Below are 461,373 nucleotides of genomic sequence, written 5' to 3'. Positions count from 1 at the left end.
ATAGACATGCGGCAGACCGGCGGCGTGTGCGCGCTGGATATGATCGAGGATCATGTAGGTTCCAAGCGACCGGTCATGCATATGCGGTGAGAAGAACGAATAAACCATTGACAGGCCGTCGGCCATCACGTCGGTGAGCGCTACGGCGATCAGCTCGCCGTCGCCTTTGGCGCTGATGAAGCTTTCCGGGCCGCGCTTGCGATATTCGATGATCTGCGTGTTTACATGCGTATCCTCGATCATCATCGCATAGTCGAGGACAGTCATGTCCGACATGCCGCCGGAACGATGGCGCGCGTCGAGATAATCGCGAAAAAGTGCATATTGTTCGGTGCTGGGCTGGGCTTTGTGCACGCGCCCGATCAGGTCATTATTCTGCGTCCAGACGCGGCGCATGTTGCGCGTCATCTTGAACTCTCCGGCAAGGATGCGAACGGATATGCAGGCCCTGCACAGTTCGCAAGCCGGACGATAGGCAATGTTCTGGGAACGGCGGAAACCGCCTTGGGTCAGAAGATCGTTGATCTCGTTCGCTTTGTCGCCGACCAGATGCGTAAAGACTTTTCGCTCCATCTGACCCTCAAGATAGGGACAAGGCGACGGAGCTGTCAGAAAGAACTGCGGAGACTGTTGCGGTTGATGGGTCATTCAATATCCACGAAATGGCTTAACTTATTCGCTTTGACGCATTTTCCTACACAAAACCGCTTCGCACTTTTGTTGGAAATGCTCTGGCAAAACCATCACGATACTATCTCTAAAGATTGAGCCGACGGCACAAAACGTCAATAGGCATTTTGCGCAGCCGGCTCTGATTTTTTTTGATCTGAAGCATCGACCCGAAAATCCGAATAGACTTTGGGGTCGATGCGTTGATTCAACTCTATGCGTTTATCGATCTGAACGGATCACAGCCGTGCCAAGCAGAAGATCGTGCACCGTGCGCTTGCGGTCGAGAACCAGCGAAGCGAGCAGGATCAGCGGTGTCAGCACCACGTTGAGACCCCAGAACAGAACCGTGTGCACGATTGCGAGCATCGGATCGACCGTACCGCCTTCGAGCCGGACGAGCTTGATGTTCATCATCTGCATGCCTTTGGTGGCTTGCTGCGGTCCACCCAGAGTGCGTGCAATGTAAAACAACGCCACCATTGGAAACATGATGCCATAGAGCATCCAGCCAAGGCTGAGCGTAATGATGCCGAGGATTGCAATGACGATTGCTGCCGGGATGCAGAGCAGAAAGACAATCAGGTAGTCGATAAGAAAAGCCATAATACGGCGCGTGCGCACGCCTTCAAAGAATGCGCGGCTTTCATAACGCGGGCCCATGACTTCGCCGTGCAGAATATGGTCGGACATTTTTCCTTCCAGTCGTTTCCAAGGAAGCGTCCGGGGGAGTGTGACAACCGGCGCTGTCCCGCTACCTCAGCGGAACAGTCATCAACATGGTAACCAAAACCGGCGGTTTCAAGGAAATTTGAAGATTTCCTGCCGAAAGGACTTGCCGTTTAGCCCTGTTGCTTAAGCTTTTCAGCCACTTCGATTGCGAAGTAAGTAAGAATTCCGTCACAACCGGCGCGCTTGAACGCCATAAGGCTCTCCATCATCACCTTTTCTTCGTCGATCCAGCCATTGATCCCGGCGGCCTTGATCATCGCGTATTCGCCCGACACCTGATAGGCATAGGTGGGAAGGCGGAATTCGCTTTTCAGGCGATGGATGATGTCGAGATAGGGCAAGCCCGGCTTGACCATCAGCATATCTGCGCCTTCGGCAATATCCTGCTCGGCTTCGCGCACGGCTTCTTCCGGATTGGCCGGGTCGAGATAATAGGTCTTCTTGTCGCCCTTCAGCAGCCCCTGCGTGCCGATGGCATCGCGATAAGGACCATAAAAGGCGGAAGCGAATTTGGTGGCATAAGACATGATCGGCAGATGGCAGAACCCATGTTCGTCCAGCGCCTGACGCACGGCGCCGACGCGACCGTCCATCATATCGGACGGGGCAATGATATCCGCACCGGCTTCAGCTTGCGAAAGCGCACCACGAACCACCATGGCGACCGATTCGTCGTTGACGATCTCGCCGTTCCGCAAAATGCCGTCATGGCCGTGCGTGGTGAAGGGATCGAGCGCCGCGTCGGTGATGATGCCGATTTCAGGCACTTCCTTCTTGATTGCGCGCACGGCGCGATTGATCAGATTGTCCGGGCTTGCGACGAAAGCGCCGTCCTCAGTCTTCACTTCCAGCTTTTCGCGCGGGAAGGGGGCAATGGCGGGAATGCCGAGCCTGGCGGCTTTTTCCGCCATGCGAACAGCCATGTCGACCGAATAGCGTTCGACACCGGGCATTGCTTCCACAGGTTCTGCCACACCGGTTCCATAGGTCAGGAAGAACGGCAGGATGAGATCATCGACCGTCAGCCGGGTTTCCTGCACCAGCCTGCGCGACCAGTCGGCCTTGCGCATACGGCGCAGACGTCTGCTGCCGGTAACGTCATCGACATGCTGGCTGATATTGGTGGGCAGATATTTGGATTGGCGGTCGGTCATTTGAATAATCCCGAGAAGTGAAGCCTTAATTCCCAAATTTTGGAGGCTGATATCGGATGCGCACCGTTTATCATGGGAAAAGTGATGAAACCAAGAACATTGACCTGTGCAGGATTGACGCGGGGCGTCTCACTTTCTACCCATTTGATGGAACGGGAGACACGATATGCAGATTGACTTCGGCGGCGGCAGCGAAATCAGCTTTGAACGCAAGGGAAAAGCGGGGCTTGTGAAGCTTACGCGGACCGAGGCCCTCAATGCGCTCACGCATAAAATGATTCTGGCGCTGGATCGCGCATTGCAGGCCTGGGAAGACGATCCTGAAGTGGCCTGTGTGATTCTCGAAGGCGAAGGGCGCGCATTCTGCGCGGGCGGTGATGTGGTTGCCGCCTACAAGGCCGGTCAGGCCGGAACACCTGCTTACGAATTCTTCCGCGACGAATATCGGCTCAATGCGCGCATTGGCCGTTTTCCAAAACCCTATATCTCGCTGATCAACGGGATCGTCATGGGCGGTGGTGCGGGCATTTCCGTTCACGGTTCGCACCGCATCGTGACGGAAAACACCATGTTCGCCATGCCGGAAACCGGCATCGGCTTCTTCCCGGATGTGGGTGGCAGCGCTTTTCTGCCGCATCTGCACGACAATTTCGGATATTATCTTGCGCTGACCGGCAACCGTATTCGCTGGGGCGACTGCCTGCAAAGCGGAATTGCAACACACGCCGTCGCTGCAAGCGATCTGCATGATTTGCGGGACGACATCATTGCAACCGCCGACATTGATGCGGCTCTGACGCGCAGCCAGTATCCCGATTTTGAAACCGCTGTTGAAACGCGCCAGATCATTGCGGAATGCTTTTCCGGCGCGACGCTTGCCGACTGCATGGCTTCGCTGGAAAAGGAAGCCGAAGCGGGCAGCAAGGCCGCAATGGACATCGTGAAGGTGATCGCCACGCGTTCACCAACCAGTGTCGCGGTTACTTTCCGCCAGATTGCCGATGGTCGTCCGCTCGATCTCGATGATTGCATGCGCATGGAATACCGCATTGCCAACCGGATGCTGGAAGCGCACGATTTCTATGAAGGCGTTCGCGCATTGCTCATAGACAAGGACGGTGCGCCGAACTGGAAACCCGCAACGCTCGACGAAGTGAAGCCCGAACAGGTCAATGTCTATTTTGCAAATCTGGGTGACAAGGAACTGACCTTGTGGTGAGGATCGGCTGATGCATATGAACGAGCTGCGCCAGCATACCCAGCCGAGCGGAACCGAATGGGCCTTCACATGGTTCGTTCGGATACTCGCCCTTGTGGCGCTGGCAAGTGGTGTTTTCTACTGGATCAGGCTGATCGGTATTCAACCGGGACTTCTATGGCGTTTCGATCTGATGCCGTGGCCCTGGCAGACTGCGGTTGTGGCTCTGGCCGTTCTGATGCCCGTTGCTGCGACAGGTCTGTGGATGCGCGCACCGTGGGGGCCTGTGCTTTGGTTCGTAGCAGCGCTCGGCGAAATCGCTATCTATTCCGTTTTTTCCCGGCATTTCGAATACAAGCCGTTGACAGTTGGGTTCAACGCGGCCTGCATCGTCATTTTTATTGCTTTTCGTATTCTGCTCTTCTTCGAAAAGAGACGGCAGGCCCGTGCGAGCCTGCCGATCTAGCTTCTAGAGCGCTTGCGTACCCTCATAGCGGGCAAAGGGCTTCGTCATCTGGCCTTTGAAAAGCAGAACATCATAGGTATCGGCTTTGCTGCCCGGCATTTCCATGCCCGGCGATCCCATCGGCATGCCGGGTGCAGTCAGCCCCGTTGCCTGCGGACGTTCTGCCAGCAGCCGCTTGACTGCACCGGCGGGAACATGTCCCTCGATGACATATCCATCGACGACTGCCGTGTGGCATGAGGCGAGATTGGCACCAACGCCATACTTTGCTTTTACGGTGTCCATCGCTTCCTCGACTTTAACCGTCACATTGAAGCCAGCAGCTTTCATATGTTCAGCCCAGCCCTCGCAGCAGCCGCAATAGGGATCTTTATACATGGTCATTTGCGGAGCTGCGGTAACCGGTTCAGCATGAGCGAAACTCACAAAGCCGGTAAAGCTTAACAGCCCGCCGACCACGAAATAATGTGCAAGACGAAGCGCCATGGTCCCTCCAATGGATTGTAGATGGCTCGTATTTAGCCGCTATCCAAACACTTCTCAAATGACGAAAGTTTAATGTAGCAGGCCTTTCTAACGCCCGGAAAACCGGCATTCTTGCGCTGTAGCAATGTATCCGGGCGCGGTCCCGCAAATGGCGCGGAGTAAGCAAACATTAAGCCTGAATGGTCAATCTGTCCGGTAAGTTACTGTTAAGGCTGACTTTTAAGTCGAATTTTATGCATCTCCCCTAAATTCCTCTCAAGACACGGTGAGAAACAATACACCGCATAAAACAAGACAGAGAGCTGCATCATGGTTTCATGGAATGCGGCTCCGACAGAGAGGCAAAAGAAATGATCAACGCACAGCGCAAGACGGACATATCCGCTCCGCTCACGACACCGGAAACCGCACTTCGTTCGCTTTATCTGGAAGCGCTCCAGCTGGTCGAGCGCTTGCATCGCCGCCTGCTCGACGTCGTCAAGGACGAGTTCGACCGCAATGGCCAGAGCGACATCAATGCGACGCAGGCGCTTCTGCTCTTTAACATCGGCAATTCGGAACTGACCGCCGGTGAACTGCGCTCGCGCGGTTACTATCTCGGCTCGAACGTTTCGTACAACCTGAAGAAGCTGGTCGAAATGGGCTTCATTCATCATCAGCGCTCGCGCGTTGACCGTCGTTCGGTGCGCGTCAGCTTGACGGATAAGGGCAATGCTATTGCCGATCAGGTGGCTTCGCTCTACGAACGCCATATCTCCTCGATCGAACAGGTTGGCGGTATTCAGGTCGAAGAATTCACGGCGATGAACAAGTCGCTGCAGCGTCTCGACCGTTTCTGGAACGACAGCATCGCTTACCGGCTCTAAAGAAAGCGGGTCGGTGTTATCTGACTGACTGCTTTGTTGCAGAACTGTCACAACAGGCTGCCATTGAGAAGAATAAAGCGCTGTGAAGCTCCCAATCGTAAGGCGCATGGCTTGAAATTCGGGCCATGCGACATGATTAAGCCATAAAAAACGACATAAGCGTTTTAGAGCGGCACGGGCAATATTGTGCCACCTTCAGTCAGGAATGGGCTCGAAATCGAATTTCGGATGAGCGAGCAGCTTTGCATCGCCTGCAGTCCGGATATCGCCTTGTTGACCTATTGCTGATATTCTCTGGGAAGATTCCGCGCGAGCGGTTAGCCTTTTGGGACTAAGCAAAATGACCAAGACCGACAGACCAGCCGATACTTTAAGAGTAGACCGCCGCAGTTTCCTGCGCGGCGCGGCAACCGCCGGCCTTTCCGTGGCAGCCTCCGCCATGGTTTCCTCGGCTTACGCTCAACAAGCTCTGACCGATGTTATCTCATCGTCGCGTCGCGGCAACTGGGCTGACCAGTTCGATGCCCGCGCGACGGGTGGCCAGCGGGTCGCAACCAACCAGCCGGTTTTGAGCCCGCAGACGGTTGGCAATCTCCAGACCGCTATCGCTCAATATACCGACATTGCCGGTCGCGGTGGCTGGCCGAGCGTTCCGGGTAATACAAAACTCCAGATCGGCGTCACGGATCCGTCCGTTCAGGCACTGCGCAAGCGCCTCATGATTTCTGGCGATCTGCCACAGGAAGCCGGGCTTTCCAGTTCTTTCGACACCTATGTCGATGCTGCCGTGAAGCGCTTCCAGTCCCGTCATGGTCTGCCGGCCGACGGCGTCATGGGACAGTTCACCTATGCGGCCATGAATGTGGACGCGAATACGCGCCTCGGCCAGCTCCAGACCAATCTGCAGCGTCTCTCGCCTCTCGCCAATCAGGGCCTGCAGGAACAGCGTTTCGTGATGGTCAACATCCCGGCTGCGCGTATCGAGGCCGTTGAAGGCGGCAGCGTCATGCAGCGCCATACGGCAGTTGTCGGTAAGATCGACCGCCAGACGCCGATCCTCAATTCGAAGATTCACGAAGTCATTCTCAATCCTTACTGGACTGCGCCGAAGTCGATCATCCAGAAGGATATCATTCCGCTGATGCGGAAGGACCCGCAATATCTGGCGAAGAACAAGATCCGCCTTTACGACCAGTCCGGTCAGGAAGTGGCGCCGGAAAGCATCGACTGGAATACGGACGATGCGGTAAAGCTGATGTTCCGTCAGGATCCGGGCAAGATCAACGCCATGTCCTCGACCAAGATCAACTTCCACAACCAGTACGCCGTTTACATGCACGACACGCCGCAGAAGAGCTATTTCAACAAGCTCATGCGTTTCGACTCGTCGGGCTGCGTCCGCGTCCAGAACGTGCGCGACCTCGATGTGTGGCTGCTGAAGAACACCGCAGGCTGGGATCGTCAGAACATCGAAAGCACGATCAAGTCGGGCACGAACACGCCGATCCAGCTCGCCGATCCGGTTCCGCTGCATTTTGTTTACATTACTGCATGGTCTACCGGCGACGGCGTGGTGCAGTTCCGCGACGACATCTACAAGATGGACGGCGCAACCGAACTCGCTCTTGGCACCGACACCTGATTCTCATCTTGAGTTTGATTTTCCAAAGCCGTCCGGACCCGTTCCGGGCGGCTTTTTAGTTGCAAGGCATTTATCAAATCGGTTTGCCGCATTTTGGAATAAGCTTTTCGCTTTGCGACCATTGGCCTTGTGCATTCAAGTGTGATAATGCGCCTCATCCATATAGCTTTTACCGGCTAACCCGGAGGGTGTGAAACATGTCTCAAGCCAACGCCGCCGCCAAGAACGCGTCGTCCGACGTTTTCTTCAATGCAAGCCTCGAGGACATCGATTCCGAGATTTTCGGAGCAATCCGCAACGAACTCGGTCGTCAGCGCCATGAAATCGAGCTGATTGCCTCGGAAAACATCGTTTCGCGCGCTGTTCTCGAAGCGCAGGGTTCCATCCTCACCAACAAATATGCCGAAGGCTATCCGGGCAAGCGCTATTATGGCGGCTGCCAGTATGTCGACGTCGTGGAAGAACTGGCCATCGAACGCGCCAAGAAGCTCTTTGGGTGCGAATTTGCCAACGTTCAGCCGAACTCCGGCAGCCAGATGAACCAGGCCGTGTTCCTCGCGCTTCTTCAGCCGGGCGACACGTTCATGGGCCTCGACCTCAATTCGGGTGGTCACCTGACCCACGGCTCGCCGGTCAACATGTCCGGCAAGTGGTTCAATGTCGTGTCCTATGGCGTTCGCAAGGACGACCATCTGCTCGATATGGATGAAGTTGCCCGCCTCGCACGCGAGAACAAGCCGAAGCTCATCCTCGCAGGCGGTACTGCTTACTCGCGCGTCTGGGACTGGAAGCGTTTCCGCGAGATCGCCGATGAAGTCGGTGCCTATCTCATGGTCGATATGGCGCATATTGCCGGTCTCGTTGCCGGTGGCGTCCATCCTTCGCCGGTTCCGCATGCGCATGTCTGCACCACGACGACGCACAAGTCGCTTCGCGGTCCACGCGGTGGCATGATCCTCACCAACGACGCCGACATCGCCAAGAAGATCAATTCGGCTGTGTTCCCGGGTCTTCAGGGCGGTCCGCTGATGCACGTTATCGCCGGTAAGGCTGTTGCTTTTGCCGAAGCGCTGAAGCCGGAGTTCAAGCTTTATGCCAAGAACGTCGTCGACAATGCGCGCGCGCTGGCCGAAGAACTGAAGTCCAATGGCCTCGACATCGTTTCGGGCGGCACCGACAATCACCTGATGCTGGTCGATCTGCGTCCCAAGAACGCAACCGGCAAGCGTGCAGAAGCTGCTCTTGGCCGCGCCAACATCACCTGCAACAAGAATGGCATTCCGTTCGACCCTGAAAAGCCGTTCGTCACCTCCGGCGTTCGCCTTGGCACGCCCGCTGGCACCACGCGCGGTTTCGGCGTAACCGAGTTCAAGGAAATTGGTTCGCTGATCGCCGAAGTGCTGGACGGTCTGAAGGTTGCCAATTCTGACGAAGGCAATGCCGCTGTCGAACAGGCCGTGAAGGAAAAGGTCATGGCCTTGACCGACCGTTTCCCGATGTATGGCTATCAGGGCTAAGTCTGCTTCCATGATTGAGATGAAGCCCCGTTCAACTCTGTTGAGCGGGGCTTTTTCATTGACGCATCTGGTAGGTAGCTTACCGCTTATGGGCTATGATCGCCGGGAATCGGTTGACGATGGCAAAGCTCTTGAGTTTTTGGCGGGCGTGTCCCCACATATGAGCTGTTCGTCGCCAGTGCTAAAGCTGCCGATATTGAAATTGCCGATAATGAAATCGAAAGTGTTCCATGCGTTGTCCCTATTGCCAGTCTGAAGATACGCAAGTGAAGGATTCCCGTCCGGCGGAAGACGGTGCGGTCATTCGCAGGCGTCGTGTCTGTTCGGTGTGTGGAGGCCGTTTCACGACCTTTGAGCGCGTACAGTTGCGTGACCTGATGGTCGTGAAGAAAAGCGGGCGCCGAGTTCCTTTCGATCGCGACAAGCTTACGCGGTCTATCGAAGTGGCGTTGCGCAAGCGCGACGTCGATAATGACCGGGTGGAACGCGCCATTTCCGGCATTGTCCGCCAGCTTGAAAGTTCGGGTGAGGCGGAGGTGACGTCCGACGAAATCGGGCGGCTGGCCATGGATGCGCTGAAAGGCATCGATGATATCGCCTATATCCGCTTTGCTTCGGTCTATCGCAATTTCAGCAAGGCCGTCGATTTCCACAATGTCATTGATGAACTGACAGTTGCTGAAACTGAGGACGATCTGGACGCTTAGGCATGAGTGGCAGCAAGTTTCCGCCTTCGAATGCAACTGCGGATGACGTCCGCTTCATGGAAGCGACGATCCGTTATGCACGGCGTCACAAGGGGCTGACGGGAACCAATCCGTCCGTTGGCACGATCATCGTCAAGGATGGTGTCATCGTCGGACGTGGCGTGACTGCAATTGGCGGCAGGCCCCATGCCGAGCCGCAGGCGCTTGCAGACGCGGGAGAAGTGGCGCGTGGCGCGACGGCTTATGTGACGCTGGAACCTTGTGCGCATCACGGACGCACACCCCCTTGCGCGGAAGCGCTGGTGCGGGCAGGGGTGGCGCGTGTCGTGGTTGCCGCGACCGATCCGGACGAACGGGTCAGCGGAAGAGGCTTTGCCATTCTGCGCGAGGCAGGGATTGAGGTTGTGCCAGGCATTCTTGCCGAACAGGCTGCCGATGATCTTGCGGGCTATCTGAATCGATCTGCGAAGAAGCGCCCGGAAGTGATTCTGAAACTTGCACTTTCCGCCGATGGCATGATCGGCCGTCGGGGCGAGGGACAGCTTGCAATAACGGGGCCGGTTGCGCGCGCCCAGTCGCATATCCTGCGGGCCCAGACCGATATTATCCTGATTGGCATCGAAACCGCACTGGCCGACGATCCGGTGTTGAACTGCCGCCTGCCGGGGCTGGAACAGCGTTCGCCTGTTCGGGTGGTGCTCGATAGCGGATTGCGTTTGCCGCTTTCCTCGAAACTTGTACAGACCGCTGATGCCCAGCCCTTGTGGATTGCCTGTGGTGAAGAAGCGTTGCCGGAGCGGCGCTACGAGTTGCAGGCGGCCGGTTGCCGGATTCTCGCGACCGAAGCTTATGATTGCCGCATCGCTCTGCCCGAACTGATGGACGATCTCGCTGCGCAAGGCATTTCCTCGGTTCTCGTTGAAGGCGGAGCAGGTGTTGCGAAGAGCTTTCTGGACGAGGGGCTGGTGGACCGGCTTGCCATCTTCCGTTCGCCGGTTGAAATCGGCTCAGAACTTGGGGTTGCCGTGGACGGGCTTGAAACCCATATCGCAGACAAGTTCAAAATCTTAAGGCAGGCTCGCTATGGCGACGATGCCTATACGGAATATGTAAGGAAGACTTGATGTTTACAGGCATTATCACCGATATCGGCAAGGTTGACCGGATCAAGCCGCTGAATGAAGGCGTTCTTCTGCGTATTGAAACTGCCTATGATCCCGAGACGATCGAGCTTGGCGCATCGATTGCCTGTTCAGGCGTCTGCCTCACGGTGGTGGCGCTGCCCGAAAAGGGCACGAATGCCCGCTGGTTCGAGGTTGAGGCATGGGAAGAAGCGCTGCGCCTGACCACAATCTCCAAATGGCAGAGCGGACGGAACATCAATCTGGAACGTTCTCTGAAACTTGGCGACGAAATGGGCGGCCACCTCGTTTCCGGCCATGTCGATGGGCAGGCTGAAATCGTCGAACGCAAGGAAGAAGGCGATGCAGTGCGCTTCACCCTGCGTGCGCCGGAAGAACTGGCCCCATTTATCGCCCAGAAGGGTTCGGTCGCCCTCGATGGAACCTCGCTGACGGTTAATGGCGTCAATGGCAACGAGTTTGATGTGCTTCTGATCCGCCACTCGCTTGAAGTCACGACCTGGGGCGAGCGGAAAGCAGGCGACAAGGTGAATATCGAGATCGACCAGCTGGCACGTTACGCAGCAAGGCTTGCGCAATATCAGAAATAGGCTTACAGCCTAAATTCCCAGGCTGTAAAAGCATATCCCGATTTTAAGCGTTGACCGCAATCGTTGCGGTCCGCAAAATTTGTCATGGAGTCTCTCATGTCCAAGCACGAGGCGCATGCGCCGCATTTGCTTATTGTTGAAGCGCGTTTCTACGATGATCTCGCCGACGCGCTTCTGGATGGCGCAAAGGCAGCCTTGGATGAGGCAGGGGCAACCTACGACGTGGTGACGGTACCTGGCGCGCTGGAAGTTCCGGCGGTCATTTCTTTCGCACTCGATGGTGAAGACAATGGCGGCAAGGAATATGATGGCTTTGTTGCGCTTGGCACGGTTATCCGTGGCGAAACCTATCATTTTGATATCGTGTCCAATGAATCCTGCCGCGCACTCACCGATCTTTCGGTCGAGGAAAGCATCGCCATCGGCAACGGCATTCTGACGGTCGAAAACGAAGAGCAGGCATGGGTACGCGCCCGCCGTGAAGACAAGGACAAGGGCGGTTTTGCCGCCCGCGCTGCGCTGACCATGATCGACCTGCGCAAGAAGTTCGGAGTCTGATCATTATGAATTCTTCTACCGAAGGCCGCCCAACCCCCAATCTCCCACGCACGGCGAACAAGCGCGGTGTTGCCCGTCTTGCTGCAGTCCAGGCGCTTTATCAGATGGATGTTGCCGGAACAGGTGTTCTGGAAGTGGTGGCTGAGTACGAAGCTTTCCGTCTCGGCAAGGAAGTGGATGGCACGCAGTATCTTGATGCCGATCCGCAATGGTTCCGTGCAATCGTGGCCGGTGTCGTCGATGAACAGCTGAAGCTCGATCCGATGATCCATCAGGCGCTGACGGAAGACTGGCCGCTGTCGCGTCTCGATTCGACCCTGCGCGCCATTCTCCGTGCTGGCGCCTGGGAATTGCAGACACGCAAAGACGTACCGACGGCTGTCATCGTGTCGGAATATGTTGATATCGCCAAGGCTTTCTACACGGAAGACGAGCCGAAACTGGTCAATGCCGTGCTTGATCGCCTCGCATTTGTCATTCGTGGTGAGAGCCGCGGTGTGAAACCGCGCTGATCCGGCTTCCCTGACAATAATCATGAAAGAAGGGCTGTGAGAAATCGCAGCCCTTCTTTCATTGTACGCTGGCAAAGAACGACTTGACGTTTGTTAAACCGTTTCGCATGTTGGGTACGCGGCATTGAGAATGCTGAAATGCAAGGAATCGCGCCAACAGGTTGATTTCTCAGGCATGTCGCGCAAAACCGCGTAGCAGTTTTGCGAGAACGACAGGCCTGAAATCAGAGACATAAAGCGCTGAGAGCGAATCTGAAAGATCGCGATCCGCTTTAGGCGTAAGTTCCAGACGTGAATATACCGAAGAAGCCCGGTATCTTGCATTGGCTTCAGGCACTTCCATGCCGCTCAATCGGGTCCGGGGAGGGGTTTTCGGGCCTAACCTGCGCATGTGCCTGCCGACAATCGCGGCTCGCGGTCTGACGGTAGCCAGCGCGAGCTCAATGGGAGTTGGCCTTTATGCAAATGGGAGTGGCAGTCTTAGTTCTCGTCATTGCCTGCGGCGTGGTTTCCGTTCTTTTCGCCATATGGGCGATCCGTTCGGTTCTTGCAGCCGATCAGGGGACGCAGCGCATGCAGGAAATTGCTGAAGCCATCCGCGAGGGTGCCTCAGCCTATCTCACAAGACAATATTCGACGATTGCCATTGTCGGCGTCGTGGTCTTTCTGGCAGCTTGGTATTTGTTGTCGATCAGTGCCGCAATCGGTTTCCTGATTGGCGCGGTTCTGTCGGGCGTCACCGGCTTTATCGGAATGCACGTTTCGGTTCGCGCCAATGTGCGCACTGCGCAGGCAGCTTCGCTCAGCCTCGCCGGAGGGTTAGAACTGGCCTTCAAGTCCGGGGCCATCACTGGCCTTCTGGTAGCAGGGCTCGCGCTGCTCGGCGTGTCCGTCTATTATTTCATTCTCACTGTCTGGCTTGGTTACTCGCCGTCCGACCGCACGGTTATCGATGCGCTGGTGTCGCTCGGTTTCGGTGCTTCGCTGATCTCGATCTTCGCGCGTCTTGGCGGTGGTATCTTCACCAAGGGCGCTGACGTCGGCGGCGATCTTGTCGGCAAGGTCGAGGCCGGTATTCCAGAGGATGATCCGCGCAACCCAGCGACCATTGCGGATAATGTCGGCGACAATGTCGGCGACTGCGCAGGCATGGCTGCCGACCTTTTCGAAACCTACGCGGTGACAGTCGTCGCAACCATGGTTCTAGGCGCAATCTTCTTCAACGGATCGGACATTCTTTCGAGCGTCATGCTCTATCCGCTGATGATCTGCGGCGCCTGTGTCATCACGTCAATCGTGGGCACATTTTTCGTCAAGCTCGGCGTCAATGGCTCCATCATGGGTGCCCTCTATAAGGGGCTGATAGCGACGGGCCTGCTTTCCATCGTTGGTCTTGCTATTGCCAATACGCTGACCGTTGGCTGGGGTGAAATCGGAACTGTGGCCGGGAAAAGCATTACCGGCACCAATCTCTTCCTTTGCGGACTGATCGGTCTGATCGTTACCGGTCTGATCGTTGTGATCACGGAATACTATACCGGCACCAACAAACGTCCGGTCAATTCCATCGCGCAGGCCTCGGTAACAGGGCACGGCACGAATGTCATTCAGGGGCTGGCGGTTTCGCTTGAATCCACGGCTCTGCCAGCAATCGTGATTGTCGGCGGTATTATTTCGACCTACCAGCTGGCTGGTCTGTTCGGTACGGCAATCGCCGTCACTGCCATGCTTGGTATTGCCGGGATGATCGTTGCGCTCGATGCCTTCGGTCCGGTCACGGATAATGCGGGTGGCATTGCGGAAATGGCCGGTCTCGACCCGGAAGTCCGCAAGGCCACCGATGCGCTCGATGCCGTTGGCAACACTACCAAGGCCGTCACGAAGGGCTATGCTATCGGTTCGGCAGGGCTTGGCGCACTGGTGCTGTTCGCGGCCTATTCCAACGATCTGGCCTACTTTGCCGCCAACGGACAGACCTATCCTTATTTCGCCGATATGGGGCCGGTTTCCTTCGATCTCTCCAACCCTTATGTGGTTGCGGGGCTGATCTTTGGCGGCCTGATCCCTTATCTGTTCGGTGGCATGGCGATGACCGCCGTGGGCCGGGCCGGAGGCGCGGTCGTGCAGGAAGTGCGCCGCCAGTTCCGCGAAAAGCCAGGCATCATGACCGGCAAGGAGCGCCCGGACTATGCCCGTGCGGTCGATCTTCTGACCAGGGCGGCCATTCGCGAGATGATCATCCCGTCGCTCCTGCCTGTGCTGGCGCCGATTGTGGTCTATTTCGGCGTGCTGCTTATCTCAGGCTCGAAGGCTGCAGCCTTTGCAGCGCTCGGCGCATCGCTTCTGGGCGTTATTGTCAACGGCCTCTTCGTCGCGATTTCCATGACGTCCGGAGGTGGCGCATGGGACAATGCCAAGAAGAGCTTCGAGGACGGATTTACCGATGCCGACGGCGTGAAGCACCTGAAAGGGTCGGAAGCGCATAAAGCATCAGTGACCGGCGATACGGTTGGTGATCCCTATAAGGATACAGCCGGTCCGGCTGTCAATCCGGCGATCAAGATCACCAACATCGTGGCCCTTCTTCTGTTGGCTGTGTTGGCACATATGTCCTGACGGACATGCATTGTGAAAAAAGAAAACCCGCCGTAAAGGCGGGTTTTCTTTTTGTCAGGATATGACCGGATCAGTTGCTGGCACCGCCTGCGGCTCCCGGCAACGAGGTTGGGGCCTTGGAAACGCCCTGAATGATCTGACCGAGGAAGGTCTGGTCCTTGCCGCCTGTCGGCGTGGTGCGCGACACGAAGTCGAACAGCTTGCCGTCCTTCAGGCCGTAATTGGCGATATGCTCGACCTTGCCGTCCTTGTTGAAATAGATGGCGAGGATCTGCCGCTCGATGATCTTCGGCTTCATGAACTGCGCGGCGCGATAACGCTTCTGCGAAATGTAGTAGAACACTTCATTGTCGAAGGTCGCGGTGGTGGACGGCGTACCGAGCGCCAGAAGCACCTGCTCGCGGCTGGAGCCGACAGGAACCGAATCAAGCGCACCCTGATCGAGTACGTAACCCTCTGTCAGCGTTTCGGACGGATTGAGCGTGGATGCAGTGTTACATCCGGCAAGAGCTACTGCGACGAGAATTGCCGTGCCTGCGAGAAGGGCACCCTGCTTGCGTACGCCAGAGGATGCACTTGGAAAAATTCGCTGCAACAAAGACCTCTCCATACATTCTAAATCAGCGCGGCACTTTCGCCGTCGGGAGAACTTCGGTAAACCACCTTGCTTATTTATGCAACTGGAACGGTCGTACGGACATGATTCTCCAACTATTCCGCCGCAAATCGAAAGCAAACGAGGCAATTATGCTTCGCGTTTACGAGGTGATCGTGGCGGCGGCGCGGCAAAAACGGTTTTATGCACAATTTCAGGTGCCTGATACGCCGCTTGGCCGCTATGAAATGCTTTCGCTGCATATTTTCCTTGCCCTGCATCGGATGAGGGGAGAAAACAAGGCGCTTGCCGATCTGGCACAGGAAATCGCCGACGAGTTTTTCAAGGATGTCGATCATTCGCTGCGCGAACTCGGTATCGGCGACCAGGGCGTCCCGAAGCGCATGAAGAAGCTTGCCCGCATGTTCTACGGTCGGGTCGCGGCTTATGGGGAGGCGTTGGATGCAAATGATGCGGACGCGCTGGCTGCCGCGCTGACGCGAAATATCCGCCCCGACCTCGAATTCTGGCCGCATGCCCACCATTTAAGTGAATATGTTCTGGGATGCCGTGACCGGCTGCAAAAAATTGCGGACGATGCTTTGGCGGCAGGCGACATTTCCTATATGGATGCGGATCAAATGGACTTTGCGCCAAAAAACAATGCTGAAAAGGCCAATGAGAATGACTGACAAACCGGCGCTCACCTATCCTGTTCCGGTTCTTCACCTGCCGCAAAAGGGCGTGACGGTGAAAATAGGCACGGATGAGAAAGAGCGCGCAGCACTCGCGGCAGCCCATGGGCTTGAGGGTGTAAATGCCTTTGCTGTGGAATTTCTGATTACGCCCTGGAAAAAGGATGGCATCCGGGTGCGGGGTCGTATCGATGCGGAAATCGTTCAGTCCTGCATCGTGACGCTCGAGCCGCTGACCAACAGCATCGCCGAAGACGTCGACACGATTTTCGTGCCGGAAAATTCGAGGCTTGCACGGATTGAGCTTGATGAAAGCGGCGAAATGCTGCTCGATGCCGAAGGCGCGGACATTCCGGAAGTTTTTGTCGGCGACAGGATTGATGTCGGCGCAATTGCCGAGGAATTCTTCGATCTCGCCATCGATCCTTATCCTCGCAAGCCGGGTTTGCCGGACGAGAGTGAGCCTAAGGTTTTCGGGGACGACGACGGTGAAGAGAAGCCCGTTTCGCCGTTTGCGAAGCTTTCAGAATGGCAAAAGAAGCCGTAATTCAGAGTGGTTTGACAGAATTTGGTTGTGCGGAAACGCAAAAACACTATTTTCGCCGAAAACCTGTCTGCTGCAAAAAGCAGAGCAGGGGCAGGGATCGCACAGGAACAATCAAGAGTGATCAAAATTTCGATTGACGCGATGGGCGGTGATTTTGGCCCTGAAGTGGTCATCCCCGGCGCAGCGAAGGCGCTTGAGCGCCATCCTGACATCCGCTTCATATTCTTCGGTCTCCCCGCACAGGTGGAGCCCGTGCTGGCACGTTATCCGAAGCTGAAAGCCGCATCCGAGTTCCGCGCGAGCCAGGTTGCCATCAGCATGGATGACAAGCCGAGCCAGGCGCTGCGGGCCGGTCGCGGTAAATCTTCCATGTGGCAGGCCATCGAAGCAGTGAAGACCGGCGACGCCCAGGCGTGTATTTCCGCCGGTAATACCGGTGCATTGATGGCCATGTCCAAATTTTGCCTGCGTATGATGTCGGATGTCGAGCGCCCGGCGATTGCCGGCATCTGGCCAACACTGCGCGGTGAAAGCATCGTGCTTGACGTTGGAGCCACTATTGGCGCCGATGCGCGCCAGCTCGTCGATTACGCAGTTATGGGGGCTGGTATGGCGCGGGCCCTGTTCGAGGTGCGCAAGCCGACCGTCGGGCTCCTGAATGTCGGCACGGAAGAGGTAAAGGGTCTCGACGAGATCAAGGAAGCAGGTCAGATTCTGCGCGACACACCGCTCGACGGACTTGCCTATTCCGGTTTTGTTGAAGGCAATGATATCGGCAAGGGCACGGTGGACGTGGTCGTGACCGAAGGCTTTACCGGCAATATCGCGCTCAAGGCTGCGGAAGGTACGGCCCGCCAGATGGGTGAACTGCTGCGTCAGGCCATGCGCCGGACGCTGCTTGCCAAAATCGGTTATGTTTTCGCCAAGGGCGCGTTTGATCGCCTGCGCGAAAAGATGGATCCGAACAAGGTCAATGGTGGCGTCTTCCTCGGTCTCAGTGGAATCGTCATCAAAAGCCATGGCAGCGCCAATGCAGAAGGCTTCTGCTCGGCAGTGGAAGTCGGCTATGACATGGTGAGAAATCGTCTTCTGGAAAAGATCGAGGCTGATCTGGCGCATTTCCACCACAGTCATCCGCATGTATCGAATGATGGTGGCGAGGCTGCAAAGGCATAATTCCGGCAATGCCATCCGGAAGACGGAATTGGACAAGATTTGCGGTTGCCGATTATTTTTCGGCGCCGAAGCGGTGAAGTAACTTTTACCGAGTATGTGTAGGGCCAGAATTTTCGACTGCGCGCGTGAATGTTCGTCGCGCCGGTCGCATGTAAGGACAGGAAATAAGAGATGATAAGATCTGTCGTGCGGGGTATCGGTTCGGCTTTGCCGAAGCGGGTCATGAAGAATACCGATTTCGAAGGTATTATCGAAACCTCCGACGAGTGGATCGTGCAGCGCACGGGTATCCGTGAGCGCCACATTGCAGGCGATGACGAAACCACGGTTTCGCTTGGCACGGCTGCGGCCCGCGCAGCAATCGAGAATGCCGGCTTGCAGCCGACTGATATCGATCTTGTTCTGCTGGCAACCTCGACGCCTAACCATACCTTTCCGGCAAGTGCCGTGGAAATCCAGCGCGAACTGGGAATCACCAAGGGTTTTGCCTTCGATATGCAGGCCGTGTGCAGCGGCTTCATCTATGCCATCACGACGGCTGATCTCTATATTCGCGGCGGCATGGCGAAGCGCGTTCTGGTCATCGGCGCGGAAACCTTCTCGCGCATCCTCGACTGGAATGACCGCACGACCTGCGTTCTGTTTGGCGATGGTGCCGGCGCATTGGTTCTCGAAGCTGCCGAAGGTAACGGGCTGACCTCGGATCGTGGCGTTCTCGCCGCCAATCTGCGCTCGGACGGCAACCACAAGGAAAAACTTTTTGTGGATGGCGGCCCGTCAACGACCCAGACTGTTGGTCACCTCCGCATGGAAGGCCGCGAAGTCTTCAAACATGCAGTCGGCATGATTACGGACGTTATCGAGGCATCTTTCGAGGAAACCGGCCTTACAGCCGAGGATATCGACTGGTTCGTCCCGCATCAGGCCAACAAGCGCATTATCGATGCTTCCGCCAAGAAGCTGAATATCGCTGAAGGCAAGGTTGTCATCACAGTGGATCGCCACGGCAACACGTCTGCGGCGTCGGTTCCACTGGCGCTCGCGACCGCCGTTGCGGACGGCCGCATCAAGAAGGGCGACCTCGTTCTTCTGGAGGCAATGGGTGGCGGATTCACGTGGGGCGCGGTTCTGTTGCGCTGGTAAGCGACAAATTTGATCTGCCGTGAGGAAACTCGCGGCTTGACCGTTGCGCTTTTATTTGTGTAACGTCCTGTCACGTAAGGATATTATCTGTTCAAACGCTAACCAGGCAGGTTCGGTCATGGGAGGTAAGACGGTCACGCGAGCTGATCTGGCAGAGGCTGTTTACCGGAAGGTAGGCCTTTCCAGAACGGAGTCGGCGGCTCTTGTCGAGATGATTCTCGATGAAGTCTGTGACGCTATCGTCAACGGTGAAACCGTGAAGTTGTCGTCTTTTGCGACATTTCAGGTTCGCGACAAGAACGAGCGCATTGGCCGTAATCCGAAAACAGGCGAGGAGGTTCCAATTCTTCCCCGTCGTGTGATGACTTTCAAAGCTTCCAACGTTCTCAAGCAGCGTATTCTGCAGGAACATCAGAAGCGTGAAACCAAAAGCCAGAAGTAATTGCTAGTGGATTGAGTTTGACGTTTGATACCCGTCCGATATAGATCACGTTTCAAACGTCAAACTCGAAAAATCTACTAGATTCATAAAGTTACCAGTGGTCTTTTTGATCTCGACATTTGCTCAGCGCTCATATCCGAGGGATGCAAATGTCGGAATCAGACCACTAGCATGCTGCCCATCGGGCAGCATTTTGTTTTGGCACCATCCTTGTAAAACTGGCATCCCTTTTGCGCCTGACTTATGGTCGCGTGCAGGACGGCTGTTTTTTGTGTTGGTTGCAACCGTCATAATAGTCCTTTGCCACGAACTGGCCATGCTGCTTTCGGCTTCGCATGAAGGGATGCTTATAAAGCTCTGATATTATATAATGGATTCAGTGGAGCGAATCGCTTCGCTGATATTGAAATCTGGAAAGCGGCTGGCTTTTCAGAGAGAGTTCGTGTTGCACACCGTCCGGTTTTGAATGACGTTTGCGCCGTGTCTTTCCGCACGCTGGAGTTTGTTAACTCCCGTCTTCTAAAATCCGATGGTAACAAGCGCCTTTCGTGTTACAGACGCGTTCGCGTTGGCAGCGAGTTGAACTATCTGGATCGGCGAGGTTGCGCCGCAACGGCGAAACCTGAACCACTGGAAAGGGCAAGTGGATGGACAAGAGCCCTGATGCATTCAGGACGATCAGTGAAGTAGCGGATGATCTTGATCTTCCGCAGCATGTGCTGCGTTTCTGGGAAACGCGCTTTACCCAGATCAAGCCTATGAAGCGGGGCGGCGGTCGCCGATATTACCGGCCGCTCGATGTCGAATTGCTCAAGGGCATTCGCCATCTGCTCTATGATCAGGGCTATACGATCAAGGGTGTGCAGCGTCTTCTTCGCGAAAACAATGCACAGTTTATCATCGCGCTTGGCAATGGCGACGTTCAGGCGATTGAGGCGATTACGCGCCAGAAGCAGGCTGCCGCTGATAAGCGGGCTGCCGAAGAGGCGGCTGACAATGAAATGGCTCTGCCGAGCGGCATCAAGGCGCCGCAACCGGCGCGCAAGCTCTTCGGTCTCTTGAAGGGCGAGGAGGATGGCCCCATCGGAGCTGATGGAAAGCGGCCTTCAAAGGACAACCGCTCGCTTCTGCAGGAGGCGTTGTTCGATCTTCTCGAATGCAAGCGTCTTCTCGATCAGGTGCGCTGATCGATTTCTGACCGCATGAAAAAGGGAGGCTTTCGCCTCCCTTTGCTTTTGTACGCGGATTGAATCAGCTGGACGAGAGTTTCAATCCGATGATGCCGGCGAGGATCAGTGTCACGCTTGCAACGCGGAAGAAGGTTGCAGCCTCACCGAGAATGAAAATGCCCACCAGAAACGCACCCACCGCACCGATGCCGGTCCAGATCGCATAGGCTGTTCCTAGCGGCAGGCTGCGCATGGCGATGGAAAGCAGAATGAAGCTGCCGATCATCGTCACGATGGTGATGGCGCTCGGTGTCAGAAGGGAAAAGCCTTCCGACTTTTTCATGAAATAGGCCCAGATGACCTCAAGAATTCCGGCCAGTCCCAGATAAATCCATGCCATTCTAATGCTCCCTCACAAGGGTTCTGAACGGGCCGTCCCGTTCGTTGAAGAAGCGGGAAGGCCGTCCTTCCCGTGAAGTCACTGCGCACGGCACTCTAATCAGTGCGACGGATGCAGTGCATCGTTGAGATACATGCAGGTCAGCATAGTAAATACGTAAGCCTGAATAACTGCCATCAGCAATTCGAGTGCGGTCAGCGCAACGGTCATTGCAAGTGGCAGCACAGCGGTTAGCATGCCGAGCGTTCCTAGACTGCCCAGCCCGATGACAAACCCCGCAAAGACTTTCAGCGTAATGTGCCCTGCAAGCATGACGGCGAACAGACGAACCGAATGACTGACCGGACGCGAGATATAGGACATGATCTCGATCGGCACGATGATCGGCGCCAGCACAACCGGTACGCCCGCAGGCATGAACAGTCGGAAGAACCTGAACCCGTGTCGAACGAGACCGTAGATCGTGACCGTCAGGAAGACCAGCATCGCAAGCGCGAACGTTACGATGATGTGGCTTGTCACGGTGAAGGCATAGGGGAACATGCCGATCAGATTGGCAAACAGGATGAACAGAAACAACGAGAAGACGAGGGGGAAGAAAGCCATACCCTTTTCCCCGGCGTTCTCGCGCAATGTCTTCGACACGAATTCGTAGAGGATCTCGGCTGAGGACTGCCAGCGCCCTGGCACAACGGTGCCCCTGCGGGACGACAGAAACATGAACGCAGCCGCGCCCAGCACCGTCAGCACCATGAAGAGTGCCGAATTGGTGAAAGCAACCGGCTGGCCGCCGATTTCGCCAAGTTCAACGATGGGCTTGATTGCGAACTGTTCGATCGGCCCTGCCATAGGACACCCTCCTATGGGGCCGTCCCCGATGCGAACACTGGCGCGGGTCGTCCCGCGCGGCCCTGTAAATAGTGATTCTTGAGCGGAGAGGCAAGAGGGCGTCGTCCATATCGCGCCAACAGAAACTTGATCGCGTATCCCATGGATCAGGGAGCTTTTTCGGGTATCCTGTCGTTCTTATCCATAGATTATGCCGGGAGATCGATTGATGACCATCTCAAGACGTAATTTCATTGTTACAGCATCTGCTGCCGGGGCCGGATTGGCTTTAACGCCTTTGGAGCTCAACAAGGCGGCAGCCGAAACAGGCAGTCCTAAAGTGCTAACCCCTTCACAGGTAGAAAATCCGGGCTTCCATCGCTTTCAGTTTGGTGATTTTGAGATCACCACGCTTTCCGATGGGCGCCGAGTCGGCGAAGCGCCCGAAAAGACATATGCGGTCGATCAGGACCCGAAAGTGGTTGCCGCACTTCTTGAGGAAAATCTTCTGCCCGCCGACCGCTTCGTCAACAGCTTCACGCCAGTGCTCATCAATACAGGCAAGGAGCTTGTTCTGTTTGACACCGGCATGGGAGCAGGTGCCCGCGGAGCGGGATTGGGCAAGCTGGCCAGTGCGCTTGAAGCTTCGGGCTACAAGACGGACGATGTGTCTCTGGTCGTATTGAGCCATTTCCACCCTGATCATATTGGTGGACTGATGGAAGACGGCAAGCCAGCCTTCGCCAATGCGCGCTACGCCACCGGACAGAAGGAATTCGACTTCTGGACCGATCCCGCGCGGCTCGACAGCCCCGCCAAGACCGTTGCTGAAATGGTGGCCAAAAACGTCAAGCCTCTCGCGGAGAAGATGACGTTCCTGGGCGATGATAGCGAAGTCATTTCCGGTATTCATTCGGTGGCAGCTTATGGCCACACGCCGGGTCATCTGGCTTTCAGGGTCGAAACGGGCGGCAAATCGTTGATGTTGGTCTCGGATACGGCGAACCATTTCGTCATTACGTTGCAGCGGCCCGAATGGCACGTTTCCTTCGATATCGATAAGGATGCTGCCGTCCAGACCCGCAAGCGCATGTTTGACATGATCGCCACCGACAGGCTTCCTTTCATCGGTTATCATATGCCGTTTCCGGCACTGGCCTATCTCAAGCGGGAAGGCGAGGGCTATCGCTACGTTGCGGAAACCTATCAGCTGCGTGAGAAATAGATTGAGGCGGTTTAGTACTAACGCCCACCGGCAACGTCGATGAATGTTCCGGTTACATAGGCGGGGGCGTCGTTGAGCAGCCAGAAAATGGCTTCCGCGACTTCCTCTGCCTTGCCGGCGCGTCCAATAGGGGTACCGGCGCCCAACCTCGCCGCGCGATCCGGATTGCCGCCACTGGCATGGATGTCGGTATCGATCAGGCCTGGACGCACGGCATTGACGCGAATGCCTTTCGGCGCCAGCTCTTTCGACAGGCCAGTGGTCAGCGTATCAAGTGCGCCTTTCGCTCCGGCATAATCTACATATTCAAACGGCGATCCAAGTCGCGATGCCATCGATGACACGATGACTATGGCACTGTCTGGCTGCAAGCGCCGGGCTGCTTCGCGGGCGCATAGATAGGTGCCGTAAACATTCACGTCGAACATCATTTTCAGACGATCAGCACTCATATCCGCAAGCGGCATGGTCTGAGCAACGATACCGGCATTCAGGACGACGCCTTTCAGCGGACCAAGATCGGCCTCCGCCTTGTCGAACATGGCGATCACGTCTTGTTCTCTGGATATGTCGCCCTGGATCGCAAGCGCCTTCGCACCAAGCTTCGCTGCCTCAGTCACCGTTTGCTGCGCAGCCTGTTCGTTCCCCGCATAGTTCAGAGCCACAGACCAGCCTTGCGCTGCGCTGCGCAGAACGGTAGCGCGACCAATGCCGCGACTGCCACCAGTGATCAGGGCGTTCTTCATGCTCTCCTCCATGCAATCATGGCAGAGCTAATCCGATTTGCACGTTGTGTGCAAAGGAAAGATCGTATGAAAATAAAGGTTTGGGGAAGAAAAATGGTCGGAGCGGCGGGATTCGAACCCACGACCCCTTGACCCCCAGTCAAGTGCGCTACCGGGCTGCGCTACGCTCCGAGCCGGGGAAAGCCGTAGATTATAACGACTTGGCACGCAAGGGATAATTTCTCGAAACTGGCAAATTGCACATAACATTCATGCATGGTTCTGAGCATCAGGATCGCGGTGCGAAAAGTATGATGCATGTGCCTGCAAAAGCCGTGCATGCGCCGACCACATCCCAGCGATCGGGGCGCGCTCCTTCGGCAAACCAGATCCACAAAATCGACGCGATGATATAGATGCCACCATAGGCTGCATAAGCGCGACCGGCCACGTTGCTTTCAATCAGGGTGAGCAGATAGGCGAACAATGCGAGGCATACCATGCCGGGTGCCAGCCAAAGCGGTGACTTGTCGAGCTTCAGCCATGCCCAGAAGGCGAAGCATCCGGCGATTTCAAAGAGGGCTGCTGCGGCGTATATCGCGAATTGCAAGTTTCTGCTCTCCTGAGCGTTCTCTGAGCTTCAGCGAAAGCTGATACTTGTATTCCAGCCCTGCGCAACCCCAGATGATCCCGAAGAGCAGATAAAAGTGGCGCCAGTGATCGGTGTCGATGACATTGCCGATCAGGACATGCCCGAGATAGGTTGCGTAAGCAACCAGAAGATAAGGCTGCCAGGGGCGATTGCGAAACAGAAGCTTGAAACCGATCCCGAGTGTCAGGAATGTCAGCGCCAGAAAGGCGATGAAGCCGATCCAGCCATAGTCAAGGACGGCCTTGAGCCAGACATTGTGTGTATCCTCACCGAACATCGGCCCGAACTCGAGCGGTCCGATGCCAAGCGGATGCTGTGTCGCAAGGATCATTCCAAGCCAGTGCCGCGCAAAACGCCCAAGCCTTGCACTGTCATAGCTCTGTTCGAGACGCGCGCGCTCACGGAAGAAATCGCCGACGCCGGGGATTTGCAGGATAATCAGGATCGCGAGAGTAATTGTTACAACTGCAAGCAGACCAATCACTATCAGGCGTAACCGAAAACGATTGCTGTTGCTTTGCAGGAAGAGCACGCCAAACAGAACGGCAAAGGAGAGGGGAACCATCGCCCAGGCCGCGCGCGAAAAGGATACCAGAACGCCGAGCGTCAGCAGGCAGCAGAAAGGCAGATAGACGGCCATATCGCGAAAGCCCCCGCGCATGATGCGGTAAAGCGTCCAGGTCAGCGGCAATATAAGGAAAGGTCCGTAGACATTGGGGTCCTGAAATGCGCCCTGCGCACGTCCGTAGCGCGTGAAGATTTCTGCGCCTGGAAAGAGGCTCAGATAACCGGCAATGCCAAGGACGGAAGAAAGCACGCCGACAAGAAGATAGGCGTTGAAGATGGTCTTCAGACGCCGTTGGTCACCTTCGATGACAGCGGCGAAGAATACCGATGTGAAAGCCAGAAACAGCGAGACGGCGATATAAAGCGGTGCTTTCTTGACGTCAGCCATCTGCATGACCGAAATCATGCCGCCGAAATTGAAGACAGCAAGCAGGGCGAGCAGCACAAGGCTTGTGCGGGTCAACCGCAGTCCGAACAATAGTGCCAGCGCAATCAGGCCGACCATATAGAGTTCATAAGGCGCAGGCTCGCTCATCACGAAGCCGAGCAGAAAAACGCCGAAGCCGATTGCGATATTGGCGATGAGGCGGTTGAGCGCGCGTTTGCGCGCCACATCTGCCGGCAGCATCAGGGCTGGACGCGAACTGCCGTCAAACCGTTGCGCCACGCTGGTCAATAGGCGTTTTCCGTATTGAGAAGTCGCATCGGTGTCAGGAACAGGATTTTCAGATCGAGCCAGAGCGACCAGTTTTCGATATAGTAAAGGTCGAACTCTGTGCGCATGCGGATCTTGTTCTCATTGTCGATTTCGCCGCGCCAGCCGTTGATCTGCGCCCAGCCGGTAACGCCCGGCTTCACGCGGTGACGCGCGAAATAGCCATCCACCACCTCATTATAGAGCACATTGTGCGAATGGGCGGCGACTGCATGCGGGCGCGGGCCGACGAGCGACAGGGAACCGGCGAGAACATTGAAGAACTGCGGCAGCTCATCGATCGAGGCTTTGCGAATGAAGCGTCCGACGCGGGTGACGCGAGGGTCGTTTTTGGTAACTGCCTGCTTGGCGGTAGGGTCACACATCTCTGTGTACATGGACCGGAACTTCCAGACATTGATAACTTCATTATTGAAGCCATGCCGCTTCTGTTTGAAGATCACAGGGCCCTTGCTGTCCAGCTTGATGGCAATCGCCGTGCCGATCATGATCGGCGACAGAAGAACGATGCCAACAATGCTGAAGGCAACGTCGAAGATGCGCTTGGCAACAGAATCCCAATCGTTGATGGGCTTGTCGAAAATATCCAGCATCGGCACCGCGCCGACATAGGAATAGGAGCGCGGGCGGAAGCGCAGGTGGTTGTTGAGCGCTGACAGCCGGATATCGACCGGGAGAACCCATAGCTTCTTGAGTAGTGCCAGCACGCGGGCTTCGGCGCTGATCGGCAGCGATACGATCAGCATGTCGATGTGGGCGATACGGGCAAATTCGATCAGTTCGTTGATATTGCCGAGCTTGGGATAGCCAGCAACGATGGGGGGAGAGCGCTTGTCGTCGCGGTCATCGAAGATGCCGCAGATACGGATATCGTTGTCAGGCTGCTGTTCGAGCGAGCGGATAAGCGCTTCTGCATTGGGGCCGCCGCCGACGATGACAGCGCGGCGCTCCATTGTGCCATTGCGTGCCCAGCGCTTGATTTTCCAGGCGACGAAGATACGGGCAATTAAAAGCAGGACGCAGGCGCTGAGCGCCCAATAAAGGAACCAGCCGCGCGAGAAATCGGACGAAGCTTTCAGCAGAAAACCGGCAATGGCAAGGGTGCCAAGCACGGCTGCCCAACTAATGAAAAGCCGCCGCAGATAGCGACCAGGACTACGCAATATATTGATCTGGTAACCGTCGTTGATTTCCATCAGCAGGACAAAAAGCGCACCGCCCACAACCATGATAAGGGGATAGTAGAAAACCAGATGTGTGCGGATGCCGACATAAAGCAGAAAACTCAGAATGCCGGAGCAAAACACAAGCCCGAACTCTACCATGCGCATGACGCCGCTCAGCATCAGCGGCGAAAACGTATCGTGCTGATATTGTTCAGCCATCTGGCGCGCCAGTGGGCTAAGCTTCACCGGGCCTTTCGGCTTGGAATCTTGTCCGGTCTCCTGCTTGCTGCTGGCTTCTATGGCTTTGCGGCCAAAAGGAGAAAGCGCATCATTATCTCGCACAACATTGCCCCTGATCGTAAAATGACAGCGTAGTAATTAGACCGAGAATCCTAAGCAGAATATAAATGTCGCGTGACAAGCTTTTGACTTAGGTAAACACTCAATTAAATACTCGGTTGAAAGCTGTTACTGTTAGTAACGGCTAAAATAGCATGATCTCCGTCCGTATTGATACAGCATTGGCCGCAGGAACCGATACGCCCAGTTGTCGCAAGCCAAGCCAGTACAAGGCTTGCCTTATCTCATTATATTGCCTAGGACGGTGATATGAAACCGTTGGAAGATAAAGCTGCGGGCGGCATTTTGCCGTCAAACTGTTCGGCACATGTTGCCGCCAACAGACCAGCTTTGTTTCCGCTCCTGATCGGCACCAGATCAGACGATGTCATGGGGTTGCTGCGCGCCTGACCGCACAGCGACCCAAAAAATCCTGATGACAGCAATTCACGCTGCGATCTTTCAAGGTCGCATTAACTGTTTGTTTTAAGGCGCTTTATCTAAACCGTTCTAGTGTTTTGGAGGGCGCTCTAGGGTTGATCATGACTATCTGGGCCGAACTGGCTAGAGCGGGCAATCATGCCGGCGATGAAATTTTGTTGCGAAAACGCGATCACATCTATGAAATCCGCTATAACGGCCTGGAATTGATGTCCAACGTCAATTTCCAGTCCGAGACCGTGCTGGCTGAAAGGTCGCTTCGCCTGCACGGACGGAAAGTGTCGCATATGCTTATTGGCGGACTTGGCATGGGCTTCACACTTCGGGCAGCACTCGATCTGCTTGGACCCGATGCCAGAGCCACGGTATGCGAGCTCGTCCCCGAGATCGTGGAGTGGAACCGGACCCATATCGGTCATCTGGCCAACCATCCATTGAACGATCCGCGTGTCGATGTTCGGGTCGCCGACGTGATGGATGTTCTTCGCGCAGAGCCTGGTCGATATGATGCCATATTGATGGACACGGATAATGGACCGGATTTTACCGTCCGCGATGCCAATGGCGCAATCTATGAAGATGACGGTCTGAGGCTGGTGAAAAGGGCACTGAAGCCTAATGGCATTGCTGCTTTCTGGTCGGCAACCATATCAGACCCATTCGAAGACAAGCTCGACATGCTGTCCTGGGAATGGCAACGCGAGGATATTTCGCTCATCGGCGGGCGTGCCGACGCATTCCACTATATCTATTTTGCGGCGCGTGGTGGGTTTCGGTCACAGTTCGAGCGGTCGGTATCTGCGTCCGAACCCTTTGCTGCGATGGTGGGCTGACGGAAGTATCCGTCAGTCTTCCGGGATGGCTCGATCCGGATGCGCCTCGTAATAGATTGTCTCGATCGAGTGCGCCATGGATTGCTGGCTGAAGCGCTCGTGCAGCCGGGTCACATCCGGCATTGCGGCTCGAAACGTTGTGAGATCATCTGCAGCGTCCAGCATCCTGTTCGCAAGTGCCTCCTCCTCAGGCTCCACCAGCGCCGAGGAACGAGGTCCGAACACCTCGGGAATGCCGCCGACATTGCTGGCGATGACAGGCTTTCCGGCGGCGAGCGCTTCCAGCACGATATAGGGAAATGCTTCGGCACGCGATGGAACCACCATTATTCGCCCCAAAGCAAAAGCTTCTCGCGCAGCCATTCCGGGCAGAAAGCGAATTTGTCCGGAAATTCCTTGTTCGTCGGTCAGGTTGATGAAATCGGGCTTTTCCGCACCATCTCCCACCATCGTTGCAGTGAAAATGCGCTGGTGCTGGTCGCGCAGGCGCGCAAGGGCACGGATCAGGAGGTCTGGTCCCTTCAGTTCACGCATCGTGCCGACAAAGAGAAAATCGCTGGCATCGGGCGTATCGGCAACCGGGATGAACTCGTCCTCGGCCAGGCCGTTATAAACGACGGCGTGGAGGCCATAGGGCCGCCCTACCTTTTCTTCGTAGATACGCTTTTCGAAGTTGGAAACGAACATCACTGCATCGGTCATGGGAGCCAGCATTCTCTCAACCAGAAAGACAGCGCCGCCGCGGCGCGTCTTCCGGTCGAAATGCAGGCTACCGCCATGCGGTGAATAGATACGGGCTACGCGAGACCTAAAAACCCGTAAGACTGAGCCGAACAAACGTGCATAGACGCCACCTTTGGCGCCATGTCCGTGCAATATGTCCGGCTGCAATTTCTTGATGATGCGATATGCTTTGTACGCTGCGGCTGCGTCGCCCAGTCCGATATGGCGCTGCATGGCAATGCGATGAAGGCCGAGCGTGAGCTTTGGCCGTAATTCTTCCAGAAGCGCGTCTTCGCGCGGGCCGCCTGTCGTTGCATCGCAGACGATGCCGACCGCGTGGCCTTTTTCCGCCTGCAGGCCCACGAGATCGCGAACATGGCGGAAAAGCCCGCCGGTCGGTTCGCGGAAACAGTGGATGATACGCAGTGGGGAGGCATTGGTGTCATCAGCCATCAATCGCCATCAAAACAGACGTTCGCGCACATAGATCGTGTCGCCCGGCAGGATTGGATCGGAAATCAGCACGCGACCAGTCAGAACCTTGCCGTTGAACTGGCGCGTGATGTCGACATTCTCCTGATTGGCACGTGGGCTGAAACCACCCGCAGCGGCGATTGCCTTCTGCGCGGTCATGCCCGGAACATAGGAATACTGGCCAGCGGCGCCGACTTCACCCATCACAAAGATCGGGCGATAGCGGTCGATTTCCGCGCTGACGTCGGGGTCGCGCAGATAACCGCCACGCAACTTCGATGCGATGATGCCTTCAAGCTGCTTGGACGTTTTGCCGCGTGCCGGAATGCTGCCGACGAGCGGGAAGGCGATATAGCCAGCCTGATCGACGCTATAGGTATTCGTGAGGCTCGGCTGCTCGAACACCGTAATACGTACGCGATCACCAGCATCCAGCATGTAAGGCTGGTTCAGCGCCTCGTGGAACGCAGGCGGGGCAGGGCGATAGCTGGAGCATGCGGAAAGCGTCATGGCGGCAAGGCCTAGCGCCACGAGCAGAGCGTGGCCTTTGCGCTTGTTATGAATTGTCTTCGCCGTCATCTTCCGCCTCGGTTCTTCCGAAAAGCAATATTTCTTACGAACGCAATCGACGCGGTACTGACAGCGCGATTACGAATATCGGTTGCAAGCGTTATCGATTGATTAGGGTTAATGGCTGGTAAAGAAGACAGGGCTCTGCGCAAAAACTTTGTGTCTGGCAAAAGCTGGAAGCCTCTTCTGTTTAACCCTCTGGTTACCTTGTTCCTTTACCTTCCGGCCAGATTCGGGGGTGCATTACCCCACGCGGGCGAGAGCGATCACGCGCGCAAGCGCACTCGCGAAGTCCATGGAGAATGGGGAATGGCAGAAGTCGATCCGTTATCAAGGGACGCAGATATTGATATCGGCGCGCTGTTCTCCAGCTTGCGCCGTCACTGGCTGTTCATTGTCGTTGGTGCGCTTCTCATGGCAGCAGCAGCATGGGCCATCTGCCTTCTTCTGACGCCGGACTATCGCGCTGAAGCGCGCATCATGATCGAGGCCCGCGAATCCATCTATACCCGCCCCAATGGCGAAACAGCAGCCGAGCGGCCTGTCTTCGACGCCGAAGGTGTGAAGAGCCAGGTCGAGGTATTTTCCTCCGGCGATCTTCTCAAGAAAGTCTCCGACGAACTCAAGCTGACCAGCAACGAAGCCTTCACGACGACGGAAGTGAAGCCGTGGACCCGCGTTCTCATCATGCTCGGCATGCGCACCGATCCCGCCCGGCTGACACCGGAAGAGCGCGTTCTACTGAAACTTCGCAAGAACATGCAGGTTTTTGCCGTGACGGCCTCGCGCGTCATCGTGGTGCAATATAATTCGGCAAGTCCTGAGACGGCGAAGACCATCGCCAATGCGCTTGCCAATCAATACATCCTGTTTCAGCAGGCCGCGAAGCTGGAGTCGAATGACGATGCCACCGGCTGGCTCGCACCCGAGATTGACGACCTGCGCAACCGCGTCCGCGATGCGGAAAAGAAGGTTGCGGATTATCGTGCTTCGCGCGGGCTTTTGACCGGGCAGAGCAACAGTACGATTGCGACACAACAGCTCTCGGAAGTCTCAACCGAACTGACACGCGTCCGCACCAGCCGCGCTTCGGCAGAAGCAAAGGCGGAAAGCATTCGTAAATCGCTGGCCTCCGGTGCTCCCATCGATACGCTGCCGGATGTGGTTGCTTCCGGCATGATGCAGCGCCTTGCGGAAAGACGCATTCAGCTCAACGCCCAGATCGCCGACCTTTCGACGACACTTCTGGAGGGGCATCCCCGCATCAAGGCACTACGCTCGCAGCTTGCCGATCTCGATCAGCAGATCAGGATTGAAGGCCGCAAGCTCGTTGCTAGTCTTGATAATGAAGTCTCAACGGCAAAGCTGCGCGAAGAAGAACTCAATCGTGAACTCAACCGCGTGAAGGCACAAGCGGCGCAAGCGGGCGATCAGGAAGTTGAGTTGCGCGCATTGGAGCGCGAGGCGACGGCACAGCGCCAGCTTCTGGAAACCTATCTGACGCGCTATCGCGAAGCTGCGTCGCGCACCGACCGCAATTATGTGCCGGTTGATGCTCGGGTTTTCTCTTCCGCCGAAGCACCAGCAGTTCCCTATTATCCAATGATATTGCCGATTGTCGGTTCAACCTTTGCGGCTGGCCTGCTTTTGCTGTCGATTTTCGTTCTCTTGCGTGAATTGTTCAGCGGACGTGCGTTCATGACGACGGATGGTCAAAGGGTTGCGGCCGTCGAGGAAATCGAAATGCCGGTTATTGCTGCTGCCGCTGAAGCGGCTGCCGTGCCGCCGTCCAGAGCTGAACGCCGTGATGGCGTTTCCGAGGAAACAATTCTGGCGCGACGCCGTTCATGGACTATGCCGTTTGCGGCGAAGCCGCCGGTTTCCGAAACGAGGAAATCCGTGGAGGAGTTTCCCATGATAAAGCAAGGTGAGACCAAACAGCGCGAGACGAGACCACGTAATCCCAATGGTGTGGAGGCCGTTGCCGATCTGCTGTCCGGCGGAAAGCTGAAACGTATCGTGGTGGTTTCTCCCGAGGGTGATAAAGCGTCGGCGGGAGCGGTGCGTCTGCTGCGTGAATTCGCCGACCGCGGAAAACGTGCAATTTTGGTGGATATGACCGCGCAGGGAACTGTCGGGCTTGCCATGCTGGACGGTACGCATCTGCCCGGCATTACCGAGCTTCTGTCCGGCGAGCGCCGCTTCAACGAGGTCATCCACAGTGACCGGTTCTCGCAGGCGCATGTCGTTCCGCTGGGTGAGGCCGATCCTGAAACCGCCATGCGTTCCGCCGACCGGTTACCGCTCATTTTGGATGCGCTGGAAACGGTCTATGATTTTGTTGTGGTGGAATGCGGTCCGTCATCTTCGGAACAAATCCGACGCATTGCCGATGGACCTGCTGCAGTGGTGATGAGTATCGTCGATCCGGATGACAAGGGCGTTGCGCTGGCTGCTCTCGATCTCGATCAGGGTGGTTATGAAGACGTCGTCATTCTGATGGACGAAACCGTCTGATTGCCAAATACGATTCTGGAACAGCGTCTTAGACCTTGTTCCTGAATCAGATTGCTAAGCACCTCTACCTTCTTGCGAACCTGCTGCGCAGCTTCTTGGCAAGGCCCCAAAGACGCGGATTGCGCTTGAGACATCCGGCAATGGCATTGCGGACTGATTGCAGCGCCGTGAAAAGCTTTCCTTTGGCGGAAAGCGGTACCAGCGTGTCATAGATCGTGAGCTCGATGTCGCACCATTCGCGCTTGTACGGCTCATCACCGATACCGAAACTGTAGATCGAACGGCCTTCGTCGCAACTGCGGCTGATATCCTCGAAGAAGAGAAATTCACCCGGACTGGCGGAAGTCAGTTCGTCTTCTGCGATCGCGGCGAACTCGACGGTAGGGCCTGTATCGCCAAGCAGCTTTCCGATGATCGAACGCACGGTTCCTCCAACTTCAAGAAAGCGCAGCTCATGCAGATTCCGCCCCTTCGCAAATCCTTCGCCGAAGAAAGCTTTGAAGAAATTGCGCACATTCTCGTCCGCGAAAGGGTCATTGATCCCCATCTGCCGGAAACGCTGGGCCTTCATCGCAAAATAGAGGTCGAGAACCGTGTCGGATTCCGCGCGAGTTTGCGGCCGGGCTACTCTCCAGCCACCGCTTTCTTCATAACGGCGACTGTGCTGACGATGCTTTTTCAGTTTTCTCTTGCGGTTGGCGCGATCAAGCACTGCATCGAAGCCACCACCGAGCGATGCGGCGAGCACCGGATTTGGATTTGGCGCCTTTCCGAGAGTGAGCAGAGGATTGGCCGCGCCTTGCAGTTCAGAAAGCTGGCGTGTCAGTGACAGCGCATCGATGTCGGGCCGTGCTTTGCGGATTACCTCGATCAAGTGCTGGACCGCCTCGCGTCCGAGAACACCGTGTTCCTCCCGCAGCCACGGGAAATTACAATTGGCGTGGCTCCCGCCGGGATAGCGCGCAATTTTCGCGCCGCTCTGGCTTACGACTTCCAGCGGCACGAGCAGGATTGGACCATCGCCGTCAAAGAGCCCGATGACGAAACTGTCGGCATTGACGATTGCGCGCCAACTATCGATCCATGCGAACGATTGTGGCGCACCGTGAATAGCCGCGGGATCGCTCCAGAGCCGGCTAATATCGCTGAAATCTGTAAGAATGTACGCTGCAACTTCACCCGCCATCGTCTGCAGCATCCTCAAATGGGATTAATGTTGCTTCTTGCGTGGCGGTTGCGCCATCCACCAGATGATGCCCATGGCTGGCAGAACCCAGAGAATACCGGTCACGAAGAAATAGAGGAGATGCACCCAGGCGCTCGATTCAGCGAGATGCGCCACGGCGATGATGGTCGCGAACACCGCATAGATGATGACCAGCGAAACCAGCAAAAAAGTGCCGATCAGTTTCTTCAGCCGAACGGGCATGGTGCAGTTCTCCTTTTCCCGGCACATCACTAGCGCGTGAGAAGGGGTAGTGAAAGGGCAAAAACGCGGCGGCATGTCGCGTGGTGGCAACTTGTAACAGCTTCGCCTATGCGGCATGTATCCTTCGTGTCTGTTCCAAAAGTCGCCATGCCGGTCTGCAAATGGCTATTTTCTGCGTTCCGGTGCTCACGTACTTTAAGTACGCTCCGCTCCGGTACTTGAAAATCACCATTTTCGCCACAGCCTGACGCTTTTTGATCCAGACACCTCGGCTCAATATCGAAGGGTGAATGGCATGACGGCAGCAACGGCGCAGCGTATAGGGCAGGGTTCCAGGTCATCGAAAGAGGACCGCGACCGTCGCCTTGTGCGTTATTGGCTTTATGCGGTTTTCGTCGTGCTGATTGCCATCGTGATGGTCGGCGGTGCCACCCGCATGACGGGTTCAGGCCTCTCCATCACAGAATGGAAGCCCATTCATGGTGTCATCCCGCCGCTGAACCATGCCGAATGGCTGGAGGAGTTCGACAAGTACCGCCAGATTCCGCAGTACCAGCAGATCAACAAGGGAATGTCCCTTGAAGCCTTTCAGTCGATCTTCTGGTGGGAGTGGGCGCACCGTATGCTGGCGCGCTTTGTCGGCTTTCTGGTTGCTGTTCCGCTGGCTTTCTTCTGGGTGACAGGGCGTCTCAAGGGCGGCCTCAAATACCGCATGCTGGGCCTGCTTGCACTCGGCGGCCTGCAAGGCGCTATCGGCTGGTGGATGGTCGCTTCCGGTCTCAGTGAGCTGACAAGCGTCAGCCAGTACCGTCTGGCGATCCATCTGACGACAGCCTGTATCATCATCACAGCGGTGTTCTATATTGCGCGCGGGCTTGTCACCTACAGTGAGCGACCGGCAGAAAGGTCGATCCAGCGCTTTGCCGGATGGATCGTGTTCGCCGTACTAGTGCAGATTTATCTGGGCGGTCTCGTGGCGGGGCTTCATGCCGGTCTGACCTACAATACCTGGCCGCTGATGGATGGCGCCGTCATCCCGTCCGACCTGTTCATCCAGTCGCCATGGTGGCGCAACCTGTTCGAAAACCCGAAGACGGTGCAGTTCGTGCACCGCATGTTCGCCTATACGGTTCTGGTTCTGACGGTCCTGCATTCCTTGCAGGTTTGGAAGCAGGTTCCGGGTACGACCCATGCGCGCCGCACTATCGTTCTCGTCGGACTGGTTCTCATACAGGCTGTCATCGGCATTGCCACGCTTCTGATGAGCGTTCCACTGCATCTGGGCCTGACGCACCAGTTCTTTGCGCTGATTGTACTGGCCTTCGCGGTTGCACACTGGCGCGCAACCAAGGGTGCTTACGAGGGATAACTTCTCTGGCGCAAATGCCTGAGCGCGGAAGCGATCTTCAGTTCCCGCGCTTCGTCCGCGTCGTTGCCGTCTTCACGATGCCACGCGGCTGAGAGACAGCCATAGGCAAAGGCATAATCCAGAATGTAAGCCGGTTCGCGCCCGATGATCGGTGCGAAATGCTCTGCCATGTGCCGGGCGCGCTCAAGGTCGAGGCAGAGATCATCCCGGTCGAGCGGATTGTAGAAGATATTGGCCGCATCGAACGCAGCATCGCCGACAAGCCCGTGTGGATCGATGGCAAGCCAGCCGCGCGGTCCTCTGATAATATTCTCATGGTGAATATCGCCATGTAGCGGAATGGCCTCGTGCGGCGTTGCCAGCAGGTGCTTCGCGACCGCTGTGCCTTCCGCATAGATCGGACTTTCATTCGTCACGGCGAAGAGACCGGAAAAATGCCTGTCCAATGGTTGTAAGTCAGCCGGTATCGGGGCGGGAGAGGGCGTATGCAGCGCGTTCAGAACCTCGCCGAATATCTGCAGACATTCGGCATCCTTGCCGCGTTTCAGGTGCTCATCAAGATGATAGTCGCCCGCATGTTCGAGCAACATCGATGTACCATTGAGGTCGTATAATCGCGCCGCACCATGGCCGTCCTGCCAGTCGAGATAATGCGCGCCGCGCAGCTCTTCCATTCCGGCCGGTTTCAATTGCTTGACGACAAAAATCTCGCCAGGATGATCGGTGCGTTTGACCTTCCAGACGAGGCTTGAATGCGTATCCGCCAGAGGCTCGAATGAGCCGATATTCCATTCGATGGGAAATACCGGCTTCTTCGTCATCAGACTTTGCCGAGCATGAGATTCATGTTCTGAACGGCAGCGCCCGATGCGCCCTTGCCGAGATTGTCGAGCAGTGCCACCAGATTGACCTCTCCATCGCCTTCAGTGCCGAAGACGAAAAGCTTCATACCGTCCTTGCCGGCAAGCTCTTCTGCATCGACACGCGCAAGTTTGGCGCTTTCTTCAAGCGGCGCGACTTCGACGATGTCCTGACCGGCATAATGATCGGTCAGCACGGAATGAACCTTTGCAAGCGACGGCGTTCCCTCTAGTCCGGTCAGGAACAGAGGAACCTGCACGATCATGCCCTGCGGGAAGCGTCCGACGCTGGGGCTGAAGATCGGGCGGCGATCCAGACGACCGTGCAATTGCAGTTCCGGCACGTGCTTGTGTTTGAGCGGCAGGCCGTAGAGGAAATTGTTTGCAGCAAGATGCTCCGGATGGCTCTTGTCTTCCATCTGCGCGATCATCTGTTTGCCGCCACCCGTATAGCCGGAAACGGCGTTGACGCTGACCGGATAGTCGGCAGGCAGCAGGCCCGCATCGCGCAGCGGGCGGACAAGCGCAATTGCACCGGTAGGATAGCAGCCCGGATTGGCGACGAGGCGCGCCTCGGCAATGCGTTCACGTTGACCTTTGGCCAGTTCAGCAAAACCGTAAGCCCAGTCCGGATGGACGCGATGAGCGGTCGATGTATCGATGATGCGGGTCGAGTTGTGGCCTTCGAGCAGGGAAACCGCTTCCTTGGAAGCATCATCCGGCAGGCACAGGATCGCAATATCGGCTGCGCGCAGATAGTCGGCGCGCAAGTCCTTGTTGCGCCGCTCGGCTTCCGGAATGGAGATCACTTCAAGATCGTCGCGTTCGGCCAGACGGGTGCGGATCTGCAAGCCAGTGGTGCCGTGTTCGCCATCGATGAAGATTTTCGGTTTCATGCATTTTGCCTTTGAATTCAGAAAGTTACGACAATATTCGGAATCAGTTTTCGAGCTGCTTGAATCAATCTATGAACAAGCGGCTCATCGTCGTTCTTTCTTCTCAGCCAGAAGGCCCAGATAATACATTGCGATCGTCGCTCCCGCGATTGCTGTTATATCGGCATGGTCATAGGCCGGTGCAACCTCGACCACATCTGCGCCCACAAAGTCAAGAGCCGTCAGCTTGCGCAGGACGGACAGCATCTTTGCAGACGACGGTCCGCCTGCGACCGGTGTACCGGTTCCCGGCGCAAAGGCCGGATCAAGGCAGTCGATGTCGAAGGTCAGATATGTCTTCCTGCCATCGGTGCGTTTCAGGATTTCATCGGCAATCGCCACCGCCGAGATGTCTTCGACCTCATGGCCATAAATGATCTTGATGCCGCAATCTTCCGGCGCGTGCGTACGGATACCGATCTGGATCGAGTGATCTGGATCGATAATGCCGTCGCGCACCGCACGGGCTACGAAGGAGCCATGATCGATGCGCTTGCCATCGTCGAACCACGTATCCTGATGCGCGTCGAACTGAACGAGTGCCAGTGGACCATATTTCGCGGCATGGGCCTTGAGCAGCGGCCATGTGATGAAATGATCGCCGCCAAGCGTTAGCAGAAACGCATCCGATTTCAGGATTTTTGTCGCTTCGCGTTCAATAGTGGCAGGGGTCTTGGTGTGATTGCCATAGTCGAGCAGGCAGTCGCCATAGTCGATGACGGCTAGATTCTCGAAAAGGTCGCGCTCGAACGGGTATTGCGGATCATTGTCGAAGATCGCCGACGCCCGCCGGATCGCCTGCGGACCGAAACGTGCGCCGGGCCTATTAGATACGGCTGCATCGAACGGAATACCCCAGACAACGGCGTCTGCGCCCTTCAACGACTTCGTGTACATACGCCGCATGAACGACAATACACCGGCGTGGGTCGGGTCCGTTGCTGCGCTTGTCAGGCTGCGGGCAGTAATCGCGTGGTCGATAGTCTTTGAAGGCATGGCTGTTACCTGGATAAGGTTAGATTTCTATAGCGGTTTCATTCGCTTTTGGCATCAAATCCATAAGCACGCTCTACGCGACCGATACGCACGCGATAGGTTTCATACCACTTCTGGCGCCCGAGCTTCTGCGCCACCAGATGGTCCACTTCGCGCTTCCATGCATGGATGCTGGCTTCGTCTGCCCAAAAAGAATTGGTGATGCCGAAACCTTCCGCATCGCGTGCGCTTTCAATGCCGAGATAGCCCGGCTGCTTCGCTGCAAGTTCTCCCATCTGAACCGCCATCTCGCCATAGCCATCATCCTCGCCGATGATACGCTGCGAAGCGAAGGTGACGATCAGATAAGGAGGCTCCGGTGTGACCGCAAAGCGGCTTGGTGCTGCAGACGAGGACATGGGCTTATCCGTTCGTGAAAGTGGTCGAAGAGGCTTCAGCTTTTCTATACTCATGACGACTATCGAACCGGCTTGCAACTGTGATGAAGCCGCACTGCCGCCCACAATGTTGAGGGCACATATCGGCGATTGAGGCGCGGGAATTCATCGGCGCTAATAGCCCTCTTTCAAAGAGGGACATTATGCGAAGAACTTTACTTACTATTTCGGTCATTGTTGCTTGTTCTGCTTCCCTTGCGGGTTGTGCAACGGATCAGCGTAAGGCCAGATTTCAGCTGGAGCAGCAGAATGTAAGCGCAATCAACTGGATGCAGCAGTCAGGCGAGTATGATGCGCTGGCCTATCAGACGTTCAACGGTGCGCGTCAGGCTTTCGATGCAGCAAAACCGACAAAGGGAAGGCGGAAGGCTGTGATCGTCGATCTCGATGAGACCATGATCGATAATACCGCCTATGCGGGATGGCGCGTCAAGCAAAGCGCGCCATATACCGAGAAGACTTGGGGGCGCTGGATGGCAGCAAAGCAAGCACGTCCCATTGCCGGTGCCGTAGAGTTTGCCAGACATGTCAACGCAAATGGCGGCACGATGTTCTATGTCACGAACCGCGATGCGAAGTCATTTGAGCCAACGGCAGCAAACATAAGAAAACTGGGGTTCCCCGGCGTATCTGCGAAAACACTTTTGTTGAATGGCGGTCAGTCCAACAAGCAGAGCCGTTTCGATGCCGTCAAGGCAGATGGCTTTGATGTTGTCGTTTACGTCGGTGATAATCTCAACGACTTTGGAGCTGCGACCTATCACAAGAACAATCAGCAGCGACGCACATTCGTAGAAGCCAATCGCGAAGCCTTCGGGACGAAGTTCTTCATGCTACCCAATCCGAGCTATGGCGACTGGGTTTCCGGGATGGCACCCGATTATTACAAACAATCGCCTGAAAAACAGCTCGAGATCAACCGCAAGTCCATCCGCAGTTGGGGCGGTTGAAATCCGGTATTGAATGAAACAAAAAAGCGGACCCGAAGGTCCGCTTTTCCGTAAGCTCTGAAGCGATAGATACTAGCGCTTGGAGAACTGGCCCTAAGCGCTTTAGCGCTTGGAGAACTGGAACGAACGGCGAGCCTTGGCCTTACCGTACTTCTTACGTTCAACAACGCGGCTATCGCGAGTCAGGAAGCCACCCTTCTTGAGAACCGTGCGCAGGCCTGGTTCGTAGTAGGTGAGGGCCTTGGAGATGCCGTGACGAACAGCACCGGCCTGACCGGAGAGACCGCCACCGGCAACGGTGGCAACAATGTCGAACTGACCAGCGCGATTCGAAGCAACGATCGGCTGCTGCAGGATCATCTGCAGGACCGGACGTGCGAAATACTTTTCGAATTCCTTGTCGTTGACGGTGATCTTGCCGGTGCCCGGCTTGACCCATACGCGTGCAACGGCGTCCTTACGCTTGCCGGTGGCATAAGCGCGGCCCTGTGCGTCCAGCTTCTGGACATGAACCGGAGCGGCAGCTTCGGTCTTGGCAACAGTGCCGAGTTCTTCGAGCGAGTTGAGCTGCTCAGCCATGATTATGCATTCCCTTTGTTCTTGCGGTTCAGCGCGGCGACGTCGAGGACTTCCGGCTGCTGAGCTTCCTGCTGATGGTTCGGGCCTGCATAGACGCGCAGGTTCTTCATCTGGCGACGGCCGAGCGGACCGCGCGGGATCATACGCTCAATGGCCTTTTCGACGACGCGTTCCGGGAAACGGCCTTCGAGAATCTGGCGAGCAGTGCGCTCCTTGATGCCGCCCGGATGACCGGTGTGCCAGTAATAGACCTTGTCGGTGTACTTCTTGCCGGTCAGAACAACCTTGTCGGCATTGATGATTACGACATTGTCGCCATCGTCAACGTGCGGGGTGAAGGTTGCTTTGTGCTTGCCGCGCAGGCGATTGGCGACGATGGTGGCGAGACGGCCGAGCACGAGGCCTTCGGCGTCGATCAGCACCCACTTCTTCACCACTTCAGCCGGCTTCTGAGAGAAAGTTGCCATTGAAGTCTTCCTTGACTTAATCCCCGATCTTGAAAATCAGGGCTTTTTTTGTTGCTTGTGTTGGATCGTGTCCAACCCGAACGAGCGGGCAAAAGATAACTTCTGCTCAACTCACTGGCGGGTCGATACACAATGTCCGAGTGGGCGTCAAGTCCTATATTCAGAGCTTTGTTTTAAAAATACAGTAAAATCAATGTGTTAAATGTTTGGTATTATAATACCTTATCTTTTTTGGATGCTTTATCGCGGCGGGATCGAGTAAGTTGCCGTTGCATGGGCCACCAGCTCGCCGCTTGTACCATCGGTCAGGCTGATATCGAGTACAGCAAGGCGTTTGCCGAGTTTCAGGAGGTGTGCGACGGCCTCGACCGTGCCGGGAGAGGGTTTACGCAGAAAGTTGATGTTCAGGTTCGTTGTCACGGCCAGTGCCACCGGGCCAATATGGGCCAGTATGGCAGCATAGGCTGTCACATCGGCGAGTGCAAAAAGCGAAGGGCCGGAAACAGTACCGCCGGGGCGTAGATGTTGTTCATCAGCATTAAGCTGCATGGTTGCGGAACCGTCACCAATTGCCGTGATCTCGAAAGCGTTGCCAAGTTGCGGAAACTCGCGCTTCATGAATGCGCGCAGCTCTTCAATGTTCATGACAGGGCTCAACGACCGGCTTGCCACCATGGCGGCATTCCGCTCCTGCGCGGTATTGATATTCATGCGCTCCTCCCAAATTTATTTATCAATAAAGGGAGCGCCACCCTTCATGCAAGCGCTCGCTCCAGCGACCGAAGAGGATAAAATGCAAAACCCTTCCGACGATCAGATCCGCGAGATCCTCCGTTCCGTCAAAACGATTGCGCTTCTTGGCGCGTCACCGAAGCCGGAGCGCCCGAGCAATGGCGTGATGGAATTCCTGCTTTCCAAGGGGTACCGCGTGATTCCGGTCAATCCGGGGCAGGTGGGAAAACACATTCATGGTCAGCGTGTCGTGGCGCGTCTGGCTGATATCGAAGAGCCAGTCGATATGGTGGATGTCTTCCGTGAGCCTTATTCGCTACCGGGTATAGTGGACGAAGTTCTTGCAATGAAGCACCGCCCGAAGATCTTTTGGACGCAGCTGGGTGTCGTGCACCAAGAGGCTGGAAATCGTGCCAGTGAAGCAGGTTTGACCGTCGTCATGGATCGCTGTCCGGCAATCGAATATCCCCGCCTGATCGGTTGATGAGAGCTTTCGGATTTAATTTCTGCGAATCCAGTATTTGGCGGAAAATCCTCCTTTGCTTTCCTCGCTGTAGAGCCTAGGTTCCAGACCTGTTTGGGGTTTGGGACATAGGAGGATATGATGTCGAAACGCTCTCCCGGAATTGAAACGCTTGCCGTTCACGCAGGGGCAAAGCCCGATCCGACGACAGGTGCCCGCGCAACGCCGATCTATCAGACGACTTCATTCGTGTTCGACGATGCGGACCACGCCGCTTCGCTGTTTGGCCTACAGGCATTCGGGAATATCTACACGCGCATCACAAATCCGACGACCGCTGTTCTGGAAGAGCGCATTGCCGCACTCGAAGGCGGTACGGCGGCTGTAGCGACTGCATCCGGTCACGCAGCGCAGTTGCTCGTGTTCCATACGCTGCTTCAACCGGGCGACAATTTCGTTGCCGCGCGCCAGCTTTACGGCGGATCGATCAATCAGTTTGGTCAGTCGTTCAAGTCCTTCGGCTGGCAGGTCCGCTGGGCCGATGCCACCAACCCGACCGATTTCGCAAAGCAGATCGACAGCAAGACACGTGCCATCTTTATCGAAAGCTTCGCCAATCCGGGCGGCATCGTGGTGGACATCGAGGCTATCGCCGAAATTGCGCACAGAAACGGCCTGCCGCTGATCGTGGACAACACGCTTGCATCGCCTTATCTGGTGCGCCCGATCGAACATGGTGCGGATATCGTCGTTCACTCGCTGACCAAGTTTATCGGTGGTCACGGCAATTCCATGGGTGGTATTCTGGTCGATGGCGGTACATTCGACTGGGCGAAGTCCGGTAATTATCCGCTTCTGACCGAACCGCGCCCGGATTATGCGGGTCTGGAACTGCACAAGACCTTTGGCAATATTTCCTTTGCAATCGCTGCCCGCGTTCTGGGTCTGCGTGATTTCGGCCCGGCCATTTCGCCGTTCAACGCCTTCCAGATTCTGACCGGCGCGGAAACCCTGCCGCTGCGCATGCAGCGTCACAGCGACAATGCTCTGAAGGTCGCATCCTGGTTGCATGGCCACGAGAAAGTGTCTTGGGTGAACTATGCCGGGCTGCCGCATGACAAATTTCATGCGCTCCAGCAGAAATATGCACCAAAGGGTGCCGGTTCGGTGTTTACCTTCGGTCTCAAGGGCGGTTACGACGCGGGCGTAAAGTTCGTCGACAGCCTCGACCTGTTCTCGCTGCTGGCCAATATTGGCGACACGCGCTCGCTGGTCATCCACCCGGCATCCACCACCCACCGTCAGCTGAGTGATGAGCAGAAGGTGGCGGCTGGCGCTGGCCCGGACGTGGTGCGCCTGTCTATCGGTATCGAGGATGCGGACGATATTATTGCCGATATCGAGCAGGCGCTGGCAAAGGTCTGATCCATGAGCCGGTTTCTCGATTTCGACCTGACCGGCATCGAACCGGAGGAAGGCGCGCCGCTACCGGAGCGCGTTCTTTCCGGTGCCCCGAAATTCCGCACATGGAATTTGGAGGAGAATACCGAGAGCACGCTCTTTGCTGGCATATGGGAGAGCACGCCAGGAAAGTGGCGCATCGAATATGATGAATGGGAGTTCTGTCACATCCTGTCCGGCCGGTCGGTCATCTGCGAAGAGGGTGGCGAAAGCCGCGAAGTCGTTGCAGGCGACAGTTTTGTCATCCGACCGGGGTTCAAGGGAAGCTGGGAAGTCATCGAGACCACCCGCAAGGAATATGTCATCAAGCTCTGACATTGGTTCCTTCTATGCAAAACACCCGCCGGATTTCGGCGGGTGTTTTTGTTTTAGTTATGCGGACCACGCCTGATCGGCTGGATAACTGGCAGATTGCCCGGATTCGGACGACCTGCACCATCGTTGCCTGATGGCGGACGGTCCGGCCGCGGTGGACGCGGGCGATCTGGTCTGTTGGTGTCAGGACGACGTGGACGGTCCCGGTCGCGATAGCGGTAGTAATCACGGTCACGATAGTAGCGTGAATCTCTATAGTAGCGCGGATAACGTGGGTAGTTCCGATAATAGCCGCCACTATTGTAAACGACCCCCGTGCCGACATATCCGCCGCGAACATAGTACGGATCATTATAACCTGAGCCGTAATAGCCCTCGGAAACACAACCGCTGAGCGTCAGACTGGCGGCGCCGATGCCGAGCGCCAGTAAAATGGATTTCAATGACATGTTCGCTACTCCCGAAAAGCCGGGGCCAGCGCTGGAATACGCAATAACCACGCGGCGAACCACTATTTAGAGGGATTATGCGCGTTTCTATCTGAAGCCCATAATCAATAAAGATTGCAGAGCGTTAGCTTGGTTAGTTGTGATCAAACCTCCGCATAAGGCCGTGAAATATGTTCCACACATACTTAGTAAACGCGTGGGGATTTCAAAAGTTGCTGTTGAGAAGGCAGAACGTCTCCGCAAAAAAGCAAAACCGCCCCGAAGGGCGGTGGCATTATTGTCGCGTTTGCAGAGCCTATTAGTTGCCGCCAGCACCACCAATAGCGGTCGCAATGGCAGTGAACTGGGTGCGGATGGTGGTGCCGAGAGACGTCGTTGCGCCGATGATGACGACAGCAATCAAAGCCGCGATGAGGCCGTATTCGATGGCGGTAGCGCCGGATTCGCTTTTACGAAAGCGTGCAATAAGCTTGGTCATGTGTTGCTCCTGAGATCATTCTTGCTTGTTTAGTGGTCTCTGTGACCTGAGAGCAAACTACCCGGCAAATATGTGCACCCTCTTAAGTTGCATGGTAAACGGAAGGTGAGTATCGCATATGATTAATAAAGTGCTGAATTAAAAACGAAAACTGCAATAGCGCCGTACGTTGTATTTAAGCGATGTCGAATATAAATCTTCAGGCAAGGAAAAGCCCCGCTTGCGCGAGGCTCTCTTTTTCTTGGAGGCTGTGATCTGCCTTACTGCGGCAGCTGGGCGCCAGCTTGCTTAACGGCATCAGCCATGGTCTGGCAGAGCTTCTCCTCGGAGACATTCTGTGCTTTTGCGCTGGTGGCAATATCCTGTTCCATACCCATCGCAGAGACCTTACCCTGCTTACCGGTTGCTTCGGCAGCGTCGGCCTTGGTGGTGTCGGATGGGGCGGGGATCAGCGCAATCATTTTTGTCTGGATTTCGATGGCGCCGCCATCGGTATAACCCTTTTCCTGGCAGTACTGGAGTACGCCAAGCTGGTTGCGAGCTGCGTTATAGGCCATCTCCATCTGTTCAGGCGTTGCCTGTGCAAAAGCCATTGTAAGATTTGCACCGAGGAAAAGACCGGTCAAAGAAACACGTACCAGATTGCGCATGATAATTCATCTCCATGAGTCAAATACACGCTGAGATAGAGCGAATTTTCCGGCGAAGGGAACTCAAGAAAAATTAATTAGTGAAATGAAATATAACGAAAATAGTTTCTGTCTAGAGCGACATAAACGTCATAGATATTTCAACATTACGACATGCGCGAAATTATCTCACAGGTTGTACCAGATTGGCGATGAGTCGGAATGCACCGGGCACAAGCTTGTCGAGCTGATGATGCAGGACGAGGCTCGTATGCGTATGGCGGCCCTTGCCGATCTTTGCTGAAACAAGCGAACCGAAGAGCGGCTGTTCTCCCTCATCATGCATGGAAAGAAGCGGTTGGTAGACCTCATCCCATGCGGAAGCGAAATAAAGCCCGCGTTCCTTGTGCCATCCATTCCAGTCACGTTCGCTGATAATATTGGGGCCGACGAGCAAGGGATGCTCTGGATCGAGAACTGTAACTGCGGCATGGGGATTCGTAACGCGCCAGCGCAATGACGGGGAACCGATGGCTAATCTTCGCGGTGGTGTCCGATCCGGATGCCAGCCATCGGATGGCCGGTGATAGAGGGTCACCAGATGTCCGCCATCCTCGACGAATCGATGCAGATTGTCCGTTGCTGCGGCGAGATCAGCGTGCAGGCCGAAGGCGAATATACCGACCACGATGGTGGTGAATTGCGAAAGATCGCCGGAAAGATGGCGTGCTTCGACATCGGTGACATCAAATCCCATGCGTTTCAGCCAAAGACCAACATTGTCTGCCCCAGCGCCGATATAGCCGATACGCGCATCGGGCAATTTCACGTCGAGGGCCAATACAGGCAGCACGGCAGGTTCACGCCAGACGGTTTTACCGATATGCGGATAGCTGGCGACGTGTGTCTGCCATGCAACACGTCCGTTGATCGTGGCCTGTAGCGCAGTCAAACCGGGCTCTGGATCGGAAGACCCACGTAGAACGGCATCCTGTCCGATTACACCGGCGCTCCAACCGTTTTGCGCTGTGAATGTGACTTGGCCGGTCTCGCCATCGACCACAAGCCGGATCGGCGAGGGATCCTGCTTGCCCGATATGATGACTGCTGGCGGATCAATCCTTAACGAGGCAGATGGAACAATGGCAAGTGCTTCTTCGAGATCGAAGCTGCACTCTGCCAGGTGATCGTCAAACTGCGCCTTTAACCGGATATAGGCCTGTCCGTTGCCGCCGAGTGACCGCCAAGCCGGTTCAAAAAGCGGGGAAAGTGCTGCCTCCTTTGCCAGTGACACAGCCAGAATTTCCCTCTCGGGCGTCACGTACTCGCAAGCGGTCGAACAGCTTTCTGGCAATATGGGGTCGGCTGTTATTGCGACTGCCGTCGCTCCGGGGCCGTATTCGACAACAAGGCGGGTTTCTCCACCTGTAGGCAATATGGCTTCTTCCAGATAAGCCCGCTCGAACAAAGACGCTGCTTCGATCAAGATGGCGTCGATTTCCCACTGCTTGCGTTCCAGCCTGTGCCCGTGCTGCACGAGGAAACCTTGCGGTGCGCTGGTCAGTACAGTTTTCAGGCTTTTCGCAGCACCGATAAGATTTTTGACAATGGTTTCGCGCTCAGGAAAAGCCGCAATAGTCCGCTCGACAGACAAATGAGCGTCAAGAAGCTGCTTCCGGGTTTCAAGTGTCAGTCCATCGACCTCAGCCAGTGTTGCGAGAGATTCCGGAATACCTTCAAGAATTGTTGTTTCAGCACAGCTTTCCGGCAGTTTCAGATGCAGCGGCCATTCGCTCTTGGGCGTTTCCGGCCAGCGCCCCATGCCTTGCGTGGCGTGACAGGCACGCGACCATTCACCGATACGGTCGTAATCGGCACCGGTCGCAGCGTCGCGACCCGCCGCGTGAACGGTCAATGTCGTATCGGGCGGAGGAAGCTCGTCATCATAGGTGTCGCCGCCGCCTGACCAGGCAGGGAGATAGAATTTTGCCACCTGCCACGGCATCAATCCCTCGGCAAAATGTTCGGGAAAGGCATCGGGATCGGCGGCGAGCCGTATGGCCGTTTCCGCCGCCCGCGTCATGGCGCGGTGGTGGCCATGCTGGCCGGGAACATCAAGAAAGGTCGGCAGCACGATATCCGGACGCTCGGTGCGATAGGCGCGTACGAGCCGCTCGACGGTTTTCTTCTCACCCCAGTGGGCAAAGGTACCGTCACCATCCTTGGAGAAACCGAAGTCGTGGACGGAATCGTCTGGACCATGGCCGAGCCAATGCACGTCACAATCGAGAATGCGTGCAGCTTCTTCCATCTCACGGCTGCGGATCACGCCGAGCGCACCACCACGTTCCGGGCCAAGCGCATTTTGCCCGCCTTCGCCGCGTGTCGAACAGGCGATCACCACCCGCATACCAAGTCCGAACCGCAAATAGGCCATCAGGCCGCTCTGCTCATCGTCAGGGTGCGCACCCGTATGCATCAGCGTGACAGTCGAGCGCAGCCTGCTTAGAGCGCGATGCAGACGGACGAGGGCAGGAGACGACTTCTGGCGCTCGATGCGCTGAAGGGCGGTGAGCATGGTCAGATTTCCGAATTGGTATCAAGCTTCGGCGTCATGGCCTCGAACATCGGCAGTGATGCAGCACCCAGGGCGGCGGTGAACTGTCCCGTCTGCCCTCGGATGACCCGTGGCAACGCACGGGCGCGGCGGCTAGCAACCGAAATCGGCAAGCCACCCATATGCCAGATCAGGTCGTCGATGATCGCATCGGGCAACATGCCGCCCAGAATGATCGTCTCGGGATCGAGAATGTTTTCGATCATGGCAATCATCGGAGCCAGATGGTCGGCGGCCTCCTGTACCCAGCCCATCAGAACTGGGTTGCGGTTTCCATGCAGCTTTTCCAGCGCGTCGAAATCGGTGTCCTCAATCCCTGCTGCGTGAAGTTTTTCCCGCAAGGTATGAAGGGAGGCATAGGTTTCGAGGCAGCCCTTCTGGCCGCAGGCGCAGCTGCGCCCATTAGGCGTGATGACGATATGACCGATTTCACCGGCATTGCCGAAAGCGCCGCGAAACGGTGCGCCGTCCTGAATCATGCCAAGCCCGATACCGGCACCGAAATAGATCATGGCGAAATTGGAAATCGCGTGTCCCGCGCCGAACAGGCGTTCGCCGACGGCGGCGGCATTCGCGTCGTTTTCGACCAGAACGGATTCGCCGCAGGCTTCGCTCAGAACCGCCGCTGCATCGATCCCGGACCAGCCGGGCAGGGTGGTCGGACCGACAGAACTCATGCCTTCGATGTCGAACGGACCTGGCATCACGACACCTATTCCAAGCAGGCGCGCGGGAAACGAAGTCTTCACCGCATCGACTTCTTTTCGCAATTGTGTGGAGAGCCTCTCGGGGCTGACATCCTGAATGGGGCGCACATGCTGCGTGCGCGGCTTGCCGGAAAGATCAAGCACCGTCGTCACCATATGCGTCGAACCCATTTCCACACCGATGGTCATCGCGCCTTCGGGATTGACGGCAAACTGGATCGGCGGCTGGCCGCGCCCCTTTTTCAGTCGCCCCAGCTGCATGAGCAGATTCTCTGAAACCAGCTCATCGACGATATTGGCGATGGCCTGTGCGGTCAGATGCGTAAGGCGGGCGATATGCATCCGGCCGAGAGGACCGTGGCGGCGCACGACATCAAGCACTACACGTCGGTTATGGTCACGAATTCGCTCGGGATTCTTGCCGAGAGTGACCGCAAGCGACCCGCCCTGTACGGTGGCAGGCGTATTGGCCCGCTCGTCTTCGGATTGCCCATCTGATTTCGATGTCATGGTCCCTCCTGTCTCCCGTCAAAAGAGATAACGCGAGCCGCTTTTAACAGCAATATATTAATTCAACTAAATTATCTTATTGACAAAAGGCTCGCAACATTGAACCGTAAAGGCAGGGTGGTGAAGACCGCCTTGGCTCGTGTCGGGGAAGTGGGTTCCCGCATGAGGAAAAATGGGCGCTGCGCATCATCTGCGCGGCATGTGGTGGAATATGCGGATTGTGCGAAGCACTGCCGCAGCCGTGCCTGGCGACCGCATTCGAACCGGTGGGCGGGGCATTAGGGAGGTTTAAATGCGTAAGCTGTTATTGGCAGGTTTGGTTGCGGGGCTCAGCACCTTTGCGATCAATGCCGCTCAGGCTGTCGAAATCGAATATTGGCAGTATGTCTTCGAGACACGCGTCAAGGCGATGGACAAGCTGATCGAGAATTTCGAGAAGGCCAATCCGGACATCAAGGTCAAGCAGGTCACGTTCCCTTACGACGACTATCAGACGCGCGTAATCGCAGCGAAGATGGCGGGCAAGAGCCCGGACGTGATGCAGCTTTTCTACGGCTGGCTGGACAAGTTCGTGGCCGGCGGCATTCTGCAGCCGCTGCCGCAGGACACGTTCCCGCATGACAAGATTGAGAGCGAATTCTTCCCGATTGTTTCGGCGATGAAGCGCGGCGATGAGTATTACGGTCTGCCGACTGCTGTACGCTCGCTGGCCCTGTTCTATAACAAGAAGCTCTTCACCGACGCTGGACTCGACCCGAACAATCCGCCCAAGACGCTGGATGAAATGGTCGAAGCTGCCAAGAAGACGACGAAGCGCGACGCTTCCGGCAATCTTCTGGCCGAAGGCATCACGCTCGATATGCCGGGACAGGACCAGCATTGGTGGCGTGAGGTTCTGGTGCGCCAGTTCGGCGGCCAGCCATATACCGACAATGACCGCAAGGTCGCCTATAATGACGCCGCAGGCGAAAAGGCACTTGCCTTCTATACTGGCCTCCAGACCGAACATAAGGTCGGCGAAGTCAAGTTCATGGATGAAGGGCAGGCTGCTTTCCGCGCTGGCATGGCGGCCATGACCATCGACGGCACCTTCCGTCTCGGTTCGTTCCGCACCATCAAGGACTTCGAATGGGGCGTGACCGAGCTTCCGGCCAATGCCGAAGGCGTGCGTTCCAACTATGCGAGCTACTTCGCCAACGGCATTAGCGCCAAGGCAAGCGGCGAGAAACTTGAAGCTGCCAAGAAGTTCCTGAACTACATCTCCTCGCCGGAAGCCATGGAAATCTGGCTGAAGGATGTGGGCGAACTGCCTGCGCGCCGTTCGGCAGCCTTGACGGAAACGAACCTTGCCGATCCGATCTACGGCCCGTTCCTGAAGGGTCTGGAATATGCGCACACGACCATGTTCGTGGACGAGCTGAAGCAGCGCCAGATCGCTGTCGATATGGCCAATCGCGTTATTCTCGAAAAGCAGCCGGTCAAGGAATCTCTCGATCAGGCAGCCAAGGCCGAGCAGGATGTGCTCGACGCCGCCAAGTAACAGGCTTGAAATGCGGCGGGGCAGGGCCTCGCCGCTCTTCTCGCGGCACGGCTAATCCGTAGCCGAAGGATCTTGAAACATGACAATGTCTGTAGCCGGGACGGCTGAAACAGGCGGCACGGGGAAGGGGCCTTCGGGCAACCGCCTGACGGATCGCCTTTCCATGCGCACGAGACGGTTGATCTGGGTGTGGAGCTTTCTGGCTCTCCCGATCCTGTTCTATTCGGTCATCCGCTTTTACCCGACGCTGGAGGCTTTCTGGCTCTCTCTCACCGACTGGGACCTGATGAACCCACCGAAGTTCATCGGCTTCGCCAATTACCAGAAGCTCTTCGCTGATCCGGAATTCTGGAAAGTGTTCAAGAACACTTTCACCTATCTGCTGGTCGGCACACCGATAAGCCTCGTGGTGGCGTTTACAATCGCCTATTTTCTGGATCGCGTGCGCATCATGCACGGCTTCATTCGGGCGCTCTATTTCCTGCCTTATCTCACCACGGCAGCGGCCATGGCATGGGTCTGGCGCTGGTTCTATCAGCCCGCGCCCATCGGCTTCATCAACAATATTCTGAGTGCAGTGGGGCTCCCGCAGCAGGGGTTCCTGCGCTCGGTCGATCAGGGTCTCTATGCCATCATGGCGACGTCCATCTGGGCCGGTCTTGGCTTCCAGATCATTATCTTCATGGCTGGCCTGCGCGCTGTTCCCAACACCTTCTATGAAGCCGCACGCATTGACGGCCTCGGCGAATGGGCGATCCTGCGCAAGATCACGATCCCGCTTCTGAAGCCCACCACAGTGTTCCTCGTCGTCTTCTCGTCTATCGGTTTCCTGCGCATCTTCGATCAGGTCTACAACATGACCACGAACGATCCCGGCGGACCGCTCGGCTCCACCAAGCCGCTGGTGCTGATGATCTATCAGACGGCCTTCTCCTCCTATGCGATGGGTTATGCGGCCGCGCAAACCGTCGTTCTGTTCACCATCCTGCTTTGCGTCTCGCTGTTGCAGCTCTGGATCCTGAGGGAAAAGAAATGACAGCGTCCGCTCAAAACAAACCGCTCCCTTTCCAGAACCTGCGACCCGGTCGTATCCTGACATGGACGCTGCTGCTTATCGGCGGCCTCATCATGGTCACGCCACTGGCCTTCATGTTCTCCACCTCGCTCAAGACGGCAGGTCAGGTCTACGACCTGCGCCTGATCCCGGCAGAGCCGACATTGCAGAACTATGTCACTATCCTTGCCGATGGGCGCTTCCTGCGCTGGTTCCTGAATTCCATGATCGTTGCGGTCGTGGTCACGCTGTCGAATGTCTTCTTCGACAGTCTCGTCGGCTATACGCTGGCGAAATTCCAGTTCCGCGGTCGCTATTTCATCTTCCTCGCCATTCTGTCCACGCTGATGATCCCCACCGAAATGCTGGTGATCCCATGGTATCTGATGTCGAGCAAGCTTGGCTGGCTGGACAGCTATTGGGGCATCATGTTCCCCGGCATGATGACGGCCTTCGGCACGTTCCTCATGAAGCAATTCTTCGAAGGCGTTCCCAATGATTTTCTGGAAGCTGCCCGCGTCGACGGCCTCAACGAATTCCAGATATGGTGGAAAGTCGCCATGCCGCTGGTGACGCCAGCACTCTCGGCGCTCGCGATCTTCACCTTCCTCGGCAACTGGACCGCATTCTTCTGGCCGCTGATCGTTGCGACCAGCCCGGAGCTTTACACGCTGCCGGTCGGGCTTTCGAGCTTCGCCGTCGAGCAATCCATCCAGTGGGAAATGATCATGACCGGCGCGGCAATCGCCACGCTTCCCACGCTCGTCGTCTTTCTTCTTCTCCAGCGTTACATCGTGCGCGGTGTCATGCTTGCTGGCCTCAAGGGTTGAACCATGTCCGATCTCGATCCACAGCTGTCCGATAAAAGCGTCTTCCCCGATCCGGTTTACAAGGAAACCGTGCTTCGCCCGCTTTTTGACGGCGCCAAGACCCATCATGTCGGCGGCTTCCGCCGCATCGACCGCGCCCATCTCGTCATGCTGACCGAAACCGGCATACTCGATCGCGCACAGGCCGCAGCCATTGCGGGGGCGCTGGAAGCTATCGACAACGAAATCGATCCTTCGAAGCTCACCTATACGGGTGAGGTGGAAGATTTCTTTTTCCTCATCGAGAAGGAGCTGAAGGCGCGTATCGGGGCCGACACCGCCGGTCGCCTTCACACGGCGCGCTCACGCAACGATATTGACCACACGCTGTTCAAGCTTGGTCTGAAGGCTCGTATCGATACGCTGATGACGCAGGCCCGCAATCTGCTTGATGCGATGATTGCTGCTGCCGAGCGTGAAAAGGAGACACTGATCGTCGCCTATACGCATGGTCAGCCTGCGCAGCCATCGACCTTCGGTCACTATCTTTCGGCGGCAGTCGAGGTTCTCATCCGGGATATGGAACGGATGGAAGCCACGCGCGCCATCGTCAACCTGTCACCCATGGGGGCGGCGGCCATCACCACCTCAGGCTTCCCGATCGATCGCGCACGAGTGGCGAGCCTGTTGGGCTTTGCTGCCCCCTTGCCGAATTCCTATAGCTGCATTGCAGCGGTGGATTACATCACCTCGACCTATTCGGCGTTGGAGCTGATGTTCGTGCATCTGGGACGCCTCATCCAGGACTTCCAGTTCTGGACCAGTTTCGAGGTCGGCCAGATTTACGTGCCGAATGCCTTCGTGCAGATTTCATCAATCATGCCGCAAAAGCGCAATCCGGTTCCGATCGAACATATGCGCCATCTGGCGAGCCAGACCATGGGTCGCGCCCGCACTGTTCTGGACGTGATGCACAATACGCCGTTCACCGACATGAATGACAGTGAGGGCGAAACTCAAGCGATGGGCTACGAGGCATTCGCCTCCGCTGGTCGCGTGCTTGATCTTCTGGCCGCATTCATCGGCGCGATCCGTATCGATCCGGCCCGTGTGGCAGAAAATATCCGTCGCTCCTGCATCACGATCACCGAACTGGCGGATTCGCTGGTGCGCATCGAAGGTCTTTCGTTCCGGCAGGCGCATGAAATCGCAGCCAGGGTTGCGCGCGCTGTCGTCGCCATGGGCGGCGGTCTGGAGAAGGATGGGTTTGAACCTTTCCTTGACGCTTTCCGCGAGTCCGCCGGGCGCGAGCCATCCTTCGGGCGCGAAAAGTTTGAGGAACTGGTCTCCCCGCAACATTTCGTGGCTGTGCGTGATCGTCTCGGCGGTCCGGCACCGACAGCGATGAATGCAGCACTTGCGCGGCATAAGGCGGAAGCTGATCGCTTCAAGGCAGTCGCTTTCGACCATGCAGCCGCCGAAGCAAAGGCTGCCCGCGAACTCAATGAAAAATTCAGTGCACTTGTGGAGGCACGCTGATGGCAACCATCGAACTTGAAAAGCTGGTCAAGCGTTACGGCAAGGTCGAGGCGGTCCGGGCAATCGATCTCCAGATCAAGGACGGCGAGTTCGTCGTTTTTGTCGGCCCCTCCGGCTGTGGCAAGTCCACGACTTTGCGCATGATCGCAGGGCTTGAGGACATTTCCGGCGGTCATCTGAAGATCGGCGGAGAGGTCGTCAACGAACGTGATCCGAAGCAGCGCAACATCGCCATGGTGTTCCAGAACTATGCGATTTATCCGCATATGACCGTGCGCCAGAATATCGGCTTTGGGCTTTACACGTCGAAACTATCGAAGGCCGAGAAGGACAAGCGTATCGAGGAAACCGGCAAGGCGCTCGGGCTGGAACCTTATCTCGACCGTCGCCCGGCAGCATTGTCCGGTGGCCAGCGCCAGCGCGTCGCCATCGGTCGCGCCATGGTGCGCAATCCGTCGGCCTTCCTTTTCGATGAACCGCTGTCGAACCTCGATGCCCAACTTCGCGCGCAGATGCGTATTGAAATCAAGCGCTTGCATCAGCGTCTCAAGACGACGACCGTTTACGTGACACATGACCAGGTTGAAGCCATGACCATGGCCGACCGTATCGTTGTCATGCGTGACGGTCGCATTCTCCAGACCGGTACGCCGACCGAGCTTTATGAAAATCCGACCGATGTGTTTACGGCGCGCTTCATCGGTAGCCCGTCGATGAACCTGATTGCGGGTCGCCGCAATGGATCAGGCGTGGAACTTGCACCTGATGGCGACATTCTGGTCGGCGTCCGCCCGCATGATCTGAAAGTTGAGGAAGGCAGTAAGCGGGGCAAATTTGGTGGCCAAGACCCTGTTTCTGATTCCAAGTCAGAAAAATTAAACACTGTGCATATCGTGAGTTCCGCATCGATATTTCATGGCTATGGGATTCCTGATTTTGGCAAATCATGATTCTCTTTTGCGATGCCGAAGAGAATGCTTCCCTCGCCCAAGCATGCTGACACGCTTTCACTGAACGCGTTGCGCAGTCTGGTCACGGGTTTGGTTGAGAAAACCGAACGTGCAGAGGCTCGGCTTGAAAAACTGGAAGCTGAGAATACAGCACTCCGTAAGGAGAATGCCGAGCTCCGTCTGGAAAACACCCGGCTTAAAGTTGAGAACCAACTCCTTCGCGATGAAATTGCGCGACTGAAAAACCTGCCGCCACGGCCGCCGTTCAAACCGTCGGGCATGGATAAGGCAACGGACGCGAAAGCTCAGGACAAGCAGGCGGGCAAGAAGAAGCCGCGTGGACCGAAACTGGATGTCGAGCGCGTTGATCGGGATGTGGTTCTTCATGCCCGTGTTCCGGACGGTTCACGCTTCAAGGGCTACAAGAGCTATTACGTGCGCGATATAGTTTTGCGCGCTGAGGTTATTCACTACCGGCGCGAATGCTGGGTTGCTCCGAACGGTAAGACTATTCTTGCGCCGTTACCTGCCGGAATCGTCGGTGGTTATGGCCCAAACCTCAGGCGGCTCTGCCTGATGCTGCATGCGCAAGGTCAGGTCACAGCGCAACGGTTGTCGACCCTGCTTAATGACATCGGCATGGACATCTCCAAACGCCAGGTTGTGCGTTTGCTCACCAAGGGGCTGGATGGCTTTGTTGCTGAGGATGCTGCCGTTCTGCATGCTGGCCTGGTGTCGGAAGCCTATGTAACGGTCGATGACACCGGGGCCCGTCATGCGCGTGATAACTTCTATACCACCCATATTGGCGGCGAGCATTTTACCGTCTTTCGCACCACGAAAACAAAATCCCGCCTGAACTTCCTGTCGCTCTTGCGCGGCAATTATCAGGATTATGTGCTTAACGATGCTACTTCTGATTATCTGAAGACGCGACATGGCGTGGATCCGACAGTCATCGCCAGGCTGCAAACACGCACGCCTCAACGCTTTAGCAACCAGGTCCCCTTTCTGGAACACCTGGCGCAAAAAGGTGTCGACATCTTCGATAAGGACATGGTTCGGGTCGTCGCGGAAGCGGGCATCTGGGGTTCTGTTCGCCACCACGGCCTGCTGGGCAATGCCGTCATTATCTCCGACGATGCCGGCCAGTTCCGGGTTGGCAATCATGCGCTGTGCTGGGTGCATGCGGAGCGGCTGCTGCAAAAGCTGATGCCGGCGACGCCACAGCACGTCCGGTGGGTGGAAAATATACGCGATCTCATTTGGAGCTTCTACAAGGCGCTCAAGGCATTCAGGCAGAAGAGCCCCTCACCAGGATCAATCAGCGCTTTCCGGCAACGGTTTGACCGCATCTTCTCTATCCGGACGGGTTGTATGGAGCTGGACAAGCTGTTGGCACGCCTGCTACGCCGCAAGGAAGAACTGCTCAAGGTTCTCGAACGCCCGGAAATTCCGTTGCACACCAACGCCTCCGAGAACGATCTGCGCAGTTGCGTCACCAAACGCAAAATCTCGGGTGGCACCATGAGCAACGATGGACGCATTGCCCGCGATACCATGCTGGGCCTTATGAAGACCTGCAAAAAGCTTCGGCTTTCCTTCTGGCATTATCTCGGCGACCGGCTTGGTATATCCAGTCAACAAACAGCCATTCCGGAGCTTGCAGGCCTCATTATCGCCAAAGCCTGATCCCACTTACTTCCGACTGTCAGGCTTTGAGAATGGCACCACCCGACCTGCTCTTGTTGGTGCTTCATCCATAATATGACCACCCGTCAAGCTCAGTAATGACGGTGAAACATTCCACTGTTTGTCGTCATCCGTGTGCACCGTCACCGTCTTGCGATTGCGACGAATAACAAAGCCTCGAACCATCGTACCATCTGGCCCTTCAAACATCACGCCACTGCCGATCTTAATCTCCTGCAGCACAGCGGCTGTCTTTTGTTGATGGAGAAACTGCAATCGCTCAACGATGTGCCGGTTCAATTCCATCAGCGTGGCTTCATCAAGACTATCAATATCGAGCTCGGTAATCGGAGTCTTCTTCATCGTGCAATCTATACGACCTTCTTGGGCAAAAGGAATTATGGTAGATTGCAACTCACCGTGCAACTGCACAACAAAATGGCACCGCCAACGGATATGCCCCGCTTACAGGAAGGCACACCCGATGGCCTTTCGCTCACGGGCACTGTGACGGCCGTTGAGCCGCTCGGCGCCGAAACGCTGGTTCATTTGGACGTTAACGGCGTCTCGGTGATTGCAACTGCTCCGGGCAAGATCATTCCCGCAACGGGCGGTACGCTTTCCGTGTCGGCGCCTGCCGGAAGCCTGTATCTCTTCAATGCCAAGACCGAGAAAAGTCTGGGCCGCCTATGATGCCGCAACAATTCAAACGGCATTTCAAGTCTCCGGCTGTCCTCAGTATCGGGCGGATTTACTGCGACCTTATCTTCACTGGGCTGCAATCACTGCCGCAGCCCGGACGAGAGGTTTTTGCCGAAAACATGAAGATGGCGGCAGGCGGAGGGGCCTTCATTTCGGCTGCCCATCTTGCCCACGCGGGTAGGGCGGTGGCGCTGGTCGCACGTCTCGGCTTTGACGGCCTGTCACGCGGGCTTGAACCGGACCTGAAGATCGACGGTGTCGATCTGCGCTTTCTGGAACGGGCTGACGATGCCGGGCCGCAGGTGACGGTGGCAAGCGTGATCGACAACGACCGCGCATTCCTCTCGCGCCGTGCCGGTTCGGCGTTGCCTTCGACGCTCGAAGCCGCGTTGCAATGGAAGGATGCGGGGCATCTGCACATTGCTGAATTCGCAACGCTGCACGAAATCCCTGAGCTCGTGCAGCAGGCAAAGGCGGCAGGCCTTTCAGTCTCGCTCGACCCCAGCTGGGATGAAACGCTGATCTACGATTCTGGTCTGCTCGCCGTCTGTGAGGGCGTCGATATATTCCTTCCCAACCGCGAGGAAGCGCAGGCCATCACCGGTCATGACGATCCGGCAAAGGCGCTCGATGCGCTTGCGAAGCACTTTCCAATCGTGGCTCTCAAGGGCGGTGGAGAAGGGGCGTGGCTGCGCACTGCCGATGCGGACCTTCATATGGCGGCAAAGGACGTGCCGGTTATCGATACGACCGGGGCAGGCGATGCTTTTAATGCCGGCTTCATCGATGCATGGCTAGAAGGTCATGATGCATATCGGGCGCTTGCAGCCGGTATCGAATATGGAAGCCTCGCCGTGCAGGCAGCAGGCGGTGCATCCATTCTGCGTTCGCCCGAACGACTGGCTGGATAATATCCAAGGCGGCGGCTGAATGTTCGCCGCTCCCACAACTTGCTTCTCCGGCAAATGTCGGCGTCAGACTTGTACGCTTCGCCGATATTGTAGCGCCTTTCGGGTGGTCGAGCTTCACTTTGGCTTCTCTATCGAGGGAAGCATGGAAGGGACTATAGAAAAACACAAGAAAGACGTCGAAGGCTGATTTTTGCACTTGCGCTTGTCGCGCGAATTGCCTAAACGGCTCTCACAGCGACTGGCCAGACACTTGGCGAAACAGTCGGGCGATTAGCTCAGTTGGTAGAGCGCTTCGTTTACACCGAAGATGTCGGGAGTTCGAGTCTCTCATCGCCCACCACTTATCTCCTTGAAATTGCAAGAAAATTTAGACCGAATAAAATGAGCGGTCGTTTGCATTTTTAGCCTAGCAACAACCTAGCAACTGTATTGCTGTAGCTACGGCAAACCTCTTGCGCAACGGTGCGAGCATTCTTCCTCAAAACTCTCTAAAGTTCCTGCGGCATCATTCAATCAAATTTGGAATGATATCGGATATACGCTCGAATTTTGACACATGACGTCCTGGAAAATCCCGGTTCGCCCTTAGTTGCCAAGATTCAATGGATGAAGCGTCTTGGAGAACCGACTCTACGTTCGGGTCAGGATCTGGATGAGAAACGCCAAGCTGGTTTTCGAGCGCTGAAGGGCCTGAGACCGTCGATTGATAAACGGCACAGTGAATAGTTCGTGATTTTTACGGGAAGCGAAGCGGAGGGGCGGAGAGGGGATAATGAATAGACAGCTTTTGTTTTTCACAAACCAAATGTCGACGTCGATCTGTACACTCGTCAACAATTCGGCCGCCAATTGGACGCCGCCAGCATATTGGCGCTAGTTTGATACACGTCCAAACATTGAAAACAGACATATGGAAAAATGTGATTATTATCATATGTGCCATTTGAAACGACCGCACAGGGACCGGAAGCAGACTCCGGTCCAGCCAAGAATGTAGTGAAGTGGGCATCATTAGCTGTCGGCACAACCACCTGATTGCCAGTCAAGATTCTTCGTGGCTACCCGTCCTATGCTCTTACGACCCGAACGGAACCGTGAACGTGCGGTTGGATTTAATTGGACACGTTCAAGGGCGGTCGTTAGCGCCGTCAACCTGTTCTGGCTTCACATTTCCAGACCTGCCTTACGGCTTTCCAGTGTTGAGATAAGATTGAACCCAATTGACCGGAAGGGCTCAGGTGCAATCCAACTTGCCGTACCCATTACACCAGACATTGCTGTATGCTCGCCCTTGCCCAGCATAAGTTCGGCAAGGTGTCGCCCAAGCATTGTACCTTTCGCGATACCACTGCCATTGCAGCCACCCGATGCATAGAGGCCGTCCTCAACGCGACCCCACCACGGCGCCCCATTCATCGTGAACGCAGTCGTACCAGCCCACAAATATTCGAACTGCACATCTTTGAGATTAGGCCATCGGCGTTCAAAACGATCTCTGAGCTTGCTTACAGCTTCGCGCTCACCGAGTTCGGCCTCATGCGCATAAAGACTGCGCACCATAATCCGGTTAGGACCAATGCGACGCAACGTCGTGCCAAGCCGATGCGAGGGCAACAATCCCCATGCCTCGGACTCGCCTAGTTCATCAACCCGGCTATCGGCAATTTCTTCAGTCACCGCAGCATAAGTATAAATGGTCGCCATACGTGATTTCAGATAGCCGAACTTTCGGATGAATGCGTTGGTCGCCAGCGCCACGTTCTTACATTTTACAACGCCACCTGGCGTCTCCAAAACCCAGCCGTCGCGCTTGGTCAACGTTGTAACCGGTGTGTTTTCATAGATCGCAATGTCGTTTGGTAGTGCATCGGCAAGACCACGGATCAGGGCCGCGGGTTGTAGCAACCAAGTATCCTGCATGTGGATGCCGAAGCGATAATACGCGCTCCCGATACGACGATTAATGTCCTCGCGCGACAGGAGAGTATGAGCAATATTATTGGCGCGAGCTACTTCGGCGACTTTGCGTAAAGAGGCTTCGCCGAGTTCTGTTGCTGCACCGCGGATCGATCCCACCTGCCGCATGTCACAATCAATATTATTTTCACGGATGATCCGCATCAACCATTCAAAAGCTTCGGTGAAGAAGCTCGACTGAAGACGTGCCTTTTCAGCCATTTCTATCGAGGCATTGCGCGGCAGCACGTCGGACCCTGTGAAACCTGAGTTTCGGGCGGAAGAACCTTCCCCCACCGTCGTCGCTTCAATTACTGCGATACTGGCGTCAGGGTCCAATTCACGCAATCGACGTGCGATAGCGAAACCGGTAAACCCGGCTCCGACGATTGCGTAATCGACCGCAATGTCTTGATTAAGTGCAGCGCGCTGCTGGCGCGGCGGGAGCATGGCATTCCAACCGCACAGATTGGAATAACGAGGATAGGTTAGCTTTGTCATATTGGTGCCTGAAAGATTTCGGGATAGTGCATCGCACCATCCCGATTGCTCTTATCATTCCTTGAAGTGAGCTTGTTCAGTGAGTAGCGGGCCCAGCGACATCGAACCCTTGAGCTCGAAGCCCCAGTCAAGCTTCTCGTTTCTGATCCAGACCTGGGCCGTTTCTGTCACCGGCACAGCACAAACATCAGCGACGATCAGCTTTTGTGCTTCCTGCCAGAGTTCCATCTGCTTTTTGGGATCAATCTCGGTGCGAGCGGCCTCGATCTGCTTGTCGGCGACTGAGCAATGGCTGAAGTTCGTTACTTGCCCCGGAGCCCCAATCGCGCTGCTGGAATGATAGAACTGCGTCAGAAACGTATCCGCAACGGGGAAGCGTGCCGCGCCGTAATCAACAAGCGGGCTTAAATCCTTGCGGATCATCTGATGCCAGGTCGCGTGCTCAACCGGTTCAAGCTCAAGCTTGATGCCAGCCTTGGCGAGTTGCGCCTGCAAAAGCTGGTCCGTCGTCGCATAGCTAGGCATCTGGCTTGAAATCATCTTGACGGTGAGACCGTTGGGATACCCCGCTTCTGCTAGCAGTGCTTTGGCCTTCTCCACATCTGGCTGGATGAGGCCCGGATCGGGATTGAGCCCGAGATTGTTTGAAGGAATGACTGACTTTGCAACACGCGTGAATTCAGGCCCACGAAACTGTGCGATCTGTTCAGGATTGATCGCGTAAGCAACGGCCTGCCGTACCTTGATATCGTCAAAAGGTTTCTGGTTGCGGTTGATATGCACCACTGTCAGTTCGGCAGGATCGAAGATGTCGACCTTGGCGCCGGGCGTTTCCTTCATCCGCTGCAACCAGCGCCGATCGGCATTGCCGGCGGATACATCGATTTCACCTGCGGTAAAGGCAAGATCACGGCCTGCCGCTGCATTAAGGAAACGATATGTCACCTTTTCGATCTTCGGCTTGCCACGGAAGTATTTTTCATGAGCGGTAAAATGGACCGCAACGCCGGGTTCGATTGATTCAAACTGGAAAGGCCCAAAGCCGACAGGATTGCGGGTAAAACCCTCTCCACGCTCTTCGTACGCCTTCTTGCTGATGATAAAGCCACCCGAATAGTTGGTCACCAGACCGAGCAAGCTCGGGACTTGATTTGCAAGCGTTATGCGCACAGTGTGCGGGTCTACAGCCTCGACGCTCTTGACGGCCTTATAGTCCGTTGCGAATGCAGAGCGCTTCGGATCGGCCGCCTTTTGCAGACTGAAAACGACGTCGTCGGCCGTCACTTCACCATAGCCATGTTGCCATTGCACGCCGGGCCGCAGCTTGAAGGTCCAGACCAGATTATTGTCTGTTGCTTCCCAACTCTCCGCAAGATCTCCTTCAATCGTCGCCGGATCAGTAGAGCCGGGCGCAAATCTGACCAGCCCTCCGAATATCCATGCGACAAGGGTACGGTCAGAGGTACTGGCGGCAAAATGCGGATCGAGATTGCCAATATCAGCAGCTGCCGCACCGAGCCGTAATTCGGTCTGTGTTGCGGAAGCTGAGAGCGTACCAAGTGCCGTAAAGGCCATAAGAGCGGCAAGTGCCGGTGGTCCCATGATGCTTTTCAGTTTCATGCCTGTTCCCTTCTTATTGCAGATTATTGTCTTGAGATTTGCTGAGCGCACTGAGCAGTGGGGTGAAGCCTGCTTCGTTCAGTTGGCTGATCGCGGAAATAATGCTGTCCTGACTTTGGGTACTCAGACTGACACGCCCGATATTCTTGAACTTGTGAGCGACCTGATCCCAGCTCATCGGGTTCGCCACATCGCCAAGCGGGTGGTCGATAACCAGCTCTTTTTCACCGTCACCTTGATCGATCAGAACACGCGCTGGCGTGCGAACTGGAAACGCTGTGGCGAAATCGATCGACGTTTCAAGTTCGATCCGGTTCGCAAGGCCGAGGACCTCTATGTCTTTTAGACTGTCGGGATCGACGGGCTGAAGCGCCTCCTGCCCACGCAGCGCCGCAAGCGCGCAGCTGAAATAGAAGCTATACTGGCCGCCCTCCAACGTGCTTGGGGTGCGCTCATTGGCGAGACGAAGCCCCTGCGGGAAGGTTTCGATGCGGAGCCTGTGAATGTGACGCCCATCCTGACGCATTTTCAGGATAGCATCGATGGCAGCATGCATATAACGACAGCATGCATAAGGCTTGAGATAACACTTCTGCAGCTCCCACACCTCGCCAAGCTGCCCCAGCAAGATTTTAGGATCATAGCGATCTTCATCGTTGAGCAAATCTACCGGTCCGGTTGCTCCCGCTCTTGCGCGATAAGCCCCAGTGATACCGGCAACGACAGCAGGTGGGATTCCTTCTTTTACCGTGCTGCCCTGAAACTTGGAGGAGCCTGTCGGGAAAACGATTGGGCCTTCAGAGCCTGCAATCGCCAGCGCATGTGCCATTTCTTCAGCGTCAAGCCCGAGCAAGCGTCCGGCAGCTGCAGCCGCACCATAGCTGACCCACCTGCCACTGGCATAAGTCTCGATGGTGTTGGTCGGGCGTGATGTGGCAACACGCAGAGCGACGTCATAGCCCAGTGCAATGGCATCCAGCATCTCCGCATCCGAGGCATTGATGGATTGGCCGACAGCAAGTGCTGCAGGAATGACGCCAGCCCCCGCATGGCCTGCCGCTCCACGATGGCCATCATCAATATCGAGCGCACTGGCCGCCGCACTATTGGCCATGGCAGCGCCCACAACGCTCAGCTTCAAATCCGTGAGCCAGACCTGAGCTACGCCTGAACCGTAGACATCGGATGCTGCTTGCCTCGCCGAAGCAGCCAGGCGTGAATGAAGGCCTGCTGCGGTTGCGCCCATCAAGTCGAGCAGCAGCAGCGAGATGGCTTCGCGCGTTTCCGATGGCAACGCGCCTTTGGGGTGGCCAGACACAAATTCAGCAAGTTGAGTTAGGGCATGCATTTCCGAAGGACTCCAATCTAGCTCGCCATACGAATGAAATGACCGTCCGCAGCCATGCTCCAGCGTGCCGCTGGTGCGCTGTAACCGAGGGGTTTGAGCGGACTTCTGGGTGGACCGGCATCGGCAGCTCGCCGCCTTGTTCCCCGTTGGTCGGGATGTGTTATCGGGATCGCCGAAAGTAACCGTTGCGTATATTCGTGCCCCGGTCGTCCGATCACGTCGTCACGTGGTCCGATTTCCACGATTTCACCGAAATACATCACCGCAACGCGGTTGCAGATGCGCTCGACTGCGGACATATCGTGGCTGATGAACAGATACGAAATGTCAAATTCCTTCTGAAGATCAATCATCAGATCAATAATTTGACCCTTGATGGCGACATCAAGCGCCGACACCGCTTCATCTGCGATGATCAGCCGTGGAGCCATTGCGAGAGCACGCGCAATACAGATACGCTGGCGCTGTCCGCCAGAAAATTCATGCGGCAGACTGGATGCGCGATTGGGATCCAACCCAACACGCTCCATCAACCATTCCATCTTCTGTTGTGCGACTACACCAGTCTCCAAACCATGAACCTTCATTGGTTCCATGATTGCCGAGCCAATGGTCTGACGTGCATCAAGAGAACCAAAGGGGTCTTGGAAGATCATCTGTACTTGCCGTTTCAATGACGACAGGCTTTTGCGATCCAGATAGTCGATCGTCTCCCCACCAACGGTGATCTTGCCGTTGTGCACGGGTGCGAGATTGATAATCGCCTTACCAATGGTGGATTTTCCTGAACCGGACTCGCCAACCAATCCAAGTGTCTCACCTTTGCCAATGCTGAACGACACATCTTCGACCGCATGCACTGCGCCCCTGGCACGGCCAAATAGGCCACCGTGGACCGGAAATCTTACCGAAAGGTCGCTCACTTCGAGAACCGGCGTTGCAGCATTCGCCATCAAGGGACTGTCGACAGGTCTGGCCGGAATCGTTTTGGCCTGCAACTTACCGACCAAACTCGGGGCCGCTTCGATAAGGCTGCGCGTATAGGCATCTTTAGGATTGCTGAAAATTTCCATCACCGAGCCGTGCTCAATGACGCGCCCATGACGCATGACCAGAACGTCATCAGCAACTTCGGCAACAACGCCCATGTCATGCGTTATAAATAGAACTGCCGTTCCAGTTTCCTGCTGCAACTCCTTCAACAGTTGAAGCGTCTGAGCCTGCACAGTCACATCAAGCGCGGTTGTAGGCTCATCAGCAATGATGAGATCAGGATCGCATGCCAGTGCCATCGCAATCATCACACGCTGTCGCATTCCACCTGAAAACGTATGTGGATACTGATTGACGCGCTGCTCCGGATCGGGAATGCGCACCTTGTGCAAAAGCTCCAGAACCGCTTCCTGCAGTTTTTTCCCCTTGAGCTTCTTGTGAATTCTCAGAACTTCGGCAAGCTGTGCTCCAACAGTCTGTACCGGGTTAAGAGAGGTCATCGGTTCCTGAAAGATCATGCTGACCTTGCCGCCGCGCACGCCGCGCATGTCCGCTTCAGGCAGTTTTAGCAAGTCTTGTTGGCCAAGCATTACAGCGCCCTCAGCCTTGGCGATGCGATCAGGCAGAAGACGCATGATCGCCAGAGACGTAACGCTCTTGCCGGAGCCGGACTCTCCCACCAGAGCCAGTGTCTTGCCAGGCTCGATCTGGAAACTGATCCCATGGACAACCGGCTTTCTGGCGAATGAAATCTTGAGATCACGAACAATGATCGCAGGCTGGACAGTCATTAGCTGGCATCCTTCAGTCGTGGATCGATTGCGTCACGCAGACCGTCGCCGATCAGGTTGAGAGCGAGAACGAGCACCAGAATTGCAAGGCTCGGATAAAGAGCCAGATGGAAGGAGCTCAGAATATTGTCGAAGCCTTCGCGAACCATGCCACCCCAAGTCGGCGTCGGTGGGGCCAGCCCTAACCCAATGAATGCGAGCGACGCCTCGGTGCGAACTGCAGTGGCCATCCAAAGTGATGCCATGACCAGGATCTCCGGCAGAATGGCAGGCAGAATATGGCCGAACAGAATGCGCGTGTGGGAAAAGCCCATCGCGTGACAGGCCTGAACATATTCGCGGTCGCGCTGTGTCAGAACACCTGCGCGGGCAATTCGCGCAAAGGCCGGTATAGCGGTGAATGCGATAGCAATGACAATATTCGTCAGCGTGGCCCCCATAAGGGCGACGAGTGCCAAACCAAGAATCAATGATGGAAATGCCAGTACGACATCCATGATCTGCATCACAATGATGTCGGTCTTGCGCCCCACATAACCAGCAATCATGCCCAGAAACGAGCCAATTATCAGCGCGACCAGAATGGCCAGAAATCCGATGGTTAGCGAATAACGGGCTCCATAGAGTAATCGCGAAAGAACATCACGACCGAACTGGTCCGTGCCCAGCAGATTTTCTGCACTTGGCGGCGACAGGTAAACGATGATGTTCTGTTCATTCGGATCATATGGCGCCAAGATCGGAGCAAAGGCTGCGCACAGAATGAGCGTCAGAACAATCGCTACACCCAGCCAGGTAGAGAAATTCAATCGACGTAGAAATTCCCATCGAGACTGCACGCGCGGCACGGCAGATGAATTGGTGGTGATGGATGTCATTTGTACTGAACCCTCGGATCGAGGAAACCATAGGTCAGGTCGGTCAGCATGTTCACCGCAACAACCATAAGCGTATAAATGACGATCATCCCCTGCAGCAGGGTATAGTCACGCTGGGTCAAGGCGTTGAGAATTAGCTTACCCAGACCTGGGCGAGAGAAGACGATTTCGGTCAGAACGGAATTACCGATCAGAATACCGAGATAGAGCCCCACAACCGTCGTAATTGGGATCGTGCAGTTACCAAGCGCATGACGCCAAACAACTGCGTGATGTGAAGCGCCTTTGGCCTTCGCCGTGCGCACGAAGTCCTGGTTCAAAACTTCGAGCATGGCCGAGCGGGTGACACGTGTAATATACGCCATCATGATCAGTGCCAGCGAAATGGTTGGCAGTGCCATTTGCCTCAAGCGGTCCAGCAATCCATCGCCGCCACCTGAACTAATCACAGGAAACCAGCGCAACTGGATTGCAAAAATCATGAGCAAAATGATCGCTGCAACAAACGCTGGAAGCGAAAGACCCAACAGGGAAACAAGACGCAGCAACAGATCAGCCGGCTTATTTCGTTTCACTGCTGCCCAAACACCTGCGGGAACACCCAACAGCACCCCCAGTATGAGCGATGCGATTGTCAACTCCATCGTATAGGGCAGGACGTTCATGATCTCGGCCGTAATCGAGCGACCGGTTATCATGGATGTCCCAAGATTGCCCTGGAGTACACCCAGCATGAAGCTCCCGTACTGGACAATGATCGGCTGATCCAGGCCAAGCTTGTGATGCAGTGCAGCGATACTTGCGGGGCTGGCTTGATCGCCAAGGATCACAAGAGCCGGATCGCCCGGCAGAACACGAACGATTACGAAGACCAACGTCAACACGCTGAACAGCGTGAAGAGCGCGAAGCCCATTCGTTTGATCAGGAACGACACCATGCTGTTGTCCTCGCCTCAAACAGATGATGGGGGAGCATGACAGGGACGTGCGTCAGCAACCTGAAATCAGGTGTAAAGACAGCAATCTTTGAACGCTCCTCCCTCGGTTCAAAGACTTAACGCCGTGGTTGAATGACAGCGAAAAATGTGACAGAAGTCAACCTATTCCTTTTATTGGAATGAATTTTATGAATTATTCTAATAATTAGAATATTGGAGTTAGACGTGACTACGAACGCATCAAGCAATGCAGTACGCGCACTTGATATTCTAATAGTTCTGGGGGAAGCAGGCGCTGATGGCTTGGCTCTAGCCGATATTGCCGAACGCATTGGCGAAGCTAAACCTGCCGTGCATCGTAGCCTCGCGTCGCTTCTTCAAAAGGGCTTCGCCGAACCGGCTGGCAAGCACGGCTTTTACCGGCTTGGACCTGCTATCCCAATGCTTGCGAGGGGGCAGGCCCGTCTCGAACCCCTGATTTCGAAATTCCGACCTGGAATGACCGAGTTTGCGCGGCGAAGCGGGCATACCGTTTACATGATGGTGCAGGCGGGCATTGATGCTGTCTGCGCCGAGATGGTTTCGCGATTTCCGGACCGCCAGTTTACTATGGGGGTTGGCGGACGCGTGCCTATGGGTGTCGCAGCCGGAAGCATCGCACTCATGTCCATAATGCCTGAAGCCGACTGCCTCGCACTGCTTGAAACAAATGCACCGCGTTATCTTAGTCACCCATCAGTTCAGTACGTCGATAAGTGTGTCGTAATTTCCCAGATTGAAGATGCTAGACGGCGGGGTTTTGCTGTCAATATGGCGTACTACCTGCCGGGAGAAGGCGGACTCGGCTTACCGGTGCGCGCTACAAATCCTTATGAACTGAATGCCGCGATTTCGTTCACCGCACCGCTCGAGATGATGACGGAAGATTGGCTTCCCAAGATCATCGATGAACTGCGCGATTGCCTTGGCCACGCAATATAGTTTTCGCCTGCTTCATAAAGGCTTGAAGTGAAATAGTTTAACATCTTGAACCCTGAAGGAAACCAGATGCAGATTGAAAGACTTGACATAAATCACCGCCGCAGTCGTCTCGTAAAATACAATGGCATGTGTTTCTTATCGGGCCAATTTTCCGATTCTGCAGGGGACATTACCCAGCAAACGATAGAAACACTCGCCAAGATTGACGATCTTTTGGCACGGGCCGGCACCGACAAATCTCGCCTACTTACCGCACAGATTTGGCTGAAAGACATGTCGGATTTCGCGGCGATGAATCAGGTTTGGGACAGTTGGATAGATACAGCCAACCCGCCGACGCGATGCTGCGGGCAAGTATTCATGGCCGACCCCGATATGCGTATCGAGATTGTGGTCTCTGCTGCGATTTAGAGTGCATGCGTATCTTCTAAATTTAATCATCGCAAAAGACGGCGGCGTTGGCGCTATTAAATAGAGCAGAATTAGAAATTTTGGCGGATCAGGTGGAGTTCAAACCTTTACACCGAAACAATCGACTGGCGCTCTACCACTCCATAGACAATACCAGCTTTCGCGACGTTGCAGGTGCCAGTCGAACGACCGCAAGAAGGCGCAAAGCTGATATCCGGTAGTCCATGCTATCAACATATGGAAAAAGGGGAATTTTGCCATATGTCTCGTGTCAAACAGTTATTTGTATTGACGGGAATGGGGCCGTGAACGGAATGTCCGTTGTTGGAGCGACGAATGGCGATAGCGGACATCTAGGCAGCCGTCGATGTGGTCCGAGTTTGGCCCGAAGCAGATATTCTTAAACCAGTCCCCTGAAGTCTGTGATGGGGTGGGGAGCGGAAGCGTGGATGGTCATTATGTATGGACCGCTTTCGTCAGTAGCCGTCGTTAAGCACAAGCGCCCAACAGTGTCTGGCCTTTGCTCGCTAGCGTTATGACACAGTTCCGACCTCAGCGGTCGCATTAGCTAAGAGTTTGACTGACTATTCTAACTCGCTCGTCCAAGGGGGTATCAGCTGGAATGGCAGAGTAAGCGACGCCGCTTCCACTATAGACTACTATCACCGCACCAGTGACATCCGGTACTTGCAAAAAATGTAGAACTTGTCCCAAGGCAGCATCTTTAGCATTTCGAACGCTTCGGCTCTGTGCGCGCTTGAGCTCAAGAACAACGCGCTCAGCACCTCTTGTTACTACAATGTCCGCTTCGAGCCTCCTCGTTCCCGTGCCGGTGGTGACCATGACCCCGGTCTGGACAACTACACCCTCGTCTGCCGATAGCTCGGCTGCTAAGAATCCACCCAGCGCACCCTCAAATTCAAATGCACGCCGCATCGGTGACCGGTTATCATCGTTCGATGCTGCAGCCGGTTCTTCGTGACTATTCACGAACGACAGGGCGCGGTCTTCCACGAGCTCTAGTAGCGGTCGCCGTTGGTCCTCAGCCGAGATAAGAGCAGGTTGCGCGGCAGCTAGAGCAAAGACAAGTTCTGCAGCAATCTGGTCGCACAACACAATAGCGAACGCAGCTACCGAGACTATCGCAAGGAGCGCCTCATCCTCGTCGAAATCTAGGCGGCGTGGACGAATTTGAGCCAGTATCTTGCGGTAGCAATATGAACCATGCTGATGAAGCTCTCGGCGAGTTGGTCGTATCGAGTAGCAATGGCGCGGTTGATTTTCAGTCTGCCAAACATCCGTTCGATTAGGTTGCGCTGTTTATACAGCGTGCGATCATATTCAATCTTCACGCGGCGGTTTGCTCTGCCAGGAATGACGGGCTTGATATTGCGGCTGGCAAGATCATCACGAATGGCATCCGCATCATATCCCTTGTCAGCAAGAAGCGCCTGTGGCGCTTGCTCGGGTAAGCTGATCAGAGTGTCGTAAGCCTTGCAATCTGCGGCTTCGCCAACCGTCAGATGGAAGGCAAGCGGTCTTCCTCTGGCATCAGCCAGACAGTGAAGTTTACTGGTGAACCCGCCCCGCGAGCGGCCAAGAGCGCGTCGATGAATCCCCCCTTTCCGCCCGCTGCCGAAATATGGGCCCGAACTGTGGTGCTATCGATGCTGTAGTGGCCGCTGTCAGCCATGATCTCAGCGAGCGTGATCGAAACAGCCTCCCAGACCCCGGCTTCGCTCCAACGCCGAAACCGCCGATAGATCGTATTCCAATTGCCGTATTTGGGTGGGACATCCCGCCAAGGCGTCCCGCAGCGAAGTCTCCAAAGTATGCCGTTGATGATCGCACGATTTTGCTCCGGACGACGACCGCGTCCCCGTTTGACTGCTTCAATCGGCAATAAATCCTTCAGAACACGCCATTCGGATTCGCTCAGATCGCCTCGGCTCATGACTGCCTCCAAAAAGCAGTCTTGAATCAAGCTGCGATCAATTCGTCAACCAATTCGTCCACGCCGCCTAGCCTGAATAGCCCCGAGTTTCGTAGACACCCTCGGGCTAGATTTTCTGCTGTTTCTCGAACTCGACGGGGGACAGCATCCCGTTCCTGACGTGTTTGCGTTTCGGGTTGTAGAACATTTCAATGTAGTCGAACACGTCCTGGCGAGCTTCATCGCGAGAACGGTATACCCTGCGCCGTATCCTCTCTCGTTTTAGAAGATTGAAGAAGCTCTCTGCCACCGCATTGTCATGGCAATTGCCGCGTCGGCTCATCGAATGAACCAGATTGTGGTGTCTGAGGAACAAAGCCCAGTCCATGCTGGTGAACTGGGAGCCCTGATCCGAGTGGATCAGCACCTTGTCTTTCGGTTTGCGTCGCCACACCGCCATAAGCAGGGCCTGCAGTACGACGTCCGTGGTTTGGCGGCTCTGCATCGCCCAGCCGATGACACGACGGGAGTAGAGATCGATGACGACCGCGAGATAGGCGAAGCCCTCACAGGTTCGGATATAGGTGATGTCCGTGACCCACGCCGTGTCTGGAGCCTCGACGTCGAACTGCCGGTCGAGCGCATTATCTACGACGATGGAAGGCCTGCCGCCGTAGATGCCGGGACAGCGTTTGTAGCCAATCTGCGCCTTTATCCCGGCAATGCGTGTCAGACGCGCAACCCGGTTGGGGCAGCACATCTCTCCCTGATCGAGAAGATCGTCGTGCAGCTTGCGATAGCCGTAGACCTTGCCGCTCTCTTCCCATGCCTTCAAAAGCAGATCGGTTTGCCGCTTGTCCTCGCTGGCTTGCCTGCTCAGCGGGCTCTTCAGCCAGGTGTAAAATCCACTGGGATGAACCCGCAGAAGACGGCACATCGTCCGCACCGAAAACTGCAAGCGATGCAATGCAATAAACGCGTACTTCACTTTGCATCCCAGGCGAAATACGCGGCCGCGTTCCGCCGGGCAAACGATTCACTGGATCGATTGCTTGTCCGGCTTCAACTTAGGATATCTCGCTCCTCGGTGACGCGAGCCAGTTCCTTCTTCAGCCGCCTGATCTCCTCGGCCTCGTCGTTGTCTTTGGCGTTCAACGCAGAAAACTTCTTCTTCCATTCGTAAAGCGAATGCTGGCTCACGCCGAGACGCTGCGAAACCTCCGCAACCGGATAGCCTCGCTCCGTGATCTGGCGCACCGCGTCACGCTTAAACTCTTCGCTGAAATTCGATTTGCTCATGATGCTATTCTTGCCTCAAAATTAGGAAAGAAGGCGTCTACAAATCTAGGGGCTATTCAAAGTACGCAACGCTCTATTTCAACGAAAGCAGCCAGATTCCGCGGGCATCTGTGGAAACCGCAATGTCCCGTTTGGCTCAGAAGTGCGAGCTCGCGGCACAAATAGCAAAGGCCACCGGGCGTCTGTATCTCGCGCTAAAGGCCTATTTCGACTGTAACCTGCCGTCAAAGCTGCATTGGAGCTTTCAGTTATTCCGGGCGAAGATGAAGCCCGGCACGAAGGAGGCGCTTCCTAATCCCGACGACTACGTCGAGATGAAGGTAAATCCGTCCGATAACGCCGATAATCTGCCGGCGGAATATTTCGACGTTCTGGCATTGATGTCAGCTGCAAAGTGGCTACGTTTTGAAGCGGGTGAATGGGCAAGCGAAGTCAACGGCGCATTGTGGGCGCTGGATGATCGAACGGCCCCCGATGGCAAGATAATGCCGGGTATGCGAGCCGCCGATAGTGCCAACGACGTCCCCAAGCTGCTTTATGAATAGCCAGAGCATCGGCTTTGCTCACCTCTCTTGGATTGTTGACCAGCAGCCTTATTTGCTTCATGGCGTCGCGGGCTATTGCACGCAGATGAGCTTCCTCTTTCCTTGGTAGTCACGCCAGAATTCCCGATCTGCGTGTCAGGTGCGAATGTTGAAAACAGCCTTCAAGCGCCGGTTATCGCTTGTAATCCCAAAGCGACTTATTGCTTGACGAAACGGCAATGGCACCCTGCTTCATTGCCGTAGCAACATCGGCCTCATTGCAGATAAAGCCAGAAGCCACGACGGGTGGCAGGCGGCGCTTGTCTTCTGCAGACAGATATCCAAGCATCGGCGATGGCATGATCTGCACCAGATTGGGTGCGCTTTGCGAGATTGCCTTGAGGCTGCGGGGCCAGGTGGAGCGGTCGGTCACAAATACCTTCTGCATGGTCAGAAGGCCGCATTGCGCAGCCTTCTGAATTGTTGGAACGCGCGTCGACAGCAGCACCGAAATGCCAATCTCGGCAAGAAACTCGATGGCCCCCTTGTCCTGCGACAGGCCTTCGCAACTGTCGATGTTCAGAACGATCAGCTTGTTGCTTTTCTTGAGCGCGTTCAGCACTTCGGCCACATGGCGCAAGGCGATATTGGCAACGATGCCCACTTCCGCCTTGCTGTCCAGAAACGCCTGAAGATTGTCCACGCCGTAGAGCGTTGCCATGACTGGCGCCCGTAAAAGCCGCTCACCGATCGTTCTGTCCAAAGTCATTCCGTCATTTTCCGTCTCTTGGCATGTCGAGCGAAAGTCCGAGCTTGCCGGGGTTAAGCAGGTTGTCGGGGTCGAGCGCCTTCTTCACCGTTTCCAGCAGCGGAAATGCCGATCCGAGAGCGTCTTTCATGTAAGGCGCACGGAGCAATCCAACGCCGTGGTGATGGCTCAATGCTGCACCATACTTGATTAGAACCGCATTGGCAGCATCCCATGCAGCACGATACCATTCAGCGCGCTTTTCCACTTCCACGTCGCCACGCAGCGAGAAATAAAGGCAGGCGCCATCGACATAGGCATGTGACTGGTGCGCCGAACCGGCCAGCGTACCCGGCACTGCATTGATGGCAGCGACCACCTCATCATAGATCGCAGGCAGATCGCGCCAGCAGCCGGTCATTTCCAGCGTATCCGCAACAAAGCCTGGGCTGCGCTTGAAGCCCTCGGCGCTCTTGCCGGTCAGATAACGTGTGTCGAGCCACTTTTCGAAGATCGTATCGCCATCGAGCTTGTCACCGAGTTCGGCGCAAACCTTTTCGCTGATCGCCATCACGGCATCGACCATTTCCTTCGCGCCTTCATCGGCGATCAGCAGCACGTTGCTTTCCGGCAGACCGAACTGCACGCCGCTTTCCAGTTCGTCGTAGAGACGCAGCGCTGCCGGATTGGCACCGCCCTGCATGATGCGGCGGCAGGCTTCCAGACCGATGGCAAAGCTTTTGAACCCATAAGCGATTGCGCGCGCATAGTCTGGAAGGCGATGCAGTTTCAGGCGTGCCTTTACGATAATGCCGAGCGTGCCTTCCGAGCCGATAAAGATCTGCTGCAAATCGGGCCCGATTGCTGCGCGGGCATAGTTTCCAACCGTCACCAGCGAACCATCGGCCAGCACGACTTCCATGCCGTAGACCATGTCCTCAATCTTGCCGTAGCGCGTCGAAAGCTGGCCCGCGCCGCGGCAGGCTATCCAGCCGCCCACAGTGCTAATACCGAACGAGGACGGCCAATGCCCCATGGTCATGCCAAAGTCACGCTGGATCATTTCCTCGAAAATATCGCCGAACATACCAGCTTCAACTTCAACGATCTGGCTGTCGGCATCGAAGCTGACAAAACGGTTGAGATTGCAGACATCGAGCACGATGCCGCCGCGCAGCGGCAGCGCTGCGCCCGTAACGTTGGAGCGACCTGCAGAAACAGTGACCGGAACCTTGGCTTCGTGTGCAAGGCGCATGACAGCCTGAACCTGCTCCACCGTCGAAACGCGAACGAACACGCCATCAACCGTTGCGGGCTTTCCGCCCGTTTCCGCGACCATCGTGCGCGCCCACCAGTCGCGGGTATTCACAACGAGATCTTCGCGCGCGGTCAGAACTTCGTCAGCAACGCCCTGCAGCTTCGCGACAAGGGCGGCGTCCACTGAAACGGCGTCCTGAGCCAGATCGGCCTTGGTTCCGATTTCGTTGATGCTGCCGGCATAATGCGGCTGGGTCGGGGCACCAACGACATAATTTCCGCGATTGTAACCGCGCTTGATGGCTTCCTTGCTGATCATGTTCAGTTCGCTCCTGTGAGAATGGATTTTTCTTTTTCGGTCGCGGCCACATAGGCGGCGACCTGACGGTCGATTTCGGCCTGGGGAAGACCAAGCTCTTCACCCAGCAAGGCGCCAACCTTTGCGGCGGCACGGGCGGAGGCATCGCGCGCCATCAGGCGGGCACGCATACGACGCGACAGCACGTCATCGATGGTCCGGGCAAGTTCATGCCGGGCAGCGTAGACGACTTCTCCGCCAGTATAGGGCAGGCCCTCCACCACCGGTTCGGCAAGCTTAGGACGAGCAGCCATCAGATCGCTGACGAAGCGCGATTCCGTGCCGTAGCGTTCGCCCAGATGCGCCTCCATGCCACCGGAAGCCACGATTGCCTGTGCGTCATAACCGGCTGCACCCAGCAGAAACGCCTTCTTCGTGGTGCAGCGGCGACGATCACCCAAAACTTTTGCAGCAGCATCCACCGTCTGTTCGGCCATATGACGCGAAGTCGTCAGCTTGCCCCCCACAATTGTGACGAGGCCGTCTGGTGCAACATGCACGGAATGATCGCGTTTGACGTCCATGGTGCTACCACCAGACGAAGCGGCTACCAGCGGACGGCACCCGGCAATGCTGCCGACGACATCATCCGGCGTCAGGTCGATATTGAGCGCGCTGCACGCGCCCTCGATCAGAAAATCGAGCTCGCGACGCGTGCAATGCACATCATCGAGATCGCCCTGATAGTCCTCATCGGTCGTGCCAAGATAGGAGACGTTGCCCCAGCGCGTGATGGTCGCGCGACGGCTGCGGCCAGGCACGGGCACCGTCACGGTGCAGTCGTTGCGAATTTTCAACCAGGGGATCGCGACGTGAACACCTTTGGCCGGACGCACATGCAACGGCTTTTCGCCGTCCTTGCCGAGTCCCATCCAGTCGCGCAGCCACACGCCTGTCGCCATGATGACGGTCTTGGCGCGCACCTGGATTTCCTTACCCTCGACAGTCTGAACAATAGCGCCGTCGACCCGACCCGAGCTACGGGTAATCTCTGCTACCTTCGAATGGTTGAGGACCGTGGCCCCATAAAAGCCGGCGGAACGGGCAAGCGCCAGTGTCAGGCGCGCATCATCGACGCGGGCATCAAAATACATGAGGCCGCCACGCAGATATTCGTCCTTGAAGGTCGGGCAATGCGCCAGCACTTCCGCCGCAGTCAGCTTCTGATGCAGGATGCCCTCGCGCCAGCCGCCGGCCAGATCATATGTCCAGAGCAGGCCTTCGAATGCCTTGGCGAAGCGGGAATCGAACACGCCATCCCGTTCCAGAATGGGGAACAGGAAAGGCAGGCGCTGCACCAGATGGCTGGCATTGCGGCGCAGGCGCTGACGCTCCAGCAGCGAGTGACGCACCAGACCGAGATTGCCCTGCTCGATATAGCGCAGGCCACCATGCACCATCTTGGAGGATTTGGACGACGTACCGGATGCAAAATCATCCTTCTCGACCAGCGCAACACGAAAGCCGCGCAGACTTGCGTCAAAGGCGCAGTAAGCACCGGTCACCCCACCGCCAACGATCAGAATGTCGTAAGTTTCAGTGGCAAGACGGTCTTCCTGTTCCGACCGGTTCAACCTCAGCGGCTCGGTGCGGATCATCCGGGCGCGATCCTTGTCCGCGCGCCGGGAGCGCAGATTCAGCATTTCAACTCCTGTTTAATGATAGTGACCCGACTGAACGCGTGCGACTTCCTCATCCGTGAGGGAGTGCCATCGCGCTCTACGGTCTTGTCTTTCCGCTTCGCTGGTCTTGGGGATGAAGAGATTGCCTTCGGGCAGCGTGGCGCGCGCTTCCGCAAGGTCACTCCAGAGCAATCCGTCGCTGCCTGCCAGAAACGCGGTGCCCCGCAGGCTCGCGCGATCCTGATCCGCCATGCGCCGCACAGGAGCACCGCTGAGATCAGCCTGCAGCTGAAGCAGCGTATCGCTGGACGAAAGCCCCCCGCCTGCCACCACTTCCCGCACCGGAACGCCAGCCACTTCAGAGCTTGCCTCTGCGCAGGAAACAACCGAATGGGCAATGCCCTCCAGAATGGCATGAGCAAGATGCGCCCGGCTGTGGGCCATCGAAAGCCCGGTCAGCGATGCCCGGCCATCCGGTACGATGTTCGGCTGGCGCAAACCCGTCAGGGTCGGCATGAAGAAAAGGCCGTTGGAAGACGGTACTGTCGCAGCCAGTTCGCTGATTTCCCTGGCATTCTCGAACCAGCGCATTTCATTGCAGAGCCAGTTGAGCGCTGAGCCGGTTGTGGCGGCATAGGTCTCGACCGCGAAATGCGAGAGGTTCTCGCTCCGCCAGGCCGTCATGGTGAAAGTTGCCTCGTAGAGGCCGGGATTTTTCGGCGTCTGCTTTCCAATCACCAGATCGACGAAGCTTCCCGTGCCATGCACGCACATGGCCTGACCCGCATCGTGACAGCCAAGGCCGACCAGGCCGCCGAGCTGATCACCGCAGGACGCCTTGATCGGCACGCGGATACCCAGAATGTCCTGCCGCGTAAAACCGAAATCATCGGCGTCCTGTTTCAGCTCGGGCAACAGTTCCAGCGGAAAATCCTGCGCTTCCACCCAATCGGTGAAATAGCGATGTTCACCAAGAATATAGGCACCGGCAGAGGTCGCATTGGTCGGCGTCGTGACGGCTTTGCGTTCTTCGGACAGGTTCCACAGCAGCCAGCTGTCGACCGTGCCAAAGGCAAGTCTTTTCGCTTTCCACGCCTCGCGCACAGCAGGTGTTTCCTGCATATGGCGCGCCGCCCACAGATAGATCGCCCGTCCGCCAACCGGACGCCCGGCAAGCGACACGAGTTTCGCGTCCCATATGGCGCCGAGCGGCTTCAGCTCTTCGGCATAGCGCGAATCCTGCCACACCATGGCCGGAACCAGCGCGCGGCCGGTTTCCGTATCCCACAGAACACCGGTTGCGCGTTGCGTGGCAATTGCCATTGCGGCGATCTCTACGCCCACATCCCGCGCTGCGGCAATCGTCTTGCCGCATACTTCGATGGTCTTTTGCAAAAGAACATCGGCGTCCTGTTCCACCACGTTATGACGCGGCGAAGATACGGTAAGCGTCGTGTAATTGACGGCGGAGACCGAACCGTCGGCCGCGACAAGCGCGGCCCTGGTTCCGGACGTTCCTTCATCGATTGCCAGAATGGCCTGTCTGCGTCCGTTCACATTATCCTCCGTTATTACCGGTCACCTTCGAACTGCGGCGCATTCGGCTCGTCATCCGGGCTGATCTTGGTGCGTGTCGGATCCCACTGAATGATCGAGCAGATGATGCAGGCAATCAGTGGAACGACCGACAGGATCAGGAATGTCGTGCCGAGACCGTAGGTCTCTCGGAAGATCGGAAAGACCAGCAGGCCAAGAGCCGCACCCATGGCGCCGAGCGCACCGATGACACCGTTGGCGCCAGCACGCAGTTCGCTGCGGAACGAGAGTGACGACAGGCTCTTGCCGTTCGCACCGGGACCGCCGGAATGGAACAGGATGAACAGCGACGGCACGATCACCGCAAGCCAGGTCGGCATGGTGTCATGGAACAGGCCCATGATCAGCAGCATGACAAAGACTGCACCGAAGCCGATGGCGGAAGCCTTGCGCAAGCCGAGTACGCGTCCGATGACTGGCGAAGAGAAGCCACCGATGATGCCAAACACGTTGAACACCAGCGTGCCCATCATGGCGTAGAGGAAGTCCTTGCCGAACAGCGCCGCACTGATAAGCGGCAGATACCAGCCCACGGCAAAATACTGGATCGACTGTCCGATCTGGACGGTTGCAGCAAGAATCGTGCGCGGCAGATAGATGCCACGGAAAATCAGGGCAACATTGGCGATGCCGCGACGGGCCTGGTTGAGAACCGGCAAACGGTCTTCAGGCAGGGCGGCAACAAAATCGCGGTGATAGATGCGGGTCATCGCACGGGCAGCGTCCTCCAGCCGCTCTTTGCGGGCGAGCCAGATCGGGCTTTCAACCATGAATACCGCCTGAAGAATCATGATGGCGAAGGCGAACACACCCGTTGCGGCAACAGAATAGCGCCAGATCGAGTCACCCACATCCCAGCTGTAGAACAGCATGGCCAGAAGCACGTTTGTACAAACGGCGGTGTACCAGATGCCCTGCCACGTATTGAGGCGGCTGCGCAGGCGCGCAGGCGTAAACTCGGCAAGTACGGCCATGGCGATAGCAAAATCGATACCGTAGGCAGCGCCCACGAAGAAACGCCCCATGAGGATGACTTCATAGGAGTGGGCCGTCATCACCAGCACTGCACCGATGAGCGCAATGAGCTTTGCGAAGATCAGCGGGCGCATACGGCCCCAGCGGTCGGCGATCCAGCCGCCGATTGGATTGAATGCGATCGATACCCACGAGGCGAAAGACGTCATAAGCGCAACCTGCGCCGCATCCAGCCCCAGATCCCGTGTCATAGGCCCAAGCCCTGCGCTCAGCGCCGAATTGGCGAAGGCATCAAGAAACAGGCCGCCGAGGGCAAGCCACCAGATGATACCGGCGCGACCTCGAATACCGTCATTCGCATCAATGTAGGAAATAATATCCGGTACGCCCCTCAGGGCTATCTTGCTTCCGTGCATTACGGCGTCCTCCCAACGTCGTTAAGACATCTGCAAGAGGACTTATCCGGATTCCAGACGCAATAAGACCATCCTTGCAGATGGTCTTAAATCTTCAGTCTGCATTTATGGTTATAGCCAGTTTTTAAGAGGAGTCAATGCGCTGCTTTTATCGCTGACCACCATGGCTCAATAGAATTATTCGACAATTTTCTCGACTTTGCATTGTGTCGAAACGCGCGGGACGCAACTAGTTTAGTTCACAGAATGAATGGCTTCCACCTCGCACTGCCATCCTCATTATATAATTGCCAATCGGCAATCTTCGGCCTTTAACGACTGGAATGGGTAGATGGCCGGCCCCTCCTTGCCCCTCAGTAGACGCTTCTTCGACTGTGATGGACTGTTACAAAAACTAAAAACTGTACTTGCTTACAAAACGAAATCGTAAGCGGACCGCCACCTTTCAGGACTTCGTGAAGTTCAATCCAATGACCGATATGAGGGCGCAAAGCGGTTCGGCAGCTTTGAGGTTACCGAAGCTGCGTTCAGGGGAAGAATATAGACCTTCGACGAGATTACCTGCCTCGGGTATCCTCCGGCAAAATTAGGCTGAAATAGGTTGTTTCAAGCGCCAATGACAGTTCGTATATCGTTATGATTGTTGGGTTGTACTGTCCCCGTTCAAGGCTACTCAAATACTGCTGGCTGAAGCCCGAACCCTCCGCCACTTGTTCCTGTGTCAGGCCTTTTTCTATTCGTATCCAGGTAAGATTATCGCCAACAATTTTCCGCACAGAAGTGGCTCGGTTTGTCTGAACAGTTTCGGGCGTTTCGATAAGTGGATTTCCGCCCCGATTATGCCGCCACCATCATTGGTGTCAGTGCATTGAAGTAAGCCTGATCCGGCGTCTGCCGGTCAGGCGATGAATGTGGGCATCGGCTATTGTAAAAGTTCAGATACCGGCCGATGTCAGCGCGAGCCTCGCACACGGTCTTGTAAGCATGCAGATATCCGCGCTCAAGTCAGACTTGATGGTGCTTCTCCGACCTCCGAAGCTGAACTAGCCGTCATATCCGAAAGCATCGAAATCAAAGTACTTATCGTTGATTTCCTTATATTTTCCGTTGATCCGGATTTCCTTGATCGCTTCGTTGAACTTTGAAACCAGTTCCGGGCGTCCTTTTTTGATAGCAGCTCCAACACCGGCGCCATGATATTGTGCCACCGGCGGATAGGTGCCGATCATCTTGCAGCATGCGCCCTCGGGTGTTTTGAGCCACTCTGCCAGCGACACGCTGTCATCATTAATGGCATCAAGACGACCGTTCACCAGGTCTAGCTTGAATTCCTGAGAGGTCGGATAGGCTTTTACTGTGCTGTCTGTAAAGTAAGCCTCTGCATAGTTCGCATGGGTCGTTGAGCCTTGCACACCGACAGTCTTGCCAGCAAGGTCGTCCTTGGTGACGCCCTTGATGTCAGAATCCTTCAATGCCACCATTCCCGGAGGAGGGTTGAAGTACTTATTGGAGAAATCAACCTGCTTCTTGCGTTCCTCGGTTATCGACATGGAAGCGATAAACGCATCAAACTTTCCGGATTGGATAGCAGGGATAGCACCATCCCAATCCTGAGCGACAATTTCACATTGCGCCTTCATCTGATCGCAGAGCGCCTTGGCGATTTCAACCTCGAAACCGGCAAGCGTTCCATCTGCCAATTGATAATTCATCGGTGGATTGGCACCTTCGGTGCCAATGATGAGCTTCAAGGGCTCTTCGCCATGGGCAATGCCTGCTCCTAACGAGAGCGCCATCGCGATTATTGATGGTGTGAGCGCTGCTGTTTTCAAATATTTCATGGTTTCCTCCCATTTTGTTTGAAATTGAAATAGGTCTTCGAAAGAATACTATTTGTTGTTTTTTAAATTGCCCGGTTGAAAGTATTCGATAGAATATTGTGCATACAGGGCTGCGCCCCTGAAAAGAACATCTTCATCGATATTGAATTTCGGATGGTGGTGGGGATAGACAGCGTCGATCTCTTCGTTTCGTACGCCGATGAATGCAAAGACACCGGGATAGACTTTAAGGAAATCGGCAAAGTTTTCTGAGGCCATTACCGTGTTGAAACTCGTGCAGTCTTTTTCCAGACCGAGAGACTGAATGGCGCGACGGGCAATGTTGCTGCATGCTGGATCATTAGTGACTGCTGAAACACCGCCGCTGAATCTGATTTCTGCTCGGGTGCGATAGGCATCGGCCGTACTTGTTACTGTCCGCTTCAGCGCTTCTTCGAGATAATTCATTGTCTCAGAGCGCGTCGCCCGCATCGTGCCAGAGACGCTGACCCTATCCGGAATGACGTTATCTGCATTGCCGCCGCTGATACTTCCAAAAGTCAGCGCGACGGGCTCCGTAGGATCGAATTCACGGCTGACGAGTGCAGCGCAATTCATAATGATCGCTGCAGTTGCGATGATGGGGTCGATACCTCTGTTGGGGTAAGCGCCGTGCGTGCCCACACCATGGATCGTGAGATCGATTGATTGTCCGGCAGCCATTCGAGGGCCTGATTCAATGGAGATTTTGCCGGTCTCCAGCTCCGACCAGAGATGAATGCCCAATACGCTTTCAACGGGGTGCCTTGCGAGTTCTTTCAGAATGTCTTCTGTTCCCTCGCCAACTTCTTCGGCTTGTTGAAAGCATAGCTTGACTGTTCCATGGAGCTGGTCGCGAGATTTCACGAGAATACGCGCCGCGCCCAGCAGCATGGCGACATGTCCATCATGGCCGCAGGCATGCATGACGCGAGCCGTGCCGGACCTGTACTCCAGGTGAGGATTGTCTTCTTCGATTGGCAAAGCATCCATGTCGGCGCGCAAGGCGATAACCCGTTCGCTTTGCGATCCGGCAATTGTTGCCACAATCCCAAATTCGCCGACTAAAATATAGGGGACGCCTATTGCATCAAGTTCTGCCCTGATACGTGCAGAAGTGCGTCGCTCATTCAGGGAAAGCTCAGGGTATTTATGAAATTCCCTGCGCAATTCGCGCATATAGTTTTGCTCACTTCGAGCCAGTTCCAACGTTTTCAGTTCCGCCCCCGCATTACTTGTCGTCCCGTCACCTTTCGATGATCCTGCCTACGAACAGCCAGTACAGGTCCAGAACCTCCGTGAGGGATCAGGTGCAATCAGTCGAACATCCGATTGCGACTTGCCCACTTTCTTTTCCGTCCTGCGTCTTGCTCTGTTCCCGCTTGACCGTCGAGGCTGTCATATCTCCCGCCGCACTTCATCCGGTAAAATGCCGTCTTGGCAGGCACCATGCCTAAATCTGCCGTCATATTGTCGGCGGCGGCTATCCATGAATGAGCCGACGGTTTTGTGTGGGTCAGGTCTGTTGATAATGGCTAATATTGATCGATTGACAAAACTGCTGGCGCCACAGCAATCTGGTGTGGGGAATCGCTCGGGGGACACGTGACTATGCTCAATAACGGGTCTGTATCAGTCGGGCGGCTGCATTCATCATGACGCTCGATCCAGTATTTCACCTGCGCCCAAAGAATACTGACGCTGCACCTCTTTGTGTCGTGGAGCGAAATTCCTGTTTCCAGGGCGCTGTACATATTTCCGGATTTGTTATCGCGGCAAACAGCAAAGTGCTTGGTTTGAATCTCAAACTGCCGGACGGGCGTGAACTGGTAATCTCACAGCACAGCCTGCCAAGCCCGGACCTGAGCCGTGTCTATGGGCGCTTGGCGGCAGCATGTCGTTTCAATGAGCGCATCTTTACCGGCCTCGAAACAGCTCAAATGCTGGATGCAACGATAGAAGTTTGCTTGGCTGATGGGTCCAGATTGGAACAGCCGCTTTCCGCAGCGGATCCGCATGACCCTGTTCTGGTGCTGGTCAACCGTTTCTTCGATGAGGTTCATCAGTGCTCAAACGGGCATATGCTCGAAATTGGCTCTCGCAATCGAACTGGCGCCATGTGGCGTGAACGTCTGCCTGCCGCCTGGCAATATACCGGTTTTGATATTCTGGAAGGCGAGAATGTCGACGTCGTCGGCGATGCTCACGAAGCGAGCAGTTTTCTGCCCAGAAATCAATTCGACGCCGTCATGTCATTTGCGGTGTTTGAACACCTGCTGATGCCGTGGAAAGCAGTCATCGAAATGAACCGGGTGATGAAGCCGGGAGCGATTGGCATCATACTCGCACCACAGACCTGGCCGCTGCATGAGGAGCCTTGCGATTACTTCCGCTTCTCGCGCCATTCATGGAAAGCGCTGCTCAATCGCGCAACGGGCTTTGAAATAATCAAAGCCGTTGATGGTTGTGACGCCTATATCGTAGCGAAAGTCCACAATCTGGCGACAAGCTTCGGCGAGTTCTATACCGGGGCCTTGATGTCAGCGGTCTTTTTCAGGAAGACAGGCGAAACGAACCTTGACTGGCCTGTTTCACTTTCCTCTCTCGGCGATGATCTTTACCCGATGTGATGCGATTTTCAGACAAAGATGCGTGTTAAAAAAAGTGTTAGAGCGCCGATCTGATCCAGTCAGATCGGCGCTCTAATGCAATGTTTTTTAGAGCTCAGTCTAAGCAGACGCTTTGGAGCGCGAAGCCAGGATGGACAGAGATGGTCCATGTTCGGCATCGGGCTTATCGTGCGCGGTAATAATCTCGTCAAAGCCGAGCTGGGCCAGAAGCCAGAGCAAATCTTCCCGGTTGATCCAGCGTGGTTCCGCCTCCATGCCGCCGCAAAAGGTCTTTTCCTTTTGTTCCAGATAGGGCCGCTTGTGGAGCTTGATCAGTCGTCCATTCCAGTCGCGCAATTCCGGATCGCCGAGGGCATCCAGGCGCGGATCACCGGGACGCATGGCATCCGGATCGACAACATGCGTCCAGAGATATAGCCGATCAGTACGGCTGGAAAGAAGCTCGAGCGTACGGATCGGGTCCGACATGTGATACAGCACGCCGCTGGCGACGATCAGCGGCCATTGCGTTTCCTCTCTTTCCAGATAGGGGAGGAAATTACCCAGCTGGAAAGATGCGCCGTGCAGTTGCAGAACTTCTTTCGTTACCAGACAGCGAAGATAAGAATCCCGTTTTGCCTCAATAGCCGTAACGGATGCAGCACCTTCTGAAAGCAAGGTTGCAGTATGGGCACCTTCCAGGGGCCCCAGTTCGAGGACGTCTTTTCCTTTGAACCAATCCTTCAACTGTGCGGTGAGCCAGAGAATTCTCGGGTCCGCAAACAGGGCATTGGTGCCCGCCTGCAGGCCTGTCTCTGAAGGAAAGGCCGATACCCAGCCACCCTTGAATATGTCCATGGCATTCTGTGCCGACGGTGCTGCGCTTTCATAGCCCGGCGCAATGCCAATTTGCGGGGGAGTTGCCGCTGCCGACGAAGGTTCCTCCGGGCCTGCTTCCTTGATCGCATTCAGTGCAAGGGTAAGTCTGTCCGGCTGCGTCGTTACAGATGGATTGCGGCTCATCACCACATAGAATTCGCAGCCGAAACTTGGGTGAAACAGCTCTTCCTTGAGACCCAGAACGCCAGCATTGTACAAATCCTGCATGGCGAGACGGAAACTTGAGGGTGTGAAAACCCAGGCGTGGCAGTCGACGTATTCGTCATTCTTGCTCGTCGCGCTCGCGTAGCCGGACGATGGTGTGCCGGCAAAAGCGAAATCGCCCTTATGCCCTTCCATCCAGACCTGTATGCCGCCGCGGGTTGCATTGGAGGCATGGTGATCGAAGAGGACAGCTGTTCCATGTCTCTTTTGTTCCGCGAGGTAGGCAGCCAGCATATGACCTGCTGTGGTGCTCGGACGCAGATAATCAAAAGTATAACGTCGGTCCGGCACGAGAAGATAAACCTTGCCGCCGGGCTTGAGCGCACGCTCACAACGCTGAAGGAAATGAATGGGGTCTGTCAGATGCTCGAAAACATGGCTGGCAACGATGAAGTCAAACCCATCCCCGGTCAGATCCAGCTCGCTGAACTCGCCGCCATCGTCAATTGCATCGACGGTTTCCAGCCTGGAAGTGTCGACACCCATACTATTATACTTGAGACGCAAGGATTGCGTGTCGGTATGGTCTATGACGAGCGTCCTGAAGCCGTCTCTCTTTGGTAAAATCGGAGCATAAGATGCACCTATTTCTATGCCGCGAGAGTTTTTTCCCACTTCATTTCTGATCAGCTCCCGGAAATCCATGAATAGCCTGCCCCCTTTATTATATCTTCTCTGAATATCGCATCCGAGCCATTTATTTTAGCGAGGCCCAGTGTTATTCACAAAGAAATTGAGCCGGGGGGGCAGGAATGCGCATTGGAAAAGCAATGAACTGGTTGGCTGTGCGCGCTTATATACGTAGCGCCAAGCTTGTTCAGGCGCCGCATATTTTCATGGAAAGAACGCCGCGATTTCTATCGGATGAAACAACACGCCAGCCGAACGGCGATCTCTATGCAATCGTCGTCAAGTATAACAAGTTTGGTGTTACGCCCGATTTTCTGCATCTCCTGAATGAACTGCGTCATCAGAACATCAATCCCATTGTTGTTTGCAATGGCAGACTGTCGCAACCGGAGCATGACGCAATCAAAGCCGTGGCCCAACGCGTTCTCGTCCGCCAGAATATCGGCCGCGATTTTGGCGCCTATCGCGCAGCTACATTGCTTCTTGGTGCTGAAGGGCTGCAACTCCGGCGACTGCTCTATTTCAACGACAGCATCATGTATGTTCCCGGTGCTGGTCTTCGAAACATGATCGCATCGCTTGCCGATAGTGCGTATGATGTCGTCGGCACGAACGAAAATCACGAATTCATCCACCACGTTGGCAGCTATGCCTTCAGCGTTTCCGGTAAAGTATTCAACGATGCTGCAGTACGGCGTTTCTGGTCGCGATATCGCCCATACGATATCAGACCTCATGCCATCAGAAAGGGTGAGGTGGCTCTGTCAGAATGCTTCGTGCGCTGCGGTTACAACATCGATGTGCTGTACTCCACTGACAAGCTGGCCCTCAAACTCGACAAAATGGCGATGCCGGATATCGTATCCAATCTTCGCTATCTGCCAAATGGTGCTTTTCGCAGCTATGAACTTGAGCCGCTTCTGGCTGGCGCGATCTATACCGGTAAAATGCTTTCCAAACGTTCCGGTAAGCGGAACGCGAAGCCTGCGGCTATCGATGAGATGAACCTGACGCCAACCATCAGCCAATATTCAAAGACGATGAAGGGGCGCGCTCAGACATCGCCCGCTGACGACCGAGGCTGGCTTGTCGGCGAACAGGTGAGGCGAGAGGTCCTGGTCAATCACATGATGGGGATCGTCATGAATGGCAGTCAGGTTCACTATGGTTTTGGGCTGTTTCACAGAACGATGGATAGTCCGCTGATCAAGCGTGATCTGCTTCTTCGCGGCCTTCTTTTCGAACATGATTGCGCGCGCATTCTGGACTATATGCCTGCTCAGCAGCGCGAGCCCATCATGCGCGAGTTGCTTAATCGGGGCCGTAGCGTCAATGTCGGTGGTTTCCGGCGCTTTAAGTTGCGCAACGGGTTGGTCTGAGCCTGATGTGGCAGGTGCCCAAAATTGGGGTGTTACCTGTCCGGTACTTGCGATTTTGAAATTTCATGGGGAATATGTTTTGTGTCTTCCCGTGATACAGCTAATCATCGACAGCAGTTTATTTGATACGGAAGAAGAAATTCAATCATTGCTATGAGGAGGTGAAAATCCATGACCTCGATAAAGCAGTATATGATTCAGTTTGCGTTGATGCTGGGCCTTTTCTCTCTGGGCTCTATTGATGTTTCCCGTGCACAATTTCTCGATGCTTTCAGAGCCCGAAATACAATAACAGCTGATGCCATTACCCGGACGCCGGTCGGAACCCGTGTGGTGCTCACCGGTTCGATCAAAAGCAATGTCAGGAGGGCTCAGTATGTTTTTCAGGATCGCACTGGACCAACGAGAGTTCGGATCGAAAGAGAAGTCTGGCGCGGAAGAGAAATAAACACCAAGAACAAAATTGAAATTCGGGGTCGTGTCGAAAACGACGTCAGGGGAAGGTTCATCGACGTATATTACTTCAAGATAGTCGAATAGTTGGTTTGAATAACTGATTCAATCGGGAGTTGCCATGTTTAGACTGGGTGGAAAATATCAGCATTTCATTCACGGTGACAGCTGCGGTTGTTCCAACCCCATGTTGCAACAGGTTTCCCGGCGTCTGGATCGCTTGTCGCGAAGACATTTTCTTGCAGGAGCGGCGGCGACAGCAGCGGCAACGATGATCGCGGATCGCTCTTTCGCACAGTCTCCAAAAATTCTCCTGACGCGGGCGCGGCTTTTCGACGGCAAGGCGGACACTCTGAAATCCGGTGTGCAGGTTCTGGTCGAGGGCAATCGCATCGCGGCTGTCGATACGACAAACAGTGCTCCGCCCGAAGGGGCAACGGTTATCGACTGCGGCGACCGCGTGCTGATGCCGGGTCTGATCGACGCGCACTGGCACGCCGTTTATGCGGCGGTGCCGCTGCCGGTGCTTCTGGAGGGAGATCTGGGTATAATTTTCGCAGCGTCTACGGCAGAAGCAGAACGCACGCTTCTGCGCGGCTTTACGACGGTGCGCGATATGGGCGGGCCGACTTTCTCGTTCAAGCGCGCGATTGATACGGGGATCATCTCCGGCCCGCGCATCTTTCCCGCAGGTGCGATGATAACGACGACCGGCGGTCATGGTGATCTGAGGCTGCCAACGGAAATTCCGCGCGACGGAGGCAAACTCAGCACTGGTGAATTGATGGGGGCTTCAGCAATCGTCGATGATGCAGGCAGCTTGAAGCTTCGTGTGCGCGAGCAGCTGTTGCAGGGCGCGTCCCAGATCAAGATCGTCGCAGGCGGCGGTGTGTCATCGCCGCGCAGTCCGCTCGACATGTCGACATTCAGTGAGGACGAAATTCGCGCGGCGGTCGATGTGGCAAAGGACTGGAACACCTATGTCACGGTCCATGCCTATGCGTCGAATACGGTCCAGCGGTCTATCAGAGCTGGTGTTGCATGTGTTGAACATGCGCATCTGATGGATGAGGAAACCGCGCGCATGTTTGCGGAAAAGAATGTCTGGTTGAGCATGCAGCCTTTCCTGACGATGGAGGATGCGGCGTCACAGACAGGGCCAGGCACCGAACGGATTCAGCAGCTTTTTGCAGGCACGCCAAGGATTTACGAATTCGCGCGCAAATACGGGATAAAGACTGCCTGGGGTTCAGACGTTCTGTTTTCACCCGCATTGACCCCGCGCCAGAATTTCATGCTGACCCATTTGAGCCAGTGGTATTCAAATGCGGAAGTGCTTCGTGCGGCTACATCGGTCAATGCGGAATTGCTCGCCCTTTCCAATCTGCGCAATCCATATCCCGGCAAGCTCGGCCTCGTAGAACCGGGCGCTTTCGCCGATCTTCTGGTTCTGAACGAAAATCCGCTCGATGATATTCACGTGCTTGAAAAGCCGGAACAGACGCTGGCGGTCGTCATGAAAGACGGTCAAATTCACAAGAATACCCTGAAATCATGAGTTGATTTCTTGGCTGGGGATGGGGAGGTTTTATGCTGAAGGCTGGCAATGCAACCCTGATCCTGATTGCAGGATGCGTCCTGATTGCATTGCTCCATTACGGCGGCGCGGTATTTGCACCGGTCGTTTTTGCATTGTTTATCATTATGCTCGTCTGGCCGGTCCAGCGCGGACTTTCATCGCTCATGTCGCGCTATCTTGCGTTGGTGATCACTTTTCTTCTGGTGGTTTTCCTTCTGCTCGGTTTTGGCTGGCTGCTCGCGTGGACAGTCGGGCAGGTCGGTCGCCGCATATTGATCGATGCAGTTCGGTATCAGCTCCTCTATGAGCAGCTTAAAATCTGGCTCGAGGGGCATGGTATTGCGGCTTCAGTACTGTGGTCGGAGAATTTCAGCGTAAGCTGGACTTTGCGGATGCTTCAATCGATAGGAAGCCGCCTCAACAATACATTCAGTTTCTGGCTCGTGGCTCTGGTCTATGTCTTGTTGGGGCTTGCCGAAACCGATGAGTTTCGCGCGCGGATCAAGCAGCTGAAAAATCAGGAGGCTGCAAATTCATTCCTGCGTGCCAGCCAGTCAGCCGCTACAAAAATCCGGTTTTATATGCTGCTTAGGGCTTTGATGAGCCTTGCGACTGGTTCGTTTGTCTGGCTTTTGACCCGTTTGATCGGTTTGCCATTTGCCGAAACCTGGGGATTTGTCGCGTTCATTCTGAACTTCATCCCTTTCCTCGGACCGCTGGTCGCCACGCTTTTTATTACAGCGTTTGCCTTCACACACTTTGCCAGCTGGCAATGGGTGCTCGCGGTCTTTGTCGGTTTGAACATCATACAATCTGTCATCGGAAGCGTGATCGAGCCTCGATTGACGGGAAAGACAATTTCCCTGTCACCGTTTGCAACGCTCTTTTCCGTATTCGCCTGGGGCTCGCTCTGGGGTGTCTTCGGAGCCTTTATCGGCGTGCCGATCACAATCGTCGCCCTGACTTTCTGCGCGCAATATTCCGCTACCAGCTGGTTTGCCGAAATATTCGGCTTTTCCCGCGAATAACGTTGAAAGCTTTACGATGGAAGAACCAGTAATCGGGTCTCAAGCGGGTGCCTTGACCTTTCAAGATGCAGCCTATGTAATATCTGGGAATGGGCATAATCAAAATGGGAAGGATATTTCTATGAGAATGATCCTGTACAGTGTCTTGACGATGGCCGTAATTGGCGCCACTGCGAGCGGGTGCACAACCGACGAAAGAAGAACAGCCGGCTATGGTGTTGGCGGTGCCGCGATTGGCGGGCTTGCCGGAGCTGCCATTGGAGGTGACACGCGTGGCGCGCTCACCGGCGCAGCCATCGGTGCAGCCGCAGGTACGCTCGTAGGCGTCGCACAGACCCGTAATGGCGTTCAGTACTGCCGCTATCGCGATCAGCACGGCCGTATTTACGAAGCACGTTGCCGCTAGAGCATGTCTCCCGCAAGCGGGAGCCGGTTTTGGAATAGAGACTTGCGGTCCTGATACGGCTGTGCCGCATCTATGCATTGGATATCTGGAGCGTCTCTCGATCTGATTGTATCAGATAGGCGCTCCAAAAGTTTGTTTTCATGACATTTTCCCGAACCTGTTCATCCGCTTCGGGACTTTTTATGCCTGTCGCCAATCATGAAACCGGCGAACAGGTTCGGCTTGTGAGTTGTGGTTCTTTGTTACTTTGGAGGGGACATGAAGCTGCATTCGATCGGGGCTATTCTTGCATTCACTGCCATTTTTACGATTGGAACCGTTGCCGAGACGGTTCCGGCTTTCAGCCAGAGCTATTCGGTTACCGTGGGCGTGCGGATCAACAACGGACACAGGATACGGTGTTCCGAAGGTGTCCGATTGTTGAGAATGCGCGGTTTCCGCAATGTTCGCGCACTCGATTGCCGCGGGAGTCATTTTGTGTATCGGGCTGATCGGTCTCGTAGAACTTACGATGTAACGGTTCGGGCCAGAGACGGCAGAATTACCAATGTCCGCACGGTGAGATGGCGTCGCTGATCCATGAGATGTCTTCATTTCAGGCTTGTCGAGGAAAAGGAGCACGGTTGTGTCAGAACTGGTTGTTATTGGATTTGATACGGTAGGAGAGGCGGATGCTGTTCTTTTGAAGCTCAATCAGCTTCAGAAGGAATATCTCGTCGATCTTGAGGACGCCGTGATTGTCGTCAGGGATGAACAGGGCAAGGTTCATCTCAAGCAGAAATATAATCTGCCCGCCATGGGCGCTGGATCGGGGCTGCTTTCCGGAGCGATCTGGGGCGGACTGGTAGGGCTTATTTTCCTCAATCCGCTTGCCGGCATGGCGCTTGGTGGCGCTGTAGGGGCAGGCGCCGGAGCTTTGTCGGGCTCGCTCGCCGATTACGGCATCGATGACAAGTTCATCGTGTCTCTTGGCGAAACCATCCCGGAGAACTCGTCCGCCTTGTTCGTTCTCCTGCGCAAAATCCAGTGGGATAGGGTCATGGCCGATTTCCCTGACCTGCGCGGCAGGGTCCTGAAAACGTCCTTGTCTCTAGAACAGGAAAAGCGCCTCAAGGAAGCACTCGAGGGAGCGTTGCCGACAACCTCATAAATGCGGTGTTGCCCAGAAACCGGCGATGCGACACCATCGCGACAACGTGGCCGTTTTGCCTCGATTATCGAGCGAGGGCATGATTTGAAGCAGATTTTCATCCTCGCATTTGTTCTGCTTGTCGCAGTGGGATGCGCCGGAAACAGGGCTGTCACTGGTCTGGGAATGGATGTGTCTGACCAGACCCTTTCCAAAGTGGTGGTTCCGTTTACGGTTGCGACCGTACGCGAGCGAATAGACGATCCCAGTATCGCCTATTCGCGCGACAGGTCTCAAGTACTGAACTTCTCGACGATTGACGTGCATATTCCCGAAATGCACCGTCCCGGAAATGTCGAGACCGCATCGGGCAAACCTGATCCCCGAAGGAATTTCATAGCCTCAAACTATGCATCGTTGCCTGATCGACAAGCCATGATCCGGGAGTTGAACCGGCGTCTTGCAAGCCGACCGGCGGCACAGCGTGAGATATTCGTTTTCGTCCACGGCTATAACAACAACTTTGCCGAGGGACTTTTCCGCAATGCGCAGATTGTCCACGACTATGATGTCTCTTCGGTGCCTGTTCATTTTTCATGGGCGTCCGCTGCGGCGTTTACGCGATATCTCTATGATCGCGACAGTGCGATCATCGCGCGTAGGGGACTGGCTGAAACACTCGAAATTGCAGCACAGACAAAAGCCAACGGCATCGTCATTGTTGGTCATTCGATGGGCGCTGTCGTCGTTATGGAAGCCTTGCGCACACTGTCTGTAGATAAACGCCTTAACGTATTGAAACGCATCAAGGGTGTGCTGCTTGCGGCTCCCGATCTCGATCCCGATCTTTTCCGCAGCCAGATTGATGATATCGACTATTTGCCTCAGCCTTTCACGATTGTCGTATCCCGGCGTGATCGGGCTCTCGATATCTCGCGCAGACTGGCAGGTGGGGCGCCGCGGGTCGGTAGCGGCTTTGATATAGCTTTCCTGCAGAACAAGAATATTCAGGTTCTTGATATTTCTCAGGTTGATAGCGGTGGTCATAGTCTGTTTGCCAGCTCGAACACGCTGATCAAGTTTCTGGGTTCGGGCTATCTGCTGCGCCGACTTATTACAGATGAGTATGCAGGCATGGATGATACTTTCATCGCCGCCGGGCAGGGTACATTCGAACAGGCCTCGCTGGCCCTTCATCTGCCTGCACGTGTGATCGATCGCCTGGGTGCGCGTTAGGGCCACCACACTGTGACAGTGGACCCTCAATGATAAACTAGGTTAAGCTTCTTGTGCGGCTCATGACTGAACAAGTTGATGGTGCGTCACTCAAGTCTATAATTGAACTTGTCTATAGTGATCCAGCGAGTTAATCTGCCTGAATATTTCATCCTGCCTTGGTTTTATTGTTCGGTATCGATAACGCATCGTAGTTCCCTGAGAACATAGAGGTGGCAATCGTCGATGAGCACGGGTTGGCATGCCGAGCTTGAACTGCGGTTCGAGCATAATCGCGAAGTGACGCGGCTCATGCGGCGACGCCATGTGGGGCCACTTGCGGTGCAACAACCATTCTATCCTGAAAAGGATGGCAGTGCGCACGTCTATCTTCTTCATCCACCGGGTGGCGTGGCTGGTGACGATGTCCTTGATATTTCTTGTTTTTTAGGACGTGGCGCCAGAGCCGTTCTAACGACGCCCGGCGCTACCAAATTCTATCGCAGCGAGAGGGGCCAGAGTACCCAGACGACCAGGATCGATGTGGGTGAGGGCGGCATATGCGAATATCTCCCGCAGGAAACAATCGTTTTTGATGGCGCAAAGGCTTCCATAGGCACGAAAGTATTCCTGAGTGGAGATGCGGTCTATCTGGGGTGGGACATTATCAGTCTTGGACGGCCGGCCTGTCAGGAAAGTTTTGACACTGGCGAAGTCCGTCAAAGGATCGAAATATTCAGGGATGGCAAGCCGATCTGGTTCGAACAGTTTCGCCTTCATGGCGCCGACCCGGCGCTGAATGCCGCTTTTGCCTTCTGCGCAAAACCGATTGTCGCGACGATGGTTTATGCCGGTCCGGCAGATGAAAGCGCGCTTCACGCTATTCGCGAAGCCGTCGGCGATGCAGCCAGAAATCTGTTCTCGGTGTCGCGGCTCGAGCGGGTGATCGTCTGTCGCTATCTCGGCGGGCGCATGTCGGAAGCCAAGACACTGTTTCGAAAAGCCTGGGAAGTTCTGCGCGAAACCGGACTGGGGAAACCGGCAGCTGCGCCACGCATCTGGGCAACATAACTCACTTTGGAGAGGGCCTACAAATGGAACTATTGCCACGTGAAAAGGACAAACTTCTGATCTTCACCGCAGCATTGGTTGCGGAGCGACGGAGAGCCCGAGGGGTGAAACTTAACTACCCGGAAGTCGTGGCTTACATCTCCGCCGAAATTCTGGAGGGGGCCCGTGACGGCAAGACAGTTGCGGAACTCATGTCCTACGGTGCCACGCTTCTCACCCGCGATGAGGTGATGGAGGGTGTGCCTGAAATGATCCACGACATTCAGGTGGAAGCCACCTTTCCTGACGGTACCAAGCTTGTAACCGTTCACAACCCAATTCCGTAGAGCATTTCATAACTATTTGGAAACGCTCTGGTTTTTGTTTTTACGCGCATCTTGTCCGAAACGTTTCACGTCTTTCGGGATGCGTCTCAGGAGACGATCATGATACCGGGTGAATATTTCATCGAAGACGGGTCGATCGACCTCAACAATGGTCGCGAAACGCGCACCATCGCCGTGGAGAACACGGGCGACAGGCCGATACAGGTTGGATCGCATTATCATTTCTATGAAACGAACGAGGCGCTTGCCTTCGACCGGGAGCGGACGAGAGGTTTCCGGCTCAATATTCCGGCCGGAACTGCGGTGCGGTTCGAGCCGGGACAGGACCGTGAGGTCGAACTGGTTGCGCTGGATGGCAACCGGGAAGTCTATGGCTTCAACGCAAAAATCGACGGAAAACTCTAGGAGGGACAGATGGGAAGGATCTCAAGACAGGCCTATGCCGAACTGTATGGCCCGACCAAGGGTGACCGTTTGCGTCTGGCCGATACAGAACTCATCATCGAGGTCGAGGAAGATCGCTGCATCTACGGCGAAGAAGTAACCTTCGGCGGCGGCAAGGTCATTCGCGACGGTATGGGGCAGGGGCAACGACCCTCGTCCGAAACCGCCGATCTGGTAATCACCAATGTCATCATTCTCGACTATTGGGGCATCATCAAAGCCGATGTCGGCATCAAGGAAGGTCGTATCTCAGGGATCGGCAAGGCCGGTAATCCCGATATTCAGCCCGGCGTCGACATTATCGTCGGGCCTGCGACCGACGTCATTGCAGGCGAAGGCAAGATTCTCACCGCTGGCGGTATCGACACCCATATTCACTTCATTGCGCCGCAACAGGCCGAAGAAGCTCTGGCTAGCGGTACAACGACTTTGGTTGGCGGCGGAACGGGGCCGACGGTCGGCACGCTAGCAACCACGGTTACACCGGGGCCATGGGCTATCCATCGCATGCTTGAGGCTGTCGAAGCGCTTCCGATCAATGTGGGACTGCTCGGCAAAGGCAATGCAAGCAAGCCGGAACCGCTTCGCGAGCAGATCAGAGCCGGTGCTGTCGGCCTGAAGCTGCATGAGGACTGGGGAACCACGCCAGCCGCCATCGATAATTGCCTGAACGTTGCCGATGAGGAAGACATTCAGGTCGCTATCCATACGGATACGCTGAACGAGAGCGGGTTCGTCAAGGATACCTTTGCTGCCATGAAAGGCCGAACCATCCACAGTTTCCATACGGAAGGTGCCGGTGGCGGCCATGCGCCGGATATCATCACAGCGGCGGGCGAAGAAAATATCCTGCCGTCCTCAACCAATCCGACCCGCCCCTACACCATCAACACGGTCGATGAACATCTCGATATGCTGATGGTCTGTCACCATCTCAGTCCGAAAATCCCCGAGGATGTGGCATTCGCGGAATCCCGCATCCGGCGCGAAACCATCGCCGCCGAAGACATTCTCCATGATCTGGGCGTGTTTTCGATGATGTCGTCGGATTCTCAAGCCATGGGCCGTATCGGTGAAACGACGCTGCGTTGCTGGCAAACTGCCCACAAGATGAAGGTGCAGCGAGGCCCGCTGAGCCAGGACAGCAGCCGGAATGACAATTTCCGCGCCAAACGTTATGTCGCCAAATATACGATCAATCCCGCAATCACACACGGGTTTGCCCATGAGATCGGCTCAATCGAAGTCGGAAAACGGGCCGATCTGGTGTTGTGGAAGCCGGAATTCTTCGGCGTGAAACCGAGCCTCGTCATGATCGGCGGCATGATTGCGATTGCACCGATGGGCGACCCAAACGCATCGATCTCGACGCCCCAGCCGGTTCATTATCGGCCAATGTATGGGGTATTGGGCCGGGCGCTTGGTTCCACCGGCGTCACCTTCGTCTCGAAAGCGGCGCTGGATGACGGCATCGGCGAGAAACTGAAACTCAGCAAGCAACTGGTTGCGGTGAAGGGCATCCGGACGATCCGCAAGAAGGACATGATCCATAACGGGCTTACACCCAAACTGGAGGTTGATCCGCAGAGCTATCAGGTGCGGGTGGACGGTGAACTGATCACGTGCGAACCGGCTGATGTCCTGCCGATGACGCAGCGTTATTTTCTGTTTTAGTCAGAGGTAACTAAACGGCGAAGAAGGGGTAAAGTTCATGCAGCTCAATGCCTTGCAGGATCATCCTTCTCTGGGGTTTGTTGATTGGACGCTGCGCGGTATCGGGCAGGTGGTGTTCCAGAACAATCCTCTGTCGGGGCTGGTCATTTTGTTCGCCATTCTGGTCAATTCCTGGATTTATGCCCTTGTCTGCGTGCTCGGCGTTGTCGCCAGCACGCTGACGGCAATCATACTCAAGGCTGACAAGGGGCTGATCCGGGATGGCCTGTTCGGGTTCAACGGCGCTCTGGTCGCCCTTGCGCTGATTGCGTTTACCAGTGCGGATTTCCGCAGCGGTGCATTGCCGTCGCCTGCCATGACGATCTATCTCATCTGTGGCGCTGCTTTCTCCACCATGGCTTTCGCCAGCATCGCCACGTTGTTGGGGCCGCACAAGGTGGCACCCCTGACAATGCCATTCGTACTCGTCGGCTGGCTCTTTCTGTTCGCAATTCTCAAGTTCGACGCCATAGATGCCGGTCCGATGGCAAAGCCGGTGTCGCCGGAACAGTTTTCCTACGCCGTCCCCTATGTGCTTCCGACCTGGTACATGGGCATCGGCACTGCCATCGGGCAGATATTCTTTCAGGATAACTGGATCACCGGTTACATCATCCTTGCCGGTATCGCGATCCATTCGCGAATAAGCGCATTGATGGGGCTTCTGGGAGCCGTAACCGGAGCAGTGGTTGCCGCCGCATTCGGTGGTCCGGAAGGCGCCATTCGCGATGGGCTTTTCGGTTATAATGCGGCGTTGACGGCGATTGCGCTTGGCGGTTTCTTCCTTGTTTTTAGCTGGAGCAGTTTTCTTTACGCCATCTTCGGCGCCATCGTCGCGACATGGCTTTGGGCTTCGGTCGCCATATTCCTGAAGCCGATCGGAATGCCGGTGCTGACCTCGACATTCGTGCTCGTCACCTGGGTCATGCTGATCGGTCAGTATGCTTTCAAGGCGCTGGTGCCCGTCGCACCGGCTGATGCGACTTCGGCGGAGGATAATCTCAGGCGATACCGTGAAACGCTGCACTCACGACCGGAATAGGCGGCTATATTGTGTCTCGTGCCAGGCGCTGGCCATGGCCAGCGCGGGAGCCGTATTACCGATTTCGTCGTCATTCAGCGTGCGCGCCTTTTCGACGGCTCTTTCAATCTTGGCTGCTCCCGCGATAAGTATCCTCTGGCCCGCCGTATGGCCAAGTGGGACGAGACGGATTGCAGCCATGATCTGGCTTTCAACCACGCTCCACATGAGACCGCGCAGTGCATCGACAGGCTCGATATTCCAGTGACATGCTGCAATGGAGAATGCTGCGGGATAGGTGGCTCGCTGTTCCGAAGCGAAACTACGGGCCCGTTCGACACCAAGTTCCGACAGTAGAGTGCGCAGGGATTCGCCCATGCGGCGATCTTCAAGCTCAAGTTCGCTGCTTTCGCGACTTGCTCCAAGCCAGTCATTCAGGCGGCAGAATTCGGCGTCATCGTTTCGCATCAATGCTGAAATCATGCGCCAGAAAATCGCGCCATCAAGCACAGCGTAACTGTGTTCCAGAAGGCCGAACACCCACCCGGCACAACTTTCCTCGTTCGTCACTGTTCCCGCATGCACGGCCCATTCGAGGCCGCGCGAATAGGAAAACGCGCCAACTGGCTGGCTGGGACTGACAAGCCGCATGAGATGCAGCATAGGCAGCGCCGGAGAATGCATAGGCATTTCCGGCACTGACCCATCATGTTCAATATCAGCTTCAGCGTGTCTCTTCGAATGATCCAGCAAGACGATGCTCACATCACCCGGCCATAAGGTAGAGTCCGCTCAGGGCAGCAAAGCCGCCAGCTATTCGCATCACTATCTGTCCCGTGCGCCCCTGCAGCAGGCGACCTGCTGCTAGACCGACACCGATGCCTGCCGCGTGGAGCAATGCCGTCGCAAGAGCAAACCCGGCGCCGTAGGAAAGAAACGCAGCGCTGCCGATTTCTCCGCCATGAGCATAGCCATGGAAGAATGCAAAGAAGCCGACGATAAGTGCCGCCGTCAGGGTCGATGCGCGGAATGCCATGGCGACAAGGAGGCCAAGCACTATCACTGACGCAAGGATGACCGGTTCGACATAGGGGAGTGATACTCCGCCAAGCGCTGCCACGAATCCCAGAAGCATGACACCGACAAAGCTCAAGGGAACGACGACGAGTGCGCGTCCACCAAGCATTGAAGCCCAAAGGCCAACGGCAACCATCGCAAGTATGTGGTCGGCACCGGAGAGGGGATGTGTAAACCCTGCGGCGAACGAACCGTGCTCTGCGGGATTGAGATGCGCGAATGCAGGGCTCGCCATCAAGGAGAGCAGGACGGCAATCAGGAGAGAAGTCCTTTTCATTTCAACTTCCTTTCAACAACAATGGCCATGCTCAGAAGGAGCCAAACATTGATCCCAGTACAAAAACCGCAACGAGCGATATGATCACGCCGACAATCACGGTCATGACCATGTCGAAATAGCTCGATGCATGGGTCTGCTTACTGATCTGCAGGAGAAGAAGCACCGTGCCGTTATGCGGCAGCGCATCCAGCGTACCGGCGCTGATGACGGTCAGGCGGTGCATGAGTTCGGGATTGATCCCGTACTGGATCGCGAGCCGCATATACTCTTCACCCAGCGCATTGAGCGCGATGGCCATGCCGCCGGATGCCGTTCCGGTGAGGGCTGCGAGCGCGTTCATGGCGACGACCAGTGAAACAAGCGGGCCGCCCGGCACTTCAAGCACGGCATCGCGAACCACCGCAAAAGCAGGCATTGCCGCCACGACTGCGCCAAAGCCGACGAGGCTTGCAATGGTGAGGATCGGCAGAACTGAGGAGTTGGCGCCTGCGTCGAGGCTTTCCCGGATTGCCCGAAGCCGCCCGAAATTGACTGCTATCAGGGTCAGGATAGCCGCTGCCAGTGCGATCAGAACTGCCCACAGGCCGATTGAGGAGCCAACATCGATCCCCCATGGTTCCTGTTCCAGAAACGAGAAATCGATACGGGGCAGGATGATGAGCGCCATCAGGAAATTGACGACGATGACCACAAGCAGGGGCAGAACCGCAAGGAAAAACGGCGGCTGATTGTCGGGACGTGCGCCGTGTTCGAATTCGGCCGGATCGAAATCGCCCGACAATGTTGATTGTTCTCTGACTTTCTCTGTGATTTCGAGATCGCCAGTGTCGTCGACATAGTTTTCGCCTGCGGCCCGCGCCTTGGCTTCGGCGCGCTGCAGCCACCACATGCCGAAGGCCAGTGTAATGATGGATGCGATGATCCCAAGCCCCGGTGCCGCAAAGGTCGTGGTTTCGAAATAGGGCATCGGAATAGCGTTGTTCGTGGAGGGCGTGCCCGGCATTGCCGACATGGTGAAAGTGAAAGCGCCAAGCCCGATGGCGGCTGGCATCAGCCGCGCAGGAATATTGGCTGCCTTGAACATTTCACGTGCCATGGGAACCAGCACGAAAAAGGCGACAAACACGCTGACACCACCATAGGTGACGACGGCAGATGCAAGCACGACGGAAAGCATGGTGCGTTTTACGCCCAGTTTCTCGGTCAGATACTTCGCGATGGACGTGATGGAGCCGCTATCGTCCATCAACTTTCCAAAAATGCCACCGAGCAGAAAGAGTGGAAACCATCGGCCGACGAAGCTGGCCGTCCCGCCCATGAAGGTCGATGTCCAGTTCGCCAGAAGAGGTTCACCGGAAATAAGCGCGGCGAGCAGTGCTGCTACAGGAGAAAGCAGAAGCACACTCCAGCCGCGATAGGCAAACCACATGAGTAGAGCTAGTCCGAGCAGTATTCCAAGCAAACCCATGCTATCTGACCCCTCAGTCGATGTAGGAAAGAATGCGTACGGAATTTGCTGATGAAACTACTTTAGATGAAATAATTCAAGTACTATAATAAAATATGATGAGGCTGATGTGAGAAGACTTCCTAACCTCCCCAAATAATGTCTATACTGCCATCTGTTTACTACAATGGCTTTGGTTGCGTCACTCAAGTGTAACGCCAATTAAAATATCGTGATCGCTTTCAGCTTTGTGGCTTCCGCGCGATTTCTTGCCTGGTCGTCCAAGGCATAAAGAGGACTGCATGCCGGAAGTCGTCGCAATCCCATCCATCATGGTCAATCTCGGTCTGGCGCTCCTGCTCGGTTCCGCAATCGGGCTGGAACGTCAGATCAAACAACGTCATTCCGGTCTCGCCACACATGGCCTCGTGGCATTGGGTGCGGCAGCCTACGCTTCTCTACCCTACGCTCTTGGACTTGAAGGCGATCTCAGAATGGGCTCGCAAGTCGTTACGGGGATTGGCTTTCTCGGTGCCGGGCTGATTATCAAGGATGGCGCAAGCATCAAGGGGCTGAGTACTGCAGCTACGATCTGGAGCACGGGGGCAGTTGGCGTTCTCACCGGTTATGGACTGTGGCTTCTTGCCGTGGAGACGGCATTTTTCATTGTCTGCCTCAATGTCTCGCTGCCAAAAATTGCGGTTCTCGTGAACCGCTATTCCTTTGTCGAGCCGGAAATCGAACAATTCTATCTTGTGAAGTTCCGATGTCCTGCGGAAAGCGAGATTTCTGTGAGAGCGTTGCTAATCCAGACACTAGATCTGAAGAAGCTCCGGTTCCACGCGATCCGAAGCCACCACATAGAAGGCAGCGATGAAGTCGAGGTCGAGGCGACGCTATTCGCCGGCAAGGAAGACGATCGTCTGGTCGAAGGGCTGGTAGCGCAACTCTGCTTGCGTTCCAGCATCACGTCTACAAGCTGGTTGAAACTGGAAGATGGCGATTGGTCGGTAGCCCACTAAATTTGTTGCCTTCGGGCTGTACTATTATATCGAAACATGCACATACTTTCGCATTCGCAGTAACGCGTCCCTTTTAACATAGAGGGGTCTATAATGGACGTTCAGCAACTGCAGGTATTGGAACGCAAAACTGTCGAACAGAGAAAATGGAAAGGTTTTCTCGGGATCGGCGCTTTGCTTATGGCGGGCGGAATACTTTGCCTGTTCTTGCCTGTGTTCTCTGAATTCGCAGCCAGCACAATGTTTGGCCTCGTCCTTGTGGCTATCGGCGTCGTCAAGATAATCCAGTCGCTCTGGGTCAAAAGCTGGGCGGGCTTTGTCTGGCAGGAACTGTCCGGAGCAGTGGAGCTTGTCGGCGGGATCATGATCTATCTGAACCCGCTCAAGGGTGCCCTTGCCATCACTCTGTTGATTGCCATCGTGGTGTTTGTGCATGGTTTCCTTCAGCTGGCGCTATCCTGGAAAATCAAACCGGCAAGCGGCTGGTGGTGGTTTACGCTTTCCGGCCTGATCGCCTGGACTGCCAGCGCGGCACTGGTGGTAAAATGGCCCTGGACGCGTGACCTGCCATCAGGATCGATTGCGGGAATTGCACTGCTGATCGCTGGTGTCGCCTATATCGGAATAGCCTTGAGTACCCGAAATGCGTGAGTGATCGGTCGATTTCCGACCGGAGGGAGGACACGCAATTGAAGAAGACTCTCGTTCGTCGTTCTGTGAACGCTGCCTTTGTAGCCGTGTTGTCGCCTTTGCTTCTGCAGCCAAGTCTGGCTCAGCAAGCTCCAACTGGCGCGGCGCCTCCCGTGATCGTGCGCCAGGTGGAACTGGCACCTGCGACTGCACCGCTTCGTTTCAACGGGCAGATCGAGGCGATTGAAGCTGTTGATATTCAGGCGCGGATCACCGGTTTCCTGAAGGAAAAGGCGTTCGAGCAGGGCGCTGCGGTCAAGGCAGGCGATCTCCTCTTTGAAATTGAGCCAGACCAGATGCAGGCGGCAGTTATGTCTGCTGAGGCACAGGTTGCACGTGCCGAAGCTGCCCAGAATGCCGCACGACAATCATTGTCGCGAACGCGGACGCTCGCCAACCGCAACACCGCTTCGCAAGCTTCCCTCGACGATGCACAGGCAGCGTTTGATATCGCGACTGCGGATGTGCGGAACGCAGAAGCCGCGCTCAACAATGCGCGGCTCAATCTCTCCTATACGCAGGTCAGATCACCAATCAACGGGACAATAGGGCGCTCGCTCTTTACCGTCGGCAACCTCGTTGGCCCGGGCATGGGACCGCTCGCGCGCATTGTGCAGCTTGATCCCGTGCGTGTTGTGTTTTCGATCACGGACCGCGCTCTGATTGCTATTCGCCAGAAGGAAGCAGGAGGCGGGACAGTCAATCCCGAAAGCTTCAAGCTGACTTTGATGCTGGCCAACGGAACGCAATATGGCGAGCGGGGAAACATCCAGTTCATCGACAATGAAGTGAGCGCGCAGACCGGCACAGTGGCGGTGCGCGCCCTGTTCGCCAATCCCAACCATATTCTGGTTCCGGGGCAGGTGGTTGCCGTCAATCTGCTGGATGAGACGGTTGGTGAGTTGCCGATTGTTCCCATGTCTTCCGTGTTGCAGGACCGGCAGGGCAAATATGTCTATGTTCTCAACGAGGGTAATACGGTTTCCCGGCGTGCGATCGTGACCGGTACGCGTATCGACAATGGCTGGTCGGTTACAGATGGCCTCAAGGCTGGTGAAACGATTGTCGTTGAGGGCTTGCAACGCATCGCCGATGGGCAGGCCGTATCCCCGCGTGACCCGATCTCCGGTACTGCAGGGGTGGGGCAATGATTTCTGAAGTCTTCATACGACGAACCCGCCTCGCAATCGTCATCTCGATCATCATTTCCATCGCCGGTGCGATTGCGATCTTTTCATTGCCCATCCAGCAATATCCGCAGATTACGCCGCCGACAGTGAACGTATCGGCAGTCTATCCCGGTGCGAGTGCGGAGGTGATTGCCGACGTTGTCGGTGGCCCGCTGGAAACGGCAATCAATGGCGTGGATGGCATGATGTATATGTCATCGACCAGCTCCAACGCCGGGCAGTATTCGCTGTCGGTCACTTTTGAAGTCGGGACTGATCCCGAACTGGCGCAGATCAATGTTCAAAACCGGGCGCAACTGGCGATTTCCCGACTGCCCGCGGCAGTGGCACAGCAAGGCGTGTCGGTCCGTTCCCGTTCGCCCGATTTCGTGCTGGGCATTGCATTCTATTCGCCGGACGATAGCCTCAACGCGCTTGAGATTACCAATTTCACCACGACTACAATTGTCGATGCAATCTCGCGCGTGCCCGGCGTCGGCGAAGCGAGTGTTGTGGGCGCATCCGAATATTCGATGCGCGTCTGGCTCAACCCGCAAAGAATGGATGCGCTGGGCATAACCGTCGATGAAGTGTCGGCGGCGATCCAGCGTCAGAATATTCAGGCAACGCTGGGGCAGGCGGGCGCGCCGCCGATGCGGGTGGGCACCGAACTACAATATACGCTGGTGGCACAAGGGCGGCTTCGCGATACGGATGAATTTGGAGGCATTGTCATCCGCACCGGGGCGGACGGAGCAAAAGTGTTTCTGCGCGACATTGCACGTCTTGAACTTGGCGCACGTAACTATGCGTCGCGCGCAAGTTTTGCCGGTCATGAGTCGGCCATGCTGCAGATCAACCAGTCGCCCGATGCCAATGCGATCCAGACCGCGACTGCCGTGCAGGCAGAGCTTGAACGTCTGTCGTCCAGATTTCCTTCGGGACTGCAATATCATGTCGTCTACGATGCGACCCGGTTTGTCGAGGCCAGCCTGCAACTGACTGCGCGAACATTGTTCGAAGCTTTCGTGATCGTGCTCGTGGTGACATTCATCTTTCTGCAGGACTGGCGGGCGACGCTCATTTCAGCGCTTGCCATTCCGGCCTCGATGTTGGGTGCGGTCGCGGTGCTGCTCGCCGTTGGCTATTCGCTGAATATGATTTCCCTGCTGGCGCTTGTCCTCGCCATCGGGCTTGTGGTGGACGACGCAATTCTGGTCGTGGAAAACGTCAAGCACGTGCTGGATGATACGCCCGATATCTCGGTCATTGAGGCCACGCGCAAGGCGATGCACCAGATCACCGGGCCGATTATTTCCACAACGCTGGTTCTGCTGGCTGTGGTCACGCCCACGGCGTTTCTGGAAGGCATTGGCGGGCAGCTCTACCGGCAATTCGCAGTCACGATCTCGTCGGCGCTGATCCTTTCGTCGTTCGTAGCCCTGACGCTCAGTCCGGCGCTTGCAGCGCTTTTGCTCAAGCGCGGACAGGGAGGCTACAAGCGCGGTCCTCTGGCGTGGTTTTCAAGCTTCATGGAGAAAACCCGCGAAGGTTACGGCAAGATCGTCGGCTTTATGGTGAAATATTGGATAGTGCCGGTTGCCGGCATCGTCGCCTGTTTCGCGTTGGCCTATTTCGTTTTCGTCAATCTTCCGGCGACGTTCCTGCCCGATGAGGATCAGGGCGCGCTCTTTGTCGATATACAACTGCCAAGTGCCGCCTCGCTCGACCGGACAAACCTGATTGTCGAGAATGTGCGCAAGGTTCTGAGCGAGACCGAAGGCGTGCAGGATGTCATAACGGTTGCCGGGTTCAGCATCCTGCAATCAACCAGCACACCAAACGGTGCCATGGCGGTTGCGGCCCTTACACCATGGGAAGACCGCGAGACAGAGGCGCTGCAGCTCAACAATATCATCAACACCCTGCGCGCGCAGTTCTCGCAGGTGCCGGGCGCAAATATCTCGGTATTTGCACCGCCTGCAATTGCGGGCATCGGTGCTGTTGGCGGTCTTGATTTCCGTCTGCAGGCCTTGCAGGGCCAGCCTCCGCAGGAAATAGCGCAGGTGACCAGCGCTTTGCTCGGTTACTTCAACCGGCGGACGGAAATCGGTGGTGCGGCGACCACATTCAACGCGAATGTGCCACAGATCTATGTCGATGTGGATCGTGCCCGCGCGGAAGCCCTTGGCCTTAGTGTGTCGGATATTTACGCCTCTATCGGTGCGAACTTCGGCTCGCGTTACGTCAATGATTTCACGCTGAATGGCCGTGTGTTTCAGGTCAATCTTCAGGCCGATTCCGATTTCCGCGCGCACAGCGAGGATATTCTGAAACTTCATGTCAGAAGTCGCAACGGAACCATGGTGCCCTTGCGAAGCGTGGTGTCACTGACCACGGTATTGGCGCCTTTCGTCATCACCCGCTACAACCTCTCGGTTTCGGCGCAGGTGAATGCTGTCCCGGCTCCCGGTTCCAGTAGCGGGCAGGCCATGGCGGCCATGGAGCAGGTCGCTTCGGAAGCTCTCCCGGATGGCTATGGTTACGAGTGGTCGGGACTGTCTTTCCAGGAAAGCAGAAGCAGCGGTCAGGAGGTAATCGTCTTCGCGCTTGCCTTCCTCTTCGCCTATCTCTTTCTGGTTGCCCAATATGAAAGCTGGGCATTGCCAGCGGTGGTTATCCTCTCGCTGGGTGCTGCGCTGCTGGGGGCTGTTGCCGCTCTTACATTCTTCGGGCTGCAGAACAGCCTCTATGTCCAGATCGCGATGGTGTTGCTGATCGGGCTGGCGGCAAAGAATGCGATCCTGATCGTGGAGTTCGCCAAGGAAAAACGCGAGGCCGGCCTGACAGCCGCAGAAGCGGCTCGTACAGGAGCGGAGCAGCGTTTCCGCGCCGTCATGATGACGGCCGTATCGTTCATCCTTGGTATTCTTCCCCTTATCCTGTCTTCGGGCGCGGGCGCTGGTGCACGTCAGGCTGTCGGTGTGACGATCTTCGGCGGAATGCTTGCCGCGACTACGATTGGGTTGATTCTCACCCCCGGTCTCTACTTTGTCATCCAGCGTCTGAGCGAGCGTCTCGGACGGCAAACGGATGAGAAAAAGGATACCGCCTCTGAAACAGTACATGAGTGAAGCCTCACGGAGCCTTCGACCTATTGTCCGATACTGGGGAACTGAATGACCGAGACAAAATCACAGAGCATCGACCGGCGCGATTTCATGCTCGCATCCATTGCGGCAGCAGGGTCCGTTGCGCTCGCATCCGGGCAGGCACAGGCCCAGACGGGTGATGCAAAACCGGATACCGACGGCAAGGGTTCAGGCACGGTCTATACCGGTGATGTCATAGACGGTAAGCGCGTGATTTCCTTTCTCGATATTTCCGATCTGGAAGCGGGCAAGCGGCACGATTTCTATTTCCAGGGCGTGCAGATGCCGACGGGCCAGCATTGGCATGTTTCGGTCACGGTGATGAAGGGCAAGTCGCCCGGCAAGCGGATCGGATTGATCAGTGGCGTGCACGGCGACGAAATGAGCCCAGTGCACACATTGCACACCATCGTGAATCAGCTCGACCCGCAAAAAATGTCCGGCTCTGTTGTCGCTGTCTTCGATCTGTCTCGCCCGGCGCTTGAAGCAATGGCAAGGCGATGGCCGAGTTCAGGACGCGGGATTGATCTTGTCGACATCAACCGGCTGTTTCCGGGTAACGAGAACGCACCGGAAGCGGCGGCACGCCACGCCTGGCTGGTGTTCAATCGCCTGCTGCGACCGAATCTCGACTACGGGATCGATTTTCATACCGCAGCCACCGGTATGGATATGGCCTCATTTCATCTGGCTCGAATGGACCTGCCGGAGGTTCGGGCGATGGCTGAGCTTTATCCGATAGAGCAGATTTTCGACAATTTCGGCGCCCACGGCCTTCTCGCAAATGCACTGATCGATGAGGGTATTCCAGCCTTCACGCCAGAAATAGGCCGACCGCGTATCTTCGATCATGCGATGATTGCCCTTTTTGTCGAAGGCACCATGAATGTTCTCAAACACCATAAGGTCATTGAAGGCAATATAGGTAAAACCAGCAAGGATTCCGGTCTCTTCGCTGCGGATGGAATGGCGCCGGTTCTGACGACACATGGCGGGTTTATCGAACATCACGTTGAACTCAATGAGCAGGTGCAAGCGGGACAAAAAGTGGCTAGTCAGAGAAATTCATTCGGGGAAGTCGTGGCTGAATATTCCGCGCCCGTGGCGGGCAAAGTCGGTGCCAGGCGTACCGATGCCTCATGCGAGCCTGGCACGCCGATCGTCTTCCTCTTATTTGATAGCGCAACCGCCACCGGAACCGGTGGTTTGGCTGAATAAGCGCAATAAAACCTGCAACAGATGAGAGCATGAACATGAAGGTCAGACATTTCTTACTGACAGCGCTGGTCGCCGTCAGCTTCGGCGTTCCAAATGGCGCGAGCGCTCAGGACAAGACCGAATCTGAACGGAATCTCGAAGCTTTCCCGGCAGCACCGTCGGGCTCTTACCGTTATGTCATCCATCTTCCGCCACTGGAGAAAGAACAGGATGCCAAGGTTGAAATTATCGCGGGCCGCAACGCAACCGTGGACTGCAATATCAGCTGGTTTGGTGGAAGTTTAACGCCGAGCACCGTCGAGGGCTGGGGCTTTGACTATTTCACTCTGGCGGCAAGCGACCGCATGTCAGGCACGCTCATGGCTTGTCCGGAGGACAGCAAGCGAACCGATTTCGTGCCGGTTCGGGGTGAGAACTTCATGCTCCGCTACAACAGCCGGCTTCCGATCGTCATCTATGCGAAAGATGGCTTTGAAATCCGCTATAGAATCTGGAAGCCATCCGACGAAACGCTCAACGCGAAACGAGGATAGCAGACCCTCGATAAGTTCAGGTGGAGTGATGAAACAATGCCCGGATGCTCAGCATCCGGGCATTGTTTGTATCCGACTTACTGGCTGAAATTCCGTCCATCGGCACGTTTTGAAAAACGCAACACGATGAACCCGGCGAGACCGGCAACGAGCGAGCCAATCAAGATGCCGATTTTCGCCTCGTTCTGCAGCAACACGTCATCGAAAGCGAGAAGCGAGATGAAGAGGCTCATCGTGAAGCCGATACCGCACAGAAGCGTCGTTCCCAGCATTTGCGGCCAGCTTGCCCCGGCGGGCAGGCCGACGATTCCGGTTTTCACCAGCAGCAACACCGCGCCAAATATGCCGACAAGCTTGCCGATGGCCAGACCGGCGGCAACACCCATCGTCACCGGCGCGAAGAAGGCTTCCATGCCGAGACCGGAGAAGCTGACGCCTGCATTGGCGAAACCGAATATGGGCACGATGATGAACGAAACCGGCTTGATGAGGCTATGCTCGAGCAGATGCAGCGGGCTTTCGGAGACGGTCGCTTCAGGCTTCGCGGGGGTGCGCTTGATCGGAATGGTCAGCGCAAGCAAAACGCCTGCAATGGTCGCGTGGACGCCCGAGCGATAGGTGAAGAACCACAGCACGAGGCCCAGCAGAAGATAAGGTGTCAGACGCTTCACGCCGCTCAGGTTCAAGGCTACCAGGGCAGCGACGCCTGCTGCAGCCAAACCAAGGTCCATCAGTGAAACGCCGGTTGTATAAAACAATCCGATGACAATCACTGCGCCGAGGTCGTCAATGATGGCAAGAGCTGCAAGAAACACCTTCAGCGATGTCGGAACTCTTGGCCCCAGCAAGGAAATAACACCGAGCGCGAACGCGATATCGGTCGCAGCCGGGATCGCCCAACCATGGGCAGCACCGTTATTGAGATTGAAGGCAAGGTAGACGAGCGCCGGCACTGCCATGCCTGCCGCTGCTGCGGCACCGGGCAGAATGCGGCGTGGCCATGACGAAAGGTGGCCATCGACCATCTCGCGCTTGATCTCCAGCCCGACCATCAGGAAGAACACGGCCATCAGCGCATCGTTGACCCAGTGCTGGACAGAAAGCGGTCCGAGATAGGCATGAAGGGCGCCGAAATAGGCTTCTGAAAGCTGCGAGTTCGCCACCAGCAATGCCGCTGCCGCAGAAGCTATAAGCAGCAGGCCGCCTGACGACTCACTATCAAGAAAATTGCGTATAGTATTTTGAATGCGACCAGCCATGGCAGCTCCCTGACAGAAACGGTTAAAAACAGTCTCCGTATTCAGGGTAATCCCTGGGCGCACGCAGCACACGCCATGAAGCCAAGATAGCGACAAATTCTGCGCTTTCAAGTCGTTTATGGAGTTGGAATTCGATTTCTGACGGTATTTATGTGGTGTTACAAGTAAATATGTATAGTTTTTGATTTTTATTTAAATTACTCGATGATTTATCATATTGCAGTTTTATAAATCTCGTTATTTCTTGTTTATCGAGGTTTTAATTTTGATAGAATACCGCTTCGAGCTTTGAGGTTATATCAAAATTCAGCAGGTCTGGCCAATGGCGGACTGGACGCTTGACAAGCCGCGCCCAGCTTTCCATGCTCGGCGACACAATTTGAACAAAATTATTCTGGGAACGGAGAGCAGATATGACAATGGGAAAGTTCACCCGGCGCGGTGTGGTTGCTGCATTTGCAGGAATTGTGGCTGTCGGAGCCAGCATTGCTCTTGCACAGGCTCCCGCCTTCTTTCGCATCGGCACCGGAGGAACAGCGGGCACCTATTATCCGATCGGTGGCTTGATCGCCAACGCGATTTCCGGGGCAGGGGATAAAGGCGTTCCCGGTCTGGTGGCGACGGCGGTTTCATCGAACGGTTCGGTCGCCAATATCAACGCTATTCAGTCCGGATCGCTGGAATCCGGCTTCACCCAGTCGGACGTGGCTTACTGGGCGCATACCGGCACCGGTCTTTATGACGGCAAGGGCAAGGTCGAAGATCTGCGCCTGATTGCTACGCTCTACCCCGAAACCATTCATCTGGTCGCCCGCAAGGATGCGGGAATCAAATCCGTTGCCGATCTCAAGGGAAAACGCGTTTCCATCGATGAACCGGGATCGGGTACGATTGTTGATGCCCGCATCGTGTTGGAAGCGTATGGATTGAGCGAAAGCGACATCAAGGCTGAACATCTGAAGCCGGGACCTGCAGGAGAGCGTCTGAAGGACGGCGCGCTCGATGCCTATTTCTTCGTTGGCGGCTATCCGACCGGCGCAATCTCGGAGCTTGCCACATCGAACGGTATATCGCTGGTTCCGATTTCCGGTCCGGAAGCGCAGAAGATTCTTGAGAAATACTCGTTCTTCTCGAAGGATGCTGTTCCTGCCGATACCTACAAGGATGTCGGTCAGACCGAGACTCTGGCAGTCGCGGCGCAATGGGTGACGAGCGCCAAGCAACCGGATGAACTCGTCTACAACATCACCAAAACCCTGTTTAACGACGACAGCCGAAAAGCACTGGATGCCGGGCACGCAAAGGGCAAGCTCATCAAGCTTGATACGGCAACGACCAGCCTTGGCATTCCGCTACATCCCGGCGCAGAACGCTTCTACAAGGAAGCAGGCGTTCTGAAATAAGCCGACCATTCCGGTTCGGATGAACAAGTTGCACGGAGTTTCACCGGAACTCCGTGCATTTGCTTCCAGTCCGGTACAAAGCATCTTTCAGGTATATAAGCATTTTAAAACAAGCGATTAGAGTGTTTTTTGATTCAAGTGGATCAGCTGCGCTCTGGATGGAGAGGCCAGTATGGTGAGCGAGCAAGAGGCGAAACTGTCGCCCATGGAACTGGATGAAGCCAAGGCGCGCGAGCTTGAAGAGAAATTCGACTCCGAGATTCGTTTTCGCCCGCTGGGGCCGCTCGCAGCCCGCATCGTTGGCGCGCTGCTGATCGCACTTTCCATCTTCCACTATTACACTGCGGGTTTCGGCCTTCTGTCGGAAATGGTGCATCGCGGTATTCACCTTTCCTTCGTGCTCGGCCTCGTCTTTCTTGTTTTCCCGTTTTCCCGCAAGGGATACGACAAGCCCACCACATCGTCGTGGCTGAGACCGCTTGGCATTTCCATTATCGATTGGGCGCTGGCAATCATCGCGGTCGTGTCCGTCGCCCACGTTCCAATGATACCGCTCGACGATCTGGCTTTCCGCGTCGGCAATCCGACGACCACGGATGTCGTTCTCGGCGGCCTTCTCATTCTGGTCCTTCTGGAAGCGACGCGGCGCTCCGTCGGCTGGCCACTGCCAATCATATCGGTCCTGTTCATGCTCTATGCGCTCTATGGGCAGCATATGCCGGGCATTCTCGTGCATCCCGGTGCAACGGTCAGCCAGCTTGTCGATCATCTTTATCTGACGACACAAGGTATCTACGGTATCGCGCTCGGTGTGGTCGCGACCTATGTTTTCCATTTCGTGCTGTTTGGGGTTTTTGCAACCCGCATCGGTCTCGGTCAGCTGTTTCTGGACTGCGCGGCCTGGGTAGCAGGCCGTTTCGCAGGCGGTCCGGCAAAGGTCTCCATTTTTGGCTCCGCCTTGTTCGGCATGATTTCGGGCTCGTCGGTCGCCAATACGGTGACAGTCGGTTCGCTGACGATCCCGGCGATGATCCGGCTCGGTTATAAACGCCACTTTGCCGCTGCCGTGGAATCAGCATCATCGACAGGCGGGCAGATCACGCCGCCGATCATGGGCGCTGCGGCGTTCCTGATGATCGAATTTCTGAACCTGCCTTACACGACGATCATTCTGGCAGCCATCGTGCCAGCCTTCATGCATTTCTTCGGCGTTCTGATGCAGGTTCATTTCGAAGCCAAGCGCAACGGCTTGCGCGGCATGACGAAGGAAGAACTGCCTGACCTGAAGGAAGCATTCAAGCGCGACTGGCCGACCGTTATTCCGCTGATCGTGCTGATCGGTGTTCTGCTGTCGGGTTATACGCCTTATCTGGCTGCGTTCTGGGGCATTACGCTCTGTATTGCGGTGGGATTGCTTAATCCGCGCAAGCGCATGTCGATAGGCGAGATTTTTGACGGACTGCGCGACGGCGCCAAATATGCGCTCGCCGTTGGCGCTGCGGCGGCGACCGTCGGCATTATTGTCGGCGTGGTGACGCTTACCGGCGTTGGCTTCAAGATTTCCTATATCGTGACGTCGACTGCAGGCCAGCTTGCCACCTATTTCGGTACCATTCTGCCTGCCGCCTGGTTCGGTCCGCAGACACTGACGCTGCTTTTCACGCTCGTCATGACGGGGATTGTCTGCATTCTGATGGGCTGTGGAATTCCGACGACAGCCAATTACATCATCATGGCGACAATTGCCGCGCCCGCGCTGGGGCTGCTGGGTGTTGAGCCCATTGTGGCTCACTTCTTCGTCTTTTATTACGGGGTGCTGGCGGATATCACGCCGCCTGTTGCGCTTGCCGCCTATGCGGCGGCAGGTATGGCGGGCGCCGATCCGTTCAAGACAGGCAATACGGCGTTTCGGCTCGGTCTCGGCAAGGTGCTCGTGCCGTTTGTCTTCGTCTTCTCTCCGTCACTCCTGCTGGTTACATCGGACTTCAACTGGCCGGATTTCCTGGTGGCGTTCCTTGGTTGCGCCATAGGCATCACCGCTCTGGGTGCCGCATTGTCAGGTTTCTTCCTGGTGCGGACCAAGGCCTGGGAAAATGTCCTGATGATTTTTGCAGCCATTCTTCTGGTCGCGCCGGAGATTTACTCGTCGATCGTGGGGCTGCTGCTGCTGGTGCCGGTTGTGGTTCGCCATCTCTCTTCGGTGAGGCAGCCACAGGCTGTGTAGGGATTATCGGATCGATGACGCACGGTCGGCAACAAGCCATGCGTCATCGCCGAAACAGCGTTACTGGTTGATTTCAGGCTCGACGAGCTTCTTCAGCTTGTCCAGACATTCCTGCCAGCCGAGATAACAGGCTTCAGCCGGAATTATATCGGGGACGCCCTGCTGTTCGATGTTGATTTCCGTTCCGACCGAAACGGCTTTCAAGGTTATCGTGACCTTCATTTCGCCGGGCAGGTTCGGATCGTCGAAACTGTCCGTATAGACCAGCCGTTCTCCCGGAACGAGTTCCACATATGTGCCGCCAAAGGAATGGCTGTGGCCGGTTGTGAAATTCCGGAACGACATTCTGTGTTTGCCGCCGACCTTTGCGTCCAGTTCATAGACGGTGCAAGTGAAGCCATATGGCGGCAACCAGCTGGCCACCGCATCCGGCTCGACGAATGCGCGATAAACCTTCTCCGGCTTGGTGGCAAATACACGGTGCAGGCGAATAGTGCTGGGCATGGTTTCCTCCCTTTGTCGGTTTTCTGTTCAATGGGTATTGGCGGGGTGTTTGAAGAGCAGGCTTATATACCGCTTGAGATGGTCGACACTTTCCACCGCACGCAGCGGATCGCCGCTTGCCTTGGCGATGATGAAAGCGCCTTGAATGACCGCCTGCGTATGCAGAGCCAGGCTTTCAGCGGTGAACTCACCTGCAACCGGATAGCGTTCCATCGCGGCTGCGATATCCGGAACAAGCGTGTCTGCATGGCTTGAAATGCTGTCCCAGCAGGCATCGCGGATCACGGAATTGGTCTCGTAGACCTCCTGTGTCATGGTGCCGACGAGACAGGTGAAATCAGGCAACTCGCCTTGAATCAGCTGCTTACGCAACTCGACATAGGCCAGCACGCGCTCAAGCGGGTCTTCGGGAGCATGATAGGTGGCTTCCGCAAAGAACGCGCCGGTCATTTCCGACCAGTAATTCGCGGCAGCAACGGCCAGATCTTCCTTGCTGGAAAAATGATGAAAGAAAGCACCTTTGGATAAGGACGCTTTGTTGCAGATGTCATCGACCGTCGTTGCGGCATAACCCTTGGTGCGAATAACGCTTAATGCTGCATCAAGCAGGTTGGACCGGGTCATTGGATTTTGTTTGCGTGCCATAATCGTGCTCCTTAATATACAATACCAACTGGTTGGTATGAAATCAAGTGACCAACTGACGTATCACTATTTGCTGCGGGGAGGGCTGTTGGTGAGTGCGATGCGGATGATTCTGAAAGTTGGTTTGGATTCGAGTACAGGGCCGGGTTTGTGGATAAGTTTGATGTCATTGAAAAAGCCCGGAAATCGGGTGTTCTGCAGCAAAATCGAAAATTCTTATTCTTTCTTCGTGACCCTTGCTTGACACTTGTTCGAGAACCCCTTAAACGACCGCTCACACCGGACGGAAACGCCGGTGCGACGCAACCGAAAGGTTGCCGAGAAATGCGCGGGTGTAGCTCAGTTGGTTAGAGTGCCGGCCTGTCACGCCGGAGGTCGCGGGTTCGAGCCCCGTCACTCGCGCCACTTTCCTCTCAACAAATCGATAGATTGAACGTTGACACGAAAGTGGCGCCTACCGCCGTTTTTGCTTCTTTCAAGCCAGAATTGCTGATCGTGAACGGGCATTGAAATGCCCTGTGAATGATTTTTGTAATATCGCAATTCTTCTCCAAACACGCGCTTGACACTTGTTCGAGAACCCCTTAAACGACCGCTCACACCGGACGGAAACGCCGGTGCGACGCAGCCGCAAGGTTGCCGAGAAATGCGCGGGTGTAGCTCAGTTGGTTAGAGTGCCGGCCTGTCACGCCGGAGGTCGCGGGTTCGAGCCCCGTCACTCGCGCCACTTTCCTCTCAACAAATCGATAGATTGAACGTTGACACGAAAGTGGCGCCCACCGCCTTGTCTCTCGGGTCGCCGCATCTTCAAAGAATCTTGATGGAATTGCCGGAGCGTAGCTGTTTCGCCGAACCGTACGCCTGCTATTTGGAAAACTGCTTCCAGGATAGATAGGCGACTGACAGGATGATCGCGGCAATGGCGAGAAGATCGCCGCTGGCGAGCAGATAATGGCTCATGCGTGACCTCCTTGCGATACTTTGGCCGACAATGTGCTTCATGATAGCCGGGGCGAACGCGATCTGAAGGCATGGCTTCGCAAAGCTTGCTGCATTTGGAACGCTTCCATTCCAACTTTCTCGATAAACGCGAACGGAATTTCTCAATGTCCGCGCCGCAGGCGCTTCGCGACAATTTGAATTGGGGAGAAGCGGCCCATTTGGTCCATGCATTGCCATGGAACGAATTTCCTGTTTTCAATCGCGTGAAATCGGATGACAGGAACGGATCGCTGCGACGATGACCCGACGCGCTTATCTTGGTGTGCTTGCAACGTTTTTGATTCTTGCCGGGTGTGGCACACCCCGCGCTGTGCTGTGGCATGGACCGAATTCAAGCCCGCAATCGGTGGCCGCAGCGCAAGCCGCTATCGTCAAGCCTTCAAAACCGGCGGCGGTGGTTCCTATTTATGTTGCGACGAGCCGCCAGCGCTCGGATAATTTCTCGCAGCCTTACAATTCAAAGCGCTCGGAAACGCTGAATTTTGCGCAGGTTGATGTCGGGATTCCGGCAGCTCACGTCAAAGGACAGGTTGAGTCTACCGGCTACAAGCCTGATCCCGCCAAAAATTTCGCCGCCACGGCATTCCAGCCTTACGACAATGCCGAGCAGTTTCTCGCGCAATTGAATGCCGTCCTGGCGAAGCAGGGGCCGAAGGACAAGGAAATCCTGATCTTCGTGCATGGCTACAACAATAATTTTGCCGACAGCACATTCCGCACTGCGCAATTTGTCCATGATTACAAAATGAAGTCGGTGGCGGTCGAATATGCCTGGCCGTCGGGCGGCGATCTTGGGCTTTATGTCTATGATCGCGACAGCGCGGACTTCGCACGTGACGGTCTGGCGCGATTGCTGGAACTCGTCGCCCGCAGCAAGGCGGAGCGTATTGTTCTCGTCGGGCACTCCATGAGCAGCTTCGTGACTATGGAGGCTCTGAGAACCCTGTCTCTGCGTGGCGAAAAGAATGTGTTGCGTCGCATCAATGCGCTGTTGCTCGCCGCACCGGACATCGATCTCGACGTCTTCGAAAAGCAGATCAAGGATATCGATCCCATGCCGCGCCCAACGGCGGTGATGACGTCGCGCAGCGATCGCGCGCTCGGGGTCTCATCGTTTATTACGGGCGGCCATGCGCGAGTAGGGGACGGCACCAGTATTCCGACGCTCCAGAAATATGGAATCGCGGTGATCGACGCTACCGATTTGGATGGAGGCGAACATAATGTCTTTGCATCGTCGCCATCGCTCATGGCTCTGGTCAGTGATGGCAGCCTTTCGCTGGACGCTCTGAACGGGCGGGAGAAGCAGACAACGGGGCAGGCGGTGCTGGCAGACGGTGCCTCTGCAATCAAGGGAGCTGCATCGCTTGTGCTTTATCTGCCCGGTAGGCTGGTCGGGGCAACGACTTCTGCTGCTCCATGAGTTCATTTTAAAGCGAGAGCTGAAACCCCCAACTTTCATTCCCAAGTTGCAGGCAATTGATTCTCCTGGCGATTGCTAAGCCGACCAGTCCGTGCGACTTTTCCTCACGAAATTATGATCTTTTCATGTTATACGGGTTTTCAGTGGGATATGCGGGCTTGATGCCATGGCTTGTTAAGCATCTTGGCTCGTCTTTGCCCAATAGATCATGCCGGAGGGGTTGCGCTTGCGAACGCGCTGCGATAACCGTCCCGGCGAAAAGCGCTTAGTTCGCACGGCATGCCTTTTGAAGCTGCTTGGGCGACGAGGTTGCAACAGATGCAATGTGTCGCATGGTCGTCAGCTCCAAAAAGCTTATGACAGGCGGCGCAGCCTCGTATTCAAGCCGGATAAAGGACCATGAACGAGCTTTTAAGTTCCTACCTGCCGATCGTCATCTTTCTCGGCATTGCGATGGTAATTGGTGTAGCCCTCCTGGTTGCGCCGTTTCTTGTCGCCTATAGACAGCCCGACCCCGAAAAGCTTTCTGCTTACGAGTGCGGCTTCAATGCCTTCGATGACGCCCGTATGAAGTTCGACATCCGTTTCTATCTGGTGTCGATTCTTTTCATCATCTTCGATCTGGAAGTCGCCTTCCTTTTCCCATGGGCTGTGTCCTTTGGCGAAATTGGCTGGTTCGGCTTTGCATCGATGATGGTGTTCCTTGGCGTTCTGACCATCGGTTTCATTTATGAATGGAAGAAGGGAGCGCTGGAATGGGATTGACCACAGCCAACACAACGCTCGTGGCTCCGCAGCCGAAGGGCATTCTTGACCCGCGCACGGGCAAGCCTGTCGGTTCCGACGATGCATTCTTCAACGATCTGAACAGCGAACTGTCCGACAAGGGGTTCATTGTCACATCCGCTGACGCTCTGATTACCTGGGCGCGTACCGGTTCGCTGATGTGGATGACCTTCGGTCTGGCATGCTGCGCCGTGGAAATGATGCACATTTCCATGCCTCGCTACGATGCCGAACGCTTCGGTATCGCTCCGCGCGCATCACCGCGTCAGTCCGACGTGATGATCGTTGCCGGCACGCTGACCAACAAGATGGCACCCGCTCTCCGCAAGGTCTACGACCAGATGCCGGAGCCGCGTTACGTTATCTCGATGGGTTCCTGCGCCAATGGTGGCGGCTACTACCACTATTCCTATTCGGTGGTGCGTGGCTGCGATCGCGTGGTTCCGGTCGATATTTATGTTCCGGGCTGCCCTCCGACCGCTGAAGCACTGCTCTACGGCATTCTGATGCTTCAGAAAAAGATCCGTCGCACGGGTACGATTGAGCGCTGAGCCGGTTATCGACCGGTTGGCGCAAGACAAGTTTTGTTAGGGTTCGACTGCCTGCCATCCCCTGAAAAGGGCCTCCCAAAAGGCAAGTGCGGTGTGAGTTCTAAAGAAGGAAGTTAGGAAAATGAGCGAAGAAGCTCTCGGTGAACTTTCCGGCTATATCAAGGAACGCCTCGGCGACGCGATCGAAGAGGCGAAACTTGCCTATGGCGAGTTGACGCTTTCGGTTCCGGCCGCGAGCATCATCAGCGTTCTGACCTTCCTGCGTGACGACGTGCAGTGCCAGTTCGTCAACCTGACGGATATTTCAGGCGTCGACTATCCGCAGCGCGCCAAGCGCTTCGATGTCGTTTATCAGCTGATGTCTCCGCGCCAGAACCAGCGCATCCGCGTCAAGGTTCAGGCTGACGAAGATACGCTGGTGCCTTCCGCAGTGCCGGTCTTCGTTGGTGCCGAATGGTTCGAGCGCGAAACCTACGACATGTACGGCGTTCTGTTCTCCGGCCATCCGGATTTGCGCCGCATCCTGACCGACTATGGTTTTGAAGGCCATCCGCTGCGCAAGGACTTCCCGCTCACCGGCTTCGTTGAAGTTCGTTATAACGACGAGCTGAAGCGTGTCGTGTACGAGCCTGTCCAGCTGCGTCAGGAATTCCGCAACTTCGACTTCCTCTCGCCTTGGGAAGGAACGGATTACGTTCTGCCGGGCGACGAGAAAGCCAAGGCGAACTGAGGGCATACTCATGGGCGCAGGCGAAAGATTGAACGGTCAATGTCTTTGCGGAGAGGTGAAATTCACTGCTTCTCCGGTGAAGATGGAAATGGATGTCTGCCATTGCAGCATGTGCCGGCGTTGGTCGGGTGGTGCTTTCATGGCCGTCAATTGCGGCACTTCGGTCGAAATCGAAAACGAAGCTGCCTTGGCGACTTATTCTTCTTCGGAATGGGGCGAACGCCGCTTCTGCTCGAAGTGCGGTTCGTCGCTGTTCTGGCGCGGTATCCATGATGGAATGACGGTTGTTTCGATGCAGGCCTTTGCCGAGCCGGAACGTTTTCATTTCGCCGAAGAAATCTTCATCGATAACAAGCCTGCGAATTACGATTTTGCCAATGACACCCACCGGATGACCGGCGAGGAGTTCTTGGCGGCTCTTGCAGCCAAACAGGAAGCTGAACATGGCTGAGACTCAGGTCCGCAATTTCAATATCAACTTCGGTCCGCAGCACCCTGCCGCGCACGGCGTGCTGCGTCTGGTGCTTGAACTCGACGGTGAAGTCGTCGAGCGCGTCGATCCGCATATCGGTCTGCTGCATCGCGGCACCGAAAAGCTGATGGAAGCCAAGACCTATCTTCAGGCTCTGCCTTATCTCGACCGCCTCGATTACGTGGCGCCGATGAACCAGGAGCACGCCTATGCACTCGCCGTCGAACGCCTTCTGGGCATCGATGTGCCGAAGCGTGGCCAGCTGATCCGCGTTCTCTATTCGGAAATCGGCCGTATCCTGAACCATCTTCTGAACGTGACCACGCAGGCCATGGACGTCGGTGCGTTGACGCCGCCGCTCTGGGGCTTCGAAGAGCGCGAAAAGCTGATGGTGTTCTACGAACGCGCTTGTGGCGCACGTATGCACGCAGCCTATTTCCGTCCGGGTGGCGTCCATCAGGACCTGCCGGATCAGCTCGTTGAAGACATCGGCAAATGGATCGATCCGTTCTTCAATACGCTCAACAATCTTGATGATCTCATCACGCCGAACCGTATTTTCAAGCAGCGTAACGTCGATATCGGCGTCGTGAAGCTGGAGGATGCATGGGCATGGGGCTTCTCGGGCGTCATGGTGCGTGGTTCGGGCGCGGCATGGGATCTGCGCAAGTCGCAGCCTTACGAGTGCTACAACGAGATGGAATTCGACATTCCGATCGGCAAGAACGGCGACTGCTATGATCGCTACCTGATCCGTATGGAAGAAATGCGCCAGTCGGCACGCATCATGCGCCAGTGCGTTGATCTTCTGCTCGGCAAGGAGCGGGTCGGTCCGGTTTCCAATGCCGACAACAAGATCGTGCCGCCGAAGCGCGGCGAGATGAAGCGCTCGATGGAGGCGCTTATCCATCACTTCAAGCTTTACACGGAAGGCTATCACGTGCCTGCCGGTGAAGTTTACGCAGCAGTTGAAGCACCGAAGGGTGAATTTGGCGTCTTCCTCGTGTCGGACGGCTCCAACAAGCCTTATCGCTGCAAGCTGCGCGCTCCGGGCTTTGCCCATCTTCAAGCCATGGATTTCCTGTGCCGCGGCCATATGCTGGCTGACGTGTCGGCAATTCTTGGCTCGCTCGATATCGTGTTTGGTGAGGTTGACCGCTGATGTCCGTTCGCCGTCTCGCAGATGATGCCGTCCAGCCAGCCGCTTTCGCGTTCAACGCGGAAAATCAGGCGTGGGCGCACAAGACGATCGCAAAATTCCCCGAAGGCCGTCAGCAGTCGGCTGTCATTCCGTTGCTCATGCGTGCGCAGGAGCAGGACGGCTGGGTCACGAAAGCTGCTATCGAACATGTCGCAGGCATGCTCGAAATGCCGCTGATCCGCGTTCTGGAAGTCGCGACTTTCTATACGCAGTTCCAGCTGAAGCCGGTTGGCACACGCGCTCACATTCAGGTTTGCGGCACCACGCCATGCATGCTGCGTGGTTCGGAAGCGCTGATGGATGTCTGCCGTCACAAGATCAACCACGACCCGTTCGAGCTCAATGCCGACGGAACGCTGTCGTGGGAAGAAGTGGAATGCCAGGGCGCCTGCGCCAACGCACCGATGGTCATGATCTTCAAGGACGCCTATGAAGATCTGACGCCTGAGCGTCTTGCCGAAATCATCGATGCTTTTGAAGCTGGCAAGGGCGACACCGTGAAGCCGGGCCCGCAGGATGGACGTGTGACGTCCGAGCCGATCAATGGCCTGACTGCTCTCACCGAAGATCTCGACTACAAGAAGGTCGGTCTTGAGACCCGCAAGGCATCTGATGCCGCCGCTGCCAAGGCGAAGGCCGAAGCTGAAGAGAAGGCCAAGGCGGAAGCCGCTGCAAAAGCTGCCGACGAAGCGAAAAACGTCGCTCCGTCGAATGCTGCAAAGCCGGTAACCAATGCACCTGAAACCGATCCGGCGCTCAAGACGCCTTCGGATGTCAAGGTGTCGAAGGCTGCTGAAAAGGCCGCTTCGGTCGACAGCAAGCAGGCATTCAAGCTTGATGACAAGAACCGTCCGGTTGCCATGGAGCGTCCGGAAGCTGTTGACGATCTGAAGCTGATTTCCGGCGTTGGCCCGAAGATTGAGGAAACCCTGCATGAGCTGGGTATCTTCACCTTCAAGCAGGTCGCTTCCTGGAAGAAGGCCGAGCGCGAGTGGGTCGACGGCTATCTCAGCTTCCACGGGCGCATCGAGCGTGAAGACTGGGTAAAGCAGGCCAAGGCTTTGGCCAAGGGCGGCGTCGAGGAATACATCAAGGTATTCGGAAAGAAGCCGGTATGATGACTTCGATATTGGCAAACACGAACGGAAACAGGTGAGACATGCTGGCTGATAAAGATCGCATCTTCACCAATATTTACGGCTTCAAGGATCAGTCCCTGAAGGGTGCCATGGCGCGCGGCCATTGGGACAACACCAAGGGCCTGATCGAAAAGGGCCGTGACTGGATCATCGACGAGATGAAAGCGTCGGGCCTGCGTGGCCGCGGCGGCGCTGGCTTCCCGACGGGTCTCAAATGGTCGTTCATGCCCAAGCAGAGCGACGGTCGCCCGCATTATCTGGTCGTCAATGCCGACGAATCCGAACCGGGCACCTGCAAGGACCGCGAAATTCTGCGCCACGATCCGCATACGCTGATCGAAGGCTGCGTAATCGCCGGTTGCGCCATGGGCGCACACACTGCCTATATCTATATTCGCGGCGAGTTCATGCGTGAGCGTGAAGCGCTGCAGGCCGCTATCGACGAGTGCTACGAAGCCGGTCTGCTCGGCAAGGGCAACAAGTGCGGCTGGGATATGGATGTTCTCGTATCCCACGGCGCCGGTGCTTACATCTGTGGCGAAGAAACGGCTCTGCTCGAAAGCCTCGAAGGCAAGAAGGGCCAGCCGCGTCTGAAGCCTCCATTCCCGGCAAATATGGGCCTTTATGGCTGCCCGACGACCGTGAACAACGTGGAATCGATTGCCGTTGCGCCGACGATCCTGCGTCGTGGCGCGGCCTGGTTCTCGTCCATCGGACGCCCGAACAACGTCGGCACCAAGCTGTTCCAGATTTCGGGCCATGTGAACACGCCTTGCGTCATCGAAGAAGGCCTCGGCATTCCGTTCCGCGATCTGATTGAAAAGCACGGCGGCGGCATTCGTGGCGGCTGGGACAATCTGCTGGCGGTTATTCCCGGCGGTGCATCGTGCCCGGTCATCAAGGGCGAAGACATGATGGATGCCATCATGGACTTTGACGGAATGCGCGACAAGAAATCGTCGTTCGGCACCGGCGGCCTGATCGTCATGGACAAGTCCACCGACATCATCAAGGCGATTGCCCGTCTGGCAGCGTTCTTCAAGCACGAGAGCTGTGGCCAGTGCACGCCTTGCCGCGAAGGCACCGGCTGGATGTGGCGCGTGATGGAACGCATGGTCAAGGGTAACGCGCAGAAGCGTGAAATCGACATGCTGTTCGATGTGACCAAGCAGATTGAAGGTCACACGATCTGCGCTCTCGGTGATGCTGCTGCATGGCCTATTCAGGGCCTGATCCGCAATTTCCGTCCGGAAATTGAAAAGCGCATTGACGATTATACCCGCAACGCCGTTCAGAGCCGCAATATCCGTCTGGAAGCAGCGGAATAAGGCTTAACGAGTTGCATGCGGTTTGAAGAAGACCGCTCGAAAGTTTGAGATCTGGAAGATGCGGCATAAGCCGCAGGTTTGGATAAGCGATGGCAAATATTAAGGTTGACGGCACAGAGATCGAAGTACCCGATCACTATACGCTCCTTCAGGCTGCCGAAGCCGCGGGGGCTGAAGTCCCGCGTTTTTGTTTCCACGAACGGCTTTCCATCGCCGGAAACTGCCGCATGTGCCTTGTTGAAGTAAAGGGCGGACCGCCGAAGCCGGCGGCATCCTGCGCCATGGGCGTGCGCGATCTGCGTCCCGGCCCGAATGGCGAAGCGCCTGAAATCTTCACCAATACGCCGATGGTCAAGAAGGCCCGCGAAGGCGTGATGGAATTCCTGCTCATCAACCACCCGCTGGATTGCCCGATCTGCGATCAGGGCGGTGAGTGCGATCTGCAGGATCAGGCAATGGCTTTCGGCACCGACGGTTCGCGCTATCGCGAGAACAAGCGTGCCGTTGAAAACAAGTATATCGGTCCGCTCGTCAAGACTGTGATGACGCGCTGCATTCACTGCACGCGCTGCGTCCGCTTCACGACGGAAGTTGCAGGCATTTCGGAACTCGGCCTCATCGGTCGTGGCGAAGACGCCGAGATCACCACCTATCTCGAACGCGCCATGACGTCGGAACTGCAGGGCAACGTTATCGATCTTTGCCCGGTTGGCGCTCTGACCTCGCGTCCTTACGCGTTCCAGGCCCGTCCGTGGGAACTGAACAAGACCGAAACCATCGATGTGATGGATGCGGTCGGTTCGAACATCCGCGTCGACACCCGTGGCCGCGAAGTGATGCGCGTCATGCCGCGTGTCAATGAAGCGGTGAACGAAGAGTGGATTTCCGACAAGACCCGCTTCATCTGGGATGGCCTGCGCACCCAGCGCCTCGACCGTCCTTATGTTCGCAAGGATGGCCGTCTGGTCGCCGCAAGCTGGCCGGAAGCTTTTGCCGCTATTGCTGCCAAGGTCTCCTCAACCTCCGCCGACAAGATTGGCGCAGTCGCTGGCGATCTGGCCTCGGTTGAAGAAATTTATGCGCTGAAGGGCCTGATGGCTTCGCTCGGCTCCGCCAATATCGATAGCCGCCAGGATGGCGCTGCTCTCGATCCGGCTCTGGGTCGTGCAAGCTATCTCTTTAACGCAACGATCGAAGGCATTGAAAACGCTGATGCTTTGCTCATCATCGGTTCCAATCCGCGCGTGGAGGCCGCAGTCCTGAACGCACGTATTCGCAAGCGTCAGCGCATGGGCCATTTCCCGGTCGCCCTGATCGGCGAACAGGCTGAACTGCGTTACGATTACGAATATCTGGGTGCTGGCGCTGAAACGCTAGCAGCAGTCGCTTCCGGCAAGAACGCATTCCGCGACGTGCTGGCCAAGGCTGAGTGTCCGCTGATCATCATCGGTCAGGGCGCGCTCACCGGCGAAAACGGTTCTGCAGTTCTGTCGACCGCAGCCAAGCTTGCTCAGGACGTCGGCGCCATCAAGGACGAGTGGAACGGCTTCTCCGTTCTGCACACTGCCGCTTCGCGCGTTGGTGCTCTGGATCTCGGCTTTGTGCCGGGTGAGGGCGGCAAGGTGGCTGGCGACATGCTGGGTAATCTTGATGTCGTGTTCCTGCTCGGTGCAGACGAACTCGACATGACCAGAAAGGGTTCGAGCTTCGTCGTTTACATCGGCACGCACGGCGATGCCGGCGCACACGCTGCCGACGTTATCCTGCCGGGTGCAGCCTACACGGAAAAGTCGGGCACCTGGCTCAACACCGAAGGTCGCGTGCAGCTCGGCAGCCGCGCCGGTTTCGCACCGGGCGAGGCAAAGGAAGACTGGGCAATCCTGCGCGCTCTTTCCGACAGCCTTGGCAAGCGCCTGCCGTTCGATTCGATGCAGCAGCTTCGCGCCAAGCTCTATGCGGACTATCCGCATATGCTGGCCATCGACACCATCACGCCTGCCTCGTCCGACGATCTCGTCGCGCTGGCAGCGAAAGCATCCAATCCGGGCGGCGGCGCTGCGTTCGTTTCCCCGGTCAAGGACTTCTACCTGACGAACCCAATTGCGCGCGCTTCCGCCGTCATGGCCGAATGCTCGGCGCTCGCGGCTGGCGGCTTCCAGCAGGCTGCCGAGTAAGCGAGAGAGAGACGGAACAATGGAAGGTATTTTTGCAGCTTACGTCTTGCCCGCGCTTATCATAGCGCTGAAGTCGGTCGTTCTGCTCGTCGTATTGCTGATCGTCGTCGCTTACCTGCTTTACGCAGATCGCAAGATCTGGGCAGCGGTACAGCTTCGCCGCGGCCCGAACGTTGTCGGTCCCTGGGGTCTGTTCCAGGCTTTCGCCGACTTGTTGAAGTTCGTCTTCAAGGAACCAATCATTCCGTCTGGCGCAAACAAGGGTGTCTTCCTCCTTGCGCCTTTCGTTTCTGCCGTTCTTGCAATGGCAACCTGGGCGGTCATTCCGGTCAATGAAGGCTGGGCCATCGCCAATATCAATGTCGGCATTCTCTATATCTTCGCCATTTCTTCGCTCGAAGTTTACGGCGTGATCATGGGTGGCTGGGCATCGAACTCGAAGTATCCGTTCCTCGGTGCGCTTCGTTCGGCTGCACAGATGGTTTCCTACGAAGTCTCCATCGGCTTCGTGATTGTCACGGTTCTGCTGACGGTTGGCTCGCTCAACCTGACCGACATCGTGCTTTCGCAGAATACGGGCCTTGGCACCATGCTCGGTCTTCCGGCTTCGTTCCTCGACTGGAACTGGCTGGCTCTGTTCCCGATGTTCGTGATCTTCTTCATTTCGGCACTTGCCGAAACGAACCGTCCGCCATTCGACCTTGTCGAAGCTGAATCCGAACTCGTGGCCGGTCACATGATCGAATATTCGTCCACGCCGTTCCTTCTGTTCTTCCTTGGCGAGTATGTGGCGATCACGCTGATGTGCGCCCTGATGACGACGCTCTTCCTTGGCGGCTGGCTGCCTCCGGTTGACGTTTGGTTCCTCAACTGGGTTCCGGGCATCATCTGGTTCATGCTGAAGCTCTGCTTCTGCTTCTTCCTCTTCGCAATGGTGAAGGCTTTCGTTCCGCGTTACCGCTACGACCAGCTGATGCGCCTTGGCTGGAAAGTGTTCCTGCCGATCTCGCTCTTCATGGTTGTCGCAACCGCGACCTTCCTCAAAGTCTTCGGTCTGGCGTAAGGAGTAATAACTATGGCTTCATTCGCTCAAGCAGCCAAATCGCTCCTGCTCAAGGAATTCGTCGGCGCGTTCTTTCTTTCCATGCGCCAGTTCTTCGCGCCCAAGGCGACGTTGAACTACCCGCATGAAAAGGGCCCGGTCTCTCCGCGATTCCGTGGAGAGCACGCGCTGCGCCGTTATCCGAACGGTGAAGAACGCTGCATCGCCTGCAAGCTTTGCGAAGCGATCTGCCCGGCGCAGGCCATCACCATCGAGGCCGGTCCGCGCCGCAACGACGGCACCCGCCGCACGGTGCGTTACGACATCGATATGGTGAAGTGCATCTATTGCGGTTTCTGCCAGGAAGCATGCCCGGTGGATGCCATCGTGGAAGGTCCGAATTTCGAATTCGCGACCGAAACCCGCGAAGAACTCTACTATGACAAGGACAAGCTCCTTGCCAATGGCGACCGTTGGGAACGCGAAATCGCGCGGAATATCGCGATGGATGCGCCATATCGCTGATTGGTTTTGCTGAAACCTCGTTTCGGCATCCGGTTTGAAAGCGGCAACAGGAAGGGGCGGCCCATCTTGTTGCTGGAATTTAAGTTTCGCGAATATTCGCGGCAAACAAAGACTAAAGCGAGCGAGGCAATAAGGCTTTGCTCACGGAAAGGTGTTGGGGGATCCCCATGCTGACAGGTATTGCGGCAGCGTTTTTCTATCTGTTCGCTTTCATCATGATCGCCAGTGCGTTCATGGTGATTGCGGCACGCAACCCCGTGCATTCGGTGCTGTTTCTGATCCTCACGTTCTTCAATGCGGCAGCTCTGTTCCTGCTGACCGGGGCCGAGTTCCTCGCCATGATCCTGCTCGTCGTTTACGTCGGTGCAGTGGCGGTTCTCTTCCTCTTCGTCGTCATGATGCTGGATGTGGACTTCTCCGAACTGAAGCGCGGCGCATTGCAATATGCACCGGTCGGCGCTCTGGTCGGTCTGATCTTGCTCGGCGAACTGATCTTCGTGTTCGCAAGCAACATGTTTGCGCCGAAGCTGGGGCAGGGTGCCGTGCCGATCCCGAATATCGCCGAGCGGAGCAATACCGCTGCTCTAGGTGACATTCTCTACACCGACTTCGTCTTCTACTTCCAGGTTGCTGGTCTCGTCCTTCTGGTCGCGATGATCGGCGCCATTGTTCTGACGCTGCGGCACAAGCCGAATGTCAAGCGCCAGTCCATCCCGACCCAGGTAGCTCGCACGCCCGAAACGGCGATCGAGATCAAGAAGGTCGAAACGGGCAAAGGCATCTGAGGATAAGCATATGGAAATCGGTATCGCCCACTATCTCACCGTTTCGGCCATCCTGTTTACGCTTGGCGTCTTCGGCATCTTCCTGAACCGCAAGAACGTCATCGTCATCCTGATGTCGATCGAATTGATCCTTTTGTCGGTCAATCTCAATTTCGTGGCGTTCTCCAGCCAGCTCGGCGACATGGTCGGGCAGGTCTTCGCCCTTTTCGTTCTGACTGTTGCGGCTGCTGAAGCGGCCATCGGTCTGGCAATTCTCGTTGTTTTCTTCCGTAATCGCGGTTCCATCGCGGTGGAAGACGTCAATGTTATGAAAGGTTGACGGGCAAATGCTCTACTACGCGATCGTCTTCCTTCCGCTTCTCGGCTTCCTGATTGCCGGTCTTTTCGGCAATCAGATCGGAGCCAAGGCGAGCGAATACATCACTTCCGGTTTCATGGTCATCGTCGCGATCCTGTCGTGGGTCGTCTTCTTCCAGATTCCGCTTGGCCACGATGCAGAAACCGTCCGCATCCCGGTTCTTCACTGGGTGACGTCGGGCGCGCTTTCCTTTGACTGGTCGCTGCGCGTCGATACGCTCACCGGCGTCATGCTGGTCGTGGTGAACTCGGTGTCGGCTCTCGTGCATATCTATTCCATTGGATATATGCACCACGATCCGCATCGTCCGCGCTTCTTCGCCTATCTGTCGCTCTTCACTTTCGCCATGCTCATGCTGGTCACGTCGGACAATCTGGTCCAGATGTTCTTCGGCTGGGAAGGCGTGGGTCTGGCTTCGTACCTCCTGATCGGTTTCTGGTTCCAGAAGCCTTCGGCCAATGCAGCCGCCATGAAGGCGTTCGTCGTCAACCGCGTCGGCGACTTCGGCTTCCTGCTCGGCATCTTCGGCGTCTTCGCGCTGTTCCAGTCGGTCGACTACAACACGATCTTCGCTGCCGCAGCCAATTATCTGCCGGCTGAAGGCGCTGCCGATGCCAATCAGGTCGTTCTGAACTTCCTCGGCTATCAGCTCGACAAGCAGGGCGCGATCACGATCACCTGTCTGCTGCTCTTCATGGGGGCGATGGGCAAGTCGGCGCAGTTCCTGCTGCACACCTGGCTTCCGGACGCCATGGAAGGCCCGACCCCGGTTTCGGCTCTCATTCACGCCGCTACCATGGTTACCGCGGGCGTGTTCATGGTCGCCCGCATGTCGCCGATCTTTGAACTGTCGCAGACCGCTCTTCTGGTCGTGACCATCATCGGCGCCACCACTGCTTTCTTTGCGGCAACGGTCGCTCTCGTACAGAACGACATCAAGCGCGTGATCGCCTATTCGACCTGTTCGCAGCTCGGCTATATGTTCGCAGCGCTCGGTGTAGGTGCCTATGGCGCCGCCGTGTTCCACCTGTTCACGCACGCTTTCTTCAAGGCGCTTTTGTTCCTTTGCGCCGGTTCGGTTATCCATGCCGTTTCGGAAGAGCAGGACATGCGTCGCATGGGCGGCCTGCGCAAGCTGATCCCCATCACCTACTGGATGATGGTCATCGGTACGGTTGCCATTACGGGCCTCGGTATTCCGGGCACGATCATCGGCACTGCCGGTTTCTTCTCCAAGGATGCGATCATCGAATCCGTCTTCGCTTCGCACAGTGCTGCCAGCGGCTACGCTTCGACGCTTCTCATTGTTGCAGCGCTCTTCACGAGCTTCTATTCATGGCGTCTGATTTTCATGACCTTCCACGGCAAGCCGCGCGCTTCGGCGGAAGTCATGCATCATGTCCATGAATCGCCAGCCGTCATGTTCGTTCCGCTGCTGATCCTCGGCGTCGGTGCACTCTTTGCCGGTGTCGTGTTCAAGGAACTCTTCTTCGGCCACGAATATGCCGAATTCTGGAAGGGCGCGCTGTTCACTTCGGCTGCCAACCAGATCCTTGAGGAATACCACCATGTTCCTCTGTGGGTTAAGCTGTCGCCGTTCATTTCGATGGTTCTCGGCTTCATCGTCGCCTGGATCTTCTACATCCGCTCGCCGGAAACGCCGAAGGCGCTGGCTGCCCGTCATCGTGGCCTCTACCAGTTCCTTCTCAACAAGTGGTACTTCGACGAACTGTACGATTTCCTCTTCGTACGTCCGGCTCGCTGGCTTGGCCGCTTGTTCTGGAAGGGTGGCGACGGCTGGCTTATTGACGGCTTCGGCCCGGATGGCATCTCGGCTCGCGTGCTCGATGTCACCAACCGCGTCGTCAAGATGCAGTCCGGATACCTTTATCACTACGCATTCGCGATGCTGATCGGCGTCGCCGCGCTCGTCACTTGGATGATGCTCGGGAGCTCTTTCTGATGACCGACTGGCCAATTCTCTCAACGGTCACGTTTCTGCCGCTTGTCGGCGCGTTACTGATCCTTCTGATCAAGGACGACAGCGAGGCTTCGCGTCGCAATATCCGCAATGTCGCGCTGCTGACGACGATATTCGTCTTCATCCTGTCGCTCGTCATCTGGGCAGGGTTCGATAATTCGAACCCCGGCTTCCAGATGGTCGAACAGATCGACTGGATGGGTGGCGGCATCAGCTACCACATGGGCGTGGACGGTATCTCCGTCCTGTTCGTGGTGTTGTCGGCTTTCCTCATGCCCTTCTGCATTCTCGCAAGCTGGATATCGGTGGAAAAGCGCGTCAAGGAATACATGATCGCGTTCCTCATTCTGGAAACGCTGATGATCGGCGTGTTCTGCGCGCTCGACCTGTTCCTGTTCTACGTGTTCTTCGAAGCAAGCCTTATCCCGATGTTCATCATCATCGGCGTGTGGGGCGGCAAGCGTCGCGTCTATGCGAGCTTGAAGTTCTTCCTCTACACGCTTCTGGGCTCGGTTCTGATGCTCATCGCCATCATGGCCATGTACTGGCAGGCTGGCACGATGAACATCGTGGAACTGCAGAAGTACAGCTTCCCTGCCGGGATGCAGACATGGTTATGGCTCGCCTTCTTCGCGTCCTTTGCCGTGAAGATGCCGATGTGGCCGGTCCATACCTGGTTGCCGGATGCGCACGTTGAAGCGCCGACGGCAGGCTCGGTCATTCTGGCCGGTATCCTGCTGAAGCTCGGCGGTTACGGCTTCCTGCGCTTCTCGCTGCCGATGTTCCCGCTGGCGTCCGCCGATTTCGCTCCGCTGATCTTCACGCTGTCGGTCATAGCCATCATCTACACGTCTCTGGTCGCTCTGGTTCAGGAAGACATCAAGAAGCTGATCGCGTATTCGTCGGTTGCCCACATGGCCTATGTGACCATGGGTATTTTTGCCGCGAACGAGCAGGGCATTCAGGGCGCCATCTTCCAGATGCTGTCGCACGGTATCGTGTCGGGCGCGCTCTTCCTCTGCGTCGGCGTGATCTATGACCGCATGCATACCCGTGAAATTGCGGCGTTCGGCGGTCTGGTGAACAACATGCCGAAATATGCGGTGGCCTTCCTCATCTTCACGATGGCGAATGTGGGCCTGCCGGGTACTTCGGGCTTCCTCGGTGAATTCCTGACGCTGTTCGGTGTGTTCCGGGTCAATACCTGGGTGGCACTGTTCGCAACCACGGGTGTCATCCTCTCGGCGGCTTATGCGCTCTGGCTCTACCGTCAGGTAGTCTTCGGTGCATTGACGAAGGAAAGCCTGAAGGCGCTCCTCGACTTGAGCCCGCGTGAGAAGATCATTCTCTACCCGCTTGTGGCGCTCACCATCTTCTTCGGTGTGTATCCGACCCCGGTCTTCGACGTGACCGCCGGTGCCGTGAACGCCCTGGTCCAACATTACGACGCAGCACTCGCGGGCACCGCGAGCGCCGTGCTGGCACAGTAAGAAATAAAGGCGTAGGTCATGCAGACTGATCTGATAGCTCATCTGACCCTTGCAGCACCGGAGGTTCTCCTTGCTGTAGGCGCCTTGGCACTGCTCATGATTGGCGTGTTCTCCGGCGAACGGGCGACCACGCTCGTCAACGGATTATCCGTCGCGGTGCTTATTGCAGCGCTGGCTCTGGTGGTCCTTTTCCCAACGAACGGCGCTGCATTCGGCGGTGCCATCGTCAATGACAGCTTCAGCCGCTTCATGAAGGTGCTGACGCTGATCGGCTCCATCGTGACGCTGATCATGTCGGTCGGCTTCGCCAAGGCGGAGAAGTTCGACAAGTTCGAGTTCCCGGTCCTGATCGTGATTTCCACGCTCGGCATGCTGCTGATGGTTTCAGCATCCAACATGCTGTCGCTCTATCTCGGTCTCGAACTGCAATCGCTGGCGCTCTACGTTCTGGCAGCGTTCAACCGCGATAGCGTCCGTTCGACGGAAGCTGGTCTGAAATACTTCGTTCTCGGTTCGCTTTCCTCGGGCATGCTGCTTTACGGCATTTCGCTCGTCTACGGTTACACCGGCCACATCGGCTTTACCGAAATCGCCCAGGCCGTCTCCGGCGGTCAGCGTGAACTCGGTCTGGTTTTCGGTCTCGTCTTCATTCTGGCCGGTCTGGCATTCAAGATTTCTGCCGTTCCGTTCCACATGTGGACGCCGGATGTCTATGAAGGCGCGCCGACCCCGGTAACGGCGTTCTTTGCCGCCGCCCCGAAGATGGCTGCCATGGCGCTCATCATCCGCGTCGTCTCGGAAGCCTTTGCTCCGGTCACCCATGACTGGCAGCAAGTCGTGATTTTCATCGCGCTTGCCTCGATGGTCCTCGGTGCGTTTGCCGCCATCGGCCAGCGTAACATCAAGCGCCTGATGGCTTATTCCTCGATCAGCCATATGGGCTATGCGCTCGTTGGTCTGGCCGCCGGAACGGTGATCGGCGTGAAGGGCGTGATGATCTACATGGCAATCTACCTCGCCATGACGCTCGGCACCTTCGCGTTCATTCTTGCAATGCGCACCAAGGACGGCAATGTGGAGAGCATTGAGGATCTGGCCGGTCTGTCCCGCACCAATCCGGTGCTGGCAACGATCATGACCATCTTCCTGTTCTCGCTCGCTGGCATCCCGCCGCTCGCCGGTTTCTTCGGAAAGTGGTACACCTTCCTTGCCGCCGTTGAAGCAGGCCTCTATCCGCTTGCCATCATCGGTATCGTGGCTTCGGTCGTGGGCGCGTTCTATTACCTGCGCATGATCAAAATCATGTGGTTCGATGAGCCGACGGGTGGTTTCGTTCCGGTCGCAGGCGAGCTTCGTCTCGTTCTCGGCGTAACGGGTGCCTTCGTGCTCTTCTACGTCTTCCTTGCTGGTCCGATCGGCGGATTTGCCGAAGCCGCAGCCAAGACGTTTTTCTGATTAATGCAAAAGGCGGAAGCATAAATGAGTTTTGCGCTTTCGCCTGTTGCGGCAAATGAGGACTACCGTCTCGAAACTTTCGAGACGGTAGGTTCCACCAATGCGGTTGCTCTGGAACGGGCAGCCAGCGGTGATCCGGGCAAGCTCTGGCTTGTTACGAAGAAACAGGAAAGCGGTCGCGGAAGACGGGGCCGTGCCTGGTCTACACCGGAAGGCAATCTTGCCTCCACGCTGCTTCTTGTTGAATCCTATGAAATGAAGACGGCTGCGACGCTTGGTTTTGTTGCCGGCTTGTCGCTTGCCGATGCACTTGATGCGGTATTCGCTGCGACGGGGCCTGCCGTGCCGCTGACAATCGGCCTGAAATGGCCGAATGACGTGCTGGTCAATGGCGCGAAACTCACCGGCATCCTGCTAGAATCGTCCATTCTGGCGAAGAATTTGTTCGCCGTTGCCATCGGTATCGGGACCAATGTGGTCGCCTTTCCCGATGACCTGCCTTATGCAGCAACGTCGTTGCAGGCTCTCGGCAGCAAATGCGATGCCGAGACTTTGTTCGCAGCCTTGTCGGATGCCTGGTCGGTCAACTATCGCGTCTGGAATGAAGGGCGCGGTCTCGACGATATTCGCAAGCGCTGGCTGCAGCGCGCGCATGGCCTTGGCCAGAATGTAACCATGCAGGTTGAAGGCCGTATCATCGAAGGTCGTTTTGAGACAATCGATGAGGCATGCCGTTTTGTTATTCGCGAGGACGAAGGTTCGCGAGTTGCGGTAACGGCTGGCGATGTCTATTTCGGAACTGCTGCTACAATACGCAAATAATTGTTTTGTTTTGTCTTGCTAGGGTTGCAACAGGACAACTTTAGGTCCAGTTGATGCCGCAAGGCGGGATTAATCACAGAGGAAATTTCATGGCCCGATCCAATACTACTGAACTCGTCTTTCTGCCGCTTGGCGGCGTAGGCGAAATCGGCATGAATTTGGCCATGTATGGCTTCGGTCCTGCGGATAACCGTGAATGGCTGGTCGTGGATATGGGGGTGAGCTTTGCGGGGCCTGAACAGCCGGGCGCTGATCTCATCCTGCCGGATATCCGCTATCTCGAGGCTGAAAAGCACAATCTGCGCGGCATCGTTATCACCCATGCGCATGAAGACCATTTCGGTGCTTTGCTCGATCTGTGGCCGCGCCTGAAGGTTCCGGTTTATGCGACGCCATTCACCGCCGGTCTGCTTGAAGCCAAGCGACAGTCGGAACACGGCGCGCCCGAGATTCCGATCACGATCTACAAGGCAGGCGAGAAATTCGAAGTCGGCCCGTTCAAGGTCGAGGCTGTCGCGGTAACGCACTCTATTCCCGAGCCGGTTTCTCTGGCTATCACGACGCCGCTCGGCACGGTCGTGCATACGGGTGACTGGAAGATGGACCCGGAACCATCGCTCGGACCGGTTATCGACGAGGCGCGTTTCCGCGCTATCGGTGATGCAGGCGTTCTGGCGCTGATCTGCGATTCGACCAATGCTTTGCGCGAGGGCGAGTCTCCTTCGGAACGTCAGGTGGGCGAGAGCCTGCGCGAGTTGATTGAAAATGCGCGCGGTCGTGTGGCCATCACCACTTTCTCTTCCAATGTTGGTCGTATCCGGTCGATTACCGAAGCAGCACGCGATGCGGGCCGTCAGGTGCTGGTGGTTGGGCGTTCGATGAAGCGCGCCATCTCCGTCGCCACAGAACTTGGCTATATGGAAGGCTTGCCGGAATATCTCAGCGAAGAGGATTACGGCTATATTCCACGCGAAAACGTGGTGATGATCCTTACCGGCAGTCAGGGCGAACCGCGCGCGGCACTCGCCAAACTGGCGCGTGACGAAATGCGCAGCCTCGCGCTGACGGCGGGCGATACGGTCATCTATTCATCGCGCGCCATTCCGGGCAATGAAAAATCCATTCTCGACATCAAGAACCGCCTGATTGATCGCGGTATTAAGATCATCGGTGATGAGGATGCATTGGTCCATGTGTCGGGCCATCCACGGCGCAGCGAATTGCGTCGCATGTATTCCTGGGTTCGTCCGCAAATTCTGGTGCCGGTGCATGGCGAAGCCGCTCATCTGGTCGCGCAAGGTTCTCTTGGCGCGATGGAGGGCATCGAGCAGGTCGCGCAGGTGCGTGACGGCGACATGCTGCGTCTGGCACCCGGCAAGGCCGAAATTATCGATGAAGCGCCGGTTGGCCGGATTTACAAGGACGGCAAGCTGATCGGTGACGAGGAAGAAATCGGCATGGTCGAGCGTCGCAAGCTCGCTTATGTCGGTCATGTCGCCGTTTCGGTGCTGCTGGACCGTGAACACAAGATCATCGATGAGCCCGACCTTGTGACTTTCGGGGTGCCGGAGGAAAACGCACAGGGCGATCTGTTGGAAGACATCCTGCTGGATGCAGCCATCGAGGCCATCGACAGCATTCCGCGCGTTCGCCGCAAGGATATCGAGCTTGTCCGGGAGTCCGTGCGCCGTGCCGTTCGCGCTGCGGCAAATGAAGCATGGGGCAAAAAGCCGGTAGTGACCGTATTCGTGAATAGGATACGGTAGTCATACGGATTGCAAAATGACCGGCATGGGAGGTGCTGATGCTCGAACGCTTGAACCACGTGGCGATTGCCGTTCCGGATATCGATGCCGCGGCAGCGCTTTATCGCGGCAAGCTCGGTGCGAAAGTCACCGAGCCGCAGGCACTGCCTGAACATGGCGTAACCGTGGTTTTCATCGACGTCGGCAACACCAAGATCGAATTGCTGGAACCGTTGGGTGAGGGGTCGCCGATTGCGGCGTTTCTGGAAAAGAATCCTTCCGGTGGGATGCACCATCTGTGCTATGAGGTTGCGGACATAATTGCCGCTCGCGACCGCCTCAAGGCGGAGGGTGCGCGTATCCTTGGAGATGGCGAACCGAAGACCGGCGCCCATGGCAAGCCAGTTCTGTTCCTGCATCCCAAGGATTTCAACGGCACACTGATCGAACTGGAAGAGGTGTAATCATGTCTCTGGTTTCAGGAATCGCGATTTACTTCATCATCTGGTGGACGACGCTGTTCGCGCTGCTGCCGGTTGGCTTGCGCACGCAGGCTGAAGAAAACGAAGTGACTTTGGGTACGGTGGCCAGCGCTCCGGCAAAACCACGCATCGGTCGTGCCTTTCTGCGGACGACCATCGTCGCAACACTCATCTTCCTGCTCTATTATTATGTGACGCAGATCAGCGGTTTCGGCCTCGACGATATCCCGCATTTCTTCCCGGATCTGACCTGAGCATTCGTTCACGTTCCGACATGAATTTTTGAGGCTGCCTAAATTATAGGCAGCCTTTCTTTTGTATAAAGAAAAGTGGACGCGCCTACCATGGGTTGCGTCAGATATCGAGCTTGTTGGCGTAACGTATTGAATTTACGACACAGCACAACCCGGCGTCATTTGTGACAGCGATAGCGCTCCCTGAGCAATGTTCTTCATATAAATCGATTTATACTTAAGTGAAATTTAATACTTGATTGCGCGGAGGGCGCTGCGATAAATCCCACAAAATCAATGTGTTATTGCAAGCTATAAAATAGGGAAACTGCGGAAAGCGTGGAGGTGCTGCAAGTTCAAAAAAAAAGCAAGGCTTTCGCCTTGCTAATCAAATACGCGTTCGATCCGTTTCCATTTGACTGGCGGCTGCGAAAGTCGCGCCTGGATCCATCCTCCCAAGACTTTGACCGCGTGAAACCAACGGTTTTATTCCGTTGTTGCTCTTATGCTGAAAAAAATAGCGAACTGCACAGCTTTTGTCACGAAAAATCTTCTATGGCGTCATATTTCTTTCGCAAATTTTCCCGAATGAGAGTGATATATCTGTAATATATTGAATTTGAATGTGAATCCGGAGGCCGCATTTCGCGTCTCTGGTTCTTTCGACAGGCGATCATGGTTGTGGATGGGGAAATCCGCTATCGCGAAAGCTTTTTCAGGCGGGTTTCCAACCGGTGTATAACCCGGTAAGAAACCGACAAATATGCTTAATTTTTGCCTGATTCTTGAAGCACTCAGGCAGTCCCTCTTGATTGGTGGTTACGATGCGTCTGTCGCGGTATTTTTTGCCTATTCTGAAGGAAAACCCCAAGGAGGCGGAAATCGTCTCCCACAGGCTGATGCTGCGCTCGGGCATGATCCGTCAACAGTCGGCCGGCATCTATTCCTGGCTGCCGATCGGTCTGAAGGTTCTCAACAAGGTCTGCGATATCATTCGTGAAGAGCAGAACCGCGCAGGCGCCAATGAAATCCTGATGCCAACCATCCAGTCCGCAGACCTGTGGCGCGAAAGCGGTCGCTACGATGCCTATGGCAAGGAAATGCTGCGCATTCAGGACCGTCAGGAGCGCGACATGCTCTTCGGTCCGACCAATGAGGAAATGGTCACCGACATTTTCCGCTCCTATGTGCGCTCCTACAAGGATCTGCCGCTCAATCTCTACCACATCCAGTGGAAGTTCCGCGACGAAGTGCGCCCGCGTTTCGGCGTCATGCGTTCGCGCGAATTTCTGATGAAGGACGCCTATTCGTTCGACCTCGATTATGAGGGCGCGAAAATGGCTTACTACCGTATGTTCGTGTCCTATCTGCGCACTTTTGCACGTGTTGGCCTGCAGGCCATCCCGATGCGCGCCGATACGGGGCCGATTGGCGGCGACCTCAGCCACGAATTCATTATTCTGGCCGAAACCGGCGAAAGCCAGGTTTTCTGCGACAAGGCCTATCTCGATCTGGCCGTGCCGGGCGCGGACACCGATTTCCGCAACGATGCGCAGCTGACCGATATCGTCAATCGCTGGACGACGCCTTATGCGGCAACCGACGAAATGCACGACGAGGCCGACTGGTCCAAGGTGAAGCCGGAAGATCAGGTCTCTGCACGTGGCATCGAAGTGGGGCACATCTTCCATTTCGGCACGAAATATTCTGAACCGATGGGCGCGAAAGTGCAGGGCCCGGATGGCAAGGAACATCTGGTTTCCATGGGTTCCTACGGCATCGGTCCGTCGCGCCTCGTCGCGGCTGCCATTGAAGCCTTCCACGACGATGCGGGCATCATCTGGCCGAAAGCCATCGCGCCGTTCGGTGCCGGTATCGTCAACATGAAGCCGGGCGACGAAGGCTGCGACGCTGTAAGCGAGAAGATCTACGAAGCGCTGACCAATGCAGGCGTCGATCCTCTGCTGGACGACACGGATGACCGTCCGGGTGCAAAGTTCGCCACGATGGACCTGATCGGCCTGCCGACGCAGGTGATCGTTGGCCCGCGTGGCGTTGCCGCCGGTGAAGTCGAGATCAAGGATCGCAAGACCGGTGAACGCCAGAGCCTGAGCGTTGAAGCTGCGATCAATCTGTTGACGGCAGAAGCATGAGCAGCGCGGCGGCAGCAAAATCCGGGGATCAGGCAAAGGCAGCTCAAAAGGCTCCAAAGTCAGGTCCATTCTCGGCTTTCGAACGGATGATCGCTTGGCGATATCTGCGCGCGCGCCGCCGCGAGACTTTTATCTCGGTCATTGCCGGTTTTTCGTTCACCGGCATCATGCTGGGCGTGGCGACCCTCATCATCGTCATGGCGGTGATGAACGGTTTCCGTGCCGAGCTTCTTTCGCGAATTCTCGGCATCAATGGCCATCTCATCATGCAGCCAATTGATCGTCCGCTGGATGATTATGCCGATCTCATCAAGCGGATCGACGGTATTTCCGGCATCAGGTTCGCCATTCCCGTGGTGGAAGGGCAGGCGCTCGTCCAGGGGAATATCGGCGCAGGAACGGGTGCACTGGTGCGCGGTCTTCGCGAAGAGGATCTCGACAAGCTCAAGCTCGTCTCCGGCAATATTCGCCAGGGCACGCTTCAGGGCTTCGATCAGGGCGGCGGCGTCGCCATCGGAACCCGCATGGCCGAAAATCTCGGCCTTTCAATCGGCGATACGCTACGGGTGATTTCGCCGGATGGCGATGTGACCCCGTTCGGCGTCAATCCGCGCGTGAAGGCCTATCCGATTGTCGCGATCTTCGAGATCGGCATGTCGGAATACGACTCGTCGATTGTCATGATGCCGCTGTCCGAGGCGCAGCTTTTCTTCAATCAGGAAGGCAAGGTGCAATCGCTGGAAATCTTTGTCGATAATCCCGACAAGGTGGATGCGATGCGCGCGCCCGTAGAAGAGGCAGCGGGACGTCAGCTCTCGCTCGTCGACTGGCGCCAGCGCAACCAGACTTTCTTCTCGGCGCTGGAAGTCGAGCGCAATGTCATGTTCATGATCCTGACGCTGATCGTGCTCGTGGCGGCGCTGAACATCATTTCCGGCCTCATCATGCTGGTGAAGGACAAGGGGCACGATATCGCGATCCTGCGAACCATGGGCGCAACCCGTGGCGCGGTGATGCGCATATTCCTGATGACGGGCGCCGCCATCGGCGTCACCGGCACGATAGCCGGTGTCGTTCTGGGCGTTGTCGTCTGCCTCAATGTCGAGCGCCTGCGGGAGTTCTTCTCGTGGCTCTCGGGAACCACGCTCTTCAACCCGGAACTTTACTTCCTGAGCCAGTTGCCTGCGAAGATGGACCCCGGCGAAACGATTTCCGTTATCGTCATGGCTCTGGTGCTTTCATTCATTGCCACCATTTTCCCGGCCTGGCGCGCTGCCAAGCTCGATCCGGTCGAAGCATTGAGGTACGAATAAATGGCGGCTGAAATCATCATGCGGCTGGAGCGTGTCGGCCGCGCCTATAAGGAAGCCGACCGCGAACTGGTCATTCTGAAGGATGCCGATTTCACACTTCGTCGTGGGGAAATGGTTGCGCTTGTCGCGCCATCGGGAGCGGGCAAGTCGACATTGCTGCACACGGCAGGCCTGCTGGAGCGTCCCGACAACGGAGACGTTTTCTTGGATGGGCGTTCCTGCAGCAAATTGTCCGATGATGAGCGCACAGCTGTGCGCCGCAACGACGTCGGTTTCGTTTATCAGTTCCACCATCTTCTGCCGGAATTTTCCGCGCTGGAGAATGTGATGATGCCGCAGATGATCCGTGGCCTGTCCAAGAAAGCCGCAGCAGAGCGTGCGCAGCAGCTTCTTGAATATATGAAGATCGGCAAGCGCGCTTCGCATCGCCCGTCGGAACTTTCCGGCGGTGAACAACAGCGCGTCGCTATTGCCCGCGCCGTTGCCAACGCGCCGCTCGTTCTTCTGGCGGATGAACCGACCGGCAACCTCGATCCAACGACATCGTCTTACGTCTTCGGAGCTCTTGAGGCCCTCGTGCGTCAGTCGGGGCTTGCGGCTCTGATCGCGACCCATAATCACGAACTTGCCCGCCGCATGGACCGGCGCGTCACGCTGAAGGACGGCAAGGTCGTCGATCTGTAAGCCTTTCAGGTCACAGCAGTAGCACCTCATCCTCAACGAGCCGCCACAGGTGGCGTCTCGAAGGGCGATGTGCGTCTCCGCCTGAATATGGGCGCTTTCGTTCCCCGCTCACGCAGCCAGCGTCTGCGGTTGTATATTCACTATTCGTAAACCCTAAAATGAATGGCGGGCCAGAACGGGTGTTGACTTTGGAACAAAAATAGAACAAAAAATAAACATACGTGAACACAGAGGAGTTTCCAACATGACCGATCTCGTCCACGACGTTCTGTCTTTCATTTCGGTAAGCCTGTTCATTGCAACTTTCGCCATCTGGGTGAGTGCGATCTGAAGGAAATAGAGCATGTCTCCCAAAAGTGGGAACCGGTTTTGGGATATAGACATGCGTGAAAACGATAGGGCATTTCCGATGACCCCGAAAAAATTGGAGATGCTCTGGCTGGTTCTTGTGAACCCGCTGCAAGGTGGCGATAGTCTTACTGGACATCGCCATATCATTCCCCGAAACTGATGCTATCAGGCGACAGAGTCGCCAGCCGCGATGGGCCATGCGTGTGGCCCATCTTGCAAGCAATGTGCTATCAGGCGGCTACTGCATCGGCACGAAAATCGGAATCGGTTTTCGGAAAGTGCGATGCATGGATTTAGAGCGCCGGATGTATGTCCATCCGGGCGGCTCGGCAGATGATCGGGGTCGATGGAATGAGTGATGCAGCAGCAGGCAATGCAGCAAAAGACGGTGCTTTGACGCCACGTTTTGTGCACCTGCGGGTACACTCGGCCTATTCCTTGCTGGAAGGCGCATTGCCGCTCGGCAAGATCATCAAACAGGCGATTGCCGACGAGGCGCCGGCTATCGCAGTCACCGACACCAACAATCTGTTCGGTGCGCTTGAATTTGCGCAGAAGGCATCGAAAGATGGTCTGCAACCCATCATCGGTTGTCAGGTCGATATAGCCTTCGGCGATCACAATGATAATGGCCGCAGCGTCAATCGCCGTGTCGCGCTGGACCTCGCTCCAGTTGTGCTGCTGGCGGCAACGGAAGAGGGCTATGCGAATATCGTGCGGCTCGTCAGTCGCGCGTTTCTGGAAACACCGGCAGGTGATCCGGTGCATGTCGAAGCAAGCTGGCTGCCACCATTGTCGAAAGACGTCATTGTTCTTTCCGGCGGTGCATTGGGACCAATCGGTCGCGCTTTTGCCGCCGACCGTCCCGACAGGGCAGAGGCGCGGCTTGGTTTCCTGCGTGAAGCATTTGGCGATCGGCTTTATGTCGAATTGCAGCGTCAGGCAGGTTACAACCGTGCGCTGGAAGCAAAGACCGTCGCGCTTGCCTATGAGATGGATCTGCCTCTGGTAGCCACCAATGAGGCATTCTTTCTCAAGGCAGAAGACTTCGAGGCCCACGATGCGCTTCTTGCCATCGCGGAAGGCCAGATTCTTTCAAACGATGACCGCCGCCGTCTGACGCCGGACCATCACATGAAAAGCCGTGCGGAAATGGCTGCACTTTTTGCCGATCTGCCGGAAGCACTCGACAACACCGTCGAAATTGCAGAGCGTTGCAGCTGGTACACGCAGACCCGTGCACCGATCCTGCCGCGGTTTACCGGCGAATCCGATGACGCGGAGGCCGCCGTTCAGGAGGAAGCCGACGAGCTGGCGCGGCAGGCCCGCGAAGGCCTGAAGATGCGCCTGGAGACCGTCGGTCTCGCAGAAGGCTATACGACAGAGCAATATGCCGAACGTCTCGAATACGAGATCGGCATCATCACCCGCATGAAGTTCCCGGGCTACTTCCTGATCGTTGCGGACTTTATCAAATGGGCGAAAGCCCATGGCATTCCGGTCGGGCCGGGCCGTGGCTCGGGTGCCGGTTCGCTCGTCGCCTATGCGCTGACGATTACCGACGTCGATCCTTTGCGGTTCTCGCTGCTTTTCGAACGCTTCCTCAACCCGGATCGCGTTTCGATGCCCGACTTCGATATCGACTTCTGTCAGGACCGCCGTGAAGAGGTGATCCGCTATGTGCAGGGAAAGTACGGGCGCGATCAGGTAGCCCAGATTATCACATTCGGAACCCTGCAGGCACGCGCTGTGCTGCGCGATGTCGGTCGCGTTCTGGAAATGCCTTACGGGCAGGTCGATCGTCTCTGCAAGCTGGTGCCGCAAAACCCGGCCAATCCAGTGTCACTGGCACAAGCCATCGACACAGAACCGAAGATCAATGAGGAGCGGGAGAAAGAGCCGGTGGTCGGACGGCTGCTGGATATGGCGCTCAAGCTTGAAGGGCTTTACCGCCACGCCTCGACCCACGCCGCCGGTATCGTGATCGGTGACCGTCCGCTGTCGGAACTGGTCCCCATGTATCGCGATCCGCGTTCCGACATGCCCGTCACCCAGTTCAACATGAAATGGGTCGAGCAGGCGGGACTGGTCAAGTTCGACTTTCTTGGTCTCAAGACGCTGACCGTCCTTGAAACGGCGGTCAAACTGGTGGCGCGCAAGGGCGTTGAGATTGACCTATCCCATGTGCCGCTCGACGACGAACTGACCTATGAGATGTTGTCGCGCGGCGAAACCGTCGGCGTGTTCCAGGTGGAAAGTGCGGGTATGCGCAAGGCGCTGCTCGGTATGCGCCCGGACCGGATCGAAGATATCATCGCGCTTGTGGCGCTTTATCGTCCTGGTCCGATGGAGAACATCCCGACTTATAATGCGCGCAAGAACGGTGAGGAGGAGATTGCCTCCATTCACCCGAAGATCGATCACCTGATCAAGGAAACGCAGGGCGTTATCGTCTATCAGGAACAGGTGATGCAGATCGCACAGGTGCTTTCCGGCTATTCGCTCGGGGAAGCTGACCTTTTGCGTCGCGCCATGGGCAAGAAAATCCGCGAGGAAATGGACAAGCAGCGCGTCCGTTTCGTGGATGGCGCGATTGAGGGCGGTGTCGACAAGGCGCAGGCCAACATGATCTTCGATCTGCTGGCCAAGTTCGCTGACTACGGCTTCAACAAGTCGCACGCCGCCGCTTATGCCATCGTGTCCTACCAGACGGCCTATATGAAGGCCCACTATCCAGTCGAGTTCATCGCGGCGTCGATGACCTACGATATGTCGAACACCGACAAGCTCAACGATTTCCGCCGCGAGGCGAACCGTTTGGGCATTGAGGTCGTGCCGCCTTCGGTGATGACGTCCTTTCGTCCGTTTGAAGTCGGCGAAAAGCAGATTTTTTATTCGCTTGCCGCCATCAAGGGCGTCGGCGAGGCCGCCGTAGATCATATTGTCGATGTGCGCGCAGAGAAACCTTTTGAAAGCCTTGAGGATTTCTGCGAGCGGGTCGATCCGCGCATCGTCAACCGGCGCGTGCTGGAAAGCCTCATCAATGCCGGTGCGATGGATTGTTTCGGTCGTGAGCGCCCGGCCATGAGTGCGGGCATGGACCGCATCATGGGCTTTGCCCAGCGCACGCAGGAAAATGCCGCAAGCGGTCAGTCCGATATTTTTGGTCTGTCAGGCGCTCCGAAGGAAACGCTTATCCTGCCGCAGGCGGCTCCCTGGCTGCCATCGGAAATGCTGCATCGGGAGTTCCAGGCGGTCGGCTTCTATCTGTCAGCCCATCCGCTTGATGAATATCGCGATGTGCTGAACCGCATGCGTGTTCAAAGCTGGGCAGATTTTTCAGCAGCCGTGAAACGCGGCGCCAATGCCGGTCGTCTCGCGGGCACCGTGACTGCTCGGCAGGAGCGCAAGACCCGCACCGGCAACAAGATGGGCATTGTGCAATTGTCCGATGCCAGCGGCCAGTTCGAAGCGGTGCTGTTTTCAGAAGGGCTGGCGCAATATCGCGACCTTCTGGAGAGCGGCAAGTCGGTGGTGATCACGGTTCAGGCGGAAAACCGTCCTGAAGGTATAGGCTTGCGTATCCAGACGGTCCAGTCGCTTGAAGATGAGGCCTGCCGTATGCAGAAGGCGTTGCGGCTTTACCTGCGCTCGGCCGATGCGGTTCGTCATATCGCACCGCATTTCAACACGCGCGGCGACGGGCAGGTGAGCCTCATCGTCATCAAGGATAACGGTCAGCGTGAAGTCGAGATCGAGCTGCCGCATCGCTATCGCGTCAGTCCGCAGATCGCCAGCGCCATGAAAGCCATTCAGGGCGTCGTGGATGTGGAACTGGTGTGAGTGAGAGCGCATCCCGAAAAGTGTGAAACGGTTTTTCGGAAAAGATGCGCGCTCCAATTAAGGCAAAGCAACGGTAGAACCGTTCTGCGGTCTTTTTGCGCGAAAAACCGGTGGTGTTGTGCGTATTTCACCACCGATTTTGCGGCGAACGCCTGTCGAAAACATGGCGTTTTTGTGATTGGCATCAGTAGGCGGCTGTGAAACGCTTGCGAATGTGCTGGCTCTTTTCAGCCTCATCCAGAATGGCGACGGCCAGATCAGCAACTGAAATCTTGCTTTCACCCTTGTCATCGAACACCGGTTCGTCGCCGCCGAGACGATATTTTCCGGTGCGTTCGCCCGGCTGAAGAATGATCGCCGGTGACACGAATGACCATTCCAGTTCTTTCTCACCACGCAGGTCTTCGAGCGCCTGACGGGCACCGAGCGCGCCTTCCTTCCATTCGGCAGGGAATTCCGGCGAGTCGACCAACTGGTTACCATTGATTGAAAGGCTGCCTGCGCCGCCGACTGCTATAAGACGCTTGATGCCTGCTTTTTTGGTGGCTTCCGTGATGGAACGGCTGCCGTTGATGTGCTTTTCGCGGATGTCCTTGTCGCCCCAGCCCGGATTGTAGGCGGAAATCACGATGTCATGCCCTGCAAGCTGCTTTGCAAGCGCGTCGGTATCGAACACGTCAGCCTTTACCGCTGTTACATTGGGCAGTTTTTCGACTTTCTCCGGATGACGAACGAGTGCGGTAATCTCGCCGCCGCGTGCAGCAGCTTCCTTGAGGATTGCAGCGCCTACGAAACCCGTTGCGCCGATCAGTGCGATCTTGGTCATGGCATTCTCCTTTTTTCGACCTTCTCGTATCAAACGAATTAAGGTATGTTTCATAATCAGGTTATTTCTGATAACTACATATGTGATGCCATCATGCTTGTGAAGAACGCACTTTTACATGAGCAGGATACATGGAAGTAACCGCCACAAAGGCAAGCGTTCAGAGATGCTCCGGTCGAAACGGAACGATGAAGCTGCTATAACTAATTGTTTTTACGCATGTTATGACGCGTGGCTGACGCGTATTTCAGCGAAAACTCTCTAACTTAACCGATGGAGAAAACGCCGGTCTGCCAACCGGTTTTTGTGGAGAAAAAGATGACAATACCGACACGCCCTGACGGGAAAACACCTTTGCTTTCGTCGACACCTGCCTTCGAAAACGATGGTGACGGTTCTTGCCCGATCCGTGAAGTGCTGGATCGGGTTGGCGACACGTGGAGCATTCTCGTCATTTTCAATCTTCAGGAAGGCTCGATGCGTTTCAATGCGTTGCGACGGACCATTGAGGGTATTTCACAGCGCATGCTGACCGTTACGCTACGATCGCTGGAGCGGGATGGCCTCGTGTCTCGACATGTGCGCCCGACTTCTCCGCCCGAAGTGGAGTATTCGCTGACTGAACTTGGACATTCTCTTGCTCTGCCTATCGACGTGCTGGGGCAATGGGCCGTCAGGAACCGGGATCTTCTTCGCGACGCCCGCTCACGTTTTGATGGAAGCATTGAATAAAAAGGAACCGGCCTTGGTCCGTTTGCGTTTGTCTTTCAAACAGGAGAAGTCTGATGCCCGCGAAATCCCAGGCCCAACAGAAAGCCGCTGGCGCTGCGCTTGCTGCCAAACGCGGTGAAATCAAGAAAAGCGAACTCTTCGGTGCGTCGAAGGAAATGTATGAATCGATGACCGAGAAGGAACTGGAGGAATTTGCCGAAATAAAGCGCAAAGGCTTGCCGGAACACGTAGATGACAAGAAAAAACACTGAATAGAATTGGCGAGCGCCGTCGGGCACTCGCCGCATTGACCAGATGGCTACTTGCCAGATTTGTTCGGAGCCAGCTCGATTGCTTTCAGCTTGCCATCGGTAATGCCGCAGCGCAGCGTGACGCTATCCCATTTTGTTGATGCGCCTTTGGTGCGTGCTTCACCGGGAACCGAGATGACAGCCGAAACCTTGCGTGGGTCGCTGGTGCTAAATTTCGCAGACTTATCATTGGTTTCTGCCGAAGAGATGTCATCTTTGGTGAAGCCGAGACGATCATATTTTTTACTTTTCTTGACGTAATCATAAGCGCTGGCAACGCAATCCGCGACCTGTGGAGCCGCTTGCTGATCCTTCACGAGGGTCTGATAGTTGCCCGTAAAATCCTTCGATCTTTTCGGGACGGAATCTGCATTCGCGGCGGTGGTGAAGCCCAGTGCTAAAATTGCAGAAATTATAAATTTGGTCGATTTCATGCCCATGTCCTTCTGGAAACCCGTCGCTCGGTGGCGGGCGGCGGAATTGAATCGATAATGAAATAGAGATTACAGACGCGATTCTGATTTTTTTATGAATTTCCAACGGTTACGACGATATCTTATTGGCAGATGCGCGCAAGACAGGATTTGCCGTGGCAGCCTTGGTCGAGATGCATGTTGGTGCGATGTGCGGCATCACCGTCCGGGCCGATTACCGTCATGAAAAGCTTGCAGCTCGCGCTATGCACGGCGCGCCAGAAAGCCTTCTCCTTGTCGGTGCCGTTCCAGCCGCTTTCCAGTTCCGTCTTGCTGCCATCCGAAAACTTGAACGACATGATGTCGAGCGCGTTGGCAAAGGCGTGTTCGGAAACGCGTCCTACGGATGCGCCGTTGACCTTCCGGCACTGGTAATCCGAGCCGGTGCCGATTTCAGCGATTTTCGAATCCGGTCCATAAACATCTTTGGCTGCCTTGGTCACCTCGCTGCTCCACTGCGCCAGCGTGACTGCCATTGCGCAATTTGTGGTGACGGCATTGGCAAATTTTAAAGGGGCGTCCTTGCCAATGGCGGTCAGTGACAACGGAGAGTGAGCGCCGCATTGCTCGCCATCCTTGATCGGAGGCAGCAGCTTGCCCTCTACATCGCCGGATATCAGCGCCGGGCAGGATACCTGATAGACGCGCTCGTCCTTTTCCGGCTTTGGCTGTTGATCGGGGGCGGGTTTCGTTTCTTGCAGTTTTTCGTCCATCGGCTTCGGATTATCAGCCGGTTTTGGCGGGGCTGCCTGGGTCGGGGTTGTAGGAGCAGGCTTGGCCAGCGGTTGATTTTGGGGTTCTGCCTCCGGCTTTTCCGTTGGAATGGGTGGAGTTTCCGGTTCTGCCCCCTTGGTTGCTGTATTTTCCGGGCGAGGGGCAGGCGTCGGAACGGGTATCATGGGAGCAGGTTTGGTTTCGGCTTTTGCCGGAGCGCTTTCAGATTGCGTTGCTGTTTGCTGTTTCGAAGCCGGTTTCTTTTGGCTGCGCTTTACCGCCGGGCGTTTGCGATGCTGTTTTGCCTTTTGGGCGTCCTGTTTCAGGATGCGTTCGATGAAAGTTTGCGCTTGTGCTTGATCGGAATCGATGCCGGAAAAACACGGCATCGCAACAAGGCCCAAGGCAACCAGAGCGGTGAATGCACCCTTGCCGGGCAGGAAAAAAGACAAAGCCATTGATGCCTCATGAATTGCGGATCCGTCATGACTAATGATGAAACAGGTGATGGCGTTCCTTCACGCTTGATGGCAGGTCGTAGCAAATGGTAGGAAACACCCTCAGCGGTCCGGTTTTTCAGGCTTTTTCGACTGCTTGAGCTTGACAAGATAACAGCTGCATGACTAAAAGCCGCCCATCGCTGGCGCGTTCTCGCACCGGCGTTTCATTTGACGTGTCCCGTGGATGAAGATTGCGCTCGCGCGCTTCATCCTGTCAGTCCTCTCAAACGGAGGGCAGAGGAGGGCGCGTTTCCTCCAGCGCCTCCGGGCGCTATAACCTTTTGAAGGAAATGCGATGAGCAAGCGCGAATCCGCTAAGTACAAAATTGATCGCCGTCTTGGCGAAAACATCTGGGGCCGTCCGAAGTCCCCTGTAAACCGCCGTGAATATGGCCCGGGCCAGCACGGCCAGCGCCGCAAGGGCAAGCTGTCGGACTTCGGTGTTCAGCTCCGCGCAAAGCAGAAGCTCAAGGGCTTCTATGGCGATATCTCCGAAAAGCAGTTCCGCAAGACCTACGAAGAAGCCGCTCGCCGCAAGGGCGACACCGGTGAAAACCTGATCGGTCTGCTGGAATCGCGTCTTGACGCAGTTGTGTATCGCGCCAAGTTCGTTCCGACGATCTTTGCTGCCCGCCAGTTCATCAATCACGGCCACGTGAATGTGAATGGTCGCCGCGTCAACGTTCAGTCCTACCGCCTGAAGACCGGTGACGTTGTTGAAGTTCGCGAAAAGTCGAAGCAGCTGGTTATCGTTCTCGAAGCTGTTCAGCTCGCAGAACGTGATGTTCCGGATTACATCGAAGTAGACCACAACAAGCTGGTTGCGACGTACTCCCGCGTTCCGACCCTGACGGATGTGCCTTACGCTGTCCAGATGGAACCGAACCTGGTCGTCGAATTCTATTCGCGTTAATTCCAGGCGCGCTCTGGCGCGCTGGATATATGCCGAAATCGAAAAGCCGCGCTGTACTGCAGCGCGGCTTTTTCTTTGCTTTTATCCCGGCACTTTGGCGATGGGGCCGGGAGGGCCGAGCGTATCGTCAATCTGCCGGTCGGAATGATATGTGGCGCAGGCCGACAACAATGCTCCAATGAATAACAGTAAGGACAGTTTTCGGAGCGCGATGATGCGCGGCTTTCGCCGAAGAACACTTATAGAACCAACATACTGAGCCATAGATATCTCATCCGTGAATGCCTGCATGAGTTCTAGAGCAAAAGGCAGCTGCAAACACTCATACATTTTTGCTGGCAAACGGTGGTCGACGTGTGCTGATGCACGCAATCATAAAGAAATCTTGTTTGACGGTTTTCCCGACAGCCAGTTTTCGCTATTAAGCCTTCAACATCTTCAATCGTTTTTCCGGGAAGCACCATGAACGCTTTCGATCCAGATATTGCAGAAGACGCGGGCAGCGATGGCTGTCACCCGCTATTCCGCGATGTGCCGACCACGGTCGAGTTCAACAAGCTGCGTAAACGTCTTTTGCGTCTGACGCGGCAGGCTATCGAGGATTTCTCGATGGTGAAGCCCGGCGAGCGCTGGATGGTCTGCCTTTCGGGTGGCAAGGATTCCTATGGCCTGCTTGCGCTGCTGCTCGATCTTAAATGGCGCGGCCTGCTGCCGGTTGAGCTGCTGGCGGTCAATCTGGATCAGGGGCAGCCGAACTTTCCCAAGCACATCCTGCCGGATTTCCTCAATCGTTATGAAATCGAACACCGTATCGAATATCAGGATACCTATTCGATTGTGACCGACAAGCTGCCTGAAACCAGCACCTATTGCTCGCTCTGCTCGCGTTTGCGCCGGGGGAATCTCTATCGCATTGCGCGTGAAGAGGGCTGTTCGGCGATCGTTCTTGGCCATCACCGGGAAGATATTCTCGAAACCTTCTTCATGAACCTGTTCCACGGCGGGCGTCTGGCTGCGATGCCGCCGAAGCTGTTGAACGACGAAGGAGACCTGATGGTGTTCCGCCCGCTGGCTTATGCTGCGGAGGACGATCTGGAAAAATTTGCGACCGCAATGCAGTTTCCGATCATTCCATGCGACCTGTGCGGCAGTCAGGAAGGGCTGCAGCGCAATGCGATGAAAGCCATGCTGACCGACATCGAAAAGCGTATGCCGGGGCGCAAGGACACGATGATCCGCGCCATGACGAATGTGCGTCCGAGCCATTTGCTGGATCGCAAACTGTTCGATTTTGCAGGACTGATGCTGAATGGCGAGGGAGAGGGTGACCATGCGGTTTGACGAAGGACAGATGGACTGGCTGGCCGATTTGCTGGCAGATGCGGCGCGTCAGGAAATCATGCCCCGGTTTCGCAGGCTGGACGTCGGTGATATCCGGCAGAAGACGTCACCCGCCGATCTGGTGACGGAAGCGGACGTGAATGCTGAACGGTTCATCACTGCCAAGCTCAAGGAACGCTTTGCCGATGCGGTGATCGTCGGTGAGGAAGCCTGCTCAGACAATCCGGCTTTGCTGACCGGCCTCGATGATGCGGAGCTTGCCTTCACAATCGATCCGGTCGATGGCACTTTCAACTTTGCATCTGGTGTTCCGCTCTTTGGTGTCATGCTTGCGGTGGTGTCGAAAGGCGAAACCGTTGCCGGTATCATTCACGACCCCGTCGGTAATGACTGGATCATGGCTTCAAAAGGCGGCGGAAGCTACATCCGTCACGCCAATGGAGATGTGAGCAAGGTCAGTGTTGCCGAACCGACCTCGATCAGCCAGATGACCGGTGCGATTTCGTGGCAGTACACGGCTGAGCCGACACGGTCGCGTCTGGCACGTAATCATACGAAATTTCTGTCCCAGATCGGCTATCGCTGTGCAGCGCACGAATATCGCATCCTCGCCACCGGCAGCGCGCATTTCGTGGTCTACAACAAGCTGATGCCGTGGGATCATCTGCCCGGTGCGCTGATCCATCAGGAAGCTGGCGGTTATCTCGCCCGATGGGATGGAAGCGATTATCTGCCGTCACATACCGGCGGCGGCATTCTGGCCGCGCCCAGCAAGGACAGCTGGCAGTCCATTCAGGCGGCGCTCTGGGAAGAATAAAACCGTTAGAGTATTATCCAATACGAAAGGCCCGCTACATCGGCGGGCCTTTATTGTTTTGGCATCGCGAAATCGATCAGATCACATGTTCGACAGGCGGGTTCTGCACCCTGAACAACCGTCCGCGTTCGGCTATCAAAACGCAGCCGAGGGCGACAAATCCGAGCACGCAATAGCCGGTTGCAACCGGCGTTGTCGTACCATCAAAGGCCTGACCGATAATCGCGCCCAATGCCGCACCGATCACCGTTTGAGCAAAGCCCAGAACGGAGGAGGCCGTTCCGGCAACTTCGCCGAGCGGCTCCATCGCCAGTGCGTTGAAATTGGCGGTCACGAGGCTGAACGAGAACATGATGGTCATGTAGATCGCCATCAGGATCGGGAAGGGAACAGGGCCTTCCATCGTGACCGAAAGTACCATCCACAAAAGGCTGAAGCTGGTGAAGACCAGCAACATGGTCTGGGAAATTCGCCGCATACCGTAACGACCGACCAGGCGCGAGTTCATGAACGAGGCGAGCGCCAGCGTCATGGCGACGGCAGCGAAAGCCAATGGGAACAAGGCACCGAGCTTGTAAATGTCGACGAAAATCTGCTGAGCCGAGTTGATATAGCCGAACAGCGCGCCGAGAATGAACGAGGTGCCGAGCATATAAAACAGGGCGACGCGGTTCGAAAGAACGATGCCGAATCCGCCAATCACGCTCTTGACCGTCAGCGGGCGCCGGTTGGTAGCAGGCAGGGTTTCGGGCAGACGAAGAAACGCCCAGATACCGATGACAAATGCCATGAAGGCCATCGACAGAAAGATCAGGTGCCATTCGCCGAAAAGCATGATGAGCTGGCCGGTTGCGGGCGCAACAACGGGCAGGATCATGAAAACCATCATGACGAGTGACATGACCTCGGCCATCTGACGCCCGGCGAACTTGTCGCGAACGACGGATACGGCGATCACGCGCGTGGCAGCAGCGCCAAGCCCCTGCAAGACACGCAGGATGATAAGCGTCGTGAAATCGGTGACGATGGCCGCTCCCAGAGCTGCCAGAATGTAAATGACGAGCCCGGCGAACAGCGGCAGCCTGCGGCCGAAGCGGTCGCTCAAGGGGCCGTAGAAGAGCTGAGAAACGCCAAACCCGAGCAGATAGGCAGTGATGACAAACTGGACGTGGTTTTCCGACTGAACGCCGAGGCTTGCACCGATCTGCGGCAGGCCGGGCAGCATTATGTCGACCGCCAGCGCATTGATGGCCATGATCGCCGCGATGAGCGCGATGAATTCGCCGCGTCCACGCATGGAAGTCTTCTGGTCCGACGAACCGTTCTTGATGTCGAGCGGCATGACTGGCATTCCTTGGCAAAGTGGCGCATCGCGTCGCGAGACACGATACGAAAGACAAAATTTAGAAAGCAGAAGCAGACAGATGAAAATCTGTCGTTGCAGCATCTAGAGCATTTCCAGCAAAAGTGCGAAGCGGTTTTGCGTAGGATAATGCGACGGAAAAATACTTAGAGCGGTTCCAGCGACTCCGTTTTAACTGGAACCGCTCTAGCAAATGCAAAAGGCGCCGTAGAACGGCGCCTTTGGAAAAAGGTGAGGCTGAAGCCGTATAACCGGCAATTAATCCTCAAGCTGCCTTTGTGGCAATACCCTTATCGGTAAAAAGTGCCTGCAACTCGCTCGATTGGAACATTTCGCGTATGATATCGCAGCCGCCGACGAATTCGCCCTTTACATAAAGCTGCGGAATGGTTGGCCAGCTCGAATATTCCTTGATGCCCTGACGCAGTTCATCCGAAGACAGAACGTTGACGCCCTTATACTCCACACCGAGATAGTCGAGGATCTGAACGACCTGACCGGAGAAACCGCACTGCGGGAAACCCGGCGTGCCCTTCATGAAAAGCACGACGTCGTTGGTCTTCACTTCATTCGCGATGAAATCGTTGATGCCGGTCATTTGCGGTCCTTTCCAAGCATAACCCCGAAAAGTCGCCTGACTTTTCGGACAGGATTATGCGCTAAACAAATACGTCGAGGCAAATTTCGACGCAAACAGGGAGGTCTTTCCCAATATAGTCATTTGAATGCTGGTAACCACCCCGTTGGGGCGAATGCAAGTCAAATGCTCAAGAAATCCGTATCAAGGGGAGCGCATCTTGCCGCAGCAGGATTTGCTCCTCGAAATGGGGCTCCCCCAGAACGGCCTTCCGTTATTCCGGTACGCTGGTCTGCAGGGCGAGTGCGTGCAGCACGCCGCCCATATTACCCTTCAGCGCATCATAGACCATCTGGTGCTGCTGCACGCGGGACTTGCCGCGGAAACTTTCCGCGACAACCTCGGCGGCATAATGGTCTCCGTCTCCGGCAAGGTCGCGGATCGTCACCTTTGCGTCGGGAATCCCCTCGCGTATCAGTTTTTCGATCTCATGTGCGTCCATAGCCATGCAAAATCTCCCGCCGTTTCCGGCTTCTTCTTCTCATTTTATCGAATCGTAACGCACCATCGTGGAACGTCAACTAACATCTGTCTAACGCTTAAACAGCCGACAAGCAAACCGCCCGGACAGGCTTTCCATCCGGGCGGTAAAAGAAATCAACGATGTGAAACCAGGTCAGTTATCGCTGACCGGTTCGCCACTCATGAAGCCCGGGAACCAGCCTTCAAAGGCGTCAGTCAGATCGGCAACACTGACATCGACGACGTTGCCAATCTTCAGGCTGTCGCCGCCAACCGTGCCGAGCACGCGGAACGGAACGCCTGCGCCTTCAGCATTGAGGGCAATGAGCTTTGCCATTTCCGCCGTAGCCGCGACGACATAGCGCGCCTGATCTTCACCGAAAAGAACTGCGTGCGGCAGACCATCACCGGCATCGAGCTCTGCACCCTTGCCGGACTTGATCGCCATTTCCGCGACGGCAATCGCCAGGCCGCCATCGGAGAGGTCATGACATGCCGTGACCTGACCGTTGCGGATGGCCGAGCGGACGAACTCGCCGTTACGCTTTTCAAGCGCAAGATCGACGGTCGGGGCAGGACCATCGGCACGATCAAACAGATCGCGCAGGTAAATGGACTGGCCGAGATGTGTGCCATCGCCACCAAGCAGAACCAGCGTGTCACCATCCTGCATGCCGCCGATCTTGGCGGTTTGTGTCCAGTCAGGGATGAGGCCTACGCCGGCAATGGTCGGCGTCGGCAGAATGGCCTGACCGTTGGTTTCGTTATAGAGCGAGACATTGCCCGAAACGATCGGGAAATCCAGCGCACGGCAGGCTTCACCGATGCCTTCGATGGCCTTGACGAGCTGGCCCATGATTTCCGGCTTTTCAGGATTGCCGAAGTTCAGGTTGTCGGTCGATGCCAGCGGCTCAGCGCCAGTCGCTGTGATGTTGCGCCAGCATTCGGCCACGGCCTGCTTGCCACCCTCGAATGGATCGGCTTCGCAATAGCGCGGGGTCACGTCGGATGAGAAGGCGAGAGCCTTGGTGTCATGGCCCTCAACGCGGATCACACCGGCATCGCCGCCCGGAACCTGCAACGAGTTGCCCTGAATGAGTGTATCGTACTGTTCATAGACCCAGCGACGGGATGAAAGATCAGGCGAGCCAATCAGCTTGAGAAGGGCAGTGGAGTAATCTTCCACTTGCGGCACATTGCTCGCGGGAAGCGGCGCGTGCTTGCCTGGCTCCATCCACGGACGATCATATTCCGGCGCTTCGTCGCCCAGATCCTTGATCGGCAGGTTGGCGACTTCTTCGCCCTGATGAATGACGCGGAAACGAAGATCGTCAGTCGTCTTGCCAACGATGGCGAAGTCGAGACCCCATTTGCGGAAGATCGCCTGCGCTTCCGCTTCCTTTTCCGGCTTCAGAACCATGAGCATGCGCTCCTGGCTTTCCGACAGCATCATTTCATAGGCGGTCATGTTCTCTTCGCGCACCGGAACATGATCGAGAATGAGTTCGATACCGAGGTCACCCTTGGCGCCCATTTCGACAGCCGAACAGGTGAGGCCAGCCGCACCCATATCCTGAATGGCGATAACCGCGCCGGAGGCCATCAGCTCAAGGCAGGCTTCGAGCAGGCACTTTTCGGTAAATGGATCGCCGACCTGAACGGTAGGGCGCTTTTCTTCAATCGACTCGTCGAATTCAGCCGATGCCATGGTCGCGCCGCCGACACCGTCGCGGCCCGTCTTTGCGCCGAGATAGACGACCGGCAGGCCGACGCCCTTGGCTTCCGACAGGAAGATGCCGTCATGCTTGGCAAGACCGGCAGCAAATGCGTTGACGAGGATATTGCCGTTGTAGCGCTTGTCGAAGTTCACTTCGCCGCCAACGGTCGGCACGCCGAAGGCATTGCCATAGCCGCCGACGCCCGACACGACGCCAGATACCAGATGGCGGGTCTTCGGATGATCGGGTTCGCCAAAGCGGAGCGCATTCATTGCCGCAACGGGACGCGCGCCCATGGTGAACACGTCGCGCAAAATGCCGCCAACGCCGGTCGCTGCACCCTGATAGGGCTCGATGTAGGACGGATGGTTGTGGCTTTCCATCTTGAAGACGACGCAATCGCCATCGCCGATGTCCACCACGCCTGCGTTTTCGCCAGGGCCCTGAATAACGCGCGGTCCGGTTGTCGGAAGCGTGCGAAGCCATTTCTTGGAGGACTTGTAGGAGCAATGCTCGTTCCACATCGCCGAGAAAATCCCGAGCTCTGTGAAGGTGGGCTCACGTCCGATCAGATCAAGAATGCGCTGATACTCGTCCGGCTTAAGACCATGCGCTTCGATCAATTCCGGCGTGATGTCTCGCGTATTGGAAATAGTCATGGAAATGGGGAACCCCGTCGCAGGCTGCGGCGTCCGACGCCCTGTGCCTAAGGGACGGTCGCCTAAGGTTTCAAGGCGCCTCTTTAACCTATGTTTTCACGAAGTGCGACAGGAAAATACCGCTTTTCCAGCCCTTCATCGAATATCCATAATAATCGCACGCAAGCGCACGCGGTCAGACACTCCCTTCATATCCCGCCTGTTCGTTTTCGAGCAGGCGACGGAGTGTCAGAAAACTGTTTTCGACGACACTGCGATCAGCCGGAGACGAGAAGGCAACGCGGACCCGGTGATAGATCTGATCGACACGTCCGGCCTTGAACTCATCTTCGTCGTCGATCAGGATTCCGCTTTCATAGGCGGCGGCCTTGAACGTGCCCGAAAGCCACGGTTCGGGCAGCCCCATCCACAGAAATGGAACTGTCGGACGGGATACGAAATCGAAACCGTCGAAGATTTCTCGCGCCATCTTTTCGCGAATGCCCGTTTCTTCGCGGCATTTGCTGTGAATGGCGTCTGCCTCGCCGGACAACACCAGCTGAGCGCCGGTTTCAGCGAGCAGGAATGCTGCGCCGCCTGTGACCATCTTGTGCGTTACCTTCACGCGTTGGGCGCAATGCGCAGGGCAGGCGACCCATCCGCTGCGTATGCCTGCGGCAACGGCCTTTGACAGACCGGAGACGACGAATGTTCGTTCAGGCGCAAAGCTTGCCAAGGGTGGAATCTGGCTGTCGCACATGATGCCATAGATATCGTCTTCGATAAGCCAGACATTGTAACGCCTTGCGATGTCGGCGATTGCACGACGGCGTTCTTCCGGCATGACGGACAGGGTAGGATTGTGCAGCGTCGGCATCAAAAAGGCGAGGGTCGGATGCTGCTGGCGGCAGGCTCGTTCGAATTCTTCCGGGATCAGACCGTATTCATCCAGACCGGCCTGAATGGTACGGCGCCCGAGAAGGCGCACGGAGCGGCTGATCTGCGCATAGGTCAGATTTTCGAACAGGATGCGATCGCCCGGATTCGTGAAGGCCGTGATAATGGCGATGCTCGCAGCCTGCGCCCCATTGGTAACGACAATGCTGTCAAGATCTGGTCGCCAGTCGGCTCGCGAAAGCCATTTTTGTCCGGCTTCCAGCCAGTGCTGCGGAAAATAGCGCGAATAGCTCGCAATATCCTGCGGAAAATCCCGATGAATGTCGGCATTGATTTTGGCCAGAACTTCATGCTGGCCGACATCCGGCGCCGCAGTCGTGTCGAAACGTATTTTCCCGGAAGGGACATCGGCAGGCTTTGTACCGGCAATGCCAGAGGCGGTCAGCGCGTTGTCTGCCGGTTCTTCGCCCAGAACGTAAGTTCCTCGACCGACTTCGCCCGTCACGAGACCGCGTTCATGGGCCAGCGCATAGGCACGACCGATTGTGCCGATTGTCACCTTCAAGTCGAATGCGAGATTGCGCTGTGGCGGAAGTTTGATACCCGCTGGCAATCCACCATTCCCGATGGCTTCTTCGATGGCATCGGCAAGCTGCAGGTAAAATGGACCGGATTTACCGGCAAGGTCTGGAATCCAATTTGTCATGGTGACAACTTATAAATTGTACCTATTGCCAAGTCAATTGTAGAGTCAATTCGTCGCTACTTGGTGACAATGCAGACATCGAGCTAAACACAAGGTTTGTCTCGACTGCTTCCCAGCTCCCAACTGGCCCAACTGGCAATGAAATGGACCGAGCCAATGTTTTACTTTAGACCGCAGACCGAGACAATAGATACAATTCTTCCTGTGCCCGTGGCTGATGGCATTACGGATTTGCCAAAAGCTTTGCAGGTCAATCTGATGGCGGCGTCCCAACCGCAGATCGGATATGTACGGCGCGTTGTCTCTTTTTGTTCTTACGCATTGTCCGACGCATCGAAGCTGGAAAAGAAATCAGTCCAGCGGACTGATTTCCCTGCGCAGACGCTTCGCACTTTTGCTGGAAGGGCTCTGAATTGGATGTCTTATCGAATGATGCTGCGGCGCAGTCGGATCGCCCTCGGCGAACTGACCGACGATCAGTTGCGCGATATCGGACTACAGCGCGACGAAGCAGAGCGCGAAGCGCGTAAGGTGCGTTTTCACTTGCGTTGAAGTATGTCGCGGAAAGCAGCTTTCCGCGACAGCTTGATTACTGGCAACCGCTCTGGCCTGAAGCCCAGCGGTTGACGTCGGCGGCGATCCTGCCGCCATGGCTTTCCTGCATCATGGGACCGAAAGCCTCGACGCGTGCAGGATTGCCTTGCGCCTGCACGACGAGCAGCGGACGTAATGCCGGATTACGGGCGGGCACGACCAGAATGCGCGGACGTCCGGTGAAGGAATTCAGTTCCGGCGCGAGTGAGTAACCGCGGAAATCCTTGTCCTTGGATTTGAACCAGCAGCTATTTGCTGCCAGCGCGATGCGCTCCATGGTTGGCAGTGCCGCCTTGCTGGCGTCGACGGCGATGGGCCCCGTGGGCTTGCTGGAAGTGCAGGCTGCAAGCAATGCAATGGCCGGGAGGGCCAGAAGAGCGAAAGTCTTGGTCTTCAAGGAGGGGCTCCGATAGTGCGTGCCTTCAAAAAGGCACGCATGAGAGGTGGGGGTAAACAGTGTCAGGCTAGTGGTCTGATTCCGACATTTGCGTCCCTCTGATACAGGCGCCGAGCAAATGTCGGAATCGCAAAGACCACTAGCAACTTTATGTATCTAGTGGATTTTTCGAATTTGACGTTTGAAACAGCATCTCATTCAGTCGGCATTCAAACGTCAAATTCAATCCACTAGTTGCGGCATGAAAGCTTTCAGTCCGTCATCCATCTCGTTCCAGATGCGCTCAAAAACCGGATGCTGTTTTGCCTTGGCGGCATATGCATCAAACTTCGGGAACTCGTCCAGCAAATCCGCTCTGCCCGAGAGTTTCTTCAATGGTTCCATCAGAAAACGCACCGGCAACAGCCAGCAATCTGCAAGGGTCGGTTCGTCTCCGGTGGCATAGGCTTTGTCCGAGAGACGGCTTTCGACCACTTTCAGGCCGGTATGCATCTTTTCGAACAGGCGTTCGATGCTTGCATTGTCGCGCTCGGGCTTGCTCAAAAGGATGAAAAGCTTCATCGCGGGTCCAAGCACGTCCAGTTCCGTCACGCGGGCAAGGAGGCGAATAAGTGCGCGCTCGCGCGGCGTTCCGGGCAGCACGGATATTTCGGGAAAATGATCTTCGAGATATTCGGCGATCACCGTCCCTTCGTACAGCGTTTCTCCGGAGCTGGTAATCAGCACGGGAACGCGGCGGAGCGGTGTGATATTGCCGAAATCGGCCGGGAACGGGTAGGGCATGTTCATCGGCTTGAACGACAGGTCCTTCAGATAAAGAACCCCGCGGACAAAGGCCGAGTAAGGGGAAAGAGGTCTGGAATAAAGCTGCATGAATGAAGTTCCCCTGATTCGTTATCGCTAAAATGTGCGAGGCATTTCCAGCAAAAGTGTGAACGCTCTTGCCTGGATAGCGCATGAAACAAATATGGGGCGATCCCGACGATTCCTCCGGATCAGGACCCTCCCGAAGTCAAGCTGCCACGAAAATAGACGCTTTGCCAGTGCAGTTTTGCAGCTGAGGCGTCAGAGCAGGCGCAATAAAAAAGGCGGCTTCAATCGAGCCGCCTTTTCCGTTTATCTGTGTGCCAGCTTATGCAGCGAGGCCCAGCGCGCCAGCGAAGAGCGCCCGACCGTCATCACCGCCATGCGCGGATTCGATCAGGTTTTCCGGATGCGGCATCATGCCGAGCACATTGCCGCGTACGTTGACGATACCGGCAATGTCGTTGACCGATCCGTTCGGATTGGTGCCTTCGGCATAGCGGAACACAACCTGGCCTTCGCCTTCGAGACGCTTCAGCGTTTCGGCATCGGCGAAATAATTGCCGTCATGATGCGCGACCGGGCAGCGGATGATCTGGCCCGGCTTGTAGCCGCGCGTGAACGACGTGTTGGCGTTGGTTACTTCGAGTTTCACTTCGCGGCAGACGAACTTCAGCGAAGCATTGCGCATCAATGCGCCCGGCAGAAGCCCGGCTTCGACGAGGATCTGGAAACCGTTGCAGACACCCATGACCATGACGCCCTTATCGGCCTTCTCGCGAACGGCCTGCATCACCGGCATACGGGCTGCAATCGCACCGCAGCGCAGATAGTCACCGTAGGAAAAGCCGCCCGGAATCAGGATCAGGTCCACATCGTCGGGAATGCTCGTATCGGTCTGCCAGACGGTCACCGGTGCCTGTCCGGTGATCTTGGTGAGTGCTGCGATCATGTCGCGATCGCGATTGAGACCGGGAAGGAGAATGACTGCGGATTTCATGAGCGTCTCTGTCCTTTGCCTGGTCAGCCGATGGCGATGGAATAGTCTTCGATCACCGTGTTGGCGAGCAGCTTTTCGCACATGGCCTTCAGGTCGGCTTCGGCCTTGCTCTTGTCGGAGCCATTCAGTTCGAGGTCGAAAACCTTGCCCTGACGGGCCGAGTTGACGCCGTCAAAACCGAGGCTGCCGAGCGCGCCGACGATTGCCTTGCCCTGCGGGTCGAGAACGCCGTTTTTCAGTGTAACGGTGACGCGTGCCTTGATCACTCTGTAGTTCCTGCAATTTTAGAACGAATGAAACAGCCCGGAAGGCTTAATCTGGCATGATCCCGAAAACCGTGTCGACTTTCCGGGATCGTGCCCTTCCGGGCTGGGCGGATCATTTTACTTCACAAGCGTAGGGCCAGCCGGGCGCGGCGTGTCGTTCTCGTTCATGATGCCGAGACGGCGAGCCACTTCCTGATAGGCCTCAACCAGTCCGCCCATGTCGCGGCGGAAACGGTCCTTGTCGAGCTTGTCATTGGTGGTGATATCCCAAAGACGCGCAGAGTCCGGAGAAATTTCGTCGGCGACGACGATGCGCATCATGTCGCCTTCCCACAAGCGACCGCATTCCATCTTGAAATCGACAAGCTGGATGCCGATGCCGAGGAACAGGCCGGTCAGGAAGTCGTTGACGCGAATGGCGAGCGCCATGATGTCGTCGATTTCCGGCGGGCTTGCCCAGCCGAAAGCCGTGATATGCTCTTCGGTGACCATCGGGTCGTCGAGTGCGTCAGCCTTGTAATAGAACTCGATGATCGAGCGCGGCAGCACGGTGCCTTCTTCAAGGCCAAGGCGCTTTGCCAGAGAACCGGCGGCGACATTGCGCACAACCACTTCAAGCGGAATGATTTCCACTTCCTTGATCAGCTGCTCACGCATGTTGAGGCGGCGGATGAAGTGCGTTGGAATGCCAATGCGGTTAAGCTGGGTGAAAATATGCTCGGAAATGCGGTTGTTCAGCACGCCTTTTCCGTCGATGACTTCATGCTTCTTTGCATTGAAAGCGGTTGCATCATCTTTGAAAAATTGGACGAGCGTACCGGGTTCAGGGCCTTCATAAAGAATCTTGGCCTTGCCCTCGTAAATACGGCGGCGACGGTTCATGGCTTTTCTCGGATTTCCATATTTATGGTGATCGGCTCTAAGCCGCTATTCTCGCGGGCTACCTATAGCAATTGTGGGCTTTTAACAATCCTGCTTTGTGCCCGTTCCCCCGTTTTCGCTGTTTCTGATGCAAGTTTATGCATGAGTCGCAAGAAAGTAGTCTTTAGCTCTTGTATAATCTTGCTCCCCTTGCCAGCTTTAGGCAAGAGAACGGATGACGATCTCTTCTAACTTGTAAGTCTGGGAGCTTTATGAATGACCACTGGCATGGATGATCGCCGCGACGCTTTTGAAAAGAAATTCGCGCTTGATGCGGAACTGCGCTTCAAGGCGGAGGCACGCCGCAACAAGCTTCTGGGACTCTGGGCCGCAGACCAGCTTGGCAAGAAGGATGCGGATGCCGAAGCCTATGCCAAGGAAGTCGTTGCCGCCGACTTTGAAGAATCTGGTGATGAGGATGTTTTCCGCAAGGTGCGCGCCGACTTCGATGCCGCAAGTGTAAGCGTTGCAGACGAAGTTATTCGTGAGAAGATGTTTGCTTTCCTTGAAGAGGCAATCCGCCAGGTAAAGCAGGATTGATGGATGGTTCGGGGCGGAAGGGTAGATAGCGCTTCCGCCCTGATCCTTTTGAAATGAAGGAAATTCGAATGTCGTTGTCTTCGCGCCTCCGCGCCGGGGAAACAGTGCTTTCTGCATGGTCCTCCCTTCCCGAACCCCTGACGGTCGAAATTCTCGCCCATAGCGCCTTCGATGCCGTAACGCTGGACATGCAGCATGGCGGCCACGACGAGGCGAGTGTTCTTCGCTCTCTCGGCCTTATCCTGAACGCTGGCAAGCCGCCGGTCGTGCGCGTTCCTGTCGGACGCTTCGACATGGCAAGCCGTGCGCTGGATTTTGGTGCGCAGGCGGTCATCGCTCCGATGATCAATTCCGTCGAGGATGCCCGCAGGTTTGCAGCCGCCATGAAATATCCCCCGGTGGGCGAACGCTCATGGGGCGTGTTCCGGGCCAATGCGGATTACGGCGCACCGGGTTCCAACGATTATCTGACTACCGCAAATCACGATACGCTTGCCTTCGCGATGATAGAAACGCGCGATGCCTACGATGCGCTGGATGCCATTCTGGATGTTCGCGGCATCGACGGCGTTTTCGTCGGCCCTGCGGATTTCTCCATTGCGTGGAGCAACGGGCGTGAGGCAAATCCGAATTCGGATGCGATTGTGGAACCTATCGGCAATATTGCCCGCAAGGCCGCTGCGGCAGGAAAGATTGCCGGTATTTATTCACCGTCACCGGAGTTTGCGCGTCGCTACATTCCGCTTGGTTTCCGCTTCCTGACACTCAGCAATGATGGCGGTTATATCCGGCTCGCAGCAGAAACGCTGACCAAAGCGGTTCGCGACTAATTCCATTGCAAGATATTCAACAAGAAAAGGCGGGCTAATGACCCGCCTTTTTCATGCTGTATGAATAAACATCAGTGATGCTTGGGCGCCTGTAGTTGCGTCATGAACTCGGCGAACACCATCGAGCCTTCCGGCCACGGTCCATGACCGGATTCCGAGTTGATATGCCCGGATTCGCCAGCATCGATCAGCATTGCACCCCAGTCCTTCACGACATCTTCGGCAGCTTCAAAGCTGGAGAAGGGATCGTTGCGGCTGACCACGGTGATCGTGGGGAATGGCAGACGTTCACGCGGGTAGGGGCCAAACGTCATCAGATGCTTGGGGCGGATCTTGTCGTTGGAAACATCCGGAGGCGCCACGAAAAAGGCTCCAGCCACCTTGTGCTGAAAATGCGGCAAGGCATGAACCGCAGTTGCCACGCCGAGCGAATGCGCGACGAGAACGATCGGCCTGGTCGCCGCATTGGCGGCCTTTACCACTTCACCAATCCAGTCTTCGCGAACAGGTTTGGTCCACTCGGCCTGCTCGACGCGCCGCGCCGTCGAGAGTTTGCTCTCCCAACGGGTCTGCCAGTGGTCGGGGCCGGAATTGGTATAGCCGGGGATGATGAGGATATCTGCGTCTTTGACTTTCATGGCTTCCCATTTAGAGAGGCTTTGTAACTTCTTCAAGCCGTGCTTGTTGTATCCTTGGTATAGAAGGCATGCGAATGATGAACAGCCTGTTCGCTGATCGTGATCTTGTGAAACATGTCCCAAATGGTGATGTTTAGGCAAGATTTGAAACACGACGGAGAGACTGGCATGACAATCAGCAGACGTAATATCCTCGGCGCTGCCGGGACTGCTGTCATGGCCAACATTCTTCCTGTTCGCGCAGAAATGCCGTCGAAGGAGGGCGACATGACACAGCATTTGAGAGCAACCGCAGTCGAAACCGAACGTACGGTTGCTCCGCTTCCATTCGCAATGACCACGCCAATGCGTGTGGCTCGCGTTGGCCTGAAGGCGCGCGATGCCGAAACATTGGCTGAATATTATCGCGATGTCGTCGGCTTGCGTGAGATGACGCGTCGCGGCGCGTCGATTGTACTCGGCGCCGGCGACCGCGAACTGATGGAAATTGAACAGTTTTCGGCGGCCAGGCCGGACGACCCGCGCAGCGCCGGTCTGTATCACACCGCATTCCTGCTGCCGACACGTGGCGACCTTGCGCGCTGGTCGCGCCGCGCCATCGACAAGCAATTGCCGGTCAGCGGTGCATCGGATCACAAGGTAAGCGAAGCCATCTATCTGACCGATCCCGAGGGCAACGGTATCGAAATCTATTCAGATCGTCCGAATAATGAGTGGCAGTGGAATGGCGACCGTGTTGCCATGAGCACCGATCCGCTCGATGTCAGCAATCTGCTCGATGTCATCAAGCGCGAGGGCGGAGAATGGGACGGCGCACCGCAAAACACCGTGGTTGGTCACGTTCATCTGCGCGTCGGCAATGCCCATGAAGCCGAAACCTTCTGGCACAATGAACTCGGCCTCGAAACCGTTCAAACCTATGGTGACCGGGCTGTGTTCATGTCCACCGGGCGCTACCATCACCATATCGCTGCCAATGCCTGGCAGAGTGCCGGTGCGGGCAAGCGTGACGAAGATCGGACCGGCCTCGGCTGGGTTGAGCTGGAAGACACGCGTGGCGGTAACAACAGCACCTTCGTGGATCCATGGGGCAACGTGGTCAATACGATCAAGACCAAGGCGTAACCAGCCCATCTCCTGAATGTAAAAAAGCCCCATGTTTTCATGAACATGGGGCTTATTCCTGTCTCCGTGCTTCCTCCCTCATCCTGAGGTGCGGAGCGAAGCAAAGCCTCGAAGGATGAGGGCAGGCGGAGTGTTTCCCTCAGCCCTTCGAGACGCCGTTTTCAACGGCTCCTCAGGGTGAGGGAGGGGTGGGCAGCGCCACTTCAACCGAAGACGCGCTTGAAAATCGTATCTACATGCTTGGTGTGGTAGCCGAGATCGAACTTTTCGCGGATCTGTTCTTCGGAAAGAGCCGCGCGTACTTCCGTGTCGGCCAGCAGTTCCTCAAGGAAGTCGGCACCCTGTTCCCAGACCTTCATGGCGTTGCGCTGCACGAGACGATAGGCGTCTTCGCGTGATACGCCAGCCTGTGTCAGCGCCAGCAGCACGCGCTGCGAATGCACCAGACCGCGGAACTTGTTCATGTTTTTCAGCATGTTGTCGGGGTAGATGACCAGCTTTTCGATCACGCCAGCCAGACGGTTGAGCGCGAAGTCGAGCGTGATGGTGGTGTCCGGGCCAATCGCACGTTCGACGCTCGAATGCGAAATATCGCGTTCGTGCCAGAGAGCCACGTTTTCCATCGCAGGCGTTACCGACATGCGAACCAGACGGGCGAGGCCGGTCAGGTTTTCGGTCAGAACCGGGTTGCGCTTGTGCGGCATGGCCGACGAACCCTTCTGGCCCGGTGAGAAGAATTCTTCCGCTTCCAGAACTTCCGTGCGCTGCATATGGCGGATTTCGATGGCGATGTTTTCCATCGAAGAGGCGATGACGCCGAGCGTTGCAAAGAACATTGCATGGCGGTCACGCGGGATCACCTGCGTCGAAACCGGCTCTGCTTCGAGGCCGAGCTTGGCGCAGACATATTCTTCCACACGCGGGTCGATATTGGCGAATGTGCCGACGGCACCGGAAATAGCGCCGGTCGCGATTTCCTCGCGCGCCGCAACGAGGCGGGCGCGGCCACGTGCCATCTCGGCATAGAAGCGCGCAAAGGTGAGGCCCATGGTCGTCGGTTCGGCATGGATGCCGTGGCTGCGGCCGATGCGGACCGTGTCCTTGTGTTCAAAAGCACGCTTCTTCAGAGCTTCCAGAACGCGGTCCATGTCGGCAAGCAGCAGATCGGCAGCGCGTACGAGCTGGACGTTGAGCGTGGTGTCGAGCACGTCCGAAGAGGTCATGCCCTGATGCACAAAGCGGCTGTCCGGACCGATGAATTCGGCCAGATGGGTCAGGAATGCAATGACGTCATGCTTCGTGACGGCCTCGATTTCATCGATACGGGCGACGTCAAATTTCGCCACGCTACCCTTTTCCCAGATGGTCTTTGCCGCTTCCTTCGGGATGACGCCGAGTTGCGCCAGCGCTTCACAGGCATAGGCTTCGATCTCGAACCAGATGCGGAACTTCGTTTCGGGCGACCAGATGGCGACCATTTCAGGCCGGGAATAGCGCGGGATCATGGGTGCATCCTATAGAATGGAATAGACGGACGGAGTTTAGTGATTACGTGCGGCCTGGGCAGCGGTGCGGATCGCCTGGATATTGGCGCGGTAGCTCTCGACGGAGTTGCCCTTGTAAACGGCAGAACCGGCCACGAGAATGTTGGCGCCTGCTGCAACGACCGAGCCTGCGGTTTCCGGTGTAATACCGCCGTCAACTTCGATATCGATAGGGCGGTCGCCAACCATTTCGCGGACGCGCTTGATCTTGTCGAGCATCGGCGTGATGAACTTCTGGCCGCCAAAACCGGGATTGACGGTCATGACGAGGACGAGATCGACATCATCGATGACGTTCGTCAGCGCTTCGGCGGGCGTTGCCGGGTTAAGCGCCAGACCGGCTTTCTTGCCCAGAGCGCGGATCGACTGCAGCGAACGGTGCGTGTGCGGACCGGCTTCGGCGTGAATTGTGATGAGATCGCAACCGGCATCGGCAAAGGGTGCCAGATAGGGATCGCAAGGCGCAATCATCAGATGCGCATCGAAGAATGCCTTGGTGCGCGGGCGGATCGCCTTCACCACCTGCGGGCCGAAAGTAATGTTCGGCACAAAATGGCCATCCATGACGTCGATATGCACCCAGTCGGCACCGGCTTCCAGCACGGCATCGACTTCTTCGCCAAGACGGGCGAAATCGGCGGAAAGAATGGACGGGGCGATGGCGATGGGGCGCATATGTGATCTCCGTAACTTTGGCCAGCCCCTAGCACATGAGGGGCAAGAATCCTATCCCCAGCGCTTGTGGAACCACATCCACTGGCCGGGATATTCGCGCACCCATGTTTCGACGGTATCGTTCAACAGCTGTGCGGTTGCGGCAACATCGATCTCGCCCTTGTCGTCGCGCGGCAATTCCATGCGCTCATAGAGTTCGAGACGATAGCGCCCGCCGGGAAGGCGGATACAGCGTGCCGGATAGACGTCGCAATCATATTGCCGCGCAAGCTTGGCCAACAGTGGATTGGTCTTCACCGGGCGATTGAAGAAGGTGGAAGGCACACCGCGGCGGAATTTCTGGTCCACCAGCATACCGACATTGCCGCCTTCATCGAGGATATGCGCAAGCGACCACGCGGCCCCAGCTTTCGACGGCACCAGATGGCCCATATTGGTGCGACGGGCCTTCAGAACCTTGTTGGCGATATAGGGATTGTTTGGCGGGCGGAAGAGCGCCGTAACGTTCAGGCCGAAGGTGGCGGCGCAGATCGGCAGAAGCTCGAAATTACCGGTATGAGCGGTGAAGAAGATATGCGGCTTCTTCTCGTCGCGGAGGCGTTCGAAAATCGGAATGCCTTCCACTTCGACCAGGCCCGGCGTTGTGGCGTTGGGGTCGAAGTCGAAAACGGCGTCGAGGAAGATATATTCCGCGAAAAGGCGCGCCATCGAATCCCACATTTCGCGGGCGATTTCCTCGATTTCCGCGTCGCTTTTCTCAGGATAAGCCTGACGCAGATTATCGGTGGCAACCTTGTGGCGCGGCGTCAGCGGCCCGACCAGACGGGCCACCTTGGCTGAAAAGCTGATTGCAGCCTTCGCCGGAAAAAGGCGCAGCAAGCCAAGCAGCAGAAAGACGGCCTGCGCCCAGAGCCAGTAGTTGAACTGCTTCAGCTTGCGGGTCCAGCGGAAGAGCAGAAGTTTCAGCTTGAACATCATGGACGTGGGCGACTCAGTCGATCTCGAGAATGATCTTGCCGAAGACGTCGCGGCCTTCCATGCGCTTCAGCGCCGTGTCGATATCGTTGAAGCCGACCACGGTGTCGATGACCGGATGCACGATGCCGCGCGCCATTTTCTGCATGGCGTCGGCCATGTTTTCCATACGGCAGCCAAACGAACCCAGAATCTTGAGCTGCTGCTGGAAGAGCTGCATCAGGTTCATATTGGTCGAGACGCCGGAGGTCGAGCCGCAGGTGACGAGACGCGCGCCGCGCTTCATGCAAAGCATCGAACCGGCCCAGGTATCCGCGCCGACATGCTCGAACACCACATCCACACCCTTCTTCTTGGTGAGCTTGCGCACCACGCCCTCGAAGCGGTCTTCCCGGTAGTTGATGACGTGATCGGCGCCGAGTGCCTTGGCCTTCTCGATCTTGTCGTCGGAACCGACTGTCGTGATGACCGTGCAGCCCACCTTCTTGGCAAGCTGGATCGCGGCTGAACCGATGCCGGAACCGCCAGCCTGAACGAGAACGGTTTCGCCGGGCTCAAGCTTGGCATTGTCGAACAGCATGTGCTCGACCGTACCGAAGGTTACAGGGGCGACGGCGGCGCCGATGGCATCCACACCGGGAGGTGCCGGAACGAGAAGACGGGCAGGCAGGTTCACTGCCTCGCAGGCAAAGCCGTCGAGATGGAAACCATGTACGCCGCCGACATGTTCGCACAGATTGTCACGGCCTTCGCGGCAGGCGCGGCAAAGACCACAGGTGCGCGCACCATAGATCGAGACGAGCTGACCGGGCAGGAGATTGGAAACGCCGGAGCCGACAGCATCCACAACGCCTGAAGCTTCCGCACCGATAACCAGCGGCATCTTGCGCTTGGCAAACGCCATGCCGCGCCAGCCCCACACGTCGATGTGGTTGAGCGCAACGGCCTTGATCTTCACGGTTACCTCGCCAATGCCGGGGGCAGGCGGCGGTGCGATATCGGTGATTTCAAGGCGGCGATCGTCGAGAAGCTGCAAGGCGCGCATGAAGTAATCCTTTTCAAGACATAATCCCGGAAACGGCGAACCGTCCGGGATCATGGGAAAATTCGTATTTGTCGGACCGATTAATTCGGATTTGCCGCCAAAACAAGGCTCGTATTCTGTCCGCCGAAACCGAACGAGTTGGAAAGCACGGCAGAAACTTCTGCCTGACGCTTCACATTCGGCACGACATCAAGCGGAATAGCCGGGTCCGGATTGTCATAATTGATGGTCGGGGGCAGGGTGCCCGTCTGGATCGTCAGCAGCGAGAAGACTGCCTCGATAGCACCTGCAGCGGTCAGCGTGTGGCCGATCATCGACTTGTTGGAGGAAACCGGGATGGAGGCAAGCTTGTCGCCGAATACGGTCGAAAGCGCCAGATATTCCATCTTGTCGTTTTCCGGCGTCGAGGTGCCGTGGGCGTTGATGTAAGAAATCTGCTCTTCGGTCAGACCGGCATCGGCCAATGCGGCGCGCACCGTGCCAATGGCAGGTGAAGCGTCCGGCTTGGAACGGGTGCGGTGGAAATCATCGGCCTTTTCGCCGCAACCGGCCAGAATGCCCAGAACCTTGGCGCCGCGTGCAACAGCGCTTTCGAGTGATTCCATCACCAGCGCGCCGGAACCTTCCGACATGGCAAAGCCGTCGCGGTCCTTGGAGAAGGGCTTGGAAGCCTTTTCCGGCTTGTCGTTCTGGGTGGAAAGGGCCGAAAGCAGCGAAAAGCGGATCAGGGCTTCGGCAGAGACGGAGCCGTCAGTTCCGATGGAAAGAACCCGATCACTTTCGCCACGACGGATGGCTTCGACACCAAGCTGGATCGCAGTCGCACCCGAGGCACATGCGGTCGAAAGCGTGATCGGCAGGCCGCGCGTGCCAAAAGCTTCCGACAGGCGTTCAGCGATATAGCCGAACTGGGTCGTATTGAAGAGGTCATTCTGACGGGCGCGGCGGCATGCTTCCAGCAGGAGCTGATAGCTTGCCGGACCTTCATTCTTCACGGTCGCATCAAGTGCGAACCGGCTTTTCCAGTCCAGTTCGACCGGAGGAGCCGCCAGAAAAAGCGGACCGCCGAAATCGGTAGACGAAAGACCGGACTGGGCAAGGGCTTCCTCACCTGCGAGCCGGGCCAGCGCTTCGGAGAGCGCCGATGCGCCCACATCGCTTTCGGCCAGGAAATCGACAGTTCCGGAGAAGCGTGTATTGAGGTTGTCGGTTGGAAAGCGGGTGATGGCATGGATACCCGATTTTCCGCCGGTCAATGCAGCCCAATTGTCTTCCTTGCCCTGACCGAGCGAGGAAACCACACCTGCGCCGGTGATGGCGACAATGGGACGGCCGAGATGGTCTGTATATTTCGTCATCTTATACTCTCACCAGCTTTGCTGCGCCTTCGGCACGAGTCGCTCCGACTGCGGTGACAATTGCTTCGCTGATTGGGCCACTGGCATCCTTTTCGGATGCATCCAGCGGTGCAAAAGCCTCGCCTTTCCAGACGGATATGGCCGCAAGTGCCAGCGCCAGCGGGAACTGCGCTTCGCGCAAATGACCGGTCAGGCCGGATATGCCGCGATAAGTGGCTGACAGAGCGTCCAATGCGGTTTTCTCCGCGCCGGTCGCTTCATGGGCGCCGGAAGCAGCGGAAACAACATAGGAGGGGTCCTTGCCGTCATTGGCTGCGAGGATGAGTTCACGGATGGTGTTCGTAAGATCGGCATTGTCGCGCCGGATCTGTGCACTTTCGATGCCGGCAACTTCCGCATAGGCGCGTGCGCCGCGCTTGGCTGCGTGGTCAGCGCTTTCCAGAACAAGGAACACGCCGCCGGAACCGGAAATCATGCCGCCGCCAGCCGAACCGTCACGCTGCCAGAGCGGCGCCCAACCATCATGCTTGAGCAGTCCGCCAAGCTCGTGACCGAGAATCATGTCGAAATGTTCGGCATTGTAGGAACCGCCAACCAGCGCATGAGTGCTCTGACCCGTGCGAATGCGCGCCGCTGCGGTTTCGATAGCCGAAAGGCCGGAACCTTCTTCGCCCATGAAGGTACGCGAAGAACCGGTCACCTTGTGGACGATCGAAATATTGCCTGCGAGCAGGTTGGAAAGCTGCGCCAGAAACAGGGTCGGGCGAAGTTCAGTCGAGAGTTTCTCATTCAGCATGACGCCGCGATCGTTGCGGGTGCGGCCTTCATCCAGAATCTGCATATCGACGGTGATGTCGCGTTCGCCACCACCGGCACCCACGACCATATCCATGGTCGCGCAAAGCGCCTCGTCGTCCTTCATGCCAGCATCCTGCAGAGCAAGCCCTGCGGCATAGGTGCCAAGGCGCTGCCAGGTTTCCATCTGGCGCTGATCGCCACGCTTTGGAATCTGCAGGCTCCAGTCCACTTCACCCAATGGATGAACAGTGTAAGGCGCAAAGGCTTCCTTTTCGAGGCGCGGCTCAGTGCCAGCCTTCGAGAAAGCGTTCCAATGCACATCGACCCCTTCGCCGAGCGAGGAGATGATGCCGATACCTGTGATGACGACTTTATTGTTCTGCATGGGTCCCGTTTGTCCGTCGATGCTGAGACTGCTCTGACACGCGAAAAATTCGCGCTACCAGAAACGGAATCAGGGCGAACATTTCTGTTCACCCCTCAATACCGCCATATTATGTGCCGGATCAGCCTTTTTTGGCTGCAACCAGCTCATCGATTTTTGCGCAGAGGTTCTTGAGAACAAAATATTCTTCGGTCGGAACCTTGCCTTCGTTCACTTCCTGGGTCCACTGCTCAAGCGGAATCTTGATGCCGAAAGCCTTGTCGATGGCGAAGACGATGTCGAGGAAGTCGAGGCTGTCGATGCCCAGATCGTCGATGGTGTGGCTATCTGGCGTGATGGTGTCACGGTCGATTTCACTGGTTTCGGCGATGATGTCGGCGACTTTGTCAAAAGTAGAGGACAAGTTTCGATTCCTTTATTCATGGCGGTGCCACAGTTGGCACGCATCTGACTGTTTGCGCGTGTCTAGCGTTTTTCCGGTGACAGGGAAAGTCATATTACTTTCATAGTCACCGAGCTTTCAAAACCGCATATAAGGCGCGCAACATACGAAGCGCAACATAAAGACAAACTCTAATTTTGGAAATATTCTCAAAACTGAGTTATTACAACTGGGCTAGGGTTCGTTTCTGACGCGCCGCACAAAATACCAAAGACCAACCGCAGCACAGGCGATCATCACAATTGCCAGTGCGTATTGCACCGGGCCATTCCCCGATGCAATTGCCACGAGGCCTGATGCCACGCTCCCCATTGTCCCCAAAGCTTCCGGGTGCTTCAAAACAGATGTGACGGCCATATCGCCCTGACGGGCCTTGGGTGAGATATCATTCGTCGGTCCTGCGGCATGGATGATGGGCGCGTTGGCAGCGAGCGCCAGCGCGCGAGAACGTACCCGTTCGACACGGGCGAGCCAGCCTTTGCCGAAGGTTGAGGCTGTAGACAATCCTTCCAGCCAGGATGCGCGTGCATCGCACAAAGCATTGATGACCTCGTCGGTAGATCGCATATTGGCGGCCGCAACCGTCTGGGCTCCAATTATTCCATCTTCGGGCAAGCCCAGAATACCTTGCAGCATCCTTGCCGCGCGTGCGGGACCTGAATTGACCGAAAAGTCGAACAGGGCGTAGTCGAGACCCGAAGGCAGGTTGTCTCCGTCGATCTTGTTCCAGAATTGCACCTGATAGATTTGCGTGGCAGTTGCTGGCATCATTTCCTTTACGTCTTCGGGCGATGCCTGATGTCCGTCCCATGCGGACAGGGTTGCGATGGTGATACCCATATTGGTTGCGCCGCCGGGATCAGCGGGATTGTCTGCATATCCGCCTTCTTCACTAAAAATATAAGGCATGACTTTCTGGAAATTCGATTTCATTGAAAAAGCCTCTAATTTAGTATTTATCGATAAAAAACAGTAATTTATAGCTCAGGATATCATTGGTTCTTCAGAAGAAAATAGTGTGAAAACTACTTGTTCATGCATTCAATCAAGATTGGTTCAAAATCATTATTTGATCACGATGTGTCTTGCGTACTGCACGATGATGCGGCTTCATGAGCATCTCATCGCTGCATCATTGACAGGCGGGCAAAAGTGAATTCGGAAATCTTTGGATATGCACCGGACGGGCAGGCGGTTCACCGGCTCACGATCTCCAATGGCCCGCTGACGGCCAGGATCATCAATTGGGGCGCAGCCATTCAGGATCTGCGCATGGAGGGCCATGCGGCTCCGCTGGTGATCGGCTATCGCGACTTTGCCGATTATCCGGCCCATTCACCGCATCTGGGTGCGATTGCGGGTCGTTCGGCCAATCGTATCCGCAATGCCCGGTTTGATCTGGACGGAACGACTTGCGAGGTAGAGCCGAATTTTCAGGGCCGCCACAACCTGCACGGCGGCAGCAAGGGGCTCGGCAATCGCGTCTGGAAGATAACCGGAAACGGTCCGGATTTCGTGACGCTTGCGACGGTGGCAACCGATGGCGAGATGGGGTTTCCCGGCAACCTGAATGTCAGCTGCACCTATATGCTCACCGGGGATGGGACGCTCATCGTGCGGCTGGAAGCGGTGACCGACAAGCCGACCGTCTGCAACCTGCTGCATCACAGCTACTTCAATCTCGATGATGGCGGCGAGGGCGATATCCTCGATCATCAGCTCAAGATCGACGCCGACGCCTATATGCCGGTCGATGATGCTCTCATTCCGGACGGACGCGTTCTGCCGGTCAAAGGAACGCCTTTCGATTTCCGGGAGTTCCGTCCGATTCGCTTTGAGGAGAATGGCAGTCAGGTCCAGTACGACAGCAATTTCTGCCTGACCGCAGCGCGGGGACCATTGCGCCCATGCGCGTCGGTCAAGGGCGCTCGTTCCGGTATTCGTCTCGATATCTCAACGACAGAACCGGGCGTTCAGTTCTATGCAGGCAACACCATGGCCAATGATTGCATCGGCCTGATGGGCAAGCCTTACGGAAAACACGCGGGTTTCTGTCTTGAGCCGCAGATATGGCCGGGATCGCTGGAATATCCGTATTTCCCGCAGGCAATATTGCGTCCGGGCGAGATTTACGCCCAGACCAGCCATTTCAGCTTTTCACGCGAAAAATAATCAATCAGCAAAAGCGGCGCGTGCGGTTTCCATCGGAGCGAGCGCGCCGCGTATCTCGACGACACGCGCTGCAACCAGATGCGCCTTGCGGGCTGCATCCACCGGAGCAAGCCCGTTCAATCGCGCAGCAAGATAGGCACCGTTGAAGCTGTCGCCAGCGCCGGTGGTGTCCACGGCTTGCGCCACAACGGACGGAACTGACACACTTTCATCGCCGGAGACGACCAGAGCCGGTTCGGTGCCGTCCTTGACGACGATCTCTTTCACGCCGAGTGCGGCAAGGCGATCTGCACAGGCGGCGGCATCCTTGTCGCCAAAGAGCGCTTGTTCATCGGGGAATGTGGGTAGGGCAATATCCGCAATGCGCATCGCTTCGCTGATGATCTCCTGCGCAACTTTCCGGTCAGGCCAGAGCTGGTGGCGGAAATTCGGATCGAATGCGATTCGTGAGCCGGCGGCGCGGCACTTCCGCAAGACATCGAAAAACGTGTCGCGATGCTCGGGCAGGATGATGGCGATTGAAATGCCCGAAAAATAGATGATGTCACGGCCGGTCAGGCTTTTTTCCAGGGCTTCGCGGTCGCTGGCGAGACGCCTTGCGGCGGCGTCGCTCCGCCAGTAGGTGAAGGAACGCTCGGCGCCGTTGAGCGTGATTGCGTAAAGACCGGGATGAAGCCCGTCAATAATGGGGCTATGGGCGATTCCGATTCCATTTGATGTCAGGAATACGCGCTGCTTCTGGGAGAAGCTGTCTTCGCCGAAAGCGGTCACATATTCGACAGGGTAGGATTTCTCCATCAGTGCCCGCATGTACCAGGCGGTGTTCAGCGTATCACCCGCAAAACCCATGCGCCATTGATCGCCTTCATTGCCTGAAAGCTCGATCATGCATTCGCCGATAGACGCAAATCCGCCCATGTCAGTCTCCTCACTTCCAATGGGGCTAACGCCTATACTAATTTGCCGCTATGTAAAATTGGTTTGTCGGTAGTCATCCAGCCTTTATCGACTTGCCACATTCATTGTGTAAGCATCCCCCGACTGCATCGCCCTCAAAATCGGGATAGCTTTTCAAAAGCACGATGCATTACCTGATATTTTGGAGTTCCGCTGACGTCGTGTAGCGAACCTCGCCTAAGGATTTGACATGCGTTATGCGATTTATTTCACGCCGCCATCCAATGATGCGCTTTTGAAGGTTGCCGCAAACTGGCTCGGGCGCAATGCGTTCAGCGGGGAGCCGGTCAAAATGCCTGCGATTCGCTCACTCGCGACCGCTGAAATCGCCCAGCTGACCGAAGAGCCGCGCCGTTATGGTTTTCATGCGACCATGAAAGCGCCGTTCCGTCTGGATGAAGAGCATACTGAAAATGACCTGCTTTCCGCATTGATGCATTTCGCATCGTCGGCGTCACCGGTCGTCATTCCCCGTTTGAAGCTGCATGCAATTGGCCCGTTCTTCGCGCTCGTGCCGGAAGAGCCGGTTGCTGAGCTGAACCAGCTCGCCAATGATGTTGTCGTTGCCTTCGACCGGTTTCGCGCACCGCTCACTGAGGCGGAAATTGCAAAGCGGCGGCCGGAGCGTCTCAGCGAGACACAGCGGCACAACATCGAACGCTGGGGCTATCCTTATGTGTTCGAGGAGTTCCGCTTTCACATGACCCTGACCGGCCCGGTTGAGGAGAAAGACCGCGCCCGCGTGGAGCGGACGCTGGACGAATTCTTTACGCCGCTGCTGGACGACGCCGTAGAGGTTGCGAATCTCGCTCTGTTCGTGGAACCTGAGAAAGGGGCTCCTTTCGAGATTCATTCGCTGCATCCTCTGACCGGTGGTAAGGTTGCGTCTGCTCGGGCCTCACGAGCGGTTGGGAGGCCGTAAGCAATGGGAAATGAAACGGTTCTGCGCAACGCCCGTATCGTGCTCTCCGACGATGTCGTTCTCGGTTCGCTGAAGCTCGTCGACGGCAAGATCGCCGATATCTCTACCGGCACCTCCAGTGTCGGCGACGATATGGAAGGCGACTTCCTGACGCCGGGACTGGTGGAACTGCACACAGATCATCTCGAAGGACACTATGCTCCGCGCCCAAAGGTGCGCTGGAACCCTATTGCCGCCGTACAGGCGCATGATGCCCAGATTGCCGCCTCAGGGATTACCACCGTTTTCGACGCATTGCGCATTGGCTTTGATGACGACGCCGAAACGGGTATCGACGATATGCGCAAGCTATCGTCGGCAATTGCCGAAGGCCGCGATGCGGGCCGTTTGCGCGCCGACCATTTCCTGCATTTGCGTTGCGAGGTTTCCGCACCCGACTGCCTTCCTGCCTTCGAACAGTTTGGCAATCAGGCGCTGGTCAGGCTGGTGTCGCTGATGGATCACGCGCCGGGGCAGCGTCAGTTCACGGATATCGAAACCTACAAGACATATTTTATTCGCAAGCTGAAATTCTCGGAAGAAGAATTCCGGCTCTATTGCGAGCGGCGTATCGGGCAGTCCCAGCAATATTCCGCGCCGACACGCAAGGCGATTGCCGAATTGTGCCACCAGCGCGGGGTTATTCTGGCGAGCCACGATGACGCGACGACAGAGCATGTCGCGGAAGCACAGGCACAGGGAATACGCGTCGCGGAATTTCCCACGACACATACAGCTGCGAAAGCGTCAAAAGATTCCGGAATGTCGGTGCTTATGGGAGCGCCGAATGTCGTACGCGGCGGTTCGCATTCGGGAAATGTGTCTGCGCGCGAGCTGGTCGAAGCCGGGCATCTCGATATCATATCGTCGGATTATATCCCGGCCAGCATGATGCAGTCGGCTTTTTTTCTAGCTGATGTCGTCGAGAATATCTCGCTGCCGCAAGCCATTCGTCTGGTTTCCGCCAACCCCGCCAAAGCGGTAGGGCTGGATGATCGCGGCGAGATTGTTGCCGGCAAACGGGCTGATCTGGTTCGTGTGCAGATTGCCGATCACGTTCCGATCATCCGCACCGTCTGGCGAGAGGGACGGCGGGTTATTTAGAGCATCGATCTGATTGGATCAGACCGACGCTCTAAATATTTCTATTTCAAGCATAATCTTATCGATCCTCGTTTCACTCCGGTCGGATTATGCTCTAACCCACCGAGATGGGCGTGGTCGGTTCGAGCACCAGTCTGCCATCATCCAGAATATCGAGCCGCAGAGAGCGATAGCTTTCAATGCTCAGATGGGATGTCTTTGGGGAGTGCGGATGCGTTGCGGTGACCACGACAACGCTCGCACCGGCAGTTTCTCCGGCAACGATACCGGCTGGCGCATCCTCGAACACAAGGCAATTGTGCGGATCGAAACCAAGTCGTTTCGCGCCAAGCTGGAAACATTCGGGGCTCGGCTTGCCACGCTCTACATCTTCGGCGGAAACGATGGTCTTTGGCATCGGCAGTCCTGCCGCGGCGACGCGGCGGGTAGCAAGTTCAAGTGGCGCCGAGGTCACGATTGCCCAACGGTCTTGCGGCAATGAACTGAGAAAGTCATACGCGCCGTCGATAGGTGCAATGCCGTCCAGATCGGCCATCTCGGCCTGAAACAATATCTCTGCCTCGCGGATCGGGTCCACGCCCGGCAGAGCAAGGCGGCGGACGGTTTCGACTGCCCGGACACCATGGATCGTCGGCAGGAATGTGACTGGATCAATGCCATGACGTATCGCCCATTCGCTCCACACACGTTCGGTCGCTTCAATGGAACTCAATATCGTACCGTCCATGTCGAAAAGAAACGCATCGAATGATTTGCCGAAAGGGGAAAAGGAGGTCACGCTGAATGTCCTTTAACTACGCAGATGAGAATCGGGAGAATGCTTCCGTGATTGATCATAATGTTTATTGGGTGAGAAGACAGTCTTTGGAGCAGCCAGAGTCCCCACATCGGGTATGAAAATTCGCTTCGGCTCACTATATTGAGGAGCGACTGCAATATTGGCGAAACTTGATCATTTCGATCAATTGTGGCTTTTGGCACCCTTCCGAATTCAAATAAATGCCGAAAGCGCCGATTGCGACTGAATCGCATTCTCAGGATTGTTGTATAAATGACTGAAATAAAATCAAAAACACGCAACTATCCGGATGTGCGCTTTGCTGTTGCGCCCATGATTGACTGGTCGGACAGACATTGCCGCTACTTTCACCGGCTCTTTTCGAAGCAGGCATTGCTCTATACTGAAATGGTCGTGGCGGATGCCATCATTCACGGCCCACGCGACCGGTTGCTGGGTTTCGACACTGCTGAACATCCTGTGGCGCTGCAGTTAGGCGGTTCCGATCCGGTGAAGCTGAAAGAAGCTGCGAAGATCGGCGCCGATTACGGCTATGATGAAATCAATCTCAATGTCGGTTGCCCGTCGGATCGCGTGCAGTCAGGTACATTCGGAGCCTGCCTCATGCAGACCCCGGATGTGGTGGCGCGTTGCGTCTCTGCAATGAAAGAGGCCGTTTCCGTGCCCGTTACCGTCAAATGCCGTATTGGCGTTGACGATCAGGATGTGGAAGTTGCACTCGATACTTTGGCCGATCTGACACTTGATGCTGGTGCTGATGCGCTTTGGGTCCATGCCCGCAAGGCCTGGCTGAAAGGACTGTCGCCGAAGGAAAACCGCGAGATTCCACCGCTCGACTATGATCGCGTCTATCGCCTCAAGGCGCGGCTTGGTGATGTTTTCGTCGGCATCAACGGGGGGATCAATACACTGGACGAAGCAGAGCAGCACTTGCAGACGGTCGATGCGGTGATGCTCGGTCGCGCCGCTTACCATAACCCCGAGATTTTGGCGGAGGTGGATGCGCGCCTTTATGGCGGCGATCAGGCAGATACCTCGATCGCTGATATCATCGATGACATGTGCGCTTACACTGATCGCCATATCGCGACAGGCGGCAGGCTTTCGCATGTGAGCCGCCATATGGTCGGGCTTTTTACCGGACAGCCGGGCGCGCGGCGCTGGCGGCAAATCCTTTCGACAGACGCCACCAAGCCGGGCGCAAACAGCGACGTGCTGCGTCAGGCCTATGCCGTCGTGACTGAAGCGGCAGCAGAAGCTGCTTAGAATACGTTTCGATCTGATTGGATCAGATCGGCGCTCTCAGTATTTGTTTTGACGCGCATCTTATCCGAAAACCGTTTCACACTTTTCGGGATGCGCTCTAATCAATCAGAATAAGCTGGTCGCCGCGGACAGTGAACCCGCCGAGGGTTTGCAGGAAGTTCATGCCGAGCAGGCTGCCTGTCATCAGGCCTTCCTTCGTCACCATGGCGCGCACATTCTGGCGTTCGATATCGCCAATCTGCAATGTAGCAATATTGATGACTGCTGCACTTGCCGTGCCATTGGCCGTCATGATCGGAACGGAATAGTTGAGCGAGGCCGTGTCTATGCCCGCGCGCTCTGCATCTTGTTGGGACAGGACGACCGAAGATGCGCCGGTATCGACCAGAAAGTGAACGCGTTCGCCGTTTACGCGCCCGTTGACCTCGAAATGACCGTTTGCAGCCTTTGCAAGCGTGACAGTCAGGGCACCATCGGCATTGCGGCCTGAAATAGGACTGCCGGGGATTAGCCCGGCCGTGACCCGGCTCGCGACATCCTGCAGCTCATAACGATACTGGTAGCCAGCGACGAGACCGAGGATAATTACGGCCCACATGGCCATATTGCGCGCGAAGTCGGTCAGCTTGATGCCGGAGCCGAGCAAGCCAGCGGCAAGCACGACGCCCCAAATGCCCAGATAGGCTGCGCGGGCAAACACGTCATTGTCCATGCCAAGCGTTGAGCCGCTGTCATTGTTGGACATCAGCAGCAGGACAACAATCGCGACTGCCGCAATAATGAGCCAGAAAAAGCGCCCCATCAGCCAATTCTCTTTTCTACAATAATCTCATGCCTGTCGGCGAGAAGCGCCCAGACGGCCATTCGCTCTTCTGCACTCATGCTGGACCAGCGTGCGATTTCATCCAGCGTCCGGGCACAGCCGAGACAGAAGCCGGTTTCCGTATCTATCGTGCAAACCAATATGCACGGGGATTCGATGGTTGTCGTGTCCATGAATGCAATGTGGTTGCATCAAAGGGCCATGACAAGCCCGGCGAGGACGGCAACCGAACCGATCTGCTGCGCCGCGCCTAGCGTGTCACCCGTCTGCCCGCCGATTTTTGCGATGCAAAGTCTGGCAAAGCCGAAAAGCAGACCCGTCGCCAGCACAAGCGCATTGATGAGCGAGAGAAATCCGCCCGCTGGAATGAGCGTGAAGACAAGAAAGGCCAACCCAATCCCGAAACCGCAAACTACGGTCTCCCATTGTGGCTGGCCAACACTGTCAGACAGTCCACCGGGACGCGCGGAAGGAAGGGCGTGCCAGAATGCCAGCATGCCTGATCGGCTTGCCGCCTCGCAGCCGACCAGCGCAAGTGCTGCGTATCCCGCGCCTGCGCGGTCGATGATTGTCATCAGTAGAGCCGCTTTCAAACCGACGAAGACAATCAGCGTCAGCGCCGCGAAAGTCCCGATGCGGGAATCTTTCATGATATCCAGCCGACGATCAGGCGAAGAAGCACCGAAGAAACCGTCAGCAGTATCGCCCAGACCGTCTTCATGGAGCGCGCCGGTCATCGCCGCCAGAGCGCCAATTGCGAGCATCGCGCAGGCAAGGGGTGGCAGGTTCACTTTATAGGCCATGAAAAGCACCGCGCCTGCCAGCAGGCCCAGAACCGCTCCCGCGAGCGGAAAGGCACGGGCATTGCGCGGCAACGAATCATCGCCATCCTCGAACCATCTCTGCGGAAGCGGCAGGCGGCTTAGAAAGCCCAGACTCCGGATCGTGTCGCCAATGAGACTATTTCGCTGCAAGTGACTGTTCCACTTTGTTTCCCGAAATGGATTTCCGCGATAATTCGCCTCAATGTTGCTTCAACTCAAAGAGGTGATTTGAAAATTCGCGTCAGTGCTTATAGGACGAGCCCAACGAATTTACACCTCCCATCATTGATTGGACTGAACTTATGAGCGCCAGCGGCCTACCTTTTGACGATTTCCGAGAATTGATCCGAAATCTACCGGGGCCTGATCTCGGAGCGGAAAGGGCCGTTCGCGAGCGTGAGGCTACACTAACCAAGCCCGCCGGTTCGCTCGGACGCATGGAAGACATCGTGGCATGGCTTGCCGCATGGACTGGCAAGCGCACACCGCAGATCAATCGCCCGCTGGTCGCGGTGTTTGCTGGCAATCACGGGGTTACGGCCAAGAACATCACGCCATTTCCGCCAAGTGTCACGGCACAGATGGTCGAGAATTTCGCCGCCGGTGGCGCAGCCATCAACCAGATCTGCATTGCCAACGATCTTGGGCTAAAGGTTTTCGATCTGGCGCTGGAGCATCCAACCGGTGACATTACCGAAGAACCGGCCATGGATGAGCGCACCTGCGCCGCGACTATGGCTTTCGGCATGGAAGCGATTGCCGGTGGAACCGATCTCCTATGCATCGGCGAAATGGGTATCGGTAATACCACGATTGCCGCAGCGATCGCGCTGGCGCTCTTCGGTGGTACGGCGGAAGACTGGGTAGGGCCGGGCACGGGCTCAACGGGTGAACTGCTGCAGCGCAAGCTCGCCGCCGTTCGTCAGGCCGTAGCCCTCCATCAGGCACACCTGCAGGACCCGCTGGAAGTGCTGAGCCGTCTCGGCGGTCGTGAAATCGCAGCCATGGCCGGTGCAATTCTGGCGGCGCGCATGGAGAAAATTCCGGTCATCGTCGACGGTTTTGTGGCAAGCGCTGCCGCAGCTGTTCTCTATGCCGCCAATCCGGAAGCCATCGACCATTGCCTGTTTGGCCATGTTTCTGCCGAGCCGGGCCATCGCAAGCTTCTGGAGAAGATGGGCAAGCAGCCGCTTCTTGATATGGGAATGCGCCTTGGTGAAGGAACCGGTGCGGCGCTCGCAGCCAGTATCGTCAAGGCGGCAGCGCTGTGCCACAGCGGCATGGCCACGTTCGAACAGGCTGGAATATCCGGTTCGAAATAACGGTCACCGCATCGTCAAAAAGCCCGCCATTTGGCGGGCTTTTCTTTTAAATCAATAGCTTAAAAACATCAGTTGTTGTCTTTGTCGAGCACCATGTAGTCGAGCGGCAATTCGGTGGTGTACTTGATCTGCTCCATGGCGAAGGACGAAGACACGTCGCGAATTTCGATCTTGCTGATGAGGCGCTTGTAGAAAGCGTCATAAGCGCCGATGTCCGGCACGGCTACACGAAGCAGATAATCCACATCACCGCTCATGCGGTAGAATTCGATGACTTCAGGGAATTCCTGAACCACTTCAGAAAAGCGCTTCAGCCATTCATGGCTGTGGGAGCTTGTGCGCACCGATACGAACACCGTCACCCGCGCATTGACGCGGATCGGATCGAGAATGGCGACACGGCGCTTGATGACGCCATCTTCTTCAAGTTTCTGGATGCGGCGCCAGCATGGCGTCGTGGAAAGGCCAACTTTCTTGGCAACGTCTGCCACCGCAAGTGTCGCGTCTTCCTGCAATAAGCGCAGTATCTTCCTGTCGAGCCTGTCCATGCGTTTCCGTTCCCGGTTTTAGAAATCGTTTCCCGAACTGTGCGAATAGGTGAAACGTCATACCTTATGGTTCGCAATGATCCGAAGTTACAGGAAAAATATTCTGATGAAAACGAATGGAGTAAAAATTATTTATCGTCTTGGATGAGGTCTCGCACTTTTGCCTGAAGAATGGGCACAACTTCAGCATCGAACCATGGATTTCGCTTGAGCCAGCCGCTGTTGCGCCAGGATGGGTGCGGCAAGGGCAGGGCGATTCGACCCGCCGGATTGGGTGTCTCCAAGAAATACCGCCAGTTCCTGACGGTTTCAGTCAGATTGCGGCCCCGATAATCGGGCAGGTGATAGGCAAGAGCGTATTGTCCTACGACCAGAATGAATTCCAGCTGCGGCATTGCCGCGAAAACACGGTCATGCCAGGTCTGGCGGCATTCGCGGCGCGGCGGGAGATCACCGCCATGCTTGTCATAGCCGGGAAAGCAGAAGCCCATCGGGACGATGGCAAAGCGTGACGGATCATAAAACTCCTCTCGTGAGACGCCGAGCCATTGCCGCAGGCGATCGCCGGACGGGTCGTTGAACGGCAGGGAGGTGTTATGCACGCGAATGCCGGGAGCCTGACCGCAAATGGCAATTCTCGCTGTATCCGAGACGATGCAGACGGGATTGGGCTCGTGCGGTAGGGGCGGCGGAAACTGCGGTGTGTCGCGACAGATACGGCAAGCCCGGATCGAGTGACTGAGTTCGTCCAGTTTTTCCATGAATACTATCAGTTTCGGGGCAGGATCATTTCGATGAAGGTTCGAATATGTTCCCTAATATAGGTAAAGCCATCGCCGATTACAGCCAGCAACGGTTCGCGGCCGGACGGCTGTTCAATTTCAAGATCGCGATGGTCCTTGCGCCATAGGGACGGTTGCTCAAACTGACCGGCCCAGATACCGCGCCGGTTGCGGCGGGCGTCGCGTTCCTCGCGCTGATAATCGCCGTAGGAGACGGCCCAGCCCTGTTCAACCATCCAGCGATTGAGGTCGGTTTCCCCAAGATAACAGCGCGCCAGGTCGCGATTATACTGATCTCGTCCCTCTTTCTCGCACCGAATCGAGGACTTCCCGATTCTGGCCCGCAAGATGTTGCGGGCTTCCTTGCCGCAATCGTAAGGGGTTTCTGCCCGAACACACTGCTGTTGCATCTCCGGTGCGTCGATACCCTTGAGACGTATATGTTTCTTGCTGAGAACGACAGTATCGCCATCAATCACATAGACCGGCCCGTTCAATGCCTCTTTAGGCGCTGATTGGATTGGCAGATAGGTGATAAGCACGGCTAAAAAAGAAAATAGTAATATAGTCAATAAGATACTGCGAAAGCTTATGCTGTTGCTTTTGCGAGCCGGACGATAGGGACGTCTGTAAGGGCGACGGTATTTGCTCATAGATAGCTTCGCGACTCCCCGGCATCCTTCATTTTGCGCAGACTGCGAGCTCCGGTCGCTGACGTCAACAAGAGCAGATTGTTGATCGGAACAACAGTCAGTTTGTTGTCAATTAGCAACAGTCTTTACCGTTGCTTTAGGTTAGAAAGAGCTCAGGCACATTTTGCCCATTTCCCGCCACAAACTGGCGTCACCGATCATGGAAAGGCAGAAGCCACCAAAGTATTGAGAGCTGTCAGGCTCCAGCAGGATAGGCAGGAATGACGAAGGGCGCGTTGTTGCACAGCAAACGGATTAGGAACAGGATCACCCCTGTTCGCGCACCCTTTATTCTTTCCAATGATGGTAAGGCTTTTTTCGGCCAAGATCGGGTCTCAGTCTTGACGAAAACAGCGTGCATTCTGTCCTCTATGAATGTTTCCTCTGAATGTGAAAGACCAGCGTTGTGATGCGTATCCGCAGTTTTTCATATAGCGCCCTTGCTATGGCTCTCGGCTTGGCCATTGCCTGTAACAGCGCCTTTGCTTTCGACCTTAATGACGATTCCGAAAAGTCGAGAAGCCCGTTTGAACTCTTCAAGTTCGGCTTTTCCGCATACAAGAATGGTCACAAGGACGAAGCGATCAAGGCACTGCGTTATGCTGCGGATCGCGGCCATCAGGGTGCGAAGTGGAAACTGGCCCGCATGTATGCCGATGGCGACGGCGTGCCGGAAAATGACTATGAAGCCTATAAGATTTTCGAAAAGATCGTTCGCGAAGGTTCTGAACCGGGTTCGGAAAACGACTCTTATGTGGCTGACGCTCTCGTGGCGCTTGCAGGCTATGTGAAGCGCGGTATTCCGGGCTCGCCGGTCAATGCCAATCCGGGTATGGCACGCAATCTCTATGTGCAGGCCGCCTCGAATTTCGGTGATTCCGCTGCCCAGTTCGAGCTTGGCAAAATGCTGCTCGACGGCGACGGCGGAGAACGCAATTCCATTCAGGCCGCACGTTGGTTCCAGCTTGCCGCCAAGAAGGGTAATGCCGGTGCGCAAGCCATGCTCGGCAACATGCTGTTTCAGGCAGGCAAGACCGTTCGTGGCCTCGCTATGATGACCGCAGCTTTCGAACGCTGCCCGACCGAAGATTGCCCATGGATACGCGATATGCAGGAGCAGGCATTCTCGATTGCCGGCGAAGCGGATCGCCGTAATGCGATTGCACTCTCCAGTGACTACGTCACCAAAGGCGACTTCTGATTTAACTGGAAACGCTATGGTCTTGATTTAGCGTCAGTTCTCAGACCGAAAGCGTTATCGTCACCGGCACATGGTCGGATGGCTTTTCCCACGCACGGACGTGCTTTTCCACATCACTCGATATGAAACGATTGGCCGCCTCCGGCGACAGCATGAGATGGTCGATACGGATGCCGTTGTTCTTCTGCCAGGCACCAGCCTGATAATCCCAGAACGAGTAAATCCCGCTATCGTCGGTTGACGCACGGATTGCATCGGTAAAGCCCAGATTTTCAAGCCTGCGGAATGCCTGGCGCGATTGTGGCTTGAAGAGCGCGTCGCCCACCCACTGCTCGGGATTCTTGGCATCGTCCGGCTCGGGAATGACGTTATAGTCACCGGCAAGCACTAAAGGTTCTTCAAGAGCAAGGCGATCTTTCGCCCAGAGCTCAAGCCGCTGCATCCACGAAAGCTTGTATGGAAATTTCTCCGTATCCACGGGATTGCCGTTCGGCAGGTAAAGTGAAACGACGCGGACAACGCCCTTGTCCGTCGAGTAGACACCTTCGATAAAGCGCGCCTGCTCATCGCCATCGTCGCCGGGAAGACCGCGATTGACCTCATCCGGTGATTTCTTGGACAGAAGTGCGACACCGTTGAAGCCCTTCTGGCCGTGTGTTTCCACATGATAGCCAAGCGCTTCAATCTCCAGACGCGGAAACTGGTCATCGACCGACTTGATTTCCTGCAGGCAGGCAATATCGGGCGAGGACTCCTTCAGCCAGTGTTGGAGGTTCTCGATACGGGCTTTGACGCCGTTGATGTTCCAGGTCGCGATTTTCATATCGCTATGATTATGCGCTTGGGGAGGTGAGGGCAAGCAGGGCGCAATCGCGCGTCACAGCTTTTCATCGGCCACAATTTCGGTATCCGGGGAAAAATCGGCTCAAGACTATTTGTATTGGCGGTTTTGCATTCCTATTTGCTCTGGACAGGAGCCAAACAGGAGATATTCGAATGTTCGACGCCAAGAAACTTCTCGAGCAGTTTCTGGGATCACAAGTACCCGGTACATCGGGAAGTGTCCGCGACAAGGCCGGGCAGGTGACAGACCTGGCAAAGAAGAACCCGCTTGCAACGGGAGCCATTGCCGCCGCCATTCTTGGCACGAAGACCGGGCGCAAGCTCGCAGGCAATGTGGCGACCGTCGGCGGCATCGCTGCCATCGCCGGATTGGGATATCTTGCCTACAAAAATTACAAGTCCGGTCAGGCACCGCAGACGGCTGAACAGCCGGTTGCGAAGGAGCCCGAGCTTCTTCCTCCGCCCCCAGCCGATTCTCCGTTTCACCCGCAATCTCCCGCTATGAGCAACAGTTTTGCGCTGACACTCGTGCAGGCGATGATTGCCGCCGCGAAAGCCGACGGTCATATTGATGATGCCGAGCGGGCTCGCATCATGGAGAAGGTGAAGATTTCCGGTCTTGATGACGAGGCGGAAGCCTTCCTTGAGAAGGAGCTTGCCGATCCCGTTGATCTCAATGTTCTGGTTTCAGCCGCGCAGACTGAGGAGCAGAAGGTCGAGCTTTATACGGCTTCGCGTCTTGCAATAGACCCCGATAACAGGGCTGAACGTGGATATCTGGATATGCTGGCTGGTCGTCTCGGCCTGCCGGATGCCTTGGTGGATCACATCGAAGCGACGGTCGCTTCGGTAAAGGTATGAGGCCGGTTGTTTTCCGGCAGCCATGAAAAAACCGGCCGCCACATGGCAGCCGGTTTTAAATCTTCTATTCGCGTATTCGCGCGCCCGTCAGATGGCGAAACTGGTTCCGCAGCCGCAGGCCGAAGTGGCGTTCGGATTGCGAATCTGGAACGACTGTCCCATCAGATCATCGACGAAATCGATTTCTGAACCATCCATATAGGGAACCGAAATGGAATCGATCAGCACCTTGGCGCCGAGCTTCTCGATGACGATGTCGTCGTCGGTCTGCTCATCAACCAGATCGTATTTATAGGAGAAGCCGGAACACCCGCCGCCCTCGACAGAAACGCGAAGGGCAGTCTTTCCCGGTTCCGATCCGAGAATCTTGGCGATCCGCTTTGCTGCGGAATCTGAAACGGTAATGCCTGTCATCTGCCTTGTTCCGTTTGCAATTGCGAATATCGAACCGGGTGATTTCTCCAGATTTCCGATAGCCGCATACTTGCCTTCATGATTAGCTGATAGCTATGAACGCGAACTGCGGAAGTCAATATTCGCACCAGTTTTGTGTAATCATATTACAGTGAAGGATGCATCGCAATGTCGCTGGAAGGAATAGGCTTCGGTTATCGCGAACGCGCGCCCTATGCCTGTGATCCTGCACGGAGCCGTGGTCGTCTGGTGCCAGAGCCGGAAAGCCCGACCCGCACGCCATTCCAGCGCGATCGCGACCGTATCATCCATTCCACAGCATTTCGTCGTCTGAAACATAAAACGCAGGTTTTCATCGCTCATGAAGGCGATCATTACCGCACGCGGCTTACGCATACGATAGAGGTCGCCCAGATTGCGCGTGCGTTGGCGCGCGCATTGCGGCTCGATGAAGATCTGGCCGAGGCGGTAGCGCTTGTCCACGATTTTGGCCACACACCCTTTGGCCATACGGGCGAGGAAGCGCTCAACGATCGCATGAAGGCGTTCGGCGGGTTCGACCATAATGCACAGTCGCTCCGGATCGTGACCAAGCTCGAACATCGATATGCCGATTTCGACGGGCTTAATCTCTCGTGGGAAACGCTGGAAGGGCTGGTCAAGCACAACGGGCCGCTGTTGGGCGCTCATGCAGCACATCCGGATGCCGCTGTTCCGTTGCCGATCCTCGACTTCAATGAACGCTATGATCTGGAGCTCACGCGGTTCGCCAGTCTCGAAGCGCAATGCGCGGCGATTGCCGACGATATTGCCTATAACGCTCATGACATCGATGACGGCTTGCGAGCAGGGCTTTTGAGCCTTGATGCGCTTGACGAAGTACCGTTGACAAAGCGGTTGCTCGATCTCGTGCGGACGCGTTATCCCGACCTTGATCCCGTGCGAACCGGACATGAGCTGGTGCGCAGGCAGATCACCATCATGGTGGAAGATGTGATCGAAGAGGCCCAGCGCCGTCTGGCAGCGGCAAAGCCGCAGAGCGTGGAAGATGTGCACGGCCAGTCGCATGCACTGGTGGCGTTTTCCGATACCATGCGCACCGACGAAAAAGTGCTGAAGCGATTTCTGTTCAAGAACCTCTATTTCCACGACAGCGTCGTGGTGCGCAGACATGCCGCCGACAAGATATTGCAGGACCTTTTTGATACCTGTTTCGCCAATCCGTCGATCATGCCGTCAGAGTGGCAATCGGGCTGCGAGACGCTGGATGAGGCGGCGCGGGCGCGGCGGGTCGCTGACTATCTTGCCGGGATGACTGACAATTATGCCGTGCGAGAACACCGACGATTGTTTGACCACACACCCGATTTAGCTTAATCGGGGGCCAAACGAAGCGGCATCTATCGGCAGTTTGACCGGATTCCGTACAGGATTAGAGCATTTCCAGCAAAAGTGCGAAGCGGTTTTGCGTAGGACAATGCGACAAAACAAAGCCCGGCGTAAGCCTGACAGGACAGACCATGAATATCTTTGCAGATTTCGACGCACGTATCAAAAAGACGTTGCAAGATATTGATCTGAAACCGAAAGACGGTGGCGATTTAGACCTTTCGCGCATCGGTGTCGAGCCACCGCGAGATTCTTCCCATGGTGATATCGCAACCAATGCTGCGATGGTGCTCTCCAAGGCTGTCGGTCAGAACCCGCGTGAACTTGCCGGTCGCATCGCCGAGGCTCTTGCCTCGGATGCCGACGTCGAAACGGTTGATGTCGCCGGTCCGGGCTTCATCAATCTGCGTCTGAAGGCCACTTACTGGCAACGCGAACTCTCGGCGATGCTGAATGAAGGTAAGGATTTCGGTCGCTCCAAACTTGGCGCAGGATCGAAGGTCAATGTCGAATATGTTTCGGCAAACCCGACGGGCCCGATGCATGTGGGCCATTGCCGCGGCGCAGTTGTGGGCGATGTTCTGGCCAATCTGCTGAAATTTGCAGGCTATGATGTGGTCAAGGAATACTACATCAACGATGCCGGTGCGCAGATCGATGTGTTGGCGCGGTCCGTCATGCTGCGCTACCGTGAAGCGCTCGGTGAAAATATCGGTGAAATTCCGTCTGGTCTTTATCCCGGCGACTATCTCGTTCCGGTCGGGCAGGAGCTTGCCAAGGAATTTGGTTCGAAGCTTCTGGAAATGCCGGAAGCCGAAGCGCTTGCTCTCGTAAAGGATCGCACGATCGATGCCATGATGGCGATGATCCGCGCCGATCTTGATGCGCTCAACGTGCACCATGACGTGTTCTTCTCCGAGCGCAAGCTGCATGTTGATCACGCACGGGCGATTCGCAATGCAATCAACGATCTGACGCTCAAGGGCCATGTCTACAAGGGCAAGCTGCCGCCCCCGAAGGGTCAGCTTCCGGAAGACTGGGAAGATCGCGAGCAGACATTGTTCCGTTCGACGGAAGTGGGTGACGATATCGACCGTCCTCTGATGAAGTCCGATGGCGCTTTTACCTACTTTGCAGGCGACGTGGCCTATTTCAAGGACAAGTACGACCGCGGCTTCAACGAGATGATCTATGTGCTGGGTGCCGATCATGGCGGCTACGTCAAGCGTCTGGAAGCGGTCGCAAGGGCTGTTTCCGACGGCAAGGCGAAGCTGACGGTGCTGCTCTGCCAGCTGGTCAAGCTGTTCCGCGATGGCGAGCCTGTGCGCATGTCGAAGCGGTCAGGCGAATTCATCACGCTGCGCGATGTGGTGGATGAAGTCGGCCGCGATCCGGTTCGTTTCATGATGCTTTACCGGAAGAACGATGCGCCGCTGGATTTCGATTTTGCCAAGGTGACGGAGCAGTCGAAGGATAATCCGGTCTTCTACGTGCAATATGCTTCCGCGCGTTGCCATTCGGTTTTCCGTCAGGCTGCCGATCAGCTTGGTCTCGCCGATCTCGACCGGGTCGGTATGGCTGCGCATTTCGACAAGCTGACCGATGAGAGCGAAATTGCACTCGTTCGCAAGCTCGCCGAATATCCGCGTCTGATCGAGGCTGCGGCCATTCATCAGGAGCCGCATCGGCTTGCTTTTTACCTCTATGATCTCGCCAGCGCGTTCCATTCGCAGTGGAATAGAGGCACAGAGAACCCGGACTTACGTTTTATTAAGGTTAACGATCCAGACTTGTCATTAGCCAGGCTAGGGCTGGTACAGGTTGTTTCCGATGTGCTGACTTCCGGATTGACGATAATCGGTGCGGATGCTCCAACGGAAATGCGCTAGAGTATAGTTCGAAGGTGAAAGCCTTTTGAGATGGATTATACTCGAAGAATGGTCTCCGCAGCTCACGGGCCGCACTATGTGGTTCGAGATGACTTCGGAGGTCAGGCGACTGTCACGAAGCTTTTCAGGTCGAAAGACTGATTGAAGGCAAAAGTTGGCAAGTCGAACAGGTGGAAGGCCATAATGAACGCAAGTCATTGGTCTTCCTTCTGGCGCAGGAAACTTCCGTCAACTTTTGCCCACATTGCCTCGCTACAAAGCAATGTATGGAGACGTCTTGCGACGTCCAGGGTTTGAGTTAGGAACACGCTATGACGGACAGCAGTGCAAATCCCCGTAATTACGGCGAGCGTCCGTTGCACGAAGACGATCCACTGATGGAACTGTCGCGGATCATGGACTTCGGCACGCCTGCTGATGACAACGTCGCTTGGAATGAGCGCCGACCTAGTTACTTTGAAGATAACCGGACAGAGCCGGGCTTCGATCCATCGCTGGATCTGGAGCGCGAATTGCTCGGTGACTTCAATGATTATTCTCAGCCTACGGACCCGTCACAGTTCGCAGCGACCCCTGCACAAGATGATTCTCATCTGTTGGATGAGCCTCTGATTCATGAGGAAGAACTTGCTTCGGCTCTGGAAGACGAGCTTGATCTTCAAATGGATGAAGATGAGCAGGCGCCCGAATTAGAAACGCCCTCATTCGAAGCACTTGAGTTCGAAGAAGCTGACCGCACTGAACCTGTGCCGCAATTCGACTACAGTGATTATTCGACTGCACGCGATTCGAACGAAGAGACCTATGCCGCATCGTCGTCGGTCTACGCTCGCCGGGAAACTGTCGAGCCGCTTCATGTCGATCAGACCGATTACGATCCGACCATCTATCAGCCAGCCATAGAGCCGCATCAAGAGGCTTATCAGCCTGCGCGCGATCATGACTGGAACGTTCAGGCTGTTGAGCCTGCCGAACAGTCCTATGCCACCGCTGCGCCGGTTTCGCTTGAGGACGAGCTGGAAAATCTCCTTTTCGGCGATGAGCCGCAGCCAGTGTCTCACGACGAGACCCGGTTTTCCCATGTCGCGTCCCATGTCGCGTCCCATGTCGCGCCTGCAGAGGAGCCCTACGTCCACCACGACGTGGTGCCGGTGCAGAATGTTGGATATCAAGACGAGACCGAGCTTGCAGATTTGCATTTCGATGATCTGCAGCTCGATGAGCCGGCTTACGATGCTGCACCACAGACGGCTGCACCCGTTGAAACCTATGCGCCTCAGCCTCAGGTCGTGCCTGCAGGATATCCGTACTATACGCGGAGCAATTTCTCCTCGGGCATCGCAGGGCAGGACGCAGTGGCGACAGCCCCGCAGGCCGACTATGCGCCGGTTACAGAAACTGCGCCTTCTCTTGGCGACGACGACGATTTCTCTTTCGACGACGATTTTTCGTTCAATGTTGAGGAAACAGCCGCTGCAATCGCTGCTGAAGGAACCGAAGACGACCTTTCGGAGCTGGATGAAATCAGCCTTTCGGAAGATGATTTCGGTTTCGAAATGTCCGGCGATGTTTCCAGCATTCAGGATGAGAACGCTTTCAGCGAAGATGATTTCTTCACGGAAGATGATCTCGATCTGAGCTCGGAACCTGAAGAAGAAGCCACCGCCTACGCACATGCGGTGCGTCCGGACGACGATTACCGTTCTTCATCGACTTCGTTCCAGCAGTTCGGCGGTGCTCATACGGCTGCGGTCAGCGCCCCGGCGCCCGAAGTCGAAACCTTGAGCGTGGCCGAAGAAAAGGTTGAGCAGACGCATTCCCTCGATTTGCCGGAAATCAACTACGGCGAAGAAGAAACCAACGCCGGTTTGACTGATCTCGAAGCCGAATTCGCCGAGGTCTTCAACACGGTTGGTGTGGATGAATCGGCAAAAACAGACGCACAGAGCGAAGCTGACAGGGCTTTTGAGGACATATTCCGCGAAAGCGCTTCGAGCTATCTGCCAAACTCCGGTGCCAGCCTTGGTGCTGCTGTCGGTGCTGCAGCAGTGGGTGTCGGCGCTGCCGCAGCTGCGGGAGCGTATGGCCGCTCACAGGCAACAGCCCAGGCGCCAGCACAGCCAAAAGCCTCCAATCCGTTGGGCAATGAAGACGACTTCTATAACCATTGGGCAGCCCAGGGTGCACAGACCCTTGAAGGAGGCGACTTTGGCGAACGCGCTGCGATGCAGGCGGACGATGATCTTGGCAGCGCTGCCGAAGCTTATCGTAATCGCCCGGTTCGTGGCCGTCGTGGTCTTATTCTGGCCAGCGTGGCCGGTGCGGCGGTGCTTCTTGGCGGGATCGGCTATCACTTCCTCGGAGGTAGCGGTTCCGGTGAGCCGGTCGTGATTCGTGCCGACAATCAGCCGATCAAAATGCAGCCGGAAAATCCGGGCGGTGCCACGGTACCGAACCAGGACAAGGCGGTTTATGACCGCGTTGCCGGTACGCTGCCGAACAATCCGGAACAAAAGTCTCTGATTACTTCCGGTGAAGAGCCAGTGGACATTTCCGGCACGGATGACAGCGAGAACATGGCGGACAATACGCCTGACGAGCCGCCAGTGACGAATAATGCTTCGGCCGAGAATCAGAACACGAACCACAATGCGCCATTGGTCCAGCCGCGCGAAGTGGAAACCATGATCGTTCGTCCAGACGGCTCTATTGTCCAGCCTTCTCCGGCTCCGCAGGAAACAGCCTCGCAGCTGCCACCAGCAAACACTGCTCAGCCGGCGGCTCCCGCCGGTGGTGATGAAATTGCTGCGCTGGCCGCTGGCAACGTACCGGCAGAACCGGCTGCGCAAACACCTGCACCGGCTCCTGTGACACAACAGCCTGAGCCGGCTGCGGAAGCGCCGCGTCTTCCTGTCCGTGCTCCGGTGGTGCCATCACGGCCTGCTGAACAACCGGTCAACATCGTCGGCAATGTTCCGCAGCGCACGCAGGCTCCGGCTGCAACCAATCCTGCTCCGGCAGCGTCGCAGGTTGCATCGGCAGCAGGTGCAGGCGGTTATTTCATCCAGATTGCTTCGCAGCCATCTGCCGAGCTGGCACAGAAGTCCTATGCCAATATGGCCCAGAAGTATGGCAGCGTAATCGGTGGCCGCAGCGTCGACATCAAGCGTGCCGACATTCCGGGCAAGGGCACCTACTATCGTGTCCGCGTTCAGGGTGGTTCCAAGGAAGATGCATCCGCACTTTGCGGACGCCTTAAGTCCGCTGGCGGCAGCTGCTTCGTAACGCAGTGATTTGTCGGACATTGAATATGGAAAGGGCGGCCTCGGTCGCCCTTTTTCATGGGTGCGCCGAGCATGGCGCGTGGTGCGCAAGCATCGCTCGACCGGGATGGTATCCGTTCGATGACTTGGAGGTGAAAGTCCTCTACGGGCCCTGGTGATGGGAACCGTTAGCCGAACAGCAAGGGCGTTGTCGTAAGGCGGGGTCTGAAGGAAGCTGTAAGCAAAGTGCCGGCCTGACGAACAGGAAGCGCATAAGAGGCAGTCGCATCAGGGCAAGGGGGCCCATTTACCCAAAGCCCGATATCACCCGGATGATGCGGCTGTAGATGCGACAGGTATATGGCATGAAGGTCACGCGTCTTACCTCGGGAGATCTGTCGCCTCGCCACCGGCAACGGTGTGCTACCGCCGCTGAGAAGCGACGGAATAGGGCGGCAGAAGTCAGCAGATGCCGTAGTAGCCGTACCGGACGGCGAAGGGCTGAACATGAAGTGTCGGATGGAGAACGATCTTTCGATGACGACAGCAGATGCAGATAATGGAGCTGAAACGCCCCATGCCCATGCGGAAGGTAGTGGCCGGAAGCTGCGAGAGGATGCCTTGGGCGCATCAAACGTCACGGCAGGATCGTCCAACTCACAACCGAAGGACGCGATGCAACTGATGGAAATGATCGTCAGTCGCGATAACATGATAGCGGCCTTACACCGCGTGGTGTCGAACAAGGGAGCGGCGGGCATCGACAAGATGAGCGTTGGCGACCTGAAGCAGCATCTCGTATCGCATTGGCCGCGCATCAGGGAAGACCTGCTGGCGGGTCGGTATGAGCCAGCGCCGGTGCGCGGGGTGGAAATCCCCAAGCCCGGCGGCGGGAAACGCCTTCTTGGCATTCCCACGGTTCTCGACCGCCTCATCCAGCAGGCGATACATCAGGTGCTGATGCCGATCTTCGACCCAGGCTTCTCCAATTCCTCTTTCGGCTTTAGGCCGGAGCGGAGTGCCCATGATGCGATCCTTGCCGCACGGTCCTATGTGGCCGACGGTTACCGCGTTGTGGTTGATCTTGATCTGGAGAAGTTCTTCGACCGGGTAAACCACGATGTGCTGATGGCACGAGTGGCACGCAAGGTCTACGACAAACGGGTGCTGCGGTTGATCCGCCGTTATCTGCAAGCCGGGTTGATGATGGGCGGGATGACGACAATGCGAAGCGAGGGAACGCCGCAGGGCGGTCCCCTGTCTCCGCTATTATCGAACGTCCTGCTCGACGATCTGGACAAGGAACTGGAACAGCGCGGACATCGCTTCTGCCGCTACGCCGACGACTGTAATATCTATGTGCGGTCAATACGTGCCGGTCAACGGGTGATGGCTTCGCTCACCGCCTTCCTTGGAAGGAGACTGAAGCTGAAGGTCAACGCCACCAAAAGTGCTGTTGACCATCCATGGAACCGGGTCTTTTTGGGTTATACGATGACGTTCCACCGTATGCCCCGCCTCAAGGTGGCGGTACAAAGTGTGAAGCGTCTTCGTGGCAAACTGAAAGCCCAGTTCCGGGCTGGGCGTGGCCGGGCCATTGACGCCACCATCAAGGACCTAGCGCCGATCCTGCGCGGCTGGACAGCTTACTTTAAGCTGGCTGACGTGAAGGGGACGTTCGAGGAAATGGATGGATGGGTTCACCGCAAGCTGCGGGCTACCCTGTGGCGGCAATGGACGAAACCAGCCGCGCGCGCAAGAAACCTGATGCAACGAGGCATAAAGAAGGAGCGTGCATGGATAAGTGCCAGCAATGGCCGGGGACCATGGTGGAATGCCAGAACCTCACACATGCACGAAGCCCTACCGAATGCCTACTTCACCAAAATCGGGCTGATCTCGTTCCTGAAGGAACACCGACGCCTATACTACGCTTCATGAACCGCCGTATACGGAACCGTACGTACGGTGGTGTGGGAGGAGGGCCTAAAATGCCCTCCTACCCGATTCCACTACCAAGCCTTGTTCTTTTCGGTTAAACCGGGGCAGGGTTGTTTGAGTACAGCATTTCCAGACAATTTTGGGGAAGAGCGCATGAAAGAGTGCAAGGCATGGATTGCCGGTGTGTCGGGAACGAAACTGACTGAGGACGAAATCGCGTTTTTCCGCGATGAAAGACCTTGGGGCTTTATTCTTTTTGCACGCAATGTCGAAAGTCTGGAACAGGTTTCCGAGCTGACGGCGCACATGCGCGACCTGACGGGGCGGCACCAGACGCCGGTTTTCATTGATCAGGAAGGTGGACGCGTGCAGCGCCTTCGCCCGCCGCTCGTTCCAAACTATCCTTCGGCCTCGGAAGTCGGTGCGATCTATGCGCGTGATCGCGAAGCAGGTCTGCGAGCTGCGTGGCTTCATGCCCGCCTGCATGCATTCGATTTGCTGAAGGTTGGCGTCAATGTGGACTGCCTGCCGGTTCTGGACGTACCCGTCGAAGGCGCACATGATGTTATCGGCGCGCGAGCCTATTCCAAGAACCCGCAGGCGGTTGCAGAAATGGGGCGAGCTGCTGCTGAAGGCTTGCTTGCCGGTGGTCTGCTGCCTGTGGTCAAGCATATGCCGGGGCACGGCCGTGCGTTTGCCGACACCCACAAGGAGCTGGCGCGTGTCACGGTTCCCCTGAATGAGCTGGTTGCGCATGATTTCGTGCCGTTCAAGGCGCTCAATGACCTGCCAATGGCAATGACGGCGCATGTCGTATTCGATTGCATCGATCCGCAGCGCCCTTCGACATTGTCACCGACTGTCATCAACACGATCATTCGCGATGTCATCCAGTTCGATGGTCTTGTCATGAGCGACGACATTTCCATGAAGGCGCTTTCGGGCGAACTCGGTGACATTGCGGACGGCATCATCGGTGCCGGTTGTGATATGGTTCTCTATTGCGCAGGTGTGATGGAAGAACTGAAGCAGGTTGCAGCGCGTGTGCCGGTTCTTGAAGGCAAGGCGAAGCGTCGTGCCGATCTGGCCGAAGTTTATGCAGGCGATCCCGATCTTTCCGATGAGGACGAACTGCGTGCAGAATTCAACGCCATGTTCGAACTGATAGCGTAATCGTCAAAACTTGGTAAACTGACTTCACCGGCGGACTGATCCGCCGGTGGACCTTATCAGCAGGGAAACGGGTTTGGCGGCATCGGGAGCAGACACAGACGGCAAAGACGGCACGCTCGTGCCGATGGACGCGCTGTGGCAGGGCGATTCCGAGCGTAGCGAAAGTGAACCGTCGCTTCTCATCGATGTGCAGGGGTTTGAAGGCCCGCTTGATTTGCTGCTCCACCTTGCGCGGAGCCAGCGCGTCGATCTCGCCCGTATTTCCGTTCTTGCACTTGCAGAGCAGTATCTGGTGTTCGTGGAACAGGCACGCGCCTTGCGCCTCGAACTTGCAGCTGACTATCTCGTCATGGCTGCATGGCTTGCCTATCTCAAATCGAAGCTGCTGATCCCGAAGCAACAGGGCGATGATGGAGCGACCGGCGAAGAACTGGCTGCTTCGTTGCATTACCGTTTGAAGAGACTTGAAGCCATGCGCGATGCGGCGGCGAAACTCGTCAACCGCAACCGGCTGGGGCGGGATGTTTTTGCGCGCGGTATGCCGGAAATGGTCATGGTGGACAGGACCAGCCAGTTTTCTGGAACGCTGTACGATCTTCTTACCGCCTATGCTTCGCAGCGCCAGCGACAGGCCGTGTCGCAGGTGCAGATTGCCAAGCGCGCAGTCTGGTCATTGAAGGAAGCTCGTGTGGCGCTCGTGCGTTTGATGGGATCGGTGGGCGACTGGATTTCTCTCGATCGCTTCCTGATCGATTATACGCTTTCGCCCCGAGAAAGAGCTTCGGCGCTCGCGAGTTCCTTCGCCGCCAGTCTTGAGCTTGTGCGTGAAGGCAAACTGGAAGTCAGGCAAAACGCTCCTTTCGAGCCGATCTATATCCGGGCGACAGGAGATATCAGCGAATTGGATGAGGACGAGGATGTCTGAGGCGGAACGTCGAAATCTGGCTGAAATCGATAGTGACGACGATCAGATCGAAACGGAAGTTTCTGTCTTGACGCAGGGGCTTGCTGATCTTGCGCGCATTGTCGAGGCCATTGTTTTTGCGTCCTCTGAACCGGTTTCCGAACGCGCATTGGCCGAACGTCTGCCTGCCAATGTTGACGTCGCGCCAGTGTTGAAACATTTGCAGAAAATATATGAAACGCGCGGCGTGCACCTTGTTCAGGTTGGCAGTGCGTGGGCGTTCCGTACGGCACCCGATCTCGCCTTTCTTATGAGCCGCGAAGCTGTGCAGCAGCGCAAGCTGTCCCGCGCCGCGATGGAAGTGCTTGCCATCATCGCCTATCACCAGCCGGTCACGCGCGCCGAGCTGGAAGATATCCGCGGTGTGGAGACCTCAAAGGGCACACTGGATGTCCTCATGGAGACCGGCTGGATCAAATTGCGCGGACGCCGTCGTACGCCCGGTCGTCCGGTCACCTATGGCACGACCGACTCGTTTCTCGACCATTTCGGCCTTCCGGAAATCCGCGATTTGCCGGGACTGGAAGAGCTGCGCGGGGCAGGGCTGCTCTCGGCACGTATGCCATCGAGCTTTGCCGTTCCGGTGCCGAATATCGACCCGGATGAGCTGACAGAAGACGAAGAGCCGCTCGAAGATATCGATCTGGAAAGCCTTGGCTTGCTCGCCCCACGCGGTGAATAGTCTCAGTATGGCCTTTGGAGCCAATTTTATTTGTCGCAAAGCCGTTCACCGTCACACTTCTGTTTGAAAGATTTGTTGAAAGCGCTTAAATCGTAACTGGCATTGCAGGAACATGCCGCGCGTTCGCGGCAATGAGAGGAATAAAATGGGTAGCTTTTCCATCTGGCACTGGCTGATCGTCCTGGCGGTTGTCCTTCTTCTGTTTGGCCGCGGCAAGATTCCCGAGCTGATGGGTGATGTTGCCAAGGGCATCAAGAACTTCAAGCAGGGCATGTCCGACGAAGACGCCAAGGATGACGCGCGGGATTCGGGTCGTACGATCGACGCCAAGGCTGACGAAACCGTCAACGACGTCAAGAAAACCACCAAGTCCTGATCTAACGGATAAAGCATGCTGTGCACGTGCAAGCGCGCGCAGCATATTTTGCCATTTACAAGTGCGGTTTTCCGCCGAAAGACGGGACGCGCGCGCGAATTGCGCGGGGTATCAAGAATATGTTCGACATCGGTTGGTCTGAACTTCTGATTATTGCGATCGTGATGATCGTGGTGGTCGGTCCCAAGGATTTGCCGAAAATGCTGCGTGCATTCGGCAAGGCGACAGCGCGCATGCGTGCCACCGCCAATGAGTTCAAGCAGCAGTTCGACGAAGCCTTGAAAGAGGCTGAGCTTGACGACGTCAAGAACATCATCGACGAGACCCGCAAGCTAGACCCGCGCTCGAAGATCACGCAGGTATTCGATCCGATTCGAAGTGCGGGCGAGGATCTGCGCTCGGGCCTTCAGTCCACGTCTTCCATGTCTCCGGCGACACCTGAAAAAGTCGCTGAAGTGACGACGCCGGTTGATGCCGGTGGCGCACCGGTTCCGCCTGCTGTGGAAAAAGCCGCAGCGCCCAAGAAGGCGACCCGAAAGACTGCACCGAAGGCCGAAACCAAAGTGACCGAAGTCACTGTAGCCAAAACGAAGGCTGCGCCGAAGGCGGCTTCCGTTGCAAAGCCGGCTCCCCGAAAGCCCGCGGCGGCAAAAGCGGAAACGGCAAAGGCTGGAACGGTCAAGGCTGCTGCCGCCACAACTGCCAAGAAGACCACGAAGAAGACAGGAACCAAAGCGTGACACGCGACGAGGACGAAATCGAACAGAGCGCAGCGCCTCTGCTTGAGCACCTGATCGAGCTGCGCCGCCGCCTGATCTGGGCAATTCTGGCATTTTTCGTGGCATTTATTTTCTGTTTCGCTTTTGCCAAACAGCTCTTCAACCTGCTTGTCGTGCCTTATCAATGGGCGCTCGACTGGGCGGGCATGGATCGCTCGAAAGCGGAACTGATCTATACCGCGCCGCAGGAATTCTTCTTCACACAGGTGAAGGTGGCCATGTTCGGCGGCATCGTGCTGGCATTTCCGATCATTGCAGCACAGATTTACAAGTTTGTGGCGCCCGGCCTCTACAAGCATGAGCGCATGGCGTTTCTGCCGTTCCTGATTGCATCGCCGATCCTGTTTTTGACAGGCGGCGCGCTCGTCTACTTCTTCTTCACGCCGATGGTGATGTGGTTCTTCCTCGCAATGCAGCAGACTGGCGGCGCCGGTGAAGTGCAGATTTCTCTCCTGCCGAAGGTATCGGAATATCTGAGCCTTATCATGACGCTCATCTTTGCGTTCGGTCTGGTCTTCCAGCTGCCGGTGGTAACGAGCCTGATGGCCCGTGTCGGACTGGTGACGTCGGCTGGCCTGAAGGACAAGCGCAAATATGCAATTGTCATTGCTTTCGTCGTTGCAGCGGTCTTGACCCCGCCCGATCCGGCGAGCCAGATCGGCCTTGCCTTGCCAACAATCCTTCTCTACGAGATTTCAATCATCGTGGCTCGCATGATCGAGAAGAAGCGGGATGAGGCGCAGGAAGCTTCCGACGCTGAAAACAACGCTTCATCGTCCTGATTTGTCACGATAATACTGTGAGGTTGCAGGTTGTGCGGCCTCGCTTCTGTTCAATTTCACGAAACGGCTTTTCCCATGCTCGACATCAAATGGATTCGCGAAAACCCTGAAACCCTCGACAAGGCGCTTGCCAAGCGTGGGGCTCAGTCGCTGTCGTCCGAATTGATGGCGCTGGACGAAAAACGCCGCGAATATGTCGGCAAGGTTCAGGCTGCGCAGGAGCGCCGCAATGCCGCTTCGAAGGAAATCGGCAAGGCCATGGCTGCGAAGGACGCAGCAACGGCTGACAAGCTGAAGGCCGAAGTCGCCGAGTTGAAGGATTTTCTTGCGCAGGCTGAGGACGAAGAGCGTCGCCTGACCAAGGAACTGAACGACGCTCTGTCGACCATTCCCAATATTCCGCTCGAAGACGTGCCACTTGGCAAGGACGAAAGCGACAATGTCGAAGTTCGTCGCGTCGGCAACCAGCGAAACTTTGCCTTTCAGCCGAAAGAACATTTCGAGTTGGGCGAGGCGCTCGGTTACATGGATTTTGAACGCGCTGCAAAGCTCGCAGGTTCGCGCTTTACCGTGTTGAAGGGGTCGCTTGCACGCCTCGAACGTGCGCTTGGCCAGTTCATGCTCGACCTGCACACCATGGAACATGGCTATACCGAAACGATGCCGCCGCTGATGGTGCGCGATGAAGCTGTCTATGGCACCGGCCAGCTGCCGAAATTTTCGGAAGATCTGTTCCGCACGACGGATGGTCGCTGGCTGATTCCAACCGCCGAAGTTCCGCTGACCAATCTGGTTGCAGATGAAATCGTCGATACCAAGTCGCTCCCCCAGCGCTACACGGCGCTGACCCCATGCTTCCGTTCGGAAGCGGGTTCTGCCGGTCGCGACACACGCGGCATGCTGCGCCAGCACCAGTTCCTGAAAGTGGAAATGGTGTCGATCACCGATGCCGACAGCTCGATCGCAGAGCATGAGCGCATGACCGCTTGTGCGGAAGAGGTGCTGAAGCGCCTTGGCCTGCCGTTCCGTACCGTCGTGCTCTGCACCGGCGACATGGGCTTCGGCGCACAGAAGACCTACGATATTGAAGTATGGCTGCCCGGCCAGAACACTTATCGCGAAATCTCGAGCTGCTCGGTCTGCGGTGATTTCCAGGGGCGTCGCATGAATGCCCGCTATCGTCCGGAAGGCGAGAAATCGACCCGTTTCGTGCATACGTTGAACGGTTCGGGTGTCGCCGTCGGACGCGCGCTGATTGCCGTCATGGAAAATTATCAGGAAGAAGATGGCAGCATTCATATTCCTGAAGCATTGCAGCCATACATGGGCGGCCTCACGCGGATAGAGAAAACTGCGTGAATCACATTTATTGATAAATGAAGGAGTGACGACGTGCGAATTCTGCTGACGAACGATGATGGTATCCACGCTGAAGGCCTCGCAGTTCTGGAGCGGATCGCACGCAAGCTCTCCGACGATGTCTGGGTTGTCGCTCCGGAAACCGACCAGAGCGGCCTCGCGCATTCGCTGACGTTGTCGGAACCGCTTCGCCTTCGCCAGATCGATGATCGTCATTTCGCATTGCGCGGCACGCCGACCGATTGCGTCATCATGGGTGTGCGCCACGTTCTGCCGGGTGCGCCTGATCTCATTCTTTCGGGCGTGAACTCCGGCGCGAATATTGCCGACGATGTCACCTATTCGGGTACGGTTGCCGGCGCCATGGAGGGCACGTTGCTCGGTGTGCGGTCTATCGCGCTGTCGCAGGAATATGAATATGAAGGCGATCGCCGCATCGTGCCGTGGGAAACGGCGGAAACGCACGCGCCTGACCTTATAAAAAAGTTGATGGAGGCAGGATGGCCGGAAGGCGTCCTGTTGAATCTCAACTTCCCGAATTGCGGTGCGGATGAAGTTAAGGGAACGCGCGTCACAGCTCAAGGCAAGCTCAGCCATGATGCCCGCCTCGATGAACGTCGCGACGGGCGTGGCTTCCCGTATTTCTGGTTGCATTTTGGTCGGGGCAAGGCGCCGGTCGCCGACGACAGCGACATTGCAGCCATTCGTTCTGATTGCATTTCTGTAACCCCGTTGCACCTCGATCTGACCGCGCATAAGGTTCGGGCAGAATTGAGCGCAGCACTTGGGGTTGTAGAACTTGGGGGTTGAAGCATGAGGCAGGCAGCGTCTGAGCGCCCACGGCTTTCGGACAGAGAAGGATTCGCATCCTTCGTTATGCGAATGCGCGGATACGGGATTGACGATCCGCGCCTTTTTGCAGCCATCGAGTCCACACCACGCCAGAGCTTTCTCGCGTCGTCATGGTCTCATCTTTCCTACAGCTCCCGTACTGCGCCGCTTGACTGCGGCGAGTACATGGAGGGCATTGATGATCAGGCTCGCGCCATCGCCGCGCTCAAGCTGGAACCCGGCCATCGTGTGCTGGAGATCGGAACCGGCTCCGGTTTCACGGCTGCTGTTATGTCTTCGCTCGCCGGTCGTGTCACAACGGTCGAACGTTATCGCAAGCTCTGCGACCACGCCTTGCAGCAATTCGTGTCGCTTAAGCGCGAAAACATCATGGTCAAACATGCCGATGGTCGCCATGGAATGCCGGGTGGCCCCTTTGACCGCATCCTGATCTGGCTTGCCTTCGACGAAGTGCCGCGTCATTTCGTTGATCTTCTGGCAACGCATGGCGTGCTGATCGCTCCGATCGGTCCGGGAGATGGCCGACAGATCATGACACGTATCGCCAAGGTCGGCAGCCGATTCGAGCAGGAGGACCTGATGGTGGTCCGCTATCAGCCTTTCATCGAGGGCGTTTCGTCCGTTCTGTGAACGGAGCGCGTATCGATTCGTCAAAATGATGGCTATCAGGCTCTCTTTGGCAGCGCCAGGGAGGGCTTTCGGTCGCTTTGTGCGCTTATGGTATTTAATTGGTGAATCTTTTTTCGAAGATTTGCCGTTCTTAACCAGAGAGTAACATTAACGCGTTTTAATCACCTTACTGAGTTTCGAGTATGGGCGAGTTGAACATGCGTTTACAAGTTTTGCAGCACACGTCTGAACGTCTCCTGCGGAATGTCGCGATCGTTCTGATTGCCGGTTTTGGTGCCGGGTGCAGTGCCGATACGATGCGCTTCACTGATGGTATCAGTACGGGCTCTACGTCCAGTCAGCGTGTCGCACAGCAGCCGGCTGGCGATCTTTATGCATCTGCGGCTCCCGTGGCTCCCGCATCGAGCGGTTCCGTTCAGCGCAATTCATTGCCTCCGGTGTCTTCGGCGCCGATGGCAGCACCGGTCGCGGCGGCACGGCAGTCGGTTCAGGCTCCGGTCGCAGCGGCATCCAATAACATTCAGAATCAGGTCGGGCAGGCGCAGGACATGGCCGCAAACCGTGTGAACAACACGGTCAATGCAGCAGAAACCAAAGTCGCCAGCGCGGCAACGTCTACGCGCAACACCGTAAATGGTGCGCAGGAAAAGGTTCTCGGGCAGCTTCCGGCGAACCCAGCCATGCCCCGGCCAACGGATAATAATATCGCGGTTGTCCCGCAGGCACCTGCCGTCAACGGCAAGAAGCCTTCGGCGAACGATATGGCTTCGGCAGGTGCAAATGCTACGACGCCGCCGGCGCCGAACGGTACTTACACGGTTAAGAGCGGCGATTCGCTCTTCTCCATCGCGCAGAAGCACAATGTTCCTGTCGAACAGTTGAAGAAGGCAAACGGTCTGTCGAACGGCGCTATCCGCGTCGGCCAGGCGCTCGTCATTCCTTCTGCTGCAGCGGGCAATGCAACGCAGGTCGCAGCGGTTTCACAGCCTCCGGAAAACCCGGCCAAGGCTGCCGCACCAGCCGCCAACGCCGATGTGAAGCCTTACACGCCGCCGCAGGCGAGCAACAAGGTGATCGAAGATGCCGAAAAGGATCAGGCGGCAGCGCCTTCTTCCACCGGTATTTCACAGATGCGCTGGCCGGTACGCGGCCGTATTCTCGCAAGCTTCGGCCAGCGTGACGGTACATCGGTAAGCGACGGTATCGACATCATGGTTCCGGAAGGCACATCGGTGAAAGCTGCTGAGAACGGCGTCGTCATCTATGCCGGTGACGGTCTCAAGGAGTTCGGACAGACCGTTCTGATCCGCCACGACAATGGCCTCGTCACCGTTTACGGTCACAACAGCCAGATACTGGTTCAGCGCGGACAGAAGGTTCGCCGCGGTGAAGAAGTTGCAAAATCGGGCATGAGCGGCAACGCGAAATCCCCGAAGCTGCATTTCGAAGTGCGCAAAAATTCGGCCCCGGTCAATCCTTCCAAGTATCTGGAATCGTGATCAAAATCTAACAACGAAAGAAGGCGGGCCAGAAGCCCGCCTTTCTTTTTTGGTTGGTTCCGTCTTCTTTACATTGCAATCCCGAGGCGACCTGCCAGATCCTGGATATATTGCCAGGCAACGCGCCCCGAACGGTTTCCGCGCGTGGTGGACCATTCCAGCGCTTCGGTATGCATCTTGGCCGGATCGTAAGCCAGCTTAAAATAGGCCGCATAGCCATCGACCATCGCGAGATAATCGTCCTGGCTGCATTTGTGGAAGCCGAGCCAGAGGCCGAAACGGTCCGACAGCGATACCTTTTCCTCAATCGCTTCCGAAGGATTGATCGCCGTCGAGCGCTCGTTGTCGATCATGTCGCGCGGCATCAGATGGCGCCGGTTCGAGGTTGCATAAAAGATCACATTGCCGGGGCGACCTTCTACGCCGCCTTCAAGCGCGGCCTTGAGCGATTTATAGGACGTATCGTCATGATCGAAGGAAAGGTCGTCGCAAAACAGGATGAAGCGATAGTCCGTATCCTTGATGAGGTTCATCAATGTCGGAAGACTATCGATATCCTCGCGATGAATTTCGATCAGCTTGAGCGGAGCGCGATCCGCCATTTCAGCGTTCACACTTGCCTGTGCAGCCTTGACGAGCGAGGATTTGCCCATGCCGCGCGCACCCCAGAGCAGAACATTGTTTGCCGGAAATCCTTTTGCGAAGCGCCGGGTATTGTCCACGAGCTGATCACGTACCAAATCTACGCCACGGATCAGTGCGATATCCACTCGGTTGACGCGCTTGATCGGATCCAGGGTCAGTCGTTCGGGAGCCCAGACAAAGCAGTCTGCGGCATCAAGATCGGGTGTTTTGGCTTCCGGCGGCGCAATGCGTTCCAGAGCGGCGATCAAACGGTCCAGTTTCTGGCTGAGTATGTCTTCGGTCGTCATTTCATGCCCCTGATGATAGGGCTAACGGCTTAACATGTCACAGCGGAGGCGAAAAGTGTGCGACCTTGGCGCAGGCGGGATCATCGCCGGTTGCATTTGGCGCGCTAACCATTGTAATGCCGATAATAATTTGTCTTCGAGACTTCAGAGGAGTTCCTAATGTTCGTAACACCGGCTTTCGCTCAGGCATCCGGCGGCGCTGTTGGACCAGATATGCTCATGAGCATTCTGCCGTTCATCCTGATCTTCGTGATCATGTACTTCCTTATCATCCGCCCGCAGCGGACCCAGATGAAGAAGCGTCAGGAAATGCTGACCCAGGTTCGTCGTGGCGATACCGTCGTGACCGGCGGCGGCATTGTCGGCAAGGTTCAGAAGGTTGTTGACGACAACGAACTTGAAGTCGAAATCGCTGAAGGCGTGCGCATCCGCGTTATGCGCAGCACGCTGATGGATGTTCGCGTCAAGGGCGAGCCCGTCGCCGACAACAAGAACAAGTAATTCTTTTTACGACACGCAGGCCGCGGTAAGGTTTCCATAACCGGGGCCTGCGCATTATTCGGTGCGCGCTAATATACGATGCGCGTGCCACGACGCCGGAGAGCGGTTCGCAACAGGTGAACTCCGGCATGCTCTATCCAAGCTGATACGGAATTGCTGCTCTATGCTCTATTTTTCACGCTGGAAATCTGCCCTGATCTGGCTCGCGGTTCTCGTGAGTTTCATCATCGCATCCCCTAACTTTTTCTCGCGTGAAACGCTGGCAAAACTGCCAAACTTCCTGCCGAAGCAGCAGATCGCCCTTGGGCTCGATCTCTCCGGCGGCTCACGTCTGGTCCTGCAGGTGCAGAATCCCGGACGAGGGGAGCTCGAGCGCACCGCAAATATCATGCGGCAGCGTCTGGAGGAGCTTGGTTATGGCAAACCTCTCGTCGAAGAGGAAAACCGCAATCAGATTCGGGTTGAAGTTCCCGGTGTCTATGACGCGCAGCTTCTGAAAGACATTCTCAGCGTTCGCGGCAATTTCTCTTTCCGTGCCGTCGACAGCACCATGTCACCGGATGATGCCATTCGCGGTACGCCGCCCGCTGACAGTGAAATCATCTATTCCTATGACGATCCGCCTGTCGGCTATCTCGTCAAGAAGCAACCGATCCTGACTGGCGCCAATGTGACGGATGCCAAGGCGACGCTGTCGGATGACGATAGTGAGCCTGTCATCACGCTGACATTGGACGATGCAGGCCGCAAAAATCTTGCCGAAGCAACATCGCATCTGGTTGGTGGTAGCTTTGCTATCGTCGTCGACAATCAGATCGTTTCCGCGCCTGCCGTCGATGAGAAGCTCGATACGAATGAGCTGCAGATTTCAGGTGCTTTCGATCTTCAGGCGGCCAACAATATGGCCGTTGTGCTGCGTTCCGGCGCGCTGCCGCAAGATGTAACGGTTCTGGAAGAACGCACGATTGCGTCGGCTCTGGGCGAGGACTATGCCAGCGCGGCCGCACTGGCAGCATTGCTTGCGGCACTGCTCGTCGGCCTGTTCATGGTCTTGTCCTACGGTATCCTCGGTGTGATCGCCATGGTCGCACTGGCCGTCAACATCATCATTCTGACAGCCATACTCTCGCTGATCGGCGCTTCGATCAGTCTCGCCAGCATTGCCGGTCTGGTACTGACCATAGGTTTGGCTGTTGACGCCCACATCCTGATTTACGAACGTGTGCGCGAAGATCGCCGCAAGGGCTATTCCGTTGTCCAGGCGATGGAATCCGGATTCTATCGCGCACTCTCGACCATCATCGACGCAAACCTCACCACACTTATTGCAGCGCTCGTTCTGTTTCTGCTCGGGTCGGGGACGGTTCATGGCTTCGCGCTGACGGTCGCGGTCGGCATCGGCACCACGCTCTTCACGACGCTCACCTTCACCCGCTTGCTGATCGCGCAGTGGGTGCGCACAGCCAAACCGAAGGAAGTGCCGAAGCGTCGTCTGAAACTGGTTCCGACTGTAACGCACATTCCGTTCATGCGTCTGCAATTCGTGACGCTCGGCATCTCGGTGCTGGCCTGCGCTATCGTGGTCGCGCTGTTCGTCAATATCGGCTTCAACTACGGCATTGATTTCCGTGGCGGTTCGATGGTTGAACTGCAGGCCCGCAGCGGTGACGCCAATATTGAAGACATCACCGAACGTCTTACCGAACTCAATATCGACAGCGCCCGCGTTCTGCCGGCAAAGTCTCCGCGCTCTGCCCTTGTCATTATCGGCAGTCAGGAAGTCGGCGACGATGCCGAACAAACCGTCGCGGTGAAACTGCGCGGAGAGTTCGAGCCGGACTACTCATTCCAGCGCGTTGAAGTCGTCGGGCCGACCGTTTCGGAACAGCTTTCGCGCGCCGGAGTTCTGGCGGTCATTCTGTCGCTGATCGGTATCTTCATTTACGTATGGGTCCGGTTCCGCTGGCAGCTCGCGCTTGGTGCGGTGCTTTCAACCTTGCACGACGTCATCATTCTCGCGGGCATGTTCATTGTCTTCCGCATGGAGTTCAATCTTTGGAGCGTTGCAGCAATTCTGACGATCATCGGCTATTCGCTGAACGATACGGTGGTGATCTACGACCGCGTGCGTGAGAACCTGCGCGTCTATAAAAGCGCACCACTGCCTGCCATCATCGATGCCTCGATCAACCAGACGCTGTCGCGTACCTTGCTGACGTCCTTTGTGACCTTTCTAGCGCATATTCCACTCTATGCCTTCGGTGGCGCGGATATTCGCAGCTTTGCACTGGCACTGAGCGTCGGTATCATTGTTGCAAGCTATTCATCGATCTTCATCGCCGCTCCATTGTTGGTTCAGTTCGGCCTCAAGCCGCGTGGGCCGGATGAATCCAGCGATCAAATGGATGATGAACTGGCGCAATCGCTGAATTTGGAAAGCTGAAAATGGCCAAAGGGATAGAGATACGCGAGGCCCATTTTCCGGGCCGTGCTCCCATTGACGCCTATGGCGACGGTGGATTCCGCTTTGCCGAAATGTCGCATCGCGGTTCCATTCTTTGCCTGCCTTCGGGCATTCATGGCTGGGAACCTGCGACGCCGCCGACACTGGCCAAAGCCGATCTCAAGATGATCCTTGAGCAGGCATCCGATATTGAAATTCTGCTGGTAGGCACGGGCATGGATCTGCGCCGTATTCCAGAAGACGTGCGCGCTATCCTGCGCGAACACCGCATTTCTTCCGATCCGATGAGTACAGGTGCCGCCGTTCGCACCTATAATGTGCTTCTGGCCGAAGATCGTGCGGTCGCAGCGGCGTTGATTGCTGTAGACTGACATCATGAACGAGAATGAGGCACATTGCCTGGCATTGCTTCGCCAAGCTGACCGGGACCGCTATCTGTCAGTGCTTTATGCGCCGGAGGATCATCGTGGCGGTCTGGCTGCATTATACGCATTCAACGCCGAAGTCGCGCGTATCCGTGATTTGGTTCACGAACCGCTGCCGGGCGAAGTCCGGCTGCAATGGTGGCGCGATCTCATCAACGGCGAGGCGAGGGGTAGTGCGGAAGCACATCCCGTTGCCGCAGCGCTGATCAACACCATTGAAAAATATGAGCTGCCTCGAACTGCTTTCGACAATTATTGCGAAGCGCGCATCTTCGATCTTTATGACGATCCGATGCCCAGCCGCAATGATCTGGAAGGTTATTGCGGGGAAACCGCATCGGCGATCATCCAGTTAGCCGGCTTTATACTGAACAGAGATGCCGCGCAGGCACAGACGGAAATAACCGGCCATGCTGGCGTGGCACAGGCCGTAACCGGCTTGCTTCGCCTTATGCCTATTCACCGGCGGCGTGGGCAACTCTATGTGCCTGCCGATATGTTGCAGGCAGTAGGTGTGACCCGCGAGACTTTCATTGCTGGCGAAGACAAGGCTGCTGTCGAGCGAGTGATCAGCATCATGCTGGCTTTCGCGCGTGAACATCTGGCGATTTTCGAGAAGAACAAGTCACAGCTGCCGAAGAGTCTTGTTCCGGCGTTTCTGCCTTTGGCGCTTGTTCCGGCCTATCTGCGAGCAATCGAACGCCTGGGCGCACAGGCTGCGGAAAAGGTGGCGGACATTTCAGCCATCCGGAAGCAATGGCTCATGTTCAGAGCCAACTTCTGAGTAGCCAGAACCGATGGGCTTCAGTTCAATCGAACCGAAGCCCATCGCAATATCACTCAGCCGGTTCTAGCCCCGAGCCCAGCCCCAACAAGCCCAGCCATTGACGGCAGTCAGCCAGAGCACGTGCGGAAAGCGCGCGTTTCTTGGCAACAGTCTTTTCCTTGCCGCGCAGACGCTTGCCTTCCGGCTTCGGAACATCGACGGGCGGGAAAAGCCCGAAATTCACATTCATCGGCTGGAACGAACGCTTGCCCGGTTCGTCGTCGGCAACGATGTGCCCACCCGTTATATGACCGAGCAGGGCACCGAACGCGGTTGTTCCGGGAGGTGGCGTCAACGTCTGCCCCAGCTTTTCTGCTGCAGTGAAACGACCTGCCAGCAATCCAATGGCTGACGATTCGACATAGCCTTCACAACCCGTCACCTGACCGGCAAAGCGCAGTGTTTCGCGTGATTTCAGGCGAAGCGTACCGTCGAGCAGCACGGGAGAATTCAGATAGGTGTTGCGGTGAAGGCCGCCGAGGCGGGCGAATTCCGCATTTTCGAGACCCGGAATCATCTTGAAGATGCCGGTCTGCGAGCCGTATTTCAGCTTCGTCTGGAAACCGACCATGTTGTAGAGCGTGCCGAGCGCATTGTCCTGACGGAGCTGCACGACGGCATAAGCCTTCACAGTCGGATTATGGGCGTTGGTAAGGCCCATCGGCTTCATCGGCCCATGACGCAAGGTTTCCGGCCCGCGTTCGGCCATCACCTCGATCGGCAGGCAACCGTCGAAATAGGGCGTGCCTTCCCATTCCTTGAAGTCGGTCTTGTCGCCTTCGACCAATGCGGCCACAAAAGCTTCATACTGCTCCTTGTCCATGGGGCAGTTGATATAGTCTTTTCCGGTGCCGCCGGGGCCAACCTTGTCATAGCGCGACTGGAACCAGCAGACATCCATATTGATCGAATCAAAATGGATAATCGGAGCAATGGCATCAAAGAAGGCCAAAGCATCCGCTCCTGTTTGCGCCTGAATGGCCTCAGCCAGTGAAGGCGCGGTCAGGGGCCCGGTGGCAACAATGGTCGTTCCCCATTCCTCAGGCGGCAGGCCGGTGACTTCTTCCCGAACGATTGTAATCAGCGGATGGGCTTCAAGCTTGGCAGTGACGGCCTGCGAAAAGCCTTCGCGGTCGACGGCCAGCGCACCACCTGCGGGAACTTGATGTGCATCGGCGCACGCCATGATGAGCGATCCCGCAAGGCGCATTTCGGCATGAAGAACGCCGACGGCATTGGTTTCGGCATCATCCGAGCGGAAAGAGTTGGAACAGACAAGCTCGGCCAGTTGCTCGGTCTTGTGGGCGTCGGTGCCGCGTACGGGGCGCATTTCGTGCAGTATGACGGGCACGCCCGCCTGCGCGAGCTGCCATGCAGCTTCAGAACCGGCAAGACCGCCGCCGACGACGTGAACGGGAGAAAGATCGGATGTGTTTGACATGGGCCATTCCCTTATCGCCTTTGCTGAACGCCTTCAATGGAGAAGGCTCGCTAAGGATGGGAATCGAGCCGCAAAAAGAAATGGCATCCGTCGCGGGAGGAGGAGCGACGGATGCCATTATGGTAAGACCGGCATTGGGAGGAGGAGAACCGGTCTTGTTATCGCAAAACCTGGGAGGAGGATGGTTCTGCGATGAACCAAGTCTGGTGGGAGGAGGATCCAGACTTGGAGAACCCCCTATCGGGAGAAACTGTGAGGCTCGTTAATTAACGGGCCTTGGTCTGGCGAGCCACGAACGGAATGTCCGCGCGGGAGATGCCAAGATCGTTCAGCTCACGGGTGGAGAGCTGGCTGAGTTCATTGACGGTGTCGCGGTAACGGCGCCAGTTGTTGTAAGAGCGGAGGAGGTTCATCGTGCTATTCCTTCATCGTTGAGGAACTGGATTTCTGTTCAATTCATCTCGTTTGTTGCCCATGATATAAGCTATTGTTTTCGCAGGTTGCAGACCCGAGTTTGCATAGCTGCTCTGCGGGTTCTGCACGACACGTTAAATCGATTAGACTGGTATGGCACAAAATTGCCGCAAAGCGATTTGATCCACTCTTTGCCGGCAGCGCAGTTTCCTATATGTTCTCAAACGCTTACGGTTGCGACAGCAACAACTGACAGAATGACCAGGAGCTAATTTGTCATTTTCCATTTCTGTTGAACGCCTGATCGAGAGATGGCAGCGGGACGGTCTGATCGATGCGGAAACAGCATCGAAACTGAATGCCGACCTTGAAAAGCGCGCTTCGGTCTTCAGCCTTGGTTCCGTTCTGGCCACGCTTGGCGGGCTGCTTCTTGGCGCAGCCGTTATCATGCTGGTTGCCGCGAACTGGCAGGAAATGCCGCGCCTCATGCGCATCGGCCTCATATTCGTTCTTATTTGGGTGAGTTATCTCGGTGGAGCCTGGCGGCAGTCTCGTGGTGACAAGCTGTTTCCGGCTACGCTCTATATTGTGGGTGCTGCATCGTTCGGGGCAGGGCTGGCGCTTGTGGGGCAAATGTATCATTTGTCCGGCGACATCCATTCCGCCGCAATCTATTGGTCCGTAGGCGTTCTGGTTTCGGCTTTTCTTCTGCGCGCGCCGGTACTGGCGGCTTTCGGCGCCGGTGTCGCCTGCTTTTATCTTTCGACCTACGTTTTTGATATGTCGTCCTATGATGACGTGACCTATCGCTGGATCGGACCGCTGCTTTTGCTGTTCGGCGCTGCAGCGGCCTTGTTCACGCGCTCGCGACATGCAGCCCATCTGTGGGCAATGTTCTCCATTGGCTGGGCTTTGCTCGTCTATGCGGAGCATGAGAGCAATACGGTGCTGGTGCTTATGCTGGTCGTGGGAATCGGTCTGATACTGGCTGACGGTTTTGCCCATGATACGGTGCAGAGACTGACCCGCTTCGCTCATCCGCTCGCGGCATACGGGCTGGCTCTCGCGCTGTTGGCGCTTGTCACGCTTCAGATCAACCAGATGTTCTCCTATTCCAGCGTTACCGCAAATCTGGATAGGGACATATTATATAGCATCTTCATACTGGCGCTCGCGATCGGGGCGATTGCTGTTGCCGGTCGAAATAATGGCGGCCTGCGTTCCATCGCCTATGCCGCATTTTCGATCCAGGTTCTCTATCTGGCTTTCGAGACGGTTGGCACCATGATCGGAACATCCGGCTTCTTCCTGACTGCGGGCATTCTCGTGCTGCTGCTGGCTGCTTTTGTGCGACGCATGGAGAACCGGTTCGGAAGGAAAAGCAGCGTGGAGGCCCGCCTATGACTATTCGGCTCAAATGGCTCTATGTCGGGGCAACCGTCACTGCATTGCTGCAAACCGGCATTCTTTATGCAGGCATAGAAAAGCGCGCCTCTGTCCTGCGTTCGGGTGCGGAAGTGACGCTGCAGACGGAGCCTTTCGACCCGCGCGATCTGATGCGTGGCGACTATGTCGTTCTGGGGTACGAGATTTCCAGTCTGTCCCGAAAGGATATTCAGGGCGAGCGTCCTGCCGGTTCGCGAACCGTCTATGTGGCCGTGAAGCCCGATACAAACGGGATAGCGCGGTTTTCACGCGCGTCATTCGTTCCGCTTTCAGACCTTACCTCCGGTGAGGAGCAGATTCGGGGCGAGGCTGCTTATTCCATATCCGATGATGCGGAATCGAATATTCGTCTCAATTTTGGCATTGAACGGTATTATGTACCCGAGGGGCAGGGACGTGCGATTGAAGACAGCCAGCGCGAGCGGCGGATTACTGCCGTTGTGGCGGTCGATCCGAACGGAACGCCGGTCATCAAAGCCCTGCAGGAAGACGGCCGGCAGCTTTATCAGGAGCCTCTTTATTGATCCTGTCATCACGCCCTGTTTCAAAAGGGTTGGCTGATGCGACAGGATCGCTATATAGAGACGGAAAGGGTAGGAAGAGCTCAGCCTGATCGAACCTTGTAAATCTATGCAAGGAAGGCGGCTTTTTTCCTTTGAACCGGGAAAATTGGATGATATAGAGACGCGCGCTTTCGAGGGGCGGTTCAATATCTGAGACGAATAATGGCGCGTTCTGAGGAATGTGCTTCGGTTCAGAAGCGGATGTGGCGAAATTGGTAGACGCACCAGATTTAGGTTCTGGCGGGAGACCGTGGGGGTTCGAGTCCCTCCATCCGCACCACAATTTACCATTGCTAAAATCACTAAATTATTGATAATAAAAGAAAAATCGCCATTGCGAAAATAGGCGGTTTACATTTTTGCCCCGAACTGTGATACATATTGTGCTACAAACTGGGTTTTTTAGCTCGTTTTTTCGGTGCGATATGGTGGGTTGATGGGGCGAAATTCATCCAAAAAAGATGCCGACAGGTTCCTGTTTCTGAGGTCCGGAAAATACTATTACCGCCGTCGCGTGCCGGACAATCTCGCCCTTCGCGATGAGCGCGCGCCAACGATTCGTGTCAGCCTGAAAACAGATGATCTCGCCCTCGCCCGCGCCAAGCGGGATTTGATGGAAGAGGCGGACAATATCCTTTGGGCCTCCATGGTGCTCGATGAGCCGCGTGATCCGGCTCGCTCTCGATATGAAGCGTCGATGAAGCGCGTCGAGGCTCTCGGACTGACTTACCGATCTGCGCAAACGATGAGCGCACAATCATCACTTGATGAAATCGTCACCCGCCTGGAACGCGTTGCCAGTGAGCGGTTGCCGCAAGAGCTGGCGCAAGGCGTTGCCGGTGGTATTCCCGTTCCTGATGTGACTGTCAGCAAGGCATTCGAGATCTATTGCGATGAGATCGTGCCGGATGAGTTGGTGAACAAGAGTGCTGTTCAAAAGGCACAATGGAAAAAGGTGAAGCTGCGGGCCGTGAACAATTTTATCGCTCTCGTCGAGGGCGATAAGGCGATGACCGACATCACGCGTGATGACGCTATGAAGTTATATCGTCACTGGTTGTCCAGGATCGCTCCCAAAGAGGGGAAATCCACTCACTCGGCTTCGTCTGGCAATCGCGACATCGGCAATATGCGAGTGCTTTACGACGCTTATTTCACCTATATCGGCGAGGAAGGCAGGGCTAATCCGTTCGCACGTCTCAACTTCTCTACACGGAAAAAGCGCTCCCGCCCGCCGTTCCCTCGTGAGTGGCTTACCGGAACGATTATGAAGCCTGGAAATCTGGCGACTTTGAATGATGAAGCGCGGGGGATTGTGCTGGCACTGATCGAAACAGGGGCGCGACCAAGTGAGCTGGCAAACCTGACCGCGTCGTCGATTCGGCTTTCGCATAAGGTGCCGCATATTGCTATCGAACCGCGCGACGATCCCGACGACCCGCGTGAGATCAAAACAACTTCATCCGAGCGTCTTGTACCGTTGGTCGGCGTAGCACTGGCTGTGTTCCGCAAGCACAAGCAAGGATTCCCGCGCTACCGAAATCGAGAGAATGATCTGTCCGCTACGCTAAACAAATATTTTAAGGAAAATAGCCTCTTCCCGACGCCTCAGCATAAGATCTACTCGTTCCGTCATTCTTTTGAGGATCGAATGAAAGAGGCGAACCTGGATGATGAACTGCGGCGATTGTTGATGGGGCACACAATCGAGCGTCCCCGGTATGGCATGGGCGGGTCGCTGGAATGGCGGCAAAGCGAGCTTAAGAAAATTGTCCTGCCGTTTAGTCCGACTATCGTTTAAATGACGCCCAGCTCTTCCAGTAGGCACATGACGAACGGTGTTACTGTTGCTGGATCCGTGATTTCCATCACAAAGTCACCTTCATCGCCCTCGGCTGTTTCTTCAATAGGGCAGCGGCGCAGCGCATAATCGATGGCGTTGCGAATGTCGACATCACTTGGCTTGTTCATAACAGTGCCCCTCCATTTTTCTGACGGCGTTCCCGGCACACTGCAACCATTGCCAACTTCCTGTTACCAATCTCCACCCGCTTTGGGTCGCCGGTCGCGATTAGGAGCTTCGCAGTATATTCGAGTGGCCCGAATCGGTCGGTTTCGAGGGCTCCGAGCTTTATTGCTAGCGCGCGCTTGGATTTCGCTATGTCAAAGTGAACCCACGATGCGTTCCGATGTTTGCCGAACGAAAGTGTTGGATGGCCTTGTATCCATTTCCGTTTCACGCCGATCATGTCTGCCATCGTGAGCAACTCTTCATCCGTGTCAGCCCACATATGGCACATGAGCATGTTGCCGAACGCTGCGGCCATATCATCGACAAAGACGCTCACGGCTGCACCTCAATCTGATCGATATTGCGATTGATGGCGTGGTAGGTATAAGCGATTATCCAGGGGTTCGCGTCCCATGAACCCTTTCCGTTAATATGCTCCCAGAGCATCCGGAAGCTATCGCGCGCAGAAGTGCAATGTTGCGCCGGAACTTCCCGACCATCTTGAATCGTGGTCATGAATGTGGAAATCCCGTAGGGAAACCAGCCGCCGTGCAGCGGTTCAACACCTTCCGCGATTGCGTCAGCTTCGCTGATATCTTGTAAGCGTTGGACCCGAACGTCGGTAACGTTCAAGGTCAGGCGCGAAGCCCAGCGCGGCATGTGGATGGACGGCTTTTTAATCCAGACGGCATAGGGATCAGGGGCGGCAAATGCTCCGGAACCGGGACGTAAGCCGTTAGGTCCATAGTGCTTGTTGGCACAATTGGGCGGGTTGCCGTCTGCGGCGTAATGGATCGGATCCGAACGGCGATAGGCGAGCGGTGCGGGCGGTACTTCGTCGCCGCCCGGCGTTGTTCCATAACTGTAACGTGTCGCAATCCACCAAGCCTCGCGAACCCAGAGGCGGTCGCCAATGGCATTAGTTCTTGGCCAGCGATAAGGTTGATCATTCTCATCGTGGGCGGTGACGATTCCGTCTTCGACAAACGCTGGCGGCTCATCGCACCATGCGTCCAGCAGGCGTCGTGTCTGCGTTTTGCGCTCGTCAAGATTGGCGCGAACCATCGGTGCGCTGAAAAGGATAGGGCGATTCATTATTGTACCCCTCCCTGCGTTTCCGGGAATGTCGTCGTCAGCCATTCTGGCAAATCGCGCTGTGGGTCTTTCGGAAGGCTCATTGGCATCATCACGCCTACGAAATCGGGATAGTCATGCATCCGGAGGATTATAGGTCCGTGCCCGGTTGTGCTGTTGGTTGTTTGCAGCGCGTAGAAATGGGTGCCGTTCTGGCGGTTCTCGGTAACCGTGTTGTGTATGCGCTCAAACAGCCCGATCACTCCGGGATTAATGCCGATGATGTCTTCTTTGCGCGCGGGCAATTCCATTGCTTTGGTCAGCGGCGCACGCCAGCTTACGCTACGGCCCGGTTCTGCCTTGTAGTCAGTGCCGACTTCGAGCGAGCCGACAGCTCCGGTTCTTTGGTATAGGCAAGGATAGAATTCATCGTCCTCAGCCATCCAGTCCGGATGGCGCATTTTTGTGCCAACAAACATGCCTGCCGAGTGCATCACGACATCGCCAGCTTGCGACCACTCTGGAAGTCTGGGCGAATATTGCTGCCCGCAATAACTCATCGGGATTGCGGCATGAGACTTGCAGTGTTCAAAAGCGGCCTCTGGAACAAGTGCGCTCATTGTCGTTGTGCAGTATCCGCTTGGATCACGAATAACGGCCATTGCAGTGCGCGATATGGCGACGATGATACATCCGCCCAGATCGCACGGCTCAATGATGAGGTCGCACCCGAAATAGCTTTCATCGTTTTGCTGGCTCGCCAGTATCGGCTGTATCATCCAGAGAATCTCTGCGCGAAAGTGTGCATACAGGTGTTTGCTGTCGTCGGTCATGGCTGGACTTCCGGCGCGATATACTCGGCGTTTCGTGTGCTGGTGAAACACCATGGCTCAAAGTGGAGGTTATGCTTGATCTGCCACGCATCGCAGGCAGCTTTCAGCATTACGATGAGGTCTTTTTCTTCTTCTCCAGACACGTCGAAAATATTGTCGTCGCTGTCTGGGTTGCGCATATCGTAAGCTCGTTCCTCCGCTTCCTCTATTGCGCAACTCGCGCCGATGTAGTCTCGAAGGCGAACCTCGCCCTTGACAGCCTCGATAACGTGAATGCCGACATCATCGCCGAAACTATCATGAGCCTCATCGATAGCGTCTTCACGCGTATCGCACGGCCCTACGGCATAATATTCGTCATTAGATCCTGCGTACCATTTCCAATTTTTCTCTGTCATGACTGCAATCCTATTAAGGTGAAACTTGCGTTCGGGCCTGTAAGCGGTTGATTGCTTTGGCTACTACGTCCTCAGCGTCTCGCAATTTCTCCAGCTCGGATTCCAGGCGCTTCCATAGCGGGACCATAAGGACGGCTTCGCCCTTCGGTGCCCCAGCCATGATCCGCGCGAGGATGTCGAGCGCATTTTCTACGCGCTCGGCAGTCATTGGAGGTTTTTTGCGAGATCGGGCCATTACTCGGTCTCGACTGGTTGGCCGTTCTGGAGGATGTAAAACGTATCCGGCTTAATATCGTTCTGACCGGCGACGCCTGCCCATACCGCGATGATTTCCATCTGGTCGTTACGTTCGACGAGGAACAGCGCACAGCCTTCCTTGCCGCGTACCTTGCCCTGATAACCCGTTGCGGTGGCAGCGCTCTGGTATCCTGTTGCGGTGGCAGCGCTCCAGTCTCCCGACGCGGTGGCAGCGCTCTGGTATCCTGTTGCGGTGGCAGCGCTCCGCCATCCCGTTGCGGTGGCAGCGCTCTGGATCCCTGTTGCGGTGGCAGCGCTCCAGTCTCCCGATGCGGTGGCAGCGCTCCGGTTCCCCGATGCGGTGGCAGCGCTCCAGTCTCCCGATGCGGTGGCAGCGCTCCGCCATCCCGTTGCGGTGGCAGCGCTCTGGATCCCTGTTGCGGTGGCAGCGCTCCAGTCTCCCGATGCGGTGGCAGCGCTCCGCCATCCCGTTGCGGTGGCAGCGCTCTGGTATCCTGTTGCGGTGGCAGCGCTCCAGTCTCCCGATGCGGTGGCAGCGCTCCAGTCTCCCGACGCGGTGGCAGCGCTCTGGTATCCTGTTGCGGTGGCAGCGCTCCGGTTCCCCGATGCGGTGGCAGCGCTCTGGTATCCTGTTGCGGTGGCAGCGCTCCGGTTCCCCGATGCGGTGGCAGCGCTCCAATGTCCCGATACGGTCGCAATCGCTCGGTCGCCCCGAACCTCAATCAGTTCCCTTTCGCCGGTTGCATGTTGGCCATCGATCCGCTTGGCACGGTCGACGATGTAGCGCACGGCTGCGGCAATCAGTTCCGGGATCTTCAATTCGGCTTTGATGGTGATTTCGGCGGCTGCAATTTTGGTGTCTTTACCTTCCTTGCTGGTATCGCCGGAAAGCTCTACCTCTCCATAACGACTGCTCGCTGGAGGATAATATCCGAACACATCAAGAGGGTATTCGCAGGCATGGAAACCGCTTTCGCAAGCGACGACGCTGCCTTGGTGTTGGAAGCTCTTGTTTAATTCAAACTGGAAGCCACGGCAGCGCAGCTCGGCGTCAAAGCCTTTGTATGCGACAATCTTAGTCATGCGGATCCAAGCCCCTCTCGCGGGTGATTTTGAACTGATGAATCAATCGGTTTGCCGCTAATCGCGGCATTGCCTCGCGCCTCTCCGGCACGGTTACTGTGGTGATGAGTGATGCGACCGCTGCCAGTAGGCCTTCGGTCAAGCCATCCAGGGCGTCCTCGGCAGACACGCCGGACGTGCGGATCTCGCGCCATTGGTTAAAGATCGTATCGAGAACGGCATCGCGGGTTTCGTCCGCTATTGCCTGCCGCTCTCCCTGATCTGACCAACGGGCCATAAAATTCGGTCAATCAGCCGAAAATTCGCGATGCCAGAATGGCTGCGCAGGCGACGCATGCGATCAGGGTGGACAGCACGATCATGAAATTCAGATCGTTGTCCTCACTCTGGTACGCCGTCGGCAGGTGAAAGCCGCCTGTCTCGGTTTTGAACTCGTGATTATCCTGCATGGTTACGCATCCTTACCGGTGACAATGGGCATCGGGTTCTCGCTCGGCTCGAAAAATCGGCACGACAACGCGCGATGCGGGATGGCTCGCTTTGCTTTGTTGAGGATGGGCTTGAGGCAGTAGGCGTCTTTCGGCTCGCCCGGAAACAGCTTGTGCTTTTTGCCATTCCGTTTGGGGGGGCAAACTTTTCGACATAATTGCCGTGTTCGTCCTTGACTGATTTCGTTTTTCCCCAGTGCCTGCACTGGCGGCAGGTTGTCCCTTCCGGTCCTGTCCCGGCGATATGCGCCTGACCAAGATATGTATTCCGAATGGGGCAATCGAAATCCGCTGCCGTCATGTGCGGGCTGATACTGAAATGCGCTGCCATGCCACCCTCCACGATCTGGAAGGACCGGACTGCTACTTAGATGTAGCGTTCGATCCTGCGGATTGAGCGACGGCGGGCGAGGGCGGTGGCGCGTGCGCCATAACGCTCGACAACATCCTTGCTAAATCCGTAGCTTTCCAATGTTTCTGGGGTGACGTTTTGGCCGGAAAAGGCCATTTCCAACATCGTGTCGGCAAGCTTGCCGATAATGCTCTGCGCGCAGAGTGGTGCTGGCTTGGCAATTGGTGCGGTTTGGTACTGGATCATATTTCCATCCTTTCAATGTCTGGGTTCTTTCAGACTGGATGGCCAAAATAAAGCACTGCTTTCAACAAAATGCAAGTGATACTTTAAATTTATGAAAGTGAGAATCGATTCGACAAGGCGGAAAAAAGAATCGATAGTGAGAACAAAATTAGAACAGGGTGGTTTGTGGAATGTCTTGTGTGCAGGAGCCAACCGTAGGATCTACGTCGGTTATTGAGATTGAGTGTGCAGATTGCGGGCGAATCCGGTGGCGTAAGCCTCACGATCTGTATCGTGCTGGCATCGGTCCAAAAACGACAATTCGTCAGTTGGGGTTAAAGCTGTTTTGTGCTGGTTGTCGGGATGAGGGGTTGCCGGGCCGCAACATCAGTCTGAACCCGACTTACATAAGTTCAAACGCTCGAATTTATGCTGAGGCTTACGCTATCAATAGCCGAGAAGCTCGCGCGTAGGTATTACACGCCACATATTCTTAATGGCGTAGGGGTCGAAGACCAGTTCTTTTGCAGGGTTGTACTGCTTGCAGATAAGCTCGGTTTTTGAGCGCTTCACTAGCCTTTTGATGTATGCCTTGCCGACGGATTCGCCTTGCTCTGGAAACATTTCGATGACTACATCGTCTCCAGAAACGGCGTCACGTCCGCCGCAATACAGCAGTTCTCCGGGTTCATAACGGGGAACCATGCTATCGCTAAGAACATGAAGTGCAAATACTTTTCTAAGATGCGCTATACCTGCCGGGCGACGTGCATATCCAGAGACTTCTCCATTAAGAGTGAAGTCTCCGTCGTCGCCACCGACTGCGACGCCAAGGATCTCGACATCAAGTGGGCCGGTGTCAATGTGACCTGCATCCGAGATTATTTCAGCATCGGATACCGGTTGCGTCTCGGATAAGAATTTCACATTGCCTTTGCTCAGGGCGATGGGGTCAATCTCAAGATAGCTCGCCACGGCCTGCAAGTTTTCCATCGACATAACATTTGCGCCGCGTTCCCAGTTGCCCACGGCACCTGTGCTCACGCCCGCAGCCTGTGCGATGTCGCGCATTACAAGGCCGCGCTGCTTTCTAGCAGTACGCAATGCCGTTCCGATTTTCAGAGCGATTTGTGTCTCATCCATATTGGGATGTGACTCAATGTGGATAATTTCGTCCATTTAAGAATTCCTTGCATTGAAATGAAAGCTGTGCTTTAAAAATCAGCATGGCTAACAAAAACGAAATGCATCAGGCCCTAGAGGCCGCTAAAGAACGGGCAGAAGGTGCCAGCTCATTGGCACGTGCGCTTCGCATTACGCCTCAAGCGGTAAACCAGTGGTTTGTCGTGCCGCCGGAACGCGTTTTGGAAGTAGAGCGCCTGACGGGTATCTCCCGTCACTTTCTACGCCCTGATGTTTTTGGCCCGCCTCTCGAATCTCCCGCATGTTCCTCTGCGGGTGATGCTGGAGCGTCCCTGCCGCCCTCGGACGCTCCAGCTTCTTTGTCGCAGGATAGAGCAGCGGTAGCTCAGTTGGTTCATACCCAACAGGTCGCGGGTTCGAATCCCGCTCCTGCAACCAGTTTCCAATCGCCTGATATCCTCCCATCGGGCGTAAAAGCCGGGGCGCGCCGTAAGGATGACGCCGGACGCGCCCCGGCTTCCTCTGTGCTGGGGAGTGCGATGTAATGATTTCATCGGTCGTTTCCTCGGCCTGTGGGCCACCTGGTTAACTTGATTTCTCAGTCGTACCGGCTGGGCTGACCAACTTCATCGAATCCTTAGACGAACTTTTTTCCTTGAAATTCTCAGGGTGTTTCCGTGCGCACAATTTCCGAGCAAGAACAGCGTTCCCTCAAGTCTGCCACCGATGGCGCATACATGCTGTCTGGCGGCATTTCCTGCATCGTGCCCTTCACCCGTGTCGGCGTGTCGACGCTTTCGAAGTACGCATCGTTTGGTGAGGAACATGCTGACAGCTTCATGCCGATTGATGTCGTGGTCGAGGTCGACCGACGCGCACAAACGCCGACGATCATAAAGGCTGCAGCCGGATTGCTCGGATATGAGCTTGTCCCGGCATCATCAGCATCGGGAAAATCCTCGGACGGTGCGCCACTTACTGAAATGGACGCACATCGCGTCATGTCCGAGGCGATGGACGTTTCGAAATCCATCGTTACGGCGCTGGAAGATGGACGCATTGACGCCGGTGAGAAGCGTGAAATCACCAAGGAAGTGCGCGAGGCTATCCGCGCGCTTGAAAATGTCTTGCGGCGTTTGGAGGCGGGGAAATGACTGCTGTTTCCTCACTCGTCGAGCAATGGTTGGCTGACCATGGCGGGCCCCGTCGTTTCGAAGCCGGTGTCAGGTCCAGTTTTGATGCCACGCAATATGAATTGCAGGGTTTTGGTGTCGAGGTTCGACGCAAGGGAAACCGCTTCGCCGTCAAGCGGGTCGATGGACGCTGGCAGGTCATGGGTTGGGAAAAGCTCGTCGAACTGCGCGACGATTTTCGCAAGTTGCATGGCAGGGAGCCGCTTCGGCGGATCGGCCCATGATCGCCCGTTTCCCACCGCGCGAAGTCGCGCTGATCGTTTGTGCCGCGTTGGTTGCTGAGTCACCCGTCGCGGCTTTTCTCATCTTCTTTCTGTTTCTTGCGGGGCGGTGACATGGACGCGCTAGTACCTGAAATGATCCGGATAGCCGATATCGATACGGGCAAGCGCCTGCGCGATGTGGATCCGGCGAAAGTCGAGGCGTTGAAACCGTCCTTTGCAGAGCTGGGCTTGCGGACGCCGATCACGGTTCGGGTGAATGACAGCAGGCGGAAGGATGCGCCACGCTATATTCTGTCGGCAGGTGCCCACCGGCTTGCTGCTGCACTGGCGCTTGGTTGGGAGGAAATCCCTGCATTTGTGCGCAAGGAAAGTGCGCTCGATGCCGAGCTTTGGGAGATCGACGAGAATCTTGCTCGTGCCGAGCTGACTCCAGCTGACCGCGCCATGTTTGTTTTCCGGCGTAAGGAACTTTACCTCCTGAAATATCCGGAAACGGGCCACGGTGGCGACCGCAAATCAAGCGGCCAAGTTGGCCACTTGGTCGACCGGGCAGAGCGTAAGAGTTTTGTTGCCGCCACGGCTGAACTGACCGGAAAGCCAGAGCGAAGCATTCGACGCGATGCCGAGCGCGGCGAGAAAATCTGCAAAGCTGCGCTGGACAAGTTGCGTGGCACCCGTCTCGATAACGGTGTGTCGCTGGATCGCCTCAAAGCCCTTCCGTCGGACGTTACCCAAATTGCGTGGGTCGAGGGCGCGCTGGCGGAAGAAAAGCGCATCAAGGTTGAAAGCAAGAGCATTCGCGCCCAGCAACAAAAGGTGCGGCATGCTGTCAGGCTTACCGAAATGGCGCTGACTGCCGAACGCGGCAAGGCGACGGCACCGGCAAAGCTGGATCGGCTTTATCCAGTCTATTATGCAGATCCGGCTTGGAAGTATCGGGTTCATTCGGAAGTGACGGGGCGCGAAAAAAGTGCCGAGAATCACTATCCGACGATGACCACCGACGAAATCGTCGCCCTGATGGTCGAACTGATCGGCGGCAATCATCCTGCAGTTCTTTTTCTTTGGGCAACCAATCCGATGTTGCCGGATTCGCTACGGGTCATGGAGGCTTGCGGCTTCACCTACGTTCATCACTGGGTCTGGGACAAGGTCGATATCGGCACCGGATACTGGGGCAGGGATCGTCATGAGCTGCTGCTTATTGGCAGGCGTGGCGAAGTGGCTTGCCCATTGCCGGAAATGCTGCCGCCGACGGTCTACGTCGAAAAGAAAGGCGAGCATTCCGCCAAGCCCGAATATTTCGCCGAGCAGATCGAGAGATTTTATCCGGATCTCCCAAAGCTGGAATTGAACGCGCGGCGCAAGCGTCCCGGTTGGGATGTATGGGGATATGAAGTCGATGGGAGGGCGGAATAATGCCCGCTTATCGATCCTCGGCAGAGGGTGAAATTCGTGACGCTGTTGTGGCCTTTTTGCGCCAGCAACGACCAGGCGCGCGCATCATCCACGAGATTAACGCCTCTTTCGGTGGAAACCGCATTGATGTGATGGCAGTCGACCGTGGTGAAATCATCGCAGTTGAAATCAAGTCGGCTAAAGACAAGCTTGATCGGCTCGATAGCCAGATGAACGCAATGCAGCGCGTCTCGCATCATGCGCTCGCCGTGTTGCACGAAAAATTCCTCGTTGAATATCCGACTAATGTGCATGCAGCCCATTTCGAGCGCAACGGCGAGTATTTCAGACACGATTGGCCAGAACAGTACAAGCACGACAGCAACATCTGGTGCTATCGGCAAAAAACGCGGGCCCTGAATGGGGATTACGACCGGCTTGGTAAATGGAAGGCCCCCCAGCAAGCGTTTTTTACCCCACTCCCAGACACTGCGCTGCAAATCCTCTGGCACGAGGAATTGCGAGATCTGTGCAACCTGTTGGCCGTTCCGGTTGGAAAGCGCTCCACAAACGCGGGCATGATTAACGCCCTGCGATGGCTTGCTAATGGGAGAAGTTTAACGCGCGGCATTTGTTGGACTTTGCGCGCTCGTACTTGCATCGAAGCTGACCCAGCAATCATTGTTCCGTTTGGCGAGGCAGCATGAGTGACACGATGTTACCCATTCTGCGCGCAATGCACGATGCTGGCACTGACGCCGAGCGCGCAGAGATTCTTTTGCTCTGCCCGGTAGCCATCATGTTGAAATACAGATCGGTACTGGAAAGCTCGTGTGAACGGCACGGGTTCTCGGCAGGGGCGGAATACCTGGCTTGCTTCTATGCCGCCATGCATCAGACCCGACATAGGGGAAGCCTGAAAGGTGCCGCTCTCAAGCATGCCGAAGGGCAATTGCTTCTCATCGCCGGACAGGTGATGCCATGAGCGCAGAGGCTATGGAACTCCGAAAAATTCGGGATCGGTATCGGGCGCTGGATGGCGCTCGCTGGCAACTTTGCTGTGTCGACAACAGGACGTTTGTCGAGGCGAAAACACGCAATGGCGAACTGATCGAAATTGCGAATTTTCATCCTGTTGCAACGCCCGATGAAATAGATTTTCTGGTTAGCGCGCCGGATATGGTTGGGTTTCTGCTTGGGCTCGTTGACCGCGTAATCGCAGCGTCTCGCAAGGCTGCGCCTGTCCATAAAAAACAGCGTGTTTCGAAGGACTTCGCGGCGGAAGCTGCCATGAAGTGCGACCAGGCTTCCTTCCGGATCTATCTGGAAGAACGGCACGGCGCTGACGGGCCTTTGACGGCTGAAACAGCAGTAGACGCATTGCGCGCCGTGCTGCGCATCAAATCAAGAAAAGAACTGAATATCGATGCCGCTGCAGCGGATCGGTGGTGCGACTTGCGCGCCGATTTCGAGGCGTGGCTGAGGGTGGGGCAATGACGATACATTCCGACATGGTAAAACCGCTGCGCGTTCTCGTGGCATGTGAGTTTTCCGGCACGGTGCGAAATGCATTCCTCGACGCGGGGCATGATGCGTGGTCGTGCGATCTGCTGCCAGCTGAGGACAAGACAAACCGTCATATTGTCGGTGATGCGCGGGATCTGCTGCGCGATGGCTGGGATCTGTTGATCGTCGCGCATCCGCCGTGTACGCGGCTTTGCAATTCTGGTGTGCGTTGGCTGACGGTGCCGCCGCGCGGCAAGACGGTCGAGCAGATCTGGCGCGAGCTGGATGATGCGGCAGAGCTGTTTTCGACGTTCTGGAACGCGCCCATTCATCGCGTGTGTGTCGAAAACCCTGTCATGCATAAGCATGCCAAGGCGCGGATCATAAACTATGCGCCACCCGCACAGAGTGTCCAGCCATGGCAATTCGGGCATGGCGAGGTCAAGCGGACCTGTTTCTGGCTGCGCAATCTTCCGCCGCTGACTGCGACCGACATCGTCGAGGGCAGGGAGGCGCGCGTGCATCGTATGCCGCCAGGTCCTGACCGTTGGCGCGAGCGTAGCCGATTTTTCACAGGGATAGCAGCCGCAATGGCTGACCAGTGGGGGCGATTGCCTGCCGCTCAATATCTGGAGGCCGCAGAATAATGGCTGACGAACCTACCATTCGGCGCGGCGTGCGCAACGCTCGCTATGCGGCCATCCCAAACCACGTGTTTGAAGAAACTCGCCTCTCTATGGAGGCAAGATGGCTTCTTGGTTACCTGTTGTCGAAGCCGGACAACTGGACCGTAGTTCTGCGTGACATCATCAATAAAGGTAATTGCGGTCGCGATAAGGCACGCCGAATGATCGCTGAGCTTGTCGAGTTGGGATATGCCCAGAAAGAGCAGGCGCGCGATAGTGGCCGTTTCAGCGCTCTGTCTCTGGTTATTTACGATGAGCCATTTCCAGTCGAAACCGTTGAAAGTGTTGCATCTTTACCGCAGACTGAAAATCCGTCGACGGTAAATCCGTCAACGGAAAAACCGGCGACGGTAAATCACCCCCTAGTAATAACTGATAATCTAGAAAAAACTGACTGTAGTTTTGAGAGAGCGCGCGAGAGCGATGACGATGGAAGGGAAAGCCGGAAATCGGTCGAGCGTTCGTTCAAGCGTGGTTTCCATGGTTGGCCCACAGCGATATCCGATAGCGAGCCTGAGGCTTTTCGCGTCTGGTTATCTTTGACGCCAGAGGAACGACAGGCGGCAGTCGATGAAGCTCCCCGCTATGTCGAGGCAGCGAAAGCGACGGGTCGGAAACTGGTTTGCTCCTATGCGGTTTATCTTCGCGAAAAACGATGGGAAAAACTTCCGGCCAAGGCCGCAGTCGAGCAGTCCGGATCAGCGCAGGCAGCGCCGTTGGGCAAGATGTGGGGTGCAAGGGTCTATGAGCTTTTGCTGAACGGTCCCACTCGTGTTGTCGGACTTACCCAGATCGAGAAAGGCTTGGTCGATAGCGGGCGCTATTCCGAGGAATATCTGCTGCACGATAAGCAGGCCAAGCAAGGTTTCCCGGCAGTCAACGAACTTTTCGAGCGTGCAGCAGGTGGGCGCGGTGCGCTTGTTCCAGCTCGCTTGCAGTCGATCAAGGATCTGCTCGTGCAGGTTCGCATTGGCGGCGACGAGTGGAAGGCATGGGCCGATTTCCACAGCCAGCAAGGCTGGCCATGGTTCCCTGATCCCGGCAATGCCGAGTGGGCTTATTTCCCGGCTGGTGGGCCGGACGGTTTGAATGGTTTCGAAATCGCACTGAGGGGATTGGGTGAAAATGATGGCAATTGACGCAAAGCAGATTGCAGACGCTTTCTCCAGACAGCCGACATTCGAGCAGGCTTGCGCTATCGACAAGGTGCTGGCAGAGCGCCGCAGGGTCGCGCGGATGAGGGCTGCGGCAGCGAATCGCGTGGGCGATGATTCTCCTTGGCTGGTGCTTCAGGTGATGTCAGGACGCGAACTTTCGGTGCGGGAAGCGCTCGGAAAAGAAAATATCGAAGTACTTGTCCCCATGAAAATGGGGCCAAAGATTCGCAGGCAAGGACGGGAGATACCGGCGAAAAAACAGCCGGTCATGAATGGTTATGTGCTTGCACGATGCATGATTTCGAACGAGTGCCTTGCTGGTCTACTGAGCTTCGAAAATGTTGTTTCGATCCTTGGTGGCTATGAAACGCCATTTCTGGTTAGTGCTGAAAAAGTCTTTGTTTTCAGAGCGAAAGCCGAAGATGGTCAGTACGATTACGAGCATTTTCACCGCAAGTTTATCGGGGTGAAATGGGCACGCGTTGCCGATGGTCCTTTTGCCGGTTGCCGTGCAGAACTGGTTTCGGGTGGCACAAAGGGTAATGGTCTGGTCGTGATCGAGGTTTCAATCATGGGCAGACCAGTTGCCATGACGGTGCCTATTGCAATTCTCGAACCGTTGTGAGCGTAATCTGCTCACGGGATGATCCGGTTTAGATAGTGATCCTCAATACACGGTAGCACGTGGGGACAAGTTCCTGAGGTGGCCACGCTCGGACCCCGCTCTGACAGTCTCAATCCAGAGACATCGATTCAGGGTCAGTGCGTAAGCCATGTCCAAATTTTGCCGAACGATGAGCGCCGAAAGGCGCTCTTTTCTTTTGTACTAAGGATAAACGGATTTGTTGAAAGGTCGGGCAATGATCAGAACCATCGACAATCGGCTGTTTGTCCTGATCGCACTGTTGCTGGTCATCTTCGCGCTGAGTGGATGCGCAAAGCATTTCTGCACCATGGATGACTATTTCAGCAGCAGTGCCTGCAAGTGACGTGGAATTGCTACCATGGCTACGATCACAGCTCACTGGGCTGACAAGCACCTCTCGCTTTTCGGATCAAGGATCGCGGTTCTCAATTCGCGATTTCCGAATGTTCTCCCTCGCATCGTTAATCAGGTGGGCAACCGGGCGAAAACGCAAGTTGTCCGAAACCTGACGAAGCAGACCGGCCTTGCGAGAAAAACTATCGTCAAGGCTATCGGAGATCCGGGCGTTGCTCGACCGGGCAAACTCTCATACGACATGACAACACGAGGCGGCGATATTCGCCTAAAATATCTTTCGCCTCGTGAACTACGTGCAGGCGTTTCCGCAAAGCCATTTGGTCAGCGGAAGTTGTTTGCGGGATCGTTTCTGAAGGGCGGACGCTTTCCGGGCCGCGTCAACGTTCCAAAGTTTTACGGCCACGCTTTCCATAGGCTGAACAAGTCTGGAACCAGGATCACCTACACCCGATCGGGCGTTTTCATACCGGTGGAAATGACCAAGGGCGCAACGAAATCGGCATTTGTGAGAACTGCGGCACCATTGCTGCAACAGCGTGTCGATGCTGCACTAAAGAAGCTACTGCCTTAGGAGATCGGGCGAGCGCGCCTTCGACCGATGAGCGGATTGAGGGGTGGGCGCACCCGACCGACCAATCCTGCCTCCATCTCCCCCTCCATTGGGTCCTTTTCCGGGTCTATCACCGGAGCGGGTGAGCGCGACTGCGGGATTTCGGTCTCTGTGAAATTTTACAGGGGGATTCCACCGCCCTTTGAATGGAATCGGAATCACATGGCCAAAGGGTATTCAGACGAGCTGCGCCAGCAGGTCATAGCCTTCATTGAGGAAGGCCATACCGTCCGGCAGGCAGCGGAAAAGTTCAATGTCAGCCCCAGCTTTGCTGCCAAATCGCACAAGAAGCACGTCGATCAGGTAGCGCAGCCGCTTTTGCCAGAGCAAGAGCCGGTCGAGGATGACGAAAAGCCTGAAAACGATGCCGAGATAACGGCGGCAGATCTCGCAGAGATCCTTGGTGTTTCGAAGCGGGCAATATCCGACTACGTCGAGCGTGGAATCATCGTGAAGACAGGTCGGAATCGCTTCGACCTGCGAAAGTCCGTCCAGCTTTACTGCGAGCACTTGCGCGGGATCGCGGCAGGTCGCGGCGGTGATAATGTCGATACGCTCGCAACCGAACGCGCCAGACTGGCGCGTGAGCAGGCCGACCAGGCTGCACTCCGAAATGCGGCGATGCGTAAGGAGCTGGTCCCGATTGCCGAGGTTCGCAACGAATGGGTTTCGATAGCCCGACGGGTCCGAAACGTGATGATGGCGGTTCCATCCAGATGCCGCCAGATGTTGCCCCACCTTACCACTTTCGATGTCGATCTGATCGACGAGGAAATTCGCACGGCACTTACAGAGCTTGGTGAAAAGGACGATGACGACGGCTCTGGCGATCTTGCGGCGGGCGGTGTGGGAAGCCCTGACACCGCCACCGAAACTGAAGCTCTCGGAATGGATTGAGCAAACAGTTTATCTGCCGGAGGGTGTTTCATCTCTCACGGGTCGGGTGAGGCTCTGGCCCCCGCAGCGCGAGATTGCCGACGCAATTGGCGATAGCGCGTTGGAGCGTGTCACTCTGGTGAAGCCGGTTCGCGTCGGCTTCACGACGCTGCTGACAAGCGCGATGGCAAGTTTCTGTTCGAATGATCCGTCACCGATCCTGTCGCTTCTGCCAACTGAGGCCGACTGTCGCGACTATATGGTTTCGGATGTCGAGCCGATCTTTGATGCCTCGCCCGCGCTCAACGGATTATTGACCGGCGATGTTGATGAGGGCGGCAGAAACACTCTGCTTTCCCGACGCTTTCCAGGTGGCTTTTTGAAAGTCATTGCTGCAAAGGCACCGCGCAACCTGCGCCGCCATAATGTACGCATCCTGTTTATCGACGAAGCGGATGGCATGTCGGCGACCAAGGAAGGTTCGCCGATCCTGCTCGCCGAGCGCCGCACCCTGTCGTTTGCGGATCGCAAGATCGTAATGGGGTCGACGCCGGTTTATGAGGAAACCAGCCATGTGCTGCAATCCTATGAGCAGTCGGACAAGAGAATTTATGAGGTGCCTTGCCCTGAGTGCGGGCACTTCCATGAGATCCAGTGGTCAGACATTCAGTGGCCGGAAGGTGAGCCGGAGAAAGCTTACTATGTTTGCCGGGAATGCGGCTCGGTTATCGATGAGCGCCACAAACCCGGTATGGTTGCGAATGGTCGCTGGCGGCCGCTGAAGCCGGAAGTCAAAGACCATGCAGGGTTTCGGATGAACGCCCTGATTTCGCTGCTACCGAATGCATCTTGGGGCCGGTTGGCGAAAGAGTTTGTCGGTGCGAAGAACGATCCGTCGAAGCTTCAAACCTTCATCAACACGATCCTTGCACAAGGCTGGAAGGAAAATACCGACGAGCTGGATGATATCGAGCTTGCAAGCCGCGCCGAAGAATTCAGCCTGGTTGCGGAAACTCCAGACGGTGACGATGCGACGGCCACGACCGGCATCCCTGTTCAGGTTCTCATCATCACCGCAGGCGTCGACGTGCAGGATGATCGATTGGAAATCACCTTCATTGGCTGGGACAAAGAGGGCATTCCATACGCCCTCGGACATGAGGTGATTTGGGGCCGATACGACAATCACACGACCTGGTCGGAATTGGATGTCTCGCTCGGCACGCAATGGGATCATCCGCTCGGCGGCAAGATCAAGGTTGATGCCACCTGCATCGACAGCTCGGACGGCGAAACGATGGAAACTGTCTATCGTTATGCATTCCCACGGTTTCGCAGGCGCGTGTTTGCGATCAAGGGCGTCGGCGGCAACCGGCCATGGATTGAGAAATCCAAGTCAACCGTGAAGGGTGGCAAGCTGTTCATCGTTGGCGTCGACGGCATCAAGAGCCACATTTTCGGTCGGCTGGCTCGTGCCAGTTCCATGCGCTTCTCGAAATCTCTGCCTGATGTCTGGTTTGAACAACTCGTGGGCGAGCAACTGGTCGTCAAATATTCGCGCGGACAAACGGTCCGGCAATTCGTGCCGGTGCCGGGTCGACGACACGAAGCTCTCGACTGCACGGTGTATGCCTTCGCCGCTCGACAGATGGTGAATGCGAATTGGGCGCACCGAGAGGGTGAGTTATCGACACCACCGGAAATCAAACCCGTTTCATCCCTTCCACAAATTGCACCTTCGGAGTGGTTATAATCGTGGCTTCAATTGACGATCAGATCGCAGCGCTTGAGGAAGCCATTCTTACGGGCGCGAAAAAAGTCATCTTCCACTCAGGCGGAACCCGCCGTGAGGTGGAGTATCATTCCTTGAAAGATATGCGGGAGGCGCTTGCGGATCTTCGGGCCCGTAAATCGCGTGGTCCTCGCACCATTCTGGCGGCGCTAGACTAATGGGTATCGGGAACATTCTTGATAAGGCCATCGGCTATGTGTCGCCGGAGGCAGGCTTGCGCCGTGTTCGTCACCGCGCTGCAATGGAGATTGTCCAGCGCAGCTATTCCGGTGCGGAAACCAATCGCCTGAAATCCGGTCGTCGCGCAAAATCGACATCGGCAGATGCCGAGATCGCGCGCGCCGGTCGCAAGCTCCGCGACCGTATGCGGGATCTGGTCCGCAATAATCCCTATGCGGCGAAAGCAGTTTCCGAGCTGGTCAGTCATGCCATCGGCGACGGCATTATCCCGCGCTCGAAAAACAAGGAAGCAATCAAGTTGTTCCAGGAATGGAGCAAGGTTTGCGATGCTGATGGCGATCTCGACTTCAACGGCATCGTTGCCCTGACAGTTCGGGAAATGTTTGAAAGCGGCGACGGTTTAGTACGCCGCCGCCGCCGTAGGCTGGAAGATGGACTTCCTGTGCCATTGCAATTGCAGGTCGTTGAATCTGACCTGCTCGATGGTACCAAAGAGGGCGTGCTGTCCGGTGGCGGCAAAGCAATTCAGGGGATCGAGTTCGACGCAATAGGCCGAAAGCGCGCCTACTGGATGTTTGGATCTCACCCCGGAAACAGCTTTTTCGATCCGCAATCGACCATCGTTTCGAAGCCGGTTCCGGCAGCTGATATAGCGCATGTCTTCGAAAAACAGCGCACGCAGGTCAGGGGCGTTCCATGGGGAACGCCAGCAATGGACGATACATTCGACCTTGCCGAGTATGAGCAGTCAGAGCTTGTCAGAAAGCGCCTTGAGTCCTGCATTGTCGGGGTGATGACAGGTGGTGACATAGACGACACGATAGGCATGCCGCTGACCAGCAAGGATGGTGATGCGACAACACCGGGCATTTACAATGTGCACGGGCAGCGTGTCGAAAAGTTCACGCCGGGCATGTTCTACAATGCGGTCGGCGGTCGAGATATGAAATTCTCACAGCCTGCCGTAACCGACAGCTACGATCCTTATAAAGTTTCGATGCTGCATACGATCTCAGCTGGTTGGCGCGTTCCCTACGCGCTCATGACTGGTCGGCTGGACAAGGTCAATTACTCGTCGAGCAAGATCGGTCTGGAAGGCTTCCGGCGCATGATATCAATGCTGCAATGGCATATCATCATACCGATGCTGTTGCAGCCGATGTGGGACTGGTTCTGTGAAGCTGCCTATCTCGCCGGGAAGATCAGCACCCCGACAGTGGCGGTTGATTGGTCGCCGCCGCGCTTCTACTCAGCGGACCCGCTGAAAGATGTGAATGCCAGGATCAAGGAAGTTCGCGCCGGTTTCCGCTCGCTGTCTTCCGCAATCGCCGAGACCGGTGAAAACACTGATGATGTGCTGGATGAAATAGCGTCGGACAATGCCAAGCTCGACAAGCGCGGCATCATCCTGGACAGCGATCCACGCCGCATATCGCAGGCAGGTCAAGTCCAGCAGCCCGTCGATACCGACGATCCTCCTGAGAAGGACGAAAACGATGACGAAACTTAACCTGCGCAAAATGCCGGACAGTCTGCCCATGCAGATGCAGGAAGTCCGGCTGTTGCCTTCCGGTGTCGATGCCGAAACGCGAATGCTGGATCTGGTATGGACCACCGGCGCAACTGTTCGTCGTCGCCGTTTTGCCGGTTGGGATACGGTAGTTCCCTTCGACGAGATCCTGATTGTCAGCGACAAGGCAATCGACCTGTCGCGGATGAATGCAGGTGCGCCGGTTCTGGATAGTCATTCTGTCTGGTCGACATTCTCACAGGTCGCCGTTGTCGAGCGGGCCTGGGTTGACGGTGGAGAGGGTAAAGCGTCGATCCGTTTTCCAAAAGCTGGTATCGACGAGCGCGCCGACCGCATGTTCGGCCTTGTCTCCGATGGCATCATCAAGAATGTATCGGTCGGCTATTCCATCGACAAGATTCGTATCGAGGAAGCCCAGAAAAAGGGCGAAGTCGAAAAGGTATTCGTCGAACGCTGGACGCCGAACGAAATTTCGTTCGTAACGGTTCCGGCAGATCCCGGCGCGCAGGTGCGTAATCATGCCGATATGTTCCCGCTCTTAGTTGACCGCAAGCCTTTCTCGACGTTTGCGGTATCGGCGCGGATGAGAATGGCGGAAGCCAGCTGCCGCCTCGCTTAATTCAGCAATCATCCATTTCCAGTTTGCCGCCTGCAATTCTCCGGGGTTGCAGGGCGACGGCGCTTGTTTTGCCCGGTACATAGAAGGAAACGCACACCATGAAAAAGGGTGGTTACATTTTCGCGACCGTCGCCGCAATTATTTGCGTCGGTCTGGCAATGGCGTTGTTCGCCGCAGATCCATCGCATGCAGCATCCCTCGATTATCGTGCTTTCGTACAGCCTGACGGAATGCACCTGATCGGTGCCAACGTTGCCTTGCTGGGTCTGCGTTCGAGGCTGAAAGAAATCACCGACCGTGCGGAAGCCACGCGCGCTCGCATTACCGACGACCTGGATGAAGATGCGGTTCGGGCAATCGAGCAGGAACATGCGGGTATTCTGGCTGAGGCCGATCAGGTCCGGTCGGATATAACCCGGATGGAAAATGAACAGCGCAATGCGCCGCCTGTCGATCAGTCTGTCCAAACGGCGGTTGAAGCGGGCGTTCGAGCAGAGCGTGAGCGGTCCAGCACGATTGAGGATCTGGCCACCCGTTCCGGCTTCCCGGATCTCGGTCGCGAGCATGTTCGTTCTGGCACGACCGTCGAGCAGTTCCGCAGCCTGCTTCTCGATCACATGGTCTCGAATGAGCGCCAGAGCCCGACCGACAGCCGGGTACGCGTCGATGTGGTCAATGATGAGGCTGTTACTCGCCGTTCTGCCCAGATTGAAGCGCTCGCCTATGGCCTAGGCGCACCCACGCCGCAGGCTGGTCCTTCCGCAGCGGCTCGCCAGTATATGGGCATGGGTCTCGTCGACCTCGCGGCAGAGAGTGTCAACTATCGTGGTCGCCGCATGATGAACGCGCGTGACATCGACGATGTGTTTACGCGCGCATCGCACTCGACCTCTGATTTCCCGACCATCTTCGAGGGTGCCGTAAATCGGACATTGGAACAGCGTTATGCGCTTGCCCAGCCAACGTTCCGGCGATTTGCGCGCCAGCGCAACTTCCGTGACTTCCGTCCTGACACCACTGTTAAGGTCGGCGATTTCCCGCTCCTGAAAAAGGTGTTGGAAAATGGCGAGATCAAATATGGCTCGTTCGGTGAAGGCAAGGAGCAGGTACAGGCGTTCAGCTACGCCATCGCTCTGAACGTCAGCCGTCAGATGCTGATCAATGATGATCTGGGCGCAATCTCTGATCTTCTGACCAGCTATGGCGCTTCAGTCGCGCTGTTTGAGGAGGTCACTTTCTATGCGGGTGCCTTCAACGGAAATCTCGCTGATGGAAAGTCGGTGTTCCACGCGGATCACAAGAACCTTGCCGGTACACCGTCAGCAATTACCGTCGACAGCGTCGGTGATGGCCGCAAGGCAATGAGCAAGCAAAAGAGCTTAGACGGCAATCCGTTACTGTCGAACGCTGCTCGCATTATGCTGGTGGGTCCGGACAAGCTGACTGAAGCCGAAAAGCTTCTGGCCTCAATCACGCCCGCGACGGTTTCCACCGTCAACATCTTTTCAGGTAAATTTGAGCTGATCGAGTCGAACCAGATCCAGGGCAACGCCTGGCATCTGTTTGGCGAACCTTCGGCAGGCTCGAACTATCGCTGGGGTTATCTGGAAGGCTACGAGGCACCGCGCGTGCGCATGGATGAGCCGTTCGGGCGTCAGGGTTTCAGCATGTCTGTTGAACACGACTTCGGCTGTGGCGCGACCGACTACCGCTTTGGCTACAAGAACGCCGGGGCCTGATCGAAATAGGGCGGGTCATTTAGATCCGCCATCCTTTCCGCTCTGATCCTTCATAAGGAAGAACTCCCATGAAAAACTATATTCAGCCCGGTGATAGCATCACCGTCCCGGCTCCGGCTGACGTGAAGTCTGGCGATCTGGTTGTTGTCGGCGATCTGTTCGGCGTTGCCCAGTTCTCCGCAAAAGCTGGCGAAGATGTTGAAATCTCAACCAAAGGGGTCTTCGGGTTGCCGAAGGTTTCCGCGCAAGCGTGGGCCGTGGGTGCCAAGGTCTATTACGTCGCTGCTGACAAGAATATCTCCACGGCTGCGAGCGGTAATACATTCATCGGTCACGCCACCGAAGCGGCGGCGAACCCTTCCGACTTCGGCGCGGTGCGTCTTTCGGTATAAGTGACATGGCGAACTGGCGAAAACTGGAAGCTATGGTCGATCAAAAGATGACCCGTAGCTACGGCGAGTCGGTTCGCCTGTCCTTCTTGAAAGGACAGGTCGCCGATCCTGACCGGCAGATGGTCGAGATCAATGCGCTGCTACATGTCGGCGGCGATGATTCACGCGCACCGGGCCCGGCACCATCTGGAACCTATCGATCTCGCCTGTCGCTTGGCGAGGCAGAACTGTTTCTGGATCGTTCAACCTATACCGGTCCAGATCCGAGAGTTGGTGATAAGGTTCGCGCAAATGATCGGGCGGGCAGACCGTGGTTCGAAGTTGCTGCAATTTCGGATCGATATAGCAATCTCATCGTTTTGAAACTGGGGCAGCTCTGATGTCTGTTGGTCGTATTGCGCTCCGGATTGCGACAATCGGTGCCTTGAATGGCGCTACGTCCGTCGGTTCTAACGTTCTCGACAGTGAAATAGGGTCGATTGACGTGGCGGCTGATGAAAGCCTGCGCACCAATCAGGAAAAGCCATTTATTTCGGTCTATACCGACGGATCAAAGGCGGAAGATCTGAGCGGCGCGCGACGGCTCTGGCAGAACGGGCTTACTGAACTTCTGATCGAAACCGGCATTGCGGCTTCGATGACGGAAACCGATCAGGAAACCGGCGAGAGTACTATCATCGGCGGGATACCAGCTACCGATTCCGCATTTGAACTTTTCCTCGACGTGGTGGATCGAGAGGCTGTCGCCGCATTGATGGATCCCGATAATCCATGGGCTGAGATCTGGCGCACGCTTGTCCGCGATATCGTGAAAGTCGAGCGCAGGCGAACCGCAGACGCTGAAACCGGCACCCGCATGGCGGCGCATCAGCAAAGCATCACCTGCGATCTTCTTCCAGATCCTGTTTTCGGCGAGCCGGTTGCGCCGACTTCCGTCTGGCAGAAGCTGCTCAATCAAATGGAAGCCGTGGAGCATCCATATTTGGAGGCCTTGCAAGAATTGATGGGGTTGGCCGTCACCCAGCGGAATTCAATAGAGCAGCGCCGACGGTTTGGTTTCACGCTGGATGAGGCGAGGGCGCTTTGTGATCTCCCCCCGCTCGCAGCGGAAGCGACAGAGCCAGACATTTCGCGGATCGATTTCGAGAAAATCTGATGGCTGACACTCTTGCTGATATTCTGGTCGAGCTGCAACGCCGACTGTTCGAGGTCGAGCGCCGCCTGGCTAATCATCGTCGAACTGGTGTGATTGATGAGATAGACCATGGAAAGGGTGTCGCCCGTGTGAAAATCGAAGGCGGCGAGCAACCTTTCCGAACCGGCTGGATCCCATGGAAGGAAATCGCAGCTGGTGGGATCTCGACACATATCCCGCCAACGGTCGGACAGCAGGTTGATGTCATGTCGGAAAGCGGTGACCTGACTGACGGCGTCATCGATTTCTCGACACATTCGAACGCGAACCCACGCCCGCATGACGGGCCGGACGCTGTTATCGTCAAGGGTGGGGTGCGCTTCTTCATCAGCGACGACACTGTCACGATTGATGCAGCAAACATCACTTTTACAGCGTCTAACGGAAACCTTGCCTGATGCCATTGATCGTTCGTCTCGGTGATACCTCCAGTCATGGCGGCACCGTAATTTCGTCTGCTGACAAGTGGAGCTGCGAGGGAAAGCTCATCGCCAGAAAGGGCGATCTGCATTCCTGCCCCATTCCCGGTCATGGCGTAACGCCGATTGTGTCGGGATCATCAAAATTCATCTGCGAAGGCGATCCCGTGGCGCGAACCGGCGACACAACAGGTTGCGGCGCTAGTCTCATTTCTGGCGCGACCAAGTGGTCGTGCGACTGACCAAAGGAGAACAGGCGATGAAAGTCATCGTGAAGGAAAGCGGCTTTTACGGCGGCACCTATTACATAGCCAAGGCCACGGAGCAGGAAATGCCGGATGCTGTCGCCAGACCATTCATGGCTCCTTACGGTCATCAACTTGAAAAGCCGTCCGACCGACAAAAGGTCGCGCGCCCGGTCAAGGATTAAGCCATGTCGTCGCTCGGCTTTTCGAACATGGATGGTTCACTGCTGGCGGGCTTTGACCATGTTCGGCAGTCGATTGAGGTCATCCTGACAACGCCGGTTGGATCTCGCGTGATGCGTCGGGACTTTGGTTCCGAGCTGATGGGCCTGATCGATAGACCGATGAATGACCGCGTCATTCTCGGCATCTATTCAGCCTGCGCTATGGCAATTGCGAAATGGGAACCGCGCTTTGCGGTAACCGGCATAAACATTGGCGACCTGACCGCACAGGGCGTCATCGATCTCCAGATACGGGGTGTCTATTACCCGAACGGTCACAAGGGCGATTTTTCAGTGACCGAAGGCGAGACCTCCACGAACATCACAATAGCAAGGACTATGTCATGAGCCGCTTTGTTGCGCCGAACCTGGCTGACCTTGGCGATGTTCCAAGTGTCGTCGCGGTGGATTTTGAGGAAATCAAGTCCTCACGCGATGAATATCTGGTGGCTGCTCTGGAGCGGTTCGGCGTTGCTTACGATGTTGAGAAGCTTGAAACCGATCCCATGGTCATCGCCTTTTCAGAGGGTGGCGGCTATCAGGAAATGAAGTTTCGCCAGCGGGTCAATGAAGCTATCCGCGCCCTGTCTCTGGCAACCGCCATCGGCGGTGACCTTGACCATATCGCAGCGACTTATGCCGGAATCTCGCGTCTTGTCTACGACAACGCTGAGGATGATCAGCCGGAAAATTCGCAATGGGATCCGGTTCTCGGCAAGTGGGTCGAGCTGGACGACATTTTCCGATCCCGGATACTGCTTGCTTTCGAAGCGTTCTCAACCGCAGGCCCCGAAGGTGCGTATGCCTTTCATGCCCTGGAGCTGGATGGAAAGCGGGATATCGCTGATGTCGCTGTCTATTCCGAGGAAGATGCTGCGACCTACACGAATTGGCTTCATGCAGACGCCTATTCAATGGGACTGATCCCAAACCCGTTTTCCGGTCGCAATACCGGTGATCCGGTGCTTGCGCCGGAAATCCTCGTCGTGATCCTTCCGACGGTAACCTATGGGCCCACTGACCAGCCATTGTTGAATCGGGCTTTTCAAGCAGTAACACCAAAGGATGTGCGGCCTATCGGCGACAACGTTCGTATCGAGCCTGCGACAGTCACGGCCTACGATATCGAGGTCACTCTTTATTATGCGCCGGGTGTTGATGTGTCGGCGATGGCGGCGGAAGCGAAAAAGCGGCTGACCGCATATGCAGCATCGCGTCGGCGCATTGGTTTGGCCGTCCAGCGCGAGGTTATTGGTGGTCGCGCGGCGGTCGATGACAATGTCACTGTCGAAGTTGTTTCGCCTGCCGCTGATATCGAACCGGGTTCGAAAGGCGTCGGGCAAGTTGGATCGATCACGGTCAATACGGTTCAAACACAAGGATCGTGGCAATGACGGCAGATGAAGCGATAGATGCTGTTGCAGATCTCGCGCGGTCCATTCTTCCTGCGCGTTCTTCGCCACTGACTGTCGCTTTGCTCGCTGCCGAACTGGCACGGATTGCGACGGTTGATCCCACCGTTATTGCGACGATCTGGAACCCCGCGACCTGTCCCAAGGTGCTGCTGCCATACCTCGCCATGGGGGTATCGGTCGATGTCTGGTCCGCTGATTGGTCCGAAGCGCAACAGCGCAGGGTGATTGCAGCGTCGCCTATGGTGCACCGTCTTAAAGGCACTCGCGGCGCGGTTGAGCGAGCACTGGCCGCTTTTGAGCTGGAAACCCGGATTGTCGAATGGTGGGAGGATGGATCCAGACGCGGAACGTTCCGTGTCGAAATCCTTTATCGCAATGGCAGCCCGGTTTTCGATCTGGATACACAAGCGGCAGCGATAGCGTCGGTTGATGCGGCCAAACCCAAATCCCGAGTGTTTGCCACACGCGCAGTCGTGCAGGCACGGGGGCCTCTTTATGTCGGCGCATTTCTGAGAACGAGGCTGACAGCTATTGCTCATCCATTTGCATTTGAACCGCCCGTACTCAGGGCAACCGGTTATGTCGCTGGAGCGCCGTGCGCGTTTCTATCGGTGACTGCTCACTACAAGGTTTAAGAATATGGCTCAAAACACGTTCGCGTTGATGACGAACCTTGGTCGCGCAAAAGAGGCGGCGGCTATCGCAAATGGAACTGCGGTCGTTATCACCCATATTGCTATCGGTGATGGCACAACTGTTCCGTCGGGTGGTGAAACTACGCTTTATCATGAGATCGCACGAAAGGCTGTCTCTGGTCACGGTACTGTCGTTGGCGCTTCGAATGTTGCCTATTTCGATATATTTCTGGAGGCTGGCGAGGGGCCATATACCATTCGTGAGGCAGGGCTGATCGATGACGATGGCGATCTCATAGCCATTGCTCGTTATGATCCACCGATCAGTAAGCCAATCCCTTCCAGCGGACAGACGGTCGAGGGAACTATTCGGCTTGAGGTGGCGTTCTCTAATATCGCGAACATAACCATTGTCGTCGATCCTGCATTCAAGGTCGCGCTACAGCGTCTTAACCGGTTGCCATGGTTGCCCGTAATCTCCATGACGCTAACAGCTCCACCAGCTTCGCCATCAGTTGGTGATCTGTACCTTATTCCAATAGGAGCAACTGGCGCTTGGTCGGGGCAATCCGGAAAGATTGCTGAATATACTTCCGCAGGTTGGGGAATAATGACGCCCCCGGATGGGCATGGGGTCAGTTTGCCTGACGGGCGTGTTTTCGAAAAGGTGAGTGGCGTCTATGTCGAGAAGCTCGCGCTTGATGCTCAGTCTGGGAAGTGGTCCTTCGCGGTGGCGGCAGGCACAGCGAATGCGTTGACCGCAACACTAACGCCAGCGCCTGCGGCTTTGGTTGCCGGCCTGACGCTACGGCTGAAAATCGCCGCGTCGAACACTGGCCCTGCTACACTCAATCTCAACGGGATTGGTGCCAAGCCTATTTTACAGGCAGCGGGTTCGGTATTGAAACAGAATGACCTCGTATCCGGTCAGGTTGTGGATTTGATCTTTGATGGGGTCGGATTCCAGGTCGCCAATCTCAATCCATCACTTACCCGATCTCGGAACATACTTGTGTACCGCAACGTCGGCACGACAGAGTGGGTTGTTCCGGAGGGTGTTTTTTCAGTGCGCGTTTGTGTCTGGGCTGGCGGTGGCGGTGGCGGTGGCGCGACATCTGGCGGGGCTGGCGGTGGCGGTGGCGGTGGCGGATACGCAGAGGGGATTTATAACGTATTACCGGGCGCAACGATCCCTATCACTATTGGTGGCGGCGGTGCCGGAGGTGACGCGACGGGTAGTGTTGGCGCGTCTGGTGGGGCGTCATCGTTCGGAACCTTGTTGTCAGCCACGGGTGGCTCCGGAGGTCGCGGATGGTTCAGTGGAACTCCAAATCCGGGTACTGGTGGGGCGGGCGGAACGGGCGTCGGTGGGCTACTAAATGTCGAAGGCGGTCGTGCTGCAAACGGATACCTGGACATCCTATATGGCAGCGGCGGTGGCGGGTCTTATACGTCCGCCGGAACGCCTATGTCGGTCACTGGCGGTACGTTCCGCAATTTCCCCGGGGTCGGCGGCGGTGGTGGCGCGAAAGCAACAGGCGGTGCGCAGGGCGCGGACGGTTTGATCGTCATCGAATTTTAAGAGGGTATCATGAGATTTGCTCGTATCGACAATTCAACAGTTGTAGAGATCATTGACCTTGGTGATCGGACGCCATCCGATTGCTTTCATGCTGACTTCGCAGATCAGTTTGTTGCTGTGGGAGCCGATGTCGAGGTAGGATGGCATATTGAAGGTGGCGAGTTTTCACCGCCTGTCATGCCGCAGACGAATCTCGTTCAGCTGAAATCATGGCTGAAAAATGAGGTTGATGCCGCAGCCGAAACAGAACGCCTGAAATACATCACGCCGGGCGATGGTCAGGCCATGACCTATCAACAGAAGGTCACGGAAGCTCAAGCCCTCAAGGCAACATCAAACCCGCAGGTTTCTTATTACCCGCTCCTTTCATCCGAGGTGGGCATTACTGCTGAAACCTTATCCGATGTGGCCGATATCGTTTTGGCTGCGTTTGCAATGTGGCAACAAATCGGTGCAGCGATTGAAGGCATTCGACTTGGAGCGAAGATAGATATCGACGCTGCCGCTGATGAAGCGACGGCGCACGCAATTGTTGATGCGATAGAGTGGCCGCAACCGGCACTCTGATTTTTCCCTGAAAACCCGACCCATTGAGGTCTAAATCCAAGGAGTGCCACAATGGCATCTGTGTCCTTTCACCATGGCACGCGTGTATTCGAAAGTGCCGAAACCCCGCTTTTGGTGCGCATTGCGCGCACTGCTGTCATCGGCCTGATCGGCACCGCACCCGATGCTGACCCTCTACTGTTCCCGCTGAATAAACCGGTGCAGATCCTGCGCCCGCAGGATGCGTCGACTCTCGGCAATGCAGGTACGCTGAAAAACGCTATCGACAGCATTTTCGACCAGGTTGGCTGTCCGATTATTGTGGTTCGGGTCGAGGAAGGCGAAACCACTGCGGAAACCTGGTCGAACCTCATCGGCGACCAGACAGCATTCACCGGTGTCCATGCCTTCCGTCGCGCGTCGTCCGACGGTTTGTATAAGCCTAAACTGCTGATCTCTCCCGGCTTTACCCAGACCTCGCCCGCCGATGGCATTGCCTCGATCAATGTGACCGCAGGCGGCACCGGTTACGACGTTGACACGACAACGGTCGCGGTCACAGGCACCGGATCCGGTGCTGTTGCTGAGGCTATTGTCACCGAAGGCGCGATCACTGCGATCATCGTTCGCAAGGCTGGCTACGGCTATACCGGAACGCCGGGTGTTACAATCACCGGCAAGGCTGGCTCCAAGGATGCGACCGCAACCGCCAATATCGGATCGGTCATGAACCCGGTGGTTGCCGAGCTGATGGGTGTGGCGGAAAAGCTGAAAGCCGTTGCTTATGTCGACGGGCCGGACACGACCGATCAAGCGGCGGTGCAGTATCGCGGGCTCATTAATTCTGGGCGTATCGCGATTTGCGATCCGAAGGTATTGAAGTTCGACACGGAACTTGATGCCAATGTACCGGCCCCATCCTCGCCGATCTTTGCCGCCAAGCAAGCGAAAATGGATCTGGAGCAAGGCTTCTGGTGGTCGGGTTCGAATGTCGGTATCTCCGGTATTGTCGGCGTCAATCGTCCTATCGAATATGGCGACCAGTCGAACTACCTCAACGAAAACCGGGTCAACACTATCGTCAACATCGATAATACCGGCTTCCGGCTCTGGGGTGTCTGGACCTGCGCTGCAGAACTTCTCTGGCAGTTCATTTCCGTACGGCGCACTGCTGACGCCATCAATGAAGCACTGGAAAAGGCATATCTCGAATTTGTCGACAAGCCGTTCTCCCGCGCCAATCTGAAATTCATGGTCGAGGGCGGACGCGCATTCCTCCGGCAGATGGAAGCGGAGGGCGCAATTCTGCCTGGTCATGATTGCTGGCTGCTGGATACGAACACCGACAACGATATGGCGCAAGGCATCATCAAGCTTGGTGTGAAGTTCGAACCGCCTGCGCCGATGGTCGATATCCGTATCACGGCATACCGCAACATCGCGAGCTATACGCTGCTGCTCAACCAGGTTGCGCAGGAAATCACTTCCGGATCGGCTGGCTAACTGCCAGCCCTTTCCGCTCAAATTCTCCTACTTCAACATCATTAAGGGGTTAGGCTCATGTCTGACATGCCGCGTTATATCCTGCGGAACTGCACCATATTTGCAGACCGCGTTTCGAAGATCGGGCAGGCAAGCGAGATCACGCTGCCAGTTCCGACGGAAAAGGTCGAGGAACTTCGCAATGCCGGTATGGTGCTGCCGATTGATGTCCCGATGGGTTACGAAAAGATGGAGGCGAGTTTCAAGCTCTCCGGCTTTGACCCGCAGGTTATTACTTTGTTCGGCTTGGAGGTCGGTTCCGAACGCGAGTTCATGGTGACGGGTGCGCTCGTGCATGAGGACGGCACCGTCGTCAATGCAACCGCCTATATTCGCGGTCGTCTCATCAAAAACGATCATGGTGCCTGGAAGCCGGGTGACATGGCCGAGAACGATTTCTCGATCACGCTTCGTTATTACAAGCTGGAAGTCGAAGGGGCCACCCTGATCGAAATGACGCCGTTTGACGTGTCCATCGGCGGCACGTCTCGCACGCAATCCATCCGCAGCGCGCTTCTCGCGTAACGTTCGCCAGTTCGACAAGGATCGACAATGTCTGAACCCGTAAAAGTGAAGCTCTCGACGACCTACAAGCTTGCTGGCGTCGAGACGGACGAAATCACTATTCGCGAACCGAAGGTCGCGGATCTCATCACGGTCGAAAGTGTCTCTAATGGCGGCGGCAATAACGCCGTACTCACCCTGATGATTGCGCAGCTCTCCGGTGCAACTCAACCCGAAATCGCACAGTTCTCGATCAGTGATTACAAGAGGTGCAGCAAGATCGTCACCCCTTTCTTGATCGAGGCGAGCGCGGATGGCGACGCCTGACCATCTGGCTTAGCCAGAACCTTTACACCCCGATATCGACGTTTCTGGAAATGACGCCGCAGGAAGTCTTGCTGTGGCGTGATGAGGCTGTCGACCTGATGAAAGCTAAGAGGAAATAATGGCTGTCCTGAGTTCCAAGCTTGTTGTTTCGCTTGTCGATCAGATCACCGGTCCAGCTCGCGGTGTTGCTGCTGCGCTTGACGGTCTTAACCGTCGTGCCAGCAGAACCACGTCCGCGATCATGGGGGCCGGTGGCGGCTTTTCTGTCGGGGCTCTGGCTCGGAATTTAGCGGCCATAGGTCTCGGTTACGTCGGCGTTCGTGAAGGCATCGGCGGCACCGTCGGTGCTGCCATGAAATTCGAGGAAGCGTTCGCCGATGTTCGCAAGGTCGTCGACGGCACGCCTGCGCAATTGTCAGTCGTTCGATCCGAGATCCTTGGATTATCCAAGGAACTCCCGGTCACCGCTGACGGCCTCGCCTCGATCTATGCTGCTGCCGGTCAATCCGGTGTTGCCTTGCAGGAACTGACAAAGTTCTCGGAAATGGCGGCAAAGGTCAGTGTGGCGTGGGATACGTCGCAGGGGGAAACCGGCGACGCGTTGGCAAAGATCAAAACTCAGCTCGGTTTCAACGTCGACCAGATCGGCTTGCATGCAGATGCCATCAATCATCTTGCGAACAACACCGCATCGGCTGCTCGTGATCTCGTCGAGTTCGATAAGCGGGTTGCCGCAACCGGCAAGATGTTCGGCTTTTCCGATACACAGACACTCGCTTTCGGTGCGTCCATGATTTCGGCAGGTGCCGAGGCCGAAGTTGCGGCTACTTCGTTCCGCAATATGGGGCGCGCACTGACGAAAGGTGAGCAGGCGACAAAGTCACAGCGTTTGGCATTTGCAAAGCTTGGCCTCGATTCCGTCAAGGTATCTAAGAACATGCAGAAAGATGCGCTCAAAACCACGTTGAACGTGATTGAGCGGATCCAGCAGCTGCCGAAAGACCAGCATATCAGTATTGCGTCCGCCTTGTTCGGCGATGAGGCGCGCGCGCTCATGCCGATCATCGCCGATACGAAAGAGCTTCGCCGCGAGCTTGCGATGATCGGCAGTGAGGCAAACTACAGCGGATCTGCGTTTCAGGAATATATGGTTCGGGCTGAAACGACCGCGAACGCCTTGCAGTTGCTTGGAAACAAGATCAAAGCCTATGGCATCGGCGTGGGTGACAGCTGGCTACCGACGATCAAGGATATGAGTCTTGGTATCGGCGACGTGCTGGACACGCTGGATAAACGTGTGGGTGTCATCGACAAGATCGAAATGGCTGTCAAAGGCTTGATGAGCGGTTTCGGTTATGGCGGCGACGGTGGTACGCGCCAGCTTATCAATGATCTGGGTGATCTGCTGTTTGGCGAGGCATTCAAGGGCGACGGTACTCAGGTCGATCAACGTATGATTGATCTCGCCAAGCTCTCGAACAATTTCCGCAAGATCGGCCTCGACCTGAAAGCCTTCGCCAAGGATATCGGGTCTGGCGATATTCTGGGTGCTGCCGGGAATATTTCGGAAGCTCTTAGCAAGATGTCGGGCTCTGCTACCGTCATTAGCGCACTCGGCATTGCTGCCGCAGGCGCAGCGATGTTGACCTTGGGGAGAGGCATCACCCGACTTGCGTTCTCTCCATTTGGCCGGATTGGGTTGGCAGCTGCTACGGCAATCACACTGATTGATGCGGTAAAGGGTGCGAACAGCATTGGCGAGTTTGCAGATAACCTGACGAAACTCTCGTTAGTGGATTGGGTGACAATTGGGGCAGGCCTTTTGGCTGTTGCGGGGCCATTGCTCGAATTGAGGAATCTGATTGCAGGAACGGCTGCTGCGGGTGCGGCTTCTACTGTCGCGGGCGGTGGAACCGCAGCAGCGGGTGGAGCGAGTACGGGATGGCTTAGCCGTATTTTGGGAGCTGGCGGCGGGACTGGTGGAATGGTCGCTCGTGGCGGCTTATGGGGGCTTGTCGCCTACGGGTTCTATAAGGGCCTGGAAGCAAAGGGACCGTCGGATCCGCGCTACATTGACCCGGAGTTTTTTGTAGAGAAATCGAACGAGCAAAAGGTCAAGGTGGGATCTGGTGTAGGACAGATAGTGCCCGCAGCGCCGCTGCCTAATCAGCCTGCGCAAAATGCACCACAGCCCTTTAGCCTTGGGGCTATTTGGGATGCTCTGACCGCACCGTCGCCGACTGCCGGTATTAGCAAAGGTCCGACGGATGTTTCAATTGTCGACACCCCATCTGTTTCGATCTCAAATCCGGTCCAGACAATGCCGAGCGGAACGCAAGATGTACGGGTTACCAATCCGCAACCGGCTCCCGTGGTGACGGTTCATATGAACGTGCAAACAGGTGCTTCGCCGGAACAGATCGCGTCTCAGACGGCACAAGCGGTCGCTGCTCAATTCCGCGCAGCGTCGGGCGGCGCATATTCAGATGGGGGAATGTAATGGCAATTCCAATGTGTCTGGGGCCATTTATGTTTCATTCCTTGCGCTTCGGCTATAAAGGGCTGAAACGGGATCTTTCCACTCGTTGGGCCGATATCAGCACTGTAGGCGGGTTGAACCGCCTGCAGTGGACTGGCGGTGATGATGACCGCACCACGATTGAGGGAGTTTTGTTCCCGCATGAGTTCGGTGGATTGGCGGTGCTGGAGGGCCTTCGCGGGGCGGCGACTGCCGGAACTGTATTGCCGCTTATTACGCTAGCAGGAAATGTCTACGGTATGCATGTGATCGAAGGTATTAGTGAAGATCAATCGTATCATACTGCGCTCGGTCATCCGAGAATGGACGTTTTTCGTATCCAGCTCAAGCGCTATAGCGGTGGCAGCTTCTCGCCGATTTCAGTTATTCAGTCACTATTCGGGTGATGCCATGGGGCGTATTTACACAACCATACAGGGCGAAATGCTCGACGCTATCTGCCGCAAGATCTACGGTGACGAAAGTGGATATGTCGAGCAGGTGCTGGAAGCTAACCCTGGTCTGGCGGCGCTGCCGCATCGCTTGCCTATGGGGACAAGAATTAATCTACCTGATTTGATTCGCGCAGAACAGTCTCAGTCGATAGTGGCGCTATGGGACTGAGCTATCCGGCATCTACTTGAAACATGGTTTTAAACAGTGAAGTCCATGTTCTTGCGACAGTCCCGGTGCATGTAAATGTCTGGCCCTTCTTGAGTTTGGAAACTGTATCTGTCCACTTTGATGACATTCCGCATCGCGCAAGGATGTTTCGCCCAATGTCTAAATCAACCCAAAAGCCAGAGAAGGTTCCCTTCTCAACTTCCGCAACCTTGCCAGTTAGTTGATAGGTTTTTCCGGACATATTTGCTTCCCACCAAGCTTCCTGTTCAATCTCCGTTTTGTTGCGTGAGATTCCAGAAGCGATCTCGGCGGCGGTAATTGTGAGCGGTTTATCGCCTTGTGGTGAAGTGTGTTCGATCACGGGTGATGGTCTAGGGTTCTTGCCAATCGATACTGCAGCGTCAATCGCAGGCATGTTTGGGTTTGCTTCACATAGGGCGTAGAGGCTTGCGTAAATGCTCTCACTCTCTTCAGTCGTAAGGTCGGCAAACTTCTTTCCAGTATTGGAAAGGTAGGATCCTAGCGCGACAATATTCACGCTAAATCCATTCCCGCCCATCTTCTTGCCTTGCCTGCTTCCCACTGTTTGTTGCTTCATATTGGCTGTGAAGTCTTTGCAGGCAATTGTTTGAAATTCTTCTGCGCCAGCGCTCCAACAATACAGGGTACCAATCAGCGCAAAACTAACCCTTTTCCACATATTGCCCATTCCCCGATGTTGGATAACCAGAATGAAGACTCCAGCCTTTGAAATAAAAGTCAACGGCAAAGCCGTCGCGTCCATCGTGAATGAACGGCTTATCTCACTGACTGTCACCGACAAAGAGGGTGTCGGCTCGGATTCAATCGATGTCGACCTGAACGACGGAAACCCGTTCGCCTCAATCCCGAAGAAGGGTGACAAGATCGAGGTGTCGCTTGGCTATACAGAGACGGGCATTCTTCCTTTTGGATCATACACGGTTGATGACCCTGAGATCCGCTGCCTTCCTTACGGTATGAACATTCGCGGGCGAGGGGCGAATATCCGCGACAAGTTCAAACAAAGTCGTTCCCGTCACTGGGATGAAAAGACTGTCGCCGAGATCCTGCAGCAAATCGCTTCCGAGAATGGCTTGCAGCCTGTCATCGACGACAAGGTTGCAGCGCACAAATATGATTGGTTCGGACAGCAGGATGAGAGTGATATGCATGTCTGCGAGCGCTTGGCTCGTATTCATGGCGCCTTGTTCTCGGTGAAGGATGGCAAGCTGATTTTTGCCAAGCGTGGTAGCGGGAAATCTGCGAGCGGGAAGGACTTGACCCCGATTGTTGTCGGGCCGTTCGAGATCGTGCAGGGCACATGCCGGATCAACTTCGCCTATCGCAAGAAAGTCAAAACGGTGCGCGCCAAGGTACGTGACCGCGCCAAGGCTGAGACGGTTGAGGTCGAGGAAGACAGCGACGATGAAGGCACCGCCGATTTTAAGGTGAAGGAAAATTTCAGCACGGAAGCCGAAGCGAAAAAGGCTGCGAAATCCAAGGCTGAAAGTCTGAAAGCCGAGACGGTCAAAACCTTTGTCACGGTGTTTGGCGATCCGACCATTCGGGCAGGCGCACCCTTTTCCTACCAGAATGTGCGGCCGGAAATTGACGGCATAGAATTCATAATCGAGACAGCCACCCACCGCATCAGCAAGTCGGGATATATGACCGATATCGAGGCGAAGCTAAAGCCGGTCGCCAGCAAGGCATCCAAGGATAAGAAAAAGTCGACTGCGGCCAGCACCTCGAAAACAAACGAGAACAACCCGAAAACGCCAGCGGTGCCAGATCCCAAACCGCAAGCGCCCGCAACCTCGACGACGGGCGGGTCACCTATGGGCATGGGCATAGGCCGCGCCTAGCACCGGTCCAAATCCAACGGGGCAATCATGAAATACATTATCCGGAATTATCCGGTCGCCTTCATCAAGTGGGCGATCTACGGGATCTTGCTGCTTATCGCCAAGCTGGTAGCGATCCTGATCGCACCGATATTGGCGCTCTGGTCGGTGTTGGCAGGGATTTCGGTTCTGCCATATCCATTCTCGCTCTTTCACACGCATGATGACGACCTGGACGGCGGGCAACATCAGCTTGCTTGGCCACAAGCCAAGGGGGTCAAATTGTGGTGGCAGCGAACGCGGTGGATCATGCGAAACCCGGCCTACGGCTTTGCGGCCAATGTTTTCGGCTTCCGCTTCGAAGCTGTTACCACCGTTTATCAGATCGACAGCGGCGGCTTTGACTGGTCGAGGCCCGGCACATTTTATGAAGGCGTATATCGAGACGGGAAGGGCGGTCTGTTTTTCTCGTATCGCGCCCGCTTCAAGGTCTTCGGCAAGATCTGCGGTTGCTGGATCGGCTGGAGCTATATCGCTTACGACAATGTCAGTCTGCAGTTGAAAATCTCCCTCATATCCATCGTCAAATAGAGGCTGTCATGCAGCTTGTGCCCGATTGGCGGCGCGTCTTGCGAAAGGCGTGGTCTGTCCGCCTGATCCTGCTTGCCGGTGTTCTGACTGGCATTGAAGCCGTGTTGCCACTCCTTGGCGACACTTTCCCCATCCCCTCCGGCGCGTTCGCTTTGCTGACCTTCTTTGTGGTGGTCGCAGCCTTTGTGATGCGCCTCGTTTCTCAGAAGGTATTCCGAAATGGCGAGTAAACGCGCAAAGGCCGCTCTGGCATCTGGTCTGGGTCTCGTCGCTCTGACAGCGACTTATCTGACCGCGCCGTGGGAGGGTATGGAAAACCAGGCCTATTATGACAAGCTTGGCAAAGTCTGGACTGTATGTCTCGGTGAAACCAAGGGCGTGCAGAAAGGCGACTATTACACCGACAAGCAGTGCCGCGAAAAGCTCATCACGCGTCTGGAGAACGATTTCCGGCAACCGCTGCGCAAGTGTATCCGCACTTTCGATCAGGCGCCCATCGGCGTGCAGGCGTCAATGCTAGATCTCTCCTACAATATTGGGACTGGTGCGGCCTGCAAATCGACTGCCGCCCGCCGCATGAGTGATCGGCAATGGCGTGCGGCCTGCAACGCGATGACTGCTTTCAATCGTGCCGGGGGCAAGGTCGTGGAGGGTCTGAAAAAGCGCCGCGAGCTGGGTGACGCTCAGCGTATCGGGGAGCTGGAACTTTGTTTGGCAGGCCTGTGATGTTTTGCCTGCTGGACTACCTCAAGATCGGCGCTGGCTGCGCCGTCGGAATCGTTCTGTCTGGGATCTATTTTAACGGTGTGCCGGTTCTCAAAGACCTTCCCTATGTCGGTGCTGTGTTCGAGGGCCAGGCAAAGAAAGGCCTTGTTCCCGAATTTCAGGCGGCGGCGCTGCGGGCGGAACGCGACGAACTGCGACGGCAGGGCAGAGCCAACGCGCTTGTGATTGAAGCCTACCAGGTGCAGTTGCGGAACGCTCGCGCGGCTGAGGCTGCACAGATCGAAAAATCTGAACAGGAGATAGCGGACTATGAGAAAAAGCTGGCAGCGGCGGGCCGTGCCTGTCTGCTTGATCGCGATGATTTGCAGTTCCTGCGCCAGTGATCGACTGCTGCAAGAGGCTGCCGAAAAACAGGGCAAGGCGCAGGCGCGCATTGTCCCGGCTGAATATCCCGATGACTGTCGCAAGAATGAGCCGCATGCGCCGTTGATCGAGGGCGCGGAAGTCCGATCCATCCTTAAAAGGGAGCGAGCGGCGCTGGACAGGCAGAATGCGCGAACGGATCGATGTGCCGAATTCTATGACAGCTGGGCAAGGGGGCTACGGTGAGGGAAGGTGCGATGCGGTTACCAAGCAAAGGAAAGTTTGAGTGGAATTTTAACACGCTGCTGCAACTGGGGCAGATCGCGGTCCTCATCCTCGGCGGAGTGACGATCTGGGTCAACAGATCCCGCGATATAGAAGATCTCTCGAAATGGAAGCTGTCTCATGAGGCTTATCATAAAGAGCGTCTGGCAGAGGTTCGCGAGGAAAAGGGCAAAAGCGATCAGCGGTTTCAAACCATTGAAGCTGATATTCGCAAGCTCTCCAGTAATCAGGAGAGTATGAGCTATCAGATCGCGTCAAACACGCAAGCGATCAAAAGTGCTGCCGATAATTCCAAGGAAATTCAGGAAACCTTAACGACAGTGCGTGGTGATGTCCGTTTAGTGATGGAGATCCTACAGCGTCTTGAGGCAGGACAGCGGCGTCCCATGCCCCAGTAAATGCGTAGCGATCCGCTATGATATGATGACCGTGCGCCCGCCCGTCACTCGACGCGGCGGGCTTTTCTTTTCCAGCGGTCAGGATGTTGTCTCACTTGTGCCGCTTATTCGTCCGGATCTCTGCCGGTTGCTCCGAGGTGTAAGCCTTCGGATACAATGCGGATTGCTGTTGCTGCTTCTTCTTCTGACCAGCCGGCGTCTACCGCATCCTGAATAAGCTCCCGGACCCCCACGACGTTTGCACCCGAAAGCGCCTCTGTGGCTTCCGCTTCCGTCGCGCCAGCCGCGACCTGCTGCTCAACAAGGTCAGCGAGACCTTGAGAAATGGCTTCCTGACAATCAATTTCACGGTCTGGATAATCTCCTGGCTGCTTCGGTCCGAACATTCAATCCTCCGTCGATTAGATCTATGAAGGTAGGGCGCTTATGTTCTGCGTCCAGCGAAGGTGTATTCTCCGGTCATGCTAGCCCCCCGACGAACCCGCTCATTTCCTGTAGCCTCACCATGGCCATGCGCATATGACCGTGACAGCCCCGCGCCTTGCATCTGACCTTCGCCTCGATCTCGTCCAGATATTTTTGCGAACGATCTGTTCCCTCGCAAAGCAATTGCTTTGTCGCGTAAGTCACGCGACCGCATTTCTTGCAGGTCAGTTCAAGTCGCTGCTCATCGTCCAGGTCACGTACCTTGATCGTCGATTTCCAATTGCCCATAGTCTCACCAGAAGTCTTCTGCGGACGGGATGCGTGTGTAACTGATCTTGCCGCCAACGTGGCCGCCTGCTGGTGGCTTCCATTCCCCCATACTGACTATCGTGCCGGAATATTTGGAGTTGATAGCATCGACAGCATTGTTTGCCTTCTCCCACTTCTGGCGCTCGGCATCGTCGTTATTCAGCATGTCCATCTGGCGCTCATCGGCTGGGGACAGATCATACAACGTCACGCCAACTCGAAAGATGGTTACGCCTCGCGGATGATCTTCACGCACGCGTTGCCAGAGCAACCGCAGCGCCGACAGAATAGCCTGATCGTCGTTCACAACCGGCAAGTAATGCTTGCCGAACCATGAGCCGTCGCGCACTGACAGCCAGAGCCATAGGCCCGCTGCATAGAAATTTTCACGACGAAGGCGACGGGCGGCTTTGGTCAGCAGAAGGCGGGATATTTCATAAGCGCCTGTGATCGAGCGAGCATCTGGTGGCAGAACACGACCATGACCGAACATACCGCGCTGCTGCGATGGCGCTTGGATGTCGTAACCGTGGAGGGCGTACCAAAGTCGCTCGCCGTTGACGCTGTTCCAGATCTTCCGCATGTGTTTTGGTTGTAAGGCGTAAAGCTGGGTGGTTGTAAACACGCCATTACGATAAAGCCGCTTTGCCATATTCGATCCTACGCCGGGTATATCCTCCAGTTCGACGCGCAATAGTGGGTCCGGCATGATGGTTGGCCACCAAATAGCCAGCCCATTGCCGTAGGATCCTCGACGTTTCGTTTCTTCTTTCCCGGCCTTGCAGGCGATCTTTGCAAGCTGACGGTTTGCGGCGAATCCGATTGAGCAGGTGATGAACTGTCCAATGTTGTTTGAGATCGCCGATTTGATGCGCGCTGCCAATAGCTCCGGATCTCGCTTGCCACTGTCATCCAGCACGCATGTTAGCTCGTCGATGCTTTTGGCTGTGTCAATGGCGATGACAGTCTCGATCTCGCAGAGCAGGGCATTGTGAGCGCGCCGGTAAAGGTCTGGCTTTTGCGGGACCAGGATAAGGTCAGGGCACAGCCGCTTCGCTTCCTTGATCGGCATGACGTTTTTAACGCCGAAGTTCTTCGCCTCTTTCGAGCAGGCGATGACGGCGGTGCGGTCAGTGCCTTCGAAGGGTACGACGCCGATGGGGCGACCACGTAAGCGGCGGTCGCACTGCTGTTCAACGCTGGCGAAAAAGCCATCGAAGTCGAGGTATAGGCGTTCGATAGTTTCAGGAAGGCGCAAGTTACGCTCCAAAATCAGGACGAGCGAAACCCGCCCCGCGCACCTACGCACTCAGGAACATATTCCGCTCAATGTGGATATGTTCCTAGAATGTTCTCATTTTGAATTTTAGTCAATCTGCATTTTGAGGTTGTGGAAATGCGGTGCATAAGTGGGGTCGCCGGTCATTGAAATGTGGGGCAGACGCATGAAAAAACAAAATTTTTACAACGCATGACTTTCTGTCCCACTTTTCTGCAAGCCATTGAAAAGACCCGAAATCCCTAGAACCTCCGGGACTCCCATGTATGGGGCAATAAAAAACCCCGCCGGAGCGGGGTTGAGATCAATAAGAAGCTGCTTTTAGTGCTCGCTCAATGTCTTTGTCACTTGATCGATTAATTGCTTCGATAACGCCCCGATATTGTCGGCGACTTTCGGAAATGATGGTTTCGGTATCAACGGTCACGCGACGGGGAGGGAGTTTATCCTTAGTGGGTTCCGACCTGTCGACTGCCTTCCGAAGTGAATTAGGTTGAGAAGTCATATGTTTGCTCCGCCGGTCATGTGTTCAATGCTGCCTGTCGCAGCTGATATCTAGAATTAATGTCTGAATTGAAGAAATGTTTCCTTTTAATCCAGACAAGTCCCTCGTGCTTGGTCACAATTGCAACATCTACGGGTCCGCCAACCGTTTCGGAGGGTTTCGTTACCTTCTCCTTCAACGATTGAAGAGTGATTAATGTCTCAGCCAATTCCGCCATCTCATCAACGGGGAGGGAGCTGAGCACGCTCCGAAGGGGCAAAGAGTGCTCCTTGCGAGCTTTGTCAAGTACCGCGTCCCGTATTTTATCCTTCGCAGACTGAAGCAAAGCTTCCACATCGTCAATTGCGGCCATTTGGCCCCCGCTTTGCGCGGCAATGTCCTCCGCAAAGCTCTTGATTGTGTCGTTTACTGCAACCATCAGTGATTCGTAGACGTCTGCACTCAAACCCAAGGAGAATGTATCGGTCATTGAAGTTTGTGCGAAACCAGAAATCCAGGCAGGTTTGTCATGATCGATAGTTTCTGCAGCTTGCCTTTTGTATATGTGGCGACCACTCACTATTCCGCAATGGCAGTATTCGACCATTGATGGGAAAAACTCATGGTCTCCGAACCCAGCAAATACGAGACCTGTTGTGCTGAGATATCGATCTGGGTTCTTTATAACCTCCCTGATGGCTGTATCGGACCATCCGTCGATGTTCGCAGGAACCGGCACCTCGATATGCTGAAGAAAATCAGCCATCACATCCGAGACTGCTGCTCTCGTATCGCCCAACGCTTGCTCTACATTGTCCTCATTCAAGCCATTCGGGAGGCCAATTTCAGCAAGTGCGCGATCCCTCTCTGAAAATGCGCTATCAATGGCCGCAGATCTGTCGGCGTCGTCGACGTCTTTTATTGCGGATATGATGATGCCGTATGAGACACCCTGTGCAGCTCTGGCCAACTGCTCGATCTGCTTTTGTTCAGGAAAGTATCGTTGATTGTTGTTGAGGTAGCTGAACAGTTCGCTCGCGTAATCTTCGACAGTATTGAACGATTTTATTCCGATTTCCTGCCGAAAGGACTTTATGATCGTCTCCCACGGCACACTCAGAATTGATGCGGAATCAAAGATCATCATCCCAATGGGATGCCTATTAGAAAGCTGGAAGATTTTGTTCGCGCCTTTGAAATAGCGCTCTTCTCTTTTGCCATCTACCCACCTTGATACAGTGGTGGCGCTGTCGGCGGCTAACACTACAGCCAGCCGGTTCATCATGCAGACTTCAGATGTCATGCCTCGAATTCCTCCCCCGTGAGGTAATCAAGCGTGAGCGTATCGTGATTCCTGCATGTCGCATAGCCATCTGGATAAGGCGAACTGTCGTCCCAAAAATGCCATGGCCGAGTTCTATTATTGTGATGCGTTTGTTCGGCAGTCAGTATTCCGATCTTGTGTTTTTTTGGCGCTGATTGTAGTAGGTGCGCCAACGTGTGATTTTGCGCCGCAATTTTGCGATACGTACTGTGACACAAACTGGGACACATAACTGCCTTTCTGGTGGATATTGTGCAAGGAAATCAATGGGTGGGGTTTGGTGCGGCTGCTCTCCATCCGCACCAACTGCCATAAGGCAAAAGAATTTCTCTCCCGCGACAAGGCAAACAAGCCGGTGACGGCGGGACAATGACAAGAAGTGAAGGTTTGAACATGCAGGTTACCGAAACGCTCAATGAAGGGCTGAAGCGCGAGATCAAAGTCGTGGTTCCGGCCAAGGACCTCGAAGCCAAGCTCGCAGAGCGGCTGGAAACTGCGCGTGACCGCGCCAAGATCAACGGCTTCCGTCCGGGCAAGGTGCCTGCGGCTCACCTCCGCAAGATGTACGGCAAGTCCTTCATGGCGGAAATCGTCAACGAAATCCTCAACGACTCGTCGCGTTCGCTTCTCGCTGAACGTAACGAAAAGTCGGCTACGCAGCCTGAAGTCATCATGTCGGAAGACGAAAAAGAGGCCGAACAGGTTCTCGACGGCAAGGCCGATTTCGTTTTCTCGCTGAACTACGAAGTTCTGCCGGCAATTGAAGTCAAGGACTTCTCGAAGATCGCCGTTACCCGTGAAGTCGTCGATATTTCCGATGAGGAAGTTGACGATCAGGTCAAGCGCATCGCTTCGTCGACCCGCGCCTTCGAAACCAAGAAGGGCAAGGCCGAAAACGAAGATCGCGTCACGATCGACTATCTGGGCAAGCTCGACGGCGAGCCGTTCGAAGGCGGCGCGGACAACGATGCGCAGCTCGTTCTCGGTTCGGGCCAGTTCATTCCGGGCTTCGAAGAGCAGCTCGTTGGTGTCAAGGCTGGCGACGAGAAGGTCATCACTGTGACGTTCCCGGCAGAATACGGCGCTGCCCATCTGGCTGGCAAGGAAGCTACCTTCGACATTACCGTCAAGGAAGTTGCCAAGCCGAACGAACTCGTTCTCGATGATGAAACTGCAAAGAAGCTCGGCATCGAATCGCTTGAGCGTCTGCGTCAGGTTGTTCGCGAACAGATCGAAAGCCAGTACGGCCAGATCACCCGCCAGAAGGTAAAGCGTCAGATTCTCGACGCTCTGGACGGTGACTACCAGTTCGCAACGCCGCAGAAGCTTGTTGACGCTGAATTCAACAATATCTGGCAGCAGATCAACTTCGACCTGCAGCAGGCTGGCCGCACGTTCGAAGACGAAGAAACCACCGAAGAAGCTGCTCGCGAAGAATATCGCAAGCTCGCTGAGCGTCGCGTACGCCTCGGTCTGGTTCTGTCGGAAATCGGCGAAAAGGCTGGCGTTGAAGTTTCTGAAGAAGAACTGCAGCGCGCTGTTTACGATCAGGTTCGTCGCTATCCGGGCCAGGAAAAGGAAATCTACGAATTCCTGCGCAAGACGCCGGATGCCGTTGCCAACCTTCGCGCCCCGATCTTTGAAGAAAAGGTCGTTGACCATCTGCTCGCCAACATCAGCGTGACCGACAAGAAGGTCTCGAAGGAAGAGCTGACGGCTGAAGACGAAGATGCAGCTTCGGAAGCAAAGCCTGCCAAGAAGGCTGCTCCCAAGAAGAAGGCCGCTCCTAAGAAGAAGGCCGACGAAGGCAAGTCCGAAGAGGCTTGATCTTCACTTCCAGCAGGAATTCGGAGGGGCCGCGCATAGCGCGGCCTTTTCGTTTTGCGATCACGGAAATGGTGGCTGAAAAGCTTGCATCCGGTGGGGCTTTGCTCTAGCCAATACAACAATCAGTTTCAGCCCAATCACAGTATTGTCGAGCCAGTAATGTCCCTAATCGATACGCGTATACCTGAACCCAAACGCTTTATCTCCGGCGCGACCGGCGACTGGGAAGTCGTCATCGGCATGGAAGTCCATGCGCAGGTCACGTCAGAATCGAAGCTGTTCTCCGGCGCTTCCACTTCGTTTGGCGCGGAGCCGAATTCGAATGTTTCTCTGGTTGATGCAGCCATGCCGGGCATGCTGCCGGTCATCAATCTGGAATGCGTCAAGCAGGCGGTTCGCACGGGAATCGGGCTCAATGCTCAGATCAATCTGAAGTCGGTTTTCGACCGCAAGAACTATTTCTATCCCGATCTGCCGCAGGGCTACCAGATCTCGCAGTTCAAGCAGCCTATCGTTGGCGAAGGCAAGATCATGATTTCGGTCGGTCCGGACAATAAGGGCCAGTTCGAAGACGTGGAAATCGGCATCGAGCGCCTGCATCTGGAACAGGATGCGGGCAAGTCCATGCACGACCAGCATCCGACCATGTCCTATGTGGACCTGAACCGTTCTGGTGTGGCGTTGATGGAAATCGTATCGAAGCCGGACCTGCGTTCCTCCGATGAAGCACGCGCTTATCTGACCAAGCTGCGCACGATTGTGCGTTATCTCGGCACTTGCGACGGCAATATGGACGAAGGCTCGATGCGCGCTGACGTAAACGTCTCCGTGCGCCGTCCGGGCGGGGAATTCGGCACGCGCTGCGAAATCAAGAACGTCAACTCGATCCGCTTCGTCGGTCAGGCGATTGAATATGAGGCTCGTCGCCAGATTGCTATTCTCGAGGACGGTGGCTCCATCGATCAGGAAACGCGTCTGTTCGATCCGGTAAAGGGTGAAACCCGGTCCATGCGCTCCAAGGAAGAAGCGCATGACTATCGCTATTTCCCTGATCCGGACCTTCTGCCACTCGAGTTCGACCAGGCATTCGTGGATGCGCTGGCAGTGGATCTGCCGGAACTGCCGGACGTCAAGAAGCAGCGCCTCGTCGAGAAGCAGGGCATCTCGATCTATGATGCATCGATTCTCGTTACCGAGAAGGCCATTGCTGATTATTATGAATCCGTTGCTGCGGGTCGTGACGGCAAGGCCGCAGCGAACTGGGTCATCAACGATCTCCTCGGCGCGCTGAACAAGGCGGGCAAGGACATTGAGGAATCGCCGGTCAGCCCGGAACAGCTCGGTGCAGTCATCGATCTCATCAAGGAAGGTACGATTTCCGGTAAGATCGCCAAGGATCTTTTCGAGATCGTCTGGAATGAGGGCGGTGACCCGAAGAAGCTCGTTGAAGAACGTGGCATGAAGCAGGTTACGGACACCGGTGCCATCGAGAAGGCCGTGGACGATGTCATTGCTGCCAACCCGGAAAAGGTTGAGCAGGCGAAAGCCAAGCCGACGCTGGCTGGCTGGTTCGTTGGTCAGGTCATGAAGGCAACGGGCGGGAAGGCCAACCCGCAATCCGTGAATGAACTGGTCAAGGCCAAGCTCGGGATTGAAGAGTAATGTGGGTCAGGAGCGCGACAGAGGCTGATCTCAAGGCAGTGCATGAGCTGCTGGTATCGACCTGGTACGCGACCTTTGACGACATCCTCGGGCGGGAAACGGTGGATGCCGTTACCGCCCGGTGGCACGGCATCGCTGTTCTGAAGGCCAATCTGAAGAAGCCTTATTCGGAATTCATTGTCGCCGATAACGGCAATGGTGGGATCGACGGAATGGCTTTTGCCAGCCAGTCCGAAGAAGGCAAGGCTTCGCTGCATCAGCTTTATGTTCGTCCCGACACGCAGGTTCAAGGTATTGGAACGATGCTTCTCGCCGAAATCGAGATGGCTTTTCCTGATGTTCGAACGATGAAGCTTGAAGTGATCGAGCGAAACACCAAGGCGGTGAATTTCTACGAGCGCAAAGGCTATACCAAAGTCGGCCGGAACGAGGATTGGGGCGATCCCAATTGCAAGGAACCGGTGCTGGTTATGGAAAAGTCGCTCGAAAGCTGGAATATGTAAAGCATGTCTCGCCAAAGTGGAGATCGCTTTGGGGAGACATGCGAGAATATAAAAGCCTGACGCGCGCGGCGTTTTGGGCCCATCATACTCTTGTGACAGCGGCAACTTGACCCTTGCCATGGCCAGTCGATAGGGCCATAAGCAAGAAAACCCGGTGGTTTCGGTCACCTGTGGCAATAATGGATCTGGAATAGGTCATGAAGAAATTTATTACGCAAGTTTTCACCTGGTGGAACGGCCAGACGCTCGGCACGCGGTTTCATACGTGGCGCAAGGGCGAGCGCGTCGGTGAGGACGAGTTCGGCAATATCTATTATCAGGGCGGCAAGGACTCCGAAGGTCGCACACGTCGCTGGGTAATCTTCAATGGCTATGCGGAAGCAAGTGCTATTCCTCCCGGCTGGCATGGTTGGATGCATCATCGCGTTGACACGCCGCCTACCAAGGAAGACTACAAGCCGCGCGACTGGCAGAAGCCGCATCTGCAGAACCTGACCGGTTCTCCGCTGGCGTATCGTCCGAAAGGCGCCATTGCTCGTCCGGGCACGGAACCTGCGGAACGTCCGCGCGTGACCGGCGAATACGATGCCTGGACACCGGGCAACTGATAATCGGTTTTGATTTTTGTCCGGCGCGTTCATCCGCGCCGGATTTATTATGTGTCCGCCTTTTGACGCTATAGCGGAAAAGGTTTGAGGATAGACGGCTCGCTTAAGACCAGCGGCAGCATTGCAGCTTGCGACTGGGCAACGAATCGTCACATTTCATGCTTAGGAATTGTTCCGGCTTAATTTAAACCCTTTGGATGCGGATCTCCGTTTTGACGAAGCAATCTCACGGCGCGGCTGGCAACGGAAAAAACCCGATAAAAAGGGCTGTTCAGGTTGCCTTGATTTCGCTCATTGCGACCACCAGCAGCTTTCAAGCAGCAATGGCCGAACGCATCACCAATCCGGTTGCTGAGTTCTCGGGTCTCGATAAAATCACCGGGCGTATCACGACGTTCGACGTCTATATCAATGAGACAGTTCAGTTCGGCGCCCTTCAGGTAACGCCGAAAGTTTGTTATTCGCGCACAGAGAACGAAGCACCACGCACCGACGGTTTCGTTGAAGTCGAAGAGATCACGCTTGACCGAAAGATTCGCCGTATTTTTACCGGCTGGATGTTCGCCGATAGTCCGGGTCTCAATGCTGTCGAGCATCCGATCTATGACGTCTGGCTGAAGGACTGCAAGCAGAAGTCGGAAGTCCCTCCGCCGGATCAGCGCAATTAACCGCAGCTATTTAGAAGCGCACGATTCCATCCAGCGCGTTTTCCAGCAGTTTCTCGTATTTTTTCCTTGGAACTTCCACAGCGCCGAATCTTTCGAGATGCGGTGTGGTGAACTGCGTGTCGAGCAGCACGAAGCCTTGCTTCACCAGATGCTGGACCAGATAGGCAAGGCAGACCTTTGACGCGTCCCGTTTTCGTGTGAACATGCTCTCGCCGAAAAAGGCACGCCCAAGCGTTACCCCATAAAGTCCACCAACGAGCTGTCCGTCATGCCAGGCTTCGACCGTGTGGCAATGTCCGATCTCGAACAGATTCTTATAGGCTTCGCGGATAGGTCCATTGATCCATGTGCGCGCGCGTTCACCTGTTCCGCTGGCACAACCTTCGATCACACCATCAAAATCGTTATCGAGCTTTATGTCAAAAATACCCTGGCGGATGGTCTTCTGGAGGCTTTTCGGCATGTGGAAGCCATCAAGGGGTATGACACCGCGCCTCTCGGGACGAACCCAGAAGACTTCGGGATCGTCGGCTTCTTCGGCCATGGGAAATATTCCCGTGGCATAGGCCCGCAGGAGTAGCTCCGGTTCGATTGAATAGTCGTCCGGGGATACTCCTGCGGTCACTGTCGTCAGGCGCTTTCGCTCTTGGTTTTCTTGGCCAGATACTTTTCAAGCCAATGAATGTCGTAATCGCCGTTAGCGATATCCTGATTGGCAATCAGGTCTTGGAAAAGCGGGAGGGTGGTTTTCACACCATCCACCACGAACTCGTCCAGCGCACGGCGCAGACGCATCATGCATTCGACGCGATTGCGACCATGCACAATCAGCTTGCCGATAAGGCTGTCGTAGTAAGGCGGAATACGATAGCCGGAGTAGACGCCCGAATCCACGCGGATGCCGAGGCCACCCGGCGTATGATAATGCGTGATCAGGCCCGGCGAAGGCGCAAAAGTCAGCGGGTCTTCAGCGTTGATACGGCATTCGATGGCATGGCCGGAGAAGCGGATATCCTTCTGCTTTACCGACAGGCCGAGGCCAGCTGCAACGCGAATCTGCTCGTGAACGAGATCGATACCCGTGATGGCTTCCGTAATCGGATGTTCCACCTGAAGACGCGTATTCATTTCGATGAAATAGAATTCGCCGTCTTCATAAAGGAACTCGATCGTTCCCGCACCGCGATAGCCCAGTTCCGCACAGGCGTTGGCGCAGACCATGCCTATCTTGTCGCGTGCTTCTGCATTGAGCGCCGGTGAATTGGCTTCTTCCCAAACCTTCTGGTGACGGCGCTGTAACGAGCAGTCGCGTTCGCCCAGATGGATTGCATTGCCGGCACCGTCGCCCATGACCTGAACTTCGATGTGGCGCGGCTTTTCGAGATATTTCTCGATATAGACCGCGTCGTCACCAAAGGCTGCACCAGCTTCGGTCCGCGCGGTTGCAAGTGCTACCGAAAGATCTTCTTCGGTGCGGGCAACCTTCATGCCGCGTCCGCCACCACCGGCAGACGCCTTGATGATGACCGGATAACCGATTTCCTTCGCGATGCGAGCGGCTTCGACGTCATCCGTCACACCGCCGTCAGAACCCGGAACAACCGGAATGCCGAGGCGCTTTGCAGTGCGCTTGGCTTCGATCTTGTCGCCCATGATGCGGATATGCGAAGCGGTGGGGCCAATGAAGGTGATGCCGTGCGCTTCAAGAATTTCCGCGAACTTGGCGTTCTCCGACAGGAAGCCATAACCCGGATGGATTGCGTCAGCGCCCGTGATCTCGCAAGCAGCAACGATCTGATGGATGTTCAGATAGCTGTCGCGCGATGGCGGCGGCCCGATGCAGACACTTTCGTCTGCCAGACGCACATGCATCGCGTCGGCGTCTGCCGTGGAGTGAACGGCGACGGTCTTGATGCCCAGTTCCTTACAAGCCCTGAGCACGCGAAGAGCGATTTCGCCACGATTGGCTATGAGTATCTTTTGAAACATTGCGCTTTGCTGCCCGTTCATTGAATAAGCCGTAATCTGTTGTCTTATTCGATTACGACGAGCGGCTCACCGAATTCAACCGGCTGAGCGTCTTCGATGAGAATGGCCTTGACCGTACCAGCCCGTGGGGCCGGAATCTGGTTCATGGTCTTCATGGCTTCGATGATGAGAAGCGTCTGACCTTCCTTCACCTGTGCGCCGATTTCGATGAAGTTGCGAGCACCCGGAGCCGGAGCGAGATAGGCAGTGCCAACCATCGGCGACGGAACGGCGTTCTTCGACAGATCGGCCTTGGTCGGTTCGGCGGCTGCAGCAGCTGGTGCGGCAGCAACAGCAACAGGGGCTGCGGCTGGCATAACGGTTGCTGCGGCCTGAACCGTGACCTTGCGCGAAACGCGGATACGCAGATCGCCATGTTCGACTTCGATATCGGTCAGGTCAGTTTCATTGAGAATGTCCGCCAGGTCGCGGATCGTTTCCTTGTCGATGACGGAATTTTTGCTGGACATATCAGGCCCCTTTAACGCTTTGCCCGTTGTTTTCTTCTTCTTTGGCAATTGCCGCAAGCGCGCGCAGACCGAGCAGATATCCTTCCGCGCCAAAGCCGCAAATAACGCCTTTGGCGACTGCGGATACATAGGAGTGATGCCGGAAAGCCTCACGCGCATGAATGTTCGAAAGATGCACTTCCACGACCGTTACCTTGGCCGAGCGGATTGCATCATGAATAGCAACCGAAGTGTGGCTGTAAGCGGCTGGATTGATGAGGACATAGGCGTTTTTGTCGCCAGCCTCCTGAATCCAGGTCACCAGATCGCCTTCGTAATTGGACTGACGGAAATCGACATCAAGTCCGAGTTGTTCGGCCTCACGCTTGCAGTCCGCCTCGATATTCTCGAGCGTTGCAACACCGTATATCCCCGGTTCTCGTTTGCCGAGAAGGTTGAGATTGGGGCCGTTCAAAACAAAAACCGTTTTTGCCATATCCGTCCGCGACTGATAACGCGTTACCGCGAAATTTCGGTACACTTCGCATTTCATATAGAGGGCTTGGACGCAAGCCGAAACCCTCTAAATCATTGCAGATGTTTTGCCGAACCGGTTTTTCCCGCTATTCTTTGCAAAATAAGCAGCCGATAAGGCAATTTCTCTTCACGCAACATAAACATTGGATGCCACGGCATAAACTGTTTCACAAAAGTGATCAGTCAAGCCATGGCCGATCAGCTTACTTTTTCGCTGCAGCGCGCGCTGCTGCGATTCTCTCAACCAGACCATCGACGCCGATTGCACCCGGAACCAGTTCATCGCCGATGATGTAGGATGGTGTGCCGGTAATGTTGAGCTGTTGCGCCAGCTGATAGGTCTGCTGGAAAGCGCCGGTGATAGCCGGATCTTTCATCTTTTCGCGCAGCTGTGCTTCATCAGCGCCGAGCTTTACGGCATCGGCGATGGCGGAATCTTCCGTTGCACGCTCCTGCGCGCCGAGCAGTACTTGGTGGAATTCAGCATATTTTTCCGGCATCAGCGCTCTGAATGCCTGTGCCACGATATGCGCCTTGGCCGAATCCGGACCAAGAATCGGGAATTCCTTCATGACAAAACGGACATTCTTATCGGTTTTCAGGATCGCTTCCATGTCGGGCAGTGCCCGCTTGCAATAACCGCAATTGTAATCGAAGAACTCGTAGACCGTCACGTCGCCGTCCGGATTGCCGAAGACTGCATCATGCTTGGGGTCATAAAGGGCGGCACGATTGGCAGTCAGCACCTGCTTGATCTGTTCCTGCGCCGCGTGTGCCTGCTTGGTTTCCAGCGCGCTTTGCACTTCCAGCATCAGTTCGGGATTCTGGATGAGATAGTTGCGCACGACGTTTTCAATGGCCTGCTGGTTCATCGCTGCCGGGGCTGCGGAAGCGGCAGGGCTTTCCACGGCAGCTGGAGCCTGCCGGGCAGTGCCTGCATAATAACCCGCTGCCAAAGCTGCGATCCCCACGATGCCGCTGGCAACTGTTATGGAAACTATATTCTTCATTCCAAATTCCAATCTGTCTTTAATATCGCTATCAGGCGCCAACCGCCTTACTTGCTTTTCTTGGCATTAATGATGTCCTGCGCGCGAAGCCATTCGGGCGAACGGGGCTTCATCTGCTTTTGCGCGCGGATGGCGAAGATCTGGGCCTGCTGAAGCTTGCCAGAATAGTAGTTCATATCGGCAGTGGCGAGGTCGGCCAGCGCCATATCACCTTGCTGGCCATATGCTTGCGCCAGATAACCATATCCGCCCGGAAACTCCGGATCGGAAGCTATACCTGCCTTGATCTCCTTGATCGCCGTCGGCATGTTTGCCTTGGCACCGGTGAGCATGAGCGCACGCCCATAGCTCATGCGCAGCAACGGCGATTTGCGCGGATCGAGCGAAACCGCCTTCTGGAAAGCCTTTGCCGCTCCCGCGGCATCATTGGCTTTCAGCAAGACTTCGCCGCGCATTTCCTGGAAATACGGGTTCTTTGGCTGTTCCTTGATCAAGGCATCAAATTTCGGTAGCGCAGAGCGGGCAGAGCCGTTCAGGAATGTTGTTATGGCATTGCCATAGCGGGCAGGGAGCCCGCCGAGGTTGCTGCGGAACATGCGCTGCAGCGCGCCCATATTGCCCGAATAGGCGGCAATCTTCGCGCGCGCCATATCGTGGCGCATCTGCAAGGCCGGAGAATCGGTTTTGTTGAAGTACGGGCTTTTTCGTGCAAGCTCTTCCAGATTGGCAATTCGCTCACGTGGGAGAGGGTGGCTGATACGATATTGGTCGATCTGGGTGCCCGTAAGCGACAGGGCCGATGCGAAACGCTCGAACGTATCGAGCATGCCCTTGGTCGACTGACCGGTGGCATTGAGATAGTTCACGGCAAGACGATCGGCGGTCATTTCTTCCGTGCGCTGATAGTTGAGTACGCTGCGCATGGCTATTTCGCTTGAGCCCATAGCAATACCTGCGCCAGCGCCCGCGGCGTTGCCGCTGCCGCTCGCAGCGCCTGCAACGCCAGCGCCAACGCCAAGCAGCATACCAATGATCGCCATGTTGCGGGCGCGGCTGAGCTGTTCACGCAAACGCTCCTGATGCCCGCCTGCAAGGTGTCCCGATTCGTGTGCGATCACGCCAATGATTTCATTGGGCGTTTCCGCCTGCATGATTGCGCCTGTATTTATGAAAATACGCCGTCCATCAACGAAGGCGTTGAAGCTTTGCGAATTGACCAGAATAACGCGAACGCCGCGACCACCCAAACCTGCAGCCTTGAGGATTGGCGCAGCATAATCGGCAACAAGTGCCTCGATTTCCGCGTCCCGGACGATAGGCACACCACCACCACGCGACTGCGCGAATGCAGGGAGGGCACTGGTAACAGCTATGGACGTTGCGGCCACTACGGCGACCGAACGGCGAACCAAACTATGGAAAGAAAATCTCCTGGCTGGGAAAGGTGTAGTCATCGTCCCCATCGTGTTGTTCTTCCTTCTTCAAACCGGCGCGAATCTTATAGCCTTTGCATTCAATCATCGATAGGCAGGCGAGACATAATCTCCATCTCGGGATTTGGTCGTATTTTCTCGTAAAGTGCTGTTGCTTTACCAATCCGGCGATTATACGGCGGATGTAGAATGCGAAACTCGCAAGTTTCTGGAGGTAAAGTTGGTCACTCTTTCCAGCCGCAGTGCGGTCGAGCCCTTTCACGCTATGGACGTTTTGGCTGAGGCAAACCGTCGTCGCGCGGCCGGGCATCCGATTATTTCCATGGCGGTAGGCCAGCCTGCTGATCCGGCACCGGAAGTCGTTCGACAAGCCGCTGAACGTGCCTTGAAGGACGGTCGCATCGGTTATACCGACGCTCTGGGGCTGATTGAACTGAGAGAGGCCATTGCTGGGCATTATGCCGATCATTACGGTGTTTCGGTTTCGCCGGAACGTGTTGCCGTCACGACTGGCTCGTCTGCTGCCTTCAATCTGGCCTTTGTGGTCTATTTCGATCCGGGCGACAGGGTTGCTATTACCCGTCCCGGCTACCCCGCCTATCGCAATATATTGACGGCGCTAGGCCTTGAGGTCGTGGAAATACCGACCGGCAATGGAACATCGGCGTCACTGACTGCTGAAGCGCTTGCTGCGGCACATGCCGAGAAGCCCTTGAAAGGGGTATTGTTTGCAAGCCCGGCCAATCCGACCGGCGCGGTCATCGACAAGCCGGAACTGAAAGCGATCATTGAAACTGCCCGTGATCTGGGTATCCGGGTCATTTCAGACGAAATCTATCATCGGCTTTCCTATGAAACGGACGATGTCACGGCGTTGGAGATTTCCGATGATGTGACGGTCATCAACTCGTTCTCCAAATATTACTGCATGACCGGCTGGCGTATTGGCTGGATGGTTCTGCCCGAAGACGATATCCGCGCAATCGAGCGACTGAGCCAGAGCCTTTATATCTCCGCACCGGAGCTTTCGCAGCGCGCTGCCATCGAAGCCTTCCATGCAACGGCGGAACTTGAGCGGGTAAAGGATCGCTATCGTCAGAACCGACTGATCCTGCGGGATCATCTTCCACGCATGGGTCTCAGCCTGGCTGCACCAATGGATGGCGCATTCTATGCCTATTGCGACGTTTCGCGTTTCACCAATGACAGTATGGAATTTGCTCGCCGCATGATTGCCGAAATCAATATAGCAGCAACACCGGGACGCGATTTCGATCCGCTGGATGGACATCGCACAATGCGTTTTTCCTACGCTGGCAAGATCGAGGAAATGGAAGAGGCTGTCCGTCGCCTTGAAGGCTGGCTGCCACAACAGAAAGCCTGAGCCGGTTCTGGTTTCTTCCAACCATTTACCAATATCGAAAGATAAAGAAAACCGGCGTTTCCGCCGGTTTTTTCATTTCAATCATGAAACAGATCTCAGAAGAAACCCTTCTTCTGCCACCAGCCAGCACGCTTAGGCTTCTGGTCTTCGCTCTCGCTTGAAGTCACAACGGGCTCAGCGCTTTTCTGCGGTTCGGCAATCGTTGCTACTTCTGCTTCGACCGCTACTGTCTCTTCGACTTCGACAGCTGGCTTCGCAGCAGCTCTGCGGGTACGCCGCTTTGGCTTCTCCGCTTCTGCTTCTGGCTCCTCAGTGACCGCTACCGGTTCAGCAGGAGCTTCTTCGGCAACCTTCTTGCGGCTACGGGTCTTGCGCGCAGGCTTGGCGGGCTTTTCCTCCGCCTCCGCGACTACCACGTCCTCAGCCGCTTCTTCAGTCTTCGCAGACTTGCGAGCGCGGGGCTTGCGGGCAGTCTTGGCAGGCTTTTCCTCGGCTGTTGCTTCAATAGCCGGAACAGCAACTTCAGCCGCTTGTTCCACCGCTACCGATGCAACTGCTTCGACAACAGCTTCCTCGGCTTTAACCGGCAGAACCGGCGTGTAACCGACGAACTCCGGATCTGGAACCTTGCGTACACGCGGTTCGTCGTCGCGACGATTCTTGCGTCCGCCCCGGCGACCACGGCGACGCTTCTTGCGGCGATCTTCTTCGCTCAGCGAAGCATTCGAAGATGATTCCTGCGCGTCATCGGCGTCATCGTCTTCGTCGGAGGCATCTTCCGAAACGGAATCGGTCTTTGCAGCCTGTTCCGGGTTCTCGCGATCACGACCGCCGCGACGACGACGACGGCGACGACGCTTGCGATCACCTTCGTCACCACGATCTTCGCGAGCCTGAACGTCAGCCGTCGCTTCTTCTTCGGCTTCGTCCTCATCGACCGGGATTTCCGGGTCTTCGATATCGTCTTCGATATAGGCCATCGGCTGAACCGGAGGCTGGGTGATAGGCCGTGTCGACGGCGCGCCCTTGTCGATAACGAAATGCTGATGGCCGACACTTTCATCGGCGTCGATGCTGATGGCAACGCCGAAGCGGCCTTCCAGATCCGCCAGCAACTGACGCTTGTGGTTCAGCACATAAAGCGCCGAAGCCGCTGGCGTGCGAACATTGATGTCAAAGCCCGAATGACGTAGCAGATAATCTTCGATGCCGCGAATGATATGCAGCGCCATCGACGAATCCGAGCGGACATGGCCGGTGCCGCCGCAATGCTGGCACACCTGCATCGTGCTTTCCAGCACCGATGCGCGGATACGCTGGCGCGACATTTCCAGTAGGCCGAAATGCGAGATGCGGCCAACCTGAATGCGGGCGCGGTCGTCCTTCAGGCAATCCTTCATCTTCTTTTCGACAGCGCGATTGTTGCGCTTTTCTTCCATGTCGATGAAGTCGACGACGATCAGACCGGCAAGGTCGCGCAGACGCAGCTGGCGCGCCACTTCCTCGGCTGCTTCCAGATTGGTCTGGAGCGCGGTGTCTTCGATGGAATGTTCGCGCGTCGAGCGACCGGAGTTGACATCGATGGCAACCAGCGCTTCGGTCTGGTTGATGATCAGGTAGCCGCCCGATTTCAGCGTCACCTGCGGCAGCAGCATGCGGTCGAGCTGGGCTTCGACGCCGTTGCGTGTGAAAATCGGCACTTGTTCACGATAAGGCTGGACCACCTTGGCATGGCTCGGCATGAGCATGCGCATGAAGTCCTTGGCCTCGCGATAGCCGTTCTCGCCGGAAACGAGGATTTCCGTGATGTCCTTGTTATAAAGGTCGCGGATCGAGCGCTTGATTAGGCTGCCTTCTTCATAGACGAGGGAAGGTGCCGTCGACTGCAAGGTCAGCGTGCGGACATTTTCCCAAAGGCGCATCAGATATTCGTAGTCGCGCTTGACTTCCGCCTTGGTGCGATTGGCGCCAGCGGTACGCAGGATCACGCCCATGCCCTGCGGCACTTCGAGTTCCTTGACGATTTCCTTCAGGCGCTTGCGATCCTGCGGTTGGGTGATCTTGCGGGAAATGCCGCCGCCACGCGCGGTGTTCGGCATCAAAACCGAATAGCGTCCGGCAAGCGACAGATAGGTCGTAAGAGCAGCGCCCTTGTTGCCGCGCTCTTCCTTGACCACCTGCACCAGAAGAATCTGGCGACGCTTGATCACTTCCTGAATGTTGTACTGGCGGCGATTGGTACGGGCAGGCGTCGGAAGCTCCTCAAGTGCATCTTCCGAACCAACAGATTCGACCATGTCCTCTTCATGTTCGATGTCGTCCTCGTCGCCGTTATCGAGGGCTTCGGAGATCACATCGCTTTTCTGCGAAAGAGCCATGGCCGGTGTGCCGGGCACGTAATTCTCAAAAGCCGGGCCGACGGGCTCGGCTGCAGGCAATCCCTTGTCGGCTGCATTGGCTTGCGCGTCGCCATTCTGGCCGTCACGACGACCGCGACGACGGTTGCGGCGCGAACGATCGTTCCGGTCGCTGCGCTCGCTTCGTTCACTTTTGGCGCGCGGTTCGTCCTCATCGTCTTCGGCGCGTGCGGCCTTAGCTTCCGCTTCGAGCAGCGCAAGACGATCTGCTACCGGGATCTGGTAGTAGTCAGGGTGGATTTCCGAGAATGCGAGGAAGCCATGGCGATTGCCACCATATTCCACGAACGCAGCCTGAAGCGAAGGTTCGACGCGGGTAACGCGTGCGAGGTAGATATTGCCTTTCAGCTGCTTCTTGTGTTCCGACTCAAAGTCGAATTCTTCAATCTTGTTGCCCCGAGTGACGATAACCCGGGTCTCCTCCGGGTGGGAGGCATCTATAAGCATTTTGTTGGACATTATTGTCTTTCCTGCCGGCGCCAAGACGCAAAACGCGTGCGCCGGACGAAACCCTGAGGGCTGTCGTGCTCACTGCGTTGCATCTGCCGGATGGTTCTGGGTTCGTCGGAAAAAAAGCTGCTGCCTCCGCGCGCGACGGCCTCGTGGCGATCACGGTCTTCAGGCTTGCAGTGGTCAGTCTTGCTTGACCCATAGCTGTTCCGAACGAAACGACCTCATATATGACCCGGAAAAGCCGGGCCGACCTCTGTGCTCTTTTCGAGCATTGGCGACAGCGCGTAAAGATGCGCAGTCGGCCGATAGAAACGGAGGGCGGGGGAGCCACATCTCCGCTGAATTCTGTACTGGTTATCGGGGGCGACGAATGAATATGCCGCTGTTTTCACTATCATTCCTTGCGGTTCATTTTGAGAACCGGCAAACGATTCTGATAGTTCACCCAAAACCTTTCATAGCTTTTATGGCGTCGTTTGAACGATGACAAGTGCGAATATCATTTGACATTCGCATCGCAATTTCGCCGAAAGCTGAGTATAGGCCCTTTTCAAGGTCGAAATACGGCTGGAAATCCTTCCTTAACTGTAGTTTTGTACGAGTGTTTTAATGGGTATTCGGGCGAGATGGTGCAGGGGCAAACGTGCCGGTATCGCAATTATTGATACCAGTCATTCAATGATGTTCTTGATTGTGGCAGCCGATGCATTTTCGAAGCGCTGAAAACGCTATGACACGATTGGCGAGTTTGCGATGCCTTCTGGCATTGTTTGCTCTCTTGTCGATTTTGCTGTTGCAGGCTGTATCTGTTTCCGCTGCCGATCGCGTGACGTCTCCATTATCAGCACTGACTTTCCGGATGGCCGGCGACGATCTGCGAACGCGCATTGTTGTCATGTTCGATCAGGAGCCAAAGCTGTCGACCCTGCTTCTGGATAATCCACATCGTCTGGTTGTCGACCTGCCTGAGACGCGGTTTGGTTTTGATGAAAAAAGTCTCGAAGCCCGAGGACTGGTATCCCGAGTTCGTTACGGGCTGGTGGGCAAGGGTCGTTCACGCCTCATCCTGACATTACGCGGTCCGTTCAAGGTCGAGGATCTCCGTGTTCTGAAAAATGACAGCGCATCGGGCTATCGCCTTGTGGCCGATATCGTTGCGACTTCGGATCGCGAGTTTGCAGATCAGCTCAAGGGGCGCGAGGAAATAACAAGTTCCACGGATCGCAGTGAAAAGCCTGTTCAAGCCGCATCCCAGAGCACGCCCGCCACGCGTCCGTTTACCGTTATGATCGATCCCGGTCACGGCGGTATCGATAGCGGTGCGGAAAGCCTGAGCGGCATCAAGGAAAAAGACCTGACCCTCGCTTTCGGACAGGAGCTCAGAGATCGTCTGGCGCAGGACAAGAATATCAAAGTTCTGATGACGCGTGATGACGACACTTATCTGCGACTTTCAGAACGGGTGCGGATTGCGCGCCAGCACGAAGCGGATTTGTTCATTTCCATCCATGCCGATACGATCAATCAGCATGATATTCGCGGTGCGACGGTCTACACAATTTCCGACAAGGCATCGGACTCCGTTGCGCGCGCCATGGCTGAGCGTGAGAACAAGTCTGACACCCTTGCAGGTGCGGCACCTGAGGAGCAGCCCGAGGTCACCGACATTCTTCTCGATCTGACGAGACGCGAAACGCATACATTCTCGCTGAGCTTTGCCGAGAAGGTGATTCATTCGCTGCAAGGACAAGTGAATCTCATCAATAATCCGCATCGCTTTGCCGGTTTTCAGGTGCTGCGTGCGCCGGATGTGCCGTCCGTCTTGATCGAAATCGGATATTTGTCCAATGCCGAGGACGAAAAACTGATCAGCAATCCTGAATGGCGCAAGAAGCTTGCAGAGCGGCTGGCGATTGCGATCAGGGCTTTTGAAGCATTGAAGCATCCGGCAAGCGTGAGCAAAGGGTAGGGACCTGAAAAGTGGAGATGTCCCACTTGGAGTTACATGCACTTCAGCTTATAAGATGCATGCTTGCAACAGTTTTGTGGATTTTCGTCGTGCGGACGAAAGTGACCGCGTTAAATTGGTAAAAACACGTAAACCATCTTGCCTTTGACTCATTTGCTGGTCACTAAGCCAGTAGTTGCCATACGGCATAATTGGGTTAAAGGGTTGGCTGTTCGTGCTTTGACCCTTATCATGTGAATAATCTGAAGGCAGGATTCCGCATTTATGGTAAGGCTTATCGGATATTTCTTCGGGATCGGAACGGTGCTGATGCTCCTCGTGGCAGGTGGCGTCGCCCTTTACGTCGGAAGTCTCACGAAGGATTTGCCAGATTACGAGGTGCTCGCAAAATACGAGCCGCCCGTCATGACGCGTGTTCACGCCTCGGACGGTAGTCTGATGTCGGAATTCGCGCGCGAGCGCCGTCTTTATATTCCTATTCAGGCCGTGCCGAACCGTGTGAAGGCCGCTTTCGTTTCGGCTGAAGACAAAACCTTCTACGAACATCATGGTCTCGATTTTGCGGGTCTCGCCCGTGCCATGATAACGAACGTCAAGAATATGGGCTCTGGTCGCCGTCCGGTTGGTGCATCCACGATCACGCAGCAGGTTGCGAAGAACTTTCTTCTGACGTCCAAGCAGACCTATGATCGCAAGATCAAGGAAGCCATCCTGGCGATGCGCATCGAGCAGGCCTACTCGAAGGACCGCATTCTCGAGCTCTATCTCAACGAAATCTTCTTCGGTCTTGGTTCCTACGGTATTGCCAGCGCGGCTTTGACCTATTTCGACAAATCGGTCGGTGAACTTTCCATTGCAGAGAGCGCTTATCTCGCAGCCCTGCCGAAAGGTCCGAACAATTACCATCCTTTCCGCCAGCCCGAGCGCGCTATCGAGCGCCGCAACTGGGTGATCGACCGGATGAGCGAAAACGGCTACATCACCGCCGAAGAAGCGACGGAAGCCAAGAAGCAGCCACTCGGTGTGAAGGAACGTTCAGACGCCCATTATGTGTTCGCGTCGGAATATTTCACTGAGGAAGTGCGCCGTCAGATCATCCAGAAATACGGTGTCGATGCGCTTTACGAAGGCGGTCTTTCTGTTCGCACCACGCTGAACCCGACCTTGCAGGTCGAGGCTCGCAAGTCCTTGCAGGCGGCATTGCTTCGTTATGATGAGGCGCGTGGCTGGCGCGGCCCCATGAAGAATGTCGAGCTCGGCAATGACTGGGGTACGGCCTTCGGTGACATGCAGTCCTACGCGGACGTGCCGGAATGGCAGCTTGCGATCGTCCTCAATGTTTCTGCCGCTGGCGCAGATATTGGTCTGCAGCCGCCGCTTGAGGCATCAGGCTCGCGCAGCAAGGAGCGCAAGCGCGCATTCATCGCCGCTGACGATATGAAGTGGGCCATGCGTGTCGTAAATATCGGTGGCAAGCGCACCAGCGCCAAGTCGCCGGAAGGCGTTCTGAAGGCGGGTGACATTGTCTATGTCTCCAAGGAAGGTGATTCCCGTTTCCGTCTCCAGCAGCCGCCGAAGCTTGAAGGTGCGCTCGTTGCCATGGACCCGCATACCGGCCGTGTTCTGGCCATGGTTGGCGGTTTCTCCTATGCGGAATCGGAATTCAACCGCGCAACACAGGCCTATCGCCAGCCCGGTTCGTCATTTAAGCCGTTCGTTTATGCTGCGGCTCTCGACAATGGCTATACGCCTGCTTCCGTTGTTCTGGACGGTCCGCTGGAAGTCAATCAGGGTGGTACGCTCGGCGTCTGGGCGCCGAAGAATTATTCCGGCAAGTTCTCCGGTCCTTCTACGCTGCGCTATGGTATCGAACAGTCGCGTAACGTCATGACTGTGCGTCTTGCACAGGACATGGGCATGAAACTTGTAGCCGAATATGCCGAACGCTTCGGTATCTACGACAAGATGCTGCCGGTTCTTTCGATGGCGCTTGGTGCTGGCGAAACGACGGTTCTGCGCATGGTGACCGCATATTCCATCATTGCGAATGGCGGCCAGAGCATAACGCCGTCGATGATCGACCGCATTCAGGATCGCTACGGCAAGACGGTCTTCAAGCACGATGCCCGCCAGTGCGAGGGCTGCAATGCACAGGATTGGGCAAATCAGGATGAGCCGACACTGATCGACAATCGCGATCAGGTACTTGATCCGATGACCGCCTATCAGATCACGTCGATGATGGAAGGCGTCGTTCAGCGCGGTACAGCGCAGATCTTGAAGAGCCTCGACCGTCCGATGGCTGGCAAGACCGGTACGACAAACGACGAAAAGGATGCGTGGTTCGTCGGCTTCACGCCCGATCTCGTAGTTGGCGTCTTCATGGGTTACGATACGCCGACGCCGCTCGGTCGCGGCAATACCGGTGGTGGTCTGGCAGCGCCTGTGTTCAAGTCGTTCATGGAACAGGCTCTGGTCGGGACGCCGAAAGTCGATTTCCGCGTACCTGAAGGCATGACGGTCATCGCTATCAACCGCAAAACCGGCATGCGCGCCAATCAGGGCGATCCGAATGTGATCATGGAAGCGTTCAAACCGGGGACGGGTCCATCGGACAGCTATTCGGTTATCGGCATGGATTCCTTCCGCGAAGGTTCTCCGGTTGCACCACAGTCGCCGCAGGCAACACGTGCGATCAACTCGGGATCTGGCGGACTTTACTGACCGGGAAAGCAGGGCTTTGCCCTTTACACCGCGCCGCGTGCTGACTATGGTCCGCGGCGCTTGGGCTATTCGTCCATGCCCGAAAGTCTGGGCCTCGTAACGACCGGTTCAGCTTCTCAAATAAATAGAATGATAATGAAGGAACGATTTGCCCATGCGCGCGGAAATCGAGACGCTGGTTGACGAAATCCAGCAGGCCATAAGCCTGCTGAGGAGGCATCTTTGACTGGGATCAGGCGATAAAACGTCTCGGCTATCTCAATCAGAGAGCCGAAGATCCCACGCTTTGGAATGATGCTCAGGAAGCCCAAAAGCTGATGCGCGAGCGCCAGCAGCTGGAAGATAGCATCAATGGCATCAACCATCTGAAGCAGACGCTGAACGACAGCATCGAACTTATCGCCATGGGCGAAGAAGAGGACGACAAGTCGATCATTCAGGATGCGGAAAACACCATCCGCGAACTGAAGCAAGAGATCGACCGTCGCCAGATCGATATGCTGTTGTCGGGCGAAGCCGACGCGAACGACACCTATGTCGAAGTGCATGCCGGTGCCGGTGGTACGGAAAGCCAGGACTGGGCGTCGATGCTCCTGCGCATGTATACGCGCTGGGCCGAGCGCAACGGCCGCAAGGTCGAAGTGATGGAAGTGCACGAAGGCGAAGAAGCGGGCATCAAGTCCGCGACCATTCTCGTCAAGGGGCACAATTCATACGGCATGATGAAGACCGAATCGGGCGTCCATCGCCTGGTGCGAATTTCGCCCTACGATTCCAACGCCCGCCGTCATACGTCCTTTGCCAGCATCTGGGTTTATCCTGTCATCGATGACAATATCGATGTGCAGGTTACGGAGGCGGATGTTCGCATCGATACCTATCGCGCTTCGGGCGCGGGCGGCCAGCACGTCAACACCACCGATTCGGCAGTGCGTATCACACATATTGCGACCGGAATCGTGGTGCAGTGTCAGGCGGAGCGCTCACAGCACAAGAACCGCGAAAAGGCATGGTCGATGCTGCGCGCTCGCCTCTATGAAGAGGAACTGAAAAAGCGCGAAGCAGCGACGGATGCGGCGAATGCCACCAAGACCGAAATCGGTTGGGGACACCAGATTCGCTCCTACGTCCTGCAGCCTTATCAGCTCGTCAAGGATCTGCGTACCGGCGTTGAAAGCACCAACCCCCAGGAAGTGCTGGATGGCTCCGTTACGCCGTTCATGGAAGCCGCACTTGCCCACCGTATTCAGGGTGGCGGCGAAATGATCGACGATATCGACTGATCATTCGCAAACATGCGTGCAGAAAACGAAACCCGGCCTTTGGCCGGGTTTTCTCGTTTCAGAGGCTCAGAGCAATGGTTCTATCTGTTTGCCTGCCTTGAGGAAATTGACCGGATTGATCGCCCGACCGTTTTCGCGGACTTCATAGTGCAGATGACTGCCGGTGGAACGTCCGGAACTTCCTGCCTCGCCGACAACCGCTCCGGTGGCAACCTGTTGACCGTCGCGTACCAGAACGCGGCTCAGATGGGCAAAACGGGTTGAGAATCCATTACCATGATCGATTTCGACCATATTGCCATACCCGCCAAAGCGACCTGCCTTTACAACCTTGCCCGCTGCGGTGGACTTCACCGTCTGACCGTATGCCGCGCGAAAGTCGATACCGGAATGGAACGCAGCCGTACCTAGAAATGGATCGCGGCGCACGCCAAACAGGCTGGTAACGGGCTTGCCCGGAGCCGGATTGGCCAAGGGCAGGGCGCTTACACGTTTGCGTACCTGATCAAGCCGATCAAGCGCGCTGTCGAGATTGCGCAATTGCATGTCGAAATCATTGACCACCATACCGGGCGACGAAACCGGGATAAGCGGCCCGCCCATTGCAACAGCCGCATTGGCAGGCGTTTCGATACGCAGCCCGGCGGCGTTCAAAGTATCGAGGATGCTGTCGGCCTTTTCATAGGCGGCGTCAGCCAGCACTCTCACCTTGCCATTCTGCTCGCTTTCGATGCGATGAAGGTTCTGGGTGATCGTGGCCAATATCTTGTCGGAAGTCTCAAGTGTCGATTCACCCGAAAGTCCGCCAGAAAGACGCAGTCCTATGGAGCCGGCATCGGCGCGGCGATCAGGCTTTCCTGCAGGTGCCTTTCCTGGAACGGGACCGGTAATGATCGGGTCGATACCTGGAAACTCGCGTCCTGCCAGCGCTTCATCGGGGATAAGCTGGCTATGCTGCTCCTGATCAGGCACGCCTTCCGTCGGCATTTCCGGCATTGGCTGCAATTGCGAAGCTCGTTCCAGCAGAGGTGCGAGTTTTCCGTCGCGCGCATTCAGCGTTTGCTGGCGCTGCATCAGTTCGGCGACCTTGTTCTCCATCACCTGCTGATCGAGCATTTGACGGCTGGTGATGCGATCAACCTCGGTGCGAAGGGCTGAAATGCGGTCCTCATAGAGCTGCTGGTTGCGGGCATGGCGCGCAATACCGGCGCTCATCAGGTCGTCGCGAAGCACCAGATAGGCAGTTGCTCCCAGATATCCGGCCGAAAGCGCCAGAAAAGCAGCACCTCCAAGAGCGGCCATCCATGGACGAAATGTGAAATGGCTGATCTTTTCGCCGCGCGCAATAATCAGGACAGGCGGTTCCTTGCGCTCTCCGAACACCTTTTTCGTCGATGTTTTTGCCTGCTTCCCAGTCATGCCAGCCGCATGCCCCTTCTCGATTCCCTTGTTTGATTACAACTTATTAGGGTTAACAGACCTTTACATTCGAGGCTTGCGCGGGCCATGCGAGCAGTTTTGTTTTTACTGAAGAGTTTAAGGAAACGACTAGATGGATACTGGTGATAAAGAGCGGTAGAAAGACGGCGTCAGCCCAGCTTCGGCACGTGCCAGTTCATTGAACGGTGGTTTGAGTTCGCCACGGAAATTGGCGCGAACCAGTTCGCGAAATCGCGCTGCCGGATCGATTTTGTTTCGGGCGCAGAAGAAACGAAACCATTTAGCGCCAACAGCGACATGGGTTTTCTCGTCATTGTAGATGACGTCAAGAATTGCTGCAGTCTCATGGTCGCCGGTTTCGATCATCTTCTCAAGCAGAGATGGCGTGACATCGAGCCCGCGTGCCTCGAGTATGAGCGGCACGACAGCGAGACGGGCCTCCAGATCGTTGCGGGTCTGGTGAGCAGACTGCCAAAGCCCATCGTGGGCAGGCATGTCGCCATAGTCTGCGCCAAGCGACTTGAGACGATCACGCAGCAGCGTGAAATGCCGCGCTTCGTCGTCGGCGACTTTCATCCAGCCATCGAAGAAACTGCGCGGTATTGGTTTGGCCGCAAAACGGGCAACGATGTCGAGCGCAAGATCTATGGCGTTCAGTTCGATATGGGCGAGCGCGTGCATCAGCGCAATGCGCCCGTGTTCCGTGTTGAGCGACCGCTTTTTCAACATGCGGGGAGGCACGAGTTCCGGCTTTTCAGGGCGTCCGGGACGCTCAGGCAAAGGCGGATCGAGGGGGCTGCGAACCGACAGCGTGCGACCGAACCAGCGAGCAGCGGTCTCTCGCGTCAGCCTGACCTTTTCGTCGAGATCGCCGGCGGATATGGCGCGGATGGCATTACCGCGCAGTGTCTGTTCGTATGATGGCTTGCTTGTCATCGCTCAAAGCGCGCGTGCGGCGTCCAGAACCGCCTCGGCATGGCCGTCGACTTTGACCTTGTTCCAGACTTGAGCGATGCGTCCTTCTGCATCGATCAGGAATGTCGTGCGTTCCACGCCCATATATTTGCGGCCATACATGCTTTTTTCAACCCACACGCCATAGGCTTCGAGCGCTACACGATCTTCATCGGCAGCAAGGTCGACGGTCAGATCGTGCTTCTTGCGAAATTTTGCATGTTTCGTCGCGCTATCGGGAGAAAGACCGATGACGCGAACGCCGATCTTGTCGAACTCCGGCTTCAACAGCGAGAAAGCAATCGCTTCCTTGGTGCAGCCGGACGTGTCGTCTTTCGGATAGAAGTAGATGACAACCGGCTTGCCTTTGAGAGACGACAGGGAGATTTCGCCATTATCCGAAGGCAGAGTGAAATCGGGTGCCGGATCGCCAACTTGGGGATGAGCCATATCTGCGCCTTTCTTTTATGGATTAGGATGGAAACCACCTGTTACAGTCTGAGCTATCGCATTCAGGCAGGGCTTGTGCAACCATTGATGCTGGCGTCACCGCGATGTCGGTTGAAAGGCGCAAGGCTGCCTATGCATGTATGCGATGCGGACAGGAAGCAATTATAAAACAGATAATTACGATCACTTAATGAAGTAAACTCTGAAGGATCGTATGGAATGGCACTCTTTTTCTGGCTGGGTTGTTGACAGAGAAACCGCAGAAGATCCGCTTCAGCAAGCGGGACATGAAAAGAATCGAGCGTCTCGCCGCTGACGGCGAGGGTGGCTTTTTGCCCGGCCCGGCCCGTCCGAGCCGTTCTTTTTTATCGCGCTGTTCCCATGCGATTTTGTCGATCTGTATCCTTCTGGTTCTCATAGTCGGTGCCGGTTTTGTCATCCTTCGCAGCGGTGTCGATAGCAATCTTCTGCGTGACGAAGCACAGAAAAGCCTGATGCATATTCTCGGTGAAGGTGCGTCCGCCTCCATCGGGAGTGCGGCGCTATCGCTGGATCAGGATAGTCACGTTGCGCTCGAAGCCCGTGACGTATCGATCGCTGATCCGAAGCAGGGCGTCGAAATCAGCGGAATCAAATCTGTGCGCCTGGGGCTGGCGCCGTTGCCGCTTTTGACCGGCAAGGTACGTGTTGCTCAGCTCGAGGTGGATGGCGTTTCCTTTGAAATGCCAGAAACGAAAGGTCCGGGATTCTGGAAGTCCTTGCCTTACGACGAACATGGCATTGTCGATTTCGATGCGGTTTCGGGTGAGCTTTTCGCCGCCATGCGCCGCAGTCTGGAGCTTTTGCGTGCGCAAGACACGCATGTCATAGGCATTTTCAACAGCACCGTTGCATTCAAGGTTGGCGATGAACAGCAGGTTCTGGATATCGAGCAGGCCCGTCTCATCGAAAATGGTGGGAAGATCGACATCGCCGGCAGCGTCATCTGGAAAGGCAAGAAAATTGCACTGGATGGCAAGATCGACCGGCATGCAGGTGACAACAGTCTGGCCGGCTTCGAGCTGAATGTCCGCGATATTCCCGTTGCATTGGGTTCCCCGCCAGAAGTTTCTCCCGTCATAAATGGCAATCGTGTCAATCCGGCCCATTTCGAACTGGAAGCATCGGCACGCTTGTCCTTGACAGGATCGGCTGCCGATGGCGATCGGCCGGAACGTCTTGCAACAGAACTCGCTGTCGACGGCATAGATATGCAGCTCGGCAAGGTTGAAGACGTGCGTGGTGGTATTCGCCTTAATCTTGAACATACGGTAGGAAGCCGCAAGATCGAGATCAAGTCGTCCCGGCTGCAGCTTGGCGGGATGCAGGCACAGTTCAATGGGGCATTTGGTCCGGAACCGGAAGCTGAAAACAATACGGGCGGTCCGACATATCGCTTCGAGGTTCTGACCACTTCGGCGACGAGTATGCCATCGGAATCGACCGATCCGCCGCTATCCTTCGCAACACGGATAGCTGGGCGCTATATGGCCGACCAGCAACGCATCCAGTTTGCCAATCTCGACGTACAGACGGAAACCGGGCAACTCTTTGGCCAGGGAAGCATGGGCTTCGGTGCCGGTTCGCCGGAGATGATCTTCCTGCTGCGCATTCCTCAAATGCCGGTTGCAGACGCCAAGCACCTATGGCCCATCGATGTTGCGGATGGTGCACGCGAATGGGTGCTTAAAAACCTCTTTGGCGGAACTCTCAAAGACAGCCGCATCGATATTTCGCTGGCAGGTGGTCGTTTTAACGGGCCCGGCCTTCCTCCACCGCTGACGGGCGATGAAATCAAAGCTGATTTCAAGGTTTTCGATACACGTTTTGATGTCGTTGGAGAACTGCCGCCCGTGCGCGATGCCGATGGTGAGATATCGGTTCGTGGCGCCTATACGACCATCAAGCTTTTGAAAGGCGTGGCCTACACGCCAAACAACCGTAAAGTTGATGTGTCTGACGGCACGCTCATCATTCCATGGGGGCCACAACGGCCGGTTATCGCGGAACTGGATCTCGGTGTTTCCGGTGAGGCATCGGCAATCGCTGAAATTGCCGGAAACAAGCCTATCGACGTTTTGAAGAATGTGCCGTTTCTGCCCGGCGACGTGACCGGTGATGTGAAGTCGCGCGTCAAGGTGAACTTTGCCGTTTCCAAGGATCCGCCGCCCGGCACGCTTCGCTGGAACGCTGACATTGGCTTCACCGGTCTCGACATTTCGAAGCCGATAGCCGGATCGTCCGTCAGTGATGCGACAGGCAGTATCAAAGTAGATCAGTCGGCGGCCATTATTACTGCCGATGCAAAACTGGATGGTGTTCCTGCAAAAATCAGCATGGTCGAGCCCGTCAATCGCTCGGGACCGGTCAAGCGCGAGCAGAAGGTCAAGCTGGATATCGACGACAAGACCCGTGACGCAGTCTTTCCCGGTTTGAATTCCATCTTCTCCGGCCCCATGTCTGTTGATCTTGGCATGGATGATGGCGGCAAGCGCCATGTTTCAGCTGATCTCGGCAAGACGCAGATCGATCTGCCATGGCTCGGATGGCGCAAAGGGGCAGGCATACCGGCGAAGGCAACCTTCGATCTGGTCCAGAGCGCGGACGACAAGAGCAAGATGGACATCAATAATCTTGTCTTCTCTGGCGATGCCTTTGGAGCGAAGGGGGATCTTTCCATTGCGAAAGGCGATTTTCAATCGGCGAATTTCAGCGAGATACGCCTGAACCGAAACGATAATCTTGCAGTCAAAGCGGCCAAAAGCGGGGGCGGCTATCGGGTTAATGTGCGTGGTTCGCAGTTCGACGCGCGGGCCCTGATCAAGCAGGTTTCCGACCTTGGCGAGAAGGGCAGCGGCGGCGGTAAAAGCAATAATCCGCGCGTGGTCGTGAGCGCTCAGATCGATGCAGTCAGCGGCTTTAACGGTGAAGCTTTAAGCAATGTCGCTGTCTCCTACGAGAGCGCGGGCAGCAAAGTATCGGGCGTATCGGTCAATGCTGTAACGTCGTCTGGCGAATCCTTTGTGGCAACGAACAATGATCAGGGCGATGCGCGCTCCATTTCGCTGCAATCCAATGATGCAGGAGCGGTTCTTCGTTTCTTCGATTTCTACGACAAAATGCGCGGTGGCAAAATCACGGTTGGTCTCGCCGCACAGGGCAACGGTCCGTTGCGTGGTCAGATCGATGCGCGCAATTTTGCGATCATCAACGAACCGCGTCTTGCGAAAATCGTTTCCAGTTCGCCATCGAGCGGCGGCACAAGTCTCAATCAGGCAGTAAAACGGGATATCGACGTTTCGCGCGTTGATATCGAGCGCGGTTTTTCGTTGATTGAGAAGGGCAACGGTTATCTGAACCTGTCCAAGGGTGTCGTTCGCGGTCCGACCGTCGGCACGACCTTCCAGGGAACGCTCTATGACAAGCAGGGCAATATGTCGATCACCGGCACATTCATGCCCGCCTATGGTGTCAATCGGCTGTTCGGCGAGCTACCCATCTTTGGTGCGCTGCTCGGAAATGGTCGCGATCGCGGCTTGATCGGAATCACTTACAAGCTTACTGGCAGCGCCAAGCAGCCGCAGGTGATCGTCAATCCGATCTCCGTCATCGCGCCGGGCATATTCCGCTCAATCTTTGAGTTTTGATAAAAAAAACCGGGCGCGAGGCCCGGCTTTTCTTGGTTCAGTTGTCGCCCGTTTTATGCAGGGCGGATCAGTACATGGCGTTTCTTGCCAAGAGACAGCTTGATAACGCCCTGATCGTTCAGTGCACCAGCATCTACGGTCATGCGAGGATCGCTGACTGGTTCGTCATTGATACGTACGGCGCCACCTTCAACGTGACGGCGGGCTTCGCCATTAGTCGTGCAGAGTTCGGCCAGAACCATCAGCGCCAAAACCCCGATGCCGCTGTTCAGCGTTGCCTTGTGAACGCCGACTGTCGGAAGATTTTCCGACAGTTCGCCATCCTCAAAAGTCTTGCGGGCTGTTTCTGCGGATTCATCGGCCGCATCACGACCATGAAGCATGGCCGTTACTTCCGTCGCGAGGATTTTCTTCGCTTCGTTGATTTCGACGCCTTCGAGCGCTGCCAGCTTGGCGATTTCGTCCAGCGGAAGCGTCGTGTAGAGCTTCAGGAAGCGCTCGACATCGGCGTCCTCCGTGTTGCGCCAGTACTGCCAGAAATCATAGGCGCTCAGCATTTCAGCGTTCAGCCAGATTGCGCCGCCAAGCGATTTGCCCATCTTCTGGCCCGATGCTGTCGTCAGCAGTGGCGAGGTGAGGGCATAAAGCTGCGGGGTTCCCATACGGTGACCGAGATCGATACCGTTGATGATATTGCCCCACTGATCTGAACCGCCCATCTGCAGACGCAGATCGTAGCGTTTGCTCAGTTCCACGAAATCGTAGGCCTGAAGGATCATGTAGTTGAATTCGAGGAATGACAGCGACTGCTCGCGATCGAGGCGCGTCTTCACCGAATCGAACGAAAGCATGCGATTGACCGAGAAATGACGGCCCACATCGCGCAGGAATTCCAGGTAATTGATGTTGCGCAGCCAGTCGGCATTATTGACCATCAGGGCATCGGTGGCGCTGTCACCAAAGGTGAGGTAGTTGGCGAAGACGCGCTTGATGCCGGCAATGTTCTCGGCAATCGTATCTTCGGTCATCAGCTTGCGGGCTTCGTCCTTGAAGGACGGATCGCCGACCATGCCGGTGCCGCCGCCCATCAGCGCAACAGGCTTGTGCCCGGTCTGCTGGAGCCAGTGCAGCATCATGATCTGGATCAGACCGCCCGCATGAAGGCTTGGAGCCGTAGGATCGAAGCCGATATAGGCCGTCACGGTTTCCTTGGCCAACAATTCGTCGAGGCCACTTTCATCGGATATTTGATGAATGAAGCCACGCTCGGAAAGCGTGCGAAGAAAATCGGATTTGAAACCGGACATTCCTTTTCCCTGACTGATAAGGCGAAGTTGAAACTGGTCACAAGCGGCTGCTTGCATCCCTGTGATATGTCCGCCTTTAGCACCAATCAACCGCCAATAACAAGGAAACTCCCGAATTGATGGGTTGCGAACCAGTAATTTGGCTTCATTGCTCGTTGAGCGCATCCCCGAAAAGTGTGAAACGGTTTTCGGATAAGATGCGCGTCAGAAAACAGTTGGAGCGCAGATCTGATTCAATCAGATCGAAACGCGCTCTAGTGTTGTGCCGTGTTCGAAAACAGATTGAGCACAATGACACCGGCAATGATCAATCCCATGCCGAGCACTGCCGCGAGGTCGAGCTTCTGGCCGAACACCAGCCAGCCGATCAGGGCCACGAGCGTGACGCCGATCCCGGACCAGACCGCATAGGCAATCCCGACAGGAATGCTCTTCAAGGTCATGGAAAGAAAATAGAAAGCCAGACCGTAAGCGACGACAACGATCAAGGACGGCCCAAGCCGTGTGAAGCCTTCTGATGCCTTGAGGCTAAGCGTTCCGATGACTTCGGACACTATGGCGATAGCAAGAATGGCATAAACCGGCATGTCACGCTCATGAGATGGATTTGAGAAAACGAATCATTGGATCGCGATGGTAGCATCGCATAAAAAATCCGGCGGGAGACCCGCCGGATGAGACGCTGCAAATCTGGAAAACGACAGCTGAATTTCTTGTAAGCTTAACGCAAGCGCTTCGGACGTGCTTCGACCAGTTCGCCTGCAAGGCGGCGATCCAGATACTCGGCGCAATCCTCGATGAGCTCGTCACCCTGACCGGTGAAGAAGTGGTTCGCCCCCGGAATCGTCGTCTGGGTGATCGTGATACCCTTCTGGGTTTTCAGCTTGTCGACCAGAGCCTGCACATCCTTTGGCGGCGCCACCTTGTCCTGGTCGCCATGGATGATGAGACCCGACGAAGGGCAGGGGGCGAGGAAGGCGAAATCATATGTATTCGGCTGCGGTGCAACCGAAATGAAGCCTTCGATTTCCGGACGGCGCATCAGGAGCTGCATGCCGATCCATGAACCGAACGAGTAACCGGCGACCCAGCACGTCTTGGAATCCGGATGCAGCGCCTGCACCCAGTCGAGTGCGCTTGCAGCGTCCGAAAGCTCGCCCGCACCATGATCGAATTCGCCCTGACTGCGGCCAATGCCACGGAAATTGAAGCGCAACGTGGTGAAGCCGCGCTGCTGGAACATGTAGAAGAGGTCGTAGACGATCTTGTTGTTCATCGTTCCGCCGAACTGCGGATGTGGATGAAGGATAAGCGCGATTGGAGCATTTTTTTCTTTGGAAGGCTGATAGCGACCTTCGAGGCGTCCGGCAGGGCCGTTGAAAATGACTTCTGGCATGTGTACTCCGCTCGTAACGGGAAGACCGGACTGGGGCGGCGAAACTTGACGTCGTTGGACGCCGCTTCTAGAACCGGTTGGAAATTTCGACAGACTGAAAGCGAGTTTCAGTTCCTATGGGGGCTTAATAGGCTTTTCTTGATTGAAAATTCAAGAAAATTGCGCTTTCAGAATTTTGTTTAGGAGATAGGTACGGTGAACGGGAGCGGCAAGAGGCTCTATCTGGATTATAATGCCAGTGCTCCGTTGCTTGATGAAGCACGCGAAGCGGTTATCAATGCGCTCGGCATTACCGGCAATCCATCTTCCGTGCATCGTGAAGGCCGCGCCGCGCGTGCGCTCGTCGAAGCGGCGCGCCGCAGCGTTGCAGCGCTCGTCAATGCCAGACCAGACCATGTTTTCTTTACGTCGGGAGCAACGGAAGCCGCGTCGACGCTGCTGACACCCAACTATATGATGGGACGTTCGCCGGTCCGTCTGTCACATCTTTACGTGAGTGATACGGAACACCCTTGCATGTTGTCCGGAGGGCAGTTTGCAGCGCAGGACGTCACCGTTCTACCGGTTGATGGAAATGGCATCGTAGATATCGATGCCTTGAAAGCAGTCCTTGCCGGTCACGACAAAAGCCGGGGGCTGCCACTTGTATCGATACAAGCCGCCAACAATGAAACCGGCATCATCCAGCCGATTGCGGAAATTGCCGCTATCGTGAAGGCCACAGGCGGCATTTATGTCGTCGACGCAGTCCAGGCGGCAGGACGCATTAAATTAGATATTTCAGATAATTGTGGTGATTATCTCATAATTTCCTCGCACAAGATTGGCGGCCCGAAAGGCGTCGGCGCGATTATCGCCATTTCCGACCTCATGATGCCGCGCGCGCTTGTTCGCGGCGGCGGTCAGGAAAAGGGGCATAGAGCGGGAACGGAAGCTCTGCCGCTGATCGCAGGTTTCGGTGCTGCGGCAGATACTGCTAAGACACGACTGGACGGCGAGGGCTGGTGCCCGGCGATGCGGGACAGGCTGGAGGCCGGGTTGGAGGCGATCGCCCCGGATGCGGTGATCTATGGCAAATCGGTCGGCAGATTGCCGAACACGACCTTCTTTTCCCTTGAGGAGCAAAAGGCGGAAACCGTACAGATAGCTTTTGATCTCGGCGGGATTGCGCTTTCGGCAGGCTCGGCCTGCTCGTCAGGGAAAGTAGGTCCCAGCCATGTGCTGTCGGCCATGGGACATGGAGACAGCCTCGGGGCGATCCGCGTGTCACTCGAACCAACGGCCACACCTGATCAGGTCGATGCGTTTCTCGACGTGTTCCGCAAAATTATCGAGCGTCGCGCCAAGAAGGCGTGATTGTGATTCAAAAATCGAGGCCGAGCTTCTGCTTTGCAGCGGCGATATAGCTCTCGTAGCGCGTTTTAAATTCTTCCCGCTTGGCGATATCGGCGGCGATATCGTCGGAAGCGCTGGCATTTGAAATGTTGAACTTGTCGTGGGCGTCCTGAAAAAACTTCAGCTGATTGATGGTGCGGCCTTCGTCGTTCACCTGTTGTTCGAGAAACTTTACATAGTCCTGCAGATTTTGGGTGTTCATTATGGTCTCCCTTTCCTTTGGCTATCTATGTTCCTACATGCACAAGGCAAGGGCGGGCATGATTCTGATAGGCTGCCCGGAAATTCCAATTCTTCAAAGAAAATCAAGGCGTCAAAGCCGGGATGTGTCGTCTGCGATCGCCGTTTCATCGGACTGTTTCATTAAGTTGATCGTTTTAATCGGCATTTTTAGGGGCAAATTTGAACCCGGTGCTTGAAATTCAGTTTAGAGAGGTTTTAAAGAAGGGCCACGCACACTATATTGAGGCGGTATTGTTCAAGACATATCACCTTGACGTTTGCAACTGTCGGGCCTTGACCCCGACGAGGATGGAGAACGCCAATGCCTGCAGTGCAGGAGACCATTGATCAGGTCCGCGGCCTTGACGTGGACCAGTACAAGTATGGCTTCGAGACGACGATCGAAGCCGAGAAGGCCCCCAAGGGCCTGAACGAAGATATCATTCGCTTCATTTCCGCCAAGAAGAACGAGCCGGAATGGATGCTGGAATGGCGTCTGAAGGCCTATGAACGCTGGCTCACCATGGAAGAGCCGACATGGGCTCGCGTCGATTATCCGAAGATCGATTTCCAGGACGCATATTATTATGCGGCGCCGAAAAACCAGTCCGGCCCGAAGTCGCTCGATGAAGTTGATCCGGAGCTGTTGAAGACCTACGAAAAGCTTGGCATTCCGCTGCGCGAGCAGGAAATCCTTGCTGGCGTTCGCAAGCAGGGCGAGCCGAGCGAAATCGATGGCAATCCTTCCGACAATGTCTATGCGTCCGGTCGCGTTGCTGTTGATGCCGTGTTCGACAGTGTGTCGGTGGTTACGACCTTCAAGGAAGAACTCGCCAAAGCTGGCGTAATCTTCTGTTCGATTTCGGAAGCGATCCGCGAACATCCCGAACTGGTGCAGAAGTATCTGGCTTCTGTGGTTCCTGTTTCGGACAACTATTACGCGACGCTGAATTCGGCTGTCTTCACGGATGGTTCGTTTGTTTACGTTCCGAAGGGCGTTCGCTGCCCGATGGAACTTTCGACCTATTTCCGCATCAACGAGAAGAACACCGGCCAGTTCGAACGTACGCTCATCATCGCTGATGAAGGCGCGTATGTTTCCTATCTGGAAGGTTGCACCGCACCGCAGCGCGATGAAAATCAGCTGCACGCGGCTGTCGTTGAGCTGATTGCGATGGAAAACGCCGAAATCAAATATTCGACGGTCCAGAACTGGTTCCCTGGCGACAAGGACGGCAAGGGCGGCATCTACAACTTCGTTACGAAGCGTGGCGATTGCCGTGGCGATAACTCCAAGATTTCGTGGACGCAGGTTGAAACCGGCTCTGCGATCACGTGGAAATACCCGTCCTGCATTCTGCGTGGCGATAATTCGCGCGGCGAGTTCTATTCAATCGCTGTTTCGAATGGCCATCAGCAGATCGACTCGGGCACCAAGATGCTGCACCTCGGCAAAAATACGTCGAGCCGCATCATTTCGAAGGGTATTTCGGCCGGTAAGTCGAACAACACCTATCGCGGACAGGTTTCTGCCCATCGCAAGGCCGAAAATGCCCGTAACTTTACCCAGTGCGACTCGCTCCTGATCGGTAACGATTGTGGCGCGCATACGGTGCCGTATATCGAGGCGAAAAACGCCACGGCGCAGTTCGAACACGAGGCAACCACCTCCAAGATTTCGGAAGACCAGCTGTTCTATGTGATGCAGCGCGGCATTCCGGAAGAGGAGGCAATCGCTCTCATCGTCAATGGCTTCGTGAAGGAAGTCATTCAGGAACTGCCGATGGAATTCGCCGTCGAAGCCCAGAAGCTTATCGGCATCTCGCTTGAAGGTAGTGTCGGTTAACCGATCGCCTCTTTCCCAGTGATTTTTCTGGCCAGCCTTTTCCTGGCATTAGAACAAGGTTTACATTCATGCTTGAGATCAAGAACCTCCATGCAAAGATCGCCGACACGGATACCGAGATCATCCGTGGCCTGAACCTCACCGTGAACAAGGGTGAAGTTGCTGCGATCATGGGTCCGAACGGTTCGGGCAAGTCCACGCTTTCCTATATCCTCGCCGGTCGCGAAGACTATGAAGTGACGGAAGGCGACATTCTCTACAACGGCGAGTCGATCCTCGAACTCGACCCGGCTGAACGCGCCGCCAAGGGCATCTTCCTCGCATTCCAGTATCCGATGGAAATTCCGGGCGTTGCCACGATGGAGTTCCTGAAGGTTGCGATGAACAGCCAGCGCAAGGCGCGTGGCGAGCCGGAACTGAAGATCCCGGAATTCATCAAGCGCGTGAAGGACGCTGCTGGCAAGCTCAGCATCGACATGGACATGCTGAAGCGTCCGCTGAATGTCGGCTTTTCTGGCGGTGAGAAGAAGCGTGCTGAAATTCTTCAGATGCAACTTCTGGAGCCGAGCCTCTGCGTCCTCGACGAAACCGACTCCGGCCTCGACATCGACGCGCTGAAGATCGTTTCGGAAGGCGTGAATGCCCTGCGTTCGCCGGACCGCGCCGTGATCGTCATCACGCACTACCAGCGTCTGCTCGAACACATCGTTCCGGATAGCGTGCACGTGCTTTACAAGGGCCAGGTCATCAAGTCCGGTGACAAGAACCTTGCGCTGCACCTTGAAGAAAATGGTTATGCCGACGTAATCGGCGAAGCTGCCTGAGGAGGGATGGATCATGAATATCCAGACCGCCCCGGCTACCAAGCCGCGAACGCCCGCTGAAAGCGCGCTGATCGACAGTTTTGCCGACCGCATGGGCGACCTGCCGGGTAATGGCGATGTTGTCGTTGCACGTGATGCGGCGCTTGAAACGCTCAAGGAGAACGGCATTCCGTCCCGCCGCGTCGAAAGCTGGCATTACACGGATTTCCGTACGCTTCTCAAGGGTGTGGCGCCATTCGATGCCGCTGCCGGAACACAGGCATTGCCTGCGCTCATCGCCGGTTCGTCCATCGCTGCCACAAGCAATGGCGTGGCTCTTGCCGCGAAAGCGCCTGAAGGTGTGTCGCTGACCCCGGTTCGCGAGGCGTTGGCCGACGGCTCGCTCGTCACCCAGCTTCGGTCGCGCGGCTTCGACGATACGATCGGCCAGATCAACGCTGCCTATGTCAGCGATGGCTGGATGGTTTCCATCGCCGATGACACCGAACTGGAAGCGCCATTGGAGCTTCAGAACATCCAGAAGGCCGGACAGGGACACACTCGTTTTCCTGTCCGCATTGGTGCAAATGTCAAGGGCACCATCGTGGAACGCCAGAATGGCGGCGAAGGCGATGCCTTCTCCACCTCTGTCAACCATGTGACCGTTGGCGACGGCGCTGAAATCCTTTGGATCATCCTGCGTGATTTCGGTCAGGCAACGCAGCTTTCGCAGTTCAATGCGACGATTGGCAAGGGCTCCAAGCTCACGCTCTATATCGTCAATGCGGGCGGCAAGCTGGTTCGTCAGGAAGTGCACGTCAATGTGACGGGTGAGGATTCCGACTTCGAGCTTCGCGGTCTCAATCTTCTGGCTGACGACACGCACACCGATGTCACCATGACGGTCGGCCATCTGGTGGAAAACACGCGTTCGACCCAGATCATTCGCAACGTGGTCAAGGACCGTGCGCGTGGCGTTTTCCAGGGCATGATCCGCGTTGCGCAGATCGCCCAGAAGACCGATGCCCGCATGGCGTGCAATACGCTGCTGCTTTCTGATGATGGCGAGTTCGATGCCAAGCCTGAACTCGAAATCTTTGCCGATGACGTGGCGTGTGGCCATGGTGCGACGGTTGCCGAATTGTCGAGGGACTATCTGTTTTATCTGATGGCACGCGGCATACCCGAAAACGAGGCACGTGGCCTGCTGATCAAGGCGTTCATCGCCGAGATTATCGAAGAGCTGGAAGACGAAACGCTGGTTGAGGCACTGGAAGAAGTGCTGTCCAACTGGCTCGCCACCCACGCCTGATTGATTGAGGCAGAGTGTGCAGGTGCACGCTCTGCCTTTTCCTGCCGAAACGGCAAGAGGAACGATCATGGACCAGAAGAATCCGCTTGTAGCGCGCTATGACGTCGAGGCGATCCGTCGCGACTTTCCGATCCTTTCGAGAGAAGTGCACGGCAAGCCGCTGATCTATCTCGACAATGGCGCATCGGCGCAAAAGCCTCAGAGCGTCATTGACGCTGTAACGCACGCCTATTCCAACGAATATGCCAATGTTCATCGCGGCCTGCATTTCTTGTCGAATGCGGCAACGGATGCCTATGAAAAGTCGCGTGAGACGGTACGGCGCTTTCTGAACGCCGGTTCTGTGGACGAAATTGTCTTTACGAAGAACGCGACCGAAGCGATCAACACGGTCGCCTATGGTTATGGCATGCCGAATATCGGCGAAGGTGATGAAATCCTTCTGTCGATCATGGAGCATCACTCCAATATTGTGCCATGGCATTTCATTCGTGAAAGACAGGGCGCAAAGCTGGTCTTCACGCCGGTGGACGATGAAGGCATCTTCCATATCGAAGAATTCGAAAAGCGTCTGACGGAGCGAACCAAGCTCGTCGCCATCACGCATATGTCGAATGCGCTTGGAACGGTGACGCCGATCAAGAAGATCGTCGAGCTTGCCCATGCGCGTGGTATTCCGGTTCTGGTCGATGGCAGCCAGGGCGCTGTGCACCTGCCTGTCGACGTGCAGGATCTCGGCTGCGACTGGTATGTCTTTACCGGCCACAAGGTTTACGGACCATCCGGCATAGGCGTCCTTTATGGCCGTTCGGAAATGCTTGAGAAGATGCGTCCCTTCCAGGGCGGCGGCGAAATGATTGAGGAAGTGACGGAAGAAAACGTCACCTATAACCATCCGCCGCACCGTTTCGAAGCCGGCACGCCGCCGATCGTTCAGGCTATCGGTCTTGGTGCGGCGCTTGAATATATGGAAAAGATCGGTCGTCATGCGATCCTCGCCCATGAGGAGGATCTGCGCGATTATGCTCATGAGCAGCTCGGCCGGATCAACTCGTTGCGCATTTTCGGCAATGCGCCGGACAAGGGAGCCATCATCTCGTTTGCGCTGGAGGGAATTCATGCGCACGACGTTTCGATGGTGATCGATCGGGCAGGGGTTGCGGTCCGTGCCGGAACACATTGCGCGCAGCCGCTCTTGAAACGCTTCGGCGTTACCTCTACATGCCGTGCATCCTTCGCCCTGTATAATACCCGTGCTGAAGTGGATGCATTGGCGGAAGCCTTGGAAAAGGCAAGGAAGTTTTTCGGATGACCGATATGGAACAGAAAGTTCAGGACAAAGCCGATACCGCGCCTGTCGAGGGCGGAGAAAAGGCCGAAGGCAATTCGGTGTTTTCCGCTTCTGCCATCCCGCAGGAAGACCTCCTGCGTATGACGGACGACATCATCGCGGCCTTGAAGACGGTTTATGATCCTGAGATCCCGGCGGATATCTACGAGCTTGGCCTCGTTTACAAGATTGACATCGAAGATGATCGCACCGTGAAAATCGAAATGACTCTAACTGCTCCCGGCTGCCCTGTGGCAGGCGAGATGCCGGGCTGGGTTGAGAACGCAGTCAGCGCCGTTGAGGGTGTTTCCATGGTGGAGGTCACGATGACATTCGATCCACCTTGGACGCCGGACCGTATGTCCGAAGAGGCCCAGGTGGCTGTCGGCTGGTACTGAAATCTGATCGAAGCAAACAAAATGCGGCTCTTGAGCCGCATTTTTATTTCGTGAACACCTAGACGAAAATTTTATCATTCATCTTCCATTCAATCGCCAGCGCCTATTTTCAATGAGGCGGGAGTGCTGACTATGGAGGATGTAACGATGTCAGTCAGAAGCAGCCTAACTGCTCTTCTCGTTTTCGGTGGTGTCATGTCTTTTTCGGTGCCGTCGTTCGCTTTGCCAATGCCACAACCCACGAATACGCATGATGCCGGTAGTCTTGCGGAGCAGGTCGGGTGGCGGTGTGGGCCTGGCTGGCACATGAATCGCTATGGACGCTGTGTTCCCAATCGGGCCAGAGCACGTTGCGCCCGTGGCTGGCACTTGAACAGAAATGGCGTTTGTGTGCGAAACCGCCCTGTCCAGAAGGTCTGCGCTCGCGGATATTATCTGACACCGCGTGGCTATTGCGTACGCAACTGGTAGTGTGCGTTTTCCTCCCGAAATCGAGACGCGACTTCGGGAGGAGGGCCCGGTGGATCAAGACGGATCTAATTGCGCCCGAAGGCAATATCGCCGCTGCCATTGCCGAAAATTTGTACATGGCACCTATCCATTTTTAGTTTCGCACCCGCCGTCGAAATGAACGAATTGGATCGATGCCGGTTCCCGTTCCGGCGGTCAACTCTCCTAACACGCTGAACATCCTGTGATTATGCCCATGTCGATCCGACCGTCGGTCAAAACGATCTAGTATTTATAGGAAGACATTATCGTGATGCGGGGGACGCTGATCCCAATTGGCCAACTGGCAGAACTGAATCTGGAAACCTGCATAGAGCGTCTTGAAACTGAAAATAGTGATGTGTGCGATCAAAATGATGCGCATCGAATCTACATTGCAGAATAAAACTGATTTGAGGTCGCAGGTGACAATAAAAAATATCAACTAACTTATGTAATTGTAATCACTGCATAAAAGCCAATTCAAAGGCGATGTGCTGGTGCCCCCAGAGAGACTCGAACTCCCGACCCCCTGATTACAAATCAGGTGCTCTACCAACTGAGCTATAAGGGCACTTGCGCCCGATTAGCACAAATGCAGCGCGTGTAAAACGAAAATTCATCGCTGGCAGGTCATGGCAACCGGGTTTTTCATGTGATAGCCAATAGCGGGTTGGGGAAACAGTGGCAAACTTGTCAGGGTTGGCCAGATTCGGGACTGTAAATATGGAAGATAAATCGCTCGCGCTGCATTTTCTGTCGTCGGGAACCGAAGAATCACTTGTCGCCCAAAAAGAACTCGTTGCCCGCTACGGTCATGTGGCTGCTGAAGATGCCGATATCATCGTTGCGCTTGGCGGCGATGGAACCATGCTTCAGGCGCTTCGCGATTTCATGAACAGCGGTACGCCGATCTATGGCATGAATCGCGGCTCTGTCGGCTTCCTGATGAACGAATTCAGCGTGGATGACCTGCCGGAGCGTATTCTGGCCGCGCAGATGGAAACCATTCGCCCGCTTGTCATGGTCGCCGAAACAGAATCCGGACAATCATTCGAGGCCTTGGCGATCAACGAAGTTTCCCTTTTCCGTCAGTCCTATCAGGCTGCGAAGATTCGGATAACGATCGACGGCAAGGTGCGTCTGGATGAACTCGTCTGCGATGGTGTGATGGTCGCGACGCCTGCAGGTTCCACCGCCTACAATCTTTCAGCACAAGGTCCCATTCTGCCACTTGAAGCGCCACTTCTGGCGCTCACCCCGGTGAGTCCCTTCCGTCCGCGCCGTTGGGGTGGGGCGCTATTGCCGAAGCACGTAACCGTTCGCATGGATTTGTTGGAAACCGAAAAACGCCCGGTCAATGCGGTCGCGGACAATAATGAGGTCAAATCGGTCAGGGCTGTTACCGTGCGGGAAGCACCGAACAGCCAGGTGGCCATCCTCTTTGATCGAAATCATTCCTGGGACGAGCGCATCTTGACAGAACAGTTCAGGCATTAGGTTCAGCGTATAAGTGGCGCGTAATTCAGCTACGCAAATGCTCTTTGGCTTTTGATAATTTGAGTAAATTTGTTCAAGTTCCGCATTGATTTCGATTGTCGCAACACAATTGAAGCAATTTGATATCTTTCGATGGTATTTTGGTTGACTTTTGCACGCTGTGGACGTACGCGATGCTGCAAGAAAACGCATATTGCGTTGCAGACGCCTTATTCTGCCTTCGTTCCTGCGCCCGATGACGCGGCTGCAATGACAGGATGGGTGGAAATCATTTCCAAACCAAGAGAGCTGCGCCTCCATTGACGACATTTGCCGAACTCGGTCTTTCCCCGAAAGTGCTCGCTGCTGTAGAAGCGGCGGGATATTCTGCGCCCACACCCATTCAGGCAGGAGCCATTCCTCCAGCCCTTGAACGCAAGGATGTTCTCGGTATCGCGCAGACGGGAACCGGAAAGACCGCGTCTTTCGTGCTTCCGATGCTCACGCTACTGGAAAAGGGTCGGGCGCGGGCGCGCATGCCGCGTACGCTCATTCTGGAGCCGACCCGCGAACTCGCAGCGCAGGTCGAGGAGAACTTCACCAAATACGGCGTCAATCATCGGCTGAACGTGGCCCTTCTGATTGGCGGCGTGTCGTTCGATGAACAGGAGCGTAAGCTGGAACGCGGTGCCGATGTTCTCATCGCGACACCCGGTCGCCTGCTCGATCATTTCGAGCGTGGCAAGCTGCTCCTGACCGGTGTTGAAATTCTCGTCATCGATGAAGCAGACCGTATGCTCGATATGGGCTTCATTCCGGACATCGAACGCATCTGCAAGCTCATTCCGTTTACGCGTCAGACCCTGTTCTTCTCGGCCACCATGCCGCCGGAAATCACCAAGCTGACCGAACAGTTCCTGCATTCGCCAACGCGCGTTGAAGTTGCAAAGGCTTCGTCTACGGCCAAAACCGTGACCCAACGCCTGGTGAAATCCAGCAAGAAGGATTGGGACAAGCGCGCGGTTCTGCGCGATCTCGTCCGTGCGGAAGGCGATACGCTCAAGAACGCGATCATCTTCTGTAATCGCAAGAAAGACGTATCCGAACTGTTCCGCTCGCTGACGCGGCACGAGTTCAACGCTGGTGCCTTGCATGGCGATATGGATCAGCGCGCGCGCATGACCATGTTGGCGAACTTCAAGGAAGGCAAACTGCAGCTGCTGGTGGCTTCCGATGTTGCCGCGCGCGGTCTCGACATTCCCGATGTGAGCCACGTTTTCAATTTCGACGTTCCGATTCACTCGGAAGACTATGTTCACCGCATCGGCCGTACCGGTCGCGCGGGGCGTTCTGGCAAGGCATTCACTATTGTGACGCCTTCCGATACAAAATATCTTGCAGCCATCGAAAATATGATCGGCGAGAAGATCGAATGGCTCGATGGTGATCTGTCCACCCTGCCAGCCTCTGATGAGGCAGACGATCCGCGCAAGAGCAAGAATGCACGCGGCAAAGGCAAGGATGCCAAGGGCAAGGACAAGCCGAAAGACAAGGCAAAGGCGAAGCCTGCCGAAGTTCTCGATCCTGCCGAACAGCCGCAACCAGTCATCGAAGCCAGCGAGCGCCGTGATGCGATCCGCGCTTCCAATGACGAGCGCCGCGGCAAGCCGCAGCACGAACAGAAACGCCGTCGTGATCGTGACGATGACGGCCCGACGCCTGTTGGTTTCGGCAATGACATTCCGGCCTTCATGCTGATTCCGACTGGAATCTGACCGAAGCAGTAAAAAAATGAATCAATCGGCTGCGAGGCTAGCGCTTCGCAGCCGATTTCTTTTTGGGCTTGGTTTTTTCGCTTCGTAGCGCTGCATCATAAGCAAGGCGCGCCCAATGCGTCATCACTTCCGGATCATCGAAAGCTTCACTTGGCACGCTCCAGTAAGGCATGGCGATTGGATCACCGCCCTTGCGACCTTCATAGGTCCATTGGGTGGCGCCTGCGTCAATGAAATCCGGGATGGTTATTTCGTCAGCCTTGAAGAGCAACTCGTCGCGAACGACGAGTGCAAAGATCAGGCCCTGATGATAGATGCCCTTGCCGCCAAACATGCGGCGGATGCTGATGGGGCCGAAGTCCTGCAACAGATCGCGAAGAGCTTCGTCATCCATTAGCTGACGGACCTTGTCTTGAGTTAGGCTGCGCCCTGCATCTGGCGGAGGCTTTCCGGGGAGGCCGCTTTGATTTCGACGGATTCGCCGCAGCCGCAAGCCGATGTCTGGTTCGGGTTGTTGAAGACAAACCCCGTCCGCAGCGTCGTTACTTCAAAATCCATCTGGGTGCCGAGCAGGAAAAGAACGGCTTCAGGCGCGATGAAGACTCTCGCGTCATCCTTCTCGATCACATCGTCGCCTGCCTTGGCTTCCGTGACGAGATCGATGGTGTATTCCATTCCGGCGCAGCCGCCTTTCTTCACACCCACCCGGATACCAAGAGCGCCGTCCCGCGATGCGATGATCTCGCGAACGCGATCAGCTGCCTTGTCAGTTAGCGTAATGACTGCGAAACGGCCCATTTTCTCTCTTCCGGTATCGTGCTGGCATATGGACGGAGAATCGTCCAATCATGTCGCAACAGGCTGAGTTTCCTCTGCGCCTGCCACGTTTTCACTATAGTTAGTGTTGTAACATCATTACTGCAATACACCAAATCGGGAGCGCCCTCGACGCGTTCCGCAAAAACTTTGCTAGGAAGAGGAGAAGCGAATGTCGAATGACCGGATGAAACCTCTGATGCTGGCTGCTGTGATCGGCCTTCTGGGCACGGGGCTTGCAGGCATTTCGGCTGACAGCGCTTTTGCGCAAAATCCGCCGAAGGCTGCGCCCGAAGAAACGCCGAGAAACGTTCAGGAAAAGCATGACAATGCTTCCAAGCCTGTGGAGGAAACCAAGCCTTCCGAGCAGACGCAGGATGCTGCCGGAGGCGTGACAGTTCCCGATTATCGCGACGATCGCTCGACGCCACAGGCCCTGATCGAATCCTATTACAATGCGATCAATCGCAAGGAATATACCCGAGCCTACGGTTATTATTCCGAGGAAGGGCGCGAGCCGGATTTCAAGACCTTTGTAAAAGGCTATGAGAATACCAAGAGCGTGAAAGTCGCGCTGCGCAAGACTGATCCTGATCCAGGCGCCGGACAGATCTACTGGAGCCAGCCACTGGCCATCGAAGCCGAAACGGCGGATGGCAAGAAGGAAGTCTTTACAGGCTGCTACACGATTCACCTCACAAATCCGGGCATGCAGGAAGAGCCGCCGTTCAAGCCGATGCAGATCATGACAGGGTCTTTGACCAAGTCACCGCTGGCATTGGAAAAGAGCGTGCCGGAGACCTGCGAAGCGCCATAAGAAGAATGGCAGAATAGCCCTTGACCTTACCACGATGGGAAGCCCCATCTTATGTTCAGTCCTAGTGGTCTGATTCCGACATTTGCATCCCTCGGATATGAGTGCTGAGCAAATGTCGGAGCAAAAAGACCACTAGTAACTTTGTGAATCTAGTGGGTTTTTCGAATTTGACGTTTGAAACGGGATTAATATCGGACGGATATCAAACGTCAAATTCAATCCACTATAAGGAGTGACTGAGTTGATGAAGTTTTCCATTCCCAAGATGAAGTGCGGCGGTTGCGCTGATAGCGTTACCGTCGCACTGCGCAAGCTCGATGCAACCGCACCAATTGAAATCGATCTCGACAAGAAAGAGGTCGAATTCGGCGGCAAGGTTTCGCAGGACGCCGTTCTTTCTGCACTGGCTGAGGCCGGTTATCCGGCATCGAACGCTCAATAATGTGATTTGAGGGCGCTTGTTTCAAAGTGCTGCGAACGATAGAGCCCATCCCGAAAAGCGTAAAACGGTTTCGGGCAGGCTGTGTGTCAAAACAGGCACCGAGATGCCGGGACGCGGAAGGCTTTCCGGCATCTTCATATCCAGATGCCGACAACTGTAGTGGGTATCAGTGAGCATAAATGCCGCAAATGCTGTGTTTCGTTGACTGGACCCCCGATTTTTGCCACATCAACGGCAAATCTCGTTTATGGTGCTCTTTGTGCGTCCAAAAGGATGCACGGCGCTCCAATGGCATGAAACATCGCATTCCGCGACAAGGAAGGGTTTAGGGCTATGGCAGCCGATTTCCAGGATCTTCGCACAAAGATGGTCGACAACCAGATCCGTACGACGGACGTAACCGATCTGGCAGTTATCGATGCTTTCCTGACCGTCCCGCGCGAGGCTTTTGTTTCCGCAGCCCGTCAGGTTCTCGCCTATATCGATGAAGACCAGCTTCTGGAAAGCGAAGGCAAGCAGCCTCGCTACCTTATGGAACCTTCGCCATTCGCCAAGCTCGTGCAGCTCGCCCGTATCAAGAACACCGACGTGGTTCTCGATGTCGGTTGCGGCACCGGATATTCGGCAGCCATCCTCTCCAAGCTTGCTGGCTCGGTGATCGGTCTGGAAAGTGATTCCGTATTGTCGGCTGCTGCGACTGCCCGTCTCGCTGAATTCGGCTATGACAATGTTGTGATCGTTTCAGGCGAACTGCAGGCAGGCTATCCGTCGGAAGCGCCTTACGATGTGATCGTCATTGAAGGCGCTGTCGATTTTGTTCCGGACGCACTTCTCAGCCAGTTGAAGGACGGCGGACGCCTCGTTGCCGTTGAAGGCCGGGGGAACGCCGGAGTTGCGCGGATTTACGTTAAAGAAAATGGTGTTGCATCGGGACGCGGTGTGTTCAACACTGCGGTTCGTCCGCTACCGGGATTCGAGCGCGTTCCGCAGTTCGAATTTTAATTTTAGTGGATGATACAATTCTGCAACGCTGCGGAATTTGTTTGTGCAAGCTCTGGCGGGGGCAATGGAAATAACCGAATTTAGAGGTTATTAGGATTTGCCCGAACCGATCGGTTCGATAGTTGGATTCGTTTGTTCTTAATATGAGGTACCCGGTGTTCAAAACGTGCAAAGGACTGGTAGCGGCCGCAGCATTGTTGTCTGGCACCATTTTAACGGGGCAGGCAGCGTTCTCGGAGACGTTAACCGGCGCTCTCGTGAAGGCCTACAAGAACAATGCTAACCTGAACTACTCCCGCGCAGGCGTCCGCGTCACGGATGAAGGCGTGGCCATTGCCAAGTCCGGTTATCGTCCGCAGATTACCGGTTCTTATAACGTAGGGCGTGGCAAGACACCTTCAAGTCAGGGTTATCGCACAACAGGCACGTTCGGCATCGAGCTGAACCAGATGCTGTTCGATGGGTTTCAAACCAAGAACAATGTCGCCGCCGCAGAAACACAGGTCTTCGCCCAGCGCGAAAATCTCCGCAACGAAGAGCAGAACAGACTCTATGAGGCGGTAACAGCCTATATGGATGTCTATCAGGCTCGCCAGATCGCTGTTCTGCGTGAACGCAACCTTGCAGCTTTGAACGAACAGGTTCGTGCGGCTCGTGCCCGTCTCGACGTGGGTGAAGGTACGCGTACCGACGTTGCGCAGGCAGATGCCAGCCGTTCGACCGCTGTAGCGGCGTTGAATTCCGCACGTGCGGATGTCAAGTCGGCAGAAGCAACCTATGTGCAGGTTATCGGCGTTCAGCCGGACAAGCTTGCGACCGCAGCCGCAGCCAAGAACCTGCCGAGCTCGCCAAATCAGGCTTTCTCCATTGCGACTGCCGGACACCCGGGCATTCTTGCGACCCAATATGCCGTTAATGCTGCTGGATATAACGTGAAGGCCAAGGAAGGTGCTCTGCTTCCGTCCGTCGGCCTTACGGCAAGCGCCAGCCACCTTGATACTTATTCCGGCGAGGGCGGCTCGCAGACCGATGGCAACTCGGCGTCCATCGGCGTCGGCGTCAGTATCCCAATCTATACCGGTGGCCGTAGTTCGGCTCAGGTTCGCCAGTCCAAGGAACAGCTCGGTCAGGCACGTATCGAAGTCGACGTCGTTCGCGATCAGGTTCGTCAGGCTATCGGCTCCGCATGGTCGCAGCTTGAAGCTGCCCGCGCATCGGTCAAGGCAAATCGTGACGGTATTTCCGCCGCACAGCTTGCTCTCGATGGCGTCATTGAAGAGCGCAAGGTTGGACAGCGCACGACGCTGGACGTTTTGAATTCGCAAAACGATCTGATCAATGCACAGATCGCTCTGGTCGAATCCGAGCGTAACGTTATTGTCGCCAGCTATGCTCTTCTTAATGCGACCGGTCGCATGACTGCCAGCCAGATGGGCTTGCAGGTCGCTCAGTACAAGCCGGAAGAGCATTACGAAGCCGTCAAGGACAAGTGGTTTGGTCTGCGCACACCGGACGGTCGGTGATTGCTTGCAAGCATAGTGAGAATTGAAAAGGCACCTTCGGGTGCCTTTTTGTTTGCTGCGATTCGATTTTGCAGCGCCCGCAATTCTTAACAAATCCATAAAGCTGTGAGTTTGATCCAGCTTGCCTTGGCCGGGGATTCTCAAACGGAGGATCGTCCGCTACCCTTAATCCATTGATTCTCTGTCTTTTGCAGACAATGTCGCAATACAGGAAAGCGGATAGTAGCCATGGCACAGACATCCAGCGCAGCGCGTGAACCGTCGATGGAGGAGATTCTCGCTTCCATCCGCAGGATCATTGAAGACAGCGATGTCACCCGTCAGCCAGCGCCGGTGGCAACGGCCTCTCCGGCTCGTGGAGAGGTTGCGGAGTTCCGTCGCCCGGTTGCCGAGCAACCTGTCGCACAGCCGGAAAAGCCAGCAATGATGCGCAACGTGTTCCAGGACGAACCGACATTGCGCGGCCCGATTGGCGAACCGGCGCAGGCAGCGCCGGAACCTGAAATCGAAGCCGATGACGAGGATGAAGTTGTTCTCAATGCCGAGAATGACGATCATTCTCACGCCAAGGCCACGCAGTCTTTGGAACTGCCTGCAGAGGCGGACATATCTCTGGAAGAAATCGACCTTTCCGTTGAGGCGGAAATCGCCGAAGCAGTCGACGCCTTGCTCGAACCGGAACTCGATGCGGACATGGAGCAGGAACCTGCAGCTATTGCCGAGCAGGAAACCCCGGTTCAGCCCGAGGCGGTAGCGCCAGTTACTGAGCCCGCTGCAAAGATGCAGCCTGCTGCTCATATGCTGTCGCAGATTGCCGAACGTCAGGTAGCTGCCGCATTTCAGGATTTGAACCATGTGGTTCGGGCCGAGCCACGCCGTTCGTTCGACGATATCGCTACGGAACTGTTACGTCCGATGCTGCAGGACTGGCTCGACAATAATCTGCCGACGCTTGTTGAGCGGCTTGTCCGGGAAGAAATCGAACGTGTGGTGCGTGGCGAGCGATAAATGGTATCAAGCCGATCCATTGAAATATTACCCGCCTGTGCAGCAGGCGGGTTTTCACTTTTAAAGTGACCGAAAGTGGTGCTGTCACTTTTAAAGTGATTTGTCTGCTGTTAGTTGCTATTGAGCCTTCAATCCATTCATCGCGCATAAAGACCGGATAATTCCATGCTTGAGAAGACCTATGACGCCGCGGCGATAGAGCCGAAAATTGCTGAACGCTGGGAAGAAGCGGGTGCATTCAAGGCGGGTGCAGGCGCGAAGCCGGGAGCCGATCCGTTCGCAGTGGTCATTCCTCCGCCGAACGTTACCGGATCGCTGCATATGGGCCACGCGCTCAACAACACGATCCAGGACATTATGGTTCGCTTCGAGCGTATGCGCGGCAAGAACGTGCTGTGGCAGCCCGGCATGGACCATGCGGGCATTGCAACGCAGATGGTTGTCGAACGCCAACTGGCTGAACGGCAGGAGCCAAACCGCCATACCATGGGCCGCGAGAAGTTCATTGAGCGCGTCTGGCAGTGGAAGGCCGAATCCGGCGGCATGATTTCCAACCAGCTGCGCCGTCTTGGTGCCTCGTGTGACTGGTCACGCGAGCGCTTCACCATGGACGAAGGACTGTCGCGCGCGGTTCTGGAAGTTTTTGTCTCGCTCTACAAGCAAGGTCTCATCTATCGCGATAAGCGTCTGGTCAACTGGGACCCGAAGTTGCTGACGGCAATTTCCGACATCGAAGTCGAGTCGCGCGAAACGAAAGGTCATCTCTGGCATTTCCGTTACCCGCTTGAGAACGTTCCATTCGATCCAGAGAACCCGCATACCTACATCGTCGTTGCGACGACGCGCCCGGAAACCATGCTGGGCGATACCGGCGTTGCGGTTAATCCGAAGGACGAGCGTTACCACGCCCTGGTTGGCAACGATGTCGTGCTGCCGCTTGTCGGTCGCCATATCCCGATTGTTGCAGACGATTACGCTGATCCGGAAGCCGGTTCCGGCGCTGTCAAGATCACGCCCGCGCACGATTTCAACGATTTCGAAGTGGGCAAGCGGAATGAGCTGCGCGCTATCAACATTCTGACGACGAATGCGTCGATCACGATCAAAGACAATGTTGATTTCCTCGAAGGGCTGCAGCTGACACCGGAATTGAAGGCACTGATCCACGAACTCGAAGGGCAGGACCGCTTCGCAGCCCGCAAGCGCATCGTCGAGCTGATGGACGAGCGCGGTTATCTGGAAAAGGTCGAGGACCACACGCACGCTGTCCCACATGGTGATCGCGGCGGCGTTCCGATCGAGCCTTATCTGACTGACCAGTGGTATGTAAACGCCGGCGAACTGGCCAAGCCAGCAATGGCGGCGGTGCGCGAGGGCAAGACAAAGATCGTCCCGACGAATTGGGAAAAGACCTATTTCGACTGGATGGAAAACATTCAGCCATGGGCGGTTTCACGCCAGCTCTGGTGGGGACATCAGATACCGGCCTGGTACGGTCCAGATGGCCAGTATTTTGTCGAAAAGAGCGAAGAGGAAGCGAAAGCCGCCGCACGCGCTCACTATGGCGAAGACGTTGCACTTGAGCGCGATACTGACGTTCTCGATACGTGGTTCTCGTCGGCGCTTTGGCCGTTTTCGACGCTCGGCTGGCCGGACAAGACGCCGGAACTCGCAACCTATTATCCAACCAGTGTTCTGGTTACGGGTTTCGACATTCTGTTCTTCTGGGTTGCCCGCATGATGATGATGGGCCTCCATTTCATGGACGAAATCCCGTTCCATACGGTTTATCTGCATGCTCTCGTTCGTGACAAGCACGGCGCGAAGATGTCGAAGTCTAAGGGCAATGTCATCGATCCGCTGGAGCTGATGGATGAATATGGTGCTGACGCGCTGCGGTTCACCCTTGCCATCATGGCCGCTCAGGGTCGTGACGTTAAGCTCGACCCGGCGCGTATTGCCGGCTATCGCAATTTTGGCACCAAGCTCTGGAACGCAACGCGCTTTGCCCAGATGAATGGCGTGAAGCTTGATGCCGGTTTCAAACCGGAAAACGCCAAGCTTGCCGTCAATCGCTGGATTCTGACGGAACTGACCAAGGCAACGCGAGCCGTGACGGAAGGCATCGACACCTACCGCTTCAATGAAGCTGCGGGTGCTGCCTATCGCTTCGTGTGGAACCAGTTCTGCGATTGGTATCTGGAGCTGCTGAAGCCGATCTTCATGGGTGACGATGAAGCTGCGAAGGCAGAAGCACAAGCCACGGCAGCCTATTGTCTGGATCAGGTTTATAAGCTTCTGCATCCGTTCATGCCTTTCATGACCGAAGAGCTTTGGACCCTGACCGCAGGTGAGGGACAGAAGCGCGATACGGTGCTGGCGCTTGCTGCCTGGCCGGAACTGTCGTTTGAGGACGAGGAAGCCGCGGCTGACATCAACTGGCTCGTTGATCTCGTCACTGGCATTCGTTCTGTCCGTGCGGAAATGAATGTGCCCGCCGGTGCGATTGCCCCGGTTGTCGTGTTGGATGCCAACGCGACAAGCGTGGAACGCTTCGCCCGCCACGATGCTGCCATCAAGCGCCTTGCCCGCGTGGAGAGTGTCTCGTTCGAGGCACAGGCTCCCAAGGGCTCAGCCCAGATGCTGCTTGATGAGGCGACAATCTGCATCCCGCTAGGCAATCTGATTGACCTCAAGGCTGAAGCAGCACGTCTCGCCAAGGAAGCCGGCAAGATTGCCGCTGAAATGGATCGTATCGAGAAGAAGCTCTCCAACGAAAAATTCGTTGCGAACGCGCGCGAGGAAGTCGTTGAGGCAGAGCGTGAGCGGTTGGCTGAGCTGAAGGAATCGGCGCAGCGTGTAGCAACTGCTGAATCACGCATCCGTGATGCAGGCTGATTTGACCTGACATCAGAAAACGACTCCCTATCGAATCAAACGCCCGACAGTGCATTTCACTGTCGGGCGTTTTTCATGCGGCTGGACGGAGTTTGGACCCGTTTCAAGGGTTGGACCGGTAGATCGAACTCTGGTTTCGATTGTTTTCGACCAATGTTGCGCTTTCGCAACAAGGCAAAAAAGAGGCGGAAAATTGGCCGATTTGGGCCTGTTTTGCCATGTGTCGGGCGATTTTTGCTAATGAAGTGGCATGATATTTGATGTTTTAGCCATTTTTGACGAATGCTCCGAAAGTACGATGATGCTAATCCAAATTAATGCGACTTGCGGCCTGAATCCTTCCTGATTTACGTTTCCGTCAACGTTAATACCGTTGCTGTTTGGGAGGACATTATGAGTGTACAGCGCGTGAAAATGGCAGGAATGGTCGCAGCTCTCCTTGGAAGCGCGGTTGCTGCCAATGCAGGCGGCTTCGAGCGTAGCTCGCAGGATTTCGATATTCTCTTCGAAAAGGGAACTGCTGTCGAAGCTGGTGCGACGGTAGTTATGCCTCAACGCAAACTGAAAAATATTCGTGCGAACCCCGGTGTTGCGACCCCGCCAGTCGTTCCTTATGGACCGGATCGGGGCAAGCCTTGGTCAACTTCAGTCGACGAAGCAAAGACTTACTGGGTACCAAAAGTATCTGCCAAGTTCGATTTGACCGACGATCTGGCTTGTGCCGCCCAATACCGGGAGCCATGGGGAATCGAGACCGATGTAGGCCTCAATACCCTTCGCTCCTTCACTGCGATTGAGCAGAAAATTTCGTCGCGCGACTTTGGCTTAAACTGTTCGTACCGGTTTGCCGTCGGCGAAAAGTCGTATTTCAGAATTCTGGGCGGCGTTAGCTATCAGGAACTTAAGGGCTATCAAACTCGCCTGATCCCTCCGACGACCGCATTCAGAGGCAATTTCCGCGTCGCTACACTTGATGTAGAAGACGGCTCGGTTGGCTGGCGTCTGGGCGCGGCCTACGAAATCCCTGAATATGCGATGAGAGCGTCTCTCGTCTATCAGTCTGAGGTCAAGTACAACCTCGACGGTACCATTGACAATCTCATGCTGAACCCGCTCACAGGACAGGGCGTACCCTTGAATGTGACGAACGATATTGCTGCTCCACAGTCGGTTGAATTCAAGTTCCAGACGGGTATCGCACCTGATTGGCTAGCTTTTGGTTCGGTTAAATGGACCGACTGGAAGAGCATCCAACAGGCGACCTTCGTTTCGAATGGTAATCGCGGCCTGCCGGATGGAACCAAAATCACCTCGCTGGATCTGTACTATCAGGATGGCTGGACCGTTTCGGGCGGCGTGGGCCACAAGTTCAATGAACAATGGTCGGGTGCAGCAACCGTGACGTGGGATCGCGGCACCAGCACGGGATGGACATCTCAGACCGACGTTTGGCTGTTTGGTTTGGGAGCCAACTACAAGCCGAATGACGTCGTTGATGTGCGTTTGGCTGGCGCTATCGGTTGGCTCGGCTCAGGCGAGTTGAGAGATTCGATCAGCACCGGCGATTTCGGTAATGATCTAGTCAGCGCTCTTTCGCTCACTGCAAAGGTCAAGTTCTAAGCTTGATGCATAGAAAACGAAAAGCCCGGCAATGCCGGGCTTTTTTGTTGAGGATCGTTTGTCTCAGGGCTGTTCCAGCCGCGCAAGCAATGAAGATGTGTCCCAGCGGCTGCCACCGATCTTCTGCACTTCCTTATAGAACTGGTCCACGAGGGCGGTCACAGGCAGAAGTGCGCCATTACGGTCAGCTTCCTCAAGGCAGATGCCAAGGTCTTTGCGCATCCAGTCGACGGCAAAGCCGAAATCATATTTGCCCTGGTTCATGGTGCCGGACCGGTTTTCCATCTGCCAGGAGCCAGCGGCGCCTTTCGAGATCACCGAGATCAGTTTTTCGATATCGAGACCAGCTTTCTTGCCGAAATGGATACCTTCGGCCAGTCCCTGAACGAGACCGGCAATGCAGATCTGGTTGACCATCTTGGCAAGCTGGCCCGAGCCGACCGGTCCCATGAGGCCGACCATACGCGCATAAGCATCGATAACTGGCCGGGCCCGCTCGAAAACGGCTTCCGGCGCGCCGACCATTACCGTGAGAATGCCGTTCTCGGCGCCGGCCTGACCACCGGAGACGGGGGCGTCGATGAAATGAAAGCCGCGCTTCTGTGCTTCGATATCCAGTTCACGAGCAACCTCCGCAGAGGCTGTTGTGTTGTCGATGAAGATCGCGTCCTTCTTCATGGTTGAGAAGGCGCCATCCGGGCCGATGGTTACGGAACGAAGGTCATCATCGTTGCCGACACAGGCAAAAACAAAATCTGCATCGCGCACGGCTTCGGCAGGTGTCGCGGCAAAGTTGCCCCCGAATTCCTTGGCCCATTTTTCGGCTTTTGCCGTCGTGCGGTTATAAACCGTGACGTCGTGACCGCCCTTGTTCTTGAGGTGAGCTGCCATGGGATAACCCATGACACCCAGGCCCAGAAAGGCGACTTTAGCGGATGTCGTCATTCGTTCATTCCTCTGGATATTTCTAGAAATCAGGTGAGAGGCGTCATAACGGCCGCCTGATAGGCCGGACGCTGTTTGAGGCGGCCATACCAGTCTTCAAGATGCGGAAGAGATGGGCGCTCAATTGGAAACTCAAACCAGGCATAGGCGTAGCATCCGGTGGGAATATCACCGATACCGAAGTTCTCGCCCGAGAACCAGGGAGCTTCCTTCAAGCCCTCGTTGGCAATCTGCATTGATTGCGCAAGGCCCTGAAGACCTTGTTCCAGAATGGCTGGATCGCGTTCAGCTTCCGGCAGCCGGATCAGATGCTTCATGACGTTGCTGAAATTGGTGTAGAAGGATGCGGAAGCCCAATCCATCCATTTTTCGGCCTGCGCGCGCTTGGCTGGATCTTCGATCCACAGTGTGCCTTTGCCGTAAGCTGCCGCGAGATACCGCGTGATGGTATTGGATTCCCACAGCACTGTGTCGCCGTCTTCCAGCAAGGGGATCAGCCCATTCGGATTGCGTGCGAGGTAAGCCGGATCTTTCAATCCACCGAACTGGCCACCGACATTGATCTGTTCATAGTCGAGATTGAGTTCGCGCGCTGTCCAGAGCGCCTTCTTCACATTCGTGGAATTGATACGACCCCAGATTTTCAGCATGACTCAACCTGTTACCTTACTGTTGGAAGCTGTATTCTAGAGCGCATCCCGAAAAGTGTGAAACGGTTTTCGGAAAAGATGCGCGTTAAAACAAATATTTAGAGCGCCGATCTGATCCAATCAGATCGAAATGCGCTCTAAACAGATCGCCCCCGGAAGCTGCAAGACTGCCGGGGGCGATATTTTGGTTTTATGCCGGTTTAGTGATCTCTAACGAATGAGATGGCGGGTCAGCCTTCGTTCGAGGAAATCCCAAACGTGCCGCAGGCATTCGACGATAAGCAGATAAATGACTGCAGCCCAGAGATAAGTCTGGAAATCGAATGTCCGCGAATAGGCGCGGCGCGTTTCACCCATCAGGTCAAGTACGGTGATGATAGCTACAATGGCCGAGCCCTTGATCATCAGGATGATTTCGTTGCCGTAAGGACGCAACGCCACGATGAGCGCCTGCGGAAGAATGACCTTCCAGAACGTCACACGCTTCGAAATGCCAAGCGCCGCAGCGCCTTCCCATTGGCCCAGCGCCACACTCTGGATAGCGCCGCGCAGGATTTCAGCCTGGTAGGCTGCCGTGTTGAGCGAAAACGCCAGAATGGCGCAATTCCACGCATCGCGGAAAAACACCCAGAGCCCGATGCTTTCCAGAAAAGGACGGAAGGTGCCGAAGCCATAATAGATAAGGAATGTCTGCGCCAGCAGCGGCGTGCCGCGGAAGAAATAGACATAGCCGAAAGCAATTCCGCGCAGCCAGCGATTGTTGGACATGCGCGCGGCCGTGATCGGTAGCGAGAGCAGGGCGCCTATGACAATCGATACGGCAACCAGTTTCAGCGTTATCAGAAGCCCGGACCAGTAGCGTGGCCCATAGGTTTCAAACAGATCGATACGCCATGCATTGTAGAGATAGATCGCAAGGCCAGCGAAAAGAAGGAACCAGAAGGCAACGATGATATGGCCGGCAATGCGCATCCGCGTCCATTGCTTGATGACGGGTGGCGGAGCCATCGCGGGAATTGTCGTAGTGGAAACAGTCTGGCTCATATCATGCACCTCGCGACCGGTTGGCGCCCGCATCAGCCCAGCGGGCAATGCGATTGATGAAGTAGGACGAGATGATTGCGAGAACCAGATAGAGCAGGCAGGCTATGCCGAAGAACAGAAATGGTTCCTTGGTCACGCGTGCCGCGATGGAGGTTTGCCGCAGAATATCGGACAATGTGATAACCGAAACCAGCGACGTATCCTTGAGCAGCACCAGCCAAAGATTGGCAAGGCCGGGCAGGGCGATGCGGATCAACTGCGGCAGGATGACCTTGCGCATGGTCTGCCAGTGCGACAGGCCAACTGCATAACCGCCTTCATACTGCCCGCGCGGAATTGCGCGAAACGCCGAAAGGAAGACTTCGCTCGAATAGGAAGAGAAGACGAAGCCTAGCGCAACCATACCGGCGCCGAACGCATTGATTTCCACATTCGCTTCGATGCCGAACAGACTGAGAAGCCGTTGCAACCCGAGAGAGGCGCCGAAATAAACGAGAAAGAGGGTTAGAAGCTCAGGCAAACCACGAAAGATCGTCGTGTAAATGTTTGAAGCGAGCCGGATCGATGGTTCGGTGGACTGCTTGCCGATAGCAACTAGAAATCCGAGTGCGAGACCAACGGGGAGTGTTGCGAGAGCCAGCGAGACGGTTACCAGAAGCCCCCAGGCAATACTGGCACCCCATCCGTCGGGGCCGAAACTCAACAAAGTGGCGTAGTGTTCCATGCGCCTATTCTTTTTCCTAAAGGCATTTGCCTATGTTTTTATCGCCTGCGAGGCTTTGCCCGACAAGGCTTGTACGGCATGCCCATACAAATGTTTTGCGCCGATTTGCGGAAAGCAAACCGGCGCATAGGTGTCAGTTTTGATTAATTTTCGGCGCCATAAGCATCGAAGTCAAAGTACTTGTCGTTGACTTCCTTGTATTTGCCGTTTGCGCGGATCGCCTTGATGGCTGCGTTGAATTTTTCAACCAGCTCCGGACGGCCCTTCTTGAAGGCAACGCCAGCGCCCGGACCGTGGATCTCGATAACCGGCGGGAAAGTGCCGACCATCTTGCAGCAGGCGCCATCCGGCGACTTCAGCCATTCGGCCAGTGTCACGCTATCGTCGTTGACGGCGTCGAGACGGCCATTGGCGAGATCGAGACGGTATTCCTCAGCTGTCGGATAGGCCTTGATCGTGCTGTCGGTAAAAGTCTTTTCCGAGTAGTTGGAGTGTGTGGTGGAAACCTGAACGCCAATGGTCTTGCCAGCGAGGTCCTCCTTGGTCACACCCTTGATGTCGGTATCCTTGGGAGCTGCGATGCCGGGAGGTGTGTTGTAATATTTGTTGGAGAAGTCGACCTGCTTCTTGCGCTCGTCCGTGATGGACATGGAGGCGATGAAGGCGTCGAACTTGCCAGCCTGAAGGGCAGGAATAGCGCCGTCCCATTCCTGGGTGACGAATTCGCACTGCGCTTTCATTTCTTCGCAGAGCGCCTTGGCGATATCGACGTCGAAGCCCGAGAGGGTGCCGTCTGGCTTGATGAAGTTGAATGGAGGATAGGCGCCTTCGGTGCCGATCTTGAGCTTGAGTGGCTCTTCTGCATTTGCAACACCGGCAGTCATGCTACCGATCGTAATTGCCAGCGCTGCAACAGATGCCGCAGCGGCGATACGCTTCAATACGCGCATTTTCAGTCCTCTCGTTTTGTTCTGGCTGGTTCCCTGATTATTTCTTCTGGTTCAGCCGCTTAAGGGGTAGTCACGACCGTGAAACTTTAAATTGCACGTTTGGTAGCGGATTCCCCCCGGCCACTACCAATAGATGGTTGAGCCGATCATGCGCAATATTTTTTCGCGCTTCCGTCCCCACCATCAGATCTGCAAACGATATTCCCACCATTTTGAGACGGTTGGCAAGATGGTCTGCGTAATTAAATTGTGTGTCCAAGGGGGGAATTCCTCGGCGTTTTCTGCATGCCTTCACCGGAAAGCGGTGAATTGTGTTGTCAAAGAGGGGAATTATAGAGAGTCTCTCAGAGACCCATAACGCCTTCGATGAAATCGGCTATTTGCTCTATTTCATCGATGCCGAACACCGGCACTTTTTCGCCGGGTTGCTGCTGGTCGCTGGCAATGGCGACGATGGCGGGATCGTCAACGGAGAGAGCTGGCCCGGCATGGCCGCCTTCGCGACGCAGTTCGATTTTCTTGTGCGTTTCCCGCTTGTAGCCCTCGACCAGAATCAGATCGCAAGGCGCCAGCTTGGCCGCAATCTCCCACAGAGAAGGTTCTTCTTCGCCGAGACCTTCATGCATGATTGCGTAGCGCTGCGACGAGACGATAGCCACTTCCGCTGCTCCGGCCTTTCGATGACGCCAGGAATCGGTGCCTTCATGGTCGATATCGAAATTATGATGGGCGTGCTTGATGGTGGCGATACGGTATCCACGTGCCGTAAAGCATGCGACCAGACGTTCGGTCATTGTCGTCTTGCCGGAGTTTTTCCAGCCGGTAATGCCGAAAAGCTTCTGGTTCATTCCATTGCCTCAACCAGTTTTCGGGCGGCGACAAGATCGTCGGGCCGATTGATATTGAAGAACGGATCATATGTTTCCGGGCTATCGCCAACGAAGGCAAGCGGAAAATCGACGGTTTCAAATCCGATATGTTCGGCGAATGCGAAGACGCTGGCCCTGCTGGTATTGGTAAGCCAGACGGTGAGTTCGTCAGCCAGTCCGGTTTCCCATAGTCCGAAAATCGGATGGACCCGGTTAAGGGAACTGGCGAGAACGATCCGCGCCCCGGTTTGGTTCCGACGTGCAAGAAGGCGGTCCGCGAGGTCGCGAGGCAGGAATGGCGTATCGGCTGCTGTCGTTAGCAGCAATGAGGACTCTTGTGCCTGCGTCAGCGCGGTCAGAATGCCGATCAGCGGGCCGCCATGTTCCGCTGGCAGGTCCTTGATCACCGGCACGCCGAGATCAGTCAGGCGGGGATCATCGCTATTCGCATTGATGACGAGCGCTTCGACCTGCGGTTTGATCCTTCTGACGACATGGGAAATGATAGTGCCGGTGCTGCCGAGCGGCTGAAGGAATTTGTCACCCGCAACGCCGCCTTGTTGCATGCGGCTGGAGAGCCCACCAGCGATGATTGCGCCTGCAATCATGAGGGTTCCACGCCGGTCGGGATCGTCGCCAATGTGCTTTTGTTGCGCTCCCGCTTCTTCAACACGTTTTCACGATAGACCATATAGACGCCACTTCCGACCACCAGAACCGATCCCATGATCGTATATATGTCGGGCGCTTCGCCAAAAATCAAAGTGCTGAGGCCGATCGCCCAAAGCAGGCTGGAATAGCGGAACGGGGAAACGAATGACACTTCACCTTCACGCATGGCCAGAATGATGAAGTGATATCCGACGAGGAGAAGGACAGCGGCAATGGCCATGGCGCCGACTGCTGTAATTCCAACGGGCTGCCATCCGCCCATTGGAACGGTCAGTGCGCCGCCGGTCAATGTTATCGCGCCTGCGGTCAATGTCGAGAGATAGAGGGTCGGCACGTGAGCGGGCACACGGCGTGTGGCGATATCCCGCGTGGCGGCAAAGCCTACGCTGGCAAGAAGTACAGCGACGGCAGCAAGGCTTGCAGCACCATCCGTTCCGGGCCGGATGATGATGAGGACCCCGACAAGACCGACAAGAATACAGGACCAGCGACGCCAGCCCACTTTTTCCTTCAGGAAGAGTGCCGCTCCAAGCGTCACGACAAGCGGCGTTGCCTGAAAGACAGCCGAACAGAATGCCTGCGAGAGATGGCCGAGCGAATAAATATAGGTGATGGTGGCGACAACTTCGCCTACGACGCGCAGGATCGTCATCTTTTCAAGCGACAGATTGCGCAATGCACCGTGGCGCCAGGCGAGCAAACCGATCAGCACCGTGGCGAATATGCCTCGGATCAGCATGTACTGTCCGCTGTTCATCTCGGTCAGGAGGTATTTTGTGATCGTATCGCCGATGGTGAAGGTACCCATGGCGAGAAGCATGAAAATACTTGCGCGAAAATTTGCTGACTGCGGCACGATACAGAATCCAGTTTAAGATTGCATACCGTTTTAAAGTCGATCTCGCGACAATTATTTCGGGTTGTGTGCTTTTTTAAGTATAAATCGCTCAGCCGCCGGTAAGACTCATGTGGCGAGCAACCGCCGGGCGATTATGATCGCGGTCGATGATGAAATCATGGCCTTTCGGCTTGCGCGAAATAGCTTCATCAATGGCCTGGCTGAGCAGCAGGTCGCTTTCGCTTTCCCGCAAGGCCTTGCGCAGATCGGCGTCATCATTCTGGCCTAGGCACATATAAAGCATACCGGTGCAGGTAAGCCGGACGCGGTTGCAGCTTTCGCAGAAATTATGCGTCATCGGCGTGATGAAGCCGAGCCGTCCGCCTGTTTCCTCAATCGTAACATAGCGGGCAGGGCCGCCTGTGCGGTAAGGAATATCTGAAAGCGTGAATTGCTGCGACAGGTCCTCGCGCAGCTGCGAGAGCGGCAGATACTGGTCCGTACGGTCGAACTCGATCTCGCCCATCGGCATTGTTTCGATGAGCGTCATGTCCATGCCGCGGCCATGGGCCCAGCGGATCAGTTCGGGAATTTCGTGATCGTTGAAATCCTTCAACGCGACTGCATTGATCTTGACGCGGATACCGGCGCGTTGTGCGGCTTCAATACCCTCAAGAACCCGGGGAAGATCGCCCCAGCGGGTGATCTGGTGGAATTTTTCAGGATCGAGCGTATCCAGCGAGACATTGATACGGCGTATACCGCATTCCGCCAGTTCGTCGGCAAAGCGTGAAAGCTGCGATCCGTTCGTGGTCAGCGTCAATTCATCCAGCGCACCTGATTTCAGATGGCGCGACAGCTGCCGGATCAGGTGCATGATGTTTTTGCGCACCAAAGGCTCGCCACCGGTCAGGCGCAGTTTCCTGACACCCTTGTCGATAAAGGCGGTGCAAAGCCGGTCCAGTTCCTCAAGCGTCAGCAAATCCTTCTTGGGCAGGAACGTCATGTGTTCCGCCATGCAATAGGTGCAGCGGAAATCACAACGATCCGTCACTGAAACGCGAAGATAGGTGATGGCACGCCCGAAAGGATCAATCATGGGTCCAGTCGGGGAAACAAGTGGCTGGGCTTGGTTTGTGTACATCATTAAGCCGTTGTTTCCACAGGATGCGGAGGAATATCCGCATCGTCTACCTAGAAATAGGATCTGCGAGCCTCAATGTCCAGTTTCACGCACGCGAAGCTCTTTCAATAATGACCGCGACTATTGCGATATTTTAACGCGGGGCCTATCAAAAGCTGGCGAAGAACCAAGCTGGAGAATGGTAATGAGTGAGGTCTGGCCGACTGAATTGCGTGTCTCACACGACCGCAAACTGCTGACTGTGGCGTTCGATGATGGCCAGAAATTCGAGCTGACCGCCGAGTTGCTGCGTGTCCTGTCGCCCTCGGCAGAAGTGCAGGGTCATTCGCCGGCACAGCGCATCACAGTTGGTGGCAAGCGGACCGTCGAAATCATGAAGATGGAGCCGGTCGGCAACTACGCCGTCCGCATAACGTTTGACGACATGCACGATACCGGCCTGTTTTCGTGGACCTATCTCCACAAGCTCGGCACCGAGAAGGACATGTTATGGCAAACTTATCTCGATGAGCTTGCCGAAAAAGGCCTGAAACGGGATCGTTGATCCCGCCTGCCGGTCAGTCTTTCTCCAGCATTTCGGATATGCGCCGCATCACATCGCCCATCGCGTTGCATTGCGCGTTCGTCGATTGCGCCATGACGCGGTCAATCAGGTCGGTATAGGTCGTCAGCGCATGCCCCAGAAGCTTTTCGCCCTTGGCAGTTAGCGTCAGTCGTATCACACGCTTGTCTGCCGGGTCGCCCTCGCGCACCAGCAAGCCGCGCTTTTCAAGCTTTGGTAGCAGCATGGTGATGTTCGAACGCCCGACGAGAATGCGGCGCGCAAGATCATGCTGGGATTCGCCGGGGTGGCGATAAATATTCATCAGCACATCCAGATCGGCGATCTTGAGATCGAAGGCCGACAGTCCTTGGGCGAGGGCGCGTTCCACCGCTTTGCCGGCACGTGCAACGGCAATCCAGTTCTTGAAGCGCGGATTGTCCCACGGCAGTTTTTGAGTCTTGTCTTGCATTTTGTTCATTCTTGTACAATTATTTGTTCAGGATTGAACATAATTGAGGCCCTGTCATGACATCGATTTCTTTGCAGGTTACGCGATTCGGTCTGGGTGTGCTTGGCCGCATTGATGCCGACAAGGCAGGTCGCGCCGCGTTCAGGATTTTCTGTCGAACGCCAAGCCGCAAGCCGAAGACCAAGGCCTATGCCGCGCGGCTTGAACAGGCGAGCAATGAACTCCGTCAGGCAAAGCGGCTCGATCTGATTATCGATCGAGGGCTTATCGCAACCTATTTGTTCGAACCCGATATTTATGTGGGAAGAACGTCGCTTGTCGTTCATGGCTGGGGATCGCGCACAGCGGATATGATAGCGATCATTCGCGAGCTTGTTGCGCGTGGGGAACGAGTTGTCTCCATCGACCTGCCGGGGCATGGCGCATCGGCAGGCCGCACCCTCAACATGATACAGGCAATCGCCGCCGTTGATGTTGCGTGGCGCCAGTATGGTCCGTTCGATGCGATGATCGGTCACTCATTCGGCGGTGCGGTCATCGTCAATGCCGCAGCAGGTTCTCTCGGGTGCTACCAGTCACATCGCCCCGCAAAGCTGGTGACAATTGCTTCCCCGCACTCCATGGCAGGCGTCTTTGACGGTTTCGGCAAAGTGCTTGGGCTTGGTCGTGACGTGCGCAACGCAATGAAGGAGCAAGTCCGTCATCTCGCAGCGCGCCCGATCACGGATTTCGATACCGACGTTCATCTGCGCCGCATGACAATTCCGACGCTGGTCATCCACGCGCATGACGATAAGGAAGTTCCCGCCATCTGCGCGGAAATGGCCGGCAAGGCAGGCTCTCATGTCAGGGTGCACTGGGCGGATGGCCTTGGGCATCGCCGCATCATTGCGAGTGCTGAAGTGGCGTCCCTGGTAGCGGATTATCTTGATGACGGTCCGCGATTAAGGCTGGTTGCCTGATGATGTTTCGGTGAGAACAAGTTTCTCCCAACCTGCCATGGCGCCCAGTGCCGTTGCGGTGAGATCTTGCCGCGTTCCGCCATCGCGTGCGAGAATGGACATGCCGTTCTGGACTGTCGCGTAAAAGGTCGCAACCGCTTCGCAATTGACGGATGCGGGAATATGGCCGTCACGAATGCCGCGTTCGAGCCGCTTTTTCAGGATTTCGATATTGGTCTGGCGGTGATTGCGCAGCACGTCGCAGACTTTGTCGCTTGAATGCGTCCGATGAAGCGCATCCAGAGCAATCATGCAGCCCCGCGGCACGGATTCCTCGCAATAGGCATCTATCGTGGCAAGCAGAAAACGCTCGAAAGCCGCGCGAACATCCGGCGTTTCATCCAGTGTCGACCAGATTTCAATGCCCACTTCACCGGCATAAAGGGTGAGGGCTTCGAGATAGAGTTCTTCCTTGCTTCCGAATGCCGCATAGAGGCTTGGCGCATTGATGCCCATAGCCGTCGTCAGATCGGCCAGCGACGATCCGTCGAAGCCTTTTTCCCAAAATATCAACATTGCAGCACGAAGCGCTGTTTCGCGGTCGAAGCTACGGGGCCGTCCTTTTTCTGCCACGTGTGAACCTTTCTGTATCGATCATTAAATAAATCGCTTGACGGTTCTGTGCAAGCCTGTCAGCAATTATGTATCAATCGATACAGAAAGGAAATGGTATGTCAGCCGAAGCTTTGAACGGAAAGGTTGCCTTCATCACCGGCGGAAGTCGCGGCATCGGTGCAGCGATTGCACGACGGCTCGCGAAAGATGGCGCGACAGTTGTCGTCACTTATGTGAACGGCAAGGAAAAAGCTGAAGCTGTGGTTTCCGAAATCGTAGCCAATGGTGGCAAGGCTCTGGCGCTGAAGGCCGACAATCGCGACGCGAGCCAGATTGCGGCGGCAATCGAGAAAGCGGTCAAGGATTTCGGTCGTCTGGATATACTGGTCAACAGTGCTGGCATCTGGCATGCGGCCCCGCTGGAAGAGGTCACACTTGCCGACTTCGATGAGGTTATGGCTGTGAACTTCCGGGCTGTTTTTGCCGCCGTTTCAGCGGCCACACCACACCTTGGTGCTGGCGGACGCGTCATAACCATCGGCTCAAACCTCGCCGAAAGCGTGCCGTGGCCGGGCATCAGCCTTTATGCGGCAAGCAAGGCGGCGCTGATCGGTTTGACGAAAGGTCTGGCGCGCGACCTTGGTCCAAAGGGCGTCACGGTCAACGTCGTTCAGCCTGGCTCCACCGATACGGATATGAATCCGGCGGCTGGAGAACATGCCGAACAGCAGCGGGAGCTTATCGCAACCGGCAGTTTCGGTTCGCCTGACGATATTGCAAGTCTGGTGGCATGGCTTGCCAGCCCCGAAGGGCGTTTCGTGTCTGGAGCTACGCTCACGATCGATGGCGGCACAAATGCCTGAAACAAAAAGGGCGGCTTGCGCCGCCCTTTTTTTGCTTAGAGCTCTGATATGATTGAATCAGATTTGTGTTCTAAGCGTTTGTTTCGTCGCATTATCCTACGCAAAACCGCTTCGCACTTTTGCTGGAAATGCTTTAACCCAGATTGAGTTCCTTGAAGAAGTCATTGCCCTTGTCATCGATGACGATGAAGGCCGGGAAATCTTCCACTTCGATACGCCAGATCGCTTCCATGCCGAGTTCCGGATATTCGACAACCTCGACCTTCTTGATGCAATCCTGGGCCAGACGGGCAGCCGGGCCACCGATGGAGCCCAGATAGAACCCACGGTGCTGGCCGCAGGCTTCGCGCACCTGACGCGAACGGTTGCCCTTGGCGAGCATCACCATCGAGCCGCCAAAGGACTGGAACTGGTCCACATAGGAATCCATACGGCCTGCCGTGGTTGGCCCGAACGAGCCGGAAGCATAACCGGCAGGCGTCTTGGCCGGGCCAGCATAATAGATCGGGTGGTTCTTGAAATAATCCGGCATGGCTTCGCCGTTTTCAAGCCGCTCGCGAATTTTGGCATGGGCCAGATCGCGCGCCACGATGATTGGACCGGAGAGCGACAGGCGCGTCTTGACCGGGTGTTTCGACAATTCCTTGAGAATGTCCTGCATCGGCTGGTTGAGGTCAATCTTGACCACATGCGACGACAGTTTTTCCTCGTCGATATCCGGCATGTACTTGGCCGGGTTGGTTTCCAGCTTTTCCAGAAAGATGCCGTCCTTGGTGATCTTGCCCTTGGCCTGACGGTCGGCGGAGCAGGAAACACCAATGCCGATCGGCAACGAGGCGCCGTGGCGCGGCAGGCGAATGACACGGACGTCATGGCAGAAATATTTGCCGCCGAACTGAGCGCCGACGCCGAGAGACTGCGTCAGCTTATGGATTTCAGCTTCCATTTCGAGGTCGCGGAAAGCATGTCCGGTTTCGGAACCTTCGGTCGGCAAGCTGTCCAGATAGCGCGTTGAGGCAAGCTTGACCGTCTTGAGGTTCATCTCAGCCGAAGTGCCCCCGATGACAATTGCCAGATGGTAAGGCGGGCAGGCGGCTGTTCCCAGGCTCAGGATCTTGTCCTTGAGGAAGTCGATCATGCGGTCATGCGTCAGGAGCGACGGCGTTCCCTGATAGAGGAATGTCTTGTTCGCCGAACCGCCGCCCTTGGCAACGAAAAGGAACTTGTAGGCGTCTTCGCCTTCTTCATAGATATCGATCTGGGCAGGCAGATTGTTCTTGGTGTTCTTTTCCTCGAACATCGAAAGAGGCGCCAGCTGCGAATAACGCAGGTTCTTCTTGTTGTAGGCGTCGAGCACACCAGCGCCAAGCGCATCGGCATCACCGCCTTCGGTCCAGACGCGACGGCCCTTCTTGCCCATGATGATGGCCGTGCCGGTATCCTGACACATGGGAAGCACGCCGCCTGCTGCGATATTGGCGTTCTTCAGAAGATCGTAGGCGACAAAACGGTCGTTATCCGTTGCTTCCGGGTCTTCAAGAATATGGGCAAGCTGCTGCAGATGGCCGGGGCGCAGCAGATGGTTGATATCGGCAAAGGCCGCTTCCGAAAGTAGGCGAAGCCCTTCCGGATCAACAGTCAGGACTTCCTGTCCCTTGAACGTATCGACAGAGACATGATCGGAAGTCAGCTTGCGGTAAGGGGTGTCGTCTTCACCAAGAGGAAAAAGATCGGCGGCGCTTGCTTCTGCCATCGCGGTACCTCGCTTGCTTGCCAGCTGCGCCAGCCGGAGGTCGTCATCGTTTCCGGCTCGCGCGATATGTGTTGATCGAAGTTCCGAAGAAGAGCTTCGGAACCATAGTCTGTGGGGCTTTTAGCGCGATGCGGAGTGGATGCCACTGCGTCACTTTGTTCATTAAGGCATTCCGAGTTTGTCTCCCGAGAAGAAGCCTCAAACAATTGTGATGAACGCAAAACAGAAAATTGCTTCAGGAAACAATAGCGTTAAAAGTTTCTATACGAGATTGGTAAATTCTACGGGTGAGATTCGGACGGATTCGCTTTTGAGCGAACGCATTAACTTTGGCGGTTTGAAATGCAGTTTTCCAGACACTCGCAGATGGATGAAAAGAGCAGCGCCGCACGCGGACAAAATATCCGCCGCGCAGCCGCGATAGCTCTGGCAGCTTCGGTGTTTCTCCCTACGGCACAGGCTCAAGCCGCAAATTCGCTGATGGAACTTTTCCAACAGCGTCGCCAGCAGCAGGTGCAGCCAGCCCAGCCTGTTCAGCCGCAAGTCACTCCTCGCGCACCTGTAGCACCGAAGGCCGTTTCTGCTCCTCGTGCCGCTGTGCGCAGCCTTCCGCCAGTCCAGCGCGTGACCGTCAAAGGGCCGCAGATTTACGACTACAAGCCGGATACTCTGGTCAATATCGATTTCAGCGCGCTCGATATGCAGGTAACCGCAGCAACCGAACCAGTGACCGTCGATCCGCTGACATCGGGCATGTCGCCGATCCGTCCGCAGATTCGCGAAGAAACGCCGGGTCAGCGTGCCTTCGATGCAGCGACGAATTATCTGAAATCCGTGAATGTCAAAGCCGAGAAAGAGATCGCTCAGGCGATCGTCGACTATTATTCAAGTCAGCGCTCTTTCATGTGGTCGGCCGACGATAAAGTGCTCGACCGCGCCAAGAATGTTGCGGCTTTCTTTGCCCGTGCGGACGAAGATGGGCTCAACCCGGATGAATATGCAGTCACGATCCCCGCTGACAATTTCGATGGCGCTGCTGAATCTGAGCGCCAGCAGAAACTTGCAGAATTTGAAATTCGCATGTCTGCCCGCGCGCTGCGCTATGCCATCGATGCGGGTGAGGGACGTGTAATCGCGGACCGCCTCAGTGGTTTCCACGATCTACCGCGCAACCGCGTCGATCCGAAAGCCGTTCTCGAAAAGCTGGCATCGGAAAGCGATCCGGCTGCCTATCTGCATGGTTTCCAACCGAGCAATGAGCAATATGCGGCGTTGAAGCGCGAGCTTGCGAATACCGAGCCGCCATCTGCCGAGCCAATCCGCATCTCGCTGAATGGCATCATCAAGCCGGGCGATACCAATGACCAGCTCAGCAAGGTGGTTGCGCTGATTTCGAGACATGCGCCTGCTGGCTATCTGGCACAGCACAAGCAAGTGCTGGACACGCATGCGAGCGGCGACGTCTATGATCCGGAACTGGTTTCTGCAATCAAGGATTATCAGAAGCTTTCGGGCAGCACGCCGGACGGCGTCATCGGTCGCAATACGCTTTCCGCACTTCAAGGCGAGCAATCTTCCATCAAACGCGACCGGATCCTTTATTCCATGGAGCGCCTGCGCTGGCTGCCGCATGATTTCGGCACGCGTTACGTGATGGTCAATCAGCCGGCTTACCGTGCCGAATATTTCGAGGACGGAAAAGAGAAGCTGGCCATGAATGTGGTTATCGGCTCTCCAACCCATCAGACCTACTTCTTCTACAACAAGGTCCAGACGGTCGTTTTCAATCCGTCATGGGGCGTGCCGCGCTCGATCATCCTGAACGAGATGCTGCCCAAGGTCATGCGTGATACGAGCTATCTCGACCGCAATGGTTACGAGGTCTATGCAGGCGGCAAGAAGGTTTCCGCCAGTGCCGTCAACTGGAGTGCAGTTGCCGCGGGTAAAGCCCATGTCGGTATTCGCCAGAAGCCGAGCCTCGACAATGCGCTGGGCGAACTCAAAATTCTGTTCCCGAATGCGCATGATATCTACATGCACGACACTCCGGCCAAATCCTATTTCAGCCGCGATATGCGTGCCCTGAGCCATGGCTGCATTCGTCTGGAACGCCCACGTGACATGGCGGCGGCGGTTCTGGGGACATCGGTGACGGATCTGGAAAAATATTTCGGCAAGAATGAGCGCGGCATCAAGGTCAAGGAACCTGTGCCTGTCTTCATTTCCTATTTCACCGCATGGCCGGAAGCGGATGGAAAAATCCATTATTACGGCGATGTTTACGACCGTGATTCCGGATTGCAGAAAGCATTCGACAAGACGGCAGGTTCGCGCCTCGCAGCGCTCTGAAATCCCTCCCGTATCAAAACAGAACGGTAATCATCGATGGGTGATTGCCGTTTTTCTTTGCGATCAGAAGCTGTTGGGGAGAAGATCGAAATCTCTTTGGAAACAGGCTTGCGAGACGCTTGACTTATGCAGCCGCTGGCCAGTATATCCGCACCACCTTGATCGAGCTTGGCTCATCGGGCGTGTAGCTCAGCGGGAGAGCACTCCCTTCACACGGGAGGGGTCACAGGTTCAATCCCTGTCACGCCCACCATTCACTTCATTGAAATTAAAGAAAAATCCCGATCCATCAAATTTCCAACTCGGCAATGGTTGGAAATCGATGCCGCCTGATTTTATCAAAGTACCAATGGCACAAAAAAGAAGATGCCGAGGCAGCGGTTCTGAGGTAATGCTCCTCGCGATTGATAGCTGTATGGAAATATTCAGAAGATGGAATGGATTCCGATATTCTTCGTGGTGTTCAAGGTTCTCGTGTTAGGCGTGGCCATGTTCTTCGCCATCAAGTGGCATTACGACGAAGATAAAAAGAAAAAGAATAACGAAATGAGCGGGTCGTAAGAGCCCGCCTCATCACGTACAGCCACCGCACTTATTGCCTAAACAAAAACCCGCCGAAGCGGGGTAGTGACTGCTGACCCTGCGTCAACAGCATTGGATCGGTTTTCTTCGGCGCCTCGATAACGACGTGTCTACGCCAAAACCAGTTGTGAAGGCGAATATCAGTTCCAGAACAGATAACGATCCTGCCAGACAACTCGGCACTGAGTTTCTATTTCGGCAGTGGATCGATGTGGGAATTCGTCGTGTAGTCGTTCGGCAATCGGATTTAGCGAAAGGGTCTTGGGTATAATCAATTCGGCCCGGTCGGCCTGGGCGCTAATAGCATTCAGCAACAGAGCGTCTTCTGATCTCATCATAGAGTATCCTTATGGTGATGGGCATAAGCCAGTCTTGAAAAATGCAAAGCAGGAAATGTTCGCAAAGGAATTGGCTGAAGGTCTGACAGCAGACGGGCATATCAGCGAGCCGGATTTGAGCCTAATCTTGGCAATAAAATGCGTCTGAAAGCAAATGAAAACATTTTGAAGCGAATTGATGAAATACGCGCCAGGGTGACTGAAAAAGCCGAGTGGAAGGCCGTGGCAGGCTGCGCATGCTCGCTGACATTGCCGAAAAAGCGAAGACGGAAGCTCCACGCATCACCGTATCTGCAATCGCGGAAGCGAACAAAATGCAGGGCAATCAACCGAAGTAGGTCAGGCTGTTATTGGATTCGACTGTCGAAGTGGGCCAGTCGCCACGCTCACTCTTTCTGTGGGAAATTTCAGGGACGTTCATATCTCCAAAGCATGATGCACGCCGCAATTACCACCGCAGATGTCAGCACGCCTATGACAATAGAGAATAGAACCATTGCATTACCCCTGCTGCCTTCGTTTTCTTTATTGGGTCAGAGAATGACCGAGGAAATTCACTTCGTCAGGTCGACAATGACGAATCAACATTCCATGCATTTGAATTGACGAGTCGCGGTTTATGGCTTTCCAGCGTGAACTGGAAAACACGCGCAATTATCCGCCTCGCGACGTATATTTCTTGTTGCTGTTATAAAACTTTCACCGTTGCCGGATAGGCGAGGGCGTCCGCTCGTTACGCGGATTGGAAGGGCATAAGGGGCCGAATAAAATTATCGCTGATATGGTGGATTCGTTGCGTGGAGCGGCGATGAAAGGAATTACTTTATTTTTATTCTGAATATTTTTGTATTTATAAAATATATATGAAGTAACTTTTATATCACATATAAATAATTCACAAAACTTACATTGAATAAACATTGATCAAGTTATTGTGAATAAATATAGCGGTGGCGTCTAACTCATCTACTGGAGACGCATTTATGAATATCAGAAAAGTTCTTCTCGGTTCGGCAGCATCGCTCGTAGCGATTTCTGGCGCGCAAGCAGCCGATGCGATCGTGGCACCTGAGCCGGAAGCAGTCGAATATGTCCGTGTATGCGATGCATATGGTGCTGGCTATTTCTACATTCCGGGGACGGAAACCTGCCTTCGCATTCATGGTTATGTTCGCTACGACGCAAGCGGTGGCGACAACAATTATGCTCGTACCCCCGCACAGCTGGAGCGCGACACCTGGAACAAGCTGGCCCGCGTCAGCCTTCGTTTCTCGACCGCTTCCGAAACAGAACTCGGCACGCTCAAGACCTATAGCGAACTGCGTTACGACTGGAACGGCGACGGCAACGGCAAAGCCAACAATTACAATGGCGGCTCCACCAGCACCTCGCTGCGTTACGCCTATATTCAGCTTGGCGGTCTGCGTATTGGTCTGGATGAATCGGCTTTCGTCACCTTCACCGGTTACCTCGGCAACGTCATCAGCGACGACGTGATCCTCGCTGGCGGCTACCGTACCAACCTCATCAGCTACACCTTCAAGGGCGGGAACGGTTTCTCGGCCATTGTCTCCTTTGAAGAAGGTGGCAACACCGACTCGAACGTAGACGTCACCATCAAGGATTACATGCCGCATGTGGTCGGTGGCCTGAAATACGAGCAGAGCTGGGGCAAGATCGCCGGTGTCGTCGCCTATGACGCCCGTAACGAGGAATGGGCCGGAAAGGTCCGCGGCGATGTTAACATCACCGATCAGTTCTCGGTCTGGCTGCAGGGCGCATACAAGTCCAACGACGATCATTACGGCACGTCGGGCGGTTATCGCGTCCGTATCATCGACTCGTTCTACGGCACCTGGGGCGGTGACTGGGCAGTCTGGGGCGGCGCAGCCTACAAGGCAACCAGCAAGGCCACTTTCAACGTACAGGCCGCTTATGACGACAGCGAAACCTTCGCTGCAACGGCAAACGTTGCCTACCAGATCGTTCCTGGCTTCACCATCACGCCTGAAGTTTCCTACACCAAGTGGCAGGACAAGAACACGAGCATGGACGGCAAAGACGCCTGGCAGGGCAAGATCCGCTTCCAGCGCTCGTTCTGATATTCTAGCTGATACGCTGGCTAATAGTGCCCGCTTCGGCACACGCATTGTCGTAGAACTATGATGACCTCCAGTCCATGTTTCTAGCGACAGAGGCGGCGGCCCATTCGGCCGCCGCTTTTTTTGTTTTATAGTGAAACACCTGTTTCGCCATCTTGCTTCCGCCTGACAAAAACCTGTTCGAACTCTGCCTGTCCGGACAAGCTTGGCTTGCTGTCGAGGTTCTCATCACTATCTATATCCAAAAAGGGAGCATAGATGACGGTGAGAATGATGAGCATGGATGCCTATAGTTCGATGACGGAAAAGAAGCCTTTTTCGGTTCCTGCCAATGAAGTCGAGCGACTTGAAAGCGTCCGTAGTCTTGTTTCCGTGTCCAGCCTTGGACTGCCCGAACTGGATACCCTTGTATCGCTTGTGAAAGACGTTTTTGACGTCAGCACGTCTGCTCTCAACATCATCGACGAGGACTGGCAGCGTGTTGCTGCCAATGCTGGCGAAAAGGTCAGCAGTTGTCCCCGCGAGTTGACTGCCTGCACCTTCGTGGTGGAAAGCGGTGAGCTATTCGTGATTGAGGATATGGTCGAGAACGACCTCTTTTGCAGCATGCCTTATGTGACCGGCGAACCGCGTTTCCGCTTTTATGCTGGTGCACCGGTGTCTGTCGATGCCGGATTGACGGTCGGCTCCCTGTGCATTGTCGATAGCAGGCCGCGAAAGATTTCCGATACGGAACGTGCCAAGCTTGAGGATTTTGCCCGCATTGCGAGTGGATTGCTGCGGTTGCAAAAGACCAACAAATTCCTCACTGACGATTCCACCGCTCTCAAGCGCCTCGCACTGACCGACCGCCTGACCAAACTTTATAATCGCGGGGCTCTCACCGAACTTGCCATTCCGATGATCGAAAAAGCCTTGCAGCAGGGCAAGCCGATTGGTGCGCTGCTAATTGATCTCGATCGGTTCAAGGCGGTCAACGACACCTACGGTCACCTGATGGGCGACGCGCTTCTGATCGAAGCGGCTCAACGTTTGCGTTCCGCCTTAAGGGAAACAGATATTCCGGTGCGTGTGGGAGGTGACGAATTCGCCGTCATTCTTCCTGATGAAGATTGCATGGAAATCATCGAGACGGTGGCTGGAAGGGTGGTTGAGGCTTTTCGAGAACCTTTCCTCATCCACGGCGTCAATCTGGATGTTTCGGCAAGCGTCGGGGCAGTTCTCGCACCGCGCGACGGCACAACGCCGGACACGCTCGCCCGCAATGCGGACATTGCGCTCTATGAGGCAAAGGGCAAAGGTCGTAACTGCTATAGTATTTTCGGTGAAGCTGGAAACAAAGTATAATAAAAACAGTGTGATATGTATATTTTCGAGATTCTGCATTAACTAGATAGAAAAAGCCCGAACTGATCAGTCCGGGCTTCTATATTCTTACGTCCGGCTCTTAATCGAGTACGTAGCAGGCTTTAGCCTTACCGCGTGCGGGATCGCCGAAGGCGCGATTGTCACATTGGACGCCATTGCGGAAGACGCCTTCCGTGAACCGGCCATTTGCGCCGTAGCGGACGCGCTTGCGACCGTAAAAATCGCAGAACCCGCCTTCCTTCGCACAACGGCTCCAGTCGCGGTCGCGGTCATCATAGCGGTCATACGGATCATACCGATCCTGGCGTCCGGGGCGATCAGGGCGACCCGGACGGCCAGGCCTGTCTTCCCAGCGATCCTGAACCACGAAGGAGCAGCTTTTCTTTTTGCCCGGCGCCGGGTCACCGAAGACGCGGTTCGAACAGGTGACCTGTGGCCGATCAATGAAGCGCGACGTATTTTGTCCGCCGGTGCCATAGACCACTTCTGCCGGGTAGGGCAGCTGGCAGACTCCGTTCTCACTTGCGCAGCGCTGCAACTTGGCTGCGGACGCCGGCGTTACAAGGGGGGAGAGGACGGCCACCAGGCCGCCAAGGCATAGTGAAGCAACAGTCGTCTTGAGTGCAGGTGTCATGATGAGTCCCTCTGATATCGATGAAATATGCTTTAGTTCCGATATCTTGAACAGAGGATGAATGCGCAGTTCACAAAGAGCTGCAAGCTTGCAACGCCTGACAGGAATTTTGCGGGTGTCGAAGAGCTGGAACGAATGTGGGGTCGACAATCATTTCCTGCTCTGGTTTGCTTGGAGCTGGAGTGAGGACCAGAAATGCACCATCTGCCTTTCAGTTTCAAATTGATTGTCGTTATTCTGGCGGCCATGATTGCCACTGGCTTCTATGTCGGCCACAAGACCAAGGAAGTGCGCCAGACCTCGCTTGTTCAGCACGTTGCGCCTTCTGAAGCTGGAATATAATCCGGCGACCACTCCTGAACCGCTTCCTTTCCCGCAGCTTTCATGAAATGAGAGTGAAACACTCACGTTCAATCTTTGGAAGGCTGCCCATATGCACGGCGAATACAAAGTCCACGGCGGAAAACTTGTCGTTGTCGATCTGGATGTTCGTGACGGGCGTCTGAGCAATGTGCAGGTGGCGGGCGACTTCTTCCTGGAGCCGGACGAGGCTCTGGAGGATATCCGCAACGCTGTCGAAGGTCTCTCTGCCGACGCGTCGTCGGAGCAGATTGCCGACGCTGTGAGGGCAGGTCTGCGGCCCGAGGCCATGATGCTCGGCTTCAGCCCGGAAGCGGTTGCGATTGCCGTCCGGCGGGCTTTGGGTGTTGCCCGCACATGGCGGGATTTCGAATGGCAGATCGTTGAAATGCCTGCGGTTTCCCCTGCCATGCATCTTGCGCTTGACGAGGTTCTGGCGCAGGAGGTTGCCGCCGGACGCCGCGCGCCAACATTACGCTTCTGGGAATGGGAACGCCCCGCCATCATCATCGGCGCATTTCAGTCACTGCGCAATGAAGTCGATATGGACGCAACGCGGGAATTCGGCGTCGAAACTGTCCGTCGCGTTACCGGTGGCGGCGCGATGTTTGTGGAACCCGGCAGTACCATCACCTATTCGCTTTATGCGCCGGGCGAACTCGTAGGGGATATGAGCTTCGCCGATTCCTACGCATTTCTGGATGATTGGGTGTTGAAAGCGCTCAACTCCCTCGGCATCGATGCTTTCTATAAACCGCTGAACGATATTTCGAGCTCCAAGGGCAAGATCGGCGGCGCGGCGCAGAAACGCTTTTCCAAGGGGACAGTTCTCCACCATGTCACCATGGCTTATGACATGGATGCCGAGAAGATGGTGAAGGTCCTGCGTATCGGGCGCGAGAAGTTGAGTGACAAGGGCACAGCCAGTGCAGTCAAGCGTGTCGACCCGGTGCGCAGCCAGACAGGACTGCCGCGCGAAGAAGTCATCAAGCGCATGAAGGATATGTTCGTGTCGCTGAATGGCGGCGTGAGCAGCAAGATTACGCCGGAAGAATATGCAGCTGCGGAAAAGCTTGCGGTCGAGAAATTCTCGACCCAGCAATGGTTACGTAATATTCCCTGAGCCTTCCGTCCGACACTTGATCGCGAAGCGGGGTGACTTGCCCGTGCTGTCATGGCATAGGGAGGCCGCAACGCGACAACCTTACGCTCCATTCCACTCAACAAAGTCCTCCCGTTCCATGATCCGCATCGACAATATCAGCAAGTCCAACAGCCATCGCATTCTCTATATCGAGGCTTCCGCCGCTTTGAACCGTGGCGAAAAGATCGGCCTTGTCGGTCCAAACGGTGCGGGCAAGACAACCCTGTTTCGCATGATCACCGGCGATGAACTGCCGGACGAAGGCCAGGTTTCCGTCGAAAAAGGCGTCACGGTCGGTTATTTCGACCAGAATGTCGGCGAAATGGGCGGTCGATCAGCCGTTGCGGAAGTGATGGAAGGTGCGGGGCCCGTCAGCGTAGTTGCGGCTGAACTTCGCGAGCTGGAAGCCGCGATGGTCGATCCGGACCGTATGGACGAGATGGATGTGATCATCGAGCGCTACGGTGAAGTGCAGGCGCGCTACGAGGAGCTGGATGGCTACGGTCTCGATGGCCGTGCGCGCGAAGTTTTGGCCGGTCTCAGCTTTACGCAGGAAATGATGGATGGCGATGTCGGCAAGCTCTCCGGCGGTTGGAAAATGCGTGTTGCGCTGGCGCGCATTCTGCTGATGCGCCCGGATGTGATGCTGCTCGACGAACCGAGCAACCATCTTGATCTCGAAAGCCTCATCTGGCTGGAAGCATTCCTCAAGAACTACGACGGCGCGTTGCTGATGACTTCGCACGACCGTGAATTCATGAACCGCATCGTGACCAAGATCATTGAAATCGATGGTGGTTCGCTCACGACCTATTCCGGCGACTATGGCTTCTATGAGGGCCAGCGGGCGCTGAACGAAAAGCAGCAGCAGGCACAGTTTGAGCGCCAGCAGGCCATGCTTGCCAAAGAAATCAAGTTTATCGAGCGCTTCAAGGCGCGCGCGTCCCACGCTTCGCAGGTTCAAAGCCGCGTAAAGAAGCTGGAGAAGATCGACCGCGTGGAGCCGCCACGCCGCCGCCAGACGGTCGCTTTCGACTTTGCCCCGGCGCCGCGTTCGGGTGAGGACGTTGTGAGCCTGAAGGGTGTGCACAAGACCTATGGCAGCCGCACGATCTATGACGGTTTTGACTTCATGGTTCGCCGCCGCGAACGGTGGTGCATCATGGGCATCAATGGTGCAGGAAAATCGACGCTGCTGAAACTGGTTGCAGGCGCTGCCGAGCCGGACAAGGGCAACGTCAATGTTGGCGCTAGCGTCAAGCTCGGCTATTTCGCGCAGCATGCGATGGATGTGCTCGACGGCGATGCAACGATACTGGAATGGCTGGAAGAGCGCTTCCCGAAGGCAGGGCAGGCCCCACTTCGCGCACTGGCTGGCTGCTTCGGATTCTCCGGTGACGATATCGAAAAGAAGTGCCGGGTGCTTTCGGGCGGTGAAAAGGCGCGTCTGGTCATGGCGGCCATGCTGTTCGATCCGCCGAATTTCCTGGTCCTGGACGAGCCGACCAACCACCTTGATCTCGATACGAAGGAAATGCTCATCAAGGCGCTTGCTGCCTATGAGGGAACGATGCTGTTCGTATCGCACGACCGGCATTTCCTCGGCGCTTTGTCGAACCGGGTTCTGGAACTGACACCGGATGGCATCCAGCAATATGGCGGCGGCTATACGGAATATGTGGAACGCACGGGGCAGGAGGCTCCGGGGTTGCGTTCATAGGGCGCTTCAACTGTCTGTTCTGGCGCGCATCTCATCCGAAAACCGTTTCACACTTTTCGGGATGCGCTCTAACGGCAAAATTTGCGCCGCTTAATCAAAATAAGCCATTGATGCATATGCGCGGTTCAGTTAGAAACGCGCATGTAAAGGCTTCGAGCCTTCCGGCAATGCACCCGTAGCTCAGCTGGATAGAGTGCTGCCCTCCGAAGGCAGAGGTCACAGGTTCGAATCCTGTCGGGTGCGCCATTTTTCTCCAAAAATCCGTTAAGTATCAATGGTTTCTATGATTTCTCGGCCTTTCCGGTCCATAAACGGGTCTACGGAAGGTGCGCAATGGGCTTGCATTGAAGCGCATCGTCATTACCCAAGCAGGGACATATCACTATCGCCGTCGATTCCTGCGAGACGTTGCACAGGTATGCGCCCGAAGGGTCATCATACGACCGTCGCTCCTCCTGGCGCTAATTGGATTGATTGGGTCGCTGGCCCCTGTGTTTCAAGCATCTGAAATTCACTGTGGAATTTCTGCAGGACAAGCTCCGCCCTTGTGGCGGCTGGCTATCTCGCCGGCGTGAAGGCCGTCAACTGCGCGACCGAATGAAGAAAACGAACAAGCCTCTCGATCGGGTACGGGCAGCATCACGTTCTTAAAGAGTTTTTTCCGTCCTGGCCAAGCTGCCTGCGAACAAACTCAACAACATTTCGAAGCGGAGCTGTGAGCTTCCAACAAGTTGAATTGCGGAGTTGGTCTATTTCATTCGTATATTTTACTACATCTTGTTGGGATTTTGAAAGCGCTTCCAAATGGACGTTGCTTTCCGCCTTTTGATTGGCAAGCTGCTCGGAAAGTACGTTATTGCGTTCAGTTAGTGTGCGTAATTCTTCAGATAGTACCTCGATCCTCCTAGCATCGTCGTGTAAAAATCTAATGTTGTCCCAGGCAATCCTATTAATTAAATCGGTTGCGGCACGACGTATTTTTGCCGGCCACAAGACTGGCTCTTCAAACAGCATTGATGCGAATACACTCTGCTCGTTCATTGAAGCTGGTACGTTGGGCCTGAGAGCGGTGGGCCACCAATCAGCGCTGTCAGCGATATCAAGAAAATTGGCGAGTTGAGGCATGCCTGAACTTCGTGACTGTTTCCAGTGTGCCGAAAAATGAAGTACTGTCGGCAAGCGCCGATAAGTCAATGGATCGTCAGGGTTCTTTTGGATAATTTCGTGCCATAGCCGCCAGTCGCCGGCGGAAGAAACATCTTCTGGCCAAACATCCCTTTGCGACAGCGCGTCTGCCCGGTAAGCGAAGCAACTGGCTGGTATCGAGTTTTGATGCAGTATAAAGAATTCACGTTCATCTTCGAACTCAAGATTTGTCAAAAATGGTGCCGCAATTCCATCTGTCGAAATCCAAATTGCCTGAGTATACGCGAGCGCGCTTCCTCCGCTTAATGCCTCCTCCAATACCTCCAGATGATCTGGCAATATTAGGTCATCGTCCGCCATGAAGGCGATGAATTTACCGCGCGATTCTTTCAATGCAATATTACGATTTGCATAGCCAAAATGCGGCGCCTTAGGCAGGTCAAAAAAGCGAATCCGAGGGTCGTTGAAGCCTTGCAAAATTGTACGCGTTTCGGGCGGGCATCCGTCCCCGACAACGAGTAGTTCAAAATCCTTAACTGTCTGATTTAATACTGATTGCACCGCATAGCCGATTACATCGACCCGGCTATGGGTAGGAAGCAATATCGAGAACAGAGGATCGCTTACCATCCCTTTGCTGCTCCGAAGTCATAAGGTATCAGATCCGTATCGAGAGGGAGGCGGTATTTATCTGGTTTTGAATGATCATATTGTATCGTTGGGAAATTCAGCACTACGAGTTCGGAGTTACCTATGTTGTGATCTGCATGCCAAACAAACTTCGGCACATTTACAAGCCTTGGCTGGCTTCCGGATAAATATACTTTGCAAATTTTATTGTAAGTGCTCGATTCCGGCCTTGGATCAAATAAGACAAGCTCTAATTCGCCGCTGATCACAAAGTATCTATCTTCGTGCTCCTTATGTAGTCCCCAGCCTTTTACCATGCCGGGGCGTATCGTGAACATATAGGAAAACACCATCGGATCTGGATGCCAGTTCCAGCGCGGGTCATATATTTCCGTTACGCTGCCACGGTCATCACTATGACGGATACTTTCATAGAAAGACATCCCGTCCAGCAGAGGTGCAACGCTGCGGCGATTATCGTCAACTGTTCTCTGGTCTTGTTTTGCTGCGTCAAGAGTCACATCAAGTAGGCTATTCATTGCACACCTTTGGCAATATTTGCGTGTTATGTTTAATGTATTCTATTATTTTCCATAATTTCGCGCCAATGTTTGGAACGATTTATGTTTATTTTAGTTAGCCCTCCCGCTGGGAACATCAACTCGTTAGCTTTATCCTAATCGCTTATCATGATTACTTTTTTATCGTTGAAAAGGTCTATTTTGTTTCGATCTTATCTATTGTCGGCGGTAGCTGTACGGTAGTTTGCAAAGTAGGTTTTAGTGCTTGCCTAATTGATGAAGACACCGAAGGCAGAGGGCACAGGTTCGCATCGTGTCGGGTGCGCCATTTACTTGATGAGCTTGATGAACAGCGTTTGTGCGTGCAATCGGGACAGAATCGAGAACTATTTCCGTAATCAAAAAGACATTGTGCAAGCTCCATCGAACCATCTATTGATAGCGGCGGGGGAGAAATCATGACGAGTCGGCAATTTGGCATTGCCTGCTTGAACCTCCCCTTGCCAGGGGCTTAACCAGAAGTTCAATTCTGGAAAAGCCAAAATGAAATGGGAGGGATCTGAATGCGCGTATTAAAGCGTATCGCTGTGGCAGCTTCGATTGTGGGGATCGCGGCAACGGCAAGTGGTTTGGTGATCGGCGCGGCAACTGCCGAAGAGCCATTGAAACTTGTAATCGGAACGGAAGGCGCCTATCCGCCGTTCAATTTCACCAATCCGGATGGCTCGCTGTCGGGCTTTGATGTCGATATTGCAAGGGCGCTCTGCGAGGAAATGAAAGCCGAGTGTACATTCATCACGCAGGAGTGGGATGGCACTATTCCGGCACTTCAGGCCGGAAAGTTTGACGCTTATGTATCCTCCATGTCGATCACGGATGAGCGCAAGAAGCAGGTCGACTTCTCCAATAAGTATTACAACACGCCTCCCGGCATCGCGGTACCCAAGGACAGCGACATCAAGGGTGTGACCAAGGAAGACCTTGCCGGCAAGACAATTGGCGTTCAGGTGTCAACGACGCACGCCAACTATGCCGAACACGCCTTCACCGACAGCACGATCAAGGCTTATCCGACTGCCGAAGAATACCGGCTCGATATGGCCAATGGTCGCCTTGATGCCGTCAACGACGACAGTGTAACGCTGAGCGAATGGCTGAAGACGCCGGATGGTGCCTGCTGCAAGATGGTCGGCACTTATCCGTCCGACGACAACATCCATGGTGTTGGCGTCGGCGTTGCCTTGAAGAAGGGCCGCCCTGAACTGGTCGAAAAGTTCAACAATGCCATCAAGGCGATCCGCGCGAACGGCAAGTACAAGGAAGTCAACGACAAGTACTTTGATTTCGACGCTTACGGCGCTGAAAACTGATCGCGCAGAACCAATGGGTCGTTCGGCATACTGAATTTTGCAACACCGCCCAATTTGGGCGGTGTTGCTGTGTCAGAAGGGCTACTCGCGCACGCGCAATAGCTAATCCATATAATTACGAGGCATTTGTTGGCGTTGAGAAATTCTCCGCCAGCAAGGACAATGTTGATCTTCCGGCGCAAGGGAGGTCAAAATGTATCAAATATTGTGCCTGACGATTTCAGGCTTCGTACTTGTTGCAATTTATTCATTTTACGACCGGGAAAAGCCCGGACTATCCTATTCCGCGTCAAACGGTTGTATCTGCGATAAGAACCGCGAACCGGTCTCAGCATGTCTGGATGTTTGCCAGCCTGCGAACTGAAGATTGCCGGAACACTGAAATCAGGAGTCCAAATGCGACCTGAAAATCTCGTCATTCGCGCAGTAGAAGCTACGGATGCTGAAGGTCTCACCCGCCTGCAGAACATGCCGGGATTTCGGTTCGGCACTTTACGCACGCCGTTCCAGCGCCTTGAGACCACGAAGAAATGGCTGGATTCGCTCGGACCGGAATCGACGGTGATTGTTGCGACGATCAATGAGGAGATCGTCGCAAACGCTGGCTTGCTGCGGCGCACCGGAAGACGGAGCCATACCGCAGGCATTATAATGGGAATAGACGACCAGTATGTCGGCAAGGGGATAGGCACGGCACTTATGACCGAGCTGATCGAGATCGCCGATAACTGGCTCGGTCTGAAGCGGCTTGAACTGACCGTTTATGTCGACAATGTCGCCGCGATCCATCTCTATGAGAAGTTCGGTTTCGTCCCGGAGGGCATTCACGTGAAGGATGCTTTCCGAGCCGGAGAGTTTGTCGATTCACTTGCAATGGCCAGGCTCAATTTCTGATGCATTGCGCCAAAAATTGAGCGCCGAATGTTGTCTCCATTGGGTTGACTGACGAGTATCCGCATGGCCGCTGAACGAGAGTTACCCTTCGTCAACAACTGAGTGCGAAACAAACGTTGCATTTTCGCCACAATGCGTTGCATAGATGCAACGCTATTGGGTAACATGGTTAACATGAGCACGGCGAATCTGACGACGGACATGAACGGCGAGAAACAATCATCGCAAGGCGGCGAGGGGCGCAGGCTTCTGGCGCTGCCGGGTATCATCACTGTTGTTTCAGCGCTGATTACGGCATCGATATCCTTCGCCATTCTGATTGGCATTACCCCGATCACGCCTGACCGGACGGTAACGCTGGCATTGGTCATTATCAATGTCGCGTTGATTCTGTTCCTCATTCTGCTGATTTGCCGCGAAGTCTATCGCATCGTCATGGCCCGCCGGCTTGGAAAGGCCGCTTCGCGCCTGCATGTCCGCATCGTCGCGCTGTTTTCGTTGATTGCGGCGGTTCCTGCCATCGTGGTGGCCATCGTTGCTTCCGTAACGCTCAATCTGGGTCTGGATCGCTGGTTTGACACCAATACCCGAGACATTGTGAGTTCATCGCAGAGCCTGACCACCGCCTATATCCGCGAAACCGCGCTTAACCTGCAAAGCACGTCCTATTCGATGCTGCAGGATCTCGATGCGCAGCGCACCATCTACAGTCTTGATCGTGGCGGCTTCGTCCAGTTGATGACGTTGCAGACGCGCGGTCGCGGTCTGCTCGGTGCGTTCCTGGTGCGTGAAAATGGTGAAGTGGTCGTCAAAAGCGATACCGGCGTCGAAGATCGCTTGCCCCCGCCGACTGAAGATGCACTGAAGACGGCACCGGACGGCAAGCCGGTCATCATCCCGCCGGGAAACAGTAATTTCGTCGGCGCAATTATCAAGATGCGCGAAATACCGGACGTCTATCTCTATACGGTTCGCGCCGTGGATTCGCAGATTCTCGACGCCATGCGCCTGATGGAAGCCAACACCCAGCGCTATCAGGAAATGGATGCGAACCGCATTCCAACGCAGATCGCGTTCGCGCTGCTCTATTTCGGTCTGACGCTGATCGTTCTGCTTTCGGCGATCTGGACCGGTATTGCTGTTGCTGACCGGCTGGTGCGCCCGATCCGTCTGCTGATCGGCGCGTCGGACGACGTGGCGGCTGGTAACCTCGATATCTCGGTTCCGGTACGCGCTTCGGACGGTGATGTCGGCGCATTGTCCGGCACTTTCAACAACATGGTCGCGGAACTTAAGAGCCAGCGTAACGAGTTGATTTCCGCCAAGGACCAGATCGATGAGCGCCGTCGCTTCTCTGAAGCCGTGCTTTCCGGTGTGACGGCAGGCGTCATCGGCATCGAAACAGATGGCTGTATCTCCATTCTGAACCGTTCCGCAGAGCATATGTTCGGTGTCACATCGGATGATGCTGTTGGCAAAAGCCTTACCAGCATTGCGCCAGAGATTGGGCAGGCTTTCGAGGTCGCCCGTTCAACGGGACGTGCCGTACACCGCGAGCAGGTCAGCATGACCCGCGGCGGCGTGGCGCGCACGTTCAACGTGCAGGTGACCGTCGAGGATACGGAATCCGAAGATCATTCCTATGTGGTGACCGTGGATGACATCACCGATCTGGTGCAGGCACAGCGTTCGTCGGCCTGGGCGGATGTCGCCCGCCGCATTGCGCATGAGATCAAGAATCCGCTCACGCCGATCCAGCTTTCAGCCGAACGCATTCGCCGCCGTTACGGCAAGGTGATCACCGAGGATCGCGAGGTTTTCGACCAGTGCACGGATACGATCATCCGCCAGGTGGGAGATATCGGGCGCATGGTCGATGAATTCTCCGCCTTTGCCCGCATGCCGAAGCCGGAAATGCGGCTTATGGACATGCGCGAGGCATTGCGCGAAGCCTCGTTCCTGATTGAAGTCAGCCGCAGCGATATTCGCTTCCAGAACGATTTCGGAGCGGAAAAACTGGTCGGTTCCTTCGACAGCCGCCTGATCGGGCAGGCGTTCGGCAATGTCATCAAGAATGCCAGCGAAGCCATTGACGGACTTCCGAAGGAAGATCGCGCCAAGGAAGGCGAAGGCGGGCATATCCTCATCCGTTCCTATCAGGCGGACGGGCAACTGGTTGTCGATGTTATTGACAATGGCAAGGGCCTGCCGGGCGACGACCGCCAGAAGCTGCTCGAACCTTATATGACGACGCGCGAGAAGGGCACTGGCCTTGGTCTCGCGATTGTCCGCAAGATCGTCGAGGATCATGGCGGGCATCTGGAATTGCATGACGCGCCTTCGGATTTCCACGGAGGCCGAGGCGCGATGATACGCATGGTCTTCCCGCAAGCGCCTGCCAACGAAGCTGGTGCGAATGCGGGACCTGCCGGCGAGGCTGGCACCAATGCGGAAAATGACCAAAAGAACATAGCTGGACAGGTGATTTGATATGGCTGCCGATATTCTTGTAGTTGATGACGAAGCGGATATCCGGGAACTTGTTGCAGGCATCCTGAGCGATGAAGGCCATGAAACCCGCACGGCTTTCGATGCGGACAGCGCGCTCGCAGCGATCAACGATCGCGTTCCCCGGCTGGTTTTCCTGGATATCTGGCTGCAGGGCAGCCGTCTGGATGGTCTGGCGCTGCTCGATGAAATCAAGAAGCAGCACCCCGAACTGCCGGTGGTGATGATTTCCGGTCACGGCAACATCGAAACGGCGGTGTCTGCCATCCGGCGCGGCGCTTACGATTTCATCGAAAAGCCGTTCAAGGCTGATCGTCTGATCCTCGTTGCGGAACGGGCGCTTGAAACCTCGAAGCTGAAGCGCGAAGTCTCGAACTTGCGCAAACGTACTGGCGACCATCTGGAATTGATCGGTGCATCACTGGTGTTGAACCAGCTGCGCCAGACCATTGAACGCGTGGCGCCAACCAACAGCCGCATCATGATCACTGGCCCGTCGGGTGCGGGCAAGGAACTTGCCGCGCGTGCCATCCATGCGCAGTCGAGCCGCGCCAGTGGACCGTTCGTGACCGTTAATGCCGCAACCATCACGCCAGAGCGGATGGAGATCGAGCTTTTCGGCACAGAGATGGACGGCGGCGAGCGCAAGGTTGGCGCTCTGGAAGAAGCCCATGGCGGTATTCTCTATCTCGATGAAGTTGCGGATATGCCGCGCGAGACGCAAAACAAGATTCTGCGTGTGCTTGTCGACCAGCAGTTTGAGCGCGTTGGCGGCACCAAGCGCGTGAAGGTGGATGTGCGTATCATCTCCTCGACGGCACAGAACCTCGAAGGCATGATTGCGGAAGGCACGTTCCGCGAAGACCTGTTCCACCGTCTGTCGGTTGTCCCTGTGCAGGTGCCGCCGCTTGCATCCCGGCGCGAGGATATTCCGTCTCTGGTTGATTACTTCATGAAGCAGATTGCCGAACAGGCTGGCATCAAGCCGCGCAAGATCGGGCCAGACGCGATGGCGGTTCTGCAGGCGCATAGCTGGCCGGGCAATCTTCGCCAGCTTCGCAACAATGTCGAACGCCTGATGATTCTGGCACGTGGCGACGATCCCGAAGAGCCCGTGACAGCCGATCTTTTGCCGGCTGAGATCGGCGACACCCTGCCACGCGCACCAACGGAATCCGACCAGCACATCATGGCGCTTCCGTTGCGCGAGGCGCGCGAGCGTTTCGAGAAGGAATATCTGATCGCCCAGATCAACCGGTTCGGCGGCAATATTTCGCGCACGGCGGAGTTCGTTGGCATGGAGCGTTCGGCGCTGCATCGCAAACTGAAGTCTCTGGGCGTATAAGCATTTAGGGCGCTCCAGCCAAAGAGGAGAGGCTGGAGCCGCTCTAGATATCTGTTTTGTTGCATTATCCTACGCAAAACCGCTTCGCACTTTTGCTGGAAATGCTCTCATTGTCTCGGACGGAGCAGTCATGCGGGTAATCGTTTGCGGAGCAGGGCAAGTCGGATACGGCATCGCCGAGCGGCTTGCCGCCGAAGAGAACGATGTCTCTGTCATCGATACATCCGCACGCCATGTCGAGATCGTGCGCGACACACTTGATGTGCGGGGATTTGTCGGTCACGGGTCGCAGCCCGATGTGCTTGCGGCTGCGGGCGCAGACGAAGCGGATATGATCATTGCCGTCACATTGTCCGACGAGGTCAATATGGTGGCCTGTCAGGTGGCGCACTCGGTGTTCAACGTGCCAACCAAGATTGCCCGCATCCGTGCGCAATCCTATCTCAAGGCCGAGTATCAGGACCTGTTCCTGCGCGAAAACCTGCCAATCGATGTTATCATTTCGCCTGAACTGGAAGTGGGCGAGGTGGTTCTGCGACGCATCGCGTTGCAGGGCGCGACAGACGTGTTGCGCTTCGCGGACGACAAGATCATCGGTCTCGCGATCGAATGTCTTGATGAATGTCCGGTCATCAATACGCCGCTGAAACAGCTGACTGATCTGTTTCCCGATCTTGCAGCGACTGTCGTTGGCGTGGTGCGCAATGATAGCCTGTTCATCCCGCGCTCATCCGACGAGCTGAACGCGGGCGATCTGGCCTATGTCGTGACAACGCGCGAGCAGGTTCGCCGCACGCTTGCCTTGTTCGGGCACGAGAAACCGGAAGCCAGCCGCATCGTTATTGCAGGCGGCGGCAATATTGGTCTCTACGTGGCCAAGGCCATCGAGGACCGCAAGTGGAATACGCGCGTCAAGATGATCGAGAGCGAGCATGATCGTGCGTTCGCGATTGCCGATCAGCTGAAGCGCACCATGGTTCTGCATGGCAGCGCGCTGGACCAGAATCTCCTGCAGGAAGCCGATATTCAGGATGCCGACCTGATGGTGGCACTGACCAATCAGGATCAAGTCAATATCCTGTCGAGCATCATGGCCAAACGTCTGGGCTGCAAGTCCAACATGGCCCTGCTTAATACGGTCGCCTATCAGGATTTTACCCACATGGTGGGGATCGATGCCTACATCAATCCGAAGGCGGTCACGATCTCGAAAATCCTGCAGCATGTGCGCCGGGGCCGCATCCGGGCGGTCTACAGTGTCTATCGCGATATGGCCGAACTGATCGAAGCCGAGGCGCTGGAAACGTCATCGCTCGTCGGTGCGCCGCTGCGCGATCTCGACTTGCCGGAAGGCTTGCGAATCGGGGCAATCTATCGCGACGGGCAGGTGATCCGCCCCAATGGCGATGTGCGGATCAAGCCTAAGGATCGTGTCGTCATTTTCGCAACGTCTGACGCCGTAAAGCATGTGGAGCAGATGTTCCGCGTCAGTCTGGAGTTCTTCTGACGCATTGGGGCATCCCCCCTGTCGGATTGGAACGTTCGTTTCGCTCCGGCCCGGAAGTTTTTGGATCGCACGATAGATTTCACGCAGCCACTGCTTGAACCTCTATAAAATGAAGAGCTTGTCGTGGCCGATTGAGATAACGAAACCATCTCGCCTGACGGAATTTGCCGGGCGACTAATGAAATTGACGGTTGCGCAAAGATTCCCATCCTGTTAACCGAAGCTAAATAGCGAAGCAGTTGTCTTTCCACAGCAATTGCAGTCGAGCCCCGGTTTTGCACGCTCCGGTGCTTGATTTATGTGCATGCGCGTGTTCGTTTAACACATCGCGAGCTGGCTGCTGATCGATTAAAGGAATAAAAACAATGGCTGAACGATCGCAAAATCTACAAGACCTTTTTCTGAATTCTGTACGTAAGCAGAAAATTTCCCTGACGATTTTTCTTATCAATGGCGTGAAACTGACCGGCATTGTAACGTCGTTTGATAATTTCTGCGTGCTTTTGCGCCGTGACGGTCATTCGCAGCTTGTCTACAAGCATGCGATTTCGACGATCATGCCAAGCCAGCCTGTGCAGATGTTCGAAGGCGAAGAAGCCTGACGCTTTGCGAATTCCACTGGAGCGCGATGACTTAGAGCTTTTCCTGTTTTGATTGAATCATTGGAAATGCTCTATAATTTTTTTACGCATGTCTTTGTCCCGAAACCGGTTCCCACTTTCGGGAGACATGCTCCAAGTCGTTTCGTTCCAGTTTTGTTTCTGCTGATGATAACCGGACACGCTCTGCCTGTCCGGTTCGTCATGTTTAAACAATCCGGGGCGTCTTTCATTTGAAACAGCTTTAGCGGCGACTTATCTGCATTGGCAGATAGTGCATTAACCTGATTTTCTCAGCCAAATGCATCCACAATAGGTTCCGCGTCCCGGAGTGAATATATTTGTCCAAGTTCAAGGATAAAAAGCCGACATCTGCCGATGCAGACAAGGCTTTCGAGCTTTCAGAACCTGAGCCCACAAGGGCAGCCGTCATCGTTCCCGTCCTGCCGGAGCGATATAATACGGGCACGTCGGCGGAAGATGGGGCTCGCCCCGAATTTCAGCGCTCGAACGAGGCGCGCCTGGAGGAAGCCGTCGGGCTTGCCAGGGCAATCAATCTCGACATCGAACATGCCGAAATTGCGATTGTCGCCAATCCACGGCCTGCGACCTTGCTTGGCGCGGGAAAGGTGGAATCCATCGCCGAAACCGTCAAGGAAAAGGCTATCGGGCTGGTCATCGTCGATCACGCACTGACACCGGTACAGCAGCGCAATCTCGAAAAGGAATGGAACGTCAAGGTCATCGACCGCACCGGGCTCATTCTCGAAATTTTCGGTGAACGCGCACGCACCAAGGAAGGTGCCTTGCAGGTCGAGCTGGCGCATCTGAATTATCAGAAGGGCCGTCTGGTCAGAAGCTGGACCCACCTTGAGCGTCAGCGCGGTGGTGGCGGCTTCCTCGGTGGTCCGGGTGAAACCCAGATCGAAGCCGACCGTCGTTTGCTGCAGGACAAGATTCTGAAGATCAAGCGCGAGCTTGAAACGGTGGTGCGCACCCGCACACTGCATCGTCAGAAGCGGCGCAAGGTGCCGCATCCGATCGTGGCACTTGTCGGTTATACCAACGCCGGAAAATCTACGCTTTTCAACCGCATGACGGGTGCGGAAGTGTTGGCCGAAGACATGCTCTTCGCCACGCTCGATCCGACATTGCGACGCATTCGCCTTCCGCATGGTGAAACGGTTATCCTGTCGGATACGGTCGGGTTCATTTCGAACCTGCCGCACCATCTCGTCGCTGCCTTCCGCGCCACCCTTGAAGAAGTGGTGGAGGCGGATCTGATCCTGCATGTCCGCGACATTTCCGATCCGGACAATGCCGCGCAGGCGGAAGACGTGGAAAGCATTCTTTCTGGGCTGGGCATCGAGCCGCAGGACCGCAAGCGTGTCGTCGAAATCTGGAACAAGATCGACAACCTTGACGAAAGCGGGCGCGAAGCCGCCCTGCGTCTGGCCGCCGCCGGTAGTGAGGAGGGGCGCCCGATCCCTCTTTCAGCCATTACCGGTGAAGGTGTTGACAGGTTGCTTTCACTTATCGAAACCCGGATAGCGGGCTCGCTCGGCCCGGTCGATGTTGTGCTGTCACCATTCGAGCTCCATCTTCTCGACTGGATTTACCAGCATGGCAGCAGCGTCGAACGCGAGAATCTGGAAGATGGCTCCGTTCGCATCAAGGCGCGACTGACCGAAGTGGCCCGCAAAACGCTGGACGAGAAGCGCGGCATTCGCCCCGAAAAGCCGGAGTCGGATTGGGAGTGAGGCAGGTAGTGCTACGCCACTTGCGGAACAGGGGCGCAACGCCCTATGTATGGAACACTTACGATTCAGAACCATTCACTTCGCCATAAATATATCCAGAGGCCCATAATGAGAGATCCGATCGAAACCGTCATGAACCTCGTCCCGATGGTGGTTGAGCAGACCAACCGTGGCGAACGGGCCTATGATATTTTCTCGCGCCTTCTCAAGGAGCGCATCATCTTCGTGAACGGACCGGTTGAAGACGGAATGTCGATGCTGGTTTGCGCACAGCTTCTCTTTCTCGAGGCAGAAAACCCGAAGAAAGAGATCAACATGTACATCAATTCGCCCGGCGGTGTCGTAACCTCCGGCATGGCGATCTATGACACGATGCAGTTCATCCGTCCGCCGGTTTCCACGCTTTGCATGGGCCAGGCTGCTTCGATGGGCTCGCTGCTCCTGACCGCCGGTGCGACCGGCCAGCGTTATGCGCTGCCGAATGCCCGTATCATGGTTCACCAGCCATCGGGCGGTTTCCAGGGACAGGCCTCGGACATCGAACGTCATGCGCAGGACATCATCAAGATGAAGCGCCGCCTGAACGAGATCTACGTCAAGCACACGGGCCGCGATTACGAGACGATCGAACGCACGCTCGACCGCGACCATTTCATGACCGCGCAGGAAGCGCTCGAATTCGGCCTTATCGACAAGGTGGTTGAATCGCGCGACGTGGGCGCGGACGAATCGAAGTAAGAGCCGGAATCTCCGGCTCGCACCCGTTTTTAGCGCCCTTTGCCACAAAAGGGGCCCAATTCTTGCAACTACGTGATGGTTAACGCGCCACGTTAAGCATCTGTTGGGGTTCGGGGCGCTAAACTTGGTCAGATTATGCCGAATCTTTGCCGGGAACTTATTTTTCATTTGTTCGACGGTGCAGCTTCTGCAAAAGTCGCCAAATGGCTCCTTCGGTCGGGGAGCCATACGGTGACAGGAATCCTGAGACTACAGGCCCTACATGACAGGCAGCGCGTATCTGCTGCCGTTGTGACCGGCGGGAGGCGCGTTTCTCCTCCAGCACTGGGTCCGAACCGGAAGAAACGATCGATATGAACGCCCAAGGTTCATTTCGGTCAATTGAAAGGAAACTGCGATGAGCAAAGTCAGCAACAGCGGCGGCGATTCCAAGAATACGCTTTATTGCTCGTTCTGCGGCAAAAGCCAGCATGAAGTGCGCAAGCTGATTGCAGGCCCGACCGTTTTCATCTGCGACGAGTGCGTCGAACTCTGCATGGACATCATCCGCGAGGAAAACAAATCCTCGATGGTGAAGTCGCGCGAGGGCGTGCCTACGCCGCAGGAAATCATGGCCGTCCTTGACGATTACGTCATCGGCCAGAAGGATGCCAAGCGCGTTCTGTCGGTTGCGGTACACAATCATTACAAGCGTCTCGCCCATCAGTCCAAGAGCAGCGATATCGAGCTTGCGAAGTCGAACATTCTTCTCGTCGGTCCGACGGGTTGCGGCAAGACCTATCTTGCCCAGACGCTCGCACGCATCATCGATGTGCCATTCACCATGGCCGATGCGACGACACTGACGGAAGCAGGTTATGTCGGTGAAGATGTCGAGAACATCATCCTGAAGCTGCTTCAGGCCGCCGATTACAACGTAGAACGCGCACAGCGCGGCATCGTCTATATCGACGAAGTCGACAAGATCAGCCGCAAGTCGGATAACCCGTCCATCACGCGCGACGTGTCGGGCGAGGGCGTCCAGCAGGCGCTTCTGAAGATCATGGAAGGCACCGTCGCTTCCGTGCCACCGCAGGGTGGCCGCAAGCATCCGCAGCAGGAATTCCTGCAGGTGGACACGACGAACATCCTCTTCATCTGCGGCGGCGCATTTGCCGGTCTCGACAAGATCATCTCCGCACGCGGCGAGAAGACGTCCATCGGCTTCGGCGCCACCGTTCGTTCGGTCGATGAGCGCCGCATCGGTGATGTCTTCAGGGAGCTGGAGCCGGAAGATCTTCTGAAGTTCGGCCTCATTCCGGAATTCGTCGGTCGTCTGCCGGTGATCGCGACGCTCGAAGACCTCGATGTCGATGCTCTGGTGCAGATCCTGACCGAGCCGAAGAATGCGCTCGTGAAGCAGTATCAGCGCCTGTTCGACATGGAAAGTGTCGAGCTGAGCTTCCACGACGACGCCCTGCGAGCCATTGCCAACAAGGCGGTCGAGCGCAAGACGGGTGCACGCGGTCTGCGTTCGATCATGGAAAAGATCCTGCTCGACACGATGTTCGAGCTTCCGACGCTGGAAGGCGTGCAGGAAGTGGTCATTTCCGGCGATGTGGTGGATGGCAGCGCCCGTCCGCTCTATATCTATGCCGAGCGCCAGGATGAAAAGGGTAATGTTTCCGCTTAAGCGGGGGCACCTAATCCACAAAAAGGCCGCGCAAGCGGCCTTTTTCATGTGCAAACTTGCGCCGGGCTGATCCTGTCACTATTGCAGGCGCAGCAATCGGGGTACAGCCTAAGCTAGATATTGTACTTAATGACGGTACAGCGCAGGATAGATGACGATTCTATGAAAGCCGTCCCGATCGAGGCTATTGAATTGCCGGGTTCGGCTCTCCAAGTATGGAACGAAGCACATTCGTGACCTGCCTCATGATGAAAGGGGGCGCGGACGTGGCAGTCAGGTTGAAAGACCTGAGAAAGGACTTAAGTTATGACGGGTACTGAACAGAAGACCCCATTGGGTGGTTCTGAAGCGGGCGGTTCGGACGGGCTCTATGCCGTTTTGCCGTTGCGTGACATCGTCGTTTTCCCGCATATGATCGTTCCGCTTTTTGTCGGCCGCGAAAAGTCCATTCGCGCGCTGGAGGAAGTGATGGGCGTGGACAAGCAGATTCTGCTTGCCACCCAGAAAAACGCTGCCGATGACGATCCGGCACCGGACGCGATTTATGAAGTCGGCACGATTGCCAACGTATTGCAGCTCCTGAAGCTGCCGGACGGCACCGTCAAGGTGCTGGTCGAAGGCACGGCGCGCGCCAAGGTTTCCAAGTTTACCGACCGCGAAGATTATCACGAGGCCTATGCTGCGGCTTTGCCGGAGCCTGAAGAAGATGCCGTCGAGATCGAGGCGCTTGCCCGCTCGGTGGTTTCCGATTTCGAAAATTACGTCAAGCTGAACAAGAAGATTTCGCCGGAAGTGGTTGGCGCTGCCAGCCAGATCGACGACTATTCGAAGCTTGCCGATACGGTTGCCTCGCATCTCGCGATCAAGATTCCCGAGAAGCAGGAAATGCTGTCGATCCTCTCGGTGCGCGAGCGCCTTGAGAAGGCACTTTCCTTCATGGAAGCCGAAATTTCGGTTCTCCAGGTTGAGAAGCGTATCCGCAGCCGCGTCAAGCGCCAGATGGAGAAGACGCAGCGCGAATACTATCTCAACGAGCAGATGAAGGCGATCCAGAAGGAGCTTGGCGATGGCGAGGACGGTCGCGATGAAGCGGCTGAACTCGAAGAGCGCATCAACAAGACCAAGCTCTCCAAGGAAGCCCGCGAAAAGGCCCAGGCTGAGCTGAAGAAGCTGCGCAGCATGAGCCCGATGTCTGCCGAAGCAACGGTCGTCCGCAACTATCTCGACTGGCTGCTGTCCATTCCGTGGGGCAAGAAGTCGAAGATCAAGCAGGACCTGAACTTTGCCGAAGGCGTACTTGGCGACGATCACTTTGGTCTTGAAAAGGTCAAGGAGCGCATTGTCGAGTATCTCGCGGTGCAGGCTCGCTCGACCAAGATCAAGGGCCCGATCCTCTGCCTCGTCGGACCTCCCGGCGTCGGCAAGACCTCGCTTGCACGTTCGATTGCCAAGGCTACCGGCCGTGAATATGTCCGTATGTCGCTCGGCGGCGTGCGTGACGAGGCTGAAATCCGCGGTCACCGCCGTACCTATATCGGTTCGATGCCCGGCAAGGTCATCCAGTCGATGAAGAAAGCGAAGAAGTCCAACCCGCTCTTCCTGCTCGATGAAATCGACAAGATGGGCCAGGATTTCCGCGGCGATCCGTCATCGGCCATGCTTGAGGTGCTGGATCCGGAACAGAACTCGACCTTCATGGATCACTACCTTGAGGTGGAATATGATCTGTCGAACGTCATGTTCGTGACGACGGCAAATACGCTGAACATCCCCGGTCCATTGCTGGATCGTATGGAAGTCATCCGTATCGCCGGCTACACCGAGGATGAAAAGCTCGAGATCGCCAAGCGGCACCTGTTGCCGAAGGCAATCAAGGATCATGCCCTGCAGCCGAAGGAGTTTTCGGTCACGGACGATGCGCTGCGCAATGTTATCCGCCTCTACACGCGGGAAGCAGGTGTGCGTAGCCTCGAACGCGAATTGATGACTCTGGCACGTAAGGCCGTGACCGAAATCCTGAAGTCGAAGAAGAAGTCGGTGAAAGTCACCGAAAAGAACCTCTCCGACTATCTGGGTGTCGAGCGGTTCCGCTTCGGTCAGATCGACGGCGAAGATCAGGTTGGCGTTGTGACAGGTCTTGCCTGGACGGAAGTTGGCGGTGAATTGCTGACCATCGAAGGTGTCATGATGCCCGGTAAGGGCCGCATGACCGTCACGGGTAACCTCCGCGACGTGATGAAGGAATCGATCTCCGCAGCGGCTTCCTATGTCCGCTCGCGTGCCATCGATTTCGGCATCGAACCTCCGTTGTTCGACAAGCGCGACATCCACGTGCACGTGCCGGAGGGGGCTACGCCGAAGGACGGTCCGTCCGCCGGTATCGCCATGGTCACGGCGATCGTATCCGTGCTGACCGGCATTCCGGTTCGCAAGGACATCGCAATGACGGGTGAGGTCACCCTGCGCGGTCGTGTCCTGCCAATCGGCGGCCTGAAGGAAAAGCTCCTCGCAGCTCTGCGCGGCGGCATCAAGAAGGTTCTGATCCCGGAAGGAAACGCCAAGGATCTGGCGGATATTCCGGACAATGTGAAGAACAGTCTTGAGATCGTTCCGGTGTCTCGCGTGGGTGAAGTCCTCAAGCATGCTCTGGTTCGCGAACCTGAGCCGATTGAATGGACCGAGCCGGCAACCCCGGCGACCGTGCCTTCGGTCGAGGAAGAAGCAGGGGCCACGACCGCTCATTAAGGCATTTCCGGCAAACGTGCGAAGCGGTTTGCTTACAGGTAATGCACCGAAATGAACGTCCAGCGGGCGATTCTGTTTCAGTCAGATTGCCCCGCTGGAAGGCGTCTATCAGGACCAACAATTGAAATGCCGGGCAATTTGCCCGGCATTTCTGTGTTTAACCCCGGTTTTCCGGGGTTTTTTCACGTTGACAGGCTTGGTTTGTGAAACGATTTGAATAAACTCCGACCAATCCGGTCACGTTATCCGTTCCGGTAGATAAAGAAAGGAAATGCCAATGAACAAGAACGAATTGGTTGCCGCAGTTGCGGAAAAGGGCGGTTTGACGAAGGCTGATGCCGGTACTGCAGTTGACGCCGTACTCGCCGCTGTTACCGGCGCCCTGAAGGCTGGTGAAGAAGTCCGTCTGCCTGGCTTCGGCGTTTTCTCCGTTTCGCATCGCGCTGCCTCGACCGGCCGTAACCCATCGACCGGCAAGGAAGTTGCTATTCCGGCTCGCAATGTGCCGAAGTTCTCGGCTGGCAAGGGCCTGAAGGACGCCGTAAACGGCTAATCATGATCTGGAGAGTGAAAGCTCTTCGAACGGATCGTGACGTTAAATTTCCAGCCATTGCGGCATGATCGCGAATGGCTGTCGAGAAGGCCCGGCATTGCCGGGCTTTTTTCGTAAATGTAGTAAGCGTGAATGAGTGCTTGCAACCGGATGTGGGCTTCTAAGAACCAAAAATATCCGTCAGGATTCTGGCCAGTGCGAAAACGGCTGCCAATGGTAGCAGCCAGTCGAAAAATATATCCGGGTTTTTCATGAGTAAAAGAATGCTCGGCTGATGTTACGAGATTGTACCGCCAAATGACACCATTTGGCGGCTCAATGGACTAGCGGACGATCTTCAGCAGGGAAGTGCGCTTCCCGAAGATCATATCGGTGCACAATGCCCCTTTACGGGAAAGTCTGTAGGTAGCAGCAGGTCGCGTATCGCAAATGGACTTCACAAAACGCAGTGCTGATACGCGATCTGTGAAAAGTCCCCCGACAAGTCCCAGCCGGTCATAGACGACCCAGCGCCGTGCGGCTTCCTTGTCGACGATAAAGCGCGGCAGTGGAACTGCGGCGTTTCTCTGGTTTTTTGTGGTCATAGCGAGTGCTCCATCCAGAGACGTAACCGCATTCACTGTGTAAGTTGCATGATGAGGAACGTCACCAGAACGCCGGCTCCAATCACGGTCATCAAGCGGAGCAGTATGCTGATGTCCTGGCGCAATTCTTCCTCGGTAATGGCTGAACTGATGTTCCGGGACCCTGCATGCGTATGCTTTGCTTTGCTCAGGTGTAAAAACAGGCCCAATTTTCCGTACATGATCGAAACCTCACTTCTGATGGTTGCACGAATGTTTCAATTGCTGGGGGGCTAGGCTGGCGGTGTTTCAGCGCGCCGCCAGTGTGATGGAAAGTACCGCTTGCTGATGCTGCGCTATGAGCGCCGAGGGTGTTTCTTCCACATGGTCAATGGCAGCACAGGCCCGACGAATGGCGCTGGCGGTTTCTTCGCTGACGCCAACCAACGGCAGCCGTACATCCGGTGACAGACCGCGCCGATGGTGCAAGGCGTACTTCACCGGAACGGGATTGGTATCCTGTTCCATGGCAGTCAGAAGAGGCTTCAATTTGAAGCCGAGCGTTCTGGCAGCGCAGGCATCGGCTCGCTTACAGGCTTCGTAAAGTTCGACAGTGGTTGCTGGAAGCACATTCGATATGACTGAAATCATTCCGTCTCCCCCCTCAAGATTGAAGGAAACGGCGGTCGCGTCATGTCCTGATAGTTGTATCAGCCGATCGTCTATACGACGAACGATGCGTTTGGGCCGGTCGAGTTCACCAGTCGCGTCCTTGATACCAATGACGGTCGGGAGTTCACTCAGCCGTTCGATAGTTTCCAGAGAAAGATCAACGCCGGTTCGCTTCGGGACATTATAAAGGATGATTGGTATCTGGACATTGCGAGCCACGGCTTCGAAGTGGCGATACAAGCCTTCCTGAGACGGGCAGTTATAGTATGGCGTCACAATCAGGGCGGCGTCAGCACCGCAGGCAGCTGCAGCGCTCGTCAATGCAATTGTCGATAGAGTATCGTTGGTGCCTGTTCCTGCAACAACGGGTACACGCCCTGCAGAGACGTCAACACAGGCTTTGATGAGGCTGATCTTTTCCGCCGTATTGAGAGTTGGGGCCTCTCCGGTCGTGCCACAGGGAGAAAGAGCATGGATGCCTTCTCCAATCTGCCACTCCACCAACTCTGCGAAAGCCTTGTGCGCCACTTCTCCGTTTTCAAATGGGGTAACAAGAGCGGTTGTTACTCCGCGCAATCTGGTTCTGAGTTCGTCATAAGCCATTGTTCTGGATCTCCGTTACCCGAACCTTCGACCGCAAACGAACCTCGCATATGTCGCAGAAGCCATTCAGAACGCAGTCTTGCCGGGCGTGAACAAGCTATGAGTCCCGGCGTATAAATTCGAGATCGGGAACAGACCCGGAGTATTAGAAAGTCGTATATTACCTCAGAACATGATGTGACCGCGCTGGCCGTTATAAAGCGACTAACGCTTTTATTCTCAGGTCCTTGCCCGCTCAGACAGAGGAGTATCCGCAAAAAAGCCGGGCACTGGGCCCGGCTTCCGATAACTCTCTTTGCCTGCCGCTTATTCGGCAGCCTCTGAACTGCGCTTGGGGCGGCGTTCCAGCAGTTCCTTGAGGAAGTGGCCGGTGTAGGAGCGTTTCTCCTGCACGATGTCTTCCGGACGGCCCACGGCAACAATCTCGCCGCCGCCATCGCCACCTTCCGGTCCAAGGTCGATGACCCAGTCGGCAGTCTTGATGACTTCGAGATTATGCTCGATCACAACGACTGTGTTGCCCTGTTCCACCAGCTCGTGCAGCACTTCAAGCAGCTTGGCCACATCGTGGAAGTGCAGGCCGGTTGTCGGTTCGTCCAGAATATAGAGCGTGCGGCCCGTTGCGCGGCGTGACAGTTCCTTGGCAAGCTTCACGCGCTGCGCTTCACCACCCGAAAGCGTCGTCGCCTGCTGGCCGACCTTAATATAGCCGAGACCCACCTTGACGAGCGTTTCCATCTTGTCGCGAACGGCAGGCACGGCGGAGAAAAACTCCGCACCTTCCTCGACTGTCATATCCAGCACATCGGCGATGGACTTGCCCTTGAACAGGACTTCCAGCGTTTCGCGGTTGTAGCGTTTGCCGTGACAGACATCACAAGTCACATAGACATCCGGCAGGAAGTGCATCTCGATCTTGATGACGCCGTCGCCCTGACAGGCCTCGCAGCGTCCGCCCTTCACATTGAACGAGAAGCGCCCCGCCTGATAACCGCGCGCCTTGGCTTCCGGCAGACCCGCAAACCAGTCGCGGATCGGCGTGAAGGCGCCGGTATAGGTTGCCGGGTTGGAACGAGGCGTACGACCAATCGGCGACTGGTCGATATCGATCACCTTGTCGAGGAATTCCAGCCCCTCGATGCGGTCATGCTCCGCCGGATGCTCACGTGAACCCATGATGCGGCGCGAAGCGGCCTTGAACAGGGTTTCAATCAGGAAGGTGGATTTGCCGCCGCCTGAAACGCCAGTGACGGCGGTGAAGGTTCCAAGCGGAATATCCGCCGAGACATTTTTCAGATTGTTGCCACGCGCGCCGACGACCTTGATGCGCTTGGACTTTGAAATCTTGCGGCGTTCCGCCGGAACGGCAACTTCCATCGCGCCTGACAGATATTTGCCGGTCAGCGAGTTCGCATTGGACATCACGTCCTGCGGCGACCCTTGAGCGATGATCTTGCCGCCATGGACACCTGCCGCAGGGCCGATATCGACCACATAGTCGGCGGTCAGGATCGCATCTTCGTCATGTTCGACCACGATGACCGTGTTGCCGAGATCGCGCAGATGGCGCAGCGTGTCGAGGAGACGCGCATTATCACGCTGATGCAGGCCGATGGATGGTTCATCCAGCACGTAAAGCACGCCGGTCAGGCCGGAACCGATCTGCGAGGCAAGACGGATACGCTGGCTTTCACCGCCCGACAGCGTGCCGGAATTGCGCGCCAGCGTCAGATAGTCGAGGCCGACATCATTGAGGAACTGCAGGCGCTCCCGGATTTCCTTGAGGATGCGGGCGGCAATCTCGCGCTGCTTGTCGTTAAAGCTGCTATCAATGTCGCGGAACCAGGCGTCGGCCTTGCGGATCGACATTTCCGTGATCTCGCCAACATGCTTCATGCCAACCTTGACCGCAAGCGCTTCCGGCTTCAGGCGGTAGCCGTTACAGGAAGGGCAGGGGGTCGAGGCCATGAAGCGCTCGATATCTTCGCGCGACCAGGCGGAATCGGTCTCTTTCCAACGGCGTTCCAGATTGGGGATCACGCCCTCAAAAGGCTTCGTCGTCTGGTAGGAACGCAGGCCGTCATCATACTGGAAGGTGATTTCCTTGCCCTTGGTGCCATAGAGAATGGCCTGCTGGGCTTCTTCCGAAAGATCAACCCAGCGCGCACCGATCTTGAAGCCATAGGCTTTGCCAAGCGCTTCCAGCGTCTGATTGTAATAGGGCGACGAAGACCGCGCCCATGGGGCAATCGCGCCGTCCTTCAACACTGCCGTTTCGTCGGGAACGATCAGGTTCGGATCAATGGCCTGCTGCGTGCCGAGACCATCACAGGTCGGGCAGGCGCCGAACGGGTTGTTGAATGAGAACAGGCGCGGTTCGATTTCTGGGATGGTGAAACCGGAAACCGGGCAGGCAAACTTTTCCGAAAACAGAATGCGCTCATGCGTTTCGTTGGCCGACTTGTTGGCAGCACCACCTTCAGCCGTTTCTTCAGGCGGCAGCGGCTTGTCAGCAAACTCGGCGACGGCCAGACCTTCAGCAAGCTTGAGGCATGTTTCAAGACTGTCGGCGAGGCGGGTCGACAGGTCAGGCCGCACCACGACACGGTCCACCACAACATCGATGTCGTGCTTGTATTTCTTGTCCAGCGCCGGAACGTCGGCGATTTCATAGAAGGTGCCGTCCACCTTGACGCGCTGAAAGCCCTTCTTCTGAAGCTCTGCCAGCTCCTTCTTGTACTCGCCCTTGCGGCCACGAACGATGGGCGCGAGGATATAAAGGCGCGTGCCTTCTTCCAGCGCCATGACCCGATCAACCATCTGGCTAACGGTCTGGCTCTCAATGGGAAGGCCGGTCGCAGGCGAATAGGGCACACCCACGCGCGCAAAGAGCAGGCGCATATAGTCGTAGATTTCGGTGACGGTGCCGACCGTCGAACGCGGATTGCGGCTCGTCGTCTTCTGCTCGATGGAAATGGCAGGAGAGAGGCCGTCGATCTGGTCGACATCCGGCTTTTGCATCATTTCGAGGAACTGGCGCGCATAGGCCGAAAGACTTTCGACATAACGGCGCTGGCCTTCCGCATAGATCGTATCAAAGGCAAGCGAGGATTTGCCCGAGCCGGAAAGCCCCGTCATCACGATCAGCTTGTCGCGAGGCAGATCGAGATCGACATTTTTCAGATTGTGTTCGCGCGCGCCACGTATGGAAATGAATTTCTGATCGCTCATTCCGCGTCCTGCCTGCTCATGATGCCATGGATAACGGGCGCCGAATGGTAAAACACGTCGCGCCGGTGTCTAATATGGGGTGAAACCCTCCAATAAGAAGGGGGCTCCGGTCATTCATCGGTGCACTCTTATCATTAGAACAAATATCGAACAACCAGCCTTCTGATAGGCGATACGAAATGTGAACGCAAGAGCGTTGACTGTCACTCCTGACAGGAGCAGACTACCCTTACTCGCTGATAGCGGAGAGGTGCCGCGGTGGGATGACACGGCATCGGCAAGAGGTCCGCAGGAGGCGGGGAGACCCAGTAGGGAGGTTAAGGAGCATGAGTCCACCTGACTACAGTGCCTAGCTTTCACAGAGATGAAAGCACAATCCGTTTCGGTTGCGGCAGCATCTTTTCGCAAGGAATGATGCCTCGTTGATCGAAAGTGTGATTGCCGACAATTTGAATTTGCGCGGAATGCAAATGGCCGTGCGCCTTTGTGATCCGAAAAGACCTGCCGACGAATTAATGTCGACACATGAGCATTGCTCAAACCCCAAGCCCTGCGCGCCAAAGATACAGTGAGCGGCAGGGCTTTTCCTTGGAAGCTGATCCCGTTTGCCAAGCGCAGGCAGCTATTGCTTTATGAAGGTTGTCGGCAAGGCTGTTTTGAAATTAAGGCAGATGCAGTTTCAGCCCCTGAAATGAGGCAAACTGCATTATCAGCGCGGTAAACGGTGCAAAAACCCACTGAAATTTATGGCGAACGCAAGGCTTTTTAATGTCGGAAGGTTGCATTTTGAACAAAACAAGAACATAAACTCTGTGGACATTGAAGAATTCACCGGCCCGGATTGAGCACGCTTTGAGCCAGTCCTGTAAGGTGAACATATGAGTTTCTGGTGATGGCGCATTGTTGCGCCTGATCTTTCATTTGAAAAGTGCCTCTTGTCCGCGCGAAGCAGTGCGGAAAGAGTGTGCATGCAAGACCCGGAGTAATTTTCGATGGCTGGTAGCGTCAATAAAGTCATTCTGGTCGGCAATCTTGGTGCCGATCCGGAAATTCGTCGTCTGAATTCCGGCGACGTGGTTGCCAATCTGCGCATTGCAACGTCGGAAAGCTGGCGCGATCGCCAGAGCGGCGAACGCAAGGACCGCACCGAATGGCACAGCGTTGTCATCTTCAATGAGAACCTCGCCAAGGTTGCGGAACAATATCTGAAGAAGGGTGCCAAGGTTTACATCGAAGGCGCGCTCCAGACCCGCAAGTGGCAGGATCAGAACGGCAATGACCGTTATTCGACGGAAGTCGTGCTGCAGAAGTTCCGTGGTGAACTGCAGATGCTCGATAGCCGTGGTGAAGGCGGCGGTGAAGGCCGTTCGTTCGGCGGCGGTGGCGGCAACCGTAACCAGATGTCTGACTATTCCGGTGGCGGCGGTGATTTCGGCTCGTCCGGCCCATCCAATCAGGGTGGCGGCAGCGGTGGCTTCTCGCGCGATCTGGACGACGAAATTCCGTTCTGAGAACGGATATAATCCAGTTTATAAGTTAAATTTGATAAGGCGCTGTTTTACAGCGCTTTTTCTATTGGATCATACTTCCAATTCTCTAGGAAGCATGATGTCTGATTGCAAGTTCGTCAGCGCGACTTGCCCTCAGATGTAATCTGCTCACCGTCCTCTTTGGTGAATGATGCGACGGGGTTTTCCAGAAGCGGCAGAACCAGCTCAGAGGGACGGCAAAGCCTGGTGCCGCGCGGCGTTTCGACGATGGGCCGGTTGATCAGAATCGGATGAGCCATCATGAAATCGATCAGCTCGTCATCAGTCCATTTCGGATCGGACAGCCCGAGTTCGGCATAGGGTGTACCTTTCTCGCGCAATAGTTCGCGTGGTGTCATGTTCATTGCCGCCAGCAGACCGAGCAGACGTTCCCGCGTGGGTGGATTCTGCACATATTCGATGATGACGGGCTCTTTGCCACTGGCACGGATCATTGCCAGTGTATTACGCGAGGTGCCGCATTTTGGATTATGAAAAATGGTCACGGTCATTGGAAATTTCCTGTCTGGATTGAGCGCGTTCATAACAGCTTCGAGAGCAGTTCAGTGCCAGCACGATTCAGTTCATGTCATTCATCTGCGGGTCACCGGGATACGTGTCGATAGAAAACTCCATATTATCCGCTGAAAACCGTGTCAGCGAATACTGGATCGGCACTCCATCGGTATTCACATTGATCGCCTTGGCCGTCAGTACAATGGCGCCGGGCGAAAGCTTCAAATGTTTCAGATCATCCGAATCCGCATGGCGGGCGGATATGATTGTCGATTTACGGAAGTAGTCGGCAACTCCTGCTTTTCGGAAAGCCACGGTGACGGAACCGCTTTCCGCATAATCCTCGGCAATTTCCGGAAATTGTTCGGCACTGATCCAGAGTGTTGCGCGCGACACGGGGCGTCCGTCGGCGCTGTGCAAGGTTTCCAGCCGCAGGACAGGTGAACCAGGCTCGATCTCAAGAGCTTCGGCTATATCCGGGGAGGCAGGCGCTGTGCCGGAAGCGAGCAGCGCGCCTTTCATGTCCCGCACTTGCGAAGCCAGTGATTGCGAAATGCGGGTGCGACGTCCGATCTGATAGGTGAGGCGCTTTGCATTGGCAACGAAGGTGCCGCGCCCTTGCTCGGCACGCAGCACGCCTTCCTGCGTCAGCGCGGCAATGGCGCTGCGCACCGTATGGCGATTGACTCCAAACCTGTCGGCAAGTTCCATCTCGGCGGGCATACGCGCACCCGACTGAAGCCTTCCGGCTCTGATCTCGCCGCGTATCTCGTCGGCAATCTGCCGCCAGATGGCCACGCCGCTGTTTCTCTCAATTCGTCTGGTCTTTGTCATCAACTGTCATCGTCCTGTCATTGGCAGGGTGTATTCATTCTGGTATTGTATAGTTGTCTATATAACTAGACAATTTGAGAGATCAAGTCAACGGGAGTGCATCCCGAAAAACATGAAACGGTTTTCGGACAAGATGCGCCTCAAAACAAACTCCAGAGCATTGATCTGATGCAATCAGGTCAAAGCGCGCTCTGGAACTAACAGGGCAGGGAAGCTCATGTACGGTACGGAGCAAAGTGCGAAGGGAGGCGGAGCCGGTTCCGCCACTGAAAGCGGAACAGTGCCGGATGCAGTGCCAGATTCAGTTCAAGCCGCACGGCAGGCAAGCATGGCAGTTCTTGCGCGTGCAAGCGGCGAAGAGCTGCATGCCTTCTGGCAGGCATGGTCCAACAAGCCGGAATTTGAAGTTCTGCGCGGACCGGAAACCGGTCTCGTAATGCTGCGTGGCCGCATTGGTGGCGGCGGTGCATCCTTCAATGTCGGCGAGGCAACGGTGACGCGCGCTACGGTGCGGCTCTCCGACGGTTCTGTCGGTCACTCTTATGCGCTCGGTCGCGATCAGGAAAAGGCGCGGCTTGCCGCTGTCTTCGATGCATTGTGGCTCGATGAAGGCCATCGCGATGCCGTGGAGGCACAAGTGCTGAATGTCTTGCGCAAACGGTTGAACGATGCCGATGCCAAGCTGCGCGGCGAAGCCGCCGCTACCAAGGTCGATTTCTTCACAATGGTCCGGGGAGACAATTGATGCTTCCTTTTTCTCTCGAAAACAGCACTTCCTCCGCGTTTGAGGGTGGCTTTGCCGATCCGGTGACGGATGCGCAGTCAGCTTTTCATGCCGTCATGCACGCCATGGCTAATCCCGGTCGCATTTATCCATTGGCTCGCACAGCCACACCACCGCAGCCGCTGACGCCTGAACTGGGCGTTATTGCAGCAACCTTGCTCGATCACGATGCAACTGTCTGGTGCGATGCAGCGATAGCAGCTGATGAAAGCGCAACCGCCTGGCTTACTTTCCACACGGGTGCGCCGCGTGTCGAAAGTGCGGATGCCGCGCAATTCGCTCTAGCCAGCAATGTTTCGCTGCTGCCGTCTCTGGCAGGGTTTTCGCAGGGCGACGCCGAATTTCCCGACTGTTCGACAACCGTCGTTCTCGCTGTTGCGTCACTGACAAGCGGACAGGGCTTTGTGCTGAAAGGCCCCGGTATCGATGGCGAACGTGCACTTCATGTCGAAGGTCTGCCGCAGGATTTCATCCAGCAATGGCGTGAGAACGGCGCACAATACCCGCTCGGCGTTGATCTTGTTCTGGTCAGCGACGGCGCTGTTGCAGCGCTTCCCCGCACAACTCGCGTTTCCGCTCTGGAGGGCTGAAAATGTATGTTGCCGTAAAGGGTGGCGAAACGGCCATCCATAATGCACACCGTCTTCTCGATGATCGTCGTCGCGGCGACCGTTCGGTTCCGGCACTGCGTCTCGATCAGATTGCCGAACAGCTGGCGCTGGCGGTTGATCGCGTCATGGCCGAAGGTTCGCTCTATGATCGCGAACTGGCGGCACTTGCTGTGCGCCAGTCGCGCGGCGATCTGATCGAAGCGATCTTTCTGGTCCGCGCCTACCGCACCACCTTGCCGCGCTTTGGCTATTCGCGGCCGATGGAAACCGCTGAAATGCTGATCGAACGCCGCATTTCTGCGACCTACAAGGATTTACCGGGTGGTCAGTTGCTCGGACCGACCTTTGATTACACGCATCGTCTGCTCGACCCAGATCTGGCCGGTGATGTTGCCGTTCCGGAACCCGAAATGCGGGAAGCCGTGAAGGAAGAGACGCCGCGTGTAACCGATATTCTTGGCGCGGTCGGCATGATTGAGGATGATGGTTCCCTGCCGGAAGGTCACGAACCGGGCGACCTGACCCGCGAACCGTGGACATTCCCGATGGAGCGCGATCTGCGCCTTCAGGCATTGGCACGCGGTGATGAAGGTTTCCTGCTGGCGCTCGGCTATTCCACCCAGCGCGGCTATGGCAATAACCATCCTTTCGTCGGCGAAATCCGCATTGGCGAAGTGGATGTCGAGTTCGACGTGCCCGAACTTGGTTTTGCCGTCTCGCTCGGTCGCGTGCAGCTGACCGAATGCCAGATGGTCAATCAGTTCAAGGGATCGGCCAAGCAGCCGCCGCAATTCACGCGCGGTTACGGTCTGGTGTTCGGCCAGAGCGAACGCAAGGCCATGTCCATGTCGCTCTGCGACCGTGCACTGCGCGTGCGGGAATTCGATGCGGATGTGACGGCACCTGCCGAGGACGAGGAATTCGTCATCTCGCATTCCGACAATGTGCAGGCGACGGGTTTCGTCGAGCATCTGAAACTGCCGCATTACGTGGATTTCCAGGCAGAACTCGACCTCATTCGCCGCATGCGTGCGGAATATGACCAAGCGCACAATGAGACTGAAGGCGTAACGAAGGAGGCCGCAGAATGAGCGATCTGGCCAATTATAACTTCGCCTATCTGGACGAACAGACCAAGCGGATGATCCGCCGCGCCATCCTGAAGGCCATCGCAATACCGGGCTATCAGGTGCCTTTTGCCAGCCGTGAAATGCCGATGCCTTATGGCTGGGGCACCGGCGGCGTGCAGGTGACGGCTGCAATTCTGGGGCCGGATGATGTGCTGAAGGTCATCGATCAGGGTGCCGATGACACGACCAATGCCGTTTCCATCCGCGCCTTCTTCCAGAAGACTGCCGATGTCGCTGTAACAACCCATACGGGCGAGGCGACCATCATCCAGACCCGGCACCGTATCCCGGAATATCCGCTGACCGAGGGGCAGGTGATTGTCTATCAGGTGCCGATCCCGGAACCGCTGCGTTTTCTGGAGCCACGCGAAACCGAAACCCGCAAGATGCACGCGCTCGCCGAATATGGCCTCATGCATGTGAAGCTTTACGAGGACATTGCGCGTCACGGTCATATCGCCAAGACCTACGATTATCCGGTAATGATCGAAGGCCGCTATGTGATGGCACCTTCGCCGACGCCGAAATTCGACAATCCGAAAATGCATATGTCTCCGGCATTGCAGCTGTTCGGCGCAGGTCGCGAAAAGCGCATTTATGCCGTCCCGCCCTATACGCAGGTGGTCAGCCTCGATTTCGAGGATCATCCGTTCGAAGTGCAGAAGTTCAAGGAACCCTGTGCGCTGTGCGGCGCGAAGGGCGTCTATCTGGATGAGGTCGTGCTCGATGATCGCGGCGGCTCGATGTTCGTCTGCTCCGACACTGATTTTTGCGAAGACCGTCAGGCCAACGGCCATTTCGGTCATCTGGCTGCAAACAAGGAGGCTGCGGCCAAGGAGACCGTAAAATGAACAGCGAACCCCTGCTGAGAGTAAACAGCCTGTCGAAGTTTTACGGCAATCGCCGTGGCTGTGCAGACATTTCCTTCAATCTGTGGCCAGGCGAAGTGCTGGCCATCGTCGGCGAATCCGGTTCGGGCAAGACGACGCTCCTGAACAGTCTGGCAACCCGCCTCGAGCCGACTTCCGGCACCGTCGAATACCGGATGCGTGACGGTGAATTCCGCGATCTCTACAAGATTGGCGAGGCGGAACGCCGTTTCCTGATGCGGACCGACTGGGGTTTTGTGCACCAGAACCCTGCAGACGGATTGCGCATGACGGTTTCAGCTGGCGCCAATGTGGGCGAACGCCTGATGGCAGTCGGAGAACGCCATTACGGTAATATCCGCTCGACGGCCACCGAATGGCTGGGACGTGTCGAAATAGCCTCCGACCGTATCGACGATCAGCCGCGCGCCTTCTCTGGCGGCATGCGCCAGCGCTTGCAGATTGCCCGCAATCTGGTGACCGCTCCGCGACTTGTTTTCATGGATGAACCGACCGGCGGTCTCGACGTGTCCGTGCAGGCACGTCTTCTCGACCTGTTGCGCGGCCTCGTCAGCGATCTTGGTCTGTCGGTGATCATCGTTACTCACGATCTTGCCGTAGCCCGGCTTCTGTCCCATCGCATCATGGTCATGAAAGACGGCCATATTGTCGAACAGGGCCTGACCGACCGCGTTCTGGATGACCCGCAAGCGCCTTATACGCAGCTGCTCGTGTCGTCTATTCTACAGGTTTAGTAAATTAAAACAGATGTTTGCAGCGTGTTGTTCGTAAATTAGCGAAACTTCATGCGTGAGGTGAGAAATGACACAAGTTAGAACATCCTCTCCGCTGGCGGTGTCGGGTCTGGCGAAGACGTTCACGATGCACTTGCAAGGTGGCATTCAGTTGCCAGTCGTAAGTAACGTGGACTTCAATCTGGAAGCAGGCGAATGCGCCGTGCTTGGCGGACCTTCCGGTGCCGGTAAAAGCTCCATTCTCAAGATGGTCTATGGCAATTACGCTGTGAATGCAGGTTCGATCCTCATTCGTCACGAAGACCGTATGGTGGATCTGGCAACAGCCGATCCGCGCGAAGTGCTGGCGGTGCGGCGCGATACGATTGGCTATGTCAGCCAGTTTCTGCGCACACTGCCGCGCGTCGCGGCAATCGATGTGGTTGCCGAGCCTCTGGTTGCGCGTGGCGTCGATCGCGAAGTTGCGCTGAACCGCGCTCGCGAGCTTCTGTCACAGCTCAACCTGCCAGAAAGGCTTTGGGCCTTGCCGCCTGCAACCTTCTCCGGCGGCGAACAGCAGCGCGTGAACATCGCGCGCGGTTTCATCACGGATCATCCGGTACTGCTGCTCGATGAGCCGACCGCCTCGCTTGATGCCAAGAACCGTGCGGTCGTGGTTGATCTCATTAAGACCAAGAAGGAGCAGGGCGTCGCCATGCTAGGCATCTTCCACGATGAAGATGTGCGTACGGAGGTTGCGGACCGGATTATCGACGTGACAGCTTTCTCTCCGAGGGCCGCCGCATGACCAAGCTATCGGTAGAACCGCTGGTGCATAAAACCGCCATCGTCAGCGGTTGCACACTCGGTCGCTACACAGAGATAGGCGAGCGCAGCCGCGTTTCGGAAACTATGCTCGATGACTATTCCTATCTCGGCGTCGATTGCGAAATATGGTGCGCGGAAATTGGCAAGTTTTCCAATATCGCCAGCCATGTGCGTATCAACGCCACCAACCATCCGACATGGCGCCCGACGCTGCATCATTTCACCTACCGTGCCGGTGATTACTGGCCGGAGGAAAAGGATGAGACGGAGTTTTTCGAGTGGCGTCGTGGCAATGCGGTGAAAATCGGTCACGACACATGGCTCGGCCATGGCTCCACCATCTTGCCGGGTGTGACGGTTGGCAATGGTGCGGTTGTTGGGGCCGGAGCAGTGGTGAGCAAGGACGTGGCACCCTATACGATCGTGGGTGGTGTGCCTGCGCGTCTCATTCGCGAACGTTTCGATGCTGCGACCGGCAATCGTCTGGATCGGCTGGCCTGGTGGGACTGGAGCCATGATCGTCTGCGTGAAGCGCTCGATGATTTCCGCGCGCTCGATATCGAAGCTTTCCTCTCAAAATATGAAACGGCCGCCAACACAAATGCGGTCATGAAAGAGCTATCCAATGGCTAATGAAATCGTTCTGAAAAATGCGCAGATCGTGCTCGCTGACGAGATTGTTTCCGGTTCTATCCTGATCCGTGACGGCAAAATTGCAGCCATCAATCAGGGCTATGCCAATGGCGGCGATGACATGGATGGCGATTATGTCATTCCGGGCCTCATCGAATTGCACACCGACCAGCTGGAAAGCCATTACGCGCCGCGTCCGAAAGTGCGCTGGAATGTCGACGCTGCGGTTCAGGCCCATGATGCGCAGGTAGCAGCATCGGGCATCACGACGGTTTTCGATGCGATGCGTGTCGGCTCCGACTATGACCGCGACTTCGTTGGTAAGGATATGCGGATGCTTGCGGATGCCATTGAAAGCGGTGTTCGCGAAAATCGCCTGCGTGCAGACCACTTTTTGCATCTGCGCTGCGAAGTATCTTCGGCAGATTGTCTCGAAACGTTCGAGCTTTTTGCGGGCGATGACCGCGTCAAACTCGCTTCGCTGATGGATCATGCGCCGGGACAGCGTCAATTCGTTGATCTTGAGACCTATCGCACTTATTACATGCGCAAGATGAAGCTCACGGATGAGGAGTTCCGGGTGCATTGTGAGAAGCGTATGGCGGATTCGGACGCCTATTCGGCCAATCATCGCCGCGCCATTGCCGAAATGGCTGCGACACGTGGCATCGTTCTGGCCAGCCATGACGATGCGACCAGTGCGCATGTCGATGAATCGCTCGACCATGGCGTGCGGATTGCCGAGTTTCCGACCACGATGGAAGCGGCCAATGCTTCGAAAGGTGCGGGCCTCTCGATCCTGATGGGCGCGCCGAACATCGTTCGCGGTGGCTCGCATTCCGGCAATATCGCCGCGCGTGATCTCGTGGACAATGGCAGCCTCGACATCCTGTCTTCGGACTATATTCCGTTCAGCCTCATTCAGTCGGCTTTCGGCCTTGCTTCGGGTGAACGTCCGATTGCGCTGCCACAGGCTGTCCGCCTCGTGACCAAGAATCCTGCCGACGCCATGGCCATGGATGATCGCGGCGAAATCGCCATCGGCAAGCGCGCCGATCTCGTTCGCGTGCGCCCGAAAGGTGCAATCCCGGTTGTCCGTACGGTCTGGCGCGAAGGCGAACGGGTGCTTTGATGCAGATGCAATCCGATATGCCGAAAGGCTGTTTCGTCGCCGTCGTCGGCCCCAGCGGGGCCGGCAAGGATACGATCATGGATGCAGCGCGTGTGGCTCTTGCGGGCGACACGCGTTTTCATTTTGTGCGCCGCATCATCACCCGCCCGCAAATGCCGGGCACGGAAGATCATGACAGTCTGGATGAAGCATCTTTTGCAACAGCTGCAGGCGAGGGAGCCTTCGCTCTGCACTGGCAGGCGCATGGCCTGAGCTATGGATTGCCAAAATCACTGGAGGATGAAATCGCCGACGGTACGGTGGTGATCGCCAACGTTTCACGGCGAGTGCTTGGCGATATTCGCAGGCTCTACAAATCACGTTCTGTGGTCGTGATAACAGCCCGACCGGACGTTCTGGCAGAACGGCTTGCGTCGCGTGGTCGTGAAAGCCGGGAAGAAATCACCGCGCGACTTGCGCGTGAAGTGAGCTTCGATGACGATGCCGGAGATGTTGTCACAATAGACAATTCAGGTGATGTCAATGCATCCACAGAGACCTTCCTTCATCATTTGAAGGAAATAACTGTTAAAACAATTGCTTAGGTGAAATCTCTATAGCGGCGTGTAAATTTACACAAACGTCATTATGCTTTCATTGCAGTGTCATGGAAGCAATTCAAAGTGAGCATGAATGGAGACGAATTCATGCTTCAACTGAACAACATAACGCGCCGCTATAATGACAAGGTGGCGGTTTCGGGCGTGGACCTCGAAATCGAGCCGGGCACGTTTGTGGGAATTATCGGGCGCTCGGGCGCGGGAAAGTCGACGCTTCTGCGTATGATCAATCGCCTTGTCGAGCCGTCCGAGGGAACAATTCACTGGGATGGTCGTGATGTTACGGGCCTTAAAGGCTCGGGATTGCGTGACTGGCGCGCGCAATGTGCGATGATTTTCCAGCATTTCAATCTGGTTGATCGTCTGGATGTTCTGACCAATGTTCTGATGGGGCGTCTCAATTATGTTTCGACGCCCAAGTCGCTCCTGCGTATCTGGAGCGACGAAGAACGCCTGATCGCGCTTTCCGCTCTGCAGCAGTTCGATATTGCGCATCTTGCGGCGCACCGCGCCGATGAACTTTCGGGTGGCCAGCAGCAGCGCGTGGCGATTGCCCGCGCGCTCGTGCAGCAGCCACGCATTATTCTTGCCGATGAGCCTATTGCGTCGCTCGATCCGCGCAATACCCGCAGCGTCATGGACGCCCTGCGCCGCATCAATCGCGAATATGGCATTACGGTCCTCTGCAATCTGCACTCGCTCGATATTGCGCGCAGCTATTGCGACCGCCTCGTCGGCATGTCTGCTGGCAAGATCGTATTCCGTGGCACACCGTCGATGCTGACAGATATGGCATCACGTGACCTTTACGGCATGGAAGCCGCTGACGTCATCGACGCCGATGAACAGGCTGAAACAATGCCAATGCCAGTTCCGCAGTCGGCTGAAGCCGTTCTGCGCCAGCTTTCCGCCTGAGCGCATAAAGCTCCGGAAAAAACACGCTCCAAACTCAGGATTAACAGGAGATACCTATGCTTAACCGTAGAAACTTTCTGGCGGCGGCTGCGCTTACCGCAACGCTGACCATGCCAATGATGGCCTCCACCGCTCAGGCTGCTGACTGGAGCAAGGATTATCCGGAAATCGTTCTGGGCGTTATCCCGGCTGAAAACGCCTCGACCACTTCCGACCGTTATGCACCTCTGGCTGCATATCTCGGCAAGGAACTTGGCACCAAGGTCACGCTGCGCGTCGCCAACGACTACGCCGCCGTCATCGAAGGCCAGCGCGCCGGTAACATCCAGATCGCATTCTATGGCCCGGCTTCTTATGCCCGCGCCGTCATGACCGGCGTTGAAACCACTCCGCTCGTCAACCAGCGTCATGACACCGGCGTCAACGGCTACTACTCTGTCGTTTATGTTCGCGCCGACAGCCCCTACCAGAAAATGGATGACCTGAAGGGCAAGACCATTGCTCTCGTTGATCCGAACTCCACGTCGGGCAACAATGCTCCGCGCTTCTTCCTCAACCGCGAAGGCTATAGCGTCGATACGTTCTTCGGTAAGAACTTCTTTGCTGGCAGCCATGAAAATGCAGTTCTTGCTCTTGCGCAGGGCACCGCTGACGCCGCTGCCAACTCCTGGAACTCGGAAAACGATTCCAACCTGACCCGTATGGTCAGCCGCGGCGTTCTGAAAGACGCCAACGGCAAGGCAATGACGAAGGACGATTTCCGCGTCATCTTCAAGTCGGACTTCCTTCCAGAAGGCCCGTTCGCCGTTCTCAGCACGCTGCCAGACCAGTTGAAGGCAGACATCAAGCAGGCTTTCCTCGACATGCCAACCAAGGACAAGGCTGGCTTTGACGCCCTTTCCGACGGCAAGGATCAGGAATTCGTAGCCACCGAAGCTAAGGATTTCGAACCAATCATCGAGATGCTCAAGTTCAACGACAAGGCTCGCAAGTCTTAATCCGCAGAACAATTGAAGTGCCCGGAACCTAACCCGTTCCGGGCATTTTTTAGAGCATGATCCCGAAAAGTGGGAACCGGTTTTCGGACAAGATCATGCTTGATTAAAGGAATCTCGCATGACGGTATCCTCACTCGACGGCAACGGTGCAAAAGGCCTGCTTGCCGATTATCGCAGAGAAGTCGGCAAACGGCGTCTCTACGGTATCGCGCTGCTCCTCGCGCTTGTCGTTGTCGCCATTGCTGCCTCCGTCGTTGCCGATGTTCGGCCGGGCACACTGGTCGAAAATCTCTTTCGCTTTACAAGCTATCTCGGTCGCATTCTGCCGGATCTGACCATCGCCAATTTCTGGGGCGACCTCGCTGCCTGGTACTGGAACCTCGGCGGCTGGCTCAAGATGCTGTTTGAGACGCTGTTGATCGCCTATCTGGCGACATTGATCGGTGCAGTCGTCGCTTTCGCCGCTTCCTTCGCAGCATCATCCAACATGGCTCCCAATTCGACGGTTCGCTTCATCGTTCGTCGCGGGCTGGAATTGTTGCGTACGGTTCCAGAAATCGTCTTCGCGCTGCTGTTCGTTATCGCCTTCGGTCTTGGGCCGATGGCCGGTGTGCTGGCACTGATGCTTCATACGACAGGAGCACTGGGCAAGCTGTTCTCCGAAGTCGTCGAGAATATCGATATGCGCCCGGTAGAAGGTATTCGCGCATCGGGCGGCTCCGGCTTGCAGGTCATTCGCTTTGCCGTGCTGCCGCAAGTGGCCGCAAATTTTGCTTCCTATGGCCTGCTGCGCTTTGAAATCAACGTGCGCGGCGCTTCCGTCATGGGTTTTGTGGGGGCAGGCGGCATCGGGCAGGAACTGCTTACCTCGATCCGCCAGTTCTATTACAGCGATGTCAGCGCCATTCTGCTTCTGATCATCGTGACGATCGTCGTGATCGATCTTGTCACCCAGCGCGTGCGTCACGCACTGCTTGGCCGTATTGGTTGAGGAGAGAATTATGACCGACATTGCACAAAGTCTCTCCCGCGAAGCGCATGCGCACGAAAAGGAACTCAGAGCCGAATATGCCGATCTGTTCGGCAATGGGCGCACATGGCGCAATCTGGCGATTTTAACCGTAGCGCTTATCGCTTCGGTCTGGTTCGCCTTCTACTGGCTCGATTTTTCGCTGCTGCGCATTCTAAACGGCCTCGGTCGCCTCGGCGATTTCGCCTTGATGATGATGCCGCCATCATCCGGCGGTCGTTTCAGCCTTTATCTCTGGTCGATGATGGAAACGCTGGCAATCGCCTATCTCGGCACATTGCTGGCAGCGATCCTCGCTTTTCCATTCGGTTTTCTGGCGGCGAAGAACATCATTCCGAATGTCTTCCTGCATTTCGGCATCCGCCGCTTCCTCGATACCATTCGCGGCGTCGATACGCTGATCTGGGCGCTGATCTGGGTGTCGGTTGTGGGGCTTGGGCCGTTTGCCGGTATCCTCGCCATCGCCTGCTCGGATTTCGGCGCATTCGGCAAGCTGTTCTCGGAAGCCATTGAAGGGGCCGACAAGAAGCCGGTCGAAGGCGTGGTCTCGTCGGGTGGCGGCAAGCTGCACGGTTATCGCTTCGGCGTGCTGCCACAGGTTTTGCCACTGATCGGCAGTCAGGTGCTTTACTTCTTCGAGTCAAACACCCGTTCGGCAACGATCATCGGTATTGTTGGGGCAGGTGGCATCGGCGCGCATCTGGCGGAACAGATCAAGGTTCTGAACCTTCAGGACGTTTCCTTCCTGATCATCATGATCCTGATCGCTGTTGCCGTGATCGACTGGTTCTCGTCCAAGCTGCGTCACGCCATGATTGGCAAGAAGGCACAGAAATCGGCTTAACCGGTGATGAGTGTCTTGATGCCATCTGCAACGAACTGAACGGCAAGCGCTGCCAGAATGACGCCGAGAAGGCGGGTCAGGATGGAACGACCGGTTTCGCCCAGAAACCGGTCGACGCGCTCGGCCAGCAGCAGCACGAGATAGGTAATCAGCAGGCAGACGAAGATGACGCCAAGAAGGGCCAAACGCGGCCCGACGCCATGGAATGAGTCCGAGGTCAGCACGATTGCCGAAATTGCGCCCGGACCGGCAATCAGCGGAATGGCAAGCGGGAAAGCGGCAATATTGCGGATATGGTCCTTGGTGATGGCAACCTCGGCGCTCTTTTCCTTGCGCTCTGTCCGCTTCTCGAAAATCATCTCAAATGCGATCCAGAACAGCAACAGGCCACCGGCAACGCGGAACGCACCGATGGTAATGCCGAACATGCCGAGTATCTGCGCGCCCGCAATGGCAAAGAGCGCCATCACGATAAAACCGATGATGGAGGCGCGAAGCGCCACCTGTCCGCGGTGGTGCCGCTCCATGCCCGGCGTGAGCGCCAGAAACAATGGCGCCAGTCCGGGCGGATCGATTGTAACAAGCAGGGTGACGAACGCGCTGAAAACCGTATCGTAGAACCCCATACTGCACGCGCCCTTCTTGTTGGTATGTTATGCTCAATCGGATACATGGATTGTAGACGATCGACGGCACATGGTCGACGCAAAGCGCCCGTCCGGGCAACATCGTTGCTCAATCTTTATGTGAATATCTTTTAAGTCATTGAATTGACAGACGGAAATAGCCCGCCGAAACGGTCGTGAAATTGGCGTTTTTTGCTGGTTTCCGTTATAAAGTGACTTTATCGATTCTGTTGAGAAAGAAATCTGAATAGTGTCAGATCAAACGCCTCCACCCGGTTCCGACGATATGAATGGTGGCCCAAACGGCGGCCCTAGCGGTATCGAACCGATTTCCATTATCGAGGAGATGCAGCGCTCCTATCTCGATTACGCGATGAGCGTTATCGTGAGCCGTGCGCTGCCCGATGTGCGCGACGGCCTGAAGCCCGTGCATCGCCGCATTCTCCACGCCATGAACGAGATGAACCTCGCCTATAACCGCCCGTACCGTAAGTCGGCGGGTGTGGTCGGTGAGGTCATGGGTAAGTATCACCCGCATGGCGACGCTTCTATTTATGACGCTCTCGTGCGTATGGCGCAGGATTTCTCCATGCGCGATCCGCTTGTCGACGGGCAGGGCAATTTCGGCTCCATCGACGGCGATCCGCCGGCAGCGATGCGTTACACCGAATGCCGTCTGGAAAAGCTTACCGAATCCATCCTGTCGGACATCGACAAGGACACGGTCGACTTCCAGGACAATTATGACGGCCGCGAGCAGGAACCTGTGGTTATGCCTGCACGCTTCCCGAACCTGCTCGTCAACGGTTCGGGCGGTATCGCTGTCGGCATGGCGACCAACATTCCGCCACACAATCTCGGTGAAGTCATTGATGGCTGCGTAGCGCTCATCGAGAATCCGGCCATTCAGTTGGAAGAAATGATTGAGATCATCCCTGGTCCGGATTTCCCGACCGGTGGCATCATCCTCGGACGCGCAGGCATCAATTCCGCCTACACGACCGGGCGCGGTTCTGTGATCATGCGCGGGCGGGCCACCATTGAGCCGATGCGCGGTGACCGCGAAGCCATTATCATCACCGAGATCCCGTATCAGGTGAACAAGGCTTCGATGATCGAGAAAATGGCCGAACTGGTGCGCGACAAGCGCATCGAAGGCATTTCCGATCTGCGTGACGAATCCGACCGCGAAGGCTATCGCGTTGTGGTCGAACTCAAGCGCGACGCCGTTGCCGATGTCGTTCTGAACCAGCTCTATCGCTACACGCCGCTGCAAACCTCGTTCGGTTGCAACATGGTGGCGCTGAACGGCGGCAAGCCGGAACAGCTCAATCTGCTCGACATGCTGCGCGCTTTTGTTGCCTTCCGCGAGGAAGTCGTGACGCGCCGCACCAAGTTCCTGCTCAACAAGGCGCGCGACCGCGCGCATGTGTTGGTCGGCCTTGCAATTGCGGTCGCCAATATCGATGAGGTGATTGCACTCATCCGTCGTGCGCCCGATCCAACGACGGCCCGCGAGCAGTTGATGGAACGTCGCTGGCCTGCAGTCGATGTGGCTCCGCTGATCCGTCTCATCGACGATCCGCGCCATCGTATCAATGAAGACGACACCTATAACCTCTCCGAAGAACAGGCTCGTGCCATTCTCGACCTGCGTTTGCAGCGCCTGACCGCGCTCGGTCGCGACGAAGTGGCAGACGAACTGAACAAGATCGGCGAGGAAATCCGCGATTATCTCGACATTCTCTCGTCGCGCCTGCGCGTGATGACGATCGTCAAGGATGAGATGATTGCGGTTCGTGACGAGTTCGCCACGCCACGCCGCACCGAAATCGGTTTCGGTGGCGCCGAAATGGATGACGAAGACCTGATCGCCCGTGAGGATATGGTCGTCACCGTCAGCCATGCAGGCTATATCAAGCGCGTTCCGCTAACGACCTATCGTGCGCAGCGCCGCGGCGGCAAGGGCCGTTCCGGCATGGCGACTAAGGATGAGGATTTCGTAACACGTCTGTTTGTTGCCAATACGCATACGCCGGTTCTGTTCTTCTCCTCGCGTGGCATTGTCTACAAGGAGAAGGTCTGGCGTCTGCCTGTCGGTACACCGCAGTCGCGCGGCAAGGCGCTCATCAACATGCTGCCATTGCAGCAGGGCGAGCGCATCACCACAATCATGCCGTTGCCGGAGGATGAAGAATCCTGGGCAAATCTCGACGTCATGTTCTCGACCACGCGCGGTACGGTTCGCCGTAACAAGTTGTCCGACTTCGTTCAGGTCAACCGCAACGGCAAGATCGCGATGAAGTTGGAAGACGAGGGCGATGAAATCCTCTCCGTCGATACCTGTACGGAATTCGACGATGTGCTTCTGACCTGTGCCGGTGGCCAGTGCATTCGATTCCCGGTTACCGATGTGCGCGTCTTTGCAGGCCGCAACTCGATCGGCGTGCGCGGCATCAATCTGGCCGATGGCGACAAGGTCATCTCCATGGCGATCCTGCATCACGTCGATGCCGATGCATCAACCCGTTCCGCCTATCTCAAGCGTTCGATTGCCGAGCGCCGGGCGCAGGGTGCGGACGACGCAGACGACATCGTGGTTGTCGGCGAGGACGTCGGAACCGATGCGGAACTGACCGAAGAGCTCTATCAGGAGCTGAAGGCCCGCGAAGAAACCGTGCTGACTGTCAGCGAATACGGTTACGGCAAACGTTCCTCGTCCTACGAGTTCCGCGTTTCAGGCCGTGGCGGCAAGGGCATCCGCGCTACCGACACGTCGAAGACCGACGAAATCGGCAAGCTCGTTGCCCTGTTCCCGGTCGAGGCGAGCGACCAGATTCTGCTTGTTTCCGATGGCGGACAGCTCATTCGCGTACCGGTTGACGGTATCCGTATTGCCGGACGTTCCACCAAGGGCGTCACGATCTTCAACACGGCGGATGGCGAAAAGGTCGTCTCGGTCGAACGCATATCCGAAGCGGATAGCGATGAAGAAAACGGCAGTGAGGGCGAGGCAGCCTCTGAAGGCGAAGCACCAATCGCGGACACCGAAGAATAATAGAGAAGCCCGGGGTAGAGCATTTTCGAGCCAAAAGTGTGAAACAGTTTTGCATCGGATAATGCGACAAACCAACGGACCCGGGCTTTTTATATAGATCAATGAAAAAGGCCGATGGCGGGAACCATCGGCCTTTTTCAGATGCCAAGACTGGAGGAATTGGCGATCACAGAAACTCTTTCACAGCAAGCTCCAACGCTATTGCGTGAACTCGGCTGCTAATACTCAGCGCGAACGCATGTTGCGCAAGCTATTGATGTCAAATGTCACCTGACGCACGCGCTGACGCTTGGACTCGTTCTCTTCGAGAAGCAGTATGATTGCCGATGCAGCCATCGCGACCATCATGGATAATGCCAGAAGAAAGATCATCATCGTGTTATCCTTTCGACATACATACGCTTCAGAAGCGAAAAGGTTGCACCAAACTTGCACCTATCTTGGTAAATCGGTTGTGAACTTGTCGTGAAATTGCTGTTCATATCGCATTCATCTGGTTTCTTGGTTTCTGTTTTCTTATCGCAGTGGTTCTTGTTGAAAATCCCGTCAGAAAAGGCTAGCTGGAAGAAATGACGATCGCGATTTATGCGGGCTCCTTCGACCCGGTGACAAACGGCCATATGGATGTCCTCAAAGGTGCCTTGCGCCTTGCCGACGAGGTTATTGTCGCGATCGGCGTTCATCCCGGCAAAAAACCTCTCTTCACCTTCGAGGAACGCGTGGCGCTCATCGGTGAAAGCTCCAAGGCCATATTGGGCAAGGATGCAGGCCGGGTATCGGTCATTTCCTTCGACGGGCTGGTTATCGATGCAGCGCGCAAACATGCCGCACAATTGATGGTGCGTGGTTTGCGCGATGGCACCGATCTCGACTATGAAATGCAGATGGCGGGCATGAACGGCACTATGGCGCCGGAATTGCAGACCGTATTCCTGCCGGCAGACCCGGCAGTACGCACAATTACCGCCACATTGGTCCGCCAGATTGCCTCCATGGGCGGCGATATAAAGCCCTTCGTTCCTGCGGCTGTTGCTGCCGCCTTGAACACCAAATTCAAATCCTGACTGCAGGGAGTTTTTCGATCATGTCTTTCATCCGTTCGGCGCTTGCCGCTGTTGCCTTTATCGCGCTGTCGCAAGGGGCGGTCCAGACGGCTTCCGCCGCCAATGCCGAAAACACCGTCGTTCTCAAGCTGAAGGACGGCGACGTTGCCATCCAGCTTCGTCCCGACCTCGCGCCGAAGCATGTCGCCCAGATTGAAAAGCTGGTCGGGGAAGGCGCTTATAACGGCGTTGCCTTCCACCGCGTCATTCCGGGCTTCATGGCCCAGACCGGCGATGTAAAGTTCGGTAACGTGGACAAGGGTTTCGATGCTTCGCGCGTCGGCACCGGCGGTTCCGACTATCCCGATATTCCGGCAGAGTTCTCAAAAGAACCCTTCGTGCGCGGCACGGTCGGCATGGCCCGCAGCCAGAACCCGAATTCGGCCAATTCGCAATTCTTCATCATGTTTGCGGACGGCGCATTCCTCAACGGCCAGTACACTGTGGTCGGCAAGGTTGTCAGCGGCATGGATATCGTCGACAAGATAAAGAAGGGTAGCGAAGCCGATAATGGCGCCGTGGAAAACCCCGATAAGATCATCAAGGCCACGCTTCAGGCCGATAAAAAGTAAAATACGATAAGAAGTAAATACAAGGAGAGGCCCAATGGCTTACAAAGACCCTGAAAACACGCTCGTTCTGGAAACCACCAAGGGCAACGTCGTTCTTGAACTCTATCCAGACCTCGCGCCGGATCATGTTGCGCGCGTCAAGGAACTGGCTCGCGAAGGCGCTTATGACGGCGTTGTGTTCCACCGCGTAATCGACGGATTCATGGCACAGACCGGCGACGTGAAGTTCGGCAAGACCGGCGGCGCGCATTTCAATGGCTCGCGTGCGGGCATGGGCGGTTCGGACAAGCCAGACCTGAAGGCTGAATTCTCCAACACGCCGCACAAGCGTGGCACTGCTTCGATGGCCCGTTCGGCCAACCCGAATTCGGCCAATTCGCAGTTCTTCATCTGCTTTGCCGACGCTCCGTGGCTCGACCGCCAGTACAGCGTCTGGGGCCAGGTCATTGAAGGCATGGACAATGTCGACAAGATCAAGCGCGGTGAGCCTGTTGCCGATCCGGACACGATCGTGACGGCGCGCATCGCTGCCGACATCTGATCCTGCCGATTTCATTGAGAAATTACGGCTCCGGTTCATACCGGGGCCGTAATTTGTTTACCGCATTTCCGAACGCAAAACCGCTTCGCACTTTTGCTGGAAATGCTTTAGAGGTTCATAATGCGTGTTGATCTTTTCGATTTCGATTTGCCGGAAGAGAGCATTGCTCTGCGTCCAGCCGAACCACGTGACCACGCCAGACTGTTGCGTGTCCGTCCCGGCCAGCCATTCGAAGATCGACAGGTGTTCGAGCTGCCCGATCTATTGCAACCCGGCGATGCGCTTGTTTTCAATGATACCAAGGTGATACCCGCGCAGCTTGAAGGCATGCGCGAGCGCGATGGCAATATTTCGCAGGTCAGCGCCACGTTGCATATGCGCACCGGTCCGGATCGCTGGAAAGCGTTTCTGCGTCCGGGCAAGCGCGTAAAGGAGGGCGACCGCATCCGTTTCGGCCATTCCGGTTCAAGCTGCTTCCTTGGTACACTTGATGCCACCGTGGCGGAAAAGGGCGATGCGGGCGAAGCGCTTCTCGTGTTCGACCTTTCCGGCGCCATGCTGGATGAGGCCATCGCATCGGTCGGGCATATTCCACTGCCACCCTATATCGCGTCGAAGCGCGCCGAAGACGAGCGCGACCGCAAGGACTATCAGACGGTCTATGCCCGCGAAGAGGGCGCTGTTGCCGCTCCCACTGCCGGATTGCATTTCACGCCCGATCTTCTGGAAAAGATCAAGGCCAAAGGCGTTGAAGAACATTTCGTAACGCTGCATGTGGGGGCGGGAACGTTCTTGCCGGTCAAGGCCGACGATACGACCGACCACAAGATGCATTCTGAAATCGGTTATGTGTCGCAGCGGACCGCCGATGCGCTCAATGCTGTGCACGAGCGGGGCGGCAAGATCATCTGCGTTGGTACGACGTCGCTGCGCCTGATCGAAAGTGCTGCGGGCGAAGATGGCATCATCCGTCCGTGGGCCGGTGCGACCGATATCTTCATCACGCCGGGCTACAAGTTCCGTGCAGTCGATCTGCTGATGACCAACTTCCATCTGCCGCGCTCGACGCTGTTCATGCTGGTATCGGCCTTCAGCGGCTTTGAGACGATGCACGCCGCCTATGAACACGCCATCAGCAATGGCTATCGCTTTTATTCCTATGGTGACGCCAGCTTGCTTGAGCGGGCCGACAAAGCTAAAGACACCGCATGACTCTGGAAAATCTAAAGACAAGCGAAAACTTCGAATTCAAAGTGCTGGCAACCGACGGCGCTGCTCGTCAGGGCGAGATTTCCATGCCGCGCGGCGTGGTGCGCACGCCTGCCTTCATGCCGGTCGGTACGGCTGGCACGGTCAAGGCCATGTATATGGACCAGGTGAAAGAACTTGGCGCCGATATCATCCTTGGCAATACCTATCACCTGATGCTGCGGCCGGGTGCCGAGCGCGTGGCGCGGTTGGGTGGCCTGCATGAGTTCGGCGGCTGGAAAGGCCCGATCCTGACCGATTCCGGTGGTTTTCAGGTCATGTCGCTCGCGCAATTGCGCAAGCTCGACGAGAAAGGCGTGACATTCCGCTCGCATATCGATGGCAAGCCTTATGAAATGACGCCGGAGCGATCCATCGAGATTCAGGGGCTGCTGGATAGCGATATCCAGATGCAGCTCGATGAATGCGTGGCGCTGCCTTCACCGGAAAAGAACACCGAGCGCGCAATGGAATTGTCGCTGCGCTGGGCCGAACGCTGCAAGGTCGCTTTCGGCATTCAGCCGGGCAAAGCGATGTTCGGCATCGTGCAGGGCGGCGATGTAGCGCGTCTGCGTGAGAAATCGGCGGAAGCGCTGAAGGCCATGGATCTCAAGGGCTATTCGGTCGGTGGACTTGCGGTCGGCGAGCCGCAGCAGGTCATGCTCGACATGCTGGAAGTGGTCTGCCCGATCCTGCCATCGGAAAAGCCCCGCTACCTGATGGGTGTCGGCACGCCGGACGATATTCTGAAGTCGGTGGCGCGCGGGATCGACATGTTCGATTGCGTGATGCCGACGCGCGCAGGCCGTCACGGCCTCGCATTTACGCGCTTTGGCAAAGTGAACCTGCGTAATGCGCGCCATGCAGACGATCATCGCCCGCTCGATCCGGAATCAGATTGTCCGGCATCGCGCGACTATAGCCGCGCCTATCTGCACCATCTGGTAAAATCCGGTGAAGCGCTCGGCGCCATGCTCCTGACCTGGAATAACCTGGCCTATTATCAGTATCTGATGAAGGGCATCCGCGCATCGATTGCCGACGGGCGTTTTGGCGATTTTTCCGCCGAAACTTCGGAAGGATGGGCGAGGGGTGATATTCCCGCGCTCTGATTCGAAACTTGCTAAAATTAAGGGCGCCCGGCGCCCTTTTTCTTTATAGCTGTCAGTTTTCTGTCAGCATGTTTTCCAAACGGACGAGAACGGCGCGCTGTTCCTCATCGTTCAGAATTTCACATTCCATCAGTTTGGAGCATTCGAGACCCGCGACGGCCAGGTAGACAATCAGCGCGGTATCGGAATCGGTCGTGTCCTTGATCATGCGGTCGAGAAATGCCCTGTGATATCGGCGAACCGGCACCATGAAACCGGGATCTTCGGCAAGCGCGGCAAGGACACCACAAGCCGGTGGCTCATCATCGGCCTGAACCCGGTAAACATCGAGAAAAGCCCGTGCCACGCGGTTTTTATCGCCTTTCTGGAGTGTTTCCTGAACCTCCATGGCGTGTTCGTGCTCTTTCATATATTCTTCGACCACCGCTTCGAGCAGTTTGGCCTTTGTCGGAAAAGAATAAAGTAATCCGCCTTTTGAAAGGCCCGCACGGGCTGCTACAGCATCGAGAGACAGGTGAGCGGGTCCGATCTCACGGGCAAGCTCAGTAGCAGCGCGCAAAATACGCTCGCGCGACGAGACCTTCTTTTTTGTTAGCAATTTACTGGTGTCTCCTGACAGTTCGTATGTTGACAATACCGTCCAGACGGTACAGTTATTCGCCACTTTCATTCAAGTAAAATACGCGCGACCTTTGCGTGACTGCGAAAGAAGGCGCCGCGGCCAATCCCCCAACCCTGATCGATCAGGGAGCCATCTGGAGTGCATCCGCAATGATCAAGCGCCTTATTCTGGCAATAATATTCCTCGTGATCGTCGTTGGAGGCCTCGTTGGCTTTAACCTGTTCCGATCACAGGCCATCAAAGACTTTTTCGCCAACATGCAGCAGCCCGCCCAGACGGTTTCGACCGTGACAGTGGAGCCGGGCGTATGGAAGCCTGGTGTGGAAGCCATCGGCACGGCCAATGCGCTCAATGGCGTCGATCTGACCGTACAGCTTGACGGCCTCGTGCAGAAGATCAACTTCAAGGCCAATCAGGAAGTCAAGGAAGGCGACCTGCTGCTTCAGCTGGAAGACAGCATTCAGAAGGCGGACCTCGCAGCCGCCGAAGCTGAAGCCGTTCTTGCACAGCAGAACCTGAAACGCGCCGATACGCTGCGCACGCGCGGTGTCGGTGCTGTATCAAATGTCGATACGACTGCATCGGTCGCCAATGCCGCCGGTGCGGTGGTGGAAAAGATGCGTGCAACGCTGGCGCAGAAGTCGGTCAAGGCCCCGTTCTCAGGCGTTATCGGCATTTCCAAGGTCGATCTCGGCCAGTATCTGACGCCCGGCACGGTCATTGCCACGCTGCAGAACACCGACGTGATGCGCATCGACTTCACTGTCCCGGAACAGTCGCTTGCCTCCATCAAGCTTGGACAAACCGTCAAGGTCGGTTCGACTGCGGAAGCACTCAACTTCACCGGCACTATTATCGGTATCGATCCGAAGATCGACCCGACGACCCGTCTCGTTTCGGTGCGCGCGGAAGTACAGAATCCGGATCATGAACTGACACCGGGTCAGTTTGTGCAGGTTCGCGTCGAGTTGCCGGAAGAAGACAATGTCATTGCCCTGCCACAGACCACGATCATCTCCAGCCTGTACGGCGACTATGTCTATGCGGTTCGTCCGGAACAGAAGCAGGAAGGCGCGAAGGCTGCCGAAGGCGACAACACCGCCAAGGCTCCTGCTGCCGATGCCAAGCCGGAAGATGGCGAGAAGCAGGTCGCACAGCAGGTCTTCATCAAGCTTGGACGCCGCTATTCCGGCATTGTCGAAGTGACGAGCGGCCTCAAGGCTGGAGACATCATCATCACGGCAGGCCAGAACCGGCTCTCGCCCGGCGTACCGGTGAACATCGACAACACCGTCAATCCGATTCCGGCCGGCCAACCGGCTGACAAGCAATAGGCGATCCCGATGAGCTTTTCCGATATTTTCATCCGGCGACCCGTGCTTGCCACGGTAGTCGCCCTCATGATCATTCTGTTGGGCCTTCAGGGTATCGCGCAGCTGACGGTGCGCGAATATCCGAAGGTCGATGAAACCGTTATCACGGTCACAACAAACTATGCCGGCGCGAGTGCCGATCTCATTCAGGGTTTCATCACCGCGCCGATCGCCGAAGCAGTCGCTACGACTGAAAACATCGACTATGTGACGTCTTCGAGCCGTCCGTCGTCGAGCACGGTGACCGTGCAGATGAAGCTCGGCGCAAACCCCGATGCGGCGTTGACGGAAGTCATCGCCAAGGTCAATCAGGTTCGCGGCGACCTGCCGGACGAATCCGATGATCCCGTCATCGTCAAGGGAACGGGTCAGAACTTCGCTACCATGTATCTGGCAGCGCAGAACCCGAATATGACGAGCGAACAGATCACGGAATATCTGGAACGCGTTATCCAGCCGCGCATGTCCACCATTCAGGGTGTTGCAAAGGCTGAAATTCTGGGCGGTCAGGTCTATTCGATGCGTGTCTGGCTCGACCCGATCCAGCTTGCGGCACGTCAGATCACGGCACCGGAAGTTCTGGCGGCAATCAACGCTTCCAACTTCCTGTCGGCGCCCGGCACGACCAAGAACGAATATGTGTCGTCATCGATCACATTGAAGTCGACCTTGCAGACACCGGAAGCCTTTGGCGCCATGCCGATCAAGGCCTCGGGTGACGACGTCGTTCGTCTGCGTGATGTTGCGCGGGTCGAACTGGCGGCGAAAAGCACGGACACCATCGTTTCGTTCAACGGCTCGGCTGGTACCTTCCTCGGCGTCTTCCCGACACCGGCGGCAAACCCCATCGACATGGCCGCTGCCGTCCGCAAGGAACTGCCATCTATCCAGGCGTCGCTGCCGGAAGGCATGTCGCTTGTTCTCGTCTATGACGCGACCGAGCAGATCAGCTCTTCGATCAAGGAAGTCTTCACGACCATCGGCGAAGCCGTGGCCATCGTCATTCTGGTCATCATCGTCTTCCTCGGGTCGTTCCGCTCGGTGCTGATTCCGATTGTCACGATCCCAATCTCGTTGATCGGCGTGTGCTTTTTCCTTTATGCGCTCGGCTTCTCGATCAACCTGTTGTCACTGCTCGCGATGGTTCTCGCCATCGGCCTTGTGGTCGACGATGCCATCGTGGTTCTGGAGAACATACACCGGCATATCGAAGAGGGCCTCCGGCCCATGGACGCTGCCTTCAAGGGCATGAAGGAAATCACCGGCTCGATCATCGCCATGACGATCACGCTGGCGGCGGTGTTCGCACCACTCGGCTTCACGGGCGGTCTGACGGGCGCCCTGTTCCGCGAATTCGCCTTCACGCTGGCTGGCGCCGTTATCATTTCGGGCGTTGCCGCCTTGACGGTTTCGCCAATGATGTGCGCGCGTATGCTCAAGCATGGCGACCAGACCCGGTTCCAGAAGTTCATCGACCGGACCTTCTCGCGTTTCGAAAAGTGGTATCACCGTCGTGTCTCCAACTCGCTCAACTATCGCGGCATTACGCTCGCAATTGTCGTAGCGCTGATGGGATTGACGGGCTTCCTTTTCATGAACACGTCGAGCGAACTGGCACCGGAAGAAGATTCCGGCGCGCTGTTCTCGATGTTCCAGGCTCCGCAATATGCAACCTCGGCCTATACCAATCTCTACGCCGAACAGATCGACGAACTGACCAAGGATCTTCCCGAACTGAAGACCCGCTTCCAGATCGTCGGCATGGACGGTGGCACGACATCCGGTATCGCGCTGTGGGTTTTGAAGGACTGGAACGAGCGTACCCGTTCGCAGAAGCAGATTCAGGAAGACCTGACCGCACGTATTTCCAAGGTCGCAGGTGTTGAAGCTTTCATCTTCGCGCCTCCGTCCCTGCCGGGAACGGGTGGCGGCCTGCCGATCTCGATTGCTATCCAATCGACTGGCCCAGCCGATCAGGTTTTCGCACTGGCTGAGGAAATCAAGAACGAAGCACAGGCTTCCGGCCAGTATATCATTGTGCAGAACTCGCTTTCCTTCAACGCACCGCAGGTCACAATCACCATCGATCGCGACCGCGCAGCAACGCTGGGTGTGCAGATCAGCGATATCGGTTCGACACTGGGTCTCCTGACCGGTGGCGCATCGGTGGCGAAGTTCGACCGCGATTCGAACAGCTATGACATCATCACGCAGGTGCCCGATGCATACCGTTCGAACCCGGAAAAGCTTGGCGACTTCTATGTGCGCAGTGTTTCCGGCTCGATGATCCCGCTGTCGTCGGTCATCACGATCAGCCAGAACGCATCGCCTGCAGCAATCGAGCAGTTCAACCAGCTGAATTCGGCCACGATTTCAGCTCTGCCGCTGCCAGGCGTTACAACCGGGCAGGGCCTGCAAACTCTGGTCGATCTGGCCAAATCCAAGATGCCGGAAGGCTTCTTCCTGGATTATTCCGGTCAGTCGCGTCTGGAAGTGGAGCAGGGCAACACGATCCTGATCGCCTTCGGCCTCGCCGTCATCGTGATCTATCTCGTGCTTGCGGCGCAGTTCGAAAGCTTCCGCGATCCGTTCATCATCATGATGTCGGTTCCGCTGTCGATCTTCGGTGCCATCGTGCCGCTGAACATCGGTCTCGGCACTCTCAACATCTACACGCAGGTCGGTCTCATCACCCTTGTCGGGCTGATTACCAAGCACGGTATTCTGATGGTGGAATTCGCCAACCAGCAACGCCGTCTGCATGGTCTTTCACGCCGGGATGCGATCATCGTCGCGGCTGAAACCCGCCTGCGTCCGATCCTGATGACCACTGCCGCCATGGCGCTTGGCGTTGTACCGCTCATCATCGCGACCGGTGCCGGTGCAGCCGCACGTTACTCGATGGGTCTGGTGATCTTCACTGGTATCGTGATCGGCACGATCTTCACGTTGTTCGTGGTGCCGATGTTCTACACCTTCATCGCCAAGAAGGATGTTGAAGGCGAATATGTTGCGTCATCGGATGAAGGCGGCGAACCGGCTCCAGCGCAACATCACTGAAACTTGCGTTGAACCAATGACAAAGGGCGGCCTAGAAATAGGTCGCCCTTTTGATTTTTGCTAACGTTGCAAACGCTGCGTTCCAACCCATATGAGCCAGTATGATACCCTTATCCGTTCTCGATCTTTCGCCCGTTCCCGAAGGTAGCGATGCAGCACAATCGCTGCATAATACGCTGGAGCTTGCGCAACATGCCGAACGGCTCGGCTTTCACCGTTACTGGCTTGCCGAACACCACAATATGCCGGGCATCGCCAGTGCCGCCACATCTGTGGTCATTGGTTACGTCGCCAACGGCACCTCAACCATTCGCGTCGGTGCTGGCGGCGTCATGCTGCCCAACCACGCACCTCTGGTGATTGCAGAACAGTTCGGCACGCTGGCTTCCCTGTTTCCGGGGCGTATCGATCTCGGTCTTGGGCGCGCTCCGGGCACTGACCAGATCACCGCTCATGCGCTTCGTCGTAATCTCGACAGTGACGCCAATGCGTTTCCGCAGGATGTGGTCGAGTTGCTCAACTATTTCAAACCTGCCGAACCGGGCCAGCGCGTGCGCGCAGTGCCGGGCGAGGGGTTGAATGTGCCTGTCTGGATTCTCGGTTCCAGCCTGTTCGGCGCGCAGCTTGCCGCGATGCTGGGGCTGCCTTACGCATTTGCCTCGCACTTCGCGCCTGCCGAAATGGAGCGCGCCATCGCTCTATATCGCGAGCGGTTTGAGCCATCGGAATATATGCAGAAGCCTTATGTGATGCTGGGCCTCAACGTGATCGCAGCCGACACGGACGAAGAGGCGAACCATCTTTTCACGTCGCAACTGCAGGCTTTCGTCAACCTGCGCAGCGGTCGCCCCGGCAAGCTTCCTGCACCGGTCGAAGGCTATGCGGACCAGCTTGATCCGGCAGCGCAGGCGCTTGTTCGTCAGATGCTGTCATGCCGTGTGGTCGGTGGACCGGACACGGTAGCGAAAGGCATCAAGGCCTTTGCAGAAAGCACCGGCGCCGATGAACTGATGTTGACCGGCATGATACATGATCACAAGAAGCGCCTGCATTCATACGAGATCGCCAGCCGTTCAATCGGCCAATCAATCGCCTGAGCGGCTATTTTCGCTTTTGACTTCCGCCAACAGCCAATCCCGGAAAGCCGACACCGCCGGAGTGCTCGAACGAGCCTTCGGCGTCACAAAATAATAGCTGCTCGGGCTTTTGACCGTATGCGGACAGGCAACCACAAGCTGGCCACTATCGATTTCGGCGCGAATGAGGAACAGTGGCATCAGCGCAACGCCAAGGCCTGCAATGCAAGCCTGTGAGACATTCGAAAACTGTTCAAAGCGCATTCCCGGTGAAACCGGAGCCGCGATATCGAGGCTCTTGAACCAGTGGTCCCATGCACCGGGGCGTGAAGCCATATTGAATAGGGGAAGCGGCAACAGATCGGCAGGCACATGAACCGGATTCTGCTGTAGAAATGCAGGGCTGCACACAGGCGCAACCGTTTCATCCATCAGGAAGACACTATCGGCGTTGGGCCAGTCCGGCTGGCCAATATGGATCGCTGCATCCAGTCCTTCGCGATCAAAATCGAACTGCCCGATACGCGTCGCAAAATTGAGGATGATATCGGGATACTTTGCCACGAAACGCGGTATGCGCGGGATCAGCCAGCGTGTGCCGAATGTCGGCAGGAAAGCCAGATTAAGCGTGGTGCCACGCATATGCGACATGACTTGCAGCGAAGCGGCACGGATGGATGCCAGCGCTGGCCCCACCGCCTTCAGATAAACGCGCCCGGCATCGGATAGAACCACATTGCGGCTGGTGCGGTCGAAAAGCGCTGTTCCAAGCTGCTCTTCAAGAGTTGCAATCTGTCGGCTCACCGCGCCTTGCGTCAACGACAGTTCCTCGGCTGCAGCCGAAAAGCTTTCATGCCGCGCAACCGCATCGAAGGCGGCAAGTGCACTGGTGGAGGGGAGCAAGCGGCGTGATATCGAAGTCATGATCCATTACTAAATGGAATAGATCGATGAGTAAACGTCGATTGCACCAGACCTCGGCACAGTTCATATTTCCTGCAAATTTTCATTGAGGAGAATACACTGATGTCACGTGCGGCTTTTAGCTGGGAAGACCCGTTTCTGCTGGATGACCAGCTGACCGAAGACGAGCGCATGATCCGCGACTCGGCCAAGGCTTTTGCGACGGACGTTCTGCTGCCTCGCGTTGAAAAGGCCTATCTGGATGAGACGACCGATCCGGAACTGTTCCGTCTGATGGGGCAGGCTGGTCTTCTGGGCGTGACGCTTCCTGAAGAATATGGCGCAGCCAATGCCGGCTATGTTGCCTACGGCCTGGTGGCGCGTGAAGTCGAGCGTGTCGATTCCGGTTATCGTTCGATGATGAGCGTGCAGTCGTCGCTCGTGATGTATCCGATCTATGCCTATGGCTCGGACGAGCAGCGCAAGAAATATCTTCCGGGTCTCGTCTCCGGCGAGCTGATCGGCTGCTTCGGCCTGACCGAGCCAGATGCAGGCTCCGATCCGGCAGGCATGAAGACCCGCGCCGAAAAGATCGACGGTGGCTATCGCCTCAGCGGCTCCAAGATGTGGATTTCGAACTCACCGATCGCCGATGTGTTCGTCGTCTGGGCAAAGTCCGCTGCGCATGACAACGCCATTCGTGGCTTCATCCTCGAAAAGGGCATGAAGGGTCTTTCCGCACCGAAGATCGGCGGCAAGCTCTCGCTGCGCGCATCGATCACCGGCGAAATCGTCATGGATGGTGTCGAGGTTTCGGAAGACGCACTTCTGCCGAATGTCTCCGGTCTCAAGGGGCCGTTCGGCTGCCTCAATCGCGCCCGCTACGGCATTTCCTGGGGCGTCCTCGGCGCTGCAGAGGATTGCTGGTTCCGTGCTCGTCAGTATGGTCTTGATCGCAAGCAATTCGACAAGCCGCTGGCTGGTACGCAGCTTTACCAGAAGAAGCTGGCTGACATGCAGACCGAAATTGCTCTTGGCCTTCAGGCAAGCTTGCGCGTCGGTCGTCTGTTCGACGACGGCAGGATGGCCCCGGAAATGATCTCCATCGTGAAGCGCAACAATTGCGGCAAGGCGCTCGATATTGCCCGTCAGGCCCGCGATATGCACGGCGGTAATGGTATCCAGATCGAATACCACGTCATGCGCCATGCGCAGAATCTGGAAACAGTGAACACCTATGAAGGCACGCATGACGTTCATGCGCTGATCCTGGGCCGCGCCCAGACCGGCATTCAGGCATTCTTCTGATCGCTGTATTGCCAAGCCTTTCATTCGGGCCCGTTCGCAGTTCGCGGGCGGGCCTCTTTATTTTTGTACGGGATTGCTGAAAATGCAGAACACGCCGCTTGACGGTCTCAAGGTGGTAGAACTGGCGCGCATTCTTGCCGGACCATGGGTAGGGCAGACGCTCTCCGATCTCGGTGCCGATGTCATCAAGGTGGAAAGCCCTGAAGGTGACGATACGCGCAAATGGGGGCCGCCATTCATCGATGTGGAAGGCGAAAGGTCCGCCGCCTATTTCCATGCTTGCAATCGCGGCAAGCGTTCGATCACTGCAGATTTCCGCACTGATGAAGGTAGGGAACTGGTACGCCAGCTCGTGGCTGACGCCGATGTTGTCATCGAGAACTTCAAGCTGGGTGGATTGGATAAGTACAGCCTCGACTATGAGAGCCTTAAAGCCATCAATCCACGCCTGATCTATTGCTCGATCACCGGTTTCGGCCATACCGGCCCATACGCCGAGCGTGCAGGCTATGATTTCATGATCCAGGGCATGGGCGGCATCATGGATCTGACTGGCGAACCTGACGGTGAGCCGCAGAAAATTGGCGTGGCTTTCGCCGACATTTTCACCGGGCTTTACAGCGTGATTGCGATCCAGTCCGCACTCATTATGCGCGAGCGCACCGGCATCGGCCAGCATATCGATATGGCGCTATTCGACTGTATGTCAGCGGTTTTGGCCAATCAGGCGATGAATTTTCTGGCGTCCGGTGTTTCACCAAAGCGCATGGGCAATGCCCATCCGAATATTGCGCCCTATCAGACGCTGCCTGTTTCCGACGGCTATTTCATCATCGCCTGCGGCAATGACGGACAGTTCGGAAAACTGACCTCATTGCTTGGCATCGGTGACATCGCAGCCGACGAGCGTTTCGTCAGCAATTCGGCGCGTGTGGCCAACCGGGCGGCTCTCACGGCACTTCTGGAAGACAAGACTCGGGCATGGAAGCGCGACGATCTTCTGGCTGAGCTTGCCAGAATTGGCGTGCCTGCCGGTCCGATCAACACGGTTGCCGATGTATTCGCAGACCCGCAATTCGAGGCGAGGGCGATGAAGATCGACCCGCAAGGCGTTCCCGGTCTGCGGACGCCTATTCGCTTCTCCGATGCCGAATTAAAGCTCGACAAGCGTTCGCCGAAGCTGGGAGAACACAGCAACATCATTCTTTCGGAAATCGGCAAAAGCTGAACGAGAATAGTGTCATCAACCAGACGCGCTCTTCATCGAAGGGCGCGTTTTTGTTTGTAATGCATCGATGAAAAGTGAAAGTCTCTAATCAAGAAACAACTTTAACCCCTTGCGGGGAAGGCATTTTAAATTGTTCTTGAGAGAAGATGGTGCGGTCGAGAAGACTTTAAAAGTCGCTTCACCGCCTGCAAATGGTGGGTTTAAGTGTCCCACGGAAAACATGGCCGGGATGCGATAGATTTTCCTTGCACCCGGCGTGTTTTCCACGCTTATTTGCGCCTGTGGATAACGCCTCGCAGTTAGGTCGCCTTCTTTTCTTCGCTCGACCGCCTATGGGAGCCAACCGATGATTATGCCTGGCAATTCTCGACAAGTTATCGTGGATGCTTGTTGCTATTTTCGCCTGCACCGCACATTGCCGCGAGCAAGGTGGTTAATGACCTAGACGATGCCGGATACCGCATCGTCGAACACCACGAGATAGATGGGATAATCCGCAGGCTGATCGAACTGGTGGAAGAAGACGACAAGCTCATACCCGGGGGGACGCATCCTGCCGTCATCAAGGCTAAGGCCATCCTTGAAATTCTTAATACGTAAGAAGGAAAGTGGATGGAGTAGGCCTAAAATCGCAAAAATGCCCGGCCACCTTTCGGCAGTGGGGCACCTCTTCGGTAGGAATAATCGTTATCAGATTTTCATACGGGCAGGGCGCCGCAATGCCGCAAGGCAGGCGCAGATTAGATGAGCCGGATTACAAGCACTGTATATAAATACCGGTGCACATACAGTGAATATTGTTATTTAAGTTCGATATACGTTTGGTTGATTTTCACGTGTTTATAATTCAATCCGTCGCGATGCCTGCGCGATTGTCGACAGGCGGTGTGCAACCAGTATTCTGCTGATGTGGAGCGATGATACGGCTACATTGATACGTCGTTCGTTGGCTTCGTCCAAAGCGCTCGTCGCCTCATCCAGAAACAGGATCGATGGCCGTCGATAAAGCGCGCGCGCCAGAAACAAACGCTGTTTCTGTCCGCCTGACAGTGAACTGCCCATATCACCAATAAGGGAATCGTATCGCATCGGCATGGCCATGATTTCGTCCCTCATTGCGACCAACCGGGCGCATTCTTCGATCCATGCTTGATCCGCGTGCGGATCAAAACACGAGATGTTTTCGGCGATTGTACCAGCGAACAGTTGATCGTCCTGCAACACGGTTGCGATCTGCCGACGATAATCCACCAAGCCCATCTGGCTGATATCCGTGTCGCCGAACAGAACCTTGCCTTCGCCAGGCTCGATCAGGCCCGCCATGATTTTCAATAATGTGGTTTTTCCGCAGCCAGATGGACCCGTTATGGCAAGACATTCACCCGGTTCGATCGTCAGGCTGATGCCATTGAGAACCTTCGGCAGCCCTTCGCCATAGCTGTAATGCACGTTTTCAACCCGCACAGGCAACGAGTGCTCTGTCTGTATCGGCATCGGCAGCACCATTGCCTGCATAGGTGCGGCTTCTTGCGAGGTCAGCGCAATATCGGCGATGCGCTCGGTATGAAGCGTGAGCATCTTTAGACTGATTGCCAGATCAATCAGAGCGCCGACACGACCAACAAGCTGGTCCTTGTAGGCAAGGAAGGCGATCAGCATACCCACTGTCATCGCACCGTCCATCACCGAGCGAGTACCAAGAATGAGCATGATGATGCCATCGGCAGCCGCCAGAAACGTGCCCAGAACACCAAACAGCATATCGAGCTTTTTGATCCGGAGATCCGAATTGATTGCATTGACCAGCAAAGTGAGCCATGCACCCCGGCGGCGGTCGTGCAAATCCATGGTTTTGATGCTCGCGATACCCCGGATCGTTTCGATGAAATGGCTATCTTCTTTCGCACCCTGAATGATCGCAGCCTCATTCGCAGCGCGATATGGATGATAGGCAGCAACACGAAGAGCCAAGTGGAGCAAAAGGGCGATGAGTGCGACCGCTGTCAGCCAGCCGCCGTAAAGTACCATCATGATGAAAGCTCCGATGGTCATGATCCCATCGAGTACGGCGCTCACCAGATCGGTGGTCAATGCCGACTGGATGCGTCCGAGCGAGCCGAACCGCGAAACCACGTCGCCGACATGGCGCTTCTCAAAATACGAAAGCGGAAGGCGCAGCAGGTGGTCAAACAGCGCCGTCGTCCATTGCGGGTTCAGGTTTGTTCCCATGATCAGCACGGCCCACGAACGGGCCAGCCCAAAAACCAGCTGCAGGACAACCAGAACCCCAAGGCCAATTGCAACAAGCGTCAGAAGATCGCGATCTGATGCCACGATGACTTCGTCGAAGATAATCTGCGAACCAATTGGCGAGAGAAGCGCTATCGCTTCCAGGCACAATGACAAGGCAAATATCTGAAACAGCGCGCGCTTCAATCCGGTGATGCGCCGGAACAGATCAGTCAGCCGTATCCGCTCTTTTTCCGTCTTGCGCTCAAACCCATCGGCTGGACACAGTTCAAGTGCCACGCCTGTAAAGCAATCGGATAGTTCTTTGAGAGAAATAAGACGCCGACCACGGGCTGGATCATGAATGTACACTCCCTTCGCGGTGACCTTTTCCAGCACCACATAATGGCGTAGTTCCCAGTGCAGGATGCATGGGACTTGAAGCCTGGGAAGATCATCAATCTCTACGCGGACGGGCCGGGAAGCAATGAAAAGGCTGCTGGCGATACGGGAAATATCGAGAAGCGACAGTCCTTTTAATGATACAGAAAACCGCCGCCGCAATGTGCCGAGGTCTATAGCATGGCCATAGTAACCTGCCACCATCGCAAGACACGCAAGCCCGCATTCTGCAACCTCGGTTTGCAGGATGACCGGTAATTGTCGCTTCAGCGACAGGGAATAATTCAGACCGTTCTTCATTTGGGATTTTTGACAGCCTGATCAATGGCCCGTCCCCGCAGACTGTAAAGCGGTTCGAGCAGCCATTGATAAAGCGGACGGGTGTCGAGCAGGAGATCGGCCTCGACACCCATACCCGCCCTCAAAGGCTCGGCTTTTCCATAGGCCATAACGTTCGGTTGGTCGGGCTGGACTGTGATGCGGTACTGTGCCTGTGTTGGTTGGGGTTGCGCCGCCAGCGCGTCCGCATTCGTTTCGGTTGGCTGGAGGGTTACGCGAGAAACTTTCGTGATCGAGCCACCATATTGACCGAACTTTTGATAAGGAAAGGCCGTATAACGCAACAGAACCCGCGCTCCTTCACGGATGAAACCGATGGCCTTGCTGTCAGCGAGCAGATGCACTTCCATTGCCTCACCGGTAGGCAGGATTGACACGAGAGGTAAACCAGCCGCAACCAATTGGCCAGAATGAACAAGCACGGCTGCGATGGTACCATTGGCAGGAGCCGCGATAACAATCGCCCGGCGTGCTTCTGCCTGCGCCAGTTGTTCTCTCAGCGTAGCAATCCGCTGACGCATTTCACCGAGGGCGATAGCCGCCGACGCATCGTACCCCTCCAATCGTGAGCCTAAATCTACAGCCGTACCTTCAAGTTGAACCCGTTGCCTACGCAGTGCTTCCAGCTCCTGTCTGTTCTGCATATAGTTTTGCTCGGCGCTCTCAAAGCTGCGCTCCAAGGTGATGCCGCTGTCAACGAGCCTGCGATATTTGTCGGCACGGGGCTGAAGCACAGCGATATATTCCTCGGTCTGTTTTATCTGCGCGTCGACACGCTCGATCTCGAGTTTCACCGCACCCCTGCGTTCAGCCAATGCCCGCTTTTCAATTTCATCCAATCGTACCCGTTGCCTGATCGCCTCAGCGATCTCATCAATGCGGCTCTGCAGCTGGTCCTTGACTACGCTTTCCGTCTCGCCAAGATTGGTCGTTGTGTCGGTTCCCAAGAGAAATAGCGGATCACCAGCCTCAACGGTTGCAGCATCAGTGGCTTGGGCCTGCAGCAAGCGTCCCGCCTGCGGCGCAAAAACATGAAGAACGCCCGCACTTGGGACGACAGCGCCATGAACCCGGACCCGGCGGGTGTATTCGCCGAGTACCAGAACAGCCACGATAAGCGATATGATTGTTAACCCGATCACGGTAGCAAGCTGAACTGAAATCGGCTGGATCAATCGTGGGTTACCGAGCCATGCATCACGCTGCGCAACAACGGCTTGTTTGCGAAACAGAGGGATCGCGGTTTGATTCATTAAATATAGACTTTTGCAATAAGATTTCAGACGTCAACCGTCGCTAAAAGTGAAAATTTCTCAGCACTTCACAATCATCAATACATTCATTTTTGATGTAACAGGCTATAATCCGCCGCCAACAAAATCAGTTGCATTGCGGTACACTGCTTAGATTCGGCGATAGCCTAATAAATGTCCTCGCCGACATGCTAAAAAACCACATACACTACAATTATTTCTTTCTGCGCAATACAAAAAGTATATTTACCCATATAAAATCAAATAATAACAATATGCTGACGAAAACAATAGCCGCCGCCGCCCAATTTAGTTCTAAGATAAAATCGACTACAATGGTTGCTATGGCGAAGCCTATGAAAAACCTTAAATATTCCTTCCAGTCATTATTAAAGTTATTTTTATAATCCAGCATAAAATCAATGTAGTTTTTAAAAGCGGAGAGCATAATTATTATGTCCTTGTTTGACTATCAATGAACCCGCTGGCGTCATTCACCACATTGTACAGTTCTATCTGCCGTGCGATATTCAACCGAGCTAAAGTGTGCATCATGACCTAAAGCACCCAATTGGACTTCAGGTCATGAGACTTAGTTAATTATGGCCACCCCACCGTCCCCTAGCTGCAGCCCGTCCTCGGGCGTTTTGAGCATCATGCAGCGCCTTATCTATAGCAGCATTAGCTCCGGCTACATATCCCTTCTCGACGGAGTTTCCAATCACATAGCCCGCGAACTTTCCCACACCACCGGCCACTGTCTTCGCTACAGCAACGCCCGGAGCAAGTGCGCCTCCAGCTAGGGAGCCTACTAGCCCTCCAACTAAACCACCCACTCGAGCGCCCCATCCGCTATTTTGGGCATGGCCGTCCGAAGTGCGATTACTGCCGCCTGACTTGCCACTTGAAGAGCCAGATCGACCACTTGAGCCATCATGATCTGCGGAATCCAAACGTCCACCGCCCGATACTGCAGCCATCTCTTCTACAGTCAGAATACGCATTAAATATCCTACTAATTTAACACGAGGTACGGTAGCAAAGTCATTATTAGCTAGTAATTACAATTTATAGCTAGCTACCATTTTCCAGAATGGCCATCGAACGCATTCATATGCCGTAACGCTTGGCACAACTGCGCCGTGAACACGGACCCGACGGGTGTATTCGCCGAATGCCAGAACAATCCCAATAAGTGCCACGACCGTTACCCCAATCACAGTGGCAAGCTGAACCGAGATCGGCTGGATTAAACGCGGACTACCGAGCCATGCATCGCGCCGCGCGACAACCGCTTCGTTGCGAAACAGAGGGGTGGTGCTTTGATCCATAAAGTAAGGACTTTTGCAATAAGATTTCAGAAATCAACGTTTTTTCTAATCTGATTAATATAGTAATATGTGCTTCCAATGAATATATACACAGAAATAAATACTAAAAAAATCAATATAATATCGTAAACACTGATAATCGGAGACCATGAAAATATAGCAAACCAGCACGACAAAAACACAGAGTCTATAAATACGCGCCATATATATATGATATTTATCATCGATAATAAAAAAAATATTTCTTGTTTCCGTCCTATTCGTATAGATTCCCCAAAAAAGAACACTTGCCGCCAATTTCAATAAGATTATCTGGGTCGATTCATCCTGATTAAGGAGTATAGTTACGCAAATGAGAGCCAAAATATATAAAACATCTCTATTTAACATGACTCTCATCGCGCTACCTGTGCTTTATAATGCATTTTATAGAAATTGGTTAATCCGAACTATTACTCTATTCGGGATTATTGACCTCCGCCGCGACTGCCTCCGTCGGCGCGGCTATCACGACCACCACCACTGCGTCCCCCTTTGTTGCTAGGACTTGGAGAAGTCCACCCTCCTTGCAACCCACCCGTAACTGCGCGCCCCCAGCGCACCCAGTCCAACCCCAAGCACCCCTCCGGCCGCCCCACCGATTGCACCGCCAACTGCTCCTGATACAACACTACCACTCACACCGACCGAATTCGCGCCATAAACATCTTTTCCGAGATAGGAATCCATGGCGGCGTTCCGGCCATCGTTGCGTCTACCGCCGCGGGTTTGTGGGCCGCGTGACGGTCCGAAGTCAGTATTTCTGCCGTAACCGGCATCACTTTTACCGGGAGAATCAAGTCCGCCGCCGCCGCCCGATACTGCTGCCATCTCTTCTAAATTCAGAATACGCATTAAATATCCTCCTAATTTAACAAGAGGTACGGTAGCAAAGTCATTATTAGCCCGTAATGACAATATATAGCTAGTTACCATTGTCCAGAATGCCAACTGCGCCAGTTGTTCTTTCAGCATAGCAACCTTGTATCGCGTTGCGCGACTACGGCTGCGGCATTCCATTTCAACATTTTTTCTTAAACAAATCTTGATATCGAGGATCGCTCTGTATTCGCAGTGCCGATAGCACCAAATAATCATAATGTGCATGGATGTAACTGAGATAAGTACCTAGTCTACCATCGATAATAGCTGGATCGTTGGCGTAAATGGTCTTCAAAAGCATGATGTCATAAAGACACATATTTGGCACGTTGAGTTCGAAACGGGCGGCCATTTGCTCGGCAGTTAGGATGGTATTTGTTCCAGCCAGTTCAGGCAACTCGCGTTCTTCTATGATAGAGACGGGTCCAGTTGTGACGAACCTATCAGGAGCTACGAGAACTACTTGTAAAAGCTCTTGCTGGATAACATTTCGAGCGATGCTGTCATCTACGGACTTTGTTTCAACATCTAATGCCTCATTGACGGCGACATACGCACGCGGTTCCTTGCCCTTTTCATAAAAGACATGCCCGAAGCCAAAATTATCGTATATGAAATGAAATTCTGGCAGACCGCTTCGTTTCAAGATAAACGAAACATCCCCAACGATAGTCGATAGCGTATTCTTGTCAGACTGATGATAGAAAACGTAAAGGAGCGTATCGCGCGCGCAATCTATAGTGCGCTTGACGTAATGAAGTCTCGGATTGATCCAAGTCTCCTCAGACAATAATTCAAAGAAAAGTGTGGTCCATTTCTCGGTCCTCTCCATCCGATCTCCATATACGCAAACCGGAAACTTGGATGGCATTCTGTTAAGCGGGTAATCATTCCCTTTTCCGGGGGCGAGTGTTTCTTTAAAGAATTCCACAAATCGGCTTTCGTCTCGTTCAACACCGAATACTGCCGCGATGCATATTGCAAAAGCCAAAGCGACCGCCGAAGCGGTCACCAGTTTCAGTTGTAGATTTATTGATCTAAGATTCATTTCGTGACCAGATCACTATCTATTAGGACTTAATGTCCGCCACCTCGGCTTCCACCATCTGCCCGACTGTCACGGCCAGAGTATCCTCCGCTATTACCTCCGCGACCACCATACGGATCATGACAAGAGCCACAGTTCAATTTACCACTGACATTAATGCCACTCGTACCAATATTGACACCAATTTCCGATGAAATTTGACCTGCAATATGACCAAAGGTGCTTGCCCAGCTATCCTTCGTACCATCGCGATTACGCTTATCTGCCCTGTTAACTCTGTCTCCATCTGACCCAGGACCATTAGTGGAGTTTCCACGCGAACTACCGGTCGCCCCACTACGACCGCCATAACCGGCATCACTTTTACCCGGTGAATCTAAGCCGCCACCGCCCGATACTGCAGCCATCTCTTCCAATGTCAGAATACGCATAATTTCCTCCTAATACCTTCAATTACGCGCAAACGTTAGCAAGCATACATTTATTGCAAAACAGCAATTAACTGCCTGCCTTTTCGAGGGTTTGCATCGCTGGGTTTAAACGCAAAAAAGACCCCACAGCCGGAGCTGCGGGGCGCACTACAAGAAAATGCTCAGGCATCGAAACTTCGCTACGGAGGAGCGTGGGAAGCACGGCAGGCATATGCGGCCGTATCGGTCATCGCCCTAGGCACGAGTTGAATTACAAGTTCTTCGCGGGTCATGCTTACGTCCTCGATCAATCGAAACACAGGACGGTGCACGAGGAATGCGATGAGCACTACCCATCCAAAGACCTTGTCGCCAATGCGTGAAGATTCCGCAGGTGTGGTCATTTTCCACCTCTTAATGCGCGAACGAAATCAAGCAGCGTGTTGCCGTCGATGTGCGCAGTGAAACGCGTGAGTGCATAACTCATCATCGCGAAAAGACCGGCCACACCATTTCGGTATGTTCCCGGCTCGAGCTGCATGAAATCGATAAACGGATCGGCCAGAACAGTTGCGCAGAACAGACCGGCCGCAACGCGGGTCATTGCAACAACGAATGAGTGGCGCTCAGACGACAAGACTGAGACGATCAATCCCCCGGCAGTTGCCAAGATAAAACCCATTTGCTCTTTAAAAAATTCGCCTATTATTCCCGCGCCTTTCGCACACCTTCGTCAAGCCGTTTCCATTCTGTTGCCAGCACATCGAGCCCCGTGGAAGGCGCGGCCTTAACGAGATAATCGAGGATTGCCTTTTGCCTGGCGGTCGGCGTCGGGGCAGGGCATACCAGCCCCATCGCCAATTCAGTTTGCGGTCCCGATACGGTCACGCAGCCTGCGAGCGACATCAGAAGCACCGCCCCTATCGACCATGTCGTTCTCATGTTGCTCATCAGCCTTATCCTGCAGCTGCTTTGAAATTTCGCCAATGGCTTCAGCGCGGCCGAGATCCTTCAGACTGCGCTCATAGCGCCAATCTTTGATCAGGTCTCGGATCAACGAGACCAACATCCCAGCCAACGCCGATAGAAGTGTTTCAAGCACTCCCGCCTCCAGCCTTTGGAGCCTCTTCGTACGGCGCTAACTCGCCGACGACGGGGTAAACGGTCAACCGAAGCCGATGCAGAAAGCATCTGAGGTTGCCAAACCGAAATCGATCAGCTGGTTGGTGTCCAGCTACCTTGAATATCTCGAAGCGAGTGTCGTTGCTGGAACTTCTAGCGGCAAGACTTTGAAAAAGAAACGCAACTTGCTCAATCGCCTGATTGAAAACCCCGATCGCGTTATGCTCATCCCGCAGGAAAAGCTAATCGAGATGCAGGATAAGATGGGCTCGACGCCAGCCCAAGCCGACGCCTTTATCGAAGCCGTCGGCGTTATGTATGATTGGGCGAAGAAGCGGAATCTCGTAAGCAGCAATCCCGCCAAGGGCATCGATAAAGTTTACATCAAGGGAGATGGCGCCATACCGTGGAAGGCCGACGACGTCAAAAAGTTCTTCGCCAAGCATAAGCCCGGGAGCAAAGCGCACGTTGCCATGTCCGTCCTGCTATGGACTGGATGCCGTATTGAAGATCTCGCCGTGCTCGGCCGAAAGAATGAATGCGTCATAGAGGGCATTGAGGCAGTTCGCTGGCAGCCGAGCAAGAAGGGATCGTCTGAGGTTTCCGTCCCACTTCTACCCGCCCTGAAGACGGCAACCTGCACGCCGACGGTTCAGGGCGGCACATACGTTCTCGGTCGCGGGGGCAAACCATTCGCAAGCGGGGATAGTATGTCCGCGATGTTTAAGCGATGGTGCAAGGATGCTGATCTACCGCTTCTGTCGGCTCATGGTGTTCGCAAGGGACTGGCGGAATTGTTGGCTGAACAGGGTTGCAGCCAATACGAGATCATGGCGATTCTTGGCCATTCCGAAGCAAAAACTTCAGAGGTTTATACCCGGAGAGTCGAGCGCTGGAAGCTGGCTCTTGGCGCCGTGGAACGAGTAAATGTGTCCCACGCATGGTCTTAATGTAGGACACCTCAAAAACTAAGGCACTGATATTCTTGGAGAAAAACACTGCTAAACAGTGGTAAATGGTGCGGTCGAGAAGACTCGAACTTCCACGGGTTGCCCCACAGCGACCTCAACGCTGCGCGTCTACCAATTCCGCCACGACCGCCCGTGGTAGGAGCCGAACTCCGTCGGCGAGTGGGCATTTAGCAAATCACTTTGGGGTGCACAAGCCCCATCTGCATCTTCCGGCAATCTTTTTGAAAAAGAATGTGAAAAAGCCGGCGCCCAATCATTGAAAACATCATTGAAACCCTGAATTTCCGGGCTTTTTCAAAGGCTTCCACAAACTTAAAAAAAATCCGAAAAACGTCACCGAACGAGAGTGTAGCGGTGGAACAAAGGGCTGCTAGGGGCAACAAGAGCGAATCCGACGAATCCGATTCATTCGGATTCGCCTCAATCGCCAAAAAATTACCCGGCGATGCCCTGCAAGCGCTTGATATCCTCAAGACGCTTCAGCGTTTCCGTATATCCGGCGTCGATTGCCTCGGATGCGCGATGGAAATCGGCAAGCCCGATCTGTCCCACAATCGGCATAAGCGTGACATCCGGTGGATCGCCCGCCATGCGGGCTCGCGAGATGCGGTCCTGAATAATGTTGAAAGCTTCCATCATCACGCCCGTAATGCCAAGGCGCGCTTCCTTCTCACCATGAATTGCCTCAGCCAGACCTTCCTGGCGTGATTGCGCATGTTTGATGACTGCAGCGCGACCATACTGGTCGTAATGCAAGTTGACTGCCAGAACGAGGCGCTGCTCGTAAGCGCGGCACACGGATACGGGAACTGGATTGACCAATGCGCCATCGACCAGAACACGCTCCTGCCAGCGTACGGGCTCGAAAACACCGGGCAGGGCATAGGAAGCACGCATAGCATCAATAAGCGGGCCAGATGACAGCCAGATTTCGTGACCGGTGCGTAATTCGGTGCAGATGGCAACGAAGGGACGGTCCAGTTCCTCGATGCGCAGCCCGTCCAGATGCTCGCGCAGGCGACCATCGAGTTTCATTCCGCCGAACAGCCCGCTGCCGCGAAAGGTGATGTCGAGAAGATTGAACATGCGTCGCCGTGTGAGGCTGCGGGCGAAATCTTCCAGTTCATCGAGCTTTCCGGCCAGATAACAGCCACCGACAAGCGCGCCGATGGAAGTTCCGGCAATCATCTCGATATCGATATTGGCTTCGTCCAGCGCGCGCAGAACGCCGATATGTGCCCAACCACGCGCAGCTCCGCCGCCCAACGCCAAGGCTATCCGGCGCGGCTCACGCTTGATTTCAGGTTTTTCAACGATTTCTTCTGCCGGCGGTGCAAGGTCGTTATTCGCAGCCTTCCGCCTCTGCCCCCATGCAAGCATCACGATGGATACCTCTTCGTCTCGATTTGGAGCATTTCCGACAAAAGACTCAAGCGGTTTGCGTCAGGAAATGCCCAGACAAATGGCTAAAACGATTCCGACAACTCCGTTTGAATGGAACCGCTTCAGATTAGCGAAACATAGTATCCAAAGAATAAATGCTGCGAATTGATGGCGCGACTCATATTCGCGCCATCACATCCTTTTGACCAAGATTAATGCTCGTGATCGCAAGCGCCTTCAATAGCCAGCGATATATCGCCGTTCTCGGCAACAACCTGCCGATAGAAGCAGGAGCGGCGGCCTGTATGGCAGGTCGGCCCGTCACCGGCGACGCGCACTTTCAGCCAAAGCGCATCCTGGTCGCAATCCGTGCGCAACTCGACAACGCTTTGCAGATTGCCCGACGTCTCGCCCTTCTTCCAGAGCTTGCCGCGCGAACGAGACCAGTAATGCGCAATTCCCGTTTCGAGGGTAAGGCGCAAGGCTTCCTCATTCATATGGGCGACCATCAGTAACTCGCCGTCACGCGCATCGGTTACGACGGCAGTGATCAGCCCCGATGCATCGAATCGCGGCATGAATGCCGCACCTTCTTCGATGGCCTTCTTGTCGGAAGGCTGGGCAGGAAAGAAGCTCATAGTCTGCCGCTTATCTGCGGGTCAGGGTCATGAAGCGAACCTGTTCCTCCGCATTCACCTGCATTTCGCCGGTAAAAGTGGTGGTGATGGTCGTCGAACCCTGCTTGCGGATGCCGCGCATGGCCATACACATGTGCTCGGCCTCGATCATGACGGCGACGCCACGCGGCTTCAAAATGCGCTGGATGCTATCGGCGATTTGTGCGGTGATGCTTTCCTGTGTCTGCAGGCGGCGCGCGAAAATATCCACGACGCGGGCAATCTTGGAAAGGCCAACCACCTTGTGATCAGGCAGATAGGCGACGTGCGCCTTGCCAATGATCGGCACCATATGGTGCTCGCAATGCGAATGGAACGAAATGTCCTTCACGAGGACAAGATCGTTATAGCCACCGACTTCCTCGAACACTGTGCCGAGAACTTCTTCCGGGCTTTCCGTATAACCTGCGAACAGTTCCTTATAGGCCTTGGCAACGCGCTTCGGCGTTTCCAGAAGACCTTCACGCTCCGGGTCGTCTCCGGCCCAAAGCAAAAGCGTGCGTACGGCTGCTTCTGCATCGGCCTGCGTCGGCTTGCCATGCAAAAGAGTTACATCTGCCTGCTTGTTCGGCAGGCCGGATTCGTCATCTTCTTTGAGGATGCGAGCGTCCATCAGTATTCTCCAGTAGTCTCCTTCAAGGAGGAGACGAGTTAAACGGACAATACAACGATGCGCTTTGCGAGCGGGCGATGTATTGATCCGGCGCTTGAGGCCACCGGACAGGTTTTCGTGCGACTGCCCCCGGGTCTGTGCTAATGTTACCCATAGCGCAGACGCTACCTGCCTATTATATAGACATTAAATTGCAACTTCAAACCGCAGTCGGACGACAAAATTATGTTTTTCTCCGGCACTGCGGAAGGTTCGCCTCCATGATCGATGATATTTATAACAAACGTATTCTGGAATTCGCTGGAAACATGGAGCGTCTGGGACGCCTTCCTGAGCCCGATGCCGTTGCCAAAGTGCATTCCAAACTGTGCGGATCGACTGTTACCGTCTACCTGAAAATGGCTGACGGCATTGTGACGGATTTCGCACATGAGGTGAAAGCCTGCGCACTTGGGCAGGCTTCTTCGTCCGTGATGGCGCGCAATATCATCGGCGCTTCCGCAGAGGAACTGAAAGCCGTCCGCGATGAAATGTACAAGATGCTGAAGGAAGAAGGTCCGGCGCCGGAAGGGCGTTTTGCCGACCTGAAATATTTCGAACCTGTCCGCGAATACAGGGCTCGCCACGCCTCCACGCTGCTTACATTCGATGCGGTTGTCGATTGCATCCGGCAAATCGAGGAAAAGGCCAAAGCTGCCTGATGTGCTCTTGCGGCAAGAATCGCGCAGGCGAGGGCGCACCAAAGCGCTATAGCCGGAATTTTACAGATCCGTGGCGCAAGACACCCGGAAGAGTAATCGGCACTTCGTTCGTGCGCTTTTATCAGGTGACATTGTCGTCTCTCATCGGCAATTCCTGCCGCCATCTGCCGACCTGTTCCGAATATGCCTATGAAGCCATTGCTCGCCACGGCCTGTGGAGCGGCGGATGGATGGGGCTTTTTCGCGTCGTGCGTTGCGGGCCGTTCGGAACCCACGGTTTCGATCCGGTGCCGCGTGCACTCTCCAGTGATCTCAAATGGTATCTGCCCTGGCGGTATTGGCGCTGCTCGGCATCTTAGAGCGCGATGCGCTTTATCAAAGCCGTCTCCCGGTTTCCCCGAATTACCCCCAGCTGTGAATTCTGACAGTTTTTTGTTAGCTGATTATAATTCATTAAGGATATCAACGTTTCATTGAGAATTGGAATTTAAGGCAGTGCTGTGGTCTTTTTCGGGCCGCAATTTGCCTGCATGTCCCCCCGGCGTCCCTATTCCTGTGAGCTGTTATGCTGAAATCATCGTCCCGTCTTTCACGTCTCATTGCATCCTTAGCGCTCGGTGCGAGTGTGCTTTGTACGTCTGCGGCGATGGCGAATACGTCTTGGGTTGTGTTCGACGCCGATAGCGGGCGAATCCTTGGTCAGGACGATGCGAATGTGCAGCGCGCACCAGCTTCACTGGCCAAGATGATGACGCTCTATCTCGCCTTTGAAGGTCTCAAGACCGGCAGGCTGCATTGGGACGATGCAATGCCTGTGTCGAAAAATGCGGCTGCAAAGGTTCGCATGAAGCTCTGGCTGAAGCCGGGTGAGACGATTACCGTCCGTGACGCTATCAACGGCATGATTATTGTCTCGGCCAATGATGCGGCGACGGTCATGGGCGAATATATCGCCGGATCGGAAGCGGCTTTTGGCCGGTTGATGACGCAGCGTGCGCGCCAGATCGGCATGAAGAGCACTTTCTTCGTCAATCCGTCGGGACTGACCGCGAAGTCAACCCAGCTGACCACAGCGCGTGATATGGCCGTGCTTGGCATGTCGCTCCGCCGTGACTTTCCGGAACAATATGAGCTGTTCTCGCAGCGCTCCTTCACTTTCCGCGACCGTGTTCGCAACGGCCACAACAATCTGATGTATCGCTATCAGGGCGTCGATGGCATCAAGACCGGCTATACGGATGTATCCGGCTACAACCTCGTTTCCTCAGCCGTCATCAACGACAAGCACCTTGTCGGTGTCGTACTGGGGGCAGGATCGGCGCGGCAGCGCGACGACCAGATGGCGAAACTGCTCACCCGGTTCGGCACGGAAGGCACTGAGGCCACGGGGCAGCTCGTTGCAATGGCAAAGCCGCAGCCTGTCGCCAAACAGGCAGCTCCGGCCCAGCCGAAAGCAGACGCAGTAGCAGACCTGATCGACGATTCCCGTATCGAGCAGGGCGACGGTGGCTTCCTGATCGCCTCAGCCGCTGGAGCATCGGCCTGGACGATTCAGCTCGGCGCTCCACCGACACTTTCCGGTGCCAAGGAGCTGCTGGCCAAATATCGTCCGGCGGTCGACAAAGTCGCACCGGGCCTGAAAGCTGAAATTTCGCCTGCAGAAAAGCGCCGCAAGGTCTATCGTGCGCGTTTTTCCGGTTTCAAGGACTCTGCATCCGCCGAAAAAGCATGCTCGCAGTTGAAGCAGCAGAAGATCGACTGCCTCCCGATTCGGAACTGATTTCATTTCAATTGCACAGATGAGCGCGACCTGACGCTGTCAGTCTGTCGCGCTTTACTGGCTGGGCAAAAAAGACTAGAACCCAACCTTCATTTTCATACGCATGAACCCACCCGCAATCGTTGGCGGGACTGGATAAGGATGATCAGAATGTCGAATACCGTTTCCATGCAATTTCCCGATGGCTCTGTGCGTGAATACGATGCGTCGATGACCGGCGCGGGCCTCGCGGAATCGATTTCCAAATCTCTCGCCAAAAAAGCTGTTGCCTATGCCGTCGATGGCACCGTGCGCGATCTTTCCGATCCTCTCGGCGCTTCCGGCAAGATTGAGATTCTGACCCGCGAAGACCCGCGCGCGCTCGAACTCATTCGTCACGATACGGCGCACGTACTGGCAGAAGCCGTGCAGGAGCTTTTTCCGGGCACGCAGGTTACCATTGGCCCCGTGATCGAGAACGGCTTCTACTACGACTTTGCGCGTAATGAACCGTTCACGCCCGACGATCTTCCGGTGATCGAAAAGAAGATGCGCGAGATCATTCAGCGCAACAAGCCTTTCACCAAGGAAGTCTGGTCGCGTGAAAAAGCCAAGCAGGTTTTTGCCGACAAGGGCGAGAACTACAAGGTCGAGCTGGTGGAAGCCATTCCTGCCGGACAGGACCTCAAGATTTATTATCAGGGCGACTGGTTCGACCTCTGCCGTGGCCCGCACATGGCTTCAACCGGCCAGATCGGCAATTCCTTCAAGCTCATGAAGGTTGCCGGGGCTTACTGGCGCGGTGATTCCAACAATCCGATGCTGACCCGCATCTACGGCACGGCTTTCGCCAACGACAACGATCTTCAAGCCTATCTCCATATGCTTGAAGAAGCCGAAAAGCGCGATCATCGCCGCCTTGGCCGTGAAATGGACCTGTTCCATTTCCAGGAAGAGGGACCGGGCGTTGTGTTCTGGCACGCCAAGGGCTGGAAGATGTTCCAGAATCTGGTGAGTTATATGCGTCGCCGCCTCGACAGCCATGGCTATCAGGAAGTGAACGCGCCGCAGGTGCTCGACAAGTCGCTTTGGGAAACTTCGGGCCACTGGGGCTGGTATCGCGACAACATGTTCAAGGTAACCGTTGCCGGTGACGAAACCGATGACGATCGGGTCTTTGCGCTGAAGCCGATGAACTGTCCCGGCCATGTCATGATCTTCAAGCATGGCCTCAAGTCCTATCGCGACCTGCCGATCAAGCTTGCGGAATTCGGTAATGTGCACCGCTACGAGCCGTCAGGCGCGTTGCATGGCCTGATGCGCGTGCGCGGCTTTACGCAGGACGATGCGCACATCTTCTGCACGGAAGAGCAGATGGCTGCCGAATGCCTGCGCATCAATGACCTGATCCTGTCGGTCTACAAGGATTTCGGTTTCGAAGAGATCACCATCAAGCTGTCGACCCGTCCTGAAAAGCGCGTAGGCTCGGATGAGCTCTGGGATCGTGCCGAAAGCGTGATGATGTCGGTGCTGGAAAAGATCCAGCAGCAGTCTAACAACATCAAGACCGGCATTTTGCCGGGCGAGGGTGCGTTCTACGGTCCTAAGTTCGAATATACGCTGAAGGACGCCATCGGTCGTGAATGGCAGTGCGGCACGACGCAGGTGGACTTCAACCTGCCGGAACGCTTCGGCGCCTTCTATATCGACAAGGATTCTGAAAAGCGCCAGCCGGTGATGATCCACCGCGCGATCTGCGGCTCGATGGAACGCTTCCTCGGCATCCTGATCGAGAACTTCGCCGGTCACATGCCGTTGTGGTTTGCTCCGGTGCAGGTTGTCGTCGCCACGATCACCTCGGATGCCGACGAATATGCGGCGCAGGCTGCGGCAAAGCTGAAAGCCGCCGGACTGCAGGTCTCGACCGATCTGCGCAACGAGAAGATCAACTACAAGGTTCGTGAGCATTCCTTGCAGAAGGTTCCGGTGATCCTCGTCTGCGGCAAGCGCGAAGCCGAAGAAAACACGGTCAATATGCGCCGTCTCGGTTCGCGCGATCAGGAATCCATGACGCTCGATGAAGCCATCGCACGGCTGGTGGAAGAGGCGACCCCGCCCGATCTGCTCCGCCTCAAGAATGGTGGCTAACAAAAAAAAGGCCGCGCAATGCGCGGCCTTTTGCTTTTGAAGATAGTTTGAACTCAATCCATGCTGTCTTGAACAGACTCGGATTCGCCATTGGCGACGACTTCGACTTCCTCGTTCTTGCCGGATGAAACCTTGAAGTCTCGCTGGTAGATGCGGTCCTTGTTCTTGGCGACGGCAACATAATCGCCTTCGATAAGGACCATCGACGAATAAGCGCCAGCGCTTTCGCGTACCACGTCGCCGGAAGCGTTCAGAATTGACCATGACGTATCGGCAAGCGCTTCGCCGCCGCGCTCGCGCACAAGCTTCAACGTCACTTCCGCGGCCCGATGCTGAACGGTCGCTTCCGTCAGTTTTCCGGCTTCCACGCGAATATCGGCCCGAATGGTAGCATTGGCCGTGCCATAGTTGGAAACAACATGATAAGTGCCGCTGTTGAGGCGAATGATCGCGTTCGGCTTGACGTCGGGCACGATCAGCGACCGATCATTATTGTCTTCGTCCGCATAGATCGAGAAACGCAGGAGATCGTCATTAATCTTGCCGCCATCCGGCAGAATCGCACTGAGCTTCATCCCGCCTGCATCGAGCATCATCACTTCATGACGGGTCGCGTTGCCCACCGTGATCCGCTTGGTAGCACCGGCGCGCCCATAGGCGACATGCACCAGATAGCTGCCCTCGGGCAGATTGAAAACAGCGCTGCCGCCCTTTGCACTTGCGATCAACGGCAGTTGACCATCCGCTCCGACATCCGGCGAGAACACGCGCCATACAAGCCCCGCCGGAATGTCACCGCCACCTTCACTCAACCGCGCCTTGAGATCGAGTTCACGCGTCTGGACGAGCGGATTGTTCTCCGGGCTGGATGGGGCGGCATAAGTGTTCAGTGTCGGAAGATCGAGCGCTGGCTGCGGCAAGTCTGGCAGGCCAGTCGTGGTGGTCTGCAACTGTGGAATATTTGTCTGCGGATCTAGGCTCTGAGCCAACGATGGCATTGCACTGACGGCAAACGCGAACGCCGTAAAAAACGATCCTCCGCGCAGGGCAATTTTTCTCTTTGGGTAAAACAGGTTCAAGCGATCCGACATGTTGTATTTTTGAGCCCATGCGGGTGGCGAATTCAAGGCCAAATCGCTTCCGGCACCCGCATTTTTCCAACTTCTGTTGATTAATCGTTTCCGGAATTTTGACTTTACAGTGCGGATGCAAAGGGCGAGAAGAAGCAGCCCCGAATAAGTGGAGCAATATAAGCAGCATTTTAGTGACGAGGTTATCCGTGGCCCATCCGATCTTCGATTTTCTGGCACAGCGCAGTTCCACCCCGATTTCGGCAATTTCCGGACCAGCACCCGAGGGCGAGGAACTGGCAGCATTGCTGAAAGTTGCCGCACGCGTGCCTGACCACGGACGCCTGACACCCTGGCGTTTCATCCTTTACCGTGGCGATGCACGTCTCAAGGTCGGCGAGTATCTGGCCCAACGTGCCGAAGAAATTGAAGGTCCGATGCCGGAAGGACGCAAGGAAAAAGAGCTTACGCGTTTCTCGCGTGCGCCCCTTGTTGTCGGCGTGGTGTCGTCGCCTGTCGCGCATGAGCGCATTCCGGAATGGGAGCAATTCCTTTCGGCTGGCGCTGTCGCAATGAACCTTTGCACGGCTGCGAACGCGCTTGGTTATGCCAGCAACTGGATTACAAACTGGTATTCGGACGACGCTTCCGCCCGCGCTTTTCTGGGACTGGCACCCAATGAACGTGTTGCCGGGTTTGTTCATATCGGAACGGCGGCAAACAAGATGCCGGAACGCCCGAGAGCCGACATGGACAAGATCGTTACCGAATATTCCGGCCCATGGACGCAAGCTTAGAACTGACTTCAACAAGACTTTCTAATCAGCGGATAAACATATGTTTTATGAACCGAGGGAAGGGCACCCGCTGCCCCATAATCCGTTCAAGGCAATCGTTGCACCACGCCCCATAGGCTGGATCGGAACGAAATCGAAGGGGGGCGCTGTCAACCTCGCGCCTTACTCCTTCTTCAACGCGATCTGCGACACGCCGCCTATGGTCATGTTCTCATCGAGTGGTGTGAAGGACAGCGTTTCATTCATCGAAGAAACCGGCGAGTTCACCGCAAATCTGGTGAGCGATCATTTGAGAACCCAGATGAATGCATCATCTGTCGACGCGCCTCGCGGTATCAGCGAGTTCGAATATGCCGGACTGACCCAGACGTCGAGCAGGCTTATCGCAGCCCCGCGCGTCAAGGAGGCCTATGCAGCGCTTGAATGTGTCGCGGTGGAAATCAAACGATTGCAGGACAAAGAGGGCAGGCCGACCGACAATTACATGGTGATCGGCGAGGTTGTCGGCGTGCATATCGATGAACAGGTCCTGACCAACGGTCTCATTGATATCGCGAAAGCCAGACCTGTCAGCAGGCTTGGCTATATGGATTTTGCCACGACGGAAAGCGTCTACCAGATGTTCCGTCCAAAATGGGAAGATGAGAAATAGACCGATTGCACATTCCAGCAAAAGTGTGAAACGGTTTTGCGTCCGGAAATGCGTAAAAACAAATAGTTAGAGGCCTTTTTTCTTGGCTTCGCCCCAGATTGCTTCCATTTCATCGAGAGTAGCGGCGTCAAGGTTGCTTCCGGTTTCACCGAGCGTTTTTTCGATGAAATGGAACCGCCGCTTGAACTTCTCATTGGCTGCGACGAGCGCGGTTTCCGCATCGATCTCAAGATGGCGGCCCAAATTGACCATGGCAAACAGCAGGTCACCATATTCCTCTTCGATATCCGCGCGCTCCTTCGCCGCCATAGCTTCCTTCAGCTCTGCGGTTTCCTCGGCGATCTTGTCGAGGATCGGTGCTGCCTCAGACCAGTCGAAGCCGACTTTCGCGGCTTTCTGCTGGAGTTTCAAAGCACGAAGCAGGGCAGGGAAGGCGTGTGGAATATCGTCCAAAAAGCCGCTCTTCTCGGCCGTTTCAAGTCCGAGTTTCTCACGCCGTTCGGCCCGCTCGGCTTTTTCCTCAGCCTTGATGCGATTCCATGAGCCCTTGGCCATGCCTGCATTTCTGGCTTCAGCGTCACCGAAAACATGCGGATGTCGCCTGATCATCTTGTGCGTGATAGCTTCGACAACATCGCCAAATGCAAAGCTGCCCTGTTCTTCGGCCATGCGCGAATGGAACACCACTTGCAACAACAAATCGCCAAGTTCTTCGCGCAGATCGTCCATATCATTGCGCTCTATGGCATCGAGGACTTCATAAGTTTCCTCAAGCGTGTAGGGCATGATGGATTCGAAACTCTGCTCCACATCCCACGGACAGCCGGTTTCAGGATCACGGAGCGCTGCCATGATTTCCAGAAGGCGATCGATATTGCGGGATGGTTTCATCATCGCTCCGTCAAACTTGGCTGATCTATTGCAACCATTCAAGAGAATCGCACCGGATGGCTTGAAGTCTGTTACTGATTTTGCATAGTCAGCCGGGGATCGCACATCGGGGCGGCATGTTCAACAAGCGGATACATAAACGATGACAATTCTTGTGACTGGCGGCGCTGGTTATATCGGCTCGCACACCTGTGTTCAGCTCATCGAGGCAGGCCACGATGTCGTTGTGGTCGACAATTTTGACAACAGCCACCCGGAAGCCCTGCATCGCATCGAAAAGATTACCGGGCGCACGCCGCGCCGGGAAGCAGGTGATATTCGAGATCGCGCTTTTTTGGAACAAGTGATCCGGCATCACAAATGCACTGCCGTCATTCACTTTGCCGGTCTGAAGGCCGTCGGTGAATCGAGCGAAAAGCCGATGCTCTATTATGATTGCAATGTGGTGGGCACGCTCCGCCTGTTGCAGGCCATGGAAGCAACCGGCGTCAAGACACTGGTTTTCAGCTCATCAGCCACGGTCTATGGCGATCCGCAGAAATTGCCAATCACGGAAGACCAGCCGCTATCAGCAACGAATCCCTATGGTCGGACCAAGCTCGTCATCGAAGACATGCTTCGCGATATTTATAACGGCGACAACAGCTGGAAGATCGCCATCCTGCGTTATTTCAACCCGGTTGGCGCACATGAGAGCGGCCTGATCGGCGAAGATCCAAAGGGCATTCCGAATAATCTGATGCCGATCATCGCGCAGGTCGCGACCGGTCGTCGCGAAAAACTGAATGTCTGGGGCAATGATTATTCAACGCCCGATGGCACCGGCGTTCGCGACTACATTCACGTAGTGGATCTGGCCGCCGGCCACTTGAAGGCACTCAAGAAGCTGGATGAGCCGCAGTGTTTCGAGGTGAATCTCGGCACGGGGCAGGGCTATAGCGTTCTGGACGTCGTGAAGGCCTTCGAGCATGTTTCGAACCGCGAGATCAAATACGAGATTGCACCACGTCGTCCAGGCGACGTTGCTGAATGTTACGCTGATCCAACCTTTGCCCGCGATTTCCTCGGCTGGTCCGCAGAGAAGAACCTCCGCGAAATGTGCCAGGATATGTGGCACTGGCAGTCGAAGAACCCCAACGGTTACGAATGAATCAGCTTGGATTTTAAATTGGAAGCCACATCTCAAAAGTGTGAGCTATCGCGCCATATCGGGAGGATTGAAACTCCTCCCGAGAGGTTTATGAACGAATGTGAATTTTGAATGAAGCGGGCGTCGCGCTCCGCGATGCCTGCAAGATTGGACGATATGATGCGCTTCCTGCCTGACAAATTCACCAGCATGCTGATCGTGACCATTCTGCTTGCGTCCGTGCTCCCCGTGCACGGTGATTTTGCAGACTGGTTTGCGCTGGCGACGAAATTTGCTGTCGGGCTTCTGTTCTTTCTGCATGGTGCGAGGCTCTCGCGTGAGGCCGTCGTTGCAGGCATAACGCACTGGAGGCTGCATCTGGCAGTCCTGTCATCGACGTTCATCCTGTTTCCGATCCTCGGTCTGGCGGCAGGCTGGACCATTCCCGGCTTGTCGCAATCAGCCTTCTACACAGGTATCCTCTTTCTTTGCGTTCTGCCTTCAACGGTCCAGTCGTCCATAGCCTTCACCTCAATTGCGGGCGGCAATGTTTCAGCGGCAATCGTATCAGCATCTGCGTCGAACATTTTCGGCATGTTTCTCACGCCCTTGCTGGTCGGCTTGTTGTTCGCAGTCAAAGGCGGTGGTGGAATATCGGTCGATGCGCTCGAATCCATTCTGTTGCAGTTGCTCGCACCCTTCGTGCTCGGACAAATTCTGCAGCCATGGATCGGCAGTTTCATGCGGCGGCACAGCAAAGCACTCGGCTTTGTTGACCGAGGCTCGATCCTGATGGTCGTTTATCTGGCTTTCAGCGAGGCTGTGGTTGAAGGTCTTTGGCGTACCGTTTCGTGGCACGATCTCGGCATGATGGTGGGCGTCAACATCGTTCTGCTGGTCGTTGTGCTGCTGGCCACCTGGTACGGCAGCAAGTTGCTCGGTTTCAATCGTCCCGACCGCATCACGATCATGTTCTGCGGATCAAAGAAGAGCCTCGCCAGCGGAGCTCCAATGGCAAGTGCGATTTTCGCCGGTGCGAATGTCGGCAGCATCGTTCTGCCTTTGATGCTCTTTCACCAGATCCAGCTTATGGCCTGTGCTGTGATTGCACGAAAGCTGGCGGATCATAAAGGACAAGACGAGCGCGTCACAGCAGCTGCCGAGTAGGGAACCATCTGATTGCAGCGACCCCGCTTGCGAGATTTTCCAGATAAGCGTAGGAAGCGGGGAGGGATACTCTTGCTCTACGCGCTCGAATGTCCACCAAAGTAAGAAATTACAGATTTTACAAACACTTACATACCGCATCTAACAGATGCCAAGAACAGAAGAAGGGCCGATCTTTATGGCTGAGAATGACCAACCAGCTTTTGATCAGGAAGCGCTTGCAGAAGCCTATGAGCGGGCGCTTGCACTGGAAAAAGCTGGCGATTTCGATGCCGCTGCCAAGGCCTATGAAGATGTGCTGCGGATCGATCCTGATGACCATGGCGGCGCAGCCGTGCGGCTTGCGAGCATGGGACGCGGTGCGGTACCTCTAAAGGCACCGGATGCCTATGTGTCGACACTCTTCGATCAACATGCCGAAATGTTCGACACGATCCTTGTTGACCAGCTCGGTTATGACGTTCCGCTGCAGCTGCGGGAAATGCTCCTCGACATGAACGACGAGTTTTTCGCTGAACGCATGCTCGATCTGGGCTGCGGCACTGGCTTGTCAGCTGATGCGCTCGATGACATGGCCGGACATAAGACCGGCGTCGATATCTCGGAGAACATGATCGAAGTCGCTTACGAGAAAGGCGACTATCAGGTGCTATTCGTCGGCGAAGCCGTTCGCTTTCTCGAAACCACGAGCGAACAGGATTGGGATCTGATCGTCGCTACCGATGTTTTGCCATATATGGGCGAACTCGACAAATTCTTCACGGGCGTTGCCTCGCATCTGTCATCAGGCGGACATTTCGGCTTCTCCAGCGAGACGCTGGACGATACAAGGCTTGCCGGGCGTGCATTCATGGTCGGAGACTATCAGCGCTTTGCACACGCACAAACCTATGTGCGTGCAATGCTCGACAACCACGGAATGGATTGTGTGCGTTGCGAAGATATCGTCGTGCGCAGCGAACAAGGAGCGCCAGTTCCAGGCCATCTCTATATAGCTCGGCGTCGCTAGTACTCTGGGCTGATATTCAGGGTTCACATCTAAGTCTCGAAGGAGCTCAGATGTCGACAGCGCCGCAAGCGGTTGTCGCGATGTTTCAAGACAGATGGATATGGGTTGGTTCCATAATCTATCTTATGTGATCGATGTACGTCACTAAACACTAGCCGTTTGTATCCTGCCCTTCATGTCGATTGTACGCGCAGCAGCCTGCTTTGCATCGTTGATTTCAATCATTTCGAAGAATCGCGTGACGTGAGAAACACGACCAGTATCACAGCAATCTGTCTTGGCATCTAAGACCAAAGCATGCGTGTACTGTCGGTCCATATAGGCTATTACCCGGGCGGCGCCGTATTTCGCAGATGGTCGGTAGCAGCATCTTGCTTTCGAGACAGCGAGCGCCATTTCCGGCTCAGGTCCGGATGGGAAGGAAGGTCGATTTAAAGATGTTGGAAGCACGTATTCGAAACACTTCGCTTCGAGACAAGATCATTACCGCTGAACAGGCTGCGAGCCTTATCCAGGACGGTATGGTCGTCGGCATGAGTGGATTTACCCGCGCTGGCGACGCCAAGGCTGTACCCGTTGCCATGGCTGCCCGTGCTGCGACAGATCCCTTCAAGATCACGCTGATTACTGGCGCTTCCCTCGGCCACGACGTCGACAAGATTCTTACAGAAGCACACGTGCTTTCGCGGCGCATGCCGTTTCAGGTCGACAGAACCCTGCGTGCCGCGATCAATCGCGGCGAAGTGATGTTCATCGACCAGCATCTTTCCGAAACTGTAGAGCAATTGCGCTCAAACCAGATCGGTCCTATCGACTACGCCGTGGTCGAGGCTCTTGCCATCACCGAGAGCGGCGGAATCATTCCCACGACATCGATCGGCAATTCGGCAAGTTTTGCCATTCTGGCCGATAAGGTCATCGTTGAAGTGAACCTTAATCAGCCTATGGCGCTTGAAGGTCTGCACGACATCTATATTCCAACGAAGCGCCCTTCCCGCGACCCTATACCGGTCACGGCGTGCGACAGCCGCGTCGGCCTGCCCTATATCCCGATCCCACCGGAAAAGATCGCAGGCATCGTCATCACGCAGGAAAATGACAGCGCCTCGACCGTGGAACCGGCCGACGGTGAAACAATAGCCATTGCGGGCCATCTGATTGAATTTCTGATGCAGGAAGTCGCTGCCGGACGTCTTGATCTGACGCTCAATCCGCTTCAGGCTGGCATCGGCACCATTGCAAATGCCGTATTGAACGGTTTTGCCGATAGCCCGTTCCACAATCTGCGCATGTATAGCGAAGTGCTGCAGGACAGCACCTTCGACCTGTTCGATGCCGGAAAGCTCGACTTTGCATCAGGATCATCGATCACGCTCAGCCCCGCCTGTGGAGAGCGTGTCTTCAACAATATCGACCGTTACCGCGACAAGCTTATTCTGCGCCCGCAGGAAATCAGCAACCACCCGGAAGTCATCCGTCGTCTCGGCATTATCGGTATCAATACCGCGCTCGAATTCGACATTTATGGCAATGTGAATTCCACGCATGTCGACGGCACACATATGATGAACGGGATTGGCGGTTCAGGCGACTTTGCCCGTAACGCCTTCATCTCGATCTTCGTGACCAAATCCGAAGCCAAGAACGGCGCGATATCGTCCGTCGTTCCGATGGTCACGCATGTCGACCACACCGAGCACGACGTGGACATTCTGGTAACGGAACAGGGCCTTGCCGATCTGCGCGGCCTCGCCCCTCGTGAGCGGGCCCGTGTCATCATCGACAACTGTGCGCACCCGGATTATCGCCCACAACTCAACGATTATTTCGACCGCGCTTGCGCACGTGGCGGGCATACACCTCATCTAATTGAAGAGGCTTTCAGCTGGCATCAGCGCCGCCGCGAGACGGGCAGCATGCGTAGCTGAGTATCTGAAAAATCTTGCACTGTTCGGTGCCAGCTTGATTTAAGTTATTGCTTACAAAGCGGAACCTTCTTTTCCTTGGAACGTTAACCGGCACATCGTTTTTGGATTGGAGACGATGTGCCGCTAGCAAGAGCCCTGCTCTTTCTTTCGGTTTGAACGGGCTCAATCGGCGGCGTCGAGGAACGGTCGTCGGTTAGGCAACGCAACCCCAAGTTCCGGGAAGGATCAGACCGCCTATGTCCATCCTCATCAGCCTTCTGATAACAATTCTTGTTATCTTCCTCGTACTTTATCTCATCAACATGCTGCCTCTGGATGCCAAGGTCAAACAGATCGCTCAAGTTATCGTGATCATTATTGGCATCATTTCGCTTCTGAAATATTTGGCGGTCTTCTGATTCAAGCCATCAGCAGTCATAATGCCGGCGAAATCCCGGCCAAAATCCCGGAGTGTCAGGCCGCTCCGGGATTCGTTACAATGCCCTACCCAGGGTATTTCCTGACTTATATTAGCCACTTACGATTTATGTCTCGTTGAGACGGTTCTTTTAAACATAGTTGTGCTTAATTACGTTTCCTCGTAACATATATTCGCTATGCTACCTGTGATTGTGTCAATAATGGCACTCATAGACAAAAAATTGCAAGAAGCGCATGGTGGTATCTTTCCCCTCTCCGGCGTTCCTTTTATAAGGCCCACAAAATAAATGCCCGTTCTTAATAGGGATCAGGCGCGGGTCGTAGATCATCCTCACTCAGGGTTGGGAGCGCGAGGAAATGAAGAAGACTGCTCTACTAAAAGCAGCCTTGATAACGTTGTCTGTCGTGTTGTTCTCTCTCGGGGCAACCTCGATAGTGGCGTTTACTTCTGGCGTCACGCCTGGCATCGTCGCGCTCGGCCTCAGCGCGGGCATTCCCGCAGCCACGGCCTTCCCTTCTCTTGCCTATATTTTTCATCAACATAGCAAGTTGCAAGATGCATATCTCCAGCTTGAGAAAGCGCATGTCGAACTGCAGGCACGGTCACGGATCGACCACATGACTGGTCTTCTCAACCGTGAAGCGTTGTTCGAGGCCATGAAGATCAGCCGTTCCCGTATCGAAACCGGCACCTTGCTCGTTATCGATGCCGACCATTTCAAGGCGATCAACGATACGTTTGGCCACGGCGTCGGCGACCGCGCATTGAAGCTGATCGCATTCGCGCTTCAGAATGTGACGCGAAAAGGCGATCTCGTCGGCCGTATCGGTGGGGAAGAATTCTGCGTTTTTCTGCCGGGTGCCAGTGGAGAGACCGGTATGCGGGTTGCACAGCGCATACGCGCAGAAGTAGAAAATACGCCGTTTCACACAACGGAGTATCAGGTCTATCCGTTGACGATCAGTATCGGTGTTGCCTCTGCGCCGAAAAATGAGACGAACTCGCAGGTACTCAGCCGCGCTGACCGCTGCCTCTATATTGCGAAACAACGCGGACGCAATTGCGTGGTCTTCGATGAAGAAAGTGGGCGCCTTGCCAGCGCATCTGTCGTTTCTATCGTAAGTGCTCGGGAAGTGGCGCGCGGGTAGCGCCGCGCTTCATTCCCAGGGTTCTATTACCTCTTCAGACCAACCGACCGGCACGAATCCCATTTTCTGATAGAGTTGCAGAGCTCGTGGGCTGTCGAGCGTATTGGTATGGATCGTCACCTTTTCCGGTCCATGCGCCCAGGCTGCGGAAATGGCCTCACTCAGGAAAAACTTTCCGAGACCCCGCCCCTGAAAATCATCAATGAGACCGAAATAGACAATCTCGGCAGCCTCCGGCAAAGCGGTCAAGTCGAGTTCGACAAATCCAGCGGGACAGCCTTCTGCATAAAGAACGTGGATTTCAGTCGTATCTGCATGAATTACGGCTGCAACTTCCGCATCCGTCTGAACACGGCGCATCATCCAGTGATGCTTACGCCCGATCTGTTCATAGAGATAGCGGTAGTAATGGACCGGCATGGCACCCGCGCGCATCATAGCGAGGCGGATACCAGACGGCACCGGCACCTGAACTGCCTGACGGGCAGACATTTCCAGGTGGGTGATGCGGGCGGTCAGTTTTCCGGTCATGCTTATTCAGCTTCACCGGTGACAACTGGTGTATCCTGCCGGCTTCCCCATTCACTCCAGGAACCGTCGTATAGACGATTATCCTTGTGACCGACCGACGCCAATGCAAGCATGATGACCGCTGCGGTCACGCCAGAGCCACAGCTCGTAACGACCGGTTGTGAGAGATCAACACCGGCCTCGTCGAAAATCTTACGCAGGCTTGCAAGGTCCTTTAGCTCACCGTTTTCAGACAAAGTGCCAACGGGAACGTTGCGTGCACCGGGCATATGGCCGGAGCGCATGCCTGCCCGTGGCTCGGCATCGCGTCCGGTGAAGCGTCCGGCTGCGCGTGCATCGGCGATCTGCGAGCGTCGCTCGTCCACAATTTCGCGCATCTGCACGAAATCGACTACAGCGGCCTCGTCGAATGATGGCGTGAACAGCGTTGGCGCAATCTTTGTGGCTTCTTCGGTCACCGGATAACCAGCCTTTTTCCAGCCGTCGAAGCCGCCATCAAGTACATAGACATTCTTCACACCCATCACGCGGAACATCCACCAGACGCGCGGTGCGGAAAACATGCCGACTCCGTCATAGACAACAACTGTCTCATCAGCCGTAATTCCCATGGCACCAACATGCTGCGCAAAAAGCTCTGGCGACGGCAGGGTGTGCGGCAGACCGGATTCCTTGTCAGCAATCTTGTCCTGATCGAAGAACACAGCGCCTGGAATATGTGCAGCGTTGTATTCTTCCTGCCCGTTGCGTCCAGCAGCCGGGAGATACCAGGAGGCATCGACAATCGCGATGCCCGGCTTGCCGAGCCGTTCTTTCAACCAGTCCCGTGAAACGACGAAGGCGCTTTTCTCTACCATGGGTAAACACTCCTCAAGCATATTTCGTAAAACCGGGAAACATGCAGAAAACAATGGGTTCAGGCTTCTGGCAAGGGGCCAAAGCGAATGCGGAACCGGCGGTTTTCCTTGCCCTTTTTCTCGATCTTGCCGATGTGGATTTCACCCACTTCCTGCGTTTCGGAAACGTGCGTACCACCGCAAGGTTGCGAATCCACCACGCCGTTTTCACCGATAAGAACAAGGCGTATGCGACCGAGCCCCACCGGAGGACGCACATTCTTCGACTTTACGATATCCGGATTTGCAAGGAATTCTTCATCGCTGATCCAGCGAATGGCAACCGCGTCATTGGCATTCACCCGCTCCATGAGCCTTTCGGTCACGAATTCCTTGGTGTAGCTCGGATCGGGAAGATCGAAATCAACGCGACTTTCATCCTCGCCCACCGCAGCGCCGGTAATCGAAAACGGGCAGACAACGGAAAGCAGGTGGCAGGCCGTATGCATCCGCATCAGCTTGTAGCGACGCGGCCAGTCAAGATGCAGGACCAGCTTTTCACCGACAGTGGGCGAAGCCTGTCCTTCTGCCGGAACATGAATGATTTCGTTCTTGTTTTCGCCCGTAACGGTTGCCGAAATCTCGATACGAGAACCATCCGCGCGCTCGAGAAAGCCGATATCCCCCGGTTGGCCGCCGGAGGTCGCATAGAAGTTTGTCTGGTCGAGAATAATCCCGCCCGTCTCGGTAATGGCGAGTACCGTGCCCTCCGCCGTTGAAAGATAGGAATCTTCGCGGAAAAGCGCTTCGGTCTCGTATGCCATGATTATCCCTCGAACGGTATGTCTATCTCGGTCTTCCTCTCCAGCCATCCCGGCACTGGCAGGTTCTTGCCACGCAGGAAAGCAGGATTGAACAGCTTGGACTGGTAACGATTACCATAGTCGCAAAGCACCGTCACAATTGTGTGGCCCGGCCCGAGATCTTTTGCAAGCCGGATTGCGCCTGCAATATTGATACCCGAAGAACCACCGAGGCAAAGTCCCTCATTTTCCACGAGATCGAAAACGATATCGAGCGCCTCCGCGTCGGAGAGGCGATAAGAGAAATCGGGGGTGAACCCCTCAAGATTGGCGGTGACACGCCCCTGCCCGATGCCTTCGGTGATCGAGTCGCCTTCGGCTTTCAGCTCGCCTGTCGTATAGAAGGAATGGAGTGCAGCTCCATATGGATCGGCAAGTGCGATCTTGATATCGGCATTGTGGTCCTTCAGACCGAATGCGGTGCCGACAAGCGTTCCACCCGATCCAACAGCGGCGACAAACCCGTCCACCTTGCCGTCAGTATCCCGCCAGATTTCCTGCGCCGTTGTTTCGATATGGGCCTGCCGGTTGATCGGATTATCGAATTGATTGGCCCAGACCGCGCCGTTCGGCTCGCTTCTGGCAAGTTGTTCGGCCAATCGTCCCGACAGACGCACATAATTGTTCGGGTTGCGATAGGGGGCAGCTGGAACTTCAATCAGTTCGGCGCCAAGCAGGCGCAGCGCGTCCTTCTTTTCCTGGCTTTGCGTTTCGGGAATAACGATAACTGTCCGATAGCCAAGCGCTTTCGCGACCATCGTGAGGCCGATGCCGGTATTGCCGGCCGTACCTTCAACGATGACACCACCGGGTTTCAGAAGCCCGCGCTTTTCGGCATCGCGAATAATATAGAGCGCTGCGCGGTCCTTCACCGACTGTCCGGGATTGAGAAATTCGGCCTTGCCATAAATTGCGCAGCCGGTCAGTTCGGAAGCCTTTTTCAAAGGGATCAATGGCGTATTGCCGATTACGTCGAGCACCGATTGGAACATGGCTTCCGTCCTTCCTGTTTTGAAGAGGAAATTATGAGGAACGGCCCTGCCCTTCAAGCAAGCATGGAATATTTTTCCAAGCCATTACGCAAATTGAAACCCATCCTACGCTCATAAATAGAAAAGCCGCCCGAAATGGGCGGCTTTTTGAAAAAATATTCAAGGCAAGCTTACGCTGCGCGCTGTCCGCCATTGCCGTTGGCATTGCGGCGCTTGCGGCGGAACGGACGCTTCGCTTTCGGAGCGGCTTCACCTGCTGCGTGACCGCCTGTACGATGGTCGCCTGACTTCGGGGCTGCACGACGCGGCTTCTGCGCCGTTCCGCCCTTGCGATGCTGGGTCTTCTGTGGGCGTTCGCCCGGAGCCGCTGCGCGCGGTGCCGGAGCAGGTGCAAGCTCCACAGGTGCATCCTTGATCGGAAGCTTGTTACGCGTCACACGCTCAACCGCTCTCAGCTTGGATTCTTCCGCTGCCGGATCATAGAGCGTGATCGATGCGCCGCTAGCGCCATTACGGCCGGTACGGCCAATACGGTGCACATAGGTTTCCGGCTCGTCAGGCAGATCGTAGTTCACGACGTGGCTGATACCCGGCACGTCGATGCCGCGAGCAGCAATGTCCGTTGCGATCAAAATCCGCAGCGATCCATCACGGAATCCGTTCAGCGCACGCTGACGTGCATTCTGCGACTTGTTGCCGTGAATGGCGGCGACTTCATAGCCATCGCGTTCCAGATGACGGACCACCGCATCGGCACCGTGCTTGGTGCGGGTGAAGACGATGACCGAACGCATGGCCTTGTCACCCAGCAGCGCGGAAAGAAGACGGCGCTTCTCCTTGGTGTGCACAGGATGCACAACCTGCGTGATTTCAGCAGCCGTCGTTCCCTGCGGAGCGACTTCCACACGAACCGGATCATGCAGCAAGCTTCCTGCCAGCGACGCGATTTCCTTCGGCATGGTGGCCGAAAACAGCGCGGTCTGACGATCGGAATGCGTCGCTTTTGCAATGCGCTTCACATCGTTGATGAAGCCCATGTCCAGCATACGGTCCGCTTCGTCGAGGACGAGCCAACGCGTCTGCGAAAGGTCTACCAGACCGTCACGCATCAGATCGGTCAAACGACCAGGCGTGGCGATCAGAACGTCGATGCCCGGTGCGATGCGCTTGATCTGGGACAGCTTGGAAACGCCGCCCAACACAAGCGCTGTCGAGATATGCGCGTGTTTGGAAACATTGCGGATCGTCTGTTCAATTTGCACGGCGAGTTCACGCGTTGGTGCCAGGATCAGCGCGCGTGCAGTTTTTGGACGGCGCTTGTCGCCAAGGCCGATGATCTTCTGCAGGATCGGCAGGCTGAAAGCTGCGGTCTTGCCGGAGCCCGTCTGCGCGATACCAAGAATATCGCGGCCTTCAAGCTGGTGTGGAATCGCCTGCAACTGGATCGGCTTCGGCTCGGTCATGCCAGCGGCTTCGACGCCCTTGAGCAAAATGCCGGTAACGCCGAGAGCGGCAAAGCCGCCCGTAATTTCTTTTGTCAATTCAATCTCTTTCGGCGGCACCATGATGTCATGGTCCGCATACAAATGCCGGTCAAGCGCAACTTGCCGAACTCTATCTGTTCAATGATAACGACGGGACGCCGAAGCTTGTAAACTCCAGGCGACTTGCGCTGCCGTGCCCGAACATTTTCTCGGGTCTCCCCGCTTCCGGACCATTCCGGAAGACAGAGGCGAGACGCAACAAGTCCAATGCCGGGAAAGCCGACGAACACGTCGGCCCATGCGCCTGACGCGGCATATGGGGTGTTTTCGTCGAAAAAGCAACTGATTTCGCTTAAGGCACCGAAATCAGATGATGAAATCAGCGAGCACCTGATTGTCCGTTATGTCCTGATAGGCCCAACCGGCTTCTGCGAATTTCTTTTCCAGAAGTTTAAAGTTCGATGCGTTCTTCGTTTCGATGCCAATCAGAACTGAACCGAAATTGCGCGCAGATTTCTTCAGATATTCGAAACGCGCAATATCATCTTCAGGACCCAGAAGATCAAGGAACGACCGAAGCGCGCCCGGCCTTTGCGGGAAGCGGAAGATGAAATATTTCTTCAAACCTTCGAAGCGCAGTGCACGCTCACGAACATCCGGCAGGCGCTCGAAGTCGAAATTGCCGCCCGAAACAACAATGACGATGCGCTTACCTTTGAGGTCGCTCTTCTTGAAATCCTTCAGCGCATCAATGCCGAGCGCGCCCGCTGGTTCAAGCACAACGCCCTCAATATTAAGCATTTCGATGATTGTTGCGCAAAGCCGGTTTTCCGGAACAGTTATAACAGTTTTCGGATCGAATCCTTTGAGAAGCTTGAAGTTTTCTTTTCCGATCTCGGCAACAGCTGCACCATCGACGAAATTGTCGACATGCGTAAGTTTGATACGCTTGCCTGCTTCAAGGCTCCCTTTCAGGCTCGCAGCGCCCTGTGGCTCGATAAAGCGGAAACTCGTCTTCCAGCCCAGATCTGAAACATATTGCGTAACGCCGCCGGACAATCCGCCGCCACCGACAGGCAGCAGAATAAAGTCGGGCTTCTTTCCCTCCGGCAACTGCCGCTCGATCTCAAGCGCTACCGTCGCCTGCCCCTCAACGATACCGGGATGATCGAAAGGCGGCACCATCACGCCTTTCTGGCTTGCGGCAAACTCCTGCGACGCGGCATAGCAAACGTCGAAAATATCGCCCACCAGCTTAATTTCAATGAATTCGCCGCCAAAAGCGCGGGTCTTGTCGATTTTCTGCTGCGGCGTCGTAACCGGCATGAAAACGACACCCTTGCGGCCAAAATGGCGGCAGACGAATGCAAAACCCTGTGCATGGTTGCCTGCGGAAGCACAAACGAACACCGCATTCTTGTCGGTCGTTTCGACCGCCTTGGAGATGAAGTTGAAAGCGCCACGAATCTTGTAGGACCGGACCGGCGTGAGATCTTCGCGCTTGAGCCAAATTTCCGCACCGTACTTCCGTGAAAGGTAATCGTTGAGCTGCAGCGGCGTTTCAGGAAACAGCGCGCGCATTGCCTTTTCGGCCTCGGATACGGATTTGACGAAGGCGGTCATTATTCGACTTTCTGCATTTCCTGCTGGATTTCCGCCCATCGCTACATGGGTTTGACAATGCAGACAAGGTTGAAGCTCGTCAGGTCGCCAAATCAACGATTTAGAGTAAGCATATATTCGGCAATACTAACTGTTGATGTTAACAGGCTTTGTGGCTTGAATTCGTGACACAAATCATGACATAGACGAGGGCAATTGCTGCGGTCGTGGCGAAATTGGTATACGCAACGGACTTAAAATCCGTCGTCTTTTAGACTTGCGGGTTCAAGTCCCGCCGACCGCACCACCTCCTCCTTTTGCGCTCAGTTTTCCCATATCCGCTCCAGGCAACCTCGCCTTGACAATTTGCTGCCCTATCCTCCAGTTTTCCCCTACTCGAAACAGATGCAGACGGAACAATGGAAGAGCAAGCCACACAGTTGATCGCAAATACAAACGCATTCGTTCTCCAGATGTACGACCTTCTCATACGATATTCAGTCTCCACACTCGGTGCGCTGATTATCCTTTGCGTCGGCTGGATACTGGCCGGAATCCTTCAAAAATGGACCATACAGTCGCTGTCGAAAATTCGCGGCTTCGACCAGACTCTGGTCGGATTCTTCGGCGCTGTCGTCCGCTACAGCATACTCGTCATTATTCTGGTCATGGTTCTCGGGCAGTTTGGCGTCCAGACCGCGTCCATTCTCGCAGCGCTAGGCGCCATTGGCCTTGCTATCGGCCTCGCCCTTCAAGGTACGTTGCAGAACATCGCAGCAGGCATCATGATTCTGGTCCTCAGGCCATTTCGCGTTGGTGAATATATCAGTGCAGGCACCGTCGTCGGCACCGTGCAAGACGTCGGCTTGTTTGCGACGGAGCTCAAAACCATTGATGGCCTTTACGTGCTGGCACCCAATTCCTCTCTTTGGAATACGCCCGTCACCAATTACAGCCGCATGAAAACCCGCATGCACGAGTTCAAGGTGGGGATTGGCTACGAAGACAATATCGATCAGGCCTTCGCGATCATAAAGAAGATTGTCGAAGATCAGAAAGGTGTTCTCTCAACACCCGCACCGGCCTATTTCGTATCGCAACTGGGCGACAGTGCAGTCGTTCTCAGCGCCAACTACTGGATAAACAGCGCCGATTATGCGCAGGTGTCGCGCCACACAATCAAAACGGTGAAGATCGAATTTGACAAAGCCGGGATCAACATCCCTTATCCGCAAATGACTTATCATGTTATTGAAAAAGATAATAAAACAGAAACAGTTAACTGATCTTTCTAACTATTTTTTCAGAGAAGCCGCAGATTGAATCTGCGGCTTTTCAATAGCTGCTACTCCACTCAACTGTTCAGCTTGGCAGTGATTTCCGCAACACGCTTGCCCTGAAACCGCGCCCCGTCCAGTTCCTGTTCCGAAGGCTGGCGCGAACCGTCGCCATCTGCAGTTGTCGTCATCCCATAGGGAGCACCGCCGCGCACCACATCATTTCCCATCTGCCCCTGATAGGCATAGGAAAGCGGGACGATAATCATGCCCTGATGCTGCATCTGCCACTGTGTGGAAATCAACGCCAGTTCCGCGCCACCATGCTGCGTGGCTGTGGAAACCATCACCGACCCGACCTTGTTAATGAGGGCACCCTTTGCCCAGAGACCGCCGGTCTGGTCGAGGAAATTCTTCATTTGAGCCGCCATCATGCCATAGCGGGTAGCGGTGCCGATGATGATGGCGTCGTAATCCGCGAGTTCAGCCGGCGTGGCAATCGGCGCATCCTGATCGATCTTATAGTGCGAGGCTTTCGCGACATCCGGCGGAACCAGTTCCGGCACCCGTTTGATCGTGACCTCCGCGCCGCCTTCGCGCGCACCTTCAGCCGCCGCCTTGGCCATTTTCTCCATGTGACCATAGGCCGAATAATACAGCACCAGCACTTTAACCATGTGACGTCTCCATATCCCGATTTGTGAGGTCCCAACCTCGACAGGTTCAATTAGGGGAGCCGCCTTCTTTGGAAAGGCGCAACTTCTCGCACACGAATAAAATGCTGCAATAAAGCAGTTGCAGCCTTGTCCTGCTGGCGCTTAACTGATGCCAGAAAATGGAGTCTGGATATGACCAACAATCCGCAGCAAGCCGTCAAGGCAGCCATGCTGGCAATTGGCGACGAGCTTCTCTCAGGCCGCACCAAGGACAAGAATATCGGACATCTCGCCGATGTCCTGACAGCGGCGGGCATTGATCTCAAGGAAGTACGGATTGTTCCGGACGAAGAAATCGCCATCGTCGCCGCTTTGAATGCACTGCGACCGCATTATGACTATGTTTTCACGTCCGGTGGCATTGGCCCTACCCATGACGACATCACCGCCGATGCGGTTTCTGCGGCCTTTGGCGTGCCTTGTATCTATGACGAAAAAGCCATGAAACTGCTTGGCGACAATTATGCAAAGCGCGGGCTGGAATTCACCGACTCGCGCAAGCGCATGGCGCGTATGCCGCAAGGTTCTGAGCATATAGCGAACCCGATCTCCGCCGCACCTGGCTTTCATATCGGCAATGTCTATGTGATGGCAGGCGTGCCTTCCGTGTTTCAGGCAATGCTCGACAATGTACTGCCGACACTGAAGACCGGCCGCAAGCTTCTGTCCAGATCGGTGCTTTGTCCTTTTGGCGAAGGCGTGATTGGCGCGCCCCTGACGGAAATCCAGAAAGAAAACCCCGACACAATCATCGGTTCCTATCCAAAATTCGAGAATGGGCGCTTCAGCACGGAACTTGTCGTCCGCGGGAGCGATCCTCAAAAAATCGATACGGCAATTGATGCAATCGAAAAAATGATCTCGTCGCTCGAAACAAAAGGTGCCGCTTAATCCTTTGCAACCTTTTGCCCGCGCAACTCGTTGCACTATATGCTAAAATAGAAACACAGCCGGAAGGAGTTCGGTCATGTCCTACAAGACGGTGGTTGCCTATTCTCGCAGTGAATCCGAGTTGAAGCGGGTTGTGTCCGCCGTTGGACTTCTAAAGCAGAAGGTGCCCGATATTCACGTCATCGGGCTTTATTCAATCCCTTCGCCCATCGTCTATGCCGACCCGAACGGCTTCATCGATCCGGGAATGTTCGAACTGCATGACAAGCAGCACAAGGAACTTTCCGAAAGACTGAAACATCTCTTCGAGGAAGAGATGCGCCGTCAGGGCACCAACTATGAATATCGCATCACGCGATCCGAAACCGGCACCGCTGCTGATGGCGTGCTGACTGCTTGTCTTGGAGCCGAATTGCTGGTCGCCGGGCAACCCGACCCCGACGATCCGGCCACCAACGACGAAACCGCCGATACGATTGTTTTCAATTCCAGCTGCCCTGTTCTGCTGGTTCCCTATGCACCGGTGCTGCAGATGGTTTCGCTCGACCGGATCGTCGTCGCCTTTAACGGCAAGCGGGAAGCAGCCCGGGCCGCTTTCGACGCCCTGCCCTTGATGAAACATGCCGACAGAACGGAAATCGTTTGGGTCGATCCACCGGAAATTGAAGGCGAGGATCAGGCTTTGGCGAGCCACGATATTGCGGAATCACTGTCCCGGCATGGGATTGATGTCACGACCACAGCACTGGCATCCAACGGACGTTATGCGCAGGATGCGTTGAGGGAACATATCATCGCTGAACGCGCTGATCTTTTCGTGATGGGCGCTTACAGTCATTCCCGGTTGCGTGAACTGGTCTTTGGCGGGGTGACGCGCTCCATGCTGAACGAGCTGCCCATTCTCACGCTTTTCTCGCGTTAGAAGACACGATTGAAGCCAGTTTGATCCGGCAATTGGCCAACAACTGGCTGACAACTAGCCTGTGATGACACGACACGCTTGCAAGAACACCATTTTTGCGGTTATCAGCATCACCCGGCGCTGACTGTGCCGGGTGGAGAGCCTTTTCCTCTCTTGCCGCCCGCCTGAAAGGGCGCAGACGAAGAAAAGCCGCAGATCCTGACAGTTACAGCGCTTGGCAATCCGTCATAGCGCATTTTTGGTTTTTAAAGGTCCGGAGAACGAGCTCCGGATCGTTCCACGGAGCGTTTCGATGTCCTTGCCAGATAAAGCCTTCCCAGTTTCATGGGATCAGTTCCACCGTGATGCCCGCGCCCTCGCCTGGCGGATTGCCGGTATGAATCGCGATTGGCACGCAATTGTTGCCATCACGCGTGGCGGTCTGGTCCCTGCAGCCATTGTCTGCCGCGAACTCGGCATTCGTCTCATCGAAACCGTCTGTATTGCCTCCTATCACGACTACACGTCGCAAGGCGACATGCAGATCCTCAAGGGTGTGAGCGAAACACTTCTGGAAAATGGCGGCGAAGGCGTCATTGTCGTAGACGACCTGACCGACACCGGCAAAACCGCAGCCATCGTGCGGGAAATGATGCCGAAGGCCCATTTTGCGACTGTTTACGCCAAGCCGAAAGGCCGTCCGCTGATCGATACCTTCGTAACGGAAGTGTCTCAGGACACCTGGATCTATTTCCCTTGGGATATGGGCTTCACCTATCAGGAACCGATCGCAGGCGACAAGCGCGGCTGAAGCCCGACAGACTTGAAGCCATAAATCCATCGAATGCACTTCCGATAAAACTGGCGGATTCACATCCGCCAGATCAAAACGCTGCGAAACGAAAACAAACGAACGCGATTGCGGTGATATTTCCGCCGCAATCGCACCTTATGGAAAGCGCATCGAAATAACGCCGATTAGAGGCAGATAGCGTTTTCAAAGCCGCCATCTCCTGCCGAAATTTTAGTAATACCTTTAAAATAAAAGCTTTTTTGAATATTTTCAAAGGTCAGCTGCCTAACTAATCAGTTGTTATTTTGGCGAATCGGATCATGCTATAGATAAAAAGGGGATTTTCGCGGTGAAGTCGCAGGCCAAACAACTGATTGCAACCGAAAAGCGTATTTTGACGCCTTCCGGTCGTTTGCAGCAGGTTGCGGCGCTTGTCTATCGTCGCGACATGGGCACCCTCAAGGTTCTCGTCATTACGAGCCGCGGTACAGGCCGCTGGATCATCCCCAAAGGCTGGCCGCAAGTTGGTCGCACTCTGGCAGATACTGCTCTTCGTGAAGCTTATGAAGAAGCAGGCATTCGTGGTGAGGTCTCACCAGTACCAATCGGTAGTTTCTGCTACTGCAAGACCGATCTGCCACCTGAACGCATAAACCAGTTCACGGCGGCGGTATTCGCGGTGCAGTTCACCGGGCAGGAGAAAGACTGGCCTGAGCGGGATCAGCGCATCTGCGAATGGGTGTCGCCGCAGGAAGCGGCCAATCGCGTCGAAGAGACCGAACTGAAGCAGTTACTGAACCATTTTGGTGATTCGGGAATTGCCGCTGCTGCGGAGTAAGCAGCCCGCAAGCCGTCTTCAATGCAACATTCCCCCGGATTACGATCCTTTTGCAGGGATTTTCTCTTTCGACAGTCGACGCTGCCGTGCTTGTTCCTCTAACTGCTAATAATAGCGGCTATCCAGGCTCCCCAAATCACATAGCCGGCTTGGTTCGCAAAAGTGTCGCTTCTCCCCGTTATCCACATTTGCCCCAAGCTGTTACGCACAATATCTAGATGCTGGAGCGTTACAACAAACCATTGCTTGACGCTCGAAGCCGAGTCGTTTTTTATGATACTATCGTTGCGTAAGTAGCGTGATCGGGCGTTGTAATCTGCCGGTCCTTTTTTCGGTCAAGTTGAGTATCGAACGAGCGTTGCGCTTTGAAAGTGCGGTTTTCGCTCGGTGCTTTCTTGCGCCCAAATTCTGGGTTCGCCCTTCTCTGGAGAAGCAGATGCAACATCAATCAGAAACAGCGTTAACACTAGATTTAGTATTTGCGCTCATGCTTCTTACAAGATAAGGTATTTTTCGTTCCGCCGATTTTTGATCGCGATCACGCTAGCAAGGTTGCAATTAAGCTCCCCTGAGGCGTTTTTTCGTGGGCTTTGATGAGGTGGAAGCGGATTTCCGGGAGTTTTCTCCCCAACAAGACGCTCCTCCCCGCAGAAGAGCTGTTTTGACAGAGACGCGATACAGACAGGCCGTGGCTGAAAACCGTCACTAGAGCTACTATATATAGAACGTTTGGATGGGACAGATGAAGATCGAACGCCGTTTCACGAAAGAGAATCAGTCGGCCTATGCGGACATCGCGTTCCGGACTGCGACCAGCGAGATCAAGAATCCCGATGGATCCATCGTATTCCGTCTTGAGAACATCAATGTGCCCGCGCAGTTCAGCCAGGTCGCCGCGGACATTCTTGCACAGAAGTACTTCCGCAAGGCTGGCGTTCCCGCACAGCTGAAGAAGATCGAGGAGAACGACGTTCCCTCATGGCTGTGGCGCTCGGTCGCTGACGAGGACGCGCTTGCCAAGCTGCCTGAAAATGATCGCTACGGCTCCGAAATGGACGCCTGCCAGGTTTTCGACCGTCTCGCCGGCACTTGGACCTATTGGGGCTGGAAGGGTGGCTATTTCGCCTCTGAGGAAGATGCCCTCGCCTTCCGCGACGAGCTTGCCTATATGCTCGCGACCCAACGTGTGGCTCCAAACAGCCCGCAATGGTTCAACACCGGCCTGCATTGGGCCTATGGCATCGACGGTCCCGGCCAGGGCCATTTCTATGTCGACTGGCAGACCGGCAAACTGACCAAGTCCAAGTCGGCCTATGAACATCCGCAGCCGCATGCCTGCTTCATTCAGTCCGTTGGCGACGATCTCGTCAATGAAGGCGGCATCATGGATCTGTGGGTCCGTGAAGCACGCCTGTTCAAGTATGGCTCCGGCACGGGCTCCAACTTCAGCTATCTGCGCGGCGAAGGTGAAAAACTTTCCGGTGGTGGCAAATCCTCCGGTCTGATGAGCTTCCTGAAGATCGGCGACCGCGCCGCAGGTGCGATCAAGTCGGGCGGCACGACCCGCCGCGCCGCCAAGATGGTCGTCGTCGACATCGATCATCCGGATATCGAGGAATATATCGACTGGAAGGTCAAGGAAGAGCAGAAGGTTGCTTCGCTCGTCACCGGTTCCAAGATCGTCAAGCAGCATCTGACCGCCATCATGAAGGCTTGTGTCAACTGCGAAGCGGACAATGATGATTGCTTCGATCCGGCGAAGAACCCTGCCCTGAAGCGCGAAATCAAGGCCGCAAAGAAGAACCAGGTTCCGGAAAACTACGTCAAGCGCGTGATCCAGTTCGCGCGTCAGGGCTACACCGACATTCAGTTCAAGACCTACGATACAGACTGGGATTCGGAAGCCTATCTGACTGTTTCGGGCCAGAACTCCAACAATTCCGTTTCGCTGAAGGACGAATTCCTGCGCGCTGTCGAAAACGACGGCGACTGGAACCTGACAGCTCGTCGCGACGGTCGCGTCATGAAGACGCTGAAGGCGCGCGATTTGTGGGAAAAGATCGGTTACGCCGCCTGGGCGTCCGCTGATCCGGGCCTGCACTACAACACGACCATGAACGATTGGCACACCTGCCCGACCGCCGGTCCGATCCGCGCTTCCAATCCGTGCTCGGAATACATGTTCCTTGACGACACGGCTTGCAATCTGGCGTCGATCAACCTGCTCACCTATCGCAACAAGGATGGTTCATTCGATATTGCAGCTTACGAGCACACGGCACGCCTGTGGACCATCGTTCTCGAAATCTCGGTGATGATGGCGCAGTTCCCGTCGAAGGAAATCGCCCGTCTTTCTTATGAATACCGCACGCTCGGCCTCGGCTATGCCAATATTGGCGGCCTGCTGATGACCTCCGGCATTCCTTATGACTCGGACGAAGGCCGCGCGATCTGCGGCGCGCTGACGGCGATCATGACCGGTGTAGCCTATGCCACCTCCGCTGAAATGGCAAAGGAACTCGGGACCTTCCCAAGCTACGAGCCAAACGCCGAGCATATGTTGCGCGTCATTCGCAACCACCGCCTCGCTGCCCATGGTGAAACCGAAGGCTATGAAGGCCTTGCCGTCAACCCGGTGGCGCTGATTGCCGAGGATTGCCCGGATCAGGATATGATTACCCATGCACGTGCTGCCTGGGACAAGGCGCTGGAACTTGGCGAAAAGCATGGCTACCGCAATGCACAGTCCACCGTCATCGCGCCTACCGGCACGATCGGCCTCGTCATGGACTGCGACACGACCGGTATCGAGCCAGATTTTGCGCTGGTGAAGTTCAAGAAGCTCGCTGGTGGCGGTTACTTCAAGATCATCAACCGCGCCGTACCGGAAGCACTCCGCACGCTCGGCTATTCGGAAAGCCAGATCGCTGAAATCGAAGCCTATGCTGTCGGTCACGGCAACATCAATCAGGCTCCGGGCATCAACCCGTCTTCTTTGAAGTCCAAGGGCTTCACCGACGAGAAGATCGAAGCCCTGAATGCTGCTCTCAAAAGCGCATTCGACATCAAGTTCGCTTTCAACAAGTGGACGCTGGGCGAAGACTTCTGCAAGGACGTGCTAAAGCTCACCGATGAACAGCTCAACGATTTCTCGTTCGAGATGCTCCCGGCGCTGGGTTTCGCCAAGAAGGACATCGAAGCTGCCAACATCCATGTTTGCGGCGCAATGACCCTCGAAGGGGCGCCGTTCCTCAAGGAAGAGCACTACGCCGTGTTCGATTGCGCCAATCCTTGTGGCAAGATCGGCAAGCGTTATCTCTCGGTGGATAGCCACATTCGCATGATGGCAGCCGCACAGCCGTTCATTTCGGGTGCGATCTCCAAGACGATCAACATGCCGAATGACGCAACCGTCGAGGACTGCAAGAACGCCTATATGCTGTCCTGGAAGCTGGCGCTCAAGGCCAATGCGCTTTATCGCGACGGCTCCAAGCTTTCGCAGCCGCTCAACGCCGCCCTCATCTCGGATGATGAGGACGAAGACGATGCAGTCGAGGCACTGATCGAAGCCCCTGCTGCAGCCCGCGCCGTTCAGGTAACCGAACGTATCGTCGAAAAGGTTGTCGAAAAGATCGTGCATGAGCGCGAAAAGCTGCCGAACCGTCGTCAGGGTTATACGCAGAAGGCAGTCGTTGGCGGTCACAAGGTCTATCTGCGCACCGGCGAGTTCGGTAATGGACGCCTCGGTGAAATCTTCATCGATATGCACAAGGAAGGTGCTGCTTTCCGTGCAATGATGAACAACTTCGCCATCGCCGTATCGCTCGGCTTGCAGTACGGCGTACCGCTCGAGGAATATGTGGAAGCCTTCACTTTCACGAAATTCGAACCGGCAGGCATGGTCATCGGCAACGATGCCATCAAGACCGCAACGTCGATCATCGACTATGTCTTCCGTGAGCTGGCAGTGTCCTATCTCGGACGCAATGACCTCGCCCATGTCGACACAAGCGACTTCGGTAATACGGCGCTTGGCAAGGGTATCAAGGAAGGTAAGACCAATCTGGTCTCGACCGGTTGGACGCGTGGTTACAAGCCCACTCTGGTGACCAACTCGACTAACGAAGCCAAGGGATCGACAAATTCTGTGCCGCAGGCTTCCAACGTCACAACCTTGAAGTCGACCACGCCGACGGGCAATCGCCCCGCAACAATCGGTCTGGTGACGGATGGTGCGACCGCCTTCAAGCGGGAGTTGGAAGAGCAACCTGCTCCGGCACAGCAGCAGGAAAGCACATCGGCAACAGCAACCGAACTTTTCTCGGATAAGGCTGCAGCAGACGCTGCTTCTGCCCGCGCGGAAAGTGCGAATGCCGCCAAGAAGCTGGAAGCTGACCGCCGCATCAAGTCGATGATGCAGGGCTATACCGGCGACAGCTGCACCGAATGCCAGAACTTTACCATGGTTCGCAACGGAACGTGCCTCAAGTGCGACACTTGCGGTGCAACGAGTGGCTGCAGCTAAGTAAAATTCGTAGTATACGAAAATAAAAAAGCCCGCTTTATGCGGGCTTTTCTTTTCTTAAAGTATTTTAAAGGAACAATTATATATAATAATAGTTCTATGATGAAATACTGAAATTCAACAAATTTCGGAACGAACCGACTATTTCCACGTTCAGTCTAAGCAACCGAACGTATAAAGGAGATAGTTATGTTCAGGACTACACTTCTGACGACGACGTGTGCATTGCTGATTAGCGGCGCTGCTTATGCTCAGACAGCTGCACCAACGCCAGCACCTGCCGAGCCACCGGCTGCGGCAGAGGAAATGCCGGTTTCGTCCAAGGACATGTTTGGCAATCCCACATCGGGTGAGACCGACAAGGTCGGCTTTCTGGAACCGAAAGAGGGCCAGCTTCTCGTCACCTCTTTCATCGGACAGAACGTCTATGAAAGTGATGCTGCTGACGCCCAGACTGTCGGCAAGCTGAATGATCTTATCGCCAGCCCCGAAGGTGAGATTGAAGCTGCGGTGATCGGCGTGGGTGGTTTTCTTGGAATCGGCGAGAAGGACGTAGCTGTAAGCCCGGATCAACTGCAGCTTGCAACCCGCAGTGACGGCAAAAAATGGCTGGTCATAAAGGCGACCAAACAGCAGTTGACCGATGCGCCGGCATTCGATCGCTCGAAGCTTTTTGTGGACGGTGTAGCCGATCCATCAGCAGCAAACGAGACCAACGCCCCGACGACTGATGCCCCAGCAAGCGATACAGCTCCGGCATCACCACCTCCAGCCCAATGATACGGTCTCGATGAGCAATACGACAAGTCTACCCCCCGGCCTTATGGCCGGGGTTTTGATGCAAATAACCATTACTCGCGGTTGAAATATTCATATGGCCGCCTTAATTCCTGGTAGAACATGATACAAGCATCGCAACACGGCCCCCAATTTTCACCAGGTTAATCTCAGGAAAGTCTATTGTCCGAATTTTTTATTGCTCATCCCTGGGCGGAAACCCTTGTGGCGCTTGGAGGATTATTTCTTTCAGCTTTCATTGCAAACTTTCTAATCAAGGCGATTTTGCTCAAACTACTCGAACGTCTTGTCCAGAAAACCTCTTTCGGACAAGACGAAGAGCTTAAAAGACACAGTGTCATCAGCCGTCTTGCCAATATCGTTCCGGCGTTGATTATTTCATCCGGGATCATGGCGGTGCCGGGCCTGCCCGAAGGCGTGATCACCGTTATTCGGAATGTAGCGATAGCTTTCATCATTCTGACGCTGGCTTTGGCGGTCAATTCAGTCTTTGGGCTGATCGATACGCTCTATCATCGCCGTCCCGAAGCCAGATACCGCCCCATAAAGGGCTACATTCAGGTGGCCAAACTTGCTGTCTACATCGTGGCGGCAGTCCTTGTCATTGCGACACTGCTGGACAAGTCGCCGGTTATCCTTCTTTCCGGTGTCGGTGCTATGGCCGCGGTGCTAATCCTTGTCTTTCAGGACACATTGCTTTCTCTGGTCGCCAGTATGCAGATCGCCTCGTCCAACATGGTTCGTGTCGGCGACTGGATTGAAATGAAGAATCTCGACGCCAATGGCGATGTCACGGAAATCGCGCTCTATACCGTCAAGGTCCAGAATTTCGACAAGACGATCACCACCATTCCGATCCGCAAGCTCATCACCGAGCCGATGAAGAACTATCGCGGCATGCAGGAATCCGGCGGGCGCCGCATCAAGCGCGCGCTTTATATCGATCAAAACACCATTCGTTTTCTGTCGGATGACGAGCGAGCCAGACTTGGCACAGTTGATTGGCTGGCGGATTATCTGCCCAAGAAGGCCAAGGAAATCGCCGAATGGAACCAGAAGCTTGGCGACCGCGCCAACAATCCGGTCAACAGGCGTCAGTTCACCAATGTCGGTACGTTTCGGGCCTATGTAGACAATTATCTGCGCAATCACCCCGGCATACACAAAGGCATGACATTGCTGGTGCGCCAGATGGACCCTACTCCCGAAGGACTGCCGCTGGAAATCTACTGCTTTACGAACACGACCGTCTGGGCGTCATTCGAACAGATTCAATCAGATATTTTCGATCACCTTTACGCGGTGTTGCCGGAATTCGGCCTCAGCGCCTTCCAGAATCCGAGCGGTAACGATTTTCGCAAACTGACAATCAATGCGCCTGTCGAGCAGCCTCAATCACCTTGGCGTTCAAACGTTGAACATTATAGCGTGCCCGAGACGGTGTCAGGCCAAGACGGACGACAGCAAGATGCATTGAAGGAACGATCATGACGCTTTGCCCGTCATGGCCCGACATCCAGAATGCATCTTCCGGAATGCCATCCTCACCTGCCTTCACACCGCTAATCTGCAGCCAGACCTGAGCGGAACCATAGCGCCCTTCGGACTCGGGCCTGGGTTTGCGCATAAATGAAATATAGTCCGCAGGCAGGATCGGCTTTCCGTACAGGTTTCCACCATCCGCGAGAAACGCGCCCAACCGAGCCCAATCACGGGCGGTAGCGTACATATAGGAAGAACCGGCAAAGACGCCTGACGCATCCGTCTCCAAAATGACGCTGTTCATGCCAAGCGGACCGAATAGGGCAAGCCGCGGATAAGCCAGCGCCTCCTCGCGGCTGTTAAAACTATCCATGAAAAGCTCTGACAGAATATTCGCCGTTCCACTGGAATAATTGAATTTCGTCCCTGACGCCGCCTCCAGCGGCAAAGACGCAGCAAACCCGGCCATATCCGGCTCCAGATAAAGCATGCGCGTGACATCCGTTACTGTGCCGTAGTCCTCATCGAAGCGGAGACCGCTATTCATCGCCATCAGATTTGCGAGAGAAATCTTTGCCCGCTCATCGTTCTTCCATTCCGGTAAAAGGGCTGTGCTTTCCAAACTCATGCGCCCTTCAGCAATGCGCATGCCGATCAGTGTCGCGATGACGGACTTGGTCATGGACCAGCCCAGTAAAGGCGTATCCGCATTAAAACCCGAACCGTAATTCTCGGCAATCAGCTTGCCGTCGCGGACGACCGCAATCGCGCGCATTCCCGGCCCGGCCAGAACCTGATCCTCAATCACAGCCTGCACCGCTGGATCGGTCTCAATTCGGATCGGTTCTGCGGGCACCTGCGGGCCGGTCGGAATTTCAACGCGCAAATCATCTTTCTGGATATTCGCGCATCCCAGCGCTGGGCGATAGATTGCGGTACTTGGTGCAAAGAAGCCGAAAATCCGCACCGTCACACTGTTATTATTCTTGTCGAGGGCGGCATTCAGAAACCGCAGCAGCGGGTTTCCCGGTGCCTGAACATCGTCTGCAAGGACGGCATCAGCATCCCGACCGGCAATGAAAACATTTGAACAGACAATCTTGGCAGCATAGCCGGTGCCGACACGCAACAGCTCAGGCGGTCGAACCGCCAGCCAGAGAATTGCTCCCAGCACGATGACGAGCAGAAGACGACCGACAAACTTCAGAATACGCTTCATGCTGCCCCTCGCAAATAGTCGTTACGTCAATCATACCAAGCCGAGATAACTTGCCAACTCCCGCGCGGCGACACCACCTGCCCTGTTTGCACCGATGGTCGAGGCAGATGGGCCATAACCAACAAGATGAATACGGGGATCGGCGGCCACCTGTGTTGCAAGGCGTCCAGTCATGAGAATACCGGCTTCTGCATTGCGCAATTGCAGCGGGGCAAGATGGTCAAGCGAACTGCGAAATCCTGTGCACCACAAAATAACATCAAAGGATTGTTCACTTCCATCGTCCCACCGAACACCTGTTTCCGTGATTTCGCTGAACATGGACAAACGGTTGAGCACACCGCGAGCGCGTGCCGCTTCAATGGCCGGCGTCAACGGCAGCCCCGTTACTGAAACGACCGATCCAGGTGGCAAGCCCCGGCGTACCCTTTCCTCAACCAAAGCCACGGCAGCACGGCCCAACTCCGGTGTAAACGGACCTTCCCGGAAAGCAGGTTCTTTGCGCGTGACCCATACGGTTTCCGTCACACGCGATATCTCGTCCAGAAGCTGCACAGCCGAGATACCCGCGCCGACGACAAGAACACGTTTGCCCTTGAAGGCGTCAGCTGTCTGATAATCCCGCGTGTGAAGTTGCTGGCCTTTGAAAAGCTCCGCACCCGGATAGGGTGGGATATAAGGAGACTCCCATGTGCCGGTCGCGTTGATGATCCCGCGTGCCGAATAGTTGCCCCGATCTGTCTCCACACGAAGCCGTTCGCCACGATCGCAAACGACTTTCACGGCCACAGGACGGTGCACCGGAAGATCGAAGGCTTCCTCATAGGCGCGGTAATATTGTGGGACGGCAACCGATGCACGCACCTCGCCATTGGTCGTTTCGACAATATCCTCGAACTTCATGCCTGGGAGATCGTGAATGGCGTTGGCAGTCTGGAGAGTTAGCGAAGGCCAGCGGAATTGCCAGGCTCCGCCCGGCCCTGCGGCCTTGTCCAGAACCACGAATTGCCGTTCGCCTGCGAGACCAAGCTTATTCAGATGATAGGCCGACGAGAGTCCCGCCTGCCCGGCTCCAATAACCACAATGTCGACCTTGCGGGCGACTTTCACGTGGCCATTATCGGCTGGCTGCTGATCGACGGACTGTATATCTGACATGATGCGCTATAGGCTTCCGAAATATGATTTGTGTCCGTAGATAGGGATCGAACGGCGGCGTCGAAAGCCCACCTATCCTACCATCGCAGCCGAGCGCAGTCTTTTATTGCGCCCCTCCCAAACACTCACGACCAGCATGATAACCGTCGTCAATATGCCCATTTCCAATAGATCGGCCATATAGCCGACAGGGATCGCTGCCAGTAGAGCCAAAACACCAAAGGCGTGTGACGTGGGAATAACGCCATAGACAACCTTCTTGTAGATGGCGCTGCCAATCAGATAGATCGCCGGTCCTGCGACAAGAACAAGAACGTAAGCAGTCTTCAACGGATCATGCGGATGGGCCATGACAAGATCGTTTCCAACTGCCGTTGCGATAATCCCGGCCACCAGAATGGCGTGAACATAGTGGAAATATGCGCCAATCCGTCCAGGATCAGTGGAGTGGGTGATCGTATCTGTCGCATCCTTGCTGGAGGTGCCAAAGTAGAGCCACCACATGGCAAGCGTCCCGAGAAAAGTGGCCAGCAGCGCCGACATGAGGGCCAAATTCCAGACTTCAGCATTTGCAAGGGTTGCCCCGGTAGCCAAAACCGTTTCGCCAAGTGCCACGATTACGAACAACTGGCAACGCTCCGCCAGATGTCCGCCTTCAATGGTCCAATCACTGGTGTGAGAGCGTCCGAGACCCGGTAGCGCAAAGCCGAACATCGGCGATAAATATTCGCAAAGCACAGCAATAAGCCACAACACCATACGGGCTTCATGCTCGACGAAACAACCGGCTATCCAGAAGACAGCGGAAATAGTGAGCCAACCGAGCATACGCCTGTAATTGGCGGCAAGTGGATGGTCCTGCCCCAGAACAAACACGATATAGGCTGTTTTGCCGACCTGAATCGCCACATAGGCCAGAGCAAATATCCAGCCTTTGTCAGCGAAAGCACCGGGGATGGACGATGCCATCACCAAACCGAGCAGCATGACGCAGAACAAAAGGCTGCGTATCTGCGGCGTTTCCGGGTTGAACCAGTTTGTCACCCAGCAGGTATATTGCCAGCCGAGCCATACTGCGAACCAGAGGATCAGCGTTTCGACAACACCGGTGAGCGTCAGATTATGCAGAAGTTCATGACTGAGCTGCGTAACCGCGAAAACATAGACCAGATCGAAGAACAATTCCTCGAATGTCACCCGAGCATGGTGCCCGTCTCTTTGTCTCAAAAGCGGATGTGAAGCGACGGCAGAAGCTGAATTCATGCGAATGTACCTTCCCCTCAGACGGCAAGCATTCAATGCCACTGTCCGGCAGCTTAGCCCGCAGTCGATCAGCCGTATATCCGAATGTGCTGATTTCCACTTAAAGAAGTCAGTGTCGTCTTATTTCCCGCCGAACGTGTTACCTGCTTCGAGCCATGCATCGATACCGTCCGCCGCCGCGCGGCCCATCGCGAAACAGGCAGTCAGGAGATAGCCGCCAGTTGGAGCCTCCCAGTCGATCATTTCTCCGACAACGAAAATGCCGGGTAGCTTCGGCAGCATGTAGTTCTTGTCGATTTCATGCCAACGAATACCGCCTGCCGACGAAATCGCTTCATCCAGCGGGCGCGGGCGGAGCAGTGGAATGGAAATAGCCTTGATCGTGGCGGCCAGCGCTTCCGGACTTCTGTCGCGGGTGAACTCGGTCACCAGAGCAGCTTTTACACCCGTCAGACCTGCAGCCTTGCGCAACAGATTGCCAAAGCTCAGCTTTGTATCCTGCCGGGCAATATCACTTTCCAGTCGCTCCGTAGTTCGTCCGGGAACAAGATCGAGCGTCAGAAACGCCTTCCCGTTTTCTTGCAAGCTATCGCGCAGAGCTGCGGAATGCGCATAGATGAGACTACCCTCAACCCCACCGCGTGTAATGACAAACTCGCCCTGTGTCGCGCCTGCATGGGAAGTTGCGATAACAGACTTCACCGGTTCACCGGCGAAGCGTTCAGCAAAGAAGTCGCTCCAGGCAACGTCAAAACCGCAATTTGCGGGTTGAAACGGCGCTATATCGATTGACCTTCGCTGAAACTCATTGATCCAGAGGCCGTTGGAACCGAGCTTCGGCCAGCTTCCGCCACCAAAAGCAAAGAGCGCAGCATCGCATGTAATCGTCTGAACACCGTCGGGGTTCTCGATCTTGAGACTATTGCCCTCGAAGCCAATCCAGCGATGTCGGGTGAGAATGCGAACGCCCTGATCTTCCAGACGTTTTCCCCAAGCCCGCAAAAGCGGAGACGCTTTCATCGCTTTGGGAAAGACACGACCGGATGAGCCGACAAATGTCTCGGCACCCAATTCATCCGCCCAGGCACGTAATTCGGTCGGGCCGAAAGCCGTCAAGGCTGGCAATATACGGTCAATGCTTGAGCCGAAGCGTTTCGCGAAAGTTGCAAAATCTTCCGAATGCGTAATGTTCAGCCCTGACTTTCCGGCAAGCAGGAACTTGCGGCCAACTGTCGGCATCTGCTCGTAGACCGTCACGCGATAGCCTCGCGCTGACAGTCTTTCGGCGGCCATCAGACCAGATGGCCCGCCTCCGAGAATGGCAATATTGCCTTCAGGCATCACGGTATCAGCCTCGCCGAAGTATTAATCCTGCTTCTCCAGCATTTCCTTAACTGTGGTCGCCAACTGCTTGAGTGAGAATGGCTTTGGCAGGAATCCGAACTTGGCATCAGCTGGAAGATTGCGTGCAAAGGCATCCTCCGCGTAACCCGACACGAAGATGAATTTGATATCAGGATACGTCTTGCGAAGCTCACGCAGCAGTGTCGGACCATCCATTTCCGGCATGACGACATCCGATACGACGATATCCACCTCGCCGCCAAGCTCTGCCATGACTTCAAGCGCTTCGACACCGGAAGCCGCTTCGTGGACTGTATAACCGCGTGACTGGAGTGCGCGTACGCCGCCCATACGGACCGCGTCTTCGTCTTCCACCAGGAGAACGGTCGCGGAACCGGAAAGATCGATTGCTTTCTCGACCTTCTTTTCCTTCACGACAACCGGAGCATCGTCGGCGCGTTTTTCCTCGATGAGGCGTGGCAGGAAGATCTTAAACGTCGTGCCTTTTCCAACCTCGGAATCACAATAGATGAAGCCACCGGTCTGTTTGATGATCCCGTAGACCATCGACAGCCCAAGACCCGTACCCTTGCCCACTTCCTTCGTCGTGAAGAACGGCTCGAAAATCTTTTCGAGCACATCCGCAGGAATGCCCGTCCCGGTGTCTTCCACTTCGAAGACCACATAGTCCGCTTCCGGAAGATCGCGATAATGCAGCTTTGCGACTTCCTGCGTCGACACGTTACGGGTACGCAACGTGATTTCGCCGCCGTCCGGCATGGCATCACGTGCATTGACCGCGAGATTGACGGCAACCTGTTCGAACTGTCCGAGATCGGCCTTGACCGGCCAGAGATCACGTCCATGATCGATCTTCAGCTCTATATCCTTGCCGACAAGGCGAGCCAGAAGCATACGCAGATCTGCAAGAACGTCGGTCAGGTCGAGCACTTCCGGACGAAGCGTCTGACGGCGCGAGAAGGCCAACAACTGGCGCACGAGCGAGGCCGCGCGATTGGCGTTCTGCTTGATGTTCATAATGTCCGGGAACGACGGATCGGATGCGCGATGGTTGGTCAGCAGCAGGTCCGACGACATGATGATCGCCGTCAGAACGTTGTTGAAGTCGTGCGCAATACCACCTGCAAGCTGGCCGACAGCCTGCATCTTCTGGCTCTGCGCCATCTGGTTTTCGAGGGCTTTCTGCTCGGTTGTTTCGACAGCCGAGATAATCGCCGCTTCTTCGGCACGCTCGCCGCCCAGATCAGTGACAGGGCTCATATAAAAGCGGATGTGCCGCTCTTCGTTGCCCGGCAACACCGTATCAACAGGCGAAATGCTTGCCTGTCCTGCAAAGGCTGCGGCAAGCGCTCTGTTGAAGGTCTCGCGATCGCGTTCATGCACGACGATTTCAAGCTTCGCATTGCCGTCAATCGCATCACGATCGACAACAGGAGCGAAAATATCGAGGAAGCGCGCATTGGTGCGCAGTATATGTCCGGCAGAATCAACCGCAGCGATGGCCATCGGAGCCGAGTTGAAGAAACGCGTGAAGCGCACTTCTGCGGAGCGCAGCGCCATTGATGAATCCTCGCCCTCCGCACGATCCAGAACGATGGTACGGCTCGTACCGCGCGTTCCATCACGCGCAGCCTGGACACGGTGATAGAAGCGAACGGCGAGGCTCTGTCCGTTCCGCTTGATGAGATCAAGATCGATGACGGTGTTGCGGCTTGTGCCCGGCTCGGCTTTCACCGCCTTGATGAGCGCCATTCCGCTGCCTGCCACTATATCGTTGAGTGTCAACGATCCCGGTGTGAACTGGGTCAGATCGACACCAAGCCACTCTGCAAGCGTCGCATTGAGGTAGATGATCCGGCCGGAAGGGTCGGCAGAAAAGAACCCAGCTGGCGCGTGATCGAGGTGATTGATCGCTTCCTGCAGCTCTTGAAAGAATCGCTCCTGCTCCGCACGCTCGTCAGAAATATCGGCAATCTGCCACGCGACGAACGGGCTTTTGAATTCGTGTCCGGCTTCAACGGGACGCGCCTTGATGCGATACCAGACAGGCGCCAGCGAGCCATGCCCTTCACGGGAAAGGCCGCCGGAAAGACGCACTTCCTCCTGTGCCGACAGACCATCGCGAACGGCATTCGTCAGACGGTATATGGCATCGGATGCCGCGGGTTCTGCCGTCAATACATTATCGAGCGAACGGACTCCTTCGGCATTCGCAACACCAGTCATGACGGCATAAGCCTGATTGGCATAAACGATCTGGCCGCGCGCGTCGGAAATGACAGTCCCTTCCGGCTGCGAATCCATGAAGGAATGAGCGAGGTCCTGTTCACCGTTCTTCTGGCTGAATTGAATGAGACCCGTTGCTGCGCCGAAAAGGTAGAATACGCCGACCATCGACAGAATGCCCATAAGAACGAGGGCGAATCCATCTCCAAGCTGGTCGCGGAACACAAAATAGGCGATTGCGGCGACCGTAAGCAGAATACCGACGATCAGCAGGCGAAGAGCTCCGCTGCGATTGCGCTTGGGCATTACGAGCGGTTTCGGGTAAGCGTTGTCCGTCTGTCGCGACATCAAGCCTGCTGCCCTTTCATGTTGCGTGGCCGAGCACCAACAGGCATCCGGGTGCCCCGGGTGCCATGCATTTTTTCGATCAGCCAAGACGTCATTTCAATCATCCGCATATCCGATTTTCTCGAATGCACTTTTCCGCACAGTTCAGCTCTCACGTGGGAACGCGCAGCCAATATGTCAGGGTATATCCGATTCGCAGAATGCTTTAATCGGCGAGCAGTACAAGCATTGCTGCACTGAAACGGTGCAAATTGGACTTTTTTGCACCGTTTTGCCTGGGGATCATATATTTCTCGCATTTCCAAGAAACATTCCCAAGGCTTAGAAATTCAACTACTGTACCAATCATGTGATGATGCGGAGTGCCGGGGGAAGCGCAGTCTCCATTCGTCGCAGGTTTTTCGTTTATTGTATAAGAGGGTATCCGCATGAAGGAATGGCTCAGCGGCATCGTTGGAGAGAGTGCGGCTAATATTGTTGGCTTCATCCTAATATTTGCGATCATTCTTGGCGGAATTTTCGTTGTTCTCAGTATCATTCGCCGTTTCAGCGGAGGTACTTTCGTTTCCAACGGGCGTACGCGACAGCCGCGCCTTTCGGTGATGGACGCAGCAGCAGTCGACAGCCGACGCAAGCTCGTGCTCATTCGCCGCGACGACGTGGAACATCTCCTGCTCATCGGTGGGCCAACCGATGTTGTGGTGGAACAGAATATTGTCATGGAATCGCGGGCTCATGCGCGTGTGCAAGCTTCACGCATCGAGCCTGAACATATCGAACGCTTCAAGCAGCACGAAGCAACCCTGACCAATGACAAGGCGGAGCGCCCTGCTCTCTCACTGCAAACACCGCAGGCCGAAGAGAAGGACGAAGCGATCCAGATCACCTCCGCAATCGAAGCACCGGTCTACCGCAAGCCTGAGCCAGCACGAGAAGAGCCGGTCCAGCAGGCTGCTGCACCTGTTCGCGTGCCGCCGCAGGCGCCGACAGCACCAATCCCGCCGCGACCACCTGTCGAGCAGAAATCCGCTCAACCACCCCAACCACGGCCTCAACCGCGCCCGGCGCCGAACTATCCGCCGCAGCCACGCACCGTATTGCCGCCCCGCCCCGCGCAAGCACAGCCGCAGTCAACACGTGCACATCCGGCCTATCCATTGAGCCAGGTTTCGCGCGGCGTTCTGAGTTCAACCTCGTCCGGTGCGACCGCCACTGCAGCCGGTGTTGCCGCCGCCGCATCGGTTGCTTCAGCAAATCTTGGCAGCATCGTCCCCGAGCGTGAAACAACGGTTGCGGATAAGTCTCCTTCGGTCGATGTAACCGGACCTACAGTCTCTTCGACTGCAGCTCCGGCATTCAGCGCCTCTTCGGAACCGGAGCGCGTCGAGCCGGAAATCGTGGTTGCCGAGTCAAAGCCTGTAGAAACAGAAGCCGTAGCAGTAGAAACGCCGAGCGATAACCTGGCCGATCTCGGCGGTGCGTTGCACGAAGCAATCGCTGCAGACGTCAATTCGGAGAGCGCCGCCAGCGCTGACGCCAAGGACGCGATCTCATTCGATACCGAATTCTTCGAAAATGAGCTTCTAAGCTCACTTGATATTTCCGCAACGGACGACGTTGTCGAAGACAAGGCGAAGGATGATATCGAAGATGAAATGGAAAAGCTTCTCGGTGAATTGACCAAGGATGAAATTCGCAGAAGCTGAGCTTCCGGCCAAAACTTGTCTCGATACAAAGAAAATAGGCTGCGGAAACCGCAGCCTATAAATTTTTCAAACCGTCTCGAAGCTTAGTCGTCGCGATAGACTTTCTCACGACGCTCATGGCGCTCCTGCGCTTCGATAGATAGCGTAGCGATTGGACGCGCATCAAGCCGCTTCAAGCTGATAGGTTCTCCCGTTTCCTCGCAGAAGCCGTATGTTCCTTCATCAATGCGGCTCAATGCTGCGTCGATTTTGGAGATCAATTTGCGCTGTCTGTCGCGAGCACGTAGCTCAATTGCCCGATCCGTTTCGGAGGATGCCCTGTCCGCCAGGTCCGGGTGGTTTGCATTTTCCTGCTGTAGCGCCTCAAGCGTTTCACGCGCTTCTCGCAGAATATCATTCTTCCACGCGACCAGTTTCGCGCGGAAGTAAGACTTCTGCCGCTCATTCATGAACGGCTCGTCTTCAGTGGGCCTATAGTCAAGGTCAATCAATTCACTCATTCTGAATTACCCCACATCTAGGAGACGCGAGCGGTTATATAGTTCCATAGCAACAAGGACACAACATCAAACAACCGTATCCCACTACTTTTTAGTGCATCAATTTTGTATGATTTTGCATCAAAATTATGCAATTCAAAACTGCACGCAAAAAATTGCTCTTTGGACTTTCAGAATAACTTCAATCAATTGCCAATAAAGTGGGTATATTTTCCAGTCACTGTCACCATCAACCTATGGAAGCATAATCAGCCTAATAATTAGGCATGTGGCACCTGTAAATAATGCTGACAGACATCAAAAAATCGGGAGAATGGACCACCGGAGCGCTCAATTGCGCTCGAAATATGGTCGAAAATGCTCACAAAACACAGCTTGGAACGTTACAGATGAGTCGTTTGCTTCTCCTTAGACATGCTAAAGCCGTGTGGGCGAAACCTGGAATGAAGGATTTTGACCGCCCTCTTGATCAGGAAGGCAAAGCTTCGCTCGACCGGCTTGCAAGGACGATGAAGTCAATCGATCTGTATCCTGATCGGGTGGTTCTTTCCGGTTCGTGTAGAACGCGAGAAACCGCGTTCGGCATTATTGAACGTCTGGGTATCGAGGTCGAAACCATCATCGACGATACGATCTATAGCGGCGGCGCGGCTGACTACATGCAAGCCATACGTGAACATGGCGATGTGCCGACGCTGTTGCTCGTGGGACACAATCCCAGCATAGAGGATCTGGCGCTGGCCTTATGTGGCGATGGCAACAAGGATGGCCTCTTGAAGCTCCGTGCAGGTTTTCCCACTGCCGCACTGGCAAATATTACATTTCCTGCTTCACTGGGCGAACTCGAACGTGGAGCAGGCTATCTCGAAAGCTTCATACTACCCCAGTAGATTTTCCGTAAGTGCACCAACATTCCTTGCCAAGACCGCTGACGCAACCCTATCTATACCGCTGACAGATCATTGAATTCGGCGAGGATTAATTGGCTAAGCTGACAAGTATTGGCGACGAAGCGAAGATCGCACTGGATACGCTGGCAGATCGTGCGACCGGGCTTTTGTCTCCATCATTGCGGCTCGGTGTGACTGGTTTGTCGCGTGCCGGAAAAACGGTCTTCATCACGGCTCTCGTTCACAACATGCTGCATGGCGGCAGGCTTCCGATGTTCGAGGCCTATAAATCGGGCCGCATTTCACGTGCGCTGCTCGAACCGCAGCCCGATGATGCAGTCCCCCGCTTTCAATATGAAGAGCATCTGTCGGCTTTGATCGATGAGCGTATCTGGCCGGACTCCACGCGCGCCATCTCGCAATTGCGCCTGACAATCGAATATGAATCCGCTTCTGCCTGGGGGCGCTGGCTGTCACCGGGCAAGCTTTCGGTCGATATTGTGGATTATCCCGGAGAATGGCTGCTGGATCTGCCTTTGCTGGGCAAATCCTATGCGGAGTTCAGCGCGGATTCCTTTGCTCTGGCCCATGAACCGACGCACAAGGATCTGGCTCAGGATTGGATCATCGAAGCTTCACTCGTCACCCCTTCCGAAAAGGCAGACGAACTGACTGCCCAGCGTCTGGCCAAGAGTTTTACGGCTTATTTGCGTGCAGGCAAAGCGGATGAGCGTGCATTATCGACCTTGCCGCCAGGGCGTTTCCTGATGCCGGGCGATCTCGAGGGTTCACCGGCACTGACATTTGCCCCGCTTCCCGACCTGAAACCGGACGATCTGAAGGCCGGTTCTCTGGGCGCAATGATGGAGCGGCGCTACGAAGCCTATAAAACCTATGTCATCAAGCCCTTCTTTCGCGAACATATTGCGCGGCTCGACCGGCAAATTGTGCTTATCGACGCCATGCAGGCAATGAATGCTGGTGGCGCGGTCGTTGCCGACCTCGAACGTGCACTCACCGATATCCTGTCCTGCTTCCGACCGGGACGCTCTAACCTGCTAACCGGGCTGATCCAGCGACGGATCGGCCGGATTCTCGTGGCTGCAACGAAGGCCGACCATCTGCATCATGAAAGTCATGACCGTCTGCAAGCCATCGTGCGCCGTCTCGTGGAGCGGGCTATAGAGCGCGCCGATTTTTCCGGCGCAGATATTGATGTCCTCGCAATGGCTGCCGTGCGCGCCACGCGCGAGGCAACCGTTACACAAGGTAAGGAAACTCTGCCCGTCATCGTCGGCACACCATTGAAGGGTGAAAAAATCGATGGTGAAGTGTTCGATGGTGAAACCGAAACAGCTATATTTCCCGGCGACTTACCGAAGAATCCCAATGCGATATTTGAAAAATCCTTTGCGCAGGATGACCCAGCCATTCGTTTCGTCCGTTTCCGGCCGCCCCGGCTTGAACGTACTGCCGAAGGCATCACGTTGTCCCTGCCCCACATAAGGCTGGATCGTGCCTTGCAGTTTCTGATTGGGGATCGTCTCGCATGACAGAGAAGACACCACGCAAACCAGCTTCCTTTACGGTAAGCCAGGCCTCTAACCGCCCCGAAGCAGCGGATGAAGCACCACGTCGCCCTCGTGCAGTGCGAGACCTTGATGTTGTTGTTGCCCAACCAGATGTTTTTGCATTGAGCGAAGAAGAGGCAGCAGAGCTGGAAATCCTCGATCCGTCGTTTGAAGCGCCCGAACGCAAGGGCTGGTCGCTCAGCAGAATACTTTTCGGTGCACTCGGTATCCTTGTTTCATTCGCCATCGGCATCTGGACCGAAGACCTTATCCGAGCGCTATTTTCCCGCGCGGATTGGCTGGGCTGGACGGCTCTTGGTGTTGCGATAATTGCGCTTGCCGCCTTTATCGCCATCGTCGTTCGTGAACTGGTCGCATTACGCCGCCTCGCGTCCGTGCAGCACCTTCGCAAGGACGCCGCAGATGCAGCAGAACGCGACGATATGGCCGCGGCCAGAAAGGCAGTGGACGCCTTGCGCTCAATTGCGGCGGGCTTGCCGGAGACGGCACGCGGACGACAGCTTCTGGACGGTCTGACAGACGATATCATTGACGGCCGAAACCTGATCCAGCTTGCCGAAACAGAAATCCTTCGCCCTCTCGACCGTGAAGCACGCACACTTATTCTGAATGCTTCAAAGCGGGTTTCGATTGTCACGGCAATCAGCCCGCGTGCGCTGGTCGATATCGGTTACGTCATTTTTGAATCAGCTCGGCTGATCCGCCGACTGTCACAACTTTACGGTGGTCGTCCTGGCACGCTGGGCTTTCTGAAACTTGCCCGCCGGGTCATTGCCCATCTGGCCGTGACAGGAACGCTGGCCATGGGGGACAGCGTGATCCAGCAGCTCGTCGGCCATGGTCTTGCGTCCCGGTTATCGGCCAAGCTCGGTGAAGGCGTCGTCAACGGACTCATGACGGCGCGCATCGGGATTGCCGCCATGGATGTGGTGCGTCCGTTTCCATTCAATGCGGAAAAACGCCCCGGCATCGGCGACTTTATCGGCGATCTCGTGAAGATCAACGGCGAACGACCGGATAAAAAGCATCCCGGAAAATAGCGGTTTATTTCCGAAGCATTAACCATTCGCGACGATTATGGATAGATAGAAATCTGCGCCAGAATCGAGCGACCAGGTGTATCGGCACACTCCCCTGAACCGTGCCCTTCTCTGTCAATCGGCTTATGGCAACGTCGGCAAATCCGACGGTTTGCGAGGCGCGGCCAGCTTTTGGTCGTGACATGCTGGAAAACAACGATTAGGAATGACGTCCGATCAAGGTCGTGAATCCGGGACAGAGCTGAATATGAAGAATTGCATCGCCGCCTGCCTGACGCTGCTGCCCGTGTCATTTTCCGCTGCGCCGGTTCTGGCCGCTGACAAGGACAAACAGTTCTTTCAAACGATCGAAGGCCAATGGTCAGGCCCGGGTGAAATCGTCGCCGGGAAATACAAAGGCACGAAGTTCGTGTGCAATCTCGCCGGGTCGACCCCGGATGAAGATATTGGCATGACACTCGACGGCACCTGCCGCGTCGGTGTCTTTTCGCAGCCGATGAAGGCCACCGTCACGCGTGTCGGATCCGCTTATTCCGGCAAATTCAATGATGGCGCAGCGGGCAAAGGCCTTGATGTCACGTCGGGTTCCGTCAGTGGAAACAAGGTTGTTTTCGGCCTGAACCGCAAGCAGCTCAATGGTGCGATGCTGGCACGTGTCTCCGATCCGAACACGATGAACGTGACGGTTTCGGTGCGGGTCGACAAAGAACTGGTTCCGGTCATCGGCATGAGCCTGAAGCGCGTCGATAATATCGCTGTCGGCAGTATCGCCAAGAACTGACCGGAACGCTATTCACGCCACCAGCCCGCATCCGTGCGGGCTTTTTCTATTCCGGATCGCTCTATCCCGGCATTCCAGTCCGCAACGGCCTTGCCTGCAATTTCGAGAGACGATGCAATATCGTTCAGGGGCACGAGGACGAAAGCCCGCTCGTGCATACGCGGATGCGGAAGCTCGAGAGCAGCATCCGTCATGACGACAGCCTCTCCCGCATCATCCTGCATTGCCAGTATGTCGATATCGATGATGCGCGGGCCCCATCTTTCAAGCCTGACACGCTTCAAAGAACGCTCCACATCAAGGCAGGTCGCAATCAACTCCAATGGCTGCAACGACGTTTCTATCTCTGCACAGGCATTGTGAAACCACGCCTGATCCGTCTTCCCCCATGGCGGCGTGCGATAGACTGCCGAAACCGCAACGACATCCGTGTCGGCTCGTTCGTCCAATATACGCAACGCCTTGCCCATCGAAGCGACAGGATCATCGATGTTTCCGCCAAGCCCCAGCCAGGCGCGATAATGTCTGCCTGTAGTCACTGCGGATAAACCACCGTCACTTCAACATGGTCCAATACGCCCGGAACAGGTGCATTCGGCTTGCGGACGGTAATTTCTGCGCGCTTTACCTGCGGAAACCGGGCGGTCATTGCCTTGGCCACGTCGAGAGCCAGCGTTTCGATCAGATAGCGCTGACGACCGGTGATAATGTCTTCAATAACCGCAAAAGCGATACCGTAATGCACAGTACCATCGATATCGTCGTTCTCCAGCGCATTACCCGGATCGACATCGAGAATAGCATCGACGTAAAAACGCTGACCGAGCTTGTGCTCTTCATCGAAAACGCCGTGGTGCGCGAAAAACGCGCAGTTCATCATTCGGATCGTGTACACGGCTTTACTTTCTATTTTCACTGCGTCTGGATTGCAGGATATCATCTGCAACGGCAAGTGCATCTCTATTAAAAGCGACATTGTGAACACGGAAGATGTCGGCACCTGCCAAACGCAGTGCGACAGACGTTGCCGCAGTTCCTATGTCGCGGTCGAGCGGATTGTCCCTGCCCGTCATGCCGCCGATAAAGCGTTTGCGCGACGTGCCGACGAGCAACGGAAATCCGAATTTCTGCAATTCGCCTGCTCTCGCCAGCAGCGCAATATCCTCATCCTTGTTCTTGCCGAAACCAAAACCGGGATCGAGTACGATGCGGGTTTCTTCAATGCCTGCCTTTTTCGCTATGTCCAGTGAAGCATTCAGGAACGAGAACTGGTCCTCGATGACATCAGCAAGAACGGGTCGATCCCTGCTGGTATGCATGATGACCAGCCCTGCGCCGCTCCTTTTGGCGACATGAGCGATTTCTGGTTCTCGTTGTAGTCCCCAGACATCATTGACGATATGTGCCCCGGCATTGACTGCCGCCTGCGCTGTTGCTGCGCGGTAAGTGTCGATGGAGATGATGCAATCGTATTTTTTCACCAATGCTTCGATGACCGGGACAACGCGCGCGATTTCCGTTTCGGAATCGATCGCAGCAGCTCCGGGCCGGGTCGATTCTCCGCCAACATCAATGATCGTCGCTCCATCAGCGAGCATCTGACCGGCCACTTCGACGGCCCTTTCCAGCTCATTGTGGTGGCCGCCATCGGAAAATGAGTCTGGCGTGACATTCAATATGCCCATGATCACGGACTTTTCCCCCAGACGAAGGCTTCTTCCATGAGCAACGTGCCATTCTTTCGTCATAGCGAAATGTTCCTGTGTCATTTCCTTGGGCTGTTTACTTGGGGCATTTCATTGCGGCGAGGTTGCAACCAACCTCGCCTGAAGTCATTTTGTGAAGGGCGTTATAGTTCTCTTGACGATTGCATGCCATGCTCGCGGCAATAAAAAGCGAATTTCTTACTGGTTTTAGAAAGAGGTGCCAGGACATGAATTTGAGGAAAAAGGTTCTGGCTCTCAGTGCAGTTCTTGCCATCGTAGCTCCCCAGGCGGAAGCCGCCGCGATCTTTCGCGAATTCAGCTACTATACCGTGAGCGGCAAAACGGCAGCGGACCTCGACAAGGCTCTTTCCCGCAATGGACCCTTCCTCAAGAAGACTGGTCAGCATCATCCCGGTGCCGCTGAAATCCGTTTCGATGCGAAGGTACGTTATGGTCGCGCGCCCGGGAAAGCCTGCAAGGTGCAGGACGTCTATGTAAACGTTCACGCAAAGGTCTCCCTGCCCCGCTGGAAACAGCGCCGCAAGGCCACGCCGGAACTGGCGCTGATCTGGGATACTCTGTTGCAGGATATTCGCCGCCACGAAGAGAGCCACATCGTCATTGCCCGCAGCTTTGCAAGCCAGATGGAACGGGAAATACGCGGACTGCGCACCCGCACGGATTGCTCTGTGCTTCGCGCTGACATCGACAAAGTGACTGCACGCCTTATGGAAGCGCACGATAAGGAGCAACAACGGTTTGACCGGGTTGAGACGATCAATTTCGAAAACCGCTTTGCGCGCTTGCTGACTTATCGCATGGAGCGCGCCCAGCAGGCTTCCAAATAACAGTAGTGCCGAACTATCTCAATTCGCGGCGTATAGCCTGCGTCATCAATGCTGCTTCATGGAACCCTGACAGGATGAGTTTCAGCTTGCCCGGATAGTGGCAAGCATCGCCGATAGCGTAGATCTTCGGACTTGAAGTTCTGAAGGTCTCGGGACTAACAGCCAGCATGTTGCCCGTCTTGATTAAGGAAACTTCGGCCAGAGGGTCGGGACGGATAACCTGTCCATCGAGACCGAAAGCACCAAGACCAGATGCAATCACCGCTGTCCGTGCTTCAAGCTTGTCGCCATTGCTAGTGTCAACAGCCACGCCGTCATCATCGACCGCGATTCTGACCGCGATCTTGTTGAAATGAAAAACAGGATTATATGGCGCGATCTGCTTGAGAAGCCTTTCGACAAGCTCCTCACCCATGATTTCAGGAAACCCGGGCACGTCGTAAATCGGCTTGTCGGCATAGAGTGCCGTACATTGACCGCCGGGCCGATCACTGGCATCGATGAGATGGCACCTGAAACCGAACAGCCCCAGCTGAAAAACGGAAAAGAGTGCAACAGGCCCGCAGCCGATAATGACAATATCATTCTGCGGTTCGGCGCCCATCACATCACCATCTCTTTTAAAACTTAATTCTGGCGTTCGGGCACCTGCACGACAAGGCCGTCAATATCGTCAGAAACCCGGATCTGACACGAGAGGCGTGAAGTAGGACGAACTTCATAAGCGAAGTCCAGCATGTCCTCTTCCATCGCGTCAGGCCCGCCGACAGTGTCCGTCCAGTCTTCATCAACATAGACATGGCAGGTTGCGCAGGCGCAGGCACCGCCACATTCCGCATCAATGCCCGGAATGCCATTGCGAATGGCAGCTTCCATCACGCTTGACCCGTTGTCGGCTTCGACTTCGGTCCGTGTCGCGCCATCAGCTGATACGAATACGATCTTCGTCATTTTTATTCCTTGAAACACGCAAGTTTCGCGCGATCTTCATCCTGAGCGCCCGTCACTGCCTTGGCAGGGAAACGCAAATAAACTCGGAATGGCAGATACGGCGTTCTGCAATTAGTTTCAACCTTGACCGCGCCCGCGCCCACAACTGCGCCAATATGCCGTGCATCGACGACGAGTTTCACTACCTGATAAACCCGACAGTTGCGCCCAAAATCCAAAAACTCTTCCTTGCCGTCTGCGGAAACTGCATCATATGATGTGAATTGAGGGACGGTTAGGAATGACGGACAGAATCCAGCGCTCCAGTGGATGCAATCATGAAATGAAATTCATTCATCCGGACACTCTATACGGGTATTTTTGTTAATAAACTCGTAGAGCTTTCCTGGATGAAGGATACGGTCCGGATCGATTTCCACAACTTGCTGGTAAATGCGGAAAGCCCGGAAATGTCGAATTTTCATGAATTGAGCCGATTTCCGTTAACCTTGTATTTAAAGTTTTAGGTATCGGCAGAAGAGGCCTATTTCCTTAACAAGCCCGAGCCGATACGATGCAAAATGGCGGAGAAAGTTTTGTAACGGCCTTTTTATGGTCCGGCCGTCGCAGTAATGAGTACGAGGTAGGCAAACAATGGCTTCCAAATCCAAGGCACAGAAGCTCGACCTTGAGGTTGAAAAGGCGCTGGAACAGGCACTCGATATCGATTTCGGTGATGATCTTGATATCGACATGGACTTGAGTGCGTTCGATGAAGGCTTCTCCGTCGATGATCTGGAAGAACAGATTTCGCGCGCGGCTGAAGAACTTGTTGCTGAGCAGAAGACCAAGACGGTAGAGCCCGTTGCCGTTTCCCCTGTGGAAACTGCTGCAAAAGTGGCCACCATCACCACTGCCTCGGTGATTGCAACGCCTGCAGCGCCGCCGGTCCCGCCGGTTGTGAAAGCTGCCGGACCAGTTTCGCAAGGTACGGCCAACGTTCAGCACAAGCCGGCCAACACTTCGAAGGTCGCAACGCCAGCGCCCGAACCTGTTGTCAGCAAGCCTGTTTCCGCTGCACCTGTTGCAACCGCTGCACCTGTTGCATCCCCTACCTTCACGCCGGCCAATGACGATTCCCGAAGTGAAAAAGCGATTATCGCCGCTCCACGCCGTGCGACGGAAAATTCCTCTAAGCTTTTCTGGACGACAACTGCAATCAGCGTGCTCTGGGCCGCTGGCGGCGTCGCCCTGAGCAAAGCCATCAATCCTGATGTCTTTTCGACCCTGCAAGCCACCAAGGACTTCTTCACCTCGCCCGCCGGCCTCGGCGTCGTTGCGGGTGTAGCATTGCCGGTAGCCATGTTCTGGGGCTTCGCGCAACTCGTAAAGCGCGCGCAGGAAATGCATACGGCAGCACGCAGCATGTCGGAAGCTGCAATGCGCCTGCTCCAGCCGGAAGCCGTATCCGGTGATCGCGTTTCTACCCTCGGACAGGCAGTACGCCGCGAAGTCGCCGCCATGAACGAAGGCATCGAACGCACCTTGGCTCGTGCCGTCGAGCTGGAAACGCTCGTTCAGTCCGAAGTCAATCAGCTTGAGCGTGCTTATAGCGACAATGAAGTTCGCATTCGTTCGCTCGTCAGCGATCTGGGCAACGAGCGTGAAGCTGTTGTCAGCCATGCCGAACGGGTACGTTCATCGATCTCCGGTGCGCATGAGCAGCTTAAGGAAGAACTTTCCAGCGCGTCCAACATCATCCGCGACAATGTACTGTCTGCCTCGCAGCAGCTGAGCACCCTGCTCGGCGAATCCGGTGAACGCCTGATCGGCAGCATCAATGAAAGCGGCGGCGCCATTGCCGAAGCCATTGAAACCCGCACCGGTGACATCGGTTCCCGCATCACGACTTCGGGCGAAGCTTTTGCAAACCTGCTCGATACCCGCATTGCAACGCTTGATGAACAGTCGCGCACTGTATCGGACCGCCTGACGGAAGCTCTGGACGAACGCACAACCGGTATTGCCAATCTGCTTGGCGGTGCAACGCAATCCATGGTCAGCGAATTCGACACCCGTCTTGCAAACCTCGAAAGCACCCTTTCCGAGCGTGGCCGGTCGCTTCTGTCCGAATTCGAAGCCCGTGCGCATGCTCTCGACAGCAGCACTGAGAAGCTCAATGCAGCTCTCGAAACCCGTTCGCGCCAGATCAACGAAAACCTCATCGCTCGTACTCGTGAAATCGCAGAGACCTTCTCCAGCGGTCGCACGTCTCTGAGCACGATGATCGACGAAACCAAGACAAAGATCGGCGAAGATCTGACATCTATCGGCGAAAGCGTCGGCAATATTCTTGGCGAAAAGGCCGATGCCTTTGCAGGCAAGCTTGCCGAAAGCCGTGATGTTCTGGCTGCTTCGCTGGAAGGCGAAACGGAACGCGTTTCCTCCGTCATCCGCGGTCATGCCGATACGCTTGCTGCACGCACGAGCGATATCGAGAATGCCGTTAACGTCAGCGCATCTGCCCTCAACACCGTTGCCGATAGTCATGCGGCAATTCTGGAAGAGCGGACCAACGCACTGCGCGAGACAATAGCAAGCCATTCCGCACTGCTTGATGCAAGCTTTGCAGACCACGCTCGTTCGCTGGAAGAGCGCGCCACCACGCTTCATGGTGTCATTGCGGGCAATCAAGCCATGCTTGCTCAACTGATGGATGAGCGTGCCGCCGCAATGCGCGATAACTTCAACGAAAACCGTGAGGTTCTCGCTCGCACTTTCGATGAGCGCGTAAATTCGCTACAGGCGCTCATCACTGATAATCAGAACACGCTCGCACGCATTCTCGATGAACGTGCAAGCAGCATGACTGATTCCATTGGTGCCGGTCGCGATGCATTTGTTGCCGCCTTGGGCGAACATGTTCGTCAGGTCGAAGAGCGCACGAGCGGCCTTCATAACGTCCTGAACGATCACAACAATGCCCTCTCAGGCATTCTGGACGGTCACGAGCGCACAATTGAAACGCGTGCTGCCGAAATCCGCTCGACCCTGAGTGAGAGCACGACATCGCTGAGCCAGACGCTGCAGGATCACAGCGATATCCTGGAGCAGCGCACGACCAACCTTCACAATGCAATTGCCGACAGCAGTTCGACCATCAGCCGCGCATTTGAAGGCCAGACCGGCATTATCGAAGAACGCACACAGACGATGGAAAAGGCACTCACCATCGGCGTCGACAATGTCCGCCGTGCACTCGAACAGAGCGCTGGCATCGTTGCTGGCACGCTGCGCGAGAAGATCGGTGAAGCCGCGAGCACGCTTTCGGCTGAAGCAGCCAAGGCTGGTGAAGCTCTGGATGGCTTCGGCGAAGCATTCAGCGCTCGCCTGATCGATAATCTGTCTGGCACGGAAGCACGTCTCGGCGACCGCGCCGACGCGATTGCCGGTCGTCTTGGTGAGATCGAAAGCCGCCTCACCGGCGAGCTTGGCTCAATCGAAGCCCGCATCGCCAACACGGCAAGCAGAACCAGCGAAACGCTTGCTGGTCACAGCGAAGCCTTCGCTGCAAGCGTCGCCGACAACCTTGCTGGCACCGAAACGCGCCTCAATGAACGCGCCAGCGCTATTGCCAGCGGTCTTGAAGCAATCGAAAGCCGCCTCACCGGCGAACTTAGCTCGATTGAAGCGCGGATTGCCGATACGGCTTCCAAGACGAGTGAAACGCTTGCAGGCCATAGCGAGTCCTTCTCGGCCAGCGTTGCCGACAATCTCGCTGGCACCGAAACGCGCCTCGCTGAGCGTGCTGACGCGATTGCAACCCGTCTCGGTGATATCGGCTCGCGCATCACGATGGAACTCGGTTCCGTCGAGGCTCGTATTGCACAGGTAACCGACACGACTGCGGTGACGCTGGAAGAACGTACTCGTGAGCTCAATGCCGTTCTCGCTGCCCGTTCGCAGGAAATCACCAAGATCCTCAACGATACGGCAGAACCGCTTGTACAGCGGCTTGCTGATAGCGGTCGTGGACTGGCGCAGCAGCTTGAAGAAGCAACCCATGCCGCAACAGACAGGCTTCGTTCGGAAAACGCCGCTCTGGTCAATGCGCTTGCAAGCCGCACAGCGGAAACGATTGCCGCTGTTCAGCAGGCCAAGACCGGTCTTTCCGACAATGTCAGCGAACTGATCGATCGTCTTGCAGCCTCCAACGGCGAACTGGGCAAGTTGATCGACACTGCAACGCGCAATCTCACCGATATCGATGGTCGCCTTGTCGACACGACCTCGAGCTTCGTTGAAAACACCAACCGTGCAGCGCAGATGTTCCAGGCCTCCACTGGCCTGATTGACGGCAATATCGGTACGCTGCGCGCTATCTCCGACAGCACGCTGTCGCAGATCGCAGACATCGCCGACCGCTTCGAAGAGCACGGAAAGGTTCTCTCTTCGGCTTCCGACATGATCAACACGGCGCAGAACGGCCTTGTCAGCACGCTTGAAGATCGTCATCAGGCGCTCGACAAACTGGCATCCGGTCTCGTCGAGAAGTCGGAAGGCGTGGAAAAGCTGATGCAGTCCTTCGAAGGGCTGGTGACCTCCGCATTCCAGCGCGCCGAAGGCCAGACCCGTTCGTCTGCCGAGAAGATGCGGGAAAGCGTTTCGGAAATCGTTGAACAGGCAGCACAGAAGTTCTCTGCAGCAACCGACGATATTCGCCGCACTGCAAGCGAAATTCGCAACGAGCTCAACACGACCCGTGGCGAACTGAAGCGTGGCGTTCTCGACATGCCTGCCGAGGCCAAGGAAACAACGACCGCTATGCGCAAAGCCGTGAGCGAGCAGATCAATGCGCTCAAGGAACTGGCCGAAATCGTCAATAAGTCCGGTCGTCTGGTAGATGTCGGCGAAAGCCGTGCTGATCGCCCGGTTTCGCGTCCGGCACCGGCAGCAGCTCGTCCAGCCCCTGTTCAGGCACCAGTGGTACAGGCAGATGTTGCAATTCGCCAGCGCGCCTACGAAGCGCCGAAGGCTCAGCCTGCACCGGCAGCCGCACAGGCAGAAAAGCCGCGTGGATGGGTGTCTGATCTCCTGGCCCGTGCTTCCCGCGAGGAAGAAGAAGCCGCGCAGCCGAAAGTACAGCCGGTCGCAACGCCTCGTTCACCAAGCCATGTCGTTGAATCGCTGAACTCGCTTTCGGTGGACATTGCCCGCGCTATCGACCACGAAGCTTCGGTGGAGCTTTGGGACCGTTATCGTCGCGGTGAACGAAACGTCTTTACTCGCCGTCTCTACACGCTGAAGGGTCAGCAGACTTTTGATGATATCAAGCGCAAGTATCAGACGGATGGTGAATTCCGCCGCGCCGTCGACCGCTACATGGACGACTTCCAGCGTCTGCTTGAAGATGTAGCCCGCAACGACCGTGACAACATGGTGACGCGGACTTACCTCACCTCGGACACTGGCAAGGTCTACACCATGCTTGCCCACGCAAGCGGTCGCCTTCGCTAAGACCAGAACTAAAAGGAAACGCGGCCTTCGGGCCGCGTTTTTGTTTGTCTGGCTCGGATTAAACCGGCTGGTTCCGTTCAATAAAAAAGGTCGGCGCAACACGCCGACCTTTTTTATTGTTCCACCTTGCCTCGGTTGGAGTGCATCTCGAAAAGTGTGAAACGGTTTTCAGACAATATGTGCTTTAAAAAAACGGTTAGAGCGCTGTCACTGTCCAGCTAACAATCTCACTAGCAGTCCGTTCAAAAGCCGCGTCGAGTGCCTTCACATAGGCCGCATTCGTCGCACCGCTTACCGGAATGGCCGTACGGAACACGCGGGTGGCCCGAACCTCGCCATTCTTGTCATTCATCAGTTTGACAGCCAGTTCGACCACTGCGAGCTTAGGCGATGCATAGGCCTGAATGCCGAACATGCGCAGATCGGTCAGAATCTGATAGTTGATTGCCAGCCCGTCTCCTGGGCGGCCAATCCCGCCGAACACACCTGTATTCTCATAGGCCTGCACCAGACGTGATTGCACAATGTTCGTCAGCCTGTCGCCCCATTGAGCACCCTTCAGATATTCGATGGAACCGGGCGCTGAGCTGACAACGATATTCTCGCTATCGAGCGCCTTAAGGGCTGTTGGCGTCGGAACAAGCAACTGCGTGTTCTTGCGGCTTGGCGAAGAAACACCCGGCTGCGGTGCAGACAGATTGAACGTGTCGAGCGGCGTTGTCGTCCCGCAGCCAGCAAGAAGTATGCTGAGCAGAACACATATTGAAGTTGTACGACAAAGAGTGCGACGTGATTTCATGTCAACAAGGCTAGCTTTGGAAATCAATGACGCGTCCTCCCGTCATACTGAGGTACATTCCCTTTACCGCCAAAGATAAGGCGCTGAGGGTTACGCTCGAGATCGGTAATTGCCTGTTCTATCCGCTGAATGGAGCGGCGGCTATCCACCACGACGGATTGCACATCACGCAATCCCTGTCCCGAAAAACGCTGGAGATTGTCCGCAATCGGCCCCATCCGCTTGTCGAGATTGTCGGATGTCTGGCGGATGGATTCCAGCGTTGCCTTAGCCTGTGCAACAACCCCATCCTTGTCGTCGCTCGACAGGAGCTTGTCCGTTTTCGCCAGAATGGCGTCAACACGCACAGAAGCAGCGTTCAAGCGAGCCATCATATCCTTGGCGTCAGTGACGATCTGGTTGATGTTTCCGGTGTTCTCACCAAGTTCCTGAATAATGTTGGCGTTCTGTGCCAGTGCATCGGTGAAAGTCTTCGTGTTGTTGATTGTATCCGTCAGCGGTCCACGAGCATCCTTTACGAAGCCCTCCAACTGACCAAGCACGGCATTGGCTCGTGCAGCAATATCCTGTGCGGTAGCAAGAAGATTGTTGATTGAGGACGGATCGGCATCAATACGCGCAACCGAATCTACGTTTGCAGCCTCGGTCAGAAGATTGGGCTCATCAAGACGACCGCCCTTCAGTTCAATATAAGCCTGCCCGGTCAGCCCCTGAAAACCAAGAGTTGCTGCAGTTGAGCGGGTAATAGGTGTCGTCGCGTTGACGCGGGTTTTAACGATCACCATTTCTGGATTGGTTTCATCGAGTTTAAGTGCGCGAACATCACCAACCTTGATACCGTTGAACAGAACCTGACTACCAAGCGACAACCCCGTAACAGAACCCGGGATACGAACATCGAGCTCCTGAGAATCGCGTGCTTCCCCAAAACGGGCGATCCAGAACACAAACGCGAAAGCCAACAGGCTGACGATCAGCGTAAAGACACCCACCAGAACATAATTGGCTTTAGTTTCCATATCTTATCCAGTCTGCAAGCGGCTGCCGGGCCGCCGTCTCGTTGGCGCCGATGGATCAATCTGGCGCGCGCGCTTGCCCCGAAAATAGGATTTAACCCACGGATCGTCTACCGTTAGCATGTCTTCAATGGTGCCGCTGACGAGCACCTTCTTGTTTCCAAGAACAGCGATCCGGTCGCAAATTGCAAAAAGACTATCGAGATCATGAGTGACCATATAAACGGTCAGACCCATCGTATCGCGTAGATTGGCAATCAGGTCATCGAACTCCGCAGCACCGATGGGATCCAGGCCCGATGTCGGTTCATCAAGAAACAGAATGCCCGGATCCAGAGCCAACGCACGCGCAAGCGCGGCACGCTTGATCATGCCGCCGGAAAGTTCGGACGGAAATTTTTCTGCCGTGTCAGGCTTCAAGCCGACAAGGTCGATTTTCAGTCGCGCCAGCTCGTCCATCAGCTTCGGTGACAGATCAAGATACTCGCGCATCGGAACCTGAATGTTCTCAAGAACATTCAGTGCAGAAAACAACGCACCGTGCTGGAACAAGACGCCCATACGCATGTCGATGGACATTTTTTCCATCTCATTCAGCTGATCGATGTTGCGACCGAGAATCTCGATTTCACCCGACTGTTTCTTGTTGAGACCGAGAATGGTCCGCATCAGCACTGATTTTCCCGCCCCCGAAGGACCGATGAAGCCCAGAACCTCACCCTGGTAAATCTCAAGCGACAGCTTGTCGAGCACCGTCTGACGCCCGAACGAAACCGTCACGTCGCGCACCGAGATCATCGGCGCGGTCGTCTGGCGATTGTCTTCGTCCTGCGGTTGCGACTGGTGGTCGATGCCGTTCTCCATAATCATTCTTTAACCGAGCTCGGCTTCGGACTGAACCGTTGAACACGATTGAGGGGTCAATTTTCTGTGCAACTGTGTCTCAAAGAACCCATTAAAAACAAAGAACATAAGCAGTTTCTAAAAATTAATGGCCGCATAGAACATCGCGAACAAACCATCCACGACAATAACCACAAAAATTGCCTTCACAACGGAAGCAGTAACACGACGACCAAGTGATTCTGCACTGCCTCCGACCTTCATACCTTCTACCGAGGCGAGAATCCCGATGATCATGGCCATAAACGGTGCCTTGATAAGACCGGCGAAATAAGTATTAAGCGCCACCGCATCATGCAGGCGGCTGATGAAAGCATCGGGCGAAATATTGGAGTAGAACCAAGCGACCCCGCCTGCCCCGATCAATGCAGCCAGGTCGGAAATGATGGTGAGCAATGGCAGGACTACGACCAGCGCAACGAGACGGGGAAAAACCAGAACGCCGACCGGATTGAGGCCGATAACCGTCAGAGCATCCGTCTCCTCGCGCATTTTCATGGAGCCGATTTCAGCTGTGATCGCACTGCCTGAACGACCGGCGATCATGATAGCTGTCAGAAGCACCCCGAGTTCACGCAGCACCAGAATGCCAACCAGATCGACGACAAAGATTTCTGCACCGAAATAGCGCAACTGAAATGCGCCCTGCTGGGCGATGATCGCACCAACGATCGTCGACATCAGGATGATAATGGGAATCGCACCGACGCCCATGCGATCCATCTGCGTAACGATGGCAGCGATTGGAATACCGCTTCCTCGACCGTATTTCAGCTGGGCCCCGCGGATGGTGGCGCCCAGGATATGCATCGCCATCTTGAAGTCGTTACCCATAGAGATAACGCCACCGCCAAGCGCGGCCAGAAACGAGATAAAAAAGAACGGCTTCTTCTGACGTGGAATATCCAGAGTACGTTCGACAGCCTGCCCCACTTCCTCCATCAGAGGGAGCCAGGATTGACGCACGCCTTCAAGCTGCGCGTCGGCACTCTTTGCAACGAGCCTCTGCCGCAAGCGTTCAATCAGCCAGGCACCTGCCGTATCGAGACCGGATACGCCAGAAACATCGATTATCGTTGCTTTGTGCTCGTCCGTTTTCTCAAGACTGCGCATCTTGTCATCGACAAGATTGACGCTCTGCGAGACCCAGCGACCGCTCAGCCGTATATGGCGCGCACCGTCCTGCTCCGTCAGATCAATCTTCGGCGCAGGATTATTGGTGGCTCTTGCTTTGTCGGCAGTGTCGGTCAACATGGCCTACCTCATATACGAGTCGTTGAACGACCGAAATACTGCGTCCCAGAGGGCATCTCTATGCACAATACCTTGAATATCATTGTCGAACGCTATCCCATCGCCGGAAAATTCACAATCTCCAGAGGCTCCAAGACGGAAGCCGCTGTCGTTGTGTGTGTGATTGGCAACGGTCTCAATCAAGGGCGCGGCGAATGCGTTCCTTATGCGCGTTATGGCGAAAGCATCGAGAGCGTGAGTGCCCAGATTGAAGCCACCCGTACAGCTATCGAAAGTGGTGCCACACGACAGGATATCCAGACTTTGATGCCAGCCGGCGCTGCCCGCAATGCGATCGATTGTGCCTTATGGGATCTCGAGGCAAAGGCATCGGGCAGAAGCGTCGCCGATATGCTCGGTACGCCAACCCGACCACTTGAAACCGCAATCACCGTTTCGCTCGGCACACCCGCCGAAATGGCAGAGTCGACGGCGAAGGTCGCTCACTATCCTCTCATCAAGGTCAAAATGGGTGGTGAAAACGATATCGAGAAGATACAAGCGGTCACGAATGCGGCTCCCAACAGTCGCATCATTATCGATGCGAACGAAGGTTGGACGGCGGACAATATTGCCGAGAACATGCGTGCAGCAGCCGACGCAGGCGTCGTTCTTATCGAACAGCCCTTGCCAGCGGATAACGATCATATTCTCAGTGAAATTGAACGGCCTGTCATTATCTGTGCCGATGAAAGCGTTCATACGTCGGTCGGACTTGAGGAGCTGGCCAAGCGCTACGACGCGGTGAACATCAAGCTCGACAAAGCAGGTGGACTGACTGAAGGTCTCATCATGCGGGACAAGGCAATCAACTACGGTCTTCAGATCATGGTCGGCTGTATGGTCGGCACATCGCTCGGCATGGCGCCAGCTGTTCTGCTCGCCCAGAAAGCCAATGTGGTTGACCTTGATGGCCCGCTACTCCTCGCCCATGATCGTGACCCAGGCTTGCGCTATGATGGGGCTCTGGTTTACCCGCCGGAAGCTGCCGTCTGGGGCTGACTTGCACGTTGATAACTCTCGCTCGCGGTTCCGCTTATCGGAGCGAGAGCATCTTCGAAAATGTCCGCACAAGCGTCCCAGGTGAACTGCCTGAGTACCTGCGCGGGCTCAAACGGCTCCATCTGCAGAGCTGACAGACACGCCTTCCCAAGATCTTCGGAGAGAACGCCTGCCCCGGTTGCCCCCACAACATCCCTTGATCCGGGAACGGGATAGGCTGCCACCGGCAAGCCGGAGGCAATTGCTTCAAGCAAGACGAGACCAAACGTATCTGTCCGGCTTGGGAAGACAAACACGTCGGCTGCGGCATAGGTGTTTGCCAGCGTTTCACCTTCCTGCTTCCCGACAAACACAACCTCCGGGAAACGCGCACGCAGATCGTTGAGGGAAGGACCATCCCCGACGATCAACTTTGTGCCGGGAAGATCAAGCTCCAGAAACGCTGGCAGGTTCTTTTCCGTGGCGACGCGTCCCACACAAATGAACACCGGACGTGGCAAGTCCTTGACCACTTCCGGTCGAGGATAAAACAGTTTGCGATCGACACCGCGCGTCCAGAGGTCGAGCCGCGTAAAACCTCGCCCCTTGAGATCATCCGCAATAGATTGGGTCGGTACCAGCGTATGCTGGGCTGCATTATGGAAACGTCGCAGGAAAGCATAGGTCCATTGTGGCGGGACAGGAAAGCGTTCCGCGAGATATTCGGGAAACCGCGTGTGAAAGCTTGTCGTGAAGGACCAGCCCATTTTCAAGCAGGCGCGCCGTGCCATAAACCCGAGCGGACCCTCGGTTGCAATGTGCACATAGTCCGGTCGCATGGCCTTCAGACGTCGTCTAAGCGCACCCGGCGTCGTCAAGGCTAGCCGGATTTCCGGATAGGTCGGACAGGGGACCGACCGATAATCCAGCGGAGATATGACGGTGACGTCGTATCCGCGCTCAATCATCAGATCACGACATTTGGTCAGCGTGCGCACGACGCCGTTGACTTGAGGATGCCAGGCGTCGGTAACGATGACGATTTCCTTCATCGGCGGAAGGTCGCCAGTTCGCGGACGGGAAGTGGGAGC

436 protein-coding genes, 11 tRNA genes and 7 pseudogenes (2 of these 454 cut by a window edge) are annotated in these 461,373 nt (G+C 55.7%); 272 read left to right on the top strand and 182 right to left on the bottom strand.

Going from position 1 to position 461,373, the window contains the following annotated elements:
• The 3 genes from OANT_RS13165 to hemB all read right to left on the bottom strand — a co-directional run.
• Positions 1 to 648 carry the 5' portion of an arginyltransferase gene (locus tag OANT_RS13165; protein WP_012092346.1) on the bottom strand. Its footprint begins 102 nt before the window's first position, so 648 of the gene's 750 nt are visible here — the first part of the coding sequence; the start codon lies at positions 646 to 648; its stop codon lies beyond the left edge, outside the window.
• 243 nt (positions 649 to 891) lie between these two features.
• Complete coding sequence (locus OANT_RS13160) at positions 892 to 1,362, bottom strand: RDD family protein (RefSeq protein WP_010661082.1); 471 nt, start codon at positions 1,360 to 1,362, stop codon at positions 892 to 894.
• A gap of 149 nt (positions 1,363 to 1,511) precedes the next feature.
• Entirely contained in the window at positions 1,512 to 2,555 is a 1,044-nt protein-coding gene (hemB, locus tag OANT_RS13155; RefSeq protein WP_012092345.1) for a porphobilinogen synthase, read from the bottom strand.
• A 166-nt stretch (positions 2,556 to 2,721) separates the two neighbouring features.
• Between hemB and OANT_RS13150 the strand changes: the two genes are divergently transcribed.
• Both OANT_RS13150 and OANT_RS13145 read left to right on the top strand, forming a co-directional pair.
• Entirely contained in the window at positions 2,722 to 3,774 is a 1,053-nt protein-coding gene (locus tag OANT_RS13150; RefSeq protein ID WP_012092344.1) for an enoyl-CoA hydratase/isomerase family protein, read from the top strand.
• 10 nt (positions 3,775 to 3,784) lie between these two features.
• The gene (locus OANT_RS13145; RefSeq protein ID WP_012092343.1) at positions 3,785 to 4,219 is read left to right on the top strand and encodes a DUF6163 family protein; all 435 of its coding nucleotides are present in this window, start codon (positions 3,785 to 3,787) and stop codon (positions 4,217 to 4,219) included.
• Positions 4,220 to 4,222: 3 nt separating this feature from the next.
• Here OANT_RS13145 and OANT_RS13140 read toward each other — a convergent pair whose 3' ends face one another.
• On the bottom strand, positions 4,223 to 4,705 hold the full coding sequence (locus OANT_RS13140) for a DUF411 domain-containing protein (protein WP_012092342.1): 483 nt from the start codon (positions 4,703 to 4,705) through the stop codon (positions 4,223 to 4,225).
• A gap of 350 nt (positions 4,706 to 5,055) precedes the next feature.
• On the opposite strand from OANT_RS13140, the gene ldtR reads away from it, so the two are divergent.
• The 9 genes from ldtR (at position 5,056) to OANT_RS13090 (ending at position 14,855) form a co-directional block, all read left to right on the top strand.
• On the top strand, positions 5,056 to 5,571 hold the full coding sequence (ldtR, locus tag OANT_RS13135; protein WP_010661087.1) for a transcriptional regulator LdtR: 516 nt from the start codon (positions 5,056 to 5,058) through the stop codon (positions 5,569 to 5,571).
• 340 nt (positions 5,572 to 5,911) lie between these two features.
• Entirely contained in the window at positions 5,912 to 7,213 is a 1,302-nt protein-coding gene (locus tag OANT_RS13130) for a L,D-transpeptidase family protein (RefSeq protein WP_010661088.1), read from the top strand.
• Between the two features lie 197 nt (positions 7,214 to 7,410).
• Complete coding sequence (gene glyA / locus OANT_RS13125) at positions 7,411 to 8,730, top strand: serine hydroxymethyltransferase (RefSeq protein WP_012092341.1); 1,320 nt, start codon at positions 7,411 to 7,413, stop codon at positions 8,728 to 8,730.
• A 230-nt stretch (positions 8,731 to 8,960) separates the two neighbouring features.
• Positions 8,961 to 9,437, top strand: coding sequence for a transcriptional regulator NrdR (gene nrdR / locus OANT_RS13115; RefSeq protein WP_012092340.1), 477 nt, complete (start codon positions 8,961 to 8,963; stop codon positions 9,435 to 9,437).
• A 2-nt stretch (positions 9,438 to 9,439) separates the two neighbouring features.
• Positions 9,440 to 10,561, top strand: a complete 1,122-nt coding sequence (ribD, locus tag OANT_RS13110; RefSeq protein WP_012092339.1) for a bifunctional diaminohydroxyphosphoribosylaminopyrimidine deaminase/5-amino-6-(5-phosphoribosylamino)uracil reductase RibD — start codon at positions 9,440 to 9,442, stop codon at positions 10,559 to 10,561.
• Positions 10,561 to 11,169: a riboflavin synthase gene (locus OANT_RS13105; RefSeq protein ID WP_010661092.1), complete on the top strand. Its 609-nt coding sequence runs from the start codon at positions 10,561 to 10,563 to the stop codon at positions 11,167 to 11,169. Before ribD ends, OANT_RS13105 begins: the two co-directional genes overlap by 1 nt.
• Before the next feature lie 96 nt (positions 11,170 to 11,265).
• Positions 11,266 to 11,727 (top strand): 6,7-dimethyl-8-ribityllumazine synthase, encoded by a 462-nt coding sequence (locus OANT_RS13100; RefSeq protein ID WP_010661093.1) that lies wholly within the window; start codon positions 11,266 to 11,268, stop codon positions 11,725 to 11,727.
• 5 nt (positions 11,728 to 11,732) lie between these two features.
• Positions 11,733 to 12,239, top strand: a complete 507-nt coding sequence (gene nusB, locus OANT_RS13095) for a transcription antitermination factor NusB (RefSeq protein ID WP_010661094.1) — start codon at positions 11,733 to 11,735, stop codon at positions 12,237 to 12,239.
• Positions 12,240 to 12,698: 459 nt separating this feature from the next.
• Complete coding sequence (locus OANT_RS13090; RefSeq protein ID WP_012092338.1) at positions 12,699 to 14,855, top strand: sodium-translocating pyrophosphatase; 2,157 nt, start codon at positions 12,699 to 12,701, stop codon at positions 14,853 to 14,855.
• Positions 14,856 to 14,925: 70 nt separating this feature from the next.
• Here the strand turns inward: OANT_RS13090 and OANT_RS13085 are convergent, their stop codons facing one another.
• On the bottom strand, positions 14,926 to 15,453 hold the full coding sequence (locus OANT_RS13085) for an outer membrane protein assembly factor BamE (protein WP_029376233.1): 528 nt from the start codon (positions 15,451 to 15,453) through the stop codon (positions 14,926 to 14,928).
• 101 nt (positions 15,454 to 15,554) lie between these two features.
• Between OANT_RS13085 and OANT_RS13080 the strand changes: the two genes are divergently transcribed.
• The 6 genes from OANT_RS13080 (at position 15,555) to OANT_RS13055 (ending at position 20,640) form a co-directional block, all read left to right on the top strand.
• Positions 15,555 to 16,142, top strand: a complete 588-nt coding sequence (locus tag OANT_RS13080) for a ubiquinol-cytochrome C chaperone family protein (protein WP_010661098.1) — start codon at positions 15,555 to 15,557, stop codon at positions 16,140 to 16,142.
• Positions 16,135 to 16,692, top strand: coding sequence for a YceD family protein (locus OANT_RS13075; RefSeq protein ID WP_012092336.1), 558 nt, complete (start codon positions 16,135 to 16,137; stop codon positions 16,690 to 16,692). The genes OANT_RS13080 and OANT_RS13075 overlap by 8 nt, the downstream gene beginning before the upstream one ends.
• A gap of 117 nt (positions 16,693 to 16,809) precedes the next feature.
• Positions 16,810 to 17,868: a phosphate acyltransferase PlsX gene (gene plsX, locus OANT_RS13070; RefSeq protein WP_010661100.1), complete on the top strand. Its 1,059-nt coding sequence runs from the start codon at positions 16,810 to 16,812 to the stop codon at positions 17,866 to 17,868.
• Between the two features lie 171 nt (positions 17,869 to 18,039).
• Positions 18,040 to 19,011: a beta-ketoacyl-ACP synthase III gene (locus tag OANT_RS13065; protein WP_010661101.1), complete on the top strand. Its 972-nt coding sequence runs from the start codon at positions 18,040 to 18,042 to the stop codon at positions 19,009 to 19,011.
• Between the two features lie 118 nt (positions 19,012 to 19,129).
• Entirely contained in the window at positions 19,130 to 19,453 is a 324-nt protein-coding gene (locus tag OANT_RS13060) for an integration host factor subunit alpha (RefSeq protein ID WP_010661102.1), read from the top strand.
• Between the two features lie 647 nt (positions 19,454 to 20,100).
• The gene (locus OANT_RS13055) at positions 20,101 to 20,640 is read left to right on the top strand and encodes a MerR family transcriptional regulator (protein ID WP_010661103.1); all 540 of its coding nucleotides are present in this window, start codon (positions 20,101 to 20,103) and stop codon (positions 20,638 to 20,640) included.
• Between the two features lie 64 nt (positions 20,641 to 20,704).
• Here the strand turns inward: OANT_RS13055 and sugE are convergent, their stop codons facing one another.
• Together sugE and OANT_RS13045 are read right to left on the bottom strand one after the other, a co-directional pair.
• Positions 20,705 to 21,022 (bottom strand): quaternary ammonium compound efflux SMR transporter SugE, encoded by a 318-nt coding sequence (gene sugE / locus OANT_RS13050; RefSeq protein WP_010661104.1) that lies wholly within the window; start codon positions 21,020 to 21,022, stop codon positions 20,705 to 20,707.
• Positions 21,023 to 21,121: 99 nt separating this feature from the next.
• Positions 21,122 to 21,871 (bottom strand): F0F1 ATP synthase subunit A, encoded by a 750-nt coding sequence (locus OANT_RS13045; protein WP_012092334.1) that lies wholly within the window; start codon positions 21,869 to 21,871, stop codon positions 21,122 to 21,124.
• 208 nt (positions 21,872 to 22,079) lie between these two features.
• Here OANT_RS13045 and OANT_RS13040 point away from each other — a divergent pair, with 208 nt between their 5' ends.
• Entirely contained in the window at positions 22,080 to 23,075 is a 996-nt protein-coding gene (locus OANT_RS13040) for an MBL fold metallo-hydrolase (RefSeq protein ID WP_012092333.1), read from the top strand.
• A gap of 17 nt (positions 23,076 to 23,092) precedes the next feature.
• Here the strand turns inward: OANT_RS13040 and OANT_RS13035 are convergent, their stop codons facing one another.
• The 5 genes from OANT_RS13035 to OANT_RS13015 form a co-directional block, all read right to left on the bottom strand.
• Positions 23,093 to 23,821, bottom strand: a complete 729-nt coding sequence (locus OANT_RS13035) for an SDR family oxidoreductase (protein WP_012092332.1) — start codon at positions 23,819 to 23,821, stop codon at positions 23,093 to 23,095.
• A 94-nt stretch (positions 23,822 to 23,915) separates the two neighbouring features.
• A tRNA-Pro gene (locus OANT_RS13030) sits at positions 23,916 to 23,992 on the bottom strand.
• 97 nt (positions 23,993 to 24,089) lie between these two features.
• Positions 24,090 to 24,410: a YnfA family protein gene (locus OANT_RS13025; protein ID WP_006466505.1), complete on the bottom strand. Its 321-nt coding sequence runs from the start codon at positions 24,408 to 24,410 to the stop codon at positions 24,090 to 24,092.
• Entirely contained in the window at positions 24,373 to 25,695 is a 1,323-nt protein-coding gene (locus OANT_RS13020; protein ID WP_041545201.1) for an O-antigen ligase family protein, read from the bottom strand. Before OANT_RS13020 ends, OANT_RS13025 begins: the two co-directional genes overlap by 38 nt.
• Positions 25,692 to 27,242: an undecaprenyl-phosphate glucose phosphotransferase gene (locus tag OANT_RS13015; protein WP_010661109.1), complete on the bottom strand. Its 1,551-nt coding sequence runs from the start codon at positions 27,240 to 27,242 to the stop codon at positions 25,692 to 25,694. Before OANT_RS13015 ends, OANT_RS13020 begins: the two co-directional genes overlap by 4 nt.
• Before the next feature lie 267 nt (positions 27,243 to 27,509).
• Between OANT_RS13015 and OANT_RS26750 the strand changes: the two genes are divergently transcribed.
• Both OANT_RS26750 and OANT_RS13010 read left to right on the top strand, forming a co-directional pair.
• Positions 27,510 to 27,650 (top strand): hypothetical protein, encoded by a 141-nt coding sequence (locus OANT_RS26750; protein WP_155243290.1) that lies wholly within the window; start codon positions 27,510 to 27,512, stop codon positions 27,648 to 27,650.
• Positions 27,651 to 27,781: 131 nt separating this feature from the next.
• Entirely contained in the window at positions 27,782 to 28,513 is a 732-nt protein-coding gene (locus tag OANT_RS13010; RefSeq protein ID WP_012092330.1) for a spermidine synthase, read from the top strand.
• A gap of 12 nt (positions 28,514 to 28,525) precedes the next feature.
• Here the strand turns inward: OANT_RS13010 and OANT_RS13005 are convergent, their stop codons facing one another.
• Together OANT_RS13005 and OANT_RS13000 are read right to left on the bottom strand one after the other, a co-directional pair.
• Positions 28,526 to 29,689 (bottom strand): glycosyltransferase family 4 protein, encoded by a 1,164-nt coding sequence (locus OANT_RS13005; protein ID WP_012092329.1) that lies wholly within the window; start codon positions 29,687 to 29,689, stop codon positions 28,526 to 28,528.
• A 9-nt stretch (positions 29,690 to 29,698) separates the two neighbouring features.
• Positions 29,699 to 30,289, bottom strand: a complete 591-nt coding sequence (locus OANT_RS13000) for a polysaccharide biosynthesis/export family protein (RefSeq protein WP_012092328.1) — start codon at positions 30,287 to 30,289, stop codon at positions 29,699 to 29,701.
• A gap of 300 nt (positions 30,290 to 30,589) precedes the next feature.
• Between OANT_RS13000 and OANT_RS12995 the strand changes: the two genes are divergently transcribed.
• Entirely contained in the window at positions 30,590 to 32,797 is a 2,208-nt protein-coding gene (locus OANT_RS12995; protein WP_012092327.1) for a GumC family protein, read from the top strand.
• Positions 32,798 to 32,861: 64 nt separating this feature from the next.
• On the opposite strand, the gene OANT_RS12990 is transcribed toward OANT_RS12995, so the two are convergent.
• Both OANT_RS12990 and OANT_RS12985 read right to left on the bottom strand, forming a co-directional pair.
• Complete coding sequence (locus tag OANT_RS12990; RefSeq protein ID WP_012092326.1) at positions 32,862 to 33,983, bottom strand: GNAT family N-acetyltransferase; 1,122 nt, start codon at positions 33,981 to 33,983, stop codon at positions 32,862 to 32,864.
• Positions 33,984 to 34,007: 24 nt separating this feature from the next.
• Positions 34,008 to 34,226, bottom strand: coding sequence for a DUF2842 domain-containing protein (locus OANT_RS12985; RefSeq protein WP_010661115.1), 219 nt, complete (start codon positions 34,224 to 34,226; stop codon positions 34,008 to 34,010).
• Positions 34,227 to 34,521: 295 nt separating this feature from the next.
• Between OANT_RS12985 and OANT_RS12980 the strand changes: the two genes are divergently transcribed.
• Positions 34,522 to 35,595, top strand: a complete 1,074-nt coding sequence (locus OANT_RS12980; RefSeq protein ID WP_012092325.1) for a COX15/CtaA family protein — start codon at positions 34,522 to 34,524, stop codon at positions 35,593 to 35,595.
• Here OANT_RS12980 and OANT_RS12975 read toward each other — a convergent pair.
• From OANT_RS12975 to OANT_RS12960, 4 genes are all read right to left on the bottom strand, one after another.
• Positions 35,583 to 36,416: an aminoglycoside phosphotransferase family protein gene (locus tag OANT_RS12975; RefSeq protein WP_012092324.1), complete on the bottom strand. Its 834-nt coding sequence runs from the start codon at positions 36,414 to 36,416 to the stop codon at positions 35,583 to 35,585. The genes OANT_RS12980 and OANT_RS12975 overlap by 13 nt on opposite strands.
• A complete protein-coding gene (argC, locus tag OANT_RS12970) occupies positions 36,416 to 37,351 on the bottom strand; it encodes an N-acetyl-gamma-glutamyl-phosphate reductase (protein WP_012092323.1) in 936 nt (311 codons plus the stop codon). Before argC ends, OANT_RS12975 begins: the two co-directional genes overlap by 1 nt.
• An 84-nt stretch (positions 37,352 to 37,435) precedes the next feature.
• Positions 37,436 to 38,386: an agmatinase gene (gene speB, locus OANT_RS12965; protein ID WP_012092322.1), complete on the bottom strand. Its 951-nt coding sequence runs from the start codon at positions 38,384 to 38,386 to the stop codon at positions 37,436 to 37,438.
• A 38-nt stretch (positions 38,387 to 38,424) separates the two neighbouring features.
• The gene (locus OANT_RS12960) at positions 38,425 to 38,784 is read right to left on the bottom strand and encodes an antibiotic biosynthesis monooxygenase family protein (RefSeq protein WP_029925081.1); all 360 of its coding nucleotides are present in this window, start codon (positions 38,782 to 38,784) and stop codon (positions 38,425 to 38,427) included.
• Between the two features lie 182 nt (positions 38,785 to 38,966).
• Between OANT_RS12960 and OANT_RS12955 the strand changes: the two genes are divergently transcribed.
• Positions 38,967 to 39,773, top strand: a complete 807-nt coding sequence (locus tag OANT_RS12955) for a 5'-nucleotidase, lipoprotein e(P4) family (protein ID WP_012092320.1) — start codon at positions 38,967 to 38,969, stop codon at positions 39,771 to 39,773.
• A 102-nt stretch (positions 39,774 to 39,875) separates the two neighbouring features.
• Here the strand turns inward: OANT_RS12955 and rpsI are convergent, their stop codons facing one another.
• The 3 genes from rpsI to OANT_RS12940 all read right to left on the bottom strand — a co-directional run bounded on the left by rpsI (position 39,876) and on the right by OANT_RS12940 (position 41,530).
• A complete protein-coding gene (gene rpsI / locus OANT_RS12950; RefSeq protein ID WP_006466519.1) occupies positions 39,876 to 40,352 on the bottom strand; it encodes a 30S ribosomal protein S9 in 477 nt (158 codons plus the stop codon).
• A 2-nt stretch (positions 40,353 to 40,354) separates the two neighbouring features.
• The gene (gene rplM, locus OANT_RS12945) at positions 40,355 to 40,819 is read right to left on the bottom strand and encodes a 50S ribosomal protein L13 (protein ID WP_010661122.1); all 465 of its coding nucleotides are present in this window, start codon (positions 40,817 to 40,819) and stop codon (positions 40,355 to 40,357) included.
• A 240-nt stretch (positions 40,820 to 41,059) separates the two neighbouring features.
• Entirely contained in the window at positions 41,060 to 41,530 is a 471-nt protein-coding gene (locus tag OANT_RS12940; protein WP_012092319.1) for a PaaI family thioesterase, read from the bottom strand.
• An 82-nt stretch (positions 41,531 to 41,612) separates the two neighbouring features.
• Between OANT_RS12940 and OANT_RS12935 the strand changes: the two genes are divergently transcribed.
• The 3 genes from OANT_RS12935 (at position 41,613) to OANT_RS12925 (ending at position 43,790) form a co-directional block, all read left to right on the top strand.
• Positions 41,613 to 42,035, top strand: coding sequence for a CoA-binding protein (locus OANT_RS12935; protein ID WP_041545361.1), 423 nt, complete (start codon positions 41,613 to 41,615; stop codon positions 42,033 to 42,035).
• 120 nt (positions 42,036 to 42,155) lie between these two features.
• Positions 42,156 to 43,439, top strand: a complete 1,284-nt coding sequence (locus OANT_RS12930) for an O-acetylhomoserine aminocarboxypropyltransferase (RefSeq protein ID WP_041545197.1) — start codon at positions 42,156 to 42,158, stop codon at positions 43,437 to 43,439.
• 3 nt (positions 43,440 to 43,442) lie between these two features.
• Complete coding sequence (locus OANT_RS12925; protein WP_012092316.1) at positions 43,443 to 43,790, top strand: cupin domain-containing protein; 348 nt, start codon at positions 43,443 to 43,445, stop codon at positions 43,788 to 43,790.
• Between the two features lie 53 nt (positions 43,791 to 43,843).
• Here the strand turns inward: OANT_RS12925 and OANT_RS12920 are convergent, their stop codons facing one another.
• The 5 genes from OANT_RS12920 to OANT_RS12900 all read right to left on the bottom strand — a co-directional run bounded on the left by OANT_RS12920 (position 43,844) and on the right by OANT_RS12900 (position 49,180).
• On the bottom strand, positions 43,844 to 44,239 hold the full coding sequence (locus OANT_RS12920) for a hypothetical protein (RefSeq protein ID WP_012092315.1): 396 nt from the start codon (positions 44,237 to 44,239) through the stop codon (positions 43,844 to 43,846).
• Positions 44,240 to 44,537: 298 nt separating this feature from the next.
• Positions 44,538 to 44,717: a Flp family type IVb pilin gene (locus OANT_RS12915; protein WP_012092314.1), complete on the bottom strand. Its 180-nt coding sequence runs from the start codon at positions 44,715 to 44,717 to the stop codon at positions 44,538 to 44,540.
• A gap of 260 nt (positions 44,718 to 44,977) precedes the next feature.
• Positions 44,978 to 45,367, bottom strand: a complete 390-nt coding sequence (locus OANT_RS12910; RefSeq protein WP_010661129.1) for a pore-forming ESAT-6 family protein — start codon at positions 45,365 to 45,367, stop codon at positions 44,978 to 44,980.
• Between the two features lie 163 nt (positions 45,368 to 45,530).
• Positions 45,531 to 47,924: a PIG-L family deacetylase gene (locus OANT_RS12905; protein WP_012092313.1), complete on the bottom strand. Its 2,394-nt coding sequence runs from the start codon at positions 47,922 to 47,924 to the stop codon at positions 45,531 to 45,533.
• 2 nt (positions 47,925 to 47,926) lie between these two features.
• Complete coding sequence (locus tag OANT_RS12900; protein WP_012092312.1) at positions 47,927 to 49,180, bottom strand: ROK family protein; 1,254 nt, start codon at positions 49,178 to 49,180, stop codon at positions 47,927 to 47,929.
• A gap of 292 nt (positions 49,181 to 49,472) precedes the next feature.
• Here OANT_RS12900 and OANT_RS12895 point away from each other — a divergent pair, with 292 nt between their 5' ends.
• The 6 genes from OANT_RS12895 to OANT_RS12870 all read left to right on the top strand — a co-directional run bounded on the left by OANT_RS12895 (position 49,473) and on the right by OANT_RS12870 (position 56,764).
• Positions 49,473 to 50,720 carry a sugar ABC transporter substrate-binding protein gene (locus OANT_RS12895; protein WP_010661132.1) on the top strand — a complete coding sequence of 416 codons (1,248 nt, stop codon included), beginning with the start codon at positions 49,473 to 49,475 and terminating at the stop codon, positions 50,718 to 50,720.
• Between the two features lie 85 nt (positions 50,721 to 50,805).
• A complete protein-coding gene (locus OANT_RS12890; protein ID WP_373366456.1) occupies positions 50,806 to 51,756 on the top strand; it encodes a carbohydrate ABC transporter permease in 951 nt (316 codons plus the stop codon).
• Positions 51,753 to 52,604, top strand: a complete 852-nt coding sequence (locus OANT_RS12885; RefSeq protein ID WP_010661134.1) for a carbohydrate ABC transporter permease — start codon at positions 51,753 to 51,755, stop codon at positions 52,602 to 52,604. Before OANT_RS12890 ends, OANT_RS12885 begins: the two co-directional genes overlap by 4 nt.
• Before the next feature lie 3 nt (positions 52,605 to 52,607).
• A complete protein-coding gene (gene argH, locus OANT_RS12880; protein ID WP_012092310.1) occupies positions 52,608 to 54,122 on the top strand; it encodes an argininosuccinate lyase in 1,515 nt (504 codons plus the stop codon).
• The gene (locus OANT_RS12875; RefSeq protein ID WP_012092309.1) at positions 54,122 to 55,072 is read left to right on the top strand and encodes an ABC transporter ATP-binding protein; all 951 of its coding nucleotides are present in this window, start codon (positions 54,122 to 54,124) and stop codon (positions 55,070 to 55,072) included. The genes argH and OANT_RS12875 overlap by 1 nt, the downstream gene beginning before the upstream one ends.
• Before the next feature lie 12 nt (positions 55,073 to 55,084).
• On the top strand, positions 55,085 to 56,764 hold the full coding sequence (locus tag OANT_RS12870) for an IS66 family transposase (protein WP_011982513.1): 1,680 nt from the start codon (positions 55,085 to 55,087) through the stop codon (positions 56,762 to 56,764).
• A gap of 6 nt (positions 56,765 to 56,770) precedes the next feature.
• Here the strand turns inward: OANT_RS12870 and OANT_RS25715 are convergent, their stop codons facing one another.
• On the bottom strand, positions 56,771 to 57,127 hold the full coding sequence (locus OANT_RS25715; RefSeq protein ID WP_011982512.1) for a hypothetical protein: 357 nt from the start codon (positions 57,125 to 57,127) through the stop codon (positions 56,771 to 56,773).
• Between the two features lie 132 nt (positions 57,128 to 57,259).
• Here OANT_RS25715 and OANT_RS27160 point away from each other — a divergent pair.
• From OANT_RS27160 to OANT_RS12855, 3 genes and pseudogenes are all read left to right on the top strand, one after another.
• Positions 57,260 to 57,457, top strand: a pseudogene (locus OANT_RS27160) (TOBE domain-containing protein); the annotation flags it as partial.
• Entirely contained in the window at positions 57,454 to 58,377 is a 924-nt protein-coding gene (locus OANT_RS12860; protein ID WP_012092307.1) for a carbohydrate kinase family protein, read from the top strand. The pseudogene OANT_RS27160 and the gene OANT_RS12860, both read left to right, overlap by 4 nt.
• Before the next feature lie 264 nt (positions 58,378 to 58,641).
• Positions 58,642 to 58,717 (top strand) — tRNA-Val (locus OANT_RS12855).
• An 824-nt stretch (positions 58,718 to 59,541) separates the two neighbouring features.
• On the opposite strand, the gene OANT_RS12850 is transcribed toward OANT_RS12855, so the two are convergent.
• From OANT_RS12850 to OANT_RS12825, 6 genes are all read right to left on the bottom strand, one after another.
• Positions 59,542 to 60,783 carry an NAD(P)/FAD-dependent oxidoreductase gene (locus OANT_RS12850; protein WP_246750200.1) on the bottom strand — a complete coding sequence of 414 codons (1,242 nt, stop codon included), beginning with the start codon at positions 60,781 to 60,783 and terminating at the stop codon, positions 59,542 to 59,544.
• A gap of 105 nt (positions 60,784 to 60,888) precedes the next feature.
• Positions 60,889 to 62,454, bottom strand: a complete 1,566-nt coding sequence (locus OANT_RS12845; protein ID WP_012092305.1) for an ABC transporter substrate-binding protein — start codon at positions 62,452 to 62,454, stop codon at positions 60,889 to 60,891.
• A 13-nt stretch (positions 62,455 to 62,467) separates the two neighbouring features.
• The gene (locus tag OANT_RS12840; RefSeq protein WP_012092304.1) at positions 62,468 to 63,802 is read right to left on the bottom strand and encodes an MmgE/PrpD family protein; all 1,335 of its coding nucleotides are present in this window, start codon (positions 63,800 to 63,802) and stop codon (positions 62,468 to 62,470) included.
• A gap of 17 nt (positions 63,803 to 63,819) precedes the next feature.
• Entirely contained in the window at positions 63,820 to 65,586 is a 1,767-nt protein-coding gene (locus tag OANT_RS12835; RefSeq protein ID WP_012092303.1) for an ABC transporter ATP-binding protein, read from the bottom strand.
• Complete coding sequence (locus OANT_RS12830; protein WP_012092302.1) at positions 65,586 to 66,464, bottom strand: ABC transporter permease; 879 nt, start codon at positions 66,462 to 66,464, stop codon at positions 65,586 to 65,588. Before OANT_RS12830 ends, OANT_RS12835 begins: the two co-directional genes overlap by 1 nt.
• Entirely contained in the window at positions 66,461 to 67,402 is a 942-nt protein-coding gene (locus tag OANT_RS12825) for an ABC transporter permease (protein ID WP_012092301.1), read from the bottom strand. The genes OANT_RS12830 and OANT_RS12825 overlap by 4 nt, the downstream gene beginning before the upstream one ends.
• A gap of 225 nt (positions 67,403 to 67,627) precedes the next feature.
• Between OANT_RS12825 and OANT_RS12820 the strand changes: the two genes are divergently transcribed.
• On the top strand, positions 67,628 to 68,383 hold the full coding sequence (locus OANT_RS12820) for an IclR family transcriptional regulator (protein WP_012092300.1): 756 nt from the start codon (positions 67,628 to 67,630) through the stop codon (positions 68,381 to 68,383).
• Between the two features lie 66 nt (positions 68,384 to 68,449).
• Positions 68,450 to 68,794, top strand: coding sequence for a RidA family protein (locus OANT_RS12815; RefSeq protein WP_041545193.1), 345 nt, complete (start codon positions 68,450 to 68,452; stop codon positions 68,792 to 68,794).
• Positions 68,795 to 69,966: 1,172 nt separating this feature from the next.
• On the opposite strand, the pseudogene OANT_RS25705 reads toward OANT_RS12815, so the two are convergent.
• Positions 69,967 to 70,748 (bottom strand): annotated as a pseudogene (locus OANT_RS25705) (IS5 family transposase).
• Between the two features lie 106 nt (positions 70,749 to 70,854).
• A pseudogene (locus OANT_RS12795) lies at positions 70,855 to 72,026 on the bottom strand (IS3 family transposase).
• Between the two features lie 122 nt (positions 72,027 to 72,148).
• Between OANT_RS12795 and OANT_RS12785 the strand changes: the two are divergent.
• Positions 72,149 to 72,571 carry a hypothetical protein gene (locus OANT_RS12785; RefSeq protein ID WP_012092294.1) on the top strand — a complete coding sequence of 141 codons (423 nt, stop codon included), beginning with the start codon at positions 72,149 to 72,151 and terminating at the stop codon, positions 72,569 to 72,571.
• Between the two features lie 172 nt (positions 72,572 to 72,743).
• Here the strand turns inward: OANT_RS12785 and OANT_RS12780 are convergent, their stop codons facing one another.
• The 9 genes and pseudogenes from OANT_RS12780 to OANT_RS12750 form a co-directional block, all read right to left on the bottom strand.
• The gene (locus OANT_RS12780; RefSeq protein WP_012092293.1) at positions 72,744 to 73,319 is read right to left on the bottom strand and encodes a glycerol-3-phosphate responsive antiterminator; all 576 of its coding nucleotides are present in this window, start codon (positions 73,317 to 73,319) and stop codon (positions 72,744 to 72,746) included.
• Positions 73,320 to 73,323: 4 nt separating this feature from the next.
• A complete protein-coding gene (locus OANT_RS12775; RefSeq protein ID WP_012092292.1) occupies positions 73,324 to 74,874 on the bottom strand; it encodes an FAD-binding oxidoreductase in 1,551 nt (516 codons plus the stop codon).
• 2 nt (positions 74,875 to 74,876) lie between these two features.
• Positions 74,877 to 76,556, bottom strand: a complete 1,680-nt coding sequence (locus OANT_RS12770; protein WP_012092291.1) for a glycerol-3-phosphate dehydrogenase/oxidase — start codon at positions 76,554 to 76,556, stop codon at positions 74,877 to 74,879.
• Between the two features lie 12 nt (positions 76,557 to 76,568).
• A complete protein-coding gene (locus OANT_RS12765; RefSeq protein WP_012092290.1) occupies positions 76,569 to 78,092 on the bottom strand; it encodes an FGGY-family carbohydrate kinase in 1,524 nt (507 codons plus the stop codon).
• Positions 78,093 to 78,106: 14 nt separating this feature from the next.
• Complete coding sequence (locus tag OANT_RS12760) at positions 78,107 to 79,522, bottom strand: MFS transporter (protein WP_012092289.1); 1,416 nt, start codon at positions 79,520 to 79,522, stop codon at positions 78,107 to 78,109.
• Positions 79,523 to 80,079: 557 nt separating this feature from the next.
• On the bottom strand, positions 80,080 to 80,232 hold the full coding sequence (locus tag OANT_RS25700) for a helix-turn-helix transcriptional regulator (RefSeq protein ID WP_343212516.1): 153 nt from the start codon (positions 80,230 to 80,232) through the stop codon (positions 80,080 to 80,082).
• 127 nt (positions 80,233 to 80,359) lie between these two features.
• Positions 80,360 to 80,524, bottom strand: a pseudogene (locus tag OANT_RS25695) (IS3 family transposase); the annotation flags it as partial.
• Between the two features lie 41 nt (positions 80,525 to 80,565).
• Entirely contained in the window at positions 80,566 to 81,363 is a 798-nt protein-coding gene (locus tag OANT_RS12755) for a transporter substrate-binding domain-containing protein (protein WP_012092287.1), read from the bottom strand.
• A 48-nt stretch (positions 81,364 to 81,411) separates the two neighbouring features.
• The gene (locus OANT_RS12750) at positions 81,412 to 82,560 is read right to left on the bottom strand and encodes a M20 metallopeptidase family protein (RefSeq protein WP_012092286.1); all 1,149 of its coding nucleotides are present in this window, start codon (positions 82,558 to 82,560) and stop codon (positions 81,412 to 81,414) included.
• A gap of 608 nt (positions 82,561 to 83,168) precedes the next feature.
• On the opposite strand from OANT_RS12750, the gene OANT_RS12745 reads away from it, so the two are divergent.
• Entirely contained in the window at positions 83,169 to 84,011 is an 843-nt protein-coding gene (locus OANT_RS12745; RefSeq protein ID WP_231771371.1) for a methyltransferase domain-containing protein, read from the top strand.
• Between the two features lie 99 nt (positions 84,012 to 84,110).
• On the opposite strand, the gene OANT_RS12740 is transcribed toward OANT_RS12745, so the two are convergent.
• Positions 84,111 to 85,739: a methyltransferase domain-containing protein gene (locus OANT_RS12740; RefSeq protein WP_012092284.1), complete on the bottom strand. Its 1,629-nt coding sequence runs from the start codon at positions 85,737 to 85,739 to the stop codon at positions 84,111 to 84,113.
• A gap of 125 nt (positions 85,740 to 85,864) precedes the next feature.
• Here OANT_RS12740 and OANT_RS12735 point away from each other — a divergent pair, with 125 nt between their 5' ends.
• The 12 genes from OANT_RS12735 to OANT_RS12680 all read left to right on the top strand — a co-directional run bounded on the left by OANT_RS12735 (position 85,865) and on the right by OANT_RS12680 (position 97,509).
• Positions 85,865 to 87,103 carry a rhamnan synthesis F family protein gene (locus OANT_RS12735; RefSeq protein ID WP_115179268.1) on the top strand — a complete coding sequence of 413 codons (1,239 nt, stop codon included), beginning with the start codon at positions 85,865 to 85,867 and terminating at the stop codon, positions 87,101 to 87,103.
• A 171-nt stretch (positions 87,104 to 87,274) separates the two neighbouring features.
• Positions 87,275 to 87,643, top strand: a complete 369-nt coding sequence (locus OANT_RS12730) for a YgiW/YdeI family stress tolerance OB fold protein (RefSeq protein WP_012092282.1) — start codon at positions 87,275 to 87,277, stop codon at positions 87,641 to 87,643.
• A gap of 34 nt (positions 87,644 to 87,677) precedes the next feature.
• Positions 87,678 to 89,114: a metal-dependent hydrolase family protein gene (locus OANT_RS12725; RefSeq protein WP_012092281.1), complete on the top strand. Its 1,437-nt coding sequence runs from the start codon at positions 87,678 to 87,680 to the stop codon at positions 89,112 to 89,114.
• A gap of 32 nt (positions 89,115 to 89,146) precedes the next feature.
• Positions 89,147 to 90,163 (top strand): AI-2E family transporter, encoded by a 1,017-nt coding sequence (locus OANT_RS12720; protein ID WP_012092280.1) that lies wholly within the window; start codon positions 89,147 to 89,149, stop codon positions 90,161 to 90,163.
• A 121-nt stretch (positions 90,164 to 90,284) separates the two neighbouring features.
• Entirely contained in the window at positions 90,285 to 90,569 is a 285-nt protein-coding gene (locus OANT_RS12715) for a YMGG-like glycine zipper-containing protein (RefSeq protein WP_012092279.1), read from the top strand.
• Positions 90,570 to 91,194: 625 nt separating this feature from the next.
• On the top strand, positions 91,195 to 91,719 hold the full coding sequence (locus OANT_RS12710) for a DUF1269 domain-containing protein (RefSeq protein ID WP_010661149.1): 525 nt from the start codon (positions 91,195 to 91,197) through the stop codon (positions 91,717 to 91,719).
• A gap of 84 nt (positions 91,720 to 91,803) precedes the next feature.
• Entirely contained in the window at positions 91,804 to 92,934 is a 1,131-nt protein-coding gene (locus OANT_RS12705; RefSeq protein ID WP_041545355.1) for an alpha/beta hydrolase, read from the top strand.
• 225 nt (positions 92,935 to 93,159) lie between these two features.
• Positions 93,160 to 93,984, top strand: coding sequence for an urease accessory protein UreD (locus OANT_RS12700; protein ID WP_012092276.1), 825 nt, complete (start codon positions 93,160 to 93,162; stop codon positions 93,982 to 93,984).
• 23 nt (positions 93,985 to 94,007) lie between these two features.
• Positions 94,008 to 94,310: an urease subunit gamma gene (gene ureA, locus OANT_RS12695; RefSeq protein ID WP_010661152.1), complete on the top strand. Its 303-nt coding sequence runs from the start codon at positions 94,008 to 94,010 to the stop codon at positions 94,308 to 94,310.
• A gap of 99 nt (positions 94,311 to 94,409) precedes the next feature.
• Complete coding sequence (locus OANT_RS12690) at positions 94,410 to 94,715, top strand: urease subunit beta (RefSeq protein WP_010661153.1); 306 nt, start codon at positions 94,410 to 94,412, stop codon at positions 94,713 to 94,715.
• A gap of 9 nt (positions 94,716 to 94,724) precedes the next feature.
• Entirely contained in the window at positions 94,725 to 96,428 is a 1,704-nt protein-coding gene (gene ureC, locus OANT_RS12685; RefSeq protein WP_012092275.1) for an urease subunit alpha, read from the top strand.
• A gap of 37 nt (positions 96,429 to 96,465) precedes the next feature.
• The gene (locus tag OANT_RS12680) at positions 96,466 to 97,509 is read left to right on the top strand and encodes an urea transporter (RefSeq protein ID WP_012092274.1); all 1,044 of its coding nucleotides are present in this window, start codon (positions 96,466 to 96,468) and stop codon (positions 97,507 to 97,509) included.
• Here the strand turns inward: OANT_RS12680 and OANT_RS12675 are convergent.
• The 3 genes from OANT_RS12675 to OANT_RS12665 all read right to left on the bottom strand — a co-directional run bounded on the left by OANT_RS12675 (position 97,495) and on the right by OANT_RS12665 (position 100,313).
• Positions 97,495 to 98,178, bottom strand: a complete 684-nt coding sequence (locus OANT_RS12675) for an urease accessory protein UreF (RefSeq protein WP_012092273.1) — start codon at positions 98,176 to 98,178, stop codon at positions 97,495 to 97,497. The genes OANT_RS12680 and OANT_RS12675 overlap by 15 nt on opposite strands.
• Before the next feature lie 76 nt (positions 98,179 to 98,254).
• Complete coding sequence (locus OANT_RS12670) at positions 98,255 to 98,842, bottom strand: HupE/UreJ family protein (RefSeq protein ID WP_012092272.1); 588 nt, start codon at positions 98,840 to 98,842, stop codon at positions 98,255 to 98,257.
• 31 nt (positions 98,843 to 98,873) lie between these two features.
• Entirely contained in the window at positions 98,874 to 100,313 is a 1,440-nt protein-coding gene (locus OANT_RS12665; RefSeq protein WP_012092271.1) for a GntP family permease, read from the bottom strand.
• A gap of 281 nt (positions 100,314 to 100,594) precedes the next feature.
• Here OANT_RS12665 and OANT_RS12660 point away from each other — a divergent pair, with 281 nt between their 5' ends.
• The 6 genes from OANT_RS12660 (at position 100,595) to eco (ending at position 108,076) form a co-directional block, all read left to right on the top strand.
• Complete coding sequence (locus OANT_RS12660; RefSeq protein WP_012092270.1) at positions 100,595 to 101,314, top strand: MgtC/SapB family protein; 720 nt, start codon at positions 100,595 to 100,597, stop codon at positions 101,312 to 101,314.
• A gap of 93 nt (positions 101,315 to 101,407) precedes the next feature.
• Entirely contained in the window at positions 101,408 to 101,965 is a 558-nt protein-coding gene (locus tag OANT_RS12655) for an HdeD family acid-resistance protein (protein ID WP_010661160.1), read from the top strand.
• A 38-nt stretch (positions 101,966 to 102,003) separates the two neighbouring features.
• Positions 102,004 to 103,155, top strand: coding sequence for an efflux RND transporter periplasmic adaptor subunit (locus OANT_RS12650; protein WP_012092269.1), 1,152 nt, complete (start codon positions 102,004 to 102,006; stop codon positions 103,153 to 103,155).
• The gene (locus tag OANT_RS12645; protein WP_012092268.1) at positions 103,152 to 106,307 is read left to right on the top strand and encodes an efflux RND transporter permease subunit; all 3,156 of its coding nucleotides are present in this window, start codon (positions 103,152 to 103,154) and stop codon (positions 106,305 to 106,307) included. The genes OANT_RS12650 and OANT_RS12645 overlap by 4 nt, the downstream gene beginning before the upstream one ends.
• 45 nt (positions 106,308 to 106,352) lie before the next feature.
• The gene (locus OANT_RS12640; protein WP_012092267.1) at positions 106,353 to 107,543 is read left to right on the top strand and encodes a succinylglutamate desuccinylase/aspartoacylase family protein; all 1,191 of its coding nucleotides are present in this window, start codon (positions 106,353 to 106,355) and stop codon (positions 107,541 to 107,543) included.
• 35 nt (positions 107,544 to 107,578) lie between these two features.
• Complete coding sequence (gene eco / locus OANT_RS12635; protein ID WP_231771373.1) at positions 107,579 to 108,076, top strand: serine protease inhibitor ecotin; 498 nt, start codon at positions 107,579 to 107,581, stop codon at positions 108,074 to 108,076.
• A 77-nt stretch (positions 108,077 to 108,153) separates the two neighbouring features.
• Here the strand turns inward: eco and nhaA are convergent, their stop codons facing one another.
• Positions 108,154 to 109,335, bottom strand: coding sequence for a Na+/H+ antiporter NhaA (nhaA, locus tag OANT_RS12630; protein ID WP_012092265.1), 1,182 nt, complete (start codon positions 109,333 to 109,335; stop codon positions 108,154 to 108,156).
• Positions 109,336 to 109,748: 413 nt separating this feature from the next.
• Between nhaA and OANT_RS12625 the strand changes: the two genes are divergently transcribed.
• Entirely contained in the window at positions 109,749 to 110,738 is a 990-nt protein-coding gene (locus tag OANT_RS12625) for a TAXI family TRAP transporter solute-binding subunit (protein WP_010661166.1), read from the top strand.
• Positions 110,739 to 110,910: 172 nt separating this feature from the next.
• Positions 110,911 to 112,962, top strand: coding sequence for a TRAP transporter permease (locus tag OANT_RS12620; RefSeq protein ID WP_010661167.1), 2,052 nt, complete (start codon positions 110,911 to 110,913; stop codon positions 112,960 to 112,962).
• Positions 112,963 to 113,022: 60 nt separating this feature from the next.
• Here the strand turns inward: OANT_RS12620 and OANT_RS12615 are convergent, their stop codons facing one another.
• Together OANT_RS12615 and OANT_RS12610 are read right to left on the bottom strand one after the other, a co-directional pair.
• Positions 113,023 to 113,466: an SRPBCC family protein gene (locus OANT_RS12615; protein WP_012092264.1), complete on the bottom strand. Its 444-nt coding sequence runs from the start codon at positions 113,464 to 113,466 to the stop codon at positions 113,023 to 113,025.
• A gap of 27 nt (positions 113,467 to 113,493) precedes the next feature.
• Positions 113,494 to 114,111, bottom strand: a complete 618-nt coding sequence (locus OANT_RS12610) for a TetR/AcrR family transcriptional regulator (RefSeq protein ID WP_012092263.1) — start codon at positions 114,109 to 114,111, stop codon at positions 113,494 to 113,496.
• Positions 114,112 to 114,439: 328 nt separating this feature from the next.
• On the opposite strand from OANT_RS12610, the gene OANT_RS12605 reads away from it, so the two are divergent.
• The 26 genes from OANT_RS12605 to dnaE all read left to right on the top strand — a co-directional run bounded on the left by OANT_RS12605 (position 114,440) and on the right by dnaE (position 144,179).
• Positions 114,440 to 114,516, top strand: a tRNA-Asp gene (locus OANT_RS12605).
• Between the two features lie 245 nt (positions 114,517 to 114,761).
• Positions 114,762 to 114,838, top strand: a tRNA-Asp gene (locus OANT_RS12600).
• A gap of 513 nt (positions 114,839 to 115,351) precedes the next feature.
• On the top strand, positions 115,352 to 116,536 hold the full coding sequence (locus OANT_RS12590; protein ID WP_012092262.1) for an alpha/beta hydrolase: 1,185 nt from the start codon (positions 115,352 to 115,354) through the stop codon (positions 116,534 to 116,536).
• Between the two features lie 399 nt (positions 116,537 to 116,935).
• Positions 116,936 to 117,301 (top strand): NADH-quinone oxidoreductase subunit A, encoded by a 366-nt coding sequence (locus tag OANT_RS12585; protein WP_006466588.1) that lies wholly within the window; start codon positions 116,936 to 116,938, stop codon positions 117,299 to 117,301.
• Positions 117,292 to 117,873, top strand: a complete 582-nt coding sequence (locus tag OANT_RS12580; protein WP_010661172.1) for a NuoB/complex I 20 kDa subunit family protein — start codon at positions 117,292 to 117,294, stop codon at positions 117,871 to 117,873. The genes OANT_RS12585 and OANT_RS12580 overlap by 10 nt, the downstream gene beginning before the upstream one ends.
• Positions 117,874 to 117,994: 121 nt before the next feature.
• Positions 117,995 to 118,603 carry an NADH-quinone oxidoreductase subunit C gene (locus OANT_RS12575; protein WP_010661173.1) on the top strand — a complete coding sequence of 203 codons (609 nt, stop codon included), beginning with the start codon at positions 117,995 to 117,997 and terminating at the stop codon, positions 118,601 to 118,603.
• 10 nt (positions 118,604 to 118,613) lie between these two features.
• Positions 118,614 to 119,054, top strand: coding sequence for a GFA family protein (locus tag OANT_RS12570; RefSeq protein ID WP_012092261.1), 441 nt, complete (start codon positions 118,614 to 118,616; stop codon positions 119,052 to 119,054).
• Positions 119,047 to 120,237, top strand: coding sequence for an NADH-quinone oxidoreductase subunit D (locus tag OANT_RS12565; RefSeq protein ID WP_010661175.1), 1,191 nt, complete (start codon positions 119,047 to 119,049; stop codon positions 120,235 to 120,237). Before OANT_RS12570 ends, OANT_RS12565 begins: the two co-directional genes overlap by 8 nt.
• Positions 120,237 to 121,394: an NADH-quinone oxidoreductase subunit E gene (locus OANT_RS12560; RefSeq protein ID WP_010661176.1), complete on the top strand. Its 1,158-nt coding sequence runs from the start codon at positions 120,237 to 120,239 to the stop codon at positions 121,392 to 121,394. Before OANT_RS12565 ends, OANT_RS12560 begins: the two co-directional genes overlap by 1 nt.
• A gap of 41 nt (positions 121,395 to 121,435) precedes the next feature.
• A complete protein-coding gene (gene nuoF / locus OANT_RS12555; protein WP_010661177.1) occupies positions 121,436 to 122,743 on the top strand; it encodes an NADH-quinone oxidoreductase subunit NuoF in 1,308 nt (435 codons plus the stop codon).
• Positions 122,744 to 122,832: 89 nt separating this feature from the next.
• Complete coding sequence (nuoG, locus tag OANT_RS12550; protein WP_012092260.1) at positions 122,833 to 124,917, top strand: NADH-quinone oxidoreductase subunit NuoG; 2,085 nt, start codon at positions 122,833 to 122,835, stop codon at positions 124,915 to 124,917.
• Positions 124,918 to 124,936: 19 nt separating this feature from the next.
• The gene (gene nuoH / locus OANT_RS12545) at positions 124,937 to 125,980 is read left to right on the top strand and encodes an NADH-quinone oxidoreductase subunit NuoH (protein WP_010661179.1); all 1,044 of its coding nucleotides are present in this window, start codon (positions 124,937 to 124,939) and stop codon (positions 125,978 to 125,980) included.
• 12 nt (positions 125,981 to 125,992) lie between these two features.
• Positions 125,993 to 126,484: an NADH-quinone oxidoreductase subunit NuoI gene (gene nuoI, locus OANT_RS12540; protein WP_007874549.1), complete on the top strand. Its 492-nt coding sequence runs from the start codon at positions 125,993 to 125,995 to the stop codon at positions 126,482 to 126,484.
• 167 nt (positions 126,485 to 126,651) lie between these two features.
• Positions 126,652 to 127,269, top strand: coding sequence for an NADH-quinone oxidoreductase subunit J (locus OANT_RS12535; RefSeq protein ID WP_012092259.1), 618 nt, complete (start codon positions 126,652 to 126,654; stop codon positions 127,267 to 127,269).
• Positions 127,270 to 127,279: 10 nt separating this feature from the next.
• Positions 127,280 to 127,588, top strand: a complete 309-nt coding sequence (nuoK, locus tag OANT_RS12530; RefSeq protein WP_006466598.1) for an NADH-quinone oxidoreductase subunit NuoK — start codon at positions 127,280 to 127,282, stop codon at positions 127,586 to 127,588.
• A gap of 7 nt (positions 127,589 to 127,595) precedes the next feature.
• Positions 127,596 to 129,590, top strand: coding sequence for an NADH-quinone oxidoreductase subunit L (gene nuoL / locus OANT_RS12525; RefSeq protein WP_012092258.1), 1,995 nt, complete (start codon positions 127,596 to 127,598; stop codon positions 129,588 to 129,590).
• A complete protein-coding gene (locus OANT_RS12520) occupies positions 129,590 to 131,098 on the top strand; it encodes an NADH-quinone oxidoreductase subunit M (protein WP_012092257.1) in 1,509 nt (502 codons plus the stop codon). The genes nuoL and OANT_RS12520 overlap by 1 nt, the downstream gene beginning before the upstream one ends.
• A gap of 18 nt (positions 131,099 to 131,116) precedes the next feature.
• On the top strand, positions 131,117 to 132,553 hold the full coding sequence (gene nuoN / locus OANT_RS12515) for an NADH-quinone oxidoreductase subunit NuoN (RefSeq protein ID WP_010661183.1): 1,437 nt from the start codon (positions 131,117 to 131,119) through the stop codon (positions 132,551 to 132,553).
• Between the two features lie 24 nt (positions 132,554 to 132,577).
• Positions 132,578 to 133,375, top strand: a complete 798-nt coding sequence (locus OANT_RS12510; RefSeq protein WP_012092256.1) for a biotin--[acetyl-CoA-carboxylase] ligase — start codon at positions 132,578 to 132,580, stop codon at positions 133,373 to 133,375.
• A gap of 89 nt (positions 133,376 to 133,464) precedes the next feature.
• Positions 133,465 to 135,141, top strand: a complete 1,677-nt coding sequence (locus tag OANT_RS12505; RefSeq protein ID WP_012092255.1) for a ribonuclease J — start codon at positions 133,465 to 133,467, stop codon at positions 135,139 to 135,141.
• A gap of 38 nt (positions 135,142 to 135,179) precedes the next feature.
• Positions 135,180 to 135,584: a methylmalonyl-CoA epimerase gene (mce, locus tag OANT_RS12500; RefSeq protein WP_006471802.1), complete on the top strand. Its 405-nt coding sequence runs from the start codon at positions 135,180 to 135,182 to the stop codon at positions 135,582 to 135,584.
• Between the two features lie 2 nt (positions 135,585 to 135,586).
• Complete coding sequence (locus OANT_RS12495) at positions 135,587 to 135,856, top strand: DUF1467 family protein (protein WP_012092254.1); 270 nt, start codon at positions 135,587 to 135,589, stop codon at positions 135,854 to 135,856.
• A gap of 803 nt (positions 135,857 to 136,659) precedes the next feature.
• Entirely contained in the window at positions 136,660 to 137,988 is a 1,329-nt protein-coding gene (gene proS / locus OANT_RS12490; protein WP_012092253.1) for a proline--tRNA ligase, read from the top strand.
• The gene (locus OANT_RS12485) at positions 137,985 to 139,301 is read left to right on the top strand and encodes a lipoprotein-releasing ABC transporter permease subunit (RefSeq protein ID WP_010661188.1); all 1,317 of its coding nucleotides are present in this window, start codon (positions 137,985 to 137,987) and stop codon (positions 139,299 to 139,301) included. The genes proS and OANT_RS12485 overlap by 4 nt, the downstream gene beginning before the upstream one ends.
• Entirely contained in the window at positions 139,302 to 139,985 is a 684-nt protein-coding gene (locus tag OANT_RS12480; RefSeq protein ID WP_012092252.1) for an ABC transporter ATP-binding protein, read from the top strand.
• Between the two features lie 702 nt (positions 139,986 to 140,687).
• A complete protein-coding gene (dnaE, locus tag OANT_RS12475; RefSeq protein WP_012092251.1) occupies positions 140,688 to 144,179 on the top strand; it encodes a DNA polymerase III subunit alpha in 3,492 nt (1,163 codons plus the stop codon).
• A gap of 184 nt (positions 144,180 to 144,363) precedes the next feature.
• Here dnaE and OANT_RS12470 read toward each other — a convergent pair whose 3' ends face one another.
• Positions 144,364 to 145,005 (bottom strand): NAD(P)-dependent oxidoreductase, encoded by a 642-nt coding sequence (locus OANT_RS12470; protein ID WP_012092250.1) that lies wholly within the window; start codon positions 145,003 to 145,005, stop codon positions 144,364 to 144,366.
• 318 nt (positions 145,006 to 145,323) lie between these two features.
• Here OANT_RS12470 and OANT_RS12465 point away from each other — a divergent pair, with 318 nt between their 5' ends.
• Positions 145,324 to 145,737 carry a winged helix-turn-helix transcriptional regulator gene (locus OANT_RS12465; protein WP_012092249.1) on the top strand — a complete coding sequence of 138 codons (414 nt, stop codon included), beginning with the start codon at positions 145,324 to 145,326 and terminating at the stop codon, positions 145,735 to 145,737.
• Positions 145,738 to 145,790: 53 nt separating this feature from the next.
• A complete protein-coding gene (locus tag OANT_RS12460) occupies positions 145,791 to 145,988 on the top strand; it encodes a DUF3008 family protein (protein WP_012092248.1) in 198 nt (65 codons plus the stop codon).
• Positions 145,989 to 146,035: 47 nt separating this feature from the next.
• Here OANT_RS12460 and bspC read toward each other — a convergent pair whose 3' ends face one another.
• Together bspC and OANT_RS12450 are read right to left on the bottom strand one after the other, a co-directional pair.
• Complete coding sequence (gene bspC / locus OANT_RS12455) at positions 146,036 to 146,461, bottom strand: type IV secretion system effector BspC (protein ID WP_010661194.1); 426 nt, start codon at positions 146,459 to 146,461, stop codon at positions 146,036 to 146,038.
• Between the two features lie 122 nt (positions 146,462 to 146,583).
• Positions 146,584 to 147,603 (bottom strand): extensin-like domain-containing protein, encoded by a 1,020-nt coding sequence (locus OANT_RS12450; protein ID WP_231771477.1) that lies wholly within the window; start codon positions 147,601 to 147,603, stop codon positions 146,584 to 146,586.
• Positions 147,604 to 148,009: 406 nt separating this feature from the next.
• Here OANT_RS12450 and rpsD point away from each other — a divergent pair, with 406 nt between their 5' ends.
• From rpsD to OANT_RS12430, 3 genes are all read left to right on the top strand, one after another.
• Positions 148,010 to 148,627, top strand: coding sequence for a 30S ribosomal protein S4 (gene rpsD / locus OANT_RS12445; protein ID WP_010661196.1), 618 nt, complete (start codon positions 148,010 to 148,012; stop codon positions 148,625 to 148,627).
• A 462-nt stretch (positions 148,628 to 149,089) separates the two neighbouring features.
• Entirely contained in the window at positions 149,090 to 149,968 is an 879-nt protein-coding gene (ttcA, locus tag OANT_RS12435; protein WP_012092244.1) for a tRNA 2-thiocytidine(32) synthetase TtcA, read from the top strand.
• Entirely contained in the window at positions 149,958 to 150,785 is an 828-nt protein-coding gene (locus OANT_RS12430; RefSeq protein ID WP_012092243.1) for an inositol monophosphatase family protein, read from the top strand. The genes ttcA and OANT_RS12430 overlap by 11 nt, the downstream gene beginning before the upstream one ends.
• A gap of 76 nt (positions 150,786 to 150,861) precedes the next feature.
• Here OANT_RS12430 and OANT_RS12425 read toward each other — a convergent pair whose 3' ends face one another.
• The 5 genes from OANT_RS12425 to OANT_RS12405 all read right to left on the bottom strand — a co-directional run bounded on the left by OANT_RS12425 (position 150,862) and on the right by OANT_RS12405 (position 157,206).
• Positions 150,862 to 152,127: a multidrug effflux MFS transporter gene (locus OANT_RS12425; protein ID WP_012092242.1), complete on the bottom strand. Its 1,266-nt coding sequence runs from the start codon at positions 152,125 to 152,127 to the stop codon at positions 150,862 to 150,864.
• A gap of 286 nt (positions 152,128 to 152,413) precedes the next feature.
• Positions 152,414 to 152,746 carry a Grx4 family monothiol glutaredoxin gene (grxD, locus tag OANT_RS12420; RefSeq protein ID WP_010661201.1) on the bottom strand — a complete coding sequence of 111 codons (333 nt, stop codon included), beginning with the start codon at positions 152,744 to 152,746 and terminating at the stop codon, positions 152,414 to 152,416.
• Positions 152,747 to 152,999: 253 nt separating this feature from the next.
• Positions 153,000 to 153,233: a BolA/IbaG family iron-sulfur metabolism protein gene (locus OANT_RS12415; protein WP_006466620.1), complete on the bottom strand. Its 234-nt coding sequence runs from the start codon at positions 153,231 to 153,233 to the stop codon at positions 153,000 to 153,002.
• 168 nt (positions 153,234 to 153,401) lie between these two features.
• Positions 153,402 to 155,624 carry a phosphoribosylformylglycinamidine synthase subunit PurL gene (purL, locus tag OANT_RS12410; protein WP_010661202.1) on the bottom strand — a complete coding sequence of 741 codons (2,223 nt, stop codon included), beginning with the start codon at positions 155,622 to 155,624 and terminating at the stop codon, positions 153,402 to 153,404.
• 175 nt (positions 155,625 to 155,799) lie between these two features.
• Positions 155,800 to 157,206, bottom strand: a complete 1,407-nt coding sequence (locus OANT_RS12405) for an aminotransferase-like domain-containing protein (protein WP_010661203.1) — start codon at positions 157,204 to 157,206, stop codon at positions 155,800 to 155,802.
• Between the two features lie 138 nt (positions 157,207 to 157,344).
• Between OANT_RS12405 and OANT_RS12400 the strand changes: the two genes are divergently transcribed.
• The gene (locus tag OANT_RS12400; protein WP_012092241.1) at positions 157,345 to 157,758 is read left to right on the top strand and encodes a DUF1127 domain-containing protein; all 414 of its coding nucleotides are present in this window, start codon (positions 157,345 to 157,347) and stop codon (positions 157,756 to 157,758) included.
• A 37-nt stretch (positions 157,759 to 157,795) separates the two neighbouring features.
• On the opposite strand, the gene OANT_RS12395 is transcribed toward OANT_RS12400, so the two are convergent.
• From OANT_RS12395 to purC, 5 genes are all read right to left on the bottom strand, one after another.
• On the bottom strand, positions 157,796 to 158,197 hold the full coding sequence (locus tag OANT_RS12395) for a hypothetical protein (protein WP_012092240.1): 402 nt from the start codon (positions 158,195 to 158,197) through the stop codon (positions 157,796 to 157,798).
• A gap of 222 nt (positions 158,198 to 158,419) precedes the next feature.
• A complete protein-coding gene (locus OANT_RS12390; protein WP_012092239.1) occupies positions 158,420 to 159,070 on the bottom strand; it encodes a glutathione S-transferase family protein in 651 nt (216 codons plus the stop codon).
• 259 nt (positions 159,071 to 159,329) lie between these two features.
• The gene (gene purQ / locus OANT_RS12385; protein ID WP_012092238.1) at positions 159,330 to 160,001 is read right to left on the bottom strand and encodes a phosphoribosylformylglycinamidine synthase subunit PurQ; all 672 of its coding nucleotides are present in this window, start codon (positions 159,999 to 160,001) and stop codon (positions 159,330 to 159,332) included.
• 23 nt (positions 160,002 to 160,024) lie between these two features.
• A complete protein-coding gene (purS, locus tag OANT_RS12380; protein ID WP_010661208.1) occupies positions 160,025 to 160,267 on the bottom strand; it encodes a phosphoribosylformylglycinamidine synthase subunit PurS in 243 nt (80 codons plus the stop codon).
• A gap of 117 nt (positions 160,268 to 160,384) precedes the next feature.
• Positions 160,385 to 161,149: a phosphoribosylaminoimidazolesuccinocarboxamide synthase gene (gene purC / locus OANT_RS12375; RefSeq protein ID WP_010661209.1), complete on the bottom strand. Its 765-nt coding sequence runs from the start codon at positions 161,147 to 161,149 to the stop codon at positions 160,385 to 160,387.
• A 255-nt stretch (positions 161,150 to 161,404) separates the two neighbouring features.
• Between purC and OANT_RS12370 the strand changes: the two genes are divergently transcribed.
• Positions 161,405 to 161,728 (top strand): DUF1476 domain-containing protein, encoded by a 324-nt coding sequence (locus OANT_RS12370; RefSeq protein WP_012092237.1) that lies wholly within the window; start codon positions 161,405 to 161,407, stop codon positions 161,726 to 161,728.
• A gap of 62 nt (positions 161,729 to 161,790) precedes the next feature.
• Complete coding sequence (locus OANT_RS12365) at positions 161,791 to 162,558, top strand: HpcH/HpaI aldolase family protein (RefSeq protein ID WP_029376246.1); 768 nt, start codon at positions 161,791 to 161,793, stop codon at positions 162,556 to 162,558.
• Positions 162,559 to 162,629: 71 nt separating this feature from the next.
• Here the strand turns inward: OANT_RS12365 and OANT_RS12360 are convergent, their stop codons facing one another.
• On the bottom strand, positions 162,630 to 163,196 hold the full coding sequence (locus OANT_RS12360) for an alpha/beta hydrolase (protein ID WP_010661212.1): 567 nt from the start codon (positions 163,194 to 163,196) through the stop codon (positions 162,630 to 162,632).
• A gap of 168 nt (positions 163,197 to 163,364) precedes the next feature.
• Between OANT_RS12360 and OANT_RS12355 the strand changes: the two genes are divergently transcribed.
• Entirely contained in the window at positions 163,365 to 164,321 is a 957-nt protein-coding gene (locus tag OANT_RS12355) for a VOC family protein (protein ID WP_012092236.1), read from the top strand.
• A gap of 203 nt (positions 164,322 to 164,524) precedes the next feature.
• Here OANT_RS12355 and purB read toward each other — a convergent pair whose 3' ends face one another.
• The 8 genes from purB to OANT_RS12315 form a co-directional block, all read right to left on the bottom strand.
• A complete protein-coding gene (gene purB / locus OANT_RS12350) occupies positions 164,525 to 165,826 on the bottom strand; it encodes an adenylosuccinate lyase (RefSeq protein ID WP_012092235.1) in 1,302 nt (433 codons plus the stop codon).
• A gap of 36 nt (positions 165,827 to 165,862) precedes the next feature.
• Positions 165,863 to 166,540 (bottom strand): ribulose-phosphate 3-epimerase, encoded by a 678-nt coding sequence (gene rpe, locus OANT_RS12345; protein WP_012092234.1) that lies wholly within the window; start codon positions 166,538 to 166,540, stop codon positions 165,863 to 165,865.
• Positions 166,541 to 166,591: 51 nt separating this feature from the next.
• Positions 166,592 to 167,518, bottom strand: a complete 927-nt coding sequence (locus OANT_RS12340) for a lipid A biosynthesis lauroyl acyltransferase (protein ID WP_012092233.1) — start codon at positions 167,516 to 167,518, stop codon at positions 166,592 to 166,594.
• A gap of 13 nt (positions 167,519 to 167,531) precedes the next feature.
• Positions 167,532 to 168,560, bottom strand: a complete 1,029-nt coding sequence (locus tag OANT_RS12335) for a zinc-binding dehydrogenase (protein WP_040129340.1) — start codon at positions 168,558 to 168,560, stop codon at positions 167,532 to 167,534.
• A gap of 80 nt (positions 168,561 to 168,640) precedes the next feature.
• Positions 168,641 to 169,918: a beta-ketoacyl-ACP synthase gene (locus OANT_RS12330; protein ID WP_010661218.1), complete on the bottom strand. Its 1,278-nt coding sequence runs from the start codon at positions 169,916 to 169,918 to the stop codon at positions 168,641 to 168,643.
• A gap of 1 nt (position 169,919) precedes the next feature.
• Positions 169,920 to 171,101: a beta-ketoacyl-ACP synthase gene (locus tag OANT_RS12325; protein ID WP_012092231.1), complete on the bottom strand. Its 1,182-nt coding sequence runs from the start codon at positions 171,099 to 171,101 to the stop codon at positions 169,920 to 169,922.
• A gap of 121 nt (positions 171,102 to 171,222) precedes the next feature.
• Complete coding sequence (locus OANT_RS12320) at positions 171,223 to 171,504, bottom strand: acyl carrier protein (RefSeq protein ID WP_006466638.1); 282 nt, start codon at positions 171,502 to 171,504, stop codon at positions 171,223 to 171,225.
• Positions 171,505 to 171,717: 213 nt separating this feature from the next.
• Positions 171,718 to 172,476, bottom strand: coding sequence for a glycoside hydrolase family 108 protein (locus tag OANT_RS12315; protein WP_012092230.1), 759 nt, complete (start codon positions 172,474 to 172,476; stop codon positions 171,718 to 171,720).
• 219 nt (positions 172,477 to 172,695) lie between these two features.
• Here OANT_RS12315 and OANT_RS12310 point away from each other — a divergent pair, with 219 nt between their 5' ends.
• Positions 172,696 to 173,715, top strand: a complete 1,020-nt coding sequence (locus OANT_RS12310) for an aldose epimerase family protein (RefSeq protein WP_012092229.1) — start codon at positions 172,696 to 172,698, stop codon at positions 173,713 to 173,715.
• Here OANT_RS12310 and OANT_RS12305 read toward each other — a convergent pair whose 3' ends face one another.
• Positions 173,716 to 174,633: a sugar kinase gene (locus OANT_RS12305; protein ID WP_012092228.1), complete on the bottom strand. Its 918-nt coding sequence runs from the start codon at positions 174,631 to 174,633 to the stop codon at positions 173,716 to 173,718. It abuts the gene before it with no gap.
• A 229-nt stretch (positions 174,634 to 174,862) separates the two neighbouring features.
• On the opposite strand from OANT_RS12305, the gene OANT_RS12300 reads away from it, so the two are divergent.
• Positions 174,863 to 175,594, top strand: a complete 732-nt coding sequence (locus OANT_RS12300; RefSeq protein ID WP_010661223.1) for a DUF1045 domain-containing protein — start codon at positions 174,863 to 174,865, stop codon at positions 175,592 to 175,594.
• 3 nt (positions 175,595 to 175,597) lie between these two features.
• Entirely contained in the window at positions 175,598 to 176,737 is a 1,140-nt protein-coding gene (locus tag OANT_RS12295; protein ID WP_012092227.1) for an alpha-D-ribose 1-methylphosphonate 5-triphosphate diphosphatase, read from the top strand.
• A 94-nt stretch (positions 176,738 to 176,831) separates the two neighbouring features.
• Here the strand turns inward: OANT_RS12295 and OANT_RS12290 are convergent, their stop codons facing one another.
• Positions 176,832 to 177,515, bottom strand: coding sequence for an HAD family hydrolase (locus tag OANT_RS12290; RefSeq protein ID WP_012092226.1), 684 nt, complete (start codon positions 177,513 to 177,515; stop codon positions 176,832 to 176,834).
• A gap of 273 nt (positions 177,516 to 177,788) precedes the next feature.
• Between OANT_RS12290 and dusA the strand changes: the two genes are divergently transcribed.
• Positions 177,789 to 178,802 carry a tRNA dihydrouridine(20/20a) synthase DusA gene (gene dusA, locus OANT_RS12285; RefSeq protein WP_012092225.1) on the top strand — a complete coding sequence of 338 codons (1,014 nt, stop codon included), beginning with the start codon at positions 177,789 to 177,791 and terminating at the stop codon, positions 178,800 to 178,802.
• 97 nt (positions 178,803 to 178,899) lie between these two features.
• Here the strand turns inward: dusA and OANT_RS12280 are convergent, their stop codons facing one another.
• Genes OANT_RS12280 through OANT_RS12270 form a run of 3 tightly spaced genes read right to left on the bottom strand, consistent with a single transcriptional unit; the run spans position 178,900 to position 180,599 of the window.
• Positions 178,900 to 179,604: a TIGR02281 family clan AA aspartic protease gene (locus OANT_RS12280; protein WP_010661227.1), complete on the bottom strand. Its 705-nt coding sequence runs from the start codon at positions 179,602 to 179,604 to the stop codon at positions 178,900 to 178,902.
• Positions 179,604 to 179,798 carry a DUF1289 domain-containing protein gene (locus OANT_RS12275; protein WP_012092224.1) on the bottom strand — a complete coding sequence of 65 codons (195 nt, stop codon included), beginning with the start codon at positions 179,796 to 179,798 and terminating at the stop codon, positions 179,604 to 179,606. Before OANT_RS12275 ends, OANT_RS12280 begins: the two co-directional genes overlap by 1 nt.
• An 18-nt stretch (positions 179,799 to 179,816) precedes the next feature.
• The gene (locus tag OANT_RS12270) at positions 179,817 to 180,599 is read right to left on the bottom strand and encodes an adenosylcobinamide-GDP ribazoletransferase (RefSeq protein ID WP_012092223.1); all 783 of its coding nucleotides are present in this window, start codon (positions 180,597 to 180,599) and stop codon (positions 179,817 to 179,819) included.
• Positions 180,600 to 180,751: 152 nt separating this feature from the next.
• Between OANT_RS12270 and cobT the strand changes: the two genes are divergently transcribed.
• Positions 180,752 to 181,771: a nicotinate-nucleotide--dimethylbenzimidazole phosphoribosyltransferase gene (gene cobT, locus OANT_RS12265; protein WP_012092222.1), complete on the top strand. Its 1,020-nt coding sequence runs from the start codon at positions 180,752 to 180,754 to the stop codon at positions 181,769 to 181,771.
• 68 nt (positions 181,772 to 181,839) lie between these two features.
• Here the strand turns inward: cobT and OANT_RS12260 are convergent, their stop codons facing one another.
• From OANT_RS12260 to OANT_RS12250, 3 genes are all read right to left on the bottom strand, one after another.
• A complete protein-coding gene (locus tag OANT_RS12260; RefSeq protein WP_010661230.1) occupies positions 181,840 to 182,319 on the bottom strand; it encodes an Lrp/AsnC family transcriptional regulator in 480 nt (159 codons plus the stop codon).
• 128 nt (positions 182,320 to 182,447) lie between these two features.
• Positions 182,448 to 183,089, bottom strand: coding sequence for a uracil-DNA glycosylase family protein (locus OANT_RS12255; RefSeq protein WP_040129336.1), 642 nt, complete (start codon positions 183,087 to 183,089; stop codon positions 182,448 to 182,450).
• Positions 183,089 to 183,754, bottom strand: a complete 666-nt coding sequence (locus OANT_RS12250; protein ID WP_012092220.1) for a thermonuclease family protein — start codon at positions 183,752 to 183,754, stop codon at positions 183,089 to 183,091. The genes OANT_RS12255 and OANT_RS12250 overlap by 1 nt, the downstream gene beginning before the upstream one ends.
• Positions 183,755 to 184,202: 448 nt before the next feature.
• Here OANT_RS12250 and OANT_RS12245 point away from each other — a divergent pair, with 448 nt between their 5' ends.
• Positions 184,203 to 184,994: a tetratricopeptide repeat protein gene (locus OANT_RS12245; protein WP_010661233.1), complete on the top strand. Its 792-nt coding sequence runs from the start codon at positions 184,203 to 184,205 to the stop codon at positions 184,992 to 184,994.
• Between the two features lie 40 nt (positions 184,995 to 185,034).
• Here the strand turns inward: OANT_RS12245 and xth are convergent, their stop codons facing one another.
• On the bottom strand, positions 185,035 to 185,817 hold the full coding sequence (xth, locus tag OANT_RS12240; RefSeq protein WP_010661234.1) for an exodeoxyribonuclease III: 783 nt from the start codon (positions 185,815 to 185,817) through the stop codon (positions 185,035 to 185,037).
• A 173-nt stretch (positions 185,818 to 185,990) separates the two neighbouring features.
• Between xth and OANT_RS12235 the strand changes: the two genes are divergently transcribed.
• Entirely contained in the window at positions 185,991 to 186,698 is a 708-nt protein-coding gene (locus OANT_RS12235; RefSeq protein ID WP_010661235.1) for a tellurite resistance TerB family protein, read from the top strand.
• 87 nt (positions 186,699 to 186,785) lie between these two features.
• On the opposite strand, the gene erpA is transcribed toward OANT_RS12235, so the two are convergent.
• Complete coding sequence (erpA, locus tag OANT_RS12230) at positions 186,786 to 187,112, bottom strand: iron-sulfur cluster insertion protein ErpA (RefSeq protein WP_006471759.1); 327 nt, start codon at positions 187,110 to 187,112, stop codon at positions 186,786 to 186,788.
• 168 nt (positions 187,113 to 187,280) lie between these two features.
• Here erpA and OANT_RS12225 point away from each other — a divergent pair, with 168 nt between their 5' ends.
• From OANT_RS12225 to dipM, 14 genes are all read left to right on the top strand, one after another.
• On the top strand, positions 187,281 to 188,489 hold the full coding sequence (locus OANT_RS12225) for a deoxyguanosinetriphosphate triphosphohydrolase (RefSeq protein ID WP_012092219.1): 1,209 nt from the start codon (positions 187,281 to 187,283) through the stop codon (positions 188,487 to 188,489).
• Positions 188,490 to 188,632: 143 nt separating this feature from the next.
• On the top strand, positions 188,633 to 190,390 hold the full coding sequence (gene argS / locus OANT_RS12220; RefSeq protein ID WP_012092218.1) for an arginine--tRNA ligase: 1,758 nt from the start codon (positions 188,633 to 188,635) through the stop codon (positions 190,388 to 190,390).
• A 311-nt stretch (positions 190,391 to 190,701) separates the two neighbouring features.
• Positions 190,702 to 193,683 (top strand): SPOR domain-containing protein, encoded by a 2,982-nt coding sequence (locus OANT_RS12215; RefSeq protein ID WP_012092217.1) that lies wholly within the window; start codon positions 190,702 to 190,704, stop codon positions 193,681 to 193,683.
• Positions 193,684 to 194,190: 507 nt separating this feature from the next.
• Positions 194,191 to 195,594 carry a group II intron reverse transcriptase/maturase gene (ltrA, locus tag OANT_RS12210; protein WP_011982869.1) on the top strand — a complete coding sequence of 468 codons (1,404 nt, stop codon included), beginning with the start codon at positions 194,191 to 194,193 and terminating at the stop codon, positions 195,592 to 195,594.
• A gap of 153 nt (positions 195,595 to 195,747) precedes the next feature.
• Positions 195,748 to 196,767, top strand: a complete 1,020-nt coding sequence (nagZ, locus tag OANT_RS12205) for a beta-N-acetylhexosaminidase (protein ID WP_012092216.1) — start codon at positions 195,748 to 195,750, stop codon at positions 196,765 to 196,767.
• A 73-nt stretch (positions 196,768 to 196,840) separates the two neighbouring features.
• Entirely contained in the window at positions 196,841 to 197,692 is an 852-nt protein-coding gene (locus tag OANT_RS12200; RefSeq protein ID WP_012092215.1) for a segregation and condensation protein A, read from the top strand.
• A complete protein-coding gene (gene scpB / locus OANT_RS12195) occupies positions 197,685 to 198,413 on the top strand; it encodes an SMC-Scp complex subunit ScpB (RefSeq protein WP_012092214.1) in 729 nt (242 codons plus the stop codon). The genes OANT_RS12200 and scpB overlap by 8 nt, the downstream gene beginning before the upstream one ends.
• A 145-nt stretch (positions 198,414 to 198,558) precedes the next feature.
• Complete coding sequence (locus OANT_RS12190) at positions 198,559 to 198,789, top strand: twin-arginine translocase TatA/TatE family subunit (protein ID WP_010661242.1); 231 nt, start codon at positions 198,559 to 198,561, stop codon at positions 198,787 to 198,789.
• Between the two features lie 119 nt (positions 198,790 to 198,908).
• A complete protein-coding gene (gene tatB, locus OANT_RS12185) occupies positions 198,909 to 199,529 on the top strand; it encodes a Sec-independent protein translocase protein TatB (RefSeq protein ID WP_012092213.1) in 621 nt (206 codons plus the stop codon).
• Positions 199,526 to 200,350, top strand: a complete 825-nt coding sequence (gene tatC, locus OANT_RS12180; RefSeq protein WP_012092212.1) for a twin-arginine translocase subunit TatC — start codon at positions 199,526 to 199,528, stop codon at positions 200,348 to 200,350. Before tatB ends, tatC begins: the two co-directional genes overlap by 4 nt.
• A gap of 75 nt (positions 200,351 to 200,425) precedes the next feature.
• Complete coding sequence (gene serS, locus OANT_RS12175) at positions 200,426 to 201,709, top strand: serine--tRNA ligase (RefSeq protein WP_040130146.1); 1,284 nt, start codon at positions 200,426 to 200,428, stop codon at positions 201,707 to 201,709.
• A 33-nt stretch (positions 201,710 to 201,742) separates the two neighbouring features.
• Positions 201,743 to 202,519, top strand: a complete 777-nt coding sequence (surE, locus tag OANT_RS12170) for a 5'/3'-nucleotidase SurE (RefSeq protein ID WP_012092210.1) — start codon at positions 201,743 to 201,745, stop codon at positions 202,517 to 202,519.
• A 3-nt stretch (positions 202,520 to 202,522) separates the two neighbouring features.
• Complete coding sequence (locus OANT_RS12165; RefSeq protein ID WP_012092209.1) at positions 202,523 to 203,191, top strand: protein-L-isoaspartate(D-aspartate) O-methyltransferase; 669 nt, start codon at positions 202,523 to 202,525, stop codon at positions 203,189 to 203,191.
• Between the two features lie 182 nt (positions 203,192 to 203,373).
• A complete protein-coding gene (gene dipM, locus OANT_RS12160; protein ID WP_012092208.1) occupies positions 203,374 to 204,690 on the top strand; it encodes a cell division endopeptidase DipM in 1,317 nt (438 codons plus the stop codon).
• A gap of 68 nt (positions 204,691 to 204,758) precedes the next feature.
• Here the strand turns inward: dipM and OANT_RS12155 are convergent, their stop codons facing one another.
• On the bottom strand, positions 204,759 to 205,622 hold the full coding sequence (locus OANT_RS12155) for an ATP-binding protein (protein ID WP_012092207.1): 864 nt from the start codon (positions 205,620 to 205,622) through the stop codon (positions 204,759 to 204,761).
• A 159-nt stretch (positions 205,623 to 205,781) separates the two neighbouring features.
• On the opposite strand from OANT_RS12155, the gene yajC reads away from it, so the two are divergent.
• From yajC to OANT_RS12135, 4 genes are all read left to right on the top strand, one after another.
• Positions 205,782 to 206,123: a preprotein translocase subunit YajC gene (gene yajC, locus OANT_RS12150; protein ID WP_010661250.1), complete on the top strand. Its 342-nt coding sequence runs from the start codon at positions 205,782 to 205,784 to the stop codon at positions 206,121 to 206,123.
• A gap of 163 nt (positions 206,124 to 206,286) precedes the next feature.
• Entirely contained in the window at positions 206,287 to 208,566 is a 2,280-nt protein-coding gene (gene secDF, locus OANT_RS12145) for a protein translocase subunit SecDF (protein ID WP_012092206.1), read from the top strand.
• Positions 208,567 to 208,568: 2 nt separating this feature from the next.
• On the top strand, positions 208,569 to 208,958 hold the full coding sequence (locus tag OANT_RS12140) for an Mth938-like domain-containing protein (RefSeq protein ID WP_012092205.1): 390 nt from the start codon (positions 208,569 to 208,571) through the stop codon (positions 208,956 to 208,958).
• Between the two features lie 4 nt (positions 208,959 to 208,962).
• Positions 208,963 to 209,796 (top strand): phytoene/squalene synthase family protein, encoded by an 834-nt coding sequence (locus OANT_RS12135; protein WP_012092204.1) that lies wholly within the window; start codon positions 208,963 to 208,965, stop codon positions 209,794 to 209,796.
• A gap of 52 nt (positions 209,797 to 209,848) precedes the next feature.
• Here OANT_RS12135 and trmFO read toward each other — a convergent pair whose 3' ends face one another.
• Together trmFO and OANT_RS25670 are read right to left on the bottom strand one after the other, a co-directional pair.
• Positions 209,849 to 211,279 (bottom strand): methylenetetrahydrofolate--tRNA-(uracil(54)-C(5))-methyltransferase (FADH(2)-oxidizing) TrmFO, encoded by a 1,431-nt coding sequence (trmFO, locus tag OANT_RS12130; RefSeq protein WP_012092203.1) that lies wholly within the window; start codon positions 211,277 to 211,279, stop codon positions 209,849 to 209,851.
• Between the two features lie 266 nt (positions 211,280 to 211,545).
• Positions 211,546 to 211,692 carry a DUF1127 domain-containing protein gene (locus OANT_RS25670; protein ID WP_006466676.1) on the bottom strand — a complete coding sequence of 49 codons (147 nt, stop codon included), beginning with the start codon at positions 211,690 to 211,692 and terminating at the stop codon, positions 211,546 to 211,548.
• A gap of 274 nt (positions 211,693 to 211,966) precedes the next feature.
• On the opposite strand from OANT_RS25670, the gene OANT_RS12125 reads away from it, so the two are divergent.
• The 4 genes from OANT_RS12125 (at position 211,967) to OANT_RS12110 (ending at position 215,503) form a co-directional block, all read left to right on the top strand.
• On the top strand, positions 211,967 to 213,097 hold the full coding sequence (locus OANT_RS12125; protein WP_012092202.1) for a DUF2157 domain-containing protein: 1,131 nt from the start codon (positions 211,967 to 211,969) through the stop codon (positions 213,095 to 213,097).
• On the top strand, positions 213,094 to 213,663 hold the full coding sequence (locus OANT_RS12120) for a GDYXXLXY domain-containing protein (protein WP_012092201.1): 570 nt from the start codon (positions 213,094 to 213,096) through the stop codon (positions 213,661 to 213,663). The genes OANT_RS12125 and OANT_RS12120 overlap by 4 nt, the downstream gene beginning before the upstream one ends.
• Positions 213,664 to 213,899: 236 nt before the next feature.
• Positions 213,900 to 213,982 (top strand) — tRNA-Leu (locus tag OANT_RS12115).
• A 156-nt stretch (positions 213,983 to 214,138) separates the two neighbouring features.
• Positions 214,139 to 215,503, top strand: a complete 1,365-nt coding sequence (locus OANT_RS12110; protein WP_012092200.1) for a DUF6538 domain-containing protein — start codon at positions 214,139 to 214,141, stop codon at positions 215,501 to 215,503.
• Here the strand turns inward: OANT_RS12110 and OANT_RS26745 are convergent.
• From OANT_RS26745 to OANT_RS12065, 10 genes are all read right to left on the bottom strand, one after another.
• On the bottom strand, positions 215,500 to 215,673 hold the full coding sequence (locus tag OANT_RS26745) for a hypothetical protein (RefSeq protein WP_158304331.1): 174 nt from the start codon (positions 215,671 to 215,673) through the stop codon (positions 215,500 to 215,502). The two genes, OANT_RS12110 and OANT_RS26745, sit on opposite strands and share 4 nt — an antisense overlap.
• Positions 215,670 to 216,050 (bottom strand): DUF4031 domain-containing protein, encoded by a 381-nt coding sequence (locus tag OANT_RS12105; protein WP_012092199.1) that lies wholly within the window; start codon positions 216,048 to 216,050, stop codon positions 215,670 to 215,672. The genes OANT_RS26745 and OANT_RS12105 overlap by 4 nt, the downstream gene beginning before the upstream one ends.
• The gene (locus tag OANT_RS12100; protein WP_012092198.1) at positions 216,047 to 216,808 is read right to left on the bottom strand and encodes a hypothetical protein; all 762 of its coding nucleotides are present in this window, start codon (positions 216,806 to 216,808) and stop codon (positions 216,047 to 216,049) included. Before OANT_RS12100 ends, OANT_RS12105 begins: the two co-directional genes overlap by 4 nt.
• Positions 216,808 to 217,620, bottom strand: a complete 813-nt coding sequence (locus OANT_RS12095; RefSeq protein WP_012092197.1) for a hypothetical protein — start codon at positions 217,618 to 217,620, stop codon at positions 216,808 to 216,810. The genes OANT_RS12100 and OANT_RS12095 overlap by 1 nt, the downstream gene beginning before the upstream one ends.
• Entirely contained in the window at positions 217,617 to 218,018 is a 402-nt protein-coding gene (locus OANT_RS12090; protein ID WP_012092196.1) for a hypothetical protein, read from the bottom strand. The genes OANT_RS12095 and OANT_RS12090 overlap by 4 nt, the downstream gene beginning before the upstream one ends.
• A 234-nt stretch (positions 218,019 to 218,252) precedes the next feature.
• Positions 218,253 to 219,359: a DUF7666 domain-containing protein gene (locus tag OANT_RS12080; protein ID WP_012092195.1), complete on the bottom strand. Its 1,107-nt coding sequence runs from the start codon at positions 219,357 to 219,359 to the stop codon at positions 218,253 to 218,255.
• Positions 219,352 to 219,636, bottom strand: a complete 285-nt coding sequence (locus OANT_RS12075) for a hypothetical protein (protein ID WP_012092194.1) — start codon at positions 219,634 to 219,636, stop codon at positions 219,352 to 219,354. The genes OANT_RS12080 and OANT_RS12075 overlap by 8 nt, the downstream gene beginning before the upstream one ends.
• Positions 219,637 to 219,649: 13 nt before the next feature.
• A complete protein-coding gene (locus OANT_RS26740) occupies positions 219,650 to 219,808 on the bottom strand; it encodes a hypothetical protein (RefSeq protein ID WP_158304330.1) in 159 nt (52 codons plus the stop codon).
• A gap of 406 nt (positions 219,809 to 220,214) precedes the next feature.
• Positions 220,215 to 220,445: a hypothetical protein gene (locus tag OANT_RS12070; RefSeq protein ID WP_041545166.1), complete on the bottom strand. Its 231-nt coding sequence runs from the start codon at positions 220,443 to 220,445 to the stop codon at positions 220,215 to 220,217.
• A gap of 426 nt (positions 220,446 to 220,871) precedes the next feature.
• Positions 220,872 to 221,603, bottom strand: a complete 732-nt coding sequence (locus OANT_RS12065) for an XRE family transcriptional regulator (protein WP_012092192.1) — start codon at positions 221,601 to 221,603, stop codon at positions 220,872 to 220,874.
• Between the two features lie 47 nt (positions 221,604 to 221,650).
• On the opposite strand from OANT_RS12065, the pseudogene OANT_RS27430 reads away from it, so the two are divergent.
• The 36 genes and pseudogenes from OANT_RS27430 to OANT_RS11895 all read left to right on the top strand — a co-directional run.
• Positions 221,651 to 221,794, top strand: a pseudogene (locus OANT_RS27430) (transcriptional regulator); the annotation flags it as partial.
• A gap of 136 nt (positions 221,795 to 221,930) precedes the next feature.
• Positions 221,931 to 222,005: transfer RNA gene (locus OANT_RS12060), tRNA-Met, on the top strand.
• A gap of 239 nt (positions 222,006 to 222,244) precedes the next feature.
• Positions 222,245 to 222,721, top strand: a complete 477-nt coding sequence (locus tag OANT_RS12055) for a phage regulatory CII family protein (RefSeq protein ID WP_012092191.1) — start codon at positions 222,245 to 222,247, stop codon at positions 222,719 to 222,721.
• Entirely contained in the window at positions 222,718 to 222,984 is a 267-nt protein-coding gene (locus OANT_RS12050; RefSeq protein ID WP_041545164.1) for a hypothetical protein, read from the top strand. Before OANT_RS12055 ends, OANT_RS12050 begins: the two co-directional genes overlap by 4 nt.
• A 111-nt stretch (positions 222,985 to 223,095) precedes the next feature.
• The gene (locus tag OANT_RS12045) at positions 223,096 to 224,403 is read left to right on the top strand and encodes an MT-A70 family methyltransferase (protein WP_012092189.1); all 1,308 of its coding nucleotides are present in this window, start codon (positions 223,096 to 223,098) and stop codon (positions 224,401 to 224,403) included.
• The gene (locus tag OANT_RS12040; RefSeq protein WP_012092188.1) at positions 224,403 to 225,089 is read left to right on the top strand and encodes an NERD domain-containing protein; all 687 of its coding nucleotides are present in this window, start codon (positions 224,403 to 224,405) and stop codon (positions 225,087 to 225,089) included. The genes OANT_RS12045 and OANT_RS12040 overlap by 1 nt, the downstream gene beginning before the upstream one ends.
• Positions 225,086 to 225,367, top strand: a complete 282-nt coding sequence (locus OANT_RS12035) for a hypothetical protein (protein WP_012092187.1) — start codon at positions 225,086 to 225,088, stop codon at positions 225,365 to 225,367. Before OANT_RS12040 ends, OANT_RS12035 begins: the two co-directional genes overlap by 4 nt.
• A complete protein-coding gene (locus tag OANT_RS12030; protein WP_012092186.1) occupies positions 225,364 to 225,879 on the top strand; it encodes a hypothetical protein in 516 nt (171 codons plus the stop codon). The genes OANT_RS12035 and OANT_RS12030 overlap by 4 nt, the downstream gene beginning before the upstream one ends.
• Positions 225,876 to 226,535 carry a hypothetical protein gene (locus OANT_RS12025; RefSeq protein ID WP_012092185.1) on the top strand — a complete coding sequence of 220 codons (660 nt, stop codon included), beginning with the start codon at positions 225,876 to 225,878 and terminating at the stop codon, positions 226,533 to 226,535. Before OANT_RS12030 ends, OANT_RS12025 begins: the two co-directional genes overlap by 4 nt.
• Complete coding sequence (locus OANT_RS12020; RefSeq protein ID WP_012092184.1) at positions 226,535 to 227,713, top strand: LvrA C-terminal domain-related protein; 1,179 nt, start codon at positions 226,535 to 226,537, stop codon at positions 227,711 to 227,713. Before OANT_RS12025 ends, OANT_RS12020 begins: the two co-directional genes overlap by 1 nt.
• On the top strand, positions 227,700 to 228,356 hold the full coding sequence (locus OANT_RS12015) for a transcription termination/antitermination NusG family protein (RefSeq protein WP_080514323.1): 657 nt from the start codon (positions 227,700 to 227,702) through the stop codon (positions 228,354 to 228,356). The genes OANT_RS12020 and OANT_RS12015 overlap by 14 nt, the downstream gene beginning before the upstream one ends.
• A 235-nt stretch (positions 228,357 to 228,591) precedes the next feature.
• Entirely contained in the window at positions 228,592 to 228,720 is a 129-nt protein-coding gene (locus tag OANT_RS27155; RefSeq protein WP_255412134.1) for a hypothetical protein, read from the top strand.
• A gap of 15 nt (positions 228,721 to 228,735) precedes the next feature.
• Complete coding sequence (locus OANT_RS12010; protein WP_012092182.1) at positions 228,736 to 229,305, top strand: hypothetical protein; 570 nt, start codon at positions 228,736 to 228,738, stop codon at positions 229,303 to 229,305.
• A 201-nt stretch (positions 229,306 to 229,506) separates the two neighbouring features.
• The gene (locus tag OANT_RS12005) at positions 229,507 to 230,241 is read left to right on the top strand and encodes a terminase small subunit (RefSeq protein WP_041545162.1); all 735 of its coding nucleotides are present in this window, start codon (positions 229,507 to 229,509) and stop codon (positions 230,239 to 230,241) included.
• On the top strand, positions 230,156 to 231,973 hold the full coding sequence (locus OANT_RS12000; RefSeq protein WP_012092180.1) for a phage terminase large subunit family protein: 1,818 nt from the start codon (positions 230,156 to 230,158) through the stop codon (positions 231,971 to 231,973). Before OANT_RS12005 ends, OANT_RS12000 begins: the two co-directional genes overlap by 86 nt.
• Before the next feature lie 2 nt (positions 231,974 to 231,975).
• Positions 231,976 to 232,170, top strand: a complete 195-nt coding sequence (locus OANT_RS11995; RefSeq protein ID WP_041545160.1) for a phage head-tail joining protein — start codon at positions 231,976 to 231,978, stop codon at positions 232,168 to 232,170.
• Entirely contained in the window at positions 232,170 to 233,702 is a 1,533-nt protein-coding gene (locus OANT_RS11990; protein WP_012092179.1) for a phage portal protein, read from the top strand. The genes OANT_RS11995 and OANT_RS11990 overlap by 1 nt, the downstream gene beginning before the upstream one ends.
• Positions 233,689 to 234,342 carry an HK97 family phage prohead protease gene (locus tag OANT_RS11985; protein WP_041545157.1) on the top strand — a complete coding sequence of 218 codons (654 nt, stop codon included), beginning with the start codon at positions 233,689 to 233,691 and terminating at the stop codon, positions 234,340 to 234,342. Before OANT_RS11990 ends, OANT_RS11985 begins: the two co-directional genes overlap by 14 nt.
• A gap of 98 nt (positions 234,343 to 234,440) precedes the next feature.
• Positions 234,441 to 236,081, top strand: coding sequence for a phage major capsid protein (locus OANT_RS25090; RefSeq protein WP_049768403.1), 1,641 nt, complete (start codon positions 234,441 to 234,443; stop codon positions 236,079 to 236,081).
• 68 nt (positions 236,082 to 236,149) lie between these two features.
• Complete coding sequence (locus OANT_RS11975; protein WP_012092178.1) at positions 236,150 to 236,473, top strand: DUF2190 family protein; 324 nt, start codon at positions 236,150 to 236,152, stop codon at positions 236,471 to 236,473.
• Between the two features lie 5 nt (positions 236,474 to 236,478).
• Positions 236,479 to 236,853, top strand: a complete 375-nt coding sequence (locus OANT_RS11970; RefSeq protein ID WP_012092177.1) for a hypothetical protein — start codon at positions 236,479 to 236,481, stop codon at positions 236,851 to 236,853.
• The gene (locus OANT_RS11965; protein WP_012092176.1) at positions 236,853 to 237,629 is read left to right on the top strand and encodes a hypothetical protein; all 777 of its coding nucleotides are present in this window, start codon (positions 236,853 to 236,855) and stop codon (positions 237,627 to 237,629) included. Before OANT_RS11970 ends, OANT_RS11965 begins: the two co-directional genes overlap by 1 nt.
• Positions 237,629 to 238,066, top strand: coding sequence for a phage baseplate assembly protein V (locus OANT_RS11960; protein WP_012092175.1), 438 nt, complete (start codon positions 237,629 to 237,631; stop codon positions 238,064 to 238,066). Before OANT_RS11965 ends, OANT_RS11960 begins: the two co-directional genes overlap by 1 nt.
• Positions 238,066 to 238,329: a PAAR domain-containing protein gene (locus OANT_RS11955; RefSeq protein WP_012092174.1), complete on the top strand. Its 264-nt coding sequence runs from the start codon at positions 238,066 to 238,068 to the stop codon at positions 238,327 to 238,329. Before OANT_RS11960 ends, OANT_RS11955 begins: the two co-directional genes overlap by 1 nt.
• A 17-nt stretch (positions 238,330 to 238,346) precedes the next feature.
• Positions 238,347 to 238,517, top strand: coding sequence for a hypothetical protein (locus tag OANT_RS26735; protein ID WP_158304329.1), 171 nt, complete (start codon positions 238,347 to 238,349; stop codon positions 238,515 to 238,517).
• A 3-nt stretch (positions 238,518 to 238,520) separates the two neighbouring features.
• Positions 238,521 to 238,904 carry a GPW/gp25 family protein gene (locus OANT_RS11950; protein ID WP_012092173.1) on the top strand — a complete coding sequence of 128 codons (384 nt, stop codon included), beginning with the start codon at positions 238,521 to 238,523 and terminating at the stop codon, positions 238,902 to 238,904.
• Positions 238,901 to 239,950: a baseplate assembly protein gene (locus tag OANT_RS11945; RefSeq protein ID WP_012092172.1), complete on the top strand. Its 1,050-nt coding sequence runs from the start codon at positions 238,901 to 238,903 to the stop codon at positions 239,948 to 239,950. The genes OANT_RS11950 and OANT_RS11945 overlap by 4 nt, the downstream gene beginning before the upstream one ends.
• Entirely contained in the window at positions 239,947 to 240,606 is a 660-nt protein-coding gene (locus tag OANT_RS11940) for a phage tail protein I (protein ID WP_012092171.1), read from the top strand. Before OANT_RS11945 ends, OANT_RS11940 begins: the two co-directional genes overlap by 4 nt.
• A gap of 4 nt (positions 240,607 to 240,610) precedes the next feature.
• The gene (locus OANT_RS25085) at positions 240,611 to 242,188 is read left to right on the top strand and encodes a phage tail-collar fiber domain-containing protein (protein WP_012092170.1); all 1,578 of its coding nucleotides are present in this window, start codon (positions 240,611 to 240,613) and stop codon (positions 242,186 to 242,188) included.
• A 9-nt stretch (positions 242,189 to 242,197) separates the two neighbouring features.
• Positions 242,198 to 242,755, top strand: coding sequence for a hypothetical protein (locus OANT_RS11925; protein ID WP_012092169.1), 558 nt, complete (start codon positions 242,198 to 242,200; stop codon positions 242,753 to 242,755).
• 51 nt (positions 242,756 to 242,806) lie between these two features.
• Positions 242,807 to 244,237 carry a phage tail sheath subtilisin-like domain-containing protein gene (locus tag OANT_RS11920; RefSeq protein WP_012092168.1) on the top strand — a complete coding sequence of 477 codons (1,431 nt, stop codon included), beginning with the start codon at positions 242,807 to 242,809 and terminating at the stop codon, positions 244,235 to 244,237.
• 57 nt (positions 244,238 to 244,294) lie between these two features.
• Positions 244,295 to 244,801 carry a phage major tail tube protein gene (locus OANT_RS11915; RefSeq protein ID WP_012092167.1) on the top strand — a complete coding sequence of 169 codons (507 nt, stop codon included), beginning with the start codon at positions 244,295 to 244,297 and terminating at the stop codon, positions 244,799 to 244,801.
• A gap of 27 nt (positions 244,802 to 244,828) precedes the next feature.
• Complete coding sequence (locus OANT_RS11910; protein WP_012092166.1) at positions 244,829 to 245,107, top strand: phage tail assembly protein; 279 nt, start codon at positions 244,829 to 244,831, stop codon at positions 245,105 to 245,107.
• Between the two features lie 118 nt (positions 245,108 to 245,225).
• Positions 245,226 to 247,607 (top strand): phage tail tape measure protein, encoded by a 2,382-nt coding sequence (locus OANT_RS25080; protein ID WP_012092165.1) that lies wholly within the window; start codon positions 245,226 to 245,228, stop codon positions 247,605 to 247,607.
• A complete protein-coding gene (locus tag OANT_RS11900; RefSeq protein WP_012092164.1) occupies positions 247,607 to 248,032 on the top strand; it encodes a phage tail protein in 426 nt (141 codons plus the stop codon). The genes OANT_RS25080 and OANT_RS11900 overlap by 1 nt, the downstream gene beginning before the upstream one ends.
• A 4-nt stretch (positions 248,033 to 248,036) precedes the next feature.
• A complete protein-coding gene (locus OANT_RS11895; RefSeq protein WP_012092163.1) occupies positions 248,037 to 248,249 on the top strand; it encodes a tail protein X in 213 nt (70 codons plus the stop codon).
• A 1-nt stretch (position 248,250) separates the two neighbouring features.
• Here OANT_RS11895 and OANT_RS11890 read toward each other — a convergent pair whose 3' ends face one another.
• Complete coding sequence (locus tag OANT_RS11890) at positions 248,251 to 248,949, bottom strand: hypothetical protein (RefSeq protein WP_041545155.1); 699 nt, start codon at positions 248,947 to 248,949, stop codon at positions 248,251 to 248,253.
• 31 nt (positions 248,950 to 248,980) lie between these two features.
• Between OANT_RS11890 and OANT_RS11885 the strand changes: the two genes are divergently transcribed.
• From OANT_RS11885 to OANT_RS11860, 6 genes are all read left to right on the top strand, one after another.
• Positions 248,981 to 250,135: a phage late control D family protein gene (locus tag OANT_RS11885; RefSeq protein WP_012092162.1), complete on the top strand. Its 1,155-nt coding sequence runs from the start codon at positions 248,981 to 248,983 to the stop codon at positions 250,133 to 250,135.
• Positions 250,136 to 250,162: 27 nt separating this feature from the next.
• Complete coding sequence (locus OANT_RS25075; RefSeq protein ID WP_012092161.1) at positions 250,163 to 250,705, top strand: DUF7338 family protein; 543 nt, start codon at positions 250,163 to 250,165, stop codon at positions 250,703 to 250,705.
• Between the two features lie 8 nt (positions 250,706 to 250,713).
• Positions 250,714 to 250,935 carry a DUF7940 domain-containing protein gene (locus OANT_RS11875; protein ID WP_041545154.1) on the top strand — a complete coding sequence of 74 codons (222 nt, stop codon included), beginning with the start codon at positions 250,714 to 250,716 and terminating at the stop codon, positions 250,933 to 250,935.
• Complete coding sequence (locus tag OANT_RS11870; protein ID WP_012092160.1) at positions 250,925 to 251,431, top strand: lysozyme; 507 nt, start codon at positions 250,925 to 250,927, stop codon at positions 251,429 to 251,431. Before OANT_RS11875 ends, OANT_RS11870 begins: the two co-directional genes overlap by 11 nt.
• Positions 251,431 to 251,814 carry a hypothetical protein gene (locus OANT_RS11865; protein ID WP_012092159.1) on the top strand — a complete coding sequence of 128 codons (384 nt, stop codon included), beginning with the start codon at positions 251,431 to 251,433 and terminating at the stop codon, positions 251,812 to 251,814. The genes OANT_RS11870 and OANT_RS11865 overlap by 1 nt, the downstream gene beginning before the upstream one ends.
• A 237-nt stretch (positions 251,815 to 252,051) precedes the next feature.
• Positions 252,052 to 252,477, top strand: coding sequence for a hypothetical protein (locus tag OANT_RS11860; protein ID WP_012092158.1), 426 nt, complete (start codon positions 252,052 to 252,054; stop codon positions 252,475 to 252,477).
• 104 nt (positions 252,478 to 252,581) lie between these two features.
• On the opposite strand, the gene OANT_RS11855 is transcribed toward OANT_RS11860, so the two are convergent.
• The 4 genes from OANT_RS11855 to OANT_RS11840 all read right to left on the bottom strand — a co-directional run bounded on the left by OANT_RS11855 (position 252,582) and on the right by OANT_RS11840 (position 256,278).
• Entirely contained in the window at positions 252,582 to 252,863 is a 282-nt protein-coding gene (locus OANT_RS11855) for a hypothetical protein (protein ID WP_012092157.1), read from the bottom strand.
• 73 nt (positions 252,864 to 252,936) lie between these two features.
• Positions 252,937 to 253,191: a hypothetical protein gene (locus OANT_RS11850; protein WP_012092156.1), complete on the bottom strand. Its 255-nt coding sequence runs from the start codon at positions 253,189 to 253,191 to the stop codon at positions 252,937 to 252,939.
• Between the two features lie 4 nt (positions 253,192 to 253,195).
• Complete coding sequence (locus OANT_RS11845; RefSeq protein WP_012092155.1) at positions 253,196 to 254,470, bottom strand: Y-family DNA polymerase; 1,275 nt, start codon at positions 254,468 to 254,470, stop codon at positions 253,196 to 253,198.
• A 542-nt stretch (positions 254,471 to 255,012) separates the two neighbouring features.
• Positions 255,013 to 256,278: a hypothetical protein gene (locus OANT_RS11840; RefSeq protein ID WP_012092154.1), complete on the bottom strand. Its 1,266-nt coding sequence runs from the start codon at positions 256,276 to 256,278 to the stop codon at positions 255,013 to 255,015.
• Between the two features lie 414 nt (positions 256,279 to 256,692).
• Here OANT_RS11840 and tig point away from each other — a divergent pair, with 414 nt between their 5' ends.
• From tig to OANT_RS11815, 5 genes are all read left to right on the top strand, one after another.
• On the top strand, positions 256,693 to 258,126 hold the full coding sequence (tig, locus tag OANT_RS11835) for a trigger factor (RefSeq protein WP_264813574.1): 1,434 nt from the start codon (positions 256,693 to 256,695) through the stop codon (positions 258,124 to 258,126).
• A gap of 159 nt (positions 258,127 to 258,285) precedes the next feature.
• Positions 258,286 to 259,788, top strand: a complete 1,503-nt coding sequence (gatB, locus tag OANT_RS11830; protein ID WP_012092152.1) for an Asp-tRNA(Asn)/Glu-tRNA(Gln) amidotransferase subunit GatB — start codon at positions 258,286 to 258,288, stop codon at positions 259,786 to 259,788.
• Positions 259,788 to 260,291, top strand: a complete 504-nt coding sequence (locus tag OANT_RS11825; RefSeq protein WP_012092151.1) for a GNAT family N-acetyltransferase — start codon at positions 259,788 to 259,790, stop codon at positions 260,289 to 260,291. The genes gatB and OANT_RS11825 overlap by 1 nt, the downstream gene beginning before the upstream one ends.
• Before the next feature lie 197 nt (positions 260,292 to 260,488).
• Positions 260,489 to 260,899, top strand: a complete 411-nt coding sequence (locus tag OANT_RS11820; protein ID WP_010661260.1) for an NADH:ubiquinone oxidoreductase subunit NDUFA12 — start codon at positions 260,489 to 260,491, stop codon at positions 260,897 to 260,899.
• A 197-nt stretch (positions 260,900 to 261,096) separates the two neighbouring features.
• Complete coding sequence (locus OANT_RS11815; protein ID WP_010661261.1) at positions 261,097 to 261,567, top strand: DUF2155 domain-containing protein; 471 nt, start codon at positions 261,097 to 261,099, stop codon at positions 261,565 to 261,567.
• A gap of 10 nt (positions 261,568 to 261,577) precedes the next feature.
• Here OANT_RS11815 and aat read toward each other — a convergent pair whose 3' ends face one another.
• From aat to OANT_RS11785, 6 genes are all read right to left on the bottom strand, one after another.
• Complete coding sequence (gene aat, locus OANT_RS11810) at positions 261,578 to 262,192, bottom strand: leucyl/phenylalanyl-tRNA--protein transferase (RefSeq protein WP_012092150.1); 615 nt, start codon at positions 262,190 to 262,192, stop codon at positions 261,578 to 261,580.
• A gap of 5 nt (positions 262,193 to 262,197) precedes the next feature.
• Entirely contained in the window at positions 262,198 to 263,556 is a 1,359-nt protein-coding gene (gene accC, locus OANT_RS11805; protein ID WP_010661263.1) for an acetyl-CoA carboxylase biotin carboxylase subunit, read from the bottom strand.
• Positions 263,557 to 263,600: 44 nt separating this feature from the next.
• Positions 263,601 to 264,065: an acetyl-CoA carboxylase biotin carboxyl carrier protein gene (gene accB / locus OANT_RS11800; protein ID WP_012092148.1), complete on the bottom strand. Its 465-nt coding sequence runs from the start codon at positions 264,063 to 264,065 to the stop codon at positions 263,601 to 263,603.
• 1 nt (position 264,066) lies between these two features.
• Positions 264,067 to 264,540 carry a type II 3-dehydroquinate dehydratase gene (gene aroQ / locus OANT_RS11795; RefSeq protein ID WP_010661265.1) on the bottom strand — a complete coding sequence of 158 codons (474 nt, stop codon included), beginning with the start codon at positions 264,538 to 264,540 and terminating at the stop codon, positions 264,067 to 264,069.
• Between the two features lie 244 nt (positions 264,541 to 264,784).
• Complete coding sequence (locus OANT_RS11790; RefSeq protein WP_012092146.1) at positions 264,785 to 265,591, bottom strand: DsbA family protein; 807 nt, start codon at positions 265,589 to 265,591, stop codon at positions 264,785 to 264,787.
• Between the two features lie 47 nt (positions 265,592 to 265,638).
• Entirely contained in the window at positions 265,639 to 267,054 is a 1,416-nt protein-coding gene (locus OANT_RS11785; protein ID WP_012092145.1) for a M48 family metalloprotease, read from the bottom strand.
• 190 nt (positions 267,055 to 267,244) lie between these two features.
• Here OANT_RS11785 and OANT_RS11780 point away from each other — a divergent pair, with 190 nt between their 5' ends.
• Complete coding sequence (locus tag OANT_RS11780) at positions 267,245 to 268,408, top strand: pyridoxal phosphate-dependent aminotransferase (protein ID WP_040129331.1); 1,164 nt, start codon at positions 267,245 to 267,247, stop codon at positions 268,406 to 268,408.
• Between the two features lie 95 nt (positions 268,409 to 268,503).
• On the opposite strand, the gene OANT_RS11775 is transcribed toward OANT_RS11780, so the two are convergent.
• Complete coding sequence (locus tag OANT_RS11775) at positions 268,504 to 271,284, bottom strand: Rne/Rng family ribonuclease (protein WP_012092143.1); 2,781 nt, start codon at positions 271,282 to 271,284, stop codon at positions 268,504 to 268,506.
• Between the two features lie 2 nt (positions 271,285 to 271,286).
• Here OANT_RS11775 and OANT_RS11770 point away from each other — a divergent pair, with 2 nt between their 5' ends.
• From OANT_RS11770 to prfB, 4 genes are all read left to right on the top strand, one after another.
• Positions 271,287 to 271,472, top strand: a complete 186-nt coding sequence (locus OANT_RS11770; RefSeq protein WP_010661270.1) for a hypothetical protein — start codon at positions 271,287 to 271,289, stop codon at positions 271,470 to 271,472.
• A gap of 509 nt (positions 271,473 to 271,981) precedes the next feature.
• On the top strand, positions 271,982 to 273,247 hold the full coding sequence (locus OANT_RS11765) for an N-acetylmuramoyl-L-alanine amidase (protein ID WP_012092142.1): 1,266 nt from the start codon (positions 271,982 to 271,984) through the stop codon (positions 273,245 to 273,247).
• Positions 273,248 to 273,511: 264 nt separating this feature from the next.
• Positions 273,512 to 275,971, top strand: a complete 2,460-nt coding sequence (locus tag OANT_RS11760; protein WP_010661272.1) for a penicillin-binding protein 1A — start codon at positions 273,512 to 273,514, stop codon at positions 275,969 to 275,971.
• A 154-nt stretch (positions 275,972 to 276,125) separates the two neighbouring features.
• A protein-coding gene (gene prfB, locus OANT_RS11755) for a peptide chain release factor 2 (RefSeq protein WP_105529024.1) occupies positions 276,126 to 277,254 on the top strand; the annotation gives its coding sequence in 2 pieces (ribosomal slippage) (positions 276,126 to 276,194 and positions 276,196 to 277,254; 1,128 coding nt in all).
• Between the two features lie 66 nt (positions 277,255 to 277,320).
• Here prfB and OANT_RS11750 read toward each other — a convergent pair.
• The 3 genes from OANT_RS11750 to bcp form a co-directional block, all read right to left on the bottom strand.
• Positions 277,321 to 278,673: a M23 family metallopeptidase gene (locus tag OANT_RS11750; RefSeq protein ID WP_012092140.1), complete on the bottom strand. Its 1,353-nt coding sequence runs from the start codon at positions 278,671 to 278,673 to the stop codon at positions 277,321 to 277,323.
• 129 nt (positions 278,674 to 278,802) lie between these two features.
• Complete coding sequence (locus OANT_RS11745) at positions 278,803 to 279,630, bottom strand: ferritin-like domain-containing protein (protein ID WP_012092139.1); 828 nt, start codon at positions 279,628 to 279,630, stop codon at positions 278,803 to 278,805.
• A 3-nt stretch (positions 279,631 to 279,633) separates the two neighbouring features.
• Positions 279,634 to 280,098, bottom strand: coding sequence for a thioredoxin-dependent thiol peroxidase (bcp, locus tag OANT_RS11740; protein WP_012092138.1), 465 nt, complete (start codon positions 280,096 to 280,098; stop codon positions 279,634 to 279,636).
• Positions 280,099 to 280,385: 287 nt separating this feature from the next.
• On the opposite strand from bcp, the gene OANT_RS11735 reads away from it, so the two are divergent.
• Positions 280,386 to 283,784, top strand: a complete 3,399-nt coding sequence (locus OANT_RS11735; protein ID WP_012092137.1) for an RNA-binding protein — start codon at positions 280,386 to 280,388, stop codon at positions 283,782 to 283,784.
• Positions 283,785 to 283,837: 53 nt separating this feature from the next.
• Here the strand turns inward: OANT_RS11735 and tyrS are convergent, their stop codons facing one another.
• From tyrS to OANT_RS11720, 3 genes are all read right to left on the bottom strand, one after another.
• The gene (gene tyrS, locus OANT_RS11730) at positions 283,838 to 285,091 is read right to left on the bottom strand and encodes a tyrosine--tRNA ligase (RefSeq protein WP_012092136.1); all 1,254 of its coding nucleotides are present in this window, start codon (positions 285,089 to 285,091) and stop codon (positions 283,838 to 283,840) included.
• Positions 285,092 to 285,345: 254 nt separating this feature from the next.
• On the bottom strand, positions 285,346 to 285,678 hold the full coding sequence (locus OANT_RS11725) for a DMT family transporter (protein ID WP_010661279.1): 333 nt from the start codon (positions 285,676 to 285,678) through the stop codon (positions 285,346 to 285,348).
• A 134-nt stretch (positions 285,679 to 285,812) separates the two neighbouring features.
• The gene (locus tag OANT_RS11720) at positions 285,813 to 286,487 is read right to left on the bottom strand and encodes an alpha/beta hydrolase (RefSeq protein ID WP_010661280.1); all 675 of its coding nucleotides are present in this window, start codon (positions 286,485 to 286,487) and stop codon (positions 285,813 to 285,815) included.
• 195 nt (positions 286,488 to 286,682) lie between these two features.
• On the opposite strand from OANT_RS11720, the gene OANT_RS11715 reads away from it, so the two are divergent.
• Positions 286,683 to 287,843, top strand: a complete 1,161-nt coding sequence (locus OANT_RS11715) for a cysteine desulfurase family protein (protein WP_012092135.1) — start codon at positions 286,683 to 286,685, stop codon at positions 287,841 to 287,843.
• A 7-nt stretch (positions 287,844 to 287,850) separates the two neighbouring features.
• On the opposite strand, the gene OANT_RS11710 is transcribed toward OANT_RS11715, so the two are convergent.
• Entirely contained in the window at positions 287,851 to 288,084 is a 234-nt protein-coding gene (locus tag OANT_RS11710; protein WP_012092134.1) for a hypothetical protein, read from the bottom strand.
• A gap of 342 nt (positions 288,085 to 288,426) precedes the next feature.
• On the opposite strand from OANT_RS11710, the gene sufB reads away from it, so the two are divergent.
• The 7 genes from sufB to OANT_RS27145 all read left to right on the top strand — a co-directional run bounded on the left by sufB (position 288,427) and on the right by OANT_RS27145 (position 294,688).
• Positions 288,427 to 289,950, top strand: a complete 1,524-nt coding sequence (gene sufB, locus OANT_RS11705) for a Fe-S cluster assembly protein SufB (protein WP_012092133.1) — start codon at positions 288,427 to 288,429, stop codon at positions 289,948 to 289,950.
• 68 nt (positions 289,951 to 290,018) lie between these two features.
• Entirely contained in the window at positions 290,019 to 290,774 is a 756-nt protein-coding gene (sufC, locus tag OANT_RS11700; protein WP_012092132.1) for a Fe-S cluster assembly ATPase SufC, read from the top strand.
• Between the two features lie 13 nt (positions 290,775 to 290,787).
• Positions 290,788 to 292,065, top strand: coding sequence for a Fe-S cluster assembly protein SufD (sufD, locus tag OANT_RS11695; protein WP_012092131.1), 1,278 nt, complete (start codon positions 290,788 to 290,790; stop codon positions 292,063 to 292,065).
• Positions 292,066 to 292,132: 67 nt separating this feature from the next.
• Positions 292,133 to 293,377, top strand: a complete 1,245-nt coding sequence (locus OANT_RS11690) for a cysteine desulfurase (RefSeq protein WP_012092130.1) — start codon at positions 292,133 to 292,135, stop codon at positions 293,375 to 293,377.
• Positions 293,374 to 293,793 carry an SUF system Fe-S cluster assembly protein gene (locus OANT_RS11685; RefSeq protein ID WP_010661287.1) on the top strand — a complete coding sequence of 140 codons (420 nt, stop codon included), beginning with the start codon at positions 293,374 to 293,376 and terminating at the stop codon, positions 293,791 to 293,793. The genes OANT_RS11690 and OANT_RS11685 overlap by 4 nt, the downstream gene beginning before the upstream one ends.
• 132 nt (positions 293,794 to 293,925) lie before the next feature.
• The gene (locus OANT_RS27425; RefSeq protein WP_373366445.1) at positions 293,926 to 294,264 is read left to right on the top strand and encodes a GCG_CRPN prefix-to-repeats domain-containing protein; all 339 of its coding nucleotides are present in this window, start codon (positions 293,926 to 293,928) and stop codon (positions 294,262 to 294,264) included.
• Between the two features lie 289 nt (positions 294,265 to 294,553).
• Positions 294,554 to 294,688 (top strand): hypothetical protein, encoded by a 135-nt coding sequence (locus OANT_RS27145; protein ID WP_255412136.1) that lies wholly within the window; start codon positions 294,554 to 294,556, stop codon positions 294,686 to 294,688.
• 92 nt (positions 294,689 to 294,780) lie between these two features.
• Here the strand turns inward: OANT_RS27145 and OANT_RS11680 are convergent.
• Positions 294,781 to 294,856: transfer RNA gene (locus OANT_RS11680), tRNA-Thr, on the bottom strand.
• A gap of 152 nt (positions 294,857 to 295,008) precedes the next feature.
• Between OANT_RS11680 and OANT_RS11675 the strand changes: the two genes are divergently transcribed.
• Positions 295,009 to 295,782, top strand: a complete 774-nt coding sequence (locus OANT_RS11675) for an NAD kinase (RefSeq protein WP_012092129.1) — start codon at positions 295,009 to 295,011, stop codon at positions 295,780 to 295,782.
• 299 nt (positions 295,783 to 296,081) lie between these two features.
• Positions 296,082 to 297,536, top strand: a complete 1,455-nt coding sequence (locus tag OANT_RS11670) for a DEAD/DEAH box helicase (protein WP_040129327.1) — start codon at positions 296,082 to 296,084, stop codon at positions 297,534 to 297,536.
• Between the two features lie 37 nt (positions 297,537 to 297,573).
• On the opposite strand, the gene OANT_RS11665 is transcribed toward OANT_RS11670, so the two are convergent.
• Positions 297,574 to 297,930, bottom strand: a complete 357-nt coding sequence (locus tag OANT_RS11665; protein WP_012092127.1) for a TfoX/Sxy family protein — start codon at positions 297,928 to 297,930, stop codon at positions 297,574 to 297,576.
• A gap of 23 nt (positions 297,931 to 297,953) precedes the next feature.
• Positions 297,954 to 298,334, bottom strand: a complete 381-nt coding sequence (gene sufA / locus OANT_RS11660) for a Fe-S cluster assembly scaffold SufA (protein WP_012092126.1) — start codon at positions 298,332 to 298,334, stop codon at positions 297,954 to 297,956.
• A gap of 190 nt (positions 298,335 to 298,524) precedes the next feature.
• On the opposite strand from sufA, the gene OANT_RS11655 reads away from it, so the two are divergent.
• The 7 genes from OANT_RS11655 to OANT_RS11625 all read left to right on the top strand — a co-directional run bounded on the left by OANT_RS11655 (position 298,525) and on the right by OANT_RS11625 (position 307,662).
• Entirely contained in the window at positions 298,525 to 299,169 is a 645-nt protein-coding gene (locus OANT_RS11655; RefSeq protein ID WP_012092125.1) for a hypothetical protein, read from the top strand.
• 241 nt (positions 299,170 to 299,410) lie between these two features.
• On the top strand, positions 299,411 to 299,611 hold the full coding sequence (locus tag OANT_RS11650; RefSeq protein ID WP_010661294.1) for a heavy-metal-associated domain-containing protein: 201 nt from the start codon (positions 299,411 to 299,413) through the stop codon (positions 299,609 to 299,611).
• Positions 299,612 to 299,944: 333 nt separating this feature from the next.
• Complete coding sequence (locus tag OANT_RS11645; protein ID WP_012092123.1) at positions 299,945 to 300,613, top strand: protein-L-isoaspartate O-methyltransferase family protein; 669 nt, start codon at positions 299,945 to 299,947, stop codon at positions 300,611 to 300,613.
• Positions 300,614 to 300,756: 143 nt separating this feature from the next.
• Positions 300,757 to 302,136, top strand: coding sequence for a TolC family outer membrane protein (locus tag OANT_RS11640; protein WP_010661296.1), 1,380 nt, complete (start codon positions 300,757 to 300,759; stop codon positions 302,134 to 302,136).
• Between the two features lie 228 nt (positions 302,137 to 302,364).
• Entirely contained in the window at positions 302,365 to 303,144 is a 780-nt protein-coding gene (locus OANT_RS11635) for a PopZ family protein (RefSeq protein ID WP_012092121.1), read from the top strand.
• A gap of 165 nt (positions 303,145 to 303,309) precedes the next feature.
• A complete protein-coding gene (locus OANT_RS11630; protein WP_012092120.1) occupies positions 303,310 to 306,042 on the top strand; it encodes a valine--tRNA ligase in 2,733 nt (910 codons plus the stop codon).
• Positions 306,043 to 306,435: 393 nt separating this feature from the next.
• Positions 306,436 to 307,662 carry an OmpP1/FadL family transporter gene (locus OANT_RS11625; protein ID WP_012092119.1) on the top strand — a complete coding sequence of 409 codons (1,227 nt, stop codon included), beginning with the start codon at positions 306,436 to 306,438 and terminating at the stop codon, positions 307,660 to 307,662.
• A 63-nt stretch (positions 307,663 to 307,725) separates the two neighbouring features.
• Here OANT_RS11625 and OANT_RS11620 read toward each other — a convergent pair whose 3' ends face one another.
• The 9 genes from OANT_RS11620 to moaA all read right to left on the bottom strand — a co-directional run bounded on the left by OANT_RS11620 (position 307,726) and on the right by moaA (position 315,453).
• The gene (locus tag OANT_RS11620) at positions 307,726 to 308,607 is read right to left on the bottom strand and encodes an NAD(P)-dependent oxidoreductase (RefSeq protein ID WP_012092118.1); all 882 of its coding nucleotides are present in this window, start codon (positions 308,605 to 308,607) and stop codon (positions 307,726 to 307,728) included.
• 29 nt (positions 308,608 to 308,636) lie between these two features.
• The gene (locus tag OANT_RS11615) at positions 308,637 to 309,257 is read right to left on the bottom strand and encodes a glutathione S-transferase family protein (protein WP_012092117.1); all 621 of its coding nucleotides are present in this window, start codon (positions 309,255 to 309,257) and stop codon (positions 308,637 to 308,639) included.
• Positions 309,258 to 309,467: 210 nt separating this feature from the next.
• Positions 309,468 to 310,301, bottom strand: a complete 834-nt coding sequence (locus tag OANT_RS11610; RefSeq protein ID WP_012092116.1) for an ABC transporter permease — start codon at positions 310,299 to 310,301, stop codon at positions 309,468 to 309,470.
• A 1-nt stretch (position 310,302) separates the two neighbouring features.
• On the bottom strand, positions 310,303 to 311,025 hold the full coding sequence (locus OANT_RS11605; protein ID WP_010661303.1) for an ABC transporter permease: 723 nt from the start codon (positions 311,023 to 311,025) through the stop codon (positions 310,303 to 310,305).
• A gap of 143 nt (positions 311,026 to 311,168) precedes the next feature.
• Positions 311,169 to 311,975, bottom strand: coding sequence for an ABC transporter substrate-binding protein (locus tag OANT_RS11600; RefSeq protein ID WP_010661304.1), 807 nt, complete (start codon positions 311,973 to 311,975; stop codon positions 311,169 to 311,171).
• 344 nt (positions 311,976 to 312,319) lie between these two features.
• A complete protein-coding gene (gene mobB, locus OANT_RS11595) occupies positions 312,320 to 312,823 on the bottom strand; it encodes a molybdopterin-guanine dinucleotide biosynthesis protein B (RefSeq protein WP_012092115.1) in 504 nt (167 codons plus the stop codon).
• Entirely contained in the window at positions 312,820 to 313,452 is a 633-nt protein-coding gene (gene mobA / locus OANT_RS11590) for a molybdenum cofactor guanylyltransferase (protein WP_012092114.1), read from the bottom strand. Before mobA ends, mobB begins: the two co-directional genes overlap by 4 nt.
• Positions 313,449 to 314,336: a DMT family transporter gene (locus OANT_RS11585; RefSeq protein WP_012092113.1), complete on the bottom strand. Its 888-nt coding sequence runs from the start codon at positions 314,334 to 314,336 to the stop codon at positions 313,449 to 313,451. Before OANT_RS11585 ends, mobA begins: the two co-directional genes overlap by 4 nt.
• A 127-nt stretch (positions 314,337 to 314,463) precedes the next feature.
• Positions 314,464 to 315,453, bottom strand: a complete 990-nt coding sequence (gene moaA, locus OANT_RS11580; protein WP_029924909.1) for a GTP 3',8-cyclase MoaA — start codon at positions 315,451 to 315,453, stop codon at positions 314,464 to 314,466.
• Between the two features lie 229 nt (positions 315,454 to 315,682).
• On the opposite strand from moaA, the gene OANT_RS11575 reads away from it, so the two are divergent.
• A complete protein-coding gene (locus OANT_RS11575) occupies positions 315,683 to 316,042 on the top strand; it encodes a gamma-butyrobetaine hydroxylase family protein (protein WP_012092111.1) in 360 nt (119 codons plus the stop codon).
• A 13-nt stretch (positions 316,043 to 316,055) separates the two neighbouring features.
• Here the strand turns inward: OANT_RS11575 and OANT_RS11570 are convergent, their stop codons facing one another.
• Positions 316,056 to 316,520, bottom strand: coding sequence for a MarR family winged helix-turn-helix transcriptional regulator (locus OANT_RS11570; RefSeq protein WP_012092110.1), 465 nt, complete (start codon positions 316,518 to 316,520; stop codon positions 316,056 to 316,058).
• A gap of 47 nt (positions 316,521 to 316,567) precedes the next feature.
• Here OANT_RS11570 and OANT_RS11565 point away from each other — a divergent pair, with 47 nt between their 5' ends.
• Positions 316,568 to 317,473 (top strand): alpha/beta fold hydrolase, encoded by a 906-nt coding sequence (locus tag OANT_RS11565; protein WP_012092109.1) that lies wholly within the window; start codon positions 316,568 to 316,570, stop codon positions 317,471 to 317,473.
• Here OANT_RS11565 and OANT_RS11560 read toward each other — a convergent pair.
• Entirely contained in the window at positions 317,456 to 318,085 is a 630-nt protein-coding gene (locus OANT_RS11560; RefSeq protein ID WP_012092108.1) for a TetR/AcrR family transcriptional regulator, read from the bottom strand. The genes OANT_RS11565 and OANT_RS11560 overlap by 18 nt on opposite strands.
• Before the next feature lie 98 nt (positions 318,086 to 318,183).
• On the opposite strand from OANT_RS11560, the gene OANT_RS11555 reads away from it, so the two are divergent.
• Positions 318,184 to 318,930 carry an SDR family NAD(P)-dependent oxidoreductase gene (locus tag OANT_RS11555; protein ID WP_012092107.1) on the top strand — a complete coding sequence of 249 codons (747 nt, stop codon included), beginning with the start codon at positions 318,184 to 318,186 and terminating at the stop codon, positions 318,928 to 318,930.
• Positions 318,931 to 319,063: 133 nt separating this feature from the next.
• Here OANT_RS11555 and OANT_RS11550 read toward each other — a convergent pair whose 3' ends face one another.
• Positions 319,064 to 320,683, bottom strand: coding sequence for a fumarate hydratase (locus OANT_RS11550; protein ID WP_012092106.1), 1,620 nt, complete (start codon positions 320,681 to 320,683; stop codon positions 319,064 to 319,066).
• 366 nt (positions 320,684 to 321,049) lie between these two features.
• Between OANT_RS11550 and OANT_RS11545 the strand changes: the two genes are divergently transcribed.
• From OANT_RS11545 to OANT_RS11525, 5 genes are all read left to right on the top strand, one after another.
• Positions 321,050 to 323,032 carry a L,D-transpeptidase family protein gene (locus OANT_RS11545; RefSeq protein WP_373366455.1) on the top strand — a complete coding sequence of 661 codons (1,983 nt, stop codon included), beginning with the start codon at positions 321,050 to 321,052 and terminating at the stop codon, positions 323,030 to 323,032.
• A gap of 178 nt (positions 323,033 to 323,210) precedes the next feature.
• Positions 323,211 to 323,285: transfer RNA gene (locus tag OANT_RS11540), tRNA-Val, on the top strand.
• A 179-nt stretch (positions 323,286 to 323,464) separates the two neighbouring features.
• A complete protein-coding gene (locus OANT_RS27140) occupies positions 323,465 to 323,593 on the top strand; it encodes a hypothetical protein (protein WP_010660176.1) in 129 nt (42 codons plus the stop codon).
• Positions 323,594 to 324,935: 1,342 nt separating this feature from the next.
• Positions 324,936 to 326,054 carry a porin gene (locus OANT_RS11530; protein WP_012092103.1) on the top strand — a complete coding sequence of 373 codons (1,119 nt, stop codon included), beginning with the start codon at positions 324,936 to 324,938 and terminating at the stop codon, positions 326,052 to 326,054.
• Positions 326,055 to 326,312: 258 nt separating this feature from the next.
• Complete coding sequence (locus OANT_RS11525; protein WP_012092102.1) at positions 326,313 to 327,401, top strand: sensor domain-containing diguanylate cyclase; 1,089 nt, start codon at positions 326,313 to 326,315, stop codon at positions 327,399 to 327,401.
• 100 nt (positions 327,402 to 327,501) lie between these two features.
• On the opposite strand, the gene OANT_RS11520 is transcribed toward OANT_RS11525, so the two are convergent.
• The gene (locus OANT_RS11520; protein ID WP_012092101.1) at positions 327,502 to 328,056 is read right to left on the bottom strand and encodes a hypothetical protein; all 555 of its coding nucleotides are present in this window, start codon (positions 328,054 to 328,056) and stop codon (positions 327,502 to 327,504) included.
• 195 nt (positions 328,057 to 328,251) lie between these two features.
• On the opposite strand from OANT_RS11520, the gene OANT_RS26730 reads away from it, so the two are divergent.
• The 4 genes from OANT_RS26730 (at position 328,252) to OANT_RS11505 (ending at position 331,526) form a co-directional block, all read left to right on the top strand.
• Complete coding sequence (locus OANT_RS26730) at positions 328,252 to 328,398, top strand: hypothetical protein (RefSeq protein WP_158304328.1); 147 nt, start codon at positions 328,252 to 328,254, stop codon at positions 328,396 to 328,398.
• A 91-nt stretch (positions 328,399 to 328,489) separates the two neighbouring features.
• A complete protein-coding gene (gene lplAB / locus OANT_RS11515) occupies positions 328,490 to 329,539 on the top strand; it encodes a lipoate-protein ligase LplAB (RefSeq protein ID WP_012092100.1) in 1,050 nt (349 codons plus the stop codon).
• A gap of 118 nt (positions 329,540 to 329,657) precedes the next feature.
• On the top strand, positions 329,658 to 331,280 hold the full coding sequence (abc-f, locus tag OANT_RS11510; protein WP_040129321.1) for a ribosomal protection-like ABC-F family protein: 1,623 nt from the start codon (positions 329,658 to 329,660) through the stop codon (positions 331,278 to 331,280).
• Positions 331,281 to 331,449: 169 nt separating this feature from the next.
• Positions 331,450 to 331,526, top strand: a tRNA-Arg gene (locus OANT_RS11505).
• 393 nt (positions 331,527 to 331,919) lie between these two features.
• Here OANT_RS11505 and OANT_RS11500 read toward each other — a convergent pair.
• The gene (locus OANT_RS11500; protein ID WP_012092098.1) at positions 331,920 to 333,056 is read right to left on the bottom strand and encodes a glycosyltransferase family 2 protein; all 1,137 of its coding nucleotides are present in this window, start codon (positions 333,054 to 333,056) and stop codon (positions 331,920 to 331,922) included.
• Positions 333,050 to 333,595 (bottom strand): polysaccharide biosynthesis C-terminal domain-containing protein, encoded by a 546-nt coding sequence (locus OANT_RS11495; RefSeq protein ID WP_012092097.1) that lies wholly within the window; start codon positions 333,593 to 333,595, stop codon positions 333,050 to 333,052. The genes OANT_RS11500 and OANT_RS11495 overlap by 7 nt, the downstream gene beginning before the upstream one ends.
• A 545-nt stretch (positions 333,596 to 334,140) precedes the next feature.
• Here OANT_RS11495 and OANT_RS11490 point away from each other — a divergent pair.
• From OANT_RS11490 to OANT_RS11440, 12 genes and pseudogenes are all read left to right on the top strand, one after another.
• Complete coding sequence (locus OANT_RS11490) at positions 334,141 to 334,947, top strand: ABC transporter substrate-binding protein (RefSeq protein WP_010660151.1); 807 nt, start codon at positions 334,141 to 334,143, stop codon at positions 334,945 to 334,947.
• Positions 334,948 to 335,343: 396 nt separating this feature from the next.
• On the top strand, positions 335,344 to 335,841 hold the full coding sequence (locus tag OANT_RS11485) for a GNAT family N-acetyltransferase (protein ID WP_012092095.1): 498 nt from the start codon (positions 335,344 to 335,346) through the stop codon (positions 335,839 to 335,841).
• Positions 335,842 to 335,973: 132 nt separating this feature from the next.
• On the top strand, positions 335,974 to 338,331 hold the full coding sequence (locus tag OANT_RS11480; RefSeq protein ID WP_040129319.1) for a sensor histidine kinase NtrY-like: 2,358 nt from the start codon (positions 335,974 to 335,976) through the stop codon (positions 338,329 to 338,331).
• Position 338,332: 1 nt separating this feature from the next.
• Positions 338,333 to 339,694 carry a nitrogen assimilation response regulator NtrX gene (gene ntrX / locus OANT_RS11475; RefSeq protein WP_012092093.1) on the top strand — a complete coding sequence of 454 codons (1,362 nt, stop codon included), beginning with the start codon at positions 338,333 to 338,335 and terminating at the stop codon, positions 339,692 to 339,694.
• A gap of 130 nt (positions 339,695 to 339,824) precedes the next feature.
• Positions 339,825 to 341,201 carry a Trk system potassium transporter TrkA gene (gene trkA, locus OANT_RS11470; protein ID WP_010660146.1) on the top strand — a complete coding sequence of 459 codons (1,377 nt, stop codon included), beginning with the start codon at positions 339,825 to 339,827 and terminating at the stop codon, positions 341,199 to 341,201.
• A gap of 147 nt (positions 341,202 to 341,348) precedes the next feature.
• A pseudogene (locus tag OANT_RS26890) lies at positions 341,349 to 341,561 on the top strand (hypothetical protein).
• 5 nt (positions 341,562 to 341,566) lie between these two features.
• The gene (gene hfq / locus OANT_RS11465; RefSeq protein WP_002964239.1) at positions 341,567 to 341,803 is read left to right on the top strand and encodes an RNA chaperone Hfq; all 237 of its coding nucleotides are present in this window, start codon (positions 341,567 to 341,569) and stop codon (positions 341,801 to 341,803) included.
• A gap of 338 nt (positions 341,804 to 342,141) precedes the next feature.
• On the top strand, positions 342,142 to 343,560 hold the full coding sequence (gene hflX / locus OANT_RS11460; RefSeq protein WP_012092092.1) for a GTPase HflX: 1,419 nt from the start codon (positions 342,142 to 342,144) through the stop codon (positions 343,558 to 343,560).
• A 108-nt stretch (positions 343,561 to 343,668) separates the two neighbouring features.
• Positions 343,669 to 344,298 (top strand): ATP-dependent Clp endopeptidase proteolytic subunit ClpP, encoded by a 630-nt coding sequence (clpP, locus tag OANT_RS11455; RefSeq protein WP_010660144.1) that lies wholly within the window; start codon positions 343,669 to 343,671, stop codon positions 344,296 to 344,298.
• Between the two features lie 397 nt (positions 344,299 to 344,695).
• On the top strand, positions 344,696 to 345,970 hold the full coding sequence (gene clpX, locus OANT_RS11450; RefSeq protein ID WP_010660143.1) for an ATP-dependent Clp protease ATP-binding subunit ClpX: 1,275 nt from the start codon (positions 344,696 to 344,698) through the stop codon (positions 345,968 to 345,970).
• Between the two features lie 306 nt (positions 345,971 to 346,276).
• Positions 346,277 to 348,715, top strand: coding sequence for an endopeptidase La (gene lon / locus OANT_RS11445; protein WP_012092090.1), 2,439 nt, complete (start codon positions 346,277 to 346,279; stop codon positions 348,713 to 348,715).
• Between the two features lie 277 nt (positions 348,716 to 348,992).
• The gene (locus OANT_RS11440) at positions 348,993 to 349,268 is read left to right on the top strand and encodes an HU family DNA-binding protein (protein WP_006470422.1); all 276 of its coding nucleotides are present in this window, start codon (positions 348,993 to 348,995) and stop codon (positions 349,266 to 349,268) included.
• Positions 349,269 to 349,591: 323 nt separating this feature from the next.
• Here OANT_RS11440 and OANT_RS11435 read toward each other — a convergent pair whose 3' ends face one another.
• From OANT_RS11435 to uvrA, 4 genes are all read right to left on the bottom strand, one after another.
• The gene (locus OANT_RS11435; protein WP_049768400.1) at positions 349,592 to 349,852 is read right to left on the bottom strand and encodes a hypothetical protein; all 261 of its coding nucleotides are present in this window, start codon (positions 349,850 to 349,852) and stop codon (positions 349,592 to 349,594) included.
• A 32-nt stretch (positions 349,853 to 349,884) separates the two neighbouring features.
• On the bottom strand, positions 349,885 to 350,073 hold the full coding sequence (locus OANT_RS11430) for a hypothetical protein (protein ID WP_040129315.1): 189 nt from the start codon (positions 350,071 to 350,073) through the stop codon (positions 349,885 to 349,887).
• A 67-nt stretch (positions 350,074 to 350,140) separates the two neighbouring features.
• Positions 350,141 to 351,106: a 4-hydroxy-tetrahydrodipicolinate synthase gene (dapA, locus tag OANT_RS11425; RefSeq protein ID WP_012092088.1), complete on the bottom strand. Its 966-nt coding sequence runs from the start codon at positions 351,104 to 351,106 to the stop codon at positions 350,141 to 350,143.
• 306 nt (positions 351,107 to 351,412) lie between these two features.
• Positions 351,413 to 354,337: an excinuclease ABC subunit UvrA gene (gene uvrA, locus OANT_RS11420; RefSeq protein ID WP_010660138.1), complete on the bottom strand. Its 2,925-nt coding sequence runs from the start codon at positions 354,335 to 354,337 to the stop codon at positions 351,413 to 351,415.
• Positions 354,338 to 355,329: 992 nt separating this feature from the next.
• Here uvrA and ssb point away from each other — a divergent pair.
• Positions 355,330 to 355,848 carry a single-stranded DNA-binding protein gene (gene ssb / locus OANT_RS11410; protein WP_012092087.1) on the top strand — a complete coding sequence of 173 codons (519 nt, stop codon included), beginning with the start codon at positions 355,330 to 355,332 and terminating at the stop codon, positions 355,846 to 355,848.
• 116 nt (positions 355,849 to 355,964) lie between these two features.
• On the opposite strand, the gene arsC is transcribed toward ssb, so the two are convergent.
• Both arsC and phnF read right to left on the bottom strand, forming a co-directional pair.
• A complete protein-coding gene (gene arsC, locus OANT_RS11405; protein ID WP_012092086.1) occupies positions 355,965 to 356,378 on the bottom strand; it encodes an arsenate reductase (glutaredoxin) in 414 nt (137 codons plus the stop codon).
• A 67-nt stretch (positions 356,379 to 356,445) separates the two neighbouring features.
• A complete protein-coding gene (gene phnF / locus OANT_RS11400) occupies positions 356,446 to 357,219 on the bottom strand; it encodes a phosphonate metabolism transcriptional regulator PhnF (protein ID WP_115179273.1) in 774 nt (257 codons plus the stop codon).
• Positions 357,220 to 357,433: 214 nt separating this feature from the next.
• Here phnF and phnG point away from each other — a divergent pair, with 214 nt between their 5' ends.
• The 13 genes from phnG to phnE (OANT_RS11335) all read left to right on the top strand — a co-directional run bounded on the left by phnG (position 357,434) and on the right by phnE (OANT_RS11335) (position 368,323).
• Positions 357,434 to 357,961, top strand: a complete 528-nt coding sequence (phnG, locus tag OANT_RS11395; RefSeq protein WP_012092084.1) for a phosphonate C-P lyase system protein PhnG — start codon at positions 357,434 to 357,436, stop codon at positions 357,959 to 357,961.
• A complete protein-coding gene (gene phnH / locus OANT_RS11390; protein WP_012092083.1) occupies positions 357,961 to 358,590 on the top strand; it encodes a phosphonate C-P lyase system protein PhnH in 630 nt (209 codons plus the stop codon). The genes phnG and phnH overlap by 1 nt, the downstream gene beginning before the upstream one ends.
• Positions 358,591 to 358,592: 2 nt before the next feature.
• Entirely contained in the window at positions 358,593 to 359,702 is a 1,110-nt protein-coding gene (locus OANT_RS11385) for a carbon-phosphorus lyase complex subunit (protein WP_010660131.1), read from the top strand.
• Entirely contained in the window at positions 359,699 to 360,592 is an 894-nt protein-coding gene (locus tag OANT_RS11380) for an alpha-D-ribose 1-methylphosphonate 5-phosphate C-P-lyase PhnJ (protein WP_012092082.1), read from the top strand. The genes OANT_RS11385 and OANT_RS11380 overlap by 4 nt, the downstream gene beginning before the upstream one ends.
• A complete protein-coding gene (gene phnK / locus OANT_RS11375) occupies positions 360,589 to 361,365 on the top strand; it encodes a phosphonate C-P lyase system protein PhnK (RefSeq protein WP_010660129.1) in 777 nt (258 codons plus the stop codon). Before OANT_RS11380 ends, phnK begins: the two co-directional genes overlap by 4 nt.
• A gap of 67 nt (positions 361,366 to 361,432) precedes the next feature.
• Positions 361,433 to 362,152 (top strand): phosphonate C-P lyase system protein PhnL, encoded by a 720-nt coding sequence (phnL, locus tag OANT_RS11370; RefSeq protein ID WP_012092081.1) that lies wholly within the window; start codon positions 361,433 to 361,435, stop codon positions 362,150 to 362,152.
• Positions 362,149 to 362,805: a DapH/DapD/GlmU-related protein gene (locus tag OANT_RS11365; protein WP_012092080.1), complete on the top strand. Its 657-nt coding sequence runs from the start codon at positions 362,149 to 362,151 to the stop codon at positions 362,803 to 362,805. The genes phnL and OANT_RS11365 overlap by 4 nt, the downstream gene beginning before the upstream one ends.
• Positions 362,798 to 363,937, top strand: a complete 1,140-nt coding sequence (locus tag OANT_RS11360) for an alpha-D-ribose 1-methylphosphonate 5-triphosphate diphosphatase (RefSeq protein ID WP_012092079.1) — start codon at positions 362,798 to 362,800, stop codon at positions 363,935 to 363,937. Before OANT_RS11365 ends, OANT_RS11360 begins: the two co-directional genes overlap by 8 nt.
• Before the next feature lie 5 nt (positions 363,938 to 363,942).
• Entirely contained in the window at positions 363,943 to 364,521 is a 579-nt protein-coding gene (gene phnN / locus OANT_RS11355) for a phosphonate metabolism protein/1,5-bisphosphokinase (PRPP-forming) PhnN (RefSeq protein WP_036586893.1), read from the top strand.
• A 102-nt stretch (positions 364,522 to 364,623) separates the two neighbouring features.
• Positions 364,624 to 365,451: a phosphonate ABC transporter ATP-binding protein gene (gene phnC / locus OANT_RS11350; protein WP_012092077.1), complete on the top strand. Its 828-nt coding sequence runs from the start codon at positions 364,624 to 364,626 to the stop codon at positions 365,449 to 365,451.
• Between the two features lie 56 nt (positions 365,452 to 365,507).
• Entirely contained in the window at positions 365,508 to 366,449 is a 942-nt protein-coding gene (gene phnD, locus OANT_RS11345; RefSeq protein WP_012092076.1) for a phosphonate ABC transporter substrate-binding protein, read from the top strand.
• Positions 366,450 to 366,567: 118 nt separating this feature from the next.
• Positions 366,568 to 367,440, top strand: coding sequence for a phosphonate ABC transporter, permease protein PhnE (gene phnE, locus OANT_RS11340; protein WP_012092075.1), 873 nt, complete (start codon positions 366,568 to 366,570; stop codon positions 367,438 to 367,440).
• A gap of 10 nt (positions 367,441 to 367,450) precedes the next feature.
• Entirely contained in the window at positions 367,451 to 368,323 is an 873-nt protein-coding gene (gene phnE, locus OANT_RS11335) for a phosphonate ABC transporter, permease protein PhnE (RefSeq protein ID WP_012092074.1), read from the top strand.
• On the opposite strand, the gene OANT_RS11330 is transcribed toward phnE (OANT_RS11335), so the two are convergent.
• Positions 368,320 to 368,949 (bottom strand): MarC family protein, encoded by a 630-nt coding sequence (locus OANT_RS11330; RefSeq protein ID WP_012092073.1) that lies wholly within the window; start codon positions 368,947 to 368,949, stop codon positions 368,320 to 368,322. The two genes, phnE (OANT_RS11335) and OANT_RS11330, sit on opposite strands and share 4 nt — an antisense overlap.
• A gap of 286 nt (positions 368,950 to 369,235) precedes the next feature.
• Here OANT_RS11330 and gyrA point away from each other — a divergent pair, with 286 nt between their 5' ends.
• Positions 369,236 to 372,007, top strand: a complete 2,772-nt coding sequence (gene gyrA, locus OANT_RS11325) for a DNA gyrase subunit A (RefSeq protein ID WP_012092072.1) — start codon at positions 369,236 to 369,238, stop codon at positions 372,005 to 372,007.
• Positions 372,008 to 372,232: 225 nt separating this feature from the next.
• Here the strand turns inward: gyrA and OANT_RS26885 are convergent, their stop codons facing one another.
• Positions 372,233 to 372,382: a hypothetical protein gene (locus tag OANT_RS26885; RefSeq protein WP_010660118.1), complete on the bottom strand. Its 150-nt coding sequence runs from the start codon at positions 372,380 to 372,382 to the stop codon at positions 372,233 to 372,235.
• Between the two features lie 194 nt (positions 372,383 to 372,576).
• On the opposite strand from OANT_RS26885, the gene coaD reads away from it, so the two are divergent.
• From coaD to tgt, 5 genes are all read left to right on the top strand, one after another.
• Positions 372,577 to 373,071 carry a pantetheine-phosphate adenylyltransferase gene (coaD, locus tag OANT_RS11320; RefSeq protein ID WP_012092071.1) on the top strand — a complete coding sequence of 165 codons (495 nt, stop codon included), beginning with the start codon at positions 372,577 to 372,579 and terminating at the stop codon, positions 373,069 to 373,071.
• A gap of 20 nt (positions 373,072 to 373,091) precedes the next feature.
• Positions 373,092 to 373,682 (top strand): peptidylprolyl isomerase, encoded by a 591-nt coding sequence (locus tag OANT_RS11315; RefSeq protein WP_012092070.1) that lies wholly within the window; start codon positions 373,092 to 373,094, stop codon positions 373,680 to 373,682.
• A 34-nt stretch (positions 373,683 to 373,716) separates the two neighbouring features.
• Positions 373,717 to 374,223: a peptidylprolyl isomerase gene (locus OANT_RS11310; protein ID WP_012092069.1), complete on the top strand. Its 507-nt coding sequence runs from the start codon at positions 373,717 to 373,719 to the stop codon at positions 374,221 to 374,223.
• Between the two features lie 120 nt (positions 374,224 to 374,343).
• Positions 374,344 to 375,435, top strand: coding sequence for a tRNA preQ1(34) S-adenosylmethionine ribosyltransferase-isomerase QueA (gene queA / locus OANT_RS11305; RefSeq protein WP_012092068.1), 1,092 nt, complete (start codon positions 374,344 to 374,346; stop codon positions 375,433 to 375,435).
• Entirely contained in the window at positions 375,432 to 376,583 is a 1,152-nt protein-coding gene (gene tgt / locus OANT_RS11300; protein ID WP_012092067.1) for a tRNA guanosine(34) transglycosylase Tgt, read from the top strand. The genes queA and tgt overlap by 4 nt, the downstream gene beginning before the upstream one ends.
• Before the next feature lie 52 nt (positions 376,584 to 376,635).
• Here the strand turns inward: tgt and OANT_RS11295 are convergent, their stop codons facing one another.
• Positions 376,636 to 377,253 carry a TetR/AcrR family transcriptional regulator gene (locus tag OANT_RS11295; RefSeq protein WP_012092066.1) on the bottom strand — a complete coding sequence of 206 codons (618 nt, stop codon included), beginning with the start codon at positions 377,251 to 377,253 and terminating at the stop codon, positions 376,636 to 376,638.
• Positions 377,254 to 377,354: 101 nt separating this feature from the next.
• Here OANT_RS11295 and OANT_RS11290 point away from each other — a divergent pair, with 101 nt between their 5' ends.
• The 3 genes from OANT_RS11290 to OANT_RS11280 all read left to right on the top strand — a co-directional run bounded on the left by OANT_RS11290 (position 377,355) and on the right by OANT_RS11280 (position 382,735).
• Positions 377,355 to 378,539 carry an efflux RND transporter periplasmic adaptor subunit gene (locus OANT_RS11290; protein WP_012092065.1) on the top strand — a complete coding sequence of 395 codons (1,185 nt, stop codon included), beginning with the start codon at positions 377,355 to 377,357 and terminating at the stop codon, positions 378,537 to 378,539.
• 9 nt (positions 378,540 to 378,548) lie between these two features.
• The gene (locus OANT_RS11285) at positions 378,549 to 381,638 is read left to right on the top strand and encodes an efflux RND transporter permease subunit (RefSeq protein ID WP_010660110.1); all 3,090 of its coding nucleotides are present in this window, start codon (positions 378,549 to 378,551) and stop codon (positions 381,636 to 381,638) included.
• Positions 381,639 to 381,739: 101 nt separating this feature from the next.
• Positions 381,740 to 382,735 (top strand): LLM class flavin-dependent oxidoreductase, encoded by a 996-nt coding sequence (locus OANT_RS11280; protein ID WP_012092064.1) that lies wholly within the window; start codon positions 381,740 to 381,742, stop codon positions 382,733 to 382,735.
• On the opposite strand, the gene OANT_RS11275 is transcribed toward OANT_RS11280, so the two are convergent.
• On the bottom strand, positions 382,724 to 383,638 hold the full coding sequence (locus OANT_RS11275) for a LysR family transcriptional regulator (RefSeq protein WP_012092063.1): 915 nt from the start codon (positions 383,636 to 383,638) through the stop codon (positions 382,724 to 382,726). The genes OANT_RS11280 and OANT_RS11275 overlap by 12 nt on opposite strands.
• Before the next feature lie 102 nt (positions 383,639 to 383,740).
• Here OANT_RS11275 and OANT_RS11270 point away from each other — a divergent pair, with 102 nt between their 5' ends.
• Complete coding sequence (locus OANT_RS11270; protein WP_010660107.1) at positions 383,741 to 384,925, top strand: acyl-CoA dehydrogenase; 1,185 nt, start codon at positions 383,741 to 383,743, stop codon at positions 384,923 to 384,925.
• An 82-nt stretch (positions 384,926 to 385,007) separates the two neighbouring features.
• A complete protein-coding gene (locus OANT_RS11265; RefSeq protein ID WP_012092062.1) occupies positions 385,008 to 386,153 on the top strand; it encodes a CaiB/BaiF CoA transferase family protein in 1,146 nt (381 codons plus the stop codon).
• Between the two features lie 840 nt (positions 386,154 to 386,993).
• On the opposite strand, the gene OANT_RS11255 is transcribed toward OANT_RS11265, so the two are convergent.
• The 7 genes from OANT_RS11255 to OANT_RS26425 form a co-directional block, all read right to left on the bottom strand.
• Positions 386,994 to 389,084 carry a peptidase domain-containing ABC transporter gene (locus tag OANT_RS11255; protein WP_012092060.1) on the bottom strand — a complete coding sequence of 697 codons (2,091 nt, stop codon included), beginning with the start codon at positions 389,082 to 389,084 and terminating at the stop codon, positions 386,994 to 386,996.
• Positions 389,081 to 390,376: a beta-barrel domain-containing protein gene (locus tag OANT_RS11250; protein ID WP_012092059.1), complete on the bottom strand. Its 1,296-nt coding sequence runs from the start codon at positions 390,374 to 390,376 to the stop codon at positions 389,081 to 389,083. The genes OANT_RS11255 and OANT_RS11250 overlap by 4 nt, the downstream gene beginning before the upstream one ends.
• 1,871 nt (positions 390,377 to 392,247) lie before the next feature.
• Positions 392,248 to 392,721, bottom strand: a complete 474-nt coding sequence (locus OANT_RS11230) for a hypothetical protein (RefSeq protein WP_144243795.1) — start codon at positions 392,719 to 392,721, stop codon at positions 392,248 to 392,250.
• Between the two features lie 46 nt (positions 392,722 to 392,767).
• Positions 392,768 to 393,676: a hypothetical protein gene (locus OANT_RS11225; RefSeq protein ID WP_012092057.1), complete on the bottom strand. Its 909-nt coding sequence runs from the start codon at positions 393,674 to 393,676 to the stop codon at positions 392,768 to 392,770.
• A gap of 29 nt (positions 393,677 to 393,705) precedes the next feature.
• Positions 393,706 to 394,107: a hypothetical protein gene (locus OANT_RS26430; protein WP_144243794.1), complete on the bottom strand. Its 402-nt coding sequence runs from the start codon at positions 394,105 to 394,107 to the stop codon at positions 393,706 to 393,708.
• Between the two features lie 379 nt (positions 394,108 to 394,486).
• Complete coding sequence (locus OANT_RS11220; protein WP_012092056.1) at positions 394,487 to 394,768, bottom strand: hypothetical protein; 282 nt, start codon at positions 394,766 to 394,768, stop codon at positions 394,487 to 394,489.
• A gap of 23 nt (positions 394,769 to 394,791) precedes the next feature.
• Positions 394,792 to 395,037: a hypothetical protein gene (locus OANT_RS26425; RefSeq protein WP_144243793.1), complete on the bottom strand. Its 246-nt coding sequence runs from the start codon at positions 395,035 to 395,037 to the stop codon at positions 394,792 to 394,794.
• 227 nt (positions 395,038 to 395,264) lie between these two features.
• Between OANT_RS26425 and OANT_RS11210 the strand changes: the two genes are divergently transcribed.
• Positions 395,265 to 396,158 carry a tyrosine-type recombinase/integrase gene (locus tag OANT_RS11210; protein WP_012092054.1) on the top strand — a complete coding sequence of 298 codons (894 nt, stop codon included), beginning with the start codon at positions 395,265 to 395,267 and terminating at the stop codon, positions 396,156 to 396,158.
• A gap of 66 nt (positions 396,159 to 396,224) precedes the next feature.
• Here the strand turns inward: OANT_RS11210 and OANT_RS11205 are convergent.
• The 4 genes from OANT_RS11205 to folE form a co-directional block, all read right to left on the bottom strand.
• Positions 396,225 to 396,309 (bottom strand) — tRNA-Leu (locus tag OANT_RS11205).
• A 305-nt stretch (positions 396,310 to 396,614) separates the two neighbouring features.
• Positions 396,615 to 397,562: a patatin family protein gene (locus OANT_RS11195; protein ID WP_040129287.1), complete on the bottom strand. Its 948-nt coding sequence runs from the start codon at positions 397,560 to 397,562 to the stop codon at positions 396,615 to 396,617.
• Between the two features lie 212 nt (positions 397,563 to 397,774).
• A complete protein-coding gene (hisI, locus tag OANT_RS11190) occupies positions 397,775 to 398,200 on the bottom strand; it encodes a phosphoribosyl-AMP cyclohydrolase (RefSeq protein ID WP_012092052.1) in 426 nt (141 codons plus the stop codon).
• Positions 398,201 to 398,210: 10 nt separating this feature from the next.
• Complete coding sequence (gene folE / locus OANT_RS11185; protein ID WP_006466810.1) at positions 398,211 to 398,852, bottom strand: GTP cyclohydrolase I FolE; 642 nt, start codon at positions 398,850 to 398,852, stop codon at positions 398,211 to 398,213.
• Positions 398,853 to 399,112: 260 nt separating this feature from the next.
• On the opposite strand from folE, the gene OANT_RS11180 reads away from it, so the two are divergent.
• From OANT_RS11180 to thrS, 4 genes are all read left to right on the top strand, one after another.
• Positions 399,113 to 399,553 carry an iron-sulfur cluster assembly scaffold protein gene (locus OANT_RS11180; RefSeq protein WP_010660103.1) on the top strand — a complete coding sequence of 147 codons (441 nt, stop codon included), beginning with the start codon at positions 399,113 to 399,115 and terminating at the stop codon, positions 399,551 to 399,553.
• Entirely contained in the window at positions 399,553 to 399,912 is a 360-nt protein-coding gene (gene yidD / locus OANT_RS11175; RefSeq protein ID WP_012092051.1) for a membrane protein insertion efficiency factor YidD, read from the top strand. The genes OANT_RS11180 and yidD overlap by 1 nt, the downstream gene beginning before the upstream one ends.
• A gap of 206 nt (positions 399,913 to 400,118) precedes the next feature.
• The gene (locus OANT_RS11170) at positions 400,119 to 401,333 is read left to right on the top strand and encodes a D-alanyl-D-alanine carboxypeptidase (protein WP_012092050.1); all 1,215 of its coding nucleotides are present in this window, start codon (positions 400,119 to 400,121) and stop codon (positions 401,331 to 401,333) included.
• A gap of 150 nt (positions 401,334 to 401,483) precedes the next feature.
• Positions 401,484 to 403,460, top strand: a complete 1,977-nt coding sequence (gene thrS, locus OANT_RS11165) for a threonine--tRNA ligase (RefSeq protein WP_029924832.1) — start codon at positions 401,484 to 401,486, stop codon at positions 403,458 to 403,460.
• A 53-nt stretch (positions 403,461 to 403,513) separates the two neighbouring features.
• Here thrS and OANT_RS11160 read toward each other — a convergent pair whose 3' ends face one another.
• Positions 403,514 to 404,458: an RgsD C-terminal domain-containing protein gene (locus OANT_RS11160; protein WP_373366444.1), complete on the bottom strand. Its 945-nt coding sequence runs from the start codon at positions 404,456 to 404,458 to the stop codon at positions 403,514 to 403,516.
• Positions 404,459 to 404,739: 281 nt separating this feature from the next.
• On the opposite strand from OANT_RS11160, the gene OANT_RS11155 reads away from it, so the two are divergent.
• Both OANT_RS11155 and OANT_RS11150 read left to right on the top strand, forming a co-directional pair.
• Positions 404,740 to 405,327 carry a nitroreductase family protein gene (locus OANT_RS11155; protein WP_012092048.1) on the top strand — a complete coding sequence of 196 codons (588 nt, stop codon included), beginning with the start codon at positions 404,740 to 404,742 and terminating at the stop codon, positions 405,325 to 405,327.
• A 40-nt stretch (positions 405,328 to 405,367) separates the two neighbouring features.
• The gene (locus OANT_RS11150; protein ID WP_012092047.1) at positions 405,368 to 405,979 is read left to right on the top strand and encodes a flavin reductase family protein; all 612 of its coding nucleotides are present in this window, start codon (positions 405,368 to 405,370) and stop codon (positions 405,977 to 405,979) included.
• Between the two features lie 66 nt (positions 405,980 to 406,045).
• Here the strand turns inward: OANT_RS11150 and mazG are convergent, their stop codons facing one another.
• Complete coding sequence (gene mazG / locus OANT_RS11145; protein WP_012092046.1) at positions 406,046 to 406,870, bottom strand: nucleoside triphosphate pyrophosphohydrolase; 825 nt, start codon at positions 406,868 to 406,870, stop codon at positions 406,046 to 406,048.
• A 142-nt stretch (positions 406,871 to 407,012) separates the two neighbouring features.
• Here mazG and galE point away from each other — a divergent pair, with 142 nt between their 5' ends.
• From galE to OANT_RS11115, 6 genes are all read left to right on the top strand, one after another.
• A complete protein-coding gene (galE, locus tag OANT_RS11140; protein ID WP_010660095.1) occupies positions 407,013 to 408,020 on the top strand; it encodes a UDP-glucose 4-epimerase GalE in 1,008 nt (335 codons plus the stop codon).
• A 159-nt stretch (positions 408,021 to 408,179) separates the two neighbouring features.
• Complete coding sequence (locus OANT_RS11135; RefSeq protein WP_036563726.1) at positions 408,180 to 409,166, top strand: bile acid:sodium symporter family protein; 987 nt, start codon at positions 408,180 to 408,182, stop codon at positions 409,164 to 409,166.
• Positions 409,167 to 409,344: 178 nt separating this feature from the next.
• A complete protein-coding gene (locus OANT_RS11130) occupies positions 409,345 to 410,175 on the top strand; it encodes a class I SAM-dependent methyltransferase (protein WP_012092044.1) in 831 nt (276 codons plus the stop codon).
• Positions 410,176 to 410,612: 437 nt separating this feature from the next.
• Positions 410,613 to 412,103, top strand: coding sequence for a succinyl-CoA:acetate CoA-transferase ScpC (gene scpC, locus OANT_RS11120; RefSeq protein WP_040129276.1), 1,491 nt, complete (start codon positions 410,613 to 410,615; stop codon positions 412,101 to 412,103).
• 236 nt (positions 412,104 to 412,339) lie between these two features.
• Entirely contained in the window at positions 412,340 to 412,501 is a 162-nt protein-coding gene (locus tag OANT_RS26880) for a Thivi_2564 family membrane protein (RefSeq protein WP_010660091.1), read from the top strand.
• Positions 412,502 to 412,880: 379 nt separating this feature from the next.
• A complete protein-coding gene (locus OANT_RS11115; protein WP_012092042.1) occupies positions 412,881 to 413,672 on the top strand; it encodes a GGDEF domain-containing protein in 792 nt (263 codons plus the stop codon).
• Positions 413,673 to 413,681: 9 nt separating this feature from the next.
• On the opposite strand, the gene OANT_RS11110 is transcribed toward OANT_RS11115, so the two are convergent.
• From OANT_RS11110 to ilvA, 6 genes are all read right to left on the bottom strand, one after another.
• Complete coding sequence (locus OANT_RS11110) at positions 413,682 to 414,203, bottom strand: GNAT family N-acetyltransferase (RefSeq protein ID WP_010660089.1); 522 nt, start codon at positions 414,201 to 414,203, stop codon at positions 413,682 to 413,684.
• Positions 414,204 to 414,205: 2 nt separating this feature from the next.
• The gene (gene sseA / locus OANT_RS11105) at positions 414,206 to 415,060 is read right to left on the bottom strand and encodes a 3-mercaptopyruvate sulfurtransferase (protein ID WP_012092041.1); all 855 of its coding nucleotides are present in this window, start codon (positions 415,058 to 415,060) and stop codon (positions 414,206 to 414,208) included.
• A gap of 59 nt (positions 415,061 to 415,119) precedes the next feature.
• Positions 415,120 to 415,863 carry an alanyl-tRNA editing protein gene (locus OANT_RS11100; RefSeq protein WP_012092040.1) on the bottom strand — a complete coding sequence of 248 codons (744 nt, stop codon included), beginning with the start codon at positions 415,861 to 415,863 and terminating at the stop codon, positions 415,120 to 415,122.
• A 2-nt stretch (positions 415,864 to 415,865) separates the two neighbouring features.
• Positions 415,866 to 416,894, bottom strand: coding sequence for a cysteine synthase A (locus OANT_RS11095; protein ID WP_012092039.1), 1,029 nt, complete (start codon positions 416,892 to 416,894; stop codon positions 415,866 to 415,868).
• Positions 416,895 to 417,064: 170 nt separating this feature from the next.
• A complete protein-coding gene (locus OANT_RS11090) occupies positions 417,065 to 418,459 on the bottom strand; it encodes a DEAD/DEAH box helicase (protein WP_012092038.1) in 1,395 nt (464 codons plus the stop codon).
• Between the two features lie 285 nt (positions 418,460 to 418,744).
• Entirely contained in the window at positions 418,745 to 420,004 is a 1,260-nt protein-coding gene (gene ilvA, locus OANT_RS11085; RefSeq protein ID WP_040130136.1) for a threonine ammonia-lyase IlvA, read from the bottom strand.
• A gap of 197 nt (positions 420,005 to 420,201) precedes the next feature.
• Between ilvA and OANT_RS11080 the strand changes: the two genes are divergently transcribed.
• A tRNA-Leu gene (locus tag OANT_RS11080) sits at positions 420,202 to 420,287 on the top strand.
• 112 nt (positions 420,288 to 420,399) lie between these two features.
• On the top strand, positions 420,400 to 421,266 hold the full coding sequence (locus OANT_RS11075; RefSeq protein ID WP_012092036.1) for a mechanosensitive ion channel family protein: 867 nt from the start codon (positions 420,400 to 420,402) through the stop codon (positions 421,264 to 421,266).
• A 68-nt stretch (positions 421,267 to 421,334) separates the two neighbouring features.
• Here the strand turns inward: OANT_RS11075 and wrbA are convergent, their stop codons facing one another.
• A complete protein-coding gene (gene wrbA / locus OANT_RS11070) occupies positions 421,335 to 421,934 on the bottom strand; it encodes an NAD(P)H:quinone oxidoreductase type IV (protein ID WP_010660082.1) in 600 nt (199 codons plus the stop codon).
• Positions 421,935 to 422,105: 171 nt separating this feature from the next.
• On the opposite strand from wrbA, the gene OANT_RS11065 reads away from it, so the two are divergent.
• From OANT_RS11065 to OANT_RS25070, 7 genes are all read left to right on the top strand, one after another.
• Complete coding sequence (locus OANT_RS11065) at positions 422,106 to 422,864, top strand: competence/damage-inducible protein A (RefSeq protein WP_012092035.1); 759 nt, start codon at positions 422,106 to 422,108, stop codon at positions 422,862 to 422,864.
• Positions 422,865 to 422,940: 76 nt separating this feature from the next.
• Positions 422,941 to 423,786 (top strand): universal stress protein, encoded by an 846-nt coding sequence (locus tag OANT_RS11060; protein ID WP_012092034.1) that lies wholly within the window; start codon positions 422,941 to 422,943, stop codon positions 423,784 to 423,786.
• A 292-nt stretch (positions 423,787 to 424,078) separates the two neighbouring features.
• Positions 424,079 to 424,576, top strand: coding sequence for a xanthine phosphoribosyltransferase (gene gpt, locus OANT_RS11055; RefSeq protein WP_012092033.1), 498 nt, complete (start codon positions 424,079 to 424,081; stop codon positions 424,574 to 424,576).
• 331 nt (positions 424,577 to 424,907) lie between these two features.
• Positions 424,908 to 425,396 (top strand): NUDIX hydrolase, encoded by a 489-nt coding sequence (locus tag OANT_RS11050; RefSeq protein ID WP_012092032.1) that lies wholly within the window; start codon positions 424,908 to 424,910, stop codon positions 425,394 to 425,396.
• A 742-nt stretch (positions 425,397 to 426,138) separates the two neighbouring features.
• Positions 426,139 to 429,921 carry a vitamin B12-dependent ribonucleotide reductase gene (locus tag OANT_RS11045; RefSeq protein WP_040130132.1) on the top strand — a complete coding sequence of 1,261 codons (3,783 nt, stop codon included), beginning with the start codon at positions 426,139 to 426,141 and terminating at the stop codon, positions 429,919 to 429,921.
• 189 nt (positions 429,922 to 430,110) lie between these two features.
• Positions 430,111 to 430,701, top strand: coding sequence for a PRC-barrel domain-containing protein (locus OANT_RS11040; protein WP_012092030.1), 591 nt, complete (start codon positions 430,111 to 430,113; stop codon positions 430,699 to 430,701).
• Between the two features lie 180 nt (positions 430,702 to 430,881).
• Entirely contained in the window at positions 430,882 to 432,210 is a 1,329-nt protein-coding gene (locus OANT_RS25070; RefSeq protein ID WP_012092029.1) for a mechanosensitive ion channel family protein, read from the top strand.
• Here OANT_RS25070 and OANT_RS11035 read toward each other — a convergent pair.
• The 5 genes and pseudogenes from OANT_RS11035 to cckA all read right to left on the bottom strand — a co-directional run.
• Positions 432,107 to 433,420: pseudogene (locus tag OANT_RS11035) on the bottom strand (serine hydrolase domain-containing protein); the annotation flags it as partial. The gene OANT_RS25070 and the pseudogene OANT_RS11035 sit on opposite strands and share 104 nt — an antisense overlap.
• 30 nt (positions 433,421 to 433,450) lie before the next feature.
• The gene (locus OANT_RS11030; protein ID WP_012092027.1) at positions 433,451 to 434,578 is read right to left on the bottom strand and encodes an NAD(P)-binding domain-containing protein; all 1,128 of its coding nucleotides are present in this window, start codon (positions 434,576 to 434,578) and stop codon (positions 433,451 to 433,453) included.
• Positions 434,579 to 434,650: 72 nt separating this feature from the next.
• Entirely contained in the window at positions 434,651 to 435,841 is a 1,191-nt protein-coding gene (locus OANT_RS11025) for a low temperature requirement protein A (protein WP_012092026.1), read from the bottom strand.
• A 120-nt stretch (positions 435,842 to 435,961) separates the two neighbouring features.
• Positions 435,962 to 437,182: a TIGR03862 family flavoprotein gene (locus OANT_RS11020; protein ID WP_012092025.1), complete on the bottom strand. Its 1,221-nt coding sequence runs from the start codon at positions 437,180 to 437,182 to the stop codon at positions 435,962 to 435,964.
• 24 nt (positions 437,183 to 437,206) lie between these two features.
• Positions 437,207 to 439,780: a cell cycle histidine kinase CckA gene (gene cckA / locus OANT_RS11015; RefSeq protein WP_012092024.1), complete on the bottom strand. Its 2,574-nt coding sequence runs from the start codon at positions 439,778 to 439,780 to the stop codon at positions 437,207 to 437,209.
• Between the two features lie 428 nt (positions 439,781 to 440,208).
• Here cckA and OANT_RS11010 point away from each other — a divergent pair, with 428 nt between their 5' ends.
• Positions 440,209 to 441,486, top strand: a complete 1,278-nt coding sequence (locus OANT_RS11010) for a flagellar biosynthetic protein FliO (RefSeq protein WP_012092023.1) — start codon at positions 440,209 to 440,211, stop codon at positions 441,484 to 441,486.
• An 83-nt stretch (positions 441,487 to 441,569) separates the two neighbouring features.
• Here the strand turns inward: OANT_RS11010 and dksA are convergent, their stop codons facing one another.
• Positions 441,570 to 441,986, bottom strand: a complete 417-nt coding sequence (dksA, locus tag OANT_RS11005) for an RNA polymerase-binding protein DksA (protein WP_010660068.1) — start codon at positions 441,984 to 441,986, stop codon at positions 441,570 to 441,572.
• A gap of 389 nt (positions 441,987 to 442,375) precedes the next feature.
• On the opposite strand from dksA, the gene OANT_RS11000 reads away from it, so the two are divergent.
• The 4 genes from OANT_RS11000 (at position 442,376) to OANT_RS10985 (ending at position 446,289) form a co-directional block, all read left to right on the top strand.
• Positions 442,376 to 442,876, top strand: a complete 501-nt coding sequence (locus tag OANT_RS11000; protein ID WP_040130128.1) for a SixA phosphatase family protein — start codon at positions 442,376 to 442,378, stop codon at positions 442,874 to 442,876.
• Between the two features lie 92 nt (positions 442,877 to 442,968).
• Entirely contained in the window at positions 442,969 to 444,429 is a 1,461-nt protein-coding gene (locus tag OANT_RS10995) for a YcjX family GTP-binding protein (RefSeq protein WP_012092021.1), read from the top strand.
• Positions 444,426 to 445,508, top strand: a complete 1,083-nt coding sequence (locus tag OANT_RS10990) for a YcjF family protein (RefSeq protein WP_012092020.1) — start codon at positions 444,426 to 444,428, stop codon at positions 445,506 to 445,508. The genes OANT_RS10995 and OANT_RS10990 overlap by 4 nt, the downstream gene beginning before the upstream one ends.
• Positions 445,509 to 445,755: 247 nt before the next feature.
• Positions 445,756 to 446,289 (top strand): hypothetical protein, encoded by a 534-nt coding sequence (locus tag OANT_RS10985; protein WP_012092019.1) that lies wholly within the window; start codon positions 445,756 to 445,758, stop codon positions 446,287 to 446,289.
• Between the two features lie 8 nt (positions 446,290 to 446,297).
• Here the strand turns inward: OANT_RS10985 and folK are convergent, their stop codons facing one another.
• Genes folK through folP form a run of 3 tightly spaced genes read right to left on the bottom strand, consistent with a single transcriptional unit; the run spans position 446,298 to position 448,037 of the window.
• A complete protein-coding gene (gene folK / locus OANT_RS10980) occupies positions 446,298 to 446,828 on the bottom strand; it encodes a 2-amino-4-hydroxy-6-hydroxymethyldihydropteridine diphosphokinase (protein WP_012092018.1) in 531 nt (176 codons plus the stop codon).
• Positions 446,825 to 447,184 (bottom strand): dihydroneopterin aldolase, encoded by a 360-nt coding sequence (gene folB, locus OANT_RS10975; RefSeq protein ID WP_010660062.1) that lies wholly within the window; start codon positions 447,182 to 447,184, stop codon positions 446,825 to 446,827. The genes folK and folB overlap by 4 nt, the downstream gene beginning before the upstream one ends.
• Positions 447,185 to 447,188: 4 nt before the next feature.
• The gene (gene folP / locus OANT_RS10970) at positions 447,189 to 448,037 is read right to left on the bottom strand and encodes a dihydropteroate synthase (RefSeq protein ID WP_012092017.1); all 849 of its coding nucleotides are present in this window, start codon (positions 448,035 to 448,037) and stop codon (positions 447,189 to 447,191) included.
• 185 nt (positions 448,038 to 448,222) lie between these two features.
• Between folP and OANT_RS10965 the strand changes: the two genes are divergently transcribed.
• Positions 448,223 to 448,843 (top strand): DUF922 domain-containing Zn-dependent protease, encoded by a 621-nt coding sequence (locus OANT_RS10965; protein ID WP_012092016.1) that lies wholly within the window; start codon positions 448,223 to 448,225, stop codon positions 448,841 to 448,843.
• 13 nt (positions 448,844 to 448,856) lie between these two features.
• On the opposite strand, the gene OANT_RS10960 is transcribed toward OANT_RS10965, so the two are convergent.
• Positions 448,857 to 449,447: an NAD(P)/FAD-dependent oxidoreductase gene (locus OANT_RS10960; RefSeq protein WP_012092015.1), complete on the bottom strand. Its 591-nt coding sequence runs from the start codon at positions 449,445 to 449,447 to the stop codon at positions 448,857 to 448,859.
• 23 nt (positions 449,448 to 449,470) lie between these two features.
• On the bottom strand, positions 449,471 to 449,794 hold the full coding sequence (locus tag OANT_RS10955) for a 2Fe-2S iron-sulfur cluster-binding protein (protein WP_010660058.1): 324 nt from the start codon (positions 449,792 to 449,794) through the stop codon (positions 449,471 to 449,473).
• A 633-nt stretch (positions 449,795 to 450,427) separates the two neighbouring features.
• Between OANT_RS10955 and OANT_RS10945 the strand changes: the two genes are divergently transcribed.
• Entirely contained in the window at positions 450,428 to 455,290 is a 4,863-nt protein-coding gene (locus OANT_RS10945) for an apolipoprotein A-IV repeat region-like domain-containing protein (protein ID WP_040129272.1), read from the top strand.
• Between the two features lie 196 nt (positions 455,291 to 455,486).
• Here OANT_RS10945 and OANT_RS10940 read toward each other — a convergent pair whose 3' ends face one another.
• The 4 genes from OANT_RS10940 to OANT_RS10925 form a co-directional block, all read right to left on the bottom strand.
• On the bottom strand, positions 455,487 to 456,089 hold the full coding sequence (locus tag OANT_RS10940; RefSeq protein WP_425277897.1) for an ABC-type transport auxiliary lipoprotein family protein: 603 nt from the start codon (positions 456,087 to 456,089) through the stop codon (positions 455,487 to 455,489).
• 23 nt (positions 456,090 to 456,112) lie between these two features.
• Positions 456,113 to 457,108 (bottom strand): MlaD family protein, encoded by a 996-nt coding sequence (locus OANT_RS10935; RefSeq protein ID WP_012092012.1) that lies wholly within the window; start codon positions 457,106 to 457,108, stop codon positions 456,113 to 456,115.
• A gap of 3 nt (positions 457,109 to 457,111) precedes the next feature.
• Positions 457,112 to 457,975: an ABC transporter ATP-binding protein gene (locus OANT_RS10930; protein WP_012092011.1), complete on the bottom strand. Its 864-nt coding sequence runs from the start codon at positions 457,973 to 457,975 to the stop codon at positions 457,112 to 457,114.
• Positions 457,976 to 458,086: 111 nt separating this feature from the next.
• Complete coding sequence (locus OANT_RS10925; RefSeq protein WP_010660053.1) at positions 458,087 to 459,262, bottom strand: ABC transporter permease; 1,176 nt, start codon at positions 459,260 to 459,262, stop codon at positions 458,087 to 458,089.
• A 60-nt stretch (positions 459,263 to 459,322) separates the two neighbouring features.
• On the opposite strand from OANT_RS10925, the gene dgcA reads away from it, so the two are divergent.
• On the top strand, positions 459,323 to 460,303 hold the full coding sequence (gene dgcA, locus OANT_RS10920) for an N-acetyl-D-Glu racemase DgcA (RefSeq protein WP_012092010.1): 981 nt from the start codon (positions 459,323 to 459,325) through the stop codon (positions 460,301 to 460,303).
• Here the strand turns inward: dgcA and OANT_RS10915 are convergent.
• Positions 460,273 to 461,334 carry a glycosyltransferase family 4 protein gene (locus tag OANT_RS10915; protein ID WP_012092009.1) on the bottom strand — a complete coding sequence of 354 codons (1,062 nt, stop codon included), beginning with the start codon at positions 461,332 to 461,334 and terminating at the stop codon, positions 460,273 to 460,275. The genes dgcA and OANT_RS10915 overlap by 31 nt on opposite strands.
• Positions 461,331 to 461,373, bottom strand: the 3' portion of a protein-coding gene (locus OANT_RS10910) for a UDP-2,3-diacylglucosamine diphosphatase (protein WP_012092008.1). It continues 824 nt past the right edge of the window; 43 of the gene's 867 nt are visible here — the last part of the coding sequence; the start codon falls outside the window, past its right edge; the stop codon is at positions 461,331 to 461,333. The genes OANT_RS10915 and OANT_RS10910 overlap by 4 nt, the downstream gene beginning before the upstream one ends.

It is taken from the genome of Brucella anthropi ATCC 49188, from assembly GCF_000017405.1.
In the GTDB taxonomy this organism is placed as follows: Bacteria; Pseudomonadota; Alphaproteobacteria; order Rhizobiales; family Rhizobiaceae; genus Brucella; species Brucella anthropi.
The sequence above is the reverse complement of the archived record's forward strand: the minus strand, read 5'-3'. Positions and strand labels throughout refer to the sequence as shown.

Coding starts and splice junctions, on each gene's coding strand:
- OANT_RS13160 (WP_010661082.1), bottom strand. CDS start 1,362: ATGTCCGACCATATTCTGCACGGCGAAGTCATGGGCCCGCGTTATGAA.
- hemB (WP_012092345.1), bottom strand. CDS start 2,555: ATGACCGACCGCCAATCCAAATATCTGCCCACCAATATCAGCCAGCAT.
- OANT_RS13150 (WP_012092344.1), top strand. CDS start 2,722: ATGCAGATTGACTTCGGCGGCGGCAGCGAAATCAGCTTTGAACGCAAG.
- OANT_RS13145 (WP_012092343.1), top strand. CDS start 3,785: ATGCATATGAACGAGCTGCGCCAGCATACCCAGCCGAGCGGAACCGAA.
- OANT_RS13140 (WP_012092342.1), bottom strand. CDS start 4,705: ATGGCGCTTCGTCTTGCACATTATTTCGTGGTCGGCGGGCTGTTAAGC.
- ldtR (WP_010661087.1), top strand. CDS start 5,056: ATGATCAACGCACAGCGCAAGACGGACATATCCGCTCCGCTCACGACA.
- OANT_RS13130 (WP_010661088.1), top strand. CDS start 5,912: ATGACCAAGACCGACAGACCAGCCGATACTTTAAGAGTAGACCGCCGC.
- glyA (WP_012092341.1), top strand. CDS start 7,411: ATGTCTCAAGCCAACGCCGCCGCCAAGAACGCGTCGTCCGACGTTTTC.
- nrdR (WP_012092340.1), top strand. CDS start 8,961: ATGCGTTGTCCCTATTGCCAGTCTGAAGATACGCAAGTGAAGGATTCC.
- ribD (WP_012092339.1), top strand. CDS start 9,440: ATGAGTGGCAGCAAGTTTCCGCCTTCGAATGCAACTGCGGATGACGTC.
- OANT_RS13105 (WP_010661092.1), top strand. CDS start 10,561: ATGTTTACAGGCATTATCACCGATATCGGCAAGGTTGACCGGATCAAG.
- OANT_RS13100 (WP_010661093.1), top strand. CDS start 11,266: ATGTCCAAGCACGAGGCGCATGCGCCGCATTTGCTTATTGTTGAAGCG.
- nusB (WP_010661094.1), top strand. CDS start 11,733: ATGAATTCTTCTACCGAAGGCCGCCCAACCCCCAATCTCCCACGCACG.
- OANT_RS13090 (WP_012092338.1), top strand. CDS start 12,699: ATGCAAATGGGAGTGGCAGTCTTAGTTCTCGTCATTGCCTGCGGCGTG.
- OANT_RS13080 (WP_010661098.1), top strand. CDS start 15,555: ATGATTCTCCAACTATTCCGCCGCAAATCGAAAGCAAACGAGGCAATT.
- OANT_RS13075 (WP_012092336.1), top strand. CDS start 16,135: ATGACTGACAAACCGGCGCTCACCTATCCTGTTCCGGTTCTTCACCTG.
- OANT_RS13065 (WP_010661101.1), top strand. CDS start 18,040: ATGATAAGATCTGTCGTGCGGGGTATCGGTTCGGCTTTGCCGAAGCGG.
- OANT_RS13060 (WP_010661102.1), top strand. CDS start 19,130: ATGGGAGGTAAGACGGTCACGCGAGCTGATCTGGCAGAGGCTGTTTAC.
- OANT_RS13055 (WP_010661103.1), top strand. CDS start 20,101: ATGGACAAGAGCCCTGATGCATTCAGGACGATCAGTGAAGTAGCGGAT.
- sugE (WP_010661104.1), bottom strand. CDS start 21,022: ATGGCATGGATTTATCTGGGACTGGCCGGAATTCTTGAGGTCATCTGG.
- OANT_RS13045 (WP_012092334.1), bottom strand. CDS start 21,871: ATGGCAGGGCCGATCGAACAGTTCGCAATCAAGCCCATCGTTGAACTT.
- OANT_RS13040 (WP_012092333.1), top strand. CDS start 22,080: ATGACCATCTCAAGACGTAATTTCATTGTTACAGCATCTGCTGCCGGG.
- OANT_RS13035 (WP_012092332.1), bottom strand. CDS start 23,821: ATGAAGAACGCCCTGATCACTGGTGGCAGTCGCGGCATTGGTCGCGCT.
- OANT_RS26750 (WP_155243290.1), top strand. CDS start 27,510: ATGAAACCGTTGGAAGATAAAGCTGCGGGCGGCATTTTGCCGTCAAAC.
- OANT_RS13010 (WP_012092330.1), top strand. CDS start 27,782: ATGACTATCTGGGCCGAACTGGCTAGAGCGGGCAATCATGCCGGCGAT.
- OANT_RS13005 (WP_012092329.1), bottom strand. CDS start 29,689: ATGGCTGATGACACCAATGCCTCCCCACTGCGTATCATCCACTGTTTC.
- OANT_RS13000 (WP_012092328.1), bottom strand. CDS start 30,289: ATGACGGCGAAGACAATTCATAACAAGCGCAAAGGCCACGCTCTGCTC.
- OANT_RS12995 (WP_012092327.1), top strand. CDS start 30,590: ATGGCAGAAGTCGATCCGTTATCAAGGGACGCAGATATTGATATCGGC.
- OANT_RS12990 (WP_012092326.1), bottom strand. CDS start 33,983: ATGGCGGGTGAAGTTGCAGCGTACATTCTTACAGATTTCAGCGATATT.
- OANT_RS12985 (WP_010661115.1), bottom strand. CDS start 34,226: ATGCCCGTTCGGCTGAAGAAACTGATCGGCACTTTTTTGCTGGTTTCG.
- OANT_RS12980 (WP_012092325.1), top strand. CDS start 34,522: ATGACGGCAGCAACGGCGCAGCGTATAGGGCAGGGTTCCAGGTCATCG.
- OANT_RS12975 (WP_012092324.1), bottom strand. CDS start 36,416: ATGACGAAGAAGCCGGTATTTCCCATCGAATGGAATATCGGCTCATTC.
- argC (WP_012092323.1), bottom strand. CDS start 37,351: ATGAAACCGAAAATCTTCATCGATGGCGAACACGGCACCACTGGCTTG.
- speB (WP_012092322.1), bottom strand. CDS start 38,386: ATGCCTTCAAAGACTATCGACCACGCGATTACTGCCCGCAGCCTGACA.
- OANT_RS12960 (WP_029925081.1), bottom strand. CDS start 38,784: ATGTCCTCGTCTGCAGCACCAAGCCGCTTTGCGGTCACACCGGAGCCT.
- OANT_RS12955 (WP_012092320.1), top strand. CDS start 38,967: ATGCGAAGAACTTTACTTACTATTTCGGTCATTGTTGCTTGTTCTGCT.
- rpsI (WP_006466519.1), bottom strand. CDS start 40,352: ATGGCTGAGCAGCTCAACTCGCTCGAAGAACTCGGCACTGTTGCCAAG.
- rplM (WP_010661122.1), bottom strand. CDS start 40,819: ATGGCAACTTTCTCTCAGAAGCCGGCTGAAGTGGTGAAGAAGTGGGTG.
- OANT_RS12940 (WP_012092319.1), bottom strand. CDS start 41,530: ATGAATATCAATACCGCGCAGGAGCGGAATGCCGCCATGGTGGCAAGC.
- OANT_RS12935 (WP_041545361.1), top strand. CDS start 41,613: ATGCAAAACCCTTCCGACGATCAGATCCGCGAGATCCTCCGTTCCGTC.
- OANT_RS12930 (WP_041545197.1), top strand. CDS start 42,156: ATGTCGAAACGCTCTCCCGGAATTGAAACGCTTGCCGTTCACGCAGGG.
- OANT_RS12925 (WP_012092316.1), top strand. CDS start 43,443: ATGAGCCGGTTTCTCGATTTCGACCTGACCGGCATCGAACCGGAGGAA.
- OANT_RS12920 (WP_012092315.1), bottom strand. CDS start 44,239: ATGTCATTGAAATCCATTTTACTGGCGCTCGGCATCGGCGCCGCCAGT.
- OANT_RS12915 (WP_012092314.1), bottom strand. CDS start 44,717: ATGACCAAGCTTATTGCACGCTTTCGTAAAAGCGAATCCGGCGCTACC.
- OANT_RS12910 (WP_010661129.1), bottom strand. CDS start 45,367: ATGCGCAATCTGGTACGTGTTTCTTTGACCGGTCTTTTCCTCGGTGCA.
- OANT_RS12905 (WP_012092313.1), bottom strand. CDS start 47,924: ATGCTCACCGCCCTTCAGCGCATCGAGCGCCAGAAGTCGTCTCCTGCC.
- OANT_RS12900 (WP_012092312.1), bottom strand. CDS start 49,180: ATGACATCGAAATCAGATGGGCAATCCGAAGACGAGCGGGCCAATACG.
- OANT_RS12895 (WP_010661132.1), top strand. CDS start 49,473: ATGCGTAAGCTGTTATTGGCAGGTTTGGTTGCGGGGCTCAGCACCTTT.
- OANT_RS12890 (WP_373366456.1), top strand. CDS start 50,806: ATGTCTGTAGCCGGGACGGCTGAAACAGGCGGCACGGGGAAGGGGCCT.
- OANT_RS12885 (WP_010661134.1), top strand. CDS start 51,753: ATGACAGCGTCCGCTCAAAACAAACCGCTCCCTTTCCAGAACCTGCGA.
- argH (WP_012092310.1), top strand. CDS start 52,608: ATGTCCGATCTCGATCCACAGCTGTCCGATAAAAGCGTCTTCCCCGAT.
- OANT_RS12875 (WP_012092309.1), top strand. CDS start 54,122: ATGGCAACCATCGAACTTGAAAAGCTGGTCAAGCGTTACGGCAAGGTC.
- OANT_RS12870 (WP_011982513.1), top strand. CDS start 55,085: ATGCCGAAGAGAATGCTTCCCTCGCCCAAGCATGCTGACACGCTTTCA.
- OANT_RS25715 (WP_011982512.1), bottom strand. CDS start 57,127: ATGAAGAAGACTCCGATTACCGAGCTCGATATTGATAGTCTTGATGAA.
- OANT_RS12860 (WP_012092307.1), top strand. CDS start 57,454: ATGATGCCGCAACAATTCAAACGGCATTTCAAGTCTCCGGCTGTCCTC.
- OANT_RS12850 (WP_246750200.1), bottom strand. CDS start 60,783: ATGCTCCCGCCGCGCCAGCAGCGCGCTGCACTTAATCAAGACATTGCG.
- OANT_RS12845 (WP_012092305.1), bottom strand. CDS start 62,454: ATGAAACTGAAAAGCATCATGGGACCACCGGCACTTGCCGCTCTTATG.
- OANT_RS12840 (WP_012092304.1), bottom strand. CDS start 63,802: ATGCATGCCCTAACTCAACTTGCTGAATTTGTGTCTGGCCACCCCAAA.
- OANT_RS12835 (WP_012092303.1), bottom strand. CDS start 65,586: ATGACTGTCCAGCCTGCGATCATTGTTCGTGATCTCAAGATTTCATTC.
- OANT_RS12830 (WP_012092302.1), bottom strand. CDS start 66,464: ATGACATCCATCACCACCAATTCATCTGCCGTGCCGCGCGTGCAGTCT.
- OANT_RS12825 (WP_012092301.1), bottom strand. CDS start 67,402: ATGGTGTCGTTCCTGATCAAACGAATGGGCTTCGCGCTCTTCACGCTG.
- OANT_RS12815 (WP_041545193.1), top strand. CDS start 68,450: ATGCAGATTGAAAGACTTGACATAAATCACCGCCGCAGTCGTCTCGTA.
- OANT_RS12785 (WP_012092294.1), top strand. CDS start 72,149: ATGTCCCGTTTGGCTCAGAAGTGCGAGCTCGCGGCACAAATAGCAAAG.
- OANT_RS12780 (WP_012092293.1), bottom strand. CDS start 73,319: ATGACTTTGGACAGAACGATCGGTGAGCGGCTTTTACGGGCGCCAGTC.
- OANT_RS12775 (WP_012092292.1), bottom strand. CDS start 74,874: ATGATCAGCAAGGAAGCCATCAAGCGCGGTTACAATCGCGGAAATTAT.
- OANT_RS12770 (WP_012092291.1), bottom strand. CDS start 76,556: ATGCTGAATCTGCGCTCCCGGCGCGCGGACAAGGATCGCGCCCGGATG.
- OANT_RS12760 (WP_012092289.1), bottom strand. CDS start 79,522: ATGCACGGAAGCAAGATAGCCCTGAGGGGCGTACCGGATATTATTTCC.
- OANT_RS12755 (WP_012092287.1), bottom strand. CDS start 81,363: ATGAAATATTTGAAAACAGCAGCGCTCACACCATCAATAATCGCGATG.
- OANT_RS12750 (WP_012092286.1), bottom strand. CDS start 82,560: ATGCGCGAATTGCGCAGGGAATTTCATAAATACCCTGAGCTTTCCCTG.
- OANT_RS12740 (WP_012092284.1), bottom strand. CDS start 85,739: ATGGATTTCCGGGAGCTGATCAGAAATGAAGTGGGAAAAAACTCTCGC.
- OANT_RS12735 (WP_115179268.1), top strand. CDS start 85,865: ATGAACTGGTTGGCTGTGCGCGCTTATATACGTAGCGCCAAGCTTGTT.
- OANT_RS12730 (WP_012092282.1), top strand. CDS start 87,275: ATGACCTCGATAAAGCAGTATATGATTCAGTTTGCGTTGATGCTGGGC.
- OANT_RS12725 (WP_012092281.1), top strand. CDS start 87,678: ATGTTTAGACTGGGTGGAAAATATCAGCATTTCATTCACGGTGACAGC.
- OANT_RS12720 (WP_012092280.1), top strand. CDS start 89,147: ATGCTGAAGGCTGGCAATGCAACCCTGATCCTGATTGCAGGATGCGTC.
- OANT_RS12715 (WP_012092279.1), top strand. CDS start 90,285: ATGAGAATGATCCTGTACAGTGTCTTGACGATGGCCGTAATTGGCGCC.
- OANT_RS12700 (WP_012092276.1), top strand. CDS start 93,160: ATGAGCACGGGTTGGCATGCCGAGCTTGAACTGCGGTTCGAGCATAAT.
- ureA (WP_010661152.1), top strand. CDS start 94,008: ATGGAACTATTGCCACGTGAAAAGGACAAACTTCTGATCTTCACCGCA.
- OANT_RS12690 (WP_010661153.1), top strand. CDS start 94,410: ATGATACCGGGTGAATATTTCATCGAAGACGGGTCGATCGACCTCAAC.
- ureC (WP_012092275.1), top strand. CDS start 94,725: ATGGGAAGGATCTCAAGACAGGCCTATGCCGAACTGTATGGCCCGACC.
- OANT_RS12680 (WP_012092274.1), top strand. CDS start 96,466: ATGCAGCTCAATGCCTTGCAGGATCATCCTTCTCTGGGGTTTGTTGAT.
- OANT_RS12675 (WP_012092273.1), bottom strand. CDS start 98,178: ATGCCTATGCATTCTCCGGCGCTGCCTATGCTGCATCTCATGCGGCTT.
- OANT_RS12670 (WP_012092272.1), bottom strand. CDS start 98,842: ATGAAAAGGACTTCTCTCCTGATTGCCGTCCTGCTCTCCTTGATGGCG.
- OANT_RS12665 (WP_012092271.1), bottom strand. CDS start 100,313: ATGGGTTTGCTTGGAATACTGCTCGGACTAGCTCTACTCATGTGGTTT.
- OANT_RS12660 (WP_012092270.1), top strand. CDS start 100,595: ATGCCGGAAGTCGTCGCAATCCCATCCATCATGGTCAATCTCGGTCTG.
- OANT_RS12655 (WP_010661160.1), top strand. CDS start 101,408: ATGGACGTTCAGCAACTGCAGGTATTGGAACGCAAAACTGTCGAACAG.
- OANT_RS12645 (WP_012092268.1), top strand. CDS start 103,152: ATGATTTCTGAAGTCTTCATACGACGAACCCGCCTCGCAATCGTCATC.
- OANT_RS12640 (WP_012092267.1), top strand. CDS start 106,353: ATGACCGAGACAAAATCACAGAGCATCGACCGGCGCGATTTCATGCTC.
- eco (WP_231771373.1), top strand. CDS start 107,579: ATGAAGGTCAGACATTTCTTACTGACAGCGCTGGTCGCCGTCAGCTTC.
- nhaA (WP_012092265.1), bottom strand. CDS start 109,335: ATGGCTGGTCGCATTCAAAATACTATACGCAATTTTCTTGATAGTGAG.
- OANT_RS12625 (WP_010661166.1), top strand. CDS start 109,749: ATGACAATGGGAAAGTTCACCCGGCGCGGTGTGGTTGCTGCATTTGCA.
- OANT_RS12620 (WP_010661167.1), top strand. CDS start 110,911: ATGGTGAGCGAGCAAGAGGCGAAACTGTCGCCCATGGAACTGGATGAA.
- OANT_RS12615 (WP_012092264.1), bottom strand. CDS start 113,466: ATGCCCAGCACTATTCGCCTGCACCGTGTATTTGCCACCAAGCCGGAG.
- OANT_RS12610 (WP_012092263.1), bottom strand. CDS start 114,111: ATGGCACGCAAACAAAATCCAATGACCCGGTCCAACCTGCTTGATGCA.
- OANT_RS12590 (WP_012092262.1), top strand. CDS start 115,352: ATGACCCGACGCGCTTATCTTGGTGTGCTTGCAACGTTTTTGATTCTT.
- OANT_RS12585 (WP_006466588.1), top strand. CDS start 116,936: ATGAACGAGCTTTTAAGTTCCTACCTGCCGATCGTCATCTTTCTCGGC.
- OANT_RS12580 (WP_010661172.1), top strand. CDS start 117,292: ATGGGATTGACCACAGCCAACACAACGCTCGTGGCTCCGCAGCCGAAG.
- OANT_RS12575 (WP_010661173.1), top strand. CDS start 117,995: ATGAGCGAAGAAGCTCTCGGTGAACTTTCCGGCTATATCAAGGAACGC.
- OANT_RS12570 (WP_012092261.1), top strand. CDS start 118,614: ATGGGCGCAGGCGAAAGATTGAACGGTCAATGTCTTTGCGGAGAGGTG.
- OANT_RS12565 (WP_010661175.1), top strand. CDS start 119,047: ATGGCTGAGACTCAGGTCCGCAATTTCAATATCAACTTCGGTCCGCAG.
- OANT_RS12560 (WP_010661176.1), top strand. CDS start 120,237: ATGTCCGTTCGCCGTCTCGCAGATGATGCCGTCCAGCCAGCCGCTTTC.
- nuoF (WP_010661177.1), top strand. CDS start 121,436: ATGCTGGCTGATAAAGATCGCATCTTCACCAATATTTACGGCTTCAAG.
- nuoG (WP_012092260.1), top strand. CDS start 122,833: ATGGCAAATATTAAGGTTGACGGCACAGAGATCGAAGTACCCGATCAC.
- nuoH (WP_010661179.1), top strand. CDS start 124,937: ATGGAAGGTATTTTTGCAGCTTACGTCTTGCCCGCGCTTATCATAGCG.
- nuoI (WP_007874549.1), top strand. CDS start 125,993: ATGGCTTCATTCGCTCAAGCAGCCAAATCGCTCCTGCTCAAGGAATTC.
- OANT_RS12535 (WP_012092259.1), top strand. CDS start 126,652: ATGCTGACAGGTATTGCGGCAGCGTTTTTCTATCTGTTCGCTTTCATC.
- nuoK (WP_006466598.1), top strand. CDS start 127,280: ATGGAAATCGGTATCGCCCACTATCTCACCGTTTCGGCCATCCTGTTT.
- nuoL (WP_012092258.1), top strand. CDS start 127,596: ATGCTCTACTACGCGATCGTCTTCCTTCCGCTTCTCGGCTTCCTGATT.
- OANT_RS12520 (WP_012092257.1), top strand. CDS start 129,590: ATGACCGACTGGCCAATTCTCTCAACGGTCACGTTTCTGCCGCTTGTC.
- nuoN (WP_010661183.1), top strand. CDS start 131,117: ATGCAGACTGATCTGATAGCTCATCTGACCCTTGCAGCACCGGAGGTT.
- OANT_RS12510 (WP_012092256.1), top strand. CDS start 132,578: ATGAGTTTTGCGCTTTCGCCTGTTGCGGCAAATGAGGACTACCGTCTC.
- OANT_RS12505 (WP_012092255.1), top strand. CDS start 133,465: ATGGCCCGATCCAATACTACTGAACTCGTCTTTCTGCCGCTTGGCGGC.
- mce (WP_006471802.1), top strand. CDS start 135,180: ATGCTCGAACGCTTGAACCACGTGGCGATTGCCGTTCCGGATATCGAT.
- OANT_RS12495 (WP_012092254.1), top strand. CDS start 135,587: ATGTCTCTGGTTTCAGGAATCGCGATTTACTTCATCATCTGGTGGACG.
- proS (WP_012092253.1), top strand. CDS start 136,660: ATGCGTCTGTCGCGGTATTTTTTGCCTATTCTGAAGGAAAACCCCAAG.
- OANT_RS12485 (WP_010661188.1), top strand. CDS start 137,985: ATGAGCAGCGCGGCGGCAGCAAAATCCGGGGATCAGGCAAAGGCAGCT.
- OANT_RS12480 (WP_012092252.1), top strand. CDS start 139,302: ATGGCGGCTGAAATCATCATGCGGCTGGAGCGTGTCGGCCGCGCCTAT.
- dnaE (WP_012092251.1), top strand. CDS start 140,688: ATGAGTGATGCAGCAGCAGGCAATGCAGCAAAAGACGGTGCTTTGACG.
- OANT_RS12470 (WP_012092250.1), bottom strand. CDS start 145,005: ATGACCAAGATCGCACTGATCGGCGCAACGGGTTTCGTAGGCGCTGCA.
- OANT_RS12465 (WP_012092249.1), top strand. CDS start 145,324: ATGACAATACCGACACGCCCTGACGGGAAAACACCTTTGCTTTCGTCG.
- OANT_RS12460 (WP_012092248.1), top strand. CDS start 145,791: ATGCCCGCGAAATCCCAGGCCCAACAGAAAGCCGCTGGCGCTGCGCTT.
- bspC (WP_010661194.1), bottom strand. CDS start 146,461: ATGAAATCGACCAAATTTATAATTTCTGCAATTTTAGCACTGGGCTTC.
- OANT_RS12450 (WP_231771477.1), bottom strand. CDS start 147,603: ATGCCGTGTTTTTCCGGCATCGATTCCGATCAAGCACAAGCGCAAACT.
- rpsD (WP_010661196.1), top strand. CDS start 148,010: ATGAGCAAGCGCGAATCCGCTAAGTACAAAATTGATCGCCGTCTTGGC.
- ttcA (WP_012092244.1), top strand. CDS start 149,090: ATGAACGCTTTCGATCCAGATATTGCAGAAGACGCGGGCAGCGATGGC.
- OANT_RS12430 (WP_012092243.1), top strand. CDS start 149,958: ATGCGGTTTGACGAAGGACAGATGGACTGGCTGGCCGATTTGCTGGCA.
- OANT_RS12425 (WP_012092242.1), bottom strand. CDS start 152,127: ATGCCGCTCGACATCAAGAACGGTTCGTCGGACCAGAAGACTTCCATG.
- grxD (WP_010661201.1), bottom strand. CDS start 152,746: ATGACCGGCATCAACGATTTCATCGCGAATGAAGTGAAGACCAACGAC.
- OANT_RS12415 (WP_006466620.1), bottom strand. CDS start 153,233: ATGGCTATGGACGCACATGAGATCGAAAAACTGATACGCGAGGGGATT.
- purL (WP_010661202.1), bottom strand. CDS start 155,624: ATGACTATTTCCAATACGCGAGACATCACGCCGGAATTGATCGAAGCG.
- OANT_RS12405 (WP_010661203.1), bottom strand. CDS start 157,206: ATGACAAATTGGATTCCAGACCTTGCCGGTAAATCCGGTCCATTTTAC.
- OANT_RS12400 (WP_012092241.1), top strand. CDS start 157,345: ATGAAATGGACCGAGCCAATGTTTTACTTTAGACCGCAGACCGAGACA.
- OANT_RS12390 (WP_012092239.1), bottom strand. CDS start 159,070: ATGCAGCTTTATTCCAGACCTCTTTCCCCTTACTCGGCCTTTGTCCGC.
- purQ (WP_012092238.1), bottom strand. CDS start 160,001: ATGAAATCCGCAGTCATTCTCCTTCCCGGTCTCAATCGCGATCGCGAC.
- purC (WP_010661209.1), bottom strand. CDS start 161,149: ATGAACCGTCGCCGCCGTATTTACGAGGGCAAGGCCAAGATTCTTTAT.
- OANT_RS12370 (WP_012092237.1), top strand. CDS start 161,405: ATGACCACTGGCATGGATGATCGCCGCGACGCTTTTGAAAAGAAATTC.
- OANT_RS12360 (WP_010661212.1), bottom strand. CDS start 163,196: ATGAAAGTCAAAGACGCAGATATCCTCATCATCCCCGGCTATACCAAT.
- OANT_RS12355 (WP_012092236.1), top strand. CDS start 163,365: ATGACAATCAGCAGACGTAATATCCTCGGCGCTGCCGGGACTGCTGTC.
- purB (WP_012092235.1), bottom strand. CDS start 165,826: ATGATCCCGCGCTATTCCCGGCCTGAAATGGTCGCCATCTGGTCGCCC.
- rpe (WP_012092234.1), bottom strand. CDS start 166,540: ATGCGCCCCATCGCCATCGCCCCGTCCATTCTTTCCGCCGATTTCGCC.
- OANT_RS12340 (WP_012092233.1), bottom strand. CDS start 167,518: ATGATGTTCAAGCTGAAACTTCTGCTCTTCCGCTGGACCCGCAAGCTG.
- OANT_RS12335 (WP_040129340.1), bottom strand. CDS start 168,560: ATGCGCGCCTTGCAGCTTCTCGACGATCGCCGCCTTGAAATCACCGAT.
- OANT_RS12330 (WP_010661218.1), bottom strand. CDS start 169,918: ATGACGAAATATACAGACCATCTCGGCCGTCCCATTGTCGCCATCACC.
- OANT_RS12325 (WP_012092231.1), bottom strand. CDS start 171,101: ATGCAGAACAATAAAGTCGTCATCACAGGTATCGGCATCATCTCCTCG.
- OANT_RS12315 (WP_012092230.1), bottom strand. CDS start 172,476: ATGAAATCGAATTTCCAGAAAGTCATGCCTTATATTTTTAGTGAAGAA.
- OANT_RS12305 (WP_012092228.1), bottom strand. CDS start 174,633: ATGGGCGGATTTGCGTCTATCGGCGAATGCATGATCGAGCTTTCAGGC.
- OANT_RS12300 (WP_010661223.1), top strand. CDS start 174,863: ATGCGTTATGCGATTTATTTCACGCCGCCATCCAATGATGCGCTTTTG.
- OANT_RS12295 (WP_012092227.1), top strand. CDS start 175,598: ATGGGAAATGAAACGGTTCTGCGCAACGCCCGTATCGTGCTCTCCGAC.
- dusA (WP_012092225.1), top strand. CDS start 177,789: ATGACTGAAATAAAATCAAAAACACGCAACTATCCGGATGTGCGCTTT.
- OANT_RS12280 (WP_010661227.1), bottom strand. CDS start 179,604: ATGGGGCGCTTTTTCTGGCTCATTATTGCGGCAGTCGCGATTGTTGTC.
- OANT_RS12275 (WP_012092224.1), bottom strand. CDS start 179,798: ATGGACACGACAACCATCGAATCCCCGTGCATATTGGTTTGCACGATA.
- cobT (WP_012092222.1), top strand. CDS start 180,752: ATGAGCGCCAGCGGCCTACCTTTTGACGATTTCCGAGAATTGATCCGA.
- OANT_RS12260 (WP_010661230.1), bottom strand. CDS start 182,319: ATGGACAGGCTCGACAGGAAGATACTGCGCTTATTGCAGGAAGACGCG.
- OANT_RS12250 (WP_012092220.1), bottom strand. CDS start 183,754: ATGAGCAAATACCGTCGCCCTTACAGACGTCCCTATCGTCCGGCTCGC.
- OANT_RS12245 (WP_010661233.1), top strand. CDS start 184,203: ATGCGTATCCGCAGTTTTTCATATAGCGCCCTTGCTATGGCTCTCGGC.
- xth (WP_010661234.1), bottom strand. CDS start 185,817: ATGAAAATCGCGACCTGGAACATCAACGGCGTCAAAGCCCGTATCGAG.
- OANT_RS12235 (WP_010661235.1), top strand. CDS start 185,991: ATGTTCGACGCCAAGAAACTTCTCGAGCAGTTTCTGGGATCACAAGTA.
- erpA (WP_006471759.1), bottom strand. CDS start 187,112: ATGACAGGCATTACCGTTTCAGATTCCGCAGCAAAGCGGATCGCCAAG.
- OANT_RS12225 (WP_012092219.1), top strand. CDS start 187,281: ATGTCGCTGGAAGGAATAGGCTTCGGTTATCGCGAACGCGCGCCCTAT.
- argS (WP_012092218.1), top strand. CDS start 188,633: ATGAATATCTTTGCAGATTTCGACGCACGTATCAAAAAGACGTTGCAA.
- OANT_RS12215 (WP_012092217.1), top strand. CDS start 190,702: ATGACGGACAGCAGTGCAAATCCCCGTAATTACGGCGAGCGTCCGTTG.
- ltrA (WP_011982869.1), top strand. CDS start 194,191: ATGACGACAGCAGATGCAGATAATGGAGCTGAAACGCCCCATGCCCAT.
- nagZ (WP_012092216.1), top strand. CDS start 195,748: ATGAAAGAGTGCAAGGCATGGATTGCCGGTGTGTCGGGAACGAAACTG.
- scpB (WP_012092214.1), top strand. CDS start 197,685: ATGTCTGAGGCGGAACGTCGAAATCTGGCTGAAATCGATAGTGACGAC.
- OANT_RS12190 (WP_010661242.1), top strand. CDS start 198,559: ATGGGTAGCTTTTCCATCTGGCACTGGCTGATCGTCCTGGCGGTTGTC.
- tatB (WP_012092213.1), top strand. CDS start 198,909: ATGTTCGACATCGGTTGGTCTGAACTTCTGATTATTGCGATCGTGATG.
- serS (WP_040130146.1), top strand. CDS start 200,426: ATGCTCGACATCAAATGGATTCGCGAAAACCCTGAAACCCTCGACAAG.
- OANT_RS12165 (WP_012092209.1), top strand. CDS start 202,523: ATGAGGCAGGCAGCGTCTGAGCGCCCACGGCTTTCGGACAGAGAAGGA.
- dipM (WP_012092208.1), top strand. CDS start 203,374: ATGGGCGAGTTGAACATGCGTTTACAAGTTTTGCAGCACACGTCTGAA.
- OANT_RS12155 (WP_012092207.1), bottom strand. CDS start 205,622: ATGACGACCGAAGACATACTCAGCCAGAAACTGGACCGTTTGATCGCC.
- yajC (WP_010661250.1), top strand. CDS start 205,782: ATGTTCGTAACACCGGCTTTCGCTCAGGCATCCGGCGGCGCTGTTGGA.
- secDF (WP_012092206.1), top strand. CDS start 206,287: ATGCTCTATTTTTCACGCTGGAAATCTGCCCTGATCTGGCTCGCGGTT.
- OANT_RS12140 (WP_012092205.1), top strand. CDS start 208,569: ATGGCCAAAGGGATAGAGATACGCGAGGCCCATTTTCCGGGCCGTGCT.
- OANT_RS12135 (WP_012092204.1), top strand. CDS start 208,963: ATGAACGAGAATGAGGCACATTGCCTGGCATTGCTTCGCCAAGCTGAC.
- trmFO (WP_012092203.1), bottom strand. CDS start 211,279: ATGTCAAACACATCCGATCTTTCTCCCGTTCACGTCGTCGGCGGCGGT.
- OANT_RS25670 (WP_006466676.1), bottom strand. CDS start 211,692: ATGAACCTCCTCCGCTCTTACAACAACTGGCGCCGTTACCGCGACACC.
- OANT_RS12120 (WP_012092201.1), top strand. CDS start 213,094: ATGACTATTCGGCTCAAATGGCTCTATGTCGGGGCAACCGTCACTGCA.
- OANT_RS12110 (WP_012092200.1), top strand. CDS start 214,139: ATGGGGCGAAATTCATCCAAAAAAGATGCCGACAGGTTCCTGTTTCTG.
- OANT_RS26745 (WP_158304331.1), bottom strand. CDS start 215,673: ATGAACAAGCCAAGTGATGTCGACATTCGCAACGCCATCGATTATGCG.
- OANT_RS12100 (WP_012092198.1), bottom strand. CDS start 216,808: ATGAATCGCCCTATCCTTTTCAGCGCACCGATGGTTCGCGCCAATCTT.
- OANT_RS12095 (WP_012092197.1), bottom strand. CDS start 217,620: ATGACCGACGACAGCAAACACCTGTATGCACACTTTCGCGCAGAGATT.
- OANT_RS12090 (WP_012092196.1), bottom strand. CDS start 218,018: ATGACAGAGAAAAATTGGAAATGGTACGCAGGATCTAATGACGAATAT.
- OANT_RS12080 (WP_012092195.1), bottom strand. CDS start 219,359: ATGACTAAGATTGTCGCATACAAAGGCTTTGACGCCGAGCTGCGCTGC.
- OANT_RS12075 (WP_012092194.1), bottom strand. CDS start 219,636: ATGGCCCGTTGGTCAGATCAGGGAGAGCGGCAGGCAATAGCGGACGAA.
- OANT_RS26740 (WP_158304330.1), bottom strand. CDS start 219,808: ATGCAGGATAATCACGAGTTCAAAACCGAGACAGGCGGCTTTCACCTG.
- OANT_RS12070 (WP_041545166.1), bottom strand. CDS start 220,445: ATGATCCAGTACCAAACCGCACCAATTGCCAAGCCAGCACCACTCTGC.
- OANT_RS12065 (WP_012092192.1), bottom strand. CDS start 221,603: ATGGACGAAATTATCCACATTGAGTCACATCCCAATATGGATGAGACA.
- OANT_RS12050 (WP_041545164.1), top strand. CDS start 222,718: ATGACTGCTGTTTCCTCACTCGTCGAGCAATGGTTGGCTGACCATGGC.
- OANT_RS12045 (WP_012092189.1), top strand. CDS start 223,096: ATGGACGCGCTAGTACCTGAAATGATCCGGATAGCCGATATCGATACG.
- OANT_RS12040 (WP_012092188.1), top strand. CDS start 224,403: ATGCCCGCTTATCGATCCTCGGCAGAGGGTGAAATTCGTGACGCTGTT.
- OANT_RS12035 (WP_012092187.1), top strand. CDS start 225,086: ATGAGTGACACGATGTTACCCATTCTGCGCGCAATGCACGATGCTGGC.
- OANT_RS12030 (WP_012092186.1), top strand. CDS start 225,364: ATGAGCGCAGAGGCTATGGAACTCCGAAAAATTCGGGATCGGTATCGG.
- OANT_RS12025 (WP_012092185.1), top strand. CDS start 225,876: ATGACGATACATTCCGACATGGTAAAACCGCTGCGCGTTCTCGTGGCA.
- OANT_RS12020 (WP_012092184.1), top strand. CDS start 226,535: ATGGCTGACGAACCTACCATTCGGCGCGGCGTGCGCAACGCTCGCTAT.
- OANT_RS12015 (WP_080514323.1), top strand. CDS start 227,700: ATGATGGCAATTGACGCAAAGCAGATTGCAGACGCTTTCTCCAGACAG.
- OANT_RS27155 (WP_255412134.1), top strand. CDS start 228,592: ATGATCAGAACCATCGACAATCGGCTGTTTGTCCTGATCGCACTGTTG.
- OANT_RS12010 (WP_012092182.1), top strand. CDS start 228,736: ATGGCTACGATCACAGCTCACTGGGCTGACAAGCACCTCTCGCTTTTC.
- OANT_RS12005 (WP_041545162.1), top strand. CDS start 229,507: ATGGCCAAAGGGTATTCAGACGAGCTGCGCCAGCAGGTCATAGCCTTC.
- OANT_RS12000 (WP_012092180.1), top strand. CDS start 230,156: ATGACGACGGCTCTGGCGATCTTGCGGCGGGCGGTGTGGGAAGCCCTG.
- OANT_RS11990 (WP_012092179.1), top strand. CDS start 232,170: ATGGGTATCGGGAACATTCTTGATAAGGCCATCGGCTATGTGTCGCCG.
- OANT_RS11985 (WP_041545157.1), top strand. CDS start 233,689: ATGACGAAACTTAACCTGCGCAAAATGCCGGACAGTCTGCCCATGCAG.
- OANT_RS25090 (WP_049768403.1), top strand. CDS start 234,441: ATGAAAAAGGGTGGTTACATTTTCGCGACCGTCGCCGCAATTATTTGC.
- OANT_RS11975 (WP_012092178.1), top strand. CDS start 236,150: ATGAAAAACTATATTCAGCCCGGTGATAGCATCACCGTCCCGGCTCCG.
- OANT_RS11970 (WP_012092177.1), top strand. CDS start 236,479: ATGGCGAACTGGCGAAAACTGGAAGCTATGGTCGATCAAAAGATGACC.
- OANT_RS11965 (WP_012092176.1), top strand. CDS start 236,853: ATGTCTGTTGGTCGTATTGCGCTCCGGATTGCGACAATCGGTGCCTTG.
- OANT_RS11960 (WP_012092175.1), top strand. CDS start 237,629: ATGGCTGACACTCTTGCTGATATTCTGGTCGAGCTGCAACGCCGACTG.
- OANT_RS11955 (WP_012092174.1), top strand. CDS start 238,066: ATGCCATTGATCGTTCGTCTCGGTGATACCTCCAGTCATGGCGGCACC.
- OANT_RS26735 (WP_158304329.1), top strand. CDS start 238,347: ATGAAAGTCATCGTGAAGGAAAGCGGCTTTTACGGCGGCACCTATTAC.
- OANT_RS11950 (WP_012092173.1), top strand. CDS start 238,521: ATGTCGTCGCTCGGCTTTTCGAACATGGATGGTTCACTGCTGGCGGGC.
- OANT_RS11945 (WP_012092172.1), top strand. CDS start 238,901: ATGAGCCGCTTTGTTGCGCCGAACCTGGCTGACCTTGGCGATGTTCCA.
- OANT_RS11940 (WP_012092171.1), top strand. CDS start 239,947: ATGACGGCAGATGAAGCGATAGATGCTGTTGCAGATCTCGCGCGGTCC.
- OANT_RS25085 (WP_012092170.1), top strand. CDS start 240,611: ATGGCTCAAAACACGTTCGCGTTGATGACGAACCTTGGTCGCGCAAAA.
- OANT_RS11925 (WP_012092169.1), top strand. CDS start 242,198: ATGAGATTTGCTCGTATCGACAATTCAACAGTTGTAGAGATCATTGAC.
- OANT_RS11920 (WP_012092168.1), top strand. CDS start 242,807: ATGGCATCTGTGTCCTTTCACCATGGCACGCGTGTATTCGAAAGTGCC.
- OANT_RS11915 (WP_012092167.1), top strand. CDS start 244,295: ATGTCTGACATGCCGCGTTATATCCTGCGGAACTGCACCATATTTGCA.
- OANT_RS11910 (WP_012092166.1), top strand. CDS start 244,829: ATGTCTGAACCCGTAAAAGTGAAGCTCTCGACGACCTACAAGCTTGCT.
- OANT_RS25080 (WP_012092165.1), top strand. CDS start 245,226: ATGGCTGTCCTGAGTTCCAAGCTTGTTGTTTCGCTTGTCGATCAGATC.
- OANT_RS11900 (WP_012092164.1), top strand. CDS start 247,607: ATGGCAATTCCAATGTGTCTGGGGCCATTTATGTTTCATTCCTTGCGC.
- OANT_RS11895 (WP_012092163.1), top strand. CDS start 248,037: ATGGGGCGTATTTACACAACCATACAGGGCGAAATGCTCGACGCTATC.
- OANT_RS11890 (WP_041545155.1), bottom strand. CDS start 248,949: ATGTGGAAAAGGGTTAGTTTTGCGCTGATTGGTACCCTGTATTGTTGG.
- OANT_RS11885 (WP_012092162.1), top strand. CDS start 248,981: ATGAAGACTCCAGCCTTTGAAATAAAAGTCAACGGCAAAGCCGTCGCG.
- OANT_RS25075 (WP_012092161.1), top strand. CDS start 250,163: ATGAAATACATTATCCGGAATTATCCGGTCGCCTTCATCAAGTGGGCG.
- OANT_RS11875 (WP_041545154.1), top strand. CDS start 250,714: ATGCAGCTTGTGCCCGATTGGCGGCGCGTCTTGCGAAAGGCGTGGTCT.
- OANT_RS11870 (WP_012092160.1), top strand. CDS start 250,925: ATGGCGAGTAAACGCGCAAAGGCCGCTCTGGCATCTGGTCTGGGTCTC.
- OANT_RS11865 (WP_012092159.1), top strand. CDS start 251,431: ATGTTTTGCCTGCTGGACTACCTCAAGATCGGCGCTGGCTGCGCCGTC.
- OANT_RS11860 (WP_012092158.1), top strand. CDS start 252,052: ATGCGGTTACCAAGCAAAGGAAAGTTTGAGTGGAATTTTAACACGCTG.
- OANT_RS11855 (WP_012092157.1), bottom strand. CDS start 252,863: ATGTTCGGACCGAAGCAGCCAGGAGATTATCCAGACCGTGAAATTGAT.
- OANT_RS11850 (WP_012092156.1), bottom strand. CDS start 253,191: ATGGGCAATTGGAAATCGACGATCAAGGTACGTGACCTGGACGATGAG.
- OANT_RS11840 (WP_012092154.1), bottom strand. CDS start 256,278: ATGACATCTGAAGTCTGCATGATGAACCGGCTGGCTGTAGTGTTAGCC.
- tig (WP_264813574.1), top strand. CDS start 256,693: ATGCAGGTTACCGAAACGCTCAATGAAGGGCTGAAGCGCGAGATCAAA.
- gatB (WP_012092152.1), top strand. CDS start 258,286: ATGTCCCTAATCGATACGCGTATACCTGAACCCAAACGCTTTATCTCC.
- OANT_RS11825 (WP_012092151.1), top strand. CDS start 259,788: ATGTGGGTCAGGAGCGCGACAGAGGCTGATCTCAAGGCAGTGCATGAG.
- OANT_RS11820 (WP_010661260.1), top strand. CDS start 260,489: ATGAAGAAATTTATTACGCAAGTTTTCACCTGGTGGAACGGCCAGACG.
- OANT_RS11815 (WP_010661261.1), top strand. CDS start 261,097: ATGCGGATCTCCGTTTTGACGAAGCAATCTCACGGCGCGGCTGGCAAC.
- accC (WP_010661263.1), bottom strand. CDS start 263,556: ATGTTTCAAAAGATACTCATAGCCAATCGTGGCGAAATCGCTCTTCGC.
- accB (WP_012092148.1), bottom strand. CDS start 264,065: ATGTCCAGCAAAAATTCCGTCATCGACAAGGAAACGATCCGCGACCTG.
- aroQ (WP_010661265.1), bottom strand. CDS start 264,540: ATGGCAAAAACGGTTTTTGTTTTGAACGGCCCCAATCTCAACCTTCTC.
- OANT_RS11790 (WP_012092146.1), bottom strand. CDS start 265,591: ATGAAGAATATAGTTTCCATAACAGTTGCCAGCGGCATCGTGGGGATC.
- OANT_RS11785 (WP_012092145.1), bottom strand. CDS start 267,054: ATGGGGACGATGACTACACCTTTCCCAGCCAGGAGATTTTCTTTCCAT.
- OANT_RS11775 (WP_012092143.1), bottom strand. CDS start 271,284: ATGTCCAACAAAATGCTTATAGATGCCTCCCACCCGGAGGAGACCCGG.
- OANT_RS11765 (WP_012092142.1), top strand. CDS start 271,982: ATGCATTTTCGAAGCGCTGAAAACGCTATGACACGATTGGCGAGTTTG.
- OANT_RS11760 (WP_010661272.1), top strand. CDS start 273,512: ATGGTAAGGCTTATCGGATATTTCTTCGGGATCGGAACGGTGCTGATG.
- OANT_RS11750 (WP_012092140.1), bottom strand. CDS start 278,673: ATGACTGGGAAGCAGGCAAAAACATCGACGAAAAAGGTGTTCGGAGAG.
- OANT_RS11745 (WP_012092139.1), bottom strand. CDS start 279,630: ATGACAAGCAAGCCATCATACGAACAGACACTGCGCGGTAATGCCATC.
- bcp (WP_012092138.1), bottom strand. CDS start 280,098: ATGGCTCATCCCCAAGTTGGCGATCCGGCACCCGATTTCACTCTGCCT.
- OANT_RS11735 (WP_012092137.1), top strand. CDS start 280,386: ATGAAAAGAATCGAGCGTCTCGCCGCTGACGGCGAGGGTGGCTTTTTG.
- tyrS (WP_012092136.1), bottom strand. CDS start 285,091: ATGTCCGGTTTCAAATCCGATTTTCTTCGCACGCTTTCCGAGCGTGGC.
- OANT_RS11725 (WP_010661279.1), bottom strand. CDS start 285,678: ATGCCGGTTTATGCCATTCTTGCTATCGCCATAGTGTCCGAAGTCATC.
- OANT_RS11720 (WP_010661280.1), bottom strand. CDS start 286,487: ATGCCAGAAGTCATTTTCAACGGCCCTGCCGGACGCCTCGAAGGTCGC.
- OANT_RS11710 (WP_012092134.1), bottom strand. CDS start 288,084: ATGAACACCCAAAATCTGCAGGACTATGTAAAGTTTCTCGAACAACAG.
- sufB (WP_012092133.1), top strand. CDS start 288,427: ATGCCTGCAGTGCAGGAGACCATTGATCAGGTCCGCGGCCTTGACGTG.
- sufC (WP_012092132.1), top strand. CDS start 290,019: ATGCTTGAGATCAAGAACCTCCATGCAAAGATCGCCGACACGGATACC.
- sufD (WP_012092131.1), top strand. CDS start 290,788: ATGAATATCCAGACCGCCCCGGCTACCAAGCCGCGAACGCCCGCTGAA.
- OANT_RS11690 (WP_012092130.1), top strand. CDS start 292,133: ATGGACCAGAAGAATCCGCTTGTAGCGCGCTATGACGTCGAGGCGATC.
- OANT_RS11685 (WP_010661287.1), top strand. CDS start 293,374: ATGACCGATATGGAACAGAAAGTTCAGGACAAAGCCGATACCGCGCCT.
- OANT_RS27425 (WP_373366445.1), top strand. CDS start 293,926: ATGGAGGATGTAACGATGTCAGTCAGAAGCAGCCTAACTGCTCTTCTC.
- OANT_RS11675 (WP_012092129.1), top strand. CDS start 295,009: ATGGAAGATAAATCGCTCGCGCTGCATTTTCTGTCGTCGGGAACCGAA.
- OANT_RS11665 (WP_012092127.1), bottom strand. CDS start 297,930: ATGGATGACGAAGCTCTTCGCGATCTGTTGCAGGACTTCGGCCCCATC.
- sufA (WP_012092126.1), bottom strand. CDS start 298,334: ATGGGCCGTTTCGCAGTCATTACGCTAACTGACAAGGCAGCTGATCGC.
- OANT_RS11655 (WP_012092125.1), top strand. CDS start 298,525: ATGTCGAATGACCGGATGAAACCTCTGATGCTGGCTGCTGTGATCGGC.
- OANT_RS11645 (WP_012092123.1), top strand. CDS start 299,945: ATGGCAGCCGATTTCCAGGATCTTCGCACAAAGATGGTCGACAACCAG.
- OANT_RS11640 (WP_010661296.1), top strand. CDS start 300,757: ATGAGGTACCCGGTGTTCAAAACGTGCAAAGGACTGGTAGCGGCCGCA.
- OANT_RS11635 (WP_012092121.1), top strand. CDS start 302,365: ATGGCACAGACATCCAGCGCAGCGCGTGAACCGTCGATGGAGGAGATT.
- OANT_RS11630 (WP_012092120.1), top strand. CDS start 303,310: ATGCTTGAGAAGACCTATGACGCCGCGGCGATAGAGCCGAAAATTGCT.
- OANT_RS11625 (WP_012092119.1), top strand. CDS start 306,436: ATGAGTGTACAGCGCGTGAAAATGGCAGGAATGGTCGCAGCTCTCCTT.
- OANT_RS11620 (WP_012092118.1), bottom strand. CDS start 308,607: ATGACGACATCCGCTAAAGTCGCCTTTCTGGGCCTGGGTGTCATGGGT.
- OANT_RS11615 (WP_012092117.1), bottom strand. CDS start 309,257: ATGCTGAAAATCTGGGGTCGTATCAATTCCACGAATGTGAAGAAGGCG.
- OANT_RS11610 (WP_012092116.1), bottom strand. CDS start 310,301: ATGAGCCAGACTGTTTCCACTACGACAATTCCCGCGATGGCTCCGCCA.
- OANT_RS11605 (WP_010661303.1), bottom strand. CDS start 311,025: ATGGAACACTACGCCACTTTGTTGAGTTTCGGCCCCGACGGATGGGGT.
- OANT_RS11600 (WP_010661304.1), bottom strand. CDS start 311,975: ATGCGCGTATTGAAGCGTATCGCCGCTGCGGCATCTGTTGCAGCGCTG.
- mobB (WP_012092115.1), bottom strand. CDS start 312,823: ATGAACCAGAAGCTTTTCGGCATTACCGGCTGGAAAAACTCCGGCAAG.
- mobA (WP_012092114.1), bottom strand. CDS start 313,452: ATGATTGCAGGCGCAATCATCGCTGGTGGGCTCTCCAGCCGCATGCAA.
- OANT_RS11585 (WP_012092113.1), bottom strand. CDS start 314,336: ATGCTTCTCGCCATGGGTACCTTCACCATCGGCGATACGATCACAAAA.
- moaA (WP_029924909.1), bottom strand. CDS start 315,453: ATGATTGATCCTTTCGGGCGTGCCATCACCTATCTTCGCGTTTCAGTG.
- OANT_RS11575 (WP_012092111.1), top strand. CDS start 315,683: ATGAGTGAGGTCTGGCCGACTGAATTGCGTGTCTCACACGACCGCAAA.
- OANT_RS11570 (WP_012092110.1), bottom strand. CDS start 316,520: ATGAACAAAATGCAAGACAAGACTCAAAAACTGCCGTGGGACAATCCG.
- OANT_RS11565 (WP_012092109.1), top strand. CDS start 316,568: ATGACATCGATTTCTTTGCAGGTTACGCGATTCGGTCTGGGTGTGCTT.
- OANT_RS11555 (WP_012092107.1), top strand. CDS start 318,184: ATGTCAGCCGAAGCTTTGAACGGAAAGGTTGCCTTCATCACCGGCGGA.
- OANT_RS11550 (WP_012092106.1), bottom strand. CDS start 320,683: ATGGCAGAAGCAAGCGCCGCCGATCTTTTTCCTCTTGGTGAAGACGAC.
- OANT_RS11545 (WP_373366455.1), top strand. CDS start 321,050: ATGGATGAAAAGAGCAGCGCCGCACGCGGACAAAATATCCGCCGCGCA.
- OANT_RS27140 (WP_010660176.1), top strand. CDS start 323,465: ATGGAATGGATTCCGATATTCTTCGTGGTGTTCAAGGTTCTCGTGTTA.
- OANT_RS11530 (WP_012092103.1), top strand. CDS start 324,936: ATGAATATCAGAAAAGTTCTTCTCGGTTCGGCAGCATCGCTCGTAGCG.
- OANT_RS11525 (WP_012092102.1), top strand. CDS start 326,313: ATGACGGTGAGAATGATGAGCATGGATGCCTATAGTTCGATGACGGAA.
- OANT_RS11520 (WP_012092101.1), bottom strand. CDS start 328,056: ATGACACCTGCACTCAAGACGACTGTTGCTTCACTATGCCTTGGCGGC.
- OANT_RS26730 (WP_158304328.1), top strand. CDS start 328,252: ATGCACCATCTGCCTTTCAGTTTCAAATTGATTGTCGTTATTCTGGCG.
- lplAB (WP_012092100.1), top strand. CDS start 328,490: ATGCACGGCGAATACAAAGTCCACGGCGGAAAACTTGTCGTTGTCGAT.
- abc-f (WP_040129321.1), top strand. CDS start 329,658: ATGATCCGCATCGACAATATCAGCAAGTCCAACAGCCATCGCATTCTC.
- OANT_RS11500 (WP_012092098.1), bottom strand. CDS start 333,056: ATGGTAAGCGATCCTCTGTTCTCGATATTGCTTCCTACCCATAGCCGG.
- OANT_RS11495 (WP_012092097.1), bottom strand. CDS start 333,595: ATGAATAGCCTACTTGATGTGACTCTTGACGCAGCAAAACAAGACCAG.
- OANT_RS11490 (WP_010660151.1), top strand. CDS start 334,141: ATGCGCGTATTAAAGCGTATCGCTGTGGCAGCTTCGATTGTGGGGATC.
- OANT_RS11485 (WP_012092095.1), top strand. CDS start 335,344: ATGCGACCTGAAAATCTCGTCATTCGCGCAGTAGAAGCTACGGATGCT.
- OANT_RS11480 (WP_040129319.1), top strand. CDS start 335,974: ATGCGTTGCATAGATGCAACGCTATTGGGTAACATGGTTAACATGAGC.
- ntrX (WP_012092093.1), top strand. CDS start 338,333: ATGGCTGCCGATATTCTTGTAGTTGATGACGAAGCGGATATCCGGGAA.
- trkA (WP_010660146.1), top strand. CDS start 339,825: ATGCGGGTAATCGTTTGCGGAGCAGGGCAAGTCGGATACGGCATCGCC.
- hfq (WP_002964239.1), top strand. CDS start 341,567: ATGGCTGAACGATCGCAAAATCTACAAGACCTTTTTCTGAATTCTGTA.
- clpP (WP_010660144.1), top strand. CDS start 343,669: ATGAGAGATCCGATCGAAACCGTCATGAACCTCGTCCCGATGGTGGTT.
- clpX (WP_010660143.1), top strand. CDS start 344,696: ATGAGCAAAGTCAGCAACAGCGGCGGCGATTCCAAGAATACGCTTTAT.
- lon (WP_012092090.1), top strand. CDS start 346,277: ATGACGGGTACTGAACAGAAGACCCCATTGGGTGGTTCTGAAGCGGGC.
- OANT_RS11440 (WP_006470422.1), top strand. CDS start 348,993: ATGAACAAGAACGAATTGGTTGCCGCAGTTGCGGAAAAGGGCGGTTTG.
- OANT_RS11435 (WP_049768400.1), bottom strand. CDS start 349,852: ATGACCACAAAAAACCAGAGAAACGCCGCAGTTCCACTGCCGCGCTTT.
- OANT_RS11430 (WP_040129315.1), bottom strand. CDS start 350,073: ATGTACGGAAAATTGGGCCTGTTTTTACACCTGAGCAAAGCAAAGCAT.
- dapA (WP_012092088.1), bottom strand. CDS start 351,106: ATGGCTTATGACGAACTCAGAACCAGATTGCGCGGAGTAACAACCGCT.
- uvrA (WP_010660138.1), bottom strand. CDS start 354,337: ATGAGCGATCAGAAATTCATTTCCATACGTGGCGCGCGCGAACACAAT.
- ssb (WP_012092087.1), top strand. CDS start 355,330: ATGGCTGGTAGCGTCAATAAAGTCATTCTGGTCGGCAATCTTGGTGCC.
- arsC (WP_012092086.1), bottom strand. CDS start 356,378: ATGACCGTGACCATTTTTCATAATCCAAAATGCGGCACCTCGCGTAAT.
- phnG (WP_012092084.1), top strand. CDS start 357,434: ATGTACGGTACGGAGCAAAGTGCGAAGGGAGGCGGAGCCGGTTCCGCC.
- phnH (WP_012092083.1), top strand. CDS start 357,961: ATGCTTCCTTTTTCTCTCGAAAACAGCACTTCCTCCGCGTTTGAGGGT.
- OANT_RS11385 (WP_010660131.1), top strand. CDS start 358,593: ATGTATGTTGCCGTAAAGGGTGGCGAAACGGCCATCCATAATGCACAC.
- OANT_RS11380 (WP_012092082.1), top strand. CDS start 359,699: ATGAGCGATCTGGCCAATTATAACTTCGCCTATCTGGACGAACAGACC.
- phnK (WP_010660129.1), top strand. CDS start 360,589: ATGAACAGCGAACCCCTGCTGAGAGTAAACAGCCTGTCGAAGTTTTAC.
- phnL (WP_012092081.1), top strand. CDS start 361,433: ATGACACAAGTTAGAACATCCTCTCCGCTGGCGGTGTCGGGTCTGGCG.
- OANT_RS11365 (WP_012092080.1), top strand. CDS start 362,149: ATGACCAAGCTATCGGTAGAACCGCTGGTGCATAAAACCGCCATCGTC.
- OANT_RS11360 (WP_012092079.1), top strand. CDS start 362,798: ATGGCTAATGAAATCGTTCTGAAAAATGCGCAGATCGTGCTCGCTGAC.
- phnN (WP_036586893.1), top strand. CDS start 363,943: ATGCAATCCGATATGCCGAAAGGCTGTTTCGTCGCCGTCGTCGGCCCC.
- phnC (WP_012092077.1), top strand. CDS start 364,624: ATGCTTCAACTGAACAACATAACGCGCCGCTATAATGACAAGGTGGCG.
- phnD (WP_012092076.1), top strand. CDS start 365,508: ATGCTTAACCGTAGAAACTTTCTGGCGGCGGCTGCGCTTACCGCAACG.
- phnE (WP_012092075.1), top strand. CDS start 366,568: ATGACGGTATCCTCACTCGACGGCAACGGTGCAAAAGGCCTGCTTGCC.
- phnE (WP_012092074.1), top strand. CDS start 367,451: ATGACCGACATTGCACAAAGTCTCTCCCGCGAAGCGCATGCGCACGAA.
- OANT_RS11330 (WP_012092073.1), bottom strand. CDS start 368,949: ATGGGGTTCTACGATACGGTTTTCAGCGCGTTCGTCACCCTGCTTGTT.
- gyrA (WP_012092072.1), top strand. CDS start 369,236: ATGAATGGTGGCCCAAACGGCGGCCCTAGCGGTATCGAACCGATTTCC.
- OANT_RS26885 (WP_010660118.1), bottom strand. CDS start 372,382: ATGATGATCTTTCTTCTGGCATTATCCATGATGGTCGCGATGGCTGCA.
- coaD (WP_012092071.1), top strand. CDS start 372,577: ATGACGATCGCGATTTATGCGGGCTCCTTCGACCCGGTGACAAACGGC.
- OANT_RS11315 (WP_012092070.1), top strand. CDS start 373,092: ATGTCTTTCATCCGTTCGGCGCTTGCCGCTGTTGCCTTTATCGCGCTG.
- OANT_RS11310 (WP_012092069.1), top strand. CDS start 373,717: ATGGCTTACAAAGACCCTGAAAACACGCTCGTTCTGGAAACCACCAAG.
- queA (WP_012092068.1), top strand. CDS start 374,344: ATGCGTGTTGATCTTTTCGATTTCGATTTGCCGGAAGAGAGCATTGCT.
- tgt (WP_012092067.1), top strand. CDS start 375,432: ATGACTCTGGAAAATCTAAAGACAAGCGAAAACTTCGAATTCAAAGTG.
- OANT_RS11295 (WP_012092066.1), bottom strand. CDS start 377,253: ATGAAAGTGGCGAATAACTGTACCGTCTGGACGGTATTGTCAACATAC.
- OANT_RS11290 (WP_012092065.1), top strand. CDS start 377,355: ATGATCAAGCGCCTTATTCTGGCAATAATATTCCTCGTGATCGTCGTT.
- OANT_RS11285 (WP_010660110.1), top strand. CDS start 378,549: ATGAGCTTTTCCGATATTTTCATCCGGCGACCCGTGCTTGCCACGGTA.
- OANT_RS11280 (WP_012092064.1), top strand. CDS start 381,740: ATGATACCCTTATCCGTTCTCGATCTTTCGCCCGTTCCCGAAGGTAGC.
- OANT_RS11275 (WP_012092063.1), bottom strand. CDS start 383,638: ATGACTTCGATATCACGCCGCTTGCTCCCCTCCACCAGTGCACTTGCC.
- OANT_RS11270 (WP_010660107.1), top strand. CDS start 383,741: ATGTCACGTGCGGCTTTTAGCTGGGAAGACCCGTTTCTGCTGGATGAC.
- OANT_RS11265 (WP_012092062.1), top strand. CDS start 385,008: ATGCAGAACACGCCGCTTGACGGTCTCAAGGTGGTAGAACTGGCGCGC.
- OANT_RS11255 (WP_012092060.1), bottom strand. CDS start 389,084: ATGAAGAACGGTCTGAATTATTCCCTGTCGCTGAAGCGACAATTACCG.
- OANT_RS11250 (WP_012092059.1), bottom strand. CDS start 390,376: ATGAATCAAACCGCGATCCCTCTGTTTCGCAAACAAGCCGTTGTTGCG.
- OANT_RS11230 (WP_144243795.1), bottom strand. CDS start 392,721: ATGCTGAAAGAACAACTGGCGCAGTTGGCATTCTGGACAATGGTAACT.
- OANT_RS11225 (WP_012092057.1), bottom strand. CDS start 393,676: ATGAATCTTAGATCAATAAATCTACAACTGAAACTGGTGACCGCTTCG.
- OANT_RS26430 (WP_144243794.1), bottom strand. CDS start 394,107: ATGCGTATTCTGACATTGGAAGAGATGGCTGCAGTATCGGGCGGTGGC.
- OANT_RS11220 (WP_012092056.1), bottom strand. CDS start 394,768: ATGGGTTTTATCTTGGCAACTGCCGGGGGATTGATCGTCTCAGTCTTG.
- OANT_RS26425 (WP_144243793.1), bottom strand. CDS start 395,037: ATGAGCAACATGAGAACGACATGGTCGATAGGGGCGGTGCTTCTGATG.
- OANT_RS11210 (WP_012092054.1), top strand. CDS start 395,265: ATGCAGAAAGCATCTGAGGTTGCCAAACCGAAATCGATCAGCTGGTTG.
- hisI (WP_012092052.1), bottom strand. CDS start 398,200: ATGAGCTTCTTTCCTGCCCAGCCTTCCGACAAGAAGGCCATCGAAGAA.
- folE (WP_006466810.1), bottom strand. CDS start 398,852: ATGGACGCTCGCATCCTCAAAGAAGATGACGAATCCGGCCTGCCGAAC.
- OANT_RS11180 (WP_010660103.1), top strand. CDS start 399,113: ATGATCGATGATATTTATAACAAACGTATTCTGGAATTCGCTGGAAAC.
- yidD (WP_012092051.1), top strand. CDS start 399,553: ATGTGCTCTTGCGGCAAGAATCGCGCAGGCGAGGGCGCACCAAAGCGC.
- OANT_RS11170 (WP_012092050.1), top strand. CDS start 400,119: ATGCTGAAATCATCGTCCCGTCTTTCACGTCTCATTGCATCCTTAGCG.
- thrS (WP_029924832.1), top strand. CDS start 401,484: ATGTCGAATACCGTTTCCATGCAATTTCCCGATGGCTCTGTGCGTGAA.
- OANT_RS11160 (WP_373366444.1), bottom strand. CDS start 404,458: ATGCCATCGTTGGCTCAGAGCCTAGATCCGCAGACAAATATTCCACAG.
- OANT_RS11150 (WP_012092047.1), top strand. CDS start 405,368: ATGTTTTATGAACCGAGGGAAGGGCACCCGCTGCCCCATAATCCGTTC.
- mazG (WP_012092046.1), bottom strand. CDS start 406,870: ATGAAACCATCCCGCAATATCGATCGCCTTCTGGAAATCATGGCAGCG.
- galE (WP_010660095.1), top strand. CDS start 407,013: ATGACAATTCTTGTGACTGGCGGCGCTGGTTATATCGGCTCGCACACC.
- OANT_RS11135 (WP_036563726.1), top strand. CDS start 408,180: ATGCGCTTCCTGCCTGACAAATTCACCAGCATGCTGATCGTGACCATT.
- OANT_RS11130 (WP_012092044.1), top strand. CDS start 409,345: ATGGCTGAGAATGACCAACCAGCTTTTGATCAGGAAGCGCTTGCAGAA.
- scpC (WP_040129276.1), top strand. CDS start 410,613: ATGTTGGAAGCACGTATTCGAAACACTTCGCTTCGAGACAAGATCATT.
- OANT_RS26880 (WP_010660091.1), top strand. CDS start 412,340: ATGTCCATCCTCATCAGCCTTCTGATAACAATTCTTGTTATCTTCCTC.
- OANT_RS11115 (WP_012092042.1), top strand. CDS start 412,881: ATGAAGAAGACTGCTCTACTAAAAGCAGCCTTGATAACGTTGTCTGTC.
- OANT_RS11110 (WP_010660089.1), bottom strand. CDS start 414,203: ATGACCGGAAAACTGACCGCCCGCATCACCCACCTGGAAATGTCTGCC.
- sseA (WP_012092041.1), bottom strand. CDS start 415,060: ATGGTAGAGAAAAGCGCCTTCGTCGTTTCACGGGACTGGTTGAAAGAA.
- OANT_RS11100 (WP_012092040.1), bottom strand. CDS start 415,863: ATGGCATACGAGACCGAAGCGCTTTTCCGCGAAGATTCCTATCTTTCA.
- OANT_RS11095 (WP_012092039.1), bottom strand. CDS start 416,894: ATGTTCCAATCGGTGCTCGACGTAATCGGCAATACGCCATTGATCCCT.
- OANT_RS11090 (WP_012092038.1), bottom strand. CDS start 418,459: ATGGTGCCGCCGAAAGAGATTGAATTGACAAAAGAAATTACGGGCGGC.
- OANT_RS11075 (WP_012092036.1), top strand. CDS start 420,400: ATGGAAGAGCAAGCCACACAGTTGATCGCAAATACAAACGCATTCGTT.
- wrbA (WP_010660082.1), bottom strand. CDS start 421,934: ATGGTTAAAGTGCTGGTGCTGTATTATTCGGCCTATGGTCACATGGAG.
- OANT_RS11065 (WP_012092035.1), top strand. CDS start 422,106: ATGACCAACAATCCGCAGCAAGCCGTCAAGGCAGCCATGCTGGCAATT.
- OANT_RS11060 (WP_012092034.1), top strand. CDS start 422,941: ATGTCCTACAAGACGGTGGTTGCCTATTCTCGCAGTGAATCCGAGTTG.
- gpt (WP_012092033.1), top strand. CDS start 424,079: ATGTCCTTGCCAGATAAAGCCTTCCCAGTTTCATGGGATCAGTTCCAC.
- OANT_RS11045 (WP_040130132.1), top strand. CDS start 426,139: ATGAAGATCGAACGCCGTTTCACGAAAGAGAATCAGTCGGCCTATGCG.
- OANT_RS11040 (WP_012092030.1), top strand. CDS start 430,111: ATGTTCAGGACTACACTTCTGACGACGACGTGTGCATTGCTGATTAGC.
- OANT_RS11030 (WP_012092027.1), bottom strand. CDS start 434,578: ATGTCAGATATACAGTCCGTCGATCAGCAGCCAGCCGATAATGGCCAC.
- OANT_RS11025 (WP_012092026.1), bottom strand. CDS start 435,841: ATGAATTCAGCTTCTGCCGTCGCTTCACATCCGCTTTTGAGACAAAGA.
- OANT_RS11020 (WP_012092025.1), bottom strand. CDS start 437,182: ATGCCTGAAGGCAATATTGCCATTCTCGGAGGCGGGCCATCTGGTCTG.
- cckA (WP_012092024.1), bottom strand. CDS start 439,780: ATGTCGCGACAGACGGACAACGCTTACCCGAAACCGCTCGTAATGCCC.
- OANT_RS11010 (WP_012092023.1), top strand. CDS start 440,209: ATGAAGGAATGGCTCAGCGGCATCGTTGGAGAGAGTGCGGCTAATATT.
- dksA (WP_010660068.1), bottom strand. CDS start 441,986: ATGAGTGAATTGATTGACCTTGACTATAGGCCCACTGAAGACGAGCCG.
- OANT_RS11000 (WP_040130128.1), top strand. CDS start 442,376: ATGAGTCGTTTGCTTCTCCTTAGACATGCTAAAGCCGTGTGGGCGAAA.
- OANT_RS10990 (WP_012092020.1), top strand. CDS start 444,426: ATGACAGAGAAGACACCACGCAAACCAGCTTCCTTTACGGTAAGCCAG.
- OANT_RS10985 (WP_012092019.1), top strand. CDS start 445,756: ATGAAGAATTGCATCGCCGCCTGCCTGACGCTGCTGCCCGTGTCATTT.
- folP (WP_012092017.1), bottom strand. CDS start 448,037: ATGACGAAAGAATGGCACGTTGCTCATGGAAGAAGCCTTCGTCTGGGG.
- OANT_RS10965 (WP_012092016.1), top strand. CDS start 448,223: ATGAATTTGAGGAAAAAGGTTCTGGCTCTCAGTGCAGTTCTTGCCATC.
- OANT_RS10960 (WP_012092015.1), bottom strand. CDS start 449,447: ATGGGCGCCGAACCGCAGAATGATATTGTCATTATCGGCTGCGGGCCT.
- OANT_RS10955 (WP_010660058.1), bottom strand. CDS start 449,794: ATGACGAAGATCGTATTCGTATCAGCTGATGGCGCGACACGGACCGAA.
- OANT_RS10945 (WP_040129272.1), top strand. CDS start 450,428: ATGGCTTCCAAATCCAAGGCACAGAAGCTCGACCTTGAGGTTGAAAAG.
- OANT_RS10940 (WP_425277897.1), bottom strand. CDS start 456,089: ATGAAATCACGTCGCACTCTTTGTCGTACAACTTCAATATGTGTTCTG.
- OANT_RS10935 (WP_012092012.1), bottom strand. CDS start 457,108: ATGGAAACTAAAGCCAATTATGTTCTGGTGGGTGTCTTTACGCTGATC.
- OANT_RS10930 (WP_012092011.1), bottom strand. CDS start 457,975: ATGATTATGGAGAACGGCATCGACCACCAGTCGCAACCGCAGGACGAA.
- OANT_RS10925 (WP_010660053.1), bottom strand. CDS start 459,262: ATGTTGACCGACACTGCCGACAAAGCAAGAGCCACCAATAATCCTGCG.
- dgcA (WP_012092010.1), top strand. CDS start 459,323: ATGCACAATACCTTGAATATCATTGTCGAACGCTATCCCATCGCCGGA.
- OANT_RS10915 (WP_012092009.1), bottom strand. CDS start 461,334: ATGAAGGAAATCGTCATCGTTACCGACGCCTGGCATCCTCAAGTCAAC.